Source organism: Bordetella genomosp. 13, from assembly GCF_002119665.1.
GTDB lineage: Bacteria > Pseudomonadota > Gammaproteobacteria > Burkholderiales > Burkholderiaceae_B > Bordetella.
In genome coordinates this window covers 4814851-5269142 of sequence record NZ_CP021111.1, presented here as the reverse complement: position 1 = coordinate 5269142, position 454292 = coordinate 4814851, and the positions used below count along the sequence as shown (strand labels likewise).

Genomic DNA, 454292 nt, shown 5'->3' with positions numbered 1-454292 from the left:
GCGCGACACCAAGCTCGGACCCGAGGAAATCACGCGCGACATCAGCAACCTCGCCGAAACCCAGCTCAACCGTCTGGACGAGTCGGGCATCGTGTACATCGGCGCGGAAGTCGGCGCCGACGACGTGCTGGTGGGCAAGGTCACGCCCAAGGGCGAGACCCAGCTGACCCCCGAAGAGAAGCTGCTGCGCGCCATCTTCGGCGAGAAGGCTTCCGACGTGAAGGACACCTCGCTGCGCGTGCCCTCGGGCATGGTCGGCACCGTCATCGACGTGCAGGTGTTCACCCGCGAAGGCATCGTGCGCGACAAGCGCGCCCAGTCCATCATCGACGACGAACTGCGCCGCTATCGCCAGGACCTCAACGACCAGCTGCGCATCGTCGAGAACGACCAGTTCGACCGTATCGAGAAGATGCTGGTCGGCAAGACGGTCAACGGCGGCCCGCGCAAGCTGGCCAAGGGCGCCGCCATCACCAAGCCGTACCTGGCCGACCTGGATCGCTGGCAGTGGTTCGACATCCGCCTGGCCGATGAACAGCACGCCGTCGTGCTGGAGCAGGCCAAGGAATCGCTCGAGCAGAAGCGCCACCAGTTCGACCTGGCCTTCGAAGAGAAGCGCAAGAAGCTCACGCAGGGCGACGAACTGCCGCCGGGCGTGCTGAAGATGATCAAGGTCTACCTGGCCGTCAAGCGCCGCCTGCAGCCTGGCGACAAGATGGCCGGCCGCCACGGCAACAAGGGCGTGGTGTCGCGCATCACGCCGGTGGAAGACATGCCGCACATGGCCGACGGCACTCCCGCCGACATCGTGCTGAACCCGCTGGGCGTGCCCTCGCGGATGAACGTCGGCCAGGTGCTGGAAGTGCACCTGGGCTGGGCGGCCAAGGGCGTGGGCTACCGCATCGCCGACATGCTGCGCGACGAGCGCACGGCGCAGGTGAAGAACATCCGCGCCTACCTCGAAAAGGTCTACAACACGACCGGCATGGGCGCGCGCATCGACGAGCTGAGCGATGAGGAAGTCATCGAGATGGCGCAGAACCTGAAGAACGGCGTGCCCTTCGCGACGCCGGTCTTCGACGGCGCCACCGAAGAAGAAATCACGCAGATGCTCGAGCTGGCCTATCCCGACGAAGTGGCCAAGCGCATGCAGCTGACGCCCTCGCGCACGCAGGCATGGCTGTTCGACGGCCGCACCGGCGAGCAGTTCGAGCGTCCGGTCACCATCGGGTACATGCACTACCTGAAGCTGCACCACCTGGTCGACGACAAGATGCACGCGCGTTCGACCGGCCCGTACTCGCTGGTCACCCAGCAGCCGCTGGGCGGCAAGGCGCAGTTCGGCGGCCAGCGTTTCGGGGAAATGGAAGTGTGGGCCCTGGAAGCCTATGGCGCGTCGTACACGCTGCAGGAAATGCTGACGGTGAAGTCCGACGACATCACCGGCCGTACCAAGGTTTACGAAAACATCGTCAAGGGCGATCACGTCATCGATGCCGGCATGCCGGAATCGTTCAACGTGCTGGTCAAGGAAATCCGCTCGCTGGCCCTGGACATGGATTTGGAGCGTAACTGATGAAAGCGCTACTCGACCTCTTCAAGCAAGTCTCTCAAGACGAGCAGTTCGATGCCATCAAGATCGGCATCGCCTCGCCTGAGAAGATCCGTTCGTGGTCTTTCGGCGAAGTCCGCAAGCCCGAGACGATCAACTACCGTACCTTCAAGCCCGAGCGCGACGGCCTGTTCTGCGCCAAGATCTTCGGGCCCATCAAGGACTACGAGTGCCTGTGCGGCAAGTACAAGCGCCTGAAGCACCGCGGCGTCATCTGCGAGAAGTGCGGCGTGGAAGTCACCGTGGCCAAGGTGCGCCGCGAGCGCATGGGCCACATCGAGCTGGCCAGCCCCGTTGCGCACATCTGGTTCCTGAAGAGCCTGCCGTCGCGCCTGGGCATGGTGCTCGACATGACACTGCGCGACATCGAGCGCGTGCTGTACTTCGAAGCCTGGTGCGTGATCGAGCCCGGCATGACGCCGCTCAAGCGCGGCCAGATCATGTCCGATGACGACTTCCTGGCCAAGACCGAAGAGTACGGCGACGACTTCCGTGCCCTGATGGGCGCCGAAGCCGTGCGCGAACTGCTGCGCACCATCGACATCGACCGCGAAGTCGAGACGCTGCGCGCCGAGCTCAAGGCCACCAGTTCCGAAGCCAAGATCAAGAAGATCTCCAAGCGCCTGAAGGTGCTCGAGGGCTTCCAGAAGTCTGGCATCAAGGCCGAGTGGATGGTCATGGAAGTGCTGCCCGTGCTGCCGCCGGACCTGCGTCCGCTGGTGCCGCTGGACGGCGGCCGCTTCGCGACCTCCGACCTGAACGACCTGTACCGCCGCGTCATCAACCGCAACAACCGTCTCAAGCGCCTGCTCGAGCTCAAGGCTCCTGAAATCATCCTGCGCAACGAAAAGCGCATGCTGCAGGAAGCCGTGGACTCGCTGCTGGACAACGGCCGTCGCGGCAAGGCCATGACGGGCGCCAACAAGCGCCAGCTGAAGTCGCTGGCCGACATGATCAAGGGCAAGAGCGGCCGCTTCCGTCAGAACCTGCTGGGCAAGCGCGTCGACTACTCGGGCCGTTCGGTCATCGTGGTGGGTCCGCAGCTCAAGCTGCACCAGTGCGGCCTGCCCAAGCTGATGGCGCTGGAACTGTTCAAGCCTTTCATCTTCAATCGTCTCGAGATGATGGGCCTGGCCACGACCATCAAGGCCGCCAAGAAGCTCGTGGAAAGTCAGGAACCGGTGGTGTGGGACATCCTCGAAGAGGTGATCCGCGAACACCCGGTCATGCTGAACCGCGCGCCGACGCTGCACCGTCTGGGCATCCAGGCGTTCGAGCCCGTGCTGATCGAAGGCAAGGCCATCCAGCTGCACCCGCTGGTCTGCGCGGCGTTCAACGCCGACTTCGACGGCGACCAGATGGCCGTGCACGTGCCGCTGTCGCTCGAAGCCCAGCTCGAAGCCCGCACGCTGATGCTGGCCTCGAACAACGTGCTGTTCCCGGCCAACGGCGAACCGTCGATCGTGCCGTCGCAGGACATCGTGCTGGGCCTGTACTACACGACGCGCGAGCGCATCAACGGCAAGGGCGAGGGCATCTTCTTCGCCGACGTGGCCGAAGTGCAGCGCGCCTATGACAACGGTGAAGTCGAGCTGCAAAGCCGCATCACCGTGCGCCTGACCGAGTTCGAGCGCGACGACCAGAACGAGTGGCAGCCGGTGATCCGCCGCCACGAGACCACGGTCGGCCGTGCGCTGCTGTCCGAGATCCTGCCCAAGGGCCTGCCCTTCACGGTGCTGAACAAGGCGCTGAAGAAGAAGGAAATCTCGCGCCTGATCAACCAGTCGTTCCGCCGCTGCGGCCTGCGCGACACCGTGATCTTCGCCGACAAGCTGATGCAGTCGGGCTTCCGCCTGGCCACGCGCGGCGGCATCTCGATCGCGATGGGCGACATGCTGATCCCCTCGGCCAAGGAAACCATCCTGGCCGAAGCGAGCCGCGAAGTGAAGGAAATCGACAAGCAGTACTCGTCGGGTCTGGTCACGTCGCAAGAGCGCTACAACAACGTGGTCGACATCTGGGGCAAGGCCGGCGACAAGGTCGGCAAGGCGATGATGGAGCAGCTGGCGACCGAGCCCGTGGTGAACCGCCACGGCGAGGAAGTGCGCCAGGAATCGTTCAACTCGATCTACATGATGGCCGACTCGGGCGCGCGCGGTTCGGCCGCGCAGATCCGCCAGCTGGCCGGCATGCGCGGCCTGATGGCCAAGCCCGACGGCTCGATCATCGAGACGCCGATCACCGCGAACTTCCGCGAAGGCCTGAACGTTCTGCAGTACTTCATCTCGACCCACGGCGCCCGTAAGGGCCTGGCGGATACGGCGCTGAAGACCGCGAACTCGGGCTACCTGACGCGCCGTCTGGTCGACGTGACGCAAGACCTGGTCATCACCGAGGACGACTGCGGCACCTCGCAGGGCTACTCGATGAAGGCGCTGGTCGAGGGCGGCGAAGTCATCGAACCGCTGCGCGACCGCATCCTGGGCCGCGTCGCCGCGATCGACATCGTCAACCCGGACACGCAGGAAACCGCCATCGTGGCCGGCACCCTGCTGGACGAAGACCTGGTCGACTCCATCGACCGCCTGGGCATCGACGAAGTGAAGGTCCGCACGCCGCTGACCTGCGAAACGCGTCATGGCCTGTGCTCGCACTGCTACGGCCGCGACCTGGGCCGCGGCGTGCACGTCAACGTCGGCGAAGCGGTTGGCGTCATCGCCGCCCAGTCGATCGGCGAACCGGGCACGCAGCTGACGATGCGTACGTTCCACATCGGCGGCGCCGCGTCGCGTTCGGCCCTGGCCAGCGCGGTGGAAACGAAGTCCAGCGGTACCGTGGGCTTCGCCAGCACGATGCGCTACGTCACCAACGCCAAGGGCGAACGCGTGGCCATCTCGCGGTCGGGTGAAATCCTGATCAGCGACGACAACGGCCGCGAGCGCGAACGCCACAAGATCCCGTACGGCGCGACCGTGCTGGTGGGCGATGGCGAGGCCGTGAAGGCCGGCGCGCGCCTGGCCACCTGGGACCCGCTGACCCGTCCCATCGTGTCGGAATACGCCGGTGCGGTGCGCTTCGAGAACATCGAAGAGGGCGTCACCGTGGCCAAGCAGGTCGACGAGGTCACCGGCCTGTCGACCCTGGTGGTCATCACGCCCAAGACGCGCGGCGGCAAGACCGCCATGCGTCCGCAGATCAAGCTGGTCAACGAAGTCGGCGAAGACGTCAAGATCGCCGGCACCGATCACTCGGTGAACATCTCGTTCCCGGTGGGCGCGCTGATCACGGTTCGCGACGGCCAGCAGGTGGCGGTGGGCGAGGTCCTGGCGCGTATCCCGCAGGAATCGCAGAAGACCCGCGACATCACGGGCGGTCTGCCGCGCGTGGCCGAGCTGTTCGAAGCCCGTTCGCCCAAGGACGCCGGCATGCTGGCCGAAGTCACCGGCACGGTCTCGTTCGGCAAGGACACCAAGGGCAAGCAGCGCCTGGTCATCACCGACCTGGAAGGCGTGAGCCACGAGTTCCTGATTCCGAAGGAAAAGCAGGTGCTGGTGCACGACGGCCAGGTGGTGAACAAGGGCGAAATGATCGTCGACGGCCCGGCCGATCCGCACGACATCCTGCGCCTGCAGGGCATCGAGAAGCTGGCGACCTACATCGTCGACGAAGTGCAGGACGTCTACCGTCTGCAGGGCGTGAAGATCAACGACAAGCACATCGAAGTGATCGTGCGCCAGATGCTGCGGCGCGTGAACATCGTCGATCCGGGCGACACGTCGTTCATCCCCGGCGAGCAGGTCGAGCGTTCGGAACTGCTCAACGAGAACGATCGCGTCACCGCCGAGGACAAGCGCCCGGCGATCTACGAGAACGTGCTGCTGGGCATCACCAAGGCCTCGCTGTCGACCGACTCGTTCATCTCGGCCGCCTCGTTCCAGGAAACCACTCGCGTCCTGACCGAAGCCGCCATCATGGGCAAGCGCGACGACCTGCGTGGCCTGAAGGAAAACGTCATCGTCGGCCGCCTGATCCCGGCCGGTACCGGCCTGGCCTACCACCTTGCCCGCAAGGACAAGGAAGTGGTGGAAGCCGCCGAACGCGAGGCCGCCCGCCAGCTGGCCAACCCGTTCGAGGAAGCGCCGGTCACCGTGGGTTCCGAGCCCGAGGCGCCGTCGTCCGACGCCACTCCGGGCGACGCCGAGTAAACCTTCCGGCGGGCCCGTCCCGCCCGTTTACGGCCCTTTTCGGGCCGTACGCAAAAAGGCCGCCGATGCATGCATCGGCGGCCTTTTCACTTTCTGGTCCGGCACGCGCGCAAGCCGCGGCGTACCGCGGGACGGCTTCAGGGATTCGCGGCCGCCTTGCGTTGGGCGTTGCGAAACACCGGACCCCAGGTGGGATGGCCCGCCTCGTTGGGCGCGAGCGTGTAGGCGGGATCGATGCGCAGGATGCGCACGAAGGCGTCCTCGCACAACTGGGCGTAGTTGCTGACGCAGTAGCTGAAGGCCTGCAGCTTGTAGGCCTCGATGCGCACGGCGCGCGATGACGCCGCCAGTTCATCCGAGGTGGCAACGCGCCGGATGACCTCGCCGTAGCTGCCCTCGGCGTATTGCGCGCGGACTTTCTGCAGGGCCTCGAGCGCGGCGGGCGTGGGCGGCGATTCAGGCGGGACGGACGTGGTCGGGCCGGCGCAGCCCGCCAGGCCCACCACAACCAGATACAACAGCAATATACGTATCTTCATGTTTTCGGTGTTGCTTGCGCGAGTGGAAGGGTGGGACGAGGTTGGTATATCCTTGCCGGCTCGTGGTGCATCCAGTCGGCTCGGATGCCCGCATGGATAATATCCGTTATGCCTGCCCGCGGCGCGCCGTACAGCGGCCGGCGCGGTCCCTGTCGCCAGATATCCACCTCCATGTCCGCTTCTGGTTACTCCACGCAGCGTAATCCTTTCGCGGGTGCCGCACCGCTGGCCTATCGTCCGCTCAGCGCCATCGCGGCCACCACGGCCGGCGGGGTGCCGCAGGCGCGCATCAAGCGCGTGCTGGCCGAACTAGTGTCGCCGCTGCAGGCGCTGCACGACCAGGGGCTGATCCGTGCCGACATCAGCGTGCATTCGGTCGGGCTGGACGAGACCGGCCGCGCGCACCTGATGAATCTCGGTGGCCCTCCTTATGGAGGAGAGCCGCTCGCCGGCATGCCGGAGCCCGGCTATGCGCCGCCGGAGCTGTACCACACCGGCCCGCAGTGGCCGCGCGGACCCTGGACCGACATCTATGCGCTGAGCGCCGTGGCGCACTCGCTGGTCACCGGCATGCGGCCGCCGCCGGCCTCCGAACGCGTCGGTGAAGATGCCTACCGGCCGCTGGCCGACCGCGATCTGTCCAAGTACGACCCGGCCTTCCTGCGCGGACTCGACGTCGGCTTGTCAGTGGATCCGCGCAATCGCCCGCAGACGCTCGAAGAATTCACCCAGCAGCTCGAGATCCCCGTCGCGATGGTGGCCGCGGCAGCCGAACCCTTGCCGCCTCCGCCGCCGCCCGTCCAGCCGCCCATGGTGCATTCCGAACCGGCCCGCCCGGGGCTGCGCACCCTGCTGCTGGCCCTGTTGCTGATCGCGGTGGGCGCGGGGGTGGGCGCCTACTGGTGGAACCGCCTGGCCGCGCCGCCCAGCAGCAGCGTCATCACGCGGTCCGAGGTGGCGCCGCCGGGCAGTCCGCAGGCGGGCGAAGGATCCCGCGCGGCACGCAATGGCTCGGTCGCTCCGGTGGGCTCGGAGCCGGACTACGACGAAGACCCGGCCGAACCGCCAGAACCGCCGGGCCTGGCTACCTTGTCGGCTCGCGCACTGGCCGTCGAGACCGCGCCCGCAGCCGCCGAGGCCGCGCCCACCGAGCCCGCGCCGGCGGGGACGCAGCCCGACGCCGCCGAGGAAAAACCCGAGGCCGAGACGCCGCCGCCCATCACCTCGCCCGTCCCGTGGGTGCGCGTGCGCGTCAATGTGCAGCCGTGGGGCGAGGTATGGATCAACGGCGTGCGCCGCGGCGTCAGTCCGCCGCTGAAGGAAATCCGCCTGCCGCCGGGCCAGTACAGCGTGGTGGTGCGCAACGCCAACCTGCCGCCGTACCGCGGCACCCTGACGGTGCGCGAAGGGCGCCCGACCGTGCTGTCGCACAGCTTCGACTGAACGCGGCCGACCGACGTGGCGAATCGGCGTCAGTCGCCGGTCTCGTCGTCTTCCGCCAGATCCGCGGGCAGACCGAGGGTGAAGGTCGATCCCCTGCCGGGCCGGCTGTCCACCCGGACGGCGCCGCCGTGGCGCGAGGCCACCGTGTGCACGAACGCCAGGCCCAGGCCCGCGCCGCTGTCCGCTCGGGCCGTGGGGCCCACGCGTGAAAACGCCTGGAAGAGATGCGGCAGGTCGGCGGCCGCGATGCCCACGCCGTCGTCGACGATGGACACGGACCAGCTGCCGGCTTCCTCCTCCAGCGTTGCGCGCACGTGGCCGCCCGCCGCCGTGTACTTGATCGCGTTGTCCAACAGGTTGGTCAGCGCCCGCCGCAGCAGCGCATGGTCGCCGCGCACGAAGGCCTGGGGCAATTCCCGGGGAGCCTCCAGCGTGATGCCGCGCGCCTGGGCCAGCGCCCATACGTCGTCCATGGCATCTAGCAGCAGCGCCGTCAGGTCTACCCGGGCCTGGCCGATGTGCAGCGACTCGGCGCGGGTCAGCTGCACGAAATCGTCCACCAGCCGCAGGGTGCGGTTCGCCAGCTGGCCGATGCGCGTCCAGGCCTCGTGCTGGGCGCCGGCGTCCTGCTGCCGACCGCGATTCAGATCGACCAGCGCCAGGATGGAATTCTGCGGCGCCCGCATGTCGTGCGACACGAAGCGCAGGGTCTCCTCGCGCTTGCGCTCGGCCTGGCGGATGGCGGTGATGTCGTTCAGCGTCACCACGCTGCCGGCGTAGGTGCCTTCGTCGGTGCGGATGGGCGCGCACTTCACGATGAAGTTGCGGCCGGTGTAGTCCAGCACTTCCAGGTCCAGGCTCCACGGCGCCTCGCGCTCGTCGGGCCGCAGTTCGTGCAGCGCGCGGTTGATGTCGGCGCGGGCGTCCGCGTCGGCGACGATCTTCTCCATCAGCCACGCGGCCGGCTGGCCGTTGCGCGGCGCGCGCACGCCCAGGCCCCGGAAGTAGTCCAACGCCGCGCGGTTGCAGAACTGCAATCGTCCGCCGGCGTCGAATACCAGCGTGACGTCGGGAATGCCGTCCAGGCTGTCGGCGAGAAAGCGGCGCAGGTTGCGCACGCGCGTCAGCGCCTGGCGCAGCTGATCGAGGCGGTCTTCCACCGACCAGTTGGTACCCAGCGCCGGCGAGCGGGCCTCGCCCAGGATGGGGGGATACTCGCGTCGCAGCCGCTTCAGTTCATGATCCATGTAGCGCAGCACGGTCTCCTGGCCGCGCCAGCTCCATAGCGGATAGCTCAGGGCCAGCCCCAGCAATGCCGCGGACGGCGCGAACCACAGCTGCACGTAGCGCAGCGCGAGGAATGCGCCGGCCAGTACGGCGACGAACATCACGCCCGTGAGCAGCAGTGCGCCGCGCGGCGGCAGGTAGCGCAAGGCCAGGCACAGCAGCAGCACCGGCAGCGCACAGGCCAGCGCGTTCAGCCAGTTGGGCGCCGGGCGGATCACGATGTCGTCGCGCGCGGCCTGGATCATGTTGCCCAGTATCTCCACCCCCGACATGCCGCGCGCGGGCAGCGCGCCCGGGGTGCGGTATGCCTCCCCGACTTCGCTGCCGTTGCCCACCAGCGCGTACCTGTCCTGTATCCAGTCGGCCGGCACGCGGCCCTGCAGCAACTGCAGATAAGAGACGGTGCGCAGATGGCCGGGCGGCCCCGCGTACGGTATGCCGCCGACGCCCGACGCATCCAGGCGCGACACCAGCCGCCGCGCCCGGTCGCCTTCGCCTCCCGCCTCGAGCATGGCCAGCGCCATGTGCGGCCACACACCATCGCGCAAGGCGGCGCGCCAGGTCGCATGGCGCACGACGCCATCGGCATCCGGTACGACGTTGGCGAACCCCAGCGCCGCCGCGGCTTCGCCCAACCGCGCGACCGGCGGCTGGACCGAGGTGGGCCGGGGCAGGGGACTCAGCATCGCGGGCAGGACCACCCGGCCGTGCTGACGGATCGCCCGCGCCAGGACCGCATCGCTGTCCGGCGCGGCGCCGTCGGGGGCGCTGAAGTCGAAATCCAGTGCCACGGCGCGGGCACCGCCCAGCCGCTCGAGCAGTGCGGCATGGACGGCGGGGTTCAAGGGGCCGCGGCCCAGCGATTCGATCGTGGGCGCGTCGATCGTGACCAGCAGGATGTCCTGGGAAGCGGGCCTTTCGGCCGCCACGACGGCGCGGTCGTAGAAGGCCTGGTCGAAGCGCCCCATGCCGTTCATCGAGCCCAGCAGGGCCGCGATGAGCGTCAACAACCCTACGAGAAGGATGGCCGAATAGGAACCGGTCCGGCGCACGGGCTTATGCGCCGTGAGCGGTGCCCGCTTCTTCCGGAGGGACCAGGTCGAGGCGGTACCCCAATGCGTATGAGGAAGTCAGGCGTACGCCGTGCTGCGGCCTGAGCTGCAGCTTCTGGCGGATGTTGGACAAGTGCGTATCCAGCGTGCGCGAGGTGGCGGGGATCTCGCGATTCCAGACGCTTTCGGCGAGCAGGTCGCGCGACAGCAGGCGCCCCACGTTGCGAAAGAACAGCAGCGCCAGCTCGAATTCCTTGGGCGCCAGCGGCGCCTTATGGCCCTGCAGCAGGATGCTGCGCTCGCCGGGCTCGATGCGGTAAGCCGCCACGGTGAAGGGGGCGTGCGCGGAAGGCGCGGGCTGGGCTCGTCTGAGCAGCGCGGCGACCCGCGCCAGCAGTTCGGCCTGGCGCAGCGGCTTGGCGATATAGTCATCGGCGCCGGCCTGCAGGCCGCGCACCAGGTCTTCCTCTTGATTGCGGCTGGTGACGAAGATCACGGGCACCGCGTAGCCGAAATTGGCGCGCAGCTGGCGCAGCACTTCGTCGCCGTCCATGTCGGGCAACTGCCAGTCCAGCAGGACGAGGTCGTATTCGTTGGCGCGCATGGCAGCCAGCAGATCGACGCTGAGCTGGAAACTGTCGCACTCGTACCCGGCGCCCGTGAGGGTCTGCCGGATGTGGCGGGCCTGGTCGAGATCGTCCTCTAGCGACGCGATCTTCATCGGTTCTTGGCTTTCGTTGTGGACGAAGGAGGCGCGGGCCCGAAAAGAGGGTCCGACCGTTTGTCCGGACGATGATACCGCAGGCTCCCCGTTACAAAGCGGCGCATCCGATACAACTGTCAATCATTGCAAAATTGACGGATCTTGACTGGATGTATCACGCAATGACCCGCCACACTGTATCACTTGCGTTGTATCGGACCCGCGTTGCCCCTCCGTGGCATCGAGCGGGCACAGCGAGATCAAAATGAAGCACCTCACCATTCTGATCATGTCGCCCGACGGCGACTATCGGCAGCGCTCGCTTGCCGCCCTGGGCCGTGCCGGCGTCGTCGCGCGAGGCTGCGCCACGCCGCTCGAGCTGTTCGGCCTGCTGGACGAGACGGACTGCCACATCGTGGCGCTGGACCTGAGCGAACTCGGCGAGCTGGGCTACGCCGTGATCGCCCGCCTGCGCAGCGCCGCGGACCTGGGCGTCATCGTCGTGGGGCCCCAGTTGAACCTGGAAGCTCGCCTGCGCTGCCTGCAGAGCGGCGCGGACGCCTGTCTGCCCGATCCGGTGGACGAACGCGAGCTTGCCTGCCTGGCGATCGCCCTGGCGCGCCGGCTGCTGCCCGCGGTCAGCGACGTGGTCGGTCCGGGGGTGCCCACCGATACCGGACGCTGGGAACTGCGCGACCAGGACTGGACGCTCGCCGCGCCGTCCGGCGTGCAACTGTCGCTGTCGGCCAATGAACGCCTGATCGTCCGCGCCCTGCTGGACCTGTCCGGGCGTTCCATCGGCCGCACCGAACTGGCTGCGCAACTGGCCAGCGACGGCGACGCCGGGCGCACCACGGGCGCGCGCAGCATCGACGTCATCATCAGCCGCCTGCGCCGCAAGGCCGAACTGGCCGGCGTGGCCCTGCCGATCCGAACGGTGTACGGCAGCGGATACCTGTTCGCCAATCCCTGATCGTCCGGGCATCTCGTCCGCGTATTTCATCCGCGTATCTCATTCGCACATCTCCCAAGGCGTGCGCCCGTCGCGTTGCTGCATAGCAACTTTGACAATCCGGCGCTTTTGGGCTAACCTCTCGGGCTCGCTACTTCATCTGCGCGAAAAGGCTATGGCGCGGGCCCTCCGCGATACCCGGCCTGCGACGAGACTTTCCAGTCTCTCGCGCACCACACCTGCCCCGAAGAACTCCCCGGCCGCACAACCGGGACGGGAATCGACGGCAGGCGCGCAGATGATAGTCATGCTTGTTGTGCAAGATAGTTCATGCAAAACCCGCAAGGCCCGCTCTTTTACGTATGCGACGTTCGAGGCGGTTTTATGCGCGTAGCGTGAACTGCCTCCGCCAGGCGCCACGGCATCCGGCGTCGGGGGGTCGCCAGTACTCAAAGTACTTCCAGTGGTACGTAAAAGGGATTTCAAAGGTCATGCCTACCATCAGCCAGCTCGTGCGCAAGCCGCGCGAAGTCAGCATCATCAAGAGCAAGAGCCCCGCGCTCGAAAACTGCCCGCAGCGCCGTGGCGTCTGCACGCGCGTCTACACCACCACTCCCAAGAAGCCGAACTCGGCTCTGCGCAAGGTCGCCAAGGTGCGCCTGACCAACGGGTACGAAGTCATTTCGTACATCGGCGGTGAAGGCCACAACCTGCAGGAACACTCGGTGGTGCTGGTGCGCGGCGGCCGTGTGAAGGACCTGCCGGGTGTGCGTTATCACATCGTGCGCGGCTCCCTCGACCTGCAAGGCGTCAAGGACCGTAAGCAGGCCCGTTCGAAGTACGGCGCCAAGCGTCCGAAGAAGGCCTGATAGCCGTAGCAGGCAAGCAGTACCCCAGGCAGCGGTTCGCCGTTGTCCGAAGCAAGTGCAGACGTACCGGCCCGATGCCGGGCGGTGCGGAATGTAAGGGGTCGTCCAAATGGGCGGCCATGGCCGTGTAATGAAACACGGTTCAACTGAACAGACACAAGGAAGCAAGAAATGCCCCGTCGTCGCGAAGTCCCCAAGCGCGAGATCCTGCCCGATCCCAAGTTCGGCAGCGTCGAACTCGCCAAGTTCATGAACGTCGTCATGTTGGACGGCAAGAAGGCCGTCGCCGAGCGCATCGTCTACGGTGCCCTCGACCAGATCCAGAGCAAGACTGGCAAAGAGCCACTGGAAGTCTTCTCTCTGGCAATCAACAACATCAAGCCCATCGTCGAGGTCAAGAGCCGTCGCGTGGGCGGGGCAAACTACCAGGTGCCGGTCGAAGTGCGCCCCGTGCGCCGCCTGGCCCTGGCCATGCGCTGGCTGCGCGAAGCCGCGAAGAAGCGCGGCGAGAAGTCGATGGATCTGCGTCTGGCCGGTGAACTGATCGACGCATCCGAAGGGCGTGGCGCCGCGATGAAGAAGCGCGAAGACACGCACAAGATGGCAGAGGCCAACAAGGCCTTCAGCCATTTCCGCTGGTAATTTAACTGGATTAACCCACCATGGCCCGCAAAACCCCGATCGAGCGCTATCGCAACATTGGTATCTCTGCGCATATCGATGCAGGGAAGACCACCACTACCGAACGCATCCTGTTCTACACCGGCGTCAATCACAAGATTGGCGAAGTCCACGATGGCGCAGCCACCATGGACTGGATGGAGCAAGAGCAAGAGCGCGGCATCACCATCACGTCGGCAGCGACGACGGCGTTTTGGCGCGGCATGGGCGGCAACTACCCCGAACACCGCATCAACATCATCGACACCCCGGGACACGTGGACTTCACCATCGAGGTGGAACGTTCCATGCGCGTGCTCGACGGCGCCTGCATGGTGTACTGCGCGGTGGGCGGCGTGCAGCCGCAGTCCGAAACCGTATGGCGCCAGGCCAACAAGTACGGCGTGCCCCGCCTGGCCTTCGTCAACAAGATGGACCGCACCGGCGCCAACTTCTTCAAGGTCTATGACCAGCTGAAGACGCGCCTGCGCGCCAACCCCGTGCCCATCGTGATCCCGATCGGCGCCGAAGACACGTTCGCCGGCGTGGTCGACCTGGTCAAGATGAAGGCGATCCTGTGGGACGAAGCCAGCCAGGGCACCAAGTTCGACTACGCCGACATCCCGGCCGAACTCGAAGGCGTTGCCGCCGAATGGCGTGAAAAGCTGGTCGAGGCCGCCGCCGAGTCGTCCGAGGAACTGATGAACAAGTACCTCGAGACCGGCGAACTGGAAGAGGCCGAGATCAACACGGCCATCCGCCAGCGCACCATCGCCGGCGAAATCCAGCCGATGCTGTGCGGCACCGCCTTCAAGAACAAGGGCGTGCAGCGCATGCTCGACGCGGTCATCGACTACCTGCCCTCGCCGATCGACATCCCGCCGGTCGAAGGCACCGACGATGACGGCAAGGAAGTCACCCGCAAGGCCGACGACAACGAGAAGTTCTCGGCGCTGGCGTTCAAGCTGATGAGCGACCCGTTCGTGGGCCAGCTGACCTTCGTGCGCGTGTACTCGGGCACCCTGAAGTCCGGCGACACGGTCCTGAACCCCATCAAGGGCAAGAAGGAACGTATCGGCCGCATCCTGCAGATGCACGCGAACAACCGCGAGGAAATCAAGGAAGTTCTGGCGGGCGACATCGCCGCCGTCGTGGGCCTGAAGGAAGTCATCACCGGCGAAACGCTGTGCGACATCGACTCGCCGGTCACGCTGGAGCGCATGGAGTTCCCCGAGCCCGTGATCTCGCAGGCCGTCGAACCCAAGTCGAAGGCCGACCAGGAAAAGATGGGCCTGGCGCTGTCGCGCCTGGCGCAGGAAGATCCGTCGTTCCGCGTGCGCAGCGACGAAGAATCCGGCCAGACCATCATCTCGGGCATGGGCGAGCTGCACCTGGAAATCATCGTCGACCGCATGAAGCGCGAATTCGGCGTGGAAGCCAACGTCGGCAAGCCCCAGGTGGCCTACCGCGAAACCATCCGCAAGACCTGCGAGGAAATCGAAGGCAAGTTCGTCAAGCAGTCGGGCGGTCGCGGCCAGTACGGTCACGTCGTGCTGAAGCTCGAGCCCCTGCCCCCCGGCGGCGGCTACGAATTCGTCGACGCCATCAAGGGCGGCGTGGTGCCTCGCGAGTACATCCCCGCCGTGGACAAGGGCATCCAGGAAACCCTGCCCGCGGGCATCCTGGCCGGCTACCCGGTGGTGGACGTGAAGGCCACGCTGTTCTTCGGTTCGTACCACGACGTGGACTCGAACGAAAACGCGTTCAAGATGGCGGCCTCGATGGCCTTCAAGGACGGCATGCGCAAGGCCAGCCCCGTGCTGCTCGAGCCCATGATGGCCGTTGAAGTCGAAACGCCGGAAGACTACGCCGGTACCGTGATGGGCGACCTGTCCTCGCGGCGCGGCATGGTGCAAGGCATGGACGACATCGTGGGCGGCGGCAAGACCATCAAGGCCGAGGTTCCCCTGGCCGAGATGTTCGGCTACGCCACCAACCTGCGCTCGCTGACCCAAGGTCGTGCGACGTACACGATGGAATTCAAGCATTACGCCGAAGCGCCCAAGAACGTCGCTGACGAAGTCATCGCCGCTCGGGCCAAGTAAGAAACCGCCGCGTTCTTCATGCGAAGGACGCGGCACCCCCAAATATCCAAAGTCTCCTTGCAATCCAGAAGGATATAGATCATGGCAAAAGGCAAGTTTGAACGTACCAAGCCGCACGTGAACGTGGGTACGATTGGTCACGTTGACCACGGCAAAACGACGTTGACGGCGGCGATCACGACGGTTCTGTCGACGAAGTTTGGCGGCGAAGCCAAGGGCTACGACCAGATCGACGCGGCGCCGGAAGAAAAGGCGCGCGGCATCACGATCAACACGGCGCACGTGGAATACGAGACGGAGAGCCGTCACTACGCGCACGTTGACTGCCCGGGCCACGCTGACTACGTGAAGAACATGATCACGGGCGCGGCGCAGATGGACGGCGCGATTCTGGTGGTGTCGGCCGCTGACGGCCCGATGCCGCAGACGCGCGAGCACATTCTGCTGAGCCGCCAGGTTGGCGTGCCGTACATCATCGTGTTCCTGAACAAGGCCGACATGGTGGACGACGCCGAGCTGCTCGAGCTGGTGGAAATGGAAGTTCGCGAACTGCTGTCGAAGTACGACTTTCCGGGCGACGACACGCCGATCGTGAAGGGTTCGGCCAAGCTGGCGCTGGAAGGCGACAAGGGCGAGCTGGGCGAGCAGGCGATCATGGCGCTGGCGCAAGCGCTGGACACGTACATCCCGACGCCGGAGCGCGCGGTCGACGGTGCGTTCCTGATGCCGGTGGAAGACGTGTTCTCGATCTCGGGTCGGGGCACGGTGGTGACGGGCCGTATCGAGCGCGGCATCGTGAAGGTGGGCGAAGAAATCGAAATCGTGGGCATCAAGCCGACGGTGAAGACGACGTGCACGGGCGTGGAAATGTTCCGCAAGCTGCTGGACCAAGGTCAGGCGGGCGACAACGTGGGCATTCTGCTGCGCGGCACCAAGCGCGAAGACGTCGAGCGCGGCCAAGTGCTGGCCAAGCCGGGTTCGATCACGCCGCACACGGAGTTCACCGCCGAGGTGTACATCCTGTCGAAGGAAGAGGGCGGCCGCCACACGCCGTTCTTCAACGGCTATCGTCCGCAGTTCTACTTCCGTACGACGGACGTGACGGGCACGATCGACCTGCCCAAGGACAAGGAAATGGTGCTGCCGGGCGACAACGTGACGATGACCGTCAAGCTGCTGGCCCCGATCGCCATGGAAGAAGGCCTGCGCTTCGCCATCCGTGAAGGCGGCCGCACCGTCGGCGCCGGCGTCGTCGCCAAGATCATCGCCTAATCCAGCGATGCCTCGTCGCGAAGGCGGCTGATCCGCCTTCGCCTCTCGTTCTTTAGGAAATGCAATGAAAAACCAGAAGATCCGTATCCGCTTGAAGGCTTTCGATTACAAGCTGATCGATCAATCCGCCGCCGAGATCGTCGACACCGCCAAGCGCACCGGCGCCGTGGTCCGTGGCCCCGTGCCGCTGCCCACCCGCATCCGCCGCTACGACGTTCTGCGTTCGCCGCACGTGAACAAGACCTCGCGCGACCAGTTCGAGATCCGCACTCACCAGCGCCTGATGGACATCGTCGATCCCACCGACAAGACGGTCGACGCGCTGATGCGCCTGGACCTGCCGGCCGGCGTGGACGTGGAAATCGCGCTGCAATAAGGCATTCGCCTGATGCACGGGGACGCGCGTCGCGCGTCTCCCGGACGGCGGCCCTACCGAGAGGTGGGGCCGCCGTTTTTCTTTGCAGCCGAGCCGGCCATCCTGTTTCAGTGATGTGTCACGACTCGGTCAAATTGCCTGCCTAGACTGGCTTCCTTTCCACGCTCTTGGGGCTGCGCGCACCGCGCTGCGCCCCCTGACCGGGACCCGTCTTTCGACCCGATGAACCGCACATGGTACCGACACCAGCCGCGCATCGTGGCTGGGTTCATGGTGGCCGTCATGTCGTGCGCCATGCTCTGCGTCGCTATGGCCTCCGATGCTCATGCGGACACGCAAGCCTCAGCCCCGCTGGACTTCGACATACCCCGGCAATCGCTGCAGGCGGCCCTGGAGCAGTATGGCATTCACACCGGGCGGGCCTTGCTGTACGAAACCCGCGCCCTGGCCGGGCGCCTGTCATCGCCGGTCGTCGGCCGGTACACGCCGGACGCCGCGCTGCATCGCCTGATCGAAGGCACAGGTGTGCGTGCGGACTACGTCAATGCGCACGCGTTCGTGCTGTCGGTGGTGGGCGCGCCATCACGCAAGGCCGATCGGCTTCCATCGGCGAAAGAGCGGTACTACGGTCTGCTGCAAGCCGGGATAGAGCAGGCGTTGTGCGGCGACCCCGCCACCGTGCCCGGTGCGTATCGCGTCGGCATGCGTTTCTGGCTGGACGGCGCCGGCGTGATGCAGCAGTTCGAGCTGGTCGGCTCTACCGGCGACCAGGGCCGCGACCAGAAGATCGTCGCCCGGCTGCGTGGTTTCAGCGTGGGGGCACGGCCGCCATCCGGCTTGCGGCAGCCCATGACGGTCCTGGTCGAGCCCCGGGATCGCGCCGCCACGGGCGACTGCGTGGCGCGGCTGGACTGACCAGGCAAGAACGATGAGCACGTACACGCTGGCCGACCTGCGCAATTTCCTGATCGATCGCTATGACTCTCTCAAGCGCCGCCTTGCCTATCAGCTGGGCAGCGAAGAGCGTGCCGGCGACGCGCTGCACGATACCTGGCTGCGGCTGAACGGGCGCGACGAATTCCAGCCCGTCGAGAATCCGCAGGCCTTCGTGTTGCGTATGGCTGTCAACGTGGCGGTCGACCGCTGGCGCAAGGACACGCGGCTGGTTTCTGCGTCGGAAATCGACGACCTGCTGCAACTCGACGATCCCGATCTCGGGCCGCGCCATAGTCTCGAGTCGCAGATCGAACTGCAGCAGCTGCTGCGCGTCCTCGACGAGTTGCCTGAGCGCCGGCGGCAGATATTCCTCGCCATCCGTATCGACGGCGTTACGCGCAAAGAGTTGTCCAGGCAGTACGGCATTTCACAACGCGCCATCGAAGCCGAATTGCGCCGCGCCCACGACTACTGCGCCGAACGGCTGGACAGGAGCGGTGCGTGATGTCCGATCCCATTCTCGAGCGGCAGGCGCGCGAATGGCTGCGCCACCTGACTTCCGGCCAGGCCACTGGCCGCGACGTCAGGAAGTTCGAACAATGGCGCGATGCCAGCGCCGAGCATCGGGCAGCCTGGAACCAGGCGCGCCGCACTTGGCGCGACCTGGGCGATCTGGGGCGCACCTGGCGCGAGCGGCGGCCCGCCGGCCAACCGGTTCGTTCGCGGCGCCGGATGATCCTGGGCGCGGGATTGGCGGCCGGCGCCGCCTCGGCGGCCGCGCTGGCGGCGTTTCCGCCGCTCGCGCTGTGGCCGTCGATGCGCGAATGGGGCGCGGACTACCGCACTGCCGTGGGCGAGCAGCGCCGCGTGGCACTGGCCGGCGACGTGCGCGTCGTCATGAACACGCGCACCAGCCTGTCGGCCTGGCTCGAGGCAGGCCAGCAGCGCGTTGAATTGCTCGAAGGCGAGGCAACGTTCGAGTGCACGCACGTGGATCGGCAGCTGCAGATCCAGGCGGGCGCCGGCAGCGTCCGGGCCGGAGTGGCCAGCCTGGGCGTGCGGCGGCTGGGCGGAAGCGTCCTGATCACCTGCCTGGACGGACAGGCCGACGTCCTGCATGGCAGTCAACGGGTCGCGCTGCGGACAGGACAGCAAGTGGCCTACGACGACCAGGGCCTGCAAGACGTCGTGACGGTCGCCGACCCGCTGGCGGCCGCTTCGTGGCGCGACGGCGTCGTGGTGATCGATGACCTGCCGTTGCCCCAGGCCGTCGATGAGATCAACCGCTACCGCCCCGGCCGGGTGGTGCTGGTCAATGACGCACTGTCCGAGCGCCGGCTGAGCGGGCGGTTCCCCATCGGCGACATCGACGTCGCGCTGGTCCAGATAGAACGTCTGCTGGGCGCGACGCTGCGGCACGGGCCCGGCGGGCTGGTGTTCATCGCCTGAATGGCGCGCGCTGCCCTACTGATGTATCCAGACATAAAAATTTAATCAGGGACGAGCTTCTGGTTGCATGGCGCCCACGCGTCTATGCGGGGTAACGGTTCCGTGCGGAAGAATCCGCCGGCACACCGCTGGTTCAAGTTTTCCGGAATCCTTCCCATGCCCGTTCGTCGTGTGCCCCGCGCTGCCGTTCCTGCCTTTCCTTCGAAGCCCACGGTGTTGCATGCCGCCCTGGCGGCGCTGCTGCTGGCCGGCGGCCTGGCTTCTTCCCAGCAGGCCCGTGCCGCCGGGGCCTGGTGGTCGGCGCAGGGCGCCGCACGGGAAAGCGTCTCCGGCGCTGCCGGCCTGAACGCCGCCCGCGCCAAGCGCGCCCAGGCAGCGTCCATGCAGTCGACGAGCCAGCGCCAGGCCGCCGCGCAGACCGGCCGGATGGTGGCCAATGCCGGCCGCACGGCGCAGGCGATCGCCGCCGAGATGGCGCGCCAGCAGCGGGAGCGCGACAAGGAGCTGGCCGCCATCTCGTCCATCCCGGACGGCGTGGCCCTGGGCGGGCTGCAGCAGGACCTGGCCGCGGGTTGGCAGGGCGCCGACCAGACGCTGCGCACGAGGCAGGAGCAGGGCCGCACCGAAGTCGCCATCAAGCAGAACGAAGACAAGGCGATCCTGAACTGGAAGACCTTCAACGTAGGCAAGAACACCACCGTGCGCTTCGACCAGAGCGCGGGCACCGACGCCAAGACCGGGCGCAACGAATGGGTGGTGCTGAATCGCATCACCGATCCCAGCGGCAGGCCCAGCGAGATCGCGGGCCAGATCAAGGCCGAAGGCGGGGTGTATCTCATCAACCGCAATGGCGTTGTCTTCACCGGTTCCAGCCAGATCAATACTCGCAGCCTGGTGGCTTCCAGCCTGAAGCTGACGGACGAGCAGTTCAAGGCCGGCCTCAACGTGCGACTGGGCGCGAACACGGGTGACCCGGGCTACTGGAGCGGCCTGGAGATCGCCGTGGGGATTCCCACGTTCGGTGAAAACCCCACGACCATGCCGGCCGATTCGTCCGTCCTGTTCGACGACATGGGTCCCGCATTCGATCCTGGCACCGCGCCCGGCGACGTCAAGGTGTTGGCCGGCGCGCGGATCGATGCCCAGGGCGGCCACGTGCTGATGTTCGCGCCCAAGGTCAGCAATGCCGGCAGCATCCGGACCCCGGAGGGCCAGACGCTGCTGGCCGCTGGCGAAAATGTCTGGCTGGAAGCCAAGGGCAGCAGCCCGACCGTGCGCGGTTTCGATGCCGTCGCCTCCTCGGTGAGGCCCTGGGCTTTCCCCGCCAGGTTCCTGCTCAATCCGCGGACAGGCCCCGGGTTCGACCAGTATCTCATCGGACGTATCGTGTCCGACATCGTGCCGCTGATGGAGCGCCGCGCGGCCGAGGTCGGGTACAGCGTGGAGAACACCGGCATCGTCCAGGCCGATCATGGCGACATCACCCTGGTGTCGCGCGAGATCGACCAGAACGGCGTGCTGCAAGCCAGCACGGCGCTGAACAACCGGGCGGGCTCCATCCGCCTGCGCGCCTGGGGCCAGGGCGTCTACAACATCGACAACAATGTCGACCCCTCTGCCACGCACCTGGTGTCCTGGTCGGGCGGCAAGCTCACCGTGGGACCGGACAGCATCACCCAGGTCGTCAACGACTGGCGGGACACCACCCAGATCGAAAGCGGCGCGCTGGCCAACCGCTACCAGCCCGGCCGTATCGAGCTCTACGGCAAAACCATCGACGTGCAGGCCCGCGCCCAGGTCACCGCCGCGGCGGGCAACATCGACATCCAGGCCCAGGCCAACCCCGCCGCCGAACCTCGCCACATGCAATTCGGCGACGGCAGCCGCATCCTCATCGGGGCAGACGCCACCATCAGCACCGCCGGCCTGCTGGAAATGCCGGTGGACATGGCTGCCAACTTCGTCGAGGCCGAACTGCGCATCAACGAGCTGCGCGACTCTCATCTGCAAGCGGGGACCTGGCTGTACGGCAGGAAAGTCATCGTGGACCGCCGCAAGTCCGGCGTTTTCGACGGCCTGATGGCGGGCGTGGAATGGGTGTCCGACGATTCCGGCAAAGTGGTCAAGGGCGCCTGGGTCGGCACCCCGCTGGCGGACGTGACCGGGTGGGTGGGCAATGGCCTGGTGACCCTGTCCGAACTGGCGGCGCGGGGCGGCAATATCACCATCCAGTCCAACGGCTCGATGATCACGCGGCCGGGCTCCATCCTGGACGTCTCCGGCGGGTCGGTTCGCTACAGCGATGGCTGGAATACCGAGACTCAGTTGCGCGGCGCGGACGGGCGCGTGTATTCGATGTCGTCCGCGCCGGCGGACATGACCTACGTGGGCATCGCCGGCCAGTACCAGCACACGCACGCGCGCTGGGACGTCACGCGGACCTATGTGAACCCGTTGTGGCCGCGGCGGCGCTGGGAGCAGGGGTACGTCGAAGGGCGGGAAGCGGGTTCGCTCGAAATCATCGCCGGCAGCGCCTACATCCTGGAGGGCGAGATCAAGGGTTCGGTACAGCCGGGCGACCGCGCACAGGAACAGTCCGACCTGCCCCGAGCCGGCCGCCTGACCATAGGTTCCAACCGGGCGCAGGAAGGCTTGTGGACGCTGGGCCAGGTCATCATCAGCAATACGCCGACGCTGCTGCCTGGCGACTTCACTATCGACAGCCCGCTGGGCCGGGACGCCTTCCTGGCCGGACCGGAAGGACAATCCGCCGGTACCCCCGCGGGCGCGGGCCGGACCACCTGGCTGTCCGCCTCGGCATTGGGCGATTCCGGCCTGGGTTCCATCGAACTGAACCTGACCGCCGGGTTCACGCTGGAAGAAGGCGTGGTGCTGAACCTTGCGCCGGGGAGCCGCTTCGCGGCCCAGGTCTACGAAGGCGCGGGCAACCCTGGGAACTTCGACATTCAGGGCCATCTCATCGCGCCAGGCGGCAACATCGTCCTGAGCGCGGGCGGTGTCGCGGACAGCGTCCTACGCCTGGGGGCGAACAGTGTGCTGAGCACCGCGGGCCAGTGGGTCAACGACGCCGCAGGCGGCGGCGTCACGCTGGGCCGGGCCATCCATGGCGGAGGCATCATGCTGGGCACGCCGGTGAAAGAGGGCCTGGGCACGGTATACGGCAAGGTGGACGTGGCGGCCGGCGCGGTGCTCGACGTATCCGGCGGCGGCTGGCTGCCTGATGCCGCGTCGGCGGGCGGTGGGTCCCGCGGGGTGCGGGCCGGCAACGGCGGCATCATCAGCCTGATGGCGTTCGACAATGCCGCGCTCGGTACGCTGGACCTGCGGGGCTGGTCGGGGGGCGATGCGTCCCGGCTCAGCCTCATGGCCACCGGGGACGTGCAGGTGGGCGGCGCCGCGTCCGAGGCAGGGGCGGCGCCGGGTGCGGTGCAAACGCTGCATCTGCCGGAAGCGCTGTACAGCGACCGCGGCTTCGGCACGATCGGCATCCGCTCGCTCGGCGGGGATATCGTGGTCGCGGAGGGGGCGCAGGTTCGCATCCTGCCCAAGGTATGGGACATGTCGGCGCCGCAGGCGCTGCGGGCACTTCCCAGTGACGATTCACTGGGCCGCGTGCTGACGCCCCTGGCACTGGACGAACTGGACGGACGCGCCCGCGCGGCACGCGCCCCCGGCGGCCTGTCGCTGTCGACTGGCGCATCCGGCGGAAGCATCCGCATCGAGGCGGGCTCTCTCATCCAAGTGGATCCTGGCGGGTCGGTCTCCCTGGACGCCGATGGGTCCGGGACGGCTTCCGTGGCCGGCCGCATCCTGGCGCCGGCGGGCACGCTGGACATCCGTGCCAAGACCGCCTTGACGCTGGCGGACGGGGCCGAGCTGCTGCTGCCCGGGGTGGCGCAGATCTTTCACGACCCGGCAACGAATCTGCATCGCGGCCAGGTACTCGCGGGCGGCACGGTTTCGCTGACTGCCGGGTCGCTGGATGCCAGGGCCGGCTCGCTGATCGACGTGTCCGGCGCGCGGGGCACGGTGGAACACTGGGCCCGCGGCGCGACCGCGCTCGACCGGACCCGGCGCACGGCGCAGGAGGTGGGCAGCGATGGCGGAGCCGTGGCGATCACGGTGGAAGGGGGCGGCGCCATCAACGCCACGCTGCGAGCCCACGGCGGCAATGCGCAGGCGGCAGGCGGCTCGCTGTCCATCATGGACACCAGCTCGGCCGGCAGCCCGTCCGGGGATCTTGTGAACCCCGACGTCGGGTCCTTCCTGTTTTACCGGACGCCCGCCGGAATGACCGGAACGCATACGTTCGACGGAATACAGTACACGCGCGTCATAGGCACCAGCGCCAACCTCGACGTATTCGACGAATACGCCGGTGACGTCAGGATGGCCAGCGCCATGCGCACCGCGATCAACAGCTCCCTGCCCACCTTGGTGTCCGGCAGCAGCGGGCTGGTCATCGACGCGGGCGCGGCGCTCGCCCCGGGCGCGGGTGCGGGCATCGCGCCGTGGGAATACAACACGGCGATCGATCAACGGGTCGTCGACCTGCTCAACAAGCACTTCTGGAGCGGCACCGGGACGGCATTGAGCCACAAGATCAGCATCGGCAACATCGCTACCGCGGACAGCACGTTGCACGTCGCGTCGGCGACGCTGCAGAACACGGGCATATCGACGCTGGAGCTGCATTCCGCGAAAGTGGGCATACAGGTGTCCAGCGGGGTGGATCTCAATGTCGACGGCCGCCTGCGCATCACGGCTCCGGTCATCAGGAGCGATGGCAAGGGCGGGGTGGCGCGCCTGCACGCCAATGCGCTGCAACTGAAGCCGTTGCCCGGCACGGTCGGCAGCGCCGCCGGCAATGTCGGCGAACTGATTCTTTCGGCCAGCCAGGTCCTCGACATCGCGGGCAGCAGTGTGAAGGGCGACGCTTCGCAAGCCTTGAACGTCAGCGTGCGCGGCTTCGAGCGCACCTTGCTGGAAACCGGCGACCTGCGCTTCGTGGCGGAGGCATACGGCGAAGGTAATGCCGACTACGACGACGCCAACCTGCGTGCCACGCTGGACGTGGACGGGGCGGTGGAAATCAAGGCGGCGCAGGTCTATCCGGCCACGGCCGTCACGGCGCGCATCCGGTCGGACCAGTCCATCACCGTGCGAGGCAACGGCAGCGCCGCGACGCCGCTGTCGGCCGGTGGCAGCCTGACGCTGACCGCGCCCATCATCGAGCAAGCCGGCGTACTGCGAGCGCCCTTCGGACAGATCGTGCTGGACGCCAGCGAGCGCCTGTTGCTGGGCGACGCCAGCCTGACCTCGGTGTCCGGAGCGGGCCTGGGCGTGCTCTACGGCACGTTGCGCAACGCCGAGTACTGGCTGGACCCAGCCAACCCACAGGGCCGCAATCGCGCGAATCTTAACGACGGCAGCGTCCTCGACGAGAACCGCTATCTGTCGTCGCTGCCGGAAAAGCGCGTATCCCTGCAGGCGCCGGACGTGAGCATGGCCGCAGGCGCGGTGGTGGACATCGCGGGCGGGGGAGATCTGTACGCGTGGGAGCACGTACCCGGATCGGGCGGCTCGCACGACGTGCTGACGCTGCCGGGCATGTACGCGGTGCTGCCGCGCTACCACGGCCTGTCGCCCGATATGCGCGGCGCGGGCGATGCCGCCGGCCGCGAGGTGTGGCTGGCCGGGGGCGGCCTGGATGCCGGCTGGTATACGCTGCTGCCGGCGCACTATGCGTTGCTGCCCGGCGCCTTCGCGGTGCAGGCGACGGGGCGGGTCTTGCCGGCTGGGGCCGCGTCGCGCGGCCAGGTGGCCACCCTGCGCGATGGCTCGGTGATCGTGGCCGGTCGGGTGCAGGACACGATCAGCGGCGCGCGGGAGGCCACCGCCTCGGCATGGCGCGTGTCGTCGGGCGACCTGGTGCGCAAGGTCAGCGAATACAACGAAGCCCAGGCCAACGCCTTCTTCGGCTCGGACGCCTTCAAGCTGACGCAGTACCGCCTGACGGGGCAAGACGTCGTCACCCCTCGGCTGCCACGCGACGGCGGCGCGGTCGTGTTCAAGGCCACGAACACCCTGGCCCTGGACGGGCAGCTGCGCTCGCATCCCGACCAGGGCGGCCGCGGCAGCCTGGTGGACATTTCCGCCGACAGAATCGCCATCGTCGGCGCCGGCCAGGACGGCAGCGACCTGCACGCCGACGGCTACCTGATCGTGGATGCCGGCAGCCTGACGCGCTTCGGCGCGGGCAGCCTGCTGGTGGGCGGCACACGCACGGGCGACGCGCGGGGCCTGCAGGTCGACGTGGCCGCCAGCGACGTCGTGCTGCGCAACACGGCCGACTCCGTCTTGAGCGGACCGGAAGTGATCCTGGCCGCGACCAACCTGGTGTCGATCGAATCGGGCAGCGTGCTGCGCGCCCATGGCCAGGCTTCCGGCGAGGACGCGGATCTCGTGCTCAAGCCGCAGGTCGCGGCCGAATGGAACGACAACAACACCCCGAACGACACCAGCGACGACAGCATCACCACGCCTTCCAGGGACTGGGGCGCGCTGGTGCGCGTGGGCAGCGGCCGGGCGGTGAGCGCGCTGCGCGAGAACGTGGATACCACGACGGGCGGCCAGGTACGCATCGGCGCGGGCGCCCTGCTGGAAGGCGGCGCGGCGCTGCTGATCGATGCCACCAACACGACCGAGATGGCAGCGGGCGCACAGTTGTCGGGCACCGCCTTGTCGGTGGCGGCGGGCCGCATCGGCATCGGCGGCGGTAGCGCGGGCCTGGCGCTGGACGCCGCCGCGCTGGCACAGTTGTCGCGCACGCAGGCGCTGACATTGCACAGCTACAGCAGCCTGGACTTTCATCGCGCGCTCGATATGCGCGGCCTGGCGCAGGTGGTGTTCGACGCCGCGGCCTTGCAGGGCGCTGGCGCCGATGCGGTACAGGTGCGGGCCGCACGCCTGACCCTGCAGAACACCGGTGCGCAGGCCGTCGGCGTCGGCACGGGCAGCGGCCGTCTGGAACTGATGGCCGACGAACTGGTGCTGGGCGCGGGCGACAAGTCCATTTCCGGCTTCGGCCAGGTGCTGCTGTCGGCCAGCCAGCGCATCGTGGGCGAAGGCAGTGGCGCCCTGGATGCCGGCACGGCGGCGCTGACGCTGAGCGCGCCGGTGCTGCAGGGCCGCGCCGGCGCCGATCAGGCCGTGCGCACGCAGGACGGGCTCGTGTTGCAGAAGACGGCGGACATGGACGCCGCGGCGCTGGCCGAACTGGGCAAGCTTGCGCTGGGCGCGCGCCTGAGCCTGGCCGGCCAGGGCGTGACGGTCGGTCTGCCGGTGCTGGCGCTGGGCGGCAGCATCACGGTGGATGCCGGCACGGGTGACCTGACGGTCACTGACCAAGGCAGCCTGCTCGCGGGCGGCCTGGAGAAAGTGTTCTTCGACGTGCCGCAATACGTGGATGCGGGCCAGATCAGCCTGGCCACCCGGGGCGGATTGATCGACCTGGCCCCGGGCAGCGTGTTGGACCTGTCCGCCCACAAAGACGGCGGCAATGCCGGCAGCCTGACGGTGGATGCCTCGGCCGGCGGACGCGTGCAATTCGGCGGCGCGTTGCAGGCGCGGGCCGGCGCCGGCACGGACGGCGGCCGCTTCGCGCTGGCCATCGACCGACTGGCCGACTTCGGCGGGCTGGCGCAGACGCTCAACGAGGCCGGCTTCAACCAATCGTGGCAGCTGCGCATCCGCCAGGGCGACCTGACCATCGCGGGCGCCACGCGTGTTTCCGACTTCGAAGTCATTACCGACCGGGGCGTGATCACCGTCGACGGCACGGCGCACGTCGAGGCCAGCGCCGTCTATGGCGGCAGCATCCGCCTGGTGGGGGGCGGAGGCCTGGTGATGCAAAGCGGCGCTGTGCTGGCCGCCCATGCCACCGACGCCATCGACGGCCTGGGCAGCAGCCGCATCACCCTGGAAGCGGTCGACGGCAACCTGCACCTGGCAGGCGGCACGCTGGATCTGAGCGGTGGGGAAGGCGGCAGGCTGCGGGTGCGAGCGCAGCGCAATGCGGGCAACGACGGCCTGAACGTCACCGCGCTGGACGCCGTCGTGCAGGGCGCGCGGTCCACCGTACTGGAAGGCGCGCGCAGTTACGCCAGCGCGGATGGCACGGTGGAATCCGTCAAGGCCGCGGCCATCGGCGAAGCGAATGCCTTTGCGGGCAACACCGGCATCCTGGCCGGTCTGGGCGGCAATGCGGCCGCCTACACGCTGGCCGCCGGCATCGAGATCACCAGCGCCGGGAACCTGACGCTGGGCAGCGACTGGAACCTGAATGCCGACTTCGGCGCGACCCACCGCGAAGGCACGCTGACCCTGCGCGCGGCGCGCAACCTGAATATCGACGGCCACCTGAGCGATGGCTTCGACGCGGTCGACCGCGGCGGCAGGCTGGCCGCCGCCCCGTCGTGGAATCTGCGCCTGGTGTCGGGCGCGGACCTGGCCTCGGTCGACGCGCTGGCCGTGCAGGCAACGGGCGCGCTGGCGGCCGATGCCGGCACGATCCGCGTGGGCACGGCCAACGTCACGCCCGGCAGCGGCGGCGCGGGCAAGCTGGTGCGTACCGGCACCGGCGACCTGACGGTGCGAGCAGGGCGCGACGTGGTGCTGGCGCACAAAGAGTCCGTCCTGTACACCGCGGGCAGTGCCGAGGCCAACCCGACGCTGGGCGGTGGTTTCAGCACCGCGAGCGTGGATGCCCAGTACGGCGCCGACGGCGGCCACGTCGACATCGCGGCACAAGGCAGCGTGCAGGCGCCCACCGCGCAGGGTTCGCGATCGGATCACATACTGACCGAATGGCTGTTCCGCCAGGGGCGTTATGGCGGCGACCTTGAGAATCCCACCGGCTATTACGATGCGTACAACGTCGGCAATTCCTGGGATGTTCCTCCGAACATGTCCGCAAGAGGCCAGCAGCCCAGCTGGTGGGTCAACTACGCGACCTTCCAGCAGGGGCTGGGCGCGCTGGGCGGCGGCAACGTGCGGCTCTCCGCTGGCGGCGATCTGGTCAATCTCGTGGTTGCGCTGCCCAGCACCATGCGGGTGACGGGCGGGCGTTCGGCCGACGATGCGGCGCCGGCCATCGTCATCCGCAATGGCGGGCAGCTGCAGGTGAAGGCGGGCGGCACCCTGAAGGCCGGCCAGTACTACGTGGGCCGTGGCGCGGGTCAGATCGAGGCAGGCGCAAGCGCCGTCGGCTATGCCCTGACCGGCACGTCGAGCACGTGGCCCTTCTCCGCCTACCGCTACGACATCGCGCCTGTGCTGGCGTTGTCCGATGCCACGCTTACGCTGAAGACGTACGGGGATCTGGTCCTGCAGACCGTGATCGACCCCATGGAAATACGCCGCGCCTACTTCGACCAGGCCGACAGGGACGTGTCGGGTGCCTCCAGCCACGGGCTCTTCATGAGCAGCTTCACCGAGCGCAGCGCGCTCAAGCTGGTGTCCACCGGCGGCAATGTGCGCCTGGAAAACCAGTCGGAATACGTGGCGGGCAACGACACGGCCAATACCACTCAATTGGTCAGCGGCGTGACCGATACCAAGCTGCAGACGGACAGGCTGGGGCTGTACCCGGCCAAGGTGAGCGTGTCCGCCCTGGGCGGCAGCATCGACGTCGGCGGCCTGCTGGCGATGGCGCCGGCGGCTACCAGCGACCTGTCGCTGCTGGCCGCCCAGGACCTGCATTTCCTGCGGGGCGGCAGCCTTCTGAATACCGGCGCCATCGTCATGGTCCAGACCACGCTGGACAAATGGCCGTCGATACTCACGTCGTGGACGGGTCTCACGACGATGCTCAGTGGCGGGTCGGCGTTCGGAACTCCCCTGAAGGGCGCCCATGTGTCCAATACGTTCCTCACGAACATGCTGAACGGGGGGATCTACGACAATCCCGATGCGCTGCCCATGCAGGCGCATGACTTCGCGCCCAGCCGCCTGTACGCGGCCAGTGGCTCCATCACCGACCTGAACCTCATCGCGTCGGAATCGGTGCGCGTGCAGGCCGGCACCGACATTCGCAACTTCGAGCTGAGCGGGCGCAACCTGCGCGCCACCGACACCACTTTGCTGGCGGCGGGCAACGACATCCTGGCGGTGGAGAACCGACCCCTGTCGCACGTCTATGCGACATACGGTGGAAGCGCGGAGTCGTACTACTACGACCGGGGCAGCCGCGCCGCCCTGCAAGGGCCGGGGGAACTGCTGCTGCTGGCCGGGCGCGACATCCAGGGGAACAACCTGTCGCTGTACTCCAATGCCAACCGGTATTGGGATTACGTCCCCGCACTGCCGCGCGTTTTCGAGCCGAACGTCATCAAGGCGCTGCCCGACGAAGGCGCCGACATCACGCTCATGGCGGGCATGAACGCGGCGCCCAGCTACGGCGCCTTCGAGCAGGCCTACCTGAACCCCGCGAACGTGGCGGCCATGCCGGGCTATCTGAAGACCACGCTGACCGATGGCACGACGGTGCCGCTGTACCTGGTCGACGGCGTGGAAGCCCGTGGCGATTTGAACAAGCTGGCGCGCCGCGGCCTGGTGTCCTTCGTGGAGGGAATGCTGGGCGCCGGAAGGGTCGCCAGCCTGACCGGCTCCGAGGACGGCAAGCTCACCCCGCAGCAGGCCTGGGATCAATACCAGCAATTGCCGGCGTTGGCGCGCCAGCAATTCCTGCGCCAGATATTCATGTACGAACTACGCGAGGGCGGCCGCGACCAGAACGACGTGAATGCGCAGGGCCAGTCCAGCAACGGCGGCTATCGGCGCGGCTACGCGGCCATCGACACGCTGTTCCGGGGCACGGCGGCCGCGGACCAGCCCGTGCGCTACGCGCAGGATCTGCCGGACGATTGGCGCAGCGCTTGGACGGGCGCGGGCGATATCGCGTTCACCCGGCTGGCGGCGCGCACGCACCAGGGGGGCGACGTCAACGTCTTTACCCCCGGGGGCGGCCTGCAGGCGGCGGCGCTGGGCGCGGCGGTGCCCAACGGCTACGGCCTGGTGACCCTGGCTTCGCCGGGGCAGATCAACGTGTTCGCGGACCGTGACATCGTCGTCAACCGTTCGCGCATCCTGTCCTTCGTCTCGCAGGCCGAGCCGCTGGGCAGCGACCAGGTGCTGTGGTCCACCCGCGGCGACATCGACGCCGGCCGCGGCGCCAAGACGGTGCGCGTGCCGCAGGCGCCGGAAGTCACCGCGGACCAAGACGGCAACATCACCGTGCGGGAAAAGCGCGACATGAGCGGGGCCGGGATCGGCACCGTGGGCGAGGGCGACGTCGACCTGGTGGCCCCTGGCGGCACCGTGAACGCCGGCGATGCGGGCATACGCGTGGCGGGCAACTTCAACGTGGCGGCGCTGCGCGTGTTGAACGCCTCCAACATCCAGGTGGAAGGCGAGTCCAAGGGCGTTCCGGTGGCGGCCTCGGTGAACACCGGCGCGCTCACCAGCGCCAGCGCGGCGGCGAGCAATGCGGCGACGGCGGCGCAGGAGTCGGTGTCGCGGGCCCGCGACAAGTCGCGGCAGGCGCTGCCGTCCATCGTGACGGTGCAGATCCTCGGGTTCGGAACGGATGGCGCTGCCGCGCCGCCCTCCGCCCCGACGCGCGGCCCTGCGCCGACAGGCCAGCCCGTCAGCTACCGCCCCGAAAGCGCCATCCAGGTGCTGGGCGACGGCGAATTGCCGCCCGCGCAGCAGGCCAGGCTGGATGCCGCCGCGCAGAGGGGTGGACGGTAGGGCGGTCAAGCCGGCGGCTTGCTCAATCCCCGATGGACACGGTGTCCGAGCCTTCGGCGACCTGTCCGCCGCATGAGATCGGGTCGCCTATCCTGCCGGCCGGCTTGCCGTTGATGAAGACGGAGCCGGAGCCGCCCGCAAGGCTGCGTGCATGGTCGGATTCGTCCGGGCGGGCATGGGAGCCGAACGGGTCGCCCTGGCGCACCGCAGGCCGGCCGTCGATGCTGACGTCGGGCGATGCGCCGATGCACGGCGTCGGCGGCGCGCCGTCATGGTCGGAAGCCAGATCGTCGAGTCGTGCTGCGGATGGCATGGCCGTATGGATATCCTGGGTCAAAGGCCGCTTGTGCGGATCGTGAGCGTGGCTTTAGCGCTTGGCGTCCGGATGGACGAGCTTGATGTCTCGATGGGACAGGAAATCCTGGAAGTCCTTGGGAAACGCAAGCAAAGCCGCAGGCGAGCAGTCCATCAAGACTTGCTCGGAGCGTGCTGCCAGGGAGACGTATACCTTCATCTTGTCCGTCAGGAGATGGGGCACAAATGCGGAGAGCGTGTCGTCTTCCAACAGGAACTTTGCGTTCATCGATTTGGCGGCGATGAAGAATGCATCCCCGCCGGGCGTCGAGGGCGTGGCATTTTCCCAAGCGCGCCATACCTGTTCGTCGCTCGCGCCGTCGCACCACGAGAGTGATGCCGCGCCTACCTGCGTCCAGCCCGCAGCCTCGCACAGGCGTTCCCATGACGTTGCCGGGATGGATTGCAATTCGCGCCGAATCGTTGTCTCTGCTTCGCCGACCAACGCGGAAATGCCCGCTGCCCGTTGCGGTTGCCCGGTTCGCACGAATCGGGCAACCAGGTTGGCATTCGAGTGCTGGATGCGCCATAGGTCAGGCATGCTCTGGCCGGCCTTGGACAGTATCGCACCGCTCAATGCCGGCTTGCTGGGTTCGAATCCGTTCTGAGAGTTCATGGTTACAGGACCGGCTGCTGCATGATGCGCATGGGATTGAAGTTCGCCTCCTCCAATGAGCAACCCGCCGGAGGCAGCGACTGCAGATACGGATGAAGGTTGGGAATCTGTCTGTAAGGCTGGTCATAGCCCGGCGCGCTGTTCTCCACAAGACAGCGCGCGCGAGACCGGGCGGCCAGTTCCCAGTAGAGATTGCGCGGCCCTTCTACGCTCCAGACGCCCGCGGATACGCCCACGCCGCCCGCCACCAGCCCCGTTCCGGCATTGGCGATCGTGGCCCGAAAGTAAAAATCACTCGTCAAACCACCCGTTACGCCTTCATAGCCCTCGATCCGATATATCCCCGCGGCGCCGACAGCTTCTATCTCGGCGCCGGCTATCCCTCCTGGCATGCCCGCCAGATCATCGAAAGAAAACGGTTTGGTCGCGTAGACCAACTGAGGGATGGCCTTCTTCATGCGTTCGTAGAGCGCCATGCCGCTGCTCGCTTCGCCTTGCTCCCTCTCCATCGTGACGGCATCGTCGACTTTCTTGGCGTTTCCCGCGTGATCGTTGATCTTCTCGAATGCCAAGGCATCCCTCGCCGCGCCACCCGCGGCCTTGAATATCTTGCCGATGGGGGCGCTGACGGTGACGCCGCAGTTCAGGATATTCACGACGCTGATGGCCATGCTGTCCAGGCCAAGGAAGATGAAGCTGTGGTAGCCACATACGACGGCCAGGCTGCCTTCGTACGAGATCAGCCATCGCTTGGATTTGGCACCCATGCTGCCCACCCAGTCCTCGGGCTTCATCAGGTCATTGCCGAACGGAAAATCTGAACTGCTCATGTCATTGGTCCGCAGGCGTCAGGAAGCAGTAGCGTTTTTCCCTGAACTGCATCGCCAGGTACGAGCAGCCGTTCCAGTCGTCCGTCATGCAGGCTTGTTCGGGTTTGGCCATTTCCTCCATCGTGCATTTTTCGTTCTCACACACCGTCGTGTACACCTTTCCCGTGGGAAGGTGGCCTGCGGCGACGATGGTCTTGTCACGGGGCAGATCGAGCGCCTCGAAGGCGTCGAGCATCTTCTGCTGCTGCTGGCGGGTGCCCGACGCTGGCATCCTGCCCACCGTCATCTCGCCCGCCAGCACCATGTTCTTGTTGTATTCCTCGTATTGCGCGCTGTCGCACGTAAGCTGCCCGTTTGCGGACGAAAGCAGGGGGCTGTTTTTTTCGCCGTACAGCAGCGACGCCACCAGCAGTCCGATCACCGCCAGCAGCAGGATTCCCCCGGAAATAAGAAACTGCCTTTTATTCAGAATCATGGAAATCGGTCGTGGTTGAGTCTTGGAAGAGGGTGCCGGACAGGCGCCTTACGGGTTCGCCCGCTGCGTCGCCGAACGGGTATGTGGTATTGCTCATGTCATTGATCCGCTGGTTGCAGAAGGCAATATCTCTTTTCCCTGAACTGCATCGCGAGATATGGACAATCGTCCCAATTCTCCCTTCCGCAGGTCCGCCTCGGTGTTCCCATTTCGTCGAACGTGCATCTCTCGTTCTCGCATGTGGTCACGTACAGCTTGCCCGTCGGGAAGTGACCTGCGGCAATCACGCTCTTCTCCTTCGGTAGCGCCAGCGCCTGGAAGGCGTCGAGCATCCGTTGCTGCTGCTCGCGAGTGCCCGAGCCCACCTGTCTGCCAACCGTCATCTCTCCGGCGGCCGCCATGATCTTGTTGTATTCCAGGTACTGCGTGCTGTCGCAGGAAAGGTGGCCGTCAGCAGAAGCGAGCGGCGGCTTGCGTCTCTCGCCGAACAGGATCGATGCCACGGCCAGCGCGGCCAACACGATCAATAGTGTTGCCCCGGACAAGACAAACTGTCTTTTATTGAGAATCATAAAAAATCAGTTCAGATTGATCTTCTTGGAAGACAGTGCAATCTCGTTCGTGGCCTGCATTTCGATGCCGTTCTCGAAATTTAGGAAGAGCGTATCTCCGCTCAGCCTGATGAAACCGTCGGCGGTCAACCGCAGTTCCGATTTGCCGACCTGCACATGGAACTCGCCATTCGAGGTCAGGGAAACGGTGTTCGCGGCATCCGCCGAGAAATGCGAGCCTGACGTGAACTGTATGGAGTGGCCCGCGCTTTCGACGATGGTGCCGCCTACCGTGACCGTCTTCGTCAACCCGACGAACTGGGTCTTCACGCCGGCGGTGGCCTCGTTGATGGCCTGGTCCGCAAATAGCGAATAGACGCCGCGTCCCAGTTGATTGATGCCCGGTATGGGCAGCGACTTGGCCACGTCGGCGATGCCTTCCACCAGCTTGCGGAACGAGTCGGTCAGCACCCTGCCCACGCCGCTGGGGCCCACGTGCAGGGTCATGTTTCCATGCACCGACTCGCTGTGATTGCCATCTACCTCGATGGCCTTGTGATGCCCCACGGACTGGACCCAGTTGTTGTCGATCCGTTCGGTGTGGTTGTTCTTGGTCTTCTCGTTGCGATCCTTCTGCGCGAGGATGTAGATCTCCTCATGCCCGGCCTTGTCCTCGAATCGGAGCGCATTGGCCGTGTGATAGTTGCCGCCCGGACTGGAGCGCGAGTAGATGCCCATCTGCGTTTCGTTCTCGGGCAGCTTCCAGGGCGGCATTTTCGCCGCGTTGTATACCCGGCCGGTGATGATCGGATAATCCGGATCTCCATTCAGGAAATCCACGATCACCTCGTCGCCGATCCGGGGCACCTGGATTGCGCCGAAGTTGCCGCTTGCCCAGCTGCTCGACACGCGGATCCAGCACGAGCTGTTCTCGTCCCGGTTGTCGTAGCGGTCCCAGTGGAAATGCACTTTCACCCGGCCGTACTCGTCAGTCCAGATTTCCTTGCCCTGCGGGCCGACCACTACCGCGGTCTGCGGGCCTTTGGTGCGAGGCTTCTCCGTGATCCTGGGCGGCCGGAATGGCAGCTTCGCATCCTGCACGGTCCAGGTGAACTGGCATCTGTGGCCGCTGGATCCAGCCTCGCCGTTCACGGAGTGGTAGTTGTTTCCCTTCAGGTCGTAGCGCGTGGCCAGCACCAGGTATTCCCGATCTTCTTCCGCGCGCGGGCAGCCGATCAGGCTGAACAGCGAGCCGGTGGCCACGCCTCTAGCCGTGCCGAGCAAGGTGCGCGTGTCGCGCACGTGATGCTGCTCCTGCATGCGTTGGCGAGCATAGCGCTCGCCCAACGGGCCCTCGCCGTAGTTGCCCGGCCACTCATACACCTCTGCCTCGCTGTGTTCGTGCTCGAGCTTGATCTGCTGCCGCGCCTTCAGGTCCGCGTTCGGGGTGACGAAGTTATAGTCGTTCGTCGTATACCGCCCAGGCCGCAAGTCCTGGTACACCGCCACCCGCGTCATATGGTCCTGCCGGGGCACTGTCAGTTTGTCCTCGGTGAAATAGGGCACCTGCTCGTACCCGGCCACTGCCTTGTGGCTCTGCACCTCGTCGCTCATCACCAGGGTGTGCTTGTCTTCGTCGTGCCGGAAGTAGTAGTGAATGCCTTCCGCTTCGAGCAGTCTGCTGACGAACTGGAAATCGGTCTCGTCGTACTGCACGCAGTAGACGCGCGGCTCGTAACTCTCCGCCAGATCGAACTCGAACGTATAGCCGTAAGGCGTGAGCACCTGTTTGATGGTGTCCGGCACCGACTGGTTCTGGTAGATCCGGAATTCTCTTTTATGAGTGGCCAGCCACAGCCAGGGCACTACCACGGCTTCGTATACGACATAGCGATCCACGTCGCCTTGCTGACCCACCAATGCAAAGCTGGCGATCACGCCATTGATATATCGGGGCGTGGCGGCCGTCTGTATGGTCATGGTCAGCGGCTTGCCCAGCAGGCCGCCCACGTCCACCTGCATGGAACGATGCAGAAGGCGCACCCGGTATTCGGACAAGGTGGAAATGCCGTCCGAGCCCTGCATGGCATCGAACAGGAACGCCGTGCGCTCCGCTCCGACCGAGACCGAGATCTGTCGGTCCCGGTTCAATACACCCGATAGTTCTGCATTCAAAGACATATTGGCCCGACGGGGCCCGCAGCACCCACCCCGTATATTCTTGATATTCAATTAAGCGGCAGAGTTGCCGAGCGCATGTTACCAACGCATGACGCGGCGATACGGCGCTATTTATTGTTTGTTTCAAACGCTCCGGATATGTTTCTGCCGATCGCGGCAGATGGGTATATAGCGGGCGGCGGTTATTCGAAGAGGGCCGGCGTGGCGTGGTCGGGCGGTCGCGCCCTTCTGGCCGCGCACGCGCATGACGGCGCCTCGAAAGGGGCGCCGCGGCGTCGGTTTCCATCCTTTCCCATGGCGCGGGCTTGCTCCATCGACCATCCGCCAGGCCCCTGTTGTCCGCAAACTGCAGCCCGGCCTTGCCATAGTTGCCCGCAGCTTGCAACCGCCTCTACCCCATGCTACTATCCGAAGCTTGCCATTTTTGGCATGGCCTATGCGTGGGTAACACCACGGGCCCTTTCCGCATCGCCCGCAATCCTCGGCGGACTAGGCGGATCGGCCGGCAGGCTCCGGTCTTCGGATCCGCCGGAAACGTAACTTTGTAGGGCAAGAGCCTTTACCCTTGTCCGATTAGCCCCGACCAATCGCAGTCGGGAATGGAGAAAACGATGTCGAATCCGACACCCACGCCGGCCGCCCATCGGCTGGGCCTGGTGGGCCGCAAGGTCGGCATGACCCGCATTTTCACGGAAGATGGCGAATCCATCCCCGTGACCGTGCTGGACGTGTCCAACAACCGCGTGGCTCAGGTCAAGTCGCCTGAAGTCGACGGCTACGCCGCCGTCCAGCTGGCCTACGGCACTCGCCGCGCTTCGCGCGTTGCGAAGGCCCAGACCGGCCACTATGCAAAAGCCGGTATCGAAGCCGGCAGCATCCTCAAAGAATTCCGCCTGGATCCCGCCCGTGCCGCCGAGTTCTCGGCCGGCGCCGTGGTTGCCGTGGAATCCGTGTTCGAAGCCGGCCAGCAGGTCGACGTCACGGGCACCACCATCGGTAAGGGTTTCGCCGGTACGATCAAGCGCCACCACTTCGGTTCGCAGCGCGCGTCGCACGGTAACTCGCGTTCGCACCGCGTGCCCGGCTCGATCGGCCAGGCGCAGGATCCCGGCCGCATCTTCCCCGGCAAGCGCATGTCGGGTCACCTCGGTGACGTCACCCGCACCGTCCAGAACCTGGACGTGGTGCGCGTCGACGCCGAGCGCGGCCTGCTGCTCGTCAAGGGCGCCGTTCCCGGCCACGCCGGTGGCGATGTCATCGTGCGTCCGGCCGTGAAGAACATCACGACGGCCAAGAAGGGGGCGTAAGCAACATGGATCTCAAGCTCCTGAACGACCAAGGTCAGGCCGCTGAAACGTTCAGCGCACCCGACACCATCTTCGGTCGCGACTTCAACGAAGCCCTGGTTCACCAGGTCGTGGTGGCCTATCAGGCCAACGCCCGCAGCGGCAACCGCGCCCAGAAGGACCGCGCCGAAGTCAAGCACACCACCAAGAAGCCCTGGCGCCAGAAGGGTACCGGCCGCGCTCGCGCCGGTATGACCTCGTCGCCGCTGTGGCGTGGGGGTGGCCGGATTTTCCCGAATTCGCCCGAAGAGAACTTCAGCCAGAAGGTCAACAAGAAGATGTACCGCGCCGGGATCCGCTCGATCCTGTCGCAGCTGGCTCGCGAAGACCGCATCGCCGTCGTCGACTCGTTCGCGCTCGAATCGCCCAAGACCAAGCTGGCTGCCGCCAAGCTGAAGAGCCTGGGCCTGGAGTCGGTGCTGATCATCACCGACGCCGTCGATGAAAATGTTTACCTCGCCACCCGCAACCTGCCGCACGTTGCCGTGGTCGAGCCCCGTTATGCCGATCCGTTGTCGCTGATCCACTACAAGAAAGTGCTGATCACCAAGCCGGCCATCGCTCAACTCGAGGAGATGCTGGGATGAACGCCGAACGCTTGATGCAAGTCATTCTGGCTCCGGTAGTGACCGAAAAGGCCACTTTCGTCGCCGAGAAATATCAGCAAGTCGCTTTCCGTGTCGTGGCTGACGCTACCAAGCCGGAAATCAAGGCTGCCGTCGAACTGCTGTTCAAGGTGCAGGTCGAGTCCGTGCAGGTGCTCAACCGTAAGGGCAAAGTCAAGCGCTTCGGCCGTTTCGTCGGCCGCCGCCGCAGCGAGCGCAAGGCCTACGTCTCCCTCGTGGAAGGCCAGGAAATCGACTTTGCGGAGGTGAAGTAAATGGCCCTCGTTAAAGTAAAACCGACCTCGGCCGGCCGTCGCGGCATGGTCAAGGTGGTCAACGCGTCCCTGCACAAGGGCGCGCCGGTCGCCTCGCTGATCGAGAAGCAGACCCGTGGCTCGGGCCGTAACAACAACGGCCACATCACGGTTCGCCACAAGGGCGGCGGTCACAAGCAGCACTACCGCATCGTGGACTTCCGTCGCAACAAGGACGGCATCCCCGCCAAGGTCGAGCGTCTCGAGTACGACCCCAACCGTACGGCGCACATCGCTCTGCTGTGCTACGCCGACGGCGAGCGTCGCTACATCATCGCTCCGCGCGGCCTGGAAGTGGGCGCCACGCTGATCTCGGGCATCGAAGCCCCGATCCGCGCCGGCAACACGCTGCCGATCCGCAACATCCCGGTCGGTACCACGATCCACTGCATCGAGATGATCCCCGGCAAGGGCGCCCAGATGGCGCGTTCGGCCGGTGCGTCCGCGGTGCTGCTGGCTCGCGAAGGCACGTACGCCCAGGTCCGCCTGCGCTCCGGTGAAGTGCGCCGCGTGCACATCGAGTGCCGCGCCACCATCGGCGAAGTGGGCAATGAAGAACACAGCCTGCGCCAGATCGGCAAGGCCGGTGCGATGCGTTGGCGCGGTGTCCGCCCGACGGTTCGCGGCGTGGCCATGAACCCGATCGACCACCCGCACGGTGGCGGCGAGGGTCGTACCGGCGAAGCTCGCGAGCCGGTCAGCCCGTGGGGTACCCCGGCGAAGGGCTTCAAGACCCGTCGCAACAAGCGGACGAACAACATGATCGTCCAACGGCGCAAGCGCAAGTAAGAGGCGAACACTATGTCACGTTCGATCAAGAAGGGCCCGTTCGTCGATGCCCACCTCATCAAGAAGGTGGACACCGCCGTCGCGGGCAAAGACAAGAAGCCGATCAAGACCTGGTCGCGCCGTTCCACGATCCTGCCCGAGTTCATCGGTCTGACCATTGCCGTGCACAACGGCAAGCAACACGTTCCCGTGTACATCAACGAGAACATGGTCGGCCACAAGCTCGGCGAATTCGCGCTGACCCGTACGTTCAAGGGTCACGCCGCCGACAAGAAGTCGAAGAGGTAAGCGATGGAAACTACTGCCATTATCCGTGGGGTTCACATCTCCGCTCAGAAGACGCGCCTGGTCGCGGATCTGATCCGCGGCAAGTCGGTCGCTCAAGCGCTGAACATCCTCACGTTCTCCCCGAAGAAGGCCGCCGGCATCCTGAAGAAGGCTGTCGAGTCCGCCATCGCCAACGCCGAACACAACGACGGCGCCGACATCGACGAGCTGAAGGTCACCACGATCTACGTGGACAAGGCCCAGTCGATGAAGCGCTTCTCGGCTCGCGCCAAGGGCCGCGGGAATCGTATCGAGAAGCAGACCTGCCACATCACGGTCAAGGTCGGAGCCTAAGGAGTCACGATGGGTCAGAAAATTCACCCCACTGGGTTCCGTCTCGCGGTCACCCGTAACTGGTCCTCGCGTTGGTATGCGGACGACAAGGCCTTCGGCGGCATGCTCGCCGAAGACATCCGCGTGCGCGAGTACCTGAAGAAGAAGCTCAAGAGCGCCTCCGTCGGTCGCGTGGTCATCGAGCGTCCCGCCAAGAACGCCCGCATCACCGTCTACTCGGCTCGTCCGGGTGTGGTGATCGGCAAGCGCGGCGAAGACATCGAAGGCCTGAAGAGCGATCTGCAGCGTCTGATGGGCGTGCCCGTGCACGTCAACATCGAGGAAATCCGCAAGCCGGAAACCGACGCTCAGCTGATCGCCGACTCGATCTCGCAGCAGCTCGAAAAGCGCATCATGTTCCGCCGCGCCATGAAGCGCGCCATGCAGAACGCGATGCGCCTGGGCGCCCAGGGCATCAAGATCATGAGCTCGGGCCGTCTGAACGGCATCGAAATCGCGCGTACCGAGTGGTACCGCGAAGGCCGTGTGCCGCTGCACACGCTGAAGGCGAACATCGACTACGGCACCTCCGAAGCCCACACCACCTACGGTGTGATCGGCATCAAGGTGTGGGTCTACAAGGGCGACATGCTGGCCAATGGCGAGCTGCCCCCTGAAACCGCCGCTCCGCGTGAAGAAGAGCGTCGTCCGCGTCGTGCGCCCCGTGGCGACCGTCCCGATGGCAACCGCCCGGGTCGTCCTGGTGGCGGCGGTGGTCGTGGCCGTGGTGGTCCCCGCAAGGCGGACGCGGCTCCGGCTCCCGAAGGAGAATAACCATGCTGCAACCCTCTCGCAGAAAATATCGCAAAGAGCAAAAGGGCCGCAACACCGGCCTGGCGACCCGCGGCGCTGCCGTTTCGTTCGGCGAGTTCGGCCTGAAGGCCACCGGCCGTGGCCGCCTGACCGCGCGCCAGATCGAAGCTGCCCGTCGTGCCATCAACCGGCACATCAAGCGTGGCGGCCGCATCTGGATCCGCATCTTCCCCGACAAGCCGATCTCGCAAAAGCCGGCTGAAGTCCGGATGGGTAACGGTAAGGGCAACCCCGAGTACTGGGTCGCCGAAATCCAACCCGGCAAGGTGCTGTACGAAATGGAAGGGGTCAGCGAAGAGCTGGCACGCGAGGCGTTCCGCCTGGCCGCTGCCAAGCTGCCGATCTCCACGACGTTCGTTGCGCGTCATATCGGTTCTTAAGGAGTCCACATGAAAGCCAGCGAACTCCGTTCGAAGGATGCCGCCGAGCTCGGCAAAGAGCTCGAAAGCCTGCTGAAGGCCCAATTCGGCCTGCGCATGCAGAAGGCCACGCAGCAGCTTGCCAACACCAGTCAGATCCGTAACGTCCGCCGCGACATCGCGCGCGTGCGTACTCTGCTGACCGAGAAGGCAGGGAAGTGATAATGAGCGAAACCCAACAAACCACCCAGGTCGCCAAGCGCCAGCGTACGCTGGTCGGCAAGGTCGTCAGCAACAAGATGGACAAGACTGTCGTCGTTCTGGTCGAACGCCGCGTCAAGCACCCCATCTACGGCAAGATCGTCATGCGCTCGGCCAAGTACAAGGCACACGACGAGACCAATCAGTACAACGAAGGCGATACGGTCGAAATCGCCGAAGGCCGCCCCATCTCGCGCTCCAAGGCGTGGTCGGTGGTGCGCCTGGTGGAAGCCGCCCGCATCATCTGATGCAGGCTGGCGCGGGCGGCGCTGCACGGCGTCGCGCCCGGCCACCGCACCAAAGGGCCGGAAGCGCAAGCTTCCGGCTTTTTTATTGACTGCCGCAACGCGTCGCGCCTGATGGCGTCGCGGCGGCGCCCTATACTGCGCGCCGTGCCGCCATTCCCGTCGGCCGAAGGAGAGGCATGTCGATGACCCATCGCCGGCAATGGACGCTGGCCGCCGGAGCGCTGGCGCTTGCGCTGCTCGCCGCCTGCGGCGACGACCACGATCGTTCCTCCGCTGGTGATGACGCGGGCGAGCCCGCCGATCCGCTGGCGGCCTACCGCAGCCAGCATGTGGAATGGACCGGGTGCGACACGTCCGACTACAGGATCGCCGACGCCACCGCCGCGCTTGGCGCGGACGCCCTGCGCTGTACGACGATACGTGTTCCTGCAGACTATGCCGATCCCGCGGGCGGCGATCTGCAGGTCGGCGTGATGAAGGCAATGGGTACGGACCGCGCGCGCCACTTGGGCGCGATTCTCTTCAACCCCGGCGGTCCCGGCGGCGACGGCTATGCCATCGGCGCATCGATTGCGCGCCTGGCTAGCCGGGCGGACGCGGCCAATCCGGTGTCGGCCCGCTTCAAGGAGATGGCCGCGCGCTACGACATGGTGGGGTTCTCGCCGCGCGGCGTCGGCCGCAGCACGCAGTTCGAGTGCCTGCCCGTGCCGGCAGGCCCGGCCCGCGACCCGTTGCACGATCCCCTCGACGACGCGGCCATCGCGTTGGTCCACCAGAGCGCGCGCGTCTTTGCCGAAGGCTGCCTCGCCGCCCCTCACGCACGCGTGATCCACACCGACGCCACGGCACGCGACATGGACCTGATCCGTGAACTGCTGGGCCAGGAGCGCCTGAACTATGTCGGATACTCGTACGGCACGCAGCTGGGCGCCTGGTACGCCGCCCTGTTCCCCGGGCGCGTGGGCAAGATGCTGCTCGACGGCGCATTGGACATGAACCTCCCGCGCCCCCTGTTCGACGACGCCGCGGCGCCGGCGACCCAGCACGTGGTCGATCGCATCATCGCGCCGTGGGCGGCGGCGCAGGCCGATACCGTCGACGTGGGCGCCGACGTGGCCGAAGTGCAGGCCATCTATCCCGATGCGCCGTTGTGGGCGCGCGAGGCCTTGTCGGCCGCCCTGTATGCGGACCTGGGCCACCCGGGCTATGCCGACGGCGTCGTCAACGTGCTCGCGGCGCTGCGCGGCATCACGGCCATTGCGCGGGCCCATCCGGGCCTGTCCGATGACGGCTGGCCCGCGCTCATCGAAGCCCGCGTCTTCGCGACGGATCCGCAGCGCAACCAGGCCATCGCGCAGTTGGCCGGCTCCGCCGTGCAACGTAAGGTGCAAGAGACGCGGCAAGAGATCGAGGTGATAGGCAGCGAGGATTCCGCGTACTGGGCGATCAAGTGCAACACCAGCGCGATGCCCGGGCTGCAGTACTGGACCGACGGCCTACGGGCAGATGCCAGCCGCTATCCCGTCATGGGGCCCGACCGGACTTACCAGCCCTGCGAATTCTGGGGCGGTCCCGTGGCGACCATGCCGCCGTTGACGCTGCCCGGCCCGGTGATGATGCTGCATTCCGAATTCGATCCCCTGACGCCGCTGGACGGCGCGCTCAGCACTTTCAAGTCTTTGCCTGGGGCCAGCCTCGTGCTGATCAAGGGCGATTACCAGCACGGGCTTTTTCCGTATGGCGAGGATTGCGTCGACGGACCCATGATCGACTACTTCCTGGGCGACCGCGCGCCGGCGCCGCGCTATGCCGAATGCGCGGGCCGTCCGCGTTTTCCGTCCGATGCCGCGGGGCCGCAGTTGCGCAGCCGGCAGGCGACGCCCACCGAGTCGACGGAAACGGGCGATCCGGCGCGCCGCTTGCCGCCGGGGTGGATTGCCGGACCTCGCTAGCCCTGCCGCGAGGCGGAAACCGGGCGTACCGGCCGCCCCCGGGCGCCGCTATGTCCGCCGCCGCGCCGCCTCGCGCAGCCGCCCCGCGACGCCCGTCGGGAAGTAGTACACCGACAGCACGAACAGCACGCCGAGCCACAGCAGCCAGCGGTCCGGCTCGAAGAACGCCGCTACCGGCCCCGAACCGCCCAGTGCCTCGTGCACGACGTGCAGCCCGTCCTGCAGATAGCTCTGCGCCAGCACGAACAAGGCTGCTCCCAGCACGGCGCCATACATCGTGCCCATGCCGCCGATCACCACCATCAGCAGAATGTTCAGCATGATCTCGAAGGACAGCGTGGCGTCCGGTCCGTTGTAGCGCAGCCATATCGCATACATCACGCCGGCCAGCGTGGCGAACAGCGCCGCCAGCACATTCGACCAGCTGCGGTACACCACGGTGCGAAAGCCGATGGCCTCGGCGCGAAAGGCGTTCTCGCGTATCGCCTGCAGCACGCGCCCGAACGGCGAGTTGACGATGCGCAGCAGCACCAGAAAGAGCACCACGCACGCCGCGAATACCAGGTAATAGGCGATGATGCGGCCGTCCACATTCACGCCGAACAGCGGCTCCGACAACGGCCGGAACGCCGGGCGCAGCATGCGCGGCACGTTGAAGCTCAGTCCGTCCTCGCCGCCCGTCAGATCCGACAACTGCGACACCAGGGTCTGGAAGGCCGCCGCGATGGCCAGCGTGATCATGGCGTAGAAGATGGCGCGCACGCGCAGGCTGGCCAGGCCGATCAGCAACGCGAGCACCAGAGACACCGCCAGCGCGGCCGCGGCGCCGATGCCGATCGCGCTCCAGCTGGGCTCGAGCCGCACGGTCGCGATGGCCACCCCATAGGCCCCTATGCCGAAGAACATGGTGTGCGCGAAGCTGACGATGCCGGTGTACCCCAGCAGCAGATCGTAGCTGGCCACCAGCACGATGAAGATCAGGATCTTGCCTGCCACCGCCAGCGCGCGCGGACCGGGGAACAGGAACGGCGCCAGCGCCAGGCCGATCACGGCCAGCAGCAACAGCGCCGCCAGCACGCGGCTGCGCGGAAGATCGCCGGAAAGAATGCGTAGCGCCATGCCAGGACCTGTGCGGTAAGTTCAGCGGTTGGTGACGGGGTACACGCCTTGCGGACGCCACAGCAGCACCGCCACCAGCAGCGCGATGTTCGAGAACAGGGCCGCCTTGGGCACCAGGAAGCCGGTGTAGTTGGCCATCAGCCCCACCAGCAGCGCGCCGATCAGGCAGCCCAGCGTCGAACCCAGCCCGCCTATCATGATGACGATGAAGATCAGCACATTCACCTGTGCGCCCAGCTGCGGAATCACGGCCTGCTGATACATGCCCCACAGCACGCCGCCCAGGCCGGCCAGCATCGAGCCCGCCACGAACACGCCCACGAAAAGATGGCGGATGCGATAGCCCAGGCTTTCCACCATCTCGCGGTCTTCCACGCCGGCGCGTATCAGCAGTCCCAGTTTCGTGCTGTTCAACAGCCACAGCATCAGCGCCAGCACGCCCACGCCGGCGGCCAGCGCCAGCAGGCGGAACTTCTCGATGGCGGCGTCGCCCACCAGCAGCGCGCCACGCAAGGCCTGCGGCAAAGGCAGGGGCAGCGTCTGCGGACCCCAGATCATCTTGATCAGTTCTTCGCCGACGATCATGCCGCCCATGGTGATGAGGATCTGCTTCAGGTGCTGCCCGTACACGGGTCGCACGATCACGCGCTCGAATGCGGCGCCCACCGCGCCGGCCACCAGCATGCCCACGATCGCCGCGGGCGCCACCGCCAGCAGGTTGGCCGCCAGGCTGCCGGACTGCGTCCAGTCGGACATCGCGCCCAGCACGCTTACCGCCACATAGGCGCCGATCGCGATGAACAGGCCATGCCCGAAGTTCAGCACGTCCATCAGCCCGAAGACCAGCGTCATGCCCGATGCCACGATGAAGATGATCATGCCCATGGCCAGTCCGGCGATGGTCAGCGTCATCCAGGTGGAGAACGAGCCCACCAGCGGCAGCGCGATGACGGCCAGCGCCAGCACCAGCAGGATGGGCAGGGGGTCGAGCCGCGAGCCGGGCAGGGCGGCAGCGTGATCGATGGCGCTCATTGGTGGCTTCCCAGCGACAGGCCCAGCAGGCGCGTCTGCAGTTCGTCGTCCTGCGCCAGCGCCTGCATGCTGCCGCTGTGCACGACCCGGCCGTTGTCCATTACGGCGACGTGGTCGCCCACGCGGCGGGCGAAGTTGAAGTTCTGCTCGACCAGCAGGATGGTCGTGTCGCCGCGCTTCAGTTCCTCGAAGGCCGCGATCATGTTCTGCACGATGGCCGGCGCCAGGCCCTTGCTGGGCTCGTCCACCAGCAGCAGCCGGCGCGGCTCGACGATGGCGCGCGCCACCGCCAGCATCTGCTTCTGGCCGCCCGACAGCTTGCCGGCCGGATACAGCCAGAACTTGCGCAGCGCCGGGAAGAATCCGAAGATCCATTCCAGCCGGGCCGTATCGAGCTCCGACGCGCGGCGAGCGCGCCGGGCCGCAAGCAGCATGTTCTCTTTTACGCTCAGGTCGGCGAAGATGCCCATGTTCTCCGGCACGTAGGCAATGCCCAGCGCCACCATGTCCGGCGGCGTGACGCGTGTGTCGGCGCCGCCCACCTCGCGGCCCTCGAAGCGGATGCTGCCTTGCGAGGCCCGCCACAGGCCCATGATCGTGCGCAAGGTGGTGGTCTTGCCGGCGCCGTTGCGTCCCAGCAGCATGGTCACCCGGCTGGCCGGCACCGACAGGTCCACGCCATGCAGGATGTGATACGCGCCGATGTGCGTATGCACGCCGTCGAGCTGCAGCAGGGGCGCGGTCCCGCCGGCCTGCGGCACGCCTTCCTGGCCGGCGAGCCGGTACCCGCCTTCGGGATGCGCCGGCCGGTTCATGCCGGGGCTCCCGCCGGCGCCGTGCCCAGGTAGGCCTGCTGCACCACGTCCGAGGCGATCACCTGCGCGGGGTCGCCATCGGCCACCAACCGGCCGTTGTGCAGCACGACGATGCGGTCTGCCAGTTCGCGCACCACGTCCATCTTGTGCTCCACCAGAAGAATGATCTTGTCGCGGTCCTGCTTCAGCTCGCGGATCAGGTCCAGCACCACCGGCACGTCGTCCACGCTCATGCCCGCCGTGGGCTCGTCGAACATGTACACGCGCGGCGCCAGCGCCATCAGCATCGCGATCTCGAGCTTGCGCTGGTCGCCGTGCGGCAGCTCGGCGGCGGGGTGGTCGCGGCGCGGCGCGAGACGGGTGCGGACCAGCAGCTCGTCGGCGCGTTCCAGCAGCGCCCGGTCGGCGTCCCATGTGCGCCACAGGCGTATCTGCCGCCAGCTGCTGCCCTGCGCGCGCGACTGCAAGGCCAGGCGCACGTTCTCGTGCACGGTCAGGCGCGGGAACAGCTGCGTCAGCTGGAACGCGCGTCCCAGGCCGGCGTGCATGCGCGCGGGGGCCGCCAGCCGGCTGAGATCCTGCCCGTCCAGGTGCACCGTGCCGGCCGACGCGCGCAGCTGGCCGGACACCAGGTTGAAGTACGTGGTCTTGCCGGCGCCGTTAGGGCCCACGATGGCGGTGAGCGTGCCCGGCTCGTAGCGGGCGCTGACGTCATCGACGGCCGTGTGCCCGCCGAAGCGTACGGTCAGGTTGCGCGTTTCCAGCATGCGGCCGCGATCAGCGCTTGTTGAGTACGGGCACGTCCATCTGGTCCGGCGTGATCTCCCTGACCAGTTCCTGCACCGCCCAAGGCACCGACGGATCGTTCTTGATGCGGAAGTGATACATCGACTGCATGGCCTGGTGGTCCTGCGGGCGGAAGGTCATGCGGCCCTTGGGCGTGTCGAAGCTCATGCCTTCCATGGCCTTGATGAGCGTCTCGGTCTCTGACTTGCCCTGCGTCTTCTTCAGCGCCTCGACGATGGCGATGCCCGCCGACATCCCGCCCGCCGTGAAGAAGTCGGGCGGCTGGCCATAGCGCTTCTGGTGCTCGGCCACCAGCCAGTCGTTGATGGGATTCCTGGGTATGCCGTAGTAGTAATAGGTTGCGCCTTCCATGCCGGCCAGCGCCTTCAGCGGCGCGGTCGCGGGCAGGATGTTGCCGCCCGTGGCGATCTCGATGCCGTAGCGCTTGGGGTCCAGGTCGGCGATCTTGAAGGGATTGCCCGCACCCGCCCACAGGATGAATATGATCTTGCGGCCCGGCTTGTCCTTCAGCGCGTCGAACAGGCGCTGCGCGCCCGCGGTGAAGTCGGTGGCGTTGGCCGGCAGGTACTCTTCGTGCACGATCTTCGCCCGCTTCAGCGCCCCCTTGAACGCCTTCACGCCGTCGCGGCCGAAGGCATAGTCCTGCGCCAGCATGCCGATCGACGTGCCGTCCTGGTCGAAGGCCACCGCGTTGGCGATGGCGTCCTGCGACGAATTGCGGCCCGTGCGGAAGATGTACTTGTTCCACTTGTCGCCGGTGATGGAGTCGGCTACCGCAGGCTCTACCAGCAGGATCTTTTCGTACTCCTCCGCGATGGGCAGCATCGCCAGCGCCACGCCCGACGACGTGGGGCCCACCGCCAGGTCGGCGTTGTCGTCCGCATACGCGGCCGCCAGCTGCGCGCGCGCCACGTCGGGCTTGCCCTGGTTGTCCTTTTCGATCACGCGTATCTTGCGGCCCGCCACTTCCATCGTGCCCTGCGTGGCGTATTCCAGGCCCATCATCAGGCCGGCCTGGGTCTGCTTGGCATAGGCCTCCAGGGGACCGGTCTTGTCGTAGACGTGGGCGACGACGAGCTCGGCCGCGCCGGCGGATCCGCCCACCATCAGGCCGGCCAGCGCGCCCAGCAACATGCGTTTCATGCGAATCATGCGTGTCTCCTCAGGTGGCTGCGCCGGACTCGGCCAGGAAGGCCGCCACGGCGTCGATCTGTTGCGGGACGTTCAGCGCCGGCGCGTGGCCGCAGCCGGCGAAATCGATGCGGCGCGCCCGCGGGCCGCGCTGCGTCATGGCGTCGGCAACGGCGTCGGGCAGCAGGTCCGACTCGCTGCCGCGCAGCAGCAGCACGGGCAGCCGCAGCGTGTCGTACTCGTCCCAGCGGTCATAGTCGCGCGGATGATGGCGAAACTGCCCGACGATGGCCGGATCGTAGTGCAGGGTCAGGCGCCCGTCGGGCAGGCGGCGCGCCGAGGTCTCGGCCATGCGGCGCCACTGCGCGTCGCTCTGCCAGCCGTAAGGCTGGTAGGCCGTGCGCACCCACTGCTCGAGCGCGACCATGGTGTCGAAGGCCGGCGGATTGCCGGCATAGGTGACGATGCGCTCCACGGCCGCAGCCGGCAGCTCGGGTCCGATGTCGTTGACCACCAGCCGCGCGATGCGTCCGCGCAGCGACGTGGCGGCAGCCAGCATGCCGGTCGCCCCGCCCATCGACGTGCCCACCCAGTGCAGCTGGCGCAGGCCCAGGCCGTCGATCAGTTCGGTGGCGACGCGCACGTAGTGCTCCAGCCGGTACTCGTCCACGGGCGCCGCGCTCCATTGCGAAAGCCCGCGGCCGGGCGCGTCGGGGCAGATCACGCGGTAGCGGTCGGCCAGCGCGGCGGCCAGGTCGTCGAAGTCGCGGCCGGTGCGCGCCAGCCCGTGCCACATCACCACGGCCGGGGCCAAGGGATCTCCCCACTGCACATAATGGATCTCGCGGCCGGCGCATTCGGCGTAATGCGAGGTGGGCAGGACGCTGCGCATGGTCTCCTCCGTGCGCCCGTGCGGGGCCCGGCCGCCGCCGGGCAGTACGCGCAGGGGCGCGGCTGTACGGGTTGTCTGTATATCCGGCCGACTATAGACTTGGCAGCGCAGCTTCCACAACGCGCGCGCCGACCGTGTGCATGGTGGATCAACAGAATGTGGACGCAGGGTCAATGCGGGCCGTCCGGCCCCTTGCCGATGCCGTCCCGGAGAGAGACCGCGCCATGCCCGACATGGAATTCGCCATCCCGGCCAGCACCGGCAGCAAAGGCTACGAACAATGGCGCGCCGCGCTCAGCGAGGCCTTCGGGCCGTTCGAAGTGCATTGCGGACGCGATGCCGCCTTCGCCGGCCACGTGCGCTACGTGCGCCGCGCCAGCCTGCAGTTCAACGACCTGCACTACCAGGGCCAGCGCATCGAGCGCACCTCCGGCAACGTGTCGCACCTGGCGCGCGAGTTCTACACCTTCGGCCTGCCCTTGGCCGGCCCCTTGGCCGTCAGCCAGTCCGGGCGGCAATTCCAGGTCGAACCCGGCTGCGTGTACCTGATGAACCAGAGCGCGCCGTACCAGGCGAGCGCGCAGGGCAGCGCGGGCTATCGCAGCCTCAGCGTGTCCTTTCCGCGCGAGGCGCTGTCGCTGCGGGATCCGCGCGTGGGCCCGTTCTACAAGCTGCGCATCGATGACGGTTCGCCTCGCGGCGCGCTGCTGGCCGGCTACATGGACCACCTGTTCAAGGGCATGAATGCCTGGTCGGACGCCGAGGTCGCCGAACTGGGCGAACGCCTGATCGACCTGATCGTGCTGTTCCTGGTGCAGCCGGGGCAGGGGGCGCTGTCGGAATCCGACAGCAGCGTCACCGTCGCGCACCGCGAGCGCATCACCGCCTACATTCGCAGCCACCTGGCCGATCCCTCGCTGGCCGCCGCACAGGTGGCGCAGGCCTGTGGCATTTCGCTCAGCTACCTGCACCGCATCTTCCGCGGCACCGGCATGGGCGTGGAGCCGTTCATCATCGAACAGCGCCTGCTGCGCTGCCGCGAGCTGCTGTCCAACCCGCAGCACGCGCATCGCAGCATCGCCGAGCTGGCGTACCAGGCGGGCTTCTCGCATCCCGCGCATTTCAGCCGCTCGTTCAAGCGCCGCTTCGGCATGTCCGCGCGCGACTTCCGCGCCGGCGGCCGCGCCTGACGAAAAAAAAGGCGGGCACTTCCGTGCCCGCCGTCGCGTCGTCGTGGGCCGCTATCAGACGTGCGTGATGAACTTGGTCACCAGGTAGCCGTCGAACGTTTCCTGGCCGCCTTCGCTGCCGATGCCGCTGTCCTTGATGCCGCCGAAGGGCGTCTCGGCCAGGGCGCTGCCGAAGTGGTTGATGTTGACCATGCCGGCCTCCAGCGCGTTGGACACCTTGGTGGCGGTCTGCAGCGAGTTCGTGAATACGTACGAGGACAGGCCGAACGGCAGGCTGTTGGCGCGCTTGAGCACCTCGTCGGTATCGTCGAAGCGCACCACGGGGGCCACCGGGCCGAAGGGCTCTTCGGTCATCAGCATCGAGTCATCGGGAATGTCGGTGACCACGGTGGGGCTGAAGAAGAAGCCCTTGCCCGACGGCGCGTCGCCGCCCAGCACGATCTTGCCGCCGTGCTTGCGCGCGTCTTCCACGAACTTGGCCATGGCGGGCACGCGGCGCTCGTGCGCCAGCGGACCCATTTCCACGCCGGCTTCCAGGCCGTCGCCCACTCTGATGCCCTTGAGCACTTCGGTGAACTTGGCCAGGAACTGTTCGTACGCGCCCTTCTGCACGTAGAAGCGGGTGGGGGACACGCACACCTGGCCGGCGTTGCGGATCTTGAACTTGGCCAGCATCTGCGCGGCGCGGTCGACGTCGGCGTCGTCGAACACCAGCACCGGCGAATGGCCGCCCAGTTCCATCGTGACGCGCTTCATGTGGGCGCCGGCCAGCGCGGCCAGCTGCTTGCCCACCGGCACCGACCCCGTGAACGAGACCTTGCGCACGATGGGCGAGCGGATCAGGTAGTCGGAGATCTTGGCGGGCTCGCCCCACACGATGTTCAGCACGCCCTTGGGCAGGCCGGCGTCGTGGAACATGCGGGCGATCGCCATGACGGCGCTGGGCGAATCTTCCGGGCCCTTGAGCACGATGGTGCAGCCCGCGCCGACCGCGGCCGCGATCTTGCGGATGGCCTGGTTGTAGGGGAAGTTCCAGGGAGTGAAGGCGGCGCACACGCCCACGGGTTCGCGCACGACGAACTGGCGCACGTCGGGGTTGCGGGGCGGAATGACGCGGCCGTAGATGCGGCGGCATTCCTCGGCGTGCCAGTCGACGTGCTCGGAGCACGCCATGATCTCGCCCACCGCCTCGGCCAGGGGCTTGCCCTGGTCCATGGTCATGTTGCGGCCGATTTCCTTGGCGTTCTGGCGGGACAGGTCAGCCACCTTGCGCAGGATGGCGGCGCGCTCCATCGGCGAGGTGCGCTTCCACGTTTCGAAGGCGCGCTGGGCGGCGGCCAGCGCGCGGTCCAGGTCGGCCTCGGTGGCATGGGGCAGCTGGCCCAGCACTTCCTGGGTGGCCGGATTGATGACGTCCTGCGACTTGCGGCCGTCGCCGCCCACGAATTCGCCGTCTATATACAAAGCCAACTGTTCGTACATGCCGTTTCCTTGCAAAGAAATGGGGATGGGTAAAAAAAGCCATTAACCGTATCAGTCTAAACCAGCTGCCCCGAGGGCTGCGGGACCACTTCACCAGCCCGGCGAGGGGCCACTTGCGAAGTCTTTCCAACGATGGGGCAGGGCATGATCTGCCGGAGCGGTTTCAGTCTGTCACGAAATTGTCTTGTGCAGCCCCTCCGGGCGCAGGAGCCAATCTTGCCAATCCGGGACGGACTTCGTACCCTTGTTACATGCAAGCCGCCACCACTCCCCCCGCTCCCGGCGCGCACCCGCGGCCGGGCATACTGTCCCGGACCCTCTTCCGTCTGGTCGATTGGCTGCAGCGCCGGATCGCCGCCGCGTCGGAAGTGGGCGATCACCCCATCTTCGACAATGCCCAGTTTCCCTGGGTGGCGGACCTCGAATCGCGCGCCCCGGGCATCCGCGCCGAACTGCTCAGCCTGCTCGAAGACCGCAAGCGCCTGCCGGCCTTCCACGAACTGTCGCCCGAGGTGGGCACCATCACCCGCGACGACCAATGGAAGACCTTCGTCTTCATGGGCTACGGCATGCGCTCCCAGCGCAATCTCGACCGTTGCCCCGAGACGGCCCGGGCCTTGACCGGCATCCCGGGCCTGCGCACCGCATTCTTCTCCATCCTCGAGCCGGGCAAGCGCATTCCGCTGCACCGCGGGCCGTACAACGGCGTGCTGCGGCTGCATCTGGCCCTGGTCGTGCCTGAGCCGCGCGAGCGCTGCTGGATCGAGGTCGATGGCCAGCGCTACGTCTGGCAGGAAGGCCGCGCCGTAGTGTTCGACGACCTGTATCCGCACCAGGTGCACAACGACACCGATGGCGTGCGGGCCGTGCTGTTCGTCGACTTCGAGCGTCCGTGCCGGGCGCCGATGCGCTGGCTGAACCGGGCCATCCTGGCGGTCGCGCCGTTCACGGACGAGCTGCGCCGCGGCAAGGCCAACCACGAGGCCTGGGAAAAGAACTACTACGACGCGCAGCAGAAGAAATAATCTGTCTTCGGCGGCGACCGGCCCTCCGGGCCGCGCCGACCGTCGCGCCACGCTGGCGATCGTTCGCACCCGCTCCCGGGGGGCCCATGCCGGCGCACGGCCTCCGACCAGGCGAAAAACCACACTTCGCTTCTTTTCGCACACGGCGCTTGCACGTCCGTCGCGATCACGCTAGAATTACCAGCTTTCCCGAATTGTCTCGGGCCTATGGCGCATCGCTATGGGGCGCGGGGCAAGCGGTGGGATAAAAAAGCGGGCGTAGCAGGTAAGGCCTAGCCAGGCATATCCGCAATACCCGGTAGTAGTACCAGCAAGGCAAAGCTAGACCCAGCAAGACCCAAGCAGTAACACCGGAGTCCTTCCGTCAGGCCAAGCCCGCAATCGCCATTGCGCCGGTTTGCCAGATAGCAGGGCCCGCAGGATTTCAACCCAGGGTCGCCGCGTCCGCGTGGCGGACCTGACGGGACCAAAACTGGCAGGAAATGCGCGCTCTCCGGAAAGGCTGGGCGGGGGTTTCCAGTTAAGTTGGAACAGGAAAAATCATGATCCAAATGCAGACCACGCTGGACGTGGCCGACAATACTGGTGCGCGTGCCGTCATGTGCATCAAAGTGCTCGGCGGTTCCAAGCGCCGTTATGCCGGCATCGGCGACGTCATCAAAGTGAGCGTCAAGGATGCGGCCCCGCGCGGCCGCGTCAAGAAAGGCGAAATCTACAACGCCGTGGTGGTGCGTACCGCCAAGGGCGTGCGCCGCAAGGACGGCTCGCTGATCCGCTTCGGTGGCAATGCCGCCGTGCTGCTCAACGCCAAGCTGGAGCCCATCGGCACCCGCATCTTCGGACCCGTTACGCGTGAACTGCGTACCGAGAAGTTCATGAAGATCGTGTCGCTGGCCCCCGAAGTGCTGTAAGGAGCCCGCCATGGAAAAAATCCGTAAAGGCGACGAAGTCATCGTCCTCACCGGCCGCGACAAGACCCGTCGCGGCACCGTGCTGGCCCGCGTCGATGCCGACCACGTCCTGGTCGAAGGCATCAACGTCGTGAAGAAGCACGCCAAGCCCAATCCCATGGCCGGCAACCCCGGCGGCATCGTCGAAAAGACGCTGCCCATCCACATCTCCAACGTGGCGCTGTTCAATCCTGCCACGGGCAAGGGCGACCGCGTGGGTATCAAGGTGGAAGAGGACGGCCGCAAGGTTCGCGTGTTCCGTTCCAATGGCGCCGTGGTCGGCGCCAAGGCCGCCAAGGCTTAAGGAGCGAAACCATGTCTCGTTTGCAAACGTTCTACAAAGAAAAGGTCGTCGGCGACCTGACCGCCAAGTTCGGCTACAAGAGCCCGATGGAAGTGCCGCGCATCACCAAGATCACCCTGAACATGGGTGTCTCGGAAGCCGTGGCCGACAAGAAGGTCATCGAGCACGCCGTTTCCGACCTGACCAAGATCGCCGGCCAGAAGCCGGTCGTGACCAAGACCAAGAAGGCTATCGCCGGTTTCAAGATCCGCGAAAACTACCCGATCGGTTGCATGGTCACGCTGCGTGGTCAGCGCATGTACGAATTCCTGGATCGCCTGGTGGCGGTTGCGCTGCCTCGCGTGCGCGACTTCCGCGGTATCTCGGGTCGTGCGTTCGACGGCCGCGGCAACTACAACATCGGGGTGAAAGAGCAGATCATTTTCCCCGAAATCGAATACGACAAGATCGACGCGCTGCGTGGGCTGAACATCAGCATCACCACCACCGCCAAGACTGACGAAGAAGCCAAGGCGCTGCTGACCGCCTTCAGCTTCCCGTTCCGCAACTAAGGGGCTGATGACGTGGCTAAACTCTCCCTCATCAATCGCGACATCAAGCGCGCCAAGATGGCCGACAAGTTCGCCGCCAAGCGCGCCGAACTGAAGTCGATCATCGATGACCAGTCGAAGACCGACGAAGAACGTTACCAGGCTCGCCTGAAGCTGCAGCAACTGCCGCGCAACGCCAACCCGACCCGCCAGCGCAACCGCTGCGTGGTCACGGGTCGTCCGCGTGGTGTGTTCCGCAAGTTCGGCCTGACCCGCCACAAACTGCGTGAAATGGCCATGAAGGGTGAAATCCCCGGCATGACCAAGGCCAGCTGGTAGGAGAAAAAATATGAGCATGAGCGATCCCATCGCCGATATGCTGACCCGCATTCGCAATGCGCAGCAAGTGGACAAGGCCACGGTGGCCATGCCTTCCTCCAAGCTGAAAGTGGCCATCGCCACCGTGCTGAAGGACGAAGGCTACATCGACGGCTTCCAGATCAAGGGCGACCAGGCCAAGCCTGAGCTCGAGATCACCCTGAAGTACTACGCCGGCCGCCCGGTCATCGAGCGCATCGAACGCGTCTCGCGCCCCGGTCTGCGTATCTACAAGGGCCGCAGCAACATTCCTCAGGTCATGAACGGCCTGGGCGTGGCCATCGTGTCGACCTCGCGCGGCGTGATGACCGATCGCAAGGCCCGCGCCAACGGCGTCGGCGGCGAAGTGCTGTGCTACGTGGCCTAAGGAGAAATTCTCATGTCACGTATCGCTAAATATCCCGTCGAACTGCCCAAGGGCGTCGAAGCCACCATCAGCGCCGGCGAAATCGTCGTCAAGGGCCCGCTGGGTTCGCTGACGCAATCGTTGACCGGTGAAGTGGGCATCCGCCAGGAAGACGGCAAGCTGAGCTTCGCCGCGCTGAACGACTCGCGCCAGGCCAAGGCGATGTCGGGTACCGTGCGCGCGCTGGTCGCGAACATGGTCACCGGCGTCAGCAAGGGCTTCGAGCGCAAGCTGACCCTGGTGGGCGTGGGCTACCGCGCCTCGGTGCAAGGCAATGCCGTCAAGCTGCAGCTGGGCTTCTCGCACGACGTCGTGCACGATCTGCCCGCGGGCGTGAAGGCCGAATGCCCCACCCAGACGGAAATCGTCATCAAGGGCTCCAACAAGCAAGTCGTCGGTCAGGTGGCCGCTGAAATCCGCGCTTATCGCCAACCCGAACCCTACAAGGGCAAGGGCGTGCGCTATGCGGACGAGCGCGTGGTCATCAAAGAAACCAAGAAGAAGTAACGGCGCACGCAAGGACGAATCATGGACAAGAAACTTTCCCGTTTGCGTCGTGCGGTTCCGACCCGCCGGAAGATTGCCGAGCTGCGCGTTCATCGCCTCTCCGTTTTCCGCTCGAACCTGCACATCTACGCCAACATCATTTCGCCCGAGGGCGACCGCGTGCTGGTCAGCGCCTCCACGCAGGAAGCCGAAGTGCGTGCGCAACTGGCCGGCCAGTCGGGCGCGGGCGGCAATGCCGCCGCCGCCGCGCTGGTGGGCAAGCGCGTTGCCGAAAAGGCCAAGGCCGCCGGCATCGAGCTGGTTGCCTTCGATCGCTCGGGCTTTCGTTACCATGGCCGCGTCAAGGCGCTGGCCGATGCCGCGCGTGAAGCCGGCCTGAAGTTCTAAGCGAGGATCTGTCAAATGGCTAAAGTACAAGGCAAGAACGCCGCGGAAAAAGAGAACGACGACGGTCTTCGCGAAAAGATGATCGCGGTCAACCGCGTCAGCAAGGTCGTGAAGGGTGGTCGCACCATGAGCTTCGCCGCGCTGACCGTGGTGGGCGACGGCGACGGCCGCATCGGCATGGGCAAGGGCAAGGCGCGCGAAGTGCCGGTCTCGGTCCAGAAGGCGATGGAACAGGCCCGCCGCGGCATGTTCAAGGTGGCCCTGAAGAACGGCACGCTGCATCACACCGTGGTGGGCAAGCACGGCGCCTCGACGGTGCTGATCTCGCCCGCTCCGGACGGTACCGGCGTGATCGCCGGCGGTCCGATGCGCGCCATCTTCGAAGTCATGGGCGTGCGTAACGTCGTTGCAAAGAGCCTGGGCTCGAGCAATCCCTACAACATGGTCCGCGCTACGCTGAACGGCCTGCGCGCCTCGCTGACCCCGTCGGAAGTCGCGGCCAAGCGCGGCAAGACCGTCGAAGAGATCCTGGGGTAAATCATGGCTCAGCAAAAGCAGATCAAAGTCACGCTCGTGCGCTCCGTGATCGGCACCAAGCAATCCCACCGCGACACCGTGCGCGGCCTGGGCTTGGGCAAGGTCAACAGCAGCCGCGTGCTGATCGACACCCCCGAGGTGCGTGGGATGATCCGCAAGGTGGACTATCTCGTCGCCGTCTCGGAAGTCTAAGGAATCGCGATGTCGGAAATCCAACTCAATTCGCTCAAGCCCGCCGAGGGCAGCAAGCACGCCAAGCGCCGCGTCGGCCGTGGCATCGGCTCCGGCCTGGGCAAGACCGCCGGCCGTGGCCACAAGGGCCAGAAGTCGCGTTCGGGCGGCTTCCACAAGGTCGGCTTCGAAGGCGGCCAGATGCCCCTGCAGCGTCGCCTGCCCAAGCGCGGCTTCACGCCGCTGGGCCAGCACCTGTACGCCGAGGTTCGCCTGTCCGAGCTGCAAGGCCTTGAAGCCGAAGAGATCGACGTGCAGGCCCTGAAGGCTGCCGGCGTGGTCGGCCAGCAGGTCCGTTACGCCAAGGTCATCAAGTCGGGTGAACTGTCGCGCAAGGTTACCCTGCGCGGCATTACCGCGACGGCCGGCGCTCGCGCCGCCATCGAAGCTGCGGGCGGCTCGCTTGCTTGAACTCGAGGTGACGTGTGGCTAAAGCGCAGGCACTGGGCAAGACGGGAACGCGGTACGGCGATCTGAAGCGCCGTCTCGTGTTCCTGGTGCTCGCCCTGGTCGTATACCGTCTGGGCACGCACATCCCCGTTCCGGGCATCAATCCGGATGCGCTGGCAGACCTGTTCCGCCAGAACGAGGGCGGGATCCTGGGCCTGTTCAACATGTTCTCGGGCGGGGCGCTGTCGCGCTTCTCGATTTTCGCCCTGGGGATCATGCCGTACATCTCCGCCTCCATCATCATGCAGTTGATGTCGGTGGTGGTGCCGTCCCTCGAAGCCCTCAAGAAAGAGGGCGAGGCCGGCCGGCGCAAGATCACCCAGTACACCCGCTACGGCACGGTCGTGCTGGCGCTGGTGCAGGCGGTCGGGATCTCGATCGCGCTCGAGTCGCAGCAGGGCCTGGTCATGGACCCGGGTCTGGTGTTCCGCTTCACCACCGTGATCACGCTGGTCACCGGCACCATGTTCGTCATGTGGCTGGGCGAGCAGATCACCGAACGTGGGCTGGGCAACGGCATCTCGATCCTGATCTTCGCCGGTATCGTCGCGGGCCTGCCCTCGGCGCTGGCGGGACTGCTCGACCTGGTGCGCACGAACTCGATGTCGGTCATCTCGGCGCTGTTCATCGTGGCCCTGGTGGTACTGGTCACGGCGTTCGTGGTGTTCGTCGAGCGCGGCCAGCGCAAGATCACCGTGAACTACGCCAAGCGCCAGGTGGGCAACAAGGTGTACGGCGGTCAAAGCTCGCACCTGCCGCTGAAGCTGAACATGGCCGGGGTGATTCCGCCGATCTTCGCATCGTCGATCATCCTGTTCCCGGCCACGATCAGCAGCTGGTTCTCCAGCAGCAGCGGCATGTCCTGGCTGCGCGACCTGGCCGTGGCTCTCGAGCCGCGCCAGCCCCTGTACGTCACGCTTTACTCGGCTGCCATTATTTTCTTCTGCTTCTTCTACACGGCTCTGGTGTTCAACAGCCGTGAGACGGCAGACAACCTGAAGAAGAGCGGCGCGTTCGTTCCCGGCATTCGCCCCGGTGACCAGACGGCTCGCTACATCGACAAGATCCTGATGCGCCTGACTCTGGCCGGTGCGCTCTACATCACGTTGGTGTGCCTGCTGCCCGAGTTCCTGGTGATGCGTTGGAACGTGCCCTTCTACTTCGGTGGTACGTCCCTGTTGATTATTGTTGTTGTCACGATGGACTTCATGGCTCAGGTCCAGGCCTACATGATGTCTCACCAGTACGACTCGTTGCTCAAGAAGGCCAACTTCAAGGGCGCGGGACTGCCGATGCGGTAACAGAACAATGTCCAAGGACGACGTTATACAGATGCAAGGTGAGGTTCTCGAGAACCTCCCCAACGCGACTTTCCGCGTCAAGCTTGAAAACGGCCATGTGGTGCTGGGCCATATTTCCGGCAAGATGCGCATGCATTACATCCGGATTCTGCCGGGCGACAAGGTCACAGTGGAGCTCACGCCCTATGACCTGACGCGAGCCAGGATCGTGTTCCGCTCGAAGTAAGAGCCCGGTTACGGAAAATTAGGAGTTCAACCATGAAAGTAATGGCATCGGTCAAGCGGATCTGCCGCAACTGCAAAGTCATCAAACGTCACGGCGTCGTGCGCGTCATCTGCACCGACCCGCGTCACAAGCAGCGCCAGGGCTGAGCCGGCGATAAGCCCGGACACCACAACGCTACGAACGGAAATATCAAGGAACAGTCATGGCCCGTATTGCTGGCATCAACATTCCGCCGCAACAGCACGCCGAGATCGGCCTGACCGCCATTTTTGGCATCGGCCGCACGCGCGCTCGCAAGATTTGCGAAGCCGCCGGCGTCCCCGTTACCAAGAAGGTCAAGGATCTGACCGACGCCGAACTGGAGCGCATCCGCGAACACGTAGGCGTGTTCACGGTGGAAGGCGACCTGCGTCGTGAAGTGCAGCTGTCGATCAAGCGTCTGATCGACCTGGGAACCTACCGCGGCATGCGCCACAAGCGCGGCCTGCCCGTGCGCGGCCAGCGCACTCGCACCAACGCCCGCACCCGCAAGGGACCGCGTCGTGCTGCTGCGTCCCTGAAGAAATAATCGAGGAACAGGATAATGGCGAAAGCTTCCACCAGCGGCGCTTCGCGCGTGCGCAAAAAGGTCAAGAAGAACGTCTCGGACGGCATCGCGCACGTCCACGCGTCCTTCAACAACACGATCATCACCATCACCGACCGCCAGGGCAATGCCCTGTCGTGGGCGACGTCGGGCGGCGCGGGCTTCAAGGGTTCGCGCAAGTCCACGCCGTTCGCCGCTCAGGTTGCTGCCGAAACGGCTGGCCGCGTCGCGATGGAGTACGGCATCAAGACCCTCGAGGTCCGCATCAAGGGCCCCGGCCCCGGTCGCGAATCGTCGGTGCGCGCGCTGAATGCGCTGGGCATCAAGATCTCGAGCATTGCCGACATCACGCCCGTTCCGCACAACGGCTGCCGTCCGCCGAAGCGTCGTCGTATCTAAAGGGAATCCACATGGCACGTTATATTGGACCCAAGTGCAAGCTTTCGCGCCGCGAAGGCACTGACCTGTTCCTCAAGAGCGCCCGCCGCTCGCTGGATTCCAAGTGCAAACTGGATTCCAAGCCCGGCCAGCACGGCCGCATCTCGGGCGCCCGTACGTCCGACTACGGTCTGCAGCTGCGCGAGAAGCAGAAGCTCAAGCGCATGTACGGCGTTCTGGAAAAGCAGTTCCGCAAGTACTTCACTGAAGCCGACCGCGTCCGCGGCAACACCGGCGAGAAGCTGATCCAGCTGCTCGAGTCGCGCCTGGACAACGTCGTCTACCGCATGGGCTTCGGCTCGACCCGCGCCGAAGCGCGCCAGCTGGTCAGCCACCGCGCCATCGAGCTGAACGGCCACACCGCCGACATCGCCTCGATGCTGGTGAAGGCCGGCGACGTCATTACGGTTCGCGAGAAGGCCAAGAAGCAAGGCCGCATCAAGGAATCGCTCGACCTGGCCACCAGCATCGGCCTGCCCCAGTGGGTCGAAGTCGACACCACCAAGATGTCCGGCGTGTTCAAGCAGGTCCCCGACCGCGCTGACGTCGCCCGCGACATCAACGAGTCGATGGTCGTCGAACTGTACTCGCGTTGATTCCGCATCGGCCGGCGGGGCTGTGTACCCGCCGCCGATACGACATGCCTCGCTGCCGCGGCCCGCTACTGCCATTTTCGGCGGGGCGGGCCTTGCGGTTGTGCATGGCAAGGCAGGCGCAAGCCCGCCAACCTGGTTTTTCCCTACTTCCATCAGCCTTATCGGTGTAACGAGCCGAGGGTATTGAAAAGGAACTGTGTACATGTCCACTCAAGGTTTTCTGAAGCCGCGCTCCATCGAAGTCGAACCGGTCGGCACGCATCATGCCAAGATCGTGATGGAGCCCTTCGAGCGCGGCTACGGCCACACGCTGGGCAACGCCCTGCGCCGCATCCTGCTGTCGTCGATGACCGGCTATGCCCCCACCGAAGTGCAGATGACGGGCGTGGTGCACGAGTATTCGACCATCCCGGGCGTGCGCGAAGACGTCGTCGACATCCTGCTGAACCTGAAGGGCGTGGTGTTCAAGCTGCACAACCGCGACGAAGTCACGCTGGTGCTGCGCAAGAACGGCGCCGGCACGGTGCTGGCCAGCGACATCGAACTGCCGCACGACGTCGAGATCATCAATCCCGATCACGCCATCTGCAACCTGACCGAAGCCGGCAAGCTGGAGATGCAGATCAAGGTCGAGAAGGGCCGCGGCTACGTGCCGGGCAACGTGCGCGCGCTGTCCGAAGACCGCACCCACACCATCGGCCGCATCGTGCTGGACGCCTCGTTCAGCCCGGTTCGCCGCGTCAGCTACGCGGTGGAAAGCGCCCGTGTGGAACAGCGTACCGACCTGGACAAGCTGGTGCTCGACATCGAAACCAACGGCGTGATCTCGCCCGAGGAAGCGGTGCGCCAGTCGGCCCGCATCCTGATGGACCAGATCTCGGTGTTCGCCGCCCTGGAAGGCGCCGGCGATTCGTACGAAGTCCCGGTCCGCGGCACGCCGCAGATCGACCCGGTGCTGCTGCGCCCGGTCGACGACCTGGAACTGACGGTGCGTTCGGCCAACTGCCTGAAGGCCGAGAACATCTACTACATCGGCGACCTGATCCAGCGTACCGAGAACGAGCTGCTCAAGACCCCGAACCTGGGTCGCAAGTCGCTCAACGAGATCAAGGAAGTGCTGGCCGCACGCGGCCTGACGCTGGGCATGAAGCTGGAGAACTGGCCCCCGCTGGGTCTCGAGCGCCCGTAATCCAGCGGCGGCGCCGGCGCACCTGTGGTATCGTGCGCCGCGCCGCCGGCAATAACGCTTTTCGCAGTACCTCTTTCCACCGGACCGCGACCGGGTTTCAACCGAAGCCCCGGCCGATAGAAGAACCGGATAACCACGATGGCGGAAACGCCGTCACCTAGATTCAAAGGAAATCATCATGCGTCACGGTAATGGCCTGCGCAAACTCAATCGCACCAGCAGCCACCGTCTTGCCATGTTCCGCAACATGGCCGTTTCGCTGATCACTCACGAAGCGATCAAGACCACCCTGCCCAAGGCGAAGGAACTGCGCCGCGTCGTCGAACCCCTGATCACGCTGGGCAAAGAGCCCACCCTGGCGAACAAGCGCCTGGCGTTTGCCCGCCTGCGCGATCGCGACGCCGTGGTCAAGCTGTTCGCCGAAATCGGTCCGCGCTACGCGAACCGCAACGGCGGCTACACCCGCGTGCTGAAGATGGGCTTCCGTCAAGGCGACAACGCTCCCATGGCTTTCATGGAGCTGGTCGACCGTCCGGAAGTCGACGCTTCGGAAACCGAAGGCAGCGCCGAGTAATCGGCAACGCATCGGCAGTCGTATGCTGAACGTGGAACGGGCCTTCGGGCCCGTTCTGCGTTTTGGGCACGCCATGTGCGGAACTGTGACCCCTACAACCTCGATCGGGGATTCACATGGAACCTAGCAACGACACCCGCAAGGCTGCCTCGCATTTCATGGATTGGCTGCGCGATGCGCATGCGATGGAAGAGCAGGCGGAAAGCATGCTGCGCGGCATGGCTGGCAGGCTCGAACACTATCCGGACCTGCGCCAGCGCATCGAGCAGCATATCGAAGAGACGCTCGAGCAGCAGCGGCTCGTGCGCGAGTGCATCGAACGCCGCGGCGGCGATACTTCCACGATGAAAGACCTGACCGGCAAGGCGATGGCCGGCATGCAGGCCATGTCGGGCATGTTCGCCAGCGACGAGGTCGTGAAAGGCGGCATGTTCAGCTACGCGTTCGAACACATGGAGATCGCGGCCTACCGCACGCTCATCGAAGCGGCCAAGCTGCTGGGCGACACCGCAACGCAGCAAGTGTGCGAGCGCATCCTGCCGCAGGAAATCGCCATGGCGTCCTGGCTGGAGCACAACATGGGGGCGGTCACGCGGCGCTTTCTCGAGCGCGCCGACCAGCCCGACGTAGAAGCGAAGCGCTGACGCGGCAAACGCGGCCCGGCGACGCCATCAATCGTCGCCATGGCCGCGCAGCTATCCCTGACGCAGCCGCCGCGCCGTGCATGCCAGGCGCGGCGGCGGTCCTCAGGACCGCGAGAGAGGGTCGGCGCCGCCGAGGGAGCCCGCGCCTGTCGCGCCAGCCCCTCCGGCCGTGCCCCCAGCTCCGCTCAGGCCCGCCGTTCCGCCCGATACCGCCGCGCCAGAGCCGAGGTCCGCGCCGGTGACGGGATTGGCCTGCTTGTCCGAAGCCGTGCGAGTGGCCAGGGCCTGTACCGCCTGCATCTCCAGCTCGTCGAGCTGCACCGACGGCATGCCGTCCCCGCCATCCACCGCGCATTGCTGCTCGCGGTCCGAGATGACCTCGAAGTTCTCCTCGTTGTTCCAGGGGCCGCGCATGTTGCCTTCGCCTTGCGACATGTCGAAGTACACGTCGGTGAAACGCGGGTCGCCGGGCAGCTTGCCTTGCGGGAAGTTGGGCTGCATCGAATGCAGCGCCTTCTCGAAGGAGCGCTGGTGCGCGATCTCGCGCGTCATCAGAAAGCCCAGTGCCTCCTTCACGCCCGGATCGTCGGTCACGTTGATCAATCGCTCGTAGATAATCTTCGCGCGTGCTTCCGCCGCGATGTTGGAGCGCAGGTCGGCCGATGGATCGCCGATCGTGTCGATGTAGCCCGCATTCCACAGTTGTCCGCCGGAATTGGTAAGCGCCGGGCCGCCGCCGTAAAGGATCTGCGTGACGTGCGAATCGTTGCCCGCGCCCTGCAGGCTGCGATAGAGCTCGGCCTCGCTGTCGGTGGCTTCGGCCAGCTGGCCCTTCGCTCCCTTGTTCAGCATGGCGACCAGCGAGCCGATCACCTCGAGATGGCTCAGCTCTTCGGTGGCGATGTCCATCAGCATGTCCTTGCGGCCGGGATCATCCTCGCCCAGCGCCTGAGTGAAGTACCGACATGCGGCGGCCAGCTCTCCTTGTGGGCCGCCGAACTGTTCCAGCAGCAGATTGGCCAGGCCCGGGTTGCACGCGCCGACCCGTACCGTGTACTGCAAACGCTTGTTGTGAGCGAACATGGTTCTCACCTCCCGCTGTTGTAGCCGCCGCGACATTGCGGGGCGAACCGGCTCGTCGCAAGCGCTATTCCCGGCTTTGCAGCGCTTGCCGCGCCGCGCATGCCGCGGCTTCCGACACGAAGTGCCTAGACGTCCGCATCCGCCGCCCCGGACGGGCGTGCACGTTCGCGCCGCACGACGTGTGCAAGCACAGAAGCGGAAATTCTGACGCGTACCTGCAAATCTGACGCATGAGGGGAATGGTCACCTAAAGACGCCAATTAAAGTCTTTGCATTCCCCCATGTCGGGAACGTCGTTTGCGGCCGAGGCTGCGGGCGCGGCCTTGAAAACCGTCTGCGCCTGCGCATCACCGTAGGACCGGGAAGTTCCCTTGCGAAGTACCCCGCTCGTGATCGGCAGCGCCCTCGCCATGGGGACGACGCATGGATTGCCAGCAAAGCGTAAACCTGCGGACCGGACGCGGCGACAGCGTGCATGAATCAGTCCTTGCCTTAACACTGGCGATCGGACAGCGCGTCGCGACGCGCGTCTTGCCTCGACGCCCGCGATAAGGATCGACTTCACCTTTTCGCTGGACCGGACCAGAGAGGCCGCAATGAAACGATCCAACCTTGACCACCACAACGGCACGGGCAACAACACGTCGCGGCGCCCGGCCGCGCCCCAGGATTGGCTGACGCGAAGCCGGCCATCGATCATCTGTTTCTCGCACCTGCGCTGGGACTTCGTGCACCAGCGGCCGCAGCATCTGATGTCGCGATTCGCGCGCGACGTGAAGGTTTACTACGTCGAAGAACCGGTGCGCGACAGCGCGGGCGAACCGCTGCTGGAAGAGCGTGTGCGATTGGATGGCGTGCACGTGATCGTCCCCCACATCGGCGCGCAGCGCAGTCCGCGCGAGGCGGAACAGGACCAGAAGGCCCTGCTGGACGAGCTGATTCTGCGCGAGCAGATCGAAGAGCCCGTGCTTTGGTACTACACCCCCATGAGCATGGCTTACTCGAGCCATATGTCCGCGGGCCTCGTGGTGTACGACTGCATGGACGAGTTGTCGGCCTTTCTGGGCGCGCCGTCGGAGCTCATCAGGCACGAGCGCCAGTTGCTGGCACGGGCCGACGTGGTGTTCACCGGCGGCTACAGCCTGTACGAGTCCAAGCGCAAGCTGCACCCCAATGCACACCCGTTTCCCAGCAGCGTCGACGTGCCGCACTTCAAGCGGGCGCGCGGCAGCGTGCCGCAACCGCCGGACCAGGCCCGCATCGGCCGGCCGCGCATGGGGTTCTACGGCGTGCTGGACGAGCGTTTCGACGGGCCGTTGGTGGCCGAGGTGGCGCGGCTGCGCCCGGACTGGCAGATCGTGCTGGTGGGGCCGGTGGTGAAGATCGATCCCGCGACGCTGCCGCAGGCGCCGAACATCCATTATCTGGGCAGCAAGCGCTACGACGAACTGCCGGCCTATCTGGCGGGCTGGAGCGTGGCGTTGATGCCGTTCGCCATGAATGCGTCCACGCGGTACATCAGTCCCACCAAGACGCCCGAGTATCTGGCCGGGGCGCGACCCGTCGTGTCCACCCCGATCGCCGATGTCGTGCGCACGTACGGACACACCAGCCTGGTACGGATCGCCGCCACGGCGCAGGACTTCGTCGAGGCCGCCGAAAGGGCGCTGGAAGACATGAAGGATCCCGGCGCGGTGGCGCGGCAGGCCGATCAGATCCTGGCCGGCACCTCGTGGGAGCGTACCTGGCAGGGCATGCGGACCGAGATGAACCGTGCGCGCGCAGCGGCACGCAATGCTCCCATCGTGCTGCCGCGCGCGGGCGGCACGCGCAGCCGGGCAGCGGTGCCGCATGGCAGGCATTACGACTATCTGGTGGTGGGCGCGGGATTCGCCGGCACCGTGCTGGCCGAGCGGCTGGCCGAGGATTCGGGTAAACGCGTATTGGTGATCGACCGGCGCCCCCACGTGGGCGGCAACGCGTACGACTACCAGAACGAGCACGGGATACTGGTGCATCGCTATGGCCCGCACATCTTTCACACCAACTCGGAGAAGGTCGTCGCGTACCTGTCGCGCTTTACCGAATGGCGGCCGTACGAGCATCGCGTGCTGGCCAGCGTGGATGGACTGCTGGTGCCCATGCCGGTGAACCTGACGACCCTGAGCCGCTTGTACGGGCGCGCGTTCGACGAGGACCAGGCCAGGCAGTTCCTGGCGCAGCGGGCCGAGCCGATCGCCGACGTCAGGACTTCGGAAGACATCGTCGTGTCGCAGATCGGCCGCGAGCTGTACGAGAAGTTCTTTCGCGGCTATACGCGCAAGCAGTGGGGACTGGATCCGTCTCAGCTCGATCGCTCGGTGGCGGCGCGGGTGCCCGCGCGGATGTCGCTGGACGACCGGTATTTCACGGACAGCTTCCAGCAGATGCCCGCCGCCGGGTACACGCGCATGTTCGAGAACATGCTGGACCATCCCAACATCGACGTGGCGCTGTGCGCGGATTTCTCGTGCGTGCGCGACGACGTGCGCTACGACAAGCTCGTCTACACGGGGCCGATCGACGAGTACTTCGGCTATCGGCACGGACGACTTCCGTACCGGTCCTTGAAATTCCGGCACGAGACGCTGGACCAGGAATGGCTGCAGCCCGTGGGGGTGGTGAACTATCCCGCCGAGGACGTGCCGTACACGCGCATCACCGAGTACAAGCACCTGACCGGCCAGCACCACGCGAAGACGGCCATCACGCGCGAGTACCCGTCCGCCGAAGGCGACCCTTATTACCCCATCCCTCGACCGGAGAACGCGGAGTTGTGGAAACGCTATCAGGCCCTGGCGGATGCGGAGCCGAACGTGCATTTCGTCGGTCGATTGGCCACCTACCGCTACTACAACATGGATCAGGTGGTGGCGCAGGCGCTGGCGACGTACGCGGCCATGGAGAGCCGAAAGCCGGTGGCGACCCCACCGGCCGCGCGGCTGGCCGCTGCGTAGAGGCGAGGATGACGTCGCCGTTTCGAAGTTTCATGCAGGGCGGGTTCGAGTGTTCGTGCCATCGCATGCCGGATGGCCGCAGGCTCGACCTGCTCGAGAGCACCGGCCATGCGCGCTGGGCGGACCGCGACTACGCGGCCATGGCGCACCACGGCCTGCGCACGGTTCGGGACGGCATGCGCTGGCACCATATCGGACGCACACCCGGCCGCTACGACTGGTCCAGCCTGCTGCCCATGGTGCGGGCGGCGCGGGCGCAGGGCACGCAGGTCATCTGGGACCTGTGCCACTACGGATGGCCGGAGTGGCTGGACATCTGGACGCCGCGGTTCGTCGACGAGTTCGGGCGGTTCGCCGCCGCGGCGGCCGCCCTGATTCGCGACGAAGTGCCGGATGTGCCGCTGTACTGCCCGGTCAACGAGATCTCGTATTGGGCGTGGGCCGGGGGCGACATGCAGCACTTCGGGCCGACCGCCTCGGGGCGGGGTGGCGAGTTCAAGCGCCAGCTGGTGCGCGCCACGCTGCGCGCCATCGATGCCGTCAGGCAGGTCGACCCGCGCGCCCGTTTCGTGATGGCCGATCCCGCCATTCACGTGCACCCGCCGGATGACGAGCGGCGCGACGCGGCCGCTGCGGCCAGCGCCTCGCAGTTCCATGCCTGGGACATGATCTGCGGCCTGAGCGAACCCGGGCTGGGCGGGGCGCCCCATTACCTGGACATCGTTGGCGTGAATTACTACCCGCACAACCAATGGGTGCTGGACGGACTGATGGTGGAGCGGCACGATCCGCGCTACCGGCCGTTTCGCGACATCCTGCAGTTCATCGCACGGCGCTACCGGCGTCCCATCGTGCTGTCCGAAACGGGCGCGGAAGGCGGCGATCGCGCCTCATGGCTGCGGTACGTGTGCGACGAGGTCGCCCATGCGCGGCATGCGGGCGCGTCCATACTGGGCGTCTGCATCTATCCCGTCACGGACTATCCCGGCTGGGGCGACGACAGGCACTGCCCGACAGGGCTGCTGGGCCTGGCGCAGCCGGACGGCAGCCGCCCGGTCTACCAGCCGCTTGCATGGGAAATACGCCACCAGCGCGCGCGCTTCGAGGACGCTCCGGACTCCGCAGGGGGCCTTGCCGCCGCCAGGATTCCGGCCGGCGTGCCGGCCATCATGCCGCTCGGCGGCCCGTGATCATGCGCGCTTCCAGATCCAGCAGCATCCCGAACCGTCCGGCCGCGTTCCTGTGGCGCTACGTGCGGGCGCGACATTGGAGCTTCGCCTCGCTGGCCTCGGTGATCGTGGCGGCAGGCGCCTGCGCGGTGGCGGTCCAGTATGGGATGAAGATGATCGTGGACGCGATGACCGACGCGCAACGCGTCTCCGCGAACGTGTGGGGCCCGCTGGCGTTCTTCCTTGGCCTGATCGCGGTGGAGTCGATCCTGTGGCGCACCGGAGGCTGGCTGGGGTGCCGCGCCATCGTAGGCGCTTGCGCCGACATGCGCGTCGACCTGTTCGCCTATCTCAGCAATCACTCGATGCGGTACTTCCGCCAACACCATTCGGGCGCGCTGGGCAATCGCATCTCGGCCACCGCGTCGGCGGCGGGCGCGATCTTCGGCGCGCTGGCGTGGTCCATCGTGCCGCCCTGCGTGGACTTCCTCGGGGCAGTGGTGGTGCTGACGCTGGTGGACTGGCGCATGGCGCTGGCGTTGGTGGGCTTCGTGCTGGTGGTGGCCGTGGTCATCATCGGCTTCGGCGTGCGCGGCAGGCGGCTGCACCAGGCCTATGGCGAGCAGTCCGCGCGGGTCGGAGGAGAGATCGTCGATGCCATCTCCAACATCTGGGCCGTGCAGGCTTTTTCCGCGCAGCAGCGCGAGCGCGTGCGGCTGGAACACGAACTCGGCCTGGAGGCGCGCGCGCAGCGCGAGAGCTGGATGTACGTGGAGAAGGCGCGTGTGATCCACGACGTGTTCCTGTGGGTGATGTCGGGCTCCATGCTGGGCTGGGCCCTGTGGTCGTGGCAGGAAGGCGCTATCAGCTCGGGCGACGTGGTCGTGGTCAGCGCGCTGACCTTCCGCATCCTGCACGGCTCGCGCGACCTGGCATTGGCGCTGGTGGCCACGGCGCAGCAGTTCGGCGTGATCGCGGAGATGCTGGGCGTGGTGGCGCCGCCGCATGGCGCGCCGGACGTGCCCCATGCCAAGCCGCTGGTCGTCCACGGCGGGAAAATCGAACTGAAGCAGGTGCGCTATTGCTATCCCGGCGGGCATTGCGCGCTGGACGACGTGACCATGGTGGTGCCCAGCGGCCAGAAGGTCGGCATCGTGGGACCGTCGGGCGCGGGCAAATCGACGCTGTTGTCGCTGCTGCAGCGCGCGGACGTGGTGGAAAACGGCAGCATCCTGATCGACGGGCAGTCCATACGCGAGGTCACGCACGACAGCCTGCGCGCGGCCATCGCCGTGGTGCCGCAGGACATCAGCCTGTTCAGGCGGACGGTGCTGGAGAACATCCGCTACGGGCGGCCGGAAGCCACCGATGCCGAGGTCGAGATGGCGGCGCGCCAGGCGCATTGCGACGAGTTCATTTCGCGGCTGAGTGCGGGATACGACACGGTGGTGGGCGAGCGCGGCGCCGCGCTGTCGGGCGGCCAGCGGCAGCGCATCGGCATCGCCCGCGCCTTCCTGAAGGACGCTCCGATCCTGCTGCTGGACGAGGCGACGTCCGCGCTCGACAGCCATTCGGAACAGCTGGTCAAGAGCGCGCTGGCGGAACTGATGCGCGATCGCACGGTGCTGGCCGCGGCCCATCGTCTTTCCACGCTGTCCCGCTACGACCGCATTGTCGTGTTCTCGGAAGGGCGCCTGGTGGAGGACGGCACCTTGGCCGAGCTATTGCGTTCGGGCGGACTGTTCCGCCGGCTGTGGGATCTGCAGGCCGGCGAAAGCATGCCGGTCACGCCGCCGCTGGCGGTGCTGGGATGAGGTCCGAGCGGGGACCATCGTCATCTGAGGGAGAACCATCACCATGCGCCTGCATCATCTGAACTGCATATCGACCTGCCCGGCCGGCGGGCGAATGATGGATGGCCGATCCCCCTTCTGGGCCTGGCGCGGCAGGCTGTGCTGTCACTGCGTGCTGGCCGAGCTGCCGCAGGGCGGGCTGGCGCTGATCGACACGGGCCTGGGGCTGCGCGACGTGCACGATCCGCGCTCTCGCTTGAGTGCGTTCTTTCTAGCGCTGGTGAAACCCGAATGGCGCGAGGCGATGACCGCGGTACGTCAGGTGGAGGCGCTGGGCTTCAGGGCGGACGACGTCCGGCACATCGTGTTGACGCACCTGGATTTCGACCACGCCGGCGGCCTGGACGACTTTCCGCGGGCCACCATCCATCTGCTGCGCGCCGAACGGGATGTCGCGCTGGCGCGCCGCAGCTGGATGGACCGGCAGCGGTTCCGGCCGCAGCAGTGGTCGTCGCGCCAGCGCTGGCGCATGTACCCCGACACGCAGGGCGAGGACTGGTACGGCTTCAAGCGGGCACGGCCGCTGGAGGGCCTGCCGCCCGACATCGCGCTGGTGCCGCTGCCGGGGCACACGATGGGACATGCCGGCGTCGCGCTTCGCGGGGGGCCGACGGATTGGCTGCTGCAGGCGGGCGATGCCTATTTCCATTCCCGCGAAATGGACCTGGACTCGCCCGGCTGTCCGCCCGGACTGCGCTTCTATCAATGGATGCTGGAGCACGACCGCGGCGCGCGCCTGGGCAACCAGCAGCGTCTGAGGGAATTGCTGCGCCGCCATGGCGGCGAGGTCGCCGTGTGCAGCGGCCACGACGTGGAAGAATTCGAACAACTGGCGCTGCATGCGGCGGATACGCCCGCCACGCGCGCGGAGGATGGCGTGCGGGACGTTCCGGTGTGACCGGGACGGCCGGGCCCGACCCGCGCGCGGCACGCGCGGGCGCTATCGCCTACGCGGCCGGCTCCTCGTCCGCCCGCAAAGCCTGTGCGATGTCCGCCAGTTCGCCCGCATCCGCCTGGGGCGGCATGACGAAGTCCAGGTCGCGCTGCGCGATGTACTGGGTCGACGTGACGTCCTGCGGATGGTGCATCGGGATCACGTGGGCGTGGGCATGCGCCACGTGGATGCCCGTGTAGGCGAAGGCTACGCGCTGCACGCCGTACAGCTGCTTCATGCGGCGCGCCAGCCGCTGGCCCAGCGCCAGCGATCGCGCCGCGATCCCGGCCGGCATGTCCTCGAAGTATGCGTAGTGCTCGCGCGGGATGATCAGCACGTGTCCCGGCCGCACCGGGCGGATGTCCAGGAAGGCGAACAGCTCGTCGTCCTCGTGCACCACGTGGGCGGGAATTTCGCGCCGCGCGATGCGGCAGAACAGGCAGTCATCCGGCATGCAGGTCTCCGTCTGCGGTGATATGGGCCGAGCCGATAAAATACTCCCGGCGGTCCGTCTCGGGCCGATCTTTTACCGGAGGCCCGCATGCTGCGCGACGACGACCTGGTACTGGTGATCAGCAATGCGCCCGATATGCTGCTGGCCAAGCGCATCGCCCACGTGCTGGTCGAAGACGGCCTGGCCGCCTGCGTGAACCTTGGCGTGCCGTCGCTGTCCGTATATCGCTGGCAGGGCGAGGTCGAGGGCGCCGAAGAGATTCCGCTGTCCATCAAGACCACCTGGGGCCGCCAGCAGGACGTGGTGCGGGCGCTGGCGCGGCTGCATCCCTACGAAGTGCCCGAAGTCATCGTGGTGCCCGTCATCGGCGGGCTCGATTCCTACCTGGATTGGGTGCGCGAGCAGACGCGCCCGCCCGCAGCGCAATAAGAGAATTCCATGCGGCAGCAAGCAGCAGCGGCGTCATCCGGCAACCTTTGTTTCGCGTGTCTGCGGATGTGGGCGTTGGTGTGCCTGCTGGCACTGGGGGCGCTGCTGGCCTGCCGCGGCGCCGCCGCGGCCACCGAGGCCGACTTCCTGCCTCCCGAAGAGGCCTTTGCCTTCAGCGCCGTCATCACGGCGCCCGACACGCTCGAGCTGCGCTATCGCGTCGCGCCCGGCTACTACATGTACCGCGAACGCTTCGCGCTGTCCGCGCAGCCCGCCATACTCGGCGAGGCCGTCTATCCGCCGGGCGAAGTCAAATACGACCCCACGTTCGAGAAAGACATGGAGGTCTACCACCGTGACCTCGCCATCCGCGTGCCGTTGGCGGCGGGCGCAGGCGGCCCTGTCACCGTCACGGTCACCAGCCAGGGCTGCGCGGACGCTGGCCTGTGCTACCCGCCGGCCGACCACGTCGTACGGCTGGCTCCGCAAGGCGAGGGCTATGCCGTGGTCGCGCAGGGGCCGCAAGGCGCGCCGGGTCTAGAGGGCGCGCCGGGCCTCTCGCTGGGCGGCGGGGCGGGCGGTCTGGCGCTGCCGCAGGCCGCTCCAGGCGGGGCGTCCACCGCATCGTCGCCGGGCGGGCAGGGCGCCGCTGCCGGTCTGGGTTCGCTGCTGCAGGCCGGCGACGTGGGGCTGGCCGGGGCACTGGCCAATCTGGGGTGGCTCAAGACCGCGGGCGTATTCCTGCTGCTGGGCCTGCTGCTGGCGTTCACGCCGTGCGTGCTGCCCATGATTCCCATCCTGTCCTCGGTGGTGCTGGGCGGTGCGCAGCCGCCGTCGCGCTGGCGCGGCCTGGGCCTGGCGGCGGCCTATGTACTGGGCATGTCGGTGGTCTACACGGCGCTGGGCGTGGCCGCGGGCCTCAGCGGCGCCGGGCTCGCCGCCTGGCTGCAGACCCCCTGGATACTGAGCGTCTTCGCGCTGCTGCTGGCCTTGCTGGCGCTGGCCATGTTCGACGTCTTCACCTTCCAGGTGCCGGCCGGCATGCAGGCGCGCCTGGCCGAACGCTCCAATCGCATTCCAGGCGGCCGCGCCACGGGTGCGGTGCTGATGGGCGCGGTGTCGGCGCTCATCGTGGGACCCTGCGTGGCCGCGCCATTGGCCGGCGCGCTTCTGTACATCTCGCAGACGGGCGACGTGCTGCTGGGCGGCTCGGCCCTGTTCACGCTGGCCTGGGGCATGGGCGTGCCGCTGCTGTTGGTGGGCGCCTCGGCGGGTACGCTGCTGCCGCGCACCGGCCCGTGGATGGAAGGGGTGAAGCGCCTGTTCGGCATGCTGCTGCTGGCCACGGCGTGGTGGATGCTGATACCCGTGCTGCCCACCTGGGTGCAGATGCTGGGCTGGTCGTTCCTGGCCATCGTGGGGGCGGTGATGCTGCGCGCCTTCGATGCCTTGCCGGCCGGCGCGGGCGCGGGCCGCATGTTCGGCAAGGGGCTGGGCCTGCTGCTGGCGCTGGCGGCCACGGCCTGGCTGGTGGGGGCGGTCAGCGGCGGGCGCGACGTGCTGCAGCCGCTGGGCCACCTGGCCGCGGCGCGCGCGTCATCGGACGGCGCTGCGGCGAGCGTCCAGGCCGAGCGCGTGCGGTTCCAGCGCGTGCGCAGCAATGCCGAACTCGACGCGGTGCTGGCCCGCAGCACCCGTCCGGTCATGCTGGATTTCTATGCCGACTGGTGCGTGTCGTGCCGCGAGATGGAGCGCTTCACCTTCACCGATCCCGAGGTTGCCGCGCGCATGGCGGGCATGGAGCTGGTGCAGGCCGACGTCACGCAGAACAATGCCGACGACCGCGCGCTGCTCAAGCGTTTCCGCCTGTTCGGCCCGCCCGGCATCATGTTCTTCGCGCCCGGCGGGCGCGAGCTTACCGAGGTTCGGGTGGTGGGCTTCCAGGACGCGCGCCGCTTCGCCGCGACGCTGGATCAGGCGCTAGCCCGCTGAACGCTGAAGGGCGCGAACCTCGTGGCGCCTCGGCGCCGCGCCGGTCCCGCGCATCGGCGGTTCACGCCTGCAGCAACGTGGCCGCCTCGACGGCAAAGTACGTCAGGATGCCGTCCGCGCCGGCGCGCTTGAAGCCCAGCAGGGATTCCATCATCACCTTGTCGTGGTCCAGCCAGCCATTGGCCGAGGCGGCCTTGATCATCGCGTACTCGCCGCTGACCTGATAGGCGAAGGTGGGCACGCGGAAAGCGTCCTTCACGCGGCGCAGCACGTCCAGGTAGGGCATTCCGGGCTTGACCATCACCATGTCGGCGCCTTCCTGCAGGTCGGCAGCCACTTCGCGCAGGGCTTCGTCGATGTTGCCCGGATCCATCTGGTACGCCTGCTTGTTCGACTTGCCCAGGTTCGAAGCCGAGCCCACCGCGTCGCGGAACGGGCCGTAGAACGCGCTGGCGTACTTGGCCGAATACGCCATGATGCGGGTGTGAATGTGCTGCGCGTCTTCGAGCGCCTGGCGGATGGCGCCGATGCGGCCGTCCATCATGTCGCTGGGGGCGACGATGTCCACGCCGGCATGCGATTGCACCAGCGCCTGGCGGATCAGGATCTCGACGGTGGGCTCGTTCAGCACGTAGCCCTGCTCGTCGATCAGGCCGTCCTGGCCGTGGCTGGTGTAGGGGTCCAGCGCCACGTCGGTCAGCACGCCCAGTTCCGGAAAACGCTGCTTGATCTGCGCGACCACGCGCGGGATGAGCCCGTCGGGGTTGGTGGCCTCGATGCCGTCGGGCGTCTTCAGCGCGGGATCGATCACCGGGAACAGCGCCAGCACCGGGATGCCGAGCTTCACGCAGCGTTCGGCCACCGGCAGCAGCGTGTCGGGCGAATAACGAACGACGCCGGGCAGCGAACCCACGGGCTGCTGCAGGCCCCGCCCCTCGGCCACGAACACCGGATAGATCAGGTCATTGACGGTAAGGGCGTTCTCGCGCACCAGCCGGCGCGTGAAGTCGTCGCGGCGCAGGCGGCGCGGGCGCGAGGCGGGAAAGGCGGGCGAGATGATGTGCGGATTCATGGTACGACCTTCGGAGATATCCAGTTCTCGATCGCTTCGGTGGCTTCTTCGAGGCCGATGCGCTCGGTGGCGGAGAACGGCACGGTGTGCAGCGCGCCGATGTCGGCAAGCTCTTTGCGCACGGTCTGCACGGCGCGTATGCGCTGGCCATACGGCAGCTTGTCGGCCTTCGTAAGCAGTGCCAGCACGGGCCTGCCGGTGGGGGCGATGAAGTCGGCCAGCCGGCGGTCCAGCGTGGTGACGCCGCGGCGGATGTCGATGAGCAGCACGATGCCGACCAGCGAGGCGCGGTCGCGCAGATAGCCGCCCAGGATGTCGGCCCATTGTTCTTTCTCGCGGTGAGCCACCGACGCATAGCCGTAGCCGGGCAGGTCGACCAGGAAGCCGAGCTGTTCGCCTGGCGTGACGGGATCGGGCAGGCCGAACAGGTTGATCAGGCGGGTGCGGCCGGGCGTCTTGCTGGAGAAGGCCAGCCGGCGCTGGTTGCACAGCACATTGATGGACGAGGACTTGCCGGCATTGGACCGGCCGACGAAACAGACCTCGGGCGCCCCTGGGGGCGGCAGCTGGTCGAGCCGGGCCGCTGAGATGTAGAACGAGGCGCGATGCAGAAGGGACACGGGGAAGGCCAGGACGGTTGATTGCAATCCCTATTGTATAATCCGGCGTTTGCAACAGTGGTCCCCGCGCGAGGGACCGGCAAATTCGTCCGCGATTCTGATCAAAAACAAGGACACGGGCGGGGAGGCCGGAGACAATACGTAAAGCCATTCGATTGGCCCGCGGCCAATCGCGTGGAATACGCTATGTGCTAGCAGCATGCGTGCGGGCAGGCATGAGGTGCGGTATTCATCGCGCCTTGATCGATACCGATCGTCGAGGTTTACACATGAAGCATGTGCTGTCCCGGATGTTGGTAGCAAGCGGACTGTTGCTGGCCGTGTCCGCGTTCAATGTCAGTCACGCCGCCGAAGCGGCCGCTGGGCCCGCCAAGCCCGATGCCGCCAAGGGCGAACAACTGTTCACCCAGGGCGACGCCTCGCGGGGCATCATCGCCTGTGTCACCTGTCATGGGCCGGCAGGCAACAGCTCCATACCGGCCAATCCCAACCTCGCCGCGCAGCCGCACGAGTACCTCGTCAAGCAGCTCACCGATTTCAAGCCCAAGGACGGCGCCTCGGCGCCCGCGCGCAACGGCCCGGGCGGCAATCCCACGCCCATGACGCCGCTGGTGCTCTCCATGACGCCGCAGGACATGCAGAACGTGGCCCTGTACCTGTCGCAGCAGTCGCTCAAGCAGCCCGCCACGGCCGGCCAGAAAGACCTGGTCGACCTGGGCCGCAAGATCTGGCGCGGCGGCCTGCCCGACCGCGGCGTGCCTGCCTGCGCGGCCTGCCATGCCGCCAATGGCGCCGGCATACCCAGCCAGTATCCGCGCCTGTCCGGACAGTTCCCCGCGTACCTCGAAGAACAGCTCAAGCTGTTCCGCAGCCGCGAACGCAACAACAGCGCGCCCATGCACGAGATCGCCAACCGCATGACGGATGCCGACATCAAGGCGGTGGCCGATTACGCGGCAGGCCTGCGCTAACATGACGGCTGCCGGCACCGCCCGTCGGGCGCCGTCGCCGCCGTCGACACACTCGCGTGCGGAACCCGTTTCCGCAATGCGTTGTCCATAAAGGGGAGCCGCGCCGCCGCGGTTCCCCTTTTTCACATGAATCCATCCGCTTCCCGATCCCGCCCGTCGCTGCGCAGCCTGCCCGGCGAACTCATCGAGCTGCTCAGCTCGATGCGTTTCGCCGTCAGCCTGCTGATGTTCATCTGCGTGGCCAGCGTGATCGGCACGGTGCTGGCGCAGAACCGGGCGTCCAACAACTACGTCGACCAGTTCGGGCCGTTCTGGTTCGAGGTGTTCGACAAGTTCTCCATCTGGCACGTCTACAACAGCTGGTGGTTCCTGCTGATCATGGCGTTCCTGGTGGTGTCCACTTCGATCTGCCTGGTGCGCAATGCGCCCAAGATGCTGCGCGAGGCCCGCTCGTTCCGAGAGCACGTGCGCGCCAGCAGCCTGCGCTCTTTCCCGCATCGCGTGGAAACGGTGCAGCCCATGCCGGTGGAGCAGACCGCCGCGGGCGCGCGCGCCGTGCTGGAACAGCTGGGCTATGCCGTGCGCGAGCGGCGCGACGGCGAGGGCGTGATGCTGGCGGCCAAGAAGGGCAGCGCCAATCGCCTGGGCTACATCTTCGCGCATGCCGCCATGGTCATCATCTGCATCGGCGGGCTGCTCGATAGCGAACTGGCCGTTCGCCTGCAGGTGATGCTGGGCGGCAAGCAGCCCATCGTGGACAACATGCTCATCGCCGACGTGCCTCCCAGCGGGCGCCTGTCGGTCGACAATCCCAGCTTCCGCGCCAGCGTGCTGGTGCCCGAGGGGGGTCAGGTCGGCACCGCGGTCATCATGGTGGGCGACGGCGCACTGGTGCAGCCGCTGCCGTTCTCGCTGCGCCTGAAGAAGTTCATCGTCGATTACTACTCCACCGGCATGCCCAGCCGCTTCGCCAGCGAGGTCGAGGTGGTGGACCCGGAAAACGGCCACACCTTCGACGCCACCATCGAGGTCAACGAACCGCTGCGCTACAAGGGCGTCACCGTGTACCAGTCCAGCTTCGACGACGGCGGCAGCAGCGTGCAACTGACCGGTTATCCGCTGGCGGGCGCCGACGGCGGCACCTTCAAGGTGGACGGCACAGTGGGCAAGCAGTCCGAGGTGACGGCCACCGGCGCACAGGGCAAGCCCTATTCCATGCAGCTGGACATCACGGCGCTGCGGCCCATCAACGTCGAAGACCTGTCCGGCGGAAGGCCCGAGGACTCGCCCGCGCTGACGCTGGGCGAGCATGTGGCCTCGGTGGCCGGCAGCGCGGCCGGCAAGAAGAACGAGAACCTGCGCAACGTCGGACCCAGCGTCGAGTACCGCCTGATCGACCAGGCCGGACAGGCCCACGAATTCCGCAATTACATGCTGCCCGTCACGCTGGACGGCGCGCAGGTGCTGCTGGCGGGCGTGCGCAACAACGCGGGCGAGCCCTTCCGCTATGTGCGCATTCCGGTGGACGAGAACGGGTCGGTGGACGAGTTCATGCGCCTGCGCGCGCTGCTGAACGATCCCGCGGCGCGGCGCGAGGCTGCCCTGCGTTTCGCGCAGCGCAGCGCGCCGGCGGGCACCGACCTCACGCCGCTGCAGACCGCGGCCGAGCGCGCGCTGGAAACCTTTGCCGGCGGCGGCCTGCAGGCCATCGCGGACTTCCTGCAGGCCAACACGCCGCCCGGCGAACTCGAGCGCGCCGCCGACGTGGTGGTGCGCCTGCTGGGCGCCAGCGTGGCCGAGCTGCGCAGCCTCGAGCGCCAGCGTTCCAATCTTGCCCCGCTGTCCGAGGACGAAGCCGCCGCGCAATGGTCGCGCCTGGCGGTGGCCGCGCTGTCGGATCTCACCATGTACCCGGCGCCGGCCTTCTTCGCGCTGAGCGACTTCAAGCATGTGCAGGCCAGCGTCTTCCAAGTAAGCCGCACGCCGGGCAAGACCACCGTCTACCTGGGCTGCCTGTTGCTGATCCTCGGCATCTTCACCATGTTCTACGTGCGCGACCGGCGCGTCTGGGCATGGGTGCATCCCGCGGCCCACGGCGGCGGCAGCGACATCCTGGCGGCCATGACTTCGCAAAAGCGTACACTCGATTTCAACCAGGAATTCGAGCGCCTGCGGCAGGCGCTGGCACCGCAGCCACCCAGATCCTGAGGTTCCCCATGTCCACCACCACGACCCCGCCGTCCCAGCCCCCCTGGCCGCACATCGTCTCGGCCACCGGCGACAGCCGCGCCCGCCGCGGCCGGCCCGACTGGACCGATGCGGTCTTCTTCCTGCTGCTGGCCGTGGGCGCCGGCTACGCGTTGAGCCGCTACGGCCACGCGATGGACTACTACGAGGAAATCATCCTGTGCGGCCTGGTGCCGTCGCTGGTGTGGCTGGGCTGGCTGTGGCGGCCGCTGCGCGTGCTGATGCTCGCCTGTGCGCTGGCGGTCGGCCTGGCGCTGACGCTGTACCAGAACGACCTGGCGCGGGCCGAACAGGTGTTCTTCCTGAAGTACCTGTTCTCGTCGCAATCGGCGGTGCTGTGGATGTGCGCGCTGTTCATGCTGGCCACCGTCTGCTACTGGGGCGGCATCGTCAGCCCCACCAGCGCGTGGCTGGGCACGGCGCTTACCTGGGGCGCCGTCTTCGCCGGCACCACCGGCATGCTGGTGCGCTGGCGCGAAAGCCATCTGATGGGGCCCGACCTGGGCCATATCCCCGTCAGCAACCTGTACGAAGTGTTCGTGCTGTTCGCGCTGGTCACCGCGCTGTTCTACCTGTACTACGAACGCAAGTACGCCACGCGTGCGTTGGGCGGCTTCGTCTTGCTGGTGATCTCGTCGGCCATCGTGTTCCTGCTGTGGTATTCGTTCACGCGCGACGCCGGGCAGATCCAGCCGCTGGTGCCGGCACTGAAAAGCTGGTGGATGAAGCTGCACGTGCCGGCCAATTTCATCGGCTATGGCACGTTCTCGCTGGCCGCCATGGTGGGCTTCGCGTATCTGGTGAAGCAGCACGGGCAGACCGCCTCGTGGGCCAGGTTGGCGCCGCTGTTCATCCTGGGCGTGCTGCTGTGCGCCGAACCCATGGTGTTTCGCACCGAGGGCCTGTCGGCCACGTGGATGATCTATGGCGGCGTGGGCGCCGTCATCACCGGCTGCATCCTGGCCGCGCGGCGCCGCATCGCGCAGGCGCTGCCCTCGCTCGAGGTGCTGGACGACATCATGTACCGCGCCATCGCGGTGGGCTTCGCGTTCTTCACCGTGGCCACCGTGCTGGGGGCGCTATGGGCTGCCGATGCCTGGGGCGCCTACTGGCAGTGGGATCCCAAGGAAACCTGGGCGCTGATCGTCTGGCTGAACTACGCCGCCTGGCTGCACATGCGCCTGATCAAGGGCCTGCGCGGAGCCATGGCGGCGTACTGGGCGCTGGTGGGACTGCTGATCACCGGGTTCGCCTTCCTGGGGGTCAACATGTTCCTGTCGGGGCTGCATTCGTACGGCGAGCTCTGAGCCGTCGACGAAGGTTGCTGCGGCGCTGCTACCGCCCTCACATTTGCGCCATGCAATCGTGCATGGCGGGAATTGAACCCGCGTCCTTATGCCTTGCTCAAGGCAGCGTGGATTCGCCCCGGATCAGGTCCGCCAGCGTTTCGCGCTGCCGCACCACGTAGTACTTGTCGCCATCCACCATCACCTCGGCCGGGCGGCCGCGCGAGTTGTAGTTGCTGGCCATGACCATGCCGTAGGCGCCGGCCGATTCCAGCGCCAGCACGTCGCCTTCCTGCACCGACAACCGGCGCTGGCGCGCCAGCCAGTCGCCGCTTTCGCATACGGGGCCGACCACGTCGTACTCTTGTTCATCGCCCTGGCGCGGCCGCACCGCGCGCAGGCCGTGATAGGCCTCGTACAGCGAGGGGCGCAGCAGGTCGTTCATGGCCGCGTCCACGATGGCGAAGTTGCGGGCCTCGGCGTGCTTCAGGTATTGCACCGTGGTCAGCAGCAGGCCGGCATTGCCCACGAGCGACCGGCCGGGCTCGAGCACCAGGTGCAGGTGGCCCAGGCCGCGCGCCTGCAGGCGGGCGAACACGCCGTCCAGCAGCGCCTTGGGCGAGGGCGGAATCTCGTCGGTATAGCGGATGCCCAGGCCGCCGCCCAGGTCGAGGTGCGAAATCGTGATGCCTTCCTCGGCCAGCTGGCTGATCAGGTCCAGCAGCTTTTCCAAGGCATCGAAGTAGGGGCTGATGTCGGTAAGCTGCGAGCCGATGTGGCAGTCGACGCCGACCACTTCCAGGCCGGGCAGCGAGGCGGCCAGCCTGTAGGCGTCCAGCGCCGACTCGATGGCGATGCCGAACTTGTTTTCCTTCAGGCCGGTGGAGATGTACGGGTGCGTCTGCGCGTCCACGTCGGGATTCACGCGCAGCGACACGCGCGCGGTCTGGCCCATTTCGTGCGCCACCTGCGACAGGCGGCGCAGTTCGGCCTGCGATTCGACGTTGAAGCACATGACGCCCGCCTCGATGGCGGCACGCATCTCCCAGGCCTGCTTGCCCACGCCCGAGAACACCACGCGGGAGGGATCGCCGCCCACGGCCAGCACGCGCTGCAGCTCGCCGCCCGACACAATGTCGAAGCCCGCGCCGAGCCGCGCGAATTCTTTCAGCACCGCCAGGTTGGAATTGGCCTTCATGCCGAAGCAGACCAGCACGGGGCGATCGCCGATGGCGTCGCGATACGAGCCCAGCGCGGCGGCCAGCGCGGCGCGCGAGTACACGTACAGCGGGGTGCCCAGTTCGGCGGCCAGCTTGTCCAGCGCCACGCCTTCTGCGTGCAGCACGCCGTCGCGGTAATGAAAATGCGGATGACCGGCCAGTTCGGGCCGGGTCGTGGAGGCGGGGGCGTTCATCGGGGCAGGGTGCTGGGAGAGGGAAGCTGGGGCGAATTGCGGATGCCGGGCTGGGTGGGCGGCTGCGGCGCGGTGCGCGCGTCGGAGGCCGACTGGCCTTCGGCGGGCGGCAGGTACAGCGGCCCCTTGAAGCCGCACGCGGCCAGCAAACTGGCGGCGGCCAGCGTGGCTACAATGCGTAGAACCGTGCGGCTGCGGGCCGGATGGGACACAGGCAACTCCGTAAATCGTGCAGATGGAATTATGACCGAAACCGAATTTCTTGCGTTGATCGACCAGGTGCTGGACAGCATCGAGAGCCAGGCTGACGACTGGACGGCTTCGCTGGACGTGGACGTCGAGGCCAGCCGCAGCGGCAACGTGCTGACGCTGGTGTTCGAGGACGGCACGCACGTTGTCGTCAATTCGCAGGCTGCCATGCAGGAACTCTGGGTGGCCGCGCGCACCGGCGGTTTCCATTACCGCTACGACGGCCAGCACTGGAAGGACACCCGCGGCGGCCCCGACCTGCCCGAGGCGCTGTCGCAGATCTGTTCCGAAGCGGCGGGCCAGCCGGTGACGGTGCGCGTATAAACACAGGGCCGCCCGAGGCGGCCCTTTGCATCAGAACGGGATGTCCTGCGACCAGGTCTGGTTGCCGCGCGTGCCCACGCCCGGCGCGGCACGGATCTCGGGCTCGCGCAGGCCGTTCAGGAAGTCGCCCAGCGAGTCGCTCTGCTGCGTCGTCGTGGGCGAGGCGCCCAGCCCCAGCGAGGCCACGGCCTGGCCCGGCGGATACTCGGCGAAGTAGTACTCGCCGCCTTCGACCAGCAGGCCTTCGGGACGATTGCGCTCTTTGTTCTCGGGCACGCCCTTCAGCATTTCCTGCATGTATTCCAGCCAGATGGGCATGGCCACGCCGCCGCCCGTCTCGCGCGAACCCAGCGAGCGCGGCTGGTCATAGCCCAGCCACGCCGTGCCCACCAGCGTGGGCGTATATCCCGAGAACCACGCGTCCACCGATTCGTTGGTGGTGCCCGTCTTGCCGGCCACGTCGCCGCGCTTGAGCGTGGCGCGCGCGCGCGCCGCCGTGCCGCTGGTGGCCACGCCGCGCAGCATGTCGTCCACCACGAAGGCCGTGCGCGGATCGATGGCGCGCACCGAGGCGTCGCCCGCGACCGGCGGCTTGGACTGCATCAGGATCTTGCCCGAGCTGTCGGTGACGCGCTCGATCAGGTAGGGCGTGATGCGATAGCCGCCGTTGGCGAACACCGCGTAGGCGCCGGCCAGCTGCAGCGGCGTGACCGAGCCCGCGCCCAGCGCCAGCGGCAGCACCGCCGGCTGGCGGCTCTTGTCGAAGCCGAAGCGGGTCAGGTAGTCCTGCGCGTACTGCGGGCCGATGGCCTGCAGGATGCGGATCGACACCATGTTCTTGGACTTGTACAGCGCCTGCCGCATGGTCAGCATGGGCTCGTACTGGTTGCCGTAGTTCTTCGGATGCCAGGCCTTCGAGCCGGTCTGCGCGGCGCTGAGTTCGAAGGGCTGGTCGGAGATCTGCGTGCTGGGCGTCAGGCCGCGTTCGAGCGAGGCGGCGTAGATGAAGGGCTTGATGTTCGAGCCCGGCTGGCGCCATGCCTGCGTGACGCGGTTGAAATTGCCGCGGAAGAAATCGAAGCCGCCCACCAGCGAGCGGATCGCGCCGTCCTGCGGCACCATGGACACGAAGGCCGCCTGCACGCCCGGGAAGTTGATCACTTCCCAGTACTCGCCGTTCTTGTGCACGTAGACCACCGAGCCGCGCTTGATGCGGATATCGGCCTTGGCCTTGTCGCCCAGCGCGCGCGCCACGATGCCCAGCGCCTTCTTGTCGTTGACGGTGATGATCTCGCGTGAACTGCGCGCCACCTTGATCTCGGTGGGACTGGCCGACAGCACCACGCCGGTCAGCAGGTCGGCGCTGTCGCTGTACTTGTCGAACACGCCGTCCAGGAACTCGTCGAGCGCCTGCGGGTCGTTCTCGATGCCGGCAGGCAGGTCGAGCTGGTCTTCGGGACCGGGATAGGGCGCGCGGCGCGTGTACTCGAGCACGCCGTCGCGCACCGCGTTGTAGGCCACTTCCTGGTCCTTGGACATCACCGTGGTGTACACGTTGATGCCGCGCGAGTACAGGTTGTCCTGGTACACGTTGTACAGCAGCTGGCGGGCCAGCTCGGCCACGTACTCGCCGTGGATGCCGTAGGTGCCGCCGGCCGTGGGGTCCATGGACTTGAGCACCAGCTGCTGCGCCGATGCTTCCTTGTACTCGGCCTCGGTCAGGTAGCCCAGCGAATACATGCGGCCCAGCACGTAGCGCTGGCGCAGTTCGGCGCGGGGGCGGTTGGACAGCGGATTGAAGCGCGACGGAGCCTTGGGGATGCCGGCCAGCATGGCCGCCTCGGCCGGCGTGACCTGCGACAGCGGCTTGCCGAAGTACGTGCGCGACGCCGCGGCGAAGCCATACGCGCGATGCCCCAGGTAGATCTGGTTCATGTACAGCTCGAGGATCTGGTCCTTGGTGAGCTGCGATTCGATCTTGAAGGTGAGCAGCAGTTCGTAGAACTTGCGCGAATAGGTCTTCTCTGACGACAGGTAGAAGTTGCGCGCCACCTGCATCGTGATCGTGCTGGCGCCCTGCGTCTTCGACATGTTGATGATGTTGGTGAGGCCGGCGCGGATCACGCCCGCCCAGTCGATGCCGCCGTGCTGGTAGAAGCGGTCGTCTTCCGCGGCCAGCACCGCCGACTTCATCACGTCGGGAATCTCGTTGAAGCGCAGCACGTTGCGGCGCTCTTCGCCGAACTCGCCGATGAGCACGCGGTCGGCCGTGTAGACGCGCAGCGGCACGCGCGGCCGGTAATCGGTCATGGCGTGCAGGTCGGGCAGGTTGGGCCAGGCCAGGGCCAGAGCCATGCCGGCCAGCAGCACGCCGCACAGCGCCAGGCCGCCCAGCAGAATGCCGGTCTTGACGAAAAACCGCAAAATCGGCGAGCCGCCGTGGGCGGGCTGGTCCTGCTTCGAAGAATTCTGGCGCTTGCTCATCGCGGCGATTTTACGGTTATCTCTTTTAGACTCTCAGACCTGCTCACCGGTTTCTGTAACAAAATAGTTCCGGTGTGGTAAGCGGGCAACTGGCGGCAATGGGATAATGCCGCCATGAATGTTTTTGCGAACTCCTGCGCGTCCACGGACGACGTCGGCCCGACAGACGCCCCGTGCGCGGATGCGCGCGCGACGCCCTGCGCCGCGCAGACCGCCAGCCTGCCGTATGACCTGCCCATTTTCCTGGTGGGCATGATGGGCGCGGGCAAGACCACCATAGGGCGTGGCCTGGCGCGCACGTTGGGCCGCGAATTCGTCGACCTGGATCATGAGCTGGAATCGCGCTGCGGCGTGAGGGTCCCGGTGATATTCGAGATCGAGGGTGAGACCGGTTTTCGCCGGCGCGAGGCGAATGCGCTGCAAGAGTGTACTCAACGCCGGGCCATCGTACTTGCCACGGGTGGCGGCGCCATCCTGTCTGAAGAAAACCGGCGCCTGCTGCGCGAGCGCGGTGTGGTGGTGTATTTGCGCGCCAGCGTTGACGAACTCTACCGCCGGACGTGCCGCGACCGCAACCGGCCGCTGCTGGCCACCGCCGATCCGCGCGGCACGCTGCGCCAGCTGCTTACCCTGCGCGAGCCGCTATACCAAGAGGCGGCGCACCTGGTCGTCGACACCGGCTGCACGCCGGTCGCAAACCTGGTGAAGTCGCTCATTCCCAAGCTGCAAGCCTACGAGGCCCAACAATGACCGTGGTCGTCGACGTCGACACTCCCGGCGGGCGCTATCCCATCCACATCGGGCCGGGCCGGCTCGACAGCCTGGACGCCTGCATTCCCGCCGACGCCACCTCCATCGTCGTCGTCACCAATCCCGTCGTGGGTGAACTCTACGGCGCGCGCGCCGTGGCCGCGCTGCAGCGTACGGGCAAGCGCGTGCTTCGCATCGACCTGCCCGACGGCGAGGCGCACAAAGACTGGCAGACGCTGAACCTGATCTTCGACGGCCTGCTCGAGAACCGCTGCGACCGACGCGCCGTGCTGGTGGCGCTGGGCGGCGGCGTCATCGGCGACATGACGGGGTTTGCCGCGGCCGTGTACATGCGCGGAATCCGCTTCGTGCAGGTGCCCACCACGGTGCTGGCGCAGGTCGATTCGTCGGTGGGCGGCAAGACCGCCGTCAACCATCCGCTGGGCAAGAACATGATCGGCGCGTTCCACCAGCCCATCGCGGTGGAGATCGACACCGACGTGCTGCGCACGCTGCCCGCCCGCGAGATATCGGCCGGGCTGGCCGAGGTCATCAAGTATGGGCTGATCCTCGACCCCGAATTCTGGCAATGGTGCGAGGCCCATGCCGCGGCGCTGCGCGCGCTCGACCGCGACGCGCTGGCCCATGCCATCCGCCGCTCGTGCGAGCTGAAGGCGCAGGTGGTGGGCAAGGACGAGCGCGAGTCCGGCCTGCGCGCCATTCTCAACCTGGGCCACACGTTCGGCCACGCCATCGAGTCGGGCCTGGGCTATGGCGTATGGCTGCACGGCGAGGCCGTGGGATGCGGCATGGTGCAGGCCGCCGAGCTGTCCGCGCTGGTCACCGGTTTTCCGCGGGCCGACGTGGATCGCGTGCGCAAGCTGGTGGCCGCCATCGGATGTCCCGTCACCGCGCCCGACCTGGGCGCCGAGCGCTGGCTGTCGCTGATGCAGGTCGACAAGAAGGCCGAAGGCGGCGAGATCAAATTCGTGCTGATGCCGCGCATCGGGCAGGCCGTAAGCCGCACGGCGCCGGACGATGCCGTGCGCGACGTGTTGAAGCGCACCGTCGCATGACCCCGAGGCGAGATTGCCGATGACACCACTGGCCGTCTACGCTTGTCACCCCGATCGAACCCGCGGCCGCGCGCACGCCGAGCCGCCGGCCACCAACCGCACCGAGTTCCAGCGCGACCGCGATCGCATCGTGCACTGCACGGCGTTCCGCCGCCTGGAGTACAAGACGCAGGTCTTCGTCAATCACGAAGGCGACCTGTTCCGCACCCGTCTCACCCATAGCCTGGAAGTGGCGCAGATCGCGCGCACGCTGGCGCGCAACCTGGGCCTGTCCGAAGACCTTACCGAAGCCATCGCGCTGGCGCATGACCTGGGCCATACGCCTTTCGGCCACGCCGGGCAGGACGAGCTGAATGCCTGCATGCACGAACTGGCGCCGCAGGCCGGCGGCTTCGAGCACAACCTGCAAAGCCTGCGCGTAGTCGATGAGCTCGAAGAGCGCTACGCGGAGTTCAACGGCCTGAACCTGTGCTTCGAAACCCGCGAAGGCATACTGAAGCACTGCTCGGCGGCGCACGCGCGCCAGCTGGGCGATGTGGGCCTGCGCTTCCTGGAACGCACCCAGCCTTCGCTCGAGGCCCAGGTGGCCAATCTGGCAGACGAGGTGGCCTACAACAACCACGACATCGACGACGGCCTGCGCTCGGGGCTGATCACGCTGGAGCAGATGCAGCAGGTCGCCATCTTCGCGCGCCATCATGCCGAAGTGATGCGCCTGCATCCGGGCATTCCCTCGCGCCGCGCCATCGCCGAAACCATACGGCGGATGATCAACACGCTCATCACCGACCTTACCGCCACCACGCTGGCACGCGTGCGACAGCACGCACCCGACAGCGCGGATGCCGTGCGCCAGGCGCCCGCGTTGGCGGGCTTTTCAGACGAGGTGCGGCAGGAAGCCGACGAGCTCAAGCGCTTCCTCTTCCACAACCTGTACCGCCACTATCAGGTGGTGCGCATGACCACGAAGGCGCGCCGCATCGTGCGTGACATGTATGGCGCGTTCCTCGACGATCCTCGCCTGTTGCCGCCCGATTACCGCCGCGACGACGCCACGGCGCAGGCGCGCGCCATCGCCGACTACATCGCCGGAATGACCGATCGCTATGCCATCCGCGAGCATCGTCGGCTATTCGACATGAGCTGATAGTGTTGACAGACCTATCCCCCAAACGGGGGATGCGGATGTAGGACCAACCGAATAAGATCACCGGGCACATTCGCCGTGCTTGCCCGCCCACCGGAATGCCAAATGGGGCACCATGGTACTTCCGGTCGGGCGGGGCCTTTTCTGCCCATCCCTACGTCCTACATCGATCGAGTGATTGCTCGCCGACGCGCTATGTGCGTTCTGCGATTGCGGTCGCTCCGCTGCTGCCCGGTCTCAGGCCGGACCTTGAAGCATCGAGGCCAGGCGCAGCAATTCGGCCTGCCGATGTGTTCCCGTCTTCTGCAGCATCGACTTCGTCTGCGAGCGCGCCGTCTCCATGGCGATGCCCAGTGTGGCCGCGGCCTGCGCCATGGGCTGTCCCAGCATCAGACAGTCCAGCAGGCGGCACTCGGCCTGGCTGAAATGGAACAGGTCTTTCAGCACGTCGTGCTGCACGGGCGTGTGCAGGCGCTCGGGGTGCACCACCACCAGCGCGATCGGGCCGTCAGGCAGGCCGTGCGCATGCGCGGCCGGCGCCGGCACCGCCACCACATAGCCGGCCTCGTCGCTCATGCGATAGCCGGCCGCGCGCGGCGCGCCGAGCGCGCCCGTGGCCGTGGCCAGCACCCGGTGCCATTCGGCGCAGCCGCGCAGCCGGTTGACGTGGCGCGCGTACCAATGCTGGGCGGTGTGGTTGGCGCCAAGCAGGCGGCCGCCGGGATCCAGCAACAGGATGGGGGTGGAGAAGGCCTCGAGCGCGGCGGAACTCCAGGCCACCTGCCGCTCCAGCGAGCGCAGCTTCAGCCGCAGCTCGATGGCGCGCTGCAGGTGGGGCACCAGGCGCTTGAGGTTTTCTTCGTGCTGGACGTCGAAGGCGCCGCGCTCGCGGTCGCGCTGGAACGACACCAGGTGCTCCATGCCTTCCTGGCGCACCGGAAACGCCATCATCAGCGAACCCACGCCGTGGCGGCGCAGGAAGTCGTTGTAGAACGGCGTATCGCGCATGGCCTCGGCGCTGTCGCGCTGGTCCAGGAAGGAGCCCCCGGTGGGGATGCGGTGCGACACCGCGTTGACGATGTCCTGCTCGTGGTAGTGGGCTTCGTACTCGTCGACCATGGCCGGGTCGTTGCCGACCACGTCGCTGACCAGGATGCGGCCCGTGCGCTGGTGGCGCGCCAGAATGGCCCCGCGCTCGGTATCCAGGGCGTGGGCGGTCAGTTGCAGGGCTTCCTGCCAGCGGCTGGCATCGGTCACGCCCTCGTAGAGAGCGCTGGCAATGCGTAACTCTTGATCATGATCCATGGGATCGCGGTTTACGGCGACGAGCCGGAACTTGTGATTCCGCCAGCCACCCGGGCCAATGCCAAAGCGCGCGGCCCGAGGCCGTGCGCCGGAATAGCCCATCTTATACCAGCCGTCATATTTCTGACGTACAGCTTAATTGCCGGTACTTTTGGCCTGCAGCCGTAATTTGCCGGATCAGCGCTGGGTGCGATAGGGCTCGTCGGCCGGCACGAAGGTGGCCTCGGCGCAGGCGTCGCGGGTCCATTCCTGCATGGCGGGCAGCGCCAGCACCGCGTCCATGTACTCGCGCACCGGGCCGGCCGCCGGCACGCCATACGTGACGAAGCGCGACACCACGGGGGCGTAGAAGGCATCGGTGATGCTGAACCGCCCGAACAGGAAGGGGCCGTCGCGGCCGAACTCGGCGCGCGTGTCCTGCCAGATGGCCTGGATGCGCGAGATGTCCTGCTGCGCCTCGGTGATGTCCACGCCGGGCAGCAGCGCTTCCACGTTCATCGGCAGCAGGTTGCGCAGCTGCGAAAAACCGCTGTGCATCTGCGCGGCCAGCGAGCGCGCGCGGGCCCGGGCGCGGGCATCGGCAGGCCACAGCTGCGCCTCGGGATGGCGTTCGGCCACGTATTCGCAGATGGCCAGCGAATCCCATACCGCGAAGCTGCCGTCCAGCAACACCGGCACCAGGCCGGCCGGCGTGACGCCGCCCAGCGTGCGGGCGAACTCATCGGTAAAAAGCCCCACCTTCTGCTCTTTGAAGGGGATGCCGCCGGCGCGCAGGGCCAGCCACGCGCGCAGCGACCAGGACGAGTAATTCTTGTTGCCGATGATCAGGGTGTACATGTCGGATCTCGCGAGCAAGCCGTGGGTCGGATCAGTGTACTGCGGGCCAAGCCCTTTATGTGCGCCGCAACACGCGCGCCAGATAGTGGCCGGTATGGCTGTCCGGGTTGTCCGCCACCTCTTCGGGCGTACCCTGCGCCACCACCCGTCCGCCGCCGTCGCCGCCTTCGGGCCCCATATCCACCAGCCAGTCCGCCGTCTTGATCACGTCCAGGTTGTGCTCGATGATCAGCACCGTATTGCCGCTGTCGACCAGCTGGTTCAGCACCTTCAACAGCAGTTCGATGTCGCGGAAGTGCAGGCCCGTGGTGGGTTCGTCCAGGATGTACAGCGTGCGGCCCGTGCTGCGCTTGGACAACTCCTGCGACAGCTTCACGCGCTGCGCCTCGCCGCCCGACAGGGTGGTGGCGCTTTGCCCCAGGCGGATATACGACAGGCCCACGTCCACCAGCGTGTGCAGCTTGCGCGCGATGGCGGGCACGGACTCGAAGTATTCCAGCGCCTGTTCCACCGTCAGGTCCAGCACCTCGCTGATGTTGCGGCCGCGATAGCGGATCTCCAGCGTCTCGCGGTTATATCGTTTGCCATGACAAACGTCGCACGGCACGTACATGTCGGGCAGGAAGTGCATCTCGACCTTGACCACGCCGTCGCCCTGGCACGCCTCGCAGCGGCCGCCCTTCACGTTGAAGCTGAAGCGGCCCGGATCGTATCCGCGCGCGCGGGCCTCGGGCACGCCCGCGAACAGTTCGCGGATGGGCGTGAACAGGCCCGTGTACGTGGCCGGGTTGCTGCGCGGCGTGCGGCCGATGGGGCTTTGGTCGACGTTGATGATCTTGTCGAAATGCTCCAGGCCCGTGATAGAGGCATACGGCGCCGGCTCGCCCTGCGCGTGATTCAGCTGGCGCGCCGCGGCCACCGCCAGCGTGTCGTTCACCACCGTCGACTTGCCCGAACCCGACACGCCCGTCACGCACACCAGCTTGCCCGCCGGCACGCGCAGCGTGACGTTCTTCAGGTTGTTGCCCGACGCGCCCGACAGCGTGAGCCACGGCTGGTCGTCGCCGAAGGCGCGGCGCTTGGGCACGTCGATGGCGCGCCGGCCGCTGAGATATTGGCCCGTGAGGGACTGATCGTCTTTCTCGATGGAGGCCGGCGTGCCCTGCGCCACCACCTGACCGCCGTGCTCGCCCGCGCCCGGGCCCATGTCCACCACCCAATCGGCCGAGCGAATCATGTCTTCGTCGTGCTCGACCACGATCACGCTGTTGCCCAGGTCGCGCAGGTGCTGCAGCGTGCCGATCAGGCGGTCGTTGTCGCGCTGGTGCAGGCCGATGGACGGTTCGTCCAGCACGTACATCACGCCCGTCAGGCCCGACCCGATCTGGCTGGCCAGCCGGATGCGCTGCGCCTCGCCGCCCGAAATGGTGTCGGCGCTGCGGTCCAGCGACAGATAGTTCAGCCCCACATTGTTCAGGAAGCTGAGCCGCGCCTCGATCTCGCGCACGATGCGCTGGGCGATTTCCTGCTTGGCGCCCGTCAGCGCCAGCGCGCGGAACCACTCCAGGCAGGCCGACAGCGGCATCGCCTCGACCTCGAAGATGGCCTGGCCGTGGCGTTCGCCGCCGCGAGGGTCATCGCCGATGAGCACGTGCCGCGCCTCGGCGCGCAGGCGCGAGCCCGCGCAATCGGGACAGGTCTTGATGTTGCGGTACTTGCCCAGTTCCTCGCGCACATTGGCCGAGTCCGTCTCGCGCCAGCGGCGTTCCAGGTTAGGGATGACGCCCTCGAACGGATGCCGCTTCACCGTGCTGCGGCCCTTCTCGTTGAGGTAGAAGAACTGGATCTCTTCCTCGCCCGAGCCGTGCAGCACTTTCTCGCGGATATCGTCCGGCAGGTTCTCGAACGGCGTGTCGATGTCGAAGCCGTAATGCGCCGCCAGGCTGGTCAGCAGCGTGTGCGTGAACGAGTTGCGGCGATCCCAGCCGCGGATCGCGCCCGCCGCCAGGCTGAGTTCGGGAAACGCCACCACGCGCTTGGGATCGAAGAATCCCACCTGGCCGATGCCGTCGCAGGTGGGGCAGGCGCCCATGGGATTGTTGAAGCTGAACAGCCGCGGCTCCAGCTCGGGCAGGCTGTGGCTGCACACCGGACAGGCATAGCGGCTTGAGAAAATCTGCTCGCGTCCGCTGTCCATGTCCAGCGCGATGGCGCGGCCGTCGGCCAGCTGCAGCGCCGTCTCGAAGCTTTCCGCCAGGCGCTGCTTGCTTTCCGGGCGGATGCGCAGGCGGTCGATCACCACGTCGATGTCGTGCTTCTCGGTCTTTTTCAGCGCGGGCATGGCGTCGATTTCGACCATCTGCCCGTCCACGCGCAGCCGCACATAGCCCTGCGCCTGCAGGCTGGCGCACTCGTCCTCGAAACTGCCCTTGCGGGCGCGGGCGATGGGCGCCAGCACCGCCAGGCGTGTTTCCGCAGCCCAGGCCAGGACACCGTCCACCATCTGGCTGACGTTCTGCGCCTGCAGCGGCAGGCCGTGATCGGGGCAATAGGGCGTGCCCACCCGCGCGTACAGCAGGCGCAGGTAGTCGTGGATTTCGGTGATCGTGCCGACCGTGGAACGCGGATTGTGGCTGGACGCCTTCTGTTCGATGGAGATCGCGGGCGATAGGCCCTCGATCAGGTCCACATCGGGCTTGTCCATCAGCTGGAGGAACTGGCGCGCGTAAGCCGACAGGCTTTCCACATAGCGGCGCTGGCCCTCGGCATAAAGGGTGTCGAATGCCAGCGAGGACTTGCCCGATCCGGACAGGCCCGTCACGACCACCAGCTGGTGGCGCGGCAGGTCCAGCGATACGTTCTTCAGGTTGTGGGTGCGCGCACCCCTTATTCGAATCGCATCCATCGGCATCCTGGGCGGATTAAGCAGTTTCAAAGGCCAACTTGGTACTATAGCGCGCCGAACCTTCGCGCGTTCGGACGTCATCCCGCCGCGTGCAAGGGGCGGGCCTCGTCCGGAGTCGGCGGCGCGCCTGCCCATGCCGGCTGGCGCGCTGCCGCAGGCACCCGCATAACTACAAATTGACCGCATGCCGGCCGTCCCCAAGCTGAAACTGACCCCATCCGAGCGCCGCGCCAGCGTGGCGCTGGCCGGCCTGTTCGCCTGTCGCATGCTGGGGTTGTTTCTGCTGCTGCCCGTGTTCGCCGTGGCGGCGCGTGGGCTTCCCGGCGGAGAGGACCCGGCACGCGTCGGCCTGGCCCTGGGCATGTATGGCCTGACCCAGGCCGTGATGCAGATTCCGTTCGGCCTGGCTTCCGACCGCTGGGGGCGCCGCCCCGTGGTGCTGTTCGGCCTGCTGTTGTTCGTGGCCGGCAGCGTGGTGTGCGCGCTGGCGGACGACGTGTTCTGGATCACCATCGGCCGCGCCATACAGGGCGCCGGCGCCATCTCAGCGGCCGTCACGGCCTGGCTGGCCGATTCCACGCGCGACGAGGTGCGCACCCGTGCTATGGCCATGGTGGGCGGATCCATCGGGCTGTCGTTCGCGCTGTCGCTGATATTGGGGCCGCTGCTGGTGGGCTGGTGGGGCCTGCCGGGATTGTTCTGGACCATCGCCTGCCTGGGCGTGGCCAGTATCGCCGTGGCGCGCTGGGTCGTGCCCGTGGTGCCGCTGGGATCGTCGCGCAACATGCGCGCCGAGCGCCCGGGGGCGGTGCTGCTGCATGGCGACCTGCTGCGGCTGAACTTCGGCGTGTACTGCCTGCACTTCATCCAGGTGTCGTTGTTCGTCGTGTCGCCGGCCTTGCTGGCGCAGGCGGGCGGGCTGGCCACGCAGGAACTGTGGAAGGTGTACCTGCCCATCATCCTGGTGTCTTTCGTGCTGATGGTGCCGGTGGTGTTCGTGGCCGAGAAGCGACGCGCGCATCGCGGGGCGCTGCTGTGGTGCGTGGCCGGGTTGGCGGCCGTGTGTGCGCTGCTGCCCGCGGCGTCGCATGGGTTCTACCCGCTGGCGGTGGGGCTGACCGGGTTCTTCGTGGCGTTCAACGTGCTGGAGGCGCTGCAGCCTTCGCTGGTGTCGCGCATGGCGCCGGCGGCGTACAAGGGGCTGGCGCTGGGGTACTACAACACTGCGCAGGCGGCGGGGTTGTTTAGCGGCGGGGCGTTGGGCGGGTGGATGGCTTCGCAGGCGGGGGCGGCGGGAGTGTTCTGGCTGGCGGCGGGGTTGGCGGTTGCTTGGTTGGTGGTGGGGTGGGGGATGAAGGCGGTGGGGGCGAAAGTGGAGCAGTAGGGTGGTGCGTGCTGTGGCTGGTTGCGGCTGCGGCTGTGCGTCGGCGGGCGTTGCTGCTGGCTCGGCACCGTGTGATCCGGCCCTTTGAGGCGTGATGGTTTGGGCACGGTGGCCGTTTGAGGTTGCCCGGCTTATCGCCGATAATGACGCTCAATCAGGGCTTCTTTAGTGCGCCGGTCTTCGTTTCCGCAGACCGGCGTGTTTCATGAAGCAGGTCTTAGGAACATCTTAGTTGTTGTTGTACACCCCGCCGCGCCCGCGGCCGGGTGGCCAATACACAGGGGTATCGGCATGGCATCGGTCAATAAAGTCATCATCGTCGGCAACCTGGGTCGCGACCCAGAAGTGCGCTACAGCCCGGACGGCGCGGCCATCTGCAACGTCTCCATCGCAACCACCTCGCAGTGGAAGGACAAGGCGTCGGGCGAGAAGCGGGAAGAAACGGAGTGGCACCGGGTCGTCATGTACAACCGGCTGGCTGAGATCGCCGGCGAGTACCTGCGCAAGGGCCGGTCGGTGTATATCGAAGGGCGCTTGAAGACGCGCAAGTGGCAGGATAAGGATACGGGTGCGGACCGCTACAGCACCGAGATCGTCGCTGACCAGATGCAGATGCTGGGTGGGCGTGAAGGTGGCGGTGAGGGCGGCTACGGTGGAGGCGGCGGGTTCGAGGAAGGCGGTGCGCCGCGTCAGCAGCGGGCTGCGCCGGCTTCGCGTCCGGCTCCGCAGAGGCCGGCGGCGCCCGCGGCTGCGCCGGCGGGTGGAGCTAATTTGGCGGATATGGATGACGATATTCCGTTTTGATCTCGTAGATACCACTAAGCGGCGGCGCTGCTGTATATAGTGCTGTGCTGTATCGTGGTTGGCCGGCCTTTCCTCTATGCAAAGGACCGCGGTCACGAAGTCTAGACGTTGCGATTGCTCGATTGGTTACTTAGCATGCTCAACGAATAAACCGGCGCTGTGCCGACGGTGAAAAGAAGGCTGTCAACGAATGAAGGGTCCACGCAAAATAAGCACTAATTGCTCTGGCGTTTGACAATCAAAATAACACATTCCGGATGATGGTGATCCCTGCTGCTCGTTTAAAGTTTCGCCGACAAGTTAGTAGACTTCGAACCTTCGCAAGCAGCCAGCCGAAAAATCCGCGACGATTAGTACTCGCCATACTGTATCTCTGGTGTGAGAAGCGCTTTCCTCTTCTTCTGCCTGATAAGGTGCCGTTTGCGTGCGTGGCACTAATAAAGGATAAGGCTGTACGCGAGTTCGTTGATTGGCTATTGGAGCAGCCATTCAATGAGGCCGCGTTTTGGCTGGCCAGCGCGTATGCGCTGTGGGTGGGTGAAACGGCACAGGCTCAACAGGCGCTGTTCTTTACGCCACCTATGATGGCAGAGCGCGTAATCGATAACCTTCTCAAGCATGGGGCGTCGCTTACCGGGCACCATTGGCATGACCCTGCATGTGGAGGTGCCGCCTTTCTAGTGCCTATAGCGCAGCGCATGACGAAAGAGCTGACGAATGCCGGAGTCAGTCCAAAAAAACAGATAGAGAGGATCGAAAAAAACCTTTCGGGTAATGATCTAGACCCATTGCTGCTCCAGCTATCAAGCACCTTCCTTGGAATGTCACTTTATCCTTTGATTGAAGCGACCGGTGTTAAGCCACAAATTCGACTGTGTTGCGGTGATGGGCTAACTGCTTCAAGCCTGCGTAGTCTCAAGCCCCATGTCCTCGCCTTGAATCCGCCGTACCGAAAGCTAAAGCGGTCGGAGGTAACCCGTTATCGCCCTCTGCATAGTGATGTGATTGACGGGCAGCCGAACGTTTATGGGCTTTTCATGAATAGAGCTCTCCAACTCGTAGCGGAAGGTGGCCTAATCGGCTTGCTTACTCCGACCAGCTTTTTGTCCGGTCGATCGTTCATGCTTCTGCGCGAGAAGTTACTTGCGAGTTGCGACGCGCTACAAATCGATATGCTGAGCGACAGAAAATCGGTCTTCATGAACGTGGAGCAAGAGACCGCGGTTACCATTCTTAAGGTGAGGGATAATCGTCGTCCGACAAAATCTGCCACCGAGATAAACTTGCTGGAAAGCGGGGGCAAGTTTACGGTAGTGGGACACCTTGCCATGCCTTCCTACGGTAATCCGTGGCCTATACCTAGATCCGCAGAGGATGCGCAGTGGATAACGTTGGTAAGCACAAGCCGGTCGAGAATCGGCGACTACGGATATCAGGCTACCATAGGCAGTCTGGTCGCATATCGAGACAAGAGGACTAGGCTAGCCGTGTCCCCGTCCGAGATAGACGCCGGTTTAGTTCTGCCACTTATTTGGGCGACCGATATTTCTCCAGAAGGGACATTTGTGCATGGACGAACGGCGGGGCATCGAAGTGCTGAACGTTTTGTTCAATTGCAAAACCGATCAGAAAACTGCATCATCAGAGGGCAGGCAGTAATTCTCCAGCGCCTGACCTCAAGCGATCAGCGCAGCCGACTGGTGGCGGCGTCGGTGCCAAACGAGTTCCTCAAACAACATGGGGGCTTCGTCTGCGAAAATCACGTCATAGTGCTTAGGGCCGTTCGCGACGATGCTCTAGACTCTAACTTGTTGGCAGCCTTGCTAAACACACGTTGCGTCAATCAAGTCTTTCGCGCTATATCAGGGTCGAGCAATGTCTCTATCTTTGAACTCGACCGACTCCCCTTGCCCCATCCAGTATCCTTCATAGCTAGTCTTTCAGATGCTGCGAGTATGGAGGAAGCGGTGAGGGCCGCTTATGAGAAGAATAGGAGCGCAACCAGCCGCCGGGCCTAGATAAGTCACCTTAGCTGATCGCTAGCGTAAGGGCGAGCTGTCGCATATCGCAATGTGAGTTTATTTATATCCAACAGAACCTTTATTACGTCGTCTTTGAGTTCGGTCGGAATCTTGCTTTCCTCCAGTAAACTCGTCATTGACTCATGAAATCGCGCAATACGCGCAAACAATTGCGTCAGCTTCCGTATAGCTACCATTTGCGGGCGATTCAGGTGCAGCCGCTCGACTATGTATCGGCCCAAGATTCCCGAGCCGCTCACCTCGCCGGTTGACTCGTCGATCGTCAAGAAGCTGCCATAGTCAACCTGAGAAGGGTCGGGATATGCGGGATGTGAAAGATCCCCTTGAAGGTGATCCGCCGGCCAATCATCGCTTTTGAAAACGTTGCAGATTCCGCAAGCGTAAAAAAGGTTCAGATAGTCGTTGCGAAGTCTCGGAAATAGTGACTGAGGTCTGTAATGCTCGACGTGGAAGTTTCGGATCCCTCCGAATCGACTCTCAGGTATACAGCAGTAAACGCACTGAAGTCGCCCCTCGCGTGCAAGTAATGGTTTCCATGAACGATAGTCGCCAGATGTGGGAACAGGGGACTGCGTTTTGTCTATTCGTCGCCAAGTCATTGTCATTGCTGACCTTGAAGAATTCTATCCAACAGCTGCTCTGATTTATTCGCTAACAAACGCCCTTCCGCGATCAAATCGGACACGACGAGGTCAGAATCGCCAGTGAATGGGAGCCCGAGAAGTTGTCTAATGCTAGCTAGGGTGCTTTGTTCTTCTGGAGATAGATTACCGTGCGCTGCCTTTAAGGTCAGAGTATTTAACCTTTCTAAATGGCGATGCATTGCCTCCTGGAATCGAGAAGCTGCTCGCTTTATCCTATTTGTATACATCTCCGGCTTTTGTAGGATCAAGTCCCTCTCGATTAGATCTTCAAATTCTGCTTCCTTAGCCACAAGGTCGGAAGCGATGCCAAAGGTGGTCACGATGTAGACTGGAAAGTCGGGTAAAGCATCGCGTAGACACTCGATTACATCATGGCCATAGTATGAGATGTGGGCGCCGGTTTCAGGGTTCTTCCGTTCGCCAAGCTGCTCGTCAAGTAGCAGCGCGCATACGTCATGCTCGAGAATAAAAGAGGCGTACGCCCGGATTTCGTCGAGTGGGAATATATCAATGACTTCGATCTCAGTGCCGTCTGGGAGATTTAGTTCGATTAACTCACGTAAGTCAGATCTCACGTCGTTCCGGTCGTCGACAATTAGAATTTTCAGAGTCATTAAACCCCTCCTGGAAACCAGGCGCTGAACTGCGCTCCACCGAGCGGACCTTTTGGTTTTACGCTTACCTCTCCTCCGAGCTCTTCGACGGCGGATTTAACAATCGCGAGGCCGAGCCCTGTTCCTGTTGCTCTTCCTCTAGCGTCTGTTTTGGTAGAAAACAGCGGTTCCCAAATACTTTCCGTGAACTCGGCCGGAATGCCGTCACCGTTGTCCGATACGCTAAGATCGAACCCGGCTCGTTGCCCGACCTTTCGTTCAGATAGTTTGACGCGAATGACCCGATCGCCTTGATGACGCTTCACTTCGTGATAAGCGTTGGTCACAAAATTAATTAGCACCGCCTCGACGTCCATTGGAAACGTCCGAGCCTCAACGTCTAAGCTGATAATTCTCTTAAGCTCCACATCACTACTGCTCATAGGCCCTTCCAGTTCATTCAATATCTCCTCTACGAGCTTCGAGACTGATATTTTTCGCTTTTGGCGTTTATCTTTATTGACTCTACTAAGCGAGAACTTCCCCCAACTCGCTATGCGGTCCATATAACCGCTCGCGTCGTTGAGGCGCTCGGAGATGCGGGGGATGTCGGGCGGAGTTTTTGCGATAAGTTGGCGTGCAATCCGGACCTTGGTGCCTGCCTGAATAATGGAAGTGGACGTCTCGTGGCCGAAGATCGCGGACGCTATTCCTACCGTAGCTAAGCCGCGAAAAACCGTATTCTGATCCGCTAATTCTTCTATGTCTCTCTGCGTCGCCTGGGCCTGCTGGATTACCTGGCTTATTTGCTCTGCAACTGCTGCGAACTCATGGCGTAGATCGTCACCGACCTTCCCTTGAAGTTCGGATAGCTCTACTGTCAATGATGAAAGGTTGCCTGTTAGACTCTTCACTGAGGCTTTAGCTCGTCCCGCTTTAGTCCCCGGCCGCGGATTTTCCTTGTTTATCTCATGGTATTTAGATTCAATGAGGTTTATGCAGCGCATCAGTACGGTTTTTAACTGTCTAAATGCATCATTCTCGATGAGTCCCTCTCTTGAGGAGCTGTCTATGAGCTCAGGGCTCGTGTCGCGACCGGCAAATACCACGCCCACAAGTTGATTCGGACCAATCTTGAAGCTGCTTCTTCTTGCGCCGGCAGGGTCACTTATCTTCCGCTCCCCGAGTCCTAGCCAATCAGCTTCTCCACTAGCGGGATCGCCATATGGTTTAACTCTTACCATATCGCGATATATACGGACACCCGCGTTTCGATCTAGATATGCCCGTAGCTGGCTTAACTTCAGTCCGGTTCCTTCCAGCAGATCTGCCCGCCTGACAAAGTAGGACAACCGTATTTTCACTTCCCCTAGTTGATACGATTCTTTGCCTTTCTTCTTGGGTACGTCCGCCGCCATGGACTCCCAGGTAATAGTTCTTGCGACGGTTTTTCGCTTACTTCGATTCCCGGGAGAAAAGTGCTGAATTCTATAGGAAAGCAGTCCTTCTTTATTCAAGGCCGCCGACAGTTCGATCTCTCCTTTCGCGCTGCCGCCAAACTGAATTGTTCCGTTATATTCGACGTCAATGTTATTGGAGAGTCGAATTAGGAACGTCTTTGCAAGGCTGGAGTACGGCGGAAGTAGAAGCGAGAGCTCTTTATATAGTTTGGCTATATCAGCGGCCGTCCATTCTTGTCGTAGCTCACTGATTATGAGTTCGGTCCCGTACCCCTGGACTGTCCCGATACGGCGTTTGGGTACTTTAGGATTGGAATTGGATAATGGCGGAAGCTGTATCTCTCCGATTTCCTTTCCGGGTTGCTCGAACTTGGTCCAATCAATTTGAATGCCGGTAGCTCGGGCCCCTCTACGCCTAGTACGTAGCTCTAGTATCGATCCGAGGCGATCAGCAGACAGTCGTCCAATACCTTTTTCACCAGTCTTCCTGCGCCCGAACTGTGCGGAAGTTTTATTCTCGACCTTCTCAGAAAATCCGATCCTCAGCCAGGCGTTTTCAATGTCGCTATCCGACATGCCGTGTCCATTGTCCGAAATTCGGACTTGGCCGTGGCCGTCCGCGCTGGACATGATCGATAGCTCTACTGTGTCTGCATCAGCGTCATAAGCGTTTTTGATCAATTCGACCACGGCGGTCGTGTGATCCTTAATGCTATTACGCCCGAGCGTTAGGACTGCTTTCGCATCGACACGAAAAACCTTACCGGCCATGAACGCTCCGTTGCAACAAGTTAGCCGCCGGCGGCATAGTCCGCGAGGCGTTATACACGGTCAATTCTAGACGTAAATTGTTGCGCAGGTAAGGGGCGGAGCTCGTGGGATTCGCCAAGACGGCGTCAGGCCGGTTTGCGTGTGGAGAGGTGTCACGCGATGTCGTAAGCTCCCCACTGCGTAGACATCAGCCAGTGGTATGTCGGAGCTCCAAGAGTCGGAGCCTCCCTTGAAGAAAAGCAGGTTTACAGAAAGCCAAATCGTTGCGGTGTTGACGGAAGGCGAGACGGGAGTTCCGGCCGCCGAGCTGCCCAAAGCACGGTATCAGCAACGCCACGTATTACCAGTGGAAGAGCAACTACTCGGGCGGGCAGGTGTCCGAGCTGCAACGGCTGCGTGAGCTGGAAGCGGAGGACGCTAAGCTCAAGCGAATGTACGCCGATCTTGCCCTGGAGAGTTCGGCGATCAAGGATGTTCTGAACCGAAAATCCTGACGCTGTCGGCCAGGCGCGAGGTGGTCGAGCTGCTGGTGCAAGCCCGCTTGTTGATCACGCGTGCCTGTCGCATAGCAGGCCTGGCGCGCGCGGCGTACTACACGCGGCCAGCCTCCGCATCTGAGCGAGATGCCGATGTGACCGAAACGCTCAATGCCATCGCCAGCCGGCATGGGCGCTGGGGATTTTGGAGGCGCTCTACCCTGTTGTGGGTCGATGGCCGCTGCTGGAACAAAAAGCGTGGCCGATGGTAATCCCCCGTGGGCTCAAGCGCGGCTCGCCATGATCCGAGCCAGGTCTGTACATACTGCACTAAACGTTCAAAATCCTGCGCGCTGTTTGCCATCCTGAAGCGCCGATGCTCACCGCTGGCCAGTCCGATCAGCACAGCTTTCATCGCTTACCCCCATCAATGGCAAAGGTGTGGTTTGGTCCTAGTATCTATAGCGTCAGCCATCTCGGCGTCCTCCTCAGGTCCTAGAGAAACCCTAGGATGCCTGTCGCCTTGGTTGGCTGACGGTCATTCTGCACTTACTACGGCAGCGAGTTCGTCTCCAGAGCCATGGACAAACGGGTCTACGAGAACAAAGTGGAAATCGATTTCAGTCGCCCCGGAAAACCAGCCGATAACGCGCGGTGCGATCCTTCAATGGGCGGTTCCGTCAGGAGTGACAGGCATTGCTTCTTGTCATTTGCCGATGCTCAAGGAGAGAATCGGCGCCTGGCGGACGTACTATATCGGGGTTCGTCCCACTCTGCGCTGAAGTGCCAGGCACTTGGCGAGTACGCGCGCCAGCACTTGGCCGACAGCCAGAATGCCAACCTCAATGGGCCGGAAATCTCTGATCCGGACTAAGTCGGGGTTAGGGTCATATCGGCCAAAATCAGTCAGTGGCCAGCCTTGTCCGATTCATCCTGAACGCTCGTTCAGTTGACCTTTCATCGCTAAACCGCGTTGGAATGTCCGAATATTTCAGTTACAGTTGAGACTCCGGTGCACTTGCCGAAGGACGGTTCCCGTTCTCTCGGTCATGTCGAGGCGGCTGGAGCGGCAAAAGGCACATTCGGGATTGTCTAGAACGACGATCCAGCTGGTTCTGGCCATCCAGCGATCTGCTTTCTATACACGCCCTCGCGGCTGCGCACTTCCTTTATGTCGGATCATGGCAATGGCACTCAATTCCATAGGCATTCTCGGCTATCGCGGCTTCAAAAATCGGGGAGTAGTGACTTTCTCCGTGCCAAATGGCAAAGAAGGCAGTGGGCTCACCATCATTACTGGAGCCAACAATGCAGGCAAGTCCTCCATTCTGGAGTGCCTGAGAGCGCGCAATGGCGATGAAGCTCCAAGTTTCTCCGCCGGCGCCCGACATGCTGCTATCGGACTGGTCGAGATCGATTACGTCTTTGGAGATGCCAAGGAATCCATCCACTCGCTTCGCAGAGGATCCAGCGAGACCAAACGCATTGGAAACAAGGCCAAAGAGCGAATATTCGTACTCCCATCACGACGTGCGTTCAATCCTTATTTCAGTAAGAGCACCTATTTCACGGCTTCAGCACATTGAAACCTCAGTGTTGCCAGCACAACGCAGCCCGATGCTCAACGGCTTCGAGTTCCGACTGTTCAACATCCTGAGCGATGAAGCCAAACTGGCGGCCTTCAATTCGCACCTCTCCGAGGTACTCGGATTCATCCCGAATTGGTCGATCGACCAATCTGAGCAGGGGCAACACTTTCTCAAGTTCTTCTCTGCCGATAACGCTCACTCGAGCGACGGCATGGGCGAAGGCATCGTCAGCATCTTTGCCATCGTCGATTCGCTGTATGACTCGATCGAGGATGACGTCGTCGTAATCGACGAGCCTGAGCTTTCATTGCATCCTGCCCTGCAAAAACGTTTAGCGCAATTGATCCGGAACCTCTCTAGAGATCGGCAAATCGTGATCTCCACTCATTCCCCATACTTTGTTGATCTGGAAGCACTGAGAAATGGCGCAGGCCTAATTCGGGTCCTCGCCGGTGCCAATGGAACTGAAGTTCATCAGCTCGGCCCGACGGCACTTGGGTCAATCAAGACGTTGTCAGCCGGCAATGTGTACAACCCGTACGTGTTTGGGCTTGATGCACGCGAGCTGTTTTTCCAGGAGGATGGGTTGATCCTTGTCGAGGGTCAGGAAGACGTGGTTCTGTTGCCCGAGATTGCCGATCAACTTGGCAAGAACATGCCAGGTGCATTCTTTGGGTGGGGCGCCGGCGGCGCCGGTAATATCAAGCGCCTTTGTCAGATTTTGAGTGAACTCGGGTTTGCACGGGTTGCTGCGGTGTTTGATGGGGACAAGGCTGCCAACGCTGATGAGCTTAGAGCCCTCTTCCCTAGCTACTTTTTCTGCACACTTCCTGCTGACGACGTTAGGACAAAGCCTGCGCGCCCCGCCACGAGAGCCAAAGATGGAAATCTGGACAGCGAACTCGGCGTTCGGCCGGAGTATGTGGATAGCATGGCGGCCATCTTGGACTCATTGCGGGCCTACATGGAGGGGTAGTCCAAAGCAGCCGGTCGACGCCGACAGCGCCGAAGCGACTCACGAATTGGAACGACCGGCGGCGAGCTTACCCAAATGACCAAGTCAAACCGGTTCCAACGTTGATCACGCAAGACACAGCGTTTCTCATTCGTAATACGAGAACAGATCTCCGGCCTCCTATTTCCCAGCACCGGGCGTCTGCTTTGGATCGACAGCGACCCATCATCGACGGCGCGCTCGCGGCAAAGAGCGGACGAGAGCGACGGTATATCCGCGCCTAAATTTCCACCACGCGATACTCCATAGGCAATTGCGTATTCTTGCGGATGTACGTCCGAAGCACCTTTCCGCCACGTACCGGTCAACCCAGATGTTCAACCTCTACGAAACGTTGCGAATAGAGCGGTGGATGCATAGATGATCGACATTGGGACAACAGACTTCTACTTTGCAGTACCTAACCTCACGAAGCGTCAGCTTGAGCGGTACTCTTTGTACCTCTTTGATCGCTGGGAGCAGAGCGTTGAAGACAATCTCCCTGTTCCGGACTACTCTCTCTCGCTCGAAGTTGAAGAGGGCTCGATCAAAGGCAAGGGGAGAATTGCTGTAGCATTGGGCGCCCTTTCTCGGAATCGGACAATACGGCTCCTTCATTTCTGGCCTGCAAATCATCAGGGATCAAGTTGTCACTGTAAGCGATATTCTTGCGAAAACAGCGGAGCAGCAACTTGGGCGCGACCTCGAGCAGTCAAGAATACGAAAGCGTAGCGGGGCCCTAGGCGCTTTGCAGCGCTTGTTTGTGAAAGTTCAGCGCGGAGAGATGACTCCGGAGCAGGCTACAAACGAGGCCGAAGTGTTGATTGGTGACGATGCGAAAGAGTCGCCTGAGTTCATGGCGAGGTTGAGTCAGTCCTTGGCAGAGGCGCCCCGATTTCACGAACAAGTTCCGCTTCCTCTTGACAGCACCGAGGAGATCCCGATCGGTGATCGACCTCATCGTGATCGGCGCACCCCGCGACCGAATGCTCCACTTTGGCCGGTGTCATCCCACCTCCGTGTTGAGGTTTGGCGGGAGTCGAAAAAGGATAAAAAGAACTTCCGTACCATTAGTGTCTAATTGACTAGCTCCATAAAGAAACCGGCTCACACCTGAACATCCACCATGCACATCTGGGTCGACGCCGACGCCTGTCCCGCAGTCATCAAGGACATCCTGTTCCGTGCCGCGCAGCGTTGGCAGGTCCCTCTCACCCTGGTAGCCAACCAGATGCTCCGCACGCCACCATCCCCTCTGATCAAATCCATCCAAGTCCCGCGCGGCTTTGACGTGGCCGACGCCCACATCGCGCAGCATGCCAATGCAGGCGACCTAGTCATCACCGGCGACATTCCACTAGCCGCCGACGTGCTGGCCAAGGGCGCGATGGCATTGAATCCGCGCGGCGAGCGCTATTCGCCGGAGACCATCCGCGAACGGCTTGCCGTGCGCGACATGATGGAAGAGCTGCGCGCCAGCGGCGTGGAGACGGGTGGGCCGAACTCGTTCAGCCAGGCCGACCGCAAGGCCTTCGCCAATCAGCTGGATACTCTGCTGGCTCGGCATGCGCGATTGGCCAAGCCTTCTCCGTAGCACACAGGTCGAACCGGAAGCGCTACACAAAAGCCAAGTAGAAAGCACTACACAGGCCAAGCAGCAAGCGCTACATAAACCAAGCACGAAGCGCTGGACCGGCTCGAAGCCATTACGCGCCACGCCTATTCAGAATCACCGAGGCGCAATCCCGCAAGAATCCCGCATCACAAACTCAGTCGAAATCTGGATCCGCGCCTTGCTGGCTGGTTCGCCCTGCATACGGCGCAACAACAGCAGCGCAGCTTCGGTACCCAACGCGTACGAGTCATACCGGATGACGCTGATCGCCGGCGTAGCCATTCGCGCCAACGGCGTGTCGTTGGAGCACACCAGCGACAGCTCGCCAGGCACCGACACCCCCGCACCCCGCGCCGCAGACAGCACCCCCTCCAGCAAATGCATGCCGGCCGCAATGATGGCCGTAGGCGGATCGGCCAAATTCAGCAGCAGTTGCGTTTCACGATAGGCATACTCAGGCGCAAAGCTGTCCAACCTCAACAGCTCAGGGTCCAGCGGCAACCCCGCGTCTTCGTGTGCCTTTGTCAGCCCGGCCAGCCGGTCTCGGCCCACGCGATTTCGCCTGCCGCCGCTGACCAGGGCAATGCGCCGATGACCCAGCCCGATCAGGTGCCGCGTGGCATGTTGGACGCCGGTGAAATGGTCGGCGCCCACCGCGTCGATGGGCAAGGCCATTTCGCGTTCCAGCAATACGGTGGGAAAGCTGGCGTCCCGCACGCGCTGCGCGACGTCGGGATGCGATTCTTCTTCGACGCCGAACAGCAGTCCGTCGGCACGCCGACGCTGGAAGAGTTCCAGCAATACCAGCTCGCGTTCGGAGGATCCGCCGCTGCTGGCGACGACCAGCAGATAGCCATGGGCGCTGAGCACGTCTTCGGCGCCCTTGACCGCCGACGCCCACATGGGGTTGCGCACGTCCGAGAAGATGAAGCCGACCATGCGGGTGGACGCGCCGCGCATGGCCTGGGCGGCGACGCTGGGCGTCCATCCCAGTTCGGCGATGGCGGCTTCGACGCGTTGGCGTATGTCCTGGTTGACGCGGGGCGCGCCATTGACGACCCGGGACACCGTGCTGATGGCGACGCCAGCGCGCTTGGCGACGTCGTGGACGGTCACGCGCGCGGTGCGGGCGGCCGGGGCAGACACGGCGGAGACTTCGGCTACGGGCTTTTTCTTCACAGCGGCAGCGAGCGGGGCGAGCGGCGCCCGCTGGTGCGGTTAGGGGTTATCGAACGAACGCCTAGTAAGCGCGCTCGAACAATGCGCGGAAGTCGGCGCGGCTCGTGTGCCGCGGGTTCCAGCGATTGTATCCGGCGTCGGCGCACAAGCCTGCCCACTCGTCGAGCATCTCCTGTGTTGCGCCCACGTCGCGCAGGCGGGGGGGAATGTCCAGGTCGCGGCACAGGGCTTCGATGGCTTCTACCGCCTCGTCCGCGGCGTCGAGTTCGGGCAAGCCTTGTACGGGTCGCCCCATGGCAGCCGCGATGCGGGCGAACTTGGCGGGGTTCGCCGCCAGATTGAATCGCGCCACGACGGGCAGGCAGACGGCGTTGGATAGTCCATGGGACACGTGACAGCCCGCGCCCACGAAGCGCGCCATGCAGTGCACGTTGCCCAGGCCGGTTTGTCCGAACGTGATGCCGGCCAAGGCCGACCCGCACAGCATGCCGAGGCCGGCTTCCAGGTTTTCGCGATTGGCCACGAACTGGCGGATGTTGGCCGCGATCAGCGTCAGGGCCTGGAGGTTGATGGCGTCGGTGATCAGGTTGGACTGGCGCGAGATGTACGACTCGAAGGCGTGGACGAACGCATCGATGCCTGAATGCGCCGCGACGTGCGCGGGCACCGTGCGCAACGCCAGGGGATCCAAAATCGCATACGCGGCCGGGTTGAGCGCGGCATGGCGAATGGACATCTTGCGATTTGCTTCGGTGTCCGTGATGACGCAGGACCCGGACACCTCTGAGCCTGTGCCGGCCGTGGTGGGCACGGCGATCAGCGGCAGGCCCGGCGTGCTGAATTTCTCGATACCTTCGTAATCGTGGATCCTGCCGCCATTCGTTGCCAGGATGCCCACGGCCTTGGCCACGTCCATCGTGCTGCCGCCGCCTATGGCCAGCAGCAGCGTGGCGTTGTGGTCGCGGCAGGCGTCGAATGCGCGCGTCACGGTATGGGCGCTGGGGTCCGGTTCGATGTCGGAATACTCGGCGACCTGCACGCCCGCGGCATCGAGCTGGCTCTTGATGCTGGCGTAGAACGCGCTGTCCAGCAGCGCGGCGTCGATGGTGACGAACAGGCGTTGGCAATCGTGCTTGCGCACCAGGTCGAGGATCTGGCTGTGCGAGCCGACGCCCATATACAGGCGCGTCGGGCAGAAGAACGTGGAGAGCTGGCTGGGGATCATGTCTGTGCGGAAAGAAGCCGGGCGTTCCCGGCGGGCATGGATAGCGCGTGCCTGGGCGCGTCAGGGATTGAAGATCACCAGGCGCTCTTCGGTCATCTCGCGGATGGAGTACGCCGGCCCCTCTTTGCCGAAGCCGCTGTCCTTCACGCCGCCGAACGGCATGACGTCGGAGCGGGCGCTGGAGCTCTCGTTGATCTGCACGGTGCCGAAGCGCAGCGTGCGCGCGGCCTTCATGGCCCGGTCCACGTTCTGTGTGAAGATGCCGGCCGACAGGCCGAAGGGCGTGTCGTTGGCGCTGGCCAGCATGGCGTCGAAGTCGTCGAACGGCCGTATGGCGATCAGCGGGGCAAAGGCTTCCTGGCACCAGACGCGGCCGTCGTCGGGCACGTCCGTCAGCACCGCGGGGCTGATCACCGCGCGCTCGCGCTGCCCGCCGCACAGCAGGCGCGCGCCGCCCGCCACGGCCTCTTGCAGCCACTGCTCGGCGCGTATGGCCGCTTCTTCGCTGATGAGCGGACCCACTCGCGTGGCCGGGTCGCGCGGATCGCCGGCTTTCAGCGTGCGGGCATAGTCCACCAGGCGCTCGGTCAGCGTATCGACCAGGCTGCTTTCCACGTACAGGCGCTGCACCGACGTGCAGACCTGGCCGGCCTTGCGCAGGCCGGCATTGGCGATGCGCGGCACCGCGCGATCCAGGTCGGCGTCGGCGCAGACGATCGTGCTGGCGATGCTGCCCAGTTCCATCTGCGTACGGCGCAGGCCGGCGGCCTTCTGGATGATCCGTCCGACCCGGGTGCTGCCCGTGAACGTATAGAAGGCAATGGCCTGCTCTTCGAGCAGCCAGTTGCCGACGGTGTCTCCGTCGCCCTGGACGACAGCGAGGAACGCGGGCGGCATGCCCGCCTCGAGCAGGATCTCGGCCAGCAGGGCGCTGGTCAGCGGGGTCAGCGCAGACGGCTTCAGCACGACGGCGTTGCCGCCCGCGAAGGCGGGCGCCACTTTATGCAAAACGGTGTTCAGCGGCGAGTTGAACGGCGTGATCGCGCAGACGACGCCGATGGGGAAACGCAGGGTGAAACCCAGCCGCCCGTGCGCGCCGGGGCTGGCGGCGAACGGAACCATTTCGCCGGTCAGGCGTACGCCCTCTTCGGCCGACAGCGCCAGCGTGATGCGGGCGCGGTCGATCTCGCCGGCGGCATCGGCCAGTGTGAAGCCGGCCTCCGCCACCATGACGTCGACCAGGCGCTGCCGATGCGTCTCGAGCAACTGCGCCGCGCGATGCAGTATCTGCCCGCGCTCGTGCGGAGGCGGCGCGCCGGCATCCACGGCCCGCTGGGCCACGCGCACGGCTTCGCTGACCTGTTCCCGCGTGGCCTGGCTGACCTGCGCCACGCGCCGCCCCGTGAACTTGTCGACGACCGGGAATTGCGGGCCGTCGTGCAGCCATGCGCCATTGATCAGATTTCCCGTGGAGGGCAGGCCGGGGATAGACAGCGTGGAATCGTTCATCGTCAGAAAGAAGAAGGGAATATCGACATCCGGCCATGCCGGCTGATTGAAAAAACGTTTTTTCCATATTGGGTTCGCATGGGCCAGGTTGTCAAGAGGAGGGCCGGCGCGACATAGGCCGCACGCAGGGCCGACGCAGATGCGATTTCGTGCGCAGCTATGAATCCGCTTCATAGCCTTATGGTCCGGCCAGGACTGCCCGAGCGACGGCGCGCTCGCTAAGCTGGCCAGCACTTCAGCAACTGTCCTCCAGGAGGAACACATGGACACTTACACCCGTAGGCCCGACACGCGCGCCATCCCCTATCAACTGCCGCAGGCGCCCGATATGTCGGCCGACCTGGTCGTGCCGGGAGTGCTTGCCGGCGCCCTGGACGACGATGCGTTGTGGGTGCCTACCAGTGAATCTGTGTCATTCAAGCCGCTGTTGCTGTCCGCCAGCGGCGGCTACTACATCAACCTGCTGCGGGTGCGCGGCAGCGGCGTGCTGTCGCGTCATCGCCACACCGGCGCGGTGCATGCCCTGGTGTTGAAGGGGCGGTGGCATTACCTGGAGCATGACTGGATCGCCGAGCAGGGCGCCTTCGCCTACGAGCCGCCCGGCGAGACTCACACGCTGTACGTTCCGGACGATGTGGACGAGATGATCACGTGGTTCCACGTGCAGGGCGGCTACACCTATGTCGACCCGCAGGGGCAGGCGCTGGGCTACGAAGACGTGTTCACGAAGATCGAGGCGGCGCGCCGGCACTATCGCGCTATCGGCCTGCCGGACGCGCACCTCGACGCCTTGATCCGCTGATCCCGGCCGCGCCAGCTAGCGCAGCGGTTCCGCGCCGAACCGGCGGTCCAGGAAGTCGATGAAGGCCTGCACCTTGGGCGTCAGGTACCTGCGGCTTTTGTAGATCATGAACAGCGGCTCGGCCTGGTCGGGTTGATGTTCCTGCAGGATGGGGACCAGGCGGCCGGCGGCGATCTCGCCGCGGATGTGGAATTCGGCCAGCCGCACCACGCCCACGCCATGCACGGCCAGCTGCATCAGCATGTCGCCCTGGTCCGCGCCCAGGCTGCCGACAGCCTTGATGCCGCGTGGCGCGGTCGTGAAGGGCCAGGTATTCCAGTGCGTGCGGTGCGTGAAGTTCAGGCAGTTGTGCTGGGCCAGGTCGTCGGGCGTGCGGGGCGTACCGTGCCGGCGCAAGTACTCGGGCGACGCACAGACTATCCATCTGCTGCTGAGCAGGCGTCGCGCGATCAGCGACGAGTCAGGTAACGCGCCGCTGTGGATGGCGACGTCGATGTTGTGTTCCACCATGTCCAGCGGATCGTTGCTCAACAGGAACTCGACCCGGATGGCGGGGTTATCGCGCATGAAGTCGGCCATCACCGGCGCCAGCTGATACTTGGCGAACGTGAAGATCGAGTGCACGCGCAGGGTGCCGCGCGCGTCTTCGGCATGCAGCTGCAGGGCGCCCTCGGCTTCCGTCAGGGCCTCGAGGACGCGCATGCCCTCGCGATGCAGCGTGTGCCCGGCCTCGGTCAGCTTCACCTCGCGCGAGGTGCGCTCGAACAGCAATGTCCGCAGGCGCGCTTCCATGCGCGATATCAGCTTGCTGACGGCCGACGGCGATCGCGACAGCCTGCGGGCCGCCGCGGAGAAGCTGCCCGTTTCCACCACCGCTATGAACACTTCCAACTCTGCCAACTGGTTCACTGCCCGTCTTCCTGTGAATTCAATTCATATCCCTGTGCCTGATTTCCCCTATCCAAACCGCAGGAAAGCGCGTCATCATCCGGCCCGTGGAAACCATACTTTGAAAAAACGTTTCGATCAATCTACAGGAGACACGTATGATGACCCGCTTCTTCGCCGCCGCCCTGCTCGGTCTGGCGGCACTGGCGCCCGCCGCGCAGGCATTCCCCGACAAGCCGATCCGCCTGGTGGTGCCCTTCAGCCCCGGCGGCGGCACCGACATCCTGGCCCGCCAGGTGGCCGAAGCGCTGACCAAGTCCGAAGGCTGGAATGTGGTCGTTGAGAACCGGCCCGGCGGCAACGGCGTCATCGCCTTGAGCGCGGTCGCCCGTGCGCCGGCCGACGGCCACCAGATCATTCTGGCGCTGCGCGAGAACATCGTCATCGCGCCCCTGACGAGCAAGGACAAGCTGACGTTCGATCCGCTGAAGGACTTCACGTCGATTGCCAACGTGGCCGAAGCGCCCATGGTGATCGCCTCGGCTCCGGCCTCGAAGTACGACTCGATGAAGAAGGCGCTGGATACCGCCAAGCAGGATCCGCAGGCGCTGCGCTTCGGCACGTCGGGCCAAGGCAGCATGTCGCACCTGCTGCTCGCGCTGCTGAGCAAGACGGCCGGCGCAGGGATGATCCACGTGCCCTACAAGGGTTCGAACCCCGCATTGACCGACCTGGTGGGCGGCCACGTCGAGCTGGTGGGCGGGTCCATCGCATCGGCCAAGGCCTTCATCGACAGCGGCCGCGCCCGTCCGCTGGCGGTGTCGTCGCTGCAGCGCGTCAGCGCGTTGCCCGACGTTCCCACGATCGCGGAACTGGGCTACCCGGGCTTCAACGTCGTGACCTGGTATGGCCTGTTCGGTCCCAAGGACTTGCCCGCCGACGTCGTCGAGACGATCAACAAGGCCACGAACAAGATTCTGGCCACGCCCGAAATGCAGCGCATTCTGGCGGAGCAGGGCATGCAGACCCAGATCGGTTCCCCGAAGGTCTTCGACGAGATGTTCCGCAAGGACTACGCGCTGCTGGCCGAGCAGATGAAGGACCTGGATCTGTCGGCGCAGTAAGCGGGTCGGGGATCCACAACACGTTGTCGAGGATACAGGTATGTCGAATGAGCAAGTCGCGGGCTTCATCGGCCTGGGCGCGATGGGATCGGCCATCGCGCGGCGGTTGGCGGGGGCGGGTGTAACGCTGCACGTCTATGACCCGGACGCCGAGCGCGCGGCAGCGTTGCGCGATCGGGGCGCGGTGGTCCACGACGGCCCGCGTTCCGTCGCGGACGCGGCGCCCATCGTCTATGCCTGCCTGCCCGACGCGCAGGTCAGCCGGACAGTCGCCTATGGCGACGGCGGCGTCGCGCTGGGCAGCGCCCTGAAGGTGTACGTCGAAATGTCGACCATAGGGCGCCAGCCCGTCCTGGACATCGCTCGCGAGCTGGCGACGCGCGGCATCGCCACCGTGGACGCTCCGGTCAGCGGCGGGCCTCGCGGCGCCGACGCCGGCACGCTGTCCATCATCATGGCCGGACCCGAGGCCGCGCTGGCACGTGTGCGCGGGCAGGTGGCCGGCATGGGCAAGCACGTCTTCGAAGTGGGCGCCGAACCCGGCATGGCCCAGATGATGAAGCTGGTCAACAACCTGATCTCGGCCGCGAACATGGTGTCCGCGTACGAGGCCCTGGTGCTGGGCGCCAAGGCGGGCCTGGATGCGGACCAGATGGTGGACATCATCAATGTCAGCACGGGCCGCAACAGCGCCACCACGGACAAGATCCCCAAGGCAATCCTGACGCGCACGTTCGACTACGGCGCCAGCATACGCACCATTCACAAGGATGTGTCGCTGGGCCTGGACGAGGCGCACGCGCTGTCCGTGCCCATGTGGCTGGGGCAGTCGGTGCGGCAGGCGTGGGAGTTCGCGATCACGCAGGGCGGCCAGGATCTGGACTTCACGGCGTTGATCAAATACATGGAAGGGTGGGCTGGCGTCGAAGTGCGCGGCCGCCAGGCCAGGGATGAAGAAGCGGGCTCGGCGTCATGACGCAGATTACGGGTAGAACGGCCCTGCTGTGCATCCTGGCGGACCCGATCCGGCAGGTGCGCACCCCGCAATTGGTGAACCAGCTGCTGCGGGCGCAGGACGACGATGCGGTGATGGTGCCGATGCACGTCGCGCCGGATCATCTGCCGGCGATGATGCAGGCGTTGCGCAACACGAAGAACCTGCGCGGCATGGTGGTCACGGTGCCGCACAAGATGGCCGTCGTGTCGCTGTGCGACGAGGTCGACGACGACGCGCGCGCCATCGGCGCGGTGAACGTGGTGCGGCGTGAGGCCGACGGACGGCTGGTCGGCGGCATGCTGGATGGCCTGGGTTTCGTGCGCGGCCTGGCCGCGCTGGGCGCGGACGTGCGCGGCGCGTCCGTCTACATGGCGGGCGCCGGCGGCGCGGCCAATGCGATCGCGTTCGCGCTGGCGCAGGCGGGCATCGAGCGGCTGACCGTTGCGAACCGCAGCCGCGCCCGGGTCGACGACCTGGCCGGGCGCCTGCGCGCCCGCTATCCCGCGGTGCACCTCGCGCACGGCACGACCGATCCCTCCGGGCACGACATCGTCATCAACGCCACGTCGCTGGGCATGGCCGCGGGCGACCCGCTGCCGCTCGATGCGGACCGCCTGTCCGCCGGCCAATGGGTGGCGGACATCATCATGGACCCGGCCGAGACGCCGCTGCTGGCGCGGGCGCGCGAGCGCGGCTGCCGGCTTTATGGCGGCCTGGGCATGCTCGAGGGGCAGGTGGCGGACATGGTGGCATTTTTCGCGGGCAAGCCGAACGACGCGCGCTAGGCCGTCGAACGAGGAGACAGGCATGAGATTGAAAGACAAAGTCGCCGTGGTCATCGGCGCGGGACAGAGCGCGGGCGAGACCATGGGCAACGGCCGGGCCACCGTTCTGCGGTTCCTGCAGGAAGGCGCCCGTGTGCTGGCCGTGGACCGCGATCTGGCGTCGGCGGAAAGCACCTGCGCAATGGCCGATGCGGGAGACAGGTGCGTCGCGTGGCGTGCCGACGTGGTGCGCGAAGCCGAGCTGGCCGCCGCATTCGCGCAGGCGATGTCGTTGTGGGGCAGGATCGACATCATGCACTACAACGTCGGCGTCAGCGTGTCCGGCGGCGATGCGAGCGCCACCGAAATCACCGAGGAAGCATACGACCGCATCAGCGCCATCAACTTGCGCGGCTGCATCATGGCCGGCAAGCACGTGCTGCCGATCATGCGCGAACAGAAATCGGGAGTCATCCTGAACATCGCGTCGGTGTCGGCCTGGCAGCGTTATCCATGGGTGGCCTACAAGGCCACGAAGGCCGGCATGATCGCGTATACGCAGCAGCTCGCGATCGAGAACGCGGCATTCGGCGTCCGTGCCAACGCCATCCTGCCCGGGCTGCTCGACACGCCCATGGCGGTCGATACCCGGGCCACGACGTTCGGCCGGTCGCGCGCCGACGTGGTTGCCGAGCGCGACGCGCGGGTGCCGTTGCGCGCGCGCATGGGAACCGCCTGGGATGTCGCCAACGCGGCGGTTTTCCTGGCGTCGGACGAGGCCGGTTTCATCACCGGCGTGGAGCTGCCGGTCGACGGCGGCGCGCTGGTCAACATCGTCCGCTGAGGTCGCGTCCATGGCGGAGCAACAGACCTTCGACTATGTGGTCGTGGGCGGCGGTACGGCGGGATGCATACTCGCCAACCGGCTGACGGCCTGCGGCAAGTACACCGTATTGATGCTGGAAGCCGGTGGCGACGGCAGCGCACTGTGGGTATCGATTCCCGCCGGCTTCAGCAAGCTGTTGACGCATCCGCGGCTGAATTGGGGCTTCCGCAGCGAGCCCGAGGACAACGTGATGGGCCGCAGCATCTCCATCCCCCGCGGCAAGGGAGTGGGCGGATCGACGCTGATCAACGGCATGATCTACGTGCGCGGCCAGCCGGGCGATTACGACCAGTGGGCCGAAGGCGGTGCGCAGGGCTGGGGCTGGAGCCAGGTCGCGCCCTACTTCGAACGCATCGAGAACACGACCGTGGGCGGCGCCGGCAGGGGGCGCAGCGGGCCTATGCGCATCACGGAAGTCAGCGAACGGTTCCCGATCTCGCAGGCCTTCATCGAGGCGGCCGGCCAGGACGGGCATCCACAGAATCCCGACTACAACGGCGCGGACCAGCATGGATTCGGCTATTACCAGGTCTGCCAGCATGGCGGACGCCGCTGGAGCGTCGTCGATGGATATCTGAAACCGGCGCGGCGTCGCGCCAACCTGGAGGTCCGCACCGATGCGCTGGCCACGCAGCTGATCCTGGAAGGACGGCGGTGCGTAGGCGTGCGCTACCGCCATGCGGATGGCCGCGTGGCCGAAGTTCGTGCGCGCCGCCGCGTGGTGCTGACCAGCGGCGCGGTCCAGTCGCCTCATCTGCTGGAGTTGTCCGGCATCGGCAATCCCGACGTGCTGCAGGCGGCCGGCATCGAGGTGCGCCATGCACTGCCCGGCGTGGGCGAGAACTACATCGATCACTACGCGACGCGCATGAACTGGCGCGTGCAGGGCCTGGCCACATTGAACGAGGGAACGCGCGGCCTGGGTCTGGGCGCGGCGGTGCTGCGCTATTACCTGACGCGCAAGGGCATATTGACCCTGGGCACGGGGCTGGTGTTCGGCTTCGTGAAGACGCGTCCCGAACTGGCCACGCCCGACGTGCAGTACTTCTTCATGCACGCCAGCTATGCCGACGCCGCCGTGCGCAAGCTGGACACCAAGCCGGGCATGACGATCGGCGTGGCCCAGCTGCGGCCCAGATCCATGGGCACCATACACGCCGCCAGCGCCGATCCCCGCCTCGCGCCCAAGATCCGCCCCAATCTGTTGTCCGATCCAACCGACCAGGCTTGCCTGGTCGAGGGCATGCGCATCGCCCGGCGCATCGTGGGCCAGCCGGCGATGTCGCGTTATGTGCAGGCCGAGCTGAACCCTGGGCCTGGCGTGCAGACCGACGAGCAATGGCTGGATTTCGCGCGGCACAACGGACAGACCATCTATCACCCGATTGGAACGTGCCGGATGGGCGTGGACCGCGGCGCGGTCGTGGACGCCCGTCTGCGGGTGCATGGCATCGACGGCCTGGGCGTCGTCGACGCGTCCGTGATGCCGTCGATGGTGTCCGGCAATACACAGGCCGCCGTGATGATGGTGGCCGAAAAGGGCGCCGACATGTTGTTGGAAGACGCCCGTCAATCCTGAATTCCATTCATCCAACGAGGAGCACCGCATGGCAGAACCGAAGTTCGAACCCGTTACCCCCGAAACCGTGGCCCTGGGCCACAAGAACCGCCGCGCCACGTTGGGCGACGAGTACGTCGATCGCTCTATCGCCCGCGCGCAGGAAGACGATTTCTTCGCGCCGCTGCAGGAAGCCGTCACCGGTCTTGCGTGGGGCTCGATCTGGGGCCGTCCCGGTTTGAGCGCGAAGCACCGCAGCCTGGTCACGGTCAGCGTGCTGATCGCCACGGGCCGCCGGCATGAACTGGCGTTGCACCTGAACGGCGCGCTCAACAACGGCTGGACCCGCGCCGAGCTGCAGGAAATCCTGCTGCATGCGGCCTGCTATTGCGGCATGCCCGCCGCAGTGGACGGCTTCCGCGTGGCCAAGGAAGTGCTGGACGAACGCGCGAAGGCCGGCAAATAACGTGGCCGGTAAGGCCGTGCGCGGCGTTCGCCGCGTCGATGGCATAACAAAATCTCGAGGAGACAAAACCATGAATACAGTATTTCTGCGCCGCCCGGCGCTGCGCCGCGCTGCGCGCGCCTGCTTGGTCACGGTCGGCTTGCTGGCAGCGTCGGCGGCTGCAGCCCAGGACTACCCCACCAGGCCGTTGACCTTGCTGGTTCCTTTCACGGCCGGCGGCGCGACCGATGTGCTGGCCCGTACCGTTGCCGAAGGGCTGTCCAAAGAGCTGAAGCAGCCCATCGTGGTCGAGAACGTGCCGGGCGCGGGCGGATCGGTAGGCCAGTCGCGCGCCGCTCGGTCGACCGCGGACGGGTACACCTTGTTGCTGGGGAATGTGGGCACGCTTGCCGCCAACGCGTCGCTGTACAGGAATCTGCCGTATGACGTGCTGAAGGATTTCACGGCTGTGGCGTCGGTGGGCGATGCGCCGCAAGTGCTGTCGGTACGCAGCGATTTTCCGGCCTCGACCCTGGATGAATTCGCGGCGTATGCCAAGGCCAACGCGTCGACGATGAATTTCGGTACGGCGGGCGTGGGCTCGGGGTCTTTCCTGGGCGGTGTGCTGTTGAACGCCGCGCTGGGAACGAAGGTGCCGCCCGTGCACTATCGGGGCGCCGCGCAGGCGACGGCCGATGTCATGGCTGGCCATATCGACTACACGATTGAAAGCAGCAGCACCGCGGTCAGTTCCATCGCATCGAAGAAGATAAAGGGGCTGGCTGTGCTGGGCGACAAGCGGGTGGGCGTGTTGCCCGACGTGCCCGCCGCCGGCGAAACGGCGTATTCCGGATTGCGCTACGACATCTGGAACATGGTGCTGGTGCCCAAGGGCGTGCCGACGGAGATCGTCGACAAGTTGAATGGTGCGCTGAATCGTGTGCTGGCTGATGCCGGCATGCGGGAGCGGTATGCGCAGATGGGCCTGACGGTGCCTGAGGCGGGACATCGCTCGACGAAGGGATCGGCGCAGTTGCTGGCCGATGAGGTGGCGCGCTGGCGCAAGCTGTTGGCCGAGGCTGGCGTCAAGCCGGAAGGGTCCTGATCGGCGTAGTCACGTTTCCCAGGCCCGCGATTTGCTCGATGGATTGCCGCAGCAGCCATCGAGCATCAGGGCAAGGGAACGGAAGCTATGGAGCGATATGCCGATAAAAGCGGAAATTCCGGCGTGATCGGATTCAAGGCGGGGCGCGACTTCATCAAAGTCTGGTTCGAAGACGCCCCCGCGCCGTATACCTACAGCTACGCCAGTGCGGGCTCGGATCACGTGGAGCGCATGAAGCAGCTGGCCCGGGCCGGCGAAGGGCTGTGTACTTACATCACCCGCAACGTCAAGGACGACTACGAGCGGCGCTGACCCGGGGCGTTGTTACGTCCTGGGCGCTCGCCGCCATTCTCCTGCGGAAACAGGCGCGGGCACGGTGCTTGCGCGGACTACGGGCTCGTACCTCTCGGGGCAGCCTGCATGACCGAATCCAAGCTAGAAGTCCGTACCGGGCAGTTCACCGGCAAGCTGACGCGCGACGTCTTCCAGCAACGCTTCATGCAGCGCTTTCACGACCCCGCTTTCCAGGTGGAAAGCGACGCGCTGCGGCGGCTGGAAGCCATTGCATGGGAGGCCTACCAGGACAGCCGCAAGGCCCCGATCACGGTGAAAGCCGGCCCCGGCTTCGCTGACCCGGATTACGACCTGGCGGTGGAATGGAAGGAAGCGCATGACCGCCTGGCGCATGCCGCCGAGATGCAGCGTGATCCCGGCACCGCTACGCGCATATTGATCGTCATCGGTGCGTCGCGCAACGACGGCACCTGTCCGGGCGAGGTCTCGAAGACCTGGCGGTTGGCGCAGCTCGCGCGCGAAGAGGTAGCCGCCGCGGGCCTGCAGGCCGACTTGCTCGATCTCAGTCGCTTGACCTCGGAGTACGACTTCCACATCCACCCCTGCAAGGGCTGTGTCTCCACGGCGATGCCATTGTGCCATTGGCCGTGCAGCTGCTATCCCAACCATTCGCTGGGCCAGGTCAACGATGCGATGAACGGCATCTATGAGCAATGGGTGGCGGCACACGGCGTGATCCTCGTCGCGCCGACGTACTGGTATCAGTCGCCCAGCCCCTTGAAGCAGATGATCGACCGGCTGGTGTGCGCGGATGGCGGCAACCCCGATCCCACGTCGACCTCGGGCAAGGACGCGATGAAGGCCAAGAAGATCGAGATGGACGGCTGGCCGTTTCCCAAGCACCTGGCCGGCCGGGCCTATGGGCTGGTGGTGCATGGCGACGTGGCGGGCATAGAGGGGCAGCGGCGCGCGCTGTCGGACTGGCTGGACTGGATGGGGCTGGTGGATGCCGGCGCCGCCGCGCGGCTGGACCGCTATATCGGCTACTACAAGCCCTATGCCACCAGCCATGCGGAACTGGATGAGGATCGGGCGATCCAGGAAGAGGTGCGCAACGTGGCGAGAGCGGTGATGAAGTGCGTATCGCAGTTGCGGGCCGGCATCACCCAGCCTGACGACGGGCTGAAAGACCCTCGTCCGAAATAAAGGAAGCGGGGCGACTTACAAGCGCCGGTCGTATCCCGTCGCCCGGTTCTGGCCGCACGCGAGCCAATCCGCCGCCGGGATTTTTTGCACGGTCTTGCACTTTCTCCCCGCTGTCCGCCCTTGCGCCGCTGCTTTTGGTCGCGCGGGCAGCGCGAACCGGCCCCGGGGGCGTATCAGCGCCTTTGATCCGCGCTGCCGCCCGACCCCGACGTCGCCCCCGACCCTGGCATGCCGCCATGCCCGGTCGAGCCGGCGGTGCTTCCTTCCTTGCCCTTCGCGTCGCGGCCTTCGCTGCCGCTGTCGCCGCCGGCCTGTCCGCCAGGTTGGCGCTTCGCAGCCGGCGCTTCGCGATCGGCGGGTGCCTTCTGATCTCGGGGTTTCTTCACGGCGTCGTCCGTGTTGCTTTGCTGGCCAGGGGCGGATTGCGTGGCGGAAGGTTTCGACTGCTGGCCCGTGCCCTGCTGCGCCTGGACCGTCCCGGCGCCGGCGGCAAGCAGCACCGCGCCCGCCAGCAGGAAGCGATGGCGCAGGAGAGGCGGATTGCTGGTCGATGAAGAAGCCATGGTGTCCTCCAGTGGATGGGTCGACTCGTTCGACGCGCAATTGCCGTGCCGGGTTTCTTGCACGCCGGGCAAGCGACTTGCTGGGGCATGCCCTCGCGGCGCGCGGGGTTTGCGCGTGCTCGCAAACCAGGGGCCGGCGCAATGGCGGCTCCGCATCTGGAGTCCACACATGGATGAGCCGTCCATACAGGGTCGACGCGGTTTGCTGAAGGCCATCACGCTGGCGGTGCCAGGCGCCTGGCTGGCGCGGGGACAGTCCGCTGCCGCGCAGCAGGCTGCCGCGCCGACCGCGGCGCCCGGGCAGGATCCGTCCGCGGCCGGGCAACCGCCCGCCGCTGCCAACGACGCCCAGGGTCCGCGTACCGGCACTGTCGCCACGCCTGCCAACCGTACGCTGAAGTTCTTCAACAAGCAGGAAGCCGAGGCCATCGACGCGATTGTGGCGCGCCTGATTCCGGCCGACGACCTGGGCCCGGGCGCCAAAGAGGCCGGCGTGACGACCTTTCTGGACGAGCAGCTTGCCGGGGCGTGGGGCGCCGGCGATCAGTTCTATCGGTCCGGTCCCTTCGAGGAAGGCACGGCCGAGCAGGGCTATCAGCTCTCGTTCACGCCCGCCGAGATGTTCCGCCGCGGCCTGGCCGAGCTGGACGCGGCGACCCGCAAGCAGGACGGCAAGCCGTTCGCCGAGCTGGACGAAGGCACGCAGGACGAGTGGCTGCGCCTGATGCAGTCCGGCAAGGCGGACTTCTCGCCGCTGCCTTCCGACATCTTCTTCCAGGCCCTGATGGACGGCGCCGTGGAAGGCTTCTTCTCGGATCCGCAGTATGGCGGCAACGTCGACATGGTGGGCTGGAAGCTGGTGGGCTTTCCCGGCGCGTACGCGAGTTTTTCCACCGACATCGAGCGCCACGGCGTGATCTGGGCCGGGCAGCCGGTGTCCATCGCGATGGCGAAGCCGCACCAGATGGACCACGGCGCGCACGATCCGGCGCAATCCCAACCGTCTTCTCAGCCTGCATCGCCGCCGCCCCAGGCGCCGGGCAAGCCGCAGTCTTCGCTGCAGCCGCCCGAGCCTGCGCGCCGCTTCGGCGCCGGGCCGCAGCACGCTGCCGCCACGCTCTCACAGGAGGCCGCGCATGGCTGAGAACCTGCCCAAGGTCGACGTGGCCATCATCGGTGGCGGTTGGACGGGCTCCATCATCGGCAAGGAGCTGGCCGCGGCCGGCCAGCGCGTGGTGGTGCTGGAGCGCGGCGAGGCGCGCTGGCCCTCGCCGGACTTCCAGGGCCCGAACGTGCACGACGAGCTGAAGTACACGCGCCGCCACGCGCTGCACCAGAACGCCGCCACCGAGACCTACACCTTCCGCAACAACACGAAGCAGAAGGCGCTGCCGATGCGCCGCTGGCAGTTCGCGTATCCGGGCACGCACCTGGGCGGAGCGGGCAATCACTGGTCGGGCGCGTACTACCGCTTCGATCCCACCGATTTCAATCTGCGCAGCCACTACGAAGAGCGCTATGGCAAGGGCTTCATCGACGATGACCTGACCAGCCAGGACTGGCCGCTGAGCTACGACGAACTGGAACCGTACTTCGACCGCTTCGACTACCTGATCGGCGCGTCGGGGCAGGCGGGCAACATCAAGGGCCAGAAGCAGGAGGGCGGCAACCCCTTCGAGCCATGGCGTTCACGGCCGTATCCCAACCCTCCGATGAAGGTGCCCTACGCGCCCGCGCTGTTCGGCGAGGCCGCGCGCAAGCTGGGATATCACCCGTACGTGCAGCCCTCGGCCTTATGCACGCGGCCGTATGTGAACACCGAAGGGCTGCACATGAGCGCCTGCGTGTACTGCGGCTTCTGTTCGAACTTCGGCTGCGAGCACTTCGCCAAAGCATCGCCGCAGGTCTGCATCCTGCCGGTGGCGCTGAAGATGGAAAACTTCGAGATCCGCACCGGCGCGCACGTGCTGCGAGTGGAGCTGACCGAGGACAAGAAGCGCGCGCGGGGCGTGACGTATGTGGACGCCGCGGGCAAGGAGGTGTTCCAGCCGGCCGATACGGTGTTCCTGTGCGCGTTCGGCATCAACAACGTAAGGCTGCTGCTGCTGTCGGGCATCGGCAAGCCCTACGATCCCGAGACCAACACGGGCGTGGTGGGGCGTAACTACACGCACCAGACAACCTCGGGCGTGAACCTGTTCTTCGAAGAGTCGATCAACATCAATCCGTTCATGGGCGCCGGCGCGGTGGCGGTGACGATGGACGACTTCAGCGCCGACAACTTCGATCACGGACCGCACAAGTTCGTGGGCGGCGGATACCTGCAGATCCAGGTGGTCAGCGGCGCGCCCATCGGCTATCACCCCACGCCCAAGGGCACCCCCTCGTGGGGCTCGGAGTGGAAGAAGGCGGTCAAGCGCTACTACAACCACTCCGCGTCGATCACGATCACGGGATCGGCGCAGCCCACGCGCGGCGCGTATCTCAGCCTGGACCCGACCTACAAGGACGCGTGGGGTCTGCCGCTGCTGCGCGTGACGTATGACTTTCCGGACAACGACATCCGGCTGTCGGCATTTCTTACCGCCAAGGGTGACGAGATCGGCCGTGCGATGCGCGGGGTAGTGGCCACCGAGCCCGGGCCGCGCAAACGGCCGTTCTCGGCCACGGCGTACCAGTCCACGCATCTGACCGGCGGCGCCATCATGGGCGACGATCCGCAGACCAGCGTGGTGAACCGGTACGGGCAGGTGTGGGACGTGCCCAACGTGTTCGTGACCGGGGCGGCGCTGTTCCCGCAGAACTCCAACTACAACCCGACCGCGACGGTGGGCGCCACGGCCTATTGGATCGTGGACAAGATCAAGGCGGACTACCTGCGTTCGCCGGGACCGTTGGTGACGTGATGAGCAACTCCGCGAAGGGCGCATGGCTCGTGGTGGGGCTGGCCGTGGCGCTGCCCACGGTCACCCTGGTCGCCACGTGGCTGCAGATGCAGAACACCGGCCGCGACAGCCTGATCCGCGGCACCGAGGTGCCGGCGTCGCAGGTGCAGGCCGTGGCGGCCGGCGGCGCCGCGCAGAACCAGCAGGGGCAGCCCGGCGTGCCCGCCAGCCAGGCGGTGCCCGGCAGGGGTGGCGATCCGGCCGCGCCGCCCGCCAGCGGGAGCCAGTCGCCCCCGCGTCCTTCGCAGCCCGAGCCCGGGCGCAGCGCGGTCGATTTCACGGCCTTCAAGCCGAGCTGGCAACCCGCCCTGGACAAGGCCGATGCCAAGCTGGGCCAGCAGCTGGCCAGCGCGGGCCGCCCGGCGGACGGCGTGCAGGCCTGCGTGGCGTGTCACGGCCAGCAGGGCATGTCGCCGGCCGGTTCGAGTTTTCCGCATCTGGCGGGCCAGAGCCCCGACTACCTCGCCAAGCAGCTGACGGATTACCAAAGCGGCAAGCGCAGCCATCCGCTGATGAGCACGATCGCCAAGGGCCTGGCGCCCGAAGAGATCGGCAACCTGGCGCGCTACTACGGCTCGCTGCCGAAGCCGGCGCTGCAGGCCACCACCGGCCCGCAGGCGGCGCGCATGCTCGACGTGCAGGGCGACAACGGCCGCGCGCTGCCGGCCTGTGCGAACTGCCACGGCCTGCAGGGCAGCGGAGAAGGCGCGCTGCTGCCGCGGCTGGCCGGCCAGCCGAAGGGATACTTCGTGGACCAGATGAACGCATTCCGCGGCGGGCAGCGCGCCAACGACGACGTGGGCGTGATGCGGGCGTTCGCGCAGCGGCTGACGCCGGAAGAGATCCAGGCCCTGGCCGACTATTACTCCGCGGCGGCTGCAACCGGCACGGCGGCGGCCGCGCCTGGCAGGTAGGGCTCGAGGCTGGGCACGGCGCGCAGCAGTATGCCGCGGTCCACGTCGGCGATGGAGGTGCGGCCGCAGAAGGCCATGGTCAGGTCCAGCTCTTTGTGCAGGATGCGCAGGGCCTGCATGACGCCTTCCTCGCCGCCCGCGCCCAGGCCATACAGCATGGCGCGCCCGATGTAGGTGCCGCGCGCGCCCAGCGCCACGGCCTTGAGCACGTCCTGGCCGGATCGCACGCCGCCGTCCATGTGCACTTCGATGCGCGAGCCGACCGCATCGACGATGGCCGGCAGCGCCGTGATGGACGAGGGGGCGCCGTCCAGCTGGCGCCCGCCGTGGTTGGATACGATGATGGCGTCGGCGCCGGCGTTGACCGCCAGGCGTGCGTCCTCCACGTCCTGGATGCCCTTCAGGATCAACGGGCCGCCCCATTTCTCCTTGATCCAGCGCACGTCGTTCCAGTTCAACGTGGGATCGAACTGGCGCGCGGTCCATTCCGACAGCGAGCCCATCTCGTCCACGCCGGTGACGTGGCCGAAGATGTTGCCCAGCGTGCGGCGCGGCGTGCCCGCCATGCCCAGCAGCCATCGCGGCTTGGTCGCCACGTTCAGCAGGTTGCGCAAGGTCAAGCGGGGTGGTGCGGACAGGCCGTTCTTCAGGTCTTTGTGGCGCTGCCCGCTGATCTGCAGGTCCAGCGTCAGCACCAGCGCCGAACAGTTGGCGGCCTTGGCGCGGGCGATGAGGCGTTCTACGAACGCGCGGTCGCGCATCACGTACAGCTGGAACCAGAAGGGATGGCCGTCGGTACCCTGGGCCACGTCCTCGATCGAGCAGATGCTCATGGTGGACAGGGTGAACGGGATGCCGAAGCGCTTGGCCGCGCGCGCCGCGAGAATCTCTCCATCGGCGTGCTGCATGCCGGTCAGGCCGGTGGGGGCGATGGCCACCGGCATGGCCACCTCGTGGCCGACCATGGTGCTGCGCGTGTCGCGCCGGGCCAGGTCGACCGCCACGCGCTGGCGCAGCAGGATCTGGCCGAAGTCGCGCTCATTGGCGCGATAAGTGGATTCCGTCCACGAGCCCGAGTCGGCGTACTCGTAGAACATGCGGGGCACGCGCCGCTTCGCCATGAGGCGCAGGTCTTCGATACTGGTGATGGTCATGATGGGCGCAGTCTAGGAAGCCCGCGCATGCGCGGCAAGGGACTTTTCTTTGAAGCCATCCATAGAAAAATTCATGCATGGCAGCCCGAGTTTTTCTTGAAACCATCCCCAATGTTTCTCGTTATGCCGCCGCGGGTGCGGCTCCTAGAATCTGCGGACATCTTGCGGTCGCGCCGTGTCGCGATCGCCGAATCTTCCATGTCCAAGAGCCGCAGCTTATGTCCTCAGAGTCCATCCTGGTCGCCGTCGACGGCCCCATCGCCACCGTGACGTTCAACCGCCCGCAGCAGCGCAACGCCCTGGACTACGCCGCATGGCAGCGGCTTGCCCAAGTGATGGGGGAATTGTCGGCCGACGATGCATTGCGCTGCGTGGTGCTGCGCGGCGCGGGCGGCCAGGCCTTCTCGGCAGGCGCCGACATCAGCGAGTTTCCGACGCGTCGGCTGAACGCGCAGCAGGCGGCGCAGTACGGCGCCGTCACGCACCGCGCCATGCAGGCCATCGCCGAATGCCGCCATCCCACGCTGGCCTTGATCGAGGGGTCCTGCGTCGGCGGTGGATTGGAGATGGCGTCGATGTGCGACATGCGCATCTGCGGCGCATCCAGCCGCTTCGGCGTGCCGGTGAACAAGCTGGGGCTGGTGATGTCGTACGGCGAACTGCGTGGGCTCATCGCATTGACGGGCAGCGCCATCGCGATGGAGATCGTGCTGGAGGGACGCGTGTTCGACGCGCGCGAGGCGCTGGACAAGCGCCTGGTGAACCGCGTGGTCGCCGATGCGCAGGTGGCCGAGGAAAGCTATGCGGCCGCGCGCCGCATCTGCCAGGGCGCGCCGCTGGTGGCGCGCTGGCACAAGCGCTTCGCGCAGCGGCTGGCCAGGCCCGAGCCGCTGACGGCCGAGGAATGGTCGGAGTCGTACGCGTGCTTCGACACGGAGGACTTCCGCATCGGCTATCGCGCCTTCCTGGACAAGACACGCCCCGAGTTCGTGGGCCGCTGAGCCCGGCACGTCGCGGTTCCACACGTTTCCAGCAGCTCTCTGAAGCACACATATGAATCTGCCTCTTTCGAATATCCGGGTGTTGGACGTCAGCCAGGTGATGGCCGGCCCGTTCTGCTGCATGTTGCTGGGCGACATGGGCGCCGACGTCATCAAGGTCGAGCCTCCCGGCGTGGGCGACCAGACGCGCTCGGCCATGGGCTTCAAGCTGAAGGGGGCCGACAGCGGCGGCTTCCTGGCGCTGAACCGCAACAAGCGCAGTGTCGAACTCGACCTGAAATCCGACGCGGGCCGCGAGGCCTTCTACGAGCTGGTGAAGACGGCCGACGTGCTGGTCGAGAACAACCGGCCCGGCGTGGTGGCGCGGCTGAAGATCGACTATCCGACGCTGCGCGAGATCAATCCGCGGCTGGTGTACGCGAGCATCTCGGGCTTTGGGCAGACAGGCCCCTGGGCCGGACGACCCGGCTTCGACCTGATCGCGCAGGCCATGACGGGGGTGATGAGCGTCATGGGTCATCCCGACGGCGACCCGGTGAAGTCCAGCGTGCCGGTGGCCGATCTGGGCGCCGGGCTGTTCGCCGTGTATGGCATCCTCAGCGCGCTGCTTGGCCGGCAGCACAGCGGTGTGGGCCAGCACGTGGACGCTTCGCTGTTCGAGACGGCGCTGGGCCTGTCGATCTGGGAAACGGCCGAATTCTGGGGCACGGGCAAGCTGCCGGCGCCCATCGGCAGCGCCAACCGCATGAGCGCGCCGTACCAGGCGCTGCGCGCCGCGGACCGGTACTTCGTGCTGGGAGCGGCCAACCAGAAGCTGTGGCTGGCGCTGTGCGGCGTGGTGCAACGGCCCGATCTGGCCGACGATGCGCGCTTTGCCACCAACGTCGATCGCCTGCGCAACCGCGTCGAACTGGTGGCCGAGCTGGAGGCCAGCCTGGCGGCGCGGCCCGCGGCCGAATGGGTGGAGGCGCTGCTGGCGGCGGGCATACCGGCCGCGCCCATCCTGGACTATGCCGAAGCCCTGGACAGCGAACAGGCCCGGGCCCGCGACATGGTGATGGAGATGACCCATCCGGTGGAAGGCCCCGTCAAGGCGTTGGGCTTTCCGGTGAAGCTGAGCGGCACGCCGCAGCAGGTGCGCCGCGCCCCGCCGCTGCTGGGCGAGCATACGCGCGAAGTGCTGGCCGAGTGCGGCCTGGACGGCGCGGCGCTGGAGGCCCTGGGCCGGCGCGGCGCGTTCGGCGCCCGCGGCACGACGTGATGCGAGGGCCGGCCCACCGATGCGCGGGCCGGCCACGCAGCGAGGATGTCAGGAACGCGGCGCGCCGGCGCCGCTACGCCTGCGCATCATCCGCCGCAACTTCGGCGCGCATCCATTCGGTGAACGTGGCGATGGTGGGATCGTCGGCGCGCTCTTCGGGGTAGACCACGTAGTACCCGTATTCCACCGGCAGACTGGTGTCGAAGGGCCGTACGAGCCGCCCGTCGGCCAGCTCTTGCGTGACCCAGTTCTTCTTGGCCAAGGCCACGCCCAGTCCGTCCACCGCCGCATTGATCACCAGGTAGCTGGGCCAGAACGAGGGGCCGCGCGCGGCGTCCACGTCCGTGACGCCGGCATGCTGCAGCCACATGGCCCAGTCGGGGTTGCTCGCATCGGTATAGGTGCTGTCGTCGTGCAGCAGCGTGTGATGGCGCAGGTCTTCCGGACGGCGCAGCGGATGCGCCCCGTGCATCAGTTTGGGGCTGCATACCGGAAACACCTCGACCGACAGGCAGCGCTCGGCGCGCAGGCCCGCGTACTGGCCGCGTCCGTAGCGGATCGCCAGGTCGATGTCTTCGCGCGCGAAGTCCACCATCTTGGCCGAGGTCGAGACCTTCAGGTCGATGGAAGGGTTCGAGGTCATGAAGCGCGCCATGCGCGGGATCAGCCACTTCACGGCGAAGGTCGGCGGCACGTTGATGCGCAGCACGGGCAGTTCGGCCGCCTGCAGGCGCTGAGTGGCCTGGGCCAACTGCTTGAAGGCCCGCTGCACCTCGGGCAGATACGCGCGGCCCGACGGCGTAAGCGCCAGCGACTTGCCCAGCCGCGAGAACAGCGGTACGCCCAGGGTGTCTTCCAATACCTTGACCTGGTGGCTGACGGCCGAGGGCGTGACGAAGAGCTCCTCGGCGGCGCGGGTGAAGCTGAGCAGCCGCGCCGCGGCCTCGAAGGCGCGTAGGGGATTGAGCGGGGGCATCTGGCGTGCCATCGGGGGAGTCTCCTGCAGCCGGCGCGCGCCTGTCGACACGGGCGGCCGGTTCTTCATGTCGGGTCATGGGCGCGGACCGCCGCGCCTCATGCCGCGAGTATATGCCTCCGCCGCATGCGTCACGTTGTGCGGCGCGCGATGCGCCCACGCGCTCGGCGATCGGCGTGCATGAAGTTTTCTTGGGTCGCGCGTGAATATTTATCCGTTGTTGAGCAGCGTGGCGCTCCGTAGACTGGCGGCGTCGCATCGTGGCACGGACCGTGGCCGCGATATGCATAAGAACGGCGCGGACCAGTCCCGCGCAACAGGAGACGAAGTTGAAGAGACGTACTTTCCTGGCCGCCATGGCGGCCTCGGCGGCAGCGCCGCTGGTACGCGCGCAGACGCGCGGCGGCCCCATCAAGATCGTCGTGGGCTTTCCTCCCGGCGGCGGCACGGACGCCGTGGCGCGCGTGCTCGCCGCCAAGCTGGCCGAACGCTGGGGAACGCCCGTGATGGTGGAGAACCGCGCGGGCGCGGCCAGTGTGATCGCCGCCTCGTACGTGGCCAAGCAGCCCGCCGACGGCAGCACGCTCCTGATGACCAACATCAGCAATCACGCGATCGCACCCAGCCTGTACCCCGCGCTGGAGTACGACGTGAAGCGCGATTTCACACCCGTGGTGCTGGTGGGGGTGACGCCGCTGCTGCTGATCGGCAATGCGCAGCGGCCGGCCGCCAACGTGGCTGAACTGGCCGAGCTGTGCCGCAAGAATCCAGGCGCCGTGCGCTTCGGTTCGGCGGGCGTCGGTTCTTCGCAGCACCTGGCGCTGGAGATGTTCAAGCTGCAGGCCAAGGTCGATGCGCTGCACGTGCCGTATCGCGGTTCGGGCCCGATGGTGACCGACCTGCTGGGAGGCCAGATCGACTACAGCTTCGAGACCATGGCCTCTGCCACGCCGCTGGGCAAGGCCGGCAAGGTGAAGGTGCTGGCGCAGACGCGCGCCAAGCGGGCCAAGGGTTTCCCGGACGTGCCCACGGTGGCCGAACAGGGCTATCCCGGCTTCGACGCCAGCACCTGGTATGGCCTGGTGGGGCCGCGCGGCATGGACGCCGGCAAGGTGCGCGACATCAATCGCGACCTGAACGAGGTCCTGGGCATGCCCGACGTGATCGCGCAGATGGACACGTATGGCGCCGAGGACGGCGGCGATACGCCGCAGAAGTTCGCGGCGTTCATCGACAGCGAGATCGACAAGTGGGCGCGCGTCATCCGCGATGCGCGCGTGCAGCCAGCGTGACTGGCGCGGCCGGGCTACGGGCGGTGGTCGCGCGCAAAGCGGCCGCCGAGACCGCGCGCAGGCATGCCGCGCCTGCCGCCGCGGTTCGCGCAGCCGCCCGGCTCAGGCGCCCAGGTGCCGCGCCACCGTGGCCGGATCGGTGTTGGTGCCGCACAGCAGCACGCCTACGCGCTTGCCGGCCAGGTCGCGCTTGAGCGGGCCGACCAGGCCCGCCGTGGCCGTGGCGCAGGCCGGCTCCACCGCCAGCTTCAGCTGGTCGAACAGCAGCCGCATCGAGTCGCGGATCTCGTCGTCGGAAACCTTCACCAGCCGGTCGACGTTGCGCCGGCAAAGGTCGTAGCCGTACTGCTCGGTGTGCGGCGCCATCAGGCTGTCGGCGATGCTCTGCATCGGGCCCATCTTGATCGGCCCGCCGGCCTCGAAGCTGCGGTGCATGGCGTCCGCCCCCTCGGGTTCGACGCCGTAGACCTGGCAATCAGGAGCGATGAGCTTGACCGCCGTGGCGATGCCGGCGATCAGACCGCCGCCGCCGATCGGCACGATGACCGCGTCCAGGTCGCCCGCCTGTTCCAGCCATTCCTGGCCCAGCGTGGCGGTGCCCAGCACCGTGCGGTAGCCGTTGAAGGGGTGCACGAAGTAGCGGCCTTCTTCGGCCTCGATGCGATGCACCGCGTCGAAGGCGGCCTGGCCGTTGTCGGCCATGACCACTTCGGCCCCGTACTGGCGGCACAGCGCCACGCGCGCGGGGCTGGCGGTCTTGATCATGACGACCTTGGCCGAGAGGCCCAGCCGCATCGCCGCGTACGCCACGGCCACGGCATGATTGCCGGCCGACACGCACGTGACGCCGGCCTGGCGCCGCGCCTCGTCCAGCGCCAGCAGGTTCGAGAACGCGCCGCGCGCCTTGAAGGTGCCGCTGGCCTGCAGCAGCTCGAACTTGAAGTTCAGCCGCGTGCCGGGCATGGGATCGAAGTCGTGCTTGTCCAGCACGGGCGTGGTTCGTACCCACTCGCGCAGGTCGGCGCGCAGCGCGCCGATGGCGGCGCGGTCGGGCTGGGTGACGGTGTCGTAAGGAGAGGAAGTCGTCATGTGTAGCCTGGGATGTATCAGCGCAGGCCGAGGCGGCTGCGTACGCCCGCCAGCGCGGCGATGCTGATGAGGGCGGCGAAGATGAGATAGAAGCTGGGCGCGTAGGGATCGCCGGTGGCCGAGATTAGCCACGTGATGATGAACGGCGCGAAGCCACCGAAGATGGTAACCGCGATGCTGTAGGCGAGCGACATGCCGGTGGTGCGCGTGCGCGTGGGGAAGAGATCGCTGAGCAGGGCCGGCAGCGCGCCGAAGTAGCCGGCCAGCAGCACGCCGATGATGATCTGCACGCCTATCATCGTGCCGAAGGTGGGCGAGCTGGCCAGCAGGTGGAACAGCGGATAGATCAGCACCACGAACAGCGAGGCCGACAGCAGCATGATGCCGGTGCGGCCATGGCGGTCGGACCAGTGCCCCACCAGCGGCGCGACCACGAATTGCACGATGCCGGTGGCCAGCGTTGCGGCGAAGGCCGCCGACTGCGGGATCTTCAGCGTCTTGGTGGCATAGGTGGGCATGTACAGCACCAGGTACGTGGCCACGGTGCCCAGCACCACGGTGCCGATGGCAAGCAGCAGCCGCAGGCGGTTGTGCGCGAAGGTGTCGGCCAGCGGCGTCTCGTTCGGCCCCGCCTCGAGGAAGTCGGGGGTCTCGTCGATGCGGGTGCGGATGTAGTAGGCGACCGGACCGATCAACAGGCCGAAGAAGAAGGGAATGCGCCAGCCCCAGCTGTTCAGCTGTTCGGGCGTCAGCCACTGCGTGAGGCCTGCGCCGAAGCCGGCTGCCAGCAGCGTGGTGAGGCCCTGGCTGGCCACCTGCCAGCTGGCGAAGAAGCCGCGCCGGTTGGGCGTGTGCTCCGCCAGGAAGGCGGTGGCGCTGCCGAACTCGCCGCCCGCCGAGAAGCCCTGGATCATGCGCGCGACCACGATGCCGATGGGCGCCCAGATGCCGATGCTATCGTAGGTCGGCATGATGGCGATCAGCAGCGTGCCCAGCATCATCAGCATGATGGACAGCGTCAGCGTGGCGCGCCGGCCGACGCGGTCGGCGTACACGCCCAGCACCAGCGCGCCCAGCGGCCGCATGAAGAACGACACGCCGAACGTGCCCAGCGTCAGCAGCAGCGAGACGGTCTCGTTGGTCGAGGGGAAGAACAGCTTCGAGATGATCACGGCGAAGAAGCCGTAGACCACGAGGTCGAACCATTCGAGCGCGTTGCCGATCGAGGCCGAGGCGATGATGCGCGAGGACGAGACCTTGCGCTTGCCGACGGGCGTGGAAAGAGTAGCGGCGGTGTTCATGACGGTATGGGTTCCGCAGAGGGCTGTTGGTCCAGCGCGAGGCTGTCGATCACTTTGTTCAGGAAGTCGGCGCATTGCGCGACCTGGTCCAGCGCAACGTATTCATTGGGCTTGTGCGCCTGCTGGATGTCGCCCGGGCCGCAGATCACCGAAGGAATGCCGGCCTGCTGGAACTGGCCGGCCTCGGTGCCGTAGGCCACCTTGCGCGTTTCGCGGTCGGCGGTCAGGGCGCGCACCAGCTGCGTGATGGCGGTCTGCTCGGCGGCGTCCAGCGAGGGCGCGCCGGCCAGCGACTCGAGCTCGATGGCGGCGTTCGGGTGCTCGGCGCGCATGCGCGGCAGCAGCACCTCTTGCGCGTACTCGTGGATGCGGGCGAAGAAGCGCTGCGGATCGGCGCCCGGCAGGTTGCGGTGCTCGAACTCGAACTGGCACAGCGCCGGAATGGTGTTGACCGCGATGCCGCCCGTGATGGTGCCGACCTGCGCGGTGCTGAAGGGCACGTCGAAGGCCTGGTCGAACGGGCCTTCGCGGCGCATCTCGTCGGCCAGGTCGCGGATGAAGCAGATCAGCCGCGCCGCATACTCGATGGCGTTCAGGCCGCGCGGCGTCAGCGACGAATGCGAGGCATGCCCGCGCACGCAGCAGCGCCACACATTGATGCCTTTGTGCGCCACGATCACGCGCATCGAGGTGGGCTCACCTACGATGCAGCCTTCGGGGCGCACGCCGCGCGCCTTCAGGTCGGCCAGCATGATGGGCGCGCCCAGGCAGCCCATTTCCTCGTCGTACGACAGCGCGAAGTGCACCGGCTTGGCCAGGCGCGTATCGACCAGGCGCGGCAGCATGGACAGCGCCGTGCCGATGAAGCCCTTCATGTCGCATGTCCCGCGGCCGTACAGCCTGCCGTCGCGGATCTCGGGCGAGAACGGATCGTGGTCCCATTGCTGCCCGTCCACCGGCACGGTGTCGGTGTGGCCGGACAGCACGATGCCGCCCTGCGTGGCGCCGTCGGCTGCCGGCACGGTGGCGTACAGGTTGGCCTTGGCCCCGCTGCTGTCGTGGCTGAGATGGGCATCGATGCCGGCGCGGCGCAATTCGTCGCGCACCATCTCGATGAGGCCCAGGTTCGAATTGCGGCTGGTGGTGTCGATGGACACCAGGCGCTTGATCCAGTCGATCGCGGCGTCCTGTCCGGGATGGCTGCTCATCGTTGCGTCTCCTTGATCTGCGCGATGGCCTCGATCTCCACCAGCGCGCCCGGCAGCATCAGGTCCGCACGTACGGTGGAGCGGGACGGCAGGGTCATGCCCTCGAAGAAGCCGCCATAGGCCTGGTCGAAGGCCCGGAAATCGTCGACGCGTGTGAGCCAGACGGTGGTCTTCACGATGTCGGCGCGGGTCAGGCCCACGGCCGACAGATGGCGCTCGATGTGCTCGAGGCAGGTGCGGGTCTGCTCGACGACATCGTTGCCGACGATGCGCAGGTCTGTGCCGAAGGCCATCTGGCCCGAGACGAACACCAGCGGGCCCGCGCGGCGGGTCGAGGAAAACTTGGGATGGGGCAGGGCGTCGGCCATGGCAACGGAAAGTCGGAAAAATGCGGTCCAGCTTAGCCATCCGCCGCGCATCGCGCTTCTGTGCGGGCGGCAGTTTTGTTTGCGCGGTGGGCAGGCCATACTGCAAAGCCGCATGAATACGGGTTTACCCGCGATGCGGTGCGCTTGCCGGGTCGTCGGCTTGACGCTGGCGGAAGCGGGCCGGTAACGTGGCCGCCATGATTGCGCACGTCCCCGGCCCCGCTACCGCCATGACTCCCGTCGTGGCTGCGGGACTGCACGCTTATGTTCCGCATTCGTTCGAGGTGATCGACATCGCGGCGGCGGGTTCGGCGTGCTTCATCGCGTCGCGGCCGGTGGGGCCGGGCATGCAGGGCTATCGCGACACCCTGGTGTTCGGCCCCGGCCTGTCGGCCAGCTGGGCGGAAGTGGCGCGGCCCGGCGCCACCGAAGAGCACTACGACTGCAGCGGTGCGCTGAAGATCCATCTGCGGCTGGCAGGCCAGTCCGCGATCACCGACGGGCGCGAGCCGGTGCATGCCATCGGGGCGGACTCGTGCAGCGCGCTGTTGCAGCCGCGCGGCGCCCGCAAGCTCGAGCTGTTCCGGTCGGGCGAGCGCGAGCGCTCGGTGACCATCTCGTGCACGCGTGACTATCTGGTGCAGGAACTGGGCCTGGACGCCGGCCGCTATGACGGCGCGCTGGCCCGCTATCTGGGCGGCGAGCCCGACCCGTTCGCGCTGTTCCATGCGGGCCTGTCGGCCTCGATGCGGCGGGCGGCGCAATGCTTCTTCGATCCCATGGACGATCGTGTCGCGCGGCGCCTGCGCCTGCAGTCCCGCACGCAGGACGTGCTGCGCGACTTCTTCACGCTGATGCTGCAGTCCGGCGACGCGCCGTGCGACCCGCGGCCGCGCGACCGCGCCATCGCCGAGCGCGCCGCGGCGCGGCTGGCCGATGCCCTGCGCGACCCGCCCAGCGTGCATGAACTGGCGGGCCAGGCGGGCGTCAGCGTGTCCAAGCTGGAGCGCGCCTTCAAGGCGGTGCAGGGCGTGACGCTGTCGGAGTATCTGCTGGCCGCGCGCATGCGGCACGCCATGGCGCTGATCCGCCAGGCTCGCCTGCCCGTCACGCAGGTGGCGCTGGAAGTGGGCTACGAGCACGCGGGCAACTTCTCCACCGCCTTCCGCCGCCACTACGGCATGTCGCCGCGCGACGCGGCGCGGCGCTGACAGGCATCGCGATTCGCGATGCAAGCCGGCCCGCGCATGGCGCGCGGACCGGGGCGCCGCTACCGCATCAGGCCTGGCCGGCCTTGAACGCCAGGCGGTACTGGTGCAGCAGCGGCTCGGTGTAGCCGTTGGGCTGCGACAGGCCCTCGAACACCAGGGCGCATGCGGCGCGATAGGCGAACGAGGACTGGAAGCCCGGCGCCATGGGGCGGTAGTACGGGTCATTGGCGTTCTGCTTGTCCACCACGGCGGCCATGCGCTGGAAGGTCTCTTCGACCTGGGCGCGGTTGGTGATGCCGTGGTGCAGCCAGTTGGCGATGTGCTGGCTGGAGATGCGCAGCGTGGCGCGGTCTTCCATCAGGCCCACGTTGTTGATGTCGGGCACCTTGGAGCAGCCCACGCCCTGGTCGATCCAGCGCACCACGTAACCCAGGATGCCCTGCGCGTTGTTGTCCAGTTCGCGCTGGATGTCTTCGTCAGACCATTCCGAGGGCGTGCCCACCGGCACGGTCAACAGGCCCGACAGCAGTTCGTCGCGCACGGTGTCCAGGCGGGTCTTCTCCAGTTCTTGCTGGACGGCCTGCACGTCGACCTGGTGATAGTGCAGCGCATGCAGCGTGGCGGCGGTGGGCGAGGGGACCCACGCGGTATTCGCGCCGGCCTTGGGATGGCCGATCTTCTGCTCCAGCATGGCGGCCATCATGTCGGGCATGGCCCACATGCCCTTGCCGATCTGCGCGCGGCCGCGCAGGCCGCAGTCCAGGCCGACCAGGACGTTGTTGCGCTCGTATGCGGCGATCCAGGCGCTGCTCTTCATGTCGCCCTTGCGCATCATGGGACCGGCTTCCATGGACGAATGCATCTCGTCGCCGGTGCGGTCGAGGAAGCCCGTGTTGATGAAGGCCACGCGGTCGGCGGCGGCCTGGATGCAGGCCTTCAGGTTGACGCTGGTGCGGCGCTCTTCGTCCATGATGCCCATCTTCAGCGTGTTGCGCGGCAGCGCCAGCAGGTCTTCCACGCGCGAGAACAGTTCGCTGGCGAAGGCCACTTCGTCGGGGCCGTGCATCTTGGGCTTGACGATGTAGACCGAGCCGTTGCGGGAGTTGCGCCGGCTCTTGAGGTCGTGCAGCGCGGCCAGCGAGGTGACCACGGCGTCGAGGATGCCCTCGGGCAGTTCGTTGCCGTCGCGGTCGAGCACGGCGGGGTTGGTCATCAGGTGGCCCACGTTGCGCACGAACATCAGCGAGCGGCCATGCAGCGTCAGCGTGCCGCCGTCGGGTTTGCGGTATTCGCGGTCGGGGTTCAGGCGGCGGGTGAAGGTCTTGCCGCCCTTCGTGACTTCCTCGGCCAGGTCGCTCTTCATCAAGCCGAGCCAGTTGCGATAGACCAGCACCTTGTCGTCGGCATCGACCGCGGCCACCGAGTCTTCGCAGTCCATGATGGTGGTCAGCGCGGCCTCGAGCAGCACGTCCTTCACGCCGGCGGCGTCGGTGGCGCCGATGGAGTGCTTGCGGTCGATCTGGATCTCAAAGTGCAGGCCGTTGTTGCGCAGCAGGACGGCGTCGGGCGTGGCGGCCTCGCCTTGGTAGCCCAGGAATTGCCCGGGGTGCTTCAGGCCCGTTTCGCCCTGCTTCAGCGTGACCGACAGCTTGCCGTCGCGCACGCTGTAGCCGGTGGCATCGGCATGCGAGCCCTGCGCCAGCGGCGCGGCGCCGTCCAGGAAGGCGCGGGCGCGCGCGATGACGGCCTGGCCGCGCTTGGCGTTGTAGGCATTGCCGGGCGCCAAGTCGCCATCCAGCGCGATGGCGTCGGTGCCGTACAGGGCGTCGTACAGGCTGCCCCACCGGGCGTTGGCGGCATTCAGGGCGTAGCGCGCGTTGGACACCGGCACCACGAGCTGCGGGCCCGCCTGCTGCGCGATCTCGCTGTCGACGTTCTGCGTGCCGGCCTTCACCGCGCCGGGCTGCGGCTGCAGGTAGCCGATGTCTTCCAGGAACTTGCGATAGGCGGCCGGATCGGCGATGGGGCCCGGATGGGCGCGGTGCCAGTCATCCAGCTCGACCTGCAGCGCGTCGCGCTTCGCCAGCAGTTCGCGGTTGCGCGGCGCCAGGTCGTGCGCCAGGGCGGCGAAGCCCTGCCAGAACGTGGCGCTGTCCAGCCCGGTGCCGGGCAGGGCTTCGTCCTCGATGAAGCGGTACAGCGTGGTCGCCACTTGCAGGCCGTGTTGCGGGGTGCGGTCGGTCATGGGGTGTCTCTGGATCGTTGAGGGGCGGCTGCGGGGCGCAGCCGCACGGTCGGACGGATGTCCTCGTGGTGTTCGCGGGATCGCCGTCATGATCACCTTGCCTTGCCTCCGATGTCCATAGCGCGGACCACTGGTCATACCAGTTTGTGAGGCCGGGAATTCGCCTTTTATCGGATTTCGTGCTTTGATTTCAATGACTTGATGCCGCGCTGGCGGATATGGGCCGCCGATAGGCGGCGGCCGGTCATACCAGTTACGGCCGGCGTGCGCCATCTTGTGGAATGGATGGCGCCGTGACGCCCCCGCAGGCGAGGAAGGAGAACGACGACATGGACATGCAAGCGACTGCGCGGCCGCCACAGGTGGCCGAGGTCGTGGCCGAACGCATCGAACGCCTGATCCTGGATGGCGTGCTCAAGGCCGGCCAGGCGCTGCCCTCGGAGCGGCGCTTGACCGAGAAGCTGTCGGTGTCGCGCACCGCGCTGCGCGAAGGGCTGCGCCTGTTGCGCGCGCGAGGCATCATCCACACCGCGCAGGGCAAGGGCTCGTACGTCGCGCAGATTTCGCAGGTGGACGCCGGGCCGCTGGTGCACCTGTTCAATTCGCAGCCGCGCACGCTGTACGACCTGCTCGAGGTGCGATCCCTGCTCGAGGGCGAGTCGGCGCGGCTGGCCGCCATACGCGGCACCGACGCCGACTTCATCATGATCCGGCGTCGCTACGAAGAGATGGTGGCCGCGCATGGGAAGGACACGGACATCGCCAGACATGCCCATCTGGACCATGCCTTCCACCTCGCCATCTGCGAGGCCTCGCACAACGCGGTGCTGGTGCATACGCTGCAGTCGCTGACGGACCTGCTGCTGGGCTCGGTATTCGCCTGCGTGAACAACCTGTACCATCGCCCGCCGCACAAGCAGCAGATCGATCGCCAGCACACGCGGCTGTACAACGCCGTGGTCGGCCGCCTGCCCGACCAGGCGCACAAGGCCGCCACCGATCACGTGGACAGCGTGCGCCAGAGCCTGGCCGAGATCGAGCAGGAAGAGCAGCGCCTGGTGCGCGCGACGCTGCGGCTGGAGGGGTGGGCGTAGGTGATGCGCCCGGCGGCCCAGGCGCCTACAGCACCGTGCCCGCCAGCGCCGCCGCCACCAGCATCACGCCGATCCACAGGTTGGCGCGGAACAGCATGAAATTGCGGTCGGGCCGCTGCAGGTTGAACACGGCCAGCTGCCAGCCCAGGTGCGCGGCCAGCGCCAGCATGCCGACGTAGTAGCCCCAGCCCAATCCCATGTCGTAGCCGCCCCAGGTCCACAGCGCGATCGTGGCCACGTAGAAGCCGCCGATCCACAGCTTGCCGCGGTCGGCGAAGCGCATGGCGGTGGAGCGCAGGCCCAGGCTGCGGTCGTCGCGCACGTCGACGTAGGCGTAGATGCTGTCGTAGCCGATCTGCCACAGCACCGCGCCGACCCACATGGCCACGGCGGCCAGCGGCACGACGCCGCGGGTGTCGGACCAGGCCATCAGCATGCCCCAGTTGAAGCAGATGCCCAGTACGGCCTGCGGCCAGTAGGTGACGCGCTTGCAGAAGGGGTAGATGAACACGAAGGGCAGCACGGCCAGTGCCAGCCAGCGGCTCATGCCGTTGATGAAGAACAGCAGCGAGGCACATACGGCCAGCTGCGCGACCAGGAAGACGACGGCCTGGCGCATGGTGATCTGTCCGCTGGTCAGCGGGCGAAAGCGCGTGCGTTCGACATGCTTGTCGATGTCGCGGTCCCACATGTCGTTGACCGTGCAGCCGATGCCGCGCATCAGCAGCGCGCCCAGCGAGAAGACGATGAGCCGGCCCAGGTCGGGGAAACCATCGGCGGCCTGGATCAGCGCCGCGATGCAGGGCAGCAGCGTCAGCCAGGTGCCGATGGGCCGGTCCAGGCGGCACAGGCGCGCATACGGGCGCCATGATTTGGGCAGCCAGCGTTCTACCCAGTCGGTGAAGACGATGTCGTTGAGATCGGGGGTGGTGGACTGCACGCTCGAGCGGTATCTGAAAAAGGACACGCGGCCGACCGCAATGCGGCCGGCCGCCGGGACGCCACCCGTCGGGACGCCGAGACGCCGCGGGCGTCAGGCCTGCTGGCGGATCAGCTTGCCCAGTACGGCGATGCCGGCCTGGATCCTGTCCTCGGGCACCGTGGCGAAGCTAAGCCGCAGTGTATTGCGGCTGGGCGTTCCGGCATAGAAGGGCCCGCCGGGCACGAAGGCCACGTTCTGCTCGATGGCCTGCATCAGCAGCTGCTGGCTGTCGATGTGCGACGGCAGCGTCACCCACAGGAACATGCCGCCCTCGGGACGCGTCCAGCTTGCCGACGCGGGGAATTCGCGCTCGACGGCCTCGAGCATGGCGCGGCCCTGCCGGCGGTAGATCTCGCGCACGGTGGGCAGGTGGCGGGCGAGGAAACCGTCCTTGACCATCTCGTATACGGCCATCTGCGTCAGCGTGGGCGTGTGCAGGTCGGTGGCCTGTTTGGCCTGCACCAGCTTGTGGATGATGCCGCGGTCCGCCGCGATGTAGCCCAGGCGCAGGCCGGGGGCCAGCACCTTCGAGAAACTGCCCAGGCGGATGACGTTGGCGCCGCACTCTCGACCCAGCGACAGCAGGCTGGGCAGGGGCTCGCCCGCGTAGCGCAACTCGCCGTAGGGATCGTCCTCGACGATGGGCAGGCCCAGTTGCGCGGCCCGCAGCACCAGGGCTTCGCGGCGTTCGCGGTTCAGCGTGCGCCCCGTGGGGTTCTGGAAATTGGGCAAGGCATACAGGAAGCGGCCGCCCTCGGCCAGTTCGGGGGTGAGGGCCTCGGGGATGAGGCCGCCGTCATCGGTGGGCACGGGCGCGAAGCGCGGCTGGTACAGGCTGAACGACTGCAGCGCGCCCAGGTAGCTGGGGTCTTCGACCAGCACCTTGCTGTCGCGGTCGACCAGCACCTTGCCCAGCAGGTCGAGACCCTGCTGCGAGCCCGACACGATGAGGATCTGGTCGGCCGTGACACTGGCGCCGGCACGGTTGAGGTCTTGCGCGACCCATTCGCGCAGCGGCGCGTAGCCCTCGGTGGGACCGTACTGCAGGGCCGCGCGGCCGTTGCTGGACAATACCCGGTCGAACGCCTCGCGCACCACCTCTACCGGAAAGCCGGCCGGCGAGGGCAGGCCCCCCGCGAACGAAATGACCTCGGGCCGTTCGGTGACCTTGAGGATTTCTCGGATGGCGGAACTGGTGAGCTGCTGGGCGCGTTCGGAGAACACGCACGCGGGTTCGAAGGGCTTGTCCATGGTGGGTTGTGCCTGCGGCCTGAAAAGATCGAGTTGAGCAGAAATTGCGCAACCATTGTCACACAAGGCTTCCCGCCGTCCCGCGCGTCGCGCCGGTGCACTGCGTGCGGTTTCGGCCGGTACAGTTCTTCACCATCCCGATACGCCCGACGGCGAGCGCGCACGGTGCGGCCCGCTTCCGCGCATTGCCGCTACAATTGCCGGATGTTCGCCGCCACCGCCATCGCCGCCGATTCCAAGCCGCAGCTCTATGCCGAGCTGGCGGCGCAGATGCGCGCGCTGCTCGAGGGCGAACACGACCGCATCGCCAATGCGGCCAACTTCAGCGCGCTGGTGTGGCAGGCGGTGCCCCACATCAACTGGGCGGGCTTCTATTTCTTCGACGGTGCCGAACTCGTCTTGGGGCCGTTCCAGGGCAAGCCCGCGTGCGTGCGCATCGCGCTGCAGCGCGGCGTATGCGGCGCCGCCGCCAGCCAGCGCCAGACGCAGGTGGTGCCCGACGTGCACGCCTTCCCCGGCCACATCGCCTGCGACGCGGCGTCGCGGTCGGAAATCGTGGTGCCGCTGGTGCTGAACGATGAATTGATCGGCGTCTGGGATGTCGACAGCCCCGAACCGGGCCGTTTCGACGACGCCGACCGCCAGGGCATGGAAATGCTGTGCCGCATCTTCCTTGATAGCCTGGGCACGGCAGCCGCCGGCCTGAAAGCCAAAAAACAGCAGCTCATCTGACCGGAGCTTGCTGTTCCGTCGGATGGGCGACGGAACAGCGGCGAGGGCGCCAAGCCCGCCGGGCCGCCCCAGGGGCGAACCGACCGCGCGGCACGAAGCAAGCAACGGCCCGCGACTCCACTTTCTCGAAGGCACATCCGAACGGTACGACGACGGTCTGTATCGCAATGGAGTGCTCATGTCTGCACAATCGCAAGTCGTTTCTTTCCAGGGTGTCTGGATCCCGCTGGTGACGCCGTTTCGCGACGGCGCGCTCGACCTGGGCGCGGTGCGCCGGCTGGTGCGGCACTATGCCGCGCAGGGCGTGTCGGGCTTCGTCGTGTGCGGCAGCACCGGCGAGGCCTCGGCGCTGGAAGAGGACGAGCAGCTGCTCGCCCTCGATGCCGCGCTGGAGGCCGCCGGCGCCGTGCCGGTGATCATGGGGTTGTCCGGCGCGAGCCAGCCGCGGCTGCTGCGCCGCTTGGCGGAGCTGCGCAGCCGGCCGCTGGCCGGCGTGCTGTCCGCGGCGCCGGCCTATGTGCGGCCGGGACAGGCCGGCGCCGCCGCGCATTTCCGCGCGCTGGCCGACGCGGCGCACGTGCCGCTGGTGCTGTACGACATTCCTTACCGAACGGGAACGCAGCTGGATACTGCGACGCTGCTGGAGCTGGCGGCGCATCCGAACATCGTCGCCATCAAGGATTGCGGCGGTTCGCTGGACAAGACCCAGGCCTTGATCGCGCATGGCGGCCTGCAGGTGCTGGCCGGGGAGGACCTGCAGGGCTTCGGCACCGTGGCGCTGGGCGGAACAGGCATCATCGCCGCATCGGCCCATGTGCGGGCGGACCTGTTCGTGGCGATGTTCCAGGCCTTGCAGGCGCAGCAGCTGCAAGTCGCGCGGCGGCTGTGCCACGCGCTGGCCCCCGTGATCCGGCTGCTGTATGCCGAACCCAATCCTGCGCCGTTGAAGGCCTTGTTGGCGAGGCAGGGGTGGCTGCGCGACGAAGTGCGCCCGCCCATGATGCGCGCCGCCACGGGCCTGGCGCTACAGCTGGAGGCCGCGGCGGCGGAGCTGGATCGCCTGTATCCGCCGGCGGATTCGAGCGCCTGATACGGGTCGGCAACAGGCATCCCCTGGTGCCGATGTCCACGCTGCGCGCGGCCATCGGCTGGTGCTGCACGGCCTGTCGACCGAGATGCTGTACTGCCCGCTGCGGCGCGCGCAGGCGGCGCAGCAGCAGGCCGAAAAGATAGCGGCCTAGCCCCGACGCAGGAAGTAGATGGCGGGCACGCCGATGATAAGCACGCCCAGCCCCAGCAAGGACCCGAAGCCGGCGTACACGGTGCTGGACCAGATGAGGCCCGCGCAGGTCAGCGCCAGCAGCAGCGGGGTCAGCGGGTACAGCGGCACCTTGAAGGGACGCGGGTGGTCGGGCTCGCTGCGGCGCAGCCGGATCAGCGCCAGCGCCACCAGCATCATGAAGAGCCAGAACACCGGCGCGGTGTAGGCCACCAGCGACTCGACCGCGTTTTCCGAGAACGCGCCGACGGCCACCAGCGCCAGGGTGATGATGCCCTGCACCAGCAGGCCGTTGGCCGGCGACTGGCCGCGCTCGGTCCAGCCCGACAGCTTGCGCAGGCCGGGCAGATCGCGGCCCAGCGCGTGGTACACGCGGCCGCCGGTGAAGATGGTGCCGTTGATGGTGGTAAGAGATCCCCAGCATACGGTCAGGGCCAGCAGCGTTCCGGCATACGGCCCGGCCACCATCTCCATGACCTGGCTGCCCACCGCCTGGCTGCGCTGCAGGCCGCCCAGTCCGAAGATCTGCAGCAGCGCCAGGTTGACCAGCAGATATGCGCCCACCACGATCAGCGTGCCGATCAGCATGACGCGCACGACGTTGCGGGCGGGGTCGCGCAGTTCTCCGCACAGGTAGGCGGCCTCGTTCCAACCGCCGTAGGTCAGCAGCACGAAGACCATGCCCATGCCCAGCGCGCCTGCCAGGCTGCCCTCAATGGGCATGGGCGGCGGCGGGGGCGGCAGGTCGGCGCCCAGCGACATCAGGCCGGCCACGACAATGGCGGCCAACGATGCCAGCTCGAGCACGCTCAATACCAACTGCAGGCGCTTGGACTGCAGGGTGCCGACGATGTTGAGACCGGTCAGCACGATGACCGACATGGCCGCGTGCAGCGCGACGCCATGCTCGCCCAGTGGCAGCAGCCGTTGGGCGTACTCGCCGTAGATGAAAGCGATGACGGCAATGGAACCAGTCTGGATCACCGTGCCGCGCGCCCACCCGAACAGCAGGGCCACCTTCGGGCCCCAGGCACGGCTGAGATAGTGGTACTCGCCGCCCGAATCGGGATAGGCCGAGCCCAATTCCGCATAGCAGAGAGCGCCGACCAGCATGACCAGGCCGCCGGCCAGCCACATGCCGATGTAGACGGGCACCGAACCGGCATTCTGGGCCACCAGCGGGGGAAAACCGAAGATGCCGATGCCCAGCACCACCCCGACCAGCACGCCCACGCCGTCGATGACGGACAGACCCTGCGAGCGGTTGGGCGTGCCTGCTGCCGCAGTCGTCGTCGCGGTCGCCGTCATGAAGCGCTCCGGGCCTGGTGGGGAAGGGGCAAGGCTGGCACGGCGGCCGGCAGGGCCGGCAGTAGGCAAACGGGCATCCGACGTTCTCCAAGGGGCGCCCGCGTCCTGGTATGGGACGGACCTGGCGGCGCGTTGCTGACAACCTACTGAAAAAACCACTGACCAAGAATACCCGGGAAAGGTTCAAAATATCGATGCTCGGCGGGCTCTCCGCTTCGATTCCGAGCCGGCTGCATGGCTTGCGGGATGCGCACGCGCGGCGCAAGATACGGCCGGACAAAAAGAATGCGCCGGCCCGCAGGCCGGGCGCCGCGAGGAGACCCGCGCATGACCGCAGAACAGGCGCCGCCCGCGCCCCTCTATGACTACGTGATCGTCGGCGCCGGCACGTCCGGCTGCCTGCTGGCCAACCGTCTGTCGGCCGATCCCGCGGTGCGGGTGCTGCTGCTAGAAGCGGGCGGCCGCGACGACTGGCACTGGATCCACATCCCGGTCGGCTACCTGTACTGCATCGGCAATCCGCGCACCGACTGGTGCTACCGCACCCAGCCCGATCCGGGCATCGCGGGGCGCAGCCTGGGCTATCCGCGCGGCCGGGTGCTGGGCGGCAGCTCGTCGATCAACGGCATGATCTACATGCGCGGCCAGCGCGCCGACTACGATGGCTGGGCAGCTCAGGGCAATCCCGGCTGGAGCTGGGACGACGTGCTGCCCCTCTTCAAGGCCAGCGAAGACCATCATGGCGGCGCCAACGAGTTCCATGGCGTCGGAGGCCAATGGCGGGTCGAACGCCAGCGCCTGACCTGGCCACTGCTGGACGCCTTTCGCGAGGCGGCGGCGCAGGCCGGCGTGCCGTCCATCCGCGACTTCAATCGCGGCGACAACGAGGGCTGCGACTATTTCGAGGTGAATCAAAGGCGCGGCGTGCGGTGGAACGCGGCCAAGGCGTTCCTGCGTCCGGTGAAGGCGAGGCCGAATCTGCACGTGTTGACCGGTGCGCACGTGTCGCGCGTGCTGTTCGACGGCCGGCGCGCCGTGGGCGTGCGCTATCGCATGGACGATGGATCCGAGCACGACGCGCGAGCCGGACGCGAAGTGGTGCTGGCGTCCGGCGCCATCGGCTCCGCGCAACTGCTGCAGGTATCGGGAGTGGGCCCCGCCGCGTTGCTCCAGGCGCGCGGCGTGCCGGTGGTGCACGACCTGCCCGGCGTGGGCGCCAACCTGCAGGACCACCTGCAGCTGCGCCTGGTCTATCGCGTGCGGCGTGCCCGCACGTTGAACATGATGGCCGCCACCTGGTGGGGCAAGGCGGCCATGGGCCTGCACTACGCCTTCGCGCGCCGCGGTCCGCTCAGCATGGCGCCATCGCAGTTGGGCGCCTTCGCCCGCAGCAGCCCCGACCAGTCGCGCGCCAACGTGCAGTATCACGTGCAGCCGCTGTCGCTGGACAAGTTCGGCGAACCGCTGCATTCCTTCCCGGCCTTCACGGCGTCAGTGTGCAACCTGCGGCCCACCAGCCGCGGTCACGTGCGCATCGCCACGCCCGACCCGTGCGACCCGCCCGAGATACTGTGCAATTACCTGTCCACGGACGAAGACCGCAAGGTGGCCGCCGACAGCATCCGGCTGACCCGGCGCATCGTCGCGCAGCCCGCGCTGGCGCGTTTCGAGCCCGAGGAATGGCGGCCGGGCACGCAGCTGCAAAGCGATGCCGAACTGGCGCAGGCCGCCGGCGAGATCGGCACGACCATCTTCCATCCAGTGGGCACGTGCAAGATGGGCAACGATGCGCAGGCGGTGGTGGATGCGCAGCTGCGCGTGCATGGGGTGCAGGGCCTGCGAGTGATCGATGCGTCCATCATGCCCACCATCACGTCGGGCAACACCAACTCGCCGACGCTGATGATCGCGGAGAAGGGGGCGCGGATGATGCTGGGGTCAGAGAAAGGTTAGAGGCGCCCAGCGTACCGTTTCAGCGGCTCAGAGCCATATGCGCGATGTAGCCTGAGCGTGTTTCACCCGCTGCGCGTGCGCGTGCGTCGATGCGCGCAAGAATACGGCGAGGCAATGTGATGTTGACCCGCTCTATGGTGTCGTCCATCACGGCAGGGTCTATTTCGACGATGGCCCAGACCCAGCCAGCGAACTCGGGATGGGCAGCTTGCAGGTCCGTGATACGGCTGGGTGGAGGAATGACAGCTCCGTCATCCAGTGCCGTCTCGATCCATAGGCTGATAGCTTCCTTGGCTTGCTCGATAGCTTGATCGATGCCGTCATCGGCGGCCGAGAAACATCCCGGAAGGTCGGGTACGACGACGCCCCAAGCCTGTGTGTGGTTACCGGGTTCGATGGCGATGGGATATTTCATAGACGTTCGGAAGAGATTGCCACGCTCGGGTAATGGCGATTGCTACTTCAGGTCTGCTTGTTTCAGCAATCGATTGACCAATCCGACGCCCAGGTCCTTTTTAGGATGGGGCACGCTGATATGACCGGGTTTGCTCGGGTGCGAATACACGTGATGTGATCCTTTGACCCCGCGCAATATCCGGCCGTTGTGCTCGAGCGTCTTGATGAGTTCTCGACTGCTCATATTGTCGTGTGTATTATACACATCCTGTATGGCGGCGCATGCCGCATGACTTTCCTGCACTGGCCCGGGACGGGCGCCTTGCTAGCCTTGCTATAGTCCCGCGCAAGTCGGCGTGCGCCACAACAACGTTCAAATAAGACTATCGGTATGCCCCAGCCCCTCGAGATCGTGGCGACAGTGCTGTTCGCCATCGCCGTCCTGCACACTTTTTCCGTTTCCTGGTTCGCCCGCATGGCGCACCGCAATGGCCCGCATGCGGGCGTCTGGCACCTGCTGTCCGAGGTCGAGGCCGTGTTCGGCTTCTGGGCCTTCGTACTGCTGGTATGCATGGCCGCGGTGGGCGGCACGCAAAGCGCCATCGCGTACATGGACACGCGCAACTTCACCGAGCCGCTGTTCGTGTTCGCCATCATGGTGGTCGCCGCCAGCCGCCCGGTCATCGAACTGGTCAGTCTGGTGCTGCGCGCGGCGGCCCGCGTGCTGCCGATGCGGCGCGAACTGGCCACGTTCTTCGTGGTGATGGCGCTGGTGCCGCTGGGCGGCTCTTTCATCACCGAGCCGGCAGCGATGACGCTGGCCGCGCTGCTGCTGCGCGACTACTTCTTCCGCGCGCCCGGCCACACCGGGTTCAAGTACCTTGCGCTGGGCGCCCTGTTCGTCAATGTGTCCATCGGCGGCGTGCTGACCGCCTACGCCGCGCCGCCCGTGTTGATGGTGGCCAGCACCTTCGGCTGGGATACCGCGCACATGGCCACACAGTTCGGATGGCGCGCGGCGGTGGCGGTGATCGTCAATGCGGCGGTGCTCACGTTCGTCTGCAGGCGGTCCCTGTCGGAGGCCTCCGCCGCGATCCGGGCCGGTGTCGGGACAGCGCAGGACGATAGCGCCGGATCCGTGCGCCAGCCCGTGCCGCCGCTGGTGATGCTGGTGCACGTGCTCTTCCTGGCCGGCGTGGTGCTCTCCGCTCACCATCCGGCTGTGTTCCTTGGGCTGTTGATGCTGTTCATCGGCTTCACCGAAGCCTACAAGTCCTGCCAGGACCGCCTGCTGATCAAGGAAGGTCTGATGGTCGGTTTCTTCCTGGCCGGCCTGGTGGTGCTGGGCGGGCTGCAGAAATGGTGGCTGCAGGACCTGCTGGGAGGCCTGCCGCCGCTGGTGCTGTTCTGGGGCGCGACGGCGCTGACCGCCGTCACCGACAACGCCGCGCTGACTTACCTGGGCTCGCTGGTGGAAGGCACCAGCGAGACCTGGCGCTACATGCTGGTGGCGGGCGCGGTCACGGGCGGGGGGCTGACGGTGATCGCCAATGCGCCGAATCCCGCGGGCTTCGCCATACTCAAAAGCCATTTTCCGGACGGCAGCATCTCGGCCGGACGGCTGTTCGCCTGCGCCCTGGCCCCCACGCTGGTGGCCGCGGCGATGTTCCTGCTGTAAGGCTATTTGTAACGCCGCGGCGCGCCGGGCCGGGTCCGGCGCGCCGCCAGGACTCGCGTAAAAGCCCTGTCCTCGTCTTCAAGCTAAAATTCCCCACTTTCCCGTGCTTTTTTCCCGGTCGATCGCCTGCGCGGTCCGCCCGCCCCTGCCAGCTGGCGGGCGGCATCCGGCACGCCAGGCTCTCAGCAAGTAGTCGTCCAATGCCCATCTACGCTTACAAGTGCACCGAGTGCGGCCATGCCGAAGACGTGCTGCAAAAAATCTCCGACACTCCCCTGACCGTTTGCCCGGCATGCGGCAAGGCCGCCTATGCCAAGCAAGTCACTGCCGCCGGCTTCCAGCTCAAGGGCTCGGGCTGGTACGTGACCGACTTCCGCGGCAACGGCTCGCAGCCCGCCGCCGCCAAGCCGGCCTCGTCCGAGGGCTCGTCCGCCGCGTCGGCCACGCCCGCCGCCGCGCCCGCGACGCCCGCGGCCTCGCCGCCGGCCTCGTCGCCGTCCACGCCCTGATGGCCGCGCGGCGCAGCATGTTCAAGAAGTACTTCATCACCGGCTTGCTGGTGTGGGTGCCCCTGGCCATCACCATCTGGGTGTTGAGCCTGCTGGTCACCACGCTGGAAGGCTTCGTGCCCGGATTCCTTACGTCGCAGTCGCTGTTCGGCGTGAACATCCCGGGCTTCGGCTTCGTACTGGTGATCCTGGTCGTGCTGCTGACCGGCATGCTGGCGGCCAATCTGCTGGGCCGCAGCCTGCTCGAGCAATGGGAACGCCTGCTGGGCCGCATCCCGCTGGTGCGTTCCATCTACAACTCGGTCAAGCAGGTCAGCGACACCGTGCTGGCCCCCAACGGCCGCGCGTTCCGCCAGGCCGTGCTCATCCAGTATCCGCGCGCGGGCTCGTGGACCATCGCCTTCCTCACGGGTTCGCCCAGCGGCGAGGTCGCGGCCAACCTGCCGGGCGAGCACCTCAGCGTCTACGTGCCGACCACGCCCAATCCCACTTCGGGCTTCTTCCTGATGATGCCGCGCGACCAGGTGATCGAGCTGCAGATGTCGGTCGACGCCGCGCTGAAATATATCGTGTCCATGGGCGTGGTCGCGCCGCCGCCGCACTCCGGCGTCCCGCCCGAGTCCGTACCTCCGGTGCCGGAGGCGCCCGTCGCGCCCCGCGCCGAATCCTGATCCATCGCTACGCTGAACAAGTTCATACACGGAGTCATCCCGCAATGCGTACCTGCTATACCGGCCAGGTTTGTCGTGACCATCTCGGCCAGACCGTCACCCTGAACGGTTGGGTGAACCGCCGCCGCGACCACGGCGGGGTCATCTTCATCGACATGCGCGACCGCGCGGGCCTGGCCCAGATCGTGTTCGATCCGGACAATGCCGAGGCCTTCGCCACCGCCGAACGCCTGCGCAACGAGTTCTGCATCCGCATCACCGGCCTGGTGCGCGAGCGCCCCGAAGGCACGGCCAACGCCGATCTCGCCTCCGGCGAAGTCGAAGTGCTGTGCAAGGAAGTCGAGATCCTGAACGCGTCGGTCACGCCGCCGTTCCAGCTCGATGACGACAACCTGTCCGAGACCACCCGCCTGACGCACCGTGTGCTGGACCTGCGCCGTCCGCAGATGCAGCGCAACCTGATGCTGCGCTATCGCGTGGCGATCGAGGTGCGCAAGTTCCTGGACGAACTGGGCTTCGTCGACATCGAGACCCCGATGCTGACCAAGAGCACGCCCGAAGGCGCACGCGACTACCTGGTGCCTTCGCGCGTCAACCCCGGCCAGTTCTTCGCGCTGCCGCAATCGCCGCAGCTGTTCAAGCAGATGCTGATGGTGTCGGGCTTCGACCGCTACTACCAGATCACCAAGTGCTTCCGCGACGAAGACCTGCGCGCCGATCGCCAGCCCGAGTTCACGCAGATCGACTGCGAGACCTCGTTCCTGAACGAGTTCGAGATCCGCGAGATCTTCGAGGGCATGATCCGCCACGTCTTCAAGGTGGTGCAGAACGTCGAGCTGCCCGCGCCGTTCCCGCAGATGACGTGGACTGAAGCCATGCAGCGCTACGGCTCCGACAAGCCCGACCTGCGCGTCAACCTCGAGTTCACCGACGTCACCGACGTGATGGGCGACGTGGAATTCAAGGTGTTCGCCTCGGCGGCCACCACCGCGGGCAGCCGCGTCGTGGCGCTGCGCGTGCCGGGCGGCGCCGCCATGCCCCGCAGCGAGATCGACGCCTACACGCAGTTCGTGGGCATCTACGGCGCCAAGGGCCTGGCCTACATCAAGGTCAACGAAACGGCCAAGGGCCGCGAAGGCTTGCAGTCGCCCATCGTCAAGAACATCCATGACGCTGCTCTGAAGGAATTGCTTGATCGGACCGGTGCACGGGACGGCGACATCCTCTTCTTCGGCGCCGACCGCGCCAAGGTCGTGAACGATGCCATCGGCGCGCTGCGCGTGAAGATCGGTCACAGCGAGTTCGGCAAGAAGAGCGGCCTGTTCACCGCCGAATGGAAGCCGCTGTGGGTCATCGACTTCCCGATGTTCGAGTACGACGAGGAAGAAGGTCGCTACACGGCCGCCCACCATCCGTTCACCAGCCCCAAGGACGGCCACGAGGACTTCCTGCAGACCGATCCGGGCCAGGCCTACGCCAAGGCCTACGACATGGTGCTCAACGGCTGGGAAATCGGCGGCGGCTCGGTGCGTATCCATCGCGAGGAAGTGCAGAGCAAGGTGTTCCGCGCGCTGAAGATCGGCGCCGAGGAAGCCCGCGAGAAGTTCGGCTTCCTGCTGGACGCGCTGCAGTACGGCGCGCCTCCGCACGGCGGCATCGCCTTCGGCCTGGACCGCATCGTCACGATGATGGCCGGCGCAGAGTCGATCCGCGACGTGATCGCATTCCCCAAGACCCAACGGGCACAGGACCTGCTGACCCAGGCTCCCTCGCCGGTCGACGAGAAGCAGCTGCGCGAACTGCACATCCGTCTGCGCAGCGTCGAAACGAAGTAAGCTGCAAGAGGCCGCCGCGCGCGGCGGCCTCCGTTCCGTGGTTCAGAAGGGCGCCGTACACCCATGTCTTTGTTGCGCGTCGTCAGCTACAACATCCACAAGGGCCGCTCGGCCCTGGGAGTGCGCGAGTCGCTCAATGAACTGCGTCTCGGCCTGTACGGCCTGCGGCCCGACCTGGTGTTCCTGCAAGAGGTGCAGGGGCGCAACGAGTCCGCCTCGGTGGTGGACCAGCAGCACCAGTCCCTGGCCGCCGCGCTGCACATGGATGTGGCCTACGGCCGCAACGCCATCCGACATCGCTCCGATCACGGCAACGCGCTGCTGTCGCGTTTTCCCATCCTCGACTTCGAGAACCAGGACATCTCCGACCATCGGCTGGAGCAGCGCGGGCTGCTGCATGCGCGCATCGAGGTCGCCGGACAAGAGGTGCATTGCTTCGTAGTGCACCTCGGCCTGTTCGCCGCCAGCCGCAGCCGCCAGGTGCTGGCGTTGACCCAGCGCATCGCGGCCCAGGTGCCCGACGGCGCGCCGCTGGTCATCGCCGGCGACTTCAATGACTGGGGCGACAAGCTGGCGCCGTTGTTCGTGCAGCAACTGGGCCTGTACGAGGTGTTCTCGCACGCGCCGCGCTCGCACGGCGGCGAACTGCCAAAGCTGCGCGAGTCGGTGCGCCGGCTGGGCAGCGCGCTGCGCGGCACGCCCCGCCACCTGGCCATGCTTGAGCGCACCAATCAGCTGGGCATGGGCGGCGCGTATTGTCCCGTGCCGCCGCCGCGGACCTTCCCGGCGATGTTCCCGTGGTTCCGGCTGGATCGCATCTACCAGCGCGGCTTCGCCGTGCGCAGCGCGCGTGTGTTGCATGGCCGCGAATGGTCGCGGCTGTCGGATCACGCGCCCTTGCTGGCCGAGCTGGAGCTGCCTTGAAGGACGCGGGCAGTATCGGCCTGAAGTGGGTCGAGGGCAACAGCGTGAAGCTGTTGCAGAACGGCGCCGATTTCTTTCCCGCCCTGTGCGCGGCCATCGACCGCGCGCAGACCAGCGTGCACCTGGAAACCTATATCTTCATTCTCGATCGCACCGGTCGCCGCGTGCTGCAAAGCCTGCAGGAGGCGGCGCGGCGCGGCGTGAAGGTGCGCGTGGTGCTCGATGGCTTCGGCAGCAACACCACTGCGCTGGACGTGCAGGCGCAGATCGTGGAGGCCGGCGGGCAATGCCGCATCTTCCGTCCCGAGCCGCGCTGGATCGGCAAGCTGGCCTTCTCGCGCAGTCGCCTGCGGCGCCTGCATCGCAAGGTGGCGGTGGTGGACGGCAGCTGCGCCTTCGTCGGCGGCATCAACATCGTCGACGACTTCGACGACCAGGAGCCCAGCGACGAAGTGGGCGCGCCGCGCTTCGACTTCGCCGTGGAAGTATGCGGCCCGCTGGTGCCGGACATCGTCTATGCCCAGGATCTGTTGTGGGTGCGGCTGAACTGGGCGCGCCTTCGACGCCATCCGCGCGATTGGCGCGAACTGCGCCTGCGCAAGCCCGTGCACGGCGGCGCCGCGCCGGCGGGCACGCACCGCGCCGCGCTGGTGCTGCGCGACAACGTGCGCTATCGCCAGACCTTCGAACGCGCCTATCTGTACGGCATCCGCTATGCGCGTGACGAAATCCTGATCTCCAACGCGTATTTCTTTCCCGGCCGGCTGTTCCGCCGCGCGCTGCTCCAGGCCGCCGCGCGCGGTGTGCGGGTGCGCATGCTGCTGCAGGGCAAGCCCGAGTACCGCATGCAGTACTACGCCACGCGCGCCCTGTACGAGCAGCTGCTGGCCGGCGGCATCGAGATCTACGAATACATGCCGGGCTACCTGCATGCCAAAGTGGCGGTGATCGACCAGATCGCCAGCGTGGGATCGTCCAACCTCGACCCCTTCAGCCTGCTGCTGGCGCGCGAAGCGAACGTGGCGGTGGACGATACCGGGTTTGCCCAGGAACTGCAGCAGCGCCTGGAACACGCCATCGAGACCGGTGGCAGGCGCGTGGTGCCGCAGGAGTACCACCGGCGCGGCTGGGTGCGGCGCTGCGTGGATGCGATGTCTTATGCGCTGCTGCGGGTGGGCGTGGCGCTGACGGGGAAGTCGGGGCAGTACTGAGTCGGTGCGTCGCGGCTATGCCGGCTGGCGAAGCAGGTTCAGGAGGCGAACACGGCTTCCAGGGAAACGGCGTCGAGCACGCGGTCGGTCCATTGCAGCAGCGATGCTTCGTCGGCCTGGGACAGGCGTTGCTCCGCCCAGTCGGGCAAGGGGCCGAAGCGCCGTGTCAGTTGACGGCGCAGTACGCTGACCTGTCCGAGCATCTGGCCTTCCAGTTGGCCGGCCTGCAGGGCGCGTTGCTCGACGCGTTCGAAAATGGAGGGGCGCACGATGTCGTACTCCGTCGTGATATGGCTTAGGGACTGCACGAACGCCGCATCCATCGAGGCCGGCAAGGCCAGCATCCAATCGATGAGGCGGATCAATTCCAGAATGTCGTCGCGCGGATATGCATACTGGTACAACATGCGCACCAACTGGACCTTCCAGTGCAGCCGGTCGCCGCCGCGGCTGGCATGGGCGCGCAACTGGGCCATGACAACCACCGCAAAAGGATTGTGCTCGGCATGGCCCTGGAGCTCGGCCCACCGCGTCAGCCAACCGGCCAAATTTAGCACGGGGAATTCGAATTCCAGACGGCTGCCCGACTCGTCTTCGTATCGATAGACCGCGTGCTCCGGCCCTGAGCGTCGATACGTCAACACGGCCAGACGATGATGGCTTCGGTGCCGTAGCGGTCCATCAGCCGATAACGATACTGGAACATCCGCAGGGCGAAATCGGCATCGGGCCGGCCCTGCACTTCGACATGGACGATGACCACGACCGGCGCGCCACCGAGCATGCGCACCTTGCACAGCTTGTCCGCATGACGGCGTCCCACGTCGGCATCGCGCACGACCTGCTGCAGTTCCGTATCGAGCGTCTCGAGCGGATACGTCCAGTCGATGCGGGCGTGGACGCCGGGCCAGAGCAGCGCCTGAAATTGCGGGAAGTAGCGGTCCAGCGCCACCTTCCAGGACCCATCGAAGTCGTCGGGTTCAGCGGCGTGGTCGGGCATACGGGCTCCGCGGGAAGTGAGCGGAGAGTTATACGCCCCGGCCGCGATCCGCGGGAGCCCGGCGGTGATGGAAATGCCACTGTGTCTGCCGGCGAGGCGACGGTCGCCGGACGCTGCGCGCTTTAACGCCCTTTGAACTCCGGCGTCCGTTTTTCCTTGAACGCGCGCCGGCCCTCCATGGCGTCTTCCGTGGCGAAGCAGATCGTCTGGAGGTCGCGTTCGTATTCGATGGCCTTGTCCAGCGGCATGCTGACCGCGGCGCGCAGGTTGGCGCGCGCCGTCTCGGCCGCGATGGGCGCGCGCGCGGCCACCATGCCGGCCAGTTCCAGGGCGCGGGCCCGCAGCGCCTCGGGCGCCGTCACTTCACTGACCAGGCCCCACGCCAGCGCCTGTTCGGCGCGTATGGGTTCGCCGGTGAGGATCATCCACGCCGCGTTGGACTGGCCGATGGCGTGCACCAGATGCGCGGTCACGCCGCCGCCGCCGATCCAGCCCAGCTTGATCTCCGGCGCGCCCAGCCGCGCATTGTCCGAGGCGATGCGGATGTCGCAGGCCAGCGCCATTTCCAGGCCCCCGCCGAAGGCGTAGCCGTTGATCGCGGCGATGGCCGGCTTCTTCAGCGCACGTATGCAGTCGCAGTACTCGCGCCGGTTGCGGAAGGCCCACGGCGTCTCGTAGGTGTCCAGCTCGGCGATGTCCGATCCGGCGCAGAAGGATTTCGGTCCGGCGCCGGTGAGCACGACCGCGCGCACGTTGCCGTCGGCGTTGCACGCCGCCACGGCATCGACCAGCTGGTCCGCCATCTCGGGCGTCATGGCGTTCAGCTTCTCGGGGCGGTTGAGTTCGATGACGGCCACTCGGCCGTCGATGCTGAGGTTGATGTGCGTCGTCATGGTCGGGCGTTGCCGTGGTGGGAAGCGTGGCTTTGTTCGTACAGCGCGGCCAGCGACCGCGCCAGTTCTTCGGCTGGCGTGCCGCTGGCCAGCCCGTCGCGCAGCAGGGCCGAGGCACGGTCCTGGAAGGCGATATAGCCGTCGTGCCGCGGTCGGATGGATGCGGCCTCCAGCGTGCGGACGGTCTGCGTGTAGAACTCGGGGCTGGGCATGCCGGGGGGCGGCGATCGCCAGCTGGCGCGGTGGCTGGGCTGCCCTTCATGTTCGGGGATGAAACCGGTCTGCGCCGATTCGCCCAGCAGCCACAGCAGGTGGGCTCGCAACTCGGAGCCTGCCTGGCAGCGCCGCGAAATGGCGATGCCCGTGCCGCCCAGGATGGAGCCGGGCGTGCCCGCCGCGGCCGCGGGCGCGTCGTGGAAAGACAGCGGCCGGTCCAGCGACGGGTGGGCATAGTTGACGTAGCCATACACCAGCGGGCACAGCGCCACGTCGTCGTGCCGGGTCATGTGGGCCAGCAGGGCGATGGGATTGCATGCCCGCACGGACGCGGGGCTGGAGGCAGCCAGCTCGGTCAGCATGGCGCACGCTTCAATGGCGACGGCCAGGTCGTGCCAGCGGTCGCCGTCGCGCAGGTCGGCGGATGGGTCCAGCGCCGCGGCGATCGACAGAAAGGACAGTGCGGCATGCGGGCCGGCCAGTGACAGCGCGACCTTGCGCGTGCGAGCGGACAGTGCGCGCACGGCCTCCCAGTCGCGCGGCACAGGCTCATCCAGCAGATCGGGACGCGTGGCCATTACCTGCGTGGCGGCGTCCAGCGGCAGCGCCCACTGCCGGCCCGCCATGGTGTAGCTGTCGTAGCTGCGCCCGATGCTGGCCGCGGCGATGCGGGCCAGGTCCTGGGCGGGGAATAGTTCGTCCAGCGGCTGCAGGCAGTCGTGGGCCAGGGCCTCGCCCAGGTGCGGGTGGTCGAGCACGACCAGATCGTACCGGGCGCACAGACTGGCGATGGGCGTGGACTCGAAGCCCTCCAGCGGATGCGTGTCCCATTCGATCAGCGGCATCAGTTCCGCCGCGGCCTGCAGGGCGCGGTAGCCGCGCGGATGGTCCCAGGTGAGGCCTCGATAAGGGCGGTTTCTGCCGGCGTTCATCGGGCCTCCATGGAGCGCCAGGCGCGAGTCGTTGCGCCGTCCGTATGCGGCACGGCGGTCATGCCTGCTCTCCACACAGGATCGCGCCCTTGGCCGCATACTCCGCGATCTGGTCCGCGTTGTAGCCGAACTCGCGCAGCACTTCGGCGGTGTGCTGGCCCGTCAGCGGCGCGCCGCGCGTCACCTTGGACGGCGTGCGCGAGAACCGGATCGGAAATCCCGGCGTCTTCACGAGGCCTTCGGTGGGATGCTCGTACTCGACAAAGGTGCCGTTGTGCGCGATCTGCGGATCGGCCACAAGGTCGGCGTAGCCGTACACCGGACTGCACCAGATGCCTGCCGCGTTCAGGCGTTCGAACCAGTCGCCCGTGGACGAGCGCGCCAGCGCGGTGCGCACCAGTGCGTAGATCTCGTCGCGATGCTCCCAGCCGTCGTTCTCGCCCGCATAGTCCAGCAGGCGTGGTTCATTCACGATCTCGGCCAGCAGCTTCATGTCGGGCATGGCCAGAGCCAGGTAGCCGTCGGTGGTGGCGAAGGTGCCGTAGGGCGCCCGGATGTACACGTGCGCGTGCGGTTCGGCGCTGCGCTGCTGCGGCTTGCCGCCCACGGTGTACACCGACAGTTCCTGCATCTGGATGGTGGTGATGGCGTCCAGCATGTTCACCTCGACCTTCTGGCCCTCGCCGGTGCGTTCGCGGTGCAGCAGCGCCGCAAGTACGCCCTCGAAGGCGCAGTAGGCCGTGACGGCGTCGACCACGTACTGCCCGGCCGCGCGCGGCGCCTCGCCGGCGCAGCCGCTGGACAGCATCGCGCCCGACATGGCCTGCAGCAGCAGGTCCTGGCCAGGCCGCAACGCATGCGGACCATCTTCGCCGAAGCCCGAGATGGACACGTAGACCAGCCGTGGATTCAAGGCCGACAAGGTCTCATAGTCGACCCCCAGCCGCTTGGCCACGCCCGGCCGGTAGTTCTGCACGAACACGTCCGCCTGCGAGGCCAGCTCGCGGATGATGGCCTGGCCGCCTTCGCTCTTCAGGTCCACCGCGAGCGAGCGCTTGTTGCGGTTGAGCGAAAGGAACGACACGTTGACCTTGTTGCCCCGGATGCCGCCCGCGGGCGCATGGCGCTGCCACTCACCCGTGATGGGCTCGATCTTGATCACGTCCGCGCCCAGGTCGCCCAGCCGCTGCGCGGCGAACGGACCGGCCATGGCGATGGAGCAGTCCAGCACCTTGTACCCAGAAAGAATTCCCATGCTTGCGCCCTTGAATCAATGCATGATCCAGCCGCCGTCGACTTCGAGGGTCTGGCCGGTGATGAAGCCCGCTTCATCCGAAGCGAGAAAGAGGATGGCCGACGCGATGTCGCCGGGATGGCCGCGCCGCTTGACGGCCTGCCGCTCCAGCACCATCCGCTGGTAGCCCTCGGGATCGGGATGGATCTTCTCGGCGTCGGTGGGAAAGGCCCCCGGCGAGATCGCATTCACGGTGATGCCCCACTTGCCGAACTCGCGCGCGAAGGCGCGCGTATTGCCCAGCATGGCGCCCTTGGACTGCACGTAGGGCTGCAGGTTTTCCCAGCCGCCGGACAGTGTGATGGATGTGATGTTGATGACGCGGCCCCAGCGTTGTTCCCGCATGCCCGGCAGGGCGGCGCGCACGATCTGCACGGCCGCGCCCACGTTGATGCGGTGCACGCGAGCCTGCTCGTCGTCGCTGTATTCCTCGAAGGGGCGCGACGGATAGATGGCGGCGTTGTTGATGACCACGTCGATCGGGGCGGAAGCCGTCAGCCTGTCCAGTTGTCGCTGCAGTTCCTGCGCATCGGCCAGATCGGCGTGCACGATCTCCAGGCGCGGCGCCAGTTCGGGCGCGACGGCGGCGCGCAGGCGCTCGATGTGCCCAGCGTTGCAGTCCAGCGCGATCACGCGTGCCCCGGCCTGCAGCATGGCCACCGTGGTGTCCACGCCGAAGCCGCCGGCGGCGCCCGTGTACAGCACGCGCCGGCCGGCGATGGAAAAGCGGGCGCCCTCGGCGGACGTGCCGCCGTGCGCGTTGCGGTCGCGTTCCAGCGGACTCATCAGCGGCCCTCCAGCGTCACGAAGCGGCCCGAGGGTTGCGGATAATCCTCGTCGGGCTGCCGCGCGATGGCGCGTATGCGCGCCTCGCTGGTGGCGATGGCGGCGGCGTCGCCCAGCACGCGCAGCCGCGTGTCGTAGCGCCGCTCATCGCCATGCTCGAGCCAGATCAGTTCGCCGCGTTCGCGCGCCGCGCCGTGGCCCAGCACGTGGTTGGTCGATGGCTCGAGCCCCAGCGCGTACTGCCCGGCCTGCAGGTTCTGCCATTGATACTGGCAGGGAAACTGCTCTTTACGCGTGGTGACTTCCACGCCGATGCCCAGCCGGTCGTTCACCAGCGCAACCGGCACCTCGCCGGACGCATCGGCGCCCATCTCGTGCTGCCATACCTGCTCGTGGAAACCCAGCCGCGGCGCGGGCATGCGGCGATAGCCCACGCCCTGCGCGCGGTAGGTGTCGGCGTGTGCCGCCCAGACCACGTCGCGGATCGGCGCCAAGTAGCGCGACCCCTCGTCCAGTACGGGATGTCCCACGTTGATGTGGTAGCACAGCATGTGCGGCGTGCGATAGAAGCCGCGATTGACCACCCGGTCGGACAGCTGGATGTCGTTGGTGCCGACTTCGATCTCGATGCGGCGGTGCAGTTCGAGGTGTTCGCCGAACACCGTGCCCTGCGACACCACGCCTTCGGCCCACAGGTAGCAGCGGTCGCCGTCCCAGCGTTCTCCGTATCCGGCAAGCCGCGCGGGTATGGTGCCGGCGCGGCCATGGATCGAGTGCTGGACGGTCTTGCGCGGGCCGTACACGTAGTTGTCCGCCGGCGCGTCGTACATGAACAGGATGTGGTCCAGGCCGCACGTGATCATCAGCCCCGAGAACGAGCGCATCCAGCCCAGCCCGCCTTCGCCTTCGTAGTCGTGCAGCCCCGGATGCCGGAAGCCCGACGGCGAATGCCAGCCGATGGCGTAGCCGCGGTAGTCGCAGTCCGCGATGTCCATCGCCCGGTCCACCAGCACGGTGAAGCGCAGGCCCGTGCCGCTGCGGAATTCCAGCATGCGTATGCCGCGTTCCAGCCCGTCCTCCAGGGTCATCAGCCTGACGCCCGCGAACTGCGCAAGCTGGCCTGCCCGTTCCTCGACCTGCCGGCGGGTCATCCAGGTTGCGTAGAGATCTGCCATGTGTGCTCCATTGCTGGCATGTGGTGGGGACGCTTCAGACGCCGTTGGCGCGCAGCTTGCCGTCCAGGAATTTCTTGGCGCGCGGCACGTCGTCTTCCGACAGGTGCTCGATGATGATGGGGATGTTGGGATGCTTCTGCGCCAGCCGCGTCAGATACAGGTCGTAGTTGAGCGATCCCAGCCCGGGAGCCGGCAGCTCGATCTCGCCCACGCCGCGGAACGTGTGGCTCTCGGCCGCGTCGGCATCGCCGATGTCGCTGTGCTTCTCGGACTTGTCGCTGCCCGAGCGCTTCACGTCCTTGGCATGCGCGATGCGGATCTTGTCGGAAAGCGCGTCGAACACCCGGTTCAGCGTCTGGTCCATCGCGTCGATGTTGTGCGACTCGAAGTAGTTGGTGGGATCCATCAGCAGGCCCAGGCCGGGGTGGTCCACTTCGGCGAACATGCGCAGCGTCTCTTCCACCGAGCCGACGACGTTGTTCACGTAGGTTTCCAGCAGGAACACCGCGCCGTGGTCGTACGCGTGGCGCGCCAGGTCCTGGATCACGGCGCGGCACTGCTCCCAGCCTTCCTCGGTCTTGTTGCGCGGGTGGTGCACCCAGTCGCTTTCCGTGTCGAAGGTGCCCGTTTCGGAGATGACGTAAGGCGAGCCCAGGTACTGCGCATGGGTCAGGATCTGCTTGAGCGCGCCATTGCGGCGCTCGCGCTCGCCCGGATCGGGATGCACGATGTTCGTGTACCCCGAGATGCAGGACACGGGCAGGTCGTGGTCGCGGAACGTGTCGCGGATCTGCGTGCACTTGTCGCGCGTCAGCCTGGTCAGGTCCATGTCCTTGAAGTGCAGGTCGAGCTGCACGGTGTTGAAACCCAGGGCGCGGATCCTGCGTGCGCTTTCTTCGAGCGCATACGGGAAATATCCAGAGAAAATGCCGGTCTGCATCATGGTGTCTTCCTCCTTTGTCGTTTGTCTCAGTCGTTCTTCAGGATCTCGTCGAGCCGCACGGTGCGGCGTTCCTCGATCGAGCGGTAGGCCGCCTCCACCAGCGCCATGGTCCGGACGTTGTCGGCCACGGCCAGGGCCGGCTCGGACTGCGTGGCCAGCGCGTACTGCAACTGCTCCATCACGCCGATGAAGGCGTGCGGAAACCACATCGTGTCCCACGTGGGCGTGACCCACTTGCCGCCCGTGGCGCGGCGCGAGGCATAGCTGAGCGTGGACGGCGCGCCGGTGGGCCATCCGATGGTCCCCTTGGCCACCCCTTCGGTTCCTTCGACGCGCCAGTGGATGTGCTGGTCGTCGTCGTACCCTTCGCCGCGCGGACCCGCCCATACGTCCTCGAGCGAAAGCGCCAGCAGGCCCGACTCGAATCGCAGCGTGGTGGCGACCAGGCCGTCGCGATGCGTGAATTCGGTGCGCGGGTCGGGACGCGTCACGGAAGTGACCTCGACGGGCTCGCCGAACAGGAAGCGCAGCACGTCCAGGTGATGCACGCTCATGTTGGACAGGGTCAACCGGTCGTAGTCGCGCAGGAAGCCCTGCCAGTGAGGGATGGCGTGCATGTCGATCTGCGCGAACACCGGCGTGCCCAGGTCGCCGCGCTGCAAGAGCTGCGACAGCACGCGCATCGACTGGTCGTAGCGCATGTTCTGGTTGACCGACAGCACTTTGCCGGCCGCCCGCGCCTCGTCGCGCAGGGCGCGCGCCTCGTCCAGCGACAAGGCCAGCGGCTTCTGCGCCAGCACTGCGCGCACATGCGGCGCCCGCAATGCCGCGCGGATCAGTTCGGGTTGCTGGTCTGGCGGAAAGGCGATGTCGACGACCTCGACCTGCGGATCGGCGATCAACGCGGCCGGCGTGTCGTGCACGGTGGCGATCTCCCAGCGCCTGGCCACGTCGCGGGCGTGCGACGCGGTGCGCGAAGCGATGGCCACCACCGGGAAACCGGCCTCTCGGTAGGCGGCAAGGTGGCATTCGGCCATGATCATGCCGGCGCCGATGCAGCCGATACGGAAGCGTCGTTCGCGCACGACGACGTCGGGGGCAAGTTCGCGGCCGGCTGCGGGCTCTGCGGGATGCGGCATGTTGTCTCCTTCGATATTCATCTCGCGTCCCGCTGATGCCGAGATCGAGAAATGATTTGTTTTGATGTTTTTATTGATTGGTTTAGCGATGATTCTTGCATCAGCGGACGCGTCAGTAAAGCGCCATGCATGCATTCTCGTGGAAAACCCGTATCTCTGGCCCGACGTTTACGTTAAGGTTTCCACGACTATGATGGGCTCTGCGCGAAAATGATCTAATATGAGGTCCTTTGATTGATATCCCTCATCCGCATTAGTCCATGCGCGCCACCATTCAAGACATCGCCGAAGCCGCAAGCGTGTCCACCGCCACCGTGGACCGCGTATTGAACGAACGGGAAGGGGTGCGTCCCAAGACCCGTGACCACGTCCTGGCGATCGCTACGCGGCTGGGCTATTTCGGCGAGCCGGCTCCTGCGGCGCCGCAGGGCGTGCGCCTGGATTTCGTGCTGCCGGCCGGCACCAACAGCTTCATGGCGTCGCTGGGCCGGCATCTGCTGGAGGAGGCGGGCCAGGCCAGGCCGCACGCGCAGGCCCATTTGCACCTGGTAGAGGGATTCAGCGCCGCCAAGCTGGCCGCCCGCCTGCACGAGCTGCGAGGCCAGACCGATGCCGTGGGGCTGGTGGGACTGGATCATCCGCAGGTGCGCGATGCCATCGTGTCCCTGCGCGACAGCGGCGTGAAAGTGGCTACGCTGGTGTCCGACATTCCCATCGCCGCGCGCATCGGCTACGTGGGAATCGACAATCGCGCCGCCGGGCGGCTGGCCGGCCTGCTGCTGGGCCGCTTCCTGCCGCCGGCGACGGAGCACCGCATCGCGGTGTTCGTGGGTTCACTGGCCTATCGCGGCCACGAAGAGCGCGAAATGGGCTTCCGTTCGCTGCTCAGCGAAGAGTTTCCGCATCTGCGCATCGCCCACATCCTCGAGATCGGCGACGACCGCGAGCGCGCCTATGCCGTCACGCGCGAACTGATGCGCGACGATCCGCCCGCGGGCATCTACAACATCGGCGCCGGCAACCAGGGCATCGCCCGCGCCTTGCAGGAAGCGGGGCGCCAGCACGGCGTGGTGTACGTGGGACACGACCTGACGGAAGCCACGCAGCGCCTGCTGCTGGATCGCACCATGGATGCCGTGATCGACCAGAATCCTCGCGTGGAGGCGCGCGAGATCGTGCGCATGCTGGCGGCCGCGGTGCGCGGAGAATCAGAGCCCAGCTATCTGCCGCGCCTGCAGGTCATCTTCCGCGAGAACATCCCCGTGGCGTAGGCGGGTCAGCGTGCCCGGCGGCGCAACCCGTCCGTCAGGCCCAGCGCCAGGGCCGTGCCGGCCAGGATGATGCCGGCTCCCGCCAGAATGCGCGGCGTGACGTCTTCATCCAGGAACAGCATGCCCCACAGCACGCCGAACACGGGCACCAGGAACGTGACGCTGACGGCGCCCGTCGGCCCCACGCTGGCGATCAGCCGGAAGAACATGATGTACGCCATTCCCGTGCACACCACCGCCAGCAGCACGGTGGCGCGCCAGGCCTCGAACGACACGGGCTGCGCCGGCCATTGCCAGATGGCCAGCGGCATCAGCACGAGCGCGGCGGCGACCATGCTGCCCGTGGCGTTGCCCAGCGCGTCCACGCCGGTCAGGTAGCGCTTGGTGGCGTTGGCCGCCACGCCATAGAACAGCGGCGCGCACACCGCCGCCAGCACGGCCGGTCCGGTGCCGCCGGCATGGAACTCCAGCTTGTCCCACACCAGGACGACGATGCCCGCCATGGCCACGGCCAGTCCCACCTGGCGGCGCGGCGCCAGGCGGTCTTTCAGCCACAGCCAGCCGACTACGGCGCCCCACACGGGCGTGCTGGCATTGGCCACCGACATGAAGCCGGCGCCCAGCGACTGGGCCGCGTAGGCGTACAGCAGGAAGGGGATGGCCGCGTTGAAGATGCCCACGGCAAGGACCGCGGGCCAGCGCCGGGCCACTGCCGGCAGCTTGCCTCGCATTGCTGCGATGGGCAGCAGGCACAGCGCCGCCAGGCCCACGCGCAATTCCATCAGCGCGGCCGGACCGAACTCCGGCACCGCGACACGCATGAACAGGAAGGAGCCGCCCCATACCGCGGCCAGCGTCAGCAGGTCGAATCCGTCGCGTCGGGTCATGGCTCAGGCGCGTCCCGTCGTGGCGTTCTTCATCTTCACCTGATGCGCGACCACGGCGCTGCCCACCGACAGCGCGATGCACAGCGCCAGGCCGGCCCGCACGCCATTGAGCACCGAGCCGTGCGAAATGGCGATGCCCACCAGGGCGGTGCCCGCGGCGCTGCCCACGGCCCGCGTGGTCTGCACCAGCGCGGATGCCACCCCCACGTCGCGCCGGTCGCTCAGCATCTGCATGAACAGCGTCAGGTTGGGCAGCAGGAACCCCAGCGCCGTGCCGTTGACGAAGAAGGCCGACAGGATCCACAGCGTCGACGTGCCCGGACCGATGGCCATCACCATGGCCGATCCCACCGCCAGCAGACCGCTGCCGAACACCATCAGCCGCTGGGGTTCGGACTGGCGCGGGAACAGCTGGCCGTTGATCAGGCTGCCCACCGAGATGGCCGCGACCAGCGGCGTCAGCAGCAGCCCGGCCTGGCTGGGCGTATAGCCCAGTTCATGCTGCAGCAGCAAGGGGCTGTAGAAAATAAGGATGAACATCACCGCGCCGACCGCCACCGATGACAGGTTCAGCAGGCGCTGCTCGCGGCCCGCCAGCACCCGCATCGGGAAGATGGGCGTGGAGACGCGGCGTTCGTAGGGGACGAGCAGCGCGCCCGCGACAATGCCGGCCGCCGCCAGGCACAAGCCCAGCAGCGGCTGCGCCGCGTCGCCGGGCGCGAAAGCCACTTCCATCGCGGCCAGCGGCGCGCCCACCGTCACGACCAGCAGCAGGCTGCCGATCCAGTCGATGCGCCGCTTCGCGTCGCCGGCGCCCGTCGGGCGGATGGCGGGGAAATACCTGGCCAGCAGGAACAGCGCGACGACGCTGGCCACCGGGGAAATGAAGAAGGCGGCGCGCCATCCCAGCGCCTGCGTCGCCATGCCACCCAGCGCCGGCCCGATGCCGCTGGCCATGGCGAACGCCGCGGACACCAGCGCCATCCAGCGCACCCGCTGCTTGGCGTCGGGAAACAGGTCGGCCGGGGCCGCGAAGGCGGTGGCGATCATCATGCCCCCCGCCACCCCCTGCAGGGTGCGGAACGCGATCAGCTGCGGCATGGTCTGCGACAGCCCGCAGGCGATGGAGCCCAGTGCCACCATGGAGACGGATGCCAGCATCAGCGGCTTGCGTCCGTACATGTCGCCCAACCGGCCGAAGATCAGGATGGACACGGCAGTAGCCAGCAGGTACCCTGTGCCCACCCAGGCGTAAAGCGCCATGCCGTCCAACGCGGCCGCCACGCGGGGCAGGGTGGTACTGACGATGGTGGAATCGAAAGCGGCGACCACCACGGTCGCCGCCACGCCCATCATGGCCATCAGCAATTCGCGCCGCGATCGGGCCGGACGCGCACCAGGGGATTGGGTAGGGGAGTCTGGCGGGGGCGGGCTTACCTGACCTGTTGGCGGCGTGTTCATGCCGCCAAGAATATCACTGTCGTTTACCCTGATGGCTACCGATACAGCGCGTGATATCCCACGATGATGGTGACCACCGCCAGCGCCACGGCCCAAGACCACGGCGAGTTGGCCAGTCCGCGTTCCTCGGGCTGCGGCGGCGGAGGGGGCGCCGCGGTGCGCGGCTGCCGGGCCATGTGCTCGATGAAGGCGCCGAAGAACTTGTCGACGATCTTGCCGCCGGCCTTCATGATGGTGGCCTCGCCCAGTTCGGCAAGCTTTCCGCCGGCCATCGCGGCCACGGTGTAGCTGAGCCGCGTACCTTCTTCCTTGGGCGTCAGCGACACCTGCGCGGTGCCGATGGCCAGGCCCGCGGCGCGGCCCTTGCCCTCGAACGCAAGCGTACAGCTGCGCGGTTCGTCGACGTCGGACAGGAGGATTTCGCCTTCGTAGTCCGCCTCGAATCCGGCCACCTTCGTGCGTATCACCAGGCCATATTCGGTGGGAGTGCGCTGCTCGACCTTGATGCAGCCGGGCAGGCATTGCTGCAGTACGGCAGGATCATGCAGCGCGTCCCAGGTCTGATGGGGCGTGGAAGGAATCCATTGGGCATCTGCAATGCGCATGGCTGTCTCCTGGTAGCGACCTCGGCGGGCCGTTCAGGACATTCTTGCGCTAAAACGCCCGGTTGGCTACTTCCGGCTGGGCGCGAACGTATCGTCTCGTATCGCGTCAGGCCGCGACAGGGCCAGCAGAACAGCCATCATGGTCACGTAGAAGCCCAACGAGCGCATGCCGCGGAACATCAGTTCGGTCAGACCGAACAGCGCGAAGCCCAGGCACACGGCCAGGCCCATCGCCGCAGCCGTGCGGGCGGCCTGGGGATGGTCGCGCCGCATGCGACGCAGGAACACCCACGCAGGCGCCAGGTACAAGGCCAGCATGGCCAGCGCACCCGGGATGCCGTGCAGCGCCATGGCCATCAGCATGTCGTTGTGGGCCTCGCCGAAACCTTCGGCTACATACGCGGAGACCTTGCCTTCGTCGGCCCGCCGCTTCAGCTCTTGCGTGAACCGTACGCCGTTGCCCACGCCGGTCGCCGGCTGCGCCTCGAACATGGCCCACGCCGAACGCCATAGCTGCAGGCGTATGCACATCGAGGTGTCGGCGGTCTGGTCGACCGACTGGCATTGCTCCACTTCGCGGAATCCCATGGCAACCCGCTCGCGCAGCGCGCTGCTGGCGGCGCCCAGGGCAACCAGCGCGACGACGATGGAGGCCAGGATGGCCAGCGCGCGCAGCGGGTGGTGCACGCGGGTGCTGAGGGCCAGCGCGATCGCCGCGAAGACGGGAACCGCCATCCAGCCCGTACGGGTCTGCGTCAGGATGAAGCCGGCAAAGGCCGCGGCGCCCACCGTCAGCTTGATGGCTTTCTCCAGCGCGGGTCTGCGCGTCAGCTGCCATTCGAGGCTGTACAGCGCCAGCACGCCCGCCAGCAGCATCAGGTTGCCATAGGTGACGGCATTGAACTGGGGAGTGAGGGGGCGCCCGAACGTGGGCCAGGACAGGTACAGCACGATCGCGAACGCCCCGGCGCCGGCCAGCAGCACGCCCCATATGTGGTGGCGCAGGACTCTTCGATCGATCGCCAGCATGCCGGCCAGCAGAATCGGAAACCCTAGCGAGATGCGTAAAGCGCGCTCGATTTCCGACGAGCGCCAGGTCTGCGTGAAGGCTTGGCTGAAGACCGCCGCGGCCAGCGGCAGGCACAATGCGAGGATCAGCCATCCATAGGGACGCAGTTGCCGCCAGGTGTCCGCCGGCCGCAGCACCGCCACGATCAGGCATGCCAGCAGCAGCGTGTAGAAGAGGCCGCTGGTGCCCCCGGTAACCAGCATCGCCACGGGCATCAGGGCGGCCAGCAGGGTCGGCGGAGCGGAAACTCGGTAGCTTGGCGTCATCGGGCGCAGGAGGAGGGCGGCTTTGCCGTTCGGCGGATTCAGGGCCGTTCTGTGCGGGACGCAGTATAGCCCGTGGCGGCAGCCGTTCCGGCCGCATTGCTGTCTGGATGCAACCGCGCGCAAAAACCATTTTCCGCCGCTACGCTGCAGCTTATCCAACTACAATCCCGCCCGAACACGACGCGTCGCGCCGGCGGAATTTCCCTTTATGTTCTACCTACTTGTAGCCTTCCTGGTTTCGCTGATTTTCACCATGCTGGTATTGCGCTACCGGGCATGGCACAGCCCTTTCACCGCCGATCACGATCTCGAGGGCGTACAGAAGTATCACGCCAAGCCGGTGCCGCGGGTCGGGGGTATTTCGCTGGTCGTCGCCATGGCGGCTACCTGTATCGTGGCAGCACAGCGGGAACCGCAGGTGCTGCCCGAACTGGTGCTGTTGCTGGGCGCTGCCATGCCGGCGTTCCTGGGGGGGCTGGCCGAAGACTTGACCAAGCGCGTGCGGGTGATCAGCCGCCTGCTGCTGGCCATGCTGTCCGCGCTGTTGGCCTACTACTTCCTGGACGCCGCGGTCACTCGCGTGGACATCGTCGGCCTTGACTGGCTGCTGGGGTTCGGCGCGGTTTCGCTCGTGTTCACCCTGGTGGCGGTCAGCGGGGCCGCCAACGCGATCAACATCATCGACGGCTACAACGGACTGGCGGCGGTCGTGTCGGCCATGATATTCGCCGGCTTCGCCTACGTCAGTTTCTACCTGGGTGACCGGATGCTGGTGATCCTGGCGCTCGGCATGCTGGGCGGCGTCGTCGGCTTCCTGATCTGGAACTACCCGAACGGCCACATCTTCCTGGGCGACGGCGGAGCCTATTTCCTGGGTTTCATGATCGGCGAGATGTCCGTGCTGCTGCTGGCGCGCCACCCCGAGGTGTCGGCGTGGTTCCCGTTGCTGCTCTGCATCTATCCCGTGTTCGAGACGTTGTTCTCGATCTATCGCAAGCGCCTGCTGCGCGGCGTGTCGCCGGGGGCGCCGGACGGTGTGCACCTGCACATGCTGATCTACAAGCGCGTCGTGCGCTGGGCCGTGGGCTCGGGCGAGGTTCGCCACCTGACGCAACGCAATGCCCTGACCTCGCCGTATCTGTGGCTGCTGTCCTCGTTGGGCGTGATTCCGGCCGTGCTTTTCTGGCAGATGCCGGTCGTGCTCATGATTTGCGTCTTTGCCTTCTCGGCCACGTACATCATTCTCTATCGCCGGCTGGTGCTGTTCCGCATGCCGCGCTGGCTGATCATCCAGAAGCACGGCCGCCGAGGGCACTTTCGCCCCAAAGACAAATGATCGTCTTCGTCCGCTCGTACATCGCGGATTTCGACGCGCGGCTGGGCAAGTATTTCCAAGCGCTGCGCAAGGCAGGGTTGCCGTTCACGTTCATCGGCTGGAACAAGGATGGCAGGCTGGCGGAGACGGCGCCAGGCTTTCACTACTATCCGCGCCCGGCGCGGCTGGGCGGCGGCTGGAAGAACTTGACAGCCCTGCTTGGCTGGAATCTGTACTTGCTGTGGCAGCTTGTACGTTTGCGCAGTCAGGTTCGCGTGGTGCACGCCGTCGACCTGGATACTGCCCTTGCGGCCTGGCTGTTTTGTGCAGTGTTCCGTCGCAGCTTTGTGTTCGACCTGTACGACAAGTACACCGCTGTGCGCGGCATCGGCGGGCCGATCGGCAGAGCGGTCGATGCGCTCGAACGCTGGCTTGCACGTCGAGCATCCCTGACGCTGATCGCAAGCGAGGAGCGCCTCGTCCAGCATGGCCTCCGTCCGGATCTGTGCAACGTGTTGGTGCTCGAAAACGTACCGCAGGGGCAGGCGTCGCAGCGCCGCCCGCCCGCTGCGACGCCTCCCTGGAGAATAGGCTATTTCGGGGTCCTGGAACCTCAACACCGGGGACTGGAACATCTGCTGGACGTGTGCCGGCGACGTAGCGACGTGCAAGTTCACATCGCTGGCTACGGCGGATTGGCCGACTTCATTTCTGCCGAAGCCGCCCGGTCCGTCAACGTGACGTTCCACGGGCCGATGCCCAGTGCGTCTGGTCTGGCTTTGATGGCGGACATGGACGTTCTGGTGGGCTTTTACTATCGGTCGGTACCCAACCACGCGTTTGCCTCGCCCAACAAATACTATGAGCATCTGATGTTGGGACGGCCCTTGATCACGACGCTCGGAACACCTCCGGGTGAGCGGGTGAGTATCGAGGGCACAGGTTGGGCGCTGCCAGAGGGTGAAGCGGCCATTGCCGCCTGGCTCGACGCGCTGAAGGCCGAGGACATCCGAGAGCGTGGCGCCCGCGCGCGCGCGCTATGGGACGAGAAGTACGCTTCATATATCGAGCGGCAATACCAAGGCGCCTACGTAGCGCGGATACGCCGGATGTTACGTGCAGAGGCGGCCGATGCGACGGAATAGCGATCCCGTCGTCTCCGTCGTCATGCCGGCGCACAATGCGCGGCCGTACATCGGGGCGGCGATCGATTCGGTGCAGGCGCAGACCTTTGGCGAGTGGGAGTTGATTGTCATAGACGACGCTTCGACCGACGGTACTGCCGATTTGGTGCATACGTACGCGGCGCGCGACGCGCGTATCCGCCTGGCGCGCAATGCGACCAACGTCGGCGTCGCGGCAACGCGCAACAAGGCTTTGGAGATGGCGCGCGGCCGCTATGTAGCATTCCTGGACAGTGACGACCTTTGGATGCCCGACAAGCTGCGGGCTCAGGTAGCCTTTCTCGATGGCACGCAGGGATGGGTCTCGTACGGCGACTATCGCCGCATCGATGAAAACGGCGCAACCATCGGCCACGTCCGGGCGCCGGCGCGCATAGATTATCCGGCGATGCTGCGGTCGAATTTCATCGGCAATCTCACCGGCATCTATCGCCGCGATTCGTTGTCCGACCTCCGGTTCACGGCCATTGGCCACGAAGACTATGTTTTCTGGCTCGATGCGGTGCGGCGGGCCGGGTCGGCGGCCGCAACGCCGGCGGACGGCCCGCTGGCCGCGTATCGCGTGGCGGCGGGGTCCGTATCGGGCAATAAGCTGCGCGCCTTGCGATGGCAGTGGGCCATCTATCGACAGCATCTGGGCTTGCCATTGCCCCGCAGCGTCTGGCTGTTTGCGAATTACGTCTTCAACGCGGTGGCCAAGCGTCGCCAATGATGTTTCGGCGTTCCAGTTTTCAGATGCGGTCGTTCGTTTGGGGGACGGGGACGCCTTGCCGGCCGGCCTATAATGCCGAGGCCTCGCGCCCTGCGGACGTAGGCCCTGCCTCTCGGAAGCGCCCCTCGCCCGGCTTGGCGGATGCCCCGGCGCGGAAGGCGGGCCCCGACTCCAAATACCATGCGATACCGGCGCCGACTATCCTAGAATGAGCCATAGCAGAATCCATACCTCGAATCCGTCCACTCGGCACCGAGCCACGCCACTGTCGCTGCTCAAGTCGATCATCGCCCATTGGGCACTGATAAGTAGCCTCGTCCGACGTGAAGTCGTAGGCCGCTATCGCGGTTCCGCGCTTGGCCTGCTGTGGTCGTTCTTTAACCCCATCTTCATGCTGCTGGTCTACACGTTTGTGTTCAGCGTGGTCTTCAAGGCGCGTTGGCCAGGGGGTACCGAATCGCGCACCGAATTCGCGCTGGTGCTCTTCGCTGGCCTGATCGTCTTCAACTTCTTCGCCGAGTGCATAAACCGCGCGCCGTCGCTGATACTGTCGAACGTCAACTATGTGAAGAAGGTCGTTTTTCCGCTGGAGATACTGCCCTGCGTGGCGGTTGGTTCCGCGCTGTTCCACCTGCTGATCAGCTTGGCCGTCTGGCTCGCGTTCTATCTGGTGTTCTACGGGATGCCGTTTTCCACGGCGTTGCTTTTCCCGGTGGTGGTGCTGCCTCTGGTTTTCATGATTCTCGGCCTGAGCTGGTTCCTTGCCGCGCTGGGCGTGTATCTGCGTGATGTCACGCAATTCATCGGCATCCTCACCACGGTGCTCATGTTCGTGTCGCCGGTGTTTTATTCCCCGGACGTCTTGCCCGAGCAGTATCGGTGGTTCTTGCACCTAAGCCCGTTGACCATGATGGTGGAGCAGGGCCGTGGGGTTTTGTTCTGGGGGCGTGGCATCGATTGGTTCGGTTGGGGCGCGTACTCTGTCGCGGCCGCCATCGTGGCGCTGCTGGGGTACGCCTGGTTCCAGAAAACACGGAGGGGGTTCGCAGATGTCCTCTGATGCCCTCGCCATCAATGTCGAGAGACTAGGCAAGACATTCAATCTGTACGACAAGCCGCGCGATCGGCTGCTGCAGATGATGTCGTTCGGCCGGCGCCAGTATTACCGTCAATTCCATGCCCTCGAAGACGTGTCCTTCCAGGTCGCGCGAGGCGAGACCATCGGCGTAATCGGTCGCAACGGCTCGGGCAAGTCCACATTGCTGCAGATCATCTGCGGCACGTTGACGCCTAGCACCGGCAGCGTGTGGACCCGGGGCCGTATCGCCGCCCTGTTGGAACTCGGCGCCGGTTTCAATCCTGAATTCACCGGTCGCGAGAATGTCTACTTGAATGCCGCGATCCTTGGGTTGACGCGCGCCGAGACGCAGGCGCGCTTCGATGACATCGCGGCGTTCGCCGACATTGGCAGTTTCATCGATCAGCCTGTCCGTACCTACTCCAGCGGAATGTATGTACGACTGGCGTTTGCCGTGGCAATCAACACCACACCCGAGGTGTTGATCGTCGACGAGGCGCTTGCAGTGGGCGATGCCCGTTTCCAGTTCAAATGCATGCGCCGCATCAAGGAAATCCAGCAGGACGGGGCTGCTGTGCTCTTTGTCAGCCATGATGTGGGATCGGTGCGCAACCTGTGCCAACGGGCGGTATGGCTGGATCGCGGCAAGCTGCGTATGCAGGGCGACGTGTCCACGGTAACTGCCCGCTATGCCGAGTTCCTCTACGCCGATGCGCCTGCCGATGAGATGCCGGAGGATACCGTGAAGAAGCGCGCGTCAGTGAACCCGCAGAACGGAACGGCGGCCGACCAGGCGGTAGTCAGTGACGCGGACCTGACGCTCGACCCGAAGCCGGCGGCGCACTGGGGTGCCCAAATGGGCCTGATACGGTATGCCGCGATCATGTCTCCGCAGGGCCGCAAGAAAGACGTGGTTGCGTGGGGCGAGCCCGTCGCCGTGAAGATTGCGTTCCGCCCGCCCGAAGGCGTGGACCCCGATACGATCAGCGTTGCATTTTCCATAAAAAACGAGAAAGGCATGGACCTTCTGGTCGATTCCACTCGGGCGGATGCGGCACTGAGGCCCAGCGATGGTTCGGATGAGTTCGTGCTCGCCTTTTCTTTCGTCAATTATCTGATTCCTGGAAGATATATGCTGGTCGCTGCCATCGAGAGCGCCGAGCCGCGGTCGACGACGTATTTCGAATATATCGAGGGGGCTCAATACTTCGCGGTGATCGCGGAAGAACCCATGATGGGCGTTTTTCAGCCACAAATAGAGAAGTGTCTTGAGGGAAAGAAGCATGATGCCCATTGACGTCAATAGCCAGGAATACTGGAACGGTCGCTTTGACGCCGATTGGGAAACGAATCACGGCAAAGAGCAGTCGCGTTTCTTTTCGCGCGTGGCCTATGACAACCTCCCGCCCTGGCTGATTCAGCGGATTGGCCAGGCTGGCTGGACGCTGTGCGATTGGGGCTGCGCCCAGGGCGACGGAACCGATGTCCTGGCCAGCTATTTCGGTCCGGAAAAGGTGACTGGCGTGGATTTCGCCGCCAGCGCCATTGAAAAGGCGCGCCACACGTACACGGGAATCCGATTCGAGACGCAGGACTGGCTGACTGCGACGACGGTGGACGAGATGTTCGATATTGTGTTCTCGTCGAATACGCTGGAGCATTTCGCAAGGCCATACGAAATTCTTCCAAGGCTGCTCGAGCGGGCCCGCAACTGTGTGATTCTGGCGCTGCCCTACCAGGAGCTGGATCGCATCGAAGAGCACTTCTTCAGTTTTCTCCCCGAGAACATTCCTTACTTGCCCGTGCCCGGCTGGGTATTGACCCACGCGGCCGTACGGGATTGCCGTGCTATGGAGCCGAGCTATTGGCACGGGCACCAGGTGATTCTGGTCTATGCCCGCGTGGAGTGGCTCGAGAGCGTCGGGCTGCAGCTGGCCGACATCCGATTTCCTTCGAACGAAAGCGAGCGGCAGGGCGCCGATCGCCGTTTCGCCGATGTCATCGATGACAACACCCAGGCCATACGGCAATTGCAGGCCGACAACCGGGCAAATCTCCACGCGATGGAGGCGATGGCCCAGCAGCTGAAGGCCATTGGCGACCGACTGGAGCAACTCGAAGCCGCTCGTGTCACCGAAGTCAAGACCCTCGAGATGGAGCTTGCCCAATTGCGCAGTTCCACGTCCTGGACTATGACCCAGCCTTGGCGTTGGCTGGGGCGAGTCCTGTCCCGCCGTTAGACCTCAACTGGATCCGTTTCCATGTCTTCAGCCATTCTCGTGACAGGCGGTGCCGGATTTATCGGCTCCCATACGCTGGTCGAGCTGATCTCGGCGGGTTTCGACCCGTTGGTCCTGGACGATTTCTCTAACAGCAAGCCGGACGTGCTGGAACGCGTCGGGCAGATTACCGGCCGGCCGGTGCCCTATGTCGAAGGCGATGTGCGCGACGGCGCCAGGTTGGACGAGTTGTTTGTGAGGCAGGCGGCCGCCGGCAAGCCGGTTGAGGCGGTTCTGCATTTCGCCGCGGCCAAGGCGGTGGGCGAATCGGTCGCCAAGCCGCTGCATTACTACGACAACAATGTGGGCGGTACGGTGACGCTGCTGCAGGCCATGCAGCGCGCCGGCGTGCGACGCTTCATCTTCAGTTCCTCCGCTACCGTGTATGGCCGGCCCGAGCGGCTGCCTTTCGACGAGTCTCATCCTGTCCGCCCCATGAATCCCTACGGGTGGACCAAGGCCATGGTCGAGCAGGTGATGCAGGATCTGTGCGCGGCCGATCCTGACTTCACCGGCATCAGCCTGCGGTATTTCAATCCCATCGGTGCCCATCCCAGCGGCCTGATCGGCGAGGACCCGCGCGGTATCCCGAATAATCTGTTCCCCTTCATCGCGCAGGTAGCGGTGGGCAAGTTGGCTGAGCTTCAGGTATTCGGCGACGACTACGCCACCCCGGACGGTACCGGGGTACGCGACTATCTGCATGTGTGCGACCTGGCCGCAGGTCATGTACGGGCGCTCGAGTATGCGGCCAAGACGGGACACACGGGGTTCCGCGCCATCAACCTCGGCACAGGCCGGGGTACCAGCGTGCTCCAGATGGTGCACATGTTCGAGCAGGTCACAGGACAACGCGTACCGTACCGCATTCGCGATCGGCGCCCGGGCGATCTGGACGAGATGTGGGCGGATGCCGGACTGGCGCAACAATTGCTGGGCTGGGTCGCGCTGCGCGATGTGCAGGAAATGTGCCGCGACGGATGGCGCTGGCAAGAGGCGCAGCGAGGCCAGTGACGGCACTGGCCTGCCGGGTGCCATGATGGCGGCTTCCGCGCCGCGGTCCCCGAACTATCTATATATCACTACGAGAGACAATGAACGAACGCATGGAAAACAACGGCGCGGCCGCCACGTCCGCCGGCCGGCAGATCGGCGTGTTCCTTTACCGCGTGGCCCGCTACGTCGGGCGCCACCTGCCGCTGTCGCATGCCGTCAAGTCGCGAGCCAAGGCACGGCTGTTGGCCTTCATCGAGCTTCTGCAGCGCCGCACCCATAAGCGCCCCGAAGTCGGCAAGATGGTGGGCGGCATCGAAATGCGCCCGGAGGCCTGTGGCCTCGTGCCCGGGCTGGTCAGTGTGATTCTTCCCGTATACAACCAGGGCTATCTCATCGGCGAAGCCATCGAAAGTGTCCTGGCTCAGACGTATCGCAATTTTGAGCTGATCATCGTCAATGACGGTTCGACCGACGGCGTCGAGCAGATGCTTCAGCCCTATCTGTCGCACCCGCAGATCCGGGTGTACAGCCAGAAGAACCAGCGCCTTCCGAAGGCCCTGTCCAATGCCTTCGATTTCGCCGAAGGGGAGTTCTGGACCTGGACTTCCGCGGACAACATCATGGAGCCGCGCATGCTCGAGATGCTGGTGGAGCGCCTGCAGAGCGATCCGTCCATCGGCATGACCTACGCGGACTATTACGCCATCGACGACCGCGGCGAACTGCTGCAGGATCCAACCTGGCGCGCGCACAATCGACCGAACGTCGCGTCCGGTGAGATCGAGCTGCCCCGCAACACCGCCATGCTGAATACTGTGCAGGACAACTTCATCGGCGCCTGCTTCATGTATCGCGGCTGGATCGGCCGCTGCTTCGGCGACTACGATCCTCAGCTCGGCATCGAGGACTACGACTACTGGATGCGCATCAACGCCTTCTTCCCGATCCGCCACCTGGAGAAGAAGGCCTTCCTGTACCGCTATCGCGTGCATGACAACACGCTGAGCGCGCAGGCACAGGAACACCGCATCCTCGAGAAGGTCCAGCGCCTGATGAAGTACGAAGGCGAGCGGGCAGCGTTCTACCAGCAGCCCCTGTCCTACCTGGTCGACGACGTGGGCCGCAAGTGGCTGTCACGCCGCGGCGTCGCCGCGCGTCACCTGCAGGCCGTGCCGGCCGCCGGCGACTTGCCGCGTGGACCCAACCAGGTGTCCGTCGTGGGTATCTCCACACTGGCGCGATCGCCGCACCGGTTCCACGATGCCGGACCCCTGGTCGTGATCCTGGATGACGACCGCGCCGACTATGTGCGCGCGCACGACGCGTTGTCGACCGGCGCGTTGGCGTTGGCTCCCGACGCCGAGTCGGCCGCCCGCATGCGCCTGATTTCCAAGTGTCCGGTCATCGACATCTCGTCAGGCCAGGCCCTGGCCGGTGTGCAGGCGTATGCCAAGAACCGGTTGTTCTTCCATGCTACGCGTCGTCCCGACGAACTGGCACGCCAGCGGCCGCAGCGCCTGCTGCCGCCCACGGAGCATGGCGTGCTGCTGCAGGTCGACGATTTCGTGCAGGGCGGCCTGGAGAATGTGGTCATCGACCTGGCCATTTCGCTGCGTGGACTGGGGCATCGCGTGGCCATCGCCACGCTGGGGCGAGAGGGACACGCCGCCGAGGCGGCTCGCGCGGCGGGCCTCGAAGTGCATTCGTTTGGCAAGCGCCCCACCGAGCAGGCCTATACCGACTTCCTGCGCACGCATCGTATCGACGTGGTCAATGCCCACTACAGCCTGTTCGGCGCCGACATCTGCGCCCGCCTGGGCATTCCTTTCGTACAGACGGTGCACAACTCATACGTGTGGCTAGGGCCCGACGACCAGCAGGCGCATCTGCAGGCGGATGCCGGCACGGTGTCGTACGTGTGCGTCTCGGCCACCGCCGCCCGCTATGCCGACCTGGCGCTGGGCCTGGACGTCACTCGCATGAAGGTAATACCGAACGGCATCGATCCGCGGACGATAGACCGCACCCACGTCGCCGAGAACCGCGCTCGCCTGCGCCAATCCTGGGGCATCGGCGACGAGGCTCCGGTGTACCTCAACGTGGCCTCCATTATGCGGCCCAAGGCGCAGCTACAGCTGGTGCGCGCCTTCGCGGAGGTGGTCGGCCAGGCGCCCGAGGCCCGCCTGCTGCTGCTGGGCCGCGCGGTCGAAGAGGACTACCTGCGGGAGATCGAGGCAGCCGTCGTCGAAAACGGCCTGGTCGGCAACGTCATTCTGGCCGGCTTCAATCCGGACGTGGCCTCGTTCTACCAGGCCGCGGATTACTTCGTCCTGCCGTCCTTCTGGGAAGGGTGGAGCCTGTCGCTGGGTGAGGCCGTGGCCAATGGGCTGCCCTGCGTCGTCACGGACGTCGGCTCGGCCTACGAGTTCTACGACCACCCGGCCGTAGAGGTCGTGACCCCGCCTTTCGGCGACATCATCGAACTGAACTGCGCCAATCTGGGCGGCTATCTCGATCGGCGCGACACGGCCTTCGAACAGCGCCTGGGCGAGGCCATGGTGCGCGTGCTGTCCCGGCGCGGTACGGGGCTGGACCAGGGGTTCATCGAGCGCGCCGACCGCGCGGTGGCCTACCGCAGCTATGCGGTGCATTTCGCGGAGCTGGTGGCCCGCCGGCAAGTCATGAGGCAGTGACGCGCACTGAGTATGGCGGCGTACCCGCCATCGTTTGGCGCGCGCCAACCCAACTCCTTGGTCGCACCAGACACACCATGAGGGCAACGGCGGGAATCATGGGCAAGAGATACCGGCCTTGCCCTTCGAACACGAAAATGGCCGCCAGCCCACCGGCGGTGACCAAAGCAGGAATCAAGCAGGCGCGCCACAACGTTCCATCGCGGCGGTATACCACCGCGTACAGGAACCCAAGGATCGCGACAGTGAACAGAGTCAGGTCCAAGGCTCGTGTCACTTCGAATAGCGGGCGGGATGGTCCCACGTCGTGCAGGGGCCATAGGAGCATATCGCCATAGTCCATCCACATGGTGGTCTGTATGCGCTTCCAGCCCAGCTCGGCGAATCTGGCCGGATGGTCCTTGATCCACTTGATAGCAAGTTCACGGGCCAGCGCGTCGTTGGCAGGCGTCCAACGCAGGACTTTCAGTCCTTCGTCACTCTCGTCGAAGAAGGAAATGGCCCCATCCCGATCGAACCTCGCCTTGTCCTCGTCGGATATTGCCACGCTCGTCAGCGGCATCCATCCGCTGTGGATGTTCGCGTCATTGTTGTTAACGAGAAGAATGTACCCGGAGCTCGCGCTCGTCGGAATGAATCTGTCGAAAACAGCGTAGTTCCGTAGGGTCCAGGGCGTCATTGCCAGCATGAACGGTATGACGCACCATGCAAAGCCGCTGGCCATTGAGCGCAAACCGGGTCGGCGCAACAGGACAAACAAGAGCACCACTGGCAGGAACTGAGGTCGATTCAAGGAAAGCAGGGCCAACAGTACGCCCAGGGCGATTGCGGCGCTTCTGCCGCGGCAGACACTTGCCAGTATTGCGGCGGCCACCGCGGCCAACGAGAGACATTCCGTACCAAGCACGTTGACATACAGCACGGCACCGGGATGGGCCGCGAGCAACGCCGGCGGAACCAAACGCAGCCAGCCCGGACGCAACACGTTCCGGGCGGCCAGGGTGATACAGATGATGGCTACCGCCGACAGGAGCAGGTTCAGTATCTGGCCCTGCAGAACACCCGGCCCGAAGGCCTTGAAGGTCAAACCGAGCATCACAGGGTACAGCGGCCCCTGGATGATGTACGGAAATCCATCGGCTGATAAGGAGCCGACATTGGCGAACGTTTCCGCCACCATGTAATACCGCTTGAAATCCGATATCGGTTCAAGCGGGATATGCGCGATGACCCAAAGTCTGGCCGACAAGCCGGCAATAAGGACGCCAAGCGCGCAAACATTTTCCCAAAGTTGGGTAGGGATGCGCCCGGGCATCACGGCATTGCCGGTGTTGAAAAGGTTTGCTTGATACGATCCAGAATGCGAGCGCTGGCCTGTCCGTCGCCGTAAGGATTGTGCGCGAAACTCATGCTTTCGTATTGTCGAGCATCCGTCAGCAGCAGCGCGACCTGCGAGGTGATGGCCTCGACATCCGTGCCGACCAGCCGCACCGTGCCGGCCGCCACCGCTTCAGGTCGTTCGGTGGTGTCGCGCATCACCAGCACGGGCTTGCCCAGCGAGGGCGCTTCCTCTTGGATGCCGCCGGAGTCGGTCAGGATGATGTGCGAGCGGTCCATCAGGTACACGAAGGGCAGGTAATCCAGCGGCTCGGCCAGGTGCACGTTGTCGTGGCCCCTCAGCAGACGGTTGACCGGCTCGCGTACGTTCGGATTGAGGTGGACCGGATAGACGAAATCCACATCGGGAAAGCGCTGGGCGGCCTGGGCGATGGCCTGGCAGATTCGCTCGAAGCCGGCGCCGAAGCTTTCTCGGCGGTGGCCCGTGATCAGCACGATGCGGCGGTTGCCGTCCAGGTAGGGGAATTGCGCGGCAAGACGCTGTCGCAGGTCGGGATCGGAATCCAGTTTCTGTTTGACCCAGATCAGCGCGTCGATGACCGTGTTGCCGGTAACGGCAATGCCAGCGTCGTCGATGCCTTCACGCAGCAGGTTCTGGCGCGACGTTTCGGTGGGCGCGAAATGCAGGCGGGCGAGCGCACCGGTAAGCTTGCGATTCGCTTCCTCGGGCCAGGGTGAATACAGGTCTCCAGTACGCAGCCCTGCCTCGACGTGGCCCACCGCCACCTTCTGATAGTACGACGCCAGAGTCGTGGCCAGTGTGGTGGCGGTATCGCCATGCACCAGCACGCAATCCGGGCGGAAATCGGAGAATACGCGGCGCATCCCCGACAGAATCGCGCAGGTGACGTCGGTCATGTCCTGACCCGGCTGCATGATGTTAAGGTCGAAATCGGGCTGGATTTCGAACAGGTCGAGCACCTGGTCGAGCATCTCGCGGTGCTGCGCGGTGACGCATACCTTTGCTTCGATCGCGGCGTCGCGCGACAAGGCGTGGACCACTGGCGCCATCTTGATAGCCTCGGGGCGCGTTCCGAATACCGTGAGAATCTTCATGTTTGGAAGGTATGTATTTCCGGCCTGACGGCGGATGACATCGTGGCGGCGGCAATATGGCCTCCGTCCGAAGTCGGGATTTTACCTTGCCCACTTCCTCTGCCCGCGGCACGCGGGCTCAGGTCTTGTTGTACATTCGCTGGAATTTATCGTCCGGCTTCCTGTTGATGCCTACCCGTATTCTCATCGTTCGTACCTCGTCGCTCGGGGATCTGGTGCACATGCTGCCAGCCATCTCCGATATTGCGCGTCACGTGCCTGACGCCCGTATCGACTGGGTCGTCGAAGAGGCCTTCGCCGAAATCCCCGGCTGGCATCCCGCCGTGAACGAAGTCATCCGCGTGGCGCATCGCCGCTGGCGCAAGGCATGGTGGTCCGAGCAGGTGCGGACCGAGCGGCGCGCGCTGGCACAGCGCCTGCGTTCGGAAGAGTATGACGTCGTGCTCGACATGCAGGCCCTGCTGAAATCGGCATGGCTGGTGCGGCAGACGAAGGGCGTGCGCCACGGGCTGGACTGGCGGTCGGCGCGCGAGCCATTGGCATCGCTCTTCTACAACGTGCGCCATCGCGTCGAATTCTGGCAGCCGGCGGTGTTGCGGCAACGCAAGCTGGCATCGCTCACGTTCGGCTACGAGCCCACCGGCAAGCCGGACTTCGGGCTGGACCAGCTCGTGCGGCAGGCCGCGCAGGCGCAGTATGACGCCGGCGCCGAAGCGGCCGGTGGCCGGGTGCACCTGGGCGCCCGCGATCCGGGCTACGCGGTGATCATGCCGTCGGCCAGTCGCGACGACAAACTGTGGCCGGAAGAGGACTGGCGCGCGGTGTTTCGCCGCCTGCGCGATGCGGGCTGTCTGCTGCGGCTGCTGGCCGGCAACGAGCAAGAGGCGCAGCGCGCGCGGCTGCTGGTGGCGGGCATGGACGGCGTGGAAGTGATGCCCCGCATGGACCTGACGTCGGTGGCACGCCTGCTGGCGGGCTCACGCATGATGGTCGGCCTGGATAGCGGCCTGACCCACCTGGCCGCAGCCCTGGGAAGGCCCACCATCGGCATCTATCGGGCGTCCACGCCGGTGCGCACGCCGCTGGTCGGCTCGAACTACACCGCCAGCCTGGGCGATCGCGGCGCCTCGCCCTCGCGCGAGGCCGTGATGGCCTCGGTCGAGCAGGCGCTGGCCGCCGTCTGAAGATGCTCGGGCCTGGGCGCTCACAATCGTTCCGACCGCCGTGGCCAGCCGCTGGCCGCGACCCGGCGCGGCTGACATGACGCGCCGCGTCTACACGCTGGTATTGCGGATGCTGGCTCCGCTGCTGTGGCTGTACATGTGGCGCCGCGCCCGCCGCGCCGGCGGGCAATGGGGCATTCTGTCGGCGGGCCGTTTCGGCGGGCCGGACGGCGAAGCGGCGCCCGGCGCACTGACGGACCCCGTGTGGGTCCATGCCGTCAGCCTGGGCGAGACCCGCGCGGCCCAGCCGCTGGTGCAGGCGCTGCTGCAGCGCGGCTTGCCCGTTCTGCTTACCCACACCACTGCCACGGGCCGCGCGGAGGGCGCTCGCCTGTTCGGCGATGCCATTGCACGCGGCCAGTTGCGCCAGGCGTGGCTGCCCTACGACCTGCCCGGTTCGGTGGCGCGGTTCCTGGACCGGTACGCGCCCCGCTGCGGTGTGTTGGTCGAGCGCGAGATCTGGCCGAATCTGTTGGCCGCGGCGCGCGATCGCAATGTGCCGATGACGCTGGTCAGCGCGCGCTTTTCAGAGTCGTCGCTGCGGCAGGCCCGGTGGCTGGGCGCGGCCTTGCGCCAGGCGCTGGCCGGCCTGGACGCCGTGCTCGCGCAGACTGACGACGACGCGCGCCGCCTGCGCCAGGCGGGGGCGCGCATGGCCGAGGTCACCGGCAACCTGAAGTTCGACCTGGCCCTCGCACCCGGCCAAGTGGAGGCCGGCCGTGCATGGCGCGATGCGCTGGGCCGCCCGGTTGTCGCGCTGGCCAGCACGCGCGAAGGCGAGGACGAGATGTTCGTCCAGGCGCTGCGCGCCCGCATCGGGGGGGCGGCGAACGATCCGCTGTACCTGCTGATTCCACGCCATCCGCAGCGGTTCGACGAGGCCCACGCGCGGTTGCTTGCCGCGGGCCTGGCCACGGAGCGGCGCTCGGCCGGCGGCTCGCCGCCGGGCCCGCAGACAGCGGTGCTGCTGGGCGACTCGTTGGGAGAGATGGCTTTCTACTACGCCGCCGCGGACGTGGCCGTGGTAGCCGGCAGCTTTGCGCCGCTGGGCGGGCAGAACCTGATCGAGGCCTGCGCGGCCGGCACGCCGGTCATCGTGGGCCCGCATACGCGCAACTTCGAGCAGGCGGTGCGCGACGCGCTGGCGGCGGGCGCGGCAGTGCGCGTGCAGGATGCCGCCGCGGCCGTGGATACGGCGCTGGAGCTGCTGCGCGACCCGCCTCGCCGTCAGGCCATGCAGGCGGCCGCGCTGGCCTTCACGCAGGCGCATGCCGGCGCCACGCGGCGGACGATGCAGGCCTTGCAGCCCTGGCTGGATTGCTCGCGCCCGCGCGGATAGACCGGCCGGGGGGGCCGGTGACAGAGCCGTCATACGGGACAAATCCATCCAATTTCGCCCGCCGGTACTCGTCGCTAGAGTGCGTTTCCTGTTCCCACTCTCACAGGAAGCCGCCATCGTGTCCCCGTTCCCCGCCCGCTCGTCACGCGCATCCCGCAAGTTGTCGCTGTCCAATGATCTGATATTCAAGGCGCTGTTCTGCCGCCAGCCGCACTTGCTGTCGGACCTGATCAATGCGGTGCGCCATCCTGCGCCGCCCATACGGATCACGCGCATCCTGAACCCCCACTTATTGGCCGACGATCCGGGCGGCAAACGGGTGGAGTTCGACATTCTTGCGCAGGATGCGAACGGCTGGCTGTTCATCGTCGAGATGCAGGGGCGCTGGACCTCGCACTGGCCGTCGCGCAACACGTATTACGTGGCGCGCGGCCTGGCGGGGCAACTGCGGGCGGGCCAGGGTTACGCGTTGCTGCGGCCAGCGGTCGGCATCGCGCTGCTGGGGCAGGATAGTCGCGCAAACGTGTCGGACCAGGCTGATTGGCGCTTCAGCCTGCGCGATGCGCGGCGCCCGTCCATAGAATTTGCCGACATGCTGCAACTTCACGTCGTTGAACTGCCCAAGGCCGAACGGGTGCGCACCGGTTTCCCTCCGCTGGACGCCTGGGTCGCCTGCCTGCGCCACAACCTGAATGAGGATGTCATGAACCGGATCACCTACCCACCCGTGCGCGAAGCGCTGTGGGACCTCGAATCGATGTGTTCCGAAGAAGAACTGCGCATCCGCGCCATGCTGCGCGAGATCGGCGAAATGGATCATCAAGCCGAAATGCAGTACGAGCGCGAGGAAGGCCGCCGGCTTGCCATTCGCCATGTCCTAGAACAGCAGATCACCCAGCGCTTCGGCGGCTTGTCTCCGTTGGCGCGCGCCAAGCTGGACGAGGCCGAAGCGGATCAACTGGGGGCATGGACCCTGAACGTTCTGCAGGCCTCATCGGTCGAGCAGATATTCGCCGAAGGTCAGCCGGGTCCCGCTTCCTCTTGATGCCGTGGGGCGTCTGACAGATCGCCCTGGACCCGCGCGCCTGCCAGCCATGCGGCCGACTTGCAAGCGCCTCATTTTCTCGGCGCTACCGCCACGCGATCGGCGTTCAGTTCCTGTGCCATGCGGCCGGGCATGCGGCCCGCGTCGCTGGGCGGCTGGCCCAGCCAGCCTTGGCCCAAGGCATAGGCCCACACGTTCGCCAGCAGAATCAGCACGAGCAGAATGCGCATCAGGCTTCCTTGGATCACGCGTCGGGTTCGGCGGCCCAGGCCGCCAGGCCGTCCAGCACGGGGCTGTCCAGGTAGACCGGCGTGGGCGCCGGTCCCAGGGCCGAGCAGGCCTGAGCCAGCAGGCGCTCGGTTTCGGGCTGCACCTCGGGCCAGCCGCCGCCTGCCACATAGATGTCCGGCATGCTGCCGTAGCGGTCGCAGCCCGCCAGCCACTGCCGCACCACGGCGCCGGCCTGCGCCGCCGCGATGCCGGTGGCGATGGCCTGGTGCGTGTCCACGGGATACGCGTTCAGCTGTCCCTCTGCCAGCGGCAGGTTGGCCGTGCCTTTGGCCAGCGCGGTGCGCATCATGGCCGGGCCGGGCAGGATCAGGCCGCCGGGAAAGACGCCGTCGCCGCCTACTGTGTCGATGGTGGTGGCGGTGCCGAAGCTTGCCAGCACGAAAGGTCTGTGCGGGCGGGGCAGGCGCGCCCGCACGCCCAGCATCGAGGCCCAGCGGTCGGCGCCCAGTTGTTCGGGGCGCGTGTAGCCATTGCGCAGTCCCAGGGTCTGCGGCTGCGCGCGCAGCCAGGTAACCGGGCAGCCCGCCGGCAGGGCGGCGGCAATGGCGTCGCCGCGCGCCTGACCGGCCACATTGACGCCCACGGCACGCCGCGGAACCAGGGCCAGTGTGTCCAACCACTGGCGCAACGCGTCGGGCTCGAGGTTGTCGAATGCCGCGGCGACGGGTTCGCGCGGCTGGCCCGCGTCGGAGGCATCCAGCCAACCTACCTTCAGCCGGCTGTTGCCGGAATCGATGAGCAGAATCATGCTTGCTGCCGGATGGAAATTTCGCCGACGGTAATCGGTAGCGTACCCGAGGACGTGGCGACCCGCAGGCGGCCCTGCTCGTCGATGCCCTGGGCCACGCCGCTGTGCACCACGCTGCCCTGGTCCAGCACGTTGACGGCACGACCGGCAAGCGCGTCGACGCGCGCGTAGCGGGCCGCGAAGCCGTCGGCGATGAGCTCTTGCGCCTGGCCGATGGCGGCATGCAGCGCGGACGCGATGGCGCACACCAGGTCGGCCGGCTCGGCGCCGGGGGCGCCGGATTGCGCGGCTACCTGCGTCCAATCGGCCACCGGCCGCTGCAGCGCCAGCGACAGCTCCGCGGCATCGCGCAGGTTCACGCCCACGCCCACCACCACGGTGTGTCCGGTCTCGGGGCGGCCCGCATTGCGTACGGATTCGACCAGCACGCCGGCCAGCTTGGCCTCGCGCCATTGCACGTCGTTGGGCCACTTGACCCCTAGGCGCGAGGCGCCCGGGCCCGCCAGGACGCGCAGGCCTTCGCAGGCGGCCATGCCGGCCAGCGGCGACAGCGCCGCCAGGCTGGCCACCGGCAAATGCACGTCGAACGCGCACGAGAACATCAGCGTGGCGCCTGCGCGGTTTTTCCAGGGTCGCCCCGCGCGGCCGCGGCCGCTTTCCTGCTGGTGGGCGCCCAGCAGCCAGGGCTTTTGTCCAGGCGCGGCGGCGCGGGCGCGCGCCAGCAGGTCGGCGTTGGTCGAGCCGGTGACGGCCGTCCAGTCGATCCGGCGAAAGGCCGCCAGGCGGTCGGACAGCGCGCTCGCCAGGATCTCGGGGGCGGGCAGGTCGGCGGAAAAGGCTAGGTCTGGCATGGCGGCGATTGTAGGCCACGGGCGCATTCGCCGGCGCCGACGCCGCTGCGGTCGCGCCGCGCCGTTTATCATCGGGGAATCGCCACTGCCCGGTTACTCGATGCCGCGTCCGTCCACTTCCGCCTCGCGCCCCATGCCGGCCGTCCGCAAGGACGGCGGCGCCTGCCATCTGGCCGGCGACTGGAGCATGCAGGCGCTGGCCGAGCCGGGCGTGGCCGCCAGCCGCCGCCAGGCGCTCGATCGCGTAGGCAATGACATGCGCTGGGACCTCACAGGGGTCGAACGCCTGGACACCGTCGGCGCCCACCTGATCTGGCATGCCTGGGGCGACCGGCTGCCCGAGCGCCTGCGCTGCACCGACGGGCAGCGCGCCGTGTTCGAGGCCCTGGAAGGCAATCGCGGCGAAACGCGGCTGCCCGTGAAGGCGTCCGAAGATGGCCTCGAATGGATACGCGGCATCGGCGACGCGATCGGCCATGCCCTGCACAACGGCAAGGCGTTGATGGTGATGCTGGGCCAGCTGGTGCTGGACCTGGCTGCGCTGGTGCGCCGTCCGGGGCGCGGGCCGTGGCGCGAGATTTCCGCGCAGATCTATCGCACGGGCGCGCAGGCGCTGGGCATCACGGCGCTGGTGGGTTTCCTGATCGGGGTAGTGCTGTCGTACCTGTCCGCCCAGCAATTGCGCACCTTCGGCGCCGACCGCTTCATCGTGCAGCTCCTGGGCGTATCCATCGTCCGCGAACTCGGCCCCGTGCTGGCGGCCATCCTGGTGGCGGGCCGGTCGGGCTCGGCCATCACCGCGCAGATCGGCGTGATGCGTGTCACCCAAGAGCTGGACGCGATGCGCGTGATGGGCATCGCGCACGGACAGCGGCTGATCCTGCCGCGCGTGCTGGCGCTGGCCATCACCATGCCGCTGCTGGTCATCTGGACCGACGCCCTGGCGCTGCTGGGCGGCGCGCTGGCGGCCCGTGCGGAGCTGGGTATTTCGCTGCAGTGGTTCCTGCAGACGCTGCCCTCGGCCATCTCGCTGCCCAACTATGGCATCGGGCTGCTCAAGGGCGTCACCTTCGGCATGCTGATCGCGCTGGTGGCGTGCCACTTCGGCCTGCGCATCCAGCCCAATACCGAAAGCCTGGGGCGCGGCACCACGACCTCGGTGGTCACCTCCATCACCGGCGTGATACTGGTCGACGCACTGTACGCCATTATCTTCAGCTCGGTGGGATTGCGATGAGCGCGCTGCCCGAAACCTCGCTGCCGGTCCAGGAAGCCTCCGTGACGCAGGCGCCTGTCATCGCCGTCAGCGGCCTGCGCACGGCCTTCGGCGACCACGTGGTGCACGACAACCTGAACCTCGCCGTGCTGCCAGGCGAAATCCTGTCGCTGGTGGGCGGGTCGGGTTCCGGCAAGACCACGCTGCTGCGGCAGATCATCGGCCTGGACACGCCCTCCGCCGGCAGCGTGCGGGTGCTGGGCCGCGACCTGCGCGAACTTACCGGGTCCGAGTTCCGGCGCCTGTCGCAGCGCTGGGGCGTGCTGTTCCAGGCCGGGGCATTGTTCTCGGCCTTATCCGTGTTCGACAATGTGGCCCTGCCGCTGCGCGAACTGCGTGCGCTGCCTGAAGACCTGATCTGCGACGTGGTGATGTGCCGGCTGGCAATGGTCGGCCTTACCGCGAACGATGCCGACAAACGGCCGTCAGACTTGTCCGGCGGCATGGTCAAGCGCGTGGCGCTGGCGCGCGCGCTGGCGCTCGATCCCGGCCTGCTGTTCCTGGACGAGCCCACCGCCGGGCTGGACCCGCTGCGTTCGGACGAGTTCGTTGCCCTGGTCCGCAGCCTGCACGCGCAACTGCGCTTCACGGTGGTCATGGTGACGCACGACCTGGATACGCTGCTGGCGCTGTCCACGCGCATCGCCGTGCTGGCCGACAAGCGGGTGATCGCCTGCGATACCGTCGACAAGGTGCTGCGGGTCGATCACCCATTCATTCACGAATTCTTCCTGGGCGAGCGGGGCCGCCGCGCGCTGGGGGATCTGGTACCCAAGGACACGGCTCATGGAAAACCGTAGTCATGCCCTGCTGGCGGGGCTGTTCACGCTGGTGCTGCTGGCCGCCGCAGCGCTGGTGGCGGTGTGGCTGGGCCGCGACCGCTCGCAGCAGGCCATCTACGAGATCATCTCGTCCACCGCCGTCACCGGCCTGACGTCCCAGTCCGGCGTGCGTTATCAGGGCGTGCCGGTGGGCAAGGTGCAGGCGTTGGCGTTCAATCCCGACAAGCCCGGGCAGGTGCGCATCCGCATCGGCGTGTCGCCCACTACGCCCATCACCGAATCCACGTGGGCGGAACTGGGCGTGCAGGGCATCACGGGCGCCGCCAACATCGAACTGCGCGACGATGGAACCTCGCCCAACCGTCTTGCGACTACCCTCGACGATCCGGCCGCGATTCCGCTGCGGCCTGGCTTCTTCGACCGCATCCAGCAGCGCGGCACGGCCTTGCTCGAGAACGTCGACCAGGCCACCCACCAGCTGAGCGTGCTGCTGAGCCCGCAGAACGTGCAGGCGATGACTGCGGTGTTGCAGAACGCGGCGGACGTCACCACGCAACTGAAGCGGGCCAGCCAGGAGCTGGGGCCGCTGGTGCAGCAGCTCGACACGGTGGCGGGGCAGGTGGGCGGCGCGGCCCAGGAAGCCACAGGCTTGATGCGCGACGCCCGCACCGCGCTGGCCCGGCTCGAGGGCCCCGGTGGCCCGCTGGCCGCCGCCACGCAAAGCCTGCAGCAGATCGCATGGGCAGCCGCGCGGCTCGACAACGAGACGCTGCCCGCGCTGACGCGCATGGCCACCGGCGTGAACGGAGCGGCGCGCAATGCGTCGTCGGCGCTGCGCCGCGTGGGCGACACGCCGCAGTCGCTGCTGTTCGGTCCGCCGCCGATCGAGGCGGGCCCGGGCGAGCCGGGATTCACGGGATTCGGGAAGGAACCGCAATGAAGCAACGCATCGTCATCCTGGCATTGGCCCTGGTCCTGGGCGGATGCAGCCTGGGCCGCAATGGTCCCGCGCCGACGCTGTACGACCTGGGCGCCGACCAGCGCCCGGCGCCCGCGCTGGCCGCGCGCGCGCCGATCGCGCTGGCCTTCGGCGCGGTGCCCGCGCTGTCGGATGCCGGCATGATCTGGCGCATCGGCGACAGCGCCAGCCCGCGGGCCTATGCGCAGGCCCGCTGGGCCACGCCGCCTTCCGAACTGGTGCGCCAGCGCCTGGTCGAGCGGCTGTCGCGGCAGGGGCCCGTGCTGGCCGAACCGCCTGCCGCGGGCGTACCGCAGGTGCAGGTCACGCTGACGCGCTTCGAACAGGTCTTCCAGGCCGACGGCAGCGCGAGCGAGGGCCGCCTGGCCATGCAGGCCGTGCTGCTGGCCGATCGCAGCGTCGTGGCGCAGCTGCGCATCGATCGCGCGGTGCCCGCGTCGTCCCAGGACGCCGAGGGCGGGGCGCGCGCCTTGCGCCAGGCCACCGACGAGGCGGCCGACGAACTCGCGGCCTGGCTGGCGCGGACGATGCCGCCGGACGCCCCCATGGCGCGTGGCGCGGTTCGTGCGCCGTCCGCGCGGCGCTAACATTCGCAATTTTTCCGACAGGTCGCATCATGTCTGCTCGCACCGAGATCGAGGGTTTCACTGGCGCCGCGGGGCGCATCGACTGTGCGCTGGATTGGCCCGAGGCCGAGCCGCGCGGCTGGGCGCTCATCCTGCACCCGCATCCGCTTCAGGGCGGCGCACGCGACAACAAGGTGGTCACCACGCTGGCGCGCGCCTGCGTGCAGCATGGCCTGCTGGCCGTGCGTCCGAACTTCCGGGGCGTCGGCCAATCCGAGGGCGCTTTCGACAAGTCCGTGGGCGAAACGCAGGACATGCTCGACCTGGTGGCGCAGGTGCGCGAACGCTTTCCCGAACTGGCCGGCCAGCCGTGGGTCCTGGGCGGGTTTTCGTTCGGCACCTCGGTGGCGGCGGGGGTGCACGCGGGCCTAGCGCAGGCCGGCGACGCGCGGCTTCCGGCTGCGCTCATGCTGATGGGCGCGGCGGTGCAGCGCTTCCAGCCTGACGACATCCAGGTGCCCGAGGACACGCTGCTGGTTCACGGCGAGCAGGACGAAGTCGTGCCGCTGGCCGAGACCATGGACTGGGCGCGGCCCCGCAACCTGGCGCTGGTGGTAGTGCCCGGCGCCTCGCATTTCTTCCATGGCAAGCTGCTGGTGCTGCGCCGTCTGGTAAGCGAACGCCTGGCGCTGGCGCTGCGCTGAATCCCCGCGCGGCATCGCGGTTCGCGCCGCGTTTGCCCGATGCTGCCACGGCGTGCGTCCTACATTGCGTTGCATAATTGCCCGCATACGGGAACGTTTCCGTCCCAGGCCGATCGCATAGGCTGCCTATAATTGCAGCCACTTTCCCGCAAGGTCGAGCCTTACCACCGGATATCGTTGCCGATGAAGAAATTGTCCCAATCCGCCGTTGTTCCCGCATCTTTTGCGCGCCGCGCGCTGGCTGGCGCCCTTGCCGCCGCCATGATCGCGGGCGCGTTGCCGGCAGCCGCACAGCAGCAGGCCGCGCCGCAGCCGGCCACGTCCTCGCAGTCCCAGCCGCCCGCCGCGCCCGCCTCGCAGACGCCGCCCACAGCGTTGCCCTTCACCGATGTGGCGGCGCCGCAGGTCGGCGACCTGGCCGCGGTGCCGGCTCCCACCATCGCCGCGCGCGCCTGGATCTCGGTCGACGTCAACAGCGGCCAGACGCTGGCCTCGTCCAATCCGGACATGAAGATCGAGCCCGCGTCGCTGACCAAGATCATGACGGCCTATGTCGTGTTCAACGCGCTGGAAGAGAAGCGTCTGACGCTGCAGCAGCAGGTGCCAGTGTCCGAGCGCGCCTGGCGCACAGGCGGATCGCGCATGTTCATCGAGCCGCGCAAGCCGGTCACGGTGGACGAGCTCAACCAGGGCATGATCGTGCAGTCCGGCAACGATGCATCGGTCGCCCTGGCCGAGGCGGTGGGGGGCAGCGAAGCCTCCTTCGCCGCGCTCATGAACCAGGAGGCGCAGCGCCTGGGCATGCGCAACTCGCACTTCATGAACGCCACGGGCCTGCCCGATCCGCAACACGTCACCACGGCCCGCGACCTGGCCGTGCTGGCGTCGCACCTCATCGCCGACCATCCCGACTATTTCCACTACTACAAGCAGCGCGAGTACACGTACAACAAGATCACGCAGCCCAACCGTAATCGTCTGCTGTGGGCCGACCCGTCGGTCGACGGCATGAAGACCGGCCATACCGAATCGGCCGGCTACTGCCTGGTCACCACCGCCATGCGCGGCGAGCGCCGCATCCTGACGGTGCTGGTCGGCGCCGACAGCGAGGCCACGCGCGCCGAGGAAAGCCTGAAGCTGCTGAACTGGAGCTTCCAGAACTTCGACACGGTGAAACTGTACGGCCAGAACCAACCCGGCCTGGACGCGCGCGTCTGGGAAGGCAAGGCCGAGACGGTCAAGCTGGGCCCGCCCAATCCGGTGTGGCTGGCGGTGCCGCGCGGCAAGGGCGCCGAGATCAAGCCGGTGGCGCAGCGCACCGATCCGCTGGTCGCGCCCATCGCCAAGGGCCAGCAGGTCGGCACCGTGCAACTGACGCTGGACGGCAAGACCCTGCGCACCGAACCGCTGGTCGCCCAGGAAGACGTCGAGCGCGCGGGCTTCTTCGGCCGCATGACCGACATGGTCAAGCGCTGGTTCCAGTAACCGCGCGCGAAGTCCGGCGGCGCAATGGCGCGTCCACGCCTGTCGCCGGCGCTCGCCGCGGCGGGGCGCGTAAAGGCCGACCGGGTTTTTGCGGATTGGCGTGCGGGTTATGATGCCCGCATCGCCGCATTTCAGGCCGCGCGGCCCTCCAGGCGTTTCACCGGGCCGCCGTGTGCGATCCGGGCCGCGGTCCACCGCCGGCGGCCTTGGCCGCACCGGCCCGGCGGCCCTGCCAGGCAGATCCCGATGAATATCCCTCCCGAAGAATCCCTGATCGAATATCCGTCCGACTTTCCCATCAAAGTGATGGGCAAGCACCACCCGGAATTCGCGCAGATCCTGACCGAGGTCGTGCTGCAGTTCGACCCCGGCTTCGACCCCGCCACGGTCGAGATGCGGCCCAGCAAGGGCGGCAACTATCTGGGCCTGACCTTCACCGTGCGCGCCACCTCCCGCGAACAACTCGACGCGCTGTACCGCGCCCTGCACGGCCATCCCATGGTGTCCATCGTCCTGTAGGCGGAGCTCGCCGTGCAAGTTGTCACCAAATGGCTGGAGCGTCCGGCCGACTATCTGCCGGTATGGCAGGCCATGCGCGACTACACCGACGAGCGCACGCCCGACGATGCCGACGAGATCTGGCTGTGCGAGCACGCTCCGGTCTACACCCTGGGCCAGGCAGGCCTGGACCGCCACCTGCTGGACGCCAAGGGCATACCCGTCGTGCGCTGCGATCGCGGCGGCCAGGCCACCTATCACGGACCGGGCCAGGTGGTGGCGTACGTGCTGCTGGACCTGCGCCGCGCGCGCCTGTACGTGCGCGAATACGTGGCCCTGCTCGAAGAGGCCGTGATCGGCACCCTGCGAGAGTTCGGCATACGCGGCGCCTGTCGCAAGCCCGGCGCGCCGGGCGTGTTCGTTCCCGACCCCCACGGCGGCCCGGAACTGGCCAAGATCGCCGCGCTGGGCATCAAGGTGCGCAACGGACGCGCGTACCACGGCATGTCCATCAACGTGGACATGGACCTCTCTCCCTTCCTGGGCATCAATCCCTGCGGCTACGAGGGCCTGCGCACCGTGGACATGGCCACCTGCGGCGTGCGCGCCGACCTGTCCGAAGTGGGCCACCGCCTGGCCGCCCGGGTGGTGCCGGAGATATCCAGCGAAGGTTTGTGCGGCTAGAAGCTGAGTGTCATGCGCCTGTGAGCGACGGCGATGTCTGGGTTCTTGAGACGCCTGGCTCATGACTGCGGACTCTCGTCCTCGCGCTGCCGCGCTGCGGGCGCGAGTCCTCCGCCATGATCCAGGCTCACGACAACGCCATACGACGGTTTCTCCAACCATCAATCATCATTCTTCCGCTTCTCTTTATTCCTCTCCATTCACTCCTGGCGCCACGGCACAACGCAGCCCAAGACGCTGCCTGGTGCGACGCGTGCTCGTCCGCGTCATGAATGACAGGTGGAAATGATGGACAGGTGAAAATGCAATCGTCATTCATCGATCTTGCGAGCCGCGTCCGGGCCGGAGAAGTCGCGCCCGCAGCGCTTCAGCGCGAGGACGGGACTTCGCAGGTCCGGCTGCGGCGCCTCAAGAACCAGAATCCCCGACGGCATACCCCCTCGCACATCAAGCACCGCCATCAGTAAAGAACCCAGACAGACCAAACCCGGGGCCCGGGGCCGTAGCCCCGTAAAAAAACCTCTACACTAGCTGTTTATCGATCTGGCGGCCCCATGGGCGCGCCAAGAAGGTGCCCTCATGTCCACGACAGGCGAGTCCACGCTCCCCTCCGCAGAACCTCAGGCCGCCGCGTCGGCTCCTTACGACGCGACGCAGAAGCAGAAGTCCCAGGCCAAGACGGCTCGCATCCCCATCAAGGTGGTGCCGGCCGAGCGCCTGAAGAAGCCCGAATGGATCCGCGTGCGCGCGGCTTCGCCCGGTTCGCGTTTCTACGACATCAAGCGCATCCTGCGCGAGCACAATCTGCACACGGTGTGCGAGGAAGCCTCGTGTCCCAACATCGGCGAGTGCTTCGGCAAGGGCACCGCCACGTTCATGATCATGGGCGACAAGTGCACCCGGCGCTGTCCGTTCTGTGACGTGGGCCATGGCCGTCCCGATCCGCTGGATCCGAACGAGCCGGCCAACCTGGCGCGCACCATTGCCGCGCTGAAGCTGTCGTACGTGGTCATCACCTCGGTCGACCGCGACGACCTGCGCGACGGCGGCGCCGCCCATTTCGTCGACTGCATCACGCAGGTGCGCGAGCAGTCGCCCAGCACCCGCATCGAAGTGCTGGTGCCGGATTTCCGCGGCCGCCTCGACCGCGCCCTGGCGATCCTGAACAGCGGGCCGCCCGACGTGATGAACCACAACCTGGAGACCGTGCCGCGCCTGTACAAGCAGGCCCGTCCGGGGTCGGACTATGCGCATTCGCTGAAGCTGCTGGCCGAGTTCAAGCAGCTGCATCCCGAGGTGCCCACCAAATCCGGCCTGATGCTGGGTCTGGGCGAAACCGACGAGGAGATCCTGCAGGTCATGCGCGACATGCGCGCCCACAACGTCGACATGCTCACCATCGGCCAGTACCTGCAGCCCTCCGAGCACCACCTGCCGGTGCTGCGCTACGTGCATCCGGATACCTTCGCGATGTTCGAGCGCGAAGCCTATGCCATGGGCTTCACGCACGCCGCGGTAGGCGCCATGGTGCGTTCGTCGTATCACGCCGACCAGCAGGCGCACGCGGCCGGCGTGAACTGAAGCGCTGCGGCGCTCAGGTGCCCGTCGGCGCCGGGCGCCTGTCAGGCCGGATAGGTCTCCGCCTGGGCCAGCGGCGGCGCCGCGCGGTCTTTGGCCGACAACCGCGGCGGGCCATCCAGGGGCCACTCGATGCCTATCGCCGGGTCGTTCCACAGCAGCGACCGATCGTGCCGCGGCTCATAGTAAGCCGTGACCTTGTACAGGACTTCGGCCTCATCCGACAGCGACAGCATGCCGTGGGCGAAGCCCTCCGGTATCCATAGCTGCCGTCGGTTCCGCGCCGACAGCACGCAGCCGGTCCACTGGCCGAAGGTGGGCGATTGGCGGCGCAGGTCCACCGCCACGTCGAAGATGTCCCCCGCCAGCGCCCGGACCAGCTTGCCCTGCGGCTGCTCGACCTGGTAATGCAGGCCGCGCAGCACATTGCGCCGAGACAGGGACTGGTTGTCCTGCACGAAATTCAGCGCGCGGCCGACCGCCTTTTCCAGGCGCGCCAGATGGAAGCTCTCGTAGAAATAGCCGCGCTCATCTTCGTGTACGAGGGGCTCGAGCATCAGGACGTCGGGAATGGCCATGGGGGTGATCTTCATGGTGACGGACGGACTCGTGGGCGGCGGAGCGTTCACTGTAACGCAGCCGTTGTGGACAAGCCTCGGCCGAACAGGCGTATGCTGCATGCCAGCGCTTTTTCATTCGCCGGTCCATGCGCCGTGGTGCGCAAGCCGGTCCGGCCACGCACAAGGAAGGTACGCCATGAAATACCGCCGACTCGGCAGCAGCAACCTGAAGGTCTCCGAGCTTTGCCTGGGCACGATGATGTTCGGGGAACAGACGCCGTTCGACCAGGCCGAAGCCATCGTGGCCTCGGCCCGCGAGCATGGGCTCAACTTCATCGACACCGCCGACGTCTACAACGGCGGCCGCTCGGAAGAGGTGGTGGGCAAGCTGCTGGCCGGCCAGCGGCATGACTGGGTGCTGGCCAGCAAGATCGGCAATGTGGTGGCCAAGGCGCCGAACCACTCGCACTATTCGCGCAAGTGGATGATGCAGGGCGTCGAAGACAGCCTCAGGCGTCTGGATACCGACTACCTCGACATCCTGTATCTGCATCGCGACTTCCATGAAGAAAACCTGGAAGAAGCCGTGTGGGCGCTGGGCGACCTGATTCGCGCGGGCAAGCTGCGCAGCTTCGGCGTGTCCAACTTCCGCGGATGGCGCATCGCCGAGATGATCCGCCTGTGCGAGCAGCTGGGCGTGCCCAAGCCGGTGGTCTGCCAGCCCTACTACAACATGCTGAATCGCAATCCCGAGGTCGAGATCCTGCCAGCCTGCGCGCACTACGGCCTGGGGGTGGTGCCATACAGCCCCATCGCGCGCGGCGTGCTGACGGGCAAGTACGCGCCCGGCCAGGCGCCCGCGCCCGAGACCCGCGCGGGCCGCGGCGACAAGCGCATTCTCGACACCGAGTTTCGAGAAGAGTCGCTGCAGATCGCGCAGCGGCTTACCGAATACTGCAAGGGCCGCGGCGTGCTGGCGGGGCACTTCGCCACGGCATGGGTGCTGGCCAATCCGGTGATCACCTCTGTCATTGCCGGGCCGCGCACGCTGGCGCAGATGGAGGACTACTACGCCGCCATCGACCTGGAGATCACGCCGCAGGAAGAAGCCATGGTCAACGGCTGGGTGACGCCGGGGCATGCGTCTTCGCATGGCTACAACGACCCCAGCTATCCGTTCTTCGGCCGTCCGGTGGCCGTGGCCGAATAACGCGTCAACGCGTCAACGCGTCGACGGTGGCGTCCAGGTCGACGCGCCAGTCCGGCAGCTCGATGTCCAGCGCGCGTGCCAGCGCACTGCTGTCCAGGCGGCTGTTGAGCGGCCGGCGGGCGCGCGCCGGATCTTCCGGCGTGTCGATGGGCTGGATATGCTCGGGCCGCAACCGCAAGGGCAGGCCGTTGCGTAATGCGCGTTCGACGATATGGCACGCCAGCGTGTGCCGGTCGACCGCGCCCGTGGCGGCCAGATGGTACAGGCCCGATGGCAGTCGCCCCGCCAGGCTGGCCGCGATGACCTGGGCGCTGACGCTTGCGATACGCGACGTGGCGGTGGGCGCGCCGACCTGGTCGGCCACCATCCGCAGCGTGTCGTGCGAGGCGGCCAACGCCAGTACCGACCTGACGAAGTTGGCGCCGTGGGCGGCGTACACCCAGCTCGTGCGCAGCACCACGCCTTGGCAGCCGCTGTCCAGCACCGCTTGCTCGCCCGCCAGCTTGGACCGCCCGTAGACGTTCAGCGGGTGCGCCGCATCGCTCTCGATATAGGCGCCTGTCTTGGCGCCGTCGAAGACATAGTCGGTGGAATAGTGCACCAGCAGCGCGCCGCGCTCGCGGGCCAGCTGCGCCAGCACCGCCACGGCCTCGGCGTTGATGCGCATGGCCGCGGCCGGCTCGCGTTCGGCCTGGTCGACCGCGGTATGGGCCGCGGCGTTGACGATGACGTCCGGGGCGTGCGCCAGCACGACGCGCCGCAGCCCCTCGAGGTCGGACAGGTCCGCCTTGCCGCGGTCGAGCGCCGTCAGTTCACCGTGGCTGCCGAGCACCGGCGCCAGGCTCCTGCCCAACTGTCCCGTCGCGCCGAGCAGCAGTATCTTCATGGCGCATATTGCGCGGCGACCCAGTGGCGGTAGTCGCCGCTGGTGGCGCGCTGGACCCATTCCGGGTGGTCGAGGTACCACTGCACCGTCAGGCGGACGCCGCTTGCGAAGTCGTGCTCGGGCGTCCAGCCCAGTTCGCGCGCCAGCTTGCGCATGTCGATGGCGTAGCGCCTGTCGTGGCCTGGCCGATCGCGCACGAAGGTGATGAGGCGCTCGTACGGTCCTTGTGGGTCGGGGCGCAATTCGTCCAGCAGCTTGCACAGCGTGCGCACCACGTCCAGATTGGCCTGCTCGTTGTTGCCGCCGATGTTGTAGGTCTGGCCGGGCAGGCCGGCCTCGAGCACCCGGCGCACGCCGCTGCAATGGTCGCCCACGTACAGCCAGTCGCGCACCTGCATGCCGTCCCCGTAGACAGGCAGCGGCTTGCCGGCGAGCGCATTGTGGATGACCAGTGGGATGAGTTTCTCGGGGAACTGGTACGGGCCGTAATTGTTCGAGCAGTTGGTGGTCAGCACCGGCAGGCCGTAGGTGTGGTGATAGGCCCGCGCCAGGTGGTCGCTGGCCGCCTTGCTGGCCGAATAGGGGCTGTTGGGCTGGTACGGATGCGTCTCGGTGAAGGCGGGCTCGTGCGGCGCCAGCGATCCGTAGACCTCGTCGGTGGAGATGTGCACGTGGCGAAACGCGGAGCGTTCGTCGCCCCGCAGCTCGTGCCAGTAGCTCCGCACCGCTTCCAGCAGCTGGAAAGTGCCCATCACATTGGTCTGGATGAACTCGCCGGGGCCTTGGATCGAGCGGTCCACGTGCGACTCGGCCGCGAAGTGCACCACCGCGCGGGGCCGATGTTCGGCCAGCAGCCGCCGCAGCAGCGCGGCGTCGCAAATGTCGCCGTGGACGAAGCGATGGCGCGGATCGTCCCGAAGGGCAGCGAGGTTGTCCAGGTTACCCGCGTAGGTGAGCTTGTCGAGGTTGACCACCGGCTCGTCGCAGGCGGCGAGCCAGTCTTGCACGAAATTGGCGCCGATGAAGCCGGCGCCGCCGGTAACGAGCACAGTCATGGCATGCGGAAGAGAAACGTGGCGATGGCGGCCATTGTAAGTGCGGCGCCCGGTTCAGTCGGTCCGGCGCGCGTGCGGGCTGCTCCAGTGAATGTCCGTACGGCCGTCGGCGCGGTTCAGGTAGCGCGCCAGCACGAACAGCAGGTCGGACAGGCGGTTCAGGTATTGCCGGGCGGTGACCTGCACGGATTCGCGGCGCGCCAGGGCGACCAGCGAGCGCTCGGCGCGGCGAGCAGCGGTGCGCGCCACGTGCGCCAGCGCCGCCGCGCGGCTGCCGCCGGGCAGTATGAACTCGCGCAGCGGAGCGAGCGTGGCGTTGTAGTGGGCAAGCCGCGCATCCAGACGTGCCACCTGCGCATCGGCGAGTGTCGCGTAGCCCGGGATGCTGAGTTCGGCGCCGAGGTCGAACAGGTCGTGCTGGATCGCCAGCAGGTCGGCCGCCACCTCGCCGGGCAGCGGCTCGGCGCACAGCAGGCCCAGCACGCTGTTCAACTCGTCCACGTCGCCCAGGGCGACGATGCGCGGCGCGTCTTTGTCGGTGCGCGAGCCGTCGCCCAGTCCGGTGGTGCCGTCGTCGCCGGTGCGGGTGGCGATCACGGACAGTCGATTTGCCATGGAAAGAGCCTCTTCGTGGGGTGGGGCTATCCTAGCACCGGCGCGGGATGCGGCTTGCGCGGGCATGGCTTGCGCCGCGCCAGGACGCCGAGCGCCCGCATCGGACCTCGGCGCCAGCTTGCGTTATGCTGGACCTTGGACATGCATGGGAGGTACGCGTGGGATTTTTCTTTCGACGGCATGCCGCGACCGCGGCGATGATCCTGGCCGCGGTGGCCGTGCCGGCCGCCTATGGCCAGCAGGCCAGCGCCAGCGGCGAGGTGCGGCGCGTGGACGCGGCGGCGGGCAAGGTCACGTTGAAGCACGGGGCGATCTCGGCCCTGGAACTGCCGGCAATGACGCTCGTGTATCAGGCCGATCCGAAACTGTTGGCCGACATCAAGCCCGGCGACAAGGTGAGCTTTACCGCCGAGCGCAAGGACGGCAAGTACACCGTCACCCAGATCTCGAAATAACCGGGCGCCGGCACGCCGCCCGAAAGCGGCGTGCGCGGCGGCCATGCGCTACAGCACGTAGCGCGCGAGATCCTGGCTGCCTGCCGTCTCGGCCAGCTGTTCGTCCACGTACGCCGCATCGATCTTCACCGTGCGCGCGCCGTGCGCACTGGCGTCGAACGACAGGTCTTCCAGCAGCTTCTCCATCACCGTGTACAGGCGCCGCGCGCCGATGTTCTCGGTGCGCTCGTTGACCGAGAACGCCAGCTCGGCCAGGCGCGCGATGCCGTCGTCGGTGAACTCGAGTGTCACGTCTTCCGTGGCCAGCAGCGCGGAGTACTGCTTGATAAGCGAAGCATCGGTGTCCGACAGGATGCTGATGAAGTCCTTGGCCGTCAGCGAATCCAGTTCGACGCGGATGGGGAAGCGGCCCTGCAGCTCGGGGATCAGGTCGGACGGGCGCGCCAGGTGGAACGCGCCTGACGCAATGAACAGGATGTGGTCGGTGCGCACCATGCCGTAGCGCGTGTTTACCGTGGTGCCCTCGACCAGCGGCAGCAGGTCGCGCTGCACGCCCTGGCGCGACACGTCGGCGCCGCCGGTCTCCTGGCGCGCCGCGATCTTGTCGATCTCGTCCAGGAACACGATGCCGTTCTGCTCGACATTGGCCACCGCCGTGGCGCGCAGGTCGTCCTCGTTGACGCGCTTGGCGGCTTCTTCCTCGACGATGAGCTTGAAGGCTTCCTTCACCTTCATTTTCTTGGGCTTCTTCTTGTCGCGCTGCAGTCCGGCGAACATGCCGCGCAGCTGCTCGGCCATCTCTTCCATGCCGGGCGGCGTCATCACGTCCATCTGCGGCATGGGCTGTGCGACTTCGATCTCGATTTCAAGGTCGTCGATCTTGCCTTCGCGCAGGCGCTTGCGGAACGTCTGGCGGGCTGTGCCGTCCTCGCCGCGTTCGGGATCGCCGGTGGCGGTGCGCGCCGGCGGCACCAGCGCGTCCAGGATGCGGTCTTCGGCGGCGTCTTCCGCATGGCTGCGCACGCGGCGCATTTCGAGTTCGCGCGTCTGCTTGATGGAGAACTCGGTAAGGTCGCGGATGATGGTGTCCACGTCGCGGCCCACATAGCCCACTTCGGTGAACTTGGTGGCCTCGATCTTGATGAAGGGCGCGTTGGCCAGCTTGGCCAGGCGGCGCGCGATCTCGGTCTTGCCCACGCCGGTGGGCCCGATCATCAGGATGTTCTTGGGGTGGATTTCGTGGCGCAGCGGCTCGGGCACCTGCTGGCGGCGCCAGCGGTTGCGCAGCGCCACCGCCACCGCGCGCTTGGCGCGGTTCTGGCCGATGATGTACTTGTCGAGCTCGGAGACGATTTCCCCGGGTGTCATGGTGGATGCGGACATGAGAAATTCCAGAGTGGCGGGCAGGGCGCACGAATGCCGCGCGCCGCGGGAGGCCGGGGCTTATTCGCCCAGCACTTCGATCACGTGGTTCTGGTTGGTGTAGATGCACAGGTCGCCCGCGATCTCGAGCGACTGCTTGACGATGTCTTCGGGCGGCAGTTCGGTGTTGCGCAGCAAGGCCAGGGCGGCGGACTGCGCATAGGCGCCGCCGGACCCGATGGCCGCCAGGCCATGCTCGGGCTCGAGCACGTCGCCGTTGCCGGTAAGCACCAGCGTATGTTCGGCGTCTGCCACGATCAGCATGGCTTCCAGGCGGCGCAGTACGCGGTCGGTGCGCCAGTCGCGCGTTAGTTCGACGGCGGCGCGCATCAGGTGGCCCTGGTGCTTTTCGAGCTTGGCCTCGAAACGCTCTTGCAGCGTGAATGCGTCGGCCGTGGCGCCGGCGAAGCCCGCCAGGATCTTGTCGTGGTACAGGCGGCGGATTTTGCGCGCCGTGCCCTTGATGACGATGTTGCCCAGCGTGACCTGTCCGTCGCCGCCCAGCGCGACGCGATTGCCGCGGCGGACGCAGACGATGGTGGTAGCGTGAAATTGTTCCATGCGCTTTCCTTCATTTGAGGGAAGTACGTGGGGGCGGAGGGCGTGGATTTCAAGCCGGCCGGGCCTGTGAAGGCGGGCGGCGCCGCGATTCATGCTACGAGGAAACGCCGCTGCGCGCCACCGCGCGGAAAGCAAAAAGGCCATGCCGATGTCGGCATGGCCTGCATGAAGGCTGCGGCAGCGCGTACGGTCGGATCAGTCGCCGTACAGCTTCTGGCGCATTTCACGGCGTTCCTGGGCTTCCAGCGACAGGGTGGCCGTGGGGCGGGCCAGCAGACGCGGAATGCCGATGGGCTCGCCGGTTTCTTCGCACCAGCCGTATTCGCCGCTGTCGATTCGGGCGATGGCCTGCTGCACCTTCTTCAGCAGCTTGCGCTCGCGGTCGCGCGTGCGCAGTTCGAGCGCGTGTTCTTCTTCGATGGTGGCGCGGTCGGCCGGGTCGGGGACGAACTGCGTCTCGCGCAGGTGCTCGGTGGTTTCGCCGGCGTTGGCCAGGATGTCCTGCTCGAGTTGCTTGAGCCGCTCTTTGAAGAACGCCAGCTGGCGGTCGTTCATGTAGTCGGCCTCGGTCATGGCCAGCAATTCTTCTTCGCTGGGCAGATCAATCGCCGTCTCGTTCGCCGACTTGCTTGATTTCTTGGTTGCTGCCTTGGTAGCCATGAAAACACTCCACTATTGATCGATCCGAGCTCGGGGCGGATGCCGCATCCGGCTGGCCGTTAAACCTGTAGTCGCGGCGCTAAGAGTTTCCTCGCACTACGTTCTTCTACTTGCGTTGCGGCGTGCGCAGCGCCCGCTTGGACGGTTTCACCCGACCAGGCATTGCTCCAGGCCCCGGGTGAAGATTTCCTGAGGCAGTTTGCGTCCGATGAAGACCATCTTGGTAGATGGCTTTTCGGCTGAGGTCCAGGGCTTGCCGGGCTCGGCGCCCATCATCATGTGTACGCCCTGGAACAGCATGCGGCGGTTGATGCCCTTCATGTACAGGATGCCCTTGTACCGCATCAGGTCGGGTCCGTACACCTGCACCACGCCGCCCAGGAATTCCTCGAGCCGTGCCGGATCGAAGGGCTTGTTCGAGCGGAACACGAAAGCGCCGATCTCGTCGTTGTGCTGGTGATGATGGTGTTGCGGGTGACCGCAGTCATCGCCGCAGGCGTGATCGTGGTCATGGTCGTGATCATGATCGTGCGCGGCGTCGGGATGCTCGCCCGCCAGGAAGTCGGGGTCGATGTCCAGGATCGAGTTCAGGTTGAAGCCGCTGATGTCGATGAGCGACTTGAGATCGGCCTCGCCGAAATGAACCGGCGTGATGGGCGCGCGCGGATTGATGCGCACCAGGCGGGCGCGCAGCGCCTCGTAGTCGACTTCGTTGACCAGGTCTTTCTTGGACACCAGGATGCGATCTGCGAACCCGACCTGCTTCTGCGCCTCGGGCTGGGCGTCCAGCGTGGCCATGCCGTGCTTGGCGTCGACGACCGTGACCACCGCGTCGAGGCGGTAGTACTCGGCGATGTCGTCGTCCATGAAGAAGGTCTGGCACACCGGGCCGGGGTTGGCCATGCCGGTGGTCTCGATGATGACGCGTTCGAAGCTCAGCTGGCCCGCCTCGCGCTTGGCGCGCAGATCGGAGAGCGTGCGCATGAGGTCGCCACGCACGGTGCAGCACACGCAACCGTTGGACAGTTCGATGATCTCCTCATCGCTGTCTTGCACCAGCAGGTCGTTGTCGATGCTTTCGGGCCCGAACTCGTTCTCGATCACCGCGATGCGGCGGCCGTGATATTCGGTGAGGATGCGTTTGAGCAGGGTCGTCTTGCCGGCTCCGAGAAAGCCGGTGAGGATGGTGACGGGAACCATTTTGTCCACACTGCGCGGGGTATTCATGGCGAAGCTGCAAGCTAGTATCGGGCTGCGCACACACGGGGCGCGCGCACCGAGGGGTGGGGCGACGGCGTACCGACAATCGCCGACCGGACGCAGGATTACAGCACAGTCGCGGGCAGGGGGCAAACCCCGTAATGGCCTAGAGGCGTCGATCGGCGAATTGCGGTCAGTTCCTGCCGAAATTCAGGCTGGATGCCGGGAGAAAACAGCAAATGGGGGCGGACCCGTGAATTTCAAGTGAGCCGTTCGAAGCCCTTGCGCACGGTATCGGACCGATACATGCGGACCCCGTCCCGTGCACGAAAGCCGGCTGTCTCAGTGAGTGTGGCCGTGATGATCGTGGGAGGGAGGCGCCGATTTCTGGCACTGCGGGCACAGCGCGCGGATCTCGGTTTCGTGGGTGGCCAGCGCGAAGCCGGTCTGGGCCACGCGTTCGGCCAATTGCCGGCTCATGGCGGGATCGCTCAGTTCGGCCACCGCGCCGCAGCGCGTGCAGACGACCAGCAGGTCGTGCGGCGCGCCGGCCGCGTCATGACAGGCGCTCCACGCATTGACCGCGTCCAGCCGGTGGACCAGGCCTTCGTCCATGAGGAAGTCCAGCGCGCGATACACCGTGGGAGGCGCGGCGCCCGGATGCACCGCGCGCATCGCCTCGAGCAGTTCGTAGGCCTTCAGGCTGCGGCCATGGCGCAGCAGCAATTCCAGCACCTTGCGGCGGATAGGCGTGAGGCGCCGTCCCCGTTCGGCGCACAGGGATTCGGCCAGTTCGAGCTGTTGGCTGACGGTATCGGGCCGGGACGTGGCGATGGGGGCGGACATTGAGGATCGTGGCAAGGCGCGATGAAGGTAGCGGCGCGCGGGCCGGCCGCCGCCAAGCCGGAAAGTAGCAGAAATCTCCCTCCGGGGGAAAGCGATGAATTGTTATGATATAACATAGGGTTACGCGCTGCCGGCGCCGCCACCGCTCCACCGGGGCGGCTTCTCTGCTTCCTGCCTTCCGCCATGCCTGTGCGATTCTTTTCCTTGTTATTCCCAATCCTGCTTCGAACTGCCAGCGCGCGCTCGCTCGCGATGGGACGGCGCCGCCTGGCCGCCGTAATGGCGGGCGTCTGCATGCTGGCCGCAGCGGCGCCGCTTCAGGCGCATCCTCATGTCTGGATCGATGCGCGCGCCACGCTGGTGTTCGACACACAGGGCCGCCTCGCCGCGGTCGAACAGCAATGGCGGTTCGACGAGATGTTCGCCGCGTACGCTGCCCAAGGCATGCCGACAGGCCCCGACGGCAGCCTGACTCCCGAGACGATGCGCCGCATGGCGGACGACTGGATGGAGGCTCTTGGCGAGCCCATTTCGCATTACTTCACCACCGTCCAGGTGGATGGCAGGCGTCAGGCGTTCGGCAAGCCGCGCGACGCGCGCGTCACTCGCGATGCGAAGGGTTTGCTGACGCTGTCCTTCGTACTGCCGCTGGCCAAGCCCGCGGCGCCGGCCGCGCGCGGCGTGTCGATCGATGTGTACGACCCGACGTTCTTCGTGGCCTATGCCTTCGACGAGCCGGATGCGGTCACCCTTAAGGCGGCGCCGGCCGGCTGCAAGCCGTCCTACCGGCCGCCGAAGCCGCCGGATTGGCAGACCATGCAGCAGTTGGCCGCCATTCCGGCCGACGCGGAAGGCTTGCCCGAGGAACTGCTGGCCGTCACCAAAGGCCTCACGCATCGCATAGAGGTGGCATGTTCTTGAGTTGCATCAGGCACGCCGGCGCAGTGATCGCCTGGGCGGCCCTGGCTATCCTTGCCCTCCATCCCGTCATGGCCCAGGCCGCGCATCCCTTCGGCGTGCCCGAGGGCGGCGGAGCGGGTGCGAGCAGCGCCGGTTGGCTGTCCGGGTGGCTGGGCCAGGCCGCGATCTGGCAAAGCCATTTCTATCGTCAGCTGACCGGCGCGCTGCGCGCCTGGCAGGCCGAAGGCGGCGCCGGGTGGACGATGATCGGCCTGTCCTTCGCCTATGGCGTGTTCCATGCGTTGGGACCCGGCCATGGCAAGGCGGTGATCTCGGCCTATGTGCTTGCCAACCGCCAGACCGCGCGCAACGGGGCGGTGCTGGCGATGGTGTCGGCGCTGGTACAGGCGCTGGTCGCGATCGTGGCAGTGGCGGTGCTGGCGTGGCTGCTGAACGTGACGGCTGCGACGATGAACCGCGCCACGCACTGGCTGGAAACCGCGTCGTATGCGCTGATCGTCGCGCTCGGACTGTGGCTGGTGTGGCGCAAGGCGCTGCGTCCTGCGCTGCGCTCGTGGCGCGGGTCCCGAAGCGAAGCGCGAAGCGCGGCACATGCCGGCCATCGGCATGATGGACATGATCATGGCCAGCACGCGCATGATCCTCGCCACCATCACGATCATCATCACGACGATTGCGGCTGCGGGCATGCGCACGTACCCGATCCGCGCGACGTGCAGGGCCGGCCCGGGCTGCGCCGGTCGATCGCCGCCGTGCTCGCCGTCGGGCTGCGTCCGTGCAGCGGCGCGCTGATCGTGCTGGTGTTCGCCCTGTCGCAAGGATTCTTCGCGGCCGGCATGGCTTCGGCATTGGCCATGGGCCTGGGCACGGGCCTGACCGTGGCCGTCCTGGTGGGATTGGCGGTGGTCGCACGCGAGGGCGCCACACGCCTGGGTGCGGCCATGTCCGCCGCATGGGCTGCGCGCCTGCGGTATGCCATCGAAGCCGCCGCCGCTATCGCCGTGCTTGCCTTGGGCGCTCTGCTGTTGGGTGGGCAATTGGTCGGGGCAGCAGCCAGCTGACGCATCGCCCCAAAGGCGGATGTCGCAGCGGGGCCCGGGGGGGCGACCGTTCTGATGAATCCGCGCGCCCCGGACTGTCTTTATTGCGTCTGTTTTTCGTCTCAGCGGCTTGCGGCAGTTTCGCTATGTTATATCATTGCCGTCGCGTAATGAAACAACATAACAGAAAGAGGAATCCCACATGCACCGCAGTCCTTCCAGCCTCGGCTTGGCACTGGCCGTGGCGCTGGCGCCGTTGGCCGATGCCGGCGCCCAGGCCGTCAGCCCCGCCGCACCGGTCGGCGTCGCTGCCCCTGCCGGTCCAGATGCCACGCCCGTCACCACGCTCGCGCCCGTGCCCGTCTCGGCCAATCCGCTGGGGCTGGATGCCGACAGCATGGTCCTGCCCGCGCTGGTGCTGGATGCCGACGAACTGATGTTGCGTCGGCAGGGCACGCTGGGCGCCACGCTGGACGGCTTGCCGGGGGTTCATGCCGACACGTTCGGCTCGGGCGCCGTGCGTCCCGTCGTGCGTGGCCAGACCGCGCCGCGCGTGAAGGTCTTGTCCGATGGCTCCGAGGTAATGGATGCGTCCAGCATTTCGCCCGACCATGCCGTGACGGTCGAGCCGCTGCTGTCAGAGCGCATCGAGGTGCTGCGCGGCCCGGCGACGCTGCTGTATGGCGGCGGCGCCATTGGCGGCGTGGTGAACGTGGTGGACCGCAAGATTCCCACCGAAGTGCCGGCCAAGGGCGTGGACGCCGAGGTCGAGGTGCGCGGCGCCACGGGCACCAAAGAGCGCACGGGCGCGGCGGGCATCACCGCCGGCAGCGGCGACTTCGCCGTGCGCGTCGAAGGCCTCAAGCGGCGCAGCAGCGACTATCGCGTTCCCGATTGGGATGAAAGCAAGCTGGCGGGTTCGTACAGCGAATCCTCGCAGGGCACGGTGGGGTTGTCGTGGATCCGGCCGCGCGGCTACGTGGGCGTGGCGTTTACCGCACTGAACAGCAAGTACGGCCTGCCCGGTCACAACCACGAATACGAAAGCTGCCATCCCCATGGCACGCACCTGCACTGCGGCGGGCATGACGATCACGACCATGGCGAAGAGGAAGAGGGGCACGACGAACACGGTCACGAAGACCACGATCACGACCACGCCGTCCCCTACGTCAAGCTGCGCAGTCAGCGCGTGGACCTGCGCGGCGAGTACCTCGAGCCGTTCGCGGGTTTCGAGAAAGTTCGCTTCCGCGGCGGCCTTACCGACTACCAGCACGACGAGATCGAAGGCGGCGAGGTCGGCACGCGCTTCAAGAATCGTGGCTACGACGCGCGCCTGGAACTGACCCACAAGCCCTGGATGGGACTGCATGGCGTCGTGGGCCTGCAGTCTTCCTACAGCGACTTCCGGGCCGAAGGCGAAGAGGCCTTCCTGCCGCGCAGCAAGACCCGAGGCACCGGCCTGTTCGTGCTCGAGGAATATCGCCTGGGCCAGTGGCGTTTCGAGGCCGGCGCGCGCCAGGACTGGCAGCGTGTCACCCCCGATGGCGACCTGCGCGAATCCGACAAGTCGGCCACGTCCTTGTCCGCGGCGGCCATCTGGGACTTCGCGCCGCAATACTCGCTGGCGCTGTCGGTGTCGCGCTCGCAGCGCCTGCCATCCGCACAGGAGCTGTACGCCGACGGCGTGCACCTGGCCACCAACACGTACGAACTGGGCGACCCCGACCTGGACAAGGAAACCTCGCGCAACATCGACCTCACGTTGCGCAAGCATGCGGGCGACACGACGTTCAGCATCAGTGCGTTCCACAACCGCGTCCGCAACTACATCTATGCGAACACGCTGGATCGCTACGAGGATTTCCGCCTGATCGAGTACACGCAGCATGACGCGGAATTCGTCGGCGTGGAAGGCGAGATCCGGCATCGCTTCACCAACGTGCTGTCGGCGGCGGTATTCGGCGACTACGTGCGCGGCAAGCTGACCGGCGGCGACGGCAACCTGCCGCGCATTCCCGCGGCCCGCCTGGGCGTGCGCGCCGATGCGCATTGGCAGCGCTGGTCCGGGGGCGTGGAGTACTACCACGTGTACCGCCAGGACGACATCGCGTCGTACGAGTCAAGCACGCCGGGCTACGACATGGTCAACGCCTCGCTGGCGTATCGCACGCGGCTGGGCGCGGTGGACTACGAGGTCTACCTGCGCGGCAACAACCTGCTGGACAAGCTGGCCTACAACCACGCGTCGTTCATCTCGCGCGCGGCGCCGCTGGCCGGCCGCAGCGTGCTGCTGGGTGTGCGCGCCACGTACTGACGCGCGGGCCGATCAGGACTTGCGGCCGGCGCGCGGGTGCGCCTGGTCGTAGGCCTTGGCCAGGTGCTGGAAATCCAGCCGGGTGTAGATCTGGGTGGTCGAGATGTTGGCGTGGCCCAGCATCTCCTGCACGGCGCGCAGGTCTTGCGCCGACTGCAGCACGTGGCTGGCGAAGCTGTGGCGCAGCACGTGCGGGTGCACGTGCGCGGGCAGGCCCGCCGCCTGCGCCAGCGCGGCCAGTCGGGCCTGCACCACGCGCGGGGCGATGCGCCGGCCGCGCGCGCCGACGAACAGCGCCGCGGCATCGTCGGGCGTGCCCGATGCGGCCAGTTGGCCGCGCACCTGCAGCCATTGACGCAACGCGGCCAGGGCCGCGCTGCCGACCGGCACCGAGCGGCGCTTGCCGCCCTTGCCCAGCACGGTCACCTCGGCGGCGTCGGCATCCAGCCAGCCGCGCGATTCATAGTCGGGCGTGCGCACGTACTGGTGATCCAAGCCCGTCAGTTCCGACAACCGCAGTCCGCTGGAATAGAACAGCTCGAACATGGCGGTGTCGCGGGCATGCGCGGGATCGCTGGACGGATGCGCGGCTGCGTGGTCGAGCAGGCCCTGAGCCTGTTCGACGGACAGGGCCTTGGGCAGGCCGCGCGGCGCCTTGGGGGCGCGCACACCGGCCGCGGGATTGCCGGGCATGCCGGCCGTCGGCGCCCACCACTGGTAAAAGCCGCGCCATGCCGCCAGCAGGCGCGCCAGGCTGCGCGGACCCAGGCCCTGGCCGTGCAGCCGTGCCACGAACTGCCGGATATGGCCGTTGGATAGACGGTCGGGGGGAAGGCCGGCCTGCCTGGCCATCTCGGCCAATCGGCGCAGGTCGCGCGCGTAGCCGTCCAGCGTATGGCCTGCATAGCGCCGGTTGGCCTGCAGATGCCGTAGCCAGGCCTGCATGGGATCGGGCAGGGCGTCGGGCGCGTCGTTCATGGCGGCTGCGGCGTGGCGCCGGGCGGTATCAGGCGGCGGCTGGTGCGGCCAGCCGGTTCAGCGCAGCCGAGGCCAGCCTGCCGATCGATTCGAGGAAGGCGGTGCCCATCTCGGGATCAAAGCGCGCGGGATCATCCGAACCCAGGACCAGCAGCCCGATGCTGGCGGCGTCGTCGGACGGGCGCAGCGCGATCAGCGCCAGCGAGCGCGGCCGGGCGTCCAGCCATGACGCGGCCTCGAACTCGGTGTCGTTGCCGCAATAAGGCGCCTTCAGGCTGTCGGCGAACGTGCGCACGTCTTCCGACGCCGGTTCGCCATAGCCGTGATCGGCTTGCAGTCCGGGCAGGTTCCACAGGCGCAGCGCCACGTGGTCGACGTTGAACTGCTCGGCCAGGCCCATCGCGATGACGCCGGGCAGCAGCTGCGCATCGGGCTCGGCCACCAGGCGCCGGCTCCATTGTGCGATCTGGCTTCCGATGGTCTCGTTGGTCGTGGCGTTGCGCACCATTTCGTTGATGCGCCATTCGAGCTCGCGCACGCGTTCTCGCAGCGTGAGTATCTGCCGTTCGCCCAACGAGATGGTCTGCGCGCCGTGCGGATGCGGCACGCGCAGCGTGGCGAACAGTTCGGCGTGCTGGTCGAAGAATTCGGGATGCTGGCGCAGGAACGCGGCGATGTCCTGCGCGGTCTGGGAAGGGGTCGTCATGGTTGCGGGGCGGATCAGCGGTTCAGGGCCAGGGAGAAGACCAGCTTGTCGATGTCGATCTTGCCGGTATAGACGGACTCGGCGGGACCGGTCATGCGCAGGTTGGCGCCGTCCCATGCGATGGTGAGCACGCCGCCGCGCGTCTGCACGCGCACCGGACTGGCCAGGAGGCCGCGCCGGATGCCGGCCGCCACCGCGGCGCATGCGCCGGTGCCGCAGGCGAGCGTCTCGCCGGCGCCGCGCTCGTAGACGCGCAGGCGGATGTTGTGCGGGTCGATGACCTGCATGAATCCCGCGTTGACCCGCTTGGCGAATCGCACGTGCGATTCGATCAGCGGTCCGGTGAGCCCGACGGGTGCGGTGTCGACGTCATCGACCACCTGCACCGCGTGCGGGTTGGAGATGGCGACCAGCGAGATCTCGACCTGGCGCGGCAGGCCCGCGGGCGCGTCGAGCTCCAGCTGCCACAGCGTGTCCTGGTGTTGCGTGCGCGAGGCCAGGCCGGTGGTGTCGAACGGCAGCGCATCGGGCTCGAAGCGGGTGAGGCCCATGTCGACGGTGACCTGCGAGTCGGCGCCTTCGTCGAGCACGATGACGCCGGTGGCGATCTCGGCGCGTAGCGGGTTGCGGTCGGACAGGCCCTGTTCATGGACGAAGCGCACGAAGCAGCGCGCGCCATTGCCGCAGTGCTCGACCTCGCCGCCGTCGGCGTTGAAGATGCGATAGCGGAAGTCGGCATCGGGGCGCGTGGCGGGCTCAACCAGCAGGATCTGGTCGGCGCCCACGCCGAAATGGCGGTCGGCCAGGGCGCGGGCGCGCTCGGGCGTCATGGTGATGGTTTGACGCACGCCGTCGAGCACGACGAAGTCGTTGCCCGCGCCATGCATCTTGGTGAAGTTCCAGATCATCGCAGGATTATCGCTCAATACATGCGGCGCGAATGGCGCCGGGCCGATCAGTACAGCTTGGCTTCGCCTTCGGGACGCGTCTTGAACCGCCGATGCACCCAATAGTATTGGGGCGGACATTGCCTTACCCAGGCCTCGATCTCGCGGTTCAGCCTGGCCGTGGCCGCTTCGGCGTTGTCGTCGCCAGGGAAGTCGGCCAGCGGAGGCAGCACGCGCACCTGGTACTTGCCGGTGGAGGGGTCCCAGAAATCGATGATGGGCACCACCGCGGCGTTCCACTTGCGCGCCAGCTGGGCCGTGGCCAGCAGCGTAGCGGCAGGCACGCCGAAGAAGGGCGCGAATACGGAGCCGGCACGGCCGAAGTCCATGTCGGGCAGGTAATAGACGGGCCGTCGCTCGCGCAGGTGGCGGATCAGCTCGCGCACGCCGTCCTTGCGATTGACCAGGTGCACCTCGTTGAAGCGGGCCCGGCCCTGCCGCACGATGGCGTCGATAGCCGGGTCGCTCTGCGGCGTGTACATGGTGGCGCCCGACGGCGAATCCATGGTCAGGCGCGTGGCCGCGGCGTCCAGCGATGTGAAGTGCGGCGCCAGCAGGATCACGGGACGGTGCTTCAGCAGTTCAGTTACCTGCTCGAAGCCTTCCAGCGACACGGTGTCGCGGATGGCCTCGGGGCTGCCGTACCACAGCAGGCCGCGGTCGACGATGGACTGGCACAGCGCGCGGAAGTGCTCGCGCAGCCAGCGTTCGCGCACCTCGGCCGGCTGTTCGGGAAAGCACAGTTCGAGATTGCGGCGCACGATGCCCGCGCGCCGCCCGGCCAGGCGCAGCGCGATTCTGGTGAGCACGGCGCCCGCGCGCTGGCGTCCTGCAGGGCTCATGCGGGCGAACCAGCGCAGCAGCGCGGTCAGCGCGCAAGTCTTCAGGGAATACATGGTGGTGGGAGCGGTCACTGGACGTCTGACGGCAACGATGCGGCCGGCGATTCGGAGGCCGGCGCTTCAGACGCCGTGCCGGTGGGGGCGGGCGGAGCTCCGCGGGGCGTCTTGTAGCGGTTGTAGCCCCACAGGTATTGATGGGGAAAACGCCGGATCAGCTGCTCCATGATGCTGTTCAACAGCGCGGCCTGCTCGACCGGGTCGTCGGGCAGCGGACCCGGCACGCGCATGTGGTGCACGCGCCAGCCGCGTCCGCCTGGCAGCCGCTCGCCGGCGGACAGGATGACGGCCACGCCGGTCTGCGAGGCCAGCTTGCCGGGCAGCGTCATGGTGTAGGCCATGCGCCCGAAGAAGGGCACCCACACGCCGTCGCCCACGCCCGGCGCCTGGTCGGGCAGCATGCCCACCGCCTCGCCACGCCGCAGCGTGCGCACGAAATCGCGCACGCCCTGCATGGTGGCGGGCACGGCCTTGATGCTGGAGGTGTTGCGGGCCGTCTCGAGCACGGGCGCCAGGATGGCCTTGCGCGGCGGCCGGAACATCACCGTCAGCGGCAGCAGTTGCGCGGTGTAGCGCGCGACGATGTCGAAACTGCCCAGGTGTGGCGTGAGGAACAGGACGCCGCGTCCTTCGGCCAGGGCCTCTTTGACGATGTGGTCGTCGCTGGAAGACACCTGCCGCATGCAGGCCTCGTGGCGGAACCACACGCGCGGCAGTTCGAACATCATGGCGCCGACCTCGCCCGCCGCGCGGCGCGCGAAGGCCGCGTCCGGATAGCCGGCCTGGGCCGCGTTGGCCCGCAGGCGCTGGCGATACTTGCCCGGCCAGGCATAGGCCAGCCGTCCTGCAAGGCGTCCAACGGCATGCAGGAGAGGCAAGGGCAGGGCGGCGATCAGGCGGACCAGGGAGAGCAGCATGCGGCGGGGGGCAACGGACGTAGAGGGCGATGCGCCATGCAGCCGACGTCAGCGCAAAGGGGCGGCACGAAAAGGCGTATCGACGGCGGCAGGCAAAGGCGGTATTTTCGCCTAAAATACCCGCGTCGCCGAGTTAACCGACAACTTGCGGAGCGACGGCAGGCAGCGCCACGGCGCCGCCTGCCAAATCCGCTAAAGCGTCGCGCCCAGATCGATGTCCTTACAGGTTGTGGTCCGGGGCGCAGCGCGCCCGTTCAACCTGTGTGCGTGCCGGTACGGTGCCGGCGCCATAAAGGACTACCTGTGGCCAACAACGATTTCCTCTTCACCTCCGAATCCGTCTCGGAAGGGCACCCCGACAAGGTCGCCGACCAGATCTCCGACGCCATCCTGGACGCCATCTTCACCCAGGACCCCAATGCGCGTGTGGCCGCTGAAACCCTGTGCAACACCGGTCTGGTGGTGCTGGCCGGCGAGATCACCACGACCGCCAACGTCGACTACATCCAGGTCGCGCGCGACACGATCCGCCGCATCGGCTACGACAACACCGACTACGGCATCGACTACAAGGGCTGCGCCGTGCTGGTCGCGTACGACAAGCAGTCGCCCGACATCGCGCAGGGTGTGGACCGCAGCTCCGAGGACTACCTGAACCAGGGCGCCGGCGACCAGGGCCTGATGTTCGGCTACGCCTGCGACGAAACGCCCGACCTGATGCCCGCTCCGATCTGGTATTCGCACCGCCTGGTGCAGCGCCAGAGCGAACTGCGCAAGGACGGCCGCCTGCCGTGGCTGCGCCCCGACGCCAAGTCGCAGGTCACTTTCCGCTACGTCGACGGCCGCCCGGTCGAGGTCGACACGGTGGTGCTGTCCACGCAGCACGCGCCCGAGATCACCCAAGAGACGATCCGCGAAGCCGTCATCGAAGACATCATCAGGCCGTGCTTCCCCGAAGGCCTGATCACGCCCAAGACCAAGTTCCTGGTGAACCCCACCGGCCGCTTCGTCATCGGCGGCCCGCAAGGCGACTGCGGCCTGACGGGTCGCAAGATCATCGTCGACACCTACGGCGGCGCGTGCCCGCACGGCGGCGGCGCTTTCTCGGGCAAGGACCCCTCCAAGGTAGACCGTTCGGCCGCCTACGCGGCGCGCTACGTGGCCAAGAACGTGGTGGCCGCCGGCCTGGCCCGCCAGTGCCAGGTGCAGGTCAGCTACGCCATCGGCGTGGCCGAGCCCATCAACATCACGGTGTACACCGAGGGCACCGGCGTGATCCCCGACGACCAGATCGCCAAGCTGGTGCGCGAGCACTTCGACCTGCGTCCCAAGGGCATCGTGAACATGCTCGATCTGCTGCGTCCCATCTACAGCAAGACCGCCGCCTACGGCCACTTCGGCCGCAGCGAGCCCGAGTTCTCGTGGGAAGCCACCGACAAGGTGCAGGCGCTCAAGCGCGCAGCCTGAGGCTCTTCATGCGAACTGCCCGCCGCGTTGCGGCGGGCGAAATAAGCGGACCTGCGGTCCGCTTTTTTATTGGTTCGATGGCAGGGGCGATTGCCCAGGGTTGACGTAACACTGGTTCCTGGCGTTGTCGAAATAGACAGTCCTGCCATTGGACTGCAGCGGGCATGCAAGGCCATGGAACTTCACGCCCGACGCCGACTTGGCGCGCGGCATCCAGCTTTGTCTTTTGCCCTTTGCTTCTATGTCAGCGGCCAGATTCACTTTCTTGCAGCCTGACCCTTCGCACCAGAATGCCCGGACCGGTTGGGCGCACAGGTTCTCGATCGAATACCAGTACATTCCGCGTACGGTCGAGTCTTCGCGAATATCCACGGCTTTCAGGCAGTTTTCCAGGCGCGGGACGATCTCTTTGTTGCGCGGGCCGTTTCCATTCTTCTGCGCGTTGCGACGCTCTGCCTCGATGACCACTTCGAACGCGTACTGGTAGGTGGCGCTGAGGCGATCCAGTTCCGACCCGGGAGGCAGACCGTGGCTCTCGGGGTATGCCTTCTTGAGCAGAGCCAGTCGTTGCGCCTGGCGCTTGTCCGCCAGTACGGTGTCCTGGGCCGGTGCGCGCTTTCCCGCTGCAGCCAGATAGCAGTCGATCAACGCGGTATCCGTGGCCATGGTCATTTCGACCGCGCGCATCTGGTAGCGCCGCATGTTCTCCCAGGCAGGATTGCCGTCTGTGTTCGAGGCACTTCGCCATCTATCCAACTGATCCTGTTTTGCCCGCGTGTAGACCTGTTTGACGGTGGACCAGTCCTGCACGGTCAGCCGGTCCAGATCGCTTTCCTGCAACGGCGTGGGCACGGAGTACCTGGGAATATTGAAGTGCTTCATGTCCGGCCGGTCGGGCGGTGGCGCGGGAAGCGTGTCCACCGAGATGATGGCGCCCGATACGTCCAGGGTCGAACCTGCGGGATGCCGGAACATATACCACCGGTGTATCGGCTCTTCTTCGATGGAGCCGTTGCCTGCGTTGTCGAATCTCTGTATGCGTCGTACCCGAGCGCAGACCGGCGAAGCGACGGCGCCTGCGCCGGGCTGCGCATACGCTCGAGCCTGGCGATCCTGCACACGTGCATCGGTCTTGCGAGGCTCGGCGGCCTCGGGCTTGAACGACAGCCCGGATGACGGAGACGGTCCGTTGGGAAAGTATTGCGCCTCCAGCTGCTTGTAAACGCCGCTTGCAACGACGGACTGAATCGCGGTGTCCACGTCCTTCAACAGTTGGCTGTCCGCCTTGCGGGCGCCTATTGCCACCGGCTTTCCGTCGACGACCGCATAGGGCTGACTGAAGGCCACTGACGCGCGCCTGTCCGGCGTCGGGCTCAAGGAGCTGATGACCAGGTCGATCTGCCCCGCTTGCAGGCGCGGAATCAGGGAATCGAACGGGACGTCGGTGATAGAGCACGTCTTCTGCAGACGCACGCACAGCGCCCGCGCGAGATCGACCTCGAATCCCTTGGCTTCGTTTCCGGCCTTGTACGCATAGGGCGCGAAATCGAGCGCCGAGCCAATCCGCAGCTCCTGGGCCTGACAAATGCCCATGACGAAGAGCGCGGCGAAACTGATGAGATATCGCACGAGAAAATCTCCGGCGCGCCGGCGGCTCCAGCGCATGAAACGAATTGTAATATGGCAGGGTTCCTTATCCGCGGCGCTGGCGGACGCGTTACCACACCATGGCGTTCCAAGCGCTCCTTTGCAGGTGATCCTTGAACCGCTGCGACAGGAAATCGACGAACGCGATCGTCTTGGCAGGCAGGTTCAGCCGCTCGGGATACAGCGCGTAGATGTCAGCGGGCGGGGTCGCCCAGTCGGGCAGCACCTCGCGCAACTGGCCGGTGCGCAGATGCGCGGCCGTCTCCCATTCCGAGCGCATCACGATGCCGTGGCCGGACAGCGCCCATTGCAGTGCGCTCTGGCCGTCGTTCGAACTGAGCGCGCTGCGCACTTTCACGGTCTCGCTGCGCTGGCCCGAGCGCAGGTGCCAGGTGCCGTAGGCCATGTTGTCCTCGCGCACCACGATGCAGCGGTGCCGCGCCAGATCGCCCGGCGTGCGCGGCTCGCCGTGGGCCTGCAGATAGCGCGGCGACGCGCACAGCAGCCGCCTGTTGGAGGCCAGCTTGCGGGCGGTCAGCCTGGCGTCGGGCATCTCTCCGAAGCGCACCCCCACGTCGAAGCGCTCGTCCAGCAGGTTGATGGGGCGGTCGGTCAGGTGCATCTGCACTTCGACCTCGGGGTATTGCCGCACGAAATCGGAAACGGCCGGCACGATATGCGTGCGCCCGAAGCCGAACGTGGCGTTGAGCCGCAGCAGGCCCTTGGGCTGGGCGCGCGTGCTTGCCACACTGCGTTCCAGCGCTTCGAGTTCGGCCAGGATGCGGCCGCTGCCAGCAAGATAGACCTCGCCCTCGTGCGTGACGCTGACCCGACGAGTGGTGCGATTCAGCAGGCGCACGCCCAGCCGCCGTTCCAGGTTGGCCAGGCGCGTGCTGACCGCCGGCGGCGTGATGCCCAGTTCCCGCGCGGCGGCGGACAGGTTGCCGTGGCGGACCAGCAAGGAGAAGAAGGCGAGATCGGATACCCCGTCCATATGCCGGATGCCTGAGGTGATTATTAAATTGGAGTGAATAAAACTTTATATCGCCGTTAATTATAAGAATGGAATGGGGATATAAACTGGGCTGGCATCAAACACAACCGCCGCGCAGATCGGCGGCCATCCAGAAAAAGGAGACAACGGCATGATTTCCAATCCCACATCTTTAACGTTTATGCCTCGGGGTGTGCGGCGCGCCATGCTGGCGGCCGGCTGTGCGTCCGCGGCGCTGCTCATCGCCGCGCCCGGTTCCGCCGTGGCGCAGGCTTTCCCGCAGCGGCCCATTACCCTGGTCGCGCCGTTCGCGCCCGGCGGCAGCGTGGACATCACCGCGCGGCTCATCTCTGATGCCTGGGGCAAGGCCCTGGGCCAGACCGTGGTGGTGGAGAACCGCGCCGGCGCGTCGGGAAATATCGGCATGGCCGCCGTGGCGCGCGCCCAGCCCGACGGCTACACGCTGGCCATCAACACCATGTCGCTGGCGATCAATCCGTCGCTGTTCAAGGACATGCCGTTCGACACGCTGAAGGACCTGCGTTCGGTCGGCACGGTGGCGACGTCGCAGCACGTGCTGACGGTGACCAACAGCCTGCCCGTGAACAACGTGGCGGAGCTGCTGGCGTACGTGCGCGCGCGGCCCGCCAATGAGTTGAGCTTCGGCTCTGCGGGCACGGGCAGCACCTTCCACATGGCGGCCGAACTGTTCAAGACCGTGTCGAAGACACAGATCATGCACGTGCCCTACAAGGGCGGCGGGCCGGCCATGCTGGACACCATCAGCGGCCAGGTGCAGATGAGCTTTCCGGTGCTGTCGGCCGCCAAGCCGCAGGTCGACGGCGGCAAGCTGAAGGCGCTGGGCGTGACGGGCAAGACCCGTTCGCCGCTGCTGCCCGAGGTGCCCACCATCGCGGAGTCGGGCCTGCCCGGCTACGAGTTCAACACCTGGTTCGTGGTCAGCGCGCCGGCCGGCACGCCTCCCGCGGTGCTGGACACCCTGAACGCCAAGCTGGCCCAGGCGCTGCGCACGCCCGAGATGGCCCAGCGGCTGCAGCGAGAAGGTTTCGAGGCATGGATCTCCACGCCCTCGCAAACGGACGAGATGGTGGCGCGCGAAATGACGCGCTGGGCCGGCGTCATCAAGGACGCCGGCATCACGCCCAACTGAAGGCATTGCCCGCCAGGCCGCCGCGGTGGCCTGGCGAGCGACATCGAAGGAACGACCATGCCCGGCATGACCCTGTACGACAAACTGGTGGCCAGCCATACGGTGGCGCGGCTTGATCCCGAGCACGTGCTGCTGTACGTCGACCTGCACATCATGAACGAGTACACCAGCCCGCAGGCCTTCAGCGGCCTGGCCTCTCGCGGCCGGCGTACGCTGCGGCCCGGCCAGCAGATGGCCGTGGTGGACCACATCATCCCCACGCACCCGGTGCCGGCCGCGCGGCGCACCATACAGGATCCCGCCTCGGCCCTGCAGGCCGCGAACCTGGGGCGCAACTGCCGCGAACACGGCGTGACGCTGTTCGACACCACCGATCCGCTGCAGGGCATCGAGCACGTGGTGGCGCCCGAGCACGGCATGATCCGCCCCGGCATGGTGGTGCTGTGCGGCGACAGCCACACCACCACCTATGGCGCGCTGGGCGCGCTGGGATTCGGCATCGGCACCTCCGAGGTCGAACACATCCTGGCCACGCAGACGCTGGTGTATCGCGTGGCGCGCAATCTGCGCATCCGTGTCGAGGGGCAACTGGGGCAAGGCGTTTCGGCCAAGGACCTCGTGATCCATGTCGTGCACCGGATCGGCGCGCAGGGCGCGCGCGGTCACGCAGTGGAATACTGCGGGACGGCCATCGATGTCCTGTCGGCCGAGGCGCGCATGACCCTGTGCAACATGACCGTGGAGGCGGGCGCCCGGGCCGCGCTGATCGCGCCCGACGCCGTCACGGTCGACTACGTCTGTGCCCGGGCGCCCGACCTGCAGGGCGAGGCGGGCGAACAGGCGCGCGCCTACTGGCTCGGCCTGCGTTCCGACGCGGACGCGCGCTTCGCCATCGAGCACCGCATCGACGCAGCGGCCATCGCGCCGTATGTCACGTGGGGCACCAGTCCCGACCAGGCCATGCCGGTGGATGGATGCGTGCCCGATCCCGAGCAGGCCGAGGACGAGCTGGCGCGCATCGCGCTGCGCAAGGCGGTGGACTACATCGGGCTTGCGCCCGGCACGCCCATCGCCGGCGTTCCCGTGGACCGCGTCTTCATCGGTTCGTGCACCAACGGCCGCATAGAAGACCTGCGCGCGGTGGCCGAAGTGGTACGAGGCCGCAAGGTGGCGGCGGGCGTGCGGGCCATGGTGGTGCCGGGCTCGGGCGCGGTGCGGCGGCAGGCCGAGGAAGAGGGCATTGCCGCGCTGCTGTCCCAGGCCGGCTTCGAATGGCGCCAGCCGGGCTGCTCGATGTGCCTGGCCATGAACGACGACATGCTCAGCCCGGGCGAACGCTGCGCCTCGACCACCAACCGCAACTTCGAGGGCCGGCAGGGACGCGCCGGACGCACCCACCTGATGAGCCCGGCCATGGCGGCCGCCGCCGCGCTGACCGGACGGATCGTCGACGTGAGGACACTGCAGTCGCCGGGCGGGCCCGCCCGCGGCGCGCAACCTGAAGAGGTACGCCCATGAACCAGGCACGCATCGAGGCCGTGGCCGCGCCGCTGCCCTACAGCAATCTGGACACCGACCAGATCATGCCCAAGCAGTTCCTGCGCATCATCGACAAGGCCGGCCTGGACCGCGGTCTGCTGTACGACCTGCGCTTCGACGAGACCGGCGCGCCGCGTCCGGACTTCGTGCTGAACCAGCCGGCCTGGCGCGACGTGGCCATTCTGGTGGCCGGGCCCAACTTCGGCTGCGGATCGAGCCGAGAACACGCGGTGTGGGGCTTGCAGCAGTTCGGCATCCGGGCCATCATCGCGTCGAGCTATGGCGAGATCTTCTATTTCAACGCCTTGAACAACGGCCTGCTGCTGATCACGCTCGAGCCCGCGGAGGTGGACGCGCTGTTGCGGCAGGTGGGCGACCCGGCCAGCAACCGTATCGCCATCGACGTCGCGGACTGCACGGTGCATGGCGCCGACGGGTGGCGGGCCGCCTTCACGCTGCCCGAACGCCATCGACGCATGTTTGCCGAGGGGCAGGACATGGTGGGCGCGACGCTGGCGCGGCTGGCCGACGTCGAGGCGTTCGAGGCCGAGCACTGGGCTCGTCATCCCTGGATGAAGAACGTGGCGGCACGCATGCGCAGCCGGCTGGACGGCGCGGCAAGCGCGCCGCCGGTCAGGGACGCCGCTTCCTGAGCACACGGACCCGCTGCGGGCCAACGGCGCGCAGCACGGAGAATCCCCAGATGACCACGCTTTTCGATCTACCCCTGCAACGTATCCGGGCCAATGGCATCGAGCTGGCCGCGCGCATCGGCGGCGAGGGACCGCCCATGCTGCTGCTGCATGGCCATCCGCAGACGCACGTCATCTGGCATCGCATGTGGCCCGAACTGACGCGGCACCGCACCTGCGTGGCGGTGGACCTGCGCGGCTACGGCGACAGCGACAAGCCGGCCGCGGAACCCGGCCATGGCTCCTATTCCAAGCGCGAAATGGCGCGCGACATGGCCGAGCTGATGCAGGGCCTGGGTCACGAGCGATACGACGTGCTGGCCCACGATCGCGGCGCGCGTGTGGCGCATCGCCTGGCGCTGGACCACGCGGACAGCGTCAACCGCATGATGCTGCTGGACATCGCGCCCACGCTGGACATGTACGAGGGCACCACGCGCGCCTTCGCGCAGGCGTACTACCACTGGTTCTGGCTGATCCAGCCGGCGCCGCTGCCCGAGACGATGATCGAGCATGACGGGCCTTCCTATGTGCGCTTGCTGATGGGCAACCGGCCCGGCGGGCTGGCGCACTTCTCGCCCGAGGCCCTGGCCGAGTACGAGCGCTGCGCGCGGCTGCCAGGCTGGGCCACCGGCGTCTGCGAGGATTACCGCGCTTCCGCCACCATCGACCTTGAGCATGACCGCGCGGGCCGGGATGCCGGCGAACGCGTGACGGCGCCGCTGCGCGTGCTGTGGGGCGAGCGCGGCGCGGTGGGCAAGAACTTCGACGTGCTCGGCCTGTGGGCCGCGGTGGCCGGCGAGGTGTCGGGTCGTGCGCTGCCGGCGGCGCACTACCTGCCCGAGGAAGCCTTCGGCGAGGTGTTGGCCGAGGCGGCCGATTTCTTCGGGTGGCAGCTGGGCGCGTGAGGGCGCTCGCCGGTCCCGCAGATCGCGTCGCTATTGCAGCGAGATCCCCGCATCGCGCACCACGCTGCCCCAGCGGTTAGTCTGCTCGCGCATCCACTGGCCCAATTCGGCGGGCGTCCTGCGCACGGGTTCGGAGCCCAGGTCGGTCAGCTGCTTGCCGACCTCGGGGCGGCCCAGCACGGTGGCCACGTCGCGGTTGATCTTCTCGATCAGCGCGGCGGGCGTGCCGCCGGTGGTCATCAGGCCTTGCCACGAACCCGATTCGAATCCGGGCACGGTCTCGCCCACGGTTGGCGTGTCCGGGATCTGGCCGAAGCGTTGCGTGCTGTTCACCGCCAGCAGCTTGATCTTGCCCGCCTTCACCAGGGGATAGGTCGCCAGGAAGCTGTTCATGGTGGCGTCGATCTGCCCGCCCGTCAGGTCGGACAGCACCTGCGCACCGCCCTTGTAGCCGATGTAGTTCCAGGTGAAGCCCATCTTCTTTGCCAGCTCGATGCCCGCCAGATGCGTGATGGCGCCAGTGGTCTCGCCATAGTTGAGCCTGTTCGGATGCGCCTTCGCGTAAGCGGCCAGCTCGTGCACATTGGACACAGGCAGGTCGCTGCGCACCACCAGGATGTGCGGCGAGTAGGCAACGAAGGACACGGGCGCCAGGTCTTTCGCGGGGTCGTAGCCCAGTTTGGGATACAAGGCGGGCGAGATCGCCAGGCTGCTCAGGTCCATCAACAGCAGCGTGTAGCCGTCCGCTTCGGACCGGGCCACCAGGGCGGCGCCGATGTTGCCGTTGGCGCCCGGGCGGTTCTCGACCACCACGGGCTGGCCCCACAGGGTGCCGAGTTCCTTGCCCAGCAGGCGCGCCAGCACGTCGGAGGCGCCGCCCGCGGGGTTGGGTACGATGATGCGTACAGGCTTGTCGGGCCAGTCCGCCGCGGCGGACGCCGTGGCGCAGGCCAGTGTCAGTGCCGCGGCGGCCAGGGCCTGCAGTGTCTTGCGGCGCCCGGCGCCGAAGGTGAGGGTGGGCATTGTCGTCGTCTCCGTGTTTTTTATGAATAGTCCGTCGCCCGCTGCCTATCGTCCAGCGCGCACGACGTTCTCCAGGGGCGCGCCGGACTGCAGCCGGCGGATGTTGTCAGCCATGAAGCGGTAGCGGCGATCCAGCAGGCCGGGCGTCATGGCCGAGACATGGGGCGTGCCTCGCACGTTCGGCAGGCTGTACAAGGGCAGCCGCGAAGGCGGTGTGGGCGCGCCTCCAGCGGCGGGGTACTGGTACCAGACGTCCAGCGCGGCCCGGCCCAGCCGGCCCTCGGCCAGCGCGTCGTATAGCGCCCGTTCGTCCACCACCTCGGCGCGAGCCACGTTCACCAACAGTGCCTGCGGCGGCAGCAGACCCAGCGCCTCGCGCCCGATCAGTCCGCGCGTGGCATCGGTCAGCGGGCAGCACAGCACCAGGACGTCGGCCTCGGGCAGCACCTGGTGCAGCGTGTCGACGGCGGCGTAGCGCACGTCCTCGTCGGGTGCGCCATGGCCGCTGCGCGTGACGGCCACCACGCTCATGTCCAGTGCGCGAGCGCGCCGCGCGACTTCGCGGCCGATGTGGCCGTAGCCGAGGATGACCAGCGTGCGGCCCGCGGCCTCGCCATGGATGGCACGCTGCGCGTAGGCGCGCGGCCAGGCGTCTTCGTCCAGCACCGCGGGATAGCGCCAGGGCGTCAGCGCGTGTTCCAGGATCGCGTGGATGACGAACTCGGCGATGGGCACTTCGTGGCCGTGCACGTTGCAGACCCAGCAGCCGGACGGCAGCGCCGCCAGCGCCACCTGCTCGGTGCCGGCGCCCGGCACCTGCAGCAGCCGGCCGCGCAGGCGTTCGGCCTCTTGCGCGGTGATCCTGTTGGCGATGACCACGTCCGCGGTGATGTCGCCCGTGGCGGAAAAGCCGGCCAGACCGCGAACCCGGTAGTCGTCGCCCAGCAGGGCCTGCAGTCTGGGGGCGTGTTCGGCGTGCAGGCCGACGATGTCGATATGCATGCGGGCTCCGTCTCAGGTGTTGCGGCTTTCGCGCACGGTGGTGTCGGAAGCCTGGCGCAAGGCCGCAGACAGCGCCGTGCCCAGGCCATGCGCGCCGGGCGGTTGGGCCATGCCGTCGACCACCACGGGCAGCTCGGTGACAAGGTCGCGATACCAGGTGGCCAGCGAGGCGCGCACCACTTCCTGGTAGATGGCCGTGGGCGCGTGCAGCGCCATGTGCAGGCCCGCCATCAGCGTGACGGGACCGGTGCAGTCGTGCGGCGCCAGGGGCTTGTTGTAGGCCTGCGCGAAAGCCGCGATCTTGCGGCCTTCCGTGATCCCGCCGCACCAGGCCAGGTCCAGCATCACCACGTCCAGTGCGTCGGCCGCCAGCAGGTCGCGGAACTGGCGCACGCCACCCAGGGTCTCGCTGCCGCAGATGGGCGTACGCGTCTGCCGCCGCAGGTCCGCCAGGCCCTGCGCATCGTCCATTTTCGACAAGGGGTCTTCGGCCCAGAACACGCCATGGTCTTCCAGGGCGCGGCAGATGCGCAGCGCCGCGTGGCTGCCCCACAGGCTGTGCAGTTCGCACATGACTTCGATGTCGTCGCCCACGGCGGCGCGGATCTTGCGAAAGGGCTCCAGCCCGGCCTTCAGGTCTGCCAGCCCGATGGTATGGCCGCCGGTGGCGGGCGCGTAGATGTCGAAGGGCCAGATCTTCATGGCGCGATAGCCTTCGGCCAGCAGGCTTTCGGCCAGCGCGCCTGCATCGCGCATGAAGGCGACCTGGTCGTCGTACGGGCCCGCGCTTCGATCAGCGTTGCCGATGTCGCGGCGCACGCCGGTGGTGTTGTAGGCATAGCCCGCGCAGGTGTTGTAGACCGGCACCGCGGCCCGCGCCCCGCCTCCCAGCGCCACGTATAGGGGAACCTGCTGGCGTTGCCCGGCCAGGTCCCACAGCGCGATGTCGATGGCGCTGGCGGCGCGTACCTCGGCGCTGGAGCCGCTGAAGCCGACATAAGGGGTAAGCAGGTGGCGCGAGATGCCTTCGATGTGCACGGCGTCGCGACCCAGCAGCCAGGGTGCGATCTCTTCGTGCAGGATGGTTTCGACCGCGGCGGCGCCGCGGAAGGTCTCGCCCAGGCCCGTCAGGCCGTCCTCGGTTTCCAGCTCGACCCAAATAAGACTGGGGCGTTGCGGGGTGCGCAGGGTGCGCACGCAGGTGATCTTGGACATCGTCGTATCGCCATGTCGAGGCGGTCCGGGGCGGCCGCCAAGTATGCCCGCATCATCCGCGTTCCTGTAAAAGTAGTCAAGATCTGAGATACAGAAAACGCGGTACGACCATAATCTGTCATACAGCATCAAAGGATGGACTGGCAACTTGCAGCGTCCCTGTCCTTTGACGCACACTCCCGCCCATGAAAACCTCCCTGGCCGACCGGTTGCTTAGCGACAAGGTCTATGAAGACCTCCTGGCGCTGCTGGGCACCGACGAATTTGCCGCGGGCTCGCGCCTGCCCGGAGAAAACACGCTGGCCGGGCGTTTCGCGGTGTCGCGTCCGGTGCTCCGGCAGGCGTTGGCGCGGCTGCGCGCCGAGGGGCGCATCCAGTCCCGCAAGGGCTCCGGGCATTTCGTCGGGGCGCCCCGGCCGCAAGAAAGCCTGGTCAGTTTCGGTCGGCTGTCCAGCATTCCGGACGTGCGCAGTTTTCTCGAATTCCGGTGCAGCGTGGAAGGCGAGATCGCGTCCCGCGCCGCCGTCCACCACACCGCCGACGACCTCGCTCGCATACGCGGCCGGCGCGTAGCGTTCGAGCAGGCGCTCCAGTCGGGCGCGTCGGGCATCGACGAGGACATCGATTTCCACCTGGCGATCGCGCGGGCATGCGGCAATCGCTTTTTCGAGATGACCATGCAGGCCCTGGTGGCACAGACCCGGTTCAGCATCGAACTGGTGCGCAGCCTGTCAGACAGCCCCACGCCCCAGCGATACGCGGAGGTCTGCCGTGAGCACGCCGCCATCGAGGCCGCCATCGCGTCGCGCGATGCGCAGGCCGCGCGCGACGCGATGGTGGCGCATCTGCATGGCGGTATTTCACGTCTGTTCGGGCTGGCGCCGGGTGCGCCGCCCGCGCCGGAGCAGGCGGTGGACTGACGACCCGACACTCTGATGGACGGCCTTCGAGGCGGCCGTGATTCGCCCGGGGGCATACACATGCGCCGCGCAGGGACTATGGAAACCGGCCTGCTCGGCAGTGCTAAGCTAGCCGCTTATGCCTGACGTTCTGCCTTCTTCCGACACCGCCGAACGGACGCTGTCTCCCTCCGACTCCCCCTGCGTGGCCGTCTGCTCGACCCTGTTCGACGAGGTCTGCCGCGGTTGTGGCCGTACGGCCATGGAAGTGGCCAACTGGGTGTTCCTGGGCGAGGACGAGAAGCGCGCCGTCTGGACGCGCATCCGTGCGCAAGGCTATCCCCGCCGGCGCTAGACGCGGCCGCCTCGCGCGCGGATCTTGTCTTGGACATGTCACGTAACGCGTGCTTAATGCCGGCATTGTCATTGCCGAGGCCCTGCCATGCAGATCGTACTCGTCACGGACGCCTGGCGTCCTCAGGTGAACGGCGTGGTCCGCACGTGGACCACGATGCTGCAGATCCTGCGTGAATGGGGCCACGAGGTCATCGTGGTCAGTCCCGAAGGCGGACGCACCATACCCGCGCCTTCCGAACCCGAACTGCGCCTGTGCCTGCAGCCTGGCCGCCAGTTGCGCCGCCTGTTGGGCGATGTGGTCCCCGATGTGCTGCACATCGCCACCGAAGGACCGCTGGGCCTGGCCGCCCGCCGCATGGCGCTGCGCCGCGGCTGGCGCTTCACCACCGGGTTCCACACGATGTTTCCCGACTATCTGCAGGCGCGCATGGGCATACCCGCGTCCCTGCCGTGGCGCTTCATGCGCTGGTTCCACCGACCCTCGCAGCGCGTGCTGGTGCCCACCCCCACCGTGCGCGACATCGTGGCCAGCCAGGGCCTGGTGAACCTGCAGGTGTGGTCTCGCGGGGTGGACGGGCAGAAGTTCCAGCCCGGCCCGCGCGATTTCCTCGATCCGCTGCCGCGGCCGATTTTTGTCAGCGTGGGCCGCGTCGCGCGCGAGAAGAACCTGGACGCCTTCCTGAGCCTGGACCTGCCCGGCAGCAAGGTGGTGGTGGGCACGGGCCCCGACGAGGCGCGCCTGCGCCGCAAATATCCGAACGCGCATTTCGTGGGTTCGCAGCCCGATGACATGCTGCCCAAGTACTACTCGGCGGCCGACGTCTTCGTCTTCCCCAGCCTGACCGACACCTTCGGCCTGGTGATGCTCGAGGCCATGGCCTGCGGCGCGCCCGTGGCGGCATTCCGCAGCGAGGCGCCGATCGCTGTGGTGCGCCAGGGCCTGACCGGCTTCCTGGACGACGACCTGGCGCGCGCCTGCCGCGGCGCGCTGGAACTTGACCGGAATGCCGTGCGGGAACATGCGTTGACGCGCACCTGGGACGCCATCGCCAGGGACCTGCTGGCGGCTTTCGTGCCACTGACTCCCGATACCGTTTTCTCGGATACCCGTACTCAAGGGGCCTGATTCAGCGGTTTGCCGGCGCCGCCGCGCCGTTTACAATACGCCCCATCCCTGAGGAGCGCTGCGACGACTCCGGCAGCGGCCGCCCGGCCGCGCACGGTTCGCCAGGCTCAGGAATGCGAGTGTGCTGTTCTTCGCATCGCGCCGGCATCGATCGCCGGCGTGTCGAGAAACAGCACATTGTCTCGGGTGCCGCCACGCGCGGCGCCGCAGTAACGGCGCTCACCTCCGTCGCATCGGACGGCAAGGTGGGCGCCCGTCGATCCCGTGGTGTTCCGCTCGTCCGACCGGTTGCGCGCCGTTGGTTTTGCCGCCGGGCCGCCCCAAGGCAAAAAGCTTCCCCTCGGGAGCAGCAAGCCGAAGGCGCGGCGTGGGGGCCTTAATTCCTTTCCGGAGCTTGAACACCATGAACGCCATTACCGAAAAACCCGTCGACGCCATCGTCGCCGACATGTCGCTGGCCGGCTGGGGCCGCCGCGAGCTGGCCATCGCCGAAACCGAAATGCCCGGCCTGATGGCCATCCGCGAAGAATTCGCCGCCAGCCAGCCGCTGAAGGGCGCGCGCATCGCGGGCAGCCTGCACATGACCATCCAGACCGGCGTGCTGATCGAGACGCTGGTGGCCCTGGGCGCCGAAGTGCGCTGGGCCTCGTGCAACATCTTCTCGACGCAGGACCACGCCGCCGCCGCCATCGCCGCCACCGGCACGCCGGTGTTCGCCATCAAGGGCGAGACCCTCGAAGAGTACTGGCAGTACACCCACAAGATCTTCGAATGGCCCGGCGAGCAGGCCAACATGATCCTGGACGACGGTGGCGACGCCACCCTGCTGCTGCACCTGGGTGCGAAGGCCGAGAAGGACATCTCGGTGCTCGCCAAGCCGGGCAGCGAAGAAGAGCGCGTGCTGTTCGCCGCCATCAAGGAAACGCTGAAGCGCGATCCCAAGTGGTACTCGACCCGCCTCGGGCAGATCAAGGGCGTAACCGAAGAAACCACTACCGGCGTGCATCGCCTGTACCAGATGTCGCAGAAGGGCGAGCTGGCCTTCGCCGCCATCAACGTCAACGACTCGGTTACCAAGTCCAAGTTCGACAACCTGTATGGCTGCCGCGAATCGCTGGTCGACGGCATCAAGCGCGCCACCGACGTGATGGTGGCCGGCAAGATCGCCGTGGTGGCCGGCTACGGCGACGTGGGCAAGGGCTGCGCGCAGGCGCTGGCCGCGCTGCGCGCCCAGGTGTGGGTCACCGAGATCGATCCCATCTGCGCGCTGCAGGCCGCCATGGAAGGCTACAAGGTCGTCACGATGGACGAGGCGGCCGCGCATGCCGACATCTTCGTCACCGCCACGGGCAACTACAACGTCATCACGCGCGCCCACATGGACGCGATGAAAGACCAGGCCATCGTGTGCAACATCGGCCACTTCGACAACGAGATCGACGTGGCGGGCATCGAAGATCTGCAGTGGGAAGAGATCAAGCCGCAGGTCGATCACGTGATCTTCCCTGACGGCAAGCGCATCATCCTGCTGGCCAAGGGCCGCCTGGTGAACCTGGGCTGCGCCACCGGCCACCCGTCGTTCGTGATGTCGTCGTCGTTCGCCAACCAGACGATCGCGCAGATCGAACTGTTCACGCGCAACGACGCCTACAACAAGGGCACGGTGTACGTGCTGCCCAAGCACCTGGACGAGAAGGTGGCTCGCCTGCACCTGAAGAAGCTCGGCGCCAAGCTCACCACGCTCAGCCAGCAGCAGGCCGACTACATCGGCGTGTCGGTAGAAGGTCCTTTCAAGTCCAACCACTACCGTTACTGATCGCGGTCGTACCTGTAGCAAAATAGGGGGCCATGCCCGCACCGCCCGGCGCGGGCTGTCTTCCTGACAGGAGCTTGCCTCATGACCTGGTTGTTGATCTGGATCCTGAATGCCGTCGCGCTGCTGGCGGTGGCCTACCTGCTGCCCGGCATCACCGTCGCGAGCTTCGGCTCGGCGCTGATCGCGGCTCTCGTGCTGGGCCTGCTCAACGCCCTGGTCAAGCCTGTCCTGGTGCTGCTGACGCTGCCGCTTACCATCGTCACGCTCGGCCTGTTCTATCTCGTCCTCAACGTCCTGCTGTTCTGGTTCGCGGGCTCGGTCCTGCGCGGCTTCCAGGTGGACGGTTTCTGGTGGGCGGTGGTGGGCGTGATTCTCTACAGCCTGATTTCCGGACTGCTGTCCGGCCTGGTTTCCTGATGACCGACAACACTACCCCGGCGCTCAGCCTCGAGTTTTTTCCGCCGCGCGACATCGCGGCGCAAGAGCGCCTGGTGCGCGCCGCCAAGCAGATGCTGGCCATCCAGCCGCGCTACGTCAGCGTCACGTTCGGCGCTGGCGGGTCCACCCGCGCCGGCACCGCCGACACGGTGCGCACGCTGCGCAACCTGGGCTGCGACGCGGCTCCGCACCTGTCGTGCGTGGGCGCCACGCGCCAGCAGCTGCGCGACATCCTGCACGCGTACCGCGAAGAGGGCGTGCGCCGGGTGGTGGCGCTGCGCGGCGACTTGCCGTCGGGCATGGGCGGCGATGCCGGCGAACTTCGCTACGCACGAGATCTGGTCGCCTTCATCCGCGAGGAAACCGGCGACTGGTTCCACATCGAGGTGGCGGCCTATCCCGAGATGCATCCGCAGTCGGGCAGCCCCAGCGCCGACTTGCAGCATTTCGCCGACAAGGTGGCAGCGGGCGCGGATGCGGCCATCACCCAGTATTTCTTCAATGCCGACTCGTACTTCGACTTCGTCGATCGCGCGCGGGCCAAGGGCGTCACGGTGCCCATCGTGCCGGGCATCATGCCCATCACCAACCACAGCCAGCTGCTGCGTTTCTCCGAGATGTGCGGCGCCGAAGTGCCGCGCTGGATACGCCTGCGGCTGGCCGAGTATGGCGACGACAAGGCCTCGATCCGCGCCTTCGGCCTGGACGTGGTCACGCGCCTGTGCGAGACCCTGCTCGACGGCGGCGCGCCGGGCCTGCACTTCTACACGCTGAACTCGGCCGAGGCGCCGATGGGAATCTGGAAGTCGCTGGCTTCCAGGCTCTGAGGCCTGCGATGGCGTAGTTCGAAAAGTGCCCGTGATGGGCACTTTTTTATGCGCGTCGGATCAGGAAAAGAACTTCCGAATCTGCGCCAGGATGGTGTCTAGGGTGTGCGGGTCCACGGTGTCGACCAACGCGCCGAGGCAGGTTTTGTCGATGGAGCGGACTTGTGCGAGAAGGGCGTAACCGTTTCGGCCAGCGGTCAGAGTGGGGATCCGCAATGCGCCAGCAGAGGATCGACAGCGGAGTCGGCGATCATCTTGTCAGCAGCCGTGCCAAATCCGAAGGGATCATCGATGCGCATGGCGGGTTTCAGGCGAAGTTCATCGCCGACTTTCTCGGCCAGGATGCCGCGGGAGAAGTCGAGGCCGGCCAGCAGCGCCTTGGGCAGGACCACGCCCTGGGAATTTCCGATACGTCGTAGTGTGAGCACGGTGGTGGATGGCGGAGTTGCACGAGTCATTACGGCCTTCCTTTTTACCGACGGAAAGACTGGCGGAGCGGCTTCACCGCCCACCATCGGACTGAAGCCGATGTCGGCGGTGGCGACTGTGCACAAGCTGCTCGAGGCCAGTAGTTATAACCGTAATAACTACTCCTCCGGACGCGTGTCAACGATATTCCACGGTTCACCCAACCCGGTGCCGACATCATGGGACGCCCATGATGGACCGGCGACGGGGTGGAGAGACCGACGCTAGTCCGCGTACACCCCCGCCTTGCGGATCATCGGGCCCCACTTGTCGATCTCGGACTTCAACCAAGTCTGCAGACCTTGCGGCGTCTGCTTGTCGGCTGGCACGATCTCAGCGCCCAGTTCCGCCATGCGGTTGGTGAAGGACGGGTCCTTCAGGGCCGCGCGCAGCGCCTCGTTGAAGCGCGCCACGACTTCGGGCGGCGTGTCCTTGGGCCCGTACACGCCATGCCACACCTTGATCTCGAAACCCTTCAGGCCCTTCTCGTTCAGCGTGGGCGCATCGGGCAATGCCTTGATGCGATCCAGCGTGGTGACGCCGTACAGGCGCACCTTGTCGGCCTGGATGTGCGGGATCGTCTGCGTGGTCTGGTCGCACAGCACGTCGACCTGGCCGCCCAGCAGCGCGGTCAGCGCAGGAGCCGTGCCGGAGTAGGGCACCGTGGTGAACTGCGTGCCCAGCGATTCCTGCAGCAGCATGCCGCACAGTTGCGACACCGCGCCCAGTCCCGCATTGGCCAGGTTCAGCTTGTTGCCCTGCGCCTTGGCATAGCTGATGAAGGCCGGCAGATCGGCGGGCTGCAGGTCCTTGCGGCCCAGCAGCGTCATGGGCACGTCGGCCACCTGGCCGACGTACGCGAAGTCGGTCAGCGGGTTGTATGCCAGCTTGCGGTACAGCGCCGGCGCCGTGGCCATGCCGTTGTGGTGGATGAGGAAGGTGTAGCCGTCGGGCGCGGCCTTGGCGACATAGCTGGCGGCCAGCGTGCCGCCCGCGCCGGTGCGGTTCTCCACCACGATGGGCTGGCCCAGGGTCTTGCTCATGGACGCGCCCAGCGTGCGGGCCACCACGTCAGTGGGGCCGCCGGCCGCGAACGGCACGACCAGTGTGATCGCCCGCGTGGGATAGGCGTTCTGGGCGGCGGCCTGGAAGGCCGCCGCGCAACCGAGGGCCAGCAACACGGCGCGCAAGCCGGTGCCGCGAATGGAAAAACCCATGTCTCGCTCCTGTTCTGTGGTCATGGCCATGGCGGTGGCAACGGTGTGTGCCGCGCCATGGCGGAGCGTCCAGTCTAGGTGCTGGCGGCGCGCGCCGGAATTCGAACCTGTCGAAGGCCGTCTTTCGCGCCGGAGAATCGGGGAAAACGCGATGGTGATGTTCTTGCGTCGCGAGGCCGTGCCGGACCCGCGCCCGGTCAGGACGCCTGCGGATGGCCGGGGTCTTGCGCCAGCACCTGCGGCTGCGGATAGTCGCTGTGGTCCGAGGCGGCCGGCTTGATGCGCACCGGCTGGTGCACGCGGTTGGCAGGCACCAGCGAGTCCGGGCCGGTGGGCGTGGTCCAGACCGGGTCGGCGATCTCGGCGAACACCTGCCGCAGGCGTTCGCCCCAGGTGCTGCGGATCATCCGGAAGTATTCGTTGTGTTCGTCGATGCTGGCGAACTGCGTCACGCGCAGCGCGCCGTTCTCGTATACCAGCAGGTCCAGGGGCAGGCCGACCGAGATGTTCGAGCGCAGGGTCGAGTCCATCGAGATGAGCGCGCACTTGGCTGCCTCGTCCAGCGAAGTGTGCGGTTCAAGCACGCGGTCGAGAATGGGCTTGCCGTACTTGGCCTCGCCGATCTGGAAGTACGGGCACTCGGGGCTGGCCTCGATGAAGTTGCCCGCCGCATAGACCTGGAACAGGCGGCAGGGCTCGGCGCCGATCTGGCCGCCGAAGATGATGTGGACGTTGAACTCGACGCCCTGTTCAGCCAGCGCATCGGCATCGCGCTTGTGCACTTCACGCACGGCAAGGCCCACGCGGCGCGCGGCCTCGAACAGGGTGGGCGCCTGCCACAGCGACTCGGGATGCGTGGCGTCGTACTGGCCCAACAGGGTGACCACCGCCTGGCTGATCGCCAGGTTGCCCGAGGTCATCAGCACCATCACGCGTTCGCCCGGCTGCTCGAAGACCTTGAGCTTGCGATAGACGCTAATCTGGTCCACGCCGGCGTTGGTGCGGGAGTCGGAGAGGAATACCAGGCCCGCATCCAGGCGGGCGGCGACACAGTAGGTCATGGCGGCACGGGGGCGAAAATGCGGCCATTGTATGCACAAGACGGGACGCCGTCGTGACCGCTGTTGCGCCGCGGTCACGACATGGCGGCCGGGTGCGGTGTCTATCCGGCGGCCGTTCCGGGCGGGACGGCCGCCGCCGCCGTCGGCACGATGCCGGCCGGGGCCGCGGTCTTCACCAGGCGATGGACGAACTGCAGCTTGCCCACCACGGCCGTGGGCAGCACGAAAGGATAGAAGTCGCGCTGGCCCATGCTGCGGGACAGTTCGTTCATGATGGCGGTCAGTTCGACCCAGGCGTTGACCAGGGCCAGGAACTGCGGCCCGCCGGGATCGGTCGCGTCGTACAGCGCCGCTTCCGTGAAGGGGTCGTAGGGCAGTTCCACGGCATGGCCGGCCACGCCGAAACTCAGCGCGGTGTCCAGCGTGTCCATCATGTGCAGATAGTGGGCCCACGTCTCGGCCCAGTCTTCCCATGGATGCGACGAGGCGTAGGTGCTGATGTACTGGGTCTCCCATCCCGCGGGCGGTCCCTGGTCGTAATGGGCCTTCAGGGCGTCGCCATAGTCGGCGCGCTCGTCGCCGAAGACCTGGCGGAAGCTGTCCAGCCAGGGCGTGCCGGCCACCAGCCGGTCCCAGTAGAAATGGCCGATCTCGTGGCGGAAGTGGCCGACCAGCGTGCGGTAGGGCTCGTGCATCTGCTCGCGCACGCGCACGCGGTAGGCGTCGTCGGCCTCCTGGACGTTCAGGGTGATCAGGCCGCTGGCGTGGCCGGTCATGGGCGGCGTGCCGTCGGGGCCGGGCGCCAGGAAGTCGAACATCAGCCCGCCGTCGCCGGGTTCAGCGCCGCGCTGCACCGGCAGGCCGAGGGTCAGCAGCTGCGCCACCAGCCTGCGCTTGGCCGCTTCTATCCGGCACCACAGCTGCGCGTTGTCGCCCTCGGGCAGGTTGGGAATGGTGCGGTTCAGCACACAGGCGGCGCACAGCGTGTCGGCAGATTCGTCGGGTATCAGCCAGTTGCACATGGCCGGGCTCGAGAAGTTGGCGCAGCGGCGGTACAGCTTGCCGCGCTGCCGGCTGGCGGTGCGCCAGGTGTCCGCCCTGGGACCCGGCGCCAGGGCCACCACCCGCCCGCGCTGCGGCTCGTAGCCAAGCTGGTTGTGGCAGTTCAGGCATTCCGTGTTGTCGAAGAATACCGGCTGGCCGCAGGTGCATTGGTACAGGCGCGACCGCGTGGGCCGGCCCTGGCGGCGCCTGCCGCCCTCTAGCTGCTGACTGATGGAATCGAAGAAGCTGGTCATGTGTCCGATCCTCCGGGTCTGCGTTCGCAGACTGTATCGCAGAGACGGGTTTCTTTCGCCGTGCGAGCGTATCAAGACGCTGCGCGTCGGACCGCGCGGTCAGCCTACGGCGGCCGGCATGCCCACCTGCATGTCCAGGCCTTCGGGCAGGTCGTCCCAGGGCGCCACGGTGACGCGGACCGTCAGTTCATGGCCGCCTCCGCCGCGGATCACGCCGCGCATCGGCGTGACGTCGCCGTAGTCCCGGCCATACGCCAGGATGACGTGATCCAGCGCGGGCACTACGTCGTTGGTGGGATCCAGGTCGAGCCAGCCATCGTTCACGGCGAGACCGGGACAATGCACCGATACCCAGGCATGCGATGCGTCGGCGCCGACCATCCGAGGCTTGCCGGGCGGCGGACGCGATACCAGGTAGCCGCTGACGTAGCGCGCGGCCAGCCCCAGCGCACGCAGGCAGCCGATCATCACGTGCGCGAAGTCCTGGCACACGCCGTGGCGTTGGCTATAGGCCTGGAGTACGGGCGTGGTCACCTGCGTGCTGGCCGGGGCATACGCGAAGTCGGCGTGGATGCGGTGCATCAGGTCCAGCGCGCCCTCGGCGATGGGCCGCTCCGGCGGGAACGACGGCGCGGCGTAGTCGCGCAGTTCGGCATGCAGCGGCACATAGGGCGAAGGAAAGGCGAATTCGGCCTGGGCCGCGTAGGCGGCGCCTGCCTGGTAGCGCAGCCGCAGCGCCGCCTCTTCCCAGGGCGCGCATGCCGAGGGATCCAGGTTCGTGTGACGCGGCCTTACCGTGACGCGGCTGCTGGCGCGCACCACCAGCGCATCGTGCGGCGCGTGCAGCGCGAAGATGTTGCGCCAGTTGCCGAAGGCATCGGGCGCGGCCTGGACGTGCGGCGGTTCGGGTTCGACGTGCAGCAGGTGCGCGTCCAGCGCCTGCCAGTCGTCGTGGCGCGGGCGCAGATAGACCAGGTGATGCGCCAGCTCGACCGGAGCTTCGTAGCGGTAGGCGGTTTCGTGTACGACGGCCAGGGTGCGGGAGCCAGGGTTCGGAAGAGACATGGAGAACGCCTCAGGCCGACAGCGACTGCACCGCGCCGCCCGAATGGCTGAAGTAGCGCCGGCTGATTTCATCCGACAGCGCGCCCGCCGTGGCTTCGAGCTGGCGGGCCAATGCCAGCACCGCGTCATAGCGCCCGTCGTCGCCGCGCTGGCACAGCGCGGCCAGCGTACAGCCGGTGTCGCGCGGGGGCAGCAGGGCCAGCAGTTCACTGGCGGGGCCCGCGGCGCTGGCCGGCAGGCGCGCCAGTTCGGCATGCAACAGCTCCAGCGTGCACGCCGCCGAGCGGGGGTTGGCCGGATCGAGCACCAGCAGGTTGAGCAGCGCGGGGATCTCGTGGCGGCCCTGATAGTGAGCGCGGTAGGTGATGGCGCTGTCGTACAGGTGCAGCAGCAGGCTGAAGCCGCCCTCGCGCAGCACGGCGTTCTGCGTGAAGAGGGCACTCAGCACGCCGGCCATGGCGGCCAGGCGCTCGGTCTGTCGCCCCACCGTCAGCAGGCGCCAGCCGTCGTCGCGCGTCATGTGGTCGGTCTGTGCGCCGGTGATGGCCGACAGCTGCCGGCTCAGCCGCCGCAGGCCGCGCAGCACGTCCGAGGCGGAGCGCTGCGGCGGCAGCTCCGCGGCCGCGTCGTCGTCGGACGCGTAGCGGTCCAGTCGGTCGGGAGCCGCATCCTCTTCGGCCATGCGGCTGCGGTAGCGTTCGCCCGCGGTCATGATCAGGCCCCAGTGTTCGGGCGACAGGCGGTCGCGGATCTGGCCGGCGCAGTACGCCATGGCGGCCAGGTTGCTGCCGAAGCCGCGCCGCGGATCCTCCGAGGCCAGTTCGGCCACCAGCGTGTGCTCGAACACGCGCAGCGAACGCGGCAGCGCCGCCGGCACCAGGCCGCTGCGCACGCACAGGCCCGCCAGCGCGTCGAAGATGGGCTCGGCATTGTCCATGTCGCCGTTCAGCCACGTCAGCGTCTGCGCGGCCAGGCGCACGTCGCATTCGATCCGCTCGGCGTAGCGTCCCATCCAGAACAGGTTCTCGGCCGCGCGGCTGGAAACCGGGCGGCGCGCCTGCGCGATGTCCTCGGGACGCATGCGGGCCGGCAGCATGGAGAACATGTCCACCATGCCCGAGGTCGTCACCCAGGTATCCAGGCTGCTGCCGCCGCGCTGCATCGACACCACCTGCTGCTGGCGGCTGGCGATGCGCGTCAGGCCGCCGGGCAGCACGCGCCAGCCGCCTTCGCCGTCCGCGATGGCGAACACGCGCACCATGGCCGCGCGCGGCACGATGTGGCCGGCTGCCCAGGTGGGCGCCTGCGACAGCGGCAGGTAGTCCTGCACCGTGTAGGCGTCCGGGTCGGCGGCGATGCGCTCGCGCAGGGCCGCTCGCTGGTCCGGGGTGGTGTCGCTGCCGATCAGCGGCTCGAAGGCCGCGCGCTGCGGGCTGTTGGGGTAGGTGGCCTTGACGACGGCGCGCTCCAGCAGCGGCAGCGCCTGCTCGCGTGCCGCGGCCTCGCCGCACCACCACGAGGGCAGCGAGGGCAGCAGCAGGTCCGCGCCCAGCAGGCGCCGGCCCACGGCCGGCAAGAAGCCGTTGATGGCGGGAGATTCGAGAAAGCCCGTACCCAGCGAGTTGGCCACCAGCACGTTGCCCGCGCGCATCACCTGCAAGAGGCCCGGCACCCCCAGGGCCGAGTCGCCGCGCAGTTCCAGCGGGTCGCAGAAATCGTCGTCCAGGCGGCGCACCAGCGCGTGCACGCGCTCCAGTCCGTGCAGCGTCTTCAGGAACAGCTGGTCGTCGCGCACCGTCAGGTCGCTGCCCTCGACCAGCGTCAGGCCGAGGTAGCGCGCCAGGTAGGTCTGCTCGAAATAGGTTTCGTTGTAGGGACCCGGCGTGAGCAGCGCGATGCGTGGGGGCGTGCGGTCGGCGGGGCTCAGCCGGTGCAGCATGTCCACCAGTCCGCGATAGCTGGCCGCCAGGTGCTGCACGCGCAGTTCCTTGAAGGCCTCGGGGAACTGGCCCGAGATGGTCAGGCGGTTCTCCAGCAGATAACCCAGCCCCGAAGGCGCCTGCGTGCGCTGTGACACCACCCACCAGCCGCCGTCGTGCGCGCGCGCCAGGTCGAAGGCGGCGATGTGCAGGTATACGTTGCCAGGAGGCACATGGCCGCGCAGCGGCCGCAGATAGCCGGGATGGCCCTGCACCAGCGCGGGCGGCAGCAGTCCTTCGGACAACAGCGACTGCGGGCCGTAAACGTCGGCCAGTACCTGGTTCAGCAGCGTCGCGCGTTGCGCCAGGCCGCGCTCGATGACGCGCCAGTCGCCGTCCTCGATGATGAAGGGCAGCAGGTTCAGCGACCACGGCCGCGTCAGCCCGTTCGCGTCGGCGTACACGTTGTAGGTGATGCCGTTCTCGCGGATCTGCCGCGCCACGTTGTCGGCGCGATGGTTCAGCTCGCCGAAGCCTTCGGGGCCCAGCAGGTCGAAGAAGCGCGTCCACGACTCGCGCAGCACCGTGGCGCCATCGGGGCCGGCCGGGGCGCGCAGTTCGTCGTAGTGCCCGGGCCGCGGCGGCAGCGCCGCATGCGCCGCCAGAGAGGCGACGTCGCGCGAGGGATCGGTCTGGAAGAGCAACTGCGGCATGACGGTACGTAGGTCGGCCACCCGGGCGCGCGCCCGGGCCGGATCAATCGCGCCGCAAGTCCAGCGTGAACGGAAGCTCGCGGCCCGGCACGGCCGGTTCGGGGTTCAGGCGTCCCGGCGTATGGCCCATTCTCTGGAACCGCGCCAGCCGCCGGCTTTCGGCCTCGTAGGCATTGACCGGCAGCACGCCCGGGTTCAGCCCGCCCGGATGCTCGACATGATACTGGCATCCGCCCAACGATCGCTGCGACCAGGTGTCGACGATGTCGAACACCAGCGGCACGTGCACGGCCACGGTGGGATGCAGCGCCGAGGGCGGCGCCCACGCCTTGTAGCGCACCCCGGCCACGTACTCGCCCGCCCGGCCGGTGGGCTGCAGCGGCAGCGCCCGTCCGTTGGCGGTGACAACGTGGCGGCTGTCGTTCAGGCCCGAGACGCGCACCTCCAGGCGTTCCAGCGACGAGTCCACGTAGCGCACCGTGCCGCCGATCGCGCCTTCCTCGCCCATCACGTGCCACGGCTCCAGCGCGCCGCGCAGTTCCAGGTGGATGCCGCGCGCGGCGATGTCGCCGTACAGCGGGAAGCGGAACTCGAAGTGCGGCGCGAACCATGCCGCGTCGAAGGCGTAGCCCGCCTCGTTCAGGTCGCGGATGACGTCCTCGAAATCCATGCGCACGAAGGTCGGCAGCATGAAGCGGTCGTGCAGGGCGGTGTTCCAGCGCGACAGGCGCGCGGTATAGGGCGTCTTCCAGAAGTGCGCCAGCAGGCCGCGCAGCAGCAGCTGCTGCGCGAGGCTCATCTGCGCGTGCGGCGGCATCTCGAAGGCTCGCAGCTCGAGCAGGCCCAGGCGTCCGGTGCTGCTGTCCGGCGAATACAGCTTGTCGATGCAGAACTCGGCGCGATGCGTGTTGCCCGTGACGTCGACCAGGATGTTGCGCAGCGCGCGGTCGATGAGCCAGGGCGGCACCTGGCCACCCCGCTCGGCGCACTGTTTGCGGATCTCCTGGATGGCGATCTCGAGTTCGATGATCTGGTCGTTGCGCGCCTCGTCCACGCGCGGCGCCTGGCTGCTGGGCCCGATGAACAGGCCCGAGAACAGATACGACAGCGACGGGTGGTTGATCCAGTACGTCAGCAGGCTGACCAGCAGGTCCGGGCGGCGCAGGAAAGGGCTGTCGGCCGGCGTCTTGCCGCCCAGCACGAAGTGATTGCCGCCGCCCGTGCCGGTGTGCTTGCCGTCCACCATGAACTTCTCGGTGGACAGCCGCGTCTGGTAGGCGGCCTCGTACAGGAACTCGGTGTGATCGACCAGTTCGTCCCAGTTCGAGGCGGGATGGATGTTGACTTCGATGACGCCCGGATCGGGCGTGACCTGCAGCATCTTCAGGCGCGGATCGCGCGGCGGCTGGTAGCCTTCCAGCACGATGCGCATGTCCAGGGCGGCGGCGGTGGCTTCCACCGCGGCCAGCAGCTCCAGGTAGTCTTCCACGCGCTGCAACGGCGGCATAAAGACGTACAGCACGCCGTTGCGCGCTTCGGTGCACAGCGCGGTGCGGGTGATCCACGAGGCCGATTCGAAGCGGTCGGGGCGGCGTTCCAGGGGAACGGCATGTGCATCATCTGCGCCGGCGCCCGCCATGGCGGAGCGGCCGTTGCCCACCGCGGAGCCGGAGCCCGCGCCGGCGATCGCCCCGGCCCTATCGCCGCCGGGCGGGATGGCGCCTGCCGCGCCGGGCCGTCCAGCCACCGCCACCGCGCCGCGCGATTGCGGCCGCAATTCGGCGGGTCCGGGCAGCCCGCGACGCGAGTCGAACGGATCGCGTTCGACCTGCAGCGGCCGGTCCGTCTCGGACACCCAGGGCAGCGAATCCAGCGGCAGCCTATAGCCCATCGGCGAGTCGCCGGGGAACAGGTACATGCGCTCATCGCGGAAGAACCACGGCCCCGTGATCCAGGCCGGCCCGCCCAGCGCCGGGCCATCGCCGCGCTTGATGGGCAGGGCATAGCCCACCACCTTGTCCAGCTTCTGCGCGAACACGCGCCGCAAGCGGTCGCGTTCCAATTCGTCGTCCAGGCGCGCGTCGAACGGATCGACGTTCACCGGCAGGCGCCGCTCGCGCCACAGGTAATAGAAGACATCCTCATAGCCGGGCTGCACGTAGTCGGAGGCCAGGCCCAGCCGCGCGCACAGCTCGAGGATGAAGCGCCGGGCGTCCGCTTCGGTATGGCGGCCCGGCGTGCGCTCGTCGGCGAAGCGCGACGGGTCGTTCCAGCAGGGCTGCCCGTCCTCGCGCCAGTACACCGACAGCGCCCAGCGCGGCAGTTGCTCGCCCGGATACCACTTGCCCTGTCCGAAATGCAGGAAGCCATTGGCGCCATAGCGTTCGCGCAGCCGCTGCACCAGCTCGGTGGCGTAGCCGCGCTTGGTCGGACCCAGCGCGGCGGTGTTCCACTCGGCCGCATCGCGGTCGGAGGTGGCCACGAAGGTGGGTTCTCCGCCCTGCGTCAGGCGCACGTCATGGCGATCCAGATCGTCGTCGATGCGATGGCCCAGGTCCTTGATGGCCTGCCACTGCTCGGCGTCATAAGGTTTGGTGACGCGCGGCGACTCATGGATGCGCGTCACTTCCATTGTGTGGCCGAACTCGACCTCGCACTCCTCGACGGCCCCCGTCACCGGCGCGGCGCTGCCGGGCTCGGGCGTGGCGGCCAGCGGGATGTGGCCTTCGCCCGCCATCAGGCCCGAGGTGGGATCCAGGCCGATCCAGCCCGCGCCGGGCAGGAACACCTCGCACCAGGCATGCAGGTCGGTGAAGTCGACCTCCGTGCCGCTGGGGCCGTCCAGCGACTTCACGTCGGGCGTCAACTGGATCAGGTAGCCGGACACGAAGCGCGCCGCGAGTCCCAGGTGGCGCAGCGCCTGCACCAGCAGCCATCCCGAGTCGCGGCACGAGCCCGCGCCGCGCGCCAGGGTTTCTTCCGGCGTCTGCACCCCGGGCTCCATGCGGATGAGGTAGCGGACCTCTTTATGAACCCGGCGGTTCAGTTCGACCAGGAAGTCGACGGTGCGCTGCTCGCGCGTATCGACGCTCGCCAGGAAGTCGGCGAAGCGCGGGGTAGCCGGTTCGCGGGCCAGGTAGGGCGCCAGGTCGTGCGCGAGGTTCTCGTCGTACTGCAGCGGGTAGTTTTCGGCCGACGACTCGAGGAAGAAGTCGAAGGGGTTGTAGACGGCCATTTCGGCCACCAGGTCCACCGTAATCTTCAGTTCGCGCGTTTTTCCCGGGAAGGTGAGCCGCGCCAGATAGTTCGCGAACGGATCCTGCTGCCAGTTGAGGAAGTAGTCGGCCGGCTCGACCGTCAACGAATACGACAGGACGCGGGTGCGGCAGTGCGGGGCCGGGCGCAGCCGCAGTACCTGCGGCGACAACCCGACCAGGCGGTCGTACCGATACTGCGTCACATGCTTGAGCGCTACGTGGATGGTCACAAGGCTCTCCGTGGAGGCGGGGGCGTGCCGGCATTGGATACCGGCGGTTTGACGGCGTTATTGCTGCCGGACGTCGATCTGGACCGAGACGCTCATGGACTCGTCGCCGCCGCCGTTGCGCACGCCGCGCACGGGCGAGGCCGAGTCGTAGTCGCGCGCCACGGCCAGCCGGCAATGGCCGTCCGATGCGAATTCGCGGTGGGTGACGTCCACGCTGATCCAGCCCGGATCCGGCAGCCACACGTCCGCCCAGGCATGGCTGGCGGCCACTTCGCCGGCCGTGTAGTAATAGCCGCTGACGTAGCGGCCGGGCACCCCCAGGCCGCGCACGCAGGCCAGGAACAGATGCACGTGGTCCTGGCACACGCCATGGCCCAGGGCCAGCACTTCGCTGGCCGCGGTGGTCACGTCGGTGATGCCAGGCTCGTAGGCCACGCGGGCGCAGATGGCCTCCGCGAGCGTCAACAGGTCCCGCGGCTGCTTCAGGCCCCCGGGCACGGCCTCGCGGCAGAACTGCGCGATGGTCTCGTCGCTTTTCGTCAGCGGCGTGGGCACGCAATAGGCATGCACCGGCAGGCGGCTTTCCTCTCCGCGCACCTGGCCGTCCCGCAGCGGATCGATCTCGACCTGGCCCGTGACCCGGATCTCGATCTCGGTGTGCGGCCGGTTCAGCACCAGCGTGTGCGTGACGTTGCCGTAGGCATCCACCTGCTGTTCCAGCGGCCCCGGCGCGGCGATGTGCCAGCGCAGCGTGCGCTGGTGGTCGTCGGACCGCGGCGTCAGGCGCAGGGTCTGGATGGTGTAGCTGACCGGCGCGGTATAGCGGTAGCGGGTCGTGTGCTTGATCAGGTGCTTCATGCGGGCTCTCCGGTCAGGCCGACAGCGGCACCAGGAAATCCTGGCTGATGCGGTTGCCCAGGTCGTTGATGCGGGCCAGGAAGCGCTCGAGGAAGCGATGCAGGCCGCCGCGCAGGATGTCCTCGACGCGGCCGTATTCCAGCTCGGCGCGCATCATGCCCGCGCGGCGCTCGGTCTCGGCCGAGCGGCCGTTCGAGACGCGGGCCAGGTCTTCCGACACCGCGCGCACGGAAGACAGCAGGGAACGCGGCATGTCGCCGCGCAGGATCATCAGCTCGGCCACACGGTCGGGCGCGATCACGTCGCGGTACACCTTGCGGTAGATTTCCAGGCCCGACACCGAGCTAAGCAGCGCCGACCAGCGGTAGAACTCGCTGTACAGGCCGTTGTCCGGGGCAGGGTCGGCACGGGCGCCCGGCTCGTCGTCCTGCTCGTGGAACTTCACGTCCAGCATGCGCGCGGTGTTGTCGGCGCGTTCGAGGTTCATGCCGATGCGCAGGAAGTACAGCGCCTCGTCCTCGAGCATGGTGCCCAGCGTCACGCCGCGCGCCAGGTGCGAGCGGAACTTCACCCATTCGAAGAACTCGCCGGGGTTGCGCTCGGGCAGGCCCTGGTCCAGATGCTTGAGCAGGTCCAGCCAGGTGGTGTTGTAGGTTTCCCAGACCTCGGTGGTCAGGCTGCCGCGTACGGCGCGGGCGTTCTCGCGCGCGGCGCGCAGGCACGAATAGATCGACGAGGGATTCTGCGCCTCGCGCACCATGTAGTGCAGCACGTCCTGCGGCGTGACGCCGCCGTAGCGCGCGTCATAGCCGCGCTGCAGCTCGGAAATGCGCAGCACGGCGCGCCACGAGCCCTCGAGCGTCTGCGCGTCCTGCGGCAGCAGGGACATCTGCAGGTTGACGTCCAGCATGCGCGCGGTGTTCTCGGCCCGCTCGATGTGGCGGCACATCCAGAAGAGATTGTCTGCGGTGCGGCTCAGCATGTCATCGGCCTCTCAGTCTTCCAGTACCCACGTGTCCTTGGTGCCGCCGCCCTGGCTGCTGTTGACGACCAGCGACCCCTCTACCAGCGCCACGCGGCACAGCCCGCCCGGCACGGTGCGGATGTCCTTGCCGCACAGCACGTAGGGCCGCAGGTCGACGTGGCGCGGCGCCACGCCCGACTCGACGTAGGTGGGAATGGTGGACAGCGCCAGCGTGGGCTGGGCGATGTAGTTGGCCGGGTTGGCGCGTACGCGATCCTTGAAGGCCTCGATCTGCGCCTTCGTGGAAGAGGGGCCCACCAGCATGCCGTAGCCGCCGGCGCCATGCACTTCTTTCACCACCAGCTCGTGCATGTTGGCCAGCACGTGCGAAAGCTCGTCGGGCCGCGAGCACTGCCAGGTGGGCACGTTGGACAGGATCGGCTCTTCGTTGAGGTAGAAGCGGATCATGTCGGGCACGTACAGATACGTCGACTTGTCGTCGGCGATGCCCGTGCCGATGGCGTTGGCCAGCGTGATGCGCCCGGCGCGGTACACCGACAGCAGTCCCGGCACGCCCAGCACCGAGTCGGCGCGGAACGACAGCGGATCCATGAAGTCGTCGTCCAGCCGGCGGTAGATGACGTCGACGCGCCGGGGGCCGCGCGTGGTGCGCATGTACACCGTGTTCTGCTCGACGAACAGGTCCTGTCCCTCGACCAGCTCCACGCCCATCTGCTGGGCCAGGAAGGCATGCTCGAAGTACGCCGAGTTGTACATGCCGGGCGTCAGCACGACGACCGTGGGGTCCTCGATGTTGCGCGGTGCGACCTCGCGCAGGTTATCCAGCAGCAGGTCCGGATAGTGCGCCACCGGCTCGACCTTCACGCGCGAGAAGACGTCGGGCATCAGGCGCATCGACATCTTGCGGTTCTCGAGCATGTACGACACGCCCGACGGCACCCGAAGATTGTCTTCCAGCACATAGAACTCGCCCTGGCCAGCGCGCACGATGTCCACGCCGGCCACGTGGCAATAGATGTCCTCGGCCACGTCGATGTCCTGCATCTCGGGACGGTACTGCGCGTTCAGGAACACCTGCTCTGCAGGCACGACGCCCGCCCGCACGATGTCATGGCCGTGGTAGATGTCGTGGATGAACATGTTCAGCGCGCGCACGCGCTGTTTCAGCCCCTGGTCCAGGCGCCGCCACTCGTCGGCGGGGATGATGCGGGGGATCAGGTCGAAGGGGATCAGGCGCTCGGTGCCGGCGGCATCGCCCGCCACCGAGAACGTGATGCCGACGCGGCGGAAGCTGAGGTCCGCCTCGAGCTGCCGGGCCGCCATGACGTCCGCGGGCTGCCGCGCCAGCCATTCGGCATAGGCGCGGTAATGCTGGCGCACATTGCCCTGGCCATCGAGCATCTCGTCGTAGGCCGCGGGGGGGCGGGGTGCAGCGTCGTGCATGGCTCCTCCTTCGATGCGCGCCCGGCGGTGGCAGGCCGCGCCCGGGCTGCCGGCCCGGTCTGCATTCACGCATTATGCCTAGCAACACCCATGCCAGCCATCACCGGATGTCGTCCGGCACAAGCATGGTGCAGATGGAGGAGGAGAGGGAGCGGAAGGGTGCGCGGATGCACCGTTTCGGAAATCGGCTGCCTTGGTTTGGTGCGCGATTCAGCGCAATGTGAACTGCGCTTTTGCGCTCGTCCCAGGCGCCGGCGCCGCATCCAGCGGCGCGCGCGGCAGCCAGCCGTCAGGGGTCAGCACGGCGTCCAGCCGCATGTCGTGCAGCGCCGGTTGATACTCGGCGGGCAGGCGGCCTTCGGTCCACGCGATGCCGACGGAGACGTAGTCATGGCCGGCCGAGGCCAGGGCGGCCAGCGTGCGGTCGTAGTAGCCGCCGCCGTAGCCCAGCCGGTCGGCCTCGTCCGTATAGCCGAGGGTGGGAACCAGGATCACGTCGGGCACGCAGGGCTCGCCGTCGGGTTCCGGGATGCCGTACTGCCCCTCGCGCAGGGAGGCTTCCGGCGTCCAGTTGCGGAATACCAACGGCTGGTTGCGGGCCGCAATGGTGGGCAGGCACACCGATATGCCCGCCTGCACCCATTGTTCCAGCAGGGGGCGCAGGTCGGGTTCGTCGGCCATGGGCCAGTAGGCGGCCACGCGATCCAGGCGGCGTCCCGAAGCGGCGGCCGCCTGTCGCGCCGCATTCAGCCAGCTGAAGAGACGTCCGCGCAGCAACAGTCCGCCGCGCGAGCGCGCGTCGGCGGGCAGTTCTGCCCGGGCCTGTCGCAATCGCGCGCGCAACGCGACTGCGGTATTCTGTGCGGGGTTTTGAATCGGCATGCGGGGCGTGGCGGTTCGTTGCGCGGAGGCCGTCGCGGGCGTCCGGCGGATTCACGGGAAGGGCTATGCAGCGGGATCGTCAATCGGGACCTTATCAGAAATCCACAATGACGGTCCGGCGTGCGCCGGACGCGGCGCCTTCCTGCCCTTCCTCCTCCACATTCAGGCGCTGGCTGCCGGCCCTGGCCCTGGTGGCCACGGCATGCTCCTCGGTCGATGCGCAGCAGCGCGCGGACGCCCCGATGGGCGCGGCCAATGCGGTGGCCACCGTTACACCCGCCGCGAACGCGGGCGTCCTCGAGCAACAGGCACAGGTCCAGGCGCAGACGCCCCGGCCCATCTCCGTGCCCCGCGTCGAACTGGCCGGCCTGCCTCCCTCGCCCAACGATGCCGCCCGCCAGGCCGTCGTGGCCTCGCGCGAGGCCATGAACCGCAAGCAGTGGTCGGCGCTGGGCATGGCCGCGCCGCAGGCCGCCAACGATCCGCTGGGCATCTACGCCCAATACTGGCTCCTGCGTTATCAGCTGTGGAACCCTCCCGGCGGCCAGCGGCCCACCGCCGCGCTGCAGCGCTTCCTGCAGGCCAACGCCGGCACTTACCTGGAAGACAAGCTACGCTCCGACTGGATCATCGTGGCCGCCCGCAGCGGCGATTTCGAAACCGTGCAAGACCTGGGCGAGCCGCGTGTTCCAAACAGCCAGGTGGCATGCGCGCGGGTGGACGCCCAGCACATGACCGGCAAGCGCGCCACGGCCGCGCAGGCCGTGGCCGTCTTCCAGCCCGTCACGGCCTGCTGGAAGCTGTACGACCAGTTGGTGGCCGATCGCGTGCTTGGATGGGAACACATCCAGCCCCAGGTGCGCGACGCCGTCGAAGACAACGACCTCGCCGACGCCAACAAGCTGGGCGAATACATCTTCGAGGCCGATGACCGCAAGCAGCTGGCCATCCTGCTGAAGGACCCCATGAAGTGGCTGGTGCGGCAAAGCAAGTCGCCCGTCGGCCGCAACGAGAAAGAGCTGGTGACGCTGGCACTGGCCCGGCTGGCGCGCTCGGACATCGCCGTGGCGGATTCCTACCTGCGCCGCGAATGGGAAAGCCATCTGCCCAAGGCGGACGTCGCCTGGGTGCGCACACAGTACGCCCTGATCGCGGCCCTGAACCTGGACGAACGTGCGCATCGCTGGTACCGCGAGGCCGGCGAAAGCGTGCGCATGACGCCCTACAACCATGCCTGGCGCGTGCGCGCCGCGCTGCGCGAGCCCAAGGTCGACTGGAAATGGGTGCTGGCCTCCATCGCGCAGATGTCGCCCGCGCAGCAGGCCGAGCCCGCCTGGGTCTACTGGAAGTCGCGCGGCCTGGCCGCGCAGGGGCACGGCGAGCAGGCTCGGCAGGGCTATGCTTCGATCGCCGACCAGTTCAACTTCTATGGCCAGCTGGCGGCCGAGGAGCTGGGCCGCAAGATCACCGTGCCCCCCGTGCCGCAGCCCGTCACCGATGCCGAGATGGCGCAGGCGCGGGCCAACCCGGGCCTGATCCGCGCCGTGCACCTGTTCCGTCTCGGCTGGCGCGGCGAGGCGGTGCCCGAATGGAATTTCTCGCTGCGCGGCATGTCCGATCGGCAACTGATGGCCGCCGCCGAGCTGGCGCGCGCCGAAGGGTTGTTCGACCGAGTGGTCAACACCTCGGACCGCACCGAGGCGGAGTTCGATTTCACGCAGCGCTACATCGCGCCGTTCGAGGGCCGCGTCAGCGCCAAGGCGCGCGCCATCGCCCTGGATCCGGCGTGGGTGTACGGCCTGATCCGGCAGGAGTCGCGCTTCGTGATGGAGGCACGTTCGCACGTGGGCGCCTCGGGCCTGATGCAGCTGATGCCCGCAACCGCCAAGTGGGTGGCTCGCAAGATCGGCATGAACGACTTCACGCCCGACAGCGTGCACGACTTCGACGTCAACACCGAGCTGGGCACGAATTACCTCAACATGGTGCTGCAAGACCTGGGCGGCTCGCAGCTGCTGGCCAGCGCCGGGTACAACGCCGGGCCCAGGCGCCCCATCAACTGGCGCGCCACTTTTAGCCACCCGGTCGAGGGCGCGATCTTCGCCGAAACCATTCCGTTCACCGAGACGCGGCAATACGTGCAGAACGTCATGTCCAATGCCACGTACTACGCCGCGCTGTTCAGCGGCCAGCCGCAGTCGCTGAAGGCGCGGCTGGGCAGCGTGGGCGCCACGGGCCCGGTGGCGCGCACCGAGCTGCCGTGATGGACGATCCCGCCGTCCAGGGCTTGCAGGCCTACGTGGTCGGCGGCGCGGTGCGCGACGAACTGCTGGGCCTGCCGGCCGGCGATCGCGACTGGGTGGTGGTGGGCGCCACGCCCGAAGAGATGTCGCGCCGCGGCTTCGTGCCGGTGGGCGGCGATTTCCCGGTGTTCCTGCACCCGCGCACCAAAGAGGAATACGCGCTGGCCCGCACCGAGCGCAAGTCGGGCCGAGGTTATCAGGGCTTCACCTTCTATACCGGCGCCGACGTCACGCTGGAACAGGACCTGCTGCGCCGCGACCTGACCGTGAACGCCATGGCGCGCACGGCGGACGGCCAGCTGGTCGATCCGCTGAATGGATCGGCCGACCTGCGCGACCGGGTGTTCCGCCACGTGGGCCAGGCTTTTGCGGAAGACCCCGTGCGCATCCTGCGTCTGGCCCGCTTCGCCGCGCGTTTCGGCGACTTCTCGGTGGCGGACGAGACCATGGCGCTGTGCCGCCGGATGGTGCAGGCCGGCGAGGCCGATGCGTTGGTGGCCGAGCGGGTCTGGAAGGAAGTGGCGCGCGGGCTGATGGCTGGCAAGCCGTCGCGCATGCTCGAGGTACTGGCTCGATCGGGTGCGCTGCCGCGTGTGATGCCTGAACTGGCCGAGGTCGAACAGGCTGGCGCGGATGTGGATCGCGCCGCCGACGCCGGGCTCGAATTGCCGGGACGCTATGCGCTGTTGTGCCGACTGTCGCCCGAACGCGAGGCGTTGGCCAGGCGCCTGCGCGTGCCGACCGAATGCGCCGACCAGGCGAAGCTGTTGCCCGAGATGTTGCGCGGCCTGCCCGACGCGGGCCAGCCCGAAGGCCGGCTGGCGGTGCTCGAGCGTTGCGATGCCCTGCGCAAGCCGGATCGGTTCATGGCCTTGCTGCGCGCGGCGGCCGTGGTCGAGCCGACGGTGGACATCGATGCATGGCGCGGCTGGACGGACGCCGTGCGCGGCGTGGATGCGGGCGCCATTGCGAAAGCATGCGCGGGCGATCCGGCGCGCATCAAGCCGGCGTTGCGGGAGGCGCGGTTGGGGGTGTTGGGGTGAGTGCGGGAGGTCGTCCGAATTTGCGCGACTGAGTGGGTTGCAATGCAGAGTTCGGCTTACAAAGACATGCTTGGCTAGCCGCAATTCGGCAGACGCCGCATCCATGCCAGTCATATGACCTACGCTTTGACATCCCGATCGACCACCTCAGCGTTTCGCCGCGAGATGTACCCCATTGCGCAGACAACGGAACGGCAAAGTAGCCAGCTTCTGGGTTTGACCGAGGAGGTCCTGCGCGCTCATGAGTTGTCCGTCATCGGTAGCGGTCCTCGGCGCAGCACCATTCCATCGCCGGATTTCGACGCCGTCTACCTGGAGATCCCTGTGAAGGCATCCTTCAGGGAAGTCGGTGACATGAATTTTCAGTTGGCGGCTCTGGTCGCCGAGCGGCTCGACGAAACCCCGGAAGAAGTGGTCGTGGCGTTCACAGCAGCAGAGCCATGAGCGTTGAACCGCAGGACATACGGGCGTCCGGCCAACGAAAATCTCAGCGCCGCCTACAAGCCACCCCGCCTATCCCCGCGCGCAAACCCCATCAACGGCCCCGGCATATCCCGCCCCACGGCCAGCACCTTGAACAATTCCCCCATCTCGGCTTCGGACAGCAGCTTCTGCACCGGCGCGGCCACTTGCGCGTAGGCGCGCGCATCGGCGGCATCCAGGTTCGCCAGCAGGTCCAGCAGCCCGGCATTCATCAGGAACCGTCCCTGCGAGGTATACCCCAGCACGTCCAGCCCGCCCGCCAGCGCGGCGTCGGCCATGGCGGTGAAATCCACGTGCGCCGTGATGTCCTGCAGGCCTGGCGCCACGAACGGGTCTGCGTGCGCGTGGTGCCGCAAGTGGCACATCAGCGTGCCGCCCGCGCGCTGGGGATGGTAGTACTCGTGGCGGGGAAAGCCGTAGTCCAACAGCAGCGCGGCGCCGCGCGTCAGCCACGAGCCCATGCCGCGCACCCAGGCCTCCGCCTGCAGATTGATCTCCGACACGTAGCCCGGCAAGGGGGGCATGCGCGGCGTGATGGCCTGCGCCAGCTCCGCGCCCGCCGGTCGGTCGGCCCACGTGAAGCCGCCTTGCTCATCCAGCGTCACGCCGCGTTCGTGTATGTCCGCCTGCTCGCTCCAGCGGAACAGCGACACCGGCATCGCGTCCAGTACCTCGTTGGCCAGCACGCACCCTTCGAAGGCATCGGGCAGGGCATCCAGCCACTGCACGCGCTCGCCATAGCCGGCCAGCCGCGCCTGCTGGCGCTGGCGCAGGTCGGCCGACACCTCGACGATGCGGTATTGCGCGGCCACGCCCAACCGGTCCAGTTCGGCAAGCACGCCTTCGGCCAATGCGCCGCTGCCGGCGCCGAACTCCAGCACGGCGGACGTGCCCGATTCGTCGAGCACCTGGCGCACCTGGCGCGCCAGCGTGTGGGCGAACAGCGGCGTCAGTTCGGGCGCGGTGACGAAATCGCCGGCCGGCAGACCGGGCGATCGCTCCTGTCCATCGGAAGCCTGGTCGCTGGAAGCCAGCTTCTGCGCGCCGGCGGTGTAGTAGCCCAGGCCGGGCGCATACAGCGCATGGGCCATGTAGGCATCGAAGGGCAGCCACCCGCCTGCGCTGCGCACCGCCTCGCGTAGCGACTGCGCGACGCGTTCGCTATGGGCCTGGGAATCGGGATCGAGAGGAGGCAGGTTGGCGGTGTTGCGGGTCATGCGGATAAGGGGAGGGGTCGAGTGCCTGACGACGCCGTGGCGGTCCTGCCAGGCGCGGTGATAGGCGTTGATATGCTAATCGAAATCGCGAGGCGTCCCGCGCGGCACGCCGGTGAAATCGCGTGAAGATGGCGCGCCGCGCGCCTTGTCGGGTTTGCCGGCACGGGGTGGGCCTGGGGCTGTGTGCAGACTCGCCGCATGCGTTTGCTATAAAGGTGGCTATGGCATTTCTGCAGGACGGTCAGTATGGTGGTACAGACGTGGGCCCGACGGGGCGTGATGCTGGTTTTCGCAACGCTGGTGTCGGGGTGCTCGACGCTTGGCGGCAGTGATGAACCGGAGGCGGCGCCGCCCAGCAGCAGCGTAGACATCCAATGCAGGTTGAGCCGAAGCAGCTGCATCCACGAGGGCTCATATGAGCCCGGCGAGCGCGACTACGCCGAGGAAGAAGCGGCGCGCCGCAACCGGGCCGAACTCGATCGACTGCGTCGCAGCAGATAGCCGACTTCACCGCCGCGAGCCGGCCAGCCGCCAGGGGTAATGGCACGGCGAGGTCGAAGCGTCGATGGCAATCCGTGCGAACAAAGAAAATCTATGGTCAGCCCGATTTTTGCAAGCGAGGAAGTGTTGGCGTAAATTGGGCTTGCTCAAATCTATTCGGAGTCGGTTGGGGACAGGTCCCCGCTCCATGATGAGAGTCGCGCCCGGCAAACCTCAAAAAGCCCTCAGCATCCAGGTGCTGGATTCTTTGCCAGGTTTCTTGCCAGGCCGTTGAGCCGTTTATGTCTTCACGTACTCGCGTCGCAAAACCAGGAAGTGACTGCGTAAAACGGTGATGAAGGTCAGGTTGTGCTGACAGCCTGCTCACTTCGGTAGTTCGTTCCATTGGCGAGGATGGCCCAGGCTATTCTCGCCAATTTATTGGCCAGCGCGCAGGCCACGACATTCGAGTGGCGTCTTGCCAGCAGCTCGCGCACCCAGATACCCAGCCGATCCGTACGCTGTTGCACGCGTTGCATGATCGCTCGAGCGCCCTGCACCAGCAGCCGCCTGAGGTTCTTGTCGCCGCGTTTGCTGATGCCCAGCAACGTGGGTTTGCCGCCAGTGCTGTACTGCCGCGGCACCAGGCCTACCGAAGCGGCGAACTGGCGTGCTGAACCAAATTGCTGCGCATCTCCCAGTTCTGTCATCAGCACGCTCGCCGTGATCGGCCCGATGCCGGGTATCTCCAGCAGCCGCTGGCTGCGTTCATCCTCGCGCAGTTGCTGGCACAACTCACGTTCGATCTGGCCCATCTGCTCATCCAGATACTTGAAATGCGTTTGCAGCCGCTCAAGCAGTGCCACCAGCCGAGGCGGCAACTCATGCCCGGCCAACACTGCAGGCAGGCGCCGGATGATTGCCTGCCCGCGCGGCAGGCTGATGCCGAACTCCAGCAAGAAGGCGTGAACCTGGTTGATCACGCCGGTGCGATCGCGTACCAGCGACTCTCGTACGCGGTGCAGCGCAGAGACGGTCTGCTGTGCCTCGTTGCGCGCGCTCACGAACCGCATGCTCGGGCGCGAGGCGGCTTCGCAGATCGCCTGCGCATCGGCGAAGTCGTTCTTGTTGCCCTGCACGAAGGGGCGCACGAATTGCGGCGAGATCAGCTTGGCCCGATGGCCCAGCGCCTGTATGCGGCGCGCCATCCAATGCGCTCCCGCGCAGGCCTCCATCACCACCGTACTGCCCGGCGTATTACCTAGCAACGTAAACAGTTGTTGGCGAGAGCACTTCTTGCGAAACACCATCCTGCCGGTCACGTCCTGCCCGTGCAGATGGAAGCTATGCTTGCCCAGATCGATGCCAATCAGCGTGACGGTGCTCATGAGAGGTCTCCCAGAAAGAACAATCCCCACTCAGCGTACCGCTTCGTGGGGATCGGGCTGACCATCTCATTAAGCCCCTGGGCCGATGAACTGGCGCCTAGGGGCTTTGCCGCTGACCGTGTCGGCCGGCCGCTGCGAAATTACGCGTAGTCGCGGCGACCGGGCTTGCCGGCGGGACGGGGGCCGGCGGCGCCGCGCGGCTTGAAGCCTTCACGACGTTCGCCGTAGCCGCCTTCGCGCTTGAAGCCTTCCCCGGCGCGCTGGAAACCTTCACCGCGCGGCTTGAAGCCCTCACGGCGCTCGCCGTAGCCGCCCTCGCGCTTGACGCCTTCGCCGGTGCGCTGGAAGCCTTCAGCGCGCGGCTTGAAGCCTTCACGGCGTTCGCCGTAGCCGCCTTCGCGCTTGAAACCTTCGCCGGTGCGCTGGAAACCTTCAGCGCGCGGCTTGAAGCCCTCACGACGCTCGCCGTAGCCGCCTTCACGCTTGAAGCCTTCGCCGGTGCGTTGGAAGCCTTCGCCGCGCGGCTTGAAGCCCTCACGGCGCTCGCCGTAGCCGCCTTCGCGCTGGAAGCCTTCACCGCGCGGCTTGAAGCCTTCACGACGTTCGCCGTAGCCGCCTTCGCGGCGCGGCGAGAACTCGCGCGCGCCACCTTCCGGACGCTCGCCGCGGAATTCGCGGGCCGGAGGGCCGTCGAACGAACGAGGGCCGCGCGGGGCGCCGCCTTCGCGCGGCACCCAGCCTTCGCGCCGCGGGCCGCCGAAGCCGCCGGGACGCTTGCCGCCGCCGGGCTTGCCGTTGCGCGCGAAACCGCCGCCCGATGCGGGACGCGGCGTGCGCTGGGGTTCGAGGCCAGCGATGGTTTCGGACGAGATCGACTGGCCGATGTAGTTCTCGATGCGGCGGATCTTGTGGCGCTCGGCATGGGTGGCCAGCGTGTAGGCCAGGCCGTCACGGCCGGCGCGACCCGTACGGCCGATGCGGTGCACGTAGTCTTCGGCCTGCATGGGCAGGTCGAAGTTGACGGCGTGGCTGATGCCCTGCACGTCGATGCCGCGCGCCGCCACGTCGGTGGCCACCAGCACGCGAACCTGGCCGCGCTGCAGCTGGGTCAGCGTGCGCGTGCGCTGGCGCTGGTTCATGTCGCCATGCAGCGCCGCGGCCGCGAAGCCTTGCTCGGACAGGCGGTCGGCCAGGTCGTCGGCGCCGCGCTTGGTCGACGTGAAGACGATGGCCTGGTCCAGGCGCACGTCGCGCAGCACGTGGTCCAGCAGCTGCATTTTGTGCGCGGCGTCGTCGGCGTACAGCAGGCTCTGCGTGATGTTCGCGTGTTTTTCCTTCTGCCCGGCCACCTCGATGCGCTGCGGCTCGCGCATCATGCGCGCGGCCAGCTTGGCCACCGTGCCGTCCAGCGTGGCCGAGAACAGCAGCGTCTGGCGTTCGTTCGGCAGGCGGCCGATGATGGTCTCGATGTCTTCGATGAAGCCCATGTCCAGCATGCGGTCGGCTTCGTCCAGCACCAGCGTGTGCACGGTGTTCAGTTTGACGCGGCCCGCCTGCAGGTGGTCGATGAGGCGGCCCGGGGTGGCCACCAGCACGTCGACGCGGCGCGACAGCGCCTTGAGCTGCGCGCCGTAGGGCATGCCGCCCACCACGGTGGCGGTGCGCAGGCCCGGCAGGTTGCGGCCATACGACTGCGTGGCTTCGGCGACCTGGAGCGCCAGTTCGCGAGTGGGGGCCAGCACCAGCACCTGCACGCCCACGCCGCCGTTGCCGGTCTGCTGGGCGATGCGGTGCAGCGCGGGCAGCATGAAGGCGGCGGTCTTGCCGCTGCCGGTCTGCGAGGACACCATCAGGTCGTGGCCGGCCAGCGCCTGCGGAATGGCGGCGGCCTGCACGCTGGTGGCGGTGGAGAAGCCGGCTTCGGAGATGGCCGACAGAATAGCGGGCGCAAGGCCCAGTTCAGCGAAAGACATTACTTTCCCTTGCCGCGCAAGGCGGCATATGCGCATGGCCGGGCCGATAGGGGAAGGAGGCCGGATCCAGGCAGCGGTTGACGGAGCATCGTGCCGACCGAATCAACCGTGCGCGGATTGCGTTCTCAAATGGGAGAACGCGGGGCGAAAGGAAAGAGGTCAGGAATCGATGTGTTCGGCATCGGCCTTTTGGCAGTCGTGCCGGCCCGTGGAGAGGGGCGCCGGTCTTGGGCCAAGTTGGCTGTCTGCTGGCAAGTCGCGCTGGGCGCGAACGTGAAAAGATGCCGAATCAGTTTGTGCAGCGCGTCAATGATAACCCGAATATCCGTGTCGTGTCATCCTGGCGCAGCATTTGCAACCGAAAAGCCCGATAACTGTTGTTTCGGGCATGCACGGCCGCTTGCGCGCGCCGCGCGCGTGTTCAGCAGGGCAATTCGCCCTGCACACCCCCGCGCCCGGTCGACCAGTCGATCGGCGGCAGGCCGCGTTCGCGCAGCCAGTCGTTCGCCTTGCGGAAGTGGGCGCAGCCTACGAAGGGCTCGGGGCCGCGCGTGGCCGAGAGCGGCGATGGATGGTTGGCCGTCAGCACCAGATGACCGGCCTCGGCCGGTATCAGGCCGCGCTTGGCCTGCGCATGCGCGCCCCACAGCATGAACACCTTCGGTGCCGCATCGGCGGCCACCGCCGCGATCAGCGCGTCGGTCACGAGCTCCCAGCCGCGCTTGGCATGGGCGGCCGCCTGGCCGTCCTCGACCGTGAGGCAGGTGTTCAACAGCAGCACGCCCTGCGCCAGCCAGCCCGACAGGTCGTTGCCCGTGACCGCGCTGCCGGGCTCGTCGCGCGCGATCTCCTTGCGGATGTTGCGCAGGCTGGGCGGCGTCTTGCAATCGTCGGGCACGGAGAAGGCCAGGCCCTGTGCCTGGCCCGGCCCGTGGTAGGGGTCCTGCCCCAGGATCACCACCCGCACCTCGTGCGGCGCCAGTGCTTCCAGCGCGCGCAGCGGCCGCGCCGGATAGACCGTGGCGCCGTCGGACAGGCGCTGCTCGATGTAAGCGATGATGGTCTTCAGGGCCTGCGCGGGCTCCGGCGCGAGCAGCACGCGTTGCCAATCAGGCGAAAGCTCAGCCGCGTGCGCGGCCAGCGTCTGGGCAAGGAGTCGATTGTCGGTCGGCATGGCGGGATTTTGGCACACGTGCCCGCCGCATCGATGTCCTAGGCGGGCAATGCCGCCAGGAATCGCCGCAGGATGCCCGCCGAATACACGCTGGCCACCTCGCGCAGGAAGGTGGCGAAATCCACTGGCGCGTCCTGATCGGCGCAATCCGAGATGGTGCGCAGCACCGCGCAGGGCACGCCGAACTCGTGGCATACCTGAGCCACGGCCGCGCCTTCCATCTCGACGCACAGGGCCTCGGGTAGCGCTTCGCGCAGTTCGCGCGCGAAGCCGGCCTCGTGCACGAAGCGGTCGCCCGTGGCGATCAGGCCGCGATGCAGGGCGGCGCCACCGCCATGCTGCGCCAGGAACTCGCCGGCACAGCGATGCAGCAATCCGGCCAGCGCTTCATCGGCGGGAAAACGCGAGGTCTGCAGCAGCGGCACTTCATGGCGCGGAAACAGGGGGCTGGCGTCCAGGTCGTGCTGCACCAATGCGCTGCCCACGACTACGTCGCCCACGCGCAGCCGGGCATCCAGTCCGCCCGCCACGCCGGTGAACACGACACGGTCGACGTCGAACTCGCGCAGCAGCGTGGCCGTGGTGGCGGCCGCCGCCACTTTGCCGATGCGCGTGAGCGCCAGCACGCACGGCCGCCCGTACAGCACACCGTGGTGGTAGTCGCGCATGCCGATGCGCCGTGTGGACGCTGCCGGTCCCATCTCGTACAGCAGGTCGCGGATCTCGTCCGGCAGCGCGGCCAGGATGCCGAGGGTGGCCATGGAAGGGATTGCTCCGGTCATGCGTGCAGGCGTTGCGCAACTCGGCGCGGCATCAATGCCACAGCAGCGCGTCCATGGCTTCGACCAGCCGCGCGCGGTAGCGCGGCAGCAGTTGCGACACGCGGGCCTGGCGCTCGTGCCACTCGGGCGGTTCAGCGCCGGCGGCCACGCGCGGCGCGGCCCACACCGCGTCGGGAAAGTGCCGGTCGCCGCGCCAGCGCGGGATCACGTGCCAATGCAGGTGCGGCACCATGTTGCCTAGCGAGGCCAGGTTGATCTTGTCGGGATGCAGCACGTCGCGCTGCACCTGTTCCACCGTGTACACGGCGCGCATCAGCGAATCGCGGCCATGGGCCGACAGGCTGGTCATTTCGGGGATGTGGCCGTTCCATACCACGCGAGTGAAGCCGGGATAGTCGGCGTCGTCCACCGCGATCACGCGCAGGTGCTGCCCCTGCCAGAGCAGTTCACCGCCGTCCTGCTGGCACAGCGGGCAGTCGGGATCGCGCGCGCTCATCGCGGCGCCTTTGCGTGCGGGCCCTGCGTCACGGCAGCACCTTGCGGTACTGGACGAAACCGGAACGGTCGGCGATGCGGTCGTACAGCTGCATGGCCGTGTGGTTGGTTTCGTGCGTCAGCCAGTACACGCGTGCCGCGTTGCAGCGCTGCGCGTCGGCGTACACGTGCTCGATCAGCGCGCGGCCGGCGCCCGTGCCGCGCACGTCGGGCGCGACGAACAGGTCTTGCAGGTAGCAGTAGTCGCCGGCGGTCCAGGTGGAGCGATGATAGATCCAGTGGACCAGCCCCACGGCGCGGCCGCCTTCCATGGCCAGCGCGGCGTGCATGGGTTGGGCCGGATCGAGAAAGCGTTCCCACGTGGTGCGGGTGACGGCGTCGGCGATGTCCGTGTGGTAGAAGGTCTGGTAGCCCTTCCACAAGGGCAGCCACGCGTCGAAGTCGGTGGAGGTGGCGGGTCGTATCTGCAGGTTCGACATGAGGTGCTCGACAGGTTTCAGATGTGCGCTTCCATGGCCTCGACGACGTGGCGCAGGACTTGCAGCCGCGCATGTCGCTTGTCGTTGGCCGGTATCAGGTGCCAGGGCGCGTCGCGCGTGCTGGTGCGCGCGATCATTTCATTGGCCGCCTCGGCATAGGGTTTCCATTTCTTGCGGTTGCGCCAGTCGTCCGGCGTGATCTTGAAGTTCTTGAACGGCGAGGTTTCGCGCTCGCGGAACCGTTCGAGTTGCACGTCGGCCGTCACGGCCAGCCAGAACTTCAGCACGATGGCGCCGCTGTCCGCCAGCTGCTGTTCGAAGTCGTTGATTTCGCCGTAGGCGCGGCGCCAGGCGTCCGGCGCGGCATAGCCTTCCACGCGTTCGACCAGCACCCGGCCGTACCAAGACCGGTCGAAGATGGCGATGCGGCCGTGCGATGGCACCCGGCGCCAGAAGCGCCACAGGTAGGGGCGCGCCAATTCGTGCGGGGCGGGCGCCGCCACCGGAGTGATGTCGAACTGGCGAGCATCCAGTGCCTGCGTGACGCGCCGGATCGCGCCGCCCTTGCCGGCCGCGTCCTGGCCTTCGAACACCAGCACCAACGAGCGCTCGCGGAACCCGCCCGAACGCGAGGCCCGCGCCAGCCGGCCCTGCAGCAGGGCCAGTTCGGTGTCGTACTCGTCCTTGTCGACGTGCACCGCGTAGTCGAGCTTGCCCAGCGCATCGGGCGTGCGTGCGCGTCCCACGGCGGGCGTGCGCGGCTGTGCGACGCGAGGCAGTTTGCGCCGGCGCAGCGCCTGCAGCAGGGCCTCGGCGGTGGTGTACGTGCGCACGTGCTCATCGGCGCTGGGCACGATGGTCCACGGCGCATGCGGCACGTCGGTATGGGTCAGCGCCACCTCGGCGGCCGAGCGCAGGCGCGCGAACTTCTTGGCAACCTTGCGGTCGTCGGCGGTCACCTGCCAGGAGGTCTCGGGGCTGGACAGCAGCCGCTTGGTGCGTTCGGCCTGTGCCTGTGGCGACAGGTGATACCACAGCTTCACCAATTGCACGCCGTTGGCGGCCAGCTGGGCCTCGAAGCTGCGCACGTGGGTGGCCAGCGTCTCGATGGCGTCCGCGTTCGGCTGCTTGCGCGCGGCTTCGCGCAGCAGGGCCTGATACCACGAGCCGAACACGATGCCGATACGGCCGTTCTCGGGAAGTTCGCTCCAGTAGCGCCACAGCGGCGGCCGCTGCGCCTGCTCGTCGGTGGGCTCGCCGAATGCCATCGTGTGAATGTGGCGCGGGTCCATCCATTCGTTCAGCAGGTTGATCGTGGCGCCCTTGCCGGCGCCGTCGATGCCGGCCACCACGATCAGCACCGAGCGATCGGCCCGGCCCAGCAGGTCATATTGCGCCTTCAGCAGCGCCGTGCGCAGCCGCGTCTCGTGGGCCTTGAAACGTTCCTTGGGCAGGACGGGATCGGATTCCGCTTCGACAAACATGAGGGCTGGACACATGGGGTGAGGGGCGACCAGCGGATGTTGCGGGATAACCGCCGGCAACGCAAGCCGGCGGTCGACAGCGCCGCGAGGGCCCGATCAGCGCGATGGCCCGCGGCGCGTCGGCATGCCCGCGGGCGTCACTCGTAAGAGCGCACGTCGTCGATGACCTTGCCGTCGTTGGGCAGCGATTGCGGCGCGGCCCATTCCACCTCGGCGCGCAGCTTGGTCACCTCGCGCACCGTCTGCGCCACGCGCGCGGCCAGTTCGCTCGAGGCGGCATCGGACTCCGCCTTCAGCGTCATGGTGTCGGCGCCCACCGTGCCGCTGATCACCAGCCGGGCGCGGCGGATCTCGGGATGGCGCGCCACCACATCCGCCACCTGCGACGGATGCACGAACAGGCCGCGCACCTTGGTGGTCTGGTCGGCGCGGCCCATCCATCCGCGTATGCGCGTGTTCGTGCGGCCGCACGGCGACATGCCGGGCATCACGGCGGACAGGTCCCCAGTGCCGAACCGCACCAGCGGGTAGTCGGGATTGAACGTGGTGACCACGACCTCGCCGACCTCGCCCTCGGGCACGGGATCGCCCGTGCCGGGCCGCACGATCTCGAGGATCAGTTCCTCGCCCAGCACCAGGCCTTCGCGCGCAGGCGTCTCGAACGCGATCATGCCCAGGTCCGCGCTGCCATATGCCTGATAGCCATCGACGCCGCGGGACGCCAGCCAGTCGCGCAGCGAAGGCGGGAATGCCTCGCCCGACACCAGGGCGTGGCGCAGCGAGGGCAGGGCGATGCCGAGTTCGTCGGCCTTCTCGAGGATGATCTTCAGGAAGCTCGGCGTGCCGACGTATCCATGCGGCGCCAGGTCCGCGATGGCGCGCACCTGCTGCTCGGTCTGGCCCGTGCCGCCCGGGAATACGGTGCAGCCGATGGCATGCGCGGCCGTCTCCATCATCGAACCGGCCGGCGTGAAGTGATACGAAAAGCAGTTGTAGGCCAGCTGGCCCGCACGAAAGCCCGCCGCGTACAGTGCACGCGCGAAGCGCCAGTAATCGGCGCGGCCGCTTTCGGGTTCGTAGATGGGGCCTGGCGAGGCGAAGGTGCGCAGCGCCTGGCCCCAGCCGATGGCGGCGAAACCGCCGAATGCCTTCGCGGCGCCCGCGGGATCGCTGCCGGCGCGGCTCTGCTGCTGGGTCTGCAGCAGCTCGTGCTTGCGCAGCACGGGAAGCCTGGCCAGGGCGCCGCGGCTGTCCACGCTTTGCAGGTCGATGCCCTGCAACTGCCGTCCGATGGCCGGAGCGCTGGCCGCCGCGCGCGCCAGCGCCTGCGGCAGGGCGGCCATCAGGCTGCGTTCGCGTTCGCCGGGATCGCGGGTTTCCAGGGTGTCGAAGAAGTCGGACATGAGAGCGCCTTTATGCGATGCAGGATGCGCCGGTGCGTGAATCGGAAATCAGGTCAGGCCAGCCAGCGCTTGCGGCGCCGGTAGAACTTCTGGTCGCGGAAGCTCTTGCGCTCGCCGCTTGCAATGCCCAGGTAGAACTCCTTGACGTCTTCGTTGCGCGCCAGGTCGTCCGCCGCGCCGTCCATCATCACGCGGCCGTTCTCCAGGATGTAGCCGTAGTCGGCATAGCGCAGCGCGATGTTGGTGTTCTGCTCGGCCAGCAGGAAGCTGACGCGCTCGCGCTGATTGAGGTCGCGCACGATCTCGAAGATCTCTTCCACGATCTGCGGCGCAAGCCCCATCGAGGGCTCGTCCAGCAGGATCATGTTGGGATTGGCCATGAGCGCGCGGCCGATCGCGGTCATCTGTTGCTCGCCGCCCGAGGTATAGCCGGCCTGGCTGCCGCGGCGCTGCTTCAGCCGCGGGAAGTACTGGTACACCTTGTCCAGCGACGCCGCCAGTTCACCGCGGCTTTGCGTGCGCGTATAGGCGCCGGTCAGCAGGTTGTCCTCCACGGTCAGGTGCGCGAAGCAGTGCCGGCCTTCCATCACCTGCACCACGCCGCGCTTGACCAGGTCGGCAGGCGACAGCCGTTCGATGCGTTCGTCGCGATAGCGGATGTAGCCCTTGGTGACGTCGCCGCGTTCGCCCTTCAGCAGATTCGACACCGCACGCAGCGTGGTGGTCTTGCCCGCGCCGTTGGCTCCCAGCAGCGCCACGATGCGCCCTTCGGGAACCTGCAGCGACACCCCCTTCAGCACCAGGATGACGTGGTTGTAGATGACCTCGATTCCATTGACGTCCAGCAACACCTTGTCGGGCGCGGGGACGGCGGCGGGGGCGGGATGGGAAGTAGCGGAGATGTCCATCGCGATTCCTGTCGGATTGTGTAGGCGGCAAGCGCGGCATCGGCGGCGGCGCGCGCGGCGGCTGATGCCGTCCGCCGCGCGCACCGTGCATCAGCCGGCGCAGTTGCGCGGCGTGATGTTCTTCTCCTTGGCGTACTTCGCGGCCATTTCCTTGACCAGCGGGCCGACCACCGACTTGTCGGCCTGGTACCAGTCGGACTTCACCTCGAACTTGGCGCCGTCCCATTGCGCGATGCGCGCCCAGTCGCCGCCGGTGTGGTCGGCGCAGCTGGTCTTGACCGGCCGCATGATGTCGCCGAAGCCCAGTTCGTTCAGCCGTTCCTGCGTCAGGTTCAGGTTCTCGAAGCCCCAGCGCACCTGCTCGGGCGTCAGCGCCTTGCCCTTGCCGTACTTTTCCTGCGCGGTGCGGATGGCCTCGACCTGCAGCATCGAGATAATCATGCCGCGCGTGTGCGCTATGGTGCCGAGCGTATTCTTGGCGGTGCTGTCGCTGCCCTGGCCCTTGTCGTACACGAACTTCTTCAGGTCGTCGTGCACCTTGCTGCTGGGCGCGGCGCTGTTGTGGATGGTGACGGTGTTGTAGCCCTTGGCCACCTGGCCCAGGTCCTTGACGTCGCCTTCCGAACCCGCCCACCAGATGGCATACATCTTGTCGCGCGGATAGCCGCTGGCCTGCGCCTCGCGGATGGCGGTGGGCGTCATGATGCCCGCGCTCCACAGCAGCACGTACGCCGGCCGCTGCTGGCGGACCTGCAGCCAGGTCGACTTCTGCTCGACGCCCGGCGCCGTCACGGGATACAGCAGCAGCTCGAAGCCATGCGCGGCGGCGCGCTTCTGCAGCAGCGGAATGGGTTCCTTGCCGTACGGCGAGTCATGGTAGACCAGGGCGATCTTCTTGCCCTTGAGCTTGTCCATGCCGCCTTCCTTCTTCGCGATGTCCTGCAGCATCACGTCGGCGGCCGTCCAGTACGTGCCCAGCAGCGGGAAGTTCCATTCGAACACGCTCCCGTCGGTGGACTGCGACAGCCCGTAGCCCACGGTCTCGACCGGAATCTTGTCGACGATGGCCTTGTCGCTGACCGCGAAGGTGATGCCGGTGGACTGCGTGTCGAAGCCGGCCGCGCCGGTGCCACGCCCCTTCAGGCGCTCGTAGCACTCCACGCCACGGTCGGTGGCATAGGCGGTCTCGCACTCTTCGTACGTCAGCTTCACCCCGTTGACGCCGCCATCTCGGGCGTTGACCAGTTTCAGGTAATCCAGCTTGCCATCCGCCCACGGGATGCCCAGCGGTGCGAACGAGCCGGTGCGATACACCAGCAGCGGGATGAACTGCTCTTGCGCGGCAACCGGCGCAGCGGCAGCCAGCGATCCCATGACGGCCATCGCGGCCGCGGCGGACTTCAGGTTCAGGCGCTTCATAGTCTTCGTCTCCGGGTGTTATCGGTGTGTGTCATCCGGTCTGGGCCGGGTTTCTTTGGTTTCTGCTGCTTCTCTATGGGACTGCGGGTTAATTGAGTTCTTTAGTCGCATCGCTGTCGCTGCAAGGCGCCGCGCCGGCCAAGTCGTCGGGCTCGGGCGCGCCATCAGGCGCCCTCGGTCCCCTGCGGGGACTCCCCCTCCTCCAATTGGCCGTCACGCCGCCTTGCAGCGACAGCGATGCTGAAAACATCTCCATTCAACGACCTCCATCATTGATTCTTCTGTGAGCCGTCAATAAGCGGACAACCAGGTTCGAAGCTGCGCTGCTCCCATGCGACCACACCCCACCCAAGCACGCTGCCCCTCTCCCCCTCCAAGACAGTCTCGTCACACGGTGCCGCGGATGTTGGATTCTTGAGTCAGCGGGCAAGCGGTGGTCGTGACGGCCAATTGGAGGAGGGGGAGCCGCGTAGCGGCCGAGGGCGCCTGATGGCGCGCCCGAGCCCGACGACTTGGCCGGCGCGGCCACCGCTTGCCCGCTGACTCCTCAAGAACCCAAACAACCCAAAACCGCAAGAACCCAAAAAAAAAACCCTCACCATTAAGCAAGTTTCAATGCGGAAACGGCCATATCCGTAATTTCTCTTTCCCGATGCTCCAGAGCCTCGCCAGCCCATGCGGCTCCGCGATCAGGAACAGCACGATCAATGCCCCGAACACCATATGTTCGATATGCGCCGCCGTATCCACCGACAATGGCAGTCCGAACATATGCGGGATGTTGGTCAGCACCACAGGCACCAGCACGATGAACGCGGCGCCGAAGAAGCTGCCCAGGATGGATCCCAATCCGCCGATGATGACCATGAACAGCAGTTGGAACGAGCGCGTCAGGTCGAAGGCCAGGGGCTCCCACGAGCCCAGGTGGATGTAGCCCCACAGCGCGCCGGCCACGCCCACGATGAACGAGCTGACCGCGAAGGCCGAGAGTTTGGCGTACATGGGCCGGATGCCGATCACCGCCGCGGCCACGTCCATGTCGCGGATCGCCATCCATTGCCGGCCGATGGCGCCGCGCACCAGGTTTTTGGCGAGCAGCGCGAACACCGCGACGAAGGCCAGCACGAACAGGTACTTCTGCATGGCGGTCTGCACCGGCAGGCCGAAGGCGTACAGCGCCGGCACCGACACGCTGCCCGACGACGAGTAATTGGTGAAGAACGGAATGCGCAGGAACGCCCAATCCACGAAGAACTGCGCGGCCAGCGTGGCCACCGCCAGATAAAGGCCGCGGATGCGCAGGCTGGGGATGCCGAACACCACGCCCACCAGCGTGGCGAAGCAGCCGCCCAGCAGAATCTGGGCCACCAGCGGCAGCCCGGGCAGGCGTACCCCCAGGTTCCAGGCCGCATACGCGCCCACGGCCATGAAGGCGCCCGTACCCAGCGAGATCTGCCCGCAGTACCCCACCAGGATATTCAGGCCCACCGCGGCCAGCGACAGGATCAGGAAGGGGATCAGGATGGCGCGCAGCAGATAGTCGCTGGCCAGCATCGGCACAGCCACGAAGGCCACCACCAGCAGCAGCGCGACGAAGATGCGGTCCTGGCGGATCGGGAAGATCTGCTGGTCGGCGCGGTAGCTGGTCTTGAACTGTCCGTTCTCGCGATAGAACATGTTGTCTTTATCCTCAGATCCGGTCGATGATCTTCTCGCCGAACAGCCCCTGCGGGCGGAACAGCAGGAACACCAGCGCCAGCACGTACGCAAACCAGATCTCGATGCCGCCGCCCACCATCGAGCCCAGGTAGACCTCGGACAGCTTCTCTCCCACGCCGATGATCAGGCCGCCCAGGATGGCGCCCGGCACCGAGGTCAGTCCGCCCAGGATCACCACCGGCAGCGCCCGCAGCGCCGCCGTGGACAGCGTGAACTGCACGCCGAATTTCGAGCCCCACACGATGCCGGCCACCAGCGCCACCAGCCCCGCCACACTCCACACGATCACCCAGATGCGGTTGAGCGGAATGCCGATGGACTGCGCGGCCTGGTGGTCGTCGGCCACCGCGCGCAGCGCCCGCCCCGTCGAGGTGAACTGGAAGAACAGCGCCAGCGCGGCCACCAGCAGCGCCGCCACCAGCGCCGCGGTCAGGTCTTCCAGGTTGATCAGCAGGCCGCCTTCGAACACGCTGTCCAGGATGATCGCGGGATCTTTCGGCATGCCCACGTCGATGGAGTACACCGAGCTGCCGAAGGCGATCTGGCCCAGCCCGTCCAGGAAGTAGCTGATGCCCAGCGTGGCCATCAGCAGCGTGGTGGCTTCCTGGTTCACCAGGTGGCGCAGCACGTAGCGCTCGACGGCCACCGCCAGCAGGAACATCAGCAGCGCGCTGACGATGAAGGCCAGCACGTTGGCCAGCAGCATGTGCTCGAAGCCGAGCCAGCGAGGGATCCATTCCGAGAAGCGGGCCATGGACAGGGCCGCCACCAGCACCATCGCGCCCTGCGCGAAGTTGAACACCCCCGACGCCTTGAAGATCAGCACGAAGCCCAGGCCGATCAGCGCGTACAGCATGCCGCTCATCAGGCCGCCGAACAGGGTCTCCAGAAAAAATCCCATGTCCGTCTCCTAGTGCGCCAGTACCGCTTCGCCGCCCACGCCCAGGTAGGCGCGGATCACCTCGGGATTGGCGCGCACCTCGTCGGGCGTGCCGTCGCCGATCTTCTTGCCGTAGTCCAGCACCACCACCCGGTCGGAGATGTCCATGACCACGCCCATGTCGTGCTCGATCAGCACGATGGTGGTGCCGAACTCGTCGTTCACATCCAGGATGAAGCGGCTCATGTCCTGCTTCTCCTCGATGTTCATGCCCGCCATGGGCTCGTCCAGCAGCAGCAGGCGGGGCTCCATGGCCAAGGCGCGCCCCAGGTCCACGCGCTTCTGCAAACCGTAGGGCAGCCGGCCCACCGGCACCTTGCGATAGGCCTGGATCTCGAGGAAGTCGATGATGTTCTCGACCACGGCGCGGTGCGCGATCTCTTCGCGCTCCGCGGGGCCCCAGCGCAGCGCCTGCGCCAGCAGGCCGCACTTCATGCGCAGGTTGCGGCCGGTCATGATGTTGTCCAGCACGCTCATGCCCTTGAACAGCGCCAGGTTCTGGAACGTGCGGGCGATGCCCATCTCGGCCGCGCGACGCGGATTCATGCGCGAGAAGTGCTCGCCGCGCAGCATGATGGCGCCCTGCTGCGGCGTGTAGACCCCGTTGATGACGTTCAGCATCGAGCTCTTTCCCGCGCCGTTGGGACCGATGATGGCGCGTATCTCGTGCTCGCGCACGTTGAACGAGATGTCGGTCAGCGCCTTCACGCCGCCGAACGACAGCGAGATGTTCTGCATATCCAGCATCACCTCGCCTATGCGTTGTTCATGCATCTTGTTGACCATGTCATGCCGCCTTTGCGGTGATGGCGGGATATGTCTTGACGGGACAGATCCGCAGATCGGCCGAGATGCGGCCGACCCGGCCGTCCTCGTACTTCACCTCGGTCTCGATGAACTGCCGGTCGCGGCCGCCGTACAGCGCATCGATCAGCACACCGTACTTCTGCGCGATGAAGGCGCGGCGCACCTTGCGCGTGCGGGTCAGTTCGTCGTCGTCAGGATCCAGTTCCTTGTGCAGGATCAAGAAGCGCGCGACCTGCGAGGCCGCCAGCCGCGCATCGCCCGCCAGGTCGGCATTCACCTTCTCGACGCAGTCGCGGATCAGGTCGTACACCGCCTCCTTGCCCGCCAGGTCGGTGTAGCCCGCATAGGGCAGGCCGCGGCGTTCGGCCCAGTTGCCCACCGCCTCGAGGTCGATGTTGACGAAGGCGCACACCTGATCGCGCCCGGCCCCGAACGCCACCGCCTCTTTGATGTATGGGAAGAACTTCAGCTTGTTCTCGATGTACTTGGGCGCGAACAGGCTGCCGTCGGCCAGCTTGCCCACGTCCTTGGCGCGGTCGATGATCTTGAGCTGGCCGTCGGTGTCGAGATAGCCCGCGTCGCCCGTGTGGAACCAGCCGTCGGCATCCCGCGCCTCACGCGTGGCATCCGGATTGCGGTAGTACTCCTTGAACAGACCGGGACTCTTCACCAGGATCTCGCCGCTGTCGGACACGCGGATCTCCACCCCGTCCACCGGCGGGCCCACCGTGTCGTCGCGCACCTGGCCATCGGGCTGCACGCACACGAACACCGAGGTCTCGGTGGAGCCGTACAGCTGCTTCAGGTTGATGCCGATGGAGCGGTAGAACACGAACAGGTCCGGCCCGATGGCCTCGCCCGCCGTGTAGGCCACGCGCACGCGGCTCATGCCCAGCGCGTTGCGCAGCGGGCCATACACGGTGAGATTGCCCAGCGCATAGCGCAGCCTGTCCCAGGCGCTTACGGGCTGTCCGTCCAGAATGCGCGTGCCGACGCGGCGCGCCAGGCCCATGGCGGCACGGAACAGCGAGCGCTTCAGATAGCCCGCGTCCTCCATGCGAATGGTGACCTGCGTCAGCAGCGCCTCGAGCACCCGCGGCGGCGCGAAGTAGTACGTGGGGCCGATGTCGCGCATGTCGATCGGCACCGTCTCCGGCGACTCGGGATGATTCACGGTGAAGCCCGACACCAGCAGCTGCGTGTACGAGAACATGTTCTGGCCGATCCAGGCGGGCGGCAGATAGGCCAGCACGTCCTCGCGGTCGGTCAGGTTCTCCATCGCCGCGACGGCGCGGGCGCGATCGATCAGCGCGTGGTGGGTCAGCACCACGCCCTTAGGTCTGCCCGTCGTCCCCGAGGTGTAGAACATGGCTGCGGGGTCGTGCGGCTGCACCGCGGCCACGGCCTTGTCGAAATAGTCGGGATGGCGCTCGGCGTGCGCGGCGCCCAGCTGTTCCAGCTTCTCGTACGCGCACAGCATGGAGTCTGAGTAGTGGCGCAGCCCGCGGGGATCGTCGTACACCACGTGCGCCAGCGCGGGGCACTGGTCCCGCACTTCGAGCATCTTGTCCAGTTGCTCCTGGTCCTCGACCACCGCCACGCGCACCTCGGCGTCCTGCAGCACATACACCATTTCCTGCGCCACGGCGTCCTGGTACAGCGGCACCGGTATGGCGCCCAGCGCCTGTGCCGCCATCATGGCGATGTACAGGCGCGGGCGGTTCTCGCCGATGACGGCCACGTGCATGCCGGGCCGGATGCCGAGTTCCGCCAGGCCATGCGCCACCAGCCGCGCGTGGTGCGCCACGTCGCTCCAGCTCAGCGTCTGCCAGATCCCGAGATCTTTCTCGCGGATGGCGGGGCGCGCGCCGCGAACGCGGGCATGCTCGAGCAGCAGCGCTGGAAAAGTCTGCGCCGCCGCCGGCACCCCCGCGGGTACAGGCGTCGTATGTGCCACGATGTCTCCTCCGGTGCTTGCGCCGCCCCGGTCCGCGAGGCGGACGTGTGCAGGGGCGCGGGCCCAGTTCGTTTTTAGATTTACGGCAGGACTTAAGGTATAAGGTTAGGCTGCAAGCGACTGTCGTTATCGCGACATTCGACGACAATCTAGGGTATTCCCGATGCATATCGCCGACTCCCTGCAATTGGCCGCCGCCTGGTTTCGCGTCCTGGACGACGAACAGCGCGCGCGCGTCGAGCGCGACGTATCGGTGCAGCAGGTGCAGGCGGGCGCCATCATCGAGCGCAAAGGCGACCCGGCGCTGGTATGGATCGGCGTGCTGTCGGGCCTGGTGCGCGTATCGGTCGGCAACTCGGACGGCAAGGTCGCGTCGCTGACCGGCGTGCCGGCCGGCGGCTGGATCGGCGAGGGCTCGCTGCTCAAGCGCGAGGTGCGCAAGTACGACGTGGTGGCGCTGCGCGATTCGGTGGTGGCGCGCCTGCCCGCCGCCACCTTCGAGTGGCTGCTGGATACCAGCATCCCGTTCAACCGCTATCTGCTGCACCAGCTCAACGAACGCGTCGCGCAATTCATCGGCAAGGCCGAGCACGACCGCCTGCTGGATCCCGATGCGCGCGTGGCGCGCTGCCTGGCCGAGCTGTTCAATCCCCTGCTGTATCCGGGCATGGGCATGCGGCTCGCCATCACGCAGGAAGAGGTGGGTTATCTGGCGCGGGTGTCGCGTCAACGCGTGAACCAGGCGCTGCGCAGGCTGGAAGAGGCCGGCCTGCTTACCGTGGAGTACGGCGCGGTGCGCGTGCGCGACCTGAATGGACTGAAGCGCTATGGGGCCGACGTGCTGCGCGACGCCGAGGCGGCCTGACCGCCGGCGGCCCGCGGGGCGCCGCATCTCGCCACTATCGACGCGCTATCGCACTATCGTCGCCACCGCCTCGACCTCGTTCCATTCCGCCGAGTTCTGCGGCGTGCGCGCCTGCAGCAACGCCAGCAGCGCACGGGCCGCCTGGCCGAACGCCGGCTGGCCGACGCCGGCGGCTTCGTGCAGGGCCACTGCCAGCTTGCAGTAGACGCTAACCTGCTCGGGGTCCAGATGATGCGGGGTCGTGCTGCTGCCGGGATCGGTGATGCCGACGCGGGCCTGCAGCCCGCCCTGCGGGTCTGCTTCCCAGCTCAATGCCTCGAAATGCTCGGACGGAATCAAGGTGGCCATGTGGAACAGCATGTCGGCCGAGGCCGAGCCAAGCAGGCGCATCAACGCGTGGTGCGGATCGTCCACGCCCGCCGCGTGCAGGATGCCCCTGGCCAGTTGGCCGGCGTCGCGCGTGGCCACGAGCGCGTCGCGGATCCTGCCCAGCTCTTGGCTGTCTTCCAGGCCCAGGGTCAGCCGCAACTTGCCAGTGGCCACCAGCGTCATGTTGGCGTGGGGGAAGCCGAAGCTGGGCCGGTTGGCGCTGGCGATGTCCTGAGCCTGCATCATTCGTGTGATGCGGTCATAAAGCCCAGCGTACAGCGGCGTGTTGTACGGCGTCCGGTTGGGGTCGCTCATCGCATAGGGCGAGCGCAGGTCCAGGAAGACGACGCTGTCGTCGTCATTGGGCGCGACCAGCAGCATTTCGTCGCCCCGCGTCTCGGCGGTGACCATGTCCGACGGCAGGCCCTCCGTCGCCTGTGGGTCCAGCATGCGGCGGTGCGCGTCCATGATGGCGCCGCGATACGTGTCCAGCCCCTGCTGCGCGTGCTTCTGCAGGTGCAGGATGCCCTGGAAATTGGCCGTGGCGGTGGGCGGGTCGAGCTCCGCGCCTTCCCGGTAGTTCTGGTAGGCCTGCGGGTCGTTGTAGCTGGCGATGAAGCCGGCGTTGTAGTTGTCCATGCCGGCCATGTCGAACTTCTGCGCGCTGCGGAACAGCACCAGGTTCAGCCGCCCCGAGTCGATGGCGGGCGACAGCCGCTCGATCAGGTCGCGGATTTCCGGCGCGTCGTTCAGCGCGATGGTGGTGTCTATGGCGACGGTGAAGCGCTCGTCGACGATGGCGGGATCGGCGTCCAGCATGGCCAGGATGATGGCCGCCAGGTCTTCCTGGCGGTACCGGTCCTTTTCCAGCGAGATGTTGTGATGGAACTCGGCCACGAACAGGTTCAGCGGCTGGTCTCCGGTCTGACTGCGCAACGAGTCGACGACCGCGTCGACGCGCGTGCCGTCCACCGACGCGTGGCGATACGACGAGGCGCCCTGCAGCACGTGCAGCGACTCCTCGTAGTAAGTGCCGCTGAGCGAGGCCGTGTTCAATGCGCGCGAACCGACCTGGCTCTCCACGCCGCTCAGGATGCTGTTGAACGCGTTCATGCCGCCATTGGCCAGTCCGTAAGCCGGTTGCAGGCCCGCGGTGGTGGGCGGCAGGTGCAGGTTCAGCGAATCGGGGTCGTGCGGTTGCAGTATCGCCACCAGCGTGGCGATTTCCTCGTGCGCCAGCTGGATGTGATTCAGGAACGCCGCCGCATCGTCTTGTGCCGCCACCGCGTTTTCCACGTGATGCAGCACGCGGTTGTACAGGTACTGGAACACAGGGCCGGTCACGGGATCCTGCGCCGCTTCGTCCAATTCGCGCAGGCCGACTTCGTCGGGGATGCCTCGCAGCAGGTCCAGCGTGATGCCGGCCAGCACGCCCGTGCGCGGCGTGCCGCGTTCGGATTCGGGCGTCTTGCCATAGGCGGTCTCCATGCGGCGCAGGGCCGTGAGCGGCTCGCTGCCCATCAGTTCGTCGAAGCTGGCGAACTGCCGCAGCGCGCGCGCGTCCTGCGGCAGGAGGACGGCATCGGGCACTATCTGGCCGTAGCTCAGTACCTGGCTGATCGTGCCGACCGACGACAGGCGGCTCCAGTTCTCGGCGATCTGCATCGGACCGGCCGTGAATCCGCTGTGGCTGAGCAGGCTGTTGGGAAGGTCCTCGATCAGCCCGCGTGCCTGCTGGCCATTGCCGCGCGCCACCAGCAGCACCGGCTGGCCGTTCATGTTGGCCGTGCCGCCGATCATGACGCGCGCCAGCGCGGTTTCCAGCAGTTTCCTGGCCAGTTCGTCGCGGTCCTCATTGCTGAGGTTGCGCTGGCGGGCCACGGCGTTCATGTGACTGTCGATGTGCGCGGCCAGTTCGTCGCGCGCCTGGTCCACGATCTCGGCCACGGCGGCGCGCAGTCCGTCGCCGTCCAGCTCGTGCGCGGACGGGATCCGGGCCAGGCGCGCCGTGATGTCCAGGAAGAAGCCGCCCGCATCGATGGTGCAGGCCTGCACGATGCGGTCGAAAATCTGGCCGGCCTGCGCATCGTCGTAGTCGAGGTCGTGCTGCTGCACGGTGGACATGCCGCACATGCGTTCGATGGCCTGCAGCGCCTGACGGCTGGAGATGGGCAGCGCGGCCATCTCGTGGTCCGACATCAGCTCGTTGCGGAACCACTCGTAGAGCGAGGCGCCCTGGATGTTGCGGTAGTAGGTGCCGGTATTGGATTGCCAGGCGGCGTGCTGCCACCCCTGCGGCATGGACTCGCCGATGGCATAGCGGTGCAGGTATCCGATGGAGCGCTGCAGGAGCGCATCCACCATCTGGGGCGGCATCCCGTCCCGCCTTGCGAAGGCGCCGAGCACCGCGCGGTTGAGGTGCCAGTCGCGCTGTCCGAAGTCGACATTGTCGCTGAACTGCACGGCATTGAAGTAGTCGCCAGGCCGTCCAGCAGCGTTCGAGGGCGCGGCAAGATGCGTGGCGAGCGGCGCGAAGCCTGGGGGTTCGGGTATGTCGCTGCGCGCTTCCGCGCGCGGCCGGGTGTGCAGCAGGCCATAGGGAACCGGCTGGTCCAGCAGCGCAAACGTATGGTGGGGCGGCTGTTGCGGCGCCAGTGCTTGAAAGAAGCCTGCCACCGCGCGATCCACCGCGCGCTCCAGCAACGGTCGCGGGCATTGGATGCGCAGGTTGCCAAGGGCACGGTCCACGTGCTCGCGCAGCGCCGTCTCGGCGTAGTCGAGACTGCCGGGATTGTGCCGGGCCAGCGCGTCGGCCATCCAGGTCCCCCGCGGATCCAGCAGGCTGGTGACGGCGTCCGCCACGTTGGCGATCGGCGCGTTGTCCAGTCGCATCGCGCTGTCGTCCGCGGCGCGCACCGCGGCCGCGGACAGGGGCGTCGCGTCGTCGAGCAGGTCGATGCGAGAGGCGATCTCGAGCACGTGGAAGGCGTCGTAGTGCTGCGACAGCGCCGCAATGAAAGCCTGCTTCAGTTGCCGATTGGCGAGCTCATCCGCCTTGCGGGCGTCGTAGCTCGTGATCGTGGCGTCCGTGGCGGTGCGCACCTGCACCTGGTTCTGGGCCTGGTCGGCGAAGTGCAGCGTGTCCCCGGCATTGGCCTGGCGGGCTTGCGTGAACACTTGAGTCAGATCGAGCGGCATGGCGGTTCCTGTGGCGTCAAGCACGCATATCGGGGGAGAAGGAGACGGTGGGCGCGGTCCCGCGCGTGGACCATGTGCGGGTCCATTGCCGCACCTCGTGGGCGCATTGCTCGATCTGCGGAATCAGGTCGGGAAGGTCGGCATGATGCAGCGACACCAGGCACAGCAGCACCGCCTGGCCGGTGGCGGCTTCGCGCACCAGGGAATGGCGCCGTGCCTGCCCGAACCAGTTGGCCACCAGCAAGGCGGGCAGGGCGTCCCGGGTTTCGGCATCGCCGATACGGCCGTAGATCTCCAGCAGCTGTTCGCGCCACCGCGGACGCAGATGCAGCAACGTCCCGTCGTGCAGGATGATGTGATGGCCGTCCGGTGACGGCGCCGCGGGCGGCTGCGCGCCCCAGTGGCGCAACAGTCCGTCCAGCAGGGCCTCGTGGCCCATCGCGGGCGGCGGGTCATCGGGAACGGCATTCGGGGGCGGCAGGGCGGGCCAGGCCCGCAGCCGGTCGTGGAAGGCTTCCAGCAACGACAGCAGTCCGGCGCCGTCCAGGCTCGCCAACAAGGTAGTTGTGCTCAGCGCCAGTTGGCGGCCGTGCGGATCGAGGCACGCAACGATGCGCGTTCCCACGGCGAAATAGCCTTCCGCCAGGGTTTGGCGCAGCGCGGCGGGATGCGGGTTCTCGCCCGGCGCCGCCAGCGGCGCATACACGGTCAGCCAGTCGCCATGCGGGTCGGCCGCCAGGTTGACCGGCCGTTCGTCGCCCGGCTCTCCGCGTCCGAACATCAGCGTGTACTCGCCCTGTGCGTCGGGCTCGGGCGCTGGCAGGCCCGTGGCATCGGTGAAATCGCGCAGCAGCGAGAGAAAGCGGGCAGGCGGGACGGCGGTGGTCTGCATGGCGGCACGGAATCGTTGAACGACGCCGGGTGGGTAACCGGTTTGCTGTCCGGAGTTCCATGCCGCGGGCAGGTAAACTCGCATGCCATGAACGCCTTGGCCGACGCAGTCCGTCGGCCCCGCAGCCTGGTGTGGTTGCGCCAACCTGCCCCCGCGCGGGGCCCCATGCAGACAGGAGACCCTTCATCATGACGATCCGCAATCTCGCCCTGGCGGCGGCGCTGAGCCTGTGCACCGCCGCAGCGTGGGCCGACAGCTACAAGGCCGGCGCGATCGAGGTGGACGACCTGTGGGTGCGCGCCTCCGCGCCCGGCCAGCCCAACGGCGCCGGCTATCTGGAGATCGAGAATGATGGCCGGGCGGTGGATCGCCTGGTGTCGGTGCGTTCGGATGTGGCCGAGCGCGTCGAGCTGCACACCATCGACAACGAGAATGGCGTGGCGCGCATGCGCGCCGTGGAAGGCGGCGTCGAAGTGCCCGCAGGCGGCGAAGTGAAGTTCGCGCCCGGCGGATATCACGTCATGTTCATGAAGCTGAAGGCGCCCTTCGCGGAAGGCTCGCAGGTGCCGGCCACGCTGGTCTTCGAAAAGGCGGGCGAGGTCGCGGTGAAGTTCGACGTGAAGCCGTTGACGCACAATCCCGCGGGCGCCGGCCATGGCGGTCATGGCGGCCACGGCGGCATGAAGCACTAGTCCGGGCGTGGGCTGGGCTTGGCCCCGGGGCCAGGCCCAGCGCAGCCGGCCCTATGCGCCGTAGTCGCGCGCGCCGAACAGCGCGCTGCCGATGCGCACCTCCGTCGAGCCTTCCTCGATGGCCAGTTCGAAGTCGCCGCTCATGCCCATCGACAGGCGTTCCAGCGAGACGCCGTCGATTCCTTCGCCGCGCATCTGGTCGCGCAGCGTGCGCAGCCGCGCGAAGCATGCGCGCACCGCGCCCGCGTCGTCGGAATTCACCGCCATGGTCATCAGGCCCTGCACGCGCAGCGCCGGACAGCCGCGCGCCACCGCGCGCAGCAGCGCGGGAAGGTCTTCGGGCGCCAGGCCGAACTTGCTGGGCTCGGGCGAGGTCTTGACCTGCACCAGCACATCCAGCACGCGGCCTTCCAGATCCAGGCGGCGCTGCAGCGCCTCGGCCAGCTCCAGCCGGTCCAGCGACTGCACCTCGGCCGCTATGCGCGCCGCTTCTTTGGCCTTGTTGGTCTGCAGATGGCCGATCATCACCCACTGCAGTCCCAGGTCTGCCAGTTCGGGGGCCTTCTGGCGGATCTCTTGTGTCTTGTTTTCACCGAAACGGCGCAGCCCCAGCCCGGCGGCCTCGCGCACCGCCCCTGCATCGAAGGTCTTGCTGACGGGCAACAGCGCCACGCTGTCGTGCGGGCGACCGGCGCGGTCGCAGGCCGCCGCCATGCGCGCGCGTATCGCGGCCAGCCGGTCCGCCATGGTGGTGGGAAAGGAATCGCTCATGCTGCAAACCTGGAAATGAAGGCGCCCGCAGGCTCGTCGCCGCATTATCCCATCGCGGCATCGCGCGGCCGACCGTCGCGTTGACCCTGCCAGGACGGCAGGCATAGAATCGCTCGGAATTTCTATATACCTGAAAGTTTGCTGTTTCCTCCGGCGCACGTGTGTTCCACGCAGGTCGCGCATTCCTCTTCTTCTTCCATCGCCACCATGTCCGCCGCAGCGCCGCAATACGCTTTCGCCGATCCCTTCAAGCACCAGTACATCCCGCCCATACGCTCGCTGATGCCCTACGCCATGCGGCCCGGCACCATCTCGCTGGCCGGCGGCTATCCGGCGCAGGAACTGTTCGACCTCGAGGGCCTGGGCGAGGCATCCAACCAGGTGCTGACGCGCCTGGGCGCCTGTCTGCAGTATTCCAACATCGACGGACAGGCCAGCCTGCGCCACGAACTGGCGCGCCTGTCCGCGCAGCGCGGCATCCAGTGCGACCCGGACACCGAACTGGCCGTCACGGGCGGCTCTCAGCAGGCCATGGCGTTGCTGGCGCGCGTGATGCTGCAGCCCGGCGACTGCGTCATCATCGAGAACCCGGCCTTCCCCAATTCGGTGAACGCCATGTCGTACACCGGGGCCACGGTGCACACGGTGCCCTCGGGCCCGCACGGCATCGACGTGGACGCGCTCGACGAACTGGCCGCGCGCGTCAAACCCAAGATTGTCAGCGTGGTCGCGTCGTTCTCGAACCCTTGCGGCGCCACGCTGGCGCGCGAACAACGCGTGCGTCTGCTCGAACTGGCGGTGAAGCATCGCTTCCTCATCGTCGAGGACGACCCCTATGGCGAACTGCGTTTCGCGGGCGAGCTGGTGCCGCCCATCGCCGCGCTGGCCGAGGGCGAGGCCCGCAACTGGGCGGTGTACATCTCCAGCATGTCCAAGACGATGGCGCCGGCGCTGCGCATCGGCTGGCTGGTCGCGCCGGCGGCGGTGCGGCGCCGCTGCGTCAGCGCCAAGGCCGCCGACGACATGGCCAGCCCCGCGTGGATCCAGGAGATCGTGGCGCAATACCTGGCCAACGACCGCTACGCCGTGCACGTGCCGCGCATCCGCGAGGCCTACGGCAAGCGCTGCGACGCCATGGCCCAGGCGCTCGAGCGCGACATGGCCGGGCACATCGAGTTCGTCAAGCCCGAGGGCGGCATGTTCTTCTGGGCGCGCCTGACCGGCGACATCGACGCCACGCGCCTCTTGCCCCATGCCATCGAGAAGGAAGTGGTCTACGTGCCGGGCAAGGCCTTCTACGCCGACGTCGCGGGGGCGGACCTGCATGCCATGCGCATGTCGTTCGCCACCATGAACGAAGAGCAGATCGCGCTGGGCATACAGCGGCTGGGCCTGGCCCTGCGCGCCTGCGAGGCCGGCGAGCCGGTGTCGGTCACCCTGCCGGAATAACCCAACCGCGCAAAACGGCATAAGCCGCGGCGCCGCGGTCATTTGGCGCCGCGCCGCCCTGTCGCTAAGCTTGTGCACTATCGCGGGGGATCCACCCCGCCGTGCAGGAGAAGCGAAATGAAGACCAGGAAAGCGATGCGGTATTTGGCGGCCGGCGCCTTGTTGGCGGGCGCGTTGCAGGGCGCGCAGGCAGCGACGATAGATGTGGTGAAGCAGCGCGGCGTGGTCGCGTGCGGTACGACCACCGGCTTCGCCGGCTTCTCGGCGCCGGACGCCAAGGGCGAATGGCGCGGCCTGGACGTGGACCTGTGCCGAGCGGTGGCCGCGGCGGTGTTCGGCGACGCCTCCAGAATCAAGGTCGTGCCGCTGAATTCGCAACAGCGCTTCACCGCGCTGCAATCCGGCGAGATAGACGTCCTGACCCGCAACACCACCGTGACGCAGCAGCGCGATACCGCGCTGGGCATCATCCACGCGGGCATCAACTTTTATGACGGCCAGGGCTTCCTGGTGCCCAAGTCGCTGGGCGTCACCAGCGCCAGGCAGCTGGACGGCGCCTCGATCTGCCTGCAGACCGGCACGTCCAACGAAAATACGCTGGCCGACTGGGCGCGCGCCAACCAGGTCAAGTACAAGCCCGTGGTCATCGAGACCTTCGACGCCGTGGTCAATGCCTTCGCCTCGGGCCGCTGCGATGTCTTCAGCACCGATGCATCGGGCCTGGCCTCGATCCGCATCTCGAAGCTGCAGAAGCCGGACGATTATGTGGTGCTGCCCGAAATCATCTCGAAAGAGCCGCTGGGCCCCTTCGTGCGCCAGGGCGACGATGCATGGCTGAACGTGGTGCGCTGGTCGCTGTCGGCGATGATCGAAGCCGAGGAGTACGGCATCACCAGCGCCAACGTCGACCAGCAGCTGAAAAGCCAGAATCCCAACGTGCAGCGCATTCTCGGCGTGACGCCCGGCGCCGGCAAGAACATGGGGCTGGACGACAAGTGGGCCTACAACATCGTCAAGCAGGTGGGCAACTACGGCGAGAGCTTCGAGCGCAACGTGGGGCAGGGCAGCCCGCTGAAGATCCAGCGCGGGCTCAATCGCCAGTGGCAGGACGGCGGCCTGATGTACGCGCTGCCGATACGCTGATCCGCCAGGGCCTGTTGACAGGCCCTAGCCCCGCGGAGCCCGGTTCGGCTCTTGCACGGGGTCGTCATTCGGCCGGTTGCGGTACAGCATCGATATTTTCGCGAAGGCCACCTGCAGCTCGCGAGTGCCGCCCTGGAACACCACCGGGCGGCCGCGCCACGGAATCACCACCAGCCGTTGCGTGAACAGCAACGGCACGAACCTGGCAAGACGGATGTCCTCCCAGGCCACCTGGCGCTGCCTGATCCAGGTCTGTCGCAGGCCGGTTTCGTCGATGGTGGTGACGGACATCTGCATGTGCCACGACAGCACCGCCAGCGCAAGGAAAGCCACGATCGCCACGCCCGCCATCAGCAGGTTGGGCTGGTCCTGCGGCATGCGGATGCCGGCGCTGATGGCCTGCATGCCCAGCACGGCCAGGACGATCCACGCCAGGATGCGCACCCAGTCCGGCCAGGCCTGGCCGGACAGCGGCAGCGGACCGATCTCCGCCAGCAGCGCTTCGCGGTCGTGAATGGTCGGAGTAGAGGTTGGGTCGCTCATGGGATATCGATTGCCGTGGGCAAGACGCGGCGTGCCTCAGGCCGCGCGCTTGGCCGCCGTGGCGTTGCCGGCGCGGCTGCCGCCCTTGCGGTCCAGGAAGCCCGAAATCCATTGGCCTGTGTCGACCACCGCGTCGAAGTCCACGCCCGTGTCGATGTCCAGGCCGCGCAGCATGTACAGCACGTCTTCGGTGGCCACGTTGCCGGTGGCGCCCTTGGCATACGGGCATCCGCCCAGGCCCGAGGCGGACGAGTGGAAAATGCTGATGCCGGCCTCGAGCGCGGCCAGGATGTTGGCCAGCGATTGCCCGTAGGTGTCGTGGAAATGGCCCGAGATGCGGGCCGGATCGACCACTGCGGTGACCGCGTCCATTACCTGGCGGACCCGGCGCGGCGTGCCCACGCCGATGGTGTCGGCCACGTCGATCTCGTCACAGCCCAAGGCCAGGTAGCGGCGCGCCACGTCCACCACGGCCTCGATGGGCACCTCGCCCTGGTAGGGACATCCCAGGGCGCAACTGATGCTGCCTCGCAGGCGCACGCCGGCCGCCTTGGCAGCCTGCGCCACGGGCTCGAAGCGGGCGATGGACTCGGCGATGGAGCAGTTGATGTTCTTCTGCGAGAACGCTTCGCTGGCCGCGCCGAAGATGACCACTTCGTCGGCCTTGGCCGCCAGCGCTCCTTCCAGGCCCTTCATGTTGGGCGTCAGCACCGAATAGATGGTGCCGGGCCGGCGTGTGATGCCGGCCATCACCTTCGCGCCGTCTGCCATCTGCGGCACCCACTTCGGCGACACGAACGAGGCGGCCTCCACATTCGCGAATCCGGCCGCCGACAGGCGGTCGATCAGCTCGATCTTGATCGCGGTGGGGACGAAGTTCTTCTCGTTCTGCAGGCCGTCGCGCGGGGCGACTTCGACGATTTTGGCTCGGGTGGGAAGCGGCATGGTTGTTCCAGTCTCGGGATGGGCGGGCCGGGTTCGACCGCCGGTCTTGCCTCTATAGTAGCCCCGCGCGACACCGACACCGACGCCCACGCAGGCGTCGCGTCATTTCAGGCGCTGGTACCGTCCCCCGTCGATGCGGGCGATGCGGCCGTCCAGTTCGAGCTCCAGCAGCTGCGCCTGCAAGGTCGATGTGTCCAGCCCGGTGCGGGCCTGCAGCACGTCGGGGTGCAGGGGGTCGTAGCCCAGGGCTTGCAGCAGCGGATGCTCGGGGGCTGCTGCCGCCGCTTCGGCGGAGCGGCCGGCGTCGCGGGGCCGCGGGGCGCGCGCCTGCGCCGTACCGACGGCGGCGCCCAGTTCGTCGGTGATGTCCTGCGCGGTCTCGACCAGTTTGGCGCCCTGGCGGATCAGCGCATGGCAGCCGCGCGACAGGGGCGAATGAATCGAGCCCGGAATGGCGAACACCTCGCGTCCGCCCTCGGCGGCAAGCCGCGCGGTGATCAGCGAGCCGCTCTGGCGGGCCGCCTCGACCACCAGCACCCCGCGCGCCAAACCGGCCACCAGGCGATTGCGCTTCGGAAAATGGTGCTTCAGCGCGGGTGTGCCCAGCGGCAGCTCGCTCACCAGCGCCCCTTGCGTCGCGATGCGGTGCGCCAGGTCGCGGTGGCTGGCGGGATAGACCCGGTCGATGCCGGTGCCCATTACCGCGACCGTGCCCGCGCCTTCGGGCCCGGCCTGCAGCGCTCCTTCGTGCGCCGCGGCATCGATGCCCTGCGCGAGGCCGCTGATCACGGTCCAGCCGTGGCCGGCCAGATGACGCGCGAAGGCCCGGGCGTTGTCCTCTCCGCCCGGCGTGGCGCTGCGCGCGCCCACCACGGCCAGCGCGGGGCCTTGAAGGCGGGCCGCGTCGCCCGTCACGTACAGCAGCACCGGAGGATCCGCGATGGTCAGGAGCTGCTGCGGATATGCGGGGTCCGCCAGCGTCAGGATGTGCCGGCCGGGTTCTGCCACCCATTGCAGGGTGCGCTCGATCTGCGCGAGTACGTCGTCCGGCGCATCTCCGGCCAACTGCCGCGCCAGGTCCTGCGGCACGTGGCGCGCCAGGGTGGCGGCGCTTTGGCCGTAGATCTGTTCGGGCATGCCCAAGGCCGCCAGCAGCGTGTAGGCAGTGGCCGGACCCACTCCGGGTTCGAGCGACAGGCGCAGCCAGGCGGACAGTTCGGCGGAGGAGTGCGACAGCGGCATCGTGCGGGCGGTAAAGGGCGGCGGTAAAGGGCCGCCCCGCGGGGCGGCGGCATCCATCGGGAACGCGCCGTAGTGTCGCATGGCCCGTGCCGCGAACACCGGCGCGCCGTGCTGGAAGCGGCACGCCGCGTTATGGGCCGTTTAGGGGAAAACTATTAGAAATCAAGGCTCTGATCAATTATCATGTAACACCAGAGTCATCACGCGCACCTCTCTCCATGGCATTGCTTCCCATCCTCCGTTTCCCCGATCCTCGCCTGCACAAAAAGGCCAAGCCGGTCGAGGTGGTGGACGACCGCATCCGTAAACTGGTGCGCGACATGGCCGACACCATGTACGAGGCGCCCGGCGTCGGCCTGGCCGCCACGCAGGTCGACGTGCACGAGCGCATCGTCGTCATCGACGTCTCCGAAGAGGGCAACCAGCTGCGCGTGCTGATCAACCCCGAGATCACCTGGAAAAGCGAAGAGCGGCAAACCTACGAGGAAGGCTGCCTGTCCGTTCCCGGCATCTACGACGAGGTCGAACGCGCCGCGCGCATCCGCTGCAAGGCGCTGGACGAGACCGGCAAGCCCTACGAATTCGACGCCGACGGCCTGCTGGCGGTCTGTGTGCAGCACGAGATCGACCATCTGGACGGCAAGGTGTTCGTCGAATACCTGTCCACCCTCAAGCAGAACCGCATCAAGACCAAGATGAAGAAGGCCGAGCGCGAGGCGCTGAAGGCCTGAAGTCCCACCCCCAGAACGCCGAAGCCGCTTTCCCGCGGCTTCGGCGTTTTTCTTTTGAGCGCCCGTCTAGACGCCCGGATGTTGCGCATAAACCGCGATATTTAGGTTACTTTTGTAACTTCATGCACAACTTTTGAATTGTGCCGTAACGTACAAGAAACTATCAACATTCAGCTGGGGCAAGGCTGATGGATATTTCGAACGCGTGTTACGACGCAACCGTGCACTCGATCTATGAGGCAGCACTTCGTCCGTTGGCATGGCGCGATTTCTTCGCCGCCCTGGGCCGCGCCATCGACGCATCCACCGTCCATCTCGTGGCGGTGGACAAGCGACAGGGAATCCTGTCGTACAGCGATGGCCACAACCTGCCTTCGTCGGGCCGGCTTGCGCATCTGCGGCAGGACAGCCGGATCCATGCCCGGATTGCGGCGATGACGGCCTGCGCGCCGGGCCGGTGGCTGCATTCGCAGGAGCGCTGCAACGCTTGCTGCCCCTCGCCCAGTCCCTTCGTCGACGACCTCCTCGTTCCCGATGGCCTGTGCCACGTCTCCGGCTGCAAGTTGCTGGACGACGAAACCGCCTGCGTCTTTTTCTCCGTCTCGCGCGGCCCGCGGCAGCCTCCGTTCGGCGCGGAAGAAATCGGCTTTCTCGAAAGGTTGACCCCGCACCTGCAGCGTGCGGCGCAACTGCAGAGCAACCGGTTCGTGTCGTCCACCCAGGCGCTGATCGGGCACGCGCTGGTCAACAAGCTCCGCCAGCCCGTGGCCCTGCTCGAGCCCAATGGCACGATGGTCTCGATCAACGATGCCTGCCGCCGCCTGTTGGATGCCACGCCGTTGTTGCGTGCAGAGGGCGGCGCTTTGCGGCTGCCGGAGCCATACCAGCAGGAATTCACCCGCGGCTGCGAGGCACTGGTGGCGCACCGCAGGCGCATCGCCGAGGACGACAGCGATGAACCGGCCGGCTACCACACGCTCCAGGTGTGTTCGTCCACCCATCCGCCGGACGACGTACTGTTCGCGTTCTACACGGTGTTGATGTCGGAAGACGCCAACGACATCTACGGCATGCCGCCCCTGATGCTGGTGCTGTTCCACCATCCGGCAACCGCGGCGCCGCTGGATGCCGAACTGCTCGCCCCCACCTTCGACCTCACTCCCTGCGAGATGCGCGTGAGCCGGCTGCTGGCGGGCGGCTACACGCCCAAGGAAATCGCCGTGCGCGTCGGCGTGCAGCACGACACGGTGCGCAAGCAGTTGCAGTCCATCTACCGCAAGACCACCACCTGCCGCCAGGCCGATCTGATCAGACTGATGGTGTCGCTGCCTTCGAACGCGTTCCTGGCCTGAGCCGTCCGCCATCGGCGCGGTCGCGGTATAAATCGGGCTGGATGCCGGCGCGCGCAGCGTCGCGCTGCGCGCGCCGGCGGCACTCTTCACCTCCATCCCGTCTTCATGCGCCTCGTCTTTGCCGGAACCCCCGAATTCGCCCGTATCGCCCTGGACGCCCTGCTTGCGGCGGGGCATGACATTCCGTTGGTGCTGACGCAGCCCGACCGTCCCGCTGGCCGCGGCCTGAAACTCACGCCCAGCCCCGTGAAGCAGGCGGCGCAGGCCGCCGGGATCGAAGTGGCGCAGCCGCGCAGCCTCAAGCTGGACGGCCGCTATCCCGACGAGGCCGCGGCGGCGCGTGAATGGCTCGTCCGCGTGGCGCCCGACGTGATGGTGGTGGCCGCCTATGGCCTGATCCTGCCTTTGTGGACCTTGCAACTGCCGCGCCTGGGCTGCCTGAACATCCACGCCAGCCTGCTGCCTCGCTGGCGCGGCGCCGCGCCGATCCAGCGCGCCATCGAGGCGGGCGATACCCGCACGGGGGTGACCATCATGCAGATGGACGAAGGGCTGGATACCGGCGACATGCTGCTGGAGCAGGTGGTGCCCATCGGCCCGCAGCAAAGCGCGGCCGAGCTGCACGACGCCTTGGCCCTGGCGGGCGGGCAGGCCATCGTGCAGGCGCTCGACGCGCTGCAGCGCGGCGAACTGACGCCGCGTCCGCAGCCCCAGGAAGGCATTACCTACGCGGCCAAGCTGGACAAGGCCGAGGCCGCGCTCGACTTCACGCAGCCGGCCGACGTGCTGGCGCGCCGGGTGCGGGCGTTCAATCCCGTGCCCGGCGCCACGGTGCGCCTGCCCGGGCTGTCCGAGCCGGTGAAGGTATGGCGGGCGCAGGCCGTTGCGGACGGCGCCGGGCAGGCCGCGCCCGGCACTGTGCTGCGCGCGTCCGCGCAAGGCGTGGACATCGCGGCGGGCCAAGGTGTGCTGCGATTGCTGGAGTTGCAGAAGGCGGGCGGCAAACGGCAACCCGTCGAGGTGTTCATGCAGGGCTGGCAGCCGGCCGGCATGCCATAGCGGCGGCGCGCTACGCTAGCCGGGCGGGCAGGTCGGAGACTTCGAGGAACAACGCGTCCGGCGCGCCGGCGCGCAGCGCATCCACGTGGTTGTAGCCCCATGCCACGCAGCCCACGCGCACGCCGGCCTGCCGGGCCGCATCGATGTCGCGCAATTCGTCGCCGATCAGCATCAGTTCGTCCGGCGGTACGCCATATCGCGCCAGCAGGCGCTTGAGCTTGGCCGCCTTGCCGAACATGTCGGTGCCGCACTCGTAGGCGTCGAACAGCGCGTCCACCTCAGGACCCAGCACGCGCCGCACATTCTCGAGCGAATTCGAGCTGACCACGGCCAGTATCACGCCGGCGCGCCGAAGCTGCGCGAGGGCTTGCGCAATGCCGTCGAACAGGCGCACCTCCGGCCCCGCGTGCTCCATGCGCTGGCGCACGTGCATCATGATGGCGGGCAGCTTCCAGAACGGCACCCGCAGCATCTTCAAGATTTCCTGCGCGTTGCTGTGGCGCATGCGCAGGCGTTCCTGGGCGGTCGGCTTGCGAAAGCCGTAGCGCTCGGCCACGTCGTCCAGGATGCCGTCGAACCAGGGCAGCGTGTCGGCCAGCGTGCCGTCGAAATCGAACGCAGCGACGCGAGGCTTCAAGCCGTTTCCCGCATGGGCGGCGGACCGTTGCGTCGTATCCATTGCAGCACCGGGGCCAGGGCTTCGATGGCTGGCGCGGCGGCCACCACCGTCTGCGCGTCCGTCCAGGGGTAGGGCAGGCCCGTCAGCCATTCCAGCACGGTGTCGCTGGTATGGGCGGGCAGCGTCAGCATGGTCTCGATGGTGATGACCAGCCGGCTGACCAGATGAGGCTCGCGCTGGAAGGCCCACTCGTATCGCCCGCAACCCACGCGCACGTCGCCCGTGGCCTTCTCGGTCATGCCCACCAGCCAGTCGCAGTCGTACTCGTCCAGCACCGCGCCGGCCTCGGGGCGCGACAGGTAGAAGGTGTAGACATTGTCGTAGGTCTGGCCGAAGCGGCGCGCCAGCGTGTCTGCGATGGCGGGCAGGCCGCGCGACTCGGGCGGGAAGGCGATGGCCTGGGTGCGAAGCGCCACCTTCAGCACGGCGTCGGGCGCGAAGGCGCGCGCCATGTACCAGGGGCGGTTCTCGTCCTTGGCATGGAAGTAGTCGCGCAACAGGGTCGCGCTGTCGCGCGCGCCGGCCACCTTCAGTGTTCGCCCGTTTCGATCCATTTTGACACCGTGGGAGCAGAGTAAGCGGCGAATCGGTCGAGCAGCGCCGCGGGATCGGACTCTATCGTCAACATGGCGCGATGCTGTGCGCGCACGAAGGCTTCTTCGACGGTGTGGTCCAGGAAGGCCGCCAGCTGGTCGTAGTAGCCGGCGATGTTGAGCAGGCCGCAGGGCTTGGCGTGCATGCCGAGCTGCGCCCACGTCCAGGTCTCGAAAATTTCTTCCAGCGTGCCGGCGCCGCCGGGCAACGCCACGAACCCATCGGACTCCAGGGCCATCTGGGTCTTGCGTTCGTGCATGGACTGCACCACGCGCAACTCGGTCAGTCCATGGTGCGCGAGCTCTTTGCGCACCAGCGCGTCGGGAATGATGCCCAGCACCCGGCCGCCTTCGGCCAGCACGGCATCGGCCACCGCGCCCATGATGCCGACGCTGGCGCCGCCATACACCAGGCCCAGGTCGCGGCGCACCAGTTCGCGCCCGAAGGCCCGTGCCTGTTCCAGATAGGCCGTCTGCCGGCCGCTGTTCGAACCGCAATACACGCAGATGTTCTTCAAGGTCATGAGCTGGGCGGGCGGGGTAGGCCCGTTACAAAGTGGGGTGCAGTCGCAAGAATCATTAACTAGTGTACGAAAGTCGCCGAGGTCGGCGTGCGTGCCGCCCCGTGCAAGGCGGTTTCCGGCGCGCGCGAGCGCAAGAATTGGACACAGCATTAAAAATCGCCGTGGCTACACTGGATCGTCAGGAGGCCCGCAACGCCGGGTCGTTCAGACCTCAACAAAATCCAGGAGCCAGGCTATGACACAGTCTTCCACGCAGACGACGGGTTCGTTCGATATGGACGTGCAGGCTATCCGGGCCAAGGCCCGCCAGGACATCGAATCCGGCGCCGTCACCGACGGCTACCGCGCCGACCGCGAGACGGTGCTGAAGCTGCTGAACGAGGCGCTCGCCACCGAAGTCATCTGTGTGCTGCGCTACAAGCGGCACTACTTCATGGCCCGCGGCCTGAACGCCGAGCCCGTGGCGGCAGAGTTCGCCGAACACGCTGCCGAAGAGCAATCGCATGCCGACCGGCTGGCCGAGCGCATCGTGCAACTGGGCGGCGAACCCGACCTGTCGCCCGAAGGGCTGGCCCAGCGCAGCCACTCGGAATACATCGAAGGCAATACGCTGCAGGACATGATCAAGGAGAACCTGATCGCCGAGCGCATCGCCATCGAGAGCTATCGCCGCATGATCGACTACGTGGGCGACAAGGACACCACCACGCGCCGCCTGCTGGAGGAAATCCTGGCGGTCGAGGAAGAGCATGCCGACGACCTGTCGGACTTCCTGGACAAGAACTGATGCGGTCCTGTCCGCGCTGCTACAGCAGCGCGTCGTAGGGCGTTCGCGCCAGCTCGGCCGGGCGTTCGTCGCTCGGCACGTCCGCGGCCAATGCGAAATCCGAGAACTCGAATCCCGGACCCACCGTGCAGCCCACCAGCGCATAGTCGCCGACGGGCCGCGCGGCCTGCCAAGCGTCCGCAGGCACCACGCGCACTGGCAAGGTGTCGTCGCCGGCAGGCCCGAGCAGCCAGGTCTCGACCTGCGTGGCGTCGGGGTGCAACACCATCAGCTCGATCGGCGCGCCTTCGTAGTGATGCCAGGCCTCGTCGGCCCGCACCCGGTGCCAGCGGCTGAACGCACCGCGCGGCAGCAGGAAGTAGATTGACGTGAGCGCGCTGCGCGGCTGGCCGTCAGGCTGGCGCGCCACCTGCAAGCTCGAGCGGAATATCTCGCGGTAGAAACCGCCTTCGGGATGCGGCTGAAGCTGCAGCCGCTCCATCAGTTCCACAGCGCGCGGCGGCAGCGTCACAGGGCTTCACCCCACAGATCGTATTCGTCGGAATCGACCACCCGCACGCGCACGATGTCGCCTGCCGCGAGCGGCCGCTCGCTGTCCACGTACACGCGTCCGTCGATCTCGGGGGCATCGGCGCTGGAGCGGCCCACGATGTCGCCGTCATCGTCGGTGCCGTCGATCAGCACGTCGATCTCGCGGCCCACCTTGGTGCGCAGCCGTGCCGCGGAGATGGCCTGCTGGTGTTCCATGAAGCGTTCCCAGCGTTCCTGCTTGATCTCGTCGGGCACGGGGTCGGCCAGCGCGTTGGCCGGCGCGCCTTCCACCGGCGAATACTGGAAACAGCCGACACGGTCGAGCTGCGCCTCGCTCATCCAGTCCAGCAGGTACTGGAAGTCCTGCTCGGTCTCGCCGGGGAAGCCCACGATGAAGGTGGAGCGCAGCGTGAGGTCGGGACAGGTCTCGCGCCAGCGATGGATGCGCGCCAGGGTCTTGTCTTCGAATGCAGGCCGCTTCATCGCCTTCAGTACGCGCGGGCTGGCGTGCTGGAACGGGATGTCGAGGTAGGGCAGGACCTTGCCTTCGGCCATCAGCGGGATGACTTCGTCCACGTGCGGATAGGGGTACACGTAGTGCAGCCGGGTCCACACGCCCAGTTCGGACAGCGCCGAACAGAGCTCGGTCATGCGGGTCTTGACGGGCCGGCCGTTCCAGAAGCCGCTGCGGTACTTCAGGTCGACGCCGTAGGCGCTGGTGTCCTGTGAGATGACCAGCAGCTCTTTCACGCCGGCCTTCACCAACCGCTCGGCTTCGTTCAGCACGTCGCCCACCGGGCGGCTGACCAGGTCGCCGCGCATCGACGGGATGATGCAGAAGCTGCAGCGGTGATTGCAGCCCTCGGAGATCTTCAGGTAGGCGTAGTGGCGCGGCGTGAGCTTGATGCCTTGCGGCGGCACCAGGTCGACGTAGGGATTGTGGTCCTTGCGGGGCGGTGCGGCCTCGTGCACGGCGCGCACCACCTCTTCGTACTGCTGCGGGCCGGTGACGGCCAGCACGTTGGGATGCACCTGGCGGATGGCCGATTCCTCGACGCCCATGCAGCCCGTGACGATGACGCGGCCATTGGCCGCGATGGCTTCTCCGATGGCCTCGAGCGACTCGGCCTTGGCGCTGTCGATGAAGCCGCAGGTGTTCACCAGCACGACGTCGGCATTGTCGTAGGTGGGCGTGATCTCGTAGCCCTCGGTGCGCAACTGGGTAAGGATGCGCTCGGAGTCGACGAGCGCCTTGGGACAGCCCAAGGACACGATAGCTAGACTGGGATTTCGGTTGGTCGCCATGCAAATCTGGGCGTTGAGAAAACCTTTATTTTACGGCCACTTATGAATGGGCCTAAGACGTGCGCGCAGAAGGTGGTCGGCGGCGGGCAGCCAGGGCGGCCCGACCGCAAGCATCATCGCGGCGCGTGCACCCGCTCCCACTCGATGTATACGTGGGCCCCTTCCGGCCGCTGGAAGTACTCCGTCATGCGGTCTCCCTCGACAACCAGGCGCAGTTGCCGGCTCGTGCGCACGCTGCCCACCCAGTTCGGAAACGTCGAGCCGTCCACCCGGTTGCCGCTGAATTCGCCGTTCTCGTCCACCGTGTAGGTGCCGAAGAACCCGATGCCCCTTGCCATGGCGGCCTGGTTCTCTTGCGCCGTGCCCTTGCCGCGTACGTCCGATGCGAATCTGGGCAGCGTCGCATCGGTCAGCACTTCGACGAAATGCATGTCCGGCGTGAAGACCAGCATCCCGTTGGGGCGCGGCCCGTAGGCGGGACGGCTTTCGCCGTTCTGCTCGATCTGCGCGGATACCATCCGCCAGGTGCCCAGCACCTTGTTGGGCGGCGGCTCGGCTCGCGCCGCCGCCGTCAGCAGCGGTCCCAGGACGCAAGCAAGCGCCAGTGCCTTGGTTTTTCGCATATTCACTCCATGACCGATAGCGCGACGTCCTTCTGCGCCTCCAGTATCCGCATGCGTTCGGCCAGGGCCGCGCGGACGGAATCGTAGGTGGAGCGGCCCAACGCCAAGCGCAGCGGCGGGTGCGCGGCGTCGATGACGGCGATCATCGCGTCCACCGTTCTGCCGGCGTCGCCCAGGTCGCCGAAGGCGCCCGTCTCGAGCAGGCGCCGGATCTCGCCCGCCGGGGTATCGTCGTAGCAGGCCATCGGCGTCGCCAGGTCCAGGTTCGCGCCGAAGTTGGTGCGCGTCGGGCCGGGCTCGACGATGAGAAAGTCGATGCCGAACGACGCCACTTCCTTCGCCGCGGCTTCCACGAAGCCTTCGATGCCCCACTTCGTGGCGTGGTACACGCCGAAGCTCGGATATGCGATCTGCCCGCCCTCGGACGACACCTGGACGATGCGGCCGCCGCCCTGCCGCCTGAGATGCGGCAGCACCGCGCGGATAAGCTGGATCGAGCCCACGAGGTTGGTGGCGATCTGGCGCGCGATCTGGTCGTCGGTCACTTCTTCCGCCGCTCCAAAAAGCCCATAGCCGGCGTTGCTCACTACGACGTCGATGCGACCCATGGCGCCGAACGCTTCCGTCACGCGCGCGCGGATCGCGTCCGTGTCCGTGACGTCCAGCTTGACGACCTGCAGCGCATCGCCGTGCCGCTCCTTCAACTTTTCCAGGGCGCCGTCGCGCCGCACCGTTGCCGCCACCCGATCGTTGCGCGCCAGCAGCCGCTCCGTCAGCAGCTTGCCCAGCCCGGCCGATGCGCCGGTGATAAACCATGTCTTGCTCATGTCCGCTCCTTTGCCTGCCACATGAAGCCATGGTACGCAGGCTTCATTGGTTAGAGAATCCGGTTTTCGTCGCACGAGCCGGTGAATAAAATCGACCAATGAAATCGCCGTCCCTGACCGACCTGAACGCGTTCATCGCCGTGGCCTCGCACCGCAGTTTCCGGCGCGCCGCCGACATGCTGGGCGTTTCGCACTCCGCCCTCAGCCACTCCATGCGCGGGCTCGAAGGCACGCTGGGCACGCGCCTGCTCAACCGTACGACTCGCAGCGTCTCGTTGACGCAGGAGGGCGAGCGACTGCTGGCGCGCATCACGCCCATCCTGGGCAGCCTCAACGACGCGCTGGAAGAGGTCGCAGCGGCCGCCGGCCAGCCCAGCGGACTCGTCCGCATCAATGGCAGCGATGGGGCGATCCGGGTGCTGCTGCAGACAGTAGTGCCGCGGTTGCAGGCGCGATATCCGCGCGTGGAACTGGACCTCTGCGCAGAGGGGCAGTTGGTCGACATCGTCGAACGCGGCTTCGATGCTGGCGTGCGGCTGGGCGAGGCCGTGCCCAAGGACATGATTGCGGTGCGCCTGGGGCCCGACATCAGGTTCCTAGCGGTCGCGTCGCCCGTCTACCTGCGCCGCCATCCGGCGCCTCGCACGCCCGAAGACCTGCACCAGCATCGCTGCATACGCCAGCGCCTGCCCAGCGGCAAGCGCTATCGCTGGGAATTCAGCAAGCGCGGCAAGGAGGTTGCGATCGACGTGCCGGGTACGCTGACGCTGGACAGCAACCGGCTCATGGCCGAGGCCGCGGCAGATGGATTGGGCATCGCCTATGTGCCCGAACTTTATACCGACGCGTATTTGAAGAAGAAGCGGCTGGTGGCGGTGCTCGAAGACTGGTGTCCGGCCATCCCGGGGCTGTTTCTCTATTTCCCTGCCAATCGCCACATGCCGTCGGCGCTGCGCGCCTTGGTCGACGTGGCCAAGGCCGCGCAATGAACGCGGCCACGACGCCGGCGGCGTGTGTGTCATTGCCCGGACGCACGGTCGTGTTTCAATAACGTTGCCCCGCTTGCCCGAGCGGCCACGCCGGCCGCCTTCGATCCATGACTCCCGCTACTCTGCTTGCCGGCCGCAAGGCCATCGTGTTCGACCTGGACGGTACCCTTCTGGATACCGTGGCCGACATCCGCCATGCCATGAGCGACGCCCTGCTCGAATGCGGCTTTCCGGCTCTGCCTGCCGACTATGTGCTGCCGAACCTCTACGGCGCATTTCCCGCGGCGCTGCTCTCGATGATGGCCGACCGCGAGGTGCCCCAGGCTGCCCACGAGGCGATCATCGCCGCCTACGGCCGTCACTACGAGCAGCGGGCGCATCGCAGCTCGCGGCCGTATCCGGGCCTGGTCGAATTCCTGGATGATTGCCGGCGTCGCGGCGTGCGCCTGGGCGTGTGCACGAACAAGCGGCATGCCCCGGCGCTGCAGGCCCTGCAGCAATGCGGCATCCTGCAGTATTTCGATCACGTGTCCGGCTGCGACACGGTGGCCCGGCCCAAGCCCGACCCGATGCCGCTGTTGCAGGCGCTGGATGCGCTGGGCGCCAAGCCTGCCGAGGGGGCTTACCTGGGCGACACCCACGTCGATGCGCTCACGGCCAGCCGCGCCCACGTGCCTTTCCTGTATTTCCGTTCCGGCTATGGCAGCCCGCAGGTGCACGACCATCCCATCGCGGCCGAGTTCGACGCCTACGCCGAGCTGATGGAAGCTGACGCGCTGCCCACCTGAAAAAGGCCGGGCGGCACGGGGGAATTGCGGGGGGCATCCGGTCTCCAGCTACCATAGCGATCCCGCATCCCTTTTTTCGCCATGCCGCAGCCGTCTTCCGATGCCCGTTCGTGGGCGCCTCCCTTGTCGCGCACGCTGTACGCCGCCGCCACCGCCTTGCAGGCGGTGGGCCAGGGTCGGTCCTTGACCGACGCGCTGGCCCAGGTCGAGGCGCCGCTGCGGCCCGGCGCCCAGGCGCTGGGCTTCCATGCCATGCGGCAGTGGGGCTGGGCGGACGAAGTTGCGGCCGAACTGGTGCGCAAGTCGCCCGGCCCCTTGTTGGACGCGCTGCTGCGCATCGCCTTGACCCTGCTGCGCCCCACCGACAAGGCTGTGCCCGGCATGCCGGCCTATGCGCCGCATACGGTGGTGGACCAGGCCGTCGAGGCCGCCGCGGGTGCACGCAAGCTGGCCTCGTACAAGGGCCTGCTCAATGCCTGCCTGCGCCGCTTCCTGCGCGAACACGAGGCGCTGGAGCAGGCCGTGGCCCAGCGGCCGCGCGCCCGCTGGAATCATCCTGAGTGGTGGATAGACCGGCTGCGCCAGGACCATCCCGACCGTTGGCAGGAACTGCTTGAAGCTGCCAATCTGCCTGCGCCGCTGACGCTGCGCGTCAACCGCCGTCGCGCGTCCCGCGAACAGGTCCTGCAGGCCTTCCATGCGGAAGGCATCGCTGCGGATCCCACCGGCCAGGACGGCCTGGCGCTGGCCGAACCGCGGCCGGTGATGCAACTGCCGGGATTCGATGCGGGCTGGTGGTCGGTGCAGGATGCCGGCGCCCAGCTGGCGGCGCCGCTGCTGGCGCCGCGCGACGGCATGCGCGTGCTGGACGCCTGCGCGGCGCCCGGCGGCAAGACTGCACACCTGCTCGAGCTTGCCGACGTCGAGCTGCTGGCCCTGGACGCCGATGCACAGCGGCTGGAGCGTGTCGGCCAGAACCTGGACCGGCTTGGGCTGCGCGGCTCCGGGGTGTCGCTGAAGCAGGGAGACGCGGCGGATCCGGCCGCGTGGTGGGACGGCCGCCCCTATGATGCCGTGCTGGCCGACGTGCCATGCACCGCGTCCGGCATCGTGCGCCGCCATCCGGACATCCGCTGGCTGCGGCGCGCCGACGACGTGGCCCGCACCGCCGCCCTGCAGGCGCGCATCGCCGATGCGCTGTGGACCACGGTGGCTCGCGGTGGACGGCTGCTGTACGTGACCTGTTCGATCTTTCCCGCCGAGGGCGAGGCGCAGGCCGCGGCATTCCAGCGGCGCCACCCCGACGCGCAGCGGCTGCCCGCGCCGGGGCAACTGCTGCCCGTGGCCATCGGCGCAACACCCGCGGCCCAGCATGACGGTTTTTTTTATGCCTTGTTTGCCAAGCAGTCCTGAATCGCCAAGAATAGGCGGCATGTTAGCGCGCGTACGCTGCCGTTCCATGATCTCGCGTCTGTTTTCCGTGCTGTTGCTGGCGATCCTGCTGTTGCCGTTGGGCATGGGACAGGCGCACGCGTCCGATCCCGACGTACTGCGCATCGACCCCATCGTGCGCGACGGCAAGCTCGAGATCGACGCCGACGTGCGCTTCGATCTCAATGACGCGCTGCGCGACGCCGCACAGCGCGGCCTGCCGCTGTATTTCACCGCCGACGTGGTCATCACCCGATCGCGGTGGTATTGGTTCGACCGCACCGAGGTCGATTCCAGCATGACCTGGCGCATCGTCTACAACGCTCTCACCCGGCAGTGGCGCGCCGGGGCCGACGAATTGTCCCTGCCGGTGTCGTCGCTGGACGAGGCGATGGGCATGGTGCGCAACATCCGCCATTGGCAGGTCATCGACACGTCCCAGCTGGAGCCCGGCGTGCAATATAGTGGCAGGTTGCGCGTGCGGCTGGACACCTCGCAACTGGCCAGGCCTTTTCAGGTCAATGCGCTCAACAGCAGCTCCTGGCAACTGGCTACGCCATGGAGCAGCTTTTCCTTCTCGCTGACGCGGTCCCCCCGCGATCCGTCATGAGACTCTTTCTACGCATCGCGCTGGTGGTGGGCGGGATCAGCGGCCTGGCGCTGCTGGGCCTGCTGGCCTGGTCCACCGGCAATGCCTCGCGCTTCGCGCGCTATTACGACACGCTGCTGGTGCTCAACGGCGTGTTCGCGTTCGCCCTGTTCGTATGGGTCTCGGCGCTCACGGTGCGCCTGGCGCGGCAGATCCGGCGGCGCCAGTTCGGCGCCCGTCTCACGGCGCGTTTCGCGCTGGCGTTCGCGCTGATCGGCGTGGTGCCGGGGGCGCTGATCTACACCCTGTCGGTGCAGTTCATGTCGCGCTCCATCGAATCCTGGTTCAACGTGCGGGTCGACAGCGCGCTGGAATCGGGCCTGAACCTGGGCCGCGCCGCGCTCGATTCCCTGCTGGCCGACCTGGACGCGCGGGCCCGCGGCATGGCGGCCGAACTCAACAACCTCAGCGACAGCGAGATCCCGCTTACCCTGACGCGCCTGCGCGAAACCAACGGCGTGCAGGAGGCCATGGTCTTCTCCGGCAGCGGACGCCAGCTCGCGTTCTCCACCAACCAGTACGGCCAGCTGCTGCCGGCCATGCCGCCGTCCAATGTGCTGAATCAGCTGCGCATGGCGCGCAACTACGCCGCCGCCGAGGCGGACGACCCGGTGGGACCCGATTCCGATCCCGGCCTGCACCTGCGCGTAGTGGTGCCGCTGGCGGCGCCGATGCGCGTGGACGGTATCCTGGGCGCCGCCGCCGAGCCTCGCTGGCTGCAGCTTGTGCAGCCCGTGCCCGAGCAGATCGCGCACAACGCCAACCGCGTGCAGCAGGGCTTTCGAGATTACCAGGAACTGGCCTTGTCGCGGCTGGGGCTGCGCAAGCTTTACGGCATCACGCTGACGCTGGCTCTGCTGCTGTCTGTGTTCACCGCCATCGCGGTCGCCCTGTCGCTGTCCAAGCGGCTGGTGCGGCCGCTGCTGCGGCTGGCCGCGGGCACCCAGGCCGTGGGCGTGGGCGACTATCGCCCGCTGCCCGAGCCGCCCGAGCGCGACGAGGTGGGCCAGCTGACGCGCTCGTTCAACGCCATGACGCGCCAGCTCGACGAGGCCCGGCAGATGGTCGAGAGCAACCGACGGCAGCTGGAGCGCTCCAACGTCTACCTGGAAAGCGTGATGGCCAACCTGTCGTCGGGCGTGCTGGTGTTCGACGAGGGGTTTCGCGTGACCACCGTGAACCAGGGCGCGCAGACCATACTGCAGGCGGACCTGCGCTCGGTCATCGGCCGCCCGCTCGAGACCGTGGACGGCATGCTCGAGTTCGCGCAGATCATCCGCCAGGCCTTCGCCGCGCATGCGGCGGTGGGATCCGAGCGCACGCATTGGCAGCAGCAGTTCGAGGTGAAGCCCGGCGACGGCGAGCCGGTCGCGCTGCTGGCGCGCGGCACGCATCTGCGTGTGGATGGGCGCGGCAACGGCTACATGGTCGTGTTCGACGACATCACCGAAGTGATCTCGGCCAACCGCACCGTGGCCTGGGGCGAGGTGGCGCGCCGCCTGGCGCACGAGATCAAGAACCCGCTCACGCCGATCCAGCTGTCGGCAGAGCGCCTGGCCATGAAGCTGGCCGACCGGCTCGCGCCCGCCGATGCCCAGATGCTGGTACGCGCCACCAACACCATCGTGAACCAGGTCGGGTCGCTGAAGCAGATGGTCGACGACTTTCGCGAGTATGCGCGCACGCCGCCCGCCGTCATGCAGCGCGTGGACTTCAACACGCTGGTGGCCGATGTGCTGGCCCTGTACGGCTGGGGCGAGGCGGGCGGCGGGCCGCGGCCGCTGAACCTCGACGTGCAGCTCGCGCCGGACCTGCCCGAGATCGAGGGCGACCCGACGCAGTTGCGCCAGGTCATTCACAACTTGTTGACCAATGCGCGCGATGCCGTGGCAGAGCAGGGCGATGCAGGCGTGGTGCGCGTCACGACGCAACTGGTGCAAAGCGCTCAGCCCGATGGATCGCAGCAGTGCGCGGTGCGTTTCATCGTCGCGGACACGGGCCCTGGCTTCGCGCCGCAGGTGGCGCAACGGGCCTTCGAACCTTACGTTACGACCAAGGCCCATGGAACTGGGTTAGGATTGGCCATCGTGCGCAAGATCGTGGATGAACATGGTGGCCGCATCGATCTTGCAAACCGCAAGGAAGGCGGGGCTCGCATCTCCATCCTGTTGACGCGCCTGGCGCCGCATGCCGATACTATTATGGACGCGACACGGCAAGAAAAGGATAATGCGGCTACGCAATAGGTGAGAGGTATATGGCCAGAATCCTGGTGGTCGACGACGAAGTAGGCATACGCGAACTCCTTTCCGAGATCCTTTACGACGAAGGGCATACGGTCGAGTTGGCGGAAAATGCGGCGCAGGCGCGTTCTGCGCGGCTGCGCACGCGCCCCGACCTGGTGTTGCTCGACATCTGGATGCCGGACACCGACGGCGTCAGCCTGCTCAAAGAGTGGGCATCGCAGGGCCTGCTCGACATGCCCGTCATCATGATGAGCGGCCATGCCACCATCGACACCGCGGTCGAGGCCACGCGCATCGGCGCCATGGACTTCCTCGAAAAGCCCATCACGCTGCAGCGCCTGCTGAAGACCATCGCCGCGGGCCTGGCCCGAGGCCGCGCTCCGCACCCGGGCCCCATCGTCAGCCAGGTCCAGCCCGCCGCCGTGCCCCTCGAAGACGAGCTCGACGCGCCGCCGCCCGCCGCGCTGGCAACCGACGCTCCGGCCGCGTCCAACGGCCAGCTGGGCAACATCTCGCTCGACCAGCCGCTGCGCGAGGCGCGCGATGCCTTCGAACGCATCTATTTCGAATACCACCTCGTCCGCGAGAACCACAGCATGACCCGTGTGTCCGAGCGCACTGGGCTCGAGCGCACTCACCTGTACCGCAAACTCAAGCAACTCGGCATCGAGTCCGCACGCAAGCGCAGTACATGAAGATCCTCATCATGGGCGCCGGCCGCGTGGGTACCAGCGTGGCCGAGAACCTGGTGTCGGAACAGAACGACATCACGGTGATCGATTGCGATCCCGCCCAGTTGCGCTATCTGCAAGAACGCTATGACCTGCGCGGCCTGCAGGGCGACGGCACCCAGGTGTCGGTGCTCGAGGCCGCGGGCGCGGCCGACACCGATCTCTTCATCGCCTGTTCGGCCTCCGACGCGGCCAACATGGTGGCCTGCAAGATGGCGCGCCAGCTGTTCAACGTGCCGCGCCGCATCGCCCGCATCCGCATGCCCGAGTTCGCGGACCATCCCGAGCTGATGGGAGAGGCAGGTTTCTGCATCGACGCCCTGATCAGCCCCGAGCGCAGCGTCACCACCTATCTGCACAGCCTCATCGAATTCCCCGAGGCGCTGCAGGTCGTCGAGTTCGCCGAGGGCCGCGTCAGCGTGGTCACCGTGCGCATCGGGCACGGCAGCCCGATGGCGAACCGGTCCGTCGACGAGCTGCGCGAGGTATGGCCCGACGTGGCCGCGCGCGTGGTGGACGTGCTGCGCGGCGGACGACCGCTGCACGCCGGCAGCGGCACCGTGGTGGCGCCCGGCGACGAGGTCGTGCTGGTGGTGGACACGCGCCATGCGCGCCGCGCCGTGCGCCAGCTGCGCATGGCCGAGAAGAGCGTGCGGCGCGTCATGATCGCCGGCGGCGGCAACATCGGCCTGCGCCTGGCGCGTCAGCTGGCCGACGAGAACTACAGCGTGCGCATCGTCGAACGCGACGAGAAGCGCTGCATGTACCTGGCCGCCCAGCTGCCCCACAACGTGCTGGTGCTGCACGGCAACGGCACCGACGAGGCGCTGCTCGAGCGCGAGAACATCGATGACATGGACACCTTCCTGGCGCTGACCAGCGACGACGAGGACAACATCATGTCCTCGCTGCTGGCCAAGCGCCTGGGCGCGCGCAAGGTCATCGCCCTGATCAACCGGCAGGCCTATGGCGAGCTGATGCAGGGCAGCCATATCGACATCGCGGTATCGCCTTCGCAGGCCACCATGAGCGAGCTGCTGCGCCACGTGCGGCGCGGCGACGTGGTGGGCGTGCACCGGCTGCGCCAGGGCGTGGCCGAAGCGCTCGAGGCCGTGGCGCACGGCGATCGCTCCACCTCGCGCGTGGTCGGCCGCGCGGTGGGCGAACTGCGGCTGCCCAAGGGCGCCAGCATCGGCGCGCTGGTGCGCGGCGACGAGATACTGCTGCCCGACGACGACACCATCATCGAATCCGACGACCACGTCGTGGTGTTCGTGCCGTCTCGTCAGCAGATGCCGCGCGTCGAGAAGCTGTTTCAGGTTTCCGCGTCGTTTTTCTAAGGCTAGAGCGCGCCCCATGTCGTCCTTCGTCCTCGCGGGGTTTCCGGCATGAAACGGCTGCTGGCCACTTTCCATGTCCTCAGCCTCACCATGCTGGTGTTCGCGCTGACGATGCTCATCCCATTGGGCGTGGCATTCTTCGGCGGCGACCAGGGACTCAGCGCCTTCGCGCGCGGCTTCCTGCTGGCGCTGGGCATCGGCGGGGCGCTGTGGCTGATCACGCACCACGCGCGCAGCGAGCTGCACGCCCGCGACGGCTTCCTGCTGGTCGCCATCGTGTGGTCAGGTCTGCCGTTGCTGGCCGCCATTCCGCTGCTGCTGTACTACCACGAAGCCGGCATGCCCCTGTCGTTCACCGACGCCTATTTCGAGGCCATGTCGGGACTGACTTCCACCGGCGCCACCGTCCTTTCCGGACTGGAGCATCTGCCGGCCTCGATCAACCTGTGGCGCGCCACGCTGGTCTGGATCGGCGGCATGGGCATCCTGGTGCTGGCCGTTGCCATCCTGCCGCTGCTGGGCGTGGGCGGACATCAGGTGGTGCGGGCCGAGACGCCGGGTCCGATGAAGGACGAACGGCTCACGCCGCGCATCGCCAGCACGGCAAAGGCGCTGTACTTGGTGTATTTCGGCTTTTCGGTGCTGTGCCTGCTGGCCTATCGCGCGGTGGGCCTGCCCTGGTTCGAGGCGTGGTGCCACATGGCCACCACCATGGGCCTGGGGGGCTTTTCCACGTGGGACGAAGGCTTCGCGCACTTCGACTCCTTGCCGGTCGAACTGGTGGCCATGGTGTTCATGCTGTTGTCGGGCATCAACTTCGCCACGCACTTCACCGCGCTGCGCCAGCGCAGCGGGCGCGCCTATCTGGTGTGTCCGCAGACCCTGCCTTATCTCGGGCTGGTGCTGGGGGCGGGCCTGGCGATCTCGGCCTACCTGTATGCCAAGGGCGTTTACACCGATCCGTTGCTGGCGCTGCGCTACGGCATGTTCAACACCATTTCGGTGGCCACCACCACCGGCTATGCCAACGTCGACTACACCACCTGGCCGCTGTTCGCGCCGCTTACCATGCTGCTGCTGTCGGCGGTGGCCACGTCCGCCGGCTCCACCGGCGGCGGCATCAAGATGGTGCGGGCCATACTGCTGATGAAGCAGGCGCGCAACGAACTCGTCACCATGCTGCATCCGCACGCCGTCAGCCCGGTGCGCATCGGCGGGCGGGTAGTCGACCCCCGCGTCATGTCGTCGGTGCTGGCCTTCATGCTGGTCTACGGCATGTCGTTGGGCGTGCTGACCAGCCTGCTGTTGCTGTCCGGCCTGGAGCCGCTGCTCGCGTTCTCTGCCGTGCTTGCCATGATCAACAACACGGGGCCGGGCCTGGGCGCGTTGGGCCCGATGGGCAGCTTCGGATCGCTGACCGACTTCCAGACCTGGGTGTGCACGTTCGCCATGCTGATCGGCCGGCTCGAATTCCTGACGGTGCTGGTGCTGTTCACGCCGATGTTCTGGCGCAAGTAGCAAGTAATCTTGGCCGCGGGCCGCCTCATACACTGGATGCCTGCACGGGAGCGCACATGACGATGGACGGCTGCATAGGGATTCTGCTGGCCGGCGGCTACGGCAGCCGTTATGCGGCCGAGTCGCCGGGCGCCGACAAGCTGCTGGCGCGGCTGCCTGATGGCAGGCCCGTTGCGGTCGCCGCAGCGCAGGCCATGCTCGAAGCGCTGCCGCAGGCGCTGGCCGTGGTGCGGCCCGAAAGCACTGCTTTGGCCGCCCTGCTTTCGGCGGAGGGATGTCGCGTCGTCCCCGCCGTCCAGGCCAGGCAGGGCATGGGCGGCAGTCTGGCCGCCGCGGCCATCGCGCTGATGCGGGACACACCATCTTCACGCCACTGCCTGGTGGCGCTTGCCGATATGCCGTGGCTGCGCTCCGCCACGGTGGCGCACGTCGCCCTCCACAGCCGCGGGCATCGCATCGCGGCGCCCGTGTATGAAGGGCAGCGCGGCCATCCCGTCGCCTTCGCTGCCGAGTTGTGGCCCGAACTGGCCGGGCTGGAGGGCGACGAGGGCGCGCGGATCCTGTTGCGCCGGCAAGGCGTGCACGCGTTGCCGGTGGACGATCCCGGGGTGTTGGCCGACGTCGACGTGCCCGCCGACCTCGCAGCGGCAAGGACCTCGCCGAACGGCCGCCGAAGCCCCGACTGATCGGTGTAAACCCGGATTATCGTTTTCCCGCCCATGCCCGGATGCCTTGTCCGGGCGAGCTTTTTTCGGGTCATGCGGCGTCAAGCCGCGCCATTATTGGGCTGTAAGCGTTTGCTTTCCAGATGAGCGCGAAATACCGTCACGTTCGGCGGTGTTGCGCATAATTGTCACGATTCTTCCGCGTTCTGCCATATAACAGCGGCTATCATGGCTCCACAAGTTTTCGACGCCTACGGCTCCCGCCTTTTTTGGGACTCCCGCCGGTGGCGCCAATGCAGCACAACCCCAAAGGAGCCGGAGATGGACCAGATTCCGTTCACCTCGTCAGCCCCCAATACCCTGGGCATCGAACTCGAATTGCAGTTGATTCACCCGGGCACTTTCGACCTGGCCGCCGCGTCCGACGAATTGCTGGCGCAATTGTCCAACCATCCCATCGCCGATCGGGTCAAACCCGAAATCACCCGCTCGATGATCGAGCTGAATTCCTCGGTGCACGAGCACCCCATGGGCCTGCAGGCCGAGATGCGCGAAATGCGCGACACACTGTGCGAGGCCGCGGACGCGGTCGGCGTGCTGGTGTCCGGCGGGGGCTCCCATCCCTTCATGCGTTGGCAGGATCGCGCCATCCACGATAGCCCGCGCTTCCAGTACCTGGCCGAGATGTACGGCTATCTGGCGCGCCAGTTCACGGTGTTCGGCCAGCACATCCATCTGGGCGTGCGCTCGGGCGACGAGGCCATCCGCATGACCCACGGCCTGTCGCCGTACGTGCCGCACTTCATCGCCCTGTCGGCCTCATCGCCGTATTGCGAAGGGGTCGATACGCTCTACTCGTGCTGCCGCCTCAACGCCGTCAACAGCTTCCCCCTGTCGGGCCACATACCGCCCGACGTGGTGGACTGGTATCGCTTCGAGGCCCACCTGGCGCAGCTGCGCGCCACCGGCCTGGCCGAGAGCGTCAAGGATCTGTACTGGGACATCCGTCCCAAGCCCGAATTCGGCACCGTCGAGATCCGCGTGTGCGACACGCCGCTCACCATCGAGCGCGCGTGCCAGCTGGCCGCCTTCGCGCAGGCCCTGGCGGTACTGGTGGCGCGCGACCCGGCGCCCGGCGCAAATGCGTGGCTGGCCTATCGTAGCAACCACTTCCAGGCGTGCCGCTTCGGCCTGCATGGCAGCTACGTCACGCCGCAGGGCGAGCGCATGCGCCTGAACGACCACCTGCGGGCGCTGCTGCAGCGGCTGATGCCCGTCGCCGAAGAACTGGGCACCGCCGACATGCTGGCCGCGCTGCGCGACGAGGTGCAACGCGGAGGCAACGACGCCCGCTGGATGCGCAGCCAGTTCCACCGCGTGCGCGAACTGCCGCTTATGGTCGAGACCATGACGCGCGCCTGGCGCCATGGGCGCGACGGCGTACAGGTGGACCAGGCAGCCCCGCCGCGCCGCCGCATCCGCGCCACGTCCGAGCCAGTGGCGCACGATGTGCAGGCGCTGGCCGCGCCCGACGGGGTCGGTTCGCGCAACTGGCAGGACCGGTTGCACTGACCGCGGCGGCGGGTCAGGGCGCGGCCTGGCCGCGCCGTCCGCCGATCGCGCTGACCGACAGCCGTGTTTCTCCGGGCACCGTGCGGTGCATGGCGGCGCGCCACGCGTGGCCGTAGGCCACTTCAATAGACAACGCGATGCGCCCGTCGTCGCCGCGCTGGGCCGCCAAGGCCTCGCACAGACGGTCGCGCCACGCGCGGCCCGTCAGGCCCGCGCGCCGGCCCAGGGCGGGGTTGCCGCCCAATGCCCGCACGTCTTCCAGCAGCCGCTGGGGCGTTTCGTATGTCAGCGTCAGTGTCTCCTGGTCCATCACGGGATCGGTGAAGCCGTTCTCCACCAGCAGGTCGCCGAAGTCGTGCATGTCGACGAAGCCCGGCGTGGCGGTCTGCAGGCCGGCGTCGGCCAATGCCTGGCGCAGCTCGCGCAGCGTGCCCGGTCCCAGGCACGAGAACATCGCCAGCCCGCCCACTCGTAGAACGCGGCGCCATTCGGCCAGCACGGCGTGCGGCGCGGGATGCCAGTGCAGCGCCAGGTTCGACCAGACCAGGTCGAGCGACTCCGGCGGCAGGCCGGAGTCGGCCAGATCGGCCTGCACGTAGCGCGTCTCGGGCTTGTTAGAGCGCGTCAGCCTGCCCAGCCACGCGCCTACGCCCGAGGGCGCATACCGGCGCCGCGCATGCGCCAGCAGCGGTTCACAGGCATCCAGCCCGATGTAGGCGGCTTGCGGATAGCGCTCGCGCAGCAGGGGCAGGTTGTCGCCCGCGCCACAGCCCGCATCCAGCATCTGCGCGGGCTGCAGGCGGATGTACTGCAAGCGTCCCAGCATGCGGCGGGCGATCTCGCCGTAGAGAAACTGTGCGTCGGACAGATCGCCCCGGCGGGCAAACTGGCGGTTCACATGGGCGGGCGACAGGGGCAGGGTGGGCAGAGCGGAAGCGGCGGGCTGGGACATTTCCATCGCGGCGCCCGCGGCGGGGCGCGCGCCTACATGATCTGATGAGGACCGGCGCAATCCTGCGCGATGACCAACGGTCCTTTATGCCTGACATTATTGCCCATCCGCTCTCCTGGCCGCTGCGGGCCTTCCGTGCGCTGGCGGCCCGTGCCGGTTCGGCGTGCCCCGCATGCGCGGGCGCGGCAAGAGGCGGCCGGCTGTGTCCGCCATGCGTGGCCGACGTGTTGAAGCCGCCGTATGGCGGAGCGCCGCGCTGCCTGCGCTGCGCCCTGCGCCTGGCGCCCGCGCTGATGGCGGGCGGCGCCGGCGCCGATGCGCCCTTGTGCGCCGACTGCCTGCTTCACCCTCCCGCTTTTGCGCGCACCATCGCGGCCTTCGACTACGAGCCGCCGTTCGACATCCTGATCCAGCAGTTCAAGGGCCAGCATCGTCATGCGATGGCGGGCGCGCTGGCCGATCTGCTTTACCAGGCCTGGCTCGAGCGTGGCGACACGATGGAGCCGCCATTGCATGCGGTGATCCCCATCCCGGCCAGCCGCGCATCGCTGCGTCGTCGCGGCTTCAACCCCGCCGGCGAACTTGCCGCGACGCTGGCGGCGCGGGCGGCCTTGCCCGTGTGGCGCGCGGCGCTGCACAGGCAGCGCGAGGACGGCCGTCGCCAGGCCTCGCTGGGCAGGCGGCAGCGCGAGGCCGCGGTGCAGGGGCTGTACCGTTGCACGCGGCCCGTGCCCGGTCTGCACGTCGCGCTGGTCGACGACGTGATGACGACGGGCAGCACCGTCGATGCCGCCGCGCGGGCGCTGCTGCAGGCGGGAGCGGCGCGAGTGACCGTGCTGGTGGCGGCGCGTACGCCGGCGCAGCGATGATGCGTGGCCGTCGGTCGCCACGATGGCTGCATGCACGCCCCCGCTATCGCGGCACGGTGGGAAGACGGCTGCTGGCACAATAGCGCCTGTGCGCGCGGCGCCTTTACGCCGCGCGGTCTTGCGCCCATGTTCCACGTCGTTCTCGTCTGCCCCGAAATTCCGCCCAACACCGGCAACGTCATCCGCCTGTGCGCCAACACCGGCTCGCAATTGCACCTGGTGCGGCCGCTGGGCTTCGACCTGGATGACGCGCGCCTGCGCCGCGCGGGCCTCGACTACCACGAATGGCAGCCGATGCAGGTACACGACACGCTTCATCAGGCCTTGCAGGCGACGGGCGCGTCGCGGGAACGCATCTACGCGTTGACCACCCGTGCCGAGGCCAGCGTCGCGCAGACCGCTTTCCAACCCGGAGACGTGTTCGTGTTCGGCCGGGAAACCGCCGGCCTGTCCGAGCAGCACCTGGCCATGTTCGACGAGCCGCAGCGGTTGCGGCTGCCCATGCGGCCGGGCCAGCGCAGCCTGAACCTGTCCAACGCCGTGGCCGTCACGGTGTTCGAGGCCTGGCGCCAGCAGGGCTACGCAGGCGCCGTCTAGACCGGCCTCAGTTGATGCTGTAGCCGCGGCCCTTCAGGCATGCGCCGATCGCGCGCGTGTACGAATCGGTCTGCGCGCCCGTGGTCCATCGCGAGGCCTGGGCAGGGTCGAAGCCGCTCTGGTTGGCCGCCCAACGTTCGCATTCGCCGCGATCGCGCGCCTGCTGCGACGGACTCTGGTTCTGTGCGGGATACGCGATGACGTCCACCGAGGCCACCTGCCGGGGCGGCGGCGCGACGTACTGCACGGGAGGCGCGGCATACACCACGGGCGGCGCCACGTACACCGGTGGCGGGCTTACATACACGGGCGCCGGATAGTAGTAGTACGGATACGCGGGACGCGTGCTGAACGCCAGGTAAGTACCGCCCGTGGCCACGCCCACCGCGCCGCCGACCACCCAGCCGCTGTAGCCGCGATAGCCGTGACCGCGATAGTAGCCCCAGGCCGAGGCGGTGCTGCTGAACGAGGCAAGCGTGATCGCCAGTGCCGCGCCGGCGATACGCAGGGTAGAGGTGTTCATTTCAAGGCTCCTGGGCCGGCTCGGGCGGCGCGAAGCGCATTCGGGGTCGGCTGGGAATAATGTAGCCCGACAGGGATGTCGCGCGCATGTCGGGGCATGAATACGACATCCTGGCGCGGGCGGTGGTTCCCCGGCCGACTAGTCGAGCGACAGCTTCAGCCGCTCGATCACGGCGTCCCAGCGTGCCTTCTCGCTGCGGATGCGGTGCGTCAGCGCTTCGGGCGTGGACGGCGCCGGCGTGAAGTACTGCAGCGCCAGCTGCTTGCGCACGGCGTCGCTGCCGATGATCGTGGCCAGTTCGCGGTTCAGGCGTTCGATGACCGGCGCGGGAGTGCCGGCCGGCGCCAGGATGGCGTTCCACGAGATGGCCTCGAACCCCGGAAAACCTTGCTGCGCCATGGTGGGAATGCCGGGCAGTTCGGCGCTGGGCTCGAGACTGGTGATGGCCAGCGCCTTCACCTTGCCGCTGCGCACCTGCGGCATGGCGATGGCCGGCACCATGAAGCCGGCCTGCACGTCGCCGCCGATGATGGCGGTGATCACCTGCGGAAAGCCCGGGTAGGGAATCTGCGCCAGGTCCGCCTTGGCTTCGTACTTGAACATCTCCATCGCCAGGTGTGCGGAGCTGCCGGGACCGACAGAGCCATAGTTCAAGGCGCCGGCCTTGTCGCGCGCCAGCTTGACGAAGTCCTGCACGTCGTTGGCCGGCAGGTTCGCCGGCACCGTGAGCACATTGGGGCTGGTGGCCACCAGCGTGACGGGCGCCAGGTCTTTCAGCGGGTCGTAGCCCAGCGTCTTCTTGTACAGCGTGGGCGCGGTGACAAGCGGACCGTTGATCGTGTAGACCAGCGTATAGCCGTCGGGCTTGGACTGCGCCACCAGACGCGTGCCGATGTTGCCGCCGGCGCCGGGCTTGTTGTCCACCACGATGGACTGGCCCAGTGCCTGGCCCAGCGGCTCGGCGATGGTGCGCGCCAGCAGGTCGGGCGACGAGCCTGGCGGGAAGGGCACCACCAGGTGGATGGGACGCTCGGGCCATTCGGCATGCGCGGCGGCGGGCAGCACGACGGCGGCAAGCAGGCTGAGGCAGGCGCGGCGCAGCAGGCGGCCGGCGCGCGGGGCGTGGGACATGATGGGCTCCTTTGGCGACAGTGTCTTTCTTTGTGGTGTATGGGTAATGCGGGCGAGCGTGCTCAGCCGGCGTCGGCCGCCGCGTGCTCGTAGCGCGCCTCGCGCGCCAGCAGCGCCGAGACGGCGGTCATGGGCGCCACGCCGTCGAACAGCACGGCGCACACGGCCTCGGTGATGGGCAGCTCTACGTCGAGCGTGCGGGCCCGCTGCAGCACCGCGCGCGCGCAGCGCACGCCTTCGGCGGTGATGCCGCTGGCCAGGATGTCGGCCAGCTGGCGGCCCGCGCCGATCTCGAGCCCGACGCGCCGGTTGCGCGACAGCTCGCCGGTGGCCGTGAGCACCAGGTCGCCCAGGCCGGTGAGGCCGGCGAAGGTCTCGGCCTGGGCGCCCAGCGCCACGCCGAAGCGCGTGATCTCGGCGAGGCCCCGCGTGATGAGCGCGGCCCGCGCGTTGGTGCCCAATGCCAGGCCGTCGGCCACGCCGCAGGCCACGGCGATGACGTTCTTCAGTGCTCCGCCGACTTCCACGCCGACCACGTCGGTACTGGCGTAGACGCGCATGGCGCCGCCATGCAGGGCGGCGATCGTTGTGTCGCAGACGGACTGATCAGTGCTGGCGATGGTGAGCGCCACGGGCAGTCCTTGCGCGACTTCGCGCGCGAAAGACGGCCCCGACAGTACGCCGCCCCGCCAGCCGGGCAGCGCGGCCATCGCCTGCTGGGCAACCTCGTGAGGCAGGCGTCCGGTGTCTTCCTCGAAACCCTTGCAGGTCCAGACCACCGGCACGTCGCCCAGGCCATGGCGAACCAGGCGCTCGGCCAGGTCGCGGCACATGGCGTCGAGCCCCGCGACCGGCACGCCCAGGATGATGAGGCGCTGGCCCGGCCCCGACGCGAGGAACGACAGCGCCTCGTCGGTATCGGCGCTGTATTGCAGCGCCGCGGGCAGCGGGACGCCGGGGAGGTAGCGCGCGTTCTCGCTTTCGCGCGCCATGGTCGCGGCGCGCGCTGCGTCGCGCGCCCAAAGCAGAGTGGGATGGCGGCGCGCGGCGGCGGCGGCCAGCGCCGTGCCCCAGCTGCCGGCCCCGAGCACGGCGACGCGCAATGCGGCGGAGAGCGGCGGAGTCATGGCGCGCGCGCTGCGCTTACTGGCGCGTGGCGCCCGGGGGCAGGATGATGCCCGAGTCGTTGCCGTTGGAGGCGGACGACTGTTGCTGCTGCAGCTCGGCGATGCGCTGTTCGTACAGGGCCTGGAAGTTCACCTCGGCCAGGTGCAGCGCGGGCAGCGAGGTGCGCGTGATGGCGTCGGCGATGTTGGCGCGCAGGTAGGGATACAGCATGGTGGGGCATACGATGCCCAGCAGCGGGTCCATCTGCTCGACGGGGATGTTGGCCAGTTCGAAGATGCCGGCCTGGGTGCCCTCGACCAGGTACAGGACCTTGTCGTTGATGCGGGTGGTGACGGTGGCCGTGACGGTCGATTCGAAGACGGTCTCGGCCAGGCGCTGTCCACCGACGTTGATGCTCACTTCGACCTGCGGCGTCTCCTGCTCCAGGAACACGTGCGGGGCGTTGGGCATTTCCAGCGAGAGGTCCTTCAGATAGACGCGCTGCATGTTGAACGAAGGAGCGCCTGCTTGCTGGTTGTTTTGGTCCTGGTCGGCCATGGGGAAATTCCAGTTGGTGGGTCGGGTGAAAAGTCTTGCGCGTCAGCCGTTGAGCAGCGGCAACAGACCGCCGGCGCGGTCCAGCGCCTGCAGGTCGTCGCAGCCGCCGACGTGCGTGTCCCCGATGTAGATCTGGGGAACCGTACGCCGCCCGGTGCGGGCGATCATCGCTTCGCGCTGGGCGGGGTCCTGGTCGATGCGGATGATCTCGGGATCGGTGACGCCCCGCTGCTTCAGCAGCGCCAGGGCGCGCGCGCAGTAGGGGCAATAATCCTTGCTGTACATGACAACTTTGTTCATAGACTCTCCAGCGTGATGGAAAGGGCGTCTCAGCCCTTCTGCGTAACCGGCAGGCCGGCCGCGAACCAGGCGCGCATGCCGCCTTCGAGCACCGACACCTCGGCCACGCCCTGAGCCTTCAGGCGCGAGGCGATGCGCGGCGCGTCGCGGCCGTTCTCGCAGACGAGGATGAGCGGCTTGTTCTTGGGCAGGCTTGCGGCCTTCTGTTCGACATCCGCTGCCGGCAAGCTGCGTGCCTGGGCGATGTGTCCGGCCTGGAACTGCTCGGCGGGGCGCACGTCGACCCACACGGCCTGGCGCTGGTTGACCATCTGGATGGCCTCGTTGGTGCTGAGGCCCTGGCCGGCACGGCCCTTGCGCAGGGCCGGCAGGGCCAGCATGACGGCCGACACCACGGCCACGGCCACGATGAAGATGTTGTTCTTGTCGAGCAGAAATTGCAGAAGATCCACGAGGTATCCTGAAGTACGGCTTGGTCCGGAAAGGCGCGGGGCGCCGGAGGCGGCTGGGACCGGCGCGCGGGCCGCGCGGCGGGCGTAAAGCCGAGGCAAAATCGCTCAATTATAAAATGAGCGCATCATTCACCGATTTTCCACTTCTTCCGCGGGCACCGCGGCTTCTACCATGCACAAACTCGTACTGATGCGCCACGGCGAAAGCCAGTGGAACCTCGAGAACCGCTTCACCGGCTGGACCGACGTCGACCTGACCGAAACCGGCCGCGAACAGGCCCGCAAGGCAGGCGAACTGCTCAAGCGCGAAGGCTATGCGTTCGACCTGGCCTACACCTCGGTGCTCAAGCGCGCCATCCGTACGCTGTGGATCGCGCTGGATGCCATGGACGCCATGTACACGCCGGTAGGCATCAGCTGGCGCCTGAACGAGCGCCACTACGGCGCCCTGCAGGGCCTGAACAAGGCCGAGACCGCTGCCCAGTACGGCGACGAGCAGGTCCTGATCTGGCGCCGCGCCTACGCCATCGCGCCCGATCCCCTGGGCCTGGACGACCCGCGTCATCCCCGCTTCGACGAACGCTATGCCCGCGTGCCCGCCGAACAGCTGCCCGCCACCGAATGCCTGCAGGACACCGTGGCGCGCGTGCTGCCGTTCTGGAACGAGTCGATCGCCCCGGCCATCCGCGCCGGCCGTCGCGTGCTGGTCGCCGCGCACGGCAACAGCCTGCGCGCCCTGATCAAGTATCTGGATGGCGTGTCCGATGACGACATCGTCGGCCTGAACATCCCGACGGGCCAGCCGCTGGTCTACGAACTGGACGACGACCTCAAGCCGATCCGCCATTACTACCTGGGCGATCCGGCGGAGATCGAAGCCGCGATGGCCGCCGTGGCGGCGCAAGGCAAGGCCAAGAAGGACTGAGCGATGCAGCGTGCGCGGGTGGGGCCGCGGTGGGCGCGGCGCGCGGCGGTACTGGCATTGGGCCTGGCTGCGGCCGGGCCGGGCGCTGCCGCGGACCTTGCCGGCCGGCAGTCCGAGGCCGAGCGCGAACAGGCCGCCCTGCGCGAGCGCATCGACTCGCTGCAGAAAGAGATCGACGCCCGAGAGGCCGCCCGCAAAGAGGCGGCCGATGCGCTGAAGGCCTCCGAGTCCGCCATCTCGCGCATCAACCTGCGCCTGCGCGACCTTGCCCAGGCGCAGCACCGGGCCGAGATCGAACTGGCCAGCCTGGAAAAGCAGATGGCCGCGCAGCGCAAGGTGCTGGAGCAGCGGCGCGCCGAGTTGTCCGAGCAACTGCGCGCCCAGTACGCCAGCGGGTTGTCGCCCTGGACGGCGCTGCTGTCCGGCGACGATCCGCAGCAGCTGGGCCGCAATCTGGGCTACCTGGATTACGTGTCGCGGGCCCGCGCCCGTAGCGTGGCCGAGCTGCGCACCGAGATCGACCGGCTGGCGGCCCTGCAGGCCGCCACCGATGCGCGCCGCACCGAAATCGCCAATGTGGTCGACGAGACCGCGAAGCAGAAGGCCGAGCTGGTCGCACAGCAGAAAGAGCGGGCCACCCTGGTCGCCCAGCTCGAAGGGCAGATCGCCGCGCAGCGGGCCGAGGCCGGCAAGCTGGGCCGCGACGACCAGCGACTGTCGCGCCTGATCGGCGACCTCGAAGTCGCCATCGAGCGCCAGGCCGCCGAGGAGGCGCGCCGCCGGGCAGAGGCCGAGCGCAAGGCGGAAGAAGCCCGCAAGGAGGCCGCCCGCAAGGCCGAGCTGGCCCGCAAGGCCGAGGAAGCCCGGCGCGCGGAACTGGCGCGCAAGGAGGAAGAGGCGCGCAAGGAAGCGGCGCGCCAGGCCGAAGCCGTGCGCCAGGCGCGCACCGACGCCGAGCGCCGCAAGGCCGAAGAGGCGCGGGCGGAAGCCGCCGCTGAAGCGGCTCGCGTGCGCGAGCAGGCCGAGGCGGCCGCCCGGAAGGCGCAGCAGTCCCAGAACGCGCTGGTCGATCCCGACAGCGCCGGGCTGCGGCCTCTGGAAGGCCAGGGACATGCGCGCTTGGTCGAGAACGACCGGCCGTCCGACCGCCCGGCTGCGGCGCAGGCGCCCGAGGGGCAGACGGCGGCCCGGCCCGAACGCGAGTCCTCGGAACGGGCCGAACGCACCGAACGTCCCGAGCGCGAGGCATCGGCACGCTCGGCGGCGGGCGTCGGCAACGGGCTGCGCCGCGGCCTGCCTCCGCCCGTTCGCGGCGCCACGCAGGGCCGCTTTGGCGTGGATCGCCCCGACGGCGGCGTCTGGCGCGGCATCGTGCTGCGCGCGGCCGAAGGCACGCCCGTCAAGGCGGTGGCACCCGGCCGGGTGGTGTACGCCGAATGGCTGCGCGGTTTCGGCAATCTCATCATTGTCGACCACGGCCAGCAATACATGTCCGTGTATGCCTACAACCAGAGCCTGCTCAAGCGCGTCGGCGACGCCGTCGCTGCCGGCGACACCATCGCCACGGTCGGCGCCACCGGCGGCCAAGTGGAATCGGGCCTATACTTTGAAATTCGCCATCGTGGCGCTCCGGTGGATCCCGCCCAATGGTTGGCCCTGTAGCGCCGCGCCGTAGCACCGCTGTAGTATTTTGACAGCATGGTTGCCCCCTCGAATTCCCTGGCGGGCCCGCCCAGGGGGCGTCAAATTCAGGAAGTGTGCATGAGCACTCGCAAGTATCGCGGTTTCGGTCTGGTTGCCATCGGTGCGGTGGCGGGCATTCTGCTCAGCGCCGGCGTCACGGCCGTGGCGCAGCGCGGCAGCCCGCTGCCCCTGGACGAGCTTCGGCAACTGAGCAACGTCTTTGCGGCGATCAAGGACAACTACGTCGAACCCGTCGACGACAAGACGCTGATCCAGAACGCCATCTCGGGCATGGTGTCGAATCTCGACCCGCACTCGGCGTATCTGGATGCCGACGCGTTCCGCGACATGCAGACCAGCACGCAGGGCGAGTTCGGCGGCCTGGGCATCGAGGTCGGCGCCGAGGACGGCTTCGTCAAGGTGATCTCGCCTATCGAAGACACGCCTGCTGCGCGTGCCGGCATCCTCGCCGGCGACCTCATCATCAAGATCGACGACACGCCCACCAAGGGCATGTCGCTGAACGATGCCGTCAAGCTCATGCGCGGCGCGCCCAAGTCGCCCATCACGCTGACCATCATGCGCGCCGACCAGGCGCAGCCCATCGTGGTCAAGATCGTGCGCGACATCATCAAGGTGCGCAGCGTGCGCAGCAAGATGCTCGACGACGGCACGGCCTACCTGCGCATCGCGCAGTTCCAGGAAAAGACCGGTCCCGACATGGCGCGCCAGCTGCGCGAACTGGGCGCCAAGGGCGCGCCCAAGGCCCTGGTGCTCGACCTGCGCAACGACCCGGGCGGCCTGCTGACTTCCGCCATCGGCGTGGCGGGCGCCTTCCTGCCGCCGGATTCGCTGATCGTATCCACCGACGGCCGCACGCCCGATTCGCGTCACAAGTACATGGCGGTGCCCAGCGAGTTCGCGCGCGGCGAAGGCAACTACCTGTCCGGCCTGCCGGCTTGGGTGAAGACGGTGCCGATGGTGGTGCTGGTCAACGTGGGTTCGGCCTCGGCTTCCGAAATCGTGGCCGGCGCCCTGCAAGACCACAAGCGCGCCAAGCTGCTGGGCAACCGCACGTTCGGCAAGGGCTCGGTGCAGGTCATCCTGCCGCTGTCGCAGGACACGGCCGTCAAGCTCACCACCTCGCGCTATTTCACGCCCAACGGCCGCTCGATCCAGGCTACCGGCATCGTGCCCGACTACATCGTGGCCGATACGGCGCAGGGCGATCTGTTCCGCCTGCCGCGCGAAGCCGACCTGCAGCGCCACCTGTCCAACCAGCAGGATGCCAACGAGATCAAGTCCGCGCCGTTCGAGGGCGTCAACGAGCCCGTGGCGAAGATCTTCGAGTTCGGCGGCAAGGACGACTTCCAGCTGCAGCAGGCGCAGAACCTGCTTGCGGGCCGCGCCGTGGACAAGGGCGCCCAGCGCCAGGCCAAGGCTGACGTGAAGGCCGATGCCAAGGCGGAAGGCAAGGCCGCGCCCGCCAAACCGGCCGGCAGCGAGGCGCAGCGCATGAAGATCACTCCCTCCGGAGTCGAGCCCTCGCAGTCCAAATGAACGACCAGCAGCTGCTGCGGTATGCCCGCCATATCCTCCTGGACGAGGTGGGCATCGAGGGCCAGGAGAAATTCCTGGCCGCCCGCGCGCTGATCGTGGGGGCGGGCGGCCTGGGCTCCCCCGCCGCCCTGTACCTCGCAACGGCAGGAGTCGGCCACATCGTGCTGGCCGACGACGACGATGTCGAACTGAGCAATCTGCAGCGGCAGATCCTGCACACCACGGCCAGCGTCGGCCGTCCCAAGGCCGAGTCCGGCCGCGACATGCTGGCGGCCTTCAATCCCGAAACCCGCGTCGACGCACGCGTGCAGCGGCTGGATGGCGCCGCGCTGTCCGATGCCGTGGCCACGGCCGACGTGGTGCTCGACTGCACCGACAACTTCGCCACGCGCCACGCCATCAACCGCGCGTGCGTGCATCACCGCAAGCCGCTGGTGTCCGGCGCGGCCATCCGCTTCAACGGGCAGGTCAGCGTCTACGATCTGCGCGACGACCGCGCGCCCTGTTATCACTGCCTGTTTCCCGAGGCCGACGACGTCGACGAGCTCAGTTGCGCCACCACTGGCGTGTTCGCGCCGCTGGTGGGCATCATCGGCAGCATGCAGGCGGCCGAGGCGCTGAAGCTGCTGGCCGGCGTGGGGCAGAGCCTGTCGGGGCGTCTGCTGCAGCTTGAGCTGCGCGACATGCAATGGCATTCCGTGAATGTGCGCCGCGATCCGGAGTGCCCGGTGTGCGGGCATCGCGAAAACGCAGGCTGAGGGCGGTGCGCATTCCAGGCCGCGCCGGACGACGCTCCTTGTCTTTCCAGCGCCTGTCGTGACGCATGCTCGGGCGCGCAGGTTTTCCAGACCATTTGTTCGCCCGAAGTTTTCATATAACCTGACAACCCGCCTATAATCGCGGGATGTCTCTACGCCCCTCCACCCTTACCGAGCAGGTCGCCGGCCAATTGGCCGCCGAAATCGCCCGCGGCACCTACGCCGTGGGCGCCAAGCTGCCTGCCGGCAAGGACCTGGCGCGCCAGTACGGGGTCAGCGCCGCCGTCATCCGCGAAGCCACCGAGCGCCTGCGGTCGCAGGGCCTGGTGCGCAGCCGGCAGGGTTCGGGCTGCGTGGTGCTGGCGCGCACCGGCAGCGCGGGCTTCCAGGTGCCGGCATTGCTCGAGGCGGATCGCGTGCAGCTGGCGCACGTGTATGAGCTGCGCATGGAGCTGGAGGGCGGGGCCGCGGCGCTGGCTGCACGGCGGCGTACGCGGGACGACCTGATCGCGATGCAAGCGGCGCTGGACGGCCTGCGTGACTGCCTGGACGATCCCGATCCCGATTCCGGCGTAGAGCACGACGTGGCTTTTCACAGCGCCGTGGCCGTCGCCACGCACAACCCCAGCTATCAACGCCTGTTGCAGTATCTCAGTCTGCAGCTGCGCCAGGCCGTGCGCACCGCGCGCGTGAACAGCCTGCGCCACGCGGGGTTGCCGGCGCGGGTGCATCGAGAACACGTGGCCCTGTTCGACGCCATCGCGCGCGGCGAAGCCGAGGCCGCGCGTGCCGCGGCCGTCTCGCACCTGCGCGCCGCCGCGGGCCGGCTCGAACTCGGGTTGGCGTTCGCCGATTCTTCTCTTTCTTCCGAACACGGACTCGCATCATGAGCACGCAAGCTTTTTCGCAACGCCTGGTAGAGGCCCTTGGGCCTGAAGTGGTCGCCACCGCCGAGCAGGACATCGCCCCGTGGCTGGCCGACTGGCGCGGGCTGTATCGCGGCCAGGCCCAGGCCGTGGTGCGGCCGCGCAGCACCGATGAAGTCGCGAAGTGCCTGGCGCTGTGCCAGCAGGAAGCCGTGCCGGTGGTGCCGCGCGGCGGCAATACCGGCCTGTGCGGCGGCGCCACGCCCGATGGACGTCCGTCCAACGTGGTGCTCAGCCTGGATCGCATGCAGGCCATCCGCGGCATCGACACCGTGGCCAACACGCTGGTGGCCGAGGCCGGCTGCATCCTGGGCAATCTGCGACGCGCGGCGCACGAGGCGGGCCGCCTGCTGCCGCTCAGCCTGGCCGCCGAAGACTCCAGCCAGATCGGCGGCAACGTCGCCACCAATGCCGGCGGCGTCAACGTGGTGCGCTATGGCATGGCGCGCGAACTGGTGCTGGGGCTGGAAGCCGTGCTGCCCGCCGGCGAGGTCTTCCATGGCCTGCGCACGCTGCGCAAGGACAACACCGGCTATGACCTGAAGCAGCTGCTGATCGGATCGGAAGGTACGCTGGGCGTCATCACTGCCGTTGCGCTGCGGCTGTTCCCGCGTGCCGACACGCGCAGCGTGGTGCTTGCTGCCGTGCAATCGCCGGCGCAAGCCTTGCAGCTGTTCGAACTGCTGTACGAACAATGCGGCGCGCGCCTGCAGGCCTTCGAGTTCTTCACCGGCGATTGCGTCGACCTCGTACTGCGCCACGCGCAGGGCGTGCAGGAGCCGTTCGCGCAGCGCTATCCGGGCTACGTGCTGGTGGAGCTGGCCGACAGCGTGGACGAGGCCGCGCTGAATGCGCTGGTCGAGCAGGTGATCGGCAACGCGCTGGAACGCGAGCTGTGCCTGGACGCCGCGGTGTCGGCCTCGCTGGCGCAGGTGCAGGCATTGTGGAAGCTGCGCGAAGAGATTTCCGAGGCGCAGCGCGCCGACGGCCCGCACCTGAAGCACGACGTGTCGCTGCCCATCGAACGCATCCCCGAGTTCATGGTGTCGGCCGAGGCGCGCGTGCGCGCGGTGTGCCCCGACGTGCGCCCCTTCATCTTCGGCCATTTCGGCGACGGCAACCTGCACTACAACCTGTCGCGTCCGGCCGGAGCCGCCACCGACTGGGCCGCGAAAGAAGGCGCCGCCATCACCGACGCCGTGCTGGACGAGGTGAACCGCTATGGCGGCAGTATCAGCGCCGAGCACGGCATCGGCCAGCTGAAGCGCGACCACTTCCTGCACAGCAAGGATCCGCTGGAACTGCGCCTGATGCGCGACATCAAGCGCGTGCTGGATCCCGCGGGCATCATGAATCCGGGCAAGCTGCTGTAGTTGTCAGTGCCAGTGCCCGTGCCGGTATCTGTGTTCTTCAGGCGCCTGGGCCATGACTGCGGACTCTCGTACTCGCGCTGTCCGCGCTCCGTGCGAGAGTCCTCCGCCATGTCCCAGGCTCACGACAACGCGATGCCAACGCCGCAACTTCGCATTAGCCGATGCCGAGGCCGCAAGAGTGGCAAGAGTCAATTGCGCATGAGCGCGATGCGGATGTGCGCGGGCAGCGGCCGGAGCAAGCGTCTGCATGACTGCACGGCCCGTGCAACCGACCGGAACTCGTTAGGCTCCGAGTGCCGACCATGTGTGAAGCAATGCCGCAAATGACGTTGTCGTGAGCCGCGGCCGTGCCGGAGAAGTCGCGCCCGCAGCGCGGCCAGCGCGAGGACGGGACTTCGCAGGTACGGCCGCGGCGTCTCAAGAACCCATGTGCGACATTGCATCGGCACATGCGGCGTCTCAAGAACCCATGTGCGACATTGCATCGACACATGCGCCATCCGAAGAACGCATGCGGTGCCTCAAGAACGAGAGCCGCCGCCGCCGAGAACCACGGGACCATCAAGCCTGGTGGTAGATCTCCGCTCCCTTCTTCACGAACTCCACCGCCTTCTCCTGCATGCCCCTGCTCAGCGCGTCCTTGTCGCTGACGCCTTGCGAGGCCGCATAGTCGCGCACGTCCTGGGTGATCTTCATGCTGCAGAAGTGCGGTCCGCACATCGAGCAGAAGTGCGCGACCTTCATCGAGTCCTTCGGCAGGGTCTCGTCGTGGAACTCCTTCGCGGTGTCCGGATCCAGGCCCAGGTTGAACTGGTCTTCCCAGCGGAACTCGAAGCGAGCCTTGGACAGGGCGTTGTCGCGGATGGACGCCCCCGGATGGCCCTTGGCCAGGTCGGCCGCGTGCGCGGCGATCTTGTAGGTGATGATGCCGTCCTTCACGTCCTTCTTGTTCGGCAGCCCAAGATGCTCTTTGGGCGTGACGTAGCACAGCATGGCCGTGCCGTACCAGCCGATCAGCGCGGCGCCGATGCCCGAGGTGATGTGGTCGTAGCCCGGCGCGATGTCGGTAGTCAACGGGCCCAGCGTGTAGAACGGCGCCTCGTGACAGTGCTCGAGTTGCAGGTCCATGTTCTCTTTGATCATCTGCATGGGCACGTGGCCCGGACCTTCGATCATCACCTGTACGTCGTGCTTCCACGCCACCTGGGTCAGTTCGCCCAGCGTTTTCAGTTCGGCGAACTGGGCCTCGTCGTTCGCGTCGTACGCCGAGCCTGGCCGCAGGCCGTCTCCCAGCGAGAAGCTGACGTCATAGGCCTTCATGATCTCGCAGATCTCTTCGAAGCGCTCGTACAGGAAGCTTTCCTTGTGATGCGCCAGGCACCACTTGGCCATGATGGAGCCGCCGCGCGAGACGATGCCGGTCATGCGGTCGGCCGTCATCGGAATGAAGGGCAGGCGCACGCCCGCGTGGATGGTGAAGTAGTCCACGCCCTGTTCGGCCTGCTCGACCAGCGTGTCGCGGAAGATCTCCCACGTCAGTTCCTCCGCCTTGCCGTTCACCTTCTCCAGCGCCTGGTAAATGGGCACCGTGCCGATCGGCACGGGCGAATTGCGGATGATCCACTCCCGCGTCTCGTGGATGTGCTTGCCGGTGGACAGGTCCATCACCGTGTCGCCACCCCAGCGGATGGCCCACGTCATCTTCTCGACTTCCTCGCCGATTCCCGAGCTGACGGCAGAGTTGCCGATGTTGGCATTGATCTTCACCAGGAAGTTGCGGCCGATGGCCATCGGCTCGATCTCGGGATGGTTGATGTTGGCCGGGATGATGGCGCGGCCGCGGGCCACTTCGTCGCGCACGAACTCGGGCGTGATCGACGAGGGCATGGCCGCGCCGAAGGACTGGCCTGGATGCTGGCGCAGCAGCCGACGCGCCAGCTTCTCGCCGTCGGGGCCGCTCGCGCGCAGCGATTCGATGTACTGCTCGCGGCGCAGGTTCTCGCGGATGGAGACGAATTCCATCTCGGGCGTGACGATGCCGCGGCGCGCATAGTGCATCTGCGTGACGTTGGCGCCAGCGCGCGCGCGGCGCGGCGGGCGGCGCAGGTCGAAGCGCATGGCGGTCAACTCGGGGTCCTGCAGGCGCTGGCGGCCGTATTCGCTGGTGGGGCCGGTCAGCACGTCGGTGTCGCCGCGCTCTTCGATCCAGCCGCGGCGCAGTTCCGGCAGCCCGCGGCGGATGTCGATGCGAGCTTGGGGATCGGTATAGGGCCCGCTGGTGTCATACACGGTGAGGGGCGGGTTCTTCTCGCCGCCGAACATGGTGGGCGTGTCGGCCTGCTCGATCTGGCGGAACGGTACGCGGATGTCGGGCCGCGAGCCGGTCTGGTAGATCTTGCGCGAGTTGGGAAGCGGGGCGACGGCCGCGGCGTCCACCTCGGCGGTGGCGGCGAGGAACCTGGGATTGGCGTTCATGGAAAGCTCCAAAGTGATGTGATGGAGCCGAACAGGAGGGATTCCGGCCGCGCACGCGCGCGGCGAAGCGCGAGGGGCGGCTTGAGGAATACGCTCCCAGCATCGGCATTATCCGTACTGGTACGAAGGGACTCTCTCAACACGCGGCGCGAACCGCGAGTACCCCTGCGTGGGACGAAGTATAGGCGTTTTGGAAGCGGGCTTCGTATTGGTCCATTACATCTGGATTCAGTCTGGACGGACGGGGGTGTTGCGAGGCCTGTAAACTTTTTCTCATGCCTATGCGGCCGAAGGCGCATAGCCCCCACCGGGCACCGTCGCGTCGACGCGGCAAGCAAGCTTGTTCGTGATGCGTAGAATGGCGGTTGCCGTACCAGCGGTGCGCCTTTAGCGAAACTCCAAGGGAACTCACCATGCAACTGACTCTCCGCAAACTGGCTCCTGTGCTTGCCGTGGCCATGTTGGCCCTGGCCGGGTGCCAGACTGCGCCGACCGCATCCGACAAGCAGGGAAGCGCCACGCCGGCGCCGTCGACCCCTTCGACCCCGTCCGCGTCCGCTCCGCGCACCGCTTCGCCGGTCGAGTTCTACATCGCCTACTCGCAGCCCGGCCCCAACCGCACGGCCGTGTCCATGCCGGATGGCACGCTGTATCTGCAGCAGCAACCGGTGCTCACGCGTGAATACCTGACCGAGGCCGCGGCCGTGGTGGACCGGCAGGGTCAGCATTTCGTCGGCCTGCGCTTCAACGAAGCCGGCACGCGCATCCTGTCGGACGTCAGCAGCCAGAACCTGGGCAACATGCTGGCGCTGGTCGTGAATCGCGAACTGGTGGCTGCTCCCAGCATCGCCGAGCCGCTGAACCGCGGCGCATTGGCGTTCGGCGTGCCGACGGCCCAGGCCGCCATCGAACTGGCCGCGCAGATCCGCGGCGACAACGCCGCCGCGGGCGGTGCTGCGCCTGCCTCACGCACCGTCAGTCCGCGTCCCGGCGCCGCGCCCGCCCCCGCGGCGACGCCCGCGCCGGCACGCTAAGCGCCTGCGGCAGGCCTCGCGCCATTGCGGGCGCTGGCCATCAAGAAACCGGACCTCGTTGTCCGGTTTTTTCTTTTGCATCGTCCATGCAGGGCGCCGCGTCGTCGGGGCCGCTCAACCATGCTCGTGAGGTTGGACCGTGGCGTCCCGGCCGCTGCCGCGGCAGATCGCATCGAAGTCCGCCGCCAGGTCGGCCAGCGCGATCGTGCCCAGCCTTTGCAGCAACAGGGCCTCGGCCTGGCGCAGCGCGTCGTCCAGCGCCGCGTTGACCACGCGTTCCACCGCGCATTCCGGATTCTCAGTCTCGTTGCCGATTGCGAAGATGCGCGGTCCGCCCACGGCACGATGAATGTCCAGCAGCGTGATCCGCTTCAGGTCGCAGGCGATGGTCCACCCGCCGCCGTGTCCCTTCTCGGACCGTACGTACCCCGCCTGGCGCAGCCCCGCCATCGTGCGGCGGACCACCACCGGATTGGTGTCGAGCATCTGCGCGATTTGCTCGGAGGTGAACGGCTGGTCTCGCCGCGCCATGTGCAGCAGCACGTGCAGCATGCGGGACAGCCGGCTGTCTTTTCTCATGAGGAAGCCTGGGGAAACGGATGAGTGGGCAATACGAAACATTATAAGTTGCATGAGCTGGCGCGTCTCGCTACCATGTAACTTCAATAGTTTCGTAATCGGCCGCCGAGCCGCCAAGCCGCCGTGTGACGTCATGGCGCCGCGGTCCCGCATGGCGGCCACAGACCAGGGAGCATGTGCCTTGATATATGACGCAATCATCGTGGGCGGCAGCTATGCCGGCCTGGCAGCCGGGCTGCCTCTGGCGCGGGCGCGCCGCAACATCCTCGTCATCGATGCCGGGCAGCGGCGCAACCGCTACGCCGAGCACTCTCATGGCTTTCTCACGCAGGACGGCACGCCGGCCGCCGACATCGCGGCCCGTGGCCGCGCGCAATTGATGGCGTACCGCACGGTGGACTGGCTCGATGCCAAGGTGGCCAACGTCGTCGCTGCCGACGATGGTTTTCGCGTGGACGTCGAAGGCATGGCGCCGCGCGAGGCCAGGCGCATCGTGCTGGCCACCGGCGTGAGCGACCAATTGCCCGAGGTGCCCGGCTTGGCGGAGCGCTGGGGGCGGCACGTGTTCCACTGCCCGTACTGCCACGGATACGAACTGAATGAAGGCCGGATCGGCGTGTTGGCCAGCTCCGCGCTGGCGATGCACGTGGCGCTGATGCTGCCCGACTGGGGCACCACCACCTTGTTCCTGAATGGCGCGTTCGAGCCCGATGCGGAGCAGTTGCAGGCGCTGGCGGCGCGCGGCGTACGGGTCGAACGCAGCCGGGTGCAGCGCATCGAGGGCCGGCTCGACCTGGTGCTGCAGGGCGGGCACGTGGTGAAGCTGGACGGCCTGTTCGCCACGCCCAGGATTTCGCCGGCCAGCCCCATCGCCGCGACGCTGGGCTGCGACATGGACGAGGGGCCCATGGGCCGTACCGTCAGGACGGATGCGATGAAGGCGACGTCGGTGGCGGGCGTCTATGCCTGCGGCGACGTCGCGCGGCCGGGCGGTTCCGTGTCATTGGCGGTGGGCGATGGGGCGATCGCCGGCGCGGCCGCGCATCAGTCCTTGATTTTCGCCAGGCACTGAAAACCGCGGGTGCAGTGCCTGGATAGGCAGAGGAACGCGTGGGCGCCGCGCGCTGCGGCGTCGTTCAGCTGCGTCGTTTCGTGGCGCGCGGCGGTTTCGCGCCGCGCTGGCAGGCATCCAGGTAGGCCTCCAGCCACTTGTCCAGGAATTGCAGCTGGTCCGAGCTGAGCGCGGCAAAACGGCGAGGGTCGATGGAGAAGGGCCAGGCTACGGCCTGAGGTTCGCGCAGGCTGTGCTTGTCGGACTGGCGGCCGTGCGTCTCGTAGACCAAGGGCGTCCGTTCCATCGGACCTTTTCCCGTTTCCAGCCAGTCGACTTCGACGTCCAGCGCGTGGGCCAGGCTGCGCGCCGAGCGGCTGCTGTCTCGGTCGCCGTTCTCATAGCTCGCGATGGCGCTTTGGGACAGACCGCTGGCACGGGCCAAAGCCTGCTGCGTGAGGCCGCGCAGCTGCCGTGCTTGTTTCAATCGGTCTGAAAAGGAGGTTTTCACGCTGCGATTGGAGCGTGTGATTTGAATACTTTGGTGATTGATAGAATTACATATGTGGTATTCGAATCGTTGCAAACCGTTCTGTGCCCGCAGATATGTCCGACACCCTTCAGCTCGTCCTCATCAACGACGCCCTTCCGGGCGCCTCCGCCACCCCGCTGGTCCATGGGCTGCAGCAGGCCGGCTGGTCCGTGCAGCTGGCCGACGCGGTCACTGCGCTGCGCGTGCTGGCCGAAATCCGCATGCCGGACGCCGTGGTGCTGCGTACGGCCTCCAGCGCGCTGTACAGCCGCGTGGCGCAGGTGCGTTCTTGCGTGCCGGTGGCCGGCCTGGTCGTCATGCTGGCCGGTGCGCCGGCCGACGCCCGGATCGCCGCCATGGACGCCGGCGCCGATGCCTGTTGCCATGCCGACACCAACGCCGCGGAAGTCGCCGCCATGCTGCGGGCGTCGTTGCGCTATCGCGGCCAGGGCGGCCGCCGCTCGCAGTGGCGGCTGATGGCGCGCGACCGCGTGCTGGCAGGCCCCGCCGACCAATGGGTGCCCCTGACGCTGGCGGAAAGCCGCCTGCTCAAGCGCCTGCTCGATGCGCCCGGCTGGCTGCTGCCGCGTGGCGACCGGCAGCTGGGCGGCGGGCGCTCGCTGGACGTGACCGTATCGCGGCTGCGCGCCAAGGCGCTGGGCCTGGGCGTACAGCTGCCGCTGTTCACCGTGCGCGATTGGGGCTACATGTTCCTGGCCGATGCGGGCGCAGGGGGATGGGAGTGATGCGGTATTCGAGATGGGGATGAAGACGTCACGCCCGCGCGTGCGGCCGCAGGGCGGCCGCCGCCGGCCTCAGACCACGACCAGGTTGTCGCGGTGCATCAGCTCGGGGTCCGTCATGCTGCCCAGGATGTCCGCAATGCGGGCCGAGGGTTGGCGCATGATGCGCCGCGCATCGGCCGACGAATAGTTGATCAGGCCGCGCGCGCATTCGCGGCCCCCGGCGTCCACGCACGCCACTACGTCGCCGCGTTCGAATTCGCCCTGCACGTCCGTCACGCCGATGGGCAGCAGGCTCTTGCCTTCGTGCAGCAGGGCATGCACGGCGCCGTCGTCCAGCACGACGCGGCCGCGCAGGCGCAGGTGATCGGCCAGCCACTGCTTGCGCGCCGACCACACAGGCAGCAGCGCGCGCAGTTCGGTGCCGATGCACTCGCCGTGCGCCAGGCGGGTCAGCACGTTGCGCTCGCGGCCCGAGGCAATGATGGTATGGGCGCCGCTGCGCGCCGCGCGCTTGGCGGCCAGTATCTTGGTCAGCATGCCGCCGGTGCCGATGCCGCTGCCCGCGCCGCCCGCCATCGCCTCCAGCGCGGCATCGCCGGCCTGGGCATGCGACACGAACTGCGCATCGGGATTCTTGCGCGGATCGGCGCTGTACAGGCCGCGCTGGTCGGTCAGGATGACCAGCGTGTCGGCTTCGATCAGGTTGGTGACCAGCGCGCCCAGCGTGTCGTTGTCGCCCAGGCGGATCTCGTCGGTGACGACCGTGTCGTTCTCGTTGACGATGGGCACCACGCCCAGGCGCATCAGCGCGAACAGGGTAGAGCGGGCATTCAGGTAGCGGCGGCGATCGGCCAGGTCTTCGTGCGTCAGCAGCACCTGCGCGGTGCGCAGCCCGTGTTCCGCGAACGCGGCCTCGTAGGCCTGGCACAGCCCCATCTGGCCTACCGCGGCGGCCGCCTGCAGCTCGTGCATGGCCGAGGGACGCTTGCTCCAGCCCAGGCGCGCCATGCCTTCGGCGATGGCTCCGCTGGACACCAGCACCACTTGCCTGCCGAGCTTGCGCAGCGCGGCGATCTGCGCGGCCCAATCGGCCACGGCGACGCGATCCAGTCCGCGGCCTTCATTGGTGACGAGCGAGGAACCGACCTTGGCGACCAGGCGGCTGGCGGAGGCGGCGACGGATACGGCGTTGGTGTGGGCAGTCATGGCGATGACCGGGCGTTGCGGGACACGGCCGCCGGAGGCGGCCCAGGACGGATTGCGATTATGGCTTATTCGTCGTCGCCGCGCGGCGGCGGGGACGCCTGCGCATCGCTGCGCGTCGTGTCGAAGCGCGGATCTTCGTGCACATACGTGCCTTCGGCCTTGTCCTGGGCGATCTGGTCCTTGCGGTTCTCTTCGTCCAGGTAGTCCTGCAGCGCCCAGATCAGGTCTTGCGTGCCGTCGCCGTTCAGGCCCGAGATGATGTGGACCGGGCCGTCCCAGCCGAACTCGGCGCAGAAGCGCTCGCGCGCGGCCTGCGGGTCGCTCACCATGTCGAGCTTGTTCAGCACCAGCCAGCGCGGCTTGGCGGCCAGCTCGGGGTCGTAGCGGCGCAGTTCCTCGACGATGGCGCGGGCGTCGATGACGGCCTGGCCGATAGGGTCGACGTCGGGGTCCGGGTTCGCGATGTCCACCAGGTGCAGCAGCACGCGGGTGCGCGCCAGGTGGCGCAAAAACAGATGGCCCAGCCCCGCGCCTTCGGACGCGCCTTCGATCAGGCCGGGGATGTCGGCCACCACGAAGCTGCGCGACGGCGAGGTGCGCACCACGCCCAGGTTGGGATGCAGCGTGGTGAACGGGTAGTCGGCGACCTTGGGGCGGGCGTTGGAGATGCGCGAGATCAGGGTGGACTTGCCCGCGTTGGGCAGGCCCAGCAGACCCACGTCGGCCAGCACCTTCAGCTCCAGGCGCAGGCGGCGCTGTTCGCCTTCCTTGCCGGGCGTCCATTGGCGCGGCGCGCGGTTCGTGCTGGACTTGAAGTGCAGGTTGCCCAGACCGCCCTGGCCGCCGGCCGCCAGCGTGACCTGCTGGCCGTGCCGGTTCATGTCGAACAGCACCTCGCCGGTGTCGGCGTCATGCACGACGGTGCCGACCGGCACGCGCAGCGTGATGTCGGGCGCCGCCGCGCCGTACTGGTCGGAGCCGCGGCCGTTCTCGCCGTTCTTGGCGCGGTGCAGCCGCGCGTAGCGGAAATCGATCAGCGTGTTGATGTTGCGGTCGGCCACCGCGAAGATGCTGCCGCCGCGCCCGCCGTCGCCGCCGTCCGGGCCGCCCTTGGGAATGAACTTCTCGCGGCGAAAGCTCGACGCGCCATTGCCGCCTTTGCCGGCGATGACCTCGATGGTGGCTTCGTCTACGAATTTCATGATGTGTGCGGTATGAGGATGGCGGCGCGGCTGAGAGGCCTGCGCCACGAAGACGCGCTTCGGAAGCGCGCCGTAGAAATGCGGCGGAAAAGCAAAAAGCCCCGCCGCAGACGGCAGGGCTTTTGCCGGTGCGGCGCGTACGGCGTACGCGGCGCCGGAATTACTCGGTGACGACCGAAACGATGGCCTTGTTCAGCGCACCCTTGTGGCCGAACTTGACCTTGCCGTCAGCCAGCGCGAACAGGGTGTGGTCCTTGCCCACGCCCACGTTCACACCGGGGTGCACGCGAGTGCCGCGCTGGCGCACGATGATGCCGCCCGCCAGGATCTGCTGGCCGCCGTAAACCTTGACGCCCAGTCGCTTCGATTCTGAGTCGCGGCCGTTCCGGGTGGAACCGCCGCCCTTTTTCTGTGCCATGTTTAGCTCCTGCTAAAAAGGTGCCGATATGCGCGTCAGACCGTGATGGTCTCGATGCGGATCTCGGTGTAGTTCTGACGGTGGCCTTGACGCTTCTGATAGTGCTTGCGACGGCGCATCTTGAAGATCTTGACCTTGTCGTGCCGGCCATGCGCAAGAACCGTCGCCTTGACCACGGCGCCGGAGACGATGGGCGTGCCAACTTTCAGTTGGTCGCCTTCGCCCACGGACAGGACCTGGTCCAGCGTGATTTCTTGCCCAATGTCAGCAGGTATCTGTTCTACCTTGAGTTTTTCGCCAGCAGCAACGCGATATTGCTTGCCGCCGGTTTTTACGACCGCGTACATGGGGTTTCCTTGAAGGGTTTAATTCGGAAGGGGCGGCAGGGTTTTCACACTGCATCGCCGGGTGCTGCCCGTTGTTGCCAACTGCGGTTGCCGACTGCGGTTGCCAACTGCATGGCTACGACTGCATGGCTGCATATCAGCCGGCTCTTGCCGCGCAAGCGTCCTGGCCTTCCTGTCACAAATTCGGCCGTAGCAGAAAACCGCCGCGCGATAGGCGCACCGACCGAACCGAGGATTCTATCCCGGGCTTGTGGAAAAGTCAAAAACGCCTTGTGGGGTAAGGGCTTATCCGTTGTGCGGGAGCAAAAAACCCGCCGCGGTTCATGTCGCCACCACCCGCGCCGCGATCTGGCGCGCCGCCTGCGCCACGCCCGTCCGCACGGCCTGCAGATGCGCGGCATCGTGGCGATCGGTGGGCACCGAGCTGCTGATCGCGATGCGGCGGCCCTGCGGCGTGCGGCCCACGTACGCGGCATGGCAATGCAGGCCGGCGGCCACCTCCTCCTGGTCCCGGGCCAGCCCGGTGCGGCGGACTTCCTCCAGCTCGCGCAGCAGGGCGGCGCGATCTGTGCAGGTGCGCTCGGTGACCGCGGCCAGCCGAGCAGGCAGCACTTGGTCCAGTTCGCCATCTTCCAGGCTGGACAGCAGCGCCTTGCCCAGGGCGCAGGCATGGGCGGGCAGGCGCGAACCGATCTCGGACACCAGCCGCACGGGGCGGCGCGCGTCCTCGCGCGCCAGGTACACGGCGTCCGCGCCATCGAGCATGGCCAGCTGCATGACCTCGTTGTGTCGCTCGACGAACAGGGCGGCCGCGTGGCGGAAGGCGGGTTCCAGGTTGTCCTGCCGCAGATAGGCCGCGCCCAGCGTCATCAGTTCAAGCCCGACGACGTAGCCATCGCGCACCTTCTCGATCCAGCGCCGCTGCGCCAGCGAATCCAGCAGCAGGTACAGCGAACTGCGCGGCATGCCGCAGGCCTCGGCCAATTGCTGCGGGCGCACGGGCGCATGCGCCGCGGCCAGTACGCGCAGGATCTCGTGGGCGCGCCGCAGCGCAGGCACTTCGTAGTCCGTCGGCATGGCGGCGTCCAATATATTGGATAGAAAGACAGCATATTAGACAACATTCGCCGCGCCGCACTAGACTGCCCCGCGATACCGCCGTCGATCGAGGCGGCCGATAGCGATGAGGAGACTGCAGACATGACTGGCATCGAACGAGACCTGCCCGAGGATCTGGACCGCGCCCTGCTGGTTGGTCGCGTGTGGCGCGAAGGCGCGCACCCCGGCCCGAGCGTGGTCGTCGTGCGCCAGGGCCAGGTGGTCGACATCACGGCGACCACGCCTACGGTGTCCGACCTGCTTGAACATCCCGAGCGTGTGCAGATCGCGCGCACGGCGCCGGGCGAGTCCCTGGGACCGGTGGCCGAGCTGCTGGCCAGCACGCTGGCAGGCGATCTTGGCGGCGCCGCGTTGCTGGCGCCCTGCGACCTGCAGCCCGTCAAGGCGGCGGGCGTCACGTTCGCGGTCAGCCTGCTGGAGCGGCTGATCGAAGAGCAGGCCGGCGGCGACGCATCGCGGGCCGAGACCATCCGCCAGCGGCTGCACGAGATCATCGGCACCGACCTGTCGCGCCTGCGTCCGGGCTCGCCCGAGGCGCTGCGCCTGAAGGCCGACATGCAGGCGCGCGGGCAGTGGTCGCAATATCTGGAAGTCGGCATCGGGCCCGACGCCGAGGTGTTCTCGAAGGCGCCGCCCATGGCCTCGGTGGGTACGGGCGCCTGGGTGGGCCTGCTGCCCACTTCCGAGTGGAACAACCCCGAGCCCGAGATCGTGCTGGCCGTCACCTCGCGCGGCGAGGTGGCGGGCGCGGCGCTGGGCAATGACGTCAACCTGCGCGACGTCGAGGGCCGCAGCGCGCTGCTGCTGGGCCGCGCCAAGGACAACAACGGCTCATGCGCCATCGGGCCGTTCGTGCGCCTATTGGACGAGCACTACACCATCGACGACGTGCGCAATGCCGACGTGTCGCTGCGCATCGAGGGCGACGACGGCTTCGTGCTGGAGGGCGTGAGCCACATGCGCGAGATCAGCCGCGATCCGCTGGACCTGGTGGGCCAGACCTGGGGCGACCATCACCAATATCCCGACGGCTTCATGCTGTTCCTGGGCACCATGTTTTCGCCCACGCAGGACCGCGCGGGCGAGGGCAGCGGTTTCACGCATCTGCCGGGCGACCGCGTACGCATCGCGTCGCCCAGGCTGGGCGCGCTGGTGAATCCGGTGGGACTGTGCACCGCGATTCCGCGTTGGGAGTTCGGGGTGCGGGCGCTGTACGCGAACCTGGCGCAGCGCGGGCTGTTGCGCTGAAGCGCGTGTCTGGGCGCGCATCCATTGGATGAGATGCGCGCCGCGCAGCGGCTGCCCAAGGCCATGTCAGTATAATTCGGGCCGGCCCCCGAAACCCGCGCAGCCGCGCGGGATGCCGCCCGAGCCGCGGGGCCGGGCTCTCCCATACCCGGATTCGTTTTGGACCTTGCCGCGCTGATCGCCCCCATAGCCGATGACATGAAGGCCGTCGATGCGGTCATTCGCGCCAGGCTGAATTCCGAAGTCGTCCTGATTCGCACCATCGGCGACTACATCGTCGGCGCCGGCGGCAAGCGCATGCGGCCCGCCATGCTGATGATGGTGGCGCGCGCACTGGGTTATACCGGCACCTACCACCAGCTGCTTGCCGCGGTGGTCGAGTTCATCCATACCGCCACGCTGCTGCACGACGACGTGGTCGACGAGTCCGACCTGCGCCGCGGCCGCGGCACCGCCAACGCGGTGTTCGGCAACGCCGCCAGCGTGCTGGTGGGCGACTATCTGTATTCGCGCTCGTTCGAGATGATGGTCGAGGCGGACAACATGCGCATCATGCAGATCCTGTCCGAGGCCACCACGGTGATCGCCGAGGGCGAGGTGCTGCAGCTGCTCAACGTGCACGATCCCGAGGTCTCGCAAGAGCGCTATCTGCAGGTCGTGCGCTACAAGACCGCCAAGCTGTTCGAGGCCGCCGCCCAGGTGGGCGCGGTGCTGGCCGGCGGCACGCTGGCCCAGCAAGAGGCCGCCGCGGCCTACGGCCGCCACGTGGGCACGGCGTTCCAATTGGTGGACGACGTGCTGGACTACAGCGGCGACGCGCATGCGCTGGGCAAGAACGTCGGCGACGACCTGCGCGAGGGCAAGCCCACGCTGCCGCTGATCCGCGTCATGGAAGTGGGCACGCCCGAACAGCGCGACCTGATCCGCACCGCCATCGAGACGGGCGACGCCGACTTCACCGCCGTGGCCGCCGCCATTCAGGCCACCGACGCGCTGGAGCACACCATGCGGGCGGCCCAGGAAGAGGCCGACCGGGCCAGCGCCGCCCTGGCCGACTACCCCGTTTCCGTTTATCGGGAATCTCTGATAGAATTTTGCGCTTTCGCGGTAAACCGCGATCGTTGATGCCGTTGTGGGGTAACACCCAACGGGGATAACACCCAACGGCGAGCACAACGGAAATCGGGGCGTAGCTCAGCCTGGTAGAGTACTGCGTTCGGGACGCAGGAGTCGGAGGTTCGAATCCTCTCGCCCCGACCACTTACGGTGGTCGAATTTTTGGTGGTGTTCCCCATGCCGCCTGTAGAAGCCGGTCCTGCACGAGCAGCGCCGGCTTTTCTACGTCTGCGCGGTGTTTGCGTTGCAGGCCTGTCACGGAGCTCGTCGATGCCCGCCACCCGCCCTGTTCGATGTCAGCCTCAAGACGGCATCCACGACTTCTGGCGCGACGCCGCGCTGCCGTATGTGGAAAGCAGGCGCGCCTGCCACAGCCGCGCCTGCTACAAGCCGCACAGCCATCCCACTTACTCGATAGGCGCCGTCGACGCGGGCACCAGCGTCTTCACCGGCGCCGTCGACGGGCCGGTGCGGCTGCATCCCGGCACAGTCGTGTTCGTGCCGGCCATGCGCATGCATGCCTGCAATCCCGCGACCGAGACGGCGTGGAGCTATCAGATGCTTCATCTGGATGCGCAATGGCTGCGCGCGGTGCGAGCGGAATATGCGCCGGCGCTGGGCGGCGCCTTGTTGCAGCCGGAGCCTGTGCGCATCGTTCATGACGCGCAGCTCTACAGGCGCTTCTGCCAGTTGAACGACGTGCTGTTTTCGACGGCGCCCGCAGGCGACAAAGAGGCCGCGCTGATCGCGTTCATCGGCGATAGCGATGGTGCGCAGGGACTGCGCGTAGACACGCCGGCCCTGGCGGCCGGCCTGGCCGAGCGCCTGCTGCCTGCCATGCAGGCCGTGTCCGACGCGCCGGGCGAGGCGCTGGCGCTGCAGGATCTCGCGCGGCGTGTCGGCATGAGCCGCTATCAATTCATTCGCGCCGTACGAGCGGCCACCGGCATGACGCCGCATGCCTGGCAGTTGAACCTGCGCGTCAACCTTGCCCGCGACCGCCTGCGCAGCGGAGCGCGGCTGGCCGATCTTGCGCACCATCTGGGGTTCGCCGACCAGGCGCATTTCCAGCGCGTGTTCAAGGCATACGCGGCCGTCACGCCGGGGCGGTATCAGGTACAGCGATATAGCCCGCGCGGTGCCGGGTCGGCCCGGCTGGTCTGTGGCTCGCGGATGGCCGGCTTGTCGCGGCACGATTGAGCGTCGGCATGCGCGTTGCCGCGGGCGCCACCGCGTCCCCGACTGCAATTTTCTTCAATACACCGGACACCGGCCTGGGCAAACTGCGCGCAAGCACGAGCCCATCGGTGTCCCATGCAGCAATTCCTCATCATCGCGGCGGCGCATTTCCTTGCGCTGCTGTCGCCCGGTCCCGACTTCTTCCTCATCGCGCGCACCTCGCTGTCGATGGGATGGCGTGTCGCCACCGGGGCCTGCCTGGGCATCGCGGCGGCCAATGGTGTATTCATCGTGGCGGCGTTCGGCGGCACCGCCGTGCTGCGCGCGGACAGCTCCCTGTTCGTGTTCCTGCAGCTGGCCGGCTCCGGATACCTGCTGTACCTGGCTTATCTGTTCATCCGCCATGCAGGGGCCAGCGCGCTCATCGGCGGGCCGCCACCCCGCGGCAAAGACGAAATCGAAATGCCTGGCCGCGCGGCGGCGGCATGGCGGCGCGCGGCCCGCATGGGCTTTCTGTCGGGCATCCTCAATCCCAAGAACGCGCTGTTCTATGCCAGCCTGGCGGCCATGCTGACGGGCCCGCATGCCAGCGCGGGATGGAAGACGCTGTACGGCATCTGGATGTTCGGAGCCGTGCTGGCCTGGGACGTGCTGGTGGCGGTGGCCGTGGGCAACGAGGCCGTGCTGCGGCGTTTTACGCGGGCTTTGCCGTGGCTAGAGCGACTGTCGGGCATCTTCTTGCTTCTGCTGGCGCTCGGTGTTGTCGTGATAGTTGCTGGTTGAGGGAGGCACATTGACGCGATCCCGATCTGGTCATGCCCGGCACATGGGTTGGCCGGCGTGCCGCGCGCGCGCCATCCGCGTCGATCCGATCAACCCGGCATCAATCGCATGCGAAAGCGCCGGCCCTTGATGCTGCCATTGCTCAGCTTCGCGCAGGCCGCCTTGGCCACGCTGCGTTCCAGCGCCACATAGCTCATCTGGTCGGCCACGTTGATCTTGCCGACCTGCTCTTTGGTCAGGCCCGCGTCGCCCGTCAGCGCGCCCAGCAGATCGCCCGGGCGCAGCTTCTCTTTCTTGCCGCCAAGCACCACCATGGTCACCATGGGGGCGCGCAGCGGCTCGTTCGACGTGGGCGCCAAGCGCTTCAAGTCGGACCAGCGCAGGGGCTTGCCCTGGTATTGCTCGATCAGGTTCGCGGCCTGCATCTCGTGCGGCGCGCACAGGCTTAGCGCCAGGCCGTTCTCCTGGCCGCGGCCGGTGCGGCCGATGCGGTGCACGTGCACCTCGGGATCGCGCGTGACGTCCACGTTGATCACCGCGCCCAGCGACGGGATGTCCAGGCCGCGAGCCGCCACGTCGGTGGCCACCAGCACCGAGCAGCTCTGGTTGGCGAACTGCACCAGCACTTCGTCGCGCTCGCGCTGTTCCAGGTCGCCATGCAGGGCCAGCGCGCTGAAGCCCTGCGCGCGCAGGTCGTCGGCCAGTTCGCGGCATTGCGCCTTGGTATTGCAGAAGGCCAGCGCGGAGACCGGACGATAGTGGTTCAGCAATTGCGCCACCGCGGCGTTGCGGCCGTCCGGCGCGATCTCGAAGAAATGCTGCTCGATGCGGCTGGCGTCGTGCTGCGCCTCGACGCGGATCTCGACCGGGTTCTTCAGGAAGCGCGCGGCGCTTTTGCGGATGTCGTCGGGATAGGTCGCCGAGAACAGCAGAGTCTGGCGCGGCGAGGGGCAGGCGGCGACGATGCGCGCCACGTCGTCGAAGAATCCCATGTCGACCATGCGGTCCGCTTCGTCCAGCACCAGCGTGCGCAGGGCGCTCAGGTCCACGCTGGCGCGCTCCAGATGGTCTATCAGGCGGCCCGGCGTGCCGACCACGATGTGCGCGCCATACTGCAGCGATTCGACTTGCGGGCGGATGGGCGTGCCGCCCGCCAGCGTCAGGATCTTGATGTTGGCCTCGGCGCGGGCCAGCCGGCGCAGTTCCTGCGCGACCTGGTCCGCCAGTTCGCGGGTGGGGCAGATCACCAGCCCCTGCAGAGCGTAGCGGGCGGGGTCGAGCGTGTGCAGGATGCCCAGGCCGAACGTGGCGGTCTTGCCGCTGCCGGTCTTGGCCTGCGCGATCAGGTCGCGTCCCTGAAGAATGAGCGGCAGGCTTTGCGCCTGGATCTCGGTCATCTCTTTGTAGCCGAGGCTATCGAGATTGCCGAGCTGCGTGGGCGACAGGGGCAGGCTGGAGAAGGAGAGAGAAGTCACGGTATGCGCGGCCGGCCGATAAAGCTGGCAGTCTAGCAGGCGGCCGCGCGCGCTTTTCCCCAGCGCGCGCGGGTGGCGAAGCCCGGTCAGGGCGATACGCCCCATGCTGCAACGTCGGTCATCCGCCGTTACTTCGTCAGGTACGCGGCATGCTGTGTCTGCGCCCGTGAGTACCGATATCCAGCCAGGCGCCGACGACGTGGAAGAAAATCCCGATCCCCAACCCGTGTTGGTCGTGCACGCCGACGCCGGCGAGAGGCATGGCGCTCGCTATCGCCGACGAGCCTGGCGCGCGGCGCCCAAGCTGTCGGCCATGCTGGACCGCCTGGAACACCTGGCCAGGCGCGACTGCGAATGTTCCGTAGAACGCATGCTCAACGCCGTCGGGCGCACCAGCTTCGCGCCGCTCATTCTGATCGCCGGGCTGTTCATCATTTCGCCAATTGGCCACGTCATCGGGGTGCCCACCACGGCCGCGATCCTGGTGGGGCTGAGCGCTTTGCAGATCGTCATGGGGCGCAGCTATATCTGGCTGCCGCGCTGGCTGCTGCGCCGAAAGGTCAAGCGCACGCTGTTGTTGCGCGCCATCCGCCTGCTGCGGCCGCTGGCCCGGGTCACCGAGGCCTGCTGCAAGTCGCGCATGCGCTGGATGACGGGCGACGTGGGGACGCGCGCGGTGGCGGGCTTGTGCCTCGCGGTGTGCATCGTCATGCCGCCGCTGGAAGTGGTGCCGATGGCCAATTCCATCTGCGGCGCGGTGCTCGCGCTGTTCGGACTGGCGTTGACCTCGCGGGACGGCCTGCTGATGAGCCTGACCCTGCTGCTGGGCGTGTCGGGACTGCTGTTCCTGCTGCTGCCCGCCTGACGCGCACAGGCGCGCCAGGCGGGAGAGGGCGGTCAGCGTATGAACTGGTCCACGTAGTCCGCGCCCAGGCCGACCTCGATGTAGTGCCTGCGGCACATCTCGATCTTGCTGAACACGTCCTCGTAGCCGACCTGATGTCCCTGCTCGTCGAGGTAGATCTGGGCGCCGGCGATGTTGAAGAAGGTAATCATCTCTTCCTGTTCGGCGCCCTCGTCCACGACCAGAGTATGAATCTCGCCCGGCGGCTCGTACACGAAGCTGCCGGCCTTGGCGACCCAGTCGTGTTCCAGGTAGTGCCACGATCCCTTGATGACATAGCCGAACACCATGCCGGGATGGATGTGGCGGCTCAGCACGCCCGAGCGACGCACCCGCAGCAGGTTGCACCAGCCGCCCGTGACGGTGTTGAGGAACAGCGGCCGGTACCAGACATTGGGCGCCTGCGGCACCCAGATGCGCTCGTCGTCGGGAATCGCCTGGATGGCGATCTCCGGCTGGATGCCCGGGGCCTGCGCCATGGGTTGGTTCGCTCGTTGCATGATCGCCTCTTTGTTTGATCAGGCCTTGGCCGCGCCGGCTTCCCACACGGCGGGGTTGACCATGGCGGCGGGCTTCGTGCCCCCGACCGCGTCCAGCAGGTTCTGCGCGGCCAGGTCGATCATGGCGCGCCGCGTTTCGACCGTGGCGCTGCCCACGTGCGCCTGCAGCACCACGTTGGACAGCGAGCACAGCGGGTGATCGCCGGGCAGCGGTTCGGTTTCCATGACGTCCAGGCCGGCGCCGGCGATCACGCCGGTTTTCAGCGCCTCGATCATTTCCGCTTCGTTCACCACGCCGCCGCGCGCGGTGTTGATGAAGTAGGCGCTCGGCTTCATCAGCGAGAACTCGCGCTTGCCGATGCCATGGCGGGTGGAGGGGCTGAGCGGGATGTGCACGCTGAGGAAATCCGACTCGGCGAACAGCGCGTCGCGTTCGCGGTACTGCGCCAGGCCCTCGCGCTCGGCGGCCTCGTCGTGGCTGCGGTTGTGATAGATGACTTCCATGCCCAGGGCGCACGCCATGCGGGCCACTTCGCGGCCGATGCGGCCCATGCCCAGCAGCCCCAGCGTCTTGCCGCGGATGTCGCTGGTAAGGGGCGCCGCGCCGCGGGCCCATTGGCCCGAGCGCACGAAAGCGTCGCCGCCGACCATGTTGCGCGCCAGGCAGATCAGCAGGCCCAGCGTCAGGTCGGCAACGGCCTTGTCCAGCACGCCGGGGGTGTTGCAGACCAGCACGTTCGCCTCGGTGGCGGCGGGCACGTCGATGTTGTCGAAGCCCACCGCGAAGTTGGACACCACTTTCAGCTTGGGCAGCGCGGCCAGCTCGTCGCGCTGGATGCGCGTCTTCATGGTGCAGAGAATGCCCACCAGGGCCTCGCGCTGCGCGGCGTCGAGCGTCTGCGCGGGGCTTTGGCCCGCAGGCACGTCGATGATCGAGCAGCGGGCCGCCAGCCGCTCGCGCAGGTCCGCCGGCAGCGGCGCGGAGACGACGACGGTGGGAAGGGATGATGCGGACATGAATGACTCCTGAGTGAAAAGGGACCGGCCGCGTCAGCGCGGGTCGGCGTAGGCCTCGATATCGGTGGCGAAGATCTGCTGCTCTGCGTCGCCGACCAGGCCGGGCTCGGTGGGATGCGACAGATAGCGGCAGGTGATCCAGATGCCGTCCTGCGGGTTCTCGATGACCTCGGCGATGGCGCCGTCGGCCAGGCGCACGCGCGCGCCAGGTTGCAGGTCGACGAGGTTGACAGTCGAGCTCATCGCGGTCTCCTTACAGCGCCAGCTGCTCGGCCGGCACGCGGACGCGCATGCCTTCCAGATTTTCGTTCAGCATCACCTGGCACGACAGGCGGCTGGTGGGGCTGCGGTCGGGCACGACTTCGAGCAGGGCTTCCTCGGTCGGCCCGGCCGGCTCGAGCCGGTCGAACCACTGCGGGTCGATGTGGACGTGACAGGTGCCGCAGATGGCGCCGCCGCCGCATTCGGCCACCACGCCTTCGATACCGTGATGGCGCGCGCATTCCATCAGCGACCAGTCGGCGGGCGCGTCCAGCGTCCGTTCGGATCCGTCGGGCAGTTGAAAAATCATGTTGGGCATGCGGATCTCCGTAAGGGGTTCAGGCGGGCGTGGCCGGGGACAGCCGGGCCACGCCCTTGACGAATTCGACCGGGCTGTCGACGGCCTCGATGGCCGCCAGCCGGTCGTCGATATAGCGTTCGACCAGCCAGCCCTTGGCGGTGGTGGAGACGACGTCCCGGCAGGGGGCGCCGGGCGCGACCAGGCCTGCCATCTGCAGGCGGCGGCCCTGCTGCTCGGACCAGAAGGTGGCCGCGCGCCGCGCCGCCGGCGGCTTGCCGCCGATGTGCGCGGCAACGAGCCGGGCCTGCGCCAGGGCGTTCTGCACGCTCTCCACGCGGGCATGGCGGCCCAGTTCCTCGCGCCAGGTGCTGGCGCAGTCGCCGATGGCGTAGACGCGTTCCATCGAAGTGCGGCAGGCATCGTCGACCACGATGCCGTCCTGGCAATACACGCCGGCGTCGCGGGCCAGCGCGTCGTTGGGCTCGGCGCCGATGGCGACCAGCACCACGTCGGCCTCGTGCGTGCCATGCGCCGCGGTGTGCGCCCGCCAGGCCGCGCCGTCGGCCTCCCAGCGGATCACGCTGCAGCCGGTATGCCAGTCGATGCCGGCGTCGCGGTGCAGCGCTCCCATGGCCTGTGCCGTATGCGGCGAGACGCGGCCGCCCATCAAGGCGCCCGACTGTTCCAGTACGGTGACTTGCGCGCCCAGTTTGGCGGCCGACGAAGCGGCCTCCAGGCCCAGGTAGCCGCCGCCCACCACCAGCAGCCTGCTGCCCGTTGCGATGGCCTGGCGCAGCGCCATGGCGTCGTCTTGCGTGCGGATGGCGTATATGCCGGGGCCGTGCAGGCCGGGAATGGCGCGCGCCCGCGAACCGGTGGCCAGCACGCAGTGCTCGAACGGCAGCTCGCGGCCGTCCGTGGTGACGGCCACGCCGGGACGCAGCGCGGCGATGCGCACGCCCGGCAAGTGCGTGATGCCCTGGGCGGCATACTGCGCCTGCGCCTTCAGCACGATGCGGTCAGGGCCTGTCGTGCCCAGCAGCACGCCCTTGGACAGGGGCGGCCGTTCGTACGGCGTGTGCGTCTCGTCGCCCGCCAGCGTGATGGGCAGGGCATAGCCTGCCGCGCGCAGCGCCCAGGCGCATTCCACTCCGGCGTGGCCCGCACCTATGATCAAGACGCCGGCGGATGACGTATCGCTCATGCTTCAGCCCTTGCCGAACGGAATGACCACGTTGGCGCGCCGCGCGATCTCGCCCCAGCGCTCGAGTTCGCGCTGGTTCAACGCGGCGAACTCCTTGGCGCCGCGCGGCTGCGGTTCGAAGCCGGCGGTCTCCAGTCGCTTGCGCATCTCGGGCGCGCTCATGCCCTTGGCGATCACGTCGCCAAGTTCCTGCGCCAGTGCCGGCGGCAGCGCGGCGGGCGCGTACACGCCCAGCCAGCTGGTCACGTCGAAGTCGGCGATGCCGCTTTCCTGGAAGGTAGGCGTATCGGGCAGTTGCTTGCTGCGATAGGTGCTGGTCACGGCAATGGCCTTCAGGCTGCCCTTTTTCACCAGGGGCAGCACCGCGGGCAGATTGTTGATGGAGAAGTCCAGGTTGCCGTTGGCGACGTCGATGTTCAGTTCGCCGCTGCCCTTGTAGGGCACGTGTTCCATCTTCAGCCCCGTGCGCTGCGCGAAGAACTCGGTGGTGAGGTGGGCCGAGGTGCCGATGCCGTTGCTGCCATAGCTCATCGCGCCGGCGCCCTTGCTCTTGGCGAGGGCCACGAATTCCTGGACGTTGGTCACCGGCGAGTCCTTGGACACGACCAGCACGTTGATGAACTCGGCAATCTGGGCGATGGGCACGAATGCCTTGGGCACATCCAGCGGCAGGCCCTTCACGGTGACCGGCGGCAGCACGTTGCCGCCCAGTCCGCCCATGATGAGCGTGTACCCGTCGGGCGCGGACGAGGCCACGACCTGCTGGCCGATCAGCCCGCTGGCGCCGGGGCGGTTCTCCACCACGACCGGCTGGCCGTAGCGCGCCGTCAATACCTCGCCGGCCAGGCGCGCCGCCACGTCGGTCACGCCGCCGGGCGGGTAGGGCACGACCAGGCGGATGGGGCGGCTGGCATACGCTTCGCTTGCACGCGCGACCGAGGTCAGGGGCAGGGTGGCGGCAAATCCCAAAGTCTTCAAAACGGTACGGCGGTTCATTGCAACACTCCAGATCAAGGAAAGCCGCGGGGCGGCGTGTCGTCTCCCGGTACAGCAACTAATGGGTGAAGCCTGCCTCGGGGAGGTCTTGCGACGTCCCCGAGGACTTGTGCGGTGATGCGGACTCAGAAGAAGACGGTCAGCGCCTTGGCCTGCAGTACGTTCTGGTCTAGATGGATGTCACGGCTTCGTATGCGCCACGCGCCGTCGCGCCGTACCAGCACGTCCGTGCGCTTGCCGACGAAGATGTTGGTCTCGTCCTGCAGGCGGTTCTGGTAGAGCATGAAGCGCGAATGCACCAAGACCGTGAGTACGCCGTCGCTCTCCTGCGCGTCGGCGACGCGCACGTTCGCGACCATGTGCGTGGTGCGCGATGCGGGTTCCTCGGCCCAGTGGATGCCTGTCTTGAGCTGGGCGACGCGCTGGCGCAGCGTGGCGGTGGTCTCGTCTATCCAGGCCGTCTGATGGACCTGGGTGTATTCCTCGGTGGCGATGCGGTCGCGGCGCACGTTGCGCGCCAGCGGCATGCGATAGGTGGCGCACTCTTCGAAAAGCTCGAGCCATTCGTCGAAGCGCCGCGTATCCAGCAGTTCGGCTTCGTGGCTGAGGAACTGGTCGACTTCCCACCAGAGCTGCAAGGCGTTCGATGCTGTCGTCATGTGCGCCTCCTCATGCGTCCGCGGGCATCAGCGAGTTCCAGTCCAGGCCCTTCATGAACTGGGCCCAGCGCCGGTAATACAGGCGCGCGTTCTCTTCGGTGTATTCGCCGTTCTCGACGCAGCCTTTCAGCTCGGGCACGGCCCGGGCGTGGCCCAGGCCCATCTGGTAGTTGAAGTAGAGCTCGCGCGACACCGTGCCGCGGCAGGCCTCGGTGGCGCCCGTCCAGTTCTCCATGTCGTCCGACTCGGTCATGCCGCCTGGGCCGGAGTAGCGCAGGTAGTAATGGCGCGCGGCCTCTTTCACGGCTTCGGGGGCGTCCTTGTCGACCAGGTACATGCGCCACATTTCCATTTCCGTCGGGCTGATCGGATGGAATACGGCAATGGTGCGCGGCTGCCGGCCGTGGAACGACATGTTCGGGAAGATGGTGCCCACGCTGGTCATCACGCGCATCTTGTCGCCGAAACGGCGCACGCGCGCTTCATGGACCTCGCGGTAGTAGGCCTCGACCTCGGGATGCTGCGCATACAGCGGCTTGTAGTCGGGCTCGGCGTAGAAGGGCAGCTGGCCCAGCAGGCCATGGCCCAGGTCCTTGAAGCCGATGGTCATGCGGCCGGGCGTGGGGTCGCGCCGGCCCTTGCCGCCGCTGGGGCCGATGCCGACGATGTCCACCGAACGATGGCTGATGTCGTGGTAGAGGTCGCCGATGAAGTTCTCGGGCGCGAACTTCCAGTTGCACTTCACGCGCCACTTCTGCACGCCGCCGATCACTTCCGAGCCGCCGGGACTGCCGTCGCGATTGTCCAGCGCGGCGTCCAGGTACCACTTCATGTCGCCCAGGTAGTCCAGGAACGGCGGGGCATCGGCGTCCCAGGTGGCCCAGACCGTGCCCTTGTACACGCATACCTGCGCCACCGTCTTCAGGCCCCACGCCTTTTTGTCGAGCTCGCCCTTGTAGTGCGTGGCATGGCCGGGCACGCCGACCAGTTCGCCGGGGCGCTCGACCAGCTTGCCGTCGGTGGAGAAACTCCAGCCGTGGTAAGGACAGGTGAATGTGCGGTTGTTGCCGTGGTCATAGCGGCACAGCTTCATGCCGCGGTGCGCGCAGCTGTTCAGCATGACCTGGATGTTGCCCTGGCGGTCGCGCGTGAGAATGACCGACTCGCTGCCCATGCGAGAGACGAAGTAGTCGTCCGGGTTTGGCACGAGGCTTTCGTGGCCGACGAACAGCCAGGCCCGCGAGAAGATGCGGTCGAGCTCGGTCTTGAAGATGTCCTCGTCGACGAAGATGGAACGGCTGACCAGGCCCTGGTCGGCCATCACCAATTCATCGATGGTTTTGCTCGCCATTTTTTTCCCCTTGTGTGCAACGGCTGAGTCGGCGTGGACTGCTCTACCGTTTCAAGAAACTGGTCGACTCCAGACGAATTCCGGTGTTTTCGATATGGTTGCGCGCGTGCAGGCGCGCCAGTTCGCTGTCGCCCTGCTCGATGGCCCGGTACAGGGCTTCGTGCTCGGACTGGGCCATCGCGCCGCGGCCGGCGCGCTTGGCCGAGCGGCTGCGCGAGACCTGCACGTTGCGCTTGAGCAGCACGCTGAGAAAGTCGAAGAAGTTCAGGTAGTGCTCGTTGCGCGTGGCGCGGGCGATGGCGCGGTGGAAGTTCAGGTCGGCCTCGATGCCGGCCACGACGTCCCCGGACTCGACGGCGGCGGCCATGCTGTCCAGCGCATCGCGCATGTTTTCCAGGTCCTGTTCGTCGCGGCGCTGCGCGGCCAGGGCCGCGGCCTCGATCTCGAAGCCGCGGCGCAGCTCGACGATGCGCATGATCTGCTCGACGTTGCCTTCTTCGGCCGCCTGCATGCGCAGCACCGACGGCCGCGTGTTGACCATGACCGTCAGGCCGCGTCCCTGCTTGCTGGTGACGATGCCGTCCGCCTTCAGGCGCGACACCGCTTCGCGCAGCACCGTGCGCGAGACGCCTAGGCGGTCGGCGATGACCTGTTCGGGCGGCAGCACTTCGCCGGGCTGGTATTGGCCGCCGGTTATCTCCTCGATCAGCATCTCGGTGACGCGATCCGTGAGGTTCGGCTCGCTGCGCACCACGGTGCCTGCTTGCGGTTTGAGTAGTCCCATAGTCATGATCCGAGGAAAAATCCGATTATAGGATTTACCCTTGCGCGCCGAAGCGGAAGCCTTGGGCATGCAGGGCCCCGGCCACGCCGGCATAGGCGGGCATGGAGGCATAGCGCGCCGACACCGCGTCGGACCACGATCCCGCTGTCGTGCCCTGTGCCTGCCGGTAGTCGGCCATGGCCCGGTCGATGGCCTGCACAGCGTTCTCTATGCGCGCCGCGTCGTAGCTTTCGGGATGGCAGAAGGCCGCCAGCGGCAGGCGGGGCTTGACGGGGCCGGGAGCGGATTCGGTGTAGCCCAGGCACAGGCCTGCCAGCGGCAAGGTCAGCGGGGGCAGGCCCAGCAGCTCGATGACGGCGGCGGTTTCGCGCCGGATGCCGCCGATGGGACAGACCGCCAGGCCTTCGGCGCGCGCCGCCACCATAAGGGCGCCCAGCACGATGCCGGCATCCACGGCGCCGATGAGCAGGCCGTTGACGTCTTCATGCGCCGTCTGCCGGCGGCCGTGGCGGGCCGCGGCCACGGCCGTCTTGTGGAAATCCATGACCAGCACGCCGAAGACCGGCGCCTGGTGGATGGATTGCTGGTTGCCGCACAGGGTGGCCAGTTCGCTCTTGCGCGCCTCGTCCCGCACTTCGATCAGCGTGACGTTCTGGGCGTTGTTCCAGGATGGGGAGCGGAGCGCGGCCGCGTAGACCCGCTCGAGCAGCGCCGGCTCGACCGGGCGGTCGGCGAAGCTGCGCACGCTGCGATGCGAGGCCAGAAGGTCCAGCACGGCGGACACCGTTTTTCCCCTGATTGAGCATTAATGTGAAAATACTATAAAGTTCGACACCACATTCACATCGGGGAAAACACTATCGTGCCTACGCCACAACGCTACGCCGCATCCGGCTCCGCTTCCGCCATCAGCCGCGCGGTGGCCGTGCCGCCCGGGCTGACCCACTATCAGCTCAGCGCCCAGTATCCGGCCGTCATCGATGCCAACGCCCCGCCTGATTCGATGGCGGCCCTGGGCGACACGGCCGCGCAGACCTCCACGACCTTGGCGCGGCTGGAAGGGGTACTGAAAGAAATGGGCCTGGGCCTGGAGCACCTGACCCATGTGCGCGTTTACCTGGTGGCCGATCCGGCCACCGGCGCGATGGACTTCGACGGGTTCAACGCGGCCTACAACGCCTATCTGCGCGAGCGCATCCGGGAGTTTCCCGCACGCACGGTGCTGCAGGTCGCGGGGCTGGTCAGGCCGAACTGGCTGATAGAGATCGAGGCCTGCGCCGCGGCCTAGCGTGCATGGCGCGGCGCGGCCTCGCGCCGCCGACCAACTGCCCGGCAGAGACGCCCGAGCCGCGGGAGTGATATCGTGCGCCTGATCCGCGCCGCCCGGCAGCGGCCCGAACAATGACACAGCCGCCATGCCGTTTCACTTCGCGCGTACGCACCAACATCCAGTAGGCGAAGGCGTGCCGGAGGCGGAACGATGGCGGGCGGTGCTGGCGATCCTGCTGGGCGTCAGCATGGCCAGCCTGGACACGGCCATCGCCAACACCGCGCTGCCCACGATGGCGCGCGATCTGGGCACCACCGAAGCCTTATCGGTGTGGATCGTCAGCGCCTATCAACTGGCCATGATCGCGGCGCTGCTGCCCGCCGGCTCGCTGGGCGAGATCATCGGGCATCGTCGCGTGATGATGGCGGGGCTGGTGCTGTTCACCGTGTCCTCGCTCGCGTGCGGGCTGGCGCCGTCGCTGGAGTGGCTGGTGGCCGCGCGCGTGGCACAGGGGCTGGGAGCGGCGTGGGTCATGTCGGTCAACGGGGCGATGATCCGCTTCATCTATCCCTCGGGCCAGCTGGGCAGGGGCGTGGGCCTCAACTCGCTGGTGGTGGCCGTGTCGTTCGCCGCGGGGCCCACCATGGCATCCGCGATCCTGGCGGTGGCCAGCTGGCACTGGCTCTTTCTCGTCAACGTGCCGCTGGGCGCGCTGGCGGTATACATGGGCCTGAAGTCGCTGCCCGTCACGCCGCGCAGCACGCGCGGGTTCGACGGCGTCGCCGCGCTGCTGTGCGCGGCATTCTTCGCCTGCCTGGTCTATGCCCTGAACGAAGGCGCGCATGCACGCTCGTGGACCGAGCTCGTGATCACGGTGGCCGCGACCCTCGCGCTTCTGTACGCGCTGCTGCTGCGCCAGGCGGACGAGCCTGCCCCGCTGCTCGCGCTGGATCTGCTCAGGCGCCCCATGTTCGCGTTGTCGGCCGCCACCGGCGTGTGCACCTTCGCGACGCAGGCGCTGGCATTCGTGTCGCTGCCCTTCCTGCTGCAGCAACTGGGGTATACGCAGGTCCAGACCGGCTTCCTGATCACACCGTGGCCCGTGGCCGTGGCGCTGGTGGCCTCGGCCGCGGGCCGCCTGTCCGACCGCTATCCCGTGGGCCTGCTGGCCGGGCTGGGGCTGGTCGTCCTGTGCGCCGGCATGGCGCTGCTGGCCAGCATGCCGGACGATCCGTCGGCATTCGACATCTGCTGGCGCATGGCCTTCTGCGGCGCGGGCTTCGGCTTCTTCCAGTCGCCCAACGTGCACGCCATCATGACCTCGGCGCCGCACGAGCGCAGCGGCGGCGCCAGCGGCATGGTGGGCACGGTGCGGCTGCTGGGACAGTCGATCGGCGCGGCGCTGGTGGCGGCCTGCTTCAACGTCTCGACCGAGCATGGCGCGATGACCGCGCTCTGGCTGGGCGCCGCCTTCGCGGGACTGGCGGCCGTGGCCAGCGTGATGCGGCTGCGCTACTGATACGAAAGGCACTTTCGTCTGACGAAAGTTTGCTGCGACGCAGCTTTACCCTGTCTCGACGGTCACTCTATGGTTGGCGCAATCGCCAGGGCCATGGAGCGCGACCGTCATGCAGCAGCACGCCACATCCCAGCTGTCCGCCATACAGAAGACCTGCCGGGTCATGGCGACGCTGTCCGATCCGCGCATCAACCGCCTGACCGACATCGCGCAGAACGCCGGGCTGGATGTGTCCACTGCGCTGCGCATCCTGAAAGAGCTCGAGGCGGAGAGTTTCGTCGAGCGAGACCCGCAGACCAAGCAGTACGTGCTGGGGCCGCAGGTGTACGCCATGCATCACGCCATGGTGCACGGCCTGTCGGTGCGTGACCTGGCGCGTCCCGCGCTGATCCGGCTGGCGCGCCGGTTCGGCGACACGGTGATCCTGTCGGTGCCCATGGGATGGGAGTCTGTATGCGTGGACCTGTGCTTCGGCGACTATCCCATCCGTGCCAACTACCTCGACGTGGGCAGCCGTCGTCCGTTGGGCGTAGGGGCCGGCAGCCTGGCGCTGCTGGCGGCCATGCCCGCCACGGACCAGGCCGCGCTGTTGCCCGTGGTGCACGAACACCTGGCGCAACGCTATCCGAGCTACAGCCGCAGGCGCATGGCGCAAGAGGTGCGGCGCGCGCAGCAGCTGGGCCACGCGATGCTGCTGGACGTGGTGGTGGGGAAGATGGGCGGGCTGGGCGTGGCGGTGCGCGGCCCGGGCGGCAGGCCGATCGCGGCGCTGAGCGTGGCGGCGCTTTCCGAACGCATCGCCGAGCGGGAAGACGAACTGGGCCAGGCCCTGCGCGCCGAGGCACGCGATATCGAGTGCGCATGGATGCCGGCGCAATGAACGCCATGTCCCGCCCCTCCATCCTTTCCGCCGCGACCACTCGGTTCGGCCGGCTCGAAGGCCGGTCGGCCACCGACCTGATGGCGCAGGCCGCCAATGCCGCGCTTGCCGATGCCGGCGTGCCGCGCGCGCAGGTCGACGGACTGCTGTGCGGCTATGCCACCACGTATCCGCACCTGATGCTGGCGACGCTGATGGCCGAGAAGCTGGGCATGCAGCCCGCCTACGCGCACGGCATCCAGATGGGCGGCGCCACTGGCGCGGCCATGTTGATGCTGGCCGGCGACCTGGTGCGGTCCGGGCGCTGCCGCCACGTGCTGGTGGTGGCAGGCGAGAACCGGCTGACCGGACAGGCCGTGGACACTTCCATACAGACGCTGGCGCAGGTGGGCGATCCCGTGACGGAGGTGCCGAACGGCGCGTCCGTGCCCGCCTATTACGCCTTGCTCGCATCGGAATACATGCACCGCACGGGCCTCACCGAGGCCGACCTGGGAAGTTTCGCGGTGCTGATGCGCAGCCACGCCGGCGCCCACCCCGATGCCCATCTGCGCGAGCCGATCACGCTGCAGCAGGTGCTTGCCTCCAAGCCCATCGCCAGCCCGCTGCGGCTGCTGCAGTGCTGCCCCATCTCGGACGGCGCGGCGGCCTTCGTGGTCAGCGCCGCGCCGGGACCGGTGGTGCTGGCCGGCGCGGGGCAGGCGCATCGCCACCAGCATCTGTCCGGTCTGCAGGACGTGATGCGCAGCGGCGCGGCGGACGCCTTCGAACGTATGCTGCGCGACGCCGGCGCGCGGCGCGGCGAAGTGGATTACCTGGCCATCTATGACTCGTTCACCATCACGCTGGTCATGCTGCTCGAAGAGCTGGGTTTCGCGGAACGCGGCCAGGCGGCGGCTCGCCTGCGCGCGGGCGACTATGCCAGCGGCGGGCCGCTGCCGCTGAACACGCACGGCGGCCTGCTGTCGTTCGGCCATTCGGGCGTGGCGGGCGGCATGGCGCACGCGGTCGAGGCCTGGCGCCAGCTGGCCGGCAGGGCAGAGGCCCGCCAGATTCCGGATCGCCGCTGCGCGGTGGTGCATGCCGATGGCGGCGTGCTGTCCGCCCACGTCAGCCTGCTGCTGCGCCGCGCGCAATCCGGCGCATGAAGGAGGACGGGATGGAAGCCTCGATCGAACTGTTGGAATGCGCGGACTGCAAGGCCAGCTGGTCGTTGCGGCCGCATGCCTGCCCGGCATGCGGCGGCACCCGGCTGGTCCCGCGGTCGGCGGACGGTGGCGGCATCGTGCGCGCTCGCAGCGAAGTGGCGCGCGCGCCGGATGCGTACTGGGCCGCCCAGGCGCCTTACGTGCTGGTGCTGGTGCGCCTGGACGAAGGTCCCACGGTGATGGGCCATGCCGATCCGGACGTGGCCATCGGCCAGCGGGTGCGTGCGCGCACGCTGCGGCGCGACGAGCGCAGCCTGCTGTGCTTCGGTGCGGCCGACGGGCCCTGAGCCCGCCGCCCGCATCTTCCTACAACGACGACAGGAGACAACGATATGCGGCATACGAAGACTGGTGGATGGCGCCTGGCCGTCCTGTGCATAGCTTTGTGGGCGGGCGGCGCCGGCGCGGCCGGCTGGCCCGAGCGGCCCGTGACGCTGGTGGTGCCCTATCCGCCCGGCGGACCTACCGACATCGTGGCGCGCGTGGTCGCGCAGGGCATGGGCGGCCTGCTCGAGCAGACGGTGGTGGTGGACAACCGGTCAGGCGCGGGCGGCAACATCGGCGCCGCGATGGTGGCGCGCAGCGCGCCCGACGGCTACACGCTGCTGGTGGCCACCACGGCGCACACCATCAACATGTCGCTGTTCAAGAGCCTGGAATACGACACGCGCAAAAGCTTCGCGCCGGTGTCGCTGCTGACCAAGGGTCCGCTCGTAGTGGTGGCCCGCCCGAACCTGCCGGCCTCGACGCCGGCGCAACTGATCGCCATGGCCAAGGCCGATCCCGGCAAGCTCAGTTTCGCCTCCTCGGGCAACGGCCAGTCCACGCATCTGTCCGCCGAGCTGTTCAACGCGATGGCCGGCACGAAGATGACTCACGTGCCGTACCGCGGCAGCGCGCCCGCGTTGACCGACGTGATGAGCGGGCAGGCCGACGTGATGTTCGACACCATGCTCTCGGCCATGCCGTTCGTGCAGGCCGGCAAGCTGAAGGCCCTGGCCGTCACCAGCGCCGACCGTTCGCCTGCGGCGCCCGACATTCCCACGCTGCGCGAAGCGGGACTGAAGGGCTATGAAGCCGTGGCCTGGAATGGCCTGTTGGCGCCGGCCGGTACGCCGGACGACGTGGTGCAGAAGCTGAACAAGGCGCTGCAGCAGGTGCTGGCCCAGCCCAAGGTGCAGCAGCAGTTCGCCGCGCAAGGCTTCGCAGCCAGTTGGACGACGCCGGCCGCATTCGGCCAGTTCGTCGACACCGAGATCGGCAAATGGTCGGAAGTCGTCAAATCCTCGGGGGCCACCGTCAATTGACGGACCTTCGCGACAACCAGGAGTATTCATGGCAGCAACGCAACGCGGCCTGGGCAGCCTGCTGGCGCCGGCATCCGTCGCCATCGTGGGCGCGTCGGACAACCCCGACAAGATCGGCGGACGGCCGATCTACTACATGAAGCGGCACGGCTACGGCGGCCGCATCTACCCCATCAATGCGCAGCGCGCGACGGTGCAGGGGGAGACCGCATGGGCGCGGCTGTCGGACCTGCCGGACGTGCCCGACCTGGCCATCGTCGCAGTGCCGGGCGAGCAGGCGGTGCAGGCCGTGGACCAATGCGCCGCCATGGGCGTGGGCGCGGCCATCGTCATCGCGGCCGGCTTCTCCGAGACCGGCGAGGCCGGCCGCGCGCTGCAGGACGGCATGACGCAGCGCGCACGGGCGGCGGGCATGCGCGTGGTGGGACCGAACTCGCAGGGCATGGCGAACTTCGGCAACGGCGCCATTGCCTGCTTCTCCACCATGTTCCTGGAGGTCGAGCCGGAAGACGGGCCCGTCGCTGTGCTGAGCCAGAGCGGCGGCATGAGCGCCATGATGTACGGCCTTTTGCGCCAGCGAGGCATCGGTGTGCGCCACATGCACGCCACGGGCAACGAGGCGGACGTTACGGTGGCGGAACTGGCCGACGCCGTGCTGGACGATCCGGACATGCGCGCCGTGCTGCTGTACCTTGAGTCGCTGCGGGATGCCGGCCAATTGGCCGCCGCGGCGTCCAAGGCGCGCGAGCGGGGCGTGCCCCTGATCGCGGTCAAGGCCGGCCGTACGCCGGCCGGGTCGCTCGCGGCGGCCTCGCACACCGGCGCGCTGGCAAACGAAGACCGTGCCGTGCAGGCCTTCTTCGATCGCCACGCCATTCTGCGCGCGCGCGATCCGCAAGAACTGGCCCGCTACGCCGAGCTGGCCATGCGTGGCGCGCTGCCGGCCGGGCGCCGCGTCGTCGTGGTGAGCAATTCGGGCGCCAGCTGCGTGCTGGCCGCCGATGCCGCGCATCAGGCGGGACTGGAAGTGGCCTCGCTGGCGGCATCCACACAGCAGGCGCTGGCGCAGCGCCTGCCCGGCTTCGCCACCACCGACAACCCGGTGGACATCACCGCGGCCCTGTTGTCCAACAATGGCCTGTTCGGCGACGTGCTGCCCATCATCGGGCGCGATCCCGCGGCCGACATGTTCGTGGTGGATATACCGGTAGCCGGCCGCGGCTACGACGTGGCCGCGTTCGCGCGCGACACCGCCGCGTTCAGCCGCGAGGCGGCGCGGCCGGTGGCCGTGGTGGCCTGGCAGGAACCGGTGGCCCGCGCCTTCCGCGAGCAGGGCATCGCCGTGCTGGACGACGAGCAACAGGCCATGGGCGCGCTGGCGGCGCTGGCCGACCTGCGGCAGCGCTGGAGCCGGACACCCGTGAACTGGCCCGCAAGGCCCGACGCGCCGCTGCCCGCGGGATCGGATCCCTTCCTGTCGGAAGCCGAGAGCCTGGCGTGGCTCGGTTCGCAGGGCCTGCCCGTGATGCCGCATACCTTGTGCTCCGATGCCGACGCCGCCGTGCAGGCCTGGCGCGCCGCGGGTACGGCGGTGGCCGTGAAGGCGTGCGCGGCGCAGCTGCCGCACAAGTCCGAACATGGCCTGGTGGCGCTGGGCCTGGACAGCGAAACGCGCGTGCGCGAGGCGGTGGCCGCGCAATCGGCCACGCTGAAGCGGCTCGGCGTGCGCGCCGAAGGCTGGATCGTGGCGCCCATGCAGCCGGCGCTGCACGAGTGCGCGCTCGGCGTGAATGTGGATCCGGTGTTCGGGCCGGTTGTGCTGGTGGGCGCCGGCGGCAAGTACGTCGAGGCCATGGGCGACGTGGCGGTGCTGGTGCCGCCCTTCGACGAGGACGAGGTGCTGCGCAGGCTGCGGAGCCTGCGCATCGGCGCGCTGCTGCAAGGCGTGCGCGGCGAGCCGCCGGCCGATGCGCGGGCGCTGGCCGCCATGGCCGTGACCTTGGGTCAGGCCGCACTGGCCGCGGGGACAACGTTGCGATCCATAGACATCAACCCCGTGCGCGTGCGCGCCGACGGCTTGGGCGTGGTGGCGGTGGATGCGCTGGTGGAACGTGCAGCGGGCAGCCCGGCCGGATAAGCCAGGCAGGTCGATGCATGACGCCGCCCGATGCGGGGAAGAGTTCGTCGCGCGGCGCCCGCCGGCTTACACTGGGTCGGCGGCCGAAGCAGCCGCCATGGGCCGCGGCGCTGCCCCAGGCCCCGTCCATACCTACAAGGAGACAGCCATGCCGCATGCGGTGCAGGACGACCTGGCGCCCAACGCCGCCAACCATGTCCCGTTGACTCCACTGGGCTTCATCGAGCGCGCGGCGCGGGTGTATCCCGACCGCCTCGCGCTCATTCATGGGGCCTGCACGCAGACCTGGGCTCGCACGTATGAGCGCTGCCGCCGCATGGCGGCGGCACTGGCGGCCGATGGCGTGAAGCGCGGAGAGACCGTGGCGATACTGGCGCCCAATACGCCGGCGCTGTACGAGGCGCACTTCGGCGTGCCCATGGCGGGCGCGGTGCTCAACGCCCTCAACACCAGGCTGGACGCGGCCACGCTGGCCTTCATCCTCGAGCACGGCGAGGCGCGCGTTTTCCTGTATGACAGCGAGTACGCGGGCCTGGTGGCGGACGTGGTGGCGCGCTTGCCGCAACCGCCGCGTGTGGTGCGCATTGAGGACTCCGGCTTCGCCGGCCCCCACGGGGACCTGGGCGACGCCGATTACGAAAGCTGGCTGGCCGCGGCCGATCCCGAGGCGCCCTGGGCGTGGCCGGAAGACGAATGGCAGTCCATCTGCCTGAACTACACCTCGGGCACCACCGGCAACCCCAAGGGTGTGCTGTATCACCATCGAGGCGCCTATCTCAACTCCATGGGCAACGTGCTGGCCACGAATGTGCCGCCGCACGTGCGCTATCTGTGGACACTGCCCATGTTCCATTGCAATGGCTGGTGCTTTCCGTGGACGGTGGCCGCGGTGGCGGGCACGAACATCTGCCTGCGCAAGGTCGAGGCGGCGCAGGTGTTCGACGCGATCCATCGGCATCGCGCCGAGCTGTTCTGCGGCGCGCCGGTCGTGCTCAACATGCTGGTCAATGCCGCGCCAGACGTGCGGCGGCCCGCGCAGCATCGCGTACAGGTCGTGACGGGCGGCGCCGCCCCACCGGCCGCGGTGATCGAGGCGATGGACGCGCTGGGCATCGAGGTGTCCCACCAGTACGGCTTGACCGAGACCTATGGTCCGTCCATGGGCTGCGCCTGGCATCCCGAGTGGGATGAGCTGCCGCTGGAGCGGCGCGCGGCGCTGAAGGCCCGTGTAGGCGTGCGCAAGATCAATGTCGAGCACACGGCGGTCGTCGATGCCGACATGCGGCCGGTGCCCGCCGACGGGCGGACCATGGGCGAGATCGTCGTGCGCGGCAACAGCGTGATGAAGGGGTATCTGAAGAATCCGCAGGCCACCGCGGAGGCATTTTCGGGAGGCTGGTTCCATACGGGAGACCTGGGCGTGGTGGACCCGGACGGCTATGTCGCCATACGCGACCGGGCCAAGGACATCGTCATCTCGGGCGGCGAGAACATATCGACCGTCGAGGTCGAGAGCGTGCTGTACCGGCACCCCGACGTGCTGGAAGCGGCCGTGGTGGCGCGGCCCGACGCGAAGTGGGGCGAGACGCCGTGCGCCTTCGTCACGCTGAAGGACGGACGCGACGCCAAGGAGGAGGACATCATCGCGTTCTGCCGCGAACGGCTGGCGCGCTTCAAGGTGCCGCGCACCGTGGTGTTCGGTCCGCTGCCCAAGACCTCCACTGGCAAGATCCAGAAGTACGTGCTGCGGGATCAGGCTTTCCGGTTGGGCGGAGTGCCCGGCGCCTGATGGGCGCCGGCGCCCTCACGCTTGCACGGGCGGCAGCCAACGTCGCAGGCACGCCGCCAGCGCGGCTTGCGGTACGGGCTTGGTCAGCCAGGCGTCGATGCCGGCGCGGCGCGTCGCGGAGGCGGCTCGGGCAGGCGGCTCCGCCGACAGCGCGACGATGGGCAGCGGCCGGCCGTGAACGTCGTGCAGGCCCGCGCGGCGGATATGGCGCGCCAGCGCCGGGCCGTCCATGCCGCTCATGCGCATGTCCGTCAGCAGCAGCCCATACTGCCTGGCCCGCAGCATGCGCAATGCTTCCAGGCCGTCCGAGGCGCTGTCCCAGGCATAGCCCAGCTGCGTCAGCTGCAGGCCCATCAGTTCGCGGGTGATCGGGTTGTCTTCGGCAAGCAGCACCAGCCTGCCCAGGCGAAGTTCGTGCGCTCGGTCCGACGAAGGCTTCGCATGCGGGCCGTCCATCGAGGCTTCGCGGTCATCGCGGTTCAGAAGGGCTGACGACCGGCCCAGTGGTGCATCGTCGTGCCGCCTGGCCTCGTGTCGGCGGCCGCCGTCCGGCCCGGGCGACGTCCGCGCGTCCCATGCGCCTTCGATGGGACGCAGAACCAGGTCCACCGTGACGCTGGTGCCGACGCCGGGCTGGCTGTGCAGGGCGATGCGTCCGCCCATCGCCTGCACAAGGCCGCGGCTGATGGCCAGGCCCAGCCCCGAACCACCGTAGCCGCCCTGGCTGGCGGCAAGCCCTTGGCGAAACGGCTGGAACAGCTGGGCTTGCTCGCCAGCGGGGATGCCGATGCCGGTGTCCTCCACAGTGAAGCGCATGATGGCCGTGTCGGCGCGCTGCCGACGCACGCGCAGCGACACGCCGCCGGTGGCGGTGAACTTGATGGCGTTGGCCAGCAGGTTGAAAAGCACCTGCCGCAGACGCAGCGGATCGCCCCACACCCTGACCGGCACGTCGGGGTCGAGCGTCAGCTCCAGCCGCAGCCCCTTGCCGCGGGCGCTCTCGTTCCAGAAGCCCTGCGTGTCGCGGCACAGCGTGTGCAGGTCGAAGGCCTCGGTGCTCGCCCCGGCATGCGGCGGCGCGGTCGAGCTGAGCACGTCGCCGAGCAGGCGATGCAGGTGCGCCCCTGCCATCTGCCCCAGTTCGACCAGGCGCCGCTGGCGGGGCGTGGCGGCTTCATGCTGCAAGGCGTCAAGTACGGCGATGAGGCCGCCGAGGGGAGTGCGCAGTTCGTGCGCCGCCAGGGCGAGGGGGTCGGGATTTCGCGGGGCGGCGGCAAGGGTCTCGGCCTGCGCGGCGGCGCGCCTGCCCAGCTTCCAGCCCATGCCGAATGTGGTCAGCAGCGACAGCGCGGCGACCATGCCGTTCCTGCCGGCTCGCGCGCACGAGGCGCGGCGCGCGGGCCTGCCGGCCTCGTTCGTCACGGTGTGACGCGCTCAGCGGTGTCGCGCGCAGCGCGGGCCGCGCTTGGAATCGAGAGCGTCGCCGGCGGTGGGAAGGAATGCGAAGGCCGATATGTGCAGCCGGCTGTGGATCGGCAGATGCGAGCGGTGCGGAAAAGGCATGATTATGGAGTCGAATAATGCGGTACTGACACGATTGTTATTGCGGTGCCTTTTGTATGCGCCCTCGACAGAATATCGGACTGGTCTATGTATCGTCCGGCCAAATTGTTTCAGTTGGGATTCGATGTCATTGGGAAATACCGAACCGAGTGACGTGGTGGCTGTTTTGGCAGTGCGGCGTCCTTCCGTTCGTTTCGCGATATTCCGCTTTTCAGTGGCCGAATCCGGCTATGACAAATACCGGTATATCGGTAATGTGCGTGTAATAAGGGCTGCATTCACGGAAGAGGCGCTGCGCGCGGTTGGACCCGTATGGTGCCAATAATGCAGCTGGCGGCTATGGCCATTCTGCGCATGCTCGATCCGCGAACGGCCAAACCACCATTTCTCGTATAGGTGATTTGGCCACAGCCCGTGTATTCATGCGGCCGCCACCGTGCCGGAAATGTCGCGCTTTCGCGTCCGACGTGACTCAACGTCGTCCTGGAGATGCACCTGCTGAACTTGGCCCGGGCCAAGCGAATGACGTCACAAGGGCAGGCGGATACGACCGAGGCATCGAGCTTCTCGAGCCTGGTCCATGGCGGAGGGTTCGCGCCCGCAGCGCGTCAGCGCGAGGACGAGAATCCGCAGTCATGGACCAGGCGCCTGAAGAACCCAGATACCTACCCCGTAGAACCCAGATACCTACCCCGTAGAACCCAGATACCTACCGCGTACACCAGCACCCCATGGCCGCCACGCATCCGCCCCTACCGCATCACAAGCCCGCCATCCACGAACAACACCTGCCCCGTCATGAACCCGCTCCACTCCGACGCCAGGAACAACACCGGCCCGGCCACATCCTCGGGCTGCGCAATCCTTCGTAGGGGCGTGGCCGCGATCAGCGACTCCCTGAACGACTCCTGTGTCGCGCCACTGGCCTGCGTGGGATACACCAGCCCCGGCGCCACGCAATTCACCCGTATCCCGAACGGCCCCAGCTCCGCCGCCAGATTGCGGCTGAACGCCACCAGCGCCGCCTTTGCCGTCGTGTAGTCGTGATACGGCACCACCGGGTGCTCCACTAGATTCGTGGCGATATTGACGATGCATCCCTGGGCTCGCTGCTTGAAATGCGGCAAGGCGGCGTGGCACACGTTGAATGCCGCGCCGACCGCGCCGTCGAACTGCTGCTGATAGTCCTGCCATTGCAGGCTATCGAAAGCCGTACGCCGGCGCGGATCGAAGGCATACGCGCGCAAGGCATTGTTGACCACCACGTCCAGACGGCCCGTCTCCAGCACGATGCCGTCGACCATCGCGCGCACCGCCCCGTGCGAGCCGACGTCCGCCTGCACGGCCCAGGCGTCGCCGCCCGCGGCCTGGCATTGCGCCACGACCTCCTGCGCGGCCGCGGCATTGCTCAGGTAATTGACGACGACGGTCGCGCCTTCGCGCGCGAAGGCGCGCGCGATCTCGGCGCCGATGCCGCGGCTGGCGCCGGTTACCAGCACGACCTTGCCCGTGAATTTCATCGTTGCGCTCATGTCACGCTCCGGGCAGCAGGCCGGCGTCGACCACGCTGGCCATGTCGATGGGGCGCTGGATCAGTCCCAATTCGCGATACGCATCGGCCGCCTTCTGCAGCAGCGGCAGGTCGAAGGCGCCCAGCGCCCGCCCGGGCGCCACCGTGGCGGCGTTGCGCAAACGGATCACCTCCAGATTCACCTCGCGGTCGGTGCCGTCGATCGCGCGCTTCAGCGCCAGCGTCGCGGCCTCTTCCGGATTGGCGATCATCCACGCGGCGCTGTCGCGATATGCCTTCAGGAAGGCCTTGAGCATGGCCTGCTTCTGCTGATGCACCTGTTCGCGCACCACGAACACGTCGCTGGAAACGTTGATATGGTCGCGTACGTTCATCACGTTCACTTCTCCCAGTCCGCGGCGCCGGCCCACCAGCAGACCCGTGTCGGTGGCCGCGGTGGCGTCGACGCGGCCCTGCAGCAGGGGCGCGAAGTTCAGCACGCCCGTTACCACGATCTCGACGTCGGCTTCGGTCAGGCCCGCCTGATGCAGCATCACCAGCAGGTTCTGGCGGGTGCCGCTGGAAAGGCTGTAGACGCCGATGCGCTTGCCCTTCAGGTCCGCGGGGCGCGCGATACCGGCCGACTTCAGCGACACCACGTTGAAGACGTTCTGCGGATAGATGTCGTAGATGGCGCGCAGCCGCTCGCCCTTGTCCAGCGCCATGAAGAACGAGCCGGGATCGGTGAAGGCCACGTCGGCCTGGCCGCTGAGGATGTTGCGGATGGCGTCGCCGCCGCCCGCCCCGGGCAGGTAGACCAGCTCAAGCCCCTGCGCCTTGAAGAAACCCTTGTCGGGCTCGGCCAGCAGGTTGGTGATCTCTGAGATGGGCTTGCTCCATCCGGCCACGGTGACCTTGCCCAGCGCCGCGGCCTGGGCGCGGGCGCCAGGCGCGATGGACAACGCGGCAAGGCCGGCGGCCGCGCCCATCAAGGCGCGGCGGGCGGGAGACTGAAGCATGGCGGAGGTCTTGAGGTGTGTCATGGATGATCGGCGTAAGGACGCAGCAGGCGCCGCTCCAGCATGAGCGTGCCCTGATAGAACAGCAGGCCGATGGCGGCGATGGCCGTCAGCGCGGCGAACATGAGCGGCGTGTCCATCATGCCCTGGGCGGCGATGATGACGGCGCCCAGGCCGCGGCTGGCGCCGATGAACTCGCCCACCACCGCGCCCACCAGCGCCAGCACCAGCGCCACGCGCAGGCCGGCCAATATGCCCGGCAGCCCGGCGCGCAACTTCAGGCGCAGCAGGGTCTGCGCGCGCGAGGCGCCCAGCATGCGGAACAGCTGCAATGAATTCGGATCGACCTGCCGCAGGCTGGTAAGCGTGTTCTCCATCAACGGGAAGAAGCAGATCAGCGCGGTCATCACGATGGTGGGCATCATGCCGAACCCGAACCACAGCACGAACAGCGGCGCGAGCGCCAGCTTGGGCACCACCTGGCTGACGATGACGTAGGGCTTGAGCACGCGGTCGAGCAGGGCGGATTCGGCCAGCAGCACGCCGATCGCCAGTCCGGCCGCGCCGCCCATCGCCAGGCCCAGCAGCATCTCGGCCACGGTCGTGCCGATGTGCGGCCACAGATAGCCCGTGGCCAGGCTGTTCCACAGCGTGCGGGCCACCACAGTGGGCGCCGGCAGCACCAGCGCCGAGATGCCGGCCCGCTGCACGGTCAGCTCCCACGCCACGAGCAGCACCACCAGCAGCGCCGCGGCCAGGACGCGCGCGGCGGCCATCGAGCGCCTGGGCGCTGCGCTGCCATACCCGTGCCCCTCGGTGGCCGGTGTAGACGCGCTTTCATGCCCCGCGTCGGAGCGGTGTTCCATCAGGCGATGCTGTCGGCTCATGGCTCGCTTCCCGCCATCGCGTCGTACACCTGCGCGCAGTATCGATTGAAGTCTGCGCCGTGGCGCATCGATTGGGTGCGCGGCGAGGACAGCATCACCGGGATGTCCGCCACCAGGCGGCCCCGCCGCATCACGCCCACCCGATCGCTCAGGTAGACCGCCTCCGCGATGTCGTGCGTGACGAACAGCACGGTGGTATTGCCCATGCGGCACATGCGCATCAGGTCGTCCTGCAGCTCGCCGCGCGTGATCGCGTCCAGCGCCGCGAAGGGCTCGTCCAGCAGCAGCAGCGCAGGCGCCAGGATCAGCGCCCGCGCCAGCGCCACGCGGCTTTGCTGTCCGCCGGACAATTGCCGCGGATGGTCGTGCGCACGATCCGCCAGCCCCAGCAGAGCAAGCAGTTCGCGCGCGCGGTCGATGTCGGCGGCCACGGGCCGGCGCTGCAGCGACACGGGCAGCAGCACGTTGTCGATCACTCGCAGCCACTCCAGCAGCGTGGGCGCCTGGAACACATAACCCAGCTGCGGACCGGGGGCGACCGGCGTGCCGTCGCGCTGCACGATGCGGCCCGAGCGCGGGGCGAGCAGGCCGGCGGCCAGCTTCAGCAGCGTGGTCTTGCCGCAGCCGCTGCGGCCGACCAGGCAGTGAAAGCGCCCAGCGTGCAGCCGCCAGTCTATGTTCTCCACGATGGGAGGCCGGCCCGCATAGGCATACGTCACGCGTCGGATGTCGAGAAAGGGCGCCGGCGCATCCGCATGCGCCGTATCCCGGTATCCGTCCCGCAGACCGCTTTCCACGCTCATGCTCATGGTTCGTATGGCGCCAGCGGTTCGGCGGCCGCCTCGGCCGACAGCTCGATCTCGGTCATGCGCACCAGGTCCAGCAGATTGAAGCGGCCGTCGTGGTGCCAGCCGGCCTCCGGCGTGCTCATGGCGCCCAGGGCACTGATGCGCGTGACGCCTGCCGCGCCCAATTGCCCGGCCAGTCGATACAGATCTTCCGGCGGCGCGGCGACGCCGGCGGTCTGCAGATAGGCGCCCAGACCGGCCACGGCCGGCGCCACCTCGTCCAGGGTGTCGACGGCCGCGACGACGATACAGCGTTGCAGCGCGGTCGGCGCCAGGCTTTTCGGCGTGTCGGTGTAGGCGACGCTCCACGCGTCGGCGGGTTCGCCCATCAGGGCGTCGTCGGCTCCTGGCGGCAGCGTCCATTCGATGGACTGGCGCCATTTCGCGACCGCCGCGGACTCTTCCAGCTCGAGCACGCGCCGCGGGTAGCGCCGGTGCAGATTGGCCAGCTCGGCGGCCAGGTAGCCGGCGAAGTCGCGCGACGACACCGTGCCGCCGCGCTGCACGTAGAACACGTGGGGCGAATAGCAGCCCTGCTGGTCGTAGCGCGCCACGTCCCACGCGGCGCGGCGCGCCAGGGCCGGCGCGCGCGCGGCGTCCAGCGCCTGCGCGGCGACCACGCCGAAGCCCAGCTTGTGGCCGTGCGCCAGGAAGCGCGTCGTCACCGGCAGCCGACGCTGGATGGCCTGCAGCGCCTCGTTGCCGCCGTAAGCCACCACCGCGTCGGCCTGCGCATAAAGCGCCTCGGCATCGTCGCCGCCGGCGCCGCGCCACCACACCACGGCCAGGCAGTCGGCCAGCGGCGGGTGCACCTCGGCCAGCAGCCGTGCGAACCAGCCCGCGAACAGCGGCTCGGCGCTGGGCAGCTTGCCGACATTGCCCGCCTTGACCAGCAGGCCGCAGACCAGGCTCCACAACGCCAGCGCGGGCACGTTGCCGGCCCAGCTGTGCACCAGCAGCCGCGGGCCGTAGGCGCGCACCGCGCCGCCCTTGGCCGCCGGCTGGAAGCCGTCCAGCACCTTGGGGTTGGGGAAGTCCTCGGCCACGAAGCGATGCAGCTGGGGCGCGCGGAACGTCTTCAAGAACCCCGTCAGGCCGAGGCAAACCATCTCGGCGTCATAACCGCTGACGATGGGCAGCAAGGCGTCCGCCTGCTGGCGATAGGGATCGTCGCGGTCGAGCAGCCGGGCGGTCGCGCGGTCGATCACGTCGATGATCTGCGACACCGTCATGGCCTGCAGATGCTTTGCGCTGGCACGCCGAACGCGTTCGGCCAGCGCCTGCATCTGCACGGCCGACAGCACCGGCACGGCCACTTCGAGTCGTTGGCCGTCCTGCGCGAAGGGCAGCACCTGCCATTGCACCTCTTCGGCCGCCAGTCCCGGCAGATAGCCCGCCTCGATCCTGCGCGCGTTCATGGCGTCGCCGACTTGATGAATTCTTCAACCGCCAGCGAACAACCCTTGGCCTGCGCGCCTTCCGCGCGGCCCAGCAGCAGAAAGCCGCCGTCGGCCGGCAGGCCCACGTCCTCGGTGAGGATCGTGCTGACCGAATTGAAGTTGCCCAGGTCGCAATGCGCCAGGATGCCGCGTTCGCCGGCGGGCACCGTGGCGCCCGTGGCGGGGTCGACCAGGCGCGAGCGGATCCAGTGCGGTCCGGACTTCACGGAAGGCACGGTGGCGTTGCCGTCGTCATAGAACTGCGTGCTGAGTTCCGTCATGCCGTACATGTTGATGCAGCGCTCGCGCGGCACGCCCAGCAGCTCGGAAAGTTGGTCATAGAACGTGTCCAGCGGCAGCTCGCGCGATTGGCCCTTGTAGCCGCCCGTGTCCAGGATGCGGCTGCCTTCGGGCAGGCGGAAGCTGCGTCCGTCGTTGCGCAGCGCATCGATGACGTGCACGAAGCCATAGCTGGCGCCCAGCAGCGCGCGAGGTTGGCCCTGGCGCTGCGCCTCTTCCAGCCACTGCCACAGTGCTTCCAGTTCCATGCCCTGCGGCGACATGAAATAGCGGCTTTCGGGGCTGCCGAATTCGGACTTGGCCAGCGCCAGATAGTGCGCCAGCGAGGAGTTCGGCATGGCCGTCTCATCGGGGAACAGGATGCCCATCGGCATGCGCGCCACGCCCCGCATGAAACGGGCCGCGAAGTTGCGCGTCATGGACAGGTCGTACACGTCCAGGCGCGGATGGAAATGGCGTCCGCGCGTGTCGGCGCGCGTGGTGCCGCTGGTCATGAATACGCGCTCGGTGGGCGAGGGCGGTTCGCTACGCAGCTCCATCGCCTTGAAGGCATCGATGGGCACGGCCGGAATGTCGCTCCACGTCTTCACGCTGCGCGGCGTGGCGCCGCGGCGCTGGCAGAAACTGCGATACGCGCGGTTGGCGCCATACTGGTAGGCGAACAGGCGCAGCGCCAGTTCGTCGAACTGCGCGTCGGTGCAGCCGTCCTGTGCGATGAATTGGAGTATGTCCGCCACCGGCGGCTCGGCGTGGTTCATGGGCGTTCGCTGGTTCCTGTCTATGGAAGCTCCGAAGCCCACCGACGCGGGCTGCCAGTAGCGGCGGCCCTGCAGGCAGATGCTCTTCTTACGCCGGTATGAGCCGGTTCAAGTTCGCGGGTGTTGATCTCAGCACTGGCGTGCACCCCGGAGCAGATGCAATCTTACCCCCAACGGCGCGCCGGCCCTGCCGGACCCGTCCGCCAGGGATCAGACAGCAAGAAGGATTAAACTGCCAGGATCTCCGACGCGCCTTGCGGCGCACCGGCCCGTAGCCCTTACTTTCCGCCAGCCTAGCCAATGAGCACTGCCACGCCCCCCACCGCCACCTTCCCGATTCCGTTCAAGACGACGCGTTCCTCGGCGGCGCGGGCCCTTGCCGATCGCGAGACCATCCTGGCCGATCCGGGATTCGGCAAGCATTTCACCGATCACATGGTGTCGATCGACTGGACCGTGGAAAAGGGCTGGCACGATGCGCAGGTGGTGCCCTACGGCCCGCTGCAGCTCGATCCCGCGGCTTCGGTGCTGCACTATGCCCAGGAAATCTTCGAGGGCCTGAAGGCCTACCGCCACGCCGATGGCTCCATCTGGACCTTCCGTCCGCAGGCCAATGCCGAGCGCATGCAGCGTTCGGCGCGCCGCCTGGCGCTGCCCGAGCTGCCCACCGAACTGTTCGTCGAATCGCTGAAGCAGCTGCTGGCCGTGGACGCTTCGTGGGTACCTTCCGCGCCCGAGACCAGCCTGTATATCCGGCCCTTCATGATCGCCAATGAAAGCTTCCTGGGCGTGCGCTCCGCGCATCGGGCGGCCTATTACGTCATCGCGAGCCCGGCGGGTCCGTATTTCGCCAAGGGCGTGGCCCCGGTTTCGATCTGGCTGTCCACCGAGTACGCGCGCGCCGCCAAGGGCGGCACCGGCGCCGCCAAGTGCGGCGGCAACTACGCCGCCTCGCTGCTGCCCCAGCAAGAGGCCTACCAGCACGGCTGCGCCCAGGTGCTGTTCCTCGACCCGCTCGAGGGCAAGTACCTGGAAGAACTGGGCGGCATGAACGTCTTCCTGGTCATGAAGGACGGCACGCTGGTCACTCCCGAACTGTCGGGCAGCATTCTCGAGGGCGTCACGCGCGCCAGCATCATCCAGCTGGCCCGCGACCGCGGCCATCAGGTCGAAGAGCGCAAGGTGTCCATCGACGAGTGGCGCGAAGGCGTGGCTTCCGGCCAGGTGGCCGAGGCCTTCGCGTGCGGCACTGCCGCCGTCGTCACGCCCATCGCCGCGCTGAAGGGCCCGGGCTTCGTGGCGGGCGACGAATCGGCGCCGGCCGGCAAGCTCACCATGGCGCTGCGCCAGGAACTGACCGACATCCAGTACGGCCGCGTGGCCGACCGCCACGGCTGGCTGACCCGCCTGGCCTGAGCCAGGCCGCCATCCGCGGCTTTTGCCTCACGAAGCCGGCGGCGTATGCCGGCTTCGTGAGGGCGCCTCGGGGTGATACTGCGGCGCCTCGCGCCGGTCGTACATCCCGTAGTCGCGTACCACGCGCACGGTACGCAGCCGGGCGCCCTCGGGCAGCGCCATCGTCCGCACACATGCTTCCGCAGCGGCCTGGTCCTTCAGGCACATGAACAGGATCACGTCGCCGGGCGCCAGCACGGCGTCCAGCACGTCCCACGAAACCAGTCCGGGCATGTCGTCGCGCAGGCCCAGCATCCGGGCGATGTCCTGCGCATTCGCGCCGTTCGTCCACGCGGAGGAACGTCGCGCATCGACCATGGCGATCGCCGTGCCTGCTCCGACTTCGGTCTCGTCCAGGCGCTGCTGTTGCAGGGTATACCCCGGCGGCGGCTGCGTATCCGACACGATCTCACCCACCCGCAGGTGATAGTCCAGCATGATCTCGCTGCGGCCCCGCTGTTGCACCATGTGGTGTTTCATTTGCGTTCGCCAGCGTACGACCGACTTCTCGTCGCGCCAGCCCGACAGCGACAGCAGCCAGCCGTCGCGCGTCAGGCTGCGATAGCGCACGTTGTCGATGAACCCGTCCACCCGCTCGAGCTCGGGCCGCAGCAGCCTGGCGTTGGCGAGGTAGGCGTCCCACTGCTCCGGCCGGGGATGCACTTCGAACATGACTGAAAACATGGTTGGAGCTCTCTTTGCGGGGCCGCGAGCGATGTCAGCGTTGCGGCGGCCATACGCCCGAACTGCCGCGGCGATGGCTGCCGACCAAGTGGGTGTCGATCATGCCCGTGGCTTCCATCAGCGCATGCATGGTGGTCGGCCCCACGAACGTGAAGCCGCGCCGGCGCAGGGCCTTGCTGAGCGCGACTGAAGACTCGGAAACCGTGGGTACCTCGGCCAGCGTGCGTGGCACCGGCGTGACTGCCGGCTTGAAGGACCAGATGAAGTCCGCCAGGCCGCCTTCGGCCCGCAGCCGCACCGTGGCCGCGGCGTTGCCTATGGTGGCCAGGATCTTGGCGCGGTTGCGGACGATGCCAGCGTCAGCCAGCAGGCGCGCCACGTCACGCTCGCCGTAGGCCGCGACGACATCGGCATCGAACCCGTCGAAGGCAGCGCGGAATGCCTCGCGCTTGCGCAGGATGGTGGCCCACGACAAGCCGGACTGGAAGCTCTCCAGCGCCAGGCGTTCGAACAGCCCGCGTTCGTCGCGCACGGGCATGCCCCATTCGGTGTCGTAGTAAGCGCGCAGCAGGGGATCGACGGCTGCCCATGGCGGGCGCGCCAAGCCGTCGTCGCCTATCACCAGGCCGCTGTCCTGCACGGCTGCAGCCAGGGCCCTCGCGGACGGCTGCGTCGCGCCGGGCGCGCGGCCGTTGCCGCGTTTCGCTGTGTCGCCTGCCCTCATGCCTCAGGCCGCCATCCGCAGTGGCGCGCCTTCGAGCGACAGCAGTAGCGCCTTGGCCTGCAGGCCGCCGGCAAAGCCGGTGAGACTGCCCGACGAGCCGATCACGCGATGGCAAGGGGCGATGATGGAAATGGGATTGCGGCCATTGGCGGCCCCCACCGCGCGCACGGCGTCCGCATTGCCGATCTGCGCCGCGATCTCGCGGTAGCTGCGCGTCTGGCCATACGGAATCGTCAACAGCGCCTGCCACACCCGCTTCTGGAATTCGGTACCGGCGAAATCCAGATCGAGGTCGAAGCGCACGCGCTTGCCGGCAAAGTACTCGGCCAGTTGCTGCTCGGCCTGACACAGCGCGGCATGGCGCGCATCTTCCCGCAGCGCGCCCAGCCGCACGCGGTCGGGCCGGTCGTTCTCCCACAGCACGGCCGCCAGCTTCTCGCCGCGCGCGACCAGCTTCAACTGGCCGACCGGCGAAGTCATGAACTTGTAGACATAAGACATCGTGCTCTCCTGGATCGGTGGAGGATACGCCCGCGAGCGTGCGCCATGGAAGCCAGTGTAGGCGCGGCTCCGCCCCACCGAAACCGGCTTCTTGCGGTCGAATTCCGCGCGCCGATCAATCGGCCGGGCCTTCGGCCGGCGGCCGTACGGACGACGAAGTCTTCCGTGAAGGTCCCGCCGCCCTGACGGCGGGCAGGTTGTCCGGTCTGATGGGACACGAGCCGCAATACCGCGCGTCTTCATCCAGCGGCAAGAGATAGCGAATGCAGCACAGCCGCCGGATGCGCAGCGTGTCTTTGGTCGCGGTTCCACGCACGTACCGCACGGGCTGGAACAGCGGATTGGGGCGGCCGTCAGGCATGGCAGGGCTGTCGACCACCTGCTGCACCGGAGCGCCGCTGGCGGGGACGGCCAGGCAATGCCGGTCAATATCGCGCGCGAAGCGCTCGAAGACGTTGCCCGCATTGCTCCACAGCACCTTGCCAGTCACGCCGGAGGCGGCCGTGAAGGCCGCGATCATTTCTTCCAGGTGCGCGTACAGCGCGTCGAAACGGCCGAACGCCGCCATGGAAGACAGCGGCTTGCCCGCATGCGCGAACCACAGCCGCGCGGGCAGGCCGTCCTCGTCCAGCTCCAGGCCGGTTTCACGAGGGCTAAGCGGCAGATCGCGGCCCAGCAGCAGGTTCGCGCCCACCACGGGCACCATCAAAGCGACGAAATAGTGTTTGGACCATTCGGATGCGAGCGCTCGCGAGTCGGGGCGCCGATATCCGCAGTGGTCGCCATAATCGCCGATGCGCTGAGACAGGCGCTGCGCATGCAGTAGTTCTGTGCGCGGAACGATAGACGGGTCGTGGTCGCCGCCTATCCGCGCCGGCGGGAAATGGCGCAGCGGGCCGGTATATAGCGGCTTCAGCGTATGGTCGTTGGTCATGGGCGCCTGCGTGCCGGGGAAAACGAGCGTAGCACGGGGCCTGCACGGGATTTCCATCATTGGCGCTATCGCCGCGCACGGATTTCCGTGGTAGAACCTATTCAGGGCCCCCGCCAGAGCAGAGGCGCGCGCAGCCCCGCCCCTATTACGCGGGTTCGATACAGGGAGCCGAAAGTGCAATTCGACGTGGAAGCGTTCGATTGGGGCACTACGCCGTTGGGCCCCCGCGCCGCCTGGCCCACGGCGCTGAAGACGGTGTACGACATCATGATGTCGAGCCGCTTCGGCATGTGCGCCGTCTGGGGACCCGAGCGAACCACGTTGTACAACGAAGCCTTCGCGCCTTTCCTGGGCGCGCGCCACCCCGCGGCGCAAGGCAAGCCCTTCCACGAGATCTGGCATGACGTCTGGCCGCAGATCGAGCCCCTGGTCGCCAGGGCGATGGCCGGCGACCCGGTGCGCTTCGAAAACATGCACCTGGTGATGACGCGCAACGGGCGCGAAGAGGACACGTACTGGACGTTCTCGTACAGCCCGCTGCGAGATGGCGACCGCATCGCCGGTTTCCTGGACATCGCCACCGAGACCACCGGCATGGTCCAGGCGCAGCAGCACGAGCGCCTGAACACCGAGCGTGTGCAGCTTGCCCTGGCGGCCGGCGCCATCATCGGGACCTGGGTGTGGCACGTGCCCAGCGACCGCTTCACCGTGGACGAGGCCTTCGCGCGCAGTTTCGGGCTCGATCCCGCCCTGGGCCGCGAGGGACTGAGCCTTGCACAGATCATCGCCACGGTGCATCCCGACGATCGGCGAGGGCTGTTGGAGGCCATCGACGAGGCCATCGCGCGAGGGGGGGCCTATGCGCACCAGTATCGCGTGCGGCGAGCCGATGGCAAATACTACTGGCTCGAGGCCAATGGCAGGGTGGACCTAGCGCCGGATGGCACGCCCAGCAACTTCCCTGGCGTGCTGATCGATCTTCAGGAGCGGCGCGCCATCGCCGCGGAACGCGACCAGGCCATTGCCCGGTTGCGCGCGCTCAATGGGGAGCTGGAGCAGAAGGTCATCGCGCAATCCGTGGTGCGCGGACAGAACTGGCAGCTCAGCTCCGACATCCTGGGCGTGCTCAATGAGCAAGGCTACTTCGAGGCCTCCAATCCCGCGTGGCAGGCCACGCTGGGCTGGTCCGAGGAGGAAGTGGCCAGCACGCCGTTCATCGAATTCATCCATCCCGAGGACCGGCGGCGCACCGAGGAGGCCTGGCAGCTCGTGCGCCGCAGCGGAGAGGTCGCGCCGCGCTTCGAGAACCGTTATCTGCACAAGCATGGAGGCTGGCGCTGGCTGTCGTGGGTCGCCGTGCCGCACGAATCCAAGCTGTACTGCTCGGCGCGCGACATCACCGCGGAGAAGCAGGCCAAGGCCGAGCGGGACCGGCTGTGGGAAACGACGAACGACCTGATGGGCACGGCCGGATTCGACGGCTACCTGAAGGCCGTCAATCCCGCGTGGAGCGCGCGGCTGGGCTGGCAGGAGGTCGACCTGCTCGGCCAGCCGTTCAGTGCGCTGGTGGACCCGGCGGACCAGGCCGCCGTCGAAGACGCGATGAGCCGCCTGGCCGCGGGCGAGGACGTGCCGGACTTCGCCGGCCGCGTGCTGTGCAGCGACGGCGGCGAACGGTTCATCATGTGGGCCGCGGCGCCGGACGCCGACGCTCGCGAGATCCACGTGGTGGGACGCGACATCACCGAATTGCGCGTGGCGGAGGAGTCGCTGCGGCAATCGCAAAAGATGGAGGCGGTGGGCCAGCTGACGGGCGGCCTCGCGCATGACTTCAACAATCTGCTGGCGGCCATATCGGGCGCACTGGAGCTGATGAACATGCGCGTGCAGCAGGGGCGCCTGAAGGACATCGAGAAGTACATGGCGGCCGCGCAGACCGCGACCAAGCGCGCCGCCGCGCTGACGCACCGGCTGCTGGCCTTTTCGCGCAAGCAGACCCTGGCGCCGCAACTGGCAAACGTGGACCAGATCGTGACGGGCATGTTGGAGCTGATCCGGCGTACTGTGGGGCCCGGCATCTCCGTCGAGCACCTGAGTTCCGGCGACGCGTGGAACACGCTGATCGACATCTCGCAGATGGAGAACGCGCTGCTCAACCTGTGCATCAACGCGCGTGACGCCATGCCGCGCGGCGGCCGCGTTGCCATCGAGACCAGCAATCGCGAGGTCGACCGCCATGCCGGGCGCCAGCTCGATCTTCCGCCGGGCGAGTATGTGGCGCTTTGCGTGTCCGACAACGGCACGGGGATGTCGCCAGACGTGGTGGTGCGGGCGTTCGATCCTTTCTTCACCACCAAGCCGCTGGGCGAGGGCACCGGCCTTGGCCTTTCGATGATTTACGGCTTCGCCAAGCAGTCCGGCGGCCAGGCGCGCATCTATTCGCAGGTGGGGCAGGGCACGCGCGTCTGTCTGTATCTGCCCCGGGACCATGGCGATGCGCGCCACGAACCCGGCAGTACCGAGACCACGCAGGTGGCGCCCACCGGGACGGGCGAGACCGTGCTGGTGGTCGACGACGAACCGACCGTGCGCATGCTGGTGGTGGACGTGCTGGAAGAACTTGGCTATACGGTGATCCAGGCGGGCGATGCCATGGGCGGCCTGAAAGTGCTGGAGTCCGATGCGCGCATCGACCTGCTGATCACCGACGTCGGCCTGCCGCATGGCATGAACGGGCGGCAGATGGCCGACGCGGCCCGCACCATACGGCCGGGCCTGAAGGTGCTTTTCATCACGGGCTATGCCGAGACTTCTTTGCTGAACAACGGCCACGTGCACGCGGACATGTCTGTCCTGACGAAGCCCTTTGCGGTAGACGCGCTTGCCGCGCGCGTGCGCGAACTGATCGCCAGCCACCATTAGCAAGACCGCCCGGGCGCGCTTTGCCTGTCCCTTTTCCGGGGCGGGGCCGGTTTTTTTGCAAATGAGAATAATTGTTAATATTGGCCGCTTGCGCCGTCGGCCGCCACGGCCGTCCGGCATGTTTCGCCGACCCATACAGAACAAACGATTGGCTCGCCCCTGAAGGAACCAGAATGATCAAGAAGACGTTGTTTTGCACGCTTGCGGCCCTGGGTTGCGCGGCCACGGCCCAGGCCCACCAGGTATGGGTGGAGCAGCCCGAAGGCCAGAACGCGATCGTGCGTTTCGGCGAGTTCGGCGACAACCTGCGCGAAACCTCGCCCGGCCTGCTGGACAAGTTCGGCAAGCCTACCGCCACGCTGATCTCCGCCAGGGGCGAGCAGGCCGTCGAGGCGAAGAAGACCGCCGAGGGCTACGCGCTGCCGTTCAAGGCCGCGGCCGGCGACGCCATCGTGGCCGAGGACGCCGCCTATCCGCTCAACACCTACAAGCAGGGCGACAAGAGCATCACCGGCTGGTACCACCCCGCCGCCCGCTACATCACCGGCTTCGCCGCGCAGGCGCCCAAGCTCACGCTGGACATCGTGCCCACCGGCAAGCCGGGCGAACTGAAGGTCACTTTCAAGGGCCAGCCCCTGCCCAAGGCCAAGGTGGCCTGGGTCGTGCAGTCCGGCTGGGCAAAGGAAGGCCGCACCGACGAGCAGGGCCTGGTGTCGTTCGACCTGCCTTGGCAGGGCGCGTATGTGGCCGAGGTCGGCCATGCCGACCGCACGGGCGGCGAGCGCGAAGGCCAGAAATACGACGTGGTCAACTACGTCACGTCGCTGACTTACGTGAAGCCTGACGGCATTGCCGCGGTGCCGGCAGGACCGGCCGCCACGCCGAACAAGTAAGCGCTGCTGCGCCCGCTTGCCGCGCCGGGCAGAGGCGCGGGCAGGCGGTGCGCACGTCTGCCAGCAGCAGGCCTCGATGGAACCGGGGCGCCTGATCCGTTACTCACCTGATCCGTACCCGACGTAAGGAGTAGGCATGAGCGGCCTGCAGCAATTTATTGCCGAGCTATGGGAGAACTTGGAAACCAAGGCCAAGAACGTCTCTCGTACCGAGTCCGAGATCAACGCGATCTATTTCACCAACACCGACGGTTGCAAGGTGGGCCTGCAGATCGTCGCCGAGAACAAGCTGCTGATCAGTGTCGAGATATTCCAGGGCGTGCAGGACGCCATCGAGAAAATCTCGCTCGATCTGCTGAACGCCAACATCGGCCTGATGCTGGCCAACAAACCGATCTTCGCGTACGAGCGTTCCGACGAGCGCCTGTACCTGCTGCATCACGTCGACTACGACGCGAACACGTGGGACGAGCATTTCTCCAGTTCCCTGAAAGACATGGTCGAGCAGGCCTCGGTCATACGCGAAGGGGTCAAGCGCGGCGTGTCGCCTTTCCAGGCCGACGACGAAACCCAGAACCAATCCTTTCTCCAGATGAGGGTCTAGATGTCTTCGATATTCGATACGTTGGGGCGGCTGAACCAGGGCGGGCTTGAATTCAAGGCCAAGTACGAGGACATGAAGGCCAAGTCGGACGCCAACTTCGAGGCCCGGCATCCCGTCATCAAGAGGTCGATGGACTTCATCGTCGACACGAATTCCGAGATCGCCGACAGGGCAGGCGCGCCAGGCTGGGCGGTGAAGGCCACGTCGCCGGGCATCGTGTTTCCCTGGACCGCCTATGCGGCCGGCGTCGTGAACGAAGGCGTCAAGATGATGAAGGGGCAGTAGCCCTGGCGGCACCAAGTCAGTGCGTCTAGCCGCAAAATGGTGCATTCTTTATGTTCATCGCACCGTTTTGGGACATAGAGAGTGAAATACACCAGCATCCAGCAGTTCCTCGAACACGTCGACGCGCGTAATCCGGGCCAGCCGGAGTTCCTCCAGGCGGTTACCGAGGTGATGCACAGCCTTTGGCCTTTCATCGCCAGGCATCCCCGATATGCCGAGCACGGTCTGCTGGACCGGCTGGTAGAGCCCGAGCGCGTGGTCATGTTCCGGGTCTGCTGGGTGGACGACCATGGCGACGTGCGCGTCAATCGCGGATACCGCATCCAGCACAGCATGGCCATCGGGCCCTACAAGGGCGGAATGCGCTTCCATCCGTCCGTCACGCTGTCCGTGCTCAAGTTTCTTGCCTTCGAGCAGACGTTCAAGAACGCCCTGACCACGCTGCCCATGGGCGGCGCCAAGGGCGGATCCGACTTCGATCCCAAAGGCAAGAGCCCGGGCGAGGTCATGCGCTTCTGCCAGGCGTTCGTCACCGAGCTGTTCCGCCATGTGGGTGCCGACACCGACGTGCCGGCAGGCGACATCGGCGTGGGCGGCCGCGAGGTCGGCTTCATGGCCGGCATGTACAAGAAGCTGGCCAATCGAGCCGACTGCGTCTTCACGGGCAAGGGGCTGAGTTTCGGCGGGTCGCTGATCCGTCCCGAGGCTACCGGCTACGGCACGGTCTATTTCGCCGACGAAATGCTCAAGACCCGAGGCCTGTCGTTCGAGGGCTCGCGCGTGTCGGTGTCGGGGTCGGGCAATGTCGCGCAGTACGCCGTGGAAAAGGCCATGGCGCTAGGCGCCAAGGTCGTCACGGTGTCCGACTCCAGCGGCACCATCATCGACGAGGACGGCTTCACGCCGGAGAAGCTGGCCATCCTGATGGACGTGAAGAACCATCGCTACGGCCGCGTCAGCGACTATGCGGAATTGACGGGCGTGGAGTTCCATGAAGGTGCCCGCCCCTGGCACGTGCCGGTCGACGTGGCGCTGCCGTGCGCCACGCAGAACGAACTGGACGAGGCGGACGCCCAGACGCTGATCCGCAACGGCGTGAAATGCGTGGCCGAAGGGGCCAACATGCCTTGCACGCTGGAAGCCGCCAAGGCGTTCGAATCGGCGCGCGTGCTGTTCGCGCCCGGCAAGGCCAGCAACGCCGGCGGCGTGGCCACGTCGGGCCTCGAGATGAGCCAGAACGCGGTGCGCCTGCCGTGGCCGCGCGAAGAGGTGGACGGCCGCCTGCTGCAGATCATGCAGGGCATCCATACGGCCTGCGTGCAGTACGGCAAGCGCGAGGATGGCAGCGTCAGCTATATAGACGGCGCCAACATTGCCGGCTTCGTCAAGGTGGCAGATGCGATGCGCGAGCAGGGTGTCGTGTGAGGCATGCGCTCGCGCGCGGGAGGGCGGCGTCCGCAGGATTGTCGCAGTCCGGCGCCGACGAGGTGCGCGCCCGCACGTCGTATGGCGGGGAGCAGGCCGACCCGCCCCATCTGACGGGTCTTGTCCATCAGATCTTTGGCCTCACGCCGCGTTCAGCGTGGCCAGTTCGGCATTGAAGCGCGCCGGGTCTTCATAGAATGGACTGTGGCCCACGCCCTCGTAGATCGAGAGCCGCGCGTGCGGGATCAGGCTGGCCGTGTATTCGCTCATCGCCACGGCCGAGATCTGGTCCAGCCGGCCATGCGTGATCAGCACCGGCACGCGCACCTTGCGCAGCACGTCATCGTAGTCGGCCGGCCGCCCGCCCATGAAGCGCCGCACCGCCGGCGGCGTCTCTTTGTTGAAGCGGATCATCTCGCGCAGTTCGGCCTCGGGCGGCTGCTTCTCGAAGCATGCGCGCAGGAAGGGCTCCACCGCCTCGGCCGCGGCCTTCGGGTCTTCCGATGCCAGCGGACGCATCAGCGCGGCCGAGCGGCCCAGCATGGCGGGATTGGCGGTGGACGTCGCGTCGACGTAGTTGATCGCGGCCAGGCCGGCATCGCCATAGGCGCCCAGGTAGTCGTTCATCACGCGTCCCGCGTACGACCAGCCCACCAGACACGGGCGCTGGCGGCACGTCGCCTCGATCACCGCGCGCACGTCGCCGGCCCAGCGGCGCGGATCGCGGTAGGCCTCGGCCGTCATGGGCTTGCCCGACTTGCCATGGCCGCGCAAGTCGAAGGCGATGAGGTGGAAATCGCGGCGCAGCCCCGCATCGGCGAACTGCTTGCTCCAGCTTTCGTGGCTTTGCGTGTAGCCATGGATGAAGACGATGGGCCGACCCTGGCGATTGCCGGTCTCGTAGACGGCCAGCGGCACGCCGTCCTCGGCCTGCGAGGTGACGGTGCGCGCCTGGACGCCGATGCCGGCGGGCTGCGCGCGCAGCAAGGTCGGCGCGGCCAGCGCCAGGCCGCCGGCCAGGCGCAGCATGTCGCGGCGGGTCAGGGTGGGGCGGGCGAGGGCCTGCCCGGCATGGGAAGTGCGCATGAGTGTCTCTCGTATGTAGGTATAGGTATGGGACCCGTCGACAGCGGCCGCACATGCATGAAACGGCCGGCGGCTGCGCACGCGTGGGCCCTGCAGGGCCTCGCGCATGCGGCGTCGCCAGCGTAGCAAGCGGCACACAGCGCGAAAAATGATAAATATCCAGCTTGACCATCGATGGCATCGATACGCGATGGCGCGCCAGCCGATCGACATCCGGACTACGTCAAACGCCGTGACCTCGTAGCGGCGGCACGTGCGGTCAGCCGCCGGATGACGCCCGCCTCGGTCATGGCCAAGAACAGGAGGGGTTCCGCGCGTCATCCGCCGGGGCCGTGAGACGGGCGCATCAAAGCCGACCTTGTCCGTGCCTTGCCCCTTGCGCCCGTCCGCGCGGGGCGGACTTGGCATTTCGCCTTCCACGCGATCCCTGATTCGAACCCGGCATGCAGCCCGGCCAGGCTCACGATGCACACCTATTCGCGGGTTCCGGTGTGAGCTGTGCACATAGCCCCCGCCCGTCATTGCCTCCAGCATATTTTCAGGCGGCAACGTCCGCTGCCCGCGGATCGACACAAAGACAAAGAGGAGACAGCTATGAGAGAGCCCTATGCCATTGGAAGAGCCCCGTTGTGGGGATGCGTGATCGCCACGGCGGCGATGCTGGCCGCCTGCGGCGGCCATGATGATGACGATCCCGACCCGGACGATGGCGTCGCGGCGCTGAGTTGCGAGGCGCTGGCCGGGTTGAGCGTTCCTGCGACGGCGATCGGCTTGCCGACATCCGGCGCCAGTGTGTCGAGCGCGGCGCCCGTCGCGGCCGCCGGTAGTGGCGCGGCCATGACGCCGGCGCATTGTCTGGTGGCGGGCGCCATCGCGCCGGTCGATCCGGCGGCGCCGGCCATCCGGTTCAACGTGGCGCTGCCGGTGGAATGGAACGGGAAGGCGATGATGTTCGGCGGCGGGGGCTTCAACGGGACGATTCCGAATGTCCGGGGCAATGTGCCGGCTGGCCCGACCGACCGGCCCACGCCCATCGGCCGCGGCTATGCGACCTTTGCCAGTGACTCGGGCCACCAGGCCAACGAATACGGCTCGCAGGACGGGGCCTGGGGGCTGAACGACGAAGCGGTGGACAATTTCGGCGGCGATGCCCTGAAGAAGACGCACGATGCGGCGATGCATATCATCAAGGCGCACTATGCGGCAGGTCCGCGACGCACGTACTTCGCGGGCGGGTCGACGGGGGGACGCGAAGCGCTGGCGGCCGTCCAGCGCTGGCCGGCCGATTGGGACGGCGCGATCGCCTGGTATCCGGCGTGGAACGATGCCGCGGCATTGCTGGGCGGGCACCGCGCGAGCCGCGCGCTGTCCCGGCCGGGCGCCTACCCGGACACGCCGAAACGCAAGCTGGTGTACCAGGCGGCCGTGGAGGCCTGCGACGCGCTCGATGGCGTACAGGACGGGCTCATCAGCGACCAGCGACTATGCAACGCGCGGTTCGACCCGATGACCGCCACGGTGGGCGGCGCGCCGCTGCGCTGTTCCGGCGGCGCGGATACCGGCGATACCTGCCTTTCGGATGCGCAGATCGAGGCATTGCAGGTCATGAATACCGATACGGTCTTCAACTTTTCGCTGGCCAGTGGCGAGACGCACTATCCGGGCTACAACGTGTGGGGCGCGGACCTGGGCATCACCAGCAACCCGTCGCCGCTGCAGCCGGTGGTGACGTTTCTCGCGCTGGGGACCACCCAGCCCGTCATGCCGATGCCGCGCACGGCGCCGTATATCAGCGTGCTGGTCGACCAGTGGATCAAGTATTCGGTCACCCGCGATCCCACGTTCGACTCCCTGCAGCTGGACCCGGAAAACCCCGGACCCTGGGGGCCGCGCATCAGCGAGCTCAGCCGCAAGCTGGACACCTCGACCGACATCTCGGCCTTCGCGGCGCGTGGCGGCAAGCTGCTGCTCGCCCATGGCCTGTCGGACGTGCTGGTCAGCACGCGGGCCACGGAAGAGTACTACCAGCGGCTGCAAAGCCAGATGGGCGCCGAGCGGGTCACGTCGTTTGCGCGGTACTACGAAGTGCCCGGTTATGGCCATGCCGCCAGCACGACCTTCAACGCCGCCTGGGATTCGCTGACGGCGCTGGAGCAATGGGTCGAGCAGGGCGTCAGCCCCGCCAACCAGGTGGTCGCGGACACCGCCGGCGTGCCCGGGCGCACGCGGCCGCTGTGCGATTACCCGCAATGGCCGCGGTACAAGGGTTCGGGCGATCCCAACCTGGCCGCGTCGTTCGCCTGCGCGCAATAGGGAAGGGCTTTCTTGCGGGAGGGCAGTCCGTGGCGGCAGGCACGTGGCGGGCGCAGCGCGGCGTCTAGGCCGGCACTGCCTGCCAGCCGCGGCGCCGTTGACGTCGTGTGGCGGACTGGCGGTGTTGATGTCCACCGCCACGATATTCAGCCCAGCCATCTCGCGCACGGCCGATCGCTTCGCGCACCGGCTTCGGACATAAAAAAGCCCCAAGTCTTTGATGCTTGGGGCTTTTCGGCATCCCAGCGGGCGCTGGGACCAGTGTTTTGGTGGCCTGGGGCGCGCCCGCAAAACTGTTGGAAAGCCGCATGTATAAAGGCGCCGCGCCCAGAAAGGCTGCGTGGGGGACTAGATTGGGGACTTATAGTCGATTCGTTGCTTTCTTGCAACGATGCGCTTATCAGTCTCGGAAGTCGGACGCTCGTGCGCTGCAGGCCTGTCGCAACCGGGCCTGTGCGGTGGTGGTCCGATGAGCCGGTCGCCGACTGGTGTTACTGTTTGTGTTTGCGACAATAGCTGCTGGGTTTCGATGAACCACCAAGCTCTTTCTTCTTTCATCTGGTCCGTGGCCGACCTGCTGCGCGGCGACTACAAACAAAGCGAGTACGGCCGAGTCATCCTGCCGTTCACCGTATTGCGCCGCCTGGACTGCGTGCTCGACGCAACCAAGCAAGCTGTGCTGGCGGAACTCGAAGCCAAGACTAAGCTTGGCCTCAACCCCGAGCCATTCCTTCTGCGAGCCGCTGGCAACATCGGGTTCTACAACGCCTCGCCCCTCGACCTCGTGAAGGTGCTGGGCGACCAGGACCAGATCCGCCAAAACCTGTATGCATACGTGCAGGCGTTCTCGCCCGCCGCGCGCGACATCTTCGAGCGCTTCGACTTCCATACTCAGGTCGAGCGCCTGGCGAAGGCGAATCTGCTCTATCTCGTCACCGAAAAGTTCGCAAACATCGACCTGCACCCTGGCGTAGTCGACAACGTGCAGATGGGCCTGGCGTTCGAAGAGTTGATCCGAAAGTTCGCCGAAATCTCGAACGAGACCGCCGGGGAGCACTTCACCCCGCGCGAAGTGATTCGCCTCATGGTGAATTTGCTCTTCATCGAGGACAGCGACGTGCTGACGCCGGGGAACGCGGTAGTGCGAACCATCTATGACCCGACGGCCGGCACGGGCGGCATGTTGTCGGTGGCAGGCGAATTTCTGCTCGAGCACAACCCGCAAGCCCGCCTCACCATGTACGGCCAGGAACTCAACGACGAGTCGTATGCGATCTGCAAGGCCGACATGCTCATCAAGGGTCAGGACGTCGGCAACGTAGTGGCCGGCAACACGCTGAGCGACGACGGACATCCGGGGCGCAAGTTCGACTACATGCTTTCCAATCCGCCGTTTGGCGTGGAGTGGAAGAAGGTTGAGAAGGCGGTGCGGCAGGAGCACGAGCAAAAGGGCTTTGACGGCCGTTTCGGCCCGGGCCTACCGCGCGTGTCTGACGGCTCGATGTTGTTCCTCATGCACCTGCTCGCCAAGATGCGACCCGCCACCGACGGTGGTAGCCGCTTCGGCATCGTGCTGAACGGCTCGCCGCTGTTCACCGGCGGGGCGGGCAGCGGCGAAAGCGAGATCCGCCGGTACGTGCTTGAGAACGACTTGGTCGAGGCCATCGTAGGCCTGCCGACGGACATGTTCTACAACACCGGCATCTCTACTTACGTCTGGATTGTCTCGAACCGCAAACCCGAACACCGTAAGGGTCTCGTGCAGTTGATCGATGCCAGCAGCTTCTGGCAAAAGATGCGCAAGAGTCTGGGGTCGAAGCGAAAAGAGCTGAGCGACGAGCACATCGGCACCGTAACCCGGCTGTTCGGCGAATTTGTAGAGGCCGAGATGGTCAGCGTGCTGAATGGCGAGGGTCAATTGGTTGGCGAGCCGCGTTTGCTAGCTGCGGACGGGACTGCGCCGATGGCACCAGAAGGCGGCCGTATCAAGCGCGTGCCGGTTTCACGCATCTTCCGTAACGATGCCTTCGGCTACACCACCATCACTGTGGAGCGACCACTGCGAGATGCGGACGGCAACGTGGTCGTGGGCGCGAAGGGCAAGCAGAAGGGTAAGCCGCAGCCTGACACCGCGCTGCGAGACACAGAAAACGTGCCGTTGTCCGAGGACGTGCAAGCCTACTTCGAACGTGAGGTGCTGCCGCACGCGCCGGACGCCTGGATCGATCACGACAAGACGAAGGTTGGCTACGAGATCCCTTTCAACCGGCACTTCTATGTGTTCGAGCCGCCGCGCAGTCTGCATGCGATTGATGAGGATCTCAAGGCTGTGTCCGCGAATATCGTGCGGATGCTGGGGGAGCTGGCGGAATGAGTTTGCCTAGGTATCCGGCGTATCGGGATAGCGGGGTTGAGTGGCTGGGGGAGGTTCCGGCGCATTGGGTAGTAGGGCCGTTAAAAAGAGGATTTGATGTCCGGCTCGGGAAAATGCTGCAGACCGAAAAGAGAGAGCCCGACGACTTGTTTTGTGCTTACATGCGTGCTGCGAACATCCAGAGCGGCTGGATTGACGCAGCCGACGTCAAGAAGATGTGGTTCTCTGCGCGCGAGCGTGAAGCTCTCTCCTTGAAAGGAGGCGACCTGCTTGTCAGCGAAGGCGGCGACGTGGGACGCGCTGCGATTTGGCGGCATGACGTACCGGAATGCTATTTTCAAAACTCGGTTAACCGGGTTCGTTCGCTCGGGCTTCACCAAACGGGCTTTTTGTTCTATTGGCTATTGGCTTTGAAGATGAGGGGCTATGTTGACGTCGTCTGCAATAAGTCCACGATCGCTCACTTTACAGCCGAAAAAGTGGAGGCGGTGCCGACCCCTTTCCCGTGCCCAAGAGAACAGCACCACATAGCGGCATTCTTAGACCGTGAAACCGCCAAAATCGACGATCTGATCGCCGAGCAGAAAAAGCTGATCGCCCTGCTGGCCGAGAAGCGCCAGGCCACCATCTCGCACGCCGTCACCCGTGGCCTCAATCCCGATACGCCGATAAAGGATTCCGAGGTGGCATGGTTGGGCGAGGTGCCGGCACATTGGCAGGTGGATCGGTTAGCGAATATCTTTCAAGAGGTGGTAGAGGCGGGTCGTGATGAGTTGCCGATATTGAGCGTCTCTATCCACAATGGCGTTTCAGACCGTGAGCTGCGAGAAGATGAAATGGAGCGAAACGTAGCGCGTAGCGAAGATCGCTCCAAGTACAAATCGGTACTTCCGGATGATCTTGTGTACAACATGATGAGGGCGTGGCAGGGAGCGTTCGGCACCGTAACTGTCCCTGGAATGGTAAGCCCAGCGTACGTTGTTGCGCGCCCACTCCGGCGGCTGCTCACAGAGTTCATCGAACTATTGCTTCGCACTCCTGCTGCAATCACAGAGATGAAACGTCATTCTCGCGGTATCACTGACTTCCGGCTACGGCTCTACTGGGAGGATTTCCGGAACGTCCAAGTGGCCCTACCTCAGCTAGAAGAGCAACAGTCCATAGTGGACTACATTCGTGCGGAATCAGCTCGCTTGGATGAACTCAGGAAACGCGCCGAGCAAGCGATAGCTCTACTTAAGGAACGTCGTGCAGCCCTGATAGCAGCAGCCGTGACCGGTCAGATCGACGTACGCGGTGTGACTGCTCTCACTGACCACAATCCGGACGCATCACCCGTATGAGCCACTTCGATAGCACCAAACGTTCTCTGGACGACGTACTGAAGGACGTCAGCATCGGCAAGGTCCAGCTGCCGGACTTCCAGCGCGGATGGGTTTGGGACGACAGCCACGTGCGTAGCCTCTTGGTGAGTATCGCCCGTTCATTCCCAGTGGGTGCCGTAATGCTGTTGGAAACAGGCGGCGAAACACGATTCCAGATTCGGCCGGTGGAGGGTGTGAAACTGCCCTCCGAGGCTTCAGCGGCCGAGTTGCTCATTCTTGATGGCCAGCAACGGCTAACCACACTCACGCAGGTGCTCGCTATCGACGGGCCGGTGGCAACGCGCAACGAGAAGGGTCGTGCCATTGAGCGGTACTACTACTGGGATATTCAAAGAGCCCTCGAAGGTGTGGAGTCGCTGGACGACGCCATCATCGCCGTTGAGGCAGACAAGTGCGTGCGTGAAAATTTCGGTCGCGATATCAAGCTCGATCTGACCACGTCAGAGAAAGAGTACCAGCGGCTTTTCTTTCCCTGCCGTCAGACGCTCAATTCGGACGCCTGGGAAGAGGGGCTGCAGGAAGCGTGTCCTGAGCACTTTCCGACGTACATGAAGTTCCGCAAGCAAGTACTACAGGCCTTCCGCAATTACCAGTTGCCAGTCATCCAATTGCACAAGGCAACGAGCAAAGAGGCCGTGTGCCTGGTGTTCGAGAAAGTGAACACAGGCGGCGTGCCGCTCAATGTGTTCGAGCTGGTCACCGCCACCTATGCAGCCGATGGCTACAACCTGCGAGACGATTGGTTTGGGAGCCCAACGCGGAACGTGGAGTCACGTCAAAAGCGGCTTGCACAGGAACCGGTACTGAGCGCGCTGGAGTCTACGGACTTCCTGCAGACGATTGCCATGCTTCATTCGTTGCGACGCAGGCAGGCCGACTTGGCTGCGGGTAAGACGGGGAAGCAAGTGACACCTGTTAGCGCGAAGCGCGGCACCATCCTCGAATTGCCGTTGGCGGCGTACAGGGAATGGGCAGACGCTGCCGAAGATGGCTTCAAACGTGCAGCGAAGCTTCTTAAGCGCGAGTGCGTCCGGGATGTGCGTGACCTTCCTTACCGCACGCAGTTGGCTCCGCTCGCCGCTGTGCTGGCATTGCTGGGAGAACGCTGGAAGGAGCCTCGCATTTACGACAAACTCGTGCGCTGGTACTGGTGCGGCGTACTTGGCGAGTTGTACGGCGGCGCAGTCGAAACTCGCATGGCCAACGATGTAGAAGACCTACTGGCTTGGATAAATGGCGATGATGCGATGTTCGAACCGCGTACCGTCCAAGACGCGGCGTTCAGGCCCGATAGGCTGGATCGCATGAGCTCGCGTCAAAGCGCGGCCTACAAAGGCCTCAACGTGCTGTTGCTGCGTGGCAGTGCGGCCGACTTCTTTTGGAAGGGCACTATCTCGGAGTTGGATGCAGAGGACGTGGTGCTGGATATCCATCACATCTTTCCGCAGGACTGGTGCGAGAAACAGGGCATCAGCAAGAGGCAGTACAACACTGTAGTCAACAAGACTCCGCTTTCGTATAAGGCCAATCGCATGATCGGCGGTGTAGCTCCCTCTATCTACCTTGGCAAGCTACAGAGGCACGAGCAGGTCCAGATCGATGATGCTGCGATGGACGCCATCTTGCGAACCCACTCTATTGATCCGACTCTGCTTCGGGCCGATGACTTCCACGGCTTTTATGCCAGTCGCAAACAAGCTTTGCTGGCGATGATCGACCGGGCCATGGGTAAGACCCTGCAGCAATCCGAGGCTAGCGCGACCATGGCGATGGAGACTGCGGACGACGACTGGGACGAGGCTCAAGAGTCATGAGCCTCCATCAGGAACACCATTTCGAATCCGAGATCTGCACCCACCTGGCAGCGAATGGCTGGCTTTACCAAGCTAGCGATGCAGCCGCATACGACCGCGCACACGGGCTGTTCATGCCGGATCTGTTGGCGTGGCTGGAATCGACTCAGCCAGCGAGCCTGGAGCAACTTACCAAAACCCACGGTGCGTCACTCGCGAAGGTGCTGGCTGAACGCGTGCGCAAGGCCCTGAACGAACGGGGCACCCTCGATGTGCTACGCCGTGGTGTGGAAATGCTCGGGCTCAAGAAGCCGTTGGACCTGGTGCAGTTCAAGCCGGCGCTTGCCCTCAATCCGCAAAGCCAGGCTGCGTACGAGGCGAACCGGCTGCGTGTGATCCGTCAGGTCGCGCATTCGCCGAATAACACCAAGGACGAACTGGATCTGGTCCTGTTCCTCAACGGCATCGCAGTGGCCACGGCGGAACTGAAGTCCAACTTCACCCAGAGCGTGCAAGATGCAGTTGATCAGTACCGGGAAGACAGGCATCCGAGCCCGAAGGGCGGAGTCAGTGAGCCGCTGCTGGCATTCCCGGGCGGGGCGCTCGTCCATTTCGCGGTAAGCCAGTCGGAAGTCATGATGACGACGCGGCTGGCGGGCACCAGCACGTTTTTTCTGCCCTTCAACAAGGGCAACCATGGCGGAGCTGGCAACGCGCCGAATCCTGACGGGTTCGCAACGGCCTATCTGTGGGAAGAGGTATGGCAGCGGGATAGCTGGCTCGACATCCTCCACCGGTACTTGATCGGCCAGCGCGACGACAAGAAGCAACTGAAGACAGTAATCTTCCCGCGCTATCACCAACTGGACGCGACGCGGTCCATCGTCGCCGACGTGGCGAAGAATGGTGCAGGCCAACGCTATCTGGTTCAGCATTCGGCCGGCTCGGGCAAAACGAACTCGATCGCTTGGACTGCGCACTTTCTCGCGGATCTACACGACGCGAGCCACAAAAGGGTCTTCGACAGCGTATTGGTGGTGAGCGACCGCACGGTTCTCGACGTCCAGCTGCAGGAAGCGATCTTCGACTTCGAACGCACCACGGGCGTCGTGGCGACCATCTCGGACGAACACGGTAGCAAGAGCAAGCAGCTTTCGGAGGCGCTCGCGCAAGGCAAAAAAATCATTGTCTGCACGATCCAGACCTTTCCGTTCGCGCTGGATAAGGTACAGGAACTGGCGGCCACACAGGGCAAGCGCTTCGCCGTGATCGCCGACGAGGCGCATAGCTCGCAAACAGGCGAGGCCGCGGCGAAGCTGAAGCAATTGCTGTCGGCCGAAGAGCTGGCCGAATTGCAGGACGGCGGCGAGATCGATACAGAGGCCGTGCTCGCCGCCGGGATGGCCGCGCGTGCAGGTGCGACGGGGCTCACCTACGTGGCCTTCACGGCTACGCCCAAGGGCAAGACCCTGGAGCTATTCGGCCGCAAGGGCGAAGACGGCAAGCCGGAGCCCTTCCACGTGTACTCCATGCGGCAGGCAATCGAGGAAGGCTTCATCCTCGACGTGTTGAAGAACTACACGAGCTACAAGCTGGCCTTTAAGCTTGCGCATGGTGGCGAAGAGTACGACGAGAAGCAGGTCGAGCGCAGCAGTGCGATGAAGGGAATCATGCAGTGGGTACGCCTGCACCCGTACAACATCGCCCAGAAAGTCCAGATCGTTGTCGAGCACTACCGCGAGAATGTGCAGCCCCTATTGAACGGCCGTGCCAAGGCGATGGTGGTGGTGGCTTCCCGAAAGGAAGCCGTGCGCTGGCAGAAAGCTATCCGCAGCTACATCGAGAAGCAGGGGTATGGCCTCGGCGTGCTCGTTGGATTCTCTGGCGAGGTAGACGACCCGGACAGCTATCCCGAGCCGGTTACCGAGAGCAGCAAGGCGCTTAACCCGAGTCTGAAGGGACGCGACATCCGCGACGCCTTTGCCGAGCCGAACCACCACTTGCTGTTGGTGGCCAACAAGTTCCAAACGGGTTTCGACCAGCCATTGCTGTGCGGCATGTACGTGGACAAGAAGCTTGGCGGCATCCAAGCGGTACAGACGCTGTCGCGCTTGAACCGTGCGCATCCAGGTAAGGACACGACCTACATCCTGGACTTCGTGAACGAATCTGCCGAGATTCTGAAGGCGTTCAAGACGTACTACGAGACGGCAGAGTTGGAGACCGAGACAGATCCGCATCTCGTCTATGACTTGCGCTCCAAGCTGGACGCAAGCGGTCACTATGATGACTACGAGGTGGAACGCGTCGCCACGGTAGACCTAGACCCGAAGGGCACGCAGAAGCAGTTGGACGCAGCAATTGCACCAGTGGCGGACCGTCTGCTGAAACGCTACAAGGCCGCGCAACAGGAGAAGGCCGCCGCTGACGAGGCAGGCAACGACAAGGCAGGCCAGGACGCGAAGGACACGATGGACGCTCTGCAACTGTTCAAGGGCGACCTCGGTACGTTCGTGCGTCTCTATGCTTTCCTGAGCCAGATCTTCGACTACGGCAATACGGACATCGAGAAGCGATTCCTCTTCTTCAAGCGTCTGCTGCCCCTACTGGATTTTGGCCGGGAGCGTGACACGGTGGACTTGAGCAAGGTGGTACTGACTCACCACACACTGAAGAAAGCAGGTCCCCAGCCGATGAACCTGAAGCAGGATGGGAGTTATTTGCTACCGCCAATGCAGGCGGTTGGTACGGGATCGGTGCAGGAGAAGCAGCAGGCTTATCTGAATGAGATCATTCAGAAGGTGAACGGGTTGTTCGAAGGGGAGCTGACGGACGACGACCAGCTCATTTACGTGAATGGAGTCATCAAGGGTAAGCTGTTGGAGAACGAGTTGTTGATGCAGCAGGCGGCGAGCAACAGCAAGGAGCAGTTTGCGAACTCCCCGGACTTGAAGACCGCGGTCTTGCATGCCGTGATGGATGCACTGGACGCGCACACTGCCATGAGCGCGCAGGCGCTTGCTTCGGAGCGCGTGCGGGATGGTTTGCGGGACATTCTGCTTGGGCCGGCGCAGCTGTATGAGATGCTTCGAGCGAAGTCCGCTGAGGGCACGCGCTCGGTAAAACCATCTTGAGGGCGCTGTGGCCAGCCGAACGCCCCCATGACGGCGGCGGCGCTATCACACGGACTGAACGCCAATATCGTTCCAACGGCTGCGATTGCGTGCTCTCGTTATCCGTCGGGCACACTCGCTTTGTTCCGGCTCTCGCCTTAGCGCTTTTGCCACCTCTCGAGTACCCATGGCCAAACGTCTGCAGCGCCGCGGTGTTTCACCTTTTTTTGACTTGTCTATGCCGGCGTCGATTGATCATAACGATGTGGAACAATCGCTTTGACGTCAGCGTACAAAGCACGAGAAGTGCAAGGAAAAATGGTGCTGAAATGGTAATGCCCCATTTTGCACGGGCGCAAGAAGTAGGAACTATGCGGCCATGGCCACCCGCTGTATCGGTGTGATGCGGCCCAATGCCATGTGTGGGCGTTCGTGATTGTAGGACCACATCCACCGCGTGGCGTGATCCTGGACGCGCTCGAGGTCTTCCCCTTCATACTGAGACAGCCACTCGTGGCGCGCCGTGCGGTTGAATCGCTCGATGTAGGCGTTCTGCTGCGGCTTGCCTGGTCGGATGTATTGCGGACGGATACCACGTTTGGCGGCCCACGTGCTCAGCACCGTACCGACGTATTCCGGGCCGTTGTCGCAACGTATCGCTACGGGCCGGCCCCGCTGCTCGATGATCTGGGACAGTGCCCGGGCCACCCGCTCGGCAGGCAGCGAGAAGTCCACCTCGATACCCAGCGCCTCCCGGTTGAAGTCGTCAATCACGTTCAAGGTGCGAATGCTGCGGCCATCGGCCAGTTGATCGTGCATTAAGTCCATCGACCAGACCTCGTTGATGCGAGCCGGCTCGGCCAACGGCTCAGGTGCCTGCCGAAACAGCCGTTTGCGCGGCTTGATCCGCAAGTTCAGCTCAAGCTCGCGACAGATCCGGTACACCCGCTTGTGGTTCCAGCCGAAGCCTCGCACGTTGCGCAGGTACAGAAAGCACAGCATGAAACCCCACGTTCGGTGGTTGTCCGTCAGGCGCAGCAGCCAGTTGGCAATCTCTTTGTTCTCGGCCTTGTGCTTGGCCTCATACCGGTAGCACGACTTGCTGATGCCGAATATCGCGCAGGCCACACGAATGCAGGCCCGCTTGCCCTGAACCACTTCTTGGGCCATCTCACGTCGGCGAGATGGCCTTACCACCTTTTTGCCAGGTACTCCGAGGCGATCTCCGCCTTGAGCTTCTCCTCGACGTACATCTTGCGCAGTCGACTGTTCTCAGCCTCCAGCTCCTTCATGCGCGCCATCAGGCTGGCGTCCATGCCGCCGTACTTCGAGCGCCACTTGTAGAACGTCGCCTGGCTGATCGCCAGCTCCCGGCACAGCTCCTGCACCGCCACCCCGGACTCCACCCGCTTGATCGCTTCGATGATCTGCGCGTCCGTGAACTTCGATCGCTTCAAGCTTGTAGAACCCCTCTGTCGAGAAAATTCTACCTCTCGCACCGCGGGCTTTCCGGGGGCATTACCCCCTGGGGCATGTTTCGATGGAAACCATTCTGGGGGACTAGCTGAGGGACTGACAAACGTGCGAAGTCCTGCGACAAGACGCGACGCTATGCGCACGGTTTTTCGCCTAACCTGCTGATTGTCTTGGGGATTTGCGTCCGAATGCGACGCTATGCAGAGAAAGAATGGTGGCCTGGGGCGGAATCGAACCACCGACACGCGGATTTTCAATCCGCTGCTCTACCAACTGAGCTACCAGGCCAACGAAGTCCGCAACTATACACAAATTTTCGCACCCGTGCACGCAGCAGCGGCCTGGCCCGTAGCCATCCCCTATCGCCCTGGTCGTCTTTCCTAATGATGCAGCCCTACAACCCCAGGGGAAACCCTCGGCGTATAATCCTGGGTTGTCCTCTGTTACACCAGTGTGTACAAGCTACCCGGATGGGCCAGTCCCAATCGCCGCCACTCCGGGCTACCACCCCTCGCAACGATGTCCGTCGCCGTCCTCGCCTTCGGTCTGAATCACACCTCCGCTCCGGTTTCGGTGCGCGAGCGCGTGTCCATGCCCGTAGACCTGGTCAAGCCCGCGCTGGAAGGCCTGCGCATGGCGTTCGGCGGGTCGGTCCGCGAAGCGGCCATCCTGTCCACCTGTAATCGCACCGAGGTCTACTGTGCGGCCGAGCCGCACGTGGCCGAGCAGTTGCCCGTGTGGCTGGCGGATCACAACCGCATCGAGGCGGTTGCGCTCGATCCGCACCTGTACCGCCATCACCAGGGCGACGCCGTGCGCCACGCCTTCCGCGTGGCCAGCGGGCTCGATTCCATGGTGCTGGGCGAGCCCCAGATCCTGGGCCAGATGAAAGACGCCGTGCGCGCCGCCGATGCGGCGGGTTCGCTCGGCACGCTGCTGCACCAGCTGTTCCAGCGCACGTTCTCGGTGGCCAAGGAAGTCCGTTCGCAAACCGCCATCGGCGCGCAGTCCGTGTCCATGGCCGCAGCCGCGGTGCGACTGGCCGAGCGCGTGTTCGGCAAGCTCGACCAGGCCCGGGTGCTGTTCATCGGCGCAGGCGAAATGATCGAGCTGTGCGCCACGCACTTCGCCGCGCAGCGTCCGCACAGCATGGTGGTGGCAAACCGCACCGTCGAACGCGCCGAGGCGCTGGCCGGCCGGTTCGCGGCGGGCACGATGAAGCTGGCCGACCTGACCGAACGCCTGTCCGAATTTGACGTCATCGTGTCCTGTACGGCCAGTTCCCTGCCCATCATGGGCCTGGGCATGGTCGAGCGTGCCACCAAGCTGCGCCGCCACCGCCCCATGGTCATGGTCGACCTGGCCGTGCCGCGCGACATCGAGCCCGAAGTCGGCCGCCTGGACGACGTCTATCTCTACTCCGTCGACGATCTGGGCCGCCTGGTGCAAACCGGCACCGACGCGCGCCGCGCGGCGGTGGTGCAGGCCGAGGCCATCATCGAAAACCGCGTCCAGGGCTTCATGCACTGGATGCAATCGCGCGAAGTCGTACCCGTCATCCGCGATCTGCACCAGGCCGCGGCCGACGTGCAGGCCGCCGAACTCGACCGTGCGCGCCGCGCCCTGGCGCGCGGCGATTCCCCCGAGGCCGTGCTCGAGCAACTGGCGCACGGCCTTACTCAAAAGTACCTGCACGGTCCGCTGGCGGCGCTCAACCGCAGCGAAGGCGACGAGCGCCGGCAACTGCTGGGCTGGATGCCGCGCCTGTTCCCCAACCGCGACACGCGCCGGTAGCGGCGCCGCAACGCTCCGCCATTCGCGGCGGACGTTCGCCTTGCGGGCGCCCGCCATGCCGATCCCTCTTCTTTTTTGGTATTGCCGCTGATGAAAGCATCCATGCGCAGCCGGCTGGAACAGCTGGCCCATCGCCTCATCGAGGTCGATGCGCTGCTGTCCGACCCCGATTCCGCATCCGACATGGAACGCTTCCGCAAGCTGTCGCGCGAGCGCGCGGAACTCGAGCCCGTGGTGGCTGCCTTCAACACGTTCCTGGCTACCGAGGGCGACATCGCCACGGCGCAGGAGATGCTGTCCGATCCCGACATGCGCGACATGGCGGAAGAGGAACTGAAGGCGGGCAAGACGCGCCTGGAAACGCTGGAAGCCGAGCTGCAGTTGCTGCTGCTGCCGCGCGATCCCGATGATGGCCGCAGCCTGTTCCTGGAAATCCGCGCGGGCACGGGCGGCGACGAGAGCGCGCTGTTCTCGGGCGACCTGCTGCGCATGTACACGCGCTACGCCGAGCAGCGCGGCTGGCGCGTCGAGCTGATGTCGGAGAGCCCGTCGGAACTGGGCGGCTACAAGGAAGTGATCGCGCGCATCGACGGCGAGGGCGCCTATGGCCGGCTGAAGTTCGAGTCGGGCGCGCATCGCGTGCAGCGTGTGCCCGCCACCGAGGCGCAGGGCCGCATCCACACGTCGGCGTGCACGGTGGCCGTGATGCCCGAGGCCGACGAGATGGGCGACATCGTCATCAACCCCAGCGACCTGCGCATCGATACGTTCCGCGCCAGCGGCGCGGGCGGCCAGCACATCAACAAGACCGACTCGGCGGTGCGCATCACGCACCTGCCCACCGGCCTGGTGGTGGAGTGCCAGGACGACCGTTCGCAGCACCGCAACAAGGACAAGGCCATGCAGGTGCTGGCCGCGCGCCTGAAGGACAAGGAACTGCGCGAGCGCCAGAGCAAGGAAGCCGCCGAGCGCAAGAGCCTGATCGGGTCGGGCGATCGTTCCGAACGCATCCGCACCTACAACTTCCCGCAAGGTCGCGTCACCGACCATCGCATCAACCTTACGCTTTACAAGCTGCAGAACATCATGGAAGGCGACCTGGACGAGCTGACCGGAGCGCTGATCGCCGAGCACCAGGCCGAACAGCTGGCGGCGCTGGGCGACGACCTGTAGGCGAGCGCCATTTCCGTGCCGGCGCGCCGACAGGCGCTTCGACGCGACGCACCCGTGCCCTCATGACCCGCATCCTCGACCTGCTGAACGACCCACGCCTGCCGCGCCTGGAGGCGCGCATGCTGCTGGAGCACGCGCTGCACAAGCCGCGCGCCTGGCTGCTGGCGCATGACACCGACCCCGCGCCGGCCGCGGCGGCGCAGGCCTATCGGACGTTGATCGAGCGCCGCCTGGCGGGCGAGCCCATGGCGTATCTGTTGGGCGAGCGCGAGTTCATGGGGCACATGCTCCGCGTGACGCCGGACGTGCTGATCCCGCGGCCCGATACCGAGCTGCTGGTGGAGACGGCCCTGGAAATGCTGTCCGGGCGGCCGGGGGCGGCGCTGCTGGACCTGGGCACGGGCAGCGGCGCCATCGCGGTCTCCATCGCGCTGGCGCGCCCGCGGTGCGAGGTCAGCGCCACCGATGCCAGCGCGGCCGCGCTGGCGGTGGCGGCCGACAACGCCAACCGGCTGGGCGCACGCGTGCGCCTGTTGCAGGGCGACTGGTTCGACGCCTTGCCGGCGGGCGAGCGTTTCGACGTGATCGTTTCCAACCCGCCCTACATCTGCAGCACGGATCCGCACCTGCAGCAGGGCGATCTGCGGCACGAGCCGCGCGGCGCCCTGACGGACGGCGCCGACGGCCTGCGCGACCTGGCGCGCATCGCGGCCGATGCGCCCCGCTGGCTGCGCCCGGGCGGTGCGTTGTGGCTGGAGCATGGCTGGGACCAGGCCGAGGCCGTGCGCAGCCTGTTGCAGCAAGCCGGCTTCACCGGCGTTGCCAGCCGGCGCGACCTGGCCGGCATCGAGCGCATTTCCGGCGGATACCTATAATTGGCTTATCGCCGGACCATCCCCATATACGACCGGACGGCCCTTCCGCGGCCCCGGTCCTGTCCGAACCCGACTCTCTGTTAGCGAGACCACCATGAGCGACGTGCAAGAATTCATCCGCGAAACCGTGACCCAGCATCCCGTGGTGCTGTTCATGAAGGGCACCGCCCAGTTCCCGCAATGCGGCTTCTCGGGCCGCGCCATCCAGATCCTGAAGGACTGTGGCGTCAAGAAACTGGTTACCGTCAACGTGCTGGAAGACGACGAAGTGCGCCAGGGCATCAAGGAATTCGCCAACTGGCCCACCATTCCGCAGCTCTACGTAAAGGGCGAGTTCATCGGCGGCTCGGACATCATGTCCGAAATGCACGGCAGCGGCGAGCTGAAGCAACTGCTCGAAGAATCCGGCGCCACGGCCTGAGTCCATGATGCGGCGGCTGGTCGTCGGCATCACGGGCGCCACGGGCGCCATCTATGCGGTGCGCATGCTGCAGGTGCTGCGCGACGTGCCGGACGTCGAGTCGCACCTGGTCATCTCGGCCTCGGGCGTGCTGAACATCCAGCACGAGCTCGACATCGGCCGCCATGAAGTGCAGGCCCTGGCCGACCAGGTGCACAGCGTGCGTGCGGTCGGCGCCACGCTGGCCAGCGGCGCGTTCGAGACCGCGGGCATGGTGATCGTGCCGTGCTCCATGCGCACGCTGGCGGCGGTGGCGCATGGGCTGTCCGACAACCTGATCACCCGTGCGGCCGACGTCACGCTGAAAGAGCGGCGCCGGCTGGTCATGATGGTGCGCGAGACGCCGTTCAACCTGGCGCACCTGCGCAACATGACCGCCGTCACCGAAATGGGCGGCATCGTGTTTCCGCCGCTGCCGGCCTTCTACCACCGGCCCAAGTCCATCGACGAGATGGTCGACCACACCGTGGCGCGCGTGCTGGACCTGTTCGGCATCAAGGTGCCCGGACCGACATGGGAAGGCACCTGAGCAACCGGGCGCGGCCGGCCAAGCGCGGCCGGCCAGGCGCGGCCGTCGCTACGCGTACTTGCCCGTCAGCCCGCCGTCCACCACCAGCTCCGTTCCCGTGATGTACGAGGCCTCGTCCGAGGCCAGGAACGCCACGGCGTTGGCCACTTCCCATGGCGTGCCCATGCGGCGCATGGGCACCTGGCGATCCCGCGCCGCGCGGGCAGCGTCCAAGTCGTCGGCATCGAACATGCGCGCCACGTTGGCCGCCACGCGCGGCGTGTCGATCAGGCCGGGCACGACGGTGTTCACGCGTATGCTATCGGGCGCGTATTGCTGCGCGGCCATGCGGGCGAAGTGGATGACGGCGGCCTTGCTGACGCTGTAGGCCAGGTGCGGATAGCCCACATAGCGCAGGCCCGCCACCGACGACACCGCCACGATGGCCCCGCCGCCTTGGCGTCGCATAATGGGCGCCGCCAGCCGCGTGGCGATCAGCAGGCTGTTCACGTTGACCTGTTGGATGCGATCCCATTCGGCCAGCTCGATGTCCTCGGGTCCGCCCACCTTGCCGATGCCGGCATTGGCCTGCAGCACGTCTATCCTGCCGCAGCGGGCCATGGCGACGTCCACGGCGGCTTGCATCGCCTGGGGATCGGACACGTCGGCCTGCACCGGCAGCGCCTGCCCGCCGGCCTCGGCCACGGCATGGGCGGCATCCTCGGCGGCCGACAGGTGGTAATCCAGCGCCACCACCGTCGCGCCCTGGCGCGCGAGCGTCACGCAGCAGGCCTTGCCGATGCTCCAGCCCGGCGCCGAACTGCCCGCGCCCGCCACCAGGGCCACCTTGCCCTGCAATCGTCGATCCGTCATGACGCATTCCCCAGGCCGACCGTCATGCCGCCGCATACGTACAGCACCTGGCCGGTGATGAAGCCCGCGCGTGCGTCCAGCAGGCTGGCCACGGCGTGCGCCACGTCGTCCGGCGTGCCCATGCGGCGCACGGGGATGGCGGACACGATCTGCGCGGTCTGCGGCGCGTCAGGCGGATTGACGCGGTGGAACAGCTCGGTGGCGATGGGGCCGGGCCCCACGGCGTTGACCGTGATGCCGTGCGGCGCGGTCTCCAGGGCCCAGGTGCGCGTCAGCCCCAGCAGGCCGGCCTTGGTGGCGGCGTAGACGCTGCGCCGCGTCTTGCCCAGCGCCGCGCGGCTGGCCACGTTGACCACGCGGCCGAAGCCCGCGGCCCGCATGGATGGCAGCAGGCCCTGCAGCAGCAACAGCGGCGCGCGCAGGTTCACCGCGGCGACGGCGTCCAGGTCTTCGGGCTGTACGGCCTCGATGTCGGCGGGCCGCACGATGCCGGCGTTGTTCACCAGCCGCAGCACCTGCCGCTCGCGCGCCAGCTGCGCTACCGCCGCGCGGGTGGCGGCCGCATCGGACAGGTCGACGGCCACATAGGTTTCGTCGGGGAACGGAGCCTCGGGCGGCTGCACGTCGAAGTTGACCACGCGCATTCCGTCATCCCGCAGCCGCGCGACGATGGCGCGCCCGATGCCGCGGCTGCCGCCGGTGACCAGCACGTCGGGGCTCATTTGCGGCCGTCCTGCTGGCGCGAGCGGCCCTTGCCGACATAGGGAATCGCATCGTCTATGGTTTCCCAGATGAAGCGGCCCGACGGACTCTGCTGTTCTTCGGCCACGTGCGACACGAGCCCCGCCGCGCGCGAGATCACCGCGAACCCGCGCATCAGGGCGGTGGGCACCCCGATCTCGCCCAGCAGCGCCGCGACGGCGCCGGTGGCGTTGATGGTGATGTGCTTGCCGTAGGCCTGGTCGATGGCGGCCGCCAGCAGGCGCAGCGCGCGCAGCCAGTCGCCGGGCAGGTCGGATTGCGCCTCGGCCAGCGCCAGCAGCTTCACCGCGCGCGGATCGTCTGGCTTGTGCAGGTGGTGGCCGAAGCCGGGCAGCGCGCGCCGGGACTGGCGGTATTCCTGCGCGATGGCCTGGGCCTCGGCCTGCGGATCGGCGGCCTGGCGGATGCGCGCCAGCAGTCCCGAGCAGTTCTCCATGGTGCCCACGAACTGGCTGCCCACGGCCATCAGGCCCGAGGCGACGGCGCCTTGCAGGTTCTCGGGCGCGCTCATGTAGACGACGCGGGTGGCGATGGCGCTGGGCGTGAGGCCATGCTCCATCAGGGTGACCAGCACCGCGTCCACGATCAGCAGGTCCACGGGGCGCGCCTCGCGGCCCAGTATCTGCATGACCATGACTTCGGTGAAGGTCTTCTTGCCGATCAGCTCCTCGACGAGGTCGGCATCGCGGTAGTACATGCCCGTCAGGTTGTGGGCGCAAAGACGGGTCTCGGGGGTCTGGCTCATGCTGTCTCCTTCAGGGCGGCTTCTCGCACCGCGTTCTTCAGCACCTTGCCCACCGGGGACTTCGGCAGGCTGTCGTGCACGTGGATGTGCTTGGGCGTCTGTACCGGACCCAGCAGGGCGCGCACGTGCGCCTGCAGCGCGGCGGGTTCGGCCTCTCGGCCCGGATGGAATTGCACCGCGGCATGCACGGCCTCGCCCCATTTCTCGTCGGGCAGGCCGAACACCGCGCATTCATAGACATCGGGGTGCGAGGACAGTGCGTTCTCCACGTCGACCGGATAGACGTTGAAGCCGCCCGTGATTATCACGTCGCGCAGCCGGTCTTTCAGGAACAGGAAGCCGCGCTCGTCCACCAGGCCCACGTCGCCGGTATGCAGCCAACCGTCGACGATGGTTTCGGCGGTCTTCCCGGGCAGGCGCCAGTAGCCGGCCATGACCAGATCGCCGCGCACCACGACTTCGCCGATTTCGCCGGGCGGCAGCAGGCCGCCGTCCGGCGCCATGATGGCCATCTCCGAATACCAGGTGCAGCGGCCCACCGAGCCGCGGTTGGCGGGATCGTCGAGTTCGGCGGGCGGCAGCACGGTGACGATCTGCGGCGCCTCGGTCTGGCCGTAAGTCGTGCCCAGCACGGGTCCGAAGAAGACGCGGGCCCGGTCGATCAGTTCAGGCGGCATCGGGGCGCCGCCGTAGATCAGGTTGCGCAGGCGCGGAAAATCGGCGCGCGAGATGCCGTCCTGCGCCATCAGCATGTAGATCAGCGTGGGCGGCATGAAGCTCAGCGTGCCGCCGCGTTCGCGGAACGCTTGCGTCACGGCGGCCGGCCCGCTGCCGTCCAGCAGCAGGTGCATGCCGCCCTGGGCGAGCACGGGCAGCAGATAGGTGCCCGTGCCGTGCGTGATGGGGGCGGAGACCACGTATCGGTCTTCGCAGGTCAGGCCCCAGCTGGCGATCTGGTTGACGATGCCGGCGTTCCACGCACGGTACGGCTGCATCACGCCCTTGGGCAGGCCGGTGGTGCCGCCGGTGAACTTGATGGCCTGTACGTCGTCCCGCGACAGGTCGTGGCGTACGGGCTGTTGGCCTGCGTGGCGGGCCAGCAGCGCGGCCAGCGTGTGGCCGCTTGACTGCTCATGCAGGTGCACGCGTATGCCTCCGGCGCCGGCGAGCAGCGGTCCGCCCGTCTCGTCGCCGATGACGATGCTGGGTTCCGTGGCGTCCAGGATGCGTGCGATCTCGGGCTCGGTGCTGCGGTAGTTCAGCGGCACCCATATCTTGCCGCTGGCCAGCACGGCCAGCAGGGCGACGATGTGGTCGGCCGTGTTGCCCGCGCACAAGGCCACCCGGGTCTGCGGCGCCGGGTCCAGCGCCTGCAGTGCCGCCGCCAGGGCGCCCACCCGGGCGGCCAGTTCGCGGTAGCGCACCTGGCCCTGCGGGCCGTCCAGCGCCACGCGATCGGGATACCGCTGTGCGGCGCGAAAGAAGAAATCGATCGGATACACCTGGGCTCCTTGGTACCTTGTATTCAGTTCGCCTTGAGGTCGGCGGCCTTCACCACCTTGCCCCACTTGTCGATCTCGCCCTGGATCCACGTGGCGTACGTCTGCGGCGTGTTGGGCTGCTGCGGCGCCCAGAAGCCCGACTTGTCATAGGACTGCTTGATCTCGGCGGCCAGCGACTGGTTCAGCGCCTGGTTCAGGCGGTCGACGATAGGTTTGGGCGTGCCCGCGGGCGCCATCAGGCCGAACCACGACTGCACTTCGAAGCCCTTCAGGCCGCTTTCGGCCAGCGTGGGCACGTCGGGGGCGGAGGGCAGGCGCTGCGCCGACGTGACGCCGATGGCGCGCAGCTTGCCGGCCTGCACGTGAGGCAGCGACGAGGGCAGGTTGTCGAACATCGAGTCGACCTGTCCGCCCAGCAGGTCCGCCACGGCCGGGCCGCTGCCGCGATAGGGCACGTGCAGGATCTCCACGCCGGCCTGCATCTTGAACAGCTCGCACGACAGGTGGATGGACGAGCCGCTGCCGGACGAGGCGCAGGTCAGCTTGCCGGCGTTGTTTTTGGCGTAGTCGATGTACTCCTGCACGGTCTTGACCGGCAGCTTGGGATTCACCACCAGGATGTTCGGAATGGTGGCCAGCAGTCCTACCGGCTCGAAGTCCTTGACGAAGTCATAGTTGAGCTGCGAGTACAGCGTGCGGTTGATGGTGTTCGCGATGGAGCCCACGTACAGCGTGTAGCCGTCGGGCTTGGCGCGCGACACGATCTCGGCGCCGATGTTGCTGTTGGCGCCGGTCTTGTTCTCGACCACGACGGTCTGGCCCAGCACGTCGCCCATCGACTTGGCCATCAGGCGGGCGACGATGTCGGTGGCGCCGCCGGCGGCGTAACCCACGACCATGGTGATGGGACGTTGCGGATACTGTTCTGCTGCCTGCGTGGGCGTGACGGCCAGCAGGGTGCTGCCCAGCGCAAGGGCGGCGCACAGGCGCCTGCGGATCGAAAGCACGGTTGTCTCCTAGATTTGTCTAATATCTGGACAGGTCTGTGCCTGTTCGCGTCCATCATCGGATGGAATACGACGGACACCAATGACGTTTGTCCAGAAAATGAACAAAGACGATGCTTCCGACGGCGGACCGCGAATCTTGCGGCGCGGCCTGCGCGTGCTGCGCGTATTGCGCGAGGCGGGCGCCGGCGGGCTGCACGTGGTCGACATCGCCAGGCAGGCCGGCATGCAGCGTTCCACCGTGTATCGCTACCTGGACGTGCTGGTCGACGAGGGATATGCGGTACGCGAGCCGGATGCCGCGCGCTGGCGCACGGCCGAGACGGCCACCTTGATGGCGGCCGATCCGCATGCCGCGGCCGTGCAGCGGCTGCGGCCCGCCATGCGGCAGATCAGCGACGTCAGCGGCGATTCATCGTTCCTCATCGCACGCGCGGGCCGGGACTCGCTGTGCCTGCACCGTGAGGTGGGCAACTATCCGGTGCAGGTGCTGGCCGTCACGGTAGGGCATCGCCAGCCGTTGGGGGTGGGCGCTGCCGGCCTGGCCCTGCTGTCCGCGCTGCCGGATGCAGAGGCGCAGGAAGTCATCGAGCAGAACGCCGGCGCGTTGCGCGCCTATGGCGGCATGACGGCCGCGCAGATGCGCCGCCTCGTGGCCAACACGCGCGACCGCGGCTGGGCCGTGGTGGGCAATGCGGCCGTGCCGGGGGTATTGGGAGTTGGGGTGGCGCTTTGTGATGCGCACGGCTATCCGCGCCTGGCGGTCAGTGTGTCCAGCCTGATCGACCGCATGCCGGCCGCCCGCCAGCGCGCCATCGCGGAGCAGATCCGCGCGCAGCTGGCGCAGGCACGGCTGTAGGTCCGGCCGGCTAAGGCCGCGCGCGCCGCGTGCCGCCGCTGCGCCGGCTGGCCTTTTCCACGACGAGGTTCTCCTGTGCCATGGCCTGGCCGCGCTGTTCCACCCGTGCCAGCAGCGTACGCAACTGCGCCAGTTCGGCGTCCGTCAGGTCCTGCGTCAACAGGGCATTCAGGCGCTGCACTTCGGGCAGCAGCGCGTTGTAGCGGTCGCGGCCGCCGGCGGTCGCCTCGACCAGCACCACGCGCCGGTCCGCGCCCCGCTGCACGCGCCGCAGCCAGCCTTTTTCGCACAGGGCGCCCAGCGTCCGGGAGGTGCGCGCCAGGTCCAGCTTCGCCGAGGCCGCCAGGTCGGCGGAGGTCATCGGGCCGTGCTCGACGGCGCATGCCAGCAGGCGCCATTCGCGACGGGTGATGCCGAAGCGCCCCTCGCACAGCCGCACGAATACGGGACTGGACTGGAACCACGCCTGGTAAAGGCGGTACATCAGCATGTCGTCCAGCGTCGCCTGCGTGACGGTGGGATCGATGGACATGGCGTCTCCTGGCAGGTGGGCTTATCGGTTATGGGTTTATGCCCGTTACTGGATTAGATCAATAAACCGCGGCGTTGCTAAATTCATTTCTTCTATTTCCTACAACGATGCACAAGGGAGACATGACATGCGCACGTGGATGATCACCGCTCTGGCGGCGTGGGGCCTGCTGGCCGGCGCGCCCGCCGCGGTCGGGCAGGAGGCCGGCAAGCCGCTGACCATTGTGGTCGGCTATCCGCCGGGCGGCAGTTCAGACCGCGTGGCCCGCCTGGTGGCGGATCGGCTGAAAGACCGGCTGCGCACGCCGGTGATCGTCGAGAACAAGACCGGCGCCGGCGGCCGCATCGCCGCGCAGTATCTGCGCAATGCCCAGCCCGACGTCGCGCGCAACACGCTGATGCTGGCCAACCCCGCGGTGATGGTGGTGGCGCCGCTGGTCTATGCCGAGCCGGGCTATGACGCCGCGCGGGACTTCCAGCCTGTCTCGCTGGTCAGCAGCTATCACTTCGCGCTGGCCGTGTCGGCGGCGTCTCCCATCCGGGACGTGGCGGCACTGCGCCAATGGGTGAAGGACAATCCCAGGCAGTTCACCGTCGGGGTGCCGGCCACCGGCAGCCTGCCGCATTTCTTCGCATTGATGCTTGGCCAGCAGATCGGGCAGCAGCCCGAGGTGGTGGGATATCGCGGCTCGGCGCCGCTGACCGCCGAGCTGATCGGCGGCATCCTGCCCCAGGCCATCGACACGCTGGACACGCTGCTGCCTCAGCAGCAGGGCGGCAAGATCCGCATCCTGGCGATCTCGGCAGAGCGGCGCGACCGCGCGCTGCCCGACGTGCCGACCTTCCGCGAAAGCGGCATCGACCTGGCCGCCGACGGCTGGAACGCCTTCTTTGCGTCGGCGGCCATGCCGGCGGAACAGGCGGCGCGCCTTGGGCGCGAGATCGCCGCGGTGATGGGCGAGCCCGCGCTGCAGCAGGCCGTGCGAGCCGTGAACCTGGAGCCCGTGGTGGCCGACGCGGCCGAGACGGCGAAGCGCCTGGAGGCCTACAGGGGCCAATGGGAGCCGCCCGTGCGCGCCTCCGGCTTCACTGCCACGCAATAGGAGCCGGCAGATGGGCAAGATACGCAACGTGCTGTTCATCATGGCCGACCAGCTGCGGGCGGACCACCTGGGCTGTTATGGCCACCCCTATCTGCGCACGCCCAGCCTGGACGCGCTGGCCGCGCGTGGAGCGCGCTTCACGCGGGCCTTCGTCAATTCGGGCGTGTGCGGGCCGTCGCGCATGAGCTACTACACGGGCCGCTACCCCTCCAGCCACGGCACGACGTGGAACCGCGTGCCGCTGTCGGTCGGCGAGGTGACGCTGGGCGAATATCTGGCCAATGGCGGCCGCAAGCTCGCGCTTGCCGGCAAGAGCCACGTCATCCCGGACAAGGCCGGCATGGCGCGGCTGGACATCGACGGCGCGTCGGAACTAGGCGCGCTGCTGGCGCGCGGCGGATTCGTGGAACTGGACCGCTACGACGGCCATCACGAACCGGGCGAGGAAAGCGGCTATCCCGCCTTCCTGCGCCGCCACGGCTACGACTCCGCCGATCCCTGGACCGACTACGTCATCGCGGGCATCGACGAGCAGGGGCAGGTAGTCAGCGGCTGGCACATGCGCAATACGCGCCTGCCGTCGCGCGTGCACGAGGCGCATTCCGAGACGGCCTACATGACCGACCAGGCGCTGGACTTCATGCGGCGCCGTGGCGAAGAGCCCTGGGTGCTGCACCTGAGCTACGTGAAGCCGCACTGGCCCTACATGGCGCCCGACCCCTACCACCGCATGTACACGCCGCAGCAATGCCTGCCGGTGGCGCGCGACGCGCAGGAATTGACGCACGCGCACCCGGCGCTGCGAGCTTATCGGCAGCACGAGGAAAGCCAGAGCTTCGCGACGGACGAATGCGTGCGCACGGTACGTCCCGCCTATCAGGGCCTGATCCATCAACTGGACGATCATCTGGGCAGGCTGTTCGACTACATGGAGGGGGCGGGACGCATGGACGACACGCTGATCGTCTTCACGGCCGACCACGGCGATTTCCTGGGGGACCACTGGCTGGGCGAGAAGGAGCTGTTCTACGACACCGTGCAGCGCGTGCCCTTCATCGTGATGGATCCGGGCCGCGAGGCCGACGCGACGCGGGGCCAGGCGCTGGACGACATGGTCGAAAGCGTGGATCTGGTGCCCACCGTGCTGCAGGCGCTGGACATGCCGGTGCCCACGCATCGCATCGAGGGACGGGCGCTGCAGACGCTGCTGCACGGCCGCGGCGGCCAGGCCTGGCGAGATTGCGTATTTTCAGAGCTGGACTACAGCTTTCGCCAGGCCCGCCTGCTGTTGGGCAAGACGCCGCAGGACGCGCGCGCCTGGTCGGTGCGCACGGACCGGTGGCGCTACGTGTACTGGCTGGGTTTGCCGGAGCAGCTGTACGACCTGCATGCCGATCCGGGCGAGTTCCATGATCTGGGGACCAGCGCAGCGCACGAGGCCACGCGGGCGGAGTTGCGGGGCAGGCTGCTGGACTGGGCCGCTCGCCGCAAGCGACGCACGACGCTCAGCGACGAGGCGGTGGCGCAGGCCACCAACGCGCACAAGCGCGCGGGCGTGTATTTCGGTCAATGGTAGGCGAGGGGGGCGGCAGCGGGCGCAAGACGCGCCCCGCCGCCCGCAAGCCCCGGCGGCATGGCCTCAGGCCGGCACCAGATACGTCTTCTGGTAGTGCACGCTGAAGGTCTTGAACGCGGCCAGCGCCTTCTGCGGATCATGCCCCGGCTTGACGAGGAAGCTGTCGAAGCCCACGCGCGCCTGGTAATGGATGGTGTCGATCATCACGTCGCCCACCGCGCGCAGTTCGCCCGCATAGCCGTAGCGCTTGCGCAGCAGCTGTGCCAGCGAATAGCCGCGGCCGTCGGTGTAGGCAGGGAAGTCGATGGCGATGAGGGCGATGCCGGTCGTGTCCAGCGTGTCGCCATCCCCGGCCAGGTCGGCCAGGTTCGCATCCGGCGGCAGCAGCACGCCGACGGGGTTGGCGCGGGCGCGCAGCGCCGTCTGCGCGGCCTTCCAGGTGGCCAGCGGCACGATCCAGCCCGGTTCGTCGGCCGGCGTGGCATCGGGGGTGGCGTCGGGCTCGGCGGGCGCGTGGACGCGCCACGTGTCGGCCTGCAACTGGCCATTGCGGATGAGATGCGGCACGGCGGTGTCCTGCGTAACGGCGGCCTCAGGCATGTGCGGCCTCCGTCTTGGGCTCGACCACCGCGGGATCGGCGTACACGTCTTTCTTGAAGGGGTCGATGCCCACGCGGTCCACCACGTCGATGAAGCGCTCTGCATCGCTGTCGCGCAGGTCGAGGTAGGTGCGGATCAGCCGGTCCACGACCAGCGGCACGGTGTCGCGCGCGAACGAGGGGCCGATGATGCGGCCGATGGCCGCGCCGCCGCCGCGCGTCGATTCGATGTCGGGCAGGGGCTTGGCCGCGCCGTTCTGGCGTCCGCCGATGGTGACCTGATACCACTCTTCACCGGCCTTATCCACGCCCAGGATGCCGATGTGGCCCACGTGATGGTGGCCGCAGGCGTTGATGCAGCCCGAGATGTTCAGGTCGAGTTCGCCGATCTCGAACAGGTAGTCGAGATTGTCGAAGCGGCGCTGGATGGCTTCGGCCACGGGGATGGAGACCGCGTTGGCCAGGGCGCAGAAGTCGCCGCCGGGACAGGAGATGATGTTGGTCAGCAGGCCGATGTTGGCGGTGGCCAGGTTCAGCGCGCGCAGCTCTTGCCACAGGTCGTGCAGCTGCGAGCGGCGCACGTCGGCCAGGATCAGGTTCTGCTCGTGCGAGACGCGCAGCTCGCCGAAGCCGTAGCGTTCCGACAGGTCGGCCACGGCGTCCATCTGGTCGGCCGTGATGTCGCCCGGCGGCACGCCGGTGGCCTTCAGCGACACGGTGACGGCCGCGTAGCCCGCGACCTTGTGCGCGTGCACGTTGCGGCGCAGCCAGTGCGCGAAGGCCGGGTTGGCGGCGGCCAGCTCGGCGGTGGGGTCGTGCTCGTAAGCGGCCTGCGCGTCGTACTTCGGCCACGTGAAGCGGCTGGCGATGGTGTCCACGAACGCCTGCGTCAGCGTGTCGGGGCCGTCCTTGATGCGCTGCCATTCTTCGTCGACCTGCTGCGCATACACCTCGGGCGTCAGGTCTTTCACCAGGATCTTGATGCGGGCCTTGTACTTGTTGTCGCGGCGGCCGTGCAGGTTGTACACGCGCAGCGCGGCCTGCAGGTAGGTCAGCAGGTGCTGCCATTCGACGAACGGGTTGATCAGGTGGCCGACCATGGGCGTGCGGCCCAGGCCGCCGCCGATCCAGACGCGAAAGCCCAGCTTGCCGTCGCGCTCGACCGCCTGCAGGCCGATGTCGTGCACGCCCACGGCGGCGCGGTCTTCGACGGCGCCGCTGACCGCGATCTTGAACTTGCGCGGCAGGAAGGCGAACTCGGGGTGCAGCGTGGACCACTGGCGGATGATCTCGCACCACACCAGCGGGTTGATCAGTTCATCGGGCGCGATGCCGGCGAAGTGGTCGGTGGTGGTGTTGCGGATGCAGTTGCCGCTGGTCTGGATGGCGTGCATCTGCACCTTGGCCAGTTCGGCCAGGATGGTGGGAACGTCTTCCAGGCGCGGCCAGTTGAACTGCATGTTCTGGCGGGTGGAGAAGTGGCCGTAGCCGCGATCCCACGTGCGGGCCACGTGCGCCAGCGTGCGCAGCTGCCGCGCGGCCAGCAGGCCGTACGGAATGGCCACGCGCAGCATGGGCGCGTGACGCTGTACGTACAGGCCGTTCTGCAGGCGCAGCACGCGGAATTCGTCTTCGGTCAGTTGCCCGTCGAGGAAGCGGCGTGTCTGGTCCGTGAACTGCGCGACACGCTCGTCGACCAGTTGCTGGTCGATCGGATCGTACACATACATGATGGTTGCTTGATGCCTTGGAGTGGGGTGTCGGGCGGGAGAGGCTGCATTCCTGCCGACGGGCCGCGCGAGTCGTGGCTCGGCCATGGTTGTTCATAACCGTAGCAGCCGAATGTGCGGCCGGTCTAAGTCTTTTTGGTTATAAGAAAAGAAGCGGCCGTCCGGTGCGGACCGCCCGCGCGCCTGCGCGCGGGCACTTCTCAGCTTTTCAGCGCCGTGGGATTTTCCACGCAGGGCGCGAACTGCTTCGTGGCCGGGTCGCGGACGAACAGCACGCCCGTGGCCACGCCGAAGTACGAACCATGCAGCTGCAGCTCGCCCGCGTCCACGCGGCGGCGGATCGACGGGAAGGTCAGCAGGTTCGACAGGCTTTGCTCGATGACCGCCAGTTCCAGGCGCTTGAGGTCGGCGTCGCGATCGCCGGTGGACGGGCCCAGGCGTTCGGCGACCGGGCTGATCTGCGACATCCACTTGCCGATGAAGTCGAGCTTGGACAGCGGCTCGGCGTCGTCGTAGAAGGAACGGATGCCGCCGCACGAAGCATGGCCCAGCACCACGATGTGTTTGACTTTCAGGCCGTTGACCGCGAACTCGATGGCCGCGCTGGTGCCGTGGTACGAGGACTCGGAGTCGGTTTCACAGGGCGGCACCAGGTTGGCCACGTTGCGGATCACGAAGAGCTCGCCGGGGCCGGCGTCGAAAATGACCTCGGGCGACACGCGCGAGTCGCAGCAGCCGATGACGAGGATCTCGGGGCTTTGGCCGGTTTCGCCCAGGGCCTGATAGCGGCTGCGTTCGTTGGGGAAGCGGCCTTGCAGGAACGCCTGGTAGCCTTCGGTAAGTCGTTTGGGGAACATGATGTCTTTCCTGTATGCGATCGCGCGGGGCCGCTGCGGACGGAGTTCGGCAAGGCCGGGCCGACCCGGGGCACGTTCCGGGCAATGCGTCGGCCGGTCCAGGATTTTCCCATATCGGCCTGACGCTTGCCTTCTGGATCTTTCAGCCGGCAGACAGCATGCCGGGCATGCGACGGGCTTCGGCCCTACTCCGCCTTGACGTCGATCGCGGTGAAGCGCGTGAACGTGTGCGGCGTGATCGCGCGCACTTCCCAGGACGCGCCCGGAGGCAGCGCCTGTGGCGAGCGCTCGGACACGCGGCCGATCTCGGCGCCATTGGCGTCGTACAGGGCGAACACCACCGAGGGCGACGGCAGCAGCGTCTTGCCGTGATTGGTGACCGTGCCGGTGATGGTGGTCTGCCCCATGGTGGTGTCGCGGACGGCGTGCAGGTTGCCCACCGTGACGCCGTAGGGCAGGCTCTGGGCGGCGGCCGCGCCGGCGGCCAGGGCAAGCATCAGGGCGGCGAATCGCAGTTTCATGGACATCTCCGATAGCGGCGCGCGGCGCCGGACGCCTCACACATTAAGCGGACGGGTGTTACATCGCCGCGAGAGGTGGTTTCGCTTTGTTTACTCGTCCGCCGGCGCCGCGCCCGCGCGTCAGCTTGCGAACTTCAGCGGCAAGCCGGTCAGGGCCAGCAGGCTTTCGGGCGTGGCGTCGCCGAACAAGTCGGTCACGGTGATCTCGCCGCCGCGCAGGTCGAACACGGCCAGGTCGGTGTAGACGCGCGACACGCAGCGCACGCCGGTCAGCGGATACGTGCATGCCTCGACCAGCTTGCTGTGGCCTTCGCGCGTGGTCAGTTCCATCATCACGAACACGTCCTTGGCGCCGATGGCCAGGTCCATGGCGCCGCCGACCGCGGGGATGGCGTCCGGGGCGCCGGTATGCCAGTTCGCCAGGTCGCCATGGCGGGAAACCTGGAACGCGCCCAGCACGCAGATGTCGAGATGACCGCCCCGCATCATGGCGAACGAGTCGGCATGATGGAAGAACGAGCAGCCCGGCAGCTCGGTCACGGGCTGCTTGCCGGCGTTGATCAGGTCGTAGTCTTCCTCGCCCTTGGCCGGCGCGGGGCCCATGCCCAGCATGCCGTTCTCGGTATGCAGAATGACTTCGCGGCCGGCGGGCAGGTGGTTGGCCACCAGCGTGGGCAGGCCGATGCCCAGGTTGACGTAGGCGCCTTCGGGGATGTCCTGCGCGACGCGGGCGGCGATCTGGTCGCGGGTCAGTCGGTTGCTCATTGCTGCTCCTGGGGCCCGCGGGGGGCATCGATCTGTACGACACGCTGGACGAAGATGCCGGGGGTGACCACCGCCTCGGGATCGAGCTCGCCCAGTTCCACGATCTGGCGCACCTGCGCCACGGCCACGCGCGCGGCGCTGGCCATGATGGGGCCGAAGTTGCGCGCCGTCTTGCGGTACGTCAGGTTGCCCCAGCGGTCGCCGCGCTCGGCCTTGATCAGCGCGTAGTCGGCGTGCAGGGGATATTCGAGCACGTAGTGGCGGCCGTTGATCTCGCGTGTTTCCTTGCCTTCGGCCAGCGGCGTGCCGTAGCCGGTGGGCGTGAAGAACGCGCCGATGCCCGCTCCGGCGGCGCGGATGCGCTCGGCCAGGTTGCCTTGCGGCACGAGTTCGAGCTCGATCTTGCCGCTGCGATACAGGCCGTCGAAGACCTGCGAATCGGACTGTCGCGGGAACGAGCAGATGATCTTGCGCACGCGGTTGGCGGCCAGCAGGGCGGCCAGGCCGGTGGTGCCGTTGCCGGCGTTGTTGTTGACGATGACCAGGTCCTTGGCGCCCTGTTCGAGCAGGGCGTCGATCAGTTCCATGGGCTGGCCTGCGGTGCCGAAACCGCCGATGAGCACGGTTGCGCCATCGGGCACGTCCGCCAGGGCGGCGGCGGCACTGGATACGATTTTGGAGATCATGGGTGTCTCGGGTTTGAGGAAGGTGTGATGATTTCCGTTCTATAGTCGAACATCCGTTCTTTCATAGAACATCTTTTCTTGGCCGGTAAGGCCGGGCGAACGCGGGCGACCCGTCTGCGCGTCCGCGTCCCGTCGCAGGAGTCTTCATGGTGGAAAACGCCATTCCGCCGCCCAGCGACAGCTATGTGCAGTCGTTCGCGCGCGGCCTGTCGGTGATACGCGCCTTCGGTCCGCAGCGGCCGCGCATGACGCTGTCCGAGGTGGCCGCGGCCACCGGCCTGACGCGTGCCGGTGCGCGGCGCATCCTGCTGACGCTGGCGCAGCTGGGCTACGTCGAGCAGGACGAGCGCCGCTTCGCGCTCACGCCGCGCATCCTCGAACTGGGCTATGCCTATCTGTCGGCCACGCCGCTGTGGGACCTGGCGCTGCCCTACATGGAGGAAGTGGCCGAGGCGACGCGCGAATCGTGTTCGGTGTCCGTGCTGGACGGCGCCGACATCGTCTACATCCTGCGCCTGTCCACGCACAAGGTGATGACCATCAACCTGGCGGTGGGCAGCAGGCTGCCCGCCTGGGTCACTTCGATGGGCCGCGTGCTGCTGGCGGGCCTGTCCGAACGCGAGCAGGACGGCCTGCTGGCCGCCAGCCGCATCGAGGCCTATACGCCCGCCACCATCACCGACCGCGCCGAGTTGAAGCGCGTGCTGGCCGGCGTGCGGGACGAGGGCTATGCGTGCGTGGTGCAGGAGCTCGAGCCCGGCCTGCAGTCGGTAGCCGTGCCCATCGTCGACCGCGGCGGCCGCGTGATCGGCGCGATGAACGTCAGCGGCCATGCCAACCGCTACTCGCGCGAGCAGATGCTGGATGCGTTCCTGCCGCCCTTGCGCCATGCGGCCGGGCAGATCAACCAGGCGCTGCGGCGCCGCTGAACGCGCGCGCCATCCGCGTCCCTTTGCAAGGGACCCGGGTCGGCGGGGCGGACGCGTCGATGCCATCTTTGTTCAGATCGGTGCGGCGCCCAGCGAGGTGCCGCCGCACACATACAGCACCTGGCCCGTGACGAAACCGTTGTCCGGAGAGAGGAAGAACATGGCGGCGCGCGCCACGTCTTCGGGCGTGCCCAGGCGCTTGACCAGCAGGCTGTCGATGATGCGTTGGGTGCGCGGCGCGCCCTCGGGGTTGCTCTTCATGAAGAGCTCGGTGGCGATCGGGCCGGGACCGATGGCGTTGACGGTGATGCCGTCGCCGCCCAGTTCCATCGCCAGCGTGCGGGTCATGCCGATGAGGCCGGCCTTGGTAGCCGAATACACCACGCGCTCGGGCTTGCCCAGCGCCGCGCGCGAAGCCATGTTGACGATGCGGCCGTAGCCCGCGCGCCGCATGTCGGGCAGCACGGCCTGCACCAGGATCAGCGCGGTGCGCAGGTGCAGGTTGACCACGTAGTCCAGGTCGGCCAGCGTGGCCGTATCCGCCGTGCCGGGGCACGTGGCGCCGGCGTTGTTCACCAATCCGATGATGGCGTGCGATTCCACCGCCCGGCGCGCCGCGGCCTCCGCCTGCGCGGGATCGGTCAGGTCGGCCTGGATCGATATCAGTCCTTCGGGCGCATCGTCGGGCAGCCGGTAGTCGATGTTGATCACGCGGTGGCCCGCATCGAGCAGGGCGCGCGCGATGGCGGCGCCGATGCCCGCGCTGGCGCCGGTGACCAGGTAGGCGGTGGGCTTGCTGGATGGGTCTGCGGGGGCGGTGGTCATGGGCGGGGCTTCAGGCGGTTCTATGGAGTCGGTGCGGGTGCGGCATCAAGAGTCCGCGCGGCGATTGAGCCATTCCACCAGCTCCGCCAGCGCGGCGCTCTTGTCGCGCAGCACGTGTTCGCGGCGTTCGGGGCTCCACGCGTAGAAGCCCTGGCCGCTCTTGGCGCCCAGTTCGCCGTCGCGCACCTTGCCGCGCAGCAGGTCGGAGGGCGTGGTGCGGTTTTCCAGGTCGGCATACAGGTATTCGGCGATAGCGCAGTGCACGTCCAGGCCGTTGATGTCGCGCTGCTCCAGCGGGCCCGACAGGGCCAGGCGTATGCCCAGGCTCCACTTCACCACTTCGTCGATGTCTTCGGCGCTGGCCACGCCGCTTTCCAACAGCGAGATGGCTTCGCGCGCCAGCGCATGCTGGATGCGGTTGGCGATGAAACCGGGAATGTCGCGCTGGACCAGCACCGGCCGTTTGCCGACGCGTCGCAGCGCCTCCATGATGCGCGCCACCGTTTCATCCGAGGTGGCGTCGTTGCGCACGACCTCGACCAGCGGAATCACGTCGGCCGGCGTGAAGAAGTGCGTGCCGACGAAGCGGTCGCGGCGCGCGACGGCCTGGGCGATGGCGTTGATCGACAGGCCGGATGTGTTGGTGGCGAACAGGGTGGAGGGCGGGCAGATGCCGTCCAGCTCCGTGAAGATCTGGCGCTTCAGGTCCAGCTTCTCGGGCACGGCCTCGATGGCGAGATCGGCGCCAGCGGCGGCCTGAAGCGTGGTCGACTCCTGGATGCGGGCCCACGCTTGCGCCACCGCGTCCGGCGCCAGGACTCGCAGCTGGCGCTCGATGGCCGCCGCCGCGCGTTCCAGCGCGCCGTCCACCGGGTCGATCAGTGTGACATCCAGCCCGCGCGCCGCGAACAGGGCGGCGATGCCGCTGCCCATGCCGCCGGCGCCGATGACGGCGATATGGCTTAAGGATTGATCCATGAGTTGCTCGCAGAGGCTCGTGCCAGCGAACGCGGCCGTGCAGGCAGCGGGTGTCTCGTCCGGGCGTTTCTGTGCGTCGAGCCAGAAAGTCTTTTTGTTCTATATACGAACATTTGTGCGTATATAGAATTCGATCCAGATGGTACTGGCTTTGCAGTGGGTGGACAGAGTCAACCCGCAATGTGTCCATTCGATGGTCGTTCCGCCGGCGCAACTACTAGTTTTGGTAGGAGACAAGGAGTAGTCTATAAACTAATGTGGTCTGCATGACCGAACTCCTGCAGACCGACACTTTCAAAGATTGGATGCATCGCTTGCGCGACACTCGCGCGCGCACCGCTATCGCCGCACGCCTTGCAAGGTTGGCCGCCGGACTGGCTGGTGACGTGGAACCGGTCGGCGGCGGCGTATTCGAAATGCGCGTCCACCATGGCCCAGGATACCGGGTCTACTTCAAGCGCCACCGCGATGTCATGATCATCCTCCTTTGCGCGGGCGACAAGCGTACGCAACGCAGAGACATCGAGCGGGCCAAGCGCATGGTCGGAGAAATGGAGTAACCACCATGAAAACCAAGCTGACGCCATACGATCCCGCCACGGCACTTGTCGATGATGCCGAAATCGCCTTCTTCATGGCGGACGCGTTGAAGACCGGCGACGCTGCATACATCGCCCAGGCGCTAGGCATAGTCGCCCGCGCAAAAGGCATGGCGGAAGTCGCGCGCAATACCGGTTTGTCGCGGGAGCAGCTCTACCGTTCATTGAGTGCCGACGGGAATCCCACGCTCAAGACCACGCTGGCAGTATTGAAAGCACTGGGCATCGAATTGACGGCCAAGCTTCCGGCTTGAGCTCGTCCTCGTCTTTCCGCCTTACTCGTCAGCCCGAATTCCGCAACCCCGCCGCAATCCCGTTGATGGTCAGGTGGATGGCGCTCTGCACGCGCGGATCGGGCTCGGCGCCGCGGGCCAGCAGCGCGCGATGGCGCTTGATCAACTCGATCTGCAGGTAGTTCAGCGGGTCGATGTACGCGAACCGTTCGCGCAGCGAGGCCTGAAGGGCCGGGTTGTCGGCCAGCAGGTCGCGGCGGGTCAGTTGGCGCAGCATGGCCACCGTGCGCGCATGCTCGGCCTGGATCTGGCCGAAGATGCGCTCGCGCACACCGCGCTTGGGCACCAGCTGCGCATACTGCGCGGCAATGGCCAGGTCCGACTTGGCCAGCACCATCTCCATGTTCGACAGCAGCGTGCGCAAGGCGGGCCAGTGCTCCGCCATGTCGCGCAACTGGTCCAGCCGCGCGCGGCGGGTGCGCGGCGCGCCTTCCGTGCCGTCTTCGACATAGGCCTGCATGGCCGAGCCCACGCCGTACCAGCCCGTCAGCATCAGCCGGCATTGCGCCCATGAAAAGCCCCACGGGATGGCGCGCAGGTCCTCGATGCGCTGGCCCTGCTTGCGCGAGGCCGGGCGCGAACCGATGTTCAGGCCGGCGATTTCGCTGATCGGCGTGGCGGCGAAGAAGTAATCGGTGAAGCCGGCCGTGCCGTAGACCAGGTCGCGATAGCTGCGCCGCGCATGGTCGGAAAGAAAGTCCATGGCCGCGCCGTGCTGCGCCATGTGGGCATCCTCGGCGCTGGCGGCCTCGGCCTTGGGCGCCAGCGAGGATTCCAGCGTGGCGGCCACCAGCAGTTCCAGGTGCCAGCGGCCCACTTCGGCATCCTTGTACTTGCTTTGAATGACCTCGCCCTGCTCGGTCAGGCGCAGCTGGCCGGCCACGGTGCCGGGCGGCTGCGCCAGGATGGCGTCGAAGCTGGAGCCGCCGCCGCGGCCCACCGAACCGCCCCGGCCATGGAACAGCCGCAGCCGCACGTTCGCTTTGCTGAACACGTCCACCAGCGCGCGCTCGGCGCGGTACAGCGACCAGTTCGAGGTGAGGAAGCCGCCGTCCTTGTTGCTGTCCGAATAGCCCAGCATCACCTCTTGCGTGTCGGCCTGCGCCAGCTTCACCCGCCGGCGGATCTCGGGCAGGGCCAGCCAGGCGGCCATGATGGCGGGGCCGCGCTCCAGGTCGGGAATGGTTTCGAACAGCGGCACCACCATCAGGCCGTCTTCAGGCGCCGGGTCCTGTCCCGCGGGCGCGATCAGTCCGGCTTCTTTCTGCAGCACCAGCACTTCCAGCAGGTCGCTGAGCGTCTCGGTATGCGACACGATGGTCTGGCGCACCGCCTGCTTGCCGTAGCGATCGCGCGCGGCCGCGGCGGCGCGCAGCACCGTCAGTTCGCGCGCGGTCTCGTCGCTGTAGGACAGCCACGGCGAAAACAGCGGGCGCGCATGAGCCAGCTCGGCGCGCAGCAGCGCCACGCGTTCGTCCTCGTCCAGCGCGGCGTAATCCACCGGCTTGCCTTGCCATTGCGCGCCCGCGCGGGTGAAGAGTTCGGCCAGCGTGCGTTCGTGCACGTCGGAACTCTGGCGCAGGTCGACCGTGGCCAGGTGAAAGCCGAACACCTCGACGGCCTGGCGCAGCCCGGTCAGGCGCAGCCGGGCGATGGGCGCGCCCTGGTGCTCGGCCAGCGAGGCGGCGATGACGGCCAGGTCAGCGGCCAGTTCCCGCGGGTCGCCATAGGGCTCGGCCGGATAGGTGGCGCGGCGCGCCAGTTCCTGTCCGGTCAGGCGCTGCGCCGTGGCGGCCAGGCGCGCGTAAATGCCCACCAGCGCGCGCCGGTAGGGTTCGTCGCGGCGATGCGGCGAGTCGTCGCCGCCCGAGTCGGCCAGCTGCCGCAAGGCCGGCTCGACGCCGATCAGCAGCGTGGTGATGGACAGCTCGGCGCCCAGCGTGTGCACTTCCTGCAGATAGTGCTCGAACAGCACCGTGGCCTGGCGCAGCAGCGCGCGTTCCAGCGTGCCGGCGTCGACGTTGGGGTTGCCGTCGCGGTCGCCGCCGATCCAGCTGCCCATGCGCAGAAAGGGCTGCAGCGGCTCCGCCGGCGCGGCGAAGGGGCGCTGCGGTCCGTCGAGGTGCAGCAGCTTGCCCAGGTCGGCGTACAGGCGCGGCACCACGGAGAGAAACGTGCTGCGGTAGTACGACAGCGCGTTCTCGATCTCGTCGGCCACCGTCAGCCGGGTATAGCGCAGCATGCGCGTCTGCCACAGGGTGGCCACGCGGCCCAGCAGGGCCAGGTCCAGCTCGGCGCGCTCGTCCTCGGTAAGCGGCTGTTCGCGCTGCGCCACCAGCGCGGCGATCTCGCGGTGCGCGTCCAGGGTGCTCTTGCGCTGCACTTCGGTAGGGTGCGCGGTCAGCACGGGCATCACGCAGGCCTCGGCCAGCAGGCGCCGCACGCGCGCGGGTCCCACGCCCTGGGCCTTGAGGCGCGCCATGGCATCTCGCAGGCTGCCGCGCGGCGGCTCGGGATCGGCCAGCATCTGCTCGCGCTGCGCGCGGTTCTGGTCGCGGTCTTCCGCGATGTTGGCCAGGTGCAGGAAATAGCTGAACGCGCGCGCGACGGAATTGGGATCGTTGCCGCGCAGGCGGCGCACGCGCTGCTCCAGCACCTTGCCGTCGACCTCCCGGCCCTCGCGGCGAAACCGCACCGCGGTGCGCCGCAGCGTTTCGATGGTGTCGAATACCCGCTCGCCTTCGGTGGCTTCTATCACCTGCCCCAGCATCCGCCCCAGCAGGCGGATGTTGTGGCGCGAGTTTTCAGCGGCATCGGACTGCGGGCGGACGACTTTCATGGGCGGGGGAATCCGTCGGTCGAAAAGGAAGAAGAGGGGAGGTGGGCGCTGCGGTGTGGTGCTCGTGTTGCGATGCGGGCATTGTACGCAGCCGGGTCGCCCGGCCTGGGTTACAGTGCGGCCATGTCTACGCCAGCATCTTCTCCAGGCCTCGCGCCCACGCCCGACACGCGCCGCGCCCTGGTCCTGTTCTCCGGCGGGCAGGATTCCACGACCTGCCTGGCCTGGGCGCTCGATCGCTATGCGCACGTCGAGACCGTCGCGTTCGACTACGGACAGCGTCACCGCATCGAGCTGGACGCGCGCCTGAACGTGCTGCGCGAGCTGCGCGCGCGCTATCCGCAATGGCAGGCCAAACTGGGCGAGGACCATCTGCTCGACTTGTCCGTGCTGGGCCAGGTGGGCGACACCGCGCTGACCTCGGACAGGCAGATCGAGATGCAGGCCAACGGCCTGCCCAACACCTTCGTGCCGGGCCGCAACCTGCTGTTTCTGACGCTAGCGGCCGCGCTGGGGTATCGGCGCCAGTTGGACGTGCTGGTGGGCGGCATGTGCGAGACCGACTTCTCGGGCTACCCCGACTGCCGCGACGACACCATCAAGGCGCAGCAGGTGGCGCTGAGCCTGGGCCTGGGCACGCGCGTCACCATCGAGACGCCGCTGATGTGGCGCGACAAGGCGCAGACCTGGCAACTGGCGCACGACCTGGGCGACATGGAACTGGTCGACCTGATCGTCGAGCACAGCCATACCTGCTACCTGGGCGAACGCGGCGCGCGCCACGACTGGGGATATGGCTGCGGAAGCTGCCCCGCATGCGAACTGCGCGCCGCCGGATGGCGGCGGTGGCAGGCCGGGCAAACGGCCTGAGCGCGCGTCACGACGCCTAGAATTCAGTCTTTTCGATGCGGCGCATGCCGAAGCGCCACGCCAATCCCAGTGAAGCGGCCAGCATCGCCAGGGCGCAGGCCAGCGACAATAGCATGGCGGCCCGCGCGCCCCAGCGTTCGATCACTTGGGCATAGACCAGCGGCGCGGCGGCCGTCAGCAGCAGCGCGGGCACCAGCAGCCGGCCCGTCACCGTGCCGTAGGCGCGCGGATCGAACAGCACCAGCGGCAGGGTGCCGCGCGTGATCGTCAGCACGCCGTTGCACGCGCCGTAGAAGAACGCGTATGCGGCCGCCGCCGCGATGTGGCCGCCGCCCAGGCCGGCGAGAAAGCACAGCGGCAAGGCCGCGGCCGTGCCGGCATTCAGCGCCACCGGCGCGATGCGGCCGCCGAAGAGCACTTCGGCCAGCCTGCCGGACACCTGGCCGATGCCCCACAATGCCGACACGCTCACCGCCAACTGCGCGGCCAGTCCCAGTTCGCGCAGCATGGCGATGAGATGCGTGGCGTTGCCGGCGGTGAGGAAACTGGCCAGCATCACGATGGCGGCGTACAGCGCCTGGGCCAGACGCACATCGCCGGCCGTGGCCGCCGCCCACGTCCGCGTGCCGTCCTGCTCCGTCTCGCCATCGGGCGACCAGCGGCCGGCCGGCAGCGCCAGGAACAGCGGCGTTATCGCCAGCGCGATCAGCGCATAGACCAGCAGGGCGCCACGCCATCCCAGCGCCTGCGCCAGGGCCTGGCCCACGGGCCACATCACGGTGGACGCCAGCCCCCCGAACAGCGTGATCTGCGACATGGCGCGTCGCGCCCGCGGGCCGCCGGCGCGGGCCAGCGCGGCGAAAGCCGCGTCGTACAGGGTGAGCCGCATCCCCACGCCCAGCACGGCCCACGCCACGGCATACAGTCCCAGCGTGTGCGTCAGTGCGAGCAGCGCGCAGCCCAGCGCCACCAGCAGGGCGCCCGCCGGCATCACCACGCGGCCGCCCAGCCGGTCCATGGCGCGGCCGGCCAGCGGCGAGGCCAGCGCCATGCACAGGATGCCGCCGGACAGGCCGCCATACACGATGGCCGCGCTCCAGCCGAGCTCGGCCTGCATGGCTGGACCGAAGTTGCCGAGCAGGTAGAACGACACACCCCACGCCAGCAACTGGGACAGGCCCAGGCACACGACGGTGCTTGCGGGAATCACGGCACGATCGGCGCTTCGGGCGGCGCGCGGTCGCCGTCGCCCAGGTCGCGCTGCATCAGCACCGTGTCGCGCCACTGTCCGTGCTTGTAGCCCACCGAGCGCAACGTGCCCGCCGGATGAAACCCCATGCTTGCATGCAGGGCCAGCGAGGCCGCGTTGCGGCTGTCGCCCACCACGGCCAGCATCTGCCGCCAGCCGCCGGCGATGCAGCGCTCGATCAGCGCAGACAGCAGCCGCTTGCCGATACCGCGCCCGCCCCAGCCGGCCTCGATATAGACGGAATCCTCGACGGTGTAGCGGTAGGCCGGCCGCGGCCGATAGGGCGTGACGTAGGCATAGCCGCGCACCGCGTCGTCGATCTCGGCCACCAGGTACGGCATGCCGCGCGCCACCACATCGTCGCGGCGCAGGCGCAGTTGATCCGCCGTCGGCGGCTCGAGCTCGAACGAGGCGGTGCCGTGCAGCACGTGCTGCGCGTAGATCTGCTGGATGCGCGCCATGTCGGTTTCCTGGGCGTCGCGGATGATGAGTCGGGGGCGTTCTGGTTCGGTCATGAGGAGCAAAAGAGGGGGAGGCACGAGTTTCACGAGTGTGCGCTCGGACGCGGGATAAGAAAAGGTTTTGCATCTTCTTCGATGCATAAGCAATACTTTGTTCTCGACATCCGTCCTTTTCCCCTTTCAGCCCGGCAGCCATGCGCGGACTCAATCTGGATCATCTCCGCATCTTTCTCGACGTGATCGAGCAAGGCAGTTTTTCAGCGGCTGCCGAGCGCAATGGGCTGACGCAGCCCGCGGTCAGCCAGCAGGTGCGCCAGCTCGAGCGCCGCTACGGCCTGCGCCTGGCCGAGCGCGTGGGCCGCCGGGTGGCGCCGACCGCAGCCGGCCATGAACTCGTGCAGCACATACGGCGCATCGATGCCGCGGTGGCAGAGGCCGACCAGGCCATGCAGTCGCACGCCGCCGGCGTGGGCGGGCGCGTGCGGCTGGGCACGGGCGGCACGGCCTGCACCTATCTGCTGCCGGCCATGCTGGCTGGCCTGCGGCGCCGCTTTCCCGATCTCGACGTGGTGGTCAGCACCGGCAACACGGGCGACGTGCTGCGCGCCATCGAGGCCAACGCCCTGGACATCGGGCTGGTGACCCTGCCGGCGCCGGGACGCATGTTCCAGGTGACGCCCGTGCTGGCCGATGAGTTCGTGGCGATCTTTCCCGCCGGCCAGCAATCGCTGCCGGCTCGCGCCACACCGGCCATGCTGGCGCGGCAGCCGCTGGTGCTGTTCGAGCCGGGCGCGCGCACGCGCCGACTGGTCGACGACTGGTTCGAGGCCGCGGGCGTGGCCATGCGGCCGGTGATGGAACTGGGCAGCACCGAGGCCATGAAGGAGATCGTGGCCGCGGGCCTGGGATGCGCGGTGCTGCCGCGCATGGCCGTGCAGGGCGCGGGGGCGCGCGGCAGGCTGGTCGTGCGGCCGCTGAGGCCGGCGCTGCAGCGCGAACTGGCGGTGGTGATGCGGCGCGACAAACCGGTCAGCCGCGGCCTGCGCCAGGTGACCGACCTGCTGCTGGCGCTGCGTACCTCACGCTGAGCGCCCCCTGCTTATTTATTGCCCCTGCACCTTGCCCTGCGAAATGTCCATGATGATGCGGCCGGCCAGGTAGAGACGCGGCACGATGGTCTTCACCTGCACGTACTCGGCGTCGTTCGAATGCGCGCCGAAGCCGGACAGGCCCATGCCCTCGACCACCGGGCCGCGCGCCTTCAGCGCCGCGAAGGCGGCGTCGGTGCCGCCGCCGGTGGCGCGGTCCAGCACCTTCAGCTCCATGTCCAGTTCGCGATAGATGGCGGCGCCGTGCTGCGCCAGGGCCCGCGACTCGGGCGTGGCCGACAGCGGCGGGCGGCGCACCTCGAACTTCAGGCTGACCTTGGATTCGGGCAGCAGCTTGTTCTGGATGCGCTCCTGCATGGCCGCCTCCAGCGCGTCGAAGTCGGAAACCTTCAGTGCGCGCGCGTCAGCCTGCGCGGTCGCCTGGCCCGGGATCACGTTGCGGTTGGTGCCCGCCTGCGCCACGGTCCAGTTCAGCTTCAGGCCCTCGTCGGGCTTGGACAGGTCCTTCATCTGCAGCACCTGATGCGACATCTCATACAGCGCGTTGATGCCGCCCTCGGGTCGCGAGCCCGCGTGCGAGGTCCGGCCCTGCACGGTGAGATAGGCCGAGCCGATGCCGCTGGTGGCCAGCCGCAGGTCGCCCTGCGTGCCGCCGCTTTCGAACGAGAACACGGCATCTTGATCCGCCGCCATGCGGGTGATGGTGCTGCGCGAGCCGGGCGAGCTGATTTCCTCGTCGCCGTTGATCAGCACGGTCAGCGTGCCATAGTCCTTGAAGCCCATCTTCTGCAGCAGCGCGACGGTGTGGATGATGAGCGCCACGCCCTGCTTGTCGTCGGCGATGCCCAATCCATATGCGCGGTCGCCGTCCACGCGGAAGGGCTGGTCCTTCAGCATGCCGTTGCGGTAGACCGTGTCCATGTGCGCGATCAGCATGATCTTCTTGCTGCCGCTGCCCTTGAACTCGGCATGCACCATGGGACCCGTCTTGTCGGGCGTGTCGTCCATGCGATAGACCTCGGTAGGCGGCAGGATGTGCGCGGCGCCGCCCAGCGCCTGCAGGCGGTCGCGCACCAGGACCGCGATCTGCTCGACGCCCTCGACGTCCTTGCTGCCGGACTCGATACCGACCAGGTCGCGCATGGTGTCCAGCATGGGCTGCTCCTGTTCGCGTGCCGCTTCGAGCACCTTGGCCACCGGCGCCGCGTGCGTGACGGCCGCGGCGGCCGCCAGCAGCGCGACGGCCATGGTGTGCAGGATGGATAGGCGGACGTTTGTGGATCGACGGTGCATGCCGATTCTCCTGGGATGAGGCGCAGCGGGATTGCCCGCCCGATGAGCGCCGCGGGCGTGCGCGGCCGAGCGTCCGCTGGCGGGGCTTGTACCTGTCAACGATAGGCCGCAATCGGCCCGGCCAGTAGTGGGATTTCCCGGAGTGCGGCCCAGGCGCTTCCGTGCATCCCGGAGGAACGGCGTATTATCTGGGGTTTTGCCGCTTTTCCCCCAGCCCGGACCCGAACCGCCCGACAGAGAGTCGCCATGCCGCACTACCGTTCCCGCACATCCACCCACGGCCGCAACATGGCCGGCGCCCGCGCCCTGTGGCGCGCCACCGGCATGAAGGACGGCGATTTCGGCAAGCCCATCATCGCGGTGGTGAACTCGTTCACGCAGTTCGTGCCGGGCCACGTGCACCTGCGCGACCTGGGCGCCCTGGTGGCCGGCGAGATCGAGGCGGCCGGCGGCGTGGCCAAGGAATTCAACACCATCGCGGTGGACGACGGCATCGCCATGGGCCATGGCGGCATGCTGTACTCGCTGCCCTCGCGCGAACTCATCGCCGACTCGGTGGAATACATGGTCAACGCGCACTGCGCCGACGCCATGGTGTGCATCTCGAACTGCGACAAGATCACCCCGGGCATGCTGATGGCCGCCATGCGCCTGAACATCCCGTGCGTGTTCGTGTCGGGCGGTCCGATGGAAGCCGGCAAGATCACCTCGCCCACCGACGGCAAGGTCATCGCCAAGATCGACCTGATCGACGCCATGATCAAGGCGGCCGACCCCAACGTCACCGATGCCGAGGCCGAGGCCGTCGAGCGCAGCGCGTGCCCGACGTGCGGTTCCTGTTCGGGCATGTTCACCGCCAACTCGATGAACTGCCTTACCGAGGCCATCGGCCTGGCGCTGCCCGGCAACGGCACCATCGTCGCCACCCACGCCTGGCGCAAGGGGCTGTTCGAGCAGGCCGGCCGCCTGGTGGTGGACCTGTGCCGCCGCTATTACGAGCAGGAAGACGCCTCGGTGCTGCCGCGCGCCATCGCCTCGAAAAGCGCGTTCGAGAACGCAATGACGCTCGACGTGGCGATGGGCGGCTCGACCAACACCGTGCTGCACCTGCTGGCCGCGGCGCAAGAGGCCGGCGTGGACTTCACCATGGCCGACATCGACCGCATCTCGCGCCGCACGCCGTGCCTGTGCAAGGCGGCGCCGGCCACCGACAAGTACCACATCGAAGACGTGCATCGCGCCGGCGGCATCCTCGGCATCCTGGGCGAGCTGGCGCGCGCCGACCTGCTCGATCTGTCTTGCGGCAATGTGCACAGCGGCACGCTGGGCCAGGCCATCGCGGCCTGGGACATCAACGGCGGGGCCGGCGAGGCCGCACAGAAGTTCTACCGCGCGGCCCCCGGCGGCATTCCCACCACCGTGGCGTTCAGCCAGGACGCCACCTTCCTCACGCTGGACCTGGACCGCAAGTCGGGCTGCATCCGCAGCAACGAGAACGCGTATTCCAAGGACGGCGGCCTGGCCGTGCTGTACGGCAACCTGGCCGAGAAGGGCTGCATCGTCAAGACCGCCGGCGTGGACGAATCGCAATGGGTGTTCACGGGCCGCGCGCGCGTGTTCGAAAGCCAGGAGGATGCGGTCGAAGGCATCCTGGGCGACAAGGTGGCGGCCGGTGACGTCGTCGTCATCCGCTACGAAGGCCCCAAGGGCGGCCCGGGCATGCAAGAAATGCTGTATCCCACGTCTTACCTGAAGTCCAAGGGCCTGGGCAAGGTGTGCGCGCTGTTCACCGATGGCCGCTTCTCGGGCGGCTCGTCGGGCCTGGTCATCGGCCATGCCTCGCCGGAAGCGGCCGAAGGCGGCACGGTGGGCCTGGTCGAAGACGGCGACACCATCGAGATCGACATCCCCAACCGCCGCATGCATCTGGCCGTGGACGACGCCGAACTGGCGCGCCGCCGCGCCGCCATGGAGGCCCGCGGCGACCAGGCCTGGCGGCCCGTGGACCGTGTACGCGTGGTCTCGCAGGCGCTGCAGGCCTACGCCGCGCTGGCCACATCGGCCGATCGCGGCGCGGTGCGCGACCTGTCGCAATTGAAGCGCTGAGATCCGCGTACTGAAGTTCAAAAGCCCGGTCGTCGTACCGGGCTTTTTCATGGAATGGCGCCTGAATGACGAGCCCGGCCAATCGCGCCGGGTTTTTTCTTGCTCATGGACGATAGGATTCTTTTCGATAAAGCGAGAGCATTGATATAAATGGGTTCGCTTTTATTCAAATATGAGCCTTCACCAATGACGCTCAAGCAGCTCGAAGCCTTCTACTGGGCCGCCACGTGTCGCAGTTTCGCCATTGCGGCCAGCCGGCTCAACATCTCGGTATCTTCGCTGTCGAAGCGCCTGGCCGAATTGGAAGGCGTCATCGGCTCCGAGCTGTTCAGCCGCAGTGCGCGCAGCGCCGTCCTCACTCCCCTGGGCGAGCAGCTGCTGCCGCATGCGCGCGACCTTCTGCGGTCCGCCGACGATTTCATGCAGCGTGCCGCCGACAATGCGCCGCTGGCGGGACGCTGCCGCTTCGGCGTGGGTGAACTCACTTCCATGACGTGGATGCCGCGCCTGATCGCCGCGATACGTACCAGGTATCCGAATCTGCTCGTCGAGCCGCGGGTCGGTGTGGGCGAAGAGGTCGAACTGGGTCTGGAGGACGGCGACCTCGACTTCGGCATCATCGCGGGACCGTCCACACGCGCGTCGATCACCTCCACCTTGATCGGCCAGGTCGAGTTCCAGTGGGTGGCCAGCCCGCTGGTGGTGCGCGATCCGCGCTGGCTGCCGCCGACGGCCCTGCGCGACCACACACTGGTGGCGCTGCCTGACAGCTCGGGCGTGATCCGGATAGTCGACGACTGGATGAGCGCGCATGGCGTATCGCCGGGACACAACCTGCGCTGCAACGGATGGGCTGCGGTGGCCGGTATGCTGCGCGAAGGGCTGGGCGTGGGCATCCTGCCCAAGGCGTGGGCCGGCGTGCTGGTCCAGCGAGGTCAGTTGGCGCGGCTGGAGAACTTTCCGGCTCCGCAACCGCTGCGATACACCATCCAATGGCGTCGCGACGATACGCGCCCATTGCTTGCGCACATGCGCGAACTGGCGCAGCGCAGCATCGATTTCGACGCTCCGACTTGCCTGATCTAAGGCGCTCGCCGCCACGCGAATGTTCGAAAAAAGGGAAACCAACCCGCGAAAATAATTCGCTTTATGGCAATTCATGTCGCCGGTAGAGTGGCCGCATCACACGATCACAACGGAGACATCCATGAGCGATTCCGGCTTCTCGATCGCCGAGCGCGCGCCCGGTCTGGATGAGGACATCCTCGACGCTGCGCTGCGCGCCAAGAGCGTGCTCGGACACGCCCGACCGCCAAGGAAATCATGACGTCCCCAAAACGCATCACGCGGCTGGATCTGTGGCTGGATCCGATATTCGATCGCATGGTAGCGGCGCGCGCCGATCTGCAACTGAGCGTGGCTGCGGCGCGCGGCGATGACGCCGCGACGCTCGCCGCGTTGTCGCGCTCGCATGCCTACATGGTGTCCGCCGCCAAGGACGAATTGCCCCCGCGCTGGTCGGTCACGGCGGAACTGATTGCGCAATGTCCCGATCTGGTCTGCGTGGCGTCCTCCGGCGCGGGCTACGACACCGTGGACGTGCAGGCGTGCACCGCCGCTGGCATCGCCGTCGTGAACCAGGCGGGCGGCAACGCCGACTCGGTGGCCGAGCACACCTATGCGCTGTTGCTGGCCGTGCGCCGGCGCATCGTCGAATCGCATGATCGCCTGCGCCGTGATCACGGTTTCACGCGCGAGCAGCTGATGGGCCACGAGATCCGGGGCAACACCATCGGCCTGGTGGGCCTGGGCCAGATAGGTCGTCGCGCCGCGCGTATCGCGCACGGGTTCGGCCTGCGTGTGGTGGCCTGCGACCCTTATCTTCCGTCCGAGGTCATACGCGCCGCCGGCGCCGAGCCGGTCGGGCTGCACGATCTGCTGGGGCAATCAGACATCGTGTCGCTGCATTGTCCGTTGAACGCCGAGACCCGCGGCATGATGAACGCGGCCGCGTTCGCCCGCATGAAGCCCGGTTCGGTATTCATCACCACGGCGCGCGGAGGCATCCATGATGAAGCCGCGCTGTATGACGCGCTGCAGGCGGGCCACTTGTCCGGCGCCGGCCTCGACGTATGGCAGCAGGAGCCGCCGGGCAACGACGCGCCGCTGCTGCAGCTGCCCAACGTGGTGGGTACGTATCACACGGCCGGGGTGACGCACGAGGCGAGGCGCAATGTCGCGCGCTCCGCCGCCGAGCAGTTGCTTGCCATGCTGGATGGGCGGCGTCCGCCCAATCTGGTCAATCCGCCGGCATGGCCGGCTGCGCTGGAGCGCATCGCCCGGCTGGCATAACGATACGCGGCATGCAGCCGCATCAACGAGGAGACAACATAATGCATAGCCCTTGCAAGCGTCATACCTTGGGCCGGCTGACCGGCGCCGCGCTGCTCTGCGCCGCCGCGGCCCTGCCCGCCACCAGCATGGCCGCGGACTACCCGGAACATCCGATCAACCTGATCGTGTCATACGGCCCGGGCGGCGGCACTGATCTGGTGGCGCGCATGATGGCCCCCTATCTGCAGAAGTACCTGGGCAACGACGCGCGCATCGTCGTGCTCAACCGCCCCGGCGCGGGCGGCGCCATTGGCTTCAGCGAGCTTGCTCGTGCAAAACCGGACGGCTACACCATCGGCTTCATCAACACGCCGAACCTCCTTACCATTCCCATCGAGCGCAGCACCAATTTCACGTGGCGTGACTTCGACTTGATCGGCAACTTGATCGACGACCCGGGCTCGTTCACCGTGCGCGAGGACAGTCCCGTCAAGACGCTGGCCGACCTTGCCGCATACGCCAAGAAGAACCCCGGCGCCGTTACCGTCGGCACGACCGGTACGGGCTCGGACGACCATCTGGCGATGCTGCGCTTTCAGCAGACCGCATCGACCAGGCTGAACCACGTGCCATACAAGGGCGCGTCCGAGGTTCGCACTGCCCTGACCGGCGGCGAGATCGTGATCGGAGCGATGAACATCGGCGAGGCGTTGCAATACCAGAAGGGCGGGACGCCGCTGCGCATCCTGGGCCAGATGTCCAAGACGCGCTCGGCCGCGCTGCCCGACGTGCCCACCTTCAAGGAGCAGGGTTACGACTTCGAGCTGGCTTCGCTGCGCGGCCTGGCGGCGCCCAAGGGATTGCCAGACCCGGTACGCGCCAAGCTGGTCGAAGCCGTGAAGAAGACCTATGACGACCCCGAGTTCCAGGCCAAGGCCCGCGAGTTGTTCGCGCCGCTGCGTTATCTCGCTCCCGACGACTATGCGCGGACACTGGAGCAGGATGAGGCCGAGTTGCGCGCGCAGTGGGCAGCGTCGCCCTGGAAGGACAAATGAGGCGGTGCGTCTAGTCCACGCTGGCGCCCGATGCCTTGACCACCGCGCTCCACTTGGCCACGTCGTGCTTCAGCACCTCCGCGAACTGCTGCGGAGTGGTGACGTAAGGCTCGGCCCCTTGCGCGGCGAAGCTGTCCGCCACTTCGGTCGTGCGCAGCAGCTCGTTCACGTCGCGATTGATGCGCGCCACCAGCGCGGGCGGCGTCCGCTTGGGCGCCATCAGCCCGAACCAGGGGTTGACGTCGAAATCCTTGAAACCCGCCTCGGCGATGGTGGGCACGTCGGCGAATGACCTGGCGCGTCGCGCGCTGGTGACGGCGATGGGCCGCAGGGTGCCGCTCTTGATCTGTCCGGCCACCGAGGGCAGGCTGGTGAAGACCACGTCGATGCGTCCGCCCAGCAGGTCCTGCAGGGCCGGCGCCGCGCCGCGATAGGGCACGTGCACCAGCTTCACGCCGGCCGCGCTGTTGAACATCTCGCCCAGCAGATGATTCACGGATCCGTTGCCGGCCGAGCCATACGTGACGCGACCGCCCTTGGCGGCCTGCACCAGCTCGGGCACGGTATGGAAAGACGCGTCGGGTCGCCCCACGGCCACGAAGGGCACCGTGGCCAGCGTGGCCACCGGCGCGAAATCGGCGCCGGGGTCGAACGACAGGTTCTTGTACAGCGCGCCGTTGATGGCCTGCGTGCCCACATAGCTCATCAGCAGCGTGTAGCCGTCCGGCTCGGCCGCGATGACCGCTTCCATGCCCACGTTGCCGCCCGCGCCCGCGCGGTTCTCGACCACCACGGGCTGCCCCCACTTCTTCGTCAGTTGCTGTCCCATGATGCGCGCCAGCGCGTCCGACGCGCCGCCCGGCGTCTGCGGCACGACGATGCGTACCGGTTTGGTGGGAAAGGCGTCCTGCGCCGCGGCGGGCATGGCCGCCGCGCCGACGCAGGCGCACAGGGTCGCCGCCCGTATGAAGTGCCGCATCCTTTGTCTCCGATATGTTTTTTGTCGTCATCGTGGAATCGCCCGGACGGGCCGGGCGATTCATTGACGATTCATTGTATGCCTTCAGGCCGCGGCAGCCGCCGGCACGCCGAGGCGATCGCGGCGCCAGCTGTACAGCGCCACCAGCAGTCCGCTGCCCGTGACGGCTGCCGCCACCAGCGGCGTGCTGCCCAGGCCGGGACCATGGTCGATCGCCAGGCCGCCCAGCCAGGCGCCCGCGGCATTGCCCAGATTGAACGCGGCGATATTGAAGGCCGACGCCAGGTTCGGCGCGCCGCCGGCCTGCTCCAGCACGCGCATCTGCAGCGGCGGCACGGTGGCGAAAGCGGCCGCGCCCAATACGCCGACGGTGATCACGGCCAGCACTTTGTCGTGCACGGTGAAGGTGAACAGCACCAGTACCACCGCCAGCACGGCCAGGCTGCCCACCAGTGTGGGCATCAGCCGCCGGTCGGACAGGCGTCCGCCCAGCGTGTTGCCCGCCACCAGTCCCACGCCGAACAGCAGCAGGATGGGCGACACCGCAGCTTCCGGAAAGCCGCTCAGTTCGGTAAGCAGCGGCGAGATGTAGGTGAAGGCCGTGAACACGCCGCCGAAGCCCAGCACCGTCATCAGGAAGCCCAGCAGCACCTGCGGCCGGCCCAGCGCGCGCAGTTCGCCCTTCAGGTCGCTCTGGTGCGCGCCGCGGCTGGCGGGCACCAGCGCCGCGATGGCCACCAGCGCGACCAGGCCGATCGCCGTCACCGCCCAGAAGGTGGAGCGCCAGCCCCAGGCCTGGCCGAGCCACGTGCCGAACGGCACGCCCAGCACGTTGGCCAGCGTCAGGCCGGTGAACATCAGTGCGATGGCCGATGCCTGCTTGTCCGGGCGAACCAGGCTGGTGGCCACCACCGAGCCCACGCCGAAGAAGGCGCCGTGCGCCAGCGAGGTCAGCACGCGCGCGGCCATCAGCCATCCGTAGTCGGGCGCCAGGGCACAGGCCAGGTTGCCAAGCGTGAAGATCACCATCAGGGTCAGCAGCAAGGTCTTGCGCGGCAGCCGTGTGGTGAGGATGGCGACGGGCGGGGCGCCCACAGTGACGCCCAGCGCGTAGCCGGTGACAAGCAGGCCGGCGCTGGACAGGGTGACGCCCAGGTCGCCGCCCACCTGCGGCAGCAGCCCCATGATGACGAACTCGGTGGTGCCGATGCCGAAGGCTCCCACGGCAAGCGCCCAAAGCGCGATAGGCATTTTCAGACTCCAGAATCAGAAGACGGGCATGGCCCGGATGCCCGGCATTGTGCGCCGCGGGATATTTGAGAAAAAGCGGCCTAGAATCACATCACTTGTGTTCTGGAGGCAAAAATGTCACTGAACTCCGATGCGCTGCGAGTGTTCCTGGCGGTGGTGGACACCGGCAGCATGAGTGCGGCGGCCGAATTCCTGGGCCAGACGGCGTCGGGCGTAAGCCGCGCACTGGGGCGGCTGGAGGAGCAACTGGGCGTCACGCTGCTGACGCGCACCACGCGCCGCATGGAGCTGACCGAGGAGGGCGTCGAGTTCCTGCAGAAAGCGCGCGGCATCGTGGGCGCGCTGGACGAGGCCGAGGAATGCATGCGCATCCGCCACCAGCGCCCGGCGGGCAGGTTGCGTGTCGACGCGTCGGCGCCCGTGATCCTGCATTGCATCGTGCCGCACATGGCCGACTTCCACGAGCGCTATCCCGCCATTCAACTGGAACTGACCAGCACCGATCGCATCGTCGACCTGGTCGAACATCGTACCGACCTGGCCATCCGTGCCGGCCCGCTGGGCGACTCGTCGTTGCACGCGCGGCCGTTCCGCCCGTCGCGCCAGTACATCGTGGCCAGTCCCAGCTACATCGAGAAGCACGGCAAGCCACGCAAGGTGGAGGACCTGGCGCGGCACATGCTGCTGGGCTTCACGCAGCCCGACACGCTGAACAACTGGCCGCTGCGGCACGAGAGAGGCAACACCTATCCCATCGTGCCCGGCATGGCGGCATCGAGCGGCGAGACCCTGCGGGGACTGGCCCTGGCCGGGTTGGGAATCGCCTGCCTGTCGGAGTTCATGACGCGCGCCGACCTGGATGCCGGACGGCTGGTAACGGTGCTGGAGTCGGCAGACAATGGATACCGGCAGCCCCTGCACGCGGTGTACTACCGGAATACGCAGCTGGCGCGGCGCATCGCGTGCTTCCTGGATTTTCTTTCGGAGCGGATGTAGGAAGCGGCGTTGTAGAAAGAAAGAAGCGTCATCCGCGCCGCGGAGCCGGGAAGTGCCTGCGCATTCGGAGTCGGGTCAAGGGATGACCTCTGGGGTCGAATCCGTCTTGATCGGCGATCGCACTCATGTCACGAGCGCTTTTCGGCACGGTCTGTCAGTTGGAGCGAGCGGCCAGTAATCGTTTGCCTCGAGCAATGATGTTGTCCGCGTCAAACGCTTTGACACGGCCCGCGGCGACATCGGCCAAACCTTGGTCAATGTCGGCTTTGAGAGCGTTCAATTCATTCAACATCAATTCGCGACGGATCTTCCATTCGCGCAATGCTTCCCGGACTACTTCACTGGTCGAGGCATATTCCCCGTCTTCTACTGCCTGTTTGAGGCTGGCCGCCATCTCGGCGGGCATCGTGATGGTCAGGCGCTCAAGAGTTGTGGGCATGATGGGGCTCGGCAGTGCGATGATCATACTTTATCATACTGCCCAGGCTGGCCTGTTTCCTACACGGCTTCCCACGTCATCCCTATCCGAACGTCTGCTCCATCTCGCGCCGGAACCGCACGGCCATGGCGTTGTCGTCGAACTCGACGTCATGCCAGCGGATCGCCTGGCCTTGCTTCACGGTAGTCTTCAGCTGCACCTTGTGCGCCAGCCCCAGCGGCAGATACCCGTCGGCCACCGAGATACGCGCCGGCATCAGCTTGCCGTACACGGTGTAGCCGCCTTCGCCATCCAGTTCCTGGCCCGGCGCCAGGTCCCGCTTGGCGGTGGCGACCACGTCGCCGTGCCAGCCCGCGGGCGATCCGGTGGGCTCCCGCCGCAGGCCCACGCTGGCCACGCTGATGCCGAGTTCGAGTCCTATCAGGTGATAGGGCTTGTACATGGCGGTGTAGTTGCCGCTGGGGTCTGTGACGAGTCCGTATTCCTGAAAGCAGCGGCGCACGTAATCGCTGTCGCCGGCCAGCGTGACGTACACGCCCCAGCGCAGGTCGCGGAACACGGGCCGTCCGTCGCGTTCAAGGGACGAGATCACCTCGACCTGGCCGCGATGATGCAGGATGCCGCCCTCTTCGCGCGGCCGCAGCACGCGTGCCAGATCGTCCACGCCGCACGGCGGGAAGTGCAGGCCGGTGGGCGAGGGCGCCAGCCCGGTGGCATTGGCCACGGCGGCCATCTCGATGGCGCTTTTCGTGCCGTCCAGGAAGCTGTTGAACATCTGCGCGTTGAAGTCGCCCGCGGCCACCATCTCGTCGGTGAAGCCGTAATAGGGCCATACCGTGTCCGGCGTCGAGGTGTGGAACTCGGGCAGGTACTTGGTGCCCTTGCCGGCCGCCACTACTTCGAAGCCGGACGTGCGCGCCCAGTCCACCATCTCGCAGATCAGGGCAGGCTGATCGCCGTAGGCGAGCGAATAGACGATGCCGGCCTCGCGCGCGCGCTTGGCCAGCAGCGGTCCTGCCAGCGCGTCGGCCTCGACGTTGACCATGATCACGTGCTTGCCGTGCTCGCAGCAGGCCAGCACGTGGCGGATGCCCGCGGCGGGACTGCCGGTGGCGTCGATGACGATCTCGACGCCGGGGTCGGCGATGACGGCCAGCGCATCGTCGCTGAAGTACACCTTGCGCGACTTGACCGCCTCGTGGATGCTGCCCGCATTCAGCGCGCTGGCCGGCCAACCCACTTTGGTAAGCGCGGCGCGCGCCCGGTCGGGCGCCAGGTCGGCCACGGCCACCAGCCGGATGCCCGGCGTGCGCTGGGCCTGGCTTAAGAACATCGAACCGAACTTGCCGGCGCCGATCAGGGCGACCCGCAGCGGCTTGTCGTCGGTTTCGCGCTGTTTGAGCATGCGGTGCAGATTCATTGAACGGCCTCCTCGAGGGGTTCCAACGACGTGCGCGCGGCCGCAGGCGGCGTACCGTGCTGCCACGGAAGCTCCACAGGATAGTCCGTTTGCAGGCAATCGTCAGGCAGGCATTCGATGGGTGCGAAGTCCCTATGCGCAATCCACTCGACGCGCTTGTGGCGGCGGATATGGTTCGAGATGGCGCAAAGGCTGAGATACACGCTGACCCGGTTCCAGGGGCTGAGATTCGATGACGACGCATGCACCAGGCACGAATGGAACAGCAGCATCGAACCGGCCGGCCCCTTGGGCGTGACGATGCCGCCGTTGCGGCCGCCCGCCTTTTCCACCAGCGCGCGGATGTTGTCGTTGTTGATGGTCCATAGCGGATAGCTGGTAGTGGTGAGGTCGTGTCCCGCTTCGAGCACGCCCAGCTTGTGGCTGCCCGGGATGAACATCAGCGGCCCGTTGTGTTCGTTCACCTCATCCAGGAAGATGGCCACGTTCATGGCGCGCGGCGTAGGCATCAGGTCGTCGTTCAGCCATGTGCCGTAGTCCTGGTGCCACTGCCACACGTCTCCGTCGAAAGCATTCTTCCCGTTGATCTTGAACTGGTGCATGTACACCTGCTCGCCGAACAGCTGCTCCACGGGGCGCACCATGCGAGGGTGCCGGGCCAGCCGCGCGAAGGGCGCGCTGTACATGTGCGCGGCGAAGTTCGTGCGCACCGCGCCGCTGTGCTTCTCGCGCACGTTCTCGGGACGGTCCTGCGCGTACAGGCGCGGCACCTCTTCGACCAGCTTGGCGATTTCTTCGGGAGAAAACAGGGCGGGGAAGAACAGATATCCGTCCCGTTCGAACTGCTCCAGTTGGGCGTTGCTCAGTTGCATCGTTGTCTCCAATGGTGGGCCGGCTGCGGCCGGCTTCTCCGATGGCCGGCGTCGCGCGCCGGTGTAGGTGGGGATGCGTGCTGCGGGAACTGCGGAACTGCGTCGCTGCGGACTTCAGTGATTCATCCAGTCGGCGAGTCTTGACGGGCCTCGTTTCACGCGGCCGTGCGCTGCTCCAGCCGCGGCAGCAGCCCTGCCGCCGCGCGCACCGCATGGTCGCGGGCCAGCCTGGCCGCGCGCTCGGCGCTGCCGGCATTGATGGCGTCGATGATGGCCGCGTGCTCGTCCCAAAGCCCGGCCCGCACCGAGGCGGGTTCGAGCACGGCGCACATCACGCGCTCCAGGTGTCCCCATTGCGGTTCCATCACGGCCGCCAGCAGGCGGTTGCCCGACGCTTCGTAGATCGCGCGGTGCAGTTGGGTGTCGGCGGCGATCAGGGCCGGCATGCGGCCGCGGCGCAGCGCGGACAGGCCACGCTCGATCAGCGAGGCGGGCAGGGGACGCGCCTGCCCTGCGCGTATGCGTTGCGCGGCCAGGCGAGCCGCCAGCGCGTCGACCTCGGCGCGCAACTGGTAGAACTCTTCCACCAGTTGCGGGTCCAGCGGCGCCACTTGCAGCGTGCCGCGTCCGTCGGCGCGCACGGCCAGGCCGTCGCGTTCGAGGCGCGACAGCGCCTGCAGCACGGGCTGGCGCGAAATGCCGAAACGGGCGGCCAGGTCTTCCTGGCCCAGCCGCGAGCCCGGAGCCAGCGAGCCGCCGATGACGGCCTCGCGCAACTCGACATATACCGACTCGGCCAGGTCTCCTGGCGTGGACAGCGGTCTCAGCATGGCGGCCTCCGCTCGCACGTGGATCTGTATACAGAATACAGAAAGATCCCGCCGTTGGTCACGCTGCGCCGCCGCATCCGGTGTCGCACTAGAATGGAAACCTTCAGCGCACGGCGACGCGCCTGTAACGAGGAGACGATAATGGAGATCAAGCGTGTGGCGGGCGCTCTGGGCGCCGAGATTTCGGGTGTGGATCTCACCCGGCCTCTGGATGGCGAGCGGGCGGCCCAGGTGCGGCGGGCGCTGCTGGATCACCAGGTCATCTTCCTGCGCGGCCAGGACCTGAGCCCGCGGCAGTTCCTGGACTTCGCCCTCGCGATGGGCAACCCTATCGAGTATCCCTTCGTCAACGGACTCGACGGCTATCCGCAAATCATCGAAGTGAAGAAGCTCGAGCACGAGCGCACCAACTTCGGCGGCGTCTGGCATTCGGACACCACCTATTTGCAAGAGCCGCCGATGGGCTCCATGCTGCTGTCGCGCGAGATTCCGCCGTATGGGGGCGACACGCTGTTCGCCAGCCAGTACGCGGCCTATGAAGCCCTGTCCGACACCATGAAGCGCCTCCTGGATGGGCTGGTGGGCATCAGCACGTCGGCCAAGGCCGATGTGTCGCGTACCCGCGAAGACCGCATCCGTAGCGATGGCCGGCAAGGCGCGGCGCAGGAGTACGTCGCGGAGCACCCGCTGGTCCGTACGCACCCCGAGACCGGCCGCAAGGCGTTGTATCTCAACGTGGCGCACACCGCGGGCATCAAGGGCATGACTGACGAGGAAAGCGCGCCCCTGCTGCAGTTCCTGTTCCAGCATCAGGTCAGGCCCGAGTTCACCTGCCGCTTCGTCTGGACGCCGAACGCCATCGCGTTCTGGGACAACCGCTGCGCCATGCACAACCCGGTGAACGACTATCACGGCTTTCGCCGGGTCATGCACCGCATCACGCTCAAGGGCGACCGGCCCGTGTAGGCTGGCAGGCCGCCCTGCACCGGGCGTTGCTTGCAGTGGTGAACGTTGGCGAGGAGGCCTCAACCATCCGAGGCGTACAACTCGCCTGCCAGCACGTTGCGCCAGTTGTCCCATGTCAGGCGCGGCCTGTCGGTTTCCTGGCGGTTGTAGGGAGCGTCGTAGACGATGTGGCGCCAGCGCGGCCGTGCCGCGCCCTGGATGCGCGGCCGGTCGTCGATCAGCAGGTCGCCCTGCACCAGCGTCTTGTCGCGCGTCAGGATGAGCCGCTCGGTGGCGGGCCGTCCCAGGTGGCGCTCGACCCACTGGTACTTCTCGGCCACGCAGTTCTCGTATTGGCGAAGCGGCGACGAGCAGATGCGCACGTCCATGCCCAGCGCCAGCAGTTCGCGCCAGGCCTCGATGGCGCCGGGTACCGGCGGCAGGTCGCGGATGAAGCCAGGGGCCGTATAGATGGCCTCGGCCCGGGCGCGCAGTTCGGGCGGATAGTCTTCGAGGATGTGGAACGACTTGCGGTCTTCGAACGCCACGGGCTCGATGTCGGGATATCGCGCGCGCCATGCCGCGAGGAAGGCATGTTCGAAGTCGGCCAGTACGCCGTCCTGGTCCAGCAGAATCAACATGATAAGACCCATGGTAGTGGTCGCCGCGCGCCGCGATCGCGCCATGTCTGAATGGCCGCGCGCAGGCTGCGGCATTATGCGCCGTTTCGCGCATGCCGCGAAAATCAGAACGGCTTCACCACGGCAAGGATCGCGATGCCCGCCAGCGAGGCAGCAATGATCGGCATGGCGGGCCAGCGTTGCGTCGGCAGGCCTCGCGCGCTGCGTCGCAGCTGGCCGGACTGCACGCCATGAATGGCCGACAGCAGCAGGACCAGGCCTAGCTTGGCATAGAGCCAACCGTCGCCGATCCAGCCTCCGCCGCTGGCAAGTCCCAATCCCAATGCCCAGACCAGCAGCATCGCGGGGATGGTGACCCAGCGGTCCCAGCCAATTACGGCGACCGCCATGTCGCCCGGTACGGCCGGCATCATCCTCAGGAAGCCCGCCATCGCCAGCACGCCGCTGGCGAACACCAGCGCCGCAGCCAGATGCAGGGCCTTGAGCCAGGGGTATAGCGTGATGAAGGTCATGTCGACGTGTGTCGCCGCGCCGCGATACGGTGCGACAGGCGCACCGCCGTGACGAATCCGCCGAGCGGGATGACTGCCAGGATGAGCAGGCGTCCCAGTTCGGATCCCCGCCACCCCATGGCCGACCATGACTGGATTGCGATCCAAAGGTATGCCAGGAACGCCAGGCCGTGTACCGGCCCCATGATCCGCACAGCCATCGGCCAGCCCGCCAGGTGCTTCAGCGGGACTGCCACCGCGAGCAGCAGAAGCAGCGTGGCGCCCTCTACCCATGCGGCCAGTTCGAGCCGGCGCAAGATGGATCTATCGTCGGCGGGCGTGGGGGATGTGTCGTTGGAAGCGTGCATGAGGGACATTTCCGTATCGCCATGATGGCTCGCCGCATTTATAGCGTCGCGCAGGCTATGGCGATGAGTGGCAGAAAAGACGAAATGCGTTCATTTCCTGCCATGTCGAGTTGGGTAGAATGCGCCCAGCCCCCAGCCCTTCGATGCCAGAGGAATCCATGCGTACCGTCGCCGTCCTGGCGCTGCCCGACTTCATCCCCTACGACCTGGGAATCGCCTGCGACGTGTTCTCCCGCGTCAGGCTCGCAAGAGGCGAATGCGGGTACCGGGTCCTGGTCTGCGGGCAGACGGCCAAGGTCCGTGCCGCTCCGTTCGATATTCACGTGCCGTGGCGGCTGGACCAGATCGTCAACGCCGACATGGTGATCGTGCCGGGTATCGACGATCCATTCCGCCCCATTCCTGCCGCGGTCATCAGGGCGTTGCGTGCGGCGCGGCAGCGTGGTGCTCTGATTGCGTCCATCTGCACCGGCGCTTTCGTGCTGGCTGCGGCCGGCCTGCTGGATGGCCGGCGGGCCACCACGCACTGGGCCGCCGCGCAGGATCTGGCACGGCACTATCCCGCCGTCGAGGTCGATGCCGGCGTGCTGTTCGTGGATGAAGGCGACATCGTTACCTCGGCCGGCGCATCGGCGGGCCTGGACATGTGCCTGTATCTGGTACGCCGCCATCATGGCCAGGCCGTGGCCTCGCATTCTGCGCGGCTGGCGGTGGCGCCCTTGCACCGCGACGGCGGACAGGCGCAGTTCATTCCGCAGTCCACGCCGGCGCCCGCGGCCAGCCTGGCGCCGCTGTTCGACTGGATGCTGGCCAATCTGGACCAGCCGATCGACGTGGCGGCATTGGCCTCGCGCGCCTGCATGAGCCCGCGCACCTTCGCGCGGCGATTCCGCGAGCAGACCGGCACCACGCCCATCCAGTGGCTGTTGAAGTCGCGCGTGCGCCGCGCGCAGGAACTGCTGGAAACGAGTTCGGCGTCCATCGAGCAGATTGCGGCATCCGCCGGTTTCGATTCGCCCGTCACGTTCCGGACGCGCTTCCAGAGCCTCGTGGGGTTGACCCCCAGCGCCTATCGGCGCCGGTTCAGTACGCCGCCAGCCAACGATGCGCTGCGGGACGACCAAGCCGTGCTGGCTGCCTAGCCGCCGTCGGCTCCGCTGCGCGCCAGCACGCGATATTGCGCCATGCCCTTGTTCGGCTCGGACGACACCAGCACGTAGTGCCGGTAGGCCCACACCACGGGCTCGGGCATGGGCGCGGGCAGGGCGGAGCAGTCGGCCTTGCGCAGCAGGGTCACATGCGGCTTGAACGCCTGATCGGGGCGCTGCCAGCCCAGGTCCTGCAAGCGATTCCACAGCCGGTCATGGATGCCGTGCAATGTCTGCGTGGCCGGATCGTCGGCCTCGGGGCCGGCCCACACGATGCCCTGCCGGGGAAACGCGCCGTAGTGGCGTAGTTCGATTTCGCCTTCGTCAATGCGGTCGGCGCGCGTGTGGGCGGTCAACGCCTGCGCCTGCTCGGGCGTGGCCTGGCCCAGGAAGGCCAGGGTCAGATGCAGGGTCTCGGCCCGCATCATGCGGCCGCCGCACAGCGCGTGCGCGTGTTCCTGCCAGGGCCCGAGACTGCCCAGCGCGCGGCCCTCCGGCCACAGGGCGAAGAAGAGACGCAGCGTGGCGTCTTGCGGGGAAGGAGTGGAGCTGTTCATTGCGCCAGCTTAACCTTGCCGGCGCCGCCGGGGGGGGGGGGCCAAAACAAAAGGGCCGGCCCGGGTGTCCGGACCGGCCCCTTCGGGCGGGCTGCGCCGCGGCCTACTGAGCCGCCACCTGCCGCGCTTGCGCCTGCGTTTCCGTCTGCGCCGCCTGCTGCTCGCGCGGCGCGCTGCCGGGCACAGGCGTATCCCAACCGCCACCCAGCGCACGGATCAGGTTCACGGTAGATCGCGCGCGCTCGCCGTCCAGTTGCACCGACACGCGCTGCTGCAGCAGCACGGTGCGGTCGGCCTCGATCACGTCCAGGAAGCTGATCGAGCCTTCGCGGTACTGCGTCTGCGACAGGTGCGCGGCGCGGGTCGAGGCTTGCAGCGCGGCGTCCTGGGCTTCGACCTGGCCGCGCAGCAGGCGCAGGTTGGCCAGGTTGTCCTCGACTTCGCGGAAGGCGGACAGGACCGTCTGGCGGTAGTTGGCCACGTCTTCCTCGTACACCGCCCGCGCGCGGTCCACGCCGGCCTGGCGGCGGCCGCCGTCGAAAATCGGCAGCGACAGCGCGGTACCCACCAAGGGGCCCAGCAGGAAGGTGCGGCTGGACCATTGGAACAGGTTGCCCAGTTCCGACGACTCGAAGCCGGCCGCGCCGGTGATGTCCAGGCGCGGGAAGAACGCCGCGCGCGCCACGCCGATGCGGGCGTTGGCGGCGGCCATGGCGCGTTCGGCCGCGGCGATGTCGGGACGGCGCTCGAGCAGCGTGGACGGCAGGCCGGCGGGCACGTCGATGACGATGCGCGACAGCGGCTGCGACGGCATGCTGAACTCGGCCGGAGCCTTGCCCAGCAGCACCGCCAGCGCGTGCTCGGCGGCGGTGCGGCGGCGTTCGACGCCCACCGCTTCGGAACGCGCCGATTCCAGTTCGGCGCGGGCGCGCGCCAGGTCCAGTTCGCCGATGTCGCCGGCGTCGTAGCGCTGCTGGATCAGCTTGAGCGAAGCGCCGCGCAGGTCCACCGTCTGGCGGTAGATCTGCAGCTCGGCGTCGAGTTCGCGCACCTGGAAGTAGCCTTGCGCCACGTCCGCCTGCAACGCCAGCAGCACCGAGCGATACAAGGCCTCGCTCTGCTGCGCGTCGGCGGACGCGGCGTCCACGTTGGACGCCACGCGGCCGAACAGGTCGGCCTCGTACGAGACGGAGGCCTGCGCGCGCCACAGCGTGGAAGTGCTGGCGGGACCGTCGTCGGCCAGACCTTGCGACGCCGGCGAGACGCGCTGGCGGGACGGACCCACCCCTGCATCCACCCGGGGGTAGAGCTCGGAGCGCGCGTCGCGCAGCAGCGTACGGGCCTGCGTCAGCCGCGCGGCGGCGGCCTGCAGGGTCTGGTTGGCCCGCAGCGCCTCGGCCTGCAGCGCATCCAGCGTCGGGTCGTTGAAGACCTTCCACCATTCGCCGCGCAGCGCGTCTTCCGACGGCCTGGCGGCCTGCCAGCTGCCTGCCTCGTGGGCGGGCAGCGAGGCGGGGGCCGCTTCCTTGTAGGCGGCCGGGGTGGCAACCTCGGGCCGGTGATAGTCGGGGCCCACCGCGCAGCCCGCCAGCGTCAGCAGCAGGGCAAGCAGGGCGGAGCCTTTGAATGTACGCATCATGGCTGGCTCCTTAGTCGGCCTGGGCGGCATGTTGATGAGAGATCGGCGCGGCGTGCGGATGTGCGCTGTGCAGCGGGCGCTTGCCCAGCTTGCGCAGCAGCACATAGAACACCGGCGTCAGGAACAGGCCGAACAGCGTCACGCCCAGCATGCCGAAGAACACGGCGATACCCATGGCCTGCCGCATCTCGGCGCCCGCCCCGGTGGACAGCACCAGCGGCACCACGCCCATGATGAACGCGATGGACGTCATCAGGATGGGACGCAGGCGCAGGCGGCTGGCCTCGATCGCGGCCTGCACCGGCGTGCTGCCTCCCATCTCGAGCTCTCGGGCGAACTCCACGATGAGAATGGCGTTCTTCGCGGACAGCCCCACCAGCACCATCAAGCCGATCTGCGTGAAGATGTTGTTGTCGCCGTTCGTCAGCCACACGCCCGTCAGCGCCGCCAGGATGCTCATCGGCACGATCAGGATCACCGCCAGCGGCAGGGTCAGGCTCTCGTACAGCGCGGCCAGCACCAGGAACACCAGCAGCACGCTGATCGGAAACACCCACAGGCCCGCGTTGCCAGCCAGCATCTGCTGGTAGGCCAGGTCGGTCCACTCGATCTGGAACCCGCGCGGCAGCACCTCGGCGGCGATGCGCGCGGCGGCCTCCTGCGCCTGGTTGGTCGAGAAGCCTGGCGCCGGACCGCCGTTGATGTCGGCGGCGGTGTAGCCGTTGTAGCGCACCACCATCTCGGGCCCGAAGCTCTGGTTGACCGTGACGAGCGACGACAGCGGCACCATGTCGCCCGACGCGTTGCGGGTCTTCAGCTGCAGGATGTCATCGGGATGGGCGCGGAACTGGGCATCGGCCTGCGCACGCACCTGGAACACGCGACCGAAGCGGTTGAAGTCGTTCACGTACACCGAGCCCAGGTACACCTGCATGGTGTCGAACACTTCGGTCACGGGCACGCCCAGCTGGCGCGCCTTCACGCGGTCCAGGTCCACGTCGAGCTGCGGCACGGCGATCTGGTAGTTCGAGAACGTGGGGCCGAGCTCGGGCGTCTGCGCCGCCTTGGCCACGAAGGCCTGGGTGGCGCGGTCCAGCGCTTCATAGCCCTGAGCGCCGCGGTCCTCGATCTGCAGCTTGAAGCCGCCCAGCGTGCCCAGGCCCAGGATGGGCGGGGGCGGGAACACGGCGACCATCGAGTCCTTGATCGAGCCGAACTGCTGGTTCAGCGCGCCCGCGATCGCGTTGCCCGACAGTTCCGGGCTGGTGCGTTCGCTGAAGTCGTCCAGCGTGACGAACACGATGCCCGCGCTGGAACTGTTGGTGAAGCCGTTGATCGACAGGCCGGGGAAGGCGATGGCGCTCTTGACGCCAGGCTGCTTCAGGGCGATGTCGCTCATGCGGCGGATCACGTCTTCGGTGCGGTCGAGCGAGGCGCCGTTGGGCAGCTGCGCGAAGCCGATCAGGTACTGCTTGTCTTGTGCCGGAATGAAGCCGCCCGGGACGACCTTGCCGATCAGCGCGGTCAGGCCCAGCAGCACCGCGAACACCAGCATCGAGCTGCCCTTGCGGCGGATCACGCCGCGCACGCCGGTGGCGTAGCCGTCGGACGCGCGATTGAACGTGCGGTTGAACCAGTTGAAGAAGCCGCCGAACAGGCGATTCATCACGCGGGTCAACGCGTCGGGCTTGTCGTGGTGGCCCTTCAGCAGCATGGCCGACAGGGCGGGCGACAGCGTCAGCGAGTTGAAGGCCGAGATCACCGTCGAGATGGCGATGGTCATGGCGAACTGCTTGTAGAACTGCCCGGTGAGGCCCGTCATGAAGGCCAGCGGCACGAACACCGCGCACAGCGTCAGCGCGATGGCGATGATGGGCCCGCTGACTTCCTGCATGGCCTTGTACGTGGCGTCGCGCGGCGACAATCCTTCGCCGATGTTGCGCTCCACGTTCTCGACCACCACGATGGCGTCGTCCACCACGATGCCGATGGCCAGCACCATGCCGAACAGCGACAGCGCGTTGATGGAATAGCCGAACATCAGCAGCAGCCCGAAGGTGCCGATGATGGACACCGGCACGGCCAGCAGCGGAATGATGGATGCCCGCCACGTCTGCAGGAATACGATCACCACCAGCACTACCAGCGCGATGGCTTCCAGCAGCGTGTGCACCACGGCCTCGATACTGGAGCGCACGAACTGCGTGGGGTCGTACTCGATGCGGTATTCCACCGAAGGCGGGAAGTCCTTGGACATCTCGGCCATGGCGGCTCGCACCTGGCTGGAGACGTCCAGCGCGTTCGAGCCCGGCGACTGCATGATGCCCATGCCCACCGCCGGCTTGTTGTCCAGCAGCGAGCGCAGCGCGTATTCCTGCGAGTCGAGCTCGACCCGCGCCACGTCGCGCAGGTACGTGACGGCGCCGTCGGGCGAGGTCTTCAGAATGATGTCGCTGAACTCTTCCGCGCTTTGCAGGCGGCCGCGCGCATTGACGGAGAACTGCATGGGCACGTCGTTGGGCGAGGCGCCGATGGTGCCCGCCGCGACCTGCACGTTCTGCTCGCGGATGGCGTTGACCACTTCCATGGCCGTCATGCCGCGCTGCGCGACGCGTTGCGGATCGAGCCAGACGCGCATGGAGTAGTCGCCCGCGCCCCACACCGTGACTTCGCCCACGCCCGAGATGCGCGACAGGCGGTCCTTCACGTTGATGACCGCGTAGTTGCGCAGATAGGTGGCGTCATAGCGGTCGTCGGGCGAAATCAGGTGCACCACCAGCGTCAGCGTGGGGGAGCTCTTGACCGTGGTGACGCCCAGGCGCTGCACGTCGGGCGGCAGGCGTGGCAGGGCCTGCGACACGCGGTTCTGCACCAGCTGCTGCGCCTTGTCGGGATCCACTCCCAGCTTGAAGTACACCGTCAGCGTCAGGTTGCCGTCGCTGTTGGCCTGCGACTGCATGTACATCATGTCTTCCACGCCGTTGATCTGCTGTTCCAGCGGCGAGGCGACGGTTTCGGCGATGACCTTGGGGTTGGCGCCCGGATATTGCGCCCGCACGACGACGGACGGAGGCACGACTTCCGGGTATTCGGAAATGGGCAGCTGGAACATGGCCAGCAGGCCGCCCAGCAGCACCAATACCGACAGCACCCCAGCGAAGATGGGCCGGTCGATGAAGAATTTGGAGATATTCATTGGAGATCTTCCGAGATCGGTCGGTGCCTTATTTCAGGCTGGCCGCGGCCGTCTTGACGGCCTCCGGCGCGGTGTCCATGGACACCAGGTTGGGCGCGACCAGGTCGCCGGGGCGCACGCGCTGCAGGCCATTGACGACGATGCGTTCGCCGGGCTTCAGGCCGTCCTGTACCACGCGCAGCGGTCCGACGTTGGAGCCCAGCTTCACTTCGCGGTAGTTGGCGCGGTTGTCGTCGCCGACCACCAGCACGAAACGCTTGCTCTGGTCGGTGCCGATGGCGCGTTCGTCGATCAGCACGGCGTCGTACGGAGCGCTGCCGCCCAGGCGGACGCGGGCGTACAGGCCGGGCAGCAGGGTGCCGTCGCGGTTGTCGAACACGGCGCGCACGCGGATGGTGCCGGAGGTGGGATCGAGCCGGTTGTCGACCGACTGCACCACGCCCTCGCGGGAATAGCCTTCCTCGTTGGCCAGGCCCAGTTGCACCGGCACCGAGGCGCCGTTGGCGCGGCTGGGATTCACGTAGCGCAGGAAGGTCTGTTCGTCGACGTCGAACGATGCGTACAGGCGCGCCACCGACACCAGGTTTGTGAGCGGCACCGACGAGGCGCCGGCCGACACCACGTTGCCCACGGTGACTTCGGCGCGCGAGACGCGGCCGTCCACGGGGGCGACGATGCGGGTGTAGCCCAGGTTGATGCGGGCGGTGTCCAGGGCGGCCTGGGCGGCCTGCAGGTTGGCGGCGGCCTCGCGGGCGGCGTTCTCCTTCTCTTCGAAGTCGCGCCGGGCGATGGCGTTCTCGCTGATGAGCCGCTTGCCGCGGGCGAGGTCGGAGGCCGTGTACGCCACACGCGCCCGGGCCGCGGCGAGCTGGGCGGTGGCTCGGTCGACCTCGGCCGCATACGGGCGCGGATCGATGGTGAACAGCACGTCACCCTTCTTGACCAGGGCGCCGTCCTTGAAGTGGACCTGGGTCAGGGTGCCCGAGACCAGCGGACGGATGTCGACCCGGTCGATGGCCTCGAGGCGACCCGAATAGCGCTGCCAGTCGACGATGGACCGCGTGAAGGCGGGCGCCACGTCGACAGGCGCGCCCTGGGGCGGCGCGGATTGGGCCTGGGCGGTACCGGTTCCCTTGGAGGGGCCGTATACAGCGTAGCCGCCGCCGGCGGCGGCCAGCGCCGCCACCAGGGCGAGCGCGGCAATGCGGGGACGAGAAACCGTCATGGTGTTTCCTTGGTCTTGGTTCTTGGGGAGATGCCTTGCTTCCGGAGACTGGCGCGCTGGGTGGGGTTGGCGCCTCTGCTGCGGTGCAGCAGCCGTGCAGGCTTCTTCTGGACGGTGAGATTCTGTGTGTTTTGTCGACTCGGATAAACAGTGTTTTCGTGGCAACACTAGTCGAACCATCCGAACAATCTGGCGAGCTTCCGGGTTATGCTGGCGTCAATTCATCCCCCGGGAACCCCCATGGATCGCTTCCAAGCCATGCAGGTCTTCGTGCGCGTCGTCGAAGCCAACAGCTTCACGCGCGCGGCCGATGGGCTGGCGCTGCCGCGCACCACGGTCACCACCATCATCCAGAACCTCGAACGCCACCTGGGCGTGCGCCTGCTCAACCGCACCACGCGCCGCATCAGCCTCACCCCGGACGGCGCCGCCTATTACAAGCACAGCACCCGCATCCTGGCCGAGGTCGAAGAAACCGAGGCCTGCCTGCAGGATTCGGCCTCGCGTCCGCAGGGGCGCCTGCGCATCGACGTGCCGCCCGCCATCGGCAACCAGATCCTGTTGCCGGCGCTGTGCGAGTTCCACAGCAAATACCCTGACGTCGAGCTGGTCATCGGCCTGTCCGACCGCCGGGTCGACTTGGTGCAGGAGGCGGTGGACTGCGTCATCCGCGGCGGCCCGCTCGAGGATTCCAGCCTCGTGGCGCGCCGCATCGGCATTCTGCAGTCGGTCACCTGCGCGTCGCCCGACTACCTCGAGCGCCACGGCATGCCGCACGCGCTGGAAGACCTGCAGCGCCATCAGGCAGTGCATTATTTCTGGGCGTCGGGGCGCAACTGCAACTGGGACTTCGTGATCGACGGCAAGGAACAGCAGGTCGACGTGCCCGGCAGCGTGTCGGTGAATGACTGGATGGCCCACCTCACCTGCGGCCTGAAGGGCTTCGGCATGATCCAGACCGCGCGCTTCATGGCGCTGCCCCACATGCTCAAGGGCGACCTGGTCGAGGTGCTGCCGCAATGGCGCCCTTCGCCCACGCCGATTTCACTGCTGTACCTGCAAAGCCGCCAGCTGTCGCCCAAGGTGCGCGCCTTTTCCGACTGGGTGGCGGGATTGTTCGCCGCGTGTCCGCTGCTCAGCGGCGGCGACGAGAACGACGTGGGCGCGCTGACCTGCGACCGCCGTCTCGAAAGCCCGCAGCTGACCCCCGAGGCCGTGCAGGCCGCGCGCCGCAACGCGCCGGTCGACGCGCCCGAGTTCGTCATGTAGTTGCCCGAGCCGGCCCGCCCGGCGGGCCGGGGCGCAGCACGCCCGCCGCGGGCGCGCTGCGCTGCATGGCGGCATCATGGTGGGGACGGTTGCCAAAACTCGGTATATTGCTGGGTCCAGGGCCGAATCTCCCAGAAAGTCGTCTATGCAGACTGTTCTTCCCGCCTCGCTGATTGCCCGCTGGCTGCTGCTGCTGGTGGTGCTGGCCGGCTTGTATTTCCTCAGCGGTTTCCTGGTGCCCGTGCTGGCCGCCCTCATCATCGGGCTGGCGACCTGGCCCGTGTATACCCGCCTGGTGCGTCATTGCCGCGGCAACACCGCCGTGTCGGCCACGCTGGCGCTGCTGGTGGTGCTGGTGGTGCTGGTGGCGCCGATATCGCTGGCCCTCAGCTATGCCGTGAAAGAGGCCAGCCATCTGTTCGCCTGGGCCCTGGACGTCAACCGCCACGGCATGCCTGCACCCAACTGGATCCTGTCGCTGCCCATCGTCGGCGAACGGCTGGCCGTCTATTGGCAAACCTATCTGGGCGAGCCGCATGCGCTGGGCGAGCTGGTGCAGCTGATCAGCGGCGAGCATCTGGGCAACATCTACCGCATGGCGCTGTCGGCCACCGGCAACGTCTTCCAGCTGCTGCTCACGCTGCTGTTCATGCTGATCACGCTCTTCTTCGTCTACAAGGACGGCGCGCGCATGCTGGGCCAGCTGGACATCCTGGGCGAGCGCATCCTGCCGGCCCGCTGGCAGCGCTTCTCGCGCGTGGTGCCGGCCACGGTCAGCTCCACGGTCACCGGCATGTGCCTGATCGCGCTGGGCGAAGGCGTGGTGCTGGGCGTGGCGTACTGGATCGCCGGTGTGCCGTCGCCGGTGCTGCTGGGCGTGGTCACCGGCTTCATGGCGCTGGTGCCGGGCGGCGCGCCGCTGTGCTTCACGCTGGTGTCGCTGTACCTGGTCGGCTCGAACGAGGTCGTGGCCGGCATCGCGCTGTTCGTCTGGGGCACGGTGGAGCTGTTCATCGTGGACAAGACCCTGCGGCCCCGCCTGGTGGGCGGCCCGGTCAAGCTGCCGTTTCTGCCCACCTTCTTCGGACTGGTGGGCGGCGTGAAGACCATGGGCATCGTGGGCCTGTTCGTCGGTCCGGTGCTGATGGCGCTGCTGGTGGCCATCTGGCGCGAATGGGTGCGCAACGTCACGCAGGAGCGCGACGAAGAACGCCTGCGGGCCGGCACGGGCAACCCCGCCGACTGAGCTGGCGTCACAGGAGTATGCTTGCAAGGGGACGCGGGATGCGTCCCTGCCAAGCACAAGGAAACGCCAAGATGTCCGGGCAAACGGTTGCCGAACAGGTTGCCACCCTGCGCGAGCAGGGTTTCGTGGTGGCGCGCGGATTTGCCGCGGCCGATGAGGTACAGGCGCTGCGCGAGCTGTCGCAGCGCCAGCTGGATGAGGCGCAGGCGCCGCTGGAATACGAGGCCGACCTGCAGTATCCGGGCGCGCCGCCCTCGCGCCAGGCCGAGGGCGGGCACACCGTGCGGCGCCTGCTGGATGCCTACGGCCGCGATCCGCTGTACCGCGCCTGGGCCACGTCGCCCCGCATTGCGGGCTGGCTGCGCGAGTGCTTCGGGCAGCAGCCCGTGCTGTCCACCGCGCACCACAACTGCGTCATGACCAAGCATCCCCGCTACGGCAGCCTGACCGGGTGGCACCAGGACATCCGCTACTGGTCGTTCAGTGCCCAGAACCTGGTGTCCGTGTGGTTGGCGCTGGGACGGGAGCATGCCGACAACGGCGGGCTGTTCTTTCTGCCGGGCTCGCATGCCGCGGCGTTTGAGCCGTCGCAGTTCGACGCGGCCAGGTTCTTCCTGCCTGACCCGGCCGAGAACCAGGCGTGGATCGAACGGGCCGTCTGTCCCGAGCTGCAGCCCGGCGACGTGGTGTTCTTCCATTGCCGCACGCTGCATGCGGCGCGCGGCAATGCCAGCGGCCAGGTCAAGCTGTCGGTGGTGCACACCTATTATCCGAGCGATACGCATCCCACGCCGGGAACGCGGTCGGCCTCGCGTGCGGATGTGCCGCTGACATAGATTGCATGATGGGTTCTGGGCTAGAACGCCATTTCGAGCGAAATGCCTGAATAGTCGGCCCTGGGCGCCAATTGTCGCCCTGGTCCTTGCTCGAAATGGATAAGGCCGTATTGCTCCATCGTTCGCAGCGTGCGTGAGAGGTTCGACTTGGCGCGGCCTGTCTTGAGTGCAAGCTCGTGGATGGACTGCGGCTCAGTTTCCGCGATCAGTGCAAGCAGAGCCCGGTTCCTCTCCGATAGGACCTGGGACAGGCTCTCAATCGACTGAAACCAGACCTTCGGCTCGTCAGGTTGAGGTGTGTACTCGCCCCGAGCAATGGCAAGCGTCCTGGCCTTGTATTGCTCCAGCGATGCGATACCGACTTTCAGCATCTTCATATCAGAGATTCCTCTCTCGCATTATCGATTCCACTTCTTGCCAGAAGTCACTCAGCAGGGTGGCGGCGTCGGCATAACGATAAAAGCGAAGCCGCTCGCCTTTGTGCGTGTGGTCGTATTCGACCCGCGTATGTGCGCCGGGGCCTGTGCCTTCCTTGATGGGATGGGCGTTGTCGAACCCAAGAATGCGCCCGCCGTCCTCATCGTGGAGTGTCAACGAATACTTGAGGCCGTGCGGACGCTGAACCGATATCGCCACCGGCTTCACATCGAACCTGACCCATAGCTTGCCTGCCTGGTCCACGGCGAACGTTTCCCCGTCGAGAAGAAGCATGGCGTCCAGGCTTGGGTCTCTTTGTGTCGCATGATGTTATCACTAGATAATAACTAACTCAAGATCTGCGCTGCAACGCGGCTTGTCCATAAGCATGAGCGGAGTGGCGCGAGACTGGTTGGCAGCGCCTGTTTATCAGACGCCACATCCATCGTGAGCTCCCATGCACCATCAGCACTCACGATGACCATTCGTGATGCGCCCGAGCGCCAAACCGGTGCTGCCTGCGGCGGACGGAACGGACGCGCTGCGCTCGCTCACCCGCCGCGCCGTCGCCGCTTTCATCGCCGCCACACCGCTGTCCCGCCCTGATCGAAGCCTCGCGGCGCGCAGGCCGCTTTCAGTTGGCATGGACTTTGCTTGAACAGGCTCAGCGTCAAGCAAACCGTATCCACGTATCAACTGATCCAGGCCATGCTGAACCTGTCTGTGCCGTCGCTGCAAGGCGCGACCGCGGAAGCGGACGCGTACCTGCACATCCATACCGCCATCCGGCTGGGGGAGTATCCCGCCGGCATGCGCCTGAAGCCCGAGACGATTGCCGCGCAGATCGGCACCAGCCGCATGCCGGTGCGCGAAGCCCTGCGCCGTCTCGAGACCGAGGGGCTGGTGACGATCCGGCCTAACCGCGGCGTCGTCGTGTCCGGCCTGGACATCGACGCCATGCGCGAGGTCTTCGAGATGCGCGCGGTGCTGGAAGGCCTGGCGGTGCGCCTGGCCATGCCGAGCCTGACGCCGGCCATCCTGCGCGATCTCGAGGCGCAGCTGTCGCGACTGGACGACCTGGCGGAGAGCCTGCCCGATTGGACAGGCAGCCATCGCGCTTTCCATGAACATCTTTGCGGCCTCAGCCGCCAGCCGCGACTGCTGCGCCAGATCGCCAGCCTCAATTCACTGATCGAGCCCTACATGCGGGCCTGGATCAAGGAATCCGGCCGCCCCGGCGCCCGGGAGCATCACCTGAACCTCATCGATGCCCTGAAAAGTGGCGATCCCGCGCATGGCGAGGCCGTCATGCGGCAGCACGTGCTGGCCACCGTCGATGACCTCGCGCCTCTATCCCCTTTCTCCAAGCAAGGAGTTCCTGCATGACCACGCCGGATTACAAGTCGCAATTGGCTGCCGCCCTGGCCGCGAAGTTCCAACGCCGCGATTTCCTCAAGACCGTGGGTGCGGGCGTGGGCCTGGCCGCCGCGTCATCGCTGGGCATGGGCAGCGCCATGGCCCAGTCTACGCCGCGCAAGGGCGGCACCATCACGCTGGGCTGGCTCGACGCGATCGATACGCTGGATCCGCACTTCACCATGTCGGGCGGCTCCATCAAGGTGCTGAACAACGTGTTCAACGGCATCCTGAAGGTGGCGTACGACGGCAAGAACGTCAGCTTCGCGCCGGACCTGGCGCAGAGCTGGGACATGGTCGACGAGAAGACCCACGTCTTCAAGCTGCGCCCGAACGTGAAGTTCCACAACGGCGACCCGTGCAATGCAGAGGCGGTCAAATGGAGCCTGGCGCGCGTGGCCGACCCGGCGGTGAAGTCGCCGCATGCGTGGAAGTTCGCCGACCTGGACGGCATCGATGTGGTGGACGAACTGACGCTGCGCCTGCGCTTCAAGCGGCCTTTCGCCTTCCTGCCCGTGGCGCTGACCGGCAGCACCGGCCGCGCGGGAACCATCGTCAGCAAGCGCGCGGTGGAGCAGCATGGCCAGGCCTTCGGCCGCAATCCGGTGGGCACCGGGCCCTTCAAGTTCGTCAGCTGGAAAGAGAACGACTCCATCGAGCTGGTGCGCAATCCCGATTATTTCGAGGCCGGACAGCCTTATCTCGACAAGGTGGTGATCCGCCTGCTGAAGGAGCCCAGCGCGGGCGTGGCCGCGCTGCTGTCGGGCCAGGTCGACGGCCTGTCGGTGTGCCCGTTCCAGTTCATTCCGCAGCTGCGCCAGCGCTCGGACCTGCAGGTGTATGGCCAGGTCGAGGGCAACTATTCGTTCCTCGGCATGAACAACAAGCGCGCGCCGTTCGATGAACTGGTGCTGCGCCAGGCGGTGTCGTTCGCCATCGACCGCAACGTGATCGTGCAGCAAAGCTACTTCGGCGAGGCCATTGCCGCGTACACGTGCATCTCGCCTCCGATGACCGAGTTCTACGACCCCAACATCGCCAAGAGCGGCCGCGGCCAGTTCTTCGACCTGGAAAAGGCCAAGGCGCTGCGCGCCAAGTCGCGCCACCAGGGCGAGCTCAATCCCGTGTACATCGTCACCGACGGCTTCACCGGGTCGGGCGGCATGGGCACGCGCAACGCCCAGTTGATCGCGCCCATGCTGGCGCAGATCGGCATCAAGCCGAAGATCGAGCTGGTCGACCGCGCCGTGTGGGCGCAGCGCCGCAATGCCGGCGACTTCGATCTTTACGACGAAGCATGGATCGCCGACCTGGATCCCGACGAAACCATCACGCCGGAATGGTCCACCGGCAAGCCTTGGAACTTCGTGGGCTACAGCAACCCGGCCTTCGACAAGGCGGCCGCCGCGGCCGGCCAGACCATGGACGTCGCGCAGCGCCGCAAGCTGTACATCGAGGCCGAGGACGTGCTGATGGCCGACGCGCCGCTGGCGGTGCTGGCGCACATGAAGGTCTTCAAGATTCTGTCGAAGAAGGTCAGCGGCTTCGAGTACATCCCTGCCGACCTGCTGAATCTCCATACCGTCTGGCGGGCCTGACATGGCCGTCGCATCGCCCCTGTCGCGCGCGGGCTGGCTGGGCCAGACCGCGGGCGCCTTGGCGCAGACGGCGCTGGTGCTCCTGGTGGTCTCGGTCATCAGCTTCGCGTTCCTGAAGGCCACGCCCGGCGATCCGGTGACGGTGATGCTGGGCTCGGACTTCTCGAAAGAGTCCTACGACAAGCTGTATCGCGACCTGGGCCTGGACCAGCCGCTGCCCGTGCAGTACGGCCGCTGGCTGGCCGACTTCGTGCAGGGCGACTGGGGCCTGTCGTACGTCAGCCGCCAGGACATCTTCGAGCAGGCGATCTTCCAGGCGCTGCCCGTCACGCTGACGCTGGCGGGGCTGTCTCTGCTGATCGCGCTGGCGGCCGGCATTCCGCTGGGCGTCGCGGCGGCCCTGCGGCGCAACAGCTGGATCGACCTGGCGACCAGCGGCGTCGCGGTGGGCGGCAATGCGTTTCCCAGCTTCTACCTGGGCGTGGTGCTGATATGGCTGTTCAGCGTGTCGCTGGGCTGGTTTCCGTCCATGGGCTATGTCTCGCCCTGGGAAGACCCGGTCACGGGCCTGTGGCACCTGGCGCTGCCCGCCGTCACCCTGGGCGCCTGGTACATGGGACTCATCGCCTCGGTCACGCGGACCAGCCTGTTGGAAGTGCTGGACCAACCCTACATGATGGCGGCCCGGGCGCGCGGCGAACCCGCATGGCGCGTCGTGTGGGTGCACGGCATGCGCAACGTGCTGATGCCGCTGGTGACGGTGATCGGCCTGCAGCTGGGCGGCATGCTGCGCGGTGCGGTGATGACCGAAGTCGTCTTCACGCTGCCCGGCCTGGGCATGATGATCACCACCGCGGTACAGACGCGCGAATACGGTGTCGTGCAGGCCGGCATCATGATCACCGCGCTGCTATTCATCGGGGTCAACTTCATGGTCGACCGTACTTATGCACTGCTGGATCCGAGGTTGCGCAAACATGGCCGCTGATCCCTCCGTCGTGGGCGCGCCGGCCGCGCCGTCGAGTCTGCTGCGCGGCTGGCGCCTGCTGCGGCGGCAGCGCAAGGCGATGGCGGGCGGCGCCATCGTGCTGCTGTTCGTGCTGATGGCCGTGTGTGCGCCGCTCATCGCGCCGTATCCGCCCACCGAGCAGGACATCATGGCGATGATGCAGGGACCGTCCGCGCGGCACTGGCTGGGCACTGACTCGTTCGGGCAAGACATCTACTCGCGCCTGCTGTATGGCGCGCGCTCGGCGTTGTGGGTGGGCGTCGCCTCGGTGGCGCTCGGCCTGCTGGTCGGGGTGCCGCTGGGCATCTACGCCGGCCTGCGCGGCGGGCGCACCGAGTGGACCTTGATGCGGGTCGTCGACGGCCTGCTGGCCTTTCCGGAGCTGATCATGGCGATGGCCTTCATGGCCGTCTTCGGGCTGGGCATGGCCAATGTCATCTATGCGCTGGCATTGTCCTTCGTCGGCCCCTTCGCGCGCATGGTGCGCGCCGACGTGCTGCAGATCAAGTCGCGCCCCTATGTCGAGGCGGCGCGGCTGATGGGCGTGCCGGAACGCGACGTGATCCTGCGCCACATTCTGCCCAACATCGCCTCTCCCATTCTCATCCAGGCGGGCATGCGCATTTCCATCGCCATTCTGCTGGGATCGGGACTGTCGTTCCTGGGCCTGGGCGTGGCGCCTCCCGCGCCCGACTGGGGCCTGATGATCGCCGAGGGCAGGGGTTTCGTGATGATGGCGCCGTGGATGTCCGGCGCGCCGGGGCTGGCGCTGGCAATCCTGCTGGTCGGCCTGAACCTGCTGGCCGAAGGCCTGCGCGATGCGCTGGATCCGCGCACACGGGAGCGTTGAGATGAGCCCGGACATGATGCACGTGGACCGCTTCACGCTGCGCCGCAAGGGCATGGCCGTGCTCGACGACGTCAGCATACGGCTGCCCGAGGGCGCGACGCTGGCGCTGATCGGCGAATCGGGCGCGGGCAAGTCGACGCTGGCCTTCGCGGCGATGGGTCTGCTGCGTCCGCCCGAGGTCGAACTGGAAGGCCGCCTGGAAGTGGGCGGCGACGATGTCGCGCATGCGCCGGAGCGCATGCTGCGCGGGCTGCGAGGCACGCGCATGGGCCTCGTCTTCCAGGATGCCTCGGCCGCCTTGAACCCCTGCTACACCGTGCTGGCGCACCTGTCTGAGCCGCTGCGCCGCCATCGCGGACTGTCGCGCGACGCCTGTCGCGCGCGCGCCATCGAGCTGCTGGACAGCGTGGGCATCGCCGACCCGCAGGCTCGCCTGGCGGCCTATCCGCACGAACTGTCGGGCGGCATGCAGCAGCGCGTGATGATCGCCATTGCGCTGGCCTGCGAGCCTCGCCTGCTGATCGCCGACGAACCCACCAGCGCGCTGGACGTGACCATCCAGGCGCAGATCATGTCGCTGATCCTGGAGCGGGTGCGCGCGCTGGGAGCCTCGGCCGTCTTCGTGCTGCACGACCTTGCGCTGGCCACGCAGGTGGCCGATCGCGTGGCCGTGATGTACGGCGGGCAGATCGTCGAGCAGGGCCCGTGCGGCGAGGTGCTGGGCAACCCGCGCCATCCCTACACGCGCGGCCTGCGCGCCAGCGCGATCGAGTTCAACGCCGAGCGGCTGCAGCCCATACCGGGCGTGGTGCCGGCCTTGTCCGGCATGCCGCCAGGGTGCCGTTTCGCGCCGCGCTGCGCGCACGCCACCGCACGCTGCGGCGAGCGCCCGCCGCAACGGCAGCAGGGCGAGGTCACGCTGGCCTGCTGGCACGCCTGAACCCGCACGTCGCCACAGGAATCCGACATGAATGCCAACCTGGACGTCCCGGCCCTGATGGCCGCATCCCGCGGCGGCGCGCAGCCGCTGTTCTCGCTGCTGGACGTGGAGAAGCGTTTCTCCATCGATGGCGGCCGGCGCAGCCTGCGCGCGCTCGATGGTATCCGCCTGACCCTGCATCCTGGCCAGTCGCTGGCGCTGGTGGGCGAAAGCGGGTCGGGCAAGTCGACGCTGGTGCGCGTCATGCTGGGGCTGGAGGCTCCTACCAACGGGCGCGTGTTGACCGAAGGCGCCGAGCTCGACCGCCTGGACGCCGAGGCCCGGCGCCGCTTCGCGCGCGACGTGGCCTACATCTACCAGGACGCGCGCGGCTCGCTCAATCCGCGCATGACCGTGGCGGCCCTGCTGGCCGAACCGATACGGCTGCACAAGCTGCGCGCGCCGCAGCAGGTGACGGCACGCGTGGAAGAGCTGCTGCGCCAGGTGGGCCTGCCGGCGGGCACGGCGCAACGCTATCCTTCGGAACTGTCGGGCGGCCAGGTCCGGCGCGTGGCCGTGGCGCGGGCGCTGGCCTGCGAGCCGCGCGTCATCGTGGCCGACGAGTCGGTGGCCGGGCTGGACGTGTCCGTGCAGGCGCAGCTGCTGAACCTCTTGCGCGACCTGCAGCGAGAGCAGGGCATCGCGCTGGTGTTCGTCACGCACGACCTAGGCGTGGCGGGCTATCTGTGCGAACACGTGGCCGTGATGTATCTGGGACGCATCATGGAAATGGGGCCGACGCGCGAGGTGCTGCGGGCCCCGCGACATCCCTACACCCGCGCCTTGATGAACGCGTTTCCCAGATTCGATGCGCCGCTTTCGGTCAGCCTGCAGGGAGAGATCCCCAGCCCGGCCAGCCTGCCTTCGGGGTGTCGGTTCCGCACGCGCTGCACCCGCGCGGATGCGCAGTGCGTCGAGGTCGATCCGCCGCAGCGGCTGGAAGGCGACCGGCATCTGGCCTGCCTGCATCCCTATCCGGCCTCGTAGCCAGAGCTGCCTGCATCCCCGCCGGACGATGCGCGGCCGGGCCGACTTGCACCGCTTGCCAACGCGCGGCCCGGCCGCGTGCCGCCGGCCGCGCGCTTCAGCGCTTCAGCCCGTGGTTGCCGCTGCCGCGGCCCAGAACGCCTCGGCCGTCGCCGTATCCGGCGCCGCGCGCCGATACAGCCTGATCTCCAGCGGGATGTGCAGTTCCTCCGGCCCCGCGTTCACCAGCCGCCCGGCGGCGAGTTCGTCGCCGATGAGACTCTCCGGCAGCCACGCGATGCCGCGTCCGTCCAGCGCCATGCTCTTGAGCACCGTGGCCAGGTGCGCCGTGAACACCGGGCTGCCGCCGGCCCGCTCCAGCGTATCGCCGCACACGCCGCGCAACAGCCTGCCCAATCCGGATTCGGCGCTGTAGGCCAGCACGGGCAGGGGCGCGCCACGCCGGGCCGCGGCCAGGTTCCAGCGCGGCCTGCCCGCGCGGCTGGGCGCGCACACCGGCATCAGGACATCGGCGCCCACCTGGACCGAGGGGTAGTCCTGCGGCGACAGGCGCCCCGGCACATCCGCGTGGAAATGGCACAGCAGGAACTGCACGCGGCCGTTCTGCATCCATCCTTCGCACTGCTGCAGCACGTCGGAAGTCAGCTGGATCGGGCCGACGGAAGTGCGCGATTCCAGGCTGCGCAGCCATTGCGGCACGAAGGTGAGCGACAGCGCGTGCGTCGCGGCGAAACGCAGCGTGGCCGAGTTGGCGGCGTCCACCGCGCGGGCCTCGTCCGGCACGCGCTCGACGCGCGCCAGGATCTCGCGCGCCACGTTCAGGAACCACGCGCCGGTCTCGGTCAGCGTGGCCGGATGCGTGCCCCGGTCCATCAGCACTACCCCCAGCCATTCCTCCAGCGCGCGGATGCGCCGGCTGAATGCCGGCTGCGTCATGTGGCGCGCCTCGGCGGCGCGCGAGAAGCTGCCGGTGGCCGCCAGGGCCAGGAAGTCCTCCAGCCAGGAGAGATTCATGGTCTATGCACGCAAAGCATGAAAGTAGAGAAAAGCGGCATTGGCCGTCGGCCCGCCGATGGGCCACTATACACACCAGTGCATCAGCCGGCGCGCATGCGCAATGCCCGGCGCTTCCATCAGCGCACGCCGCTTTCTCAACCGGACCCGCCCGCCATGAAAATCGTCGACATCGTCGAATCCACCCGCCCCATCAAGTCCAACATCCGCAACGCGTACATCGATTTCTCCAAGATGACGCTCAGCCTCGTCGCCGTGGTGACTGACGTGGTGCGCGATGGCAAGCCGGTGATCGGCTACGGCTTCAACTCCAACGGCCGCTACGGCCAGGGCGCGTTGATCCGCGAACGCTTCCGTCCGCGCGTGCTCGAGGCCGCGGCCGACAGCCTGCTGGACAGCGAGCGCGACAACCTGGATCCGCACAAGATCTGGAACACCATGATGACCAACGAGAAGCCCGGCGGCCACGGCGAGCGCTCGGTGGCCGTGGGCACCATCGACATGGCCGTGTGGGATGCCGTGGCCAAGATCGAGAACAAGCCGCTGTACCAGCTGCTGGCCGAGCGCTACGGCAACGGCACGCCGAACCGCGACGTGTTCGTCTATGCCGCCGGCGGCTATTACTGGCCGGGCCAGGGCCTGGAAGGCCTGCAGCGCGAGATGCAGAGCTACCTGGACCGCGGCTATTCGGTGGTAAAGAAGAAGATCGGCGGCGCCTCGCTGGCCGAAGACTGCAAGCGCATCGAGGCGGTGCTGAAGCTGCTGGGCCCGGGCCAGCGCCTGTGTGTGGATGCCAATGGCCGCTTCGACCTGCAGACCGCCATCGCCTATGCCCGCGAACTGTCGCAGTACGACCTGTTCTGGTACGAAGAAGCCGGCGATCCCCTGGACTACGAGCTGCAGGCCGAGCTGGCCAATCATTACGACAAGCCCATGGCTACGGGCGAGAACCTGTTCTCGATGCAGGACGCGCGCAACCTGATTCGCTACGGCGGCATGCGCCCCGACCGCGACTGGCTGCAGTTCGACTGCGCGCTCAGCTATGGCCTCGTCGAGTACCTGCGCACGCTGGACATGCTGAAGGAATACGGCTGGTCGGCCTCGCGCTGCGTGCCGCACGGCGGCCACCAGATGTCGCTGGCCATCGCGGCCGGCCTGGGCCTGGGCGGCAACGAATCCTATCCCGACCTGTTCCAGCCCTACGGCGGCTTCCCGGACGGCGTGAAAGTCGAGAACAGCATCGTGCGCCTGCCCGAGCTGCCCGGCATCGGTTTCGAAGGCAAGGCCGACCTGTACGCCGAGATGCGCGCGCTGGCTTCGTAGGCTGCCGGGCAGGGCGGGCCGCCCCGGACGGGGGCGGGATTCACCATACAATGACGGGTCGCGCGCGCATGCCGCGCGCCCCGTTTTCGCTTCCGTCCGACATGTCTTCCGGTAGTTCCGCCAATTCCTTCCTGCGCACGCTGTGCAGCCTGCGCTGGGTTGCCATCGCAGGACAGGCGGCGACCGTGCTGGTGGCCAGCGGGCCGCTGGACGTGTCGCTTCCACTCGGCCCGCTGTGGGGCGGCGTGGCCTTCCTGGTGGTCTTCAACCTGTATGCCACCTTGCGGCCGCCGCGCAGCGAAGAACTCTCGCCCGGCGTGGCCTTCCTGCACCTGCTGGTGGACATCGCGGTGCTGGCGTGGATGGTGGGCTGGAGCGGCGGCATCCACAATCCGTTCGGCCTGCTGTTCCTGGTGCTGATCGCGCTGGCCGCGCTGGCGCTGCCGCCAAAATGGGCGTTCGCCGCGGCCCTGGCCAGCGTGGCGGGATACGCGGTGTCGGCCGTGTTCGGCCAGCCGCTGGACAGCCCGCATGACAGCCGTGTGCTGCTGCTATGGGGCATCGCCGCCAACTTCCTCATCTCGGCGGGCGTGGTGTTCTATTTCCTGACGCGGCTCGCCGCCGGGCTGCGCAGCCGCGAGCGCGAGCTGGCCGCGCTGCGCGAACGCTTCACCCGCAACGAGGGCATCGTGGCGCTGGCCACCCATGCCGCGGCCATGGCGCACGACCTCAACACGCCGCTGGCCACCATGACGCTGCTGGCCGACGAGATCGCCGTGCAGGCCGATACCGAAGAGATGCGCAACGACGTGGCCACGCTGAGCCAGCTGCTGGCGCTGTGCCGCGAGCGCATCCGCAACCTGGCCGTGCCCAGCCGGGTCGACCTGGTGCGCGTGGTCAGCCAGTGGAAGCTGGTGCGGCCCACCATCGAACTGAGCCGCACGGGCACGCTGCCCACGTCGCTGCGCGTCGATCCGGCCATCGCGCACCTGATACAGGCGCTGCTGAACAATGCCGCCGACGCCGGCGAGGAAGTGGGCGATCCGCGGGTGGAACTACACTTGGAATATCAAGCGGGTACGCTGCGCGGAGAGGTGCGCGACCACGGCCTGGGCATGGACCCGGAGCGCCCGCTGCTGCCGGCCACGGGCCTGTTCCACAGCGGCAAGCCGCAGGGACTGGGCGTGGGCCTGGCGCTGTCGCATGCCACGGTGGAACAGCTGGGCGGCGAGATGACCCTTACGGCGGCTGAGGGAGGAGGCACCCGCATCCGCTTCGATTTACCCCTGGATGGTCACGCATGAACTCCCCCGGCACCGGCCTGCTGATCGACGACGACGAGCTGTACCTGCGTACTTTGCAGCGCAGCCTGGCGCGTCACGGCCTGGAAACGCGTATCGCGTGCAGCGTGGGCGAGGCCCTGCGCGTGGCCGAAGAGATGCGCCCCGAGTTCGCGCTGGTCGACCTGCGCCTGGGCGAGGACTCGGGCCTTACGTTGATCCGCCCGCTGCGTGCGCTGCGCGAGGACATGCGGATCCTGCTGGTCACCGGCTACGCCAGCGTGGCCACGGCGGTCGAGGCCATCAAGCGCGGCGCCGACGACTATCTGCCCAAGCCGGCCACCGCGCCCATGATCCTGCGCACCCTGGGCCTGGCCGAGCCGCAGAACGTTACGATTGAAAGCGCCATGACGCCGCTGCACCGCCTAGAATGGGAGCACATCCATCAGGCGCTGTCCGAAACCGGCGGCAATGTGTCCGCCGCCGCCCGCCTGCTCGGCATGCATCGGCGCTCGCTGCAGCGCAAGCTGGCCAAGAAGCCCGGCCCCGAACGCGAGCCCTTTCCCCACGATTGATCCCGGTCAAAAAGCGGTGCGACAGATTGTCGCACCCGCGGCGTCGACCTGCTCGGGGTTTCCCTAGGGTTCTGATCCCGATTTGCACCGTTCTGGTGCGGTTGTGTGGCGACAACTGCGACTTTCTGTCGCAGGGCAGGGGTGGACGAGCGAGCTACCATCCCGGTTTTGCTGCAAGGCAGCACCCTTATCGTCCATAGGGCTCGCCAGTGAAACTCCCCCCTTTCGCCTCCATCGCCGCGCGCGTATTAGCCGTCGGCGCCGTCCTGCTGCTGGGCGGCTGTTCCTTGGAAATCCTCGACCCGAAAGGGGACATCGGGATGCAGGAGAAGACGCTTCTGCTGACCGCCACCGGACTGATGCTGCTGGTCGTCGTGCCCGTCATCATCATGACGCTGTGGTTCGCGTGGAAGTACCGCTCCACCAACACCAAGGCCACGTATTCCCCCAACTGGTCGCACTCCACCCCCATCGAGATCGTGGTGTGGACGGTGCCCTGCATCATCGTGGCCATCCTGGCCGTGATGACCTGGAAGAGTTCGCACGCGCTGGATCCCTACCGCCCCATCGAGTCCGACCGCAAGCCGATCAACATCGAAGTGGTGTCGCTGGACTGGAAGTGGCTGTTCATCTATCCCGACTACAACATCGCCACCGTGAACGAGATCGCGTTCCCGGTCGATGCGCCGCTGAACTTCCGCATCACCTCGGGCACGGTGATGAACTCCTTCTTCATTCCGCAGTTGGGCAGCCAGATCTACTCGATGGCCGGCATGACCACCAAGCTGCACCTGATCGCGCGCGAGCCGGGCACCTACGCCGGCATCTCGGCCAACTACAGCGGCGGCGGCTTCTCGGGCATGCGCTTCAAGGCCATCGCCACCTCCGAGCAGGGCTTCGACGAGTGGATCCAGAAGGCCCGCGCCGACGGCAGCGCGCTGACGCAGGAGTCGTACGCGACGCTGTTCAAGCCCAGCCAGCACACGCCGGTCACCTACTACTCGAGCGCGCCGGCCGGCATGTTCGATTTCATCCTGAATAGCACGATGGCAAAGATCGCAGGGGTCGACTCTCCGTTCTGCACACCCACGTCCAAGAACCTGGTCGCCGCCGCGGAGTAATACATATCATGTTCGGCAAACTTTCCCTGGAAGCGATTCCCTTCCACGACCCGATCGTCATGGCCACCCTGGTGGCCGTCACGCTGGGCGGCATCGCCCTGCTCGCCGCCATCACGTACTTCGGCAAATGGAAGTACCTGTGGACGGAGTGGTTCACCACCGTGGACCACAAGAAGATCGGCATCATGTACATCATCGTGGCGCTGATCATGCTGCTGCGCGGCTTCGCCGACGCCATCATGATGCGTTCGCAGCAGGCCGTGGCCGCCGCCGACGCCGCCGGCTTCCTGCCGCCGCACCACTACGACCAGATCTTCACCGCCCACGGCGTCATCATGATCTTCTTCATGGCGATGCCCTTCATCACGGGCCTGATGAACGTCGTCGTGCCGCTGCAGATCGGCGCGCGCGACGTGGCGTATCCGTTCCTGAACTCGCTCAGCTTCTGGCTGTTCGGCGCCGGCGTCGTGCTGATGATGCTGTCGCTGTTCGTGGGCGAGTTCGCCGCCACCGGCTGGCTGGCCTATCCGCCGCTGTCCGGGCTGGACTACAGCCCGAGCGTGGGGATGGACTACTACATCTGGTCTCTGCAGATCTCCGGGCTGGGCACCACGCTGTCAGGCATCAACTTCATCGTGACCATCCTGCGCATGCGCGCGCCGGGCATGTCGCTGATGAAGATGCCCGTGTTCACCTGGACCGCGCTGGTCACCAACATCCTGATCGTCGCCGCCTTCCCGGTGCTGGCCGCCACGCTGGCGCTGCTCACGGCCGACCGCTACCTGGGCACGCACTTCTTCACGAACGACGGCGGCGGCAACGCCATGATGTACGTGAACCTGATCTGGATCTGGGGCCACCCCGAGGTGTACATCCTGATCCTGCCCTGCTTCGGCGCGTTCTCTGAAATCATCGCCACCTACTCGCGCAAGCCGCTGTTCGGCTACAAGTCGATGGTCTACGCCACCGCCGCGATCGGCATCCTGTCGTTCCTGGTCTGGCTGCACCACTTCTTCACGATGGGTTCGGGGGCGAACGTCAACGCGTTCTTCGGGATAGCGACGATGATCATCTCGGTGCCCACCGGCGCCAAGATCTTCAACTGGCTGTTCACCATGTACCGCGGCCGCGTGCAGATGACCACTCCCGTCATCTGGACCATCGGCTTCATGGTCACCTTCGTCATCGGCGGCATGACCGGCGTGATGATGGCCATCCCGGCGGTGTCGTTCGTGCTGCACAACAGCCTGTTCCTGATCGCCCACTTCCACAACGTCATCATCGGCGGCGTGGTGTTCGGTTGTATCGCCGCCATGACGTACTGGTTCCCGAAGGCGTTCGGCTTCAAGCTGAACGAGCGCCTGGGCAAGTACTCGTTCTGGTGCTGGCTGATCGGCTTCTACCTGGCCTTCATGCCGCTGTACATCCTCGGCTTCAAGGGCATGACGCGTCGCCTGAACCACTACGACAACCCCGAGTGGCAGCCGTACCTGATCGTTGCCTGGGTGGGCGCCGTGTTCGTGGCCGCCGGTATCGCCCTGCTGCTGCTGCAAGTGGCCGTCAGCATCCGCGACCGCGCCAAGAACCGCGACCTGACGGGCGACCCCTGGGGCGGCCGTACGCTGGAGTGGTCGACCTCGTCGCCCCCGCCGTTCTACAACTTCGCGCACGTGCCGCAGGTCGAGCACCTGGACCAGTTCTGGGAAGACAAGCAGTCCGGCCGCGCCAACCGCGCTCCGGCGCCCTACAAGGACATCCACATGCCGCGCAACACCGGCACGGGCGTCTACATGGGGGCGTTCGGCCTGGCGATGTGCTTCGGACTCATCTGGCACATCTGGTGGCTGGCCATCGTGGGCTTCGTGGGCATGATCGCGTCGTTCGTGGCGCGCGCCTACAGCCGCGACATCGACTACTACGTGCCTGCGAAGGAAGTCGAGGCCATCGAGAACGCGCACCTGCAACGTAAACAGCAGCAACAGGCTGCCTGAGCCATGAACCACGCAACCACTCTGAACCACGGCGTGGCCCACGGCCACGATCACGACCACGACGAGCATCACGACGACGGATCCAAGACCACCTTCGGGTTCTGGATCTACCTGATGAGCGACTGCCTGATCTTCTCGGTGCTGTTCGCCACCTTCGCCGTGCTGTCCAAGGCCACCGCCGGCGGTCCGTCCGGCGCCGAACTGTTCGACCTGTCGTTCGTGCTGGTCGAAACCATGCTGCTGCTGATCAGCAGCTTCACCTTCGGCGTGGCCATGCTGAAGATGCAGGCCAACAACAAGGCCGGCGTCATCACCTGGCTGCTGATCACGGCGCTGTTCGGCATCGGCTTCGTGGCGATGGAAGTCTATGAATTCCATCACCTGATCTCGCAGGGCAACGGCCCCGGTCGCAGCGCCTACCTGTCGGCATTCTTCACGCTGATCGGCACGCACGGCCTGCACGTCACGTTCGGCCTGATCTGGCTGTTCGTCATGGTCGACATGGTCCGCCGCCAGGGCCTGGACTCGTTCAACCGGCGCCGCCTGCAGTGCCTGAGCCTGTTCTGGCACTTCCTGGACATCATCTGGATCTGCGTCTTCACCTTCATCTATCTGTTCGGAGCCCTCTGATGTCTCATTCCGCATCGGCCGGCCATCACGGCGACTCGCATCACGACGGCGCCCACGGCAGCATGAAGTCGTACATCGTCGGCTTCATCCTTTCCATCGTGCTGACCTTCGGCTCGTTCGGCCTGGTCATGGTCGAAGGCGTGTCGCGTTCGATCGCCATTCCCGGCCTGATCATCCTGTGCATCGCGCAGCTGCTCGTGCAACTGATCTTCTTCCTGCACATGGGCATGGACAAGTCGCAGCGCGACAACACGCTCACCTTCCTGTTCACCGTGAAGATCATCGCGATCATCGTCGTGGGTTCCTTGTGGGTGCTGCACAACATGAACGCGAACATGATGCCCGGCATGTAGGCATCTCGGCGGACCAGGGTTCGCCCTCGGAAGGCTCCGCGTCGATATGGCGCGGAGCCTTTTTGTTTTCGGCGCGAGTCTGTCGAAAGGGGTCATTCCCTTCAGGAATCCGCATGACGAATCTTCATCGCGACCCGGCGGCGACTGTGCAATAGTTGCCGCGAGTCCGGCAGCGACGCATAGCCGGACCGTATAACGATCAGAGAGGAGACTCGTCATGTCCAAGCTTTTGTCCGGCGTGCGCGCCGGCCTTGCCGCCGCGACCCTGGGCTGGGCGGCCGCCGCCTCGGCCGCAGCCCCGGTGTGGCCAGAGCGCCCGGTGCGCGTCATTGTTCCGTATGCGCCCGGCGGCATCGCCGACATCGCGGCTCGCGCGGTGGCGCAGAAGATGTCGGTCAACACCGGCCAACCGTTCGTCGTCGAGAACAAGCCCGGCGCCGATACCCGCATCGGCACCGAGCAGGCCGCGCGCGCCGATGCGGACGGATATACGCTGCTGCTGGCGGGCGGCGGGTTCGCCGTGAACAACGCGTTGTTCGACAAGCTGCCGTACGACACGGCGCGGGACTTCACGCCGGTCGGCCTGGTGGTGTCCAACCCGCTGGTGCTGGTGACCGGCGGAGAGCAGCCGTATCGCACGCTGCAGGACATGCTGGCCGAGGCCGCCCAGCCCGGCAAACAAGTGACGCTGGCTTCGGGCGGCAAGGGTACGCTGAGCCACATGTCGATGGAACTGCTGGCATCGACCAAGAAGCTGCCTATCGTGCACGTGCCGTATCGCGGCGGGTCCGCCCACGTGGCCGACGTCGTCAGCGGGCAGGTATCGGGCATATTCGAGAACCCGAGCTCGGCGATTCCGCTGATCAGGTCGGGGAAGTACCGGGCGTTGGCCGTCACCGGCGCGCAGCGCAGTCCGGCGCTGCCGGAGGTGCCCACCATGATGGAGAGCGGCCTGCCGAATTTCCAGGTGACCAACTGGTTCGGCATGTTCATGCCGGATGGCGTGCCCGAGCCCGTGGCGGCCGAGGTGGCCCGGCAATTGCAGCAGGCGCTGGCCGATGCGGGGCTGCGTGCCCGCTTCGCCCAGGACGGCGTGACGGTCGGCGGCCCGATGCGTGCGGAGTTCGGCAAGTTCGTGGCGGATGAAACCGCGCGCTGGGGCGACATCGTGCGCAGCCGAGGCATCCGTGCCGACTGATCGCCACGCGGCGGGTGGTCTGCCCGCCATCGACGCCGATCTTCTCGACGTGCTGCGCCGCACCGCCGAGATCGAAACCCAAAGCGCATCGTGGAAGCTGCCCGAGGCCGAGCGCCGGCGACTGGTCAGCGAACGCGCGGCGGCGATGCTGCCGCGCGCGTCCGAGCCCGGTGTGGAAAGAACGGACCTGTATGCCGTCTCGGCAGGCCGCGAGATTCCCATCCGCCTGTACCGCCGCGCGGGCGGCGATGCGGCCCGTGCCCCGCTGATGCTGTATGCGCACGGCGGCGGGTGGGTCGTGGGCAGCATCGCCACCCATGACACGCTGTGCGCCGAACTGGCCGCATGCACGGGCCACGCCGTGGCCAGCGTGCATTACCGGCGAGCGCCGGAGCATCCGCATCCGGCGCAGCATGAAGACCTTTGGGAGGCCGGCGATTGGCTGCTGCGTCATGCTCGGGCGCTCGGCCTGGACGGCGACAGCCCCATGGCGGTGGCAGGCGACAGCGCGGGAGCCCACCTCGCGCTCGGCGTCGCATGGCGGGCGCAGCGGCAGACGCCGGGACGCTACGGCAGGCAGCTGCTGTTCTACCCCGCGCTGGATCCCGGGCTGGGGTCCGACAGCGTGCGACTCTACGCCGACGGGCCCGGCCTGACGCGCGCCGCCATGCAGTATTACTGGCGGTCGCTGCTGGGCGAAGACGCGACGGGCGACGCGCACCGCGCCGCGCTGCCCATGCGCTGGCAGGGCAGCGAGCTGGCCTTGCCGCCCACCGTGCTCGTCACCGCGGAGACCGACGTGCTGCGCGACGAGGGCGAAGCCTTCGCCAGCCGCCTGCTGGCTGCCGGCGTGCCGCTCAGGCATTGGCGCGCCGACGGCATGATCCATGGGTTCGCCCGCATGCTCGCCGCCAGCGCCGCGGCGCGCGCGCACGTGCGGCGCGCATGCGAGGCGTTCGTGGAACTGGGCGGCGGCACGCCGGCCCTGCGGTGATGCAGGCCAGGCGTCGCAGCCTGGCTAGCCCGAATCCGTATAGACCACTGGCGGGCGTGCCGCAGCCAGCCATTCGCGCGCCATCTCGTCGGCGCGCGCCTTGATCCACGCGCCGGCCGCGCGCACGGCGTGGGCGGGCGCCGTGTGGTCGCGC

General features: G+C 67.1%; 417 protein-coding genes, 2 tRNA genes, 2 pseudogenes and 1 riboswitch (2 of these 422 only partly in view). Of the genes and pseudogenes, 225 read left to right on the top strand and 196 right to left on the bottom strand.

Annotated elements, in window-relative coordinates; genetic code table 11:
- Both rpoB and rpoC read left to right on the top strand, forming a co-directional pair.
- Positions 1 to 1576, top strand: partial view of a DNA-directed RNA polymerase subunit beta gene (gene rpoB / locus CAL15_RS23790; protein WP_086080763.1) — the 3' portion only. The gene continues 2537 nt to the left of window position 1, outside the view; only the last 1576 of its 4113 coding nucleotides appear in the window; the start codon falls outside the window, past its left edge; it ends in the stop codon at positions 1574 to 1576.
- Positions 1576 to 5817 (top strand): DNA-directed RNA polymerase subunit beta', encoded by a 4242-nt coding sequence (gene rpoC / locus CAL15_RS23785; protein ID WP_086080762.1) that lies wholly within the window; start codon positions 1576 to 1578, stop codon positions 5815 to 5817. The genes rpoB and rpoC overlap by 1 nt, the downstream gene beginning before the upstream one ends.
- 137 nt (positions 5818 to 5954) lie before the next feature.
- Here the strand turns inward: rpoC and CAL15_RS23780 are convergent, their stop codons facing one another.
- Positions 5955 to 6356 (bottom strand): TssQ family T6SS-associated lipoprotein, encoded by a 402-nt coding sequence (locus CAL15_RS23780; protein WP_086080761.1) that lies wholly within the window; start codon positions 6354 to 6356, stop codon positions 5955 to 5957.
- 171 nt (positions 6357 to 6527) lie between these two features.
- Between CAL15_RS23780 and CAL15_RS23775 the strand changes: the two genes are divergently transcribed.
- Entirely contained in the window at positions 6528 to 7799 is a 1272-nt protein-coding gene (locus tag CAL15_RS23775) for a hypothetical protein (protein ID WP_086081268.1), read from the top strand.
- 29 nt (positions 7800 to 7828) lie between these two features.
- On the opposite strand, the gene CAL15_RS23770 is transcribed toward CAL15_RS23775, so the two are convergent.
- Both CAL15_RS23770 and CAL15_RS23765 read right to left on the bottom strand, forming a co-directional pair.
- A complete protein-coding gene (locus tag CAL15_RS23770) occupies positions 7829 to 10063 on the bottom strand; it encodes a CHASE2 domain-containing protein (RefSeq protein ID WP_086081267.1) in 2235 nt (744 codons plus the stop codon).
- Between the two features lie 79 nt (positions 10064 to 10142).
- Positions 10143 to 10859: a response regulator transcription factor gene (locus CAL15_RS23765; RefSeq protein WP_086080760.1), complete on the bottom strand. Its 717-nt coding sequence runs from the start codon at positions 10857 to 10859 to the stop codon at positions 10143 to 10145.
- A 247-nt stretch (positions 10860 to 11106) separates the two neighbouring features.
- Between CAL15_RS23765 and CAL15_RS23760 the strand changes: the two genes are divergently transcribed.
- The 10 genes from CAL15_RS23760 (at position 11107) to CAL15_RS23715 (ending at position 31292) form a co-directional block, all read left to right on the top strand.
- A complete protein-coding gene (locus CAL15_RS23760) occupies positions 11107 to 11814 on the top strand; it encodes a response regulator transcription factor (RefSeq protein ID WP_086080759.1) in 708 nt (235 codons plus the stop codon).
- A 470-nt stretch (positions 11815 to 12284) separates the two neighbouring features.
- Entirely contained in the window at positions 12285 to 12662 is a 378-nt protein-coding gene (gene rpsL / locus CAL15_RS23755) for a 30S ribosomal protein S12 (RefSeq protein WP_005017264.1), read from the top strand.
- A gap of 171 nt (positions 12663 to 12833) precedes the next feature.
- On the top strand, positions 12834 to 13304 hold the full coding sequence (gene rpsG / locus CAL15_RS23750; RefSeq protein WP_086080758.1) for a 30S ribosomal protein S7: 471 nt from the start codon (positions 12834 to 12836) through the stop codon (positions 13302 to 13304).
- Positions 13305 to 13324: 20 nt separating this feature from the next.
- Positions 13325 to 15427: an elongation factor G gene (gene fusA, locus CAL15_RS23745; protein ID WP_086080757.1), complete on the top strand. Its 2103-nt coding sequence runs from the start codon at positions 13325 to 13327 to the stop codon at positions 15425 to 15427.
- 81 nt (positions 15428 to 15508) lie between these two features.
- Positions 15509 to 16699, top strand: a complete 1191-nt coding sequence (tuf, locus tag CAL15_RS23740) for an elongation factor Tu (protein WP_086080756.1) — start codon at positions 15509 to 15511, stop codon at positions 16697 to 16699.
- Between the two features lie 64 nt (positions 16700 to 16763).
- Positions 16764 to 17075: a 30S ribosomal protein S10 gene (rpsJ, locus tag CAL15_RS23735; protein WP_003806903.1), complete on the top strand. Its 312-nt coding sequence runs from the start codon at positions 16764 to 16766 to the stop codon at positions 17073 to 17075.
- A gap of 222 nt (positions 17076 to 17297) precedes the next feature.
- Positions 17298 to 17990 carry an STN domain-containing protein gene (locus CAL15_RS23730; protein WP_086080755.1) on the top strand — a complete coding sequence of 231 codons (693 nt, stop codon included), beginning with the start codon at positions 17298 to 17300 and terminating at the stop codon, positions 17988 to 17990.
- A 13-nt stretch (positions 17991 to 18003) separates the two neighbouring features.
- Complete coding sequence (locus CAL15_RS23725; protein ID WP_086080754.1) at positions 18004 to 18516, top strand: RNA polymerase sigma factor; 513 nt, start codon at positions 18004 to 18006, stop codon at positions 18514 to 18516.
- Positions 18516 to 19460 (top strand): FecR family protein, encoded by a 945-nt coding sequence (locus CAL15_RS23720; protein WP_086080753.1) that lies wholly within the window; start codon positions 18516 to 18518, stop codon positions 19458 to 19460. The genes CAL15_RS23725 and CAL15_RS23720 overlap by 1 nt, the downstream gene beginning before the upstream one ends.
- Before the next feature lie 156 nt (positions 19461 to 19616).
- Entirely contained in the window at positions 19617 to 31292 is an 11676-nt protein-coding gene (locus CAL15_RS23715; protein ID WP_157666729.1) for a filamentous haemagglutinin family protein, read from the top strand.
- Between the two features lie 22 nt (positions 31293 to 31314).
- Here the strand turns inward: CAL15_RS23715 and CAL15_RS23710 are convergent, their stop codons facing one another.
- The 6 genes from CAL15_RS23710 to CAL15_RS23685 all read right to left on the bottom strand — a co-directional run bounded on the left by CAL15_RS23710 (position 31315) and on the right by CAL15_RS23685 (position 36269).
- Entirely contained in the window at positions 31315 to 31605 is a 291-nt protein-coding gene (locus tag CAL15_RS23710; protein ID WP_086080751.1) for a PAAR domain-containing protein, read from the bottom strand.
- A gap of 54 nt (positions 31606 to 31659) precedes the next feature.
- On the bottom strand, positions 31660 to 32262 hold the full coding sequence (locus tag CAL15_RS23705) for a hypothetical protein (protein WP_086080750.1): 603 nt from the start codon (positions 32260 to 32262) through the stop codon (positions 31660 to 31662).
- Between the two features lie 2 nt (positions 32263 to 32264).
- Positions 32265 to 33092: a hypothetical protein gene (locus tag CAL15_RS23700; protein ID WP_086080749.1), complete on the bottom strand. Its 828-nt coding sequence runs from the start codon at positions 33090 to 33092 to the stop codon at positions 32265 to 32267.
- A gap of 1 nt (position 33093) precedes the next feature.
- On the bottom strand, positions 33094 to 33567 hold the full coding sequence (locus tag CAL15_RS23695) for a hypothetical protein (protein ID WP_086080748.1): 474 nt from the start codon (positions 33565 to 33567) through the stop codon (positions 33094 to 33096).
- A gap of 98 nt (positions 33568 to 33665) precedes the next feature.
- Positions 33666 to 34139: a hypothetical protein gene (locus CAL15_RS23690; RefSeq protein WP_157666728.1), complete on the bottom strand. Its 474-nt coding sequence runs from the start codon at positions 34137 to 34139 to the stop codon at positions 33666 to 33668.
- Between the two features lie 6 nt (positions 34140 to 34145).
- Positions 34146 to 36269 carry a type VI secretion system Vgr family protein gene (locus CAL15_RS23685; protein WP_157666727.1) on the bottom strand — a complete coding sequence of 708 codons (2124 nt, stop codon included), beginning with the start codon at positions 36267 to 36269 and terminating at the stop codon, positions 34146 to 34148.
- 641 nt (positions 36270 to 36910) lie between these two features.
- On the opposite strand from CAL15_RS23685, the gene rplC reads away from it, so the two are divergent.
- From rplC to CAL15_RS23630, 11 genes are all read left to right on the top strand, one after another.
- Positions 36911 to 37606 (top strand): 50S ribosomal protein L3, encoded by a 696-nt coding sequence (gene rplC / locus CAL15_RS23680; protein ID WP_198299109.1) that lies wholly within the window; start codon positions 36911 to 36913, stop codon positions 37604 to 37606.
- A gap of 5 nt (positions 37607 to 37611) precedes the next feature.
- On the top strand, positions 37612 to 38232 hold the full coding sequence (rplD, locus tag CAL15_RS23675) for a 50S ribosomal protein L4 (RefSeq protein WP_086080744.1): 621 nt from the start codon (positions 37612 to 37614) through the stop codon (positions 38230 to 38232).
- On the top strand, positions 38229 to 38525 hold the full coding sequence (gene rplW / locus CAL15_RS23670) for a 50S ribosomal protein L23 (RefSeq protein WP_086080743.1): 297 nt from the start codon (positions 38229 to 38231) through the stop codon (positions 38523 to 38525). Before rplD ends, rplW begins: the two co-directional genes overlap by 4 nt.
- Positions 38526 to 39353, top strand: coding sequence for a 50S ribosomal protein L2 (gene rplB / locus CAL15_RS23665; RefSeq protein ID WP_086080742.1), 828 nt, complete (start codon positions 38526 to 38528; stop codon positions 39351 to 39353).
- A gap of 12 nt (positions 39354 to 39365) precedes the next feature.
- Positions 39366 to 39641, top strand: coding sequence for a 30S ribosomal protein S19 (gene rpsS, locus CAL15_RS23660; protein ID WP_086080741.1), 276 nt, complete (start codon positions 39366 to 39368; stop codon positions 39639 to 39641).
- A gap of 3 nt (positions 39642 to 39644) precedes the next feature.
- Entirely contained in the window at positions 39645 to 39974 is a 330-nt protein-coding gene (gene rplV / locus CAL15_RS23655) for a 50S ribosomal protein L22 (protein ID WP_086080740.1), read from the top strand.
- Positions 39975 to 39983: 9 nt separating this feature from the next.
- The gene (gene rpsC, locus CAL15_RS23650) at positions 39984 to 40787 is read left to right on the top strand and encodes a 30S ribosomal protein S3 (protein WP_086080739.1); all 804 of its coding nucleotides are present in this window, start codon (positions 39984 to 39986) and stop codon (positions 40785 to 40787) included.
- Positions 40788 to 40789: 2 nt separating this feature from the next.
- A complete protein-coding gene (gene rplP, locus CAL15_RS23645) occupies positions 40790 to 41206 on the top strand; it encodes a 50S ribosomal protein L16 (RefSeq protein ID WP_066414167.1) in 417 nt (138 codons plus the stop codon).
- Positions 41207 to 41215: 9 nt separating this feature from the next.
- Positions 41216 to 41407, top strand: a complete 192-nt coding sequence (gene rpmC / locus CAL15_RS23640) for a 50S ribosomal protein L29 (protein WP_086080738.1) — start codon at positions 41216 to 41218, stop codon at positions 41405 to 41407.
- A gap of 2 nt (positions 41408 to 41409) precedes the next feature.
- Positions 41410 to 41694, top strand: coding sequence for a 30S ribosomal protein S17 (rpsQ, locus tag CAL15_RS23635; protein ID WP_086080737.1), 285 nt, complete (start codon positions 41410 to 41412; stop codon positions 41692 to 41694).
- Between the two features lie 176 nt (positions 41695 to 41870).
- Positions 41871 to 43646 carry an alpha/beta fold hydrolase gene (locus CAL15_RS23630; protein WP_086080736.1) on the top strand — a complete coding sequence of 592 codons (1776 nt, stop codon included), beginning with the start codon at positions 41871 to 41873 and terminating at the stop codon, positions 43644 to 43646.
- A gap of 48 nt (positions 43647 to 43694) precedes the next feature.
- Here the strand turns inward: CAL15_RS23630 and CAL15_RS23625 are convergent, their stop codons facing one another.
- The 6 genes from CAL15_RS23625 to CAL15_RS23600 are packed head-to-tail and all read right to left on the bottom strand — an operon-like array spanning position 43695 to position 49442.
- Entirely contained in the window at positions 43695 to 44765 is a 1071-nt protein-coding gene (locus CAL15_RS23625) for a branched-chain amino acid ABC transporter permease (RefSeq protein WP_086080735.1), read from the bottom strand.
- A gap of 21 nt (positions 44766 to 44786) precedes the next feature.
- On the bottom strand, positions 44787 to 45797 hold the full coding sequence (locus tag CAL15_RS23620) for a branched-chain amino acid ABC transporter permease (RefSeq protein ID WP_086080734.1): 1011 nt from the start codon (positions 45795 to 45797) through the stop codon (positions 44787 to 44789).
- A complete protein-coding gene (locus CAL15_RS23615; protein ID WP_086080733.1) occupies positions 45794 to 46612 on the bottom strand; it encodes an ABC transporter ATP-binding protein in 819 nt (272 codons plus the stop codon). The genes CAL15_RS23620 and CAL15_RS23615 overlap by 4 nt, the downstream gene beginning before the upstream one ends.
- Positions 46609 to 47379 (bottom strand): ABC transporter ATP-binding protein, encoded by a 771-nt coding sequence (locus tag CAL15_RS23610; protein ID WP_086080732.1) that lies wholly within the window; start codon positions 47377 to 47379, stop codon positions 46609 to 46611. Before CAL15_RS23610 ends, CAL15_RS23615 begins: the two co-directional genes overlap by 4 nt.
- 10 nt (positions 47380 to 47389) lie before the next feature.
- Positions 47390 to 48562: a substrate-binding domain-containing protein gene (locus tag CAL15_RS23605; RefSeq protein WP_086081266.1), complete on the bottom strand. Its 1173-nt coding sequence runs from the start codon at positions 48560 to 48562 to the stop codon at positions 47390 to 47392.
- Positions 48563 to 48581: 19 nt separating this feature from the next.
- A complete protein-coding gene (locus CAL15_RS23600; protein WP_086080731.1) occupies positions 48582 to 49442 on the bottom strand; it encodes an alpha/beta fold hydrolase in 861 nt (286 codons plus the stop codon).
- 224 nt (positions 49443 to 49666) lie between these two features.
- Between CAL15_RS23600 and CAL15_RS23595 the strand changes: the two genes are divergently transcribed.
- Positions 49667 to 50632, top strand: a complete 966-nt coding sequence (locus CAL15_RS23595) for a helix-turn-helix domain-containing protein (protein WP_086080730.1) — start codon at positions 49667 to 49669, stop codon at positions 50630 to 50632.
- A gap of 54 nt (positions 50633 to 50686) precedes the next feature.
- On the opposite strand, the gene CAL15_RS23590 is transcribed toward CAL15_RS23595, so the two are convergent.
- The gene (locus tag CAL15_RS23590; protein ID WP_086080729.1) at positions 50687 to 52114 is read right to left on the bottom strand and encodes an NAD-dependent succinate-semialdehyde dehydrogenase; all 1428 of its coding nucleotides are present in this window, start codon (positions 52112 to 52114) and stop codon (positions 50687 to 50689) included.
- A 251-nt stretch (positions 52115 to 52365) separates the two neighbouring features.
- Between CAL15_RS23590 and CAL15_RS23585 the strand changes: the two genes are divergently transcribed.
- From CAL15_RS23585 to CAL15_RS23490, 20 genes are all read left to right on the top strand, one after another.
- Positions 52366 to 53139, top strand: a complete 774-nt coding sequence (locus CAL15_RS23585) for an aspartyl/asparaginyl beta-hydroxylase domain-containing protein (protein ID WP_086080728.1) — start codon at positions 52366 to 52368, stop codon at positions 53137 to 53139.
- A 542-nt stretch (positions 53140 to 53681) separates the two neighbouring features.
- Entirely contained in the window at positions 53682 to 54050 is a 369-nt protein-coding gene (gene rplN / locus CAL15_RS23580; RefSeq protein WP_086080727.1) for a 50S ribosomal protein L14, read from the top strand.
- A gap of 10 nt (positions 54051 to 54060) precedes the next feature.
- Positions 54061 to 54393 carry a 50S ribosomal protein L24 gene (gene rplX / locus CAL15_RS23575; protein ID WP_086080726.1) on the top strand — a complete coding sequence of 111 codons (333 nt, stop codon included), beginning with the start codon at positions 54061 to 54063 and terminating at the stop codon, positions 54391 to 54393.
- Positions 54394 to 54404: 11 nt separating this feature from the next.
- The gene (gene rplE, locus CAL15_RS23570; protein WP_086080725.1) at positions 54405 to 54944 is read left to right on the top strand and encodes a 50S ribosomal protein L5; all 540 of its coding nucleotides are present in this window, start codon (positions 54405 to 54407) and stop codon (positions 54942 to 54944) included.
- Between the two features lie 12 nt (positions 54945 to 54956).
- A complete protein-coding gene (rpsN, locus tag CAL15_RS23565; RefSeq protein WP_086080724.1) occupies positions 54957 to 55262 on the top strand; it encodes a 30S ribosomal protein S14 in 306 nt (101 codons plus the stop codon).
- 10 nt (positions 55263 to 55272) lie between these two features.
- Positions 55273 to 55668, top strand: coding sequence for a 30S ribosomal protein S8 (gene rpsH / locus CAL15_RS23560; RefSeq protein WP_086080723.1), 396 nt, complete (start codon positions 55273 to 55275; stop codon positions 55666 to 55668).
- Positions 55669 to 55680: 12 nt separating this feature from the next.
- Entirely contained in the window at positions 55681 to 56214 is a 534-nt protein-coding gene (gene rplF / locus CAL15_RS23555) for a 50S ribosomal protein L6 (protein ID WP_086080722.1), read from the top strand.
- A gap of 21 nt (positions 56215 to 56235) precedes the next feature.
- Positions 56236 to 56601, top strand: a complete 366-nt coding sequence (gene rplR / locus CAL15_RS23550; protein WP_086080721.1) for a 50S ribosomal protein L18 — start codon at positions 56236 to 56238, stop codon at positions 56599 to 56601.
- A gap of 15 nt (positions 56602 to 56616) precedes the next feature.
- On the top strand, positions 56617 to 57138 hold the full coding sequence (rpsE, locus tag CAL15_RS23545) for a 30S ribosomal protein S5 (RefSeq protein WP_086080720.1): 522 nt from the start codon (positions 56617 to 56619) through the stop codon (positions 57136 to 57138).
- 3 nt (positions 57139 to 57141) lie between these two features.
- On the top strand, positions 57142 to 57330 hold the full coding sequence (rpmD, locus tag CAL15_RS23540) for a 50S ribosomal protein L30 (protein ID WP_086080719.1): 189 nt from the start codon (positions 57142 to 57144) through the stop codon (positions 57328 to 57330).
- 9 nt (positions 57331 to 57339) lie between these two features.
- Positions 57340 to 57780 carry a 50S ribosomal protein L15 gene (gene rplO / locus CAL15_RS23535; protein ID WP_086080718.1) on the top strand — a complete coding sequence of 147 codons (441 nt, stop codon included), beginning with the start codon at positions 57340 to 57342 and terminating at the stop codon, positions 57778 to 57780.
- A 14-nt stretch (positions 57781 to 57794) separates the two neighbouring features.
- Positions 57795 to 59120, top strand: coding sequence for a preprotein translocase subunit SecY (secY, locus tag CAL15_RS23530; RefSeq protein ID WP_086080717.1), 1326 nt, complete (start codon positions 57795 to 57797; stop codon positions 59118 to 59120).
- A 7-nt stretch (positions 59121 to 59127) separates the two neighbouring features.
- Positions 59128 to 59346 (top strand): translation initiation factor IF-1, encoded by a 219-nt coding sequence (infA, locus tag CAL15_RS23525; protein ID WP_003806927.1) that lies wholly within the window; start codon positions 59128 to 59130, stop codon positions 59344 to 59346.
- Positions 59347 to 59378: 32 nt separating this feature from the next.
- A complete protein-coding gene (rpmJ, locus tag CAL15_RS23520) occupies positions 59379 to 59492 on the top strand; it encodes a 50S ribosomal protein L36 (RefSeq protein WP_003806928.1) in 114 nt (37 codons plus the stop codon).
- 56 nt (positions 59493 to 59548) lie between these two features.
- Positions 59549 to 59914, top strand: a complete 366-nt coding sequence (gene rpsM, locus CAL15_RS23515; protein ID WP_025514374.1) for a 30S ribosomal protein S13 — start codon at positions 59549 to 59551, stop codon at positions 59912 to 59914.
- 15 nt (positions 59915 to 59929) lie between these two features.
- The gene (gene rpsK / locus CAL15_RS23510; RefSeq protein ID WP_003806930.1) at positions 59930 to 60331 is read left to right on the top strand and encodes a 30S ribosomal protein S11; all 402 of its coding nucleotides are present in this window, start codon (positions 59930 to 59932) and stop codon (positions 60329 to 60331) included.
- An 11-nt stretch (positions 60332 to 60342) separates the two neighbouring features.
- Complete coding sequence (gene rpsD, locus CAL15_RS23505) at positions 60343 to 60966, top strand: 30S ribosomal protein S4 (protein ID WP_086080716.1); 624 nt, start codon at positions 60343 to 60345, stop codon at positions 60964 to 60966.
- A gap of 202 nt (positions 60967 to 61168) precedes the next feature.
- Complete coding sequence (locus CAL15_RS23500; protein ID WP_086080715.1) at positions 61169 to 62155, top strand: DNA-directed RNA polymerase subunit alpha; 987 nt, start codon at positions 61169 to 61171, stop codon at positions 62153 to 62155.
- 178 nt (positions 62156 to 62333) lie between these two features.
- Complete coding sequence (gene rplQ / locus CAL15_RS23495; protein WP_086080714.1) at positions 62334 to 62729, top strand: 50S ribosomal protein L17; 396 nt, start codon at positions 62334 to 62336, stop codon at positions 62727 to 62729.
- A gap of 116 nt (positions 62730 to 62845) precedes the next feature.
- On the top strand, positions 62846 to 63373 hold the full coding sequence (locus CAL15_RS23490) for a ferritin-like domain-containing protein (protein WP_232468070.1): 528 nt from the start codon (positions 62846 to 62848) through the stop codon (positions 63371 to 63373).
- A 102-nt stretch (positions 63374 to 63475) separates the two neighbouring features.
- Here the strand turns inward: CAL15_RS23490 and CAL15_RS23485 are convergent, their stop codons facing one another.
- Complete coding sequence (locus tag CAL15_RS23485; protein WP_086080713.1) at positions 63476 to 64456, bottom strand: manganese catalase family protein; 981 nt, start codon at positions 64454 to 64456, stop codon at positions 63476 to 63478.
- 596 nt (positions 64457 to 65052) lie between these two features.
- Here CAL15_RS23485 and glf point away from each other — a divergent pair.
- The 4 genes from glf to CAL15_RS23465 are packed head-to-tail and all read left to right on the top strand — an operon-like array spanning position 65053 to position 71372.
- On the top strand, positions 65053 to 67452 hold the full coding sequence (gene glf, locus CAL15_RS24825; protein WP_198299108.1) for a UDP-galactopyranose mutase: 2400 nt from the start codon (positions 65053 to 65055) through the stop codon (positions 67450 to 67452).
- An 8-nt stretch (positions 67453 to 67460) separates the two neighbouring features.
- A complete protein-coding gene (locus tag CAL15_RS23475; protein ID WP_086080712.1) occupies positions 67461 to 68642 on the top strand; it encodes a beta-glucosidase in 1182 nt (393 codons plus the stop codon).
- A 2-nt stretch (positions 68643 to 68644) separates the two neighbouring features.
- Positions 68645 to 70435, top strand: a complete 1791-nt coding sequence (locus CAL15_RS23470; RefSeq protein WP_086080711.1) for an ABC transporter ATP-binding protein — start codon at positions 68645 to 68647, stop codon at positions 70433 to 70435.
- A gap of 43 nt (positions 70436 to 70478) precedes the next feature.
- Complete coding sequence (locus CAL15_RS23465; protein WP_086080710.1) at positions 70479 to 71372, top strand: MBL fold metallo-hydrolase; 894 nt, start codon at positions 70479 to 70481, stop codon at positions 71370 to 71372.
- A 49-nt stretch (positions 71373 to 71421) separates the two neighbouring features.
- Here CAL15_RS23465 and CAL15_RS23460 read toward each other — a convergent pair whose 3' ends face one another.
- Positions 71422 to 71862, bottom strand: a complete 441-nt coding sequence (locus CAL15_RS23460; protein WP_086080709.1) for an HIT family protein — start codon at positions 71860 to 71862, stop codon at positions 71422 to 71424.
- A gap of 87 nt (positions 71863 to 71949) precedes the next feature.
- On the opposite strand from CAL15_RS23460, the gene cutA reads away from it, so the two are divergent.
- On the top strand, positions 71950 to 72291 hold the full coding sequence (gene cutA, locus CAL15_RS23455) for a divalent-cation tolerance protein CutA (RefSeq protein ID WP_086080708.1): 342 nt from the start codon (positions 71950 to 71952) through the stop codon (positions 72289 to 72291).
- 9 nt (positions 72292 to 72300) lie between these two features.
- Positions 72301 to 74283 carry a protein-disulfide reductase DsbD gene (gene dsbD / locus CAL15_RS23450; RefSeq protein ID WP_086080707.1) on the top strand — a complete coding sequence of 661 codons (1983 nt, stop codon included), beginning with the start codon at positions 72301 to 72303 and terminating at the stop codon, positions 74281 to 74283.
- Between the two features lie 61 nt (positions 74284 to 74344).
- On the opposite strand, the gene hemB is transcribed toward dsbD, so the two are convergent.
- Both hemB and yihA read right to left on the bottom strand, forming a co-directional pair.
- Complete coding sequence (gene hemB / locus CAL15_RS23445) at positions 74345 to 75355, bottom strand: porphobilinogen synthase (RefSeq protein WP_086080706.1); 1011 nt, start codon at positions 75353 to 75355, stop codon at positions 74345 to 74347.
- The gene (yihA, locus tag CAL15_RS23440) at positions 75352 to 75975 is read right to left on the bottom strand and encodes a ribosome biogenesis GTP-binding protein YihA/YsxC (protein WP_086081263.1); all 624 of its coding nucleotides are present in this window, start codon (positions 75973 to 75975) and stop codon (positions 75352 to 75354) included. Before yihA ends, hemB begins: the two co-directional genes overlap by 4 nt.
- A 269-nt stretch (positions 75976 to 76244) precedes the next feature.
- Between yihA and CAL15_RS23435 the strand changes: the two genes are divergently transcribed.
- From CAL15_RS23435 to ccsB, 3 genes are all read left to right on the top strand, one after another.
- Positions 76245 to 76946 carry a c-type cytochrome gene (locus CAL15_RS23435; RefSeq protein WP_086080705.1) on the top strand — a complete coding sequence of 234 codons (702 nt, stop codon included), beginning with the start codon at positions 76245 to 76247 and terminating at the stop codon, positions 76944 to 76946.
- A 126-nt stretch (positions 76947 to 77072) separates the two neighbouring features.
- Entirely contained in the window at positions 77073 to 79154 is a 2082-nt protein-coding gene (locus CAL15_RS23430; RefSeq protein ID WP_232468069.1) for a cytochrome c biogenesis protein ResB, read from the top strand.
- 8 nt (positions 79155 to 79162) lie between these two features.
- Positions 79163 to 80500 carry a c-type cytochrome biogenesis protein CcsB gene (ccsB, locus tag CAL15_RS23425; RefSeq protein ID WP_086080704.1) on the top strand — a complete coding sequence of 446 codons (1338 nt, stop codon included), beginning with the start codon at positions 79163 to 79165 and terminating at the stop codon, positions 80498 to 80500.
- A gap of 97 nt (positions 80501 to 80597) precedes the next feature.
- On the opposite strand, the gene lysA is transcribed toward ccsB, so the two are convergent.
- Positions 80598 to 81893 carry a diaminopimelate decarboxylase gene (gene lysA, locus CAL15_RS23420; protein WP_086080703.1) on the bottom strand — a complete coding sequence of 432 codons (1296 nt, stop codon included), beginning with the start codon at positions 81891 to 81893 and terminating at the stop codon, positions 80598 to 80600.
- Positions 81890 to 82105 (bottom strand): LPS translocon maturation chaperone LptM, encoded by a 216-nt coding sequence (lptM, locus tag CAL15_RS23415; protein WP_086080702.1) that lies wholly within the window; start codon positions 82103 to 82105, stop codon positions 81890 to 81892. Before lptM ends, lysA begins: the two co-directional genes overlap by 4 nt.
- Before the next feature lie 31 nt (positions 82106 to 82136).
- Between lptM and cyaY the strand changes: the two genes are divergently transcribed.
- The gene (cyaY, locus tag CAL15_RS23410; RefSeq protein ID WP_086080701.1) at positions 82137 to 82466 is read left to right on the top strand and encodes an iron donor protein CyaY; all 330 of its coding nucleotides are present in this window, start codon (positions 82137 to 82139) and stop codon (positions 82464 to 82466) included.
- A 30-nt stretch (positions 82467 to 82496) separates the two neighbouring features.
- Here cyaY and CAL15_RS23405 read toward each other — a convergent pair whose 3' ends face one another.
- Positions 82497 to 84950, bottom strand: coding sequence for a penicillin-binding protein 1A (locus tag CAL15_RS23405; protein ID WP_086080700.1), 2454 nt, complete (start codon positions 84948 to 84950; stop codon positions 82497 to 82499).
- A 114-nt stretch (positions 84951 to 85064) separates the two neighbouring features.
- Here CAL15_RS23405 and CAL15_RS23400 point away from each other — a divergent pair, with 114 nt between their 5' ends.
- Genes CAL15_RS23400 through CAL15_RS23390 form a run of 3 tightly spaced genes read left to right on the top strand, consistent with a single transcriptional unit; the run spans position 85065 to position 87923 of the window.
- Complete coding sequence (locus CAL15_RS23400) at positions 85065 to 85700, top strand: shikimate kinase (RefSeq protein ID WP_086080699.1); 636 nt, start codon at positions 85065 to 85067, stop codon at positions 85698 to 85700.
- Positions 85697 to 86776 carry a 3-dehydroquinate synthase gene (gene aroB / locus CAL15_RS23395; RefSeq protein WP_086080698.1) on the top strand — a complete coding sequence of 360 codons (1080 nt, stop codon included), beginning with the start codon at positions 85697 to 85699 and terminating at the stop codon, positions 86774 to 86776. Before CAL15_RS23400 ends, aroB begins: the two co-directional genes overlap by 4 nt.
- Before the next feature lie 19 nt (positions 86777 to 86795).
- Complete coding sequence (locus CAL15_RS23390) at positions 86796 to 87923, top strand: deoxyguanosinetriphosphate triphosphohydrolase (protein ID WP_086080697.1); 1128 nt, start codon at positions 86796 to 86798, stop codon at positions 87921 to 87923.
- Positions 87924 to 88160: 237 nt separating this feature from the next.
- On the opposite strand, the gene CAL15_RS23385 is transcribed toward CAL15_RS23390, so the two are convergent.
- From CAL15_RS23385 to uvrA, 3 genes are all read right to left on the bottom strand, one after another.
- Positions 88161 to 89228: a helix-turn-helix transcriptional regulator gene (locus CAL15_RS23385; RefSeq protein ID WP_086080696.1), complete on the bottom strand. Its 1068-nt coding sequence runs from the start codon at positions 89226 to 89228 to the stop codon at positions 88161 to 88163.
- A 177-nt stretch (positions 89229 to 89405) separates the two neighbouring features.
- Positions 89406 to 90065 (bottom strand): glutathione S-transferase family protein, encoded by a 660-nt coding sequence (locus CAL15_RS23380; RefSeq protein ID WP_086080695.1) that lies wholly within the window; start codon positions 90063 to 90065, stop codon positions 89406 to 89408.
- Between the two features lie 55 nt (positions 90066 to 90120).
- Positions 90121 to 92970 carry an excinuclease ABC subunit UvrA gene (uvrA, locus tag CAL15_RS23375; protein WP_086080694.1) on the bottom strand — a complete coding sequence of 950 codons (2850 nt, stop codon included), beginning with the start codon at positions 92968 to 92970 and terminating at the stop codon, positions 90121 to 90123.
- A 184-nt stretch (positions 92971 to 93154) separates the two neighbouring features.
- On the opposite strand from uvrA, the gene CAL15_RS23370 reads away from it, so the two are divergent.
- The 3 genes from CAL15_RS23370 to CAL15_RS23360 all read left to right on the top strand — a co-directional run bounded on the left by CAL15_RS23370 (position 93155) and on the right by CAL15_RS23360 (position 97176).
- A complete protein-coding gene (locus CAL15_RS23370) occupies positions 93155 to 94354 on the top strand; it encodes an MFS transporter (RefSeq protein WP_086080693.1) in 1200 nt (399 codons plus the stop codon).
- Positions 94355 to 94645: 291 nt separating this feature from the next.
- Positions 94646 to 95158: a single-stranded DNA-binding protein gene (gene ssb / locus CAL15_RS23365; RefSeq protein WP_086080692.1), complete on the top strand. Its 513-nt coding sequence runs from the start codon at positions 94646 to 94648 to the stop codon at positions 95156 to 95158.
- 257 nt (positions 95159 to 95415) lie between these two features.
- Entirely contained in the window at positions 95416 to 97176 is a 1761-nt protein-coding gene (locus CAL15_RS23360) for an Eco57I restriction-modification methylase domain-containing protein (protein ID WP_086080691.1), read from the top strand.
- Between the two features lie 625 nt (positions 97177 to 97801).
- Here the strand turns inward: CAL15_RS23360 and CAL15_RS24480 are convergent.
- Together CAL15_RS24480 and CAL15_RS23355 are read right to left on the bottom strand one after the other, a co-directional pair.
- On the bottom strand, positions 97802 to 98458 hold the full coding sequence (locus tag CAL15_RS24480; RefSeq protein WP_157666726.1) for a hypothetical protein: 657 nt from the start codon (positions 98456 to 98458) through the stop codon (positions 97802 to 97804).
- Entirely contained in the window at positions 98458 to 100668 is a 2211-nt protein-coding gene (locus CAL15_RS23355) for a sensor histidine kinase (RefSeq protein WP_086080690.1), read from the bottom strand. Before CAL15_RS23355 ends, CAL15_RS24480 begins: the two co-directional genes overlap by 1 nt.
- 323 nt (positions 100669 to 100991) lie before the next feature.
- Between CAL15_RS23355 and CAL15_RS24870 the strand changes: the two genes are divergently transcribed.
- The 4 genes from CAL15_RS24870 (at position 100992) to CAL15_RS23330 (ending at position 105321) form a co-directional block, all read left to right on the top strand.
- Positions 100992 to 101162, top strand: a complete 171-nt coding sequence (locus tag CAL15_RS24870) for a transposase (protein WP_086080689.1) — start codon at positions 100992 to 100994, stop codon at positions 101160 to 101162.
- 1169 nt (positions 101163 to 102331) lie between these two features.
- Positions 102332 to 102730: an AAA family ATPase gene (locus tag CAL15_RS24475; RefSeq protein ID WP_198299107.1), complete on the top strand. Its 399-nt coding sequence runs from the start codon at positions 102332 to 102334 to the stop codon at positions 102728 to 102730.
- The gene (locus CAL15_RS23340) at positions 102675 to 103709 is read left to right on the top strand and encodes an ATP-dependent nuclease (protein WP_332455553.1); all 1035 of its coding nucleotides are present in this window, start codon (positions 102675 to 102677) and stop codon (positions 103707 to 103709) included. The genes CAL15_RS24475 and CAL15_RS23340 overlap by 56 nt, the downstream gene beginning before the upstream one ends.
- Positions 103710 to 104853: 1144 nt before the next feature.
- Positions 104854 to 105321: a YaiI/YqxD family protein gene (locus CAL15_RS23330; protein WP_086080687.1), complete on the top strand. Its 468-nt coding sequence runs from the start codon at positions 104854 to 104856 to the stop codon at positions 105319 to 105321.
- 135 nt (positions 105322 to 105456) lie between these two features.
- Here CAL15_RS23330 and CAL15_RS23325 read toward each other — a convergent pair whose 3' ends face one another.
- From CAL15_RS23325 to CAL15_RS23315, 3 genes are all read right to left on the bottom strand, one after another.
- Positions 105457 to 106488, bottom strand: a complete 1032-nt coding sequence (locus CAL15_RS23325) for a LacI family DNA-binding transcriptional regulator (RefSeq protein ID WP_086081261.1) — start codon at positions 106486 to 106488, stop codon at positions 105457 to 105459.
- A gap of 94 nt (positions 106489 to 106582) precedes the next feature.
- Positions 106583 to 107746, bottom strand: coding sequence for an iron-containing alcohol dehydrogenase (locus CAL15_RS23320; RefSeq protein WP_232468067.1), 1164 nt, complete (start codon positions 107744 to 107746; stop codon positions 106583 to 106585).
- 60 nt (positions 107747 to 107806) lie between these two features.
- On the bottom strand, positions 107807 to 109255 hold the full coding sequence (locus CAL15_RS23315; protein WP_086080686.1) for an aldehyde dehydrogenase family protein: 1449 nt from the start codon (positions 109253 to 109255) through the stop codon (positions 107807 to 107809).
- A 262-nt stretch (positions 109256 to 109517) separates the two neighbouring features.
- Between CAL15_RS23315 and CAL15_RS23310 the strand changes: the two genes are divergently transcribed.
- Entirely contained in the window at positions 109518 to 110057 is a 540-nt protein-coding gene (locus CAL15_RS23310; protein WP_086080685.1) for a 2,4'-dihydroxyacetophenone dioxygenase family protein, read from the top strand.
- Between the two features lie 15 nt (positions 110058 to 110072).
- Here CAL15_RS23310 and CAL15_RS23305 read toward each other — a convergent pair whose 3' ends face one another.
- Positions 110073 to 110966 carry a LysR family transcriptional regulator gene (locus CAL15_RS23305; RefSeq protein WP_086080684.1) on the bottom strand — a complete coding sequence of 298 codons (894 nt, stop codon included), beginning with the start codon at positions 110964 to 110966 and terminating at the stop codon, positions 110073 to 110075.
- 137 nt (positions 110967 to 111103) lie between these two features.
- Between CAL15_RS23305 and CAL15_RS23300 the strand changes: the two genes are divergently transcribed.
- The 9 genes from CAL15_RS23300 to CAL15_RS23260 all read left to right on the top strand — a co-directional run bounded on the left by CAL15_RS23300 (position 111104) and on the right by CAL15_RS23260 (position 119324).
- Positions 111104 to 112069 (top strand): Bug family tripartite tricarboxylate transporter substrate binding protein, encoded by a 966-nt coding sequence (locus tag CAL15_RS23300; RefSeq protein WP_086080683.1) that lies wholly within the window; start codon positions 111104 to 111106, stop codon positions 112067 to 112069.
- Between the two features lie 40 nt (positions 112070 to 112109).
- Positions 112110 to 113045, top strand: coding sequence for an NAD(P)-dependent oxidoreductase (locus CAL15_RS23295; protein ID WP_086080682.1), 936 nt, complete (start codon positions 112110 to 112112; stop codon positions 113043 to 113045).
- The gene (locus CAL15_RS23290) at positions 113042 to 113851 is read left to right on the top strand and encodes a shikimate dehydrogenase family protein (protein ID WP_086080681.1); all 810 of its coding nucleotides are present in this window, start codon (positions 113042 to 113044) and stop codon (positions 113849 to 113851) included. The genes CAL15_RS23295 and CAL15_RS23290 overlap by 4 nt, the downstream gene beginning before the upstream one ends.
- A gap of 22 nt (positions 113852 to 113873) precedes the next feature.
- Positions 113874 to 114674 carry an SDR family NAD(P)-dependent oxidoreductase gene (locus CAL15_RS23285; protein WP_086080680.1) on the top strand — a complete coding sequence of 267 codons (801 nt, stop codon included), beginning with the start codon at positions 113874 to 113876 and terminating at the stop codon, positions 114672 to 114674.
- A 10-nt stretch (positions 114675 to 114684) separates the two neighbouring features.
- Positions 114685 to 116295 (top strand): GMC family oxidoreductase, encoded by a 1611-nt coding sequence (locus CAL15_RS23280; protein WP_086080679.1) that lies wholly within the window; start codon positions 114685 to 114687, stop codon positions 116293 to 116295.
- A gap of 28 nt (positions 116296 to 116323) precedes the next feature.
- Positions 116324 to 116740 carry a carboxymuconolactone decarboxylase family protein gene (locus tag CAL15_RS23275; protein WP_086080678.1) on the top strand — a complete coding sequence of 139 codons (417 nt, stop codon included), beginning with the start codon at positions 116324 to 116326 and terminating at the stop codon, positions 116738 to 116740.
- A 1-nt stretch (position 116741) separates the two neighbouring features.
- Positions 116742 to 117824 carry a Bug family tripartite tricarboxylate transporter substrate binding protein gene (locus tag CAL15_RS23270; RefSeq protein ID WP_232468066.1) on the top strand — a complete coding sequence of 361 codons (1083 nt, stop codon included), beginning with the start codon at positions 116742 to 116744 and terminating at the stop codon, positions 117822 to 117824.
- Positions 117825 to 117947: 123 nt separating this feature from the next.
- Positions 117948 to 118136 (top strand): hypothetical protein, encoded by a 189-nt coding sequence (locus CAL15_RS23265; RefSeq protein ID WP_232468065.1) that lies wholly within the window; start codon positions 117948 to 117950, stop codon positions 118134 to 118136.
- Positions 118137 to 118244: 108 nt separating this feature from the next.
- Positions 118245 to 119324, top strand: coding sequence for a flavodoxin family protein (locus tag CAL15_RS23260; RefSeq protein ID WP_086080675.1), 1080 nt, complete (start codon positions 118245 to 118247; stop codon positions 119322 to 119324).
- A gap of 173 nt (positions 119325 to 119497) precedes the next feature.
- Here the strand turns inward: CAL15_RS23260 and CAL15_RS23255 are convergent, their stop codons facing one another.
- A complete protein-coding gene (locus tag CAL15_RS23255) occupies positions 119498 to 119887 on the bottom strand; it encodes a hypothetical protein (protein WP_086080674.1) in 390 nt (129 codons plus the stop codon).
- A 169-nt stretch (positions 119888 to 120056) separates the two neighbouring features.
- Here CAL15_RS23255 and CAL15_RS23250 point away from each other — a divergent pair, with 169 nt between their 5' ends.
- From CAL15_RS23250 to CAL15_RS23240, 3 genes are read left to right on the top strand one after another with little or no spacing between them, the layout of a single operon-like run.
- Entirely contained in the window at positions 120057 to 121031 is a 975-nt protein-coding gene (locus CAL15_RS23250) for a gluconate 2-dehydrogenase subunit 3 family protein (RefSeq protein WP_086080673.1), read from the top strand.
- Positions 121024 to 122793 (top strand): GMC family oxidoreductase, encoded by a 1770-nt coding sequence (locus tag CAL15_RS23245; RefSeq protein ID WP_086080672.1) that lies wholly within the window; start codon positions 121024 to 121026, stop codon positions 122791 to 122793. Before CAL15_RS23250 ends, CAL15_RS23245 begins: the two co-directional genes overlap by 8 nt.
- The gene (locus CAL15_RS23240; RefSeq protein ID WP_086080671.1) at positions 122793 to 123746 is read left to right on the top strand and encodes a c-type cytochrome; all 954 of its coding nucleotides are present in this window, start codon (positions 122793 to 122795) and stop codon (positions 123744 to 123746) included. Before CAL15_RS23245 ends, CAL15_RS23240 begins: the two co-directional genes overlap by 1 nt.
- Here CAL15_RS23240 and CAL15_RS23235 read toward each other — a convergent pair.
- Positions 123695 to 124903 (bottom strand): alpha-hydroxy acid oxidase, encoded by a 1209-nt coding sequence (locus tag CAL15_RS23235; protein ID WP_086080670.1) that lies wholly within the window; start codon positions 124901 to 124903, stop codon positions 123695 to 123697. The genes CAL15_RS23240 and CAL15_RS23235 overlap by 52 nt on opposite strands.
- Before the next feature lie 215 nt (positions 124904 to 125118).
- Here CAL15_RS23235 and CAL15_RS23230 point away from each other — a divergent pair, with 215 nt between their 5' ends.
- Both CAL15_RS23230 and CAL15_RS23225 read left to right on the top strand, forming a co-directional pair.
- On the top strand, positions 125119 to 125901 hold the full coding sequence (locus tag CAL15_RS23230; protein ID WP_086080669.1) for an enoyl-CoA hydratase/isomerase family protein: 783 nt from the start codon (positions 125119 to 125121) through the stop codon (positions 125899 to 125901).
- A gap of 52 nt (positions 125902 to 125953) precedes the next feature.
- A complete protein-coding gene (locus tag CAL15_RS23225; protein WP_086080668.1) occupies positions 125954 to 127162 on the top strand; it encodes a CaiB/BaiF CoA transferase family protein in 1209 nt (402 codons plus the stop codon).
- A gap of 73 nt (positions 127163 to 127235) precedes the next feature.
- Here CAL15_RS23225 and CAL15_RS23220 read toward each other — a convergent pair whose 3' ends face one another.
- Positions 127236 to 128150 carry a transcriptional regulator GcvA gene (locus CAL15_RS23220; protein ID WP_086080667.1) on the bottom strand — a complete coding sequence of 305 codons (915 nt, stop codon included), beginning with the start codon at positions 128148 to 128150 and terminating at the stop codon, positions 127236 to 127238.
- 317 nt (positions 128151 to 128467) lie between these two features.
- Between CAL15_RS23220 and CAL15_RS23215 the strand changes: the two genes are divergently transcribed.
- Entirely contained in the window at positions 128468 to 129430 is a 963-nt protein-coding gene (locus tag CAL15_RS23215; protein WP_232468064.1) for a Bug family tripartite tricarboxylate transporter substrate binding protein, read from the top strand.
- A gap of 102 nt (positions 129431 to 129532) precedes the next feature.
- Here CAL15_RS23215 and CAL15_RS23210 read toward each other — a convergent pair whose 3' ends face one another.
- The 4 genes from CAL15_RS23210 to CAL15_RS23195 are packed head-to-tail and all read right to left on the bottom strand — an operon-like array spanning position 129533 to position 133396.
- Entirely contained in the window at positions 129533 to 130519 is a 987-nt protein-coding gene (locus tag CAL15_RS23210; RefSeq protein ID WP_086080665.1) for a threonine/serine dehydratase, read from the bottom strand.
- Positions 130520 to 130536: 17 nt separating this feature from the next.
- Positions 130537 to 131820 carry an MFS transporter gene (locus CAL15_RS23205; RefSeq protein ID WP_086080664.1) on the bottom strand — a complete coding sequence of 428 codons (1284 nt, stop codon included), beginning with the start codon at positions 131818 to 131820 and terminating at the stop codon, positions 130537 to 130539.
- On the bottom strand, positions 131817 to 133028 hold the full coding sequence (argE, locus tag CAL15_RS23200; RefSeq protein ID WP_086080663.1) for an acetylornithine deacetylase: 1212 nt from the start codon (positions 133026 to 133028) through the stop codon (positions 131817 to 131819). The genes CAL15_RS23205 and argE overlap by 4 nt, the downstream gene beginning before the upstream one ends.
- Complete coding sequence (locus tag CAL15_RS23195; protein WP_086080662.1) at positions 133025 to 133396, bottom strand: RidA family protein; 372 nt, start codon at positions 133394 to 133396, stop codon at positions 133025 to 133027. Before CAL15_RS23195 ends, argE begins: the two co-directional genes overlap by 4 nt.
- 197 nt (positions 133397 to 133593) lie before the next feature.
- On the opposite strand from CAL15_RS23195, the gene CAL15_RS23190 reads away from it, so the two are divergent.
- Positions 133594 to 134607 carry a helix-turn-helix transcriptional regulator gene (locus CAL15_RS23190; RefSeq protein WP_086080661.1) on the top strand — a complete coding sequence of 338 codons (1014 nt, stop codon included), beginning with the start codon at positions 133594 to 133596 and terminating at the stop codon, positions 134605 to 134607.
- Positions 134608 to 134674: 67 nt separating this feature from the next.
- Here the strand turns inward: CAL15_RS23190 and CAL15_RS23185 are convergent, their stop codons facing one another.
- Positions 134675 to 136852: a malate synthase G gene (locus CAL15_RS23185; RefSeq protein ID WP_086080660.1), complete on the bottom strand. Its 2178-nt coding sequence runs from the start codon at positions 136850 to 136852 to the stop codon at positions 134675 to 134677.
- Between the two features lie 329 nt (positions 136853 to 137181).
- Here CAL15_RS23185 and glcC point away from each other — a divergent pair, with 329 nt between their 5' ends.
- Positions 137182 to 137946, top strand: a complete 765-nt coding sequence (glcC, locus tag CAL15_RS23180) for a transcriptional regulator GlcC (protein ID WP_086080659.1) — start codon at positions 137182 to 137184, stop codon at positions 137944 to 137946.
- 25 nt (positions 137947 to 137971) lie between these two features.
- Here glcC and ubiA read toward each other — a convergent pair whose 3' ends face one another.
- Both ubiA and CAL15_RS23170 read right to left on the bottom strand, forming a co-directional pair.
- Entirely contained in the window at positions 137972 to 138913 is a 942-nt protein-coding gene (gene ubiA / locus CAL15_RS23175) for a 4-hydroxybenzoate octaprenyltransferase (protein WP_232468063.1), read from the bottom strand.
- Positions 138914 to 138979: 66 nt separating this feature from the next.
- Entirely contained in the window at positions 138980 to 140179 is a 1200-nt protein-coding gene (locus CAL15_RS23170; RefSeq protein WP_086080658.1) for an aminotransferase-like domain-containing protein, read from the bottom strand.
- A 204-nt stretch (positions 140180 to 140383) separates the two neighbouring features.
- On the opposite strand from CAL15_RS23170, the gene CAL15_RS23165 reads away from it, so the two are divergent.
- The 3 genes and pseudogenes from CAL15_RS23165 to CAL15_RS24865 form a co-directional block, all read left to right on the top strand.
- On the top strand, positions 140384 to 140911 hold the full coding sequence (locus tag CAL15_RS23165; protein ID WP_086080657.1) for a GAF domain-containing protein: 528 nt from the start codon (positions 140384 to 140386) through the stop codon (positions 140909 to 140911).
- A gap of 178 nt (positions 140912 to 141089) precedes the next feature.
- A complete protein-coding gene (dapA, locus tag CAL15_RS23160; RefSeq protein ID WP_086080656.1) occupies positions 141090 to 142001 on the top strand; it encodes a 4-hydroxy-tetrahydrodipicolinate synthase in 912 nt (303 codons plus the stop codon).
- Positions 141983 to 142152, top strand: a pseudogene (locus CAL15_RS24865) (DUF6999 family protein); the annotation flags it as partial. The gene dapA and the pseudogene CAL15_RS24865, both read left to right, overlap by 19 nt.
- On the opposite strand, the gene CAL15_RS23155 reads toward CAL15_RS24865, so the two are convergent.
- On the bottom strand, positions 142149 to 143498 hold the full coding sequence (locus CAL15_RS23155; protein ID WP_086080655.1) for an APC family permease: 1350 nt from the start codon (positions 143496 to 143498) through the stop codon (positions 142149 to 142151). The pseudogene CAL15_RS24865 and the gene CAL15_RS23155 overlap by 4 nt on opposite strands.
- 327 nt (positions 143499 to 143825) lie before the next feature.
- Here CAL15_RS23155 and CAL15_RS23150 point away from each other — a divergent pair, with 327 nt between their 5' ends.
- Positions 143826 to 145451, top strand: coding sequence for a GMC family oxidoreductase (locus tag CAL15_RS23150; protein WP_086080654.1), 1626 nt, complete (start codon positions 143826 to 143828; stop codon positions 145449 to 145451).
- A 19-nt stretch (positions 145452 to 145470) separates the two neighbouring features.
- On the opposite strand, the gene CAL15_RS23145 is transcribed toward CAL15_RS23150, so the two are convergent.
- Positions 145471 to 145866: a type II toxin-antitoxin system HicB family antitoxin gene (locus CAL15_RS23145; protein WP_086080653.1), complete on the bottom strand. Its 396-nt coding sequence runs from the start codon at positions 145864 to 145866 to the stop codon at positions 145471 to 145473.
- 42 nt (positions 145867 to 145908) lie between these two features.
- Positions 145909 to 146091 carry a type II toxin-antitoxin system HicA family toxin gene (locus CAL15_RS23140; protein ID WP_086080652.1) on the bottom strand — a complete coding sequence of 61 codons (183 nt, stop codon included), beginning with the start codon at positions 146089 to 146091 and terminating at the stop codon, positions 145909 to 145911.
- A 147-nt stretch (positions 146092 to 146238) separates the two neighbouring features.
- On the opposite strand from CAL15_RS23140, the gene CAL15_RS23135 reads away from it, so the two are divergent.
- The 6 genes from CAL15_RS23135 (at position 146239) to clsB (ending at position 152675) form a co-directional block, all read left to right on the top strand.
- Complete coding sequence (locus CAL15_RS23135) at positions 146239 to 147525, top strand: putative Na+/H+ antiporter (RefSeq protein ID WP_086080651.1); 1287 nt, start codon at positions 146239 to 146241, stop codon at positions 147523 to 147525.
- A gap of 200 nt (positions 147526 to 147725) precedes the next feature.
- Complete coding sequence (locus tag CAL15_RS23130) at positions 147726 to 148034, top strand: FmdB family zinc ribbon protein (RefSeq protein ID WP_086080650.1); 309 nt, start codon at positions 147726 to 147728, stop codon at positions 148032 to 148034.
- 17 nt (positions 148035 to 148051) lie between these two features.
- A complete protein-coding gene (locus CAL15_RS23125; protein WP_086081258.1) occupies positions 148052 to 148705 on the top strand; it encodes a DUF502 domain-containing protein in 654 nt (217 codons plus the stop codon).
- Between the two features lie 44 nt (positions 148706 to 148749).
- Positions 148750 to 150540 carry an aspartate--tRNA ligase gene (gene aspS / locus CAL15_RS23120; RefSeq protein WP_086080649.1) on the top strand — a complete coding sequence of 597 codons (1791 nt, stop codon included), beginning with the start codon at positions 148750 to 148752 and terminating at the stop codon, positions 150538 to 150540.
- Positions 150541 to 150603: 63 nt separating this feature from the next.
- A complete protein-coding gene (locus tag CAL15_RS23115) occupies positions 150604 to 151464 on the top strand; it encodes an endonuclease/exonuclease/phosphatase family protein (RefSeq protein WP_086080648.1) in 861 nt (286 codons plus the stop codon).
- On the top strand, positions 151410 to 152675 hold the full coding sequence (clsB, locus tag CAL15_RS23110) for a cardiolipin synthase ClsB (protein WP_086080647.1): 1266 nt from the start codon (positions 151410 to 151412) through the stop codon (positions 152673 to 152675). Before CAL15_RS23115 ends, clsB begins: the two co-directional genes overlap by 55 nt.
- A gap of 38 nt (positions 152676 to 152713) precedes the next feature.
- On the opposite strand, the gene CAL15_RS23105 is transcribed toward clsB, so the two are convergent.
- The 9 genes from CAL15_RS23105 to CAL15_RS23065 all read right to left on the bottom strand — a co-directional run bounded on the left by CAL15_RS23105 (position 152714) and on the right by CAL15_RS23065 (position 161053).
- The gene (locus CAL15_RS23105) at positions 152714 to 153232 is read right to left on the bottom strand and encodes a hypothetical protein (protein ID WP_157666722.1); all 519 of its coding nucleotides are present in this window, start codon (positions 153230 to 153232) and stop codon (positions 152714 to 152716) included.
- An 80-nt stretch (positions 153233 to 153312) separates the two neighbouring features.
- Positions 153313 to 153675, bottom strand: coding sequence for a hypothetical protein (locus CAL15_RS23100; RefSeq protein ID WP_086080645.1), 363 nt, complete (start codon positions 153673 to 153675; stop codon positions 153313 to 153315).
- Between the two features lie 122 nt (positions 153676 to 153797).
- Positions 153798 to 154568, bottom strand: a complete 771-nt coding sequence (locus CAL15_RS23095) for an enoyl-CoA hydratase/isomerase family protein (protein ID WP_086080644.1) — start codon at positions 154566 to 154568, stop codon at positions 153798 to 153800.
- Positions 154565 to 155716, bottom strand: coding sequence for an extracellular solute-binding protein (locus CAL15_RS23090; RefSeq protein WP_086080643.1), 1152 nt, complete (start codon positions 155714 to 155716; stop codon positions 154565 to 154567). Before CAL15_RS23090 ends, CAL15_RS23095 begins: the two co-directional genes overlap by 4 nt.
- Positions 155717 to 155774: 58 nt before the next feature.
- Positions 155775 to 156971 (bottom strand): CaiB/BaiF CoA transferase family protein, encoded by a 1197-nt coding sequence (locus tag CAL15_RS23085; protein ID WP_086080642.1) that lies wholly within the window; start codon positions 156969 to 156971, stop codon positions 155775 to 155777.
- A 15-nt stretch (positions 156972 to 156986) separates the two neighbouring features.
- Positions 156987 to 157796 (bottom strand): SDR family NAD(P)-dependent oxidoreductase, encoded by an 810-nt coding sequence (locus CAL15_RS23080; RefSeq protein WP_086080641.1) that lies wholly within the window; start codon positions 157794 to 157796, stop codon positions 156987 to 156989.
- Positions 157796 to 158971, bottom strand: coding sequence for an aldose 1-epimerase family protein (locus CAL15_RS23075; RefSeq protein WP_086080640.1), 1176 nt, complete (start codon positions 158969 to 158971; stop codon positions 157796 to 157798). Before CAL15_RS23075 ends, CAL15_RS23080 begins: the two co-directional genes overlap by 1 nt.
- Before the next feature lie 34 nt (positions 158972 to 159005).
- Positions 159006 to 159914 (bottom strand): sugar phosphate isomerase/epimerase family protein, encoded by a 909-nt coding sequence (locus CAL15_RS23070; RefSeq protein WP_086080639.1) that lies wholly within the window; start codon positions 159912 to 159914, stop codon positions 159006 to 159008.
- Between the two features lie 26 nt (positions 159915 to 159940).
- On the bottom strand, positions 159941 to 161053 hold the full coding sequence (locus CAL15_RS23065; protein ID WP_086081257.1) for a Gfo/Idh/MocA family protein: 1113 nt from the start codon (positions 161051 to 161053) through the stop codon (positions 159941 to 159943).
- 260 nt (positions 161054 to 161313) lie between these two features.
- On the opposite strand from CAL15_RS23065, the gene CAL15_RS23060 reads away from it, so the two are divergent.
- Positions 161314 to 162324, top strand: a complete 1011-nt coding sequence (locus tag CAL15_RS23060) for a LacI family DNA-binding transcriptional regulator (RefSeq protein ID WP_086080638.1) — start codon at positions 161314 to 161316, stop codon at positions 162322 to 162324.
- Between the two features lie 5 nt (positions 162325 to 162329).
- Here the strand turns inward: CAL15_RS23060 and CAL15_RS23055 are convergent, their stop codons facing one another.
- The 4 genes from CAL15_RS23055 to CAL15_RS23040 form a co-directional block, all read right to left on the bottom strand.
- Positions 162330 to 163211, bottom strand: coding sequence for a DMT family transporter (locus tag CAL15_RS23055; RefSeq protein ID WP_086080637.1), 882 nt, complete (start codon positions 163209 to 163211; stop codon positions 162330 to 162332).
- Positions 163212 to 163214: 3 nt separating this feature from the next.
- Positions 163215 to 164573 carry an MFS transporter gene (locus tag CAL15_RS23050; RefSeq protein ID WP_086080636.1) on the bottom strand — a complete coding sequence of 453 codons (1359 nt, stop codon included), beginning with the start codon at positions 164571 to 164573 and terminating at the stop codon, positions 163215 to 163217.
- A 134-nt stretch (positions 164574 to 164707) separates the two neighbouring features.
- Positions 164708 to 165277, bottom strand: coding sequence for an SRPBCC family protein (locus tag CAL15_RS23045; protein ID WP_086080635.1), 570 nt, complete (start codon positions 165275 to 165277; stop codon positions 164708 to 164710).
- 66 nt (positions 165278 to 165343) lie between these two features.
- Complete coding sequence (locus CAL15_RS23040) at positions 165344 to 166612, bottom strand: O-antigen ligase family protein (protein ID WP_086080634.1); 1269 nt, start codon at positions 166610 to 166612, stop codon at positions 165344 to 165346.
- 208 nt (positions 166613 to 166820) lie between these two features.
- Here CAL15_RS23040 and CAL15_RS23035 point away from each other — a divergent pair, with 208 nt between their 5' ends.
- The 8 genes from CAL15_RS23035 to CAL15_RS23000 all read left to right on the top strand — a co-directional run bounded on the left by CAL15_RS23035 (position 166821) and on the right by CAL15_RS23000 (position 176869).
- Positions 166821 to 167948, top strand: a complete 1128-nt coding sequence (locus CAL15_RS23035) for an MraY family glycosyltransferase (RefSeq protein WP_086080633.1) — start codon at positions 166821 to 166823, stop codon at positions 167946 to 167948.
- The gene (locus CAL15_RS23030) at positions 167945 to 169072 is read left to right on the top strand and encodes a glycosyltransferase (RefSeq protein WP_086080632.1); all 1128 of its coding nucleotides are present in this window, start codon (positions 167945 to 167947) and stop codon (positions 169070 to 169072) included. Before CAL15_RS23035 ends, CAL15_RS23030 begins: the two co-directional genes overlap by 4 nt.
- Entirely contained in the window at positions 169059 to 169823 is a 765-nt protein-coding gene (locus CAL15_RS23025) for a glycosyltransferase family 2 protein (RefSeq protein WP_086080631.1), read from the top strand. Before CAL15_RS23030 ends, CAL15_RS23025 begins: the two co-directional genes overlap by 14 nt.
- A gap of 208 nt (positions 169824 to 170031) precedes the next feature.
- Positions 170032 to 170883: an ABC transporter permease gene (locus CAL15_RS23020; RefSeq protein WP_086080630.1), complete on the top strand. Its 852-nt coding sequence runs from the start codon at positions 170032 to 170034 to the stop codon at positions 170881 to 170883.
- Complete coding sequence (locus tag CAL15_RS23015) at positions 170873 to 172198, top strand: ABC transporter ATP-binding protein (protein WP_086080629.1); 1326 nt, start codon at positions 170873 to 170875, stop codon at positions 172196 to 172198. The genes CAL15_RS23020 and CAL15_RS23015 overlap by 11 nt, the downstream gene beginning before the upstream one ends.
- Positions 172185 to 173141: a class I SAM-dependent methyltransferase gene (locus CAL15_RS23010; RefSeq protein WP_086080628.1), complete on the top strand. Its 957-nt coding sequence runs from the start codon at positions 172185 to 172187 to the stop codon at positions 173139 to 173141. The genes CAL15_RS23015 and CAL15_RS23010 overlap by 14 nt, the downstream gene beginning before the upstream one ends.
- A 21-nt stretch (positions 173142 to 173162) precedes the next feature.
- Complete coding sequence (galE, locus tag CAL15_RS23005; protein WP_086080627.1) at positions 173163 to 174194, top strand: UDP-glucose 4-epimerase GalE; 1032 nt, start codon at positions 173163 to 173165, stop codon at positions 174192 to 174194.
- A gap of 80 nt (positions 174195 to 174274) precedes the next feature.
- Positions 174275 to 176869, top strand: a complete 2595-nt coding sequence (locus tag CAL15_RS23000; protein WP_086080626.1) for a glycosyltransferase — start codon at positions 174275 to 174277, stop codon at positions 176867 to 176869.
- Here the strand turns inward: CAL15_RS23000 and CAL15_RS22995 are convergent.
- Both CAL15_RS22995 and wecB read right to left on the bottom strand, forming a co-directional pair.
- Positions 176856 to 178184 carry a hypothetical protein gene (locus CAL15_RS22995; RefSeq protein WP_086080625.1) on the bottom strand — a complete coding sequence of 443 codons (1329 nt, stop codon included), beginning with the start codon at positions 178182 to 178184 and terminating at the stop codon, positions 176856 to 176858. The genes CAL15_RS23000 and CAL15_RS22995 overlap by 14 nt on opposite strands.
- Positions 178184 to 179323, bottom strand: coding sequence for a non-hydrolyzing UDP-N-acetylglucosamine 2-epimerase (gene wecB, locus CAL15_RS22990; RefSeq protein WP_086080624.1), 1140 nt, complete (start codon positions 179321 to 179323; stop codon positions 178184 to 178186). The genes CAL15_RS22995 and wecB overlap by 1 nt, the downstream gene beginning before the upstream one ends.
- 167 nt (positions 179324 to 179490) lie before the next feature.
- Between wecB and waaC the strand changes: the two genes are divergently transcribed.
- The 3 genes from waaC to CAL15_RS22975 all read left to right on the top strand — a co-directional run bounded on the left by waaC (position 179491) and on the right by CAL15_RS22975 (position 182930).
- Positions 179491 to 180507, top strand: coding sequence for a lipopolysaccharide heptosyltransferase I (gene waaC / locus CAL15_RS22985; RefSeq protein ID WP_086080623.1), 1017 nt, complete (start codon positions 179491 to 179493; stop codon positions 180505 to 180507).
- 76 nt (positions 180508 to 180583) lie between these two features.
- Complete coding sequence (locus tag CAL15_RS22980; RefSeq protein ID WP_086080622.1) at positions 180584 to 181885, top strand: 3-deoxy-D-manno-octulosonic acid transferase; 1302 nt, start codon at positions 180584 to 180586, stop codon at positions 181883 to 181885.
- A gap of 79 nt (positions 181886 to 181964) precedes the next feature.
- Positions 181965 to 182930, top strand: coding sequence for a PD-(D/E)XK nuclease family transposase (locus tag CAL15_RS22975; RefSeq protein WP_157666721.1), 966 nt, complete (start codon positions 181965 to 181967; stop codon positions 182928 to 182930).
- 71 nt (positions 182931 to 183001) lie between these two features.
- On the opposite strand, the gene CAL15_RS24550 is transcribed toward CAL15_RS22975, so the two are convergent.
- The 3 genes from CAL15_RS24550 to CAL15_RS22960 are packed head-to-tail and all read right to left on the bottom strand — an operon-like array spanning position 183002 to position 184820.
- Positions 183002 to 183160, bottom strand: coding sequence for a hypothetical protein (locus CAL15_RS24550; RefSeq protein WP_086080620.1), 159 nt, complete (start codon positions 183158 to 183160; stop codon positions 183002 to 183004).
- Positions 183161 to 183174: 14 nt separating this feature from the next.
- Complete coding sequence (locus tag CAL15_RS22965; protein ID WP_086080619.1) at positions 183175 to 183969, bottom strand: type III pantothenate kinase; 795 nt, start codon at positions 183967 to 183969, stop codon at positions 183175 to 183177.
- Positions 183966 to 184820 carry a biotin--[acetyl-CoA-carboxylase] ligase gene (locus CAL15_RS22960; RefSeq protein WP_086080618.1) on the bottom strand — a complete coding sequence of 285 codons (855 nt, stop codon included), beginning with the start codon at positions 184818 to 184820 and terminating at the stop codon, positions 183966 to 183968. Before CAL15_RS22960 ends, CAL15_RS22965 begins: the two co-directional genes overlap by 4 nt.
- A 100-nt stretch (positions 184821 to 184920) precedes the next feature.
- Here CAL15_RS22960 and CAL15_RS22955 point away from each other — a divergent pair, with 100 nt between their 5' ends.
- From CAL15_RS22955 to lipA, 9 genes are all read left to right on the top strand, one after another.
- A complete protein-coding gene (locus CAL15_RS22955) occupies positions 184921 to 186057 on the top strand; it encodes an MlaE family ABC transporter permease (protein ID WP_086080617.1) in 1137 nt (378 codons plus the stop codon).
- Complete coding sequence (locus CAL15_RS22950) at positions 186054 to 186896, top strand: ABC transporter ATP-binding protein (protein WP_086080616.1); 843 nt, start codon at positions 186054 to 186056, stop codon at positions 186894 to 186896. The genes CAL15_RS22955 and CAL15_RS22950 overlap by 4 nt, the downstream gene beginning before the upstream one ends.
- On the top strand, positions 186883 to 187818 hold the full coding sequence (locus CAL15_RS22945; RefSeq protein ID WP_086080615.1) for an MlaD family protein: 936 nt from the start codon (positions 186883 to 186885) through the stop codon (positions 187816 to 187818). The genes CAL15_RS22950 and CAL15_RS22945 overlap by 14 nt, the downstream gene beginning before the upstream one ends.
- On the top strand, positions 187815 to 188444 hold the full coding sequence (locus CAL15_RS22940) for an ABC-type transport auxiliary lipoprotein family protein (RefSeq protein WP_086080614.1): 630 nt from the start codon (positions 187815 to 187817) through the stop codon (positions 188442 to 188444). Before CAL15_RS22945 ends, CAL15_RS22940 begins: the two co-directional genes overlap by 4 nt.
- Positions 188445 to 188473: 29 nt before the next feature.
- A complete protein-coding gene (locus tag CAL15_RS22935) occupies positions 188474 to 189127 on the top strand; it encodes an alpha/beta hydrolase (protein WP_086080613.1) in 654 nt (217 codons plus the stop codon).
- A gap of 183 nt (positions 189128 to 189310) precedes the next feature.
- Positions 189311 to 190612: a D-alanyl-D-alanine carboxypeptidase family protein gene (locus CAL15_RS22930; protein ID WP_086080612.1), complete on the top strand. Its 1302-nt coding sequence runs from the start codon at positions 189311 to 189313 to the stop codon at positions 190610 to 190612.
- A gap of 246 nt (positions 190613 to 190858) precedes the next feature.
- Entirely contained in the window at positions 190859 to 191131 is a 273-nt protein-coding gene (locus CAL15_RS22925; protein WP_086080611.1) for a YbeD family protein, read from the top strand.
- Between the two features lie 72 nt (positions 191132 to 191203).
- The gene (gene lipB / locus CAL15_RS22920) at positions 191204 to 191794 is read left to right on the top strand and encodes a lipoyl(octanoyl) transferase LipB (RefSeq protein ID WP_086081256.1); all 591 of its coding nucleotides are present in this window, start codon (positions 191204 to 191206) and stop codon (positions 191792 to 191794) included.
- A gap of 579 nt (positions 191795 to 192373) precedes the next feature.
- The gene (gene lipA / locus CAL15_RS22915; RefSeq protein WP_086080610.1) at positions 192374 to 193375 is read left to right on the top strand and encodes a lipoyl synthase; all 1002 of its coding nucleotides are present in this window, start codon (positions 192374 to 192376) and stop codon (positions 193373 to 193375) included.
- A 41-nt stretch (positions 193376 to 193416) separates the two neighbouring features.
- On the opposite strand, the gene rfbC is transcribed toward lipA, so the two are convergent.
- Positions 193417 to 193965 carry a dTDP-4-dehydrorhamnose 3,5-epimerase gene (gene rfbC, locus CAL15_RS22910; protein WP_086080609.1) on the bottom strand — a complete coding sequence of 183 codons (549 nt, stop codon included), beginning with the start codon at positions 193963 to 193965 and terminating at the stop codon, positions 193417 to 193419.
- Positions 193966 to 194128: 163 nt separating this feature from the next.
- Here rfbC and CAL15_RS22905 point away from each other — a divergent pair, with 163 nt between their 5' ends.
- A complete protein-coding gene (locus CAL15_RS22905) occupies positions 194129 to 195142 on the top strand; it encodes an aldo/keto reductase (RefSeq protein WP_086080608.1) in 1014 nt (337 codons plus the stop codon).
- A 4-nt stretch (positions 195143 to 195146) separates the two neighbouring features.
- Here CAL15_RS22905 and rfbD read toward each other — a convergent pair whose 3' ends face one another.
- Genes rfbD through CAL15_RS22890 form a run of 3 tightly spaced genes read right to left on the bottom strand, consistent with a single transcriptional unit; the run spans position 195147 to position 197698 of the window.
- Positions 195147 to 196028 carry a dTDP-4-dehydrorhamnose reductase gene (gene rfbD / locus CAL15_RS22900; RefSeq protein WP_086080607.1) on the bottom strand — a complete coding sequence of 294 codons (882 nt, stop codon included), beginning with the start codon at positions 196026 to 196028 and terminating at the stop codon, positions 195147 to 195149.
- A complete protein-coding gene (gene rfbB / locus CAL15_RS22895; protein WP_086080606.1) occupies positions 196025 to 197083 on the bottom strand; it encodes a dTDP-glucose 4,6-dehydratase in 1059 nt (352 codons plus the stop codon). Before rfbB ends, rfbD begins: the two co-directional genes overlap by 4 nt.
- 54 nt (positions 197084 to 197137) lie before the next feature.
- The gene (locus tag CAL15_RS22890; protein WP_086080605.1) at positions 197138 to 197698 is read right to left on the bottom strand and encodes a cob(I)yrinic acid a,c-diamide adenosyltransferase; all 561 of its coding nucleotides are present in this window, start codon (positions 197696 to 197698) and stop codon (positions 197138 to 197140) included.
- A 197-nt stretch (positions 197699 to 197895) separates the two neighbouring features.
- Between CAL15_RS22890 and CAL15_RS22885 the strand changes: the two genes are divergently transcribed.
- The gene (locus CAL15_RS22885) at positions 197896 to 198153 is read left to right on the top strand and encodes a copper-binding protein (protein WP_086080604.1); all 258 of its coding nucleotides are present in this window, start codon (positions 197896 to 197898) and stop codon (positions 198151 to 198153) included.
- Positions 198154 to 198201: 48 nt separating this feature from the next.
- Here CAL15_RS22885 and hslU read toward each other — a convergent pair whose 3' ends face one another.
- The 5 genes from hslU to CAL15_RS22860 all read right to left on the bottom strand — a co-directional run bounded on the left by hslU (position 198202) and on the right by CAL15_RS22860 (position 202842).
- Positions 198202 to 199536 carry an ATP-dependent protease ATPase subunit HslU gene (gene hslU / locus CAL15_RS22880; RefSeq protein WP_086080603.1) on the bottom strand — a complete coding sequence of 445 codons (1335 nt, stop codon included), beginning with the start codon at positions 199534 to 199536 and terminating at the stop codon, positions 198202 to 198204.
- Between the two features lie 60 nt (positions 199537 to 199596).
- Positions 199597 to 200136 (bottom strand): ATP-dependent protease subunit HslV, encoded by a 540-nt coding sequence (gene hslV / locus CAL15_RS22875; RefSeq protein WP_086080602.1) that lies wholly within the window; start codon positions 200134 to 200136, stop codon positions 199597 to 199599.
- A gap of 195 nt (positions 200137 to 200331) precedes the next feature.
- The gene (dksA, locus tag CAL15_RS22870) at positions 200332 to 200796 is read right to left on the bottom strand and encodes an RNA polymerase-binding protein DksA (RefSeq protein WP_086080601.1); all 465 of its coding nucleotides are present in this window, start codon (positions 200794 to 200796) and stop codon (positions 200332 to 200334) included.
- 147 nt (positions 200797 to 200943) lie between these two features.
- Entirely contained in the window at positions 200944 to 202023 is a 1080-nt protein-coding gene (locus CAL15_RS22865) for a CobW family GTP-binding protein (RefSeq protein WP_086080600.1), read from the bottom strand.
- A gap of 315 nt (positions 202024 to 202338) precedes the next feature.
- Positions 202339 to 202842, bottom strand: coding sequence for a Fur family transcriptional regulator (locus CAL15_RS22860; protein ID WP_086080599.1), 504 nt, complete (start codon positions 202840 to 202842; stop codon positions 202339 to 202341).
- Between the two features lie 294 nt (positions 202843 to 203136).
- Between CAL15_RS22860 and CAL15_RS22855 the strand changes: the two genes are divergently transcribed.
- The 3 genes from CAL15_RS22855 to CAL15_RS22845 all read left to right on the top strand — a co-directional run bounded on the left by CAL15_RS22855 (position 203137) and on the right by CAL15_RS22845 (position 207120).
- Positions 203137 to 203763 carry a DUF1007 family protein gene (locus CAL15_RS22855; RefSeq protein ID WP_086081255.1) on the top strand — a complete coding sequence of 209 codons (627 nt, stop codon included), beginning with the start codon at positions 203137 to 203139 and terminating at the stop codon, positions 203761 to 203763.
- Complete coding sequence (locus CAL15_RS22850) at positions 203760 to 204824, top strand: nickel/cobalt transporter (RefSeq protein ID WP_232468061.1); 1065 nt, start codon at positions 203760 to 203762, stop codon at positions 204822 to 204824. The genes CAL15_RS22855 and CAL15_RS22850 overlap by 4 nt, the downstream gene beginning before the upstream one ends.
- A gap of 181 nt (positions 204825 to 205005) precedes the next feature.
- Positions 205006 to 207120 (top strand): TonB-dependent receptor domain-containing protein, encoded by a 2115-nt coding sequence (locus CAL15_RS22845; RefSeq protein ID WP_086080597.1) that lies wholly within the window; start codon positions 205006 to 205008, stop codon positions 207118 to 207120.
- Positions 207121 to 207132: 12 nt separating this feature from the next.
- Here CAL15_RS22845 and xerC read toward each other — a convergent pair whose 3' ends face one another.
- Genes xerC through CAL15_RS22820 form a run of 5 tightly spaced genes read right to left on the bottom strand, consistent with a single transcriptional unit; the run spans position 207133 to position 211567 of the window.
- Positions 207133 to 208098 (bottom strand): tyrosine recombinase XerC, encoded by a 966-nt coding sequence (gene xerC, locus CAL15_RS22840; protein WP_086080596.1) that lies wholly within the window; start codon positions 208096 to 208098, stop codon positions 207133 to 207135.
- A gap of 28 nt (positions 208099 to 208126) precedes the next feature.
- Positions 208127 to 208804 carry a DUF484 family protein gene (locus CAL15_RS22835; RefSeq protein ID WP_086080595.1) on the bottom strand — a complete coding sequence of 226 codons (678 nt, stop codon included), beginning with the start codon at positions 208802 to 208804 and terminating at the stop codon, positions 208127 to 208129.
- Between the two features lie 14 nt (positions 208805 to 208818).
- Positions 208819 to 209730, bottom strand: coding sequence for a diaminopimelate epimerase (dapF, locus tag CAL15_RS22830; RefSeq protein WP_086080594.1), 912 nt, complete (start codon positions 209728 to 209730; stop codon positions 208819 to 208821).
- A gap of 29 nt (positions 209731 to 209759) precedes the next feature.
- Positions 209760 to 210647, bottom strand: a complete 888-nt coding sequence (locus CAL15_RS22825) for a lysophospholipid acyltransferase family protein (RefSeq protein WP_086081254.1) — start codon at positions 210645 to 210647, stop codon at positions 209760 to 209762.
- A gap of 14 nt (positions 210648 to 210661) precedes the next feature.
- A complete protein-coding gene (locus CAL15_RS22820; protein WP_086080593.1) occupies positions 210662 to 211567 on the bottom strand; it encodes a lysophospholipid acyltransferase family protein in 906 nt (301 codons plus the stop codon).
- Between the two features lie 303 nt (positions 211568 to 211870).
- Here CAL15_RS22820 and metK point away from each other — a divergent pair, with 303 nt between their 5' ends.
- Entirely contained in the window at positions 211871 to 213034 is a 1164-nt protein-coding gene (gene metK, locus CAL15_RS22815) for a methionine adenosyltransferase (protein ID WP_086080592.1), read from the top strand.
- A gap of 66 nt (positions 213035 to 213100) precedes the next feature.
- On the opposite strand, the gene CAL15_RS22810 is transcribed toward metK, so the two are convergent.
- Both CAL15_RS22810 and CAL15_RS22805 read right to left on the bottom strand, forming a co-directional pair.
- Positions 213101 to 214663 (bottom strand): transporter substrate-binding domain-containing protein, encoded by a 1563-nt coding sequence (locus tag CAL15_RS22810; RefSeq protein ID WP_157666719.1) that lies wholly within the window; start codon positions 214661 to 214663, stop codon positions 213101 to 213103.
- An 88-nt stretch (positions 214664 to 214751) separates the two neighbouring features.
- Positions 214752 to 215675: a LysR family transcriptional regulator gene (locus CAL15_RS22805; RefSeq protein WP_086080590.1), complete on the bottom strand. Its 924-nt coding sequence runs from the start codon at positions 215673 to 215675 to the stop codon at positions 214752 to 214754.
- Positions 215676 to 215880: 205 nt separating this feature from the next.
- Here CAL15_RS22805 and CAL15_RS22800 point away from each other — a divergent pair, with 205 nt between their 5' ends.
- The 4 genes from CAL15_RS22800 to CAL15_RS22785 are packed head-to-tail and all read left to right on the top strand — an operon-like array spanning position 215881 to position 219985.
- A complete protein-coding gene (locus CAL15_RS22800; protein ID WP_086080589.1) occupies positions 215881 to 216846 on the top strand; it encodes a tripartite tricarboxylate transporter substrate binding protein in 966 nt (321 codons plus the stop codon).
- A 57-nt stretch (positions 216847 to 216903) separates the two neighbouring features.
- Complete coding sequence (gene leuC, locus CAL15_RS22795; protein WP_086080588.1) at positions 216904 to 218364, top strand: 3-isopropylmalate dehydratase large subunit; 1461 nt, start codon at positions 216904 to 216906, stop codon at positions 218362 to 218364.
- Positions 218361 to 219038: a 3-isopropylmalate dehydratase small subunit gene (gene leuD / locus CAL15_RS22790; protein ID WP_086080587.1), complete on the top strand. Its 678-nt coding sequence runs from the start codon at positions 218361 to 218363 to the stop codon at positions 219036 to 219038. Before leuC ends, leuD begins: the two co-directional genes overlap by 4 nt.
- Before the next feature lie 50 nt (positions 219039 to 219088).
- A complete protein-coding gene (locus tag CAL15_RS22785; RefSeq protein ID WP_086080586.1) occupies positions 219089 to 219985 on the top strand; it encodes an alpha/beta fold hydrolase in 897 nt (298 codons plus the stop codon).
- A gap of 30 nt (positions 219986 to 220015) precedes the next feature.
- Here the strand turns inward: CAL15_RS22785 and CAL15_RS22780 are convergent, their stop codons facing one another.
- Genes CAL15_RS22780 through CAL15_RS22770 form a run of 3 tightly spaced genes read right to left on the bottom strand, consistent with a single transcriptional unit; the run spans position 220016 to position 223225 of the window.
- Positions 220016 to 221008 carry a Bug family tripartite tricarboxylate transporter substrate binding protein gene (locus CAL15_RS22780; protein WP_086080585.1) on the bottom strand — a complete coding sequence of 331 codons (993 nt, stop codon included), beginning with the start codon at positions 221006 to 221008 and terminating at the stop codon, positions 220016 to 220018.
- 45 nt (positions 221009 to 221053) lie between these two features.
- Positions 221054 to 222010, bottom strand: coding sequence for a 2-hydroxyacid dehydrogenase (locus CAL15_RS22775; protein ID WP_086080584.1), 957 nt, complete (start codon positions 222008 to 222010; stop codon positions 221054 to 221056).
- Positions 222011 to 222022: 12 nt separating this feature from the next.
- Positions 222023 to 223225, bottom strand: a complete 1203-nt coding sequence (locus CAL15_RS22770) for a mandelate racemase/muconate lactonizing enzyme family protein (RefSeq protein WP_086080583.1) — start codon at positions 223223 to 223225, stop codon at positions 222023 to 222025.
- Positions 223226 to 223410: 185 nt separating this feature from the next.
- Here CAL15_RS22770 and CAL15_RS22765 point away from each other — a divergent pair, with 185 nt between their 5' ends.
- The 6 genes from CAL15_RS22765 (at position 223411) to metF (ending at position 228688) form a co-directional block, all read left to right on the top strand.
- Positions 223411 to 224145: a FadR/GntR family transcriptional regulator gene (locus tag CAL15_RS22765; protein WP_086080582.1), complete on the top strand. Its 735-nt coding sequence runs from the start codon at positions 223411 to 223413 to the stop codon at positions 224143 to 224145.
- Positions 224146 to 224263: 118 nt separating this feature from the next.
- Entirely contained in the window at positions 224264 to 224479 is a 216-nt protein-coding gene (locus CAL15_RS22760; protein WP_086080581.1) for a DUF1289 domain-containing protein, read from the top strand.
- An 87-nt stretch (positions 224480 to 224566) separates the two neighbouring features.
- Entirely contained in the window at positions 224567 to 225607 is a 1041-nt protein-coding gene (locus tag CAL15_RS22755; protein WP_086080580.1) for a glycosyltransferase family 4 protein, read from the top strand.
- A 403-nt stretch (positions 225608 to 226010) separates the two neighbouring features.
- Positions 226011 to 227423: an adenosylhomocysteinase gene (gene ahcY / locus CAL15_RS22750; RefSeq protein ID WP_086080579.1), complete on the top strand. Its 1413-nt coding sequence runs from the start codon at positions 226011 to 226013 to the stop codon at positions 227421 to 227423.
- An 81-nt stretch (positions 227424 to 227504) separates the two neighbouring features.
- Positions 227505 to 227840, top strand: coding sequence for a phage holin family protein (locus CAL15_RS22745; RefSeq protein ID WP_086080578.1), 336 nt, complete (start codon positions 227505 to 227507; stop codon positions 227838 to 227840).
- Positions 227840 to 228688: a methylenetetrahydrofolate reductase [NAD(P)H] gene (gene metF / locus CAL15_RS22740; protein ID WP_086080577.1), complete on the top strand. Its 849-nt coding sequence runs from the start codon at positions 227840 to 227842 to the stop codon at positions 228686 to 228688. Before CAL15_RS22745 ends, metF begins: the two co-directional genes overlap by 1 nt.
- A gap of 197 nt (positions 228689 to 228885) precedes the next feature.
- Here the strand turns inward: metF and CAL15_RS22735 are convergent, their stop codons facing one another.
- The 11 genes from CAL15_RS22735 to CAL15_RS22685 form a co-directional block, all read right to left on the bottom strand.
- A complete protein-coding gene (locus CAL15_RS22735; RefSeq protein WP_157666718.1) occupies positions 228886 to 229146 on the bottom strand; it encodes an AbrB/MazE/SpoVT family DNA-binding domain-containing protein in 261 nt (86 codons plus the stop codon).
- A 234-nt stretch (positions 229147 to 229380) separates the two neighbouring features.
- Entirely contained in the window at positions 229381 to 230373 is a 993-nt protein-coding gene (locus tag CAL15_RS22730; protein ID WP_086080575.1) for a tripartite tricarboxylate transporter substrate-binding protein, read from the bottom strand.
- A gap of 197 nt (positions 230374 to 230570) precedes the next feature.
- Positions 230571 to 231434, bottom strand: a complete 864-nt coding sequence (locus CAL15_RS22725; RefSeq protein WP_086080574.1) for a proteasome-type protease — start codon at positions 231432 to 231434, stop codon at positions 230571 to 230573.
- A gap of 101 nt (positions 231435 to 231535) precedes the next feature.
- Positions 231536 to 232732 (bottom strand): zinc-binding metallopeptidase family protein, encoded by a 1197-nt coding sequence (locus CAL15_RS22720; RefSeq protein ID WP_086080573.1) that lies wholly within the window; start codon positions 232730 to 232732, stop codon positions 231536 to 231538.
- A 99-nt stretch (positions 232733 to 232831) separates the two neighbouring features.
- Positions 232832 to 233797: a transglutaminase family protein gene (locus CAL15_RS22715; protein WP_086080572.1), complete on the bottom strand. Its 966-nt coding sequence runs from the start codon at positions 233795 to 233797 to the stop codon at positions 232832 to 232834.
- 10 nt (positions 233798 to 233807) lie between these two features.
- On the bottom strand, positions 233808 to 236429 hold the full coding sequence (locus CAL15_RS22710) for a circularly permuted type 2 ATP-grasp protein (protein WP_086080571.1): 2622 nt from the start codon (positions 236427 to 236429) through the stop codon (positions 233808 to 233810).
- 43 nt (positions 236430 to 236472) lie between these two features.
- Positions 236473 to 239916 (bottom strand): transglutaminase family protein, encoded by a 3444-nt coding sequence (locus CAL15_RS22705; RefSeq protein ID WP_086080570.1) that lies wholly within the window; start codon positions 239914 to 239916, stop codon positions 236473 to 236475.
- A 57-nt stretch (positions 239917 to 239973) separates the two neighbouring features.
- The gene (locus CAL15_RS22700) at positions 239974 to 240774 is read right to left on the bottom strand and encodes a transglutaminase family protein (protein WP_086080569.1); all 801 of its coding nucleotides are present in this window, start codon (positions 240772 to 240774) and stop codon (positions 239974 to 239976) included.
- Positions 240775 to 240787: 13 nt separating this feature from the next.
- The gene (locus CAL15_RS22695) at positions 240788 to 241756 is read right to left on the bottom strand and encodes an alpha-E domain-containing protein (RefSeq protein WP_086080568.1); all 969 of its coding nucleotides are present in this window, start codon (positions 241754 to 241756) and stop codon (positions 240788 to 240790) included.
- Between the two features lie 12 nt (positions 241757 to 241768).
- Complete coding sequence (locus tag CAL15_RS22690; RefSeq protein WP_086080567.1) at positions 241769 to 243202, bottom strand: circularly permuted type 2 ATP-grasp protein; 1434 nt, start codon at positions 243200 to 243202, stop codon at positions 241769 to 241771.
- 210 nt (positions 243203 to 243412) lie between these two features.
- Positions 243413 to 244084 carry a 5-formyltetrahydrofolate cyclo-ligase gene (locus CAL15_RS22685; protein WP_086080566.1) on the bottom strand — a complete coding sequence of 224 codons (672 nt, stop codon included), beginning with the start codon at positions 244082 to 244084 and terminating at the stop codon, positions 243413 to 243415.
- Between the two features lie 65 nt (positions 244085 to 244149).
- On the opposite strand from CAL15_RS22685, the gene CAL15_RS22680 reads away from it, so the two are divergent.
- The 3 genes from CAL15_RS22680 (at position 244150) to CAL15_RS22670 (ending at position 247874) form a co-directional block, all read left to right on the top strand.
- Positions 244150 to 246348 (top strand): lytic transglycosylase domain-containing protein, encoded by a 2199-nt coding sequence (locus tag CAL15_RS22680; protein ID WP_086080565.1) that lies wholly within the window; start codon positions 244150 to 244152, stop codon positions 246346 to 246348.
- Positions 246348 to 247430 carry a CCA tRNA nucleotidyltransferase gene (locus CAL15_RS22675; RefSeq protein WP_086080564.1) on the top strand — a complete coding sequence of 361 codons (1083 nt, stop codon included), beginning with the start codon at positions 246348 to 246350 and terminating at the stop codon, positions 247428 to 247430. Before CAL15_RS22680 ends, CAL15_RS22675 begins: the two co-directional genes overlap by 1 nt.
- A 114-nt stretch (positions 247431 to 247544) precedes the next feature.
- Positions 247545 to 247874 carry a hypothetical protein gene (locus CAL15_RS22670; protein ID WP_086080563.1) on the top strand — a complete coding sequence of 110 codons (330 nt, stop codon included), beginning with the start codon at positions 247545 to 247547 and terminating at the stop codon, positions 247872 to 247874.
- Between the two features lie 53 nt (positions 247875 to 247927).
- On the opposite strand, the gene CAL15_RS22665 is transcribed toward CAL15_RS22670, so the two are convergent.
- The 15 genes from CAL15_RS22665 to CAL15_RS22590 all read right to left on the bottom strand — a co-directional run bounded on the left by CAL15_RS22665 (position 247928) and on the right by CAL15_RS22590 (position 266538).
- A complete protein-coding gene (locus CAL15_RS22665) occupies positions 247928 to 249130 on the bottom strand; it encodes a class I SAM-dependent methyltransferase (protein WP_086080562.1) in 1203 nt (400 codons plus the stop codon).
- Positions 249131 to 249972: 842 nt separating this feature from the next.
- On the bottom strand, positions 249973 to 250998 hold the full coding sequence (locus CAL15_RS22655) for an IS110 family transposase (RefSeq protein ID WP_086080560.1): 1026 nt from the start codon (positions 250996 to 250998) through the stop codon (positions 249973 to 249975).
- Between the two features lie 140 nt (positions 250999 to 251138).
- Positions 251139 to 253007 (bottom strand): DEAD/DEAH box helicase, encoded by a 1869-nt coding sequence (locus CAL15_RS22650; RefSeq protein ID WP_086080559.1) that lies wholly within the window; start codon positions 253005 to 253007, stop codon positions 251139 to 251141.
- A 385-nt stretch (positions 253008 to 253392) separates the two neighbouring features.
- On the bottom strand, positions 253393 to 254145 hold the full coding sequence (locus tag CAL15_RS22645; RefSeq protein ID WP_086080558.1) for a uracil-DNA glycosylase: 753 nt from the start codon (positions 254143 to 254145) through the stop codon (positions 253393 to 253395).
- Positions 254146 to 254183: 38 nt separating this feature from the next.
- Complete coding sequence (locus tag CAL15_RS22640) at positions 254184 to 254906, bottom strand: 5'-methylthioadenosine/adenosylhomocysteine nucleosidase (RefSeq protein WP_086080557.1); 723 nt, start codon at positions 254904 to 254906, stop codon at positions 254184 to 254186.
- 52 nt (positions 254907 to 254958) lie between these two features.
- Positions 254959 to 255423, bottom strand: a complete 465-nt coding sequence (locus tag CAL15_RS22635; protein WP_086080556.1) for an HIT family protein — start codon at positions 255421 to 255423, stop codon at positions 254959 to 254961.
- A gap of 28 nt (positions 255424 to 255451) precedes the next feature.
- On the bottom strand, positions 255452 to 255901 hold the full coding sequence (locus tag CAL15_RS22630) for a GNAT family N-acetyltransferase (RefSeq protein WP_086080555.1): 450 nt from the start codon (positions 255899 to 255901) through the stop codon (positions 255452 to 255454).
- Positions 255902 to 255918: 17 nt separating this feature from the next.
- Positions 255919 to 257385 (bottom strand): polyphosphate:AMP phosphotransferase, encoded by a 1467-nt coding sequence (gene pap, locus CAL15_RS22625; RefSeq protein ID WP_086080554.1) that lies wholly within the window; start codon positions 257383 to 257385, stop codon positions 255919 to 255921.
- A gap of 137 nt (positions 257386 to 257522) precedes the next feature.
- The gene (locus CAL15_RS22620; RefSeq protein WP_086080553.1) at positions 257523 to 258788 is read right to left on the bottom strand and encodes a phenylacetate--CoA ligase family protein; all 1266 of its coding nucleotides are present in this window, start codon (positions 258786 to 258788) and stop codon (positions 257523 to 257525) included.
- A 53-nt stretch (positions 258789 to 258841) separates the two neighbouring features.
- Positions 258842 to 259696 (bottom strand): ABC transporter ATP-binding protein, encoded by an 855-nt coding sequence (locus CAL15_RS22615; RefSeq protein ID WP_086080552.1) that lies wholly within the window; start codon positions 259694 to 259696, stop codon positions 258842 to 258844.
- A gap of 90 nt (positions 259697 to 259786) precedes the next feature.
- Entirely contained in the window at positions 259787 to 261115 is a 1329-nt protein-coding gene (locus CAL15_RS22610; protein WP_086080551.1) for an ABC transporter substrate-binding protein, read from the bottom strand.
- Positions 261116 to 261727: 612 nt separating this feature from the next.
- The gene (locus CAL15_RS22605) at positions 261728 to 262792 is read right to left on the bottom strand and encodes a branched-chain amino acid ABC transporter permease (protein WP_086080550.1); all 1065 of its coding nucleotides are present in this window, start codon (positions 262790 to 262792) and stop codon (positions 261728 to 261730) included.
- 13 nt (positions 262793 to 262805) lie between these two features.
- Positions 262806 to 263735, bottom strand: coding sequence for a branched-chain amino acid ABC transporter permease (locus CAL15_RS22600; protein WP_086080549.1), 930 nt, complete (start codon positions 263733 to 263735; stop codon positions 262806 to 262808).
- A gap of 9 nt (positions 263736 to 263744) precedes the next feature.
- Positions 263745 to 264560, bottom strand: a complete 816-nt coding sequence (locus CAL15_RS22595) for an ABC transporter ATP-binding protein (RefSeq protein WP_420042523.1) — start codon at positions 264558 to 264560, stop codon at positions 263745 to 263747.
- Position 264561: 1 nt separating this feature from the next.
- Positions 264562 to 266538 (bottom strand): AMP-dependent synthetase/ligase, encoded by a 1977-nt coding sequence (locus CAL15_RS22590; RefSeq protein ID WP_086080548.1) that lies wholly within the window; start codon positions 266536 to 266538, stop codon positions 264562 to 264564.
- A 163-nt stretch (positions 266539 to 266701) separates the two neighbouring features.
- On the opposite strand from CAL15_RS22590, the gene CAL15_RS22585 reads away from it, so the two are divergent.
- Positions 266702 to 267403, top strand: coding sequence for a Crp/Fnr family transcriptional regulator (locus CAL15_RS22585; RefSeq protein ID WP_086080547.1), 702 nt, complete (start codon positions 266702 to 266704; stop codon positions 267401 to 267403).
- A gap of 45 nt (positions 267404 to 267448) precedes the next feature.
- Here CAL15_RS22585 and CAL15_RS22580 read toward each other — a convergent pair whose 3' ends face one another.
- Together CAL15_RS22580 and CAL15_RS22575 are read right to left on the bottom strand one after the other, a co-directional pair.
- Entirely contained in the window at positions 267449 to 270970 is a 3522-nt protein-coding gene (locus CAL15_RS22580) for a hypothetical protein (RefSeq protein ID WP_086080546.1), read from the bottom strand.
- Between the two features lie 16 nt (positions 270971 to 270986).
- Positions 270987 to 271862 (bottom strand): type III secretion system chaperone, encoded by an 876-nt coding sequence (locus CAL15_RS22575; protein ID WP_157666717.1) that lies wholly within the window; start codon positions 271860 to 271862, stop codon positions 270987 to 270989.
- Positions 271863 to 272050: 188 nt separating this feature from the next.
- Between CAL15_RS22575 and CAL15_RS22570 the strand changes: the two genes are divergently transcribed.
- The gene (locus tag CAL15_RS22570; protein ID WP_086080544.1) at positions 272051 to 272554 is read left to right on the top strand and encodes a copper chaperone PCu(A)C; all 504 of its coding nucleotides are present in this window, start codon (positions 272051 to 272053) and stop codon (positions 272552 to 272554) included.
- A gap of 51 nt (positions 272555 to 272605) precedes the next feature.
- Here the strand turns inward: CAL15_RS22570 and CAL15_RS22565 are convergent, their stop codons facing one another.
- Positions 272606 to 273325: a YggS family pyridoxal phosphate-dependent enzyme gene (locus CAL15_RS22565; protein WP_086080543.1), complete on the bottom strand. Its 720-nt coding sequence runs from the start codon at positions 273323 to 273325 to the stop codon at positions 272606 to 272608.
- A 207-nt stretch (positions 273326 to 273532) separates the two neighbouring features.
- On the opposite strand from CAL15_RS22565, the gene CAL15_RS22560 reads away from it, so the two are divergent.
- The gene (locus tag CAL15_RS22560; protein WP_086081252.1) at positions 273533 to 274774 is read left to right on the top strand and encodes an aminotransferase-like domain-containing protein; all 1242 of its coding nucleotides are present in this window, start codon (positions 273533 to 273535) and stop codon (positions 274772 to 274774) included.
- 135 nt (positions 274775 to 274909) lie between these two features.
- On the top strand, positions 274910 to 275917 hold the full coding sequence (locus CAL15_RS22555) for an amino acid ABC transporter substrate-binding protein (RefSeq protein ID WP_086081251.1): 1008 nt from the start codon (positions 274910 to 274912) through the stop codon (positions 275915 to 275917).
- A gap of 24 nt (positions 275918 to 275941) precedes the next feature.
- Here CAL15_RS22555 and CAL15_RS22550 read toward each other — a convergent pair whose 3' ends face one another.
- From CAL15_RS22550 to dprA, 3 genes are all read right to left on the bottom strand, one after another.
- The gene (locus CAL15_RS22550) at positions 275942 to 276460 is read right to left on the bottom strand and encodes a hypothetical protein (RefSeq protein WP_086080542.1); all 519 of its coding nucleotides are present in this window, start codon (positions 276458 to 276460) and stop codon (positions 275942 to 275944) included.
- 36 nt (positions 276461 to 276496) lie between these two features.
- Entirely contained in the window at positions 276497 to 277405 is a 909-nt protein-coding gene (locus tag CAL15_RS22545) for a hydroxymethylglutaryl-CoA lyase (protein WP_086080541.1), read from the bottom strand.
- A 102-nt stretch (positions 277406 to 277507) separates the two neighbouring features.
- Positions 277508 to 278647 carry a DNA-processing protein DprA gene (gene dprA, locus CAL15_RS22540; protein ID WP_086080540.1) on the bottom strand — a complete coding sequence of 380 codons (1140 nt, stop codon included), beginning with the start codon at positions 278645 to 278647 and terminating at the stop codon, positions 277508 to 277510.
- A 218-nt stretch (positions 278648 to 278865) separates the two neighbouring features.
- Here dprA and def point away from each other — a divergent pair, with 218 nt between their 5' ends.
- The 3 genes from def (at position 278866) to fmt (ending at position 281789) form a co-directional block, all read left to right on the top strand.
- Positions 278866 to 279378 (top strand): peptide deformylase, encoded by a 513-nt coding sequence (gene def / locus CAL15_RS22535; protein ID WP_086080539.1) that lies wholly within the window; start codon positions 278866 to 278868, stop codon positions 279376 to 279378.
- 188 nt (positions 279379 to 279566) lie between these two features.
- On the top strand, positions 279567 to 280730 hold the full coding sequence (locus CAL15_RS22530) for a helix-turn-helix transcriptional regulator (protein WP_157666716.1): 1164 nt from the start codon (positions 279567 to 279569) through the stop codon (positions 280728 to 280730).
- Between the two features lie 105 nt (positions 280731 to 280835).
- A complete protein-coding gene (gene fmt, locus CAL15_RS22525; RefSeq protein WP_086080537.1) occupies positions 280836 to 281789 on the top strand; it encodes a methionyl-tRNA formyltransferase in 954 nt (317 codons plus the stop codon).
- A 10-nt stretch (positions 281790 to 281799) separates the two neighbouring features.
- On the opposite strand, the gene CAL15_RS22520 is transcribed toward fmt, so the two are convergent.
- From CAL15_RS22520 to CAL15_RS22510, 3 genes are read right to left on the bottom strand one after another with little or no spacing between them, the layout of a single operon-like run.
- Positions 281800 to 282426 (bottom strand): HAD hydrolase-like protein, encoded by a 627-nt coding sequence (locus tag CAL15_RS22520; RefSeq protein WP_086080536.1) that lies wholly within the window; start codon positions 282424 to 282426, stop codon positions 281800 to 281802.
- On the bottom strand, positions 282423 to 283022 hold the full coding sequence (locus tag CAL15_RS22515; protein WP_086080535.1) for a hypothetical protein: 600 nt from the start codon (positions 283020 to 283022) through the stop codon (positions 282423 to 282425). The genes CAL15_RS22520 and CAL15_RS22515 overlap by 4 nt, the downstream gene beginning before the upstream one ends.
- Complete coding sequence (locus CAL15_RS22510; RefSeq protein WP_086080534.1) at positions 282998 to 283585, bottom strand: TIGR00730 family Rossman fold protein; 588 nt, start codon at positions 283583 to 283585, stop codon at positions 282998 to 283000. Before CAL15_RS22510 ends, CAL15_RS22515 begins: the two co-directional genes overlap by 25 nt.
- 235 nt (positions 283586 to 283820) lie before the next feature.
- Between CAL15_RS22510 and CAL15_RS22505 the strand changes: the two genes are divergently transcribed.
- Positions 283821 to 284372 carry a ferritin-like domain-containing protein gene (locus CAL15_RS22505; protein WP_086080533.1) on the top strand — a complete coding sequence of 184 codons (552 nt, stop codon included), beginning with the start codon at positions 283821 to 283823 and terminating at the stop codon, positions 284370 to 284372.
- Positions 284373 to 284391: 19 nt separating this feature from the next.
- On the opposite strand, the gene CAL15_RS22500 is transcribed toward CAL15_RS22505, so the two are convergent.
- From CAL15_RS22500 to CAL15_RS22485, 4 genes are all read right to left on the bottom strand, one after another.
- Entirely contained in the window at positions 284392 to 284883 is a 492-nt protein-coding gene (locus tag CAL15_RS22500) for a cupin domain-containing protein (protein WP_232468060.1), read from the bottom strand.
- Complete coding sequence (rimO, locus tag CAL15_RS22495; protein ID WP_086080532.1) at positions 284880 to 286208, bottom strand: 30S ribosomal protein S12 methylthiotransferase RimO; 1329 nt, start codon at positions 286206 to 286208, stop codon at positions 284880 to 284882. Before rimO ends, CAL15_RS22500 begins: the two co-directional genes overlap by 4 nt.
- Before the next feature lie 113 nt (positions 286209 to 286321).
- The gene (locus CAL15_RS22490; RefSeq protein ID WP_086080531.1) at positions 286322 to 286831 is read right to left on the bottom strand and encodes a lipocalin-like domain-containing protein; all 510 of its coding nucleotides are present in this window, start codon (positions 286829 to 286831) and stop codon (positions 286322 to 286324) included.
- Positions 286832 to 286833: 2 nt separating this feature from the next.
- On the bottom strand, positions 286834 to 287658 hold the full coding sequence (locus CAL15_RS22485) for an SDR family oxidoreductase (RefSeq protein ID WP_086080530.1): 825 nt from the start codon (positions 287656 to 287658) through the stop codon (positions 286834 to 286836).
- Positions 287659 to 287756: 98 nt separating this feature from the next.
- On the opposite strand from CAL15_RS22485, the gene CAL15_RS22480 reads away from it, so the two are divergent.
- From CAL15_RS22480 to CAL15_RS22435, 10 genes are all read left to right on the top strand, one after another.
- Positions 287757 to 288647 (top strand): LysR family transcriptional regulator, encoded by an 891-nt coding sequence (locus CAL15_RS22480; protein WP_086080529.1) that lies wholly within the window; start codon positions 287757 to 287759, stop codon positions 288645 to 288647.
- Positions 288648 to 288754: 107 nt separating this feature from the next.
- Positions 288755 to 289435 carry an HAD family hydrolase gene (locus tag CAL15_RS22475; protein WP_086080528.1) on the top strand — a complete coding sequence of 227 codons (681 nt, stop codon included), beginning with the start codon at positions 288755 to 288757 and terminating at the stop codon, positions 289433 to 289435.
- Between the two features lie 81 nt (positions 289436 to 289516).
- A complete protein-coding gene (gene rsmB, locus CAL15_RS22470) occupies positions 289517 to 290848 on the top strand; it encodes a 16S rRNA (cytosine(967)-C(5))-methyltransferase RsmB (RefSeq protein WP_086080527.1) in 1332 nt (443 codons plus the stop codon).
- A 19-nt stretch (positions 290849 to 290867) separates the two neighbouring features.
- Positions 290868 to 291476, top strand: a complete 609-nt coding sequence (locus tag CAL15_RS22465) for a DUF4390 domain-containing protein (protein ID WP_086080526.1) — start codon at positions 290868 to 290870, stop codon at positions 291474 to 291476.
- Positions 291473 to 293761 (top strand): sensor histidine kinase, encoded by a 2289-nt coding sequence (locus CAL15_RS22460; protein WP_086080525.1) that lies wholly within the window; start codon positions 291473 to 291475, stop codon positions 293759 to 293761. The genes CAL15_RS22465 and CAL15_RS22460 overlap by 4 nt, the downstream gene beginning before the upstream one ends.
- 11 nt (positions 293762 to 293772) lie before the next feature.
- Complete coding sequence (locus tag CAL15_RS22455) at positions 293773 to 294456, top strand: response regulator (protein ID WP_086080524.1); 684 nt, start codon at positions 293773 to 293775, stop codon at positions 294454 to 294456.
- Positions 294453 to 295832 carry a Trk system potassium transporter TrkA gene (gene trkA, locus CAL15_RS22450; protein WP_086080523.1) on the top strand — a complete coding sequence of 460 codons (1380 nt, stop codon included), beginning with the start codon at positions 294453 to 294455 and terminating at the stop codon, positions 295830 to 295832. The genes CAL15_RS22455 and trkA overlap by 4 nt, the downstream gene beginning before the upstream one ends.
- A gap of 48 nt (positions 295833 to 295880) precedes the next feature.
- On the top strand, positions 295881 to 297350 hold the full coding sequence (locus tag CAL15_RS22445; RefSeq protein ID WP_086080522.1) for a TrkH family potassium uptake protein: 1470 nt from the start codon (positions 295881 to 295883) through the stop codon (positions 297348 to 297350).
- A 56-nt stretch (positions 297351 to 297406) separates the two neighbouring features.
- A complete protein-coding gene (locus tag CAL15_RS22440) occupies positions 297407 to 298036 on the top strand; it encodes a nucleotidyltransferase family protein (protein WP_086080521.1) in 630 nt (209 codons plus the stop codon).
- Positions 298037 to 298336: 300 nt separating this feature from the next.
- Positions 298337 to 299587: a YbdK family carboxylate-amine ligase gene (locus CAL15_RS22435; RefSeq protein WP_086080520.1), complete on the top strand. Its 1251-nt coding sequence runs from the start codon at positions 298337 to 298339 to the stop codon at positions 299585 to 299587.
- Between the two features lie 13 nt (positions 299588 to 299600).
- On the opposite strand, the gene CAL15_RS22430 is transcribed toward CAL15_RS22435, so the two are convergent.
- Positions 299601 to 300545 (bottom strand): methyltransferase domain-containing protein, encoded by a 945-nt coding sequence (locus tag CAL15_RS22430; RefSeq protein WP_420042522.1) that lies wholly within the window; start codon positions 300543 to 300545, stop codon positions 299601 to 299603.
- 80 nt (positions 300546 to 300625) lie between these two features.
- Between CAL15_RS22430 and CAL15_RS22425 the strand changes: the two genes are divergently transcribed.
- Together CAL15_RS22425 and CAL15_RS22420 are read left to right on the top strand one after the other, a co-directional pair.
- Positions 300626 to 301408, top strand: a complete 783-nt coding sequence (locus CAL15_RS22425) for a ComF family protein (protein WP_086080519.1) — start codon at positions 300626 to 300628, stop codon at positions 301406 to 301408.
- A gap of 126 nt (positions 301409 to 301534) precedes the next feature.
- Complete coding sequence (locus tag CAL15_RS22420) at positions 301535 to 302005, top strand: tRNA (cytidine(34)-2'-O)-methyltransferase (RefSeq protein WP_086080518.1); 471 nt, start codon at positions 301535 to 301537, stop codon at positions 302003 to 302005.
- A gap of 7 nt (positions 302006 to 302012) precedes the next feature.
- Here CAL15_RS22420 and CAL15_RS22415 read toward each other — a convergent pair whose 3' ends face one another.
- The 6 genes from CAL15_RS22415 to CAL15_RS22390 all read right to left on the bottom strand — a co-directional run bounded on the left by CAL15_RS22415 (position 302013) and on the right by CAL15_RS22390 (position 306076).
- Positions 302013 to 302528 carry a hypothetical protein gene (locus CAL15_RS22415; RefSeq protein WP_086080517.1) on the bottom strand — a complete coding sequence of 172 codons (516 nt, stop codon included), beginning with the start codon at positions 302526 to 302528 and terminating at the stop codon, positions 302013 to 302015.
- Positions 302529 to 302666: 138 nt separating this feature from the next.
- Entirely contained in the window at positions 302667 to 303659 is a 993-nt protein-coding gene (locus tag CAL15_RS22410) for a Bug family tripartite tricarboxylate transporter substrate binding protein (RefSeq protein WP_086080516.1), read from the bottom strand.
- A 62-nt stretch (positions 303660 to 303721) separates the two neighbouring features.
- The gene (locus CAL15_RS22405) at positions 303722 to 304786 is read right to left on the bottom strand and encodes an NAD(P)H-dependent glycerol-3-phosphate dehydrogenase (RefSeq protein ID WP_086080515.1); all 1065 of its coding nucleotides are present in this window, start codon (positions 304784 to 304786) and stop codon (positions 303722 to 303724) included.
- Positions 304787 to 304802: 16 nt separating this feature from the next.
- Positions 304803 to 305324: a protein-export chaperone SecB gene (secB, locus tag CAL15_RS22400; RefSeq protein ID WP_086080514.1), complete on the bottom strand. Its 522-nt coding sequence runs from the start codon at positions 305322 to 305324 to the stop codon at positions 304803 to 304805.
- A gap of 42 nt (positions 305325 to 305366) precedes the next feature.
- The gene (grxC, locus tag CAL15_RS22395; RefSeq protein ID WP_086080513.1) at positions 305367 to 305624 is read right to left on the bottom strand and encodes a glutaredoxin 3; all 258 of its coding nucleotides are present in this window, start codon (positions 305622 to 305624) and stop codon (positions 305367 to 305369) included.
- Positions 305625 to 305653: 29 nt separating this feature from the next.
- On the bottom strand, positions 305654 to 306076 hold the full coding sequence (locus CAL15_RS22390; protein ID WP_198299103.1) for a rhodanese-like domain-containing protein: 423 nt from the start codon (positions 306074 to 306076) through the stop codon (positions 305654 to 305656).
- Positions 306077 to 306248: 172 nt separating this feature from the next.
- On the opposite strand from CAL15_RS22390, the gene gpmA reads away from it, so the two are divergent.
- The 6 genes from gpmA (at position 306249) to CAL15_RS22360 (ending at position 313301) form a co-directional block, all read left to right on the top strand.
- Positions 306249 to 307001, top strand: coding sequence for a 2,3-diphosphoglycerate-dependent phosphoglycerate mutase (gene gpmA, locus CAL15_RS22385; RefSeq protein ID WP_086080512.1), 753 nt, complete (start codon positions 306249 to 306251; stop codon positions 306999 to 307001).
- A gap of 3 nt (positions 307002 to 307004) precedes the next feature.
- Positions 307005 to 308663, top strand: a complete 1659-nt coding sequence (locus CAL15_RS22380) for a murein hydrolase activator EnvC family protein (RefSeq protein ID WP_086080511.1) — start codon at positions 307005 to 307007, stop codon at positions 308661 to 308663.
- A 99-nt stretch (positions 308664 to 308762) separates the two neighbouring features.
- Positions 308763 to 310244 (top strand): S41 family peptidase, encoded by a 1482-nt coding sequence (locus tag CAL15_RS22375; RefSeq protein ID WP_086080510.1) that lies wholly within the window; start codon positions 308763 to 308765, stop codon positions 310242 to 310244.
- On the top strand, positions 310241 to 311002 hold the full coding sequence (locus tag CAL15_RS22370) for a HesA/MoeB/ThiF family protein (protein ID WP_086080509.1): 762 nt from the start codon (positions 310241 to 310243) through the stop codon (positions 311000 to 311002). The genes CAL15_RS22375 and CAL15_RS22370 overlap by 4 nt, the downstream gene beginning before the upstream one ends.
- Positions 311003 to 311148: 146 nt before the next feature.
- Entirely contained in the window at positions 311149 to 311892 is a 744-nt protein-coding gene (locus CAL15_RS22365; RefSeq protein ID WP_086080508.1) for a FadR/GntR family transcriptional regulator, read from the top strand.
- Positions 311889 to 313301, top strand: a complete 1413-nt coding sequence (locus CAL15_RS22360; RefSeq protein WP_086080507.1) for an FAD-binding oxidoreductase — start codon at positions 311889 to 311891, stop codon at positions 313299 to 313301. Before CAL15_RS22365 ends, CAL15_RS22360 begins: the two co-directional genes overlap by 4 nt.
- 561 nt (positions 313302 to 313862) lie before the next feature.
- Here the strand turns inward: CAL15_RS22360 and thiC are convergent.
- Positions 313863 to 315776: a phosphomethylpyrimidine synthase ThiC gene (thiC, locus tag CAL15_RS22355; protein WP_086080506.1), complete on the bottom strand. Its 1914-nt coding sequence runs from the start codon at positions 315774 to 315776 to the stop codon at positions 313863 to 313865.
- Positions 315777 to 316189: 413 nt separating this feature from the next.
- Here thiC and CAL15_RS22350 point away from each other — a divergent pair, with 413 nt between their 5' ends.
- Positions 316190 to 316810, top strand: a complete 621-nt coding sequence (locus CAL15_RS22350) for a SecDF P1 head subdomain-containing protein (protein WP_086080505.1) — start codon at positions 316190 to 316192, stop codon at positions 316808 to 316810.
- 114 nt (positions 316811 to 316924) lie between these two features.
- Here the strand turns inward: CAL15_RS22350 and CAL15_RS22345 are convergent, their stop codons facing one another.
- Positions 316925 to 317389, bottom strand: coding sequence for an Rrf2 family transcriptional regulator (locus CAL15_RS22345; RefSeq protein ID WP_086080504.1), 465 nt, complete (start codon positions 317387 to 317389; stop codon positions 316925 to 316927).
- Positions 317390 to 317570: 181 nt separating this feature from the next.
- Here CAL15_RS22345 and CAL15_RS22340 point away from each other — a divergent pair, with 181 nt between their 5' ends.
- Positions 317571 to 318461, top strand: coding sequence for an NAD(P)/FAD-dependent oxidoreductase (locus tag CAL15_RS22340; RefSeq protein ID WP_086080503.1), 891 nt, complete (start codon positions 317571 to 317573; stop codon positions 318459 to 318461).
- 64 nt (positions 318462 to 318525) lie between these two features.
- On the opposite strand, the gene CAL15_RS22335 is transcribed toward CAL15_RS22340, so the two are convergent.
- Positions 318526 to 318927 carry a helix-turn-helix domain-containing protein gene (locus CAL15_RS22335; RefSeq protein ID WP_232468059.1) on the bottom strand — a complete coding sequence of 134 codons (402 nt, stop codon included), beginning with the start codon at positions 318925 to 318927 and terminating at the stop codon, positions 318526 to 318528.
- Positions 318928 to 319046: 119 nt separating this feature from the next.
- Between CAL15_RS22335 and CAL15_RS22330 the strand changes: the two genes are divergently transcribed.
- Positions 319047 to 319718 carry a response regulator transcription factor gene (locus tag CAL15_RS22330; protein WP_086080501.1) on the top strand — a complete coding sequence of 224 codons (672 nt, stop codon included), beginning with the start codon at positions 319047 to 319049 and terminating at the stop codon, positions 319716 to 319718.
- Positions 319719 to 319787: 69 nt separating this feature from the next.
- Here CAL15_RS22330 and proB read toward each other — a convergent pair whose 3' ends face one another.
- The 5 genes from proB to CAL15_RS22305 form a co-directional block, all read right to left on the bottom strand.
- Entirely contained in the window at positions 319788 to 320924 is a 1137-nt protein-coding gene (proB, locus tag CAL15_RS22325; protein WP_086080500.1) for a glutamate 5-kinase, read from the bottom strand.
- Between the two features lie 65 nt (positions 320925 to 320989).
- On the bottom strand, positions 320990 to 322126 hold the full coding sequence (gene obgE, locus CAL15_RS22320) for a GTPase ObgE (protein WP_086080499.1): 1137 nt from the start codon (positions 322124 to 322126) through the stop codon (positions 320990 to 320992).
- 160 nt (positions 322127 to 322286) lie between these two features.
- A complete protein-coding gene (gene rpmA, locus CAL15_RS22315; RefSeq protein WP_086080498.1) occupies positions 322287 to 322544 on the bottom strand; it encodes a 50S ribosomal protein L27 in 258 nt (85 codons plus the stop codon).
- A 35-nt stretch (positions 322545 to 322579) separates the two neighbouring features.
- Complete coding sequence (rplU, locus tag CAL15_RS22310) at positions 322580 to 322891, bottom strand: 50S ribosomal protein L21 (protein ID WP_086080497.1); 312 nt, start codon at positions 322889 to 322891, stop codon at positions 322580 to 322582.
- A gap of 321 nt (positions 322892 to 323212) precedes the next feature.
- Positions 323213 to 323968 (bottom strand): IclR family transcriptional regulator, encoded by a 756-nt coding sequence (locus tag CAL15_RS22305; RefSeq protein WP_086080496.1) that lies wholly within the window; start codon positions 323966 to 323968, stop codon positions 323213 to 323215.
- Between the two features lie 123 nt (positions 323969 to 324091).
- Here CAL15_RS22305 and CAL15_RS22300 point away from each other — a divergent pair, with 123 nt between their 5' ends.
- The 5 genes from CAL15_RS22300 to CAL15_RS22280 all read left to right on the top strand — a co-directional run bounded on the left by CAL15_RS22300 (position 324092) and on the right by CAL15_RS22280 (position 328336).
- On the top strand, positions 324092 to 325258 hold the full coding sequence (locus tag CAL15_RS22300) for a fumarylacetoacetate hydrolase family protein (protein ID WP_086080495.1): 1167 nt from the start codon (positions 324092 to 324094) through the stop codon (positions 325256 to 325258).
- A gap of 159 nt (positions 325259 to 325417) precedes the next feature.
- On the top strand, positions 325418 to 326383 hold the full coding sequence (locus tag CAL15_RS22295) for a polyprenyl synthetase family protein (RefSeq protein WP_086080494.1): 966 nt from the start codon (positions 325418 to 325420) through the stop codon (positions 326381 to 326383).
- 58 nt (positions 326384 to 326441) lie between these two features.
- Positions 326442 to 326518, top strand: a tRNA-Pro gene (locus CAL15_RS22290).
- A 126-nt stretch (positions 326519 to 326644) separates the two neighbouring features.
- A complete protein-coding gene (locus CAL15_RS22285; protein WP_086080493.1) occupies positions 326645 to 327574 on the top strand; it encodes an AraC family transcriptional regulator in 930 nt (309 codons plus the stop codon).
- Between the two features lie 114 nt (positions 327575 to 327688).
- Complete coding sequence (locus CAL15_RS22280) at positions 327689 to 328336, top strand: LysE family translocator (protein WP_086080492.1); 648 nt, start codon at positions 327689 to 327691, stop codon at positions 328334 to 328336.
- Positions 328337 to 328425: 89 nt separating this feature from the next.
- On the opposite strand, the gene dbpA is transcribed toward CAL15_RS22280, so the two are convergent.
- Positions 328426 to 329811 carry an ATP-dependent RNA helicase DbpA gene (gene dbpA, locus CAL15_RS22275; RefSeq protein WP_086081247.1) on the bottom strand — a complete coding sequence of 462 codons (1386 nt, stop codon included), beginning with the start codon at positions 329809 to 329811 and terminating at the stop codon, positions 328426 to 328428.
- A gap of 166 nt (positions 329812 to 329977) precedes the next feature.
- Between dbpA and CAL15_RS22270 the strand changes: the two genes are divergently transcribed.
- Entirely contained in the window at positions 329978 to 330676 is a 699-nt protein-coding gene (locus CAL15_RS22270; RefSeq protein WP_157666715.1) for an exopolysaccharide biosynthesis protein, read from the top strand.
- A 32-nt stretch (positions 330677 to 330708) separates the two neighbouring features.
- Here CAL15_RS22270 and CAL15_RS22265 read toward each other — a convergent pair whose 3' ends face one another.
- The 10 genes from CAL15_RS22265 to CAL15_RS22220 all read right to left on the bottom strand — a co-directional run bounded on the left by CAL15_RS22265 (position 330709) and on the right by CAL15_RS22220 (position 338563).
- Positions 330709 to 331215, bottom strand: a complete 507-nt coding sequence (locus CAL15_RS22265; protein WP_086080490.1) for a 2,4'-dihydroxyacetophenone dioxygenase family protein — start codon at positions 331213 to 331215, stop codon at positions 330709 to 330711.
- An 18-nt stretch (positions 331216 to 331233) separates the two neighbouring features.
- On the bottom strand, positions 331234 to 332232 hold the full coding sequence (locus tag CAL15_RS22260) for a 2-hydroxyacid dehydrogenase (RefSeq protein ID WP_086080489.1): 999 nt from the start codon (positions 332230 to 332232) through the stop codon (positions 331234 to 331236).
- Between the two features lie 33 nt (positions 332233 to 332265).
- Positions 332266 to 332475, bottom strand: a complete 210-nt coding sequence (locus tag CAL15_RS22255) for a hypothetical protein (RefSeq protein WP_086080488.1) — start codon at positions 332473 to 332475, stop codon at positions 332266 to 332268.
- A gap of 10 nt (positions 332476 to 332485) precedes the next feature.
- Positions 332486 to 332812 carry a 2Fe-2S iron-sulfur cluster-binding protein gene (locus tag CAL15_RS22250; RefSeq protein WP_086080487.1) on the bottom strand — a complete coding sequence of 109 codons (327 nt, stop codon included), beginning with the start codon at positions 332810 to 332812 and terminating at the stop codon, positions 332486 to 332488.
- Between the two features lie 19 nt (positions 332813 to 332831).
- A complete protein-coding gene (locus CAL15_RS22245; RefSeq protein WP_086080486.1) occupies positions 332832 to 333998 on the bottom strand; it encodes an FAD-dependent oxidoreductase in 1167 nt (388 codons plus the stop codon).
- 3 nt (positions 333999 to 334001) lie between these two features.
- Positions 334002 to 334994, bottom strand: a complete 993-nt coding sequence (locus CAL15_RS22240; RefSeq protein ID WP_086080485.1) for a Bug family tripartite tricarboxylate transporter substrate binding protein — start codon at positions 334992 to 334994, stop codon at positions 334002 to 334004.
- A 125-nt stretch (positions 334995 to 335119) separates the two neighbouring features.
- Positions 335120 to 335653, bottom strand: a complete 534-nt coding sequence (locus CAL15_RS22235; protein ID WP_086080484.1) for an aromatic-ring-hydroxylating dioxygenase subunit beta — start codon at positions 335651 to 335653, stop codon at positions 335120 to 335122.
- A 10-nt stretch (positions 335654 to 335663) separates the two neighbouring features.
- Positions 335664 to 337004 carry an aromatic ring-hydroxylating oxygenase subunit alpha gene (locus CAL15_RS22230; RefSeq protein WP_086080483.1) on the bottom strand — a complete coding sequence of 447 codons (1341 nt, stop codon included), beginning with the start codon at positions 337002 to 337004 and terminating at the stop codon, positions 335664 to 335666.
- A 43-nt stretch (positions 337005 to 337047) separates the two neighbouring features.
- Positions 337048 to 337788, bottom strand: a complete 741-nt coding sequence (locus tag CAL15_RS22225) for a FadR/GntR family transcriptional regulator (protein WP_086080482.1) — start codon at positions 337786 to 337788, stop codon at positions 337048 to 337050.
- A 34-nt stretch (positions 337789 to 337822) separates the two neighbouring features.
- A complete protein-coding gene (locus CAL15_RS22220; RefSeq protein ID WP_157666714.1) occupies positions 337823 to 338563 on the bottom strand; it encodes a nitroreductase family protein in 741 nt (246 codons plus the stop codon).
- A gap of 87 nt (positions 338564 to 338650) precedes the next feature.
- Between CAL15_RS22220 and CAL15_RS22215 the strand changes: the two genes are divergently transcribed.
- The 8 genes from CAL15_RS22215 to CAL15_RS22180 all read left to right on the top strand — a co-directional run bounded on the left by CAL15_RS22215 (position 338651) and on the right by CAL15_RS22180 (position 347898).
- The gene (locus CAL15_RS22215; protein ID WP_086080480.1) at positions 338651 to 339076 is read left to right on the top strand and encodes a Rid family hydrolase; all 426 of its coding nucleotides are present in this window, start codon (positions 338651 to 338653) and stop codon (positions 339074 to 339076) included.
- A 127-nt stretch (positions 339077 to 339203) separates the two neighbouring features.
- Entirely contained in the window at positions 339204 to 340577 is a 1374-nt protein-coding gene (locus CAL15_RS22210) for an MFS transporter (RefSeq protein ID WP_086080479.1), read from the top strand.
- 109 nt (positions 340578 to 340686) lie between these two features.
- A complete protein-coding gene (locus tag CAL15_RS22205; protein ID WP_086080478.1) occupies positions 340687 to 341457 on the top strand; it encodes an IclR family transcriptional regulator in 771 nt (256 codons plus the stop codon).
- Positions 341458 to 341462: 5 nt separating this feature from the next.
- Positions 341463 to 342605: a thiolase family protein gene (locus CAL15_RS22200; RefSeq protein WP_086081246.1), complete on the top strand. Its 1143-nt coding sequence runs from the start codon at positions 341463 to 341465 to the stop codon at positions 342603 to 342605.
- An 11-nt stretch (positions 342606 to 342616) separates the two neighbouring features.
- Complete coding sequence (locus CAL15_RS22195) at positions 342617 to 342952, top strand: Zn-ribbon domain-containing OB-fold protein (protein WP_086080477.1); 336 nt, start codon at positions 342617 to 342619, stop codon at positions 342950 to 342952.
- Between the two features lie 45 nt (positions 342953 to 342997).
- Complete coding sequence (locus CAL15_RS22190) at positions 342998 to 343972, top strand: tripartite tricarboxylate transporter substrate binding protein (RefSeq protein ID WP_086080476.1); 975 nt, start codon at positions 342998 to 343000, stop codon at positions 343970 to 343972.
- A 28-nt stretch (positions 343973 to 344000) separates the two neighbouring features.
- On the top strand, positions 344001 to 346109 hold the full coding sequence (locus CAL15_RS22185; protein ID WP_086080475.1) for an acetate--CoA ligase family protein: 2109 nt from the start codon (positions 344001 to 344003) through the stop codon (positions 346107 to 346109).
- Positions 346110 to 346257: 148 nt separating this feature from the next.
- Positions 346258 to 347898: an acyl-CoA synthetase gene (locus CAL15_RS22180; protein ID WP_086080474.1), complete on the top strand. Its 1641-nt coding sequence runs from the start codon at positions 346258 to 346260 to the stop codon at positions 347896 to 347898.
- 15 nt (positions 347899 to 347913) lie between these two features.
- On the opposite strand, the gene CAL15_RS22175 is transcribed toward CAL15_RS22180, so the two are convergent.
- From CAL15_RS22175 to CAL15_RS22145, 7 genes are all read right to left on the bottom strand, one after another.
- Positions 347914 to 349320 carry an ATP-binding protein gene (locus tag CAL15_RS22175; RefSeq protein WP_157666713.1) on the bottom strand — a complete coding sequence of 469 codons (1407 nt, stop codon included), beginning with the start codon at positions 349318 to 349320 and terminating at the stop codon, positions 347914 to 347916.
- An 893-nt stretch (positions 349321 to 350213) separates the two neighbouring features.
- On the bottom strand, positions 350214 to 350993 hold the full coding sequence (locus CAL15_RS22170; protein ID WP_086080472.1) for a 3-oxoacyl-ACP reductase: 780 nt from the start codon (positions 350991 to 350993) through the stop codon (positions 350214 to 350216).
- A 1-nt stretch (position 350994) separates the two neighbouring features.
- Positions 350995 to 351990, bottom strand: coding sequence for an ABC transporter substrate-binding protein (locus CAL15_RS22165; protein WP_086081245.1), 996 nt, complete (start codon positions 351988 to 351990; stop codon positions 350995 to 350997).
- 20 nt (positions 351991 to 352010) lie between these two features.
- On the bottom strand, positions 352011 to 352766 hold the full coding sequence (locus CAL15_RS22160; RefSeq protein ID WP_086080471.1) for an ABC transporter permease: 756 nt from the start codon (positions 352764 to 352766) through the stop codon (positions 352011 to 352013).
- Positions 352767 to 352873: 107 nt separating this feature from the next.
- A complete protein-coding gene (locus tag CAL15_RS22155) occupies positions 352874 to 353680 on the bottom strand; it encodes an ABC transporter ATP-binding protein (RefSeq protein ID WP_086080470.1) in 807 nt (268 codons plus the stop codon).
- A 2-nt stretch (positions 353681 to 353682) separates the two neighbouring features.
- Positions 353683 to 355143: an acyl-CoA reductase gene (locus CAL15_RS22150; RefSeq protein ID WP_086080469.1), complete on the bottom strand. Its 1461-nt coding sequence runs from the start codon at positions 355141 to 355143 to the stop codon at positions 353683 to 353685.
- On the bottom strand, positions 355140 to 356222 hold the full coding sequence (locus tag CAL15_RS22145) for a LuxE/PaaK family acyltransferase (RefSeq protein WP_086081244.1): 1083 nt from the start codon (positions 356220 to 356222) through the stop codon (positions 355140 to 355142). The genes CAL15_RS22150 and CAL15_RS22145 overlap by 4 nt, the downstream gene beginning before the upstream one ends.
- A gap of 68 nt (positions 356223 to 356290) precedes the next feature.
- A riboswitch (TPP riboswitch) is annotated at positions 356291 to 356382 on the bottom strand.
- Between the two features lie 140 nt (positions 356383 to 356522).
- On the opposite strand from CAL15_RS22145, the gene CAL15_RS22140 reads away from it, so the two are divergent.
- Positions 356523 to 357638 (top strand): branched-chain amino acid aminotransferase, encoded by a 1116-nt coding sequence (locus CAL15_RS22140; protein WP_086080468.1) that lies wholly within the window; start codon positions 356523 to 356525, stop codon positions 357636 to 357638.
- A gap of 27 nt (positions 357639 to 357665) precedes the next feature.
- On the opposite strand, the gene CAL15_RS22135 is transcribed toward CAL15_RS22140, so the two are convergent.
- The 4 genes and pseudogenes from CAL15_RS22135 to fhuF all read right to left on the bottom strand — a co-directional run bounded on the left by CAL15_RS22135 (position 357666) and on the right by fhuF (position 360520).
- Positions 357666 to 358361: an antibiotic biosynthesis monooxygenase family protein gene (locus CAL15_RS22135; protein ID WP_086080467.1), complete on the bottom strand. Its 696-nt coding sequence runs from the start codon at positions 358359 to 358361 to the stop codon at positions 357666 to 357668.
- Positions 358362 to 358395: 34 nt separating this feature from the next.
- Positions 358396 to 359085 (bottom strand): DNA-3-methyladenine glycosylase I, encoded by a 690-nt coding sequence (locus CAL15_RS22130; RefSeq protein WP_086080466.1) that lies wholly within the window; start codon positions 359083 to 359085, stop codon positions 358396 to 358398.
- A 6-nt stretch (positions 359086 to 359091) separates the two neighbouring features.
- Positions 359092 to 359586 (bottom strand): annotated as a pseudogene (locus CAL15_RS22125) (methylated-DNA--[protein]-cysteine S-methyltransferase); the annotation flags it as partial.
- A 115-nt stretch (positions 359587 to 359701) separates the two neighbouring features.
- On the bottom strand, positions 359702 to 360520 hold the full coding sequence (gene fhuF / locus CAL15_RS22120; RefSeq protein WP_157666712.1) for a siderophore-iron reductase FhuF: 819 nt from the start codon (positions 360518 to 360520) through the stop codon (positions 359702 to 359704).
- A 174-nt stretch (positions 360521 to 360694) separates the two neighbouring features.
- Here fhuF and CAL15_RS22115 point away from each other — a divergent pair, with 174 nt between their 5' ends.
- From CAL15_RS22115 to gdhA, 5 genes are all read left to right on the top strand, one after another.
- Complete coding sequence (locus tag CAL15_RS22115; RefSeq protein WP_198299101.1) at positions 360695 to 363442, top strand: PAS domain-containing protein; 2748 nt, start codon at positions 360695 to 360697, stop codon at positions 363440 to 363442.
- A gap of 173 nt (positions 363443 to 363615) precedes the next feature.
- Positions 363616 to 364335 carry a DUF4198 domain-containing protein gene (locus CAL15_RS22110; protein WP_086080463.1) on the top strand — a complete coding sequence of 240 codons (720 nt, stop codon included), beginning with the start codon at positions 363616 to 363618 and terminating at the stop codon, positions 364333 to 364335.
- Positions 364336 to 364471: 136 nt separating this feature from the next.
- Positions 364472 to 364939, top strand: coding sequence for a hypothetical protein (locus CAL15_RS22105; protein ID WP_086080462.1), 468 nt, complete (start codon positions 364472 to 364474; stop codon positions 364937 to 364939).
- Entirely contained in the window at positions 364940 to 365224 is a 285-nt protein-coding gene (locus CAL15_RS22100; protein WP_086080461.1) for a hypothetical protein, read from the top strand.
- Between the two features lie 81 nt (positions 365225 to 365305).
- Positions 365306 to 366649, top strand: coding sequence for an NADP-specific glutamate dehydrogenase (gene gdhA, locus CAL15_RS22095; RefSeq protein WP_086080460.1), 1344 nt, complete (start codon positions 365306 to 365308; stop codon positions 366647 to 366649).
- Positions 366650 to 366790: 141 nt separating this feature from the next.
- Here gdhA and CAL15_RS24470 read toward each other — a convergent pair whose 3' ends face one another.
- A complete protein-coding gene (locus CAL15_RS24470; protein ID WP_157666711.1) occupies positions 366791 to 367735 on the bottom strand; it encodes an alpha/beta fold hydrolase in 945 nt (314 codons plus the stop codon).
- A gap of 594 nt (positions 367736 to 368329) precedes the next feature.
- Between CAL15_RS24470 and CAL15_RS22085 the strand changes: the two genes are divergently transcribed.
- From CAL15_RS22085 to CAL15_RS22065, 5 genes are all read left to right on the top strand, one after another.
- Positions 368330 to 370048 (top strand): tannase/feruloyl esterase family alpha/beta hydrolase, encoded by a 1719-nt coding sequence (locus CAL15_RS22085; protein ID WP_420042521.1) that lies wholly within the window; start codon positions 368330 to 368332, stop codon positions 370046 to 370048.
- 529 nt (positions 370049 to 370577) lie between these two features.
- Complete coding sequence (locus CAL15_RS22080; RefSeq protein ID WP_086080457.1) at positions 370578 to 372422, top strand: type I restriction-modification system subunit M; 1845 nt, start codon at positions 370578 to 370580, stop codon at positions 372420 to 372422.
- A 113-nt stretch (positions 372423 to 372535) separates the two neighbouring features.
- Positions 372536 to 373765 carry a restriction endonuclease subunit S gene (locus CAL15_RS22075; RefSeq protein ID WP_157666710.1) on the top strand — a complete coding sequence of 410 codons (1230 nt, stop codon included), beginning with the start codon at positions 372536 to 372538 and terminating at the stop codon, positions 373763 to 373765.
- Positions 373762 to 375621, top strand: coding sequence for a DUF262 domain-containing protein (locus CAL15_RS22070; RefSeq protein WP_086080455.1), 1860 nt, complete (start codon positions 373762 to 373764; stop codon positions 375619 to 375621). Before CAL15_RS22075 ends, CAL15_RS22070 begins: the two co-directional genes overlap by 4 nt.
- Complete coding sequence (locus tag CAL15_RS22065) at positions 375618 to 378734, top strand: type I restriction endonuclease subunit R (protein ID WP_086080454.1); 3117 nt, start codon at positions 375618 to 375620, stop codon at positions 378732 to 378734. The genes CAL15_RS22070 and CAL15_RS22065 overlap by 4 nt, the downstream gene beginning before the upstream one ends.
- 348 nt (positions 378735 to 379082) lie before the next feature.
- Here CAL15_RS22065 and CAL15_RS22060 read toward each other — a convergent pair.
- Together CAL15_RS22060 and CAL15_RS22055 are read right to left on the bottom strand one after the other, a co-directional pair.
- A protein-coding gene (locus tag CAL15_RS22060) for an IS3 family transposase (protein ID WP_157666709.1) occupies positions 379083 to 380170 on the bottom strand; the annotation gives its coding sequence in 2 pieces (ribosomal slippage) (positions 379083 to 379918 and positions 379918 to 380170; 1089 coding nt in all).
- Between the two features lie 231 nt (positions 380171 to 380401).
- Positions 380402 to 380477, bottom strand: a tRNA-Phe gene (locus CAL15_RS22055).
- Between the two features lie 231 nt (positions 380478 to 380708).
- On the opposite strand from CAL15_RS22055, the gene hemA reads away from it, so the two are divergent.
- The 5 genes from hemA (at position 380709) to CAL15_RS22030 (ending at position 385020) form a co-directional block, all read left to right on the top strand.
- Positions 380709 to 381983 carry a glutamyl-tRNA reductase gene (hemA, locus tag CAL15_RS22050; RefSeq protein WP_086080453.1) on the top strand — a complete coding sequence of 425 codons (1275 nt, stop codon included), beginning with the start codon at positions 380709 to 380711 and terminating at the stop codon, positions 381981 to 381983.
- 90 nt (positions 381984 to 382073) lie between these two features.
- Positions 382074 to 383156 carry a peptide chain release factor 1 gene (gene prfA / locus CAL15_RS22045; RefSeq protein ID WP_086080452.1) on the top strand — a complete coding sequence of 361 codons (1083 nt, stop codon included), beginning with the start codon at positions 382074 to 382076 and terminating at the stop codon, positions 383154 to 383156.
- 62 nt (positions 383157 to 383218) lie between these two features.
- Positions 383219 to 384031: a peptide chain release factor N(5)-glutamine methyltransferase gene (prmC, locus tag CAL15_RS22040; RefSeq protein WP_086080451.1), complete on the top strand. Its 813-nt coding sequence runs from the start codon at positions 383219 to 383221 to the stop codon at positions 384029 to 384031.
- Positions 384032 to 384125: 94 nt separating this feature from the next.
- Complete coding sequence (gene grxD, locus CAL15_RS22035; RefSeq protein WP_086080450.1) at positions 384126 to 384452, top strand: Grx4 family monothiol glutaredoxin; 327 nt, start codon at positions 384126 to 384128, stop codon at positions 384450 to 384452.
- Between the two features lie 7 nt (positions 384453 to 384459).
- Positions 384460 to 385020, top strand: a complete 561-nt coding sequence (locus tag CAL15_RS22030) for a UbiX family flavin prenyltransferase (protein ID WP_086080449.1) — start codon at positions 384460 to 384462, stop codon at positions 385018 to 385020.
- A 48-nt stretch (positions 385021 to 385068) separates the two neighbouring features.
- Here the strand turns inward: CAL15_RS22030 and CAL15_RS22025 are convergent, their stop codons facing one another.
- Genes CAL15_RS22025 through CAL15_RS22005 form a run of 5 tightly spaced genes read right to left on the bottom strand, consistent with a single transcriptional unit; the run spans position 385069 to position 389888 of the window.
- On the bottom strand, positions 385069 to 385872 hold the full coding sequence (locus CAL15_RS22025) for an SDR family NAD(P)-dependent oxidoreductase (RefSeq protein WP_086080448.1): 804 nt from the start codon (positions 385870 to 385872) through the stop codon (positions 385069 to 385071).
- Positions 385869 to 386594: an SDR family oxidoreductase gene (locus CAL15_RS22020; protein WP_086080447.1), complete on the bottom strand. Its 726-nt coding sequence runs from the start codon at positions 386592 to 386594 to the stop codon at positions 385869 to 385871. Before CAL15_RS22020 ends, CAL15_RS22025 begins: the two co-directional genes overlap by 4 nt.
- Positions 386591 to 387379 (bottom strand): citryl-CoA lyase, encoded by a 789-nt coding sequence (locus CAL15_RS22015; RefSeq protein ID WP_086080446.1) that lies wholly within the window; start codon positions 387377 to 387379, stop codon positions 386591 to 386593. Before CAL15_RS22015 ends, CAL15_RS22020 begins: the two co-directional genes overlap by 4 nt.
- Positions 387376 to 388881, bottom strand: a complete 1506-nt coding sequence (locus tag CAL15_RS22010) for a class I adenylate-forming enzyme family protein (RefSeq protein ID WP_086080445.1) — start codon at positions 388879 to 388881, stop codon at positions 387376 to 387378. Before CAL15_RS22010 ends, CAL15_RS22015 begins: the two co-directional genes overlap by 4 nt.
- Before the next feature lie 23 nt (positions 388882 to 388904).
- Positions 388905 to 389888 (bottom strand): Bug family tripartite tricarboxylate transporter substrate binding protein, encoded by a 984-nt coding sequence (locus tag CAL15_RS22005; protein WP_086080444.1) that lies wholly within the window; start codon positions 389886 to 389888, stop codon positions 388905 to 388907.
- Between the two features lie 100 nt (positions 389889 to 389988).
- Here CAL15_RS22005 and CAL15_RS22000 point away from each other — a divergent pair, with 100 nt between their 5' ends.
- Positions 389989 to 390747, top strand: coding sequence for an IclR family transcriptional regulator (locus CAL15_RS22000; protein WP_086080443.1), 759 nt, complete (start codon positions 389989 to 389991; stop codon positions 390745 to 390747).
- Between the two features lie 10 nt (positions 390748 to 390757).
- Here the strand turns inward: CAL15_RS22000 and CAL15_RS21995 are convergent, their stop codons facing one another.
- Positions 390758 to 391279: a MarR family winged helix-turn-helix transcriptional regulator gene (locus CAL15_RS21995; RefSeq protein WP_086080442.1), complete on the bottom strand. Its 522-nt coding sequence runs from the start codon at positions 391277 to 391279 to the stop codon at positions 390758 to 390760.
- 127 nt (positions 391280 to 391406) lie between these two features.
- Between CAL15_RS21995 and CAL15_RS21990 the strand changes: the two genes are divergently transcribed.
- Together CAL15_RS21990 and CAL15_RS21985 are read left to right on the top strand one after the other, a co-directional pair.
- Complete coding sequence (locus tag CAL15_RS21990) at positions 391407 to 392381, top strand: Bug family tripartite tricarboxylate transporter substrate binding protein (RefSeq protein WP_086080441.1); 975 nt, start codon at positions 391407 to 391409, stop codon at positions 392379 to 392381.
- A 10-nt stretch (positions 392382 to 392391) separates the two neighbouring features.
- The gene (locus CAL15_RS21985) at positions 392392 to 393957 is read left to right on the top strand and encodes a sulfatase-like hydrolase/transferase (protein ID WP_086080440.1); all 1566 of its coding nucleotides are present in this window, start codon (positions 392392 to 392394) and stop codon (positions 393955 to 393957) included.
- Between the two features lie 63 nt (positions 393958 to 394020).
- Here the strand turns inward: CAL15_RS21985 and CAL15_RS21980 are convergent, their stop codons facing one another.
- The 6 genes from CAL15_RS21980 to CAL15_RS21955 form a co-directional block, all read right to left on the bottom strand.
- Positions 394021 to 394557: a DUF934 domain-containing protein gene (locus CAL15_RS21980; RefSeq protein ID WP_086080439.1), complete on the bottom strand. Its 537-nt coding sequence runs from the start codon at positions 394555 to 394557 to the stop codon at positions 394021 to 394023.
- Positions 394550 to 396286: a nitrite/sulfite reductase gene (locus CAL15_RS21975; RefSeq protein ID WP_086080438.1), complete on the bottom strand. Its 1737-nt coding sequence runs from the start codon at positions 396284 to 396286 to the stop codon at positions 394550 to 394552. The genes CAL15_RS21980 and CAL15_RS21975 overlap by 8 nt, the downstream gene beginning before the upstream one ends.
- Before the next feature lie 200 nt (positions 396287 to 396486).
- Positions 396487 to 397143, bottom strand: a complete 657-nt coding sequence (locus tag CAL15_RS21970) for a carbonic anhydrase (protein ID WP_086080437.1) — start codon at positions 397141 to 397143, stop codon at positions 396487 to 396489.
- Between the two features lie 185 nt (positions 397144 to 397328).
- A complete protein-coding gene (locus CAL15_RS21965) occupies positions 397329 to 397664 on the bottom strand; it encodes an FxLYD domain-containing protein (RefSeq protein ID WP_086080436.1) in 336 nt (111 codons plus the stop codon).
- Positions 397665 to 397784: 120 nt separating this feature from the next.
- Entirely contained in the window at positions 397785 to 398429 is a 645-nt protein-coding gene (locus CAL15_RS21960) for a 3-oxoacid CoA-transferase subunit B (protein ID WP_086080435.1), read from the bottom strand.
- Positions 398426 to 399115 (bottom strand): 3-oxoacid CoA-transferase subunit A, encoded by a 690-nt coding sequence (locus CAL15_RS21955; RefSeq protein WP_086080434.1) that lies wholly within the window; start codon positions 399113 to 399115, stop codon positions 398426 to 398428. The genes CAL15_RS21960 and CAL15_RS21955 overlap by 4 nt, the downstream gene beginning before the upstream one ends.
- 146 nt (positions 399116 to 399261) lie before the next feature.
- Here CAL15_RS21955 and CAL15_RS21950 point away from each other — a divergent pair, with 146 nt between their 5' ends.
- Positions 399262 to 400044, top strand: coding sequence for an IclR family transcriptional regulator (locus CAL15_RS21950; protein WP_086080433.1), 783 nt, complete (start codon positions 399262 to 399264; stop codon positions 400042 to 400044).
- A gap of 72 nt (positions 400045 to 400116) precedes the next feature.
- On the opposite strand, the gene CAL15_RS21945 is transcribed toward CAL15_RS21950, so the two are convergent.
- Positions 400117 to 400869 (bottom strand): SDR family oxidoreductase, encoded by a 753-nt coding sequence (locus CAL15_RS21945; RefSeq protein WP_086080432.1) that lies wholly within the window; start codon positions 400867 to 400869, stop codon positions 400117 to 400119.
- Positions 400870 to 400914: 45 nt separating this feature from the next.
- Entirely contained in the window at positions 400915 to 401847 is a 933-nt protein-coding gene (locus CAL15_RS21940; protein WP_086080431.1) for an FAD-dependent oxidoreductase, read from the bottom strand.
- A 266-nt stretch (positions 401848 to 402113) separates the two neighbouring features.
- On the opposite strand from CAL15_RS21940, the gene CAL15_RS21935 reads away from it, so the two are divergent.
- On the top strand, positions 402114 to 402407 hold the full coding sequence (locus tag CAL15_RS21935; RefSeq protein WP_086080430.1) for a type II toxin-antitoxin system RelE/ParE family toxin: 294 nt from the start codon (positions 402114 to 402116) through the stop codon (positions 402405 to 402407).
- Between the two features lie 5 nt (positions 402408 to 402412).
- Positions 402413 to 402700, top strand: a complete 288-nt coding sequence (locus tag CAL15_RS21930; RefSeq protein WP_086080429.1) for an addiction module antidote protein — start codon at positions 402413 to 402415, stop codon at positions 402698 to 402700.
- 28 nt (positions 402701 to 402728) lie between these two features.
- On the opposite strand, the gene ppc is transcribed toward CAL15_RS21930, so the two are convergent.
- Positions 402729 to 405578, bottom strand: a complete 2850-nt coding sequence (gene ppc / locus CAL15_RS21925) for a phosphoenolpyruvate carboxylase (RefSeq protein WP_086080428.1) — start codon at positions 405576 to 405578, stop codon at positions 402729 to 402731.
- Positions 405579 to 405701: 123 nt separating this feature from the next.
- Here ppc and queC point away from each other — a divergent pair, with 123 nt between their 5' ends.
- Positions 405702 to 406448: a 7-cyano-7-deazaguanine synthase QueC gene (gene queC / locus CAL15_RS21920; RefSeq protein ID WP_086080427.1), complete on the top strand. Its 747-nt coding sequence runs from the start codon at positions 405702 to 405704 to the stop codon at positions 406446 to 406448.
- A gap of 16 nt (positions 406449 to 406464) precedes the next feature.
- On the opposite strand, the gene CAL15_RS21915 is transcribed toward queC, so the two are convergent.
- Together CAL15_RS21915 and CAL15_RS21910 are read right to left on the bottom strand one after the other, a co-directional pair.
- Positions 406465 to 407658 (bottom strand): MFS transporter, encoded by a 1194-nt coding sequence (locus tag CAL15_RS21915; RefSeq protein WP_086080426.1) that lies wholly within the window; start codon positions 407656 to 407658, stop codon positions 406465 to 406467.
- On the bottom strand, positions 407655 to 408212 hold the full coding sequence (locus CAL15_RS21910; RefSeq protein ID WP_086080425.1) for a GNAT family N-acetyltransferase: 558 nt from the start codon (positions 408210 to 408212) through the stop codon (positions 407655 to 407657). Before CAL15_RS21910 ends, CAL15_RS21915 begins: the two co-directional genes overlap by 4 nt.
- A gap of 140 nt (positions 408213 to 408352) precedes the next feature.
- Between CAL15_RS21910 and CAL15_RS21905 the strand changes: the two genes are divergently transcribed.
- On the top strand, positions 408353 to 409246 hold the full coding sequence (locus CAL15_RS21905) for a LysR family transcriptional regulator (RefSeq protein ID WP_086080424.1): 894 nt from the start codon (positions 408353 to 408355) through the stop codon (positions 409244 to 409246).
- Between the two features lie 15 nt (positions 409247 to 409261).
- Here CAL15_RS21905 and CAL15_RS21900 read toward each other — a convergent pair whose 3' ends face one another.
- The gene (locus CAL15_RS21900; RefSeq protein ID WP_086080423.1) at positions 409262 to 410560 is read right to left on the bottom strand and encodes a M20/M25/M40 family metallo-hydrolase; all 1299 of its coding nucleotides are present in this window, start codon (positions 410558 to 410560) and stop codon (positions 409262 to 409264) included.
- 246 nt (positions 410561 to 410806) lie between these two features.
- On the opposite strand from CAL15_RS21900, the gene ilvD reads away from it, so the two are divergent.
- The 4 genes from ilvD (at position 410807) to CAL15_RS21880 (ending at position 416055) form a co-directional block, all read left to right on the top strand.
- On the top strand, positions 410807 to 412666 hold the full coding sequence (ilvD, locus tag CAL15_RS21895) for a dihydroxy-acid dehydratase (RefSeq protein ID WP_086080422.1): 1860 nt from the start codon (positions 410807 to 410809) through the stop codon (positions 412664 to 412666).
- 186 nt (positions 412667 to 412852) lie between these two features.
- Positions 412853 to 413752 carry a LysR family transcriptional regulator gene (locus CAL15_RS21890; RefSeq protein ID WP_086080421.1) on the top strand — a complete coding sequence of 300 codons (900 nt, stop codon included), beginning with the start codon at positions 412853 to 412855 and terminating at the stop codon, positions 413750 to 413752.
- 237 nt (positions 413753 to 413989) lie between these two features.
- Positions 413990 to 415018, top strand: coding sequence for a hydroxyacid dehydrogenase (locus CAL15_RS21885; RefSeq protein ID WP_086080420.1), 1029 nt, complete (start codon positions 413990 to 413992; stop codon positions 415016 to 415018).
- Positions 415019 to 415059: 41 nt separating this feature from the next.
- The gene (locus CAL15_RS21880) at positions 415060 to 416055 is read left to right on the top strand and encodes a tripartite tricarboxylate transporter substrate binding protein (protein WP_086080419.1); all 996 of its coding nucleotides are present in this window, start codon (positions 415060 to 415062) and stop codon (positions 416053 to 416055) included.
- A gap of 10 nt (positions 416056 to 416065) precedes the next feature.
- Here the strand turns inward: CAL15_RS21880 and CAL15_RS21875 are convergent, their stop codons facing one another.
- On the bottom strand, positions 416066 to 417034 hold the full coding sequence (locus tag CAL15_RS21875; protein WP_086080418.1) for a Bug family tripartite tricarboxylate transporter substrate binding protein: 969 nt from the start codon (positions 417032 to 417034) through the stop codon (positions 416066 to 416068).
- Between the two features lie 84 nt (positions 417035 to 417118).
- Positions 417119 to 418285, bottom strand: coding sequence for an MFS transporter (locus CAL15_RS21870; RefSeq protein ID WP_086080417.1), 1167 nt, complete (start codon positions 418283 to 418285; stop codon positions 417119 to 417121).
- 114 nt (positions 418286 to 418399) lie between these two features.
- Between CAL15_RS21870 and CAL15_RS21865 the strand changes: the two genes are divergently transcribed.
- Positions 418400 to 419281: a LysR family transcriptional regulator gene (locus CAL15_RS21865; protein ID WP_086080416.1), complete on the top strand. Its 882-nt coding sequence runs from the start codon at positions 418400 to 418402 to the stop codon at positions 419279 to 419281.
- A gap of 154 nt (positions 419282 to 419435) precedes the next feature.
- Here CAL15_RS21865 and CAL15_RS21860 read toward each other — a convergent pair whose 3' ends face one another.
- From CAL15_RS21860 to CAL15_RS21845, 4 genes are all read right to left on the bottom strand, one after another.
- On the bottom strand, positions 419436 to 419747 hold the full coding sequence (locus tag CAL15_RS21860) for a ribbon-helix-helix domain-containing protein (protein WP_198299100.1): 312 nt from the start codon (positions 419745 to 419747) through the stop codon (positions 419436 to 419438).
- Positions 419748 to 419802: 55 nt separating this feature from the next.
- Positions 419803 to 421140, bottom strand: a complete 1338-nt coding sequence (locus tag CAL15_RS21855; RefSeq protein WP_086080415.1) for an NAD(P)H-dependent oxidoreductase — start codon at positions 421138 to 421140, stop codon at positions 419803 to 419805.
- Complete coding sequence (locus tag CAL15_RS21850; protein WP_086080414.1) at positions 421137 to 422012, bottom strand: phytanoyl-CoA dioxygenase family protein; 876 nt, start codon at positions 422010 to 422012, stop codon at positions 421137 to 421139. The genes CAL15_RS21855 and CAL15_RS21850 overlap by 4 nt, the downstream gene beginning before the upstream one ends.
- A gap of 155 nt (positions 422013 to 422167) precedes the next feature.
- Positions 422168 to 422842 (bottom strand): GntR family transcriptional regulator, encoded by a 675-nt coding sequence (locus tag CAL15_RS21845; protein WP_086080413.1) that lies wholly within the window; start codon positions 422840 to 422842, stop codon positions 422168 to 422170.
- A gap of 141 nt (positions 422843 to 422983) precedes the next feature.
- Between CAL15_RS21845 and CAL15_RS21840 the strand changes: the two genes are divergently transcribed.
- Complete coding sequence (locus tag CAL15_RS21840) at positions 422984 to 423808, top strand: TauD/TfdA dioxygenase family protein (RefSeq protein WP_086080412.1); 825 nt, start codon at positions 422984 to 422986, stop codon at positions 423806 to 423808.
- A 59-nt stretch (positions 423809 to 423867) separates the two neighbouring features.
- Here CAL15_RS21840 and CAL15_RS21835 read toward each other — a convergent pair whose 3' ends face one another.
- The 3 genes from CAL15_RS21835 to CAL15_RS21825 all read right to left on the bottom strand — a co-directional run bounded on the left by CAL15_RS21835 (position 423868) and on the right by CAL15_RS21825 (position 425287).
- Positions 423868 to 424428, bottom strand: a complete 561-nt coding sequence (locus CAL15_RS21835) for a 5'-3'-deoxyribonucleotidase (RefSeq protein WP_086080411.1) — start codon at positions 424426 to 424428, stop codon at positions 423868 to 423870.
- A gap of 104 nt (positions 424429 to 424532) precedes the next feature.
- Positions 424533 to 424940, bottom strand: coding sequence for a CopD family protein (locus tag CAL15_RS21830; RefSeq protein WP_086080410.1), 408 nt, complete (start codon positions 424938 to 424940; stop codon positions 424533 to 424535).
- Positions 424937 to 425287, bottom strand: a complete 351-nt coding sequence (locus CAL15_RS21825) for a DUF3817 domain-containing protein (protein WP_086080409.1) — start codon at positions 425285 to 425287, stop codon at positions 424937 to 424939. Before CAL15_RS21825 ends, CAL15_RS21830 begins: the two co-directional genes overlap by 4 nt.
- 158 nt (positions 425288 to 425445) lie before the next feature.
- On the opposite strand from CAL15_RS21825, the gene CAL15_RS21820 reads away from it, so the two are divergent.
- On the top strand, positions 425446 to 426429 hold the full coding sequence (locus CAL15_RS21820; RefSeq protein ID WP_086080408.1) for a GlxA family transcriptional regulator: 984 nt from the start codon (positions 425446 to 425448) through the stop codon (positions 426427 to 426429).
- On the opposite strand, the gene thpR is transcribed toward CAL15_RS21820, so the two are convergent.
- The 4 genes from thpR to CAL15_RS21800 all read right to left on the bottom strand — a co-directional run bounded on the left by thpR (position 426426) and on the right by CAL15_RS21800 (position 433052).
- Positions 426426 to 426992, bottom strand: a complete 567-nt coding sequence (gene thpR / locus CAL15_RS21815; RefSeq protein WP_086080407.1) for an RNA 2',3'-cyclic phosphodiesterase — start codon at positions 426990 to 426992, stop codon at positions 426426 to 426428. The genes CAL15_RS21820 and thpR overlap by 4 nt on opposite strands.
- Positions 426993 to 427095: 103 nt before the next feature.
- Entirely contained in the window at positions 427096 to 428631 is a 1536-nt protein-coding gene (locus tag CAL15_RS21810; RefSeq protein ID WP_198299099.1) for an efflux transporter outer membrane subunit, read from the bottom strand.
- Positions 428632 to 428641: 10 nt separating this feature from the next.
- Positions 428642 to 431827, bottom strand: coding sequence for an efflux RND transporter permease subunit (locus CAL15_RS21805; RefSeq protein ID WP_086080405.1), 3186 nt, complete (start codon positions 431825 to 431827; stop codon positions 428642 to 428644).
- Positions 431828 to 431855: 28 nt separating this feature from the next.
- Positions 431856 to 433052 carry an efflux RND transporter periplasmic adaptor subunit gene (locus CAL15_RS21800; RefSeq protein WP_086080404.1) on the bottom strand — a complete coding sequence of 399 codons (1197 nt, stop codon included), beginning with the start codon at positions 433050 to 433052 and terminating at the stop codon, positions 431856 to 431858.
- Between the two features lie 240 nt (positions 433053 to 433292).
- Here CAL15_RS21800 and CAL15_RS21795 point away from each other — a divergent pair, with 240 nt between their 5' ends.
- The 3 genes from CAL15_RS21795 to CAL15_RS21785 all read left to right on the top strand — a co-directional run bounded on the left by CAL15_RS21795 (position 433293) and on the right by CAL15_RS21785 (position 436403).
- Complete coding sequence (locus CAL15_RS21795; protein ID WP_086080403.1) at positions 433293 to 434321, top strand: LysR family transcriptional regulator; 1029 nt, start codon at positions 433293 to 433295, stop codon at positions 434319 to 434321.
- A 145-nt stretch (positions 434322 to 434466) separates the two neighbouring features.
- Positions 434467 to 435567: an AI-2E family transporter gene (locus tag CAL15_RS21790; protein ID WP_086080402.1), complete on the top strand. Its 1101-nt coding sequence runs from the start codon at positions 434467 to 434469 to the stop codon at positions 435565 to 435567.
- 71 nt (positions 435568 to 435638) lie between these two features.
- Complete coding sequence (locus CAL15_RS21785) at positions 435639 to 436403, top strand: phytanoyl-CoA dioxygenase family protein (protein ID WP_086080401.1); 765 nt, start codon at positions 435639 to 435641, stop codon at positions 436401 to 436403.
- Positions 436404 to 436423: 20 nt separating this feature from the next.
- Here CAL15_RS21785 and CAL15_RS21780 read toward each other — a convergent pair whose 3' ends face one another.
- Together CAL15_RS21780 and CAL15_RS21775 are read right to left on the bottom strand one after the other, a co-directional pair.
- Positions 436424 to 436780, bottom strand: coding sequence for an HVO_A0114 family putative DNA-binding protein (locus tag CAL15_RS21780; protein ID WP_086080400.1), 357 nt, complete (start codon positions 436778 to 436780; stop codon positions 436424 to 436426).
- A gap of 1 nt (position 436781) precedes the next feature.
- Entirely contained in the window at positions 436782 to 437114 is a 333-nt protein-coding gene (locus CAL15_RS21775) for a toxin-antitoxin system TumE family protein (RefSeq protein WP_086080399.1), read from the bottom strand.
- Between the two features lie 414 nt (positions 437115 to 437528).
- Between CAL15_RS21775 and CAL15_RS21770 the strand changes: the two genes are divergently transcribed.
- Genes CAL15_RS21770 through CAL15_RS21745 form a run of 6 tightly spaced genes read left to right on the top strand, consistent with a single transcriptional unit; the run spans position 437529 to position 443659 of the window.
- On the top strand, positions 437529 to 438206 hold the full coding sequence (locus CAL15_RS21770; RefSeq protein ID WP_086081241.1) for a GntR family transcriptional regulator: 678 nt from the start codon (positions 437529 to 437531) through the stop codon (positions 438204 to 438206).
- The gene (locus tag CAL15_RS21765; RefSeq protein WP_086080398.1) at positions 438203 to 439834 is read left to right on the top strand and encodes an ABC transporter substrate-binding protein; all 1632 of its coding nucleotides are present in this window, start codon (positions 438203 to 438205) and stop codon (positions 439832 to 439834) included. The genes CAL15_RS21770 and CAL15_RS21765 overlap by 4 nt, the downstream gene beginning before the upstream one ends.
- A 1-nt stretch (position 439835) precedes the next feature.
- Positions 439836 to 440822 (top strand): ABC transporter permease, encoded by a 987-nt coding sequence (locus tag CAL15_RS21760; protein WP_086080397.1) that lies wholly within the window; start codon positions 439836 to 439838, stop codon positions 440820 to 440822.
- A complete protein-coding gene (locus tag CAL15_RS21755) occupies positions 440812 to 441693 on the top strand; it encodes an ABC transporter permease (protein ID WP_086080396.1) in 882 nt (293 codons plus the stop codon). Before CAL15_RS21760 ends, CAL15_RS21755 begins: the two co-directional genes overlap by 11 nt.
- A 1-nt stretch (position 441694) precedes the next feature.
- Positions 441695 to 442633, top strand: a complete 939-nt coding sequence (locus CAL15_RS21750; protein ID WP_086080395.1) for an ABC transporter ATP-binding protein — start codon at positions 441695 to 441697, stop codon at positions 442631 to 442633.
- Between the two features lie 27 nt (positions 442634 to 442660).
- The gene (locus tag CAL15_RS21745; RefSeq protein ID WP_232468058.1) at positions 442661 to 443659 is read left to right on the top strand and encodes an oligopeptide/dipeptide ABC transporter ATP-binding protein; all 999 of its coding nucleotides are present in this window, start codon (positions 442661 to 442663) and stop codon (positions 443657 to 443659) included.
- A gap of 105 nt (positions 443660 to 443764) precedes the next feature.
- Here CAL15_RS21745 and CAL15_RS21740 read toward each other — a convergent pair whose 3' ends face one another.
- Entirely contained in the window at positions 443765 to 444673 is a 909-nt protein-coding gene (locus CAL15_RS21740; protein ID WP_086080394.1) for a LysR family transcriptional regulator, read from the bottom strand.
- Between the two features lie 156 nt (positions 444674 to 444829).
- On the opposite strand from CAL15_RS21740, the gene CAL15_RS21735 reads away from it, so the two are divergent.
- The 9 genes from CAL15_RS21735 (at position 444830) to CAL15_RS21695 (ending at position 454138) form a co-directional block, all read left to right on the top strand.
- The gene (locus CAL15_RS21735; protein ID WP_086081239.1) at positions 444830 to 445996 is read left to right on the top strand and encodes a mandelate racemase/muconate lactonizing enzyme family protein; all 1167 of its coding nucleotides are present in this window, start codon (positions 444830 to 444832) and stop codon (positions 445994 to 445996) included.
- 101 nt (positions 445997 to 446097) lie between these two features.
- Complete coding sequence (locus CAL15_RS21730) at positions 446098 to 447300, top strand: ATP-binding protein (protein WP_086081238.1); 1203 nt, start codon at positions 446098 to 446100, stop codon at positions 447298 to 447300.
- Positions 447297 to 447851 carry a response regulator transcription factor gene (locus tag CAL15_RS21725; protein ID WP_086080393.1) on the top strand — a complete coding sequence of 185 codons (555 nt, stop codon included), beginning with the start codon at positions 447297 to 447299 and terminating at the stop codon, positions 447849 to 447851. Before CAL15_RS21730 ends, CAL15_RS21725 begins: the two co-directional genes overlap by 4 nt.
- Before the next feature lie 209 nt (positions 447852 to 448060).
- Entirely contained in the window at positions 448061 to 448972 is a 912-nt protein-coding gene (gene cyoA, locus CAL15_RS21720) for a ubiquinol oxidase subunit II (protein WP_086080392.1), read from the top strand.
- A gap of 8 nt (positions 448973 to 448980) precedes the next feature.
- A complete protein-coding gene (gene cyoB / locus CAL15_RS21715; RefSeq protein ID WP_086080391.1) occupies positions 448981 to 450963 on the top strand; it encodes a cytochrome o ubiquinol oxidase subunit I in 1983 nt (660 codons plus the stop codon).
- Between the two features lie 3 nt (positions 450964 to 450966).
- On the top strand, positions 450967 to 451593 hold the full coding sequence (cyoC, locus tag CAL15_RS21710; RefSeq protein WP_086080390.1) for a cytochrome o ubiquinol oxidase subunit III: 627 nt from the start codon (positions 450967 to 450969) through the stop codon (positions 451591 to 451593).
- Positions 451593 to 451946, top strand: a complete 354-nt coding sequence (cyoD, locus tag CAL15_RS21705; protein WP_086080389.1) for a cytochrome o ubiquinol oxidase subunit IV — start codon at positions 451593 to 451595, stop codon at positions 451944 to 451946. The genes cyoC and cyoD overlap by 1 nt, the downstream gene beginning before the upstream one ends.
- A 217-nt stretch (positions 451947 to 452163) precedes the next feature.
- Complete coding sequence (locus CAL15_RS21700; protein WP_086080388.1) at positions 452164 to 453144, top strand: tripartite tricarboxylate transporter substrate binding protein; 981 nt, start codon at positions 452164 to 452166, stop codon at positions 453142 to 453144.
- A complete protein-coding gene (locus CAL15_RS21695; RefSeq protein ID WP_157666708.1) occupies positions 453134 to 454138 on the top strand; it encodes an alpha/beta hydrolase in 1005 nt (334 codons plus the stop codon). Before CAL15_RS21700 ends, CAL15_RS21695 begins: the two co-directional genes overlap by 11 nt.
- A 24-nt stretch (positions 454139 to 454162) precedes the next feature.
- On the opposite strand, the gene CAL15_RS21690 is transcribed toward CAL15_RS21695, so the two are convergent.
- Positions 454163 to 454292 carry the 3' end of a LysR substrate-binding domain-containing protein gene (locus CAL15_RS21690; protein WP_086080386.1) on the bottom strand. It continues 818 nt past the right edge of the window, so 130 of the gene's 948 nt are visible here — the last part of the coding sequence; its start codon lies beyond the right edge, outside the window — the gene reads right to left on this strand; its stop codon occupies positions 454163 to 454165.

Bases quoted from the DNA above. Each gene is read 5' to 3' on its own strand.
- rpoC (WP_086080762.1), top strand. From the start codon at position 1,576: ATGAAAGCGCTACTCGACCTCTTCAAGCAAGTCTCTCAAGACGAGCAG.
- CAL15_RS23780 (WP_086080761.1), bottom strand. From the start codon at position 6,356: ATGAAGATACGTATATTGCTGTTGTATCTGGTTGTGGTGGGCCTGGCG.
- CAL15_RS23775 (WP_086081268.1), top strand. From the start codon at position 6,528: ATGTCCGCTTCTGGTTACTCCACGCAGCGTAATCCTTTCGCGGGTGCC.
- CAL15_RS23770 (WP_086081267.1), bottom strand. From the start codon at position 10,063: ATGAACGGCATGGGGCGCTTCGACCAGGCCTTCTACGACCGCGCCGTC.
- CAL15_RS23765 (WP_086080760.1), bottom strand. From the start codon at position 10,859: ATGAAGATCGCGTCGCTAGAGGACGATCTCGACCAGGCCCGCCACATC.
- CAL15_RS23760 (WP_086080759.1), top strand. From the start codon at position 11,107: ATGAAGCACCTCACCATTCTGATCATGTCGCCCGACGGCGACTATCGG.
- rpsL (WP_005017264.1), top strand. From the start codon at position 12,285: ATGCCTACCATCAGCCAGCTCGTGCGCAAGCCGCGCGAAGTCAGCATC.
- rpsG (WP_086080758.1), top strand. From the start codon at position 12,834: ATGCCCCGTCGTCGCGAAGTCCCCAAGCGCGAGATCCTGCCCGATCCC.
- fusA (WP_086080757.1), top strand. From the start codon at position 13,325: ATGGCCCGCAAAACCCCGATCGAGCGCTATCGCAACATTGGTATCTCT.
- tuf (WP_086080756.1), top strand. From the start codon at position 15,509: ATGGCAAAAGGCAAGTTTGAACGTACCAAGCCGCACGTGAACGTGGGT.
- rpsJ (WP_003806903.1), top strand. From the start codon at position 16,764: ATGAAAAACCAGAAGATCCGTATCCGCTTGAAGGCTTTCGATTACAAG.
- CAL15_RS23730 (WP_086080755.1), top strand. From the start codon at position 17,298: ATGAACCGCACATGGTACCGACACCAGCCGCGCATCGTGGCTGGGTTC.
- CAL15_RS23725 (WP_086080754.1), top strand. From the start codon at position 18,004: ATGAGCACGTACACGCTGGCCGACCTGCGCAATTTCCTGATCGATCGC.
- CAL15_RS23720 (WP_086080753.1), top strand. From the start codon at position 18,516: ATGTCCGATCCCATTCTCGAGCGGCAGGCGCGCGAATGGCTGCGCCAC.
- CAL15_RS23715 (WP_157666729.1), top strand. From the start codon at position 19,617: ATGCCCGTTCGTCGTGTGCCCCGCGCTGCCGTTCCTGCCTTTCCTTCG.
- CAL15_RS23710 (WP_086080751.1), bottom strand. From the start codon at position 31,605: ATGCCATCCGCAGCACGACTCGACGATCTGGCTTCCGACCATGACGGC.
- CAL15_RS23705 (WP_086080750.1), bottom strand. From the start codon at position 32,262: ATGAACTCTCAGAACGGATTCGAACCCAGCAAGCCGGCATTGAGCGGT.
- CAL15_RS23700 (WP_086080749.1), bottom strand. From the start codon at position 33,092: ATGAGCAGTTCAGATTTTCCGTTCGGCAATGACCTGATGAAGCCCGAG.
- CAL15_RS23695 (WP_086080748.1), bottom strand. From the start codon at position 33,567: ATGATTCTGAATAAAAGGCAGTTTCTTATTTCCGGGGGAATCCTGCTG.
- CAL15_RS23690 (WP_157666728.1), bottom strand. From the start codon at position 34,139: ATGATTCTCAATAAAAGACAGTTTGTCTTGTCCGGGGCAACACTATTG.
- rplC (WP_198299109.1), top strand. From the start codon at position 36,911: ATGTCGAATCCGACACCCACGCCGGCCGCCCATCGGCTGGGCCTGGTG.
- rplD (WP_086080744.1), top strand. From the start codon at position 37,612: ATGGATCTCAAGCTCCTGAACGACCAAGGTCAGGCCGCTGAAACGTTC.
- rplW (WP_086080743.1), top strand. From the start codon at position 38,229: ATGAACGCCGAACGCTTGATGCAAGTCATTCTGGCTCCGGTAGTGACC.
- rplB (WP_086080742.1), top strand. From the start codon at position 38,526: ATGGCCCTCGTTAAAGTAAAACCGACCTCGGCCGGCCGTCGCGGCATG.
- rpsS (WP_086080741.1), top strand. From the start codon at position 39,366: ATGTCACGTTCGATCAAGAAGGGCCCGTTCGTCGATGCCCACCTCATC.
- rplV (WP_086080740.1), top strand. From the start codon at position 39,645: ATGGAAACTACTGCCATTATCCGTGGGGTTCACATCTCCGCTCAGAAG.
- rpsC (WP_086080739.1), top strand. From the start codon at position 39,984: ATGGGTCAGAAAATTCACCCCACTGGGTTCCGTCTCGCGGTCACCCGT.
- rplP (WP_066414167.1), top strand. From the start codon at position 40,790: ATGCTGCAACCCTCTCGCAGAAAATATCGCAAAGAGCAAAAGGGCCGC.
- rpmC (WP_086080738.1), top strand. From the start codon at position 41,216: ATGAAAGCCAGCGAACTCCGTTCGAAGGATGCCGCCGAGCTCGGCAAA.
- rpsQ (WP_086080737.1), top strand. From the start codon at position 41,410: ATGAGCGAAACCCAACAAACCACCCAGGTCGCCAAGCGCCAGCGTACG.
- CAL15_RS23630 (WP_086080736.1), top strand. From the start codon at position 41,871: ATGTCGATGACCCATCGCCGGCAATGGACGCTGGCCGCCGGAGCGCTG.
- CAL15_RS23625 (WP_086080735.1), bottom strand. From the start codon at position 44,765: ATGGCGCTACGCATTCTTTCCGGCGATCTTCCGCGCAGCCGCGTGCTG.
- CAL15_RS23620 (WP_086080734.1), bottom strand. From the start codon at position 45,797: ATGAGCGCCATCGATCACGCTGCCGCCCTGCCCGGCTCGCGGCTCGAC.
- CAL15_RS23615 (WP_086080733.1), bottom strand. From the start codon at position 46,612: ATGAACCGGCCGGCGCATCCCGAAGGCGGGTACCGGCTCGCCGGCCAG.
- CAL15_RS23610 (WP_086080732.1), bottom strand. From the start codon at position 47,379: ATGCTGGAAACGCGCAACCTGACCGTACGCTTCGGCGGGCACACGGCC.
- CAL15_RS23605 (WP_086081266.1), bottom strand. From the start codon at position 48,562: ATGAAACGCATGTTGCTGGGCGCGCTGGCCGGCCTGATGGTGGGCGGA.
- CAL15_RS23600 (WP_086080731.1), bottom strand. From the start codon at position 49,442: ATGCGCAGCGTCCTGCCCACCTCGCATTACGCCGAATGCGCCGGCCGC.
- CAL15_RS23595 (WP_086080730.1), top strand. From the start codon at position 49,667: ATGCCCGACATGGAATTCGCCATCCCGGCCAGCACCGGCAGCAAAGGC.
- CAL15_RS23590 (WP_086080729.1), bottom strand. From the start codon at position 52,114: ATGTACGAACAGTTGGCTTTGTATATAGACGGCGAATTCGTGGGCGGC.
- CAL15_RS23585 (WP_086080728.1), top strand. From the start codon at position 52,366: ATGCAAGCCGCCACCACTCCCCCCGCTCCCGGCGCGCACCCGCGGCCG.
- rplN (WP_086080727.1), top strand. From the start codon at position 53,682: ATGATCCAAATGCAGACCACGCTGGACGTGGCCGACAATACTGGTGCG.
- rplX (WP_086080726.1), top strand. From the start codon at position 54,061: ATGGAAAAAATCCGTAAAGGCGACGAAGTCATCGTCCTCACCGGCCGC.
- rplE (WP_086080725.1), top strand. From the start codon at position 54,405: ATGTCTCGTTTGCAAACGTTCTACAAAGAAAAGGTCGTCGGCGACCTG.
- rpsH (WP_086080723.1), top strand. From the start codon at position 55,273: ATGAGCATGAGCGATCCCATCGCCGATATGCTGACCCGCATTCGCAAT.
- rplF (WP_086080722.1), top strand. From the start codon at position 55,681: ATGTCACGTATCGCTAAATATCCCGTCGAACTGCCCAAGGGCGTCGAA.
- rplR (WP_086080721.1), top strand. From the start codon at position 56,236: ATGGACAAGAAACTTTCCCGTTTGCGTCGTGCGGTTCCGACCCGCCGG.
- rpsE (WP_086080720.1), top strand. From the start codon at position 56,617: ATGGCTAAAGTACAAGGCAAGAACGCCGCGGAAAAAGAGAACGACGAC.
- rpmD (WP_086080719.1), top strand. From the start codon at position 57,142: ATGGCTCAGCAAAAGCAGATCAAAGTCACGCTCGTGCGCTCCGTGATC.
- rplO (WP_086080718.1), top strand. From the start codon at position 57,340: ATGTCGGAAATCCAACTCAATTCGCTCAAGCCCGCCGAGGGCAGCAAG.
- infA (WP_003806927.1), top strand. From the start codon at position 59,128: ATGTCCAAGGACGACGTTATACAGATGCAAGGTGAGGTTCTCGAGAAC.
- rpmJ (WP_003806928.1), top strand. From the start codon at position 59,379: ATGAAAGTAATGGCATCGGTCAAGCGGATCTGCCGCAACTGCAAAGTC.
- rpsM (WP_025514374.1), top strand. From the start codon at position 59,549: ATGGCCCGTATTGCTGGCATCAACATTCCGCCGCAACAGCACGCCGAG.
- rpsK (WP_003806930.1), top strand. From the start codon at position 59,930: ATGGCGAAAGCTTCCACCAGCGGCGCTTCGCGCGTGCGCAAAAAGGTC.
- rpsD (WP_086080716.1), top strand. From the start codon at position 60,343: ATGGCACGTTATATTGGACCCAAGTGCAAGCTTTCGCGCCGCGAAGGC.
- CAL15_RS23500 (WP_086080715.1), top strand. From the start codon at position 61,169: ATGTCCACTCAAGGTTTTCTGAAGCCGCGCTCCATCGAAGTCGAACCG.
- rplQ (WP_086080714.1), top strand. From the start codon at position 62,334: ATGCGTCACGGTAATGGCCTGCGCAAACTCAATCGCACCAGCAGCCAC.
- CAL15_RS23490 (WP_232468070.1), top strand. From the start codon at position 62,846: ATGGAACCTAGCAACGACACCCGCAAGGCTGCCTCGCATTTCATGGAT.
- CAL15_RS23485 (WP_086080713.1), bottom strand. From the start codon at position 64,456: ATGTTCGCTCACAACAAGCGTTTGCAGTACACGGTACGGGTCGGCGCG.
- glf (WP_198299108.1), top strand. From the start codon at position 65,053: ATGAAACGATCCAACCTTGACCACCACAACGGCACGGGCAACAACACG.
- CAL15_RS23475 (WP_086080712.1), top strand. From the start codon at position 67,461: ATGACGTCGCCGTTTCGAAGTTTCATGCAGGGCGGGTTCGAGTGTTCG.
- CAL15_RS23470 (WP_086080711.1), top strand. From the start codon at position 68,645: ATGCGCGCTTCCAGATCCAGCAGCATCCCGAACCGTCCGGCCGCGTTC.
- CAL15_RS23465 (WP_086080710.1), top strand. From the start codon at position 70,479: ATGCGCCTGCATCATCTGAACTGCATATCGACCTGCCCGGCCGGCGGG.
- CAL15_RS23460 (WP_086080709.1), bottom strand. From the start codon at position 71,862: ATGCCGGATGACTGCCTGTTCTGCCGCATCGCGCGGCGCGAAATTCCC.
- cutA (WP_086080708.1), top strand. From the start codon at position 71,950: ATGCTGCGCGACGACGACCTGGTACTGGTGATCAGCAATGCGCCCGAT.
- dsbD (WP_086080707.1), top strand. From the start codon at position 72,301: ATGCGGCAGCAAGCAGCAGCGGCGTCATCCGGCAACCTTTGTTTCGCG.
- hemB (WP_086080706.1), bottom strand. From the start codon at position 75,355: ATGAATCCGCACATCATCTCGCCCGCCTTTCCCGCCTCGCGCCCGCGC.
- CAL15_RS23435 (WP_086080705.1), top strand. From the start codon at position 76,245: ATGAAGCATGTGCTGTCCCGGATGTTGGTAGCAAGCGGACTGTTGCTG.
- CAL15_RS23430 (WP_232468069.1), top strand. From the start codon at position 77,073: ATGAATCCATCCGCTTCCCGATCCCGCCCGTCGCTGCGCAGCCTGCCC.
- ccsB (WP_086080704.1), top strand. From the start codon at position 79,163: ATGTCCACCACCACGACCCCGCCGTCCCAGCCCCCCTGGCCGCACATC.
- lysA (WP_086080703.1), bottom strand. From the start codon at position 81,893: ATGAACGCCCCCGCCTCCACGACCCGGCCCGAACTGGCCGGTCATCCG.
- cyaY (WP_086080701.1), top strand. From the start codon at position 82,137: ATGACCGAAACCGAATTTCTTGCGTTGATCGACCAGGTGCTGGACAGC.
- CAL15_RS23405 (WP_086080700.1), bottom strand. From the start codon at position 84,950: ATGAGCAAGCGCCAGAATTCTTCGAAGCAGGACCAGCCCGCCCACGGC.
- CAL15_RS23400 (WP_086080699.1), top strand. From the start codon at position 85,065: ATGAATGTTTTTGCGAACTCCTGCGCGTCCACGGACGACGTCGGCCCG.
- aroB (WP_086080698.1), top strand. From the start codon at position 85,697: ATGACCGTGGTCGTCGACGTCGACACTCCCGGCGGGCGCTATCCCATC.
- CAL15_RS23390 (WP_086080697.1), top strand. From the start codon at position 86,796: ATGACACCACTGGCCGTCTACGCTTGTCACCCCGATCGAACCCGCGGC.
- CAL15_RS23385 (WP_086080696.1), bottom strand. From the start codon at position 89,228: ATGGATCATGATCAAGAGTTACGCATTGCCAGCGCTCTCTACGAGGGC.
- CAL15_RS23380 (WP_086080695.1), bottom strand. From the start codon at position 90,065: ATGTACACCCTGATCATCGGCAACAAGAATTACTCGTCCTGGTCGCTG.
- uvrA (WP_086080694.1), bottom strand. From the start codon at position 92,970: ATGGATGCGATTCGAATAAGGGGTGCGCGCACCCACAACCTGAAGAAC.
- CAL15_RS23370 (WP_086080693.1), top strand. From the start codon at position 93,155: ATGCCGGCCGTCCCCAAGCTGAAACTGACCCCATCCGAGCGCCGCGCC.
- ssb (WP_086080692.1), top strand. From the start codon at position 94,646: ATGGCATCGGTCAATAAAGTCATCATCGTCGGCAACCTGGGTCGCGAC.
- CAL15_RS23360 (WP_086080691.1), top strand. From the start codon at position 95,416: ATGATGGTGATCCCTGCTGCTCGTTTAAAGTTTCGCCGACAAGTTAGT.
- CAL15_RS24480 (WP_157666726.1), bottom strand. From the start codon at position 98,458: ATGACTCTGAAAATTCTAATTGTCGACGACCGGAACGACGTGAGATCT.
- CAL15_RS23355 (WP_086080690.1), bottom strand. From the start codon at position 100,668: ATGGCCGGTAAGGTTTTTCGTGTCGATGCGAAAGCAGTCCTAACGCTC.
- CAL15_RS24475 (WP_198299107.1), top strand. From the start codon at position 102,332: ATGGCACTCAATTCCATAGGCATTCTCGGCTATCGCGGCTTCAAAAAT.
- CAL15_RS23330 (WP_086080687.1), top strand. From the start codon at position 104,854: ATGCACATCTGGGTCGACGCCGACGCCTGTCCCGCAGTCATCAAGGAC.
- CAL15_RS23320 (WP_232468067.1), bottom strand. From the start codon at position 107,746: ATGATCCCCAGCCAGCTCTCCACGTTCTTCTGCCCGACGCGCCTGTAT.
- CAL15_RS23315 (WP_086080686.1), bottom strand. From the start codon at position 109,255: ATGAACGATTCCACGCTGTCTATCCCCGGCCTGCCCTCCACGGGAAAT.
- CAL15_RS23310 (WP_086080685.1), top strand. From the start codon at position 109,518: ATGGACACTTACACCCGTAGGCCCGACACGCGCGCCATCCCCTATCAA.
- CAL15_RS23300 (WP_086080683.1), top strand. From the start codon at position 111,104: ATGATGACCCGCTTCTTCGCCGCCGCCCTGCTCGGTCTGGCGGCACTG.
- CAL15_RS23295 (WP_086080682.1), top strand. From the start codon at position 112,110: ATGTCGAATGAGCAAGTCGCGGGCTTCATCGGCCTGGGCGCGATGGGA.
- CAL15_RS23290 (WP_086080681.1), top strand. From the start codon at position 113,042: ATGACGCAGATTACGGGTAGAACGGCCCTGCTGTGCATCCTGGCGGAC.
- CAL15_RS23285 (WP_086080680.1), top strand. From the start codon at position 113,874: ATGAGATTGAAAGACAAAGTCGCCGTGGTCATCGGCGCGGGACAGAGC.
- CAL15_RS23280 (WP_086080679.1), top strand. From the start codon at position 114,685: ATGGCGGAGCAACAGACCTTCGACTATGTGGTCGTGGGCGGCGGTACG.
- CAL15_RS23275 (WP_086080678.1), top strand. From the start codon at position 116,324: ATGGCAGAACCGAAGTTCGAACCCGTTACCCCCGAAACCGTGGCCCTG.
- CAL15_RS23260 (WP_086080675.1), top strand. From the start codon at position 118,245: ATGACCGAATCCAAGCTAGAAGTCCGTACCGGGCAGTTCACCGGCAAG.
- CAL15_RS23255 (WP_086080674.1), bottom strand. From the start codon at position 119,887: ATGGCTTCTTCATCGACCAGCAATCCGCCTCTCCTGCGCCATCGCTTC.
- CAL15_RS23250 (WP_086080673.1), top strand. From the start codon at position 120,057: ATGGATGAGCCGTCCATACAGGGTCGACGCGGTTTGCTGAAGGCCATC.
- CAL15_RS23245 (WP_086080672.1), top strand. From the start codon at position 121,024: ATGGCTGAGAACCTGCCCAAGGTCGACGTGGCCATCATCGGTGGCGGT.
- CAL15_RS23240 (WP_086080671.1), top strand. From the start codon at position 122,793: ATGAGCAACTCCGCGAAGGGCGCATGGCTCGTGGTGGGGCTGGCCGTG.
- CAL15_RS23230 (WP_086080669.1), top strand. From the start codon at position 125,119: ATGTCCTCAGAGTCCATCCTGGTCGCCGTCGACGGCCCCATCGCCACC.
- CAL15_RS23225 (WP_086080668.1), top strand. From the start codon at position 125,954: ATGAATCTGCCTCTTTCGAATATCCGGGTGTTGGACGTCAGCCAGGTG.
- CAL15_RS23220 (WP_086080667.1), bottom strand. From the start codon at position 128,150: ATGGCACGCCAGATGCCCCCGCTCAATCCCCTACGCGCCTTCGAGGCC.
- CAL15_RS23210 (WP_086080665.1), bottom strand. From the start codon at position 130,519: ATGACGACTTCCTCTCCTTACGACACCGTCACCCAGCCCGACCGCGCC.
- CAL15_RS23205 (WP_086080664.1), bottom strand. From the start codon at position 131,820: ATGAACACCGCCGCTACTCTTTCCACGCCCGTCGGCAAGCGCAAGGTC.
- argE (WP_086080663.1), bottom strand. From the start codon at position 133,028: ATGAGCAGCCATCCCGGACAGGACGCCGCGATCGACTGGATCAAGCGC.
- CAL15_RS23195 (WP_086080662.1), bottom strand. From the start codon at position 133,396: ATGGCCGACGCCCTGCCCCATCCCAAGTTTTCCTCGACCCGCCGCGCG.
- CAL15_RS23190 (WP_086080661.1), top strand. From the start codon at position 133,594: ATGATTGCGCACGTCCCCGGCCCCGCTACCGCCATGACTCCCGTCGTG.
- CAL15_RS23185 (WP_086080660.1), bottom strand. From the start codon at position 136,852: ATGACCGACCGCACCCCGCAACACGGCCTGCAAGTGGCGACCACGCTG.
- glcC (WP_086080659.1), top strand. From the start codon at position 137,182: ATGGACATGCAAGCGACTGCGCGGCCGCCACAGGTGGCCGAGGTCGTG.
- CAL15_RS23170 (WP_086080658.1), bottom strand. From the start codon at position 140,179: ATGGACAAGCCCTTCGAACCCGCGTGCGTGTTCTCCGAACGCGCCCAG.
- CAL15_RS23165 (WP_086080657.1), top strand. From the start codon at position 140,384: ATGTTCGCCGCCACCGCCATCGCCGCCGATTCCAAGCCGCAGCTCTAT.
- dapA (WP_086080656.1), top strand. From the start codon at position 141,090: ATGTCTGCACAATCGCAAGTCGTTTCTTTCCAGGGTGTCTGGATCCCG.
- CAL15_RS23155 (WP_086080655.1), bottom strand. From the start codon at position 143,498: ATGACGGCGACCGCGACGACGACTGCGGCAGCAGGCACGCCCAACCGC.
- CAL15_RS23150 (WP_086080654.1), top strand. From the start codon at position 143,826: ATGACCGCAGAACAGGCGCCGCCCGCGCCCCTCTATGACTACGTGATC.
- CAL15_RS23145 (WP_086080653.1), bottom strand. From the start codon at position 145,866: ATGAAATATCCCATCGCCATCGAACCCGGTAACCACACACAGGCTTGG.
- CAL15_RS23140 (WP_086080652.1), bottom strand. From the start codon at position 146,091: ATGAGCAGTCGAGAACTCATCAAGACGCTCGAGCACAACGGCCGGATA.
- CAL15_RS23135 (WP_086080651.1), top strand. From the start codon at position 146,239: ATGCCCCAGCCCCTCGAGATCGTGGCGACAGTGCTGTTCGCCATCGCC.
- CAL15_RS23130 (WP_086080650.1), top strand. From the start codon at position 147,726: ATGCCCATCTACGCTTACAAGTGCACCGAGTGCGGCCATGCCGAAGAC.
- CAL15_RS23125 (WP_086081258.1), top strand. From the start codon at position 148,052: ATGTTCAAGAAGTACTTCATCACCGGCTTGCTGGTGTGGGTGCCCCTG.
- aspS (WP_086080649.1), top strand. From the start codon at position 148,750: ATGCGTACCTGCTATACCGGCCAGGTTTGTCGTGACCATCTCGGCCAG.
- CAL15_RS23115 (WP_086080648.1), top strand. From the start codon at position 150,604: ATGTCTTTGTTGCGCGTCGTCAGCTACAACATCCACAAGGGCCGCTCG.
- clsB (WP_086080647.1), top strand. From the start codon at position 151,410: ATGGTCGCGGCTGTCGGATCACGCGCCCTTGCTGGCCGAGCTGGAGCT.
- CAL15_RS23100 (WP_086080645.1), bottom strand. From the start codon at position 153,675: ATGCCCGACCACGCCGCTGAACCCGACGACTTCGATGGGTCCTGGAAG.
- CAL15_RS23095 (WP_086080644.1), bottom strand. From the start codon at position 154,568: ATGACGACGCACATCAACCTCAGCATCGACGGCCGAGTGGCCGTCATC.
- CAL15_RS23090 (WP_086080643.1), bottom strand. From the start codon at position 155,716: ATGAACGCCGGCAGAAACCGCCCTTATCGAGGCCTCACCTGGGACCAT.
- CAL15_RS23085 (WP_086080642.1), bottom strand. From the start codon at position 156,971: ATGGGAATTCTTTCTGGGTACAAGGTGCTGGACTGCTCCATCGCCATG.
- CAL15_RS23080 (WP_086080641.1), bottom strand. From the start codon at position 157,796: ATGAGTCCGCTGGAACGCGACCGCAACGCGCACGGCGGCACGTCCGCC.
- CAL15_RS23075 (WP_086080640.1), bottom strand. From the start codon at position 158,971: ATGGCAGATCTCTACGCAACCTGGATGACCCGCCGGCAGGTCGAGGAA.
- CAL15_RS23070 (WP_086080639.1), bottom strand. From the start codon at position 159,914: ATGATGCAGACCGGCATTTTCTCTGGATATTTCCCGTATGCGCTCGAA.
- CAL15_RS23065 (WP_086081257.1), bottom strand. From the start codon at position 161,053: ATGCCGCATCCCGCAGAGCCCGCAGCCGGCCGCGAACTTGCCCCCGAC.
- CAL15_RS23060 (WP_086080638.1), top strand. From the start codon at position 161,314: ATGCGCGCCACCATTCAAGACATCGCCGAAGCCGCAAGCGTGTCCACC.
- CAL15_RS23055 (WP_086080637.1), bottom strand. From the start codon at position 163,211: ATGACCCGACGCGACGGATTCGACCTGCTGACGCTGGCCGCGGTATGG.
- CAL15_RS23050 (WP_086080636.1), bottom strand. From the start codon at position 164,573: ATGGCCATGATGGGCGTGGCGGCGACCGTGGTGGTCGCCGCTTTCGAT.
- CAL15_RS23045 (WP_086080635.1), bottom strand. From the start codon at position 165,277: ATGCGCATTGCAGATGCCCAATGGATTCCTTCCACGCCCCATCAGACC.
- CAL15_RS23040 (WP_086080634.1), bottom strand. From the start codon at position 166,612: ATGACGCCAAGCTACCGAGTTTCCGCTCCGCCGACCCTGCTGGCCGCC.
- CAL15_RS23035 (WP_086080633.1), top strand. From the start codon at position 166,821: ATGTTCTACCTACTTGTAGCCTTCCTGGTTTCGCTGATTTTCACCATG.
- CAL15_RS23030 (WP_086080632.1), top strand. From the start codon at position 167,945: ATGATCGTCTTCGTCCGCTCGTACATCGCGGATTTCGACGCGCGGCTG.
- CAL15_RS23025 (WP_086080631.1), top strand. From the start codon at position 169,059: ATGCGACGGAATAGCGATCCCGTCGTCTCCGTCGTCATGCCGGCGCAC.
- CAL15_RS23020 (WP_086080630.1), top strand. From the start codon at position 170,032: ATGAGCCATAGCAGAATCCATACCTCGAATCCGTCCACTCGGCACCGA.
- CAL15_RS23015 (WP_086080629.1), top strand. From the start codon at position 170,873: ATGTCCTCTGATGCCCTCGCCATCAATGTCGAGAGACTAGGCAAGACA.
- CAL15_RS23010 (WP_086080628.1), top strand. From the start codon at position 172,185: ATGATGCCCATTGACGTCAATAGCCAGGAATACTGGAACGGTCGCTTT.
- galE (WP_086080627.1), top strand. From the start codon at position 173,163: ATGTCTTCAGCCATTCTCGTGACAGGCGGTGCCGGATTTATCGGCTCC.
- CAL15_RS23000 (WP_086080626.1), top strand. From the start codon at position 174,275: ATGAACGAACGCATGGAAAACAACGGCGCGGCCGCCACGTCCGCCGGC.
- CAL15_RS22995 (WP_086080625.1), bottom strand. From the start codon at position 178,184: ATGCCCGGGCGCATCCCTACCCAACTTTGGGAAAATGTTTGCGCGCTT.
- wecB (WP_086080624.1), bottom strand. From the start codon at position 179,323: ATGAAGATTCTCACGGTATTCGGAACGCGCCCCGAGGCTATCAAGATG.
- waaC (WP_086080623.1), top strand. From the start codon at position 179,491: ATGCCTACCCGTATTCTCATCGTTCGTACCTCGTCGCTCGGGGATCTG.
- CAL15_RS22980 (WP_086080622.1), top strand. From the start codon at position 180,584: ATGACGCGCCGCGTCTACACGCTGGTATTGCGGATGCTGGCTCCGCTG.
- CAL15_RS24550 (WP_086080620.1), bottom strand. From the start codon at position 183,160: ATGCGCATTCTGCTCGTGCTGATTCTGCTGGCGAACGTGTGGGCCTAT.
- CAL15_RS22965 (WP_086080619.1), bottom strand. From the start codon at position 183,969: ATGATTCTGCTCATCGATTCCGGCAACAGCCGGCTGAAGGTAGGTTGG.
- CAL15_RS22960 (WP_086080618.1), bottom strand. From the start codon at position 184,820: ATGCCAGACCTAGCCTTTTCCGCCGACCTGCCCGCCCCCGAGATCCTG.
- CAL15_RS22955 (WP_086080617.1), top strand. From the start codon at position 184,921: ATGCCGCGTCCGTCCACTTCCGCCTCGCGCCCCATGCCGGCCGTCCGC.
- CAL15_RS22950 (WP_086080616.1), top strand. From the start codon at position 186,054: ATGAGCGCGCTGCCCGAAACCTCGCTGCCGGTCCAGGAAGCCTCCGTG.
- CAL15_RS22945 (WP_086080615.1), top strand. From the start codon at position 186,883: ATGGAAAACCGTAGTCATGCCCTGCTGGCGGGGCTGTTCACGCTGGTG.
- CAL15_RS22940 (WP_086080614.1), top strand. From the start codon at position 187,815: ATGAAGCAACGCATCGTCATCCTGGCATTGGCCCTGGTCCTGGGCGGA.
- CAL15_RS22935 (WP_086080613.1), top strand. From the start codon at position 188,474: ATGTCTGCTCGCACCGAGATCGAGGGTTTCACTGGCGCCGCGGGGCGC.
- CAL15_RS22930 (WP_086080612.1), top strand. From the start codon at position 189,311: ATGAAGAAATTGTCCCAATCCGCCGTTGTTCCCGCATCTTTTGCGCGC.
- CAL15_RS22925 (WP_086080611.1), top strand. From the start codon at position 190,859: ATGAATATCCCTCCCGAAGAATCCCTGATCGAATATCCGTCCGACTTT.
- lipB (WP_086081256.1), top strand. From the start codon at position 191,204: ATGCGCGACTACACCGACGAGCGCACGCCCGACGATGCCGACGAGATC.
- lipA (WP_086080610.1), top strand. From the start codon at position 192,374: ATGTCCACGACAGGCGAGTCCACGCTCCCCTCCGCAGAACCTCAGGCC.
- rfbC (WP_086080609.1), bottom strand. From the start codon at position 193,965: ATGAAGATCACCCCCATGGCCATTCCCGACGTCCTGATGCTCGAGCCC.
- CAL15_RS22905 (WP_086080608.1), top strand. From the start codon at position 194,129: ATGAAATACCGCCGACTCGGCAGCAGCAACCTGAAGGTCTCCGAGCTT.
- rfbD (WP_086080607.1), bottom strand. From the start codon at position 196,028: ATGAAGATACTGCTGCTCGGCGCGACGGGACAGTTGGGCAGGAGCCTG.
- rfbB (WP_086080606.1), bottom strand. From the start codon at position 197,083: ATGACTGTGCTCGTTACCGGCGGCGCCGGCTTCATCGGCGCCAATTTC.
- CAL15_RS22890 (WP_086080605.1), bottom strand. From the start codon at position 197,698: ATGGCAAATCGACTGTCCGTGATCGCCACCCGCACCGGCGACGACGGC.
- CAL15_RS22885 (WP_086080604.1), top strand. From the start codon at position 197,896: ATGATCCTGGCCGCGGTGGCCGTGCCGGCCGCCTATGGCCAGCAGGCC.
- hslU (WP_086080603.1), bottom strand. From the start codon at position 199,536: ATGTCCGCATCCACCATGACACCCGGGGAAATCGTCTCCGAGCTCGAC.
- hslV (WP_086080602.1), bottom strand. From the start codon at position 200,136: ATGGAACAATTTCACGCTACCACCATCGTCTGCGTCCGCCGCGGCAAT.
- dksA (WP_086080601.1), bottom strand. From the start codon at position 200,796: ATGGCTACCAAGGCAGCAACCAAGAAATCAAGCAAGTCGGCGAACGAG.
- CAL15_RS22865 (WP_086080600.1), bottom strand. From the start codon at position 202,023: ATGAATACCCCGCGCAGTGTGGACAAAATGGTTCCCGTCACCATCCTC.
- CAL15_RS22860 (WP_086080599.1), bottom strand. From the start codon at position 202,842: ATGTCCGCCCCCATCGCCACGTCCCGGCCCGATACCGTCAGCCAACAG.
- CAL15_RS22855 (WP_086081255.1), top strand. From the start codon at position 203,137: ATGCTGGCCGCAGCGGCGCCGCTTCAGGCGCATCCTCATGTCTGGATC.
- CAL15_RS22845 (WP_086080597.1), top strand. From the start codon at position 205,006: ATGCACCGCAGTCCTTCCAGCCTCGGCTTGGCACTGGCCGTGGCGCTG.
- xerC (WP_086080596.1), bottom strand. From the start codon at position 208,098: ATGAACGACGCGCCCGACGCCCTGCCCGATCCCATGCAGGCCTGGCTA.
- CAL15_RS22835 (WP_086080595.1), bottom strand. From the start codon at position 208,804: ATGACGACCCCTTCCCAGACCGCGCAGGACATCGCCGCGTTCCTGCGC.
- CAL15_RS22825 (WP_086081254.1), bottom strand. From the start codon at position 210,647: ATGTATTCCCTGAAGACTTGCGCGCTGACCGCGCTGCTGCGCTGGTTC.
- CAL15_RS22820 (WP_086080593.1), bottom strand. From the start codon at position 211,567: ATGCTGCTCTCCCTGGTCCGCCTGATCGCCGCCCTGCCCTTGCCTCTC.
- CAL15_RS22805 (WP_086080590.1), bottom strand. From the start codon at position 215,675: ATGGACGGGGTATCCGATCTCGCCTTCTTCTCCTTGCTGGTCCGCCAC.
- CAL15_RS22800 (WP_086080589.1), top strand. From the start codon at position 215,881: ATGCTGGCGGCCGGCTGTGCGTCCGCGGCGCTGCTCATCGCCGCGCCC.
- leuC (WP_086080588.1), top strand. From the start codon at position 216,904: ATGCCCGGCATGACCCTGTACGACAAACTGGTGGCCAGCCATACGGTG.
- leuD (WP_086080587.1), top strand. From the start codon at position 218,361: ATGAACCAGGCACGCATCGAGGCCGTGGCCGCGCCGCTGCCCTACAGC.
- CAL15_RS22785 (WP_086080586.1), top strand. From the start codon at position 219,089: ATGACCACGCTTTTCGATCTACCCCTGCAACGTATCCGGGCCAATGGC.
- CAL15_RS22780 (WP_086080585.1), bottom strand. From the start codon at position 221,008: ATGCCCACCCTCACCTTCGGCGCCGGGCGCCGCAAGACACTGCAGGCC.
- CAL15_RS22775 (WP_086080584.1), bottom strand. From the start codon at position 222,010: ATGCATATCGACATCGTCGGCCTGCACGCCGAACACGCCCCCAGACTG.
- CAL15_RS22770 (WP_086080583.1), bottom strand. From the start codon at position 223,225: ATGTCCAAGATCACCTGCGTGCGCACCCTGCGCACCCCGCAACGCCCC.
- CAL15_RS22765 (WP_086080582.1), top strand. From the start codon at position 223,411: ATGAAAACCTCCCTGGCCGACCGGTTGCTTAGCGACAAGGTCTATGAA.
- CAL15_RS22760 (WP_086080581.1), top strand. From the start codon at position 224,264: ATGCCTGACGTTCTGCCTTCTTCCGACACCGCCGAACGGACGCTGTCT.
- CAL15_RS22755 (WP_086080580.1), top strand. From the start codon at position 224,567: ATGCAGATCGTACTCGTCACGGACGCCTGGCGTCCTCAGGTGAACGGC.
- ahcY (WP_086080579.1), top strand. From the start codon at position 226,011: ATGAACGCCATTACCGAAAAACCCGTCGACGCCATCGTCGCCGACATG.
- CAL15_RS22745 (WP_086080578.1), top strand. From the start codon at position 227,505: ATGACCTGGTTGTTGATCTGGATCCTGAATGCCGTCGCGCTGCTGGCG.
- metF (WP_086080577.1), top strand. From the start codon at position 227,840: ATGACCGACAACACTACCCCGGCGCTCAGCCTCGAGTTTTTTCCGCCG.
- CAL15_RS22735 (WP_157666718.1), bottom strand. From the start codon at position 229,146: ATGACTCGTGCAACTCCGCCATCCACCACCGTGCTCACACTACGACGT.
- CAL15_RS22730 (WP_086080575.1), bottom strand. From the start codon at position 230,373: ATGGGTTTTTCCATTCGCGGCACCGGCTTGCGCGCCGTGTTGCTGGCC.
- CAL15_RS22725 (WP_086080574.1), bottom strand. From the start codon at position 231,434: ATGACCTACTGTGTCGCCGCCCGCCTGGATGCGGGCCTGGTATTCCTC.
- CAL15_RS22720 (WP_086080573.1), bottom strand. From the start codon at position 232,732: ATGACCAGCTTCTTCGATTCCATCAGTCAGCAGCTAGAGGGCGGCAGG.
- CAL15_RS22715 (WP_086080572.1), bottom strand. From the start codon at position 233,797: ATGTCTCTTCCGAACCCTGGCTCCCGCACCCTGGCCGTCGTACACGAA.
- CAL15_RS22710 (WP_086080571.1), bottom strand. From the start codon at position 236,429: ATGCCGCAGTTGCTCTTCCAGACCGATCCCTCGCGCGACGTCGCCTCT.
- CAL15_RS22700 (WP_086080569.1), bottom strand. From the start codon at position 240,774: ATGAAGCACCTGATCAAGCACACGACCCGCTACCGCTATACCGCGCCG.
- CAL15_RS22695 (WP_086080568.1), bottom strand. From the start codon at position 241,756: ATGCTGAGCCGCACCGCAGACAATCTCTTCTGGATGTGCCGCCACATC.
- CAL15_RS22690 (WP_086080567.1), bottom strand. From the start codon at position 243,202: ATGCACGACGCTGCACCCCGCCCCCCCGCGGCCTACGACGAGATGCTC.
- CAL15_RS22685 (WP_086080566.1), bottom strand. From the start codon at position 244,084: ATGCCGATTCAAAACCCCGCACAGAATACCGCAGTCGCGTTGCGCGCG.
- CAL15_RS22680 (WP_086080565.1), top strand. From the start codon at position 244,150: ATGCAGCGGGATCGTCAATCGGGACCTTATCAGAAATCCACAATGACG.
- CAL15_RS22675 (WP_086080564.1), top strand. From the start codon at position 246,348: ATGGACGATCCCGCCGTCCAGGGCTTGCAGGCCTACGTGGTCGGCGGC.
- CAL15_RS22670 (WP_086080563.1), top strand. From the start codon at position 247,545: ATGACCTACGCTTTGACATCCCGATCGACCACCTCAGCGTTTCGCCGC.
- CAL15_RS22665 (WP_086080562.1), bottom strand. From the start codon at position 249,130: ATGACCCGCAACACCGCCAACCTGCCTCCTCTCGATCCCGATTCCCAG.
- CAL15_RS22655 (WP_086080560.1), bottom strand. From the start codon at position 250,998: ATGAGCACCGTCACGCTGATTGGCATCGATCTGGGCAAGCATAGCTTC.
- CAL15_RS22650 (WP_086080559.1), bottom strand. From the start codon at position 253,007: ATGCGCATATGCCGCCTTGCGCGGCAAGGGAAAGTAATGTCTTTCGCT.
- CAL15_RS22645 (WP_086080558.1), bottom strand. From the start codon at position 254,145: ATGCCGACCGACAATCGACTCCTTGCCCAGACGCTGGCCGCGCACGCG.
- CAL15_RS22640 (WP_086080557.1), bottom strand. From the start codon at position 254,906: ATGGCCACCCTCGGCATCCTGGCCGCGCTGCCGGACGAGATCCGCGAC.
- CAL15_RS22635 (WP_086080556.1), bottom strand. From the start codon at position 255,423: ATGAGCGCGCGCGATCCCGACTGCCCGCTGTGCCAGCAGGACGGCGGT.
- CAL15_RS22630 (WP_086080555.1), bottom strand. From the start codon at position 255,901: ATGTCGAACCTGCAGATACGACCCGCCACCTCCACCGACTTCGACGCG.
- pap (WP_086080554.1), bottom strand. From the start codon at position 257,385: ATGTTTGTCGAAGCGGAATCCGATCCCGTCCTGCCCAAGGAACGTTTC.
- CAL15_RS22620 (WP_086080553.1), bottom strand. From the start codon at position 258,788: ATGTCCGACTTCTTCGACACCCTGGAAACCCGCGATCCCGGCGAACGC.
- CAL15_RS22615 (WP_086080552.1), bottom strand. From the start codon at position 259,696: ATGGACATCTCCGCTACTTCCCATCCCGCCCCCGCCGCCGTCCCCGCG.
- CAL15_RS22610 (WP_086080551.1), bottom strand. From the start codon at position 261,115: ATGAAGCGCCTGAACCTGAAGTCCGCCGCGGCCGCGATGGCCGTCATG.
- CAL15_RS22605 (WP_086080550.1), bottom strand. From the start codon at position 262,792: ATGTTCTATCGCGAGAACGGACAGTTCAAGACCAGCTACCGCGCCGAC.
- CAL15_RS22600 (WP_086080549.1), bottom strand. From the start codon at position 263,735: ATGGGATTTTTTCTGGAGACCCTGTTCGGCGGCCTGATGAGCGGCATG.
- CAL15_RS22595 (WP_420042523.1), bottom strand. From the start codon at position 264,560: ATGGTCAACAAGATGCATGAACAACGCATAGGCGAGGTGATGCTGGAT.
- CAL15_RS22585 (WP_086080547.1), top strand. From the start codon at position 266,702: ATGCATATCGCCGACTCCCTGCAATTGGCCGCCGCCTGGTTTCGCGTC.
- CAL15_RS22580 (WP_086080546.1), bottom strand. From the start codon at position 270,970: ATGCCGCTCGATCTGACTCAAGTGTTCACGCAAGCCCGCCAGGCCAAT.
- CAL15_RS22575 (WP_157666717.1), bottom strand. From the start codon at position 271,862: ATGCAGACCACCGCCGTCCCGCCTGCCCGCTTTCTCTCGCTGCTGCGC.
- CAL15_RS22570 (WP_086080544.1), top strand. From the start codon at position 272,051: ATGACGATCCGCAATCTCGCCCTGGCGGCGGCGCTGAGCCTGTGCACC.
- CAL15_RS22565 (WP_086080543.1), bottom strand. From the start codon at position 273,325: ATGAGCGATTCCTTTCCCACCACCATGGCGGACCGGCTGGCCGCGATA.
- CAL15_RS22560 (WP_086081252.1), top strand. From the start codon at position 273,533: ATGTCCGCCGCAGCGCCGCAATACGCTTTCGCCGATCCCTTCAAGCAC.
- CAL15_RS22555 (WP_086081251.1), top strand. From the start codon at position 274,910: ATGCGGTATTTGGCGGCCGGCGCCTTGTTGGCGGGCGCGTTGCAGGGC.
- CAL15_RS22550 (WP_086080542.1), bottom strand. From the start codon at position 276,460: ATGAGCGACCCAACCTCTACTCCGACCATTCACGACCGCGAAGCGCTG.
- CAL15_RS22545 (WP_086080541.1), bottom strand. From the start codon at position 277,405: ATGCCGCTTCCCACCCGAGCCAAAATCGTCGAAGTCGCCCCGCGCGAC.
- dprA (WP_086080540.1), bottom strand. From the start codon at position 278,647: ATGCCGCTGTCGCACTCCTCCGCCGAACTGTCCGCCTGGCTGCGCCTG.
- def (WP_086080539.1), top strand. From the start codon at position 278,866: ATGGCATTGCTTCCCATCCTCCGTTTCCCCGATCCTCGCCTGCACAAA.
- CAL15_RS22530 (WP_157666716.1), top strand. From the start codon at position 279,567: ATGGATATTTCGAACGCGTGTTACGACGCAACCGTGCACTCGATCTAT.
- fmt (WP_086080537.1), top strand. From the start codon at position 280,836: ATGCGCCTCGTCTTTGCCGGAACCCCCGAATTCGCCCGTATCGCCCTG.
- CAL15_RS22515 (WP_086080535.1), bottom strand. From the start codon at position 283,022: ATGGATCGAAACGGGCGAACACTGAAGGTGGCCGGCGCGCGCGACAGC.
- CAL15_RS22510 (WP_086080534.1), bottom strand. From the start codon at position 283,585: ATGACCTTGAAGAACATCTGCGTGTATTGCGGTTCGAACAGCGGCCGG.
- CAL15_RS22505 (WP_086080533.1), top strand. From the start codon at position 283,821: ATGACACAGTCTTCCACGCAGACGACGGGTTCGTTCGATATGGACGTG.
- rimO (WP_086080532.1), bottom strand. From the start codon at position 286,208: ATGGCGACCAACCGAAATCCCAGTCTAGCTATCGTGTCCTTGGGCTGT.
- CAL15_RS22490 (WP_086080531.1), bottom strand. From the start codon at position 286,831: ATGCGAAAAACCAAGGCACTGGCGCTTGCTTGCGTCCTGGGACCGCTG.
- CAL15_RS22485 (WP_086080530.1), bottom strand. From the start codon at position 287,658: ATGAGCAAGACATGGTTTATCACCGGCGCATCGGCCGGGCTGGGCAAG.
- CAL15_RS22480 (WP_086080529.1), top strand. From the start codon at position 287,757: ATGAAATCGCCGTCCCTGACCGACCTGAACGCGTTCATCGCCGTGGCC.
- CAL15_RS22475 (WP_086080528.1), top strand. From the start codon at position 288,755: ATGACTCCCGCTACTCTGCTTGCCGGCCGCAAGGCCATCGTGTTCGAC.
- rsmB (WP_086080527.1), top strand. From the start codon at position 289,517: ATGCCGCAGCCGTCTTCCGATGCCCGTTCGTGGGCGCCTCCCTTGTCG.
- CAL15_RS22465 (WP_086080526.1), top strand. From the start codon at position 290,868: ATGTTAGCGCGCGTACGCTGCCGTTCCATGATCTCGCGTCTGTTTTCC.
- CAL15_RS22460 (WP_086080525.1), top strand. From the start codon at position 291,473: ATGAGACTCTTTCTACGCATCGCGCTGGTGGTGGGCGGGATCAGCGGC.
- CAL15_RS22455 (WP_086080524.1), top strand. From the start codon at position 293,773: ATGGCCAGAATCCTGGTGGTCGACGACGAAGTAGGCATACGCGAACTC.
- trkA (WP_086080523.1), top strand. From the start codon at position 294,453: ATGAAGATCCTCATCATGGGCGCCGGCCGCGTGGGTACCAGCGTGGCC.
- CAL15_RS22445 (WP_086080522.1), top strand. From the start codon at position 295,881: ATGAAACGGCTGCTGGCCACTTTCCATGTCCTCAGCCTCACCATGCTG.
- CAL15_RS22440 (WP_086080521.1), top strand. From the start codon at position 297,407: ATGACGATGGACGGCTGCATAGGGATTCTGCTGGCCGGCGGCTACGGC.
- CAL15_RS22435 (WP_086080520.1), top strand. From the start codon at position 298,337: ATGGACCAGATTCCGTTCACCTCGTCAGCCCCCAATACCCTGGGCATC.
- CAL15_RS22430 (WP_420042522.1), bottom strand. From the start codon at position 300,545: ATGGAAATGTCCCAGCCCGCCGCTTCCGCTCTGCCCACCCTGCCCCTG.
- CAL15_RS22425 (WP_086080519.1), top strand. From the start codon at position 300,626: ATGCCTGACATTATTGCCCATCCGCTCTCCTGGCCGCTGCGGGCCTTC.
- CAL15_RS22420 (WP_086080518.1), top strand. From the start codon at position 301,535: ATGTTCCACGTCGTTCTCGTCTGCCCCGAAATTCCGCCCAACACCGGC.
- CAL15_RS22415 (WP_086080517.1), bottom strand. From the start codon at position 302,528: ATGAACACCTCTACCCTGCGTATCGCCGGCGCGGCACTGGCGATCACG.
- CAL15_RS22410 (WP_086080516.1), bottom strand. From the start codon at position 303,659: ATGTCCCACGCCCCGCGCGCCGGCCGCCTGCTGCGCCGCGCCTGCCTC.
- CAL15_RS22405 (WP_086080515.1), bottom strand. From the start codon at position 304,786: ATGACTCCGCCGCTCTCCGCCGCATTGCGCGTCGCCGTGCTCGGGGCC.
- secB (WP_086080514.1), bottom strand. From the start codon at position 305,324: ATGGCCGACCAGGACCAAAACAACCAGCAAGCAGGCGCTCCTTCGTTC.
- grxC (WP_086080513.1), bottom strand. From the start codon at position 305,624: ATGAACAAAGTTGTCATGTACAGCAAGGATTATTGCCCCTACTGCGCG.
- gpmA (WP_086080512.1), top strand. From the start codon at position 306,249: ATGCACAAACTCGTACTGATGCGCCACGGCGAAAGCCAGTGGAACCTC.
- CAL15_RS22380 (WP_086080511.1), top strand. From the start codon at position 307,005: ATGCAGCGTGCGCGGGTGGGGCCGCGGTGGGCGCGGCGCGCGGCGGTA.
- CAL15_RS22375 (WP_086080510.1), top strand. From the start codon at position 308,763: ATGAGCACTCGCAAGTATCGCGGTTTCGGTCTGGTTGCCATCGGTGCG.
- CAL15_RS22370 (WP_086080509.1), top strand. From the start codon at position 310,241: ATGAACGACCAGCAGCTGCTGCGGTATGCCCGCCATATCCTCCTGGAC.
- CAL15_RS22365 (WP_086080508.1), top strand. From the start codon at position 311,149: ATGTCTCTACGCCCCTCCACCCTTACCGAGCAGGTCGCCGGCCAATTG.
- CAL15_RS22360 (WP_086080507.1), top strand. From the start codon at position 311,889: ATGAGCACGCAAGCTTTTTCGCAACGCCTGGTAGAGGCCCTTGGGCCT.
- thiC (WP_086080506.1), bottom strand. From the start codon at position 315,776: ATGAACGCCAATCCCAGGTTCCTCGCCGCCACCGCCGAGGTGGACGCC.
- CAL15_RS22350 (WP_086080505.1), top strand. From the start codon at position 316,190: ATGCAACTGACTCTCCGCAAACTGGCTCCTGTGCTTGCCGTGGCCATG.
- CAL15_RS22345 (WP_086080504.1), bottom strand. From the start codon at position 317,389: ATGAGAAAAGACAGCCGGCTGTCCCGCATGCTGCACGTGCTGCTGCAC.
- CAL15_RS22330 (WP_086080501.1), top strand. From the start codon at position 319,047: ATGTCCGACACCCTTCAGCTCGTCCTCATCAACGACGCCCTTCCGGGC.
- proB (WP_086080500.1), bottom strand. From the start codon at position 320,924: ATGACTGCCCACACCAACGCCGTATCCGTCGCCGCCTCCGCCAGCCGC.
- obgE (WP_086080499.1), bottom strand. From the start codon at position 322,126: ATGAAATTCGTAGACGAAGCCACCATCGAGGTCATCGCCGGCAAAGGC.
- rpmA (WP_086080498.1), bottom strand. From the start codon at position 322,544: ATGGCACAGAAAAAGGGCGGCGGTTCCACCCGGAACGGCCGCGACTCA.
- rplU (WP_086080497.1), bottom strand. From the start codon at position 322,891: ATGTACGCGGTCGTAAAAACCGGCGGCAAGCAATATCGCGTTGCTGCT.
- CAL15_RS22305 (WP_086080496.1), bottom strand. From the start codon at position 323,968: ATGCCGACGGACTACGAAGTGCCTGCGCTGCGGCGCGCCCACGAGATC.
- CAL15_RS22300 (WP_086080495.1), top strand. From the start codon at position 324,092: ATGACTGGCATCGAACGAGACCTGCCCGAGGATCTGGACCGCGCCCTG.
- CAL15_RS22285 (WP_086080493.1), top strand. From the start codon at position 326,645: ATGCCCGCCACCCGCCCTGTTCGATGTCAGCCTCAAGACGGCATCCAC.
- CAL15_RS22280 (WP_086080492.1), top strand. From the start codon at position 327,689: ATGCAGCAATTCCTCATCATCGCGGCGGCGCATTTCCTTGCGCTGCTG.
- CAL15_RS22265 (WP_086080490.1), bottom strand. From the start codon at position 331,215: ATGCAACGAGCGAACCAACCCATGGCGCAGGCCCCGGGCATCCAGCCG.
- CAL15_RS22260 (WP_086080489.1), bottom strand. From the start codon at position 332,232: ATGTCCGCATCATCCCTTCCCACCGTCGTCGTCTCCGCGCCGCTGCCG.
- CAL15_RS22255 (WP_086080488.1), bottom strand. From the start codon at position 332,475: ATGAGCTCGACTGTCAACCTCGTCGACCTGCAACCTGGCGCGCGCGTG.
- CAL15_RS22250 (WP_086080487.1), bottom strand. From the start codon at position 332,812: ATGCCCAACATGATTTTTCAACTGCCCGACGGATCCGAACGGACGCTG.
- CAL15_RS22245 (WP_086080486.1), bottom strand. From the start codon at position 333,998: ATGAGCGATACGTCATCCGCCGGCGTCTTGATCATAGGTGCGGGCCAC.
- CAL15_RS22240 (WP_086080485.1), bottom strand. From the start codon at position 334,994: ATGAACCGCCGTACCGTTTTGAAGACTTTGGGATTTGCCGCCACCCTG.
- CAL15_RS22235 (WP_086080484.1), bottom strand. From the start codon at position 335,653: ATGACGACAGCATCGAACGCCTTGCAGCTCTGGTGGGAAGTCGACCAG.
- CAL15_RS22230 (WP_086080483.1), bottom strand. From the start codon at position 337,004: ATGGCGAGCAAAACCATCGATGAATTGGTGATGGCCGACCAGGGCCTG.
- CAL15_RS22225 (WP_086080482.1), bottom strand. From the start codon at position 337,788: ATGGGACTACTCAAACCGCAAGCAGGCACCGTGGTGCGCAGCGAGCCG.
- CAL15_RS22210 (WP_086080479.1), top strand. From the start codon at position 339,204: ATGCCGTTTCACTTCGCGCGTACGCACCAACATCCAGTAGGCGAAGGC.
- CAL15_RS22205 (WP_086080478.1), top strand. From the start codon at position 340,687: ATGCAGCAGCACGCCACATCCCAGCTGTCCGCCATACAGAAGACCTGC.
- CAL15_RS22200 (WP_086081246.1), top strand. From the start codon at position 341,463: ATGTCCCGCCCCTCCATCCTTTCCGCCGCGACCACTCGGTTCGGCCGG.
- CAL15_RS22195 (WP_086080477.1), top strand. From the start codon at position 342,617: ATGGAAGCCTCGATCGAACTGTTGGAATGCGCGGACTGCAAGGCCAGC.
- CAL15_RS22190 (WP_086080476.1), top strand. From the start codon at position 342,998: ATGCGGCATACGAAGACTGGTGGATGGCGCCTGGCCGTCCTGTGCATA.
- CAL15_RS22185 (WP_086080475.1), top strand. From the start codon at position 344,001: ATGGCAGCAACGCAACGCGGCCTGGGCAGCCTGCTGGCGCCGGCATCC.
- CAL15_RS22180 (WP_086080474.1), top strand. From the start codon at position 346,258: ATGCCGCATGCGGTGCAGGACGACCTGGCGCCCAACGCCGCCAACCAT.
- CAL15_RS22170 (WP_086080472.1), bottom strand. From the start codon at position 350,993: ATGAGCGCAACGATGAAATTCACGGGCAAGGTCGTGCTGGTAACCGGC.
- CAL15_RS22165 (WP_086081245.1), bottom strand. From the start codon at position 351,990: ATGCTTCAGTCTCCCGCCCGCCGCGCCTTGATGGGCGCGGCCGCCGGC.
- CAL15_RS22160 (WP_086080471.1), bottom strand. From the start codon at position 352,766: ATGGCCGCCGCGCGCGTCCTGGCCGCGGCGCTGCTGGTGGTGCTGCTC.
- CAL15_RS22155 (WP_086080470.1), bottom strand. From the start codon at position 353,680: ATGAGCGTGGAAAGCGGTCTGCGGGACGGATACCGGGATACGGCGCAT.
- CAL15_RS22150 (WP_086080469.1), bottom strand. From the start codon at position 355,143: ATGAACGCGCGCAGGATCGAGGCGGGCTATCTGCCGGGACTGGCGGCC.
- CAL15_RS22145 (WP_086081244.1), bottom strand. From the start codon at position 356,222: ATGAACCACGCCGAGCCGCCGGTGGCGGACATACTCCAATTCATCGCA.
- CAL15_RS22140 (WP_086080468.1), top strand. From the start codon at position 356,523: ATGAGCACTGCCACGCCCCCCACCGCCACCTTCCCGATTCCGTTCAAG.
- CAL15_RS22135 (WP_086080467.1), bottom strand. From the start codon at position 358,361: ATGTTTTCAGTCATGTTCGAAGTGCATCCCCGGCCGGAGCAGTGGGAC.
- CAL15_RS22130 (WP_086080466.1), bottom strand. From the start codon at position 359,085: ATGAGGGCAGGCGACACAGCGAAACGCGGCAACGGCCGCGCGCCCGGC.
- fhuF (WP_157666712.1), bottom strand. From the start codon at position 360,520: ATGACCAACGACCATACGCTGAAGCCGCTATATACCGGCCCGCTGCGC.
- CAL15_RS22110 (WP_086080463.1), top strand. From the start codon at position 363,616: ATGATCAAGAAGACGTTGTTTTGCACGCTTGCGGCCCTGGGTTGCGCG.
- CAL15_RS22105 (WP_086080462.1), top strand. From the start codon at position 364,472: ATGAGCGGCCTGCAGCAATTTATTGCCGAGCTATGGGAGAACTTGGAA.
- CAL15_RS22100 (WP_086080461.1), top strand. From the start codon at position 364,940: ATGTCTTCGATATTCGATACGTTGGGGCGGCTGAACCAGGGCGGGCTT.
- CAL15_RS24470 (WP_157666711.1), bottom strand. From the start codon at position 367,735: ATGCGCACTTCCCATGCCGGGCAGGCCCTCGCCCGCCCCACCCTGACC.
- CAL15_RS22085 (WP_420042521.1), top strand. From the start codon at position 368,330: ATGAGAGAGCCCTATGCCATTGGAAGAGCCCCGTTGTGGGGATGCGTG.
- CAL15_RS22080 (WP_086080457.1), top strand. From the start codon at position 370,578: ATGAACCACCAAGCTCTTTCTTCTTTCATCTGGTCCGTGGCCGACCTG.
- CAL15_RS22075 (WP_157666710.1), top strand. From the start codon at position 372,536: ATGCTGCAGACCGAAAAGAGAGAGCCCGACGACTTGTTTTGTGCTTAC.
- CAL15_RS22070 (WP_086080455.1), top strand. From the start codon at position 373,762: ATGAGCCACTTCGATAGCACCAAACGTTCTCTGGACGACGTACTGAAG.
- CAL15_RS22065 (WP_086080454.1), top strand. From the start codon at position 375,618: ATGAGCCTCCATCAGGAACACCATTTCGAATCCGAGATCTGCACCCAC.
- hemA (WP_086080453.1), top strand. From the start codon at position 380,709: ATGTCCGTCGCCGTCCTCGCCTTCGGTCTGAATCACACCTCCGCTCCG.
- prfA (WP_086080452.1), top strand. From the start codon at position 382,074: ATGAAAGCATCCATGCGCAGCCGGCTGGAACAGCTGGCCCATCGCCTC.
- prmC (WP_086080451.1), top strand. From the start codon at position 383,219: ATGACCCGCATCCTCGACCTGCTGAACGACCCACGCCTGCCGCGCCTG.
- grxD (WP_086080450.1), top strand. From the start codon at position 384,126: ATGAGCGACGTGCAAGAATTCATCCGCGAAACCGTGACCCAGCATCCC.
- CAL15_RS22030 (WP_086080449.1), top strand. From the start codon at position 384,460: ATGCGGCGGCTGGTCGTCGGCATCACGGGCGCCACGGGCGCCATCTAT.
- CAL15_RS22025 (WP_086080448.1), bottom strand. From the start codon at position 385,872: ATGACGGATCGACGATTGCAGGGCAAGGTGGCCCTGGTGGCGGGCGCG.
- CAL15_RS22020 (WP_086080447.1), bottom strand. From the start codon at position 386,594: ATGAGCCCCGACGTGCTGGTCACCGGCGGCAGCCGCGGCATCGGGCGC.
- CAL15_RS22015 (WP_086080446.1), bottom strand. From the start codon at position 387,379: ATGAGCCAGACCCCCGAGACCCGTCTTTGCGCCCACAACCTGACGGGC.
- CAL15_RS22000 (WP_086080443.1), top strand. From the start codon at position 389,989: ATGAACAAAGACGATGCTTCCGACGGCGGACCGCGAATCTTGCGGCGC.
- CAL15_RS21995 (WP_086080442.1), bottom strand. From the start codon at position 391,279: ATGTCCATCGATCCCACCGTCACGCAGGCGACGCTGGACGACATGCTG.
- CAL15_RS21990 (WP_086080441.1), top strand. From the start codon at position 391,407: ATGCGCACGTGGATGATCACCGCTCTGGCGGCGTGGGGCCTGCTGGCC.
- CAL15_RS21985 (WP_086080440.1), top strand. From the start codon at position 392,392: ATGGGCAAGATACGCAACGTGCTGTTCATCATGGCCGACCAGCTGCGG.
- CAL15_RS21980 (WP_086080439.1), bottom strand. From the start codon at position 394,557: ATGCCTGAGGCCGCCGTTACGCAGGACACCGCCGTGCCGCATCTCATC.
- CAL15_RS21975 (WP_086080438.1), bottom strand. From the start codon at position 396,286: ATGTATGTGTACGATCCGATCGACCAGCAACTGGTCGACGAGCGTGTC.
- CAL15_RS21970 (WP_086080437.1), bottom strand. From the start codon at position 397,143: ATGTTCCCCAAACGACTTACCGAAGGCTACCAGGCGTTCCTGCAAGGC.
- CAL15_RS21965 (WP_086080436.1), bottom strand. From the start codon at position 397,664: ATGAAACTGCGATTCGCCGCCCTGATGCTTGCCCTGGCCGCCGGCGCG.
- CAL15_RS21960 (WP_086080435.1), bottom strand. From the start codon at position 398,429: ATGAGCAACCGACTGACCCGCGACCAGATCGCCGCCCGCGTCGCGCAG.
- CAL15_RS21955 (WP_086080434.1), bottom strand. From the start codon at position 399,115: ATGATCTCCAAAATCGTATCCAGTGCCGCCGCCGCCCTGGCGGACGTG.
- CAL15_RS21950 (WP_086080433.1), top strand. From the start codon at position 399,262: ATGGTGGAAAACGCCATTCCGCCGCCCAGCGACAGCTATGTGCAGTCG.
- CAL15_RS21945 (WP_086080432.1), bottom strand. From the start codon at position 400,869: ATGACCACCGCCCCCGCAGACCCATCCAGCAAGCCCACCGCCTACCTG.
- CAL15_RS21940 (WP_086080431.1), bottom strand. From the start codon at position 401,847: ATGGATCAATCCTTAAGCCATATCGCCGTCATCGGCGCCGGCGGCATG.
- CAL15_RS21935 (WP_086080430.1), top strand. From the start codon at position 402,114: ATGACCGAACTCCTGCAGACCGACACTTTCAAAGATTGGATGCATCGC.
- CAL15_RS21930 (WP_086080429.1), top strand. From the start codon at position 402,413: ATGAAAACCAAGCTGACGCCATACGATCCCGCCACGGCACTTGTCGAT.
- ppc (WP_086080428.1), bottom strand. From the start codon at position 405,578: ATGAAAGTCGTCCGCCCGCAGTCCGATGCCGCTGAAAACTCGCGCCAC.
- queC (WP_086080427.1), top strand. From the start codon at position 405,702: ATGTCTACGCCAGCATCTTCTCCAGGCCTCGCGCCCACGCCCGACACG.
- CAL15_RS21910 (WP_086080425.1), bottom strand. From the start codon at position 408,212: ATGACCGAACCAGAACGCCCCCGACTCATCATCCGCGACGCCCAGGAA.
- CAL15_RS21905 (WP_086080424.1), top strand. From the start codon at position 408,353: ATGCGCGGACTCAATCTGGATCATCTCCGCATCTTTCTCGACGTGATC.
- CAL15_RS21900 (WP_086080423.1), bottom strand. From the start codon at position 410,560: ATGCACCGTCGATCCACAAACGTCCGCCTATCCATCCTGCACACCATG.
- ilvD (WP_086080422.1), top strand. From the start codon at position 410,807: ATGCCGCACTACCGTTCCCGCACATCCACCCACGGCCGCAACATGGCC.
- CAL15_RS21890 (WP_086080421.1), top strand. From the start codon at position 412,853: ATGACGCTCAAGCAGCTCGAAGCCTTCTACTGGGCCGCCACGTGTCGC.
- CAL15_RS21885 (WP_086080420.1), top strand. From the start codon at position 413,990: ATGACGTCCCCAAAACGCATCACGCGGCTGGATCTGTGGCTGGATCCG.
- CAL15_RS21880 (WP_086080419.1), top strand. From the start codon at position 415,060: ATGCATAGCCCTTGCAAGCGTCATACCTTGGGCCGGCTGACCGGCGCC.
- CAL15_RS21875 (WP_086080418.1), bottom strand. From the start codon at position 417,034: ATGCGGCACTTCATACGGGCGGCGACCCTGTGCGCCTGCGTCGGCGCG.
- CAL15_RS21870 (WP_086080417.1), bottom strand. From the start codon at position 418,285: ATGCCTATCGCGCTTTGGGCGCTTGCCGTGGGAGCCTTCGGCATCGGC.
- CAL15_RS21865 (WP_086080416.1), top strand. From the start codon at position 418,400: ATGTCACTGAACTCCGATGCGCTGCGAGTGTTCCTGGCGGTGGTGGAC.
- CAL15_RS21860 (WP_198299100.1), bottom strand. From the start codon at position 419,747: ATGATCATCGCACTGCCGAGCCCCATCATGCCCACAACTCTTGAGCGC.
- CAL15_RS21855 (WP_086080415.1), bottom strand. From the start codon at position 421,140: ATGAATCTGCACCGCATGCTCAAACAGCGCGAAACCGACGACAAGCCG.
- CAL15_RS21850 (WP_086080414.1), bottom strand. From the start codon at position 422,012: ATGCAACTGAGCAACGCCCAACTGGAGCAGTTCGAACGGGACGGATAT.
- CAL15_RS21845 (WP_086080413.1), bottom strand. From the start codon at position 422,842: ATGCTGAGACCGCTGTCCACGCCAGGAGACCTGGCCGAGTCGGTATAT.
- CAL15_RS21840 (WP_086080412.1), top strand. From the start codon at position 422,984: ATGGAGATCAAGCGTGTGGCGGGCGCTCTGGGCGCCGAGATTTCGGGT.
- CAL15_RS21835 (WP_086080411.1), bottom strand. From the start codon at position 424,428: ATGTTGATTCTGCTGGACCAGGACGGCGTACTGGCCGACTTCGAACAT.
- CAL15_RS21830 (WP_086080410.1), bottom strand. From the start codon at position 424,940: ATGACCTTCATCACGCTATACCCCTGGCTCAAGGCCCTGCATCTGGCT.
- CAL15_RS21825 (WP_086080409.1), bottom strand. From the start codon at position 425,287: ATGCACGCTTCCAACGACACATCCCCCACGCCCGCCGACGATAGATCC.
- CAL15_RS21820 (WP_086080408.1), top strand. From the start codon at position 425,446: ATGCGTACCGTCGCCGTCCTGGCGCTGCCCGACTTCATCCCCTACGAC.
- thpR (WP_086080407.1), bottom strand. From the start codon at position 426,992: ATGAACAGCTCCACTCCTTCCCCGCAAGACGCCACGCTGCGTCTCTTC.
- CAL15_RS21810 (WP_198299099.1), bottom strand. From the start codon at position 428,631: ATGATGCGTACATTCAAAGGCTCCGCCCTGCTTGCCCTGCTGCTGACG.
- CAL15_RS21805 (WP_086080405.1), bottom strand. From the start codon at position 431,827: ATGAATATCTCCAAATTCTTCATCGACCGGCCCATCTTCGCTGGGGTG.
- CAL15_RS21800 (WP_086080404.1), bottom strand. From the start codon at position 433,052: ATGACGGTTTCTCGTCCCCGCATTGCCGCGCTCGCCCTGGTGGCGGCG.
- CAL15_RS21795 (WP_086080403.1), top strand. From the start codon at position 433,293: ATGGATCGCTTCCAAGCCATGCAGGTCTTCGTGCGCGTCGTCGAAGCC.
- CAL15_RS21790 (WP_086080402.1), top strand. From the start codon at position 434,467: ATGCAGACTGTTCTTCCCGCCTCGCTGATTGCCCGCTGGCTGCTGCTG.
- CAL15_RS21785 (WP_086080401.1), top strand. From the start codon at position 435,639: ATGTCCGGGCAAACGGTTGCCGAACAGGTTGCCACCCTGCGCGAGCAG.
- CAL15_RS21780 (WP_086080400.1), bottom strand. From the start codon at position 436,780: ATGAAGATGCTGAAAGTCGGTATCGCATCGCTGGAGCAATACAAGGCC.
- CAL15_RS21775 (WP_086080399.1), bottom strand. From the start codon at position 437,114: ATGCTTCTTCTCGACGGGGAAACGTTCGCCGTGGACCAGGCAGGCAAG.
- CAL15_RS21770 (WP_086081241.1), top strand. From the start codon at position 437,529: ATGCTGAACCTGTCTGTGCCGTCGCTGCAAGGCGCGACCGCGGAAGCG.
- CAL15_RS21765 (WP_086080398.1), top strand. From the start codon at position 438,203: ATGACCACGCCGGATTACAAGTCGCAATTGGCTGCCGCCCTGGCCGCG.
- CAL15_RS21760 (WP_086080397.1), top strand. From the start codon at position 439,836: ATGGCCGTCGCATCGCCCCTGTCGCGCGCGGGCTGGCTGGGCCAGACC.
- CAL15_RS21755 (WP_086080396.1), top strand. From the start codon at position 440,812: ATGGCCGCTGATCCCTCCGTCGTGGGCGCGCCGGCCGCGCCGTCGAGT.
- CAL15_RS21750 (WP_086080395.1), top strand. From the start codon at position 441,695: ATGAGCCCGGACATGATGCACGTGGACCGCTTCACGCTGCGCCGCAAG.
- CAL15_RS21745 (WP_232468058.1), top strand. From the start codon at position 442,661: ATGAATGCCAACCTGGACGTCCCGGCCCTGATGGCCGCATCCCGCGGC.
- CAL15_RS21740 (WP_086080394.1), bottom strand. From the start codon at position 444,673: ATGAATCTCTCCTGGCTGGAGGACTTCCTGGCCCTGGCGGCCACCGGC.
- CAL15_RS21735 (WP_086081239.1), top strand. From the start codon at position 444,830: ATGAAAATCGTCGACATCGTCGAATCCACCCGCCCCATCAAGTCCAAC.
- CAL15_RS21730 (WP_086081238.1), top strand. From the start codon at position 446,098: ATGTCTTCCGGTAGTTCCGCCAATTCCTTCCTGCGCACGCTGTGCAGC.
- CAL15_RS21725 (WP_086080393.1), top strand. From the start codon at position 447,297: ATGAACTCCCCCGGCACCGGCCTGCTGATCGACGACGACGAGCTGTAC.
- cyoB (WP_086080391.1), top strand. From the start codon at position 448,981: ATGTTCGGCAAACTTTCCCTGGAAGCGATTCCCTTCCACGACCCGATC.
- cyoC (WP_086080390.1), top strand. From the start codon at position 450,967: ATGAACCACGCAACCACTCTGAACCACGGCGTGGCCCACGGCCACGAT.
- cyoD (WP_086080389.1), top strand. From the start codon at position 451,593: ATGTCTCATTCCGCATCGGCCGGCCATCACGGCGACTCGCATCACGAC.
- CAL15_RS21700 (WP_086080388.1), top strand. From the start codon at position 452,164: ATGTCCAAGCTTTTGTCCGGCGTGCGCGCCGGCCTTGCCGCCGCGACC.